The following is a 397,183-nucleotide window of genomic DNA, read 5'->3' as shown; positions in this document are numbered from 1 at the left end:
CGTCACCGGGGCCACCGGCGGTCAGCACGTAGATCAGGTCGAAGAACGTCAGCGAGCCGACCACCATCAGCGTCGACGAGGTGATGATCGTGTATTTCAGCTGCGGCAGCGTGATGCTCCAGAACTGCTTCCACCGGCCGGCCCCGTCGATCTGCGCCGCCTCGTACATCGACGTCGGGATCTGCCGCACCGCACCCTGATAGATCAGCGAGTGGAACGGGATGAACTGCCACGACACGATGAAGATCAGCACGCCCATGGCCAGCGTCGAGTTACCGAGCCAGTCCTGATTGAGCCACGAGACGCCCAGGCCGGTGCCCAGACCGAAGTTCGGGTCGAGCAGCGACTTGTAGGTGATCGCGATGGCCGCCGAGGACAGCAGCAGGGGGATGAAGAACAGGACGGCCAGGAACTCGCGGTAACGCTTGCGCGTCGAGATGAAAACCCCGAGCAGAATCGACATGGGCGTCTGCACGGCCCACGACAACGCCATGATCAGGAAGGTCACCCAGAGGGCGTGCGGCAGCCCCGGGTCCGAGAGTGTGGCTTTCCAGCTGGTCAGGCCGGACGGCTGAATCGTGCCGAGACCGTTCCAGGTGGTGAAGCTGAGCGCGAGCACACCGAACAGCGGGACGACACCGAAGGCGACGAACCAGATGAACGCCGGCAGTGCCATCCAGAGGACGGGACCGCTCCGCCCGCCGCTGTATTTGGTGGGCTCCTTCGTCCGTACGACGGGCGGAGCGATCGTCGTCACTTGCCGATGACCCCGTTCATGCTGTCGACCCACTGCTGCGGGCTGACCTGCAGCTGGAACAGCTTGGCGATGTTGTCCAGCAGCGTCTCGGCCGCCGTCGGGCTCAGCGCCTGGTCCCACGACTGCGCGAACACCTTGGCCCCGTTGGCGATACCGGCCATGTCCTTGAGGAACTGGGCGTCACCACCGGTGAACAGGCTCTCGCTGCCCTTGAGCACCGGGACACCACCGGACTTGACCCAGCCCGCCTTCTCCTCGTCGTCGACCAGGGTCGTCGAGAAGAACTTCTTCGCGATGTCCTTGGCCTCGGTCGTGGCCTTGGCCGAGATCGACAGGTACTGACCCGGGTTGCCGACCGTGTTGCTGGGGTCGCCCTTGCCACCCTCGACGGCCGGGAAGTTCATCCAGCCCAGGCCGCCGTCCTTGACGAAGTTGCCGCCCTGGGCGGTCTGGATGCCGTACGACCAGGAGCCGTGCAGCATCATCGCGGCCTTACCGGTGTAGAGCAGCGCCTGGTCGGCGTTCGAGTCGGCCGTGGTCGACGAGAAGCCCTTCTGGAAACCGTTGGCCTTCACCAGGTCCTGGATCTTGGTCAGCATGTCCAGGACGGCCGGGTCGCTCCAGGCATCCTTCTCGCCGGCGAAGACGCGGTCGAAGACCTCGGAGCCGGCGGTGCGGTCGAGCAGGAACTCGAGCCACATCATGTTCGTCCAGCGGGACTGACCGGCCAGCGAGAACGGCGCGATCTTCTGCGCGTTGAACTGCGGCACCAGGGCCATGATCTCGCCCCACGACTTCGGCGGCTGGACGCCGACCTTGTCGAAGACCTTCTTGTTGTAGAACAGGACGATCGGCTGCACGGTCTCGATCGGCATCGCGTAGATCTTGCCGTTGACGGTGGCCGCGCCGAACGAGGAGGGCAGGATCTTGTCCTTGACCGCCGCGTTCTGGCCGAACCAGTCGGTCAGGTCCTCGACCAGGTTGGAACCGACGTACTCCTTGAGGCCGCCACCGCCCCAGCCCCAGATCATCGTCGGGCCCTGGTTCGCGCCGATCGAGGTCTTGATCTTCTGCTTGTAGGCGTCGTTCTGGAAGAAGTTCGTGGTGATCTTGGAGTCCGGGTTCGCCTTGTTCCACCGCTCGATCGCGGCCTTGCGAACCGGCTCGCCGGGCGGGCCGCTGAGCGACCAGTAGCTCGCCGTGCCGCCACCGCCGCCGTTGCTGGTGCCGCCGCCGCTTTCGCTCGGGCCGTCACTGCCACAGGCGGCGAGCGCCGCGGCGCCGGCCGCGCCCGCGGCGAGGCCGAGGACGTTGCGCCGGGAAATCGGGTTATTGGTCACGCTGATCTCCGAACTCGAAGTGCCGCCTCGGTGGCGGCGAGAGGATCGCCGTGGTGCTGGTATGCCTCCGAGCGCGTCATCCGCGTCACAGAGGCTGCAACTTTCGCTCGACAACCGCAAATTAACACGAGGTTTCGTTAACGTAGGGTTTCGCGGTGATCATGTCAAGGGTCTTGCTGTGGTCGCGCTCCCACCGCAAGAGTGGACGCCATCGCCACCTGCGCACAAGGCCCTGCTTAAGATCATCCAGCACCGAAAGAAAGCCCTGTGCAAACACTGAAAGTTTCGGAACATTTGAGGCACGACTGAGGAGCTCCGCCGTGACTACACATCCGGCACACAAGCCATGGCAGGACTCGGCGCTACCCGTTGCCGAGCGTGTCGACGCCCTGCTCGCCGAGATGACCCTCGAGGAGAAGGTAGGCCAGCTGGGCAGCCGCTGGGTCGGAAACGACATGCAGGACGAGGAACAGGTCGACCCTGAGGAAACCCTCAACGTCGCGCCCATGCAGGACGTTTTCGCCGCATCGGGCACCATACCCCTCGATGAGGCCAGCCGGCACGGCCTCGGTCACCTCACGCGTGTCTATGGAAGCTATCCGCTCACCCCCTCTCAGGGTGCCGCCGAGGTGGTCCGTCAGCAGCACATCGTCCTCGCCAACTCGCGCTTGAGCATTCCCGCGATCGTCCACGAGGAGTGCCTGACCGGCTTCACCACCTTCGGCGCCACGGTCTATCCGGCCGCGATCGCCTGGGGCGCCACCTTCGACCCCGGGCTGGTCGAGCGGATGGCCGCCGCGATCGGCCGCGACATGGCCGCGGTCGGTGTCCACCAGGGCCTGTCCCCCGTGCTCGACGTCGTGCGCGACTACCGCTGGGGCCGGGTCGAGGAGACCATCGGCGAGGACCCCTACCTGGTCGCCCTGCTCGGTGCGGGCTACGTGCGCGGTCTGCAGAGCGCGGGCGTGATCGCCACCCTCAAGCACTTCGCCGGATATTCGGCCTCGCGCGGCGCCCGCAACCACGGCCCGGTGCCGATGGGCCGCCGCGAGCTGCTCGACGTCATCCTGCCCACCTTCGAGACGGCGATCCGCGAGGCCGGCGCGGGCTCGGTGATGAACTCCTACTCGGACATCGACGGCCTGCCCGCGGTGGCCGACCCGTGGCTGTTCACCGAGGTGCTGCGCGACCGCTGGGGCTTCACCGGCACGGTCGTCTCCGACTACTGGGCCGTGCCGTTCCTGGCCAGCACCCACCACGTGGCCACCGACATGGTCGACGCGGGCGTCCAGTCGCTGACCGCCGGCATCGACGTCGAACTGCCGGACACGCTGGGCTTCGGCACCGACCTGATCGGGCGGGTGCCCGAGGAGCTGATCGACCGGGCGGTCCGCCGCCTGCTGACCCAGAAGGTCGAGCTCGGCCTGCTGGACGCCGACTGGACGCCCGAGAAGTCGGTCGTCGCGGCCGACCGGACGGATCTCGACTCGGCATCGAACCGGGCGCTCGCCCGGGAACTGGCCGAGAGCTCGATCATCCTGCTCGACGCCGGCTCGGCGCTGCCGCTCTCCCCGGACCTGACCAGGGTCGCGGTGATCGGCCCGGCGGCGGCCGACCCGCGGACGTTCATGGGCTGCTACGCCTTCCCCAACCACGTGCTGCCGCGCTACCCCGACGCCGGGCTCGGCATCGAGGTGCCGACCGCGGTCGAGGCGCTGGGGTCTGCACTTAAGGGCAGCGAAATCGTGTACGAACAGGGCTGTGCCGTGATCGGCGACGACAAGTCGGGCTTCGCGGCCGCCGTCGAGGCCGCGCGCGGGGCCGACCTGACCGTCGTGATGGTCGGTGACCTCGCGGGCCTGTTCGGGCACGGGACGTCGGGTGAGGGCTGCGACGCGGAGGACCTGACGCTGCCGGGCGTGCAGGCCGAGCTGATCGAGGAGCTGCTCGCCACGGACAAGCCGGTGGTCGTGGTCGTGGTGTCGGGCCGGCCGTACGCGTTGGGGGCGTTCGCCGATCGGGCGGCCGGCCTGGTGCAGGCGTTCATGCCCGGCGAGGAGGGCGGCGCGGCGATCGCGGGCGTGCTCACCGGCCGGGTCAACCCGGGGGCCAAGCTGCCCGTGCAGATCCCGCGGCACGCGGGTGGCCAGCCCGGGACCTACCTGCAGCCGGCGCTGGGGGCCGAGAACACCGGGGTCAGCAACCTCGACCCGACGCCGCTGTTCCCGTTCGGGCACGGCCGCTCGTACACCTCGTTCGAGGTCGACGACCTGCGGATCAGCGCCGAGTCGGTGCCGACCGACGGCGAGTTCACGGTGACCGTACGGGTGCGCAACACCGGCTCCCGGCCGGGCGACGAGGTCGTCCAGCTTTATCTGAAGGACCTGGTCGCCCAGGTGACGCGGCCGGTGAAGCAGCTGACCGGCTTCGCCCGGGTGCCGCTGGAGGCGGGCGAGGCCAAGGACGTGACGTTCACGGTGCACGCCGACCGCACCGCGTTCACCGGCCGCGACTACTCGCGCGTCGTGGAGCCGGGCGAGCTCGACGTGCTGGTCGGCACGTCGGCGTCCGACCTGCCCTGCGCGGGCCGGGTCACGCTGACCGGCGACCTGCGCGTGGTCGCCGACCGCGACCGCCGCCTGGTCACCCCGGTGACGGTCGAGAAGGTCTAACCGGCCAGGAGCCGGGCCAGCTCGGTCCGGCTCCGGACGCCGAGGCGGGCGAAGACGTTGCGCAGGTGATGGTCGATCGTGCGCGGGCTCAGGTGCAGCTGCTGGGCCACCTCGCGGTTGGTCGCGCCCTCGGCGACCAGGCCGGCGATCCGTTCCTGCTGGGCGGTGAGGGGAGCACGGCCGACCGGGCCGATCCGCTCCCCCGCCGCGCGCAGTTCCCGGGACGCCTGCTCGGCCCAGGGAAGGGCGTCGAGCCGGTGGAAGGTCGCCACGGCCCAGCGCAGGTGGTCGCGGGCCTCGGCCGGCCGGCGACGGCGGCGCAGATGCCGCCCGTACAGAAGCTCGGTGTGGGCCCGCACGAACCCGGAGTCGCCCGCGCTCGCGTGCCAGCGCAGCGCCTCGCGGAAGTGGTCGTCGGCGCCCTCGGCGCCGGTCAGCGCACGGCACCGGCTGCGCAGCGCCAGCCAGCCCGGCTGACCCGTGCGCCCGGCCCAGCGCTCGAAGTCCTCCCCGCCCCGCCCGGTCGTCTCGACCAGGTGTGGGGCGATCGCGACCCGCAGGGCCATGGAGCCGCCGCCGCGCGCGATGCGACCGAGCCGTTCGGCCGCCGCCCCGGGCTGACCGGCGACCAGATCGAGCAGCGCCTCGGCCCAGTCGCCGAGGGCGCGCACCCCGCCGGTCGCGTGCCCGGCGGTGGCCGCGGCCATCCGCGCCCGGCCGTTGACGCTGTCGCCGACAAACGCGGCCAGCAGGCCGAGCAGGGCCAGGTGCGCGTCGGCCAGTTCGGGCAGTCCCGCTCCCCGGGCGACCGCCACCCCGTCGAGGGCGGCCTCGGTGGCCAGGTCGTAGTTCCCGGCGGCCAGTTCGGCGAAGGCGGCCACTTCCAGGGCCTCGGGGATCAAAGGCACAATTCCCGCCGTACGGGCCAGGGCCGCCCCCTTGCGCGCCAGCCGCGCCGCCTGGTCATCGCGCCCGAGCAGAATGCCGGTACTGGCCGCCCGCACCAGCGCCCCGGGGTGGGTGGAGTGCTCGGCCAGCCGCAGCACCTCACCCAGATGCCCGAACGCGGCGTCGTCCTGCCCGGTCATCAGGTCGGCCAGCCCGACCATCTGGTGCACCGCCATCTCGGTGGCCGGGGACCCGTCCCGCAGCCGGCCGGCGAGCCGGTGCGCGAGCATCGGATAACGCGACGGCTCACCGGTGCGGCCGCACGCCTCGCTCGCCAGCAGCATCGCGTCCAGCGCCCCGGCCGGGTCGGCGGTCATCAGTTCGGCGGCCACCTCGAGCAACACGTCCCGCGACTCGGCGGGCGCCCGCCGCACCCGCATCTCGGCGATCAGCCCCCGGGCCCGGGCCCGTACGGCGGTGCTGCCCCGCACCTGCGAAGCGCGCCGCAGGAGGGGCCGGGCATCCCGTGGCCGCCCGGCTGCCATGGCCGACCGGGCCGCCGCGAGCAACGCCCGGCTCACCACCGCCGGGTCCCCGCTCAGGTCGGCGGCGTGCCGCTGCGCCGCGAACGCCTGGCCGGCCGGCGCACCCTCGGCTGCCTCGAGCAGCTCCCGGGCGAGAGACTCATCGACGCCGGGCGCGACGGCGGCGCGGTGGAGCAACGCCCGCAGCCGCAGACCGCGCCGGGCCAGCACCCGGGCCAGCGCCCGATGAGCGGCGTGCCGCTGCGCGATCGGCGCCTCGGCACAGACCACCGTCCGCAGCACCGCGGGCGCGAACCGCACCCCCGCCGCTGAGACCTCGACCAGCCCGGCGTTCTCGGCCGGCCCGAACGCCGCCAGCCCAGCGTTCCCAGCCGCGGTGAAGGCCGCCGGCCCGGCCCGCCCGACCGACGGGGTCCCGGCGAAAACGGCCGGGGTCTCAACGAAAACGGCCGGGGTTTCGGCGAAAACGGCCGCGGCCTCCGCGAGCTCACCGGCGGTGGCGCCTGGATCGGATGCGGCGAGCAGGAGCAGCAAGCGGGTCGGGCCAGGCAGGAGTGCGAGCGCGGCGCGGCCCCGGACCCGGACCGTGCTGTCCGCCGGCAGGGCGGTGGGAGGCGGGACGAAGCCGCGCCGCTGTTCCGGGGTGAGAGCCGCCGCGAGGTCGGCCAGGGCGCCGGGATGGCCCGCCGCGAGGTCGAGCAGACCCGCCGCGGCGTCCGGGATCAGGTCGGGCACCAGGCGGATCAGGAGCTCCTGGGCGGCCTCGTCGTCGAGCGCGGGCAGACGTCGTACCGGAAGATCGGCCGACGCCGCCTGCCCGCGCGCGTCCACGCCGACGGTGGCCAGGATGACGACCGGCACGTGATCGAGACGGCGGGCGGCGAGCCGGATCTGCTGCCAGGACGCGGCGTCGAGCAGGTCGGCGTCGTCCACCAGGCAGAGCACCGGTCTCCGTCCGGCCGCCAGGCGCAGCAGGGCGAGCGTGCCCAGACCGGCGCCGAGCGGACCGGCGGCGGGTTCGTGCCCGGCGATGATCTCCGCCGGCGCCCCGGCCCACTCGGGCGGCAGATCGGGCACCAGGTGGGCCAGCGGCTCGATCAGGCGCTGCAGTCCGGCGTAGGGAAACCCGGTCTCGTCGGCGTACCCGCGGGTTTCCAGCACCGTCCAGCCGGAGGCGGTGCCCATCGCGCCGGCGGCCCGGAGCAGCGTGCTCCGCCCTTCCCCCGGCCCGGCGGCCAGGACGAGCGCGCCACCGGCGCCGGCCGTCATCAGCGCGCGGACCATGACCAGCTCGGCGTCACGGCCGGGCGGCGCCGGAGTAACTTCGTGCACTCTCGGTGCAACAAGCATGTCGCGAGTGTGGCGATCCAGGCCCCGGTGCGGAAGACATCGACGACCACTTTTCGTTTGATGAAATTTCCACCGTGTTAACAGGCTGTTGCCCACCGTCGTCCCCGAAGGCTGGTGGTTTCGCCGATGCGCACTCGCCGAAACCGCACAAACACTGACCGCCATCAATTCCCTATCCCCCGGGAGCGTGTCAGGTGCAGCAGGTTCGCAATTCACGCCGGCCCCGCCGGTTCGTCCTCGCGATGGCCGCCGCGGCGGTTCTGGCCGTCGGTCTCGGCGCCGCGCCGGCTCAGGCCGCCGACAACCCGTACGAGCGGGGTCCGGCCCCGACGGTGGCCGCGCTCGACGCCAGCCGCGGTCCGTTCGCCACGGCCAGCCAGAACGTGTCGTCGCTGGTCAGCGGCTTCGGTGGTGGCGTCATCTACTACCCCACGACCACCACGCAGGGCACCTTCGGCGCGGTTGCCATCTCGCCCGGCTTCACCGCCACCTGGTCGAGTCTGTCCTGGCTGGGCCCGCGCATCGCGTCGCACGGGTTCGTCGTGATCGGCATCGAGACGAACACGCTGCTGGACCAGCCCGCCTCGCGCGGATCCCAGCTGCTGGCCGCGCTCGACTACCTGACCCGGTCGAGCTCGGTGCGCTCGCGCATCGACACCACGCGCCTGGCCGTGGCCGGCCACTCGATGGGTGGCGGCGGCAGCCTCGAGGCCGCCCGGACCCGTCCGTCGCTGCAGGCCGCCGTGCCGCTGGCGCCCTGGAACGGGACCAAGTCGTGGTCGAGTGTGCGGGTGCCGACCCTGATCGTGGGCGGCGAGAGCGACACCGTCGCGCCGGTGTCGTCGCACTCGATCCCCTTCTACAACTCCATCCCGTCGGCCACGGAGAAGGCGTATCTCGAGCTCAACAACGCGAGCCACTTCTTCCCGCAGACGACCAACACGTACACGGCGCGCCTGGCCGTGTCCTGGCTGAAACGCTTCGTCGACAACGACACCCGCTACGACCAGTTCATCTGCCCGGGCCCGTCGACTGTCTCGGTCTCCGACTACCGCAACACCTGTCCGCTGGTCTGACCTGACCCGAGCGGACCACAGGGAGCCGGCCGACCCCGGCTCCCTGTGGACTGCGTCCAGTCCGTTGTTCGAATCTGGGTACCGCGATCAGCGGATGGCCTGATCTGGCGTCCGCCCAGTCCCTTCCTGACGTGTCGGATCGTGTGCAGTTCCATACGCTCCCACTTCATCACGAGAAAGATGCACTCCTAAGACGCGAGGAGCGTGGTCTGATGTCACGTGACGATTGGGTGATCGGGCCCGAACACGACTCGGCAATGACCCCCGGCCAGACACCTGGCTCGGACATATTCGGAGACGAACCCGCCACCTTGGTCGGAGATGTCGGATACGCGGTGGATCGGGTCACCGCAACGCATCACGACGCAATTTCCAACTTTCTCGCTGACGCCATCAATGCCTCATCTGCGAGCAACTACCCCTGCCTTGCGGTGCTCATCGCCCGGACCGCCGACGCCCGAGAGGTGCAACAGCAGCTTTGGGAAGACCACGTAAGCATCGACGACCTGACCGGAGAACACATACTTGTCATCCTGCCGTACAAGAAACCCAACGTCGCAGTCGCAGCGGACCGACCCGGCGTATTCATTGAGGACGAAAGTGTTGAGATTCGGGCCGGAACGTTGACTATGCCGGGAGGCGCGCCGCCTGAGTGGGCGCAGGAGTTCTGGAGGGCCCGGGTCCGTCGACTCCGACGGCAGGGCAAGCTCTCTGATGCGCAGCGGCGCGGAACGGAGACCGCAAGGGAGACGCGCCTGTTCTTCGGTTTGCCGGAGCAGATGCTGCCCTGCTTGGCACTGACGATGTTGCGGGAACAGGAGGTTCGTGTCCTCCGTCTCGAGAAGACCACGAACCTTTACCACCTACTGGGCGACATCGTTGGCGAGTGGGAGGCGGCGATCGACTCCGAGCAGGACGTGCAGTCGTTCGGCGCCGCCGTCGACCGTGTCGCGAACGCTCAGCGCTACCAGCCGGCCGAACTGCATTCAGCGATCAAAATGCCACAGTTTCCCTCCTGGACGGTGCAGGTCTGGCACCCAGCCGGCCTCAGGCCACTCAGGCCGCTCAAGCCCAGTCACGACCGATCCTGATGGGCGAGTTGTCGCACGGGGAGATTCTCGCCAAGCTTATCGATCAGGAACTCGACCTGGAGCGAGGCCGAAAGACTTCGTTCGAACAACGCGGAGCCTGGGTCGTGGCGTCGTCCGGAACACTGGTGACGTTGCTGTTCGCTCTGGTTGCGACTATTACCAAAGCCGACGGCTTCGCTCTGCCGGCCGTATCGCGATGGTCGCTGACCGGCGCCCTCGCCTTCTTCGTTTCAGCAGCGGTCGCGGCCGTCTCCCTCAACTGGCCGCAGAAGAGCAGCGCGGCTTCGCTCGACGCGAATTCACTCAAAGCCTATGTGAGCACTCCCTGGGCCACGCCAGGGCAAAACACAGCGATCGAAGTTGTGGCCGTCAGAGCAGATATCCTCGAAAAATTACAACGAGTCAACAACAGGAGGGCGTATCTGCTGGTCGGCGCACTGACAGCCGAGACAGTAGCGATCGTCGCGGTCGCCGCGGGCGTGCTCGCAGTCTTCTTCTAGTCGGAGGACCGCTATCAGCGGAGGGCAACGACGCCGACGCGGGTCAAGAGCCGGTCCCGGCGCGTGGGCCGTACATGATGATGGCGACGCCGATCAGGCAGATGACCGCACCGAGCACGTCGTAGCGGTCCGGGCGGAACTTGTCGACGACCATGGCCCAGGCCAGCGACCCGGCCACGAAGACACCGCCGTAGGCGGCCAGGATCCGGCCGAAGTTGGCGTCCGGCTGCAGGGTCGCCACGAAACCGTACGCGCCGAGCGCGATCACTCCCGCGCCCATCCACAGCAGACCTCTGTGCTCCCGGACGCCCTGCCAGATCAGCCACGCGCCACCGATCTCGGCGACCGCGGCGAGCACGAAGAGCAGCACGGACCGGATGATCAGCATGGCTCCATGGGAGCACACTCAGACCCGGGCGTGGATCCGCTCGACGCTGCCCGCCTTGAGCCGTTCGCGTTCGACCACCTCGAAACCGGCGTCGACGACCGTGGCCAGGTGACGGCGGGTGAAGTGCTCGCCCGCGGTCGCGATCGTCACGCGCTCGAGCAGCCACTGAGCGGCCCGGATCGGGGGCCAGGTGCTCCCGATGTGATCGACCAGCAGCAGCCGGCCGCCCGGGGCCAGCACGCGGTGCATCTCGGCCACGGCGGCCCGCGGGTCGGGGATCGTGCACAGCGACAGCGCACAGACCACCGTGTCGAAGCTGCCGGCGGCGTACGGCAACTCTTGCGCATCGCCCTCCCGCAGGTCAGCCGCATGACCGAGGCCGGCCGCCCGCCGCCGGGCGATGGCCAGCATGGCCGGGCTCAGCTCGATGCCGCTGATCGTGGCGCCGGCCGGATAGTGCGGCAGGTTGCGGCCCGTGCCCACGGCCACCTCGAGGATGCGGCCCTCGACCCGGGCGCCGATCCACTCGCGGCCACCGGTGAACCAGATCCGCTCGAGCAGCTCGATCTGACGATCGTACGAGGGGGCCGATCGGTCCCAGACCCGGCGCACCTTGTCGGTCGCATCCATGGGCTGAGCGTACTTATCGCACCGGAATCGTGGTGGTCACCGTCGCCTGGTCGATCTCGGACGTCCGCAGCGTCATCGACAGCTGCCACTCGCCGGCGAACGGGAACGTCAGGTTGCCCAGTCCCTGGTTGCCGAGGATCGACGCCACCTCGTTGGGGATCGGCTCGACCCCCTGGCCGGGCAGCGCGAGCGTCACCTTCCACTCCAGGACCTTCAGCGGCTTGCCCTCCGGCGTGTAGACGAAGGCGTGCAGCGTGTTGTATTCGCCCACGGCGGCCGGGAAGACCTCGAACTGCACCGAGTAGAGCTTGCTGGTCAGGGTCGTCACGAAACCGCGGGCCCGGGCGCTGGCCACCGCTTCGACGTCGACCGCACGACCGGGGTTGGTCTGCACGAGTACGGCGGTGGCGGCCAGCACCAGCGCGGTGATGCCCACCTCGGCCGCCGTCGCCCGCCGCAACCGCCCGGGGCTCGCCACCGCGGTCCCCCGCTGGACCAGCCGGCGCGACCACGCGGCGACGCCCAGCACCACCACGAGCAGGCCCGTCTTGATCAGCAACAGCCGGCCGTAATCCGACTTGACCAGGGCGTCCACGCTGCCGACCTGCACGACTGCCTGCAGGACGCCCGCCGCGACGAGCCAGTAGACGGCCAGCGCGGCCCACCGCGACCAGGACGGCAGGATCAGCCGCAGCTGCCGGGTCCCGGCCTCGCGCAACACGACCGCGGTGAGCACCACCAGGCCACCGAGCCAGACCGCCATGCCCGCGAGGTGGGCCGTGTCCGCCGTGACCAGCAACCAGGCCGGCGGCGAGGCCACCGAGTGCCCGGTCAGCGGCCAGGTCACCAGGATGGCCGTGGTCAGGCCCACGAGTACGGCGGCCGGCCCGCGCCCGGCCCGCCGGTGCACCCGGGCCACGAGGGCGGCGGCCACCCCCAGCAGCACCAGGCGGGCCGTCATGGTGATGCCGAACGAGCTGCTCAGCACCTGCCCGAGCTCGCCGGCCGACACGTCGAACGGGCCCGCTCCGGACGACGCCGGTGCCTGCAGCCAGATCGCCGCGACCGTGCTCACCGCGACCAGGGCCAGACCCGCGCGGGCCATCGTGACCAGGGCGCGACTGCGGAACCACAACGCGAGGAAGAGCACCGGGCCGACGGCGAGCGTGAGGCCCCCGTACCCGAAGAACTTGGACACCGCGGTGGCGGTCCGCACCGACGGGGCGACCCCCTCGTCGGGTGCGGACGGTGCGCTCGCCGAGGGAGCGCCGACCGAGAACGTGAAGGCGCCCGAGATGGGATGGCTGTCGGCCGAGACGATGCGATAGCTGACCAGGTAGGTGCCGAGCGGGCGGTCGGCGGGCCGCAGCTTGATGGTCATGCCGTTCTGCTGCGGCGCCGGGTCGCCCACGTTGACCCGCTTGCCGTCGGGGCCGATCACCTGGGTGCGCCCGGGGATGACCTGGATCGCCTCGTTGAAGCGCAGGACGACCTGCTCGGGCGCGGCCTTGACGATCGCGCCCTGCTGCGGGGCGGCCTGGGTGAGGATGGCGTGGGCGCTCGCGGGCGACGCCGGCCAGGACAGCACGGACACGACGACGGCCAGTCCGGTCGCGAGCAGCCAGGCCGCGAGCCGGCGGTGCCAAACGTTCCCCACGGCCTGCCGTACGGAAACTGACGACCACCGGTTCATCCGTTACTCCCTTTCCGAGCCGCCCATAGTGCCTTGCCGTCCGGGGCGGCCGACCGCTGCCCTACCCTGGGCGGCATGTCTCACCACCACGGGCCGTTGCCGGGTGGTCCGGCCGGCGCCCGGCGCCTCACGCTGCTCTTCCTCGTTCCGGCGGCGCTGCTGACCGTGCTCGGCCTTCTGCTGCTCTGGCCCGGTTCGTCGTCGCCCCCGGCCCAGCCGGCCGAGGGGCTGACGCGATACACGGGCGAGGTCCAGGCCGTCACGCCGGCTCCCTGCGCCGCGTCACCGGGCGACGACGCGGTCCCCGCCGATCAGGTCTGCGGCACGGTCGAGGTGCGGCTCGCCGACGGTTCGGAGGTCACTGCCGACATCCCGAACGGGCCGGGAGCGGTCCGGGTCGAGCCGGGCGACGACATCGTGCTGCTGCGGCTGCTCGACGGCGAGGGCGGGGTCAGTGAGACCTATTCGATCGTCGACCACGAGCGCGGCCGGGAGCTGTGGCTGCTCGGTGCGGCGTTCGCGCTGGCCGTCATAGCGTTCGGGCGGTGGCGGGGCGTCACCGCGCTGGCCGGGCTCGGGCTGACGTTCGTCGTGCTGTTGCTCTTCGTGGTGCCGGCCATCCTCGACGGGAAGTCACCGGTGCTGGTCGCCGTGGTCGGCGCGGCCGCGATCATGCTGACCGTGCTCTATCTGACCCACGGGTTCAGCGTCACCACCTCGATCGCGGTGGTGGGCACCCTGGCCAGCCTGACCATCACGGCTCTGCTGTCCGCGGCGGCCACCGCGGGCACCCATCTGTCCGGTGTGGCGGACGAGACGGCGAACTTCCTCAGCATCACCGAGGGTGAGATCAACATGCGAGGCCTGTTGCTGGCCGGCATCGTCATCGGGTCGCTGGGCGTGCTCGACGACGTGACGGTCACCCAGTCGGCCACCGTCGCCGAGCTGTCCCAGGCCAACCCGGCGTACGGCTTCCGGCAGCTCTACGGCGCGGCGACGAGGATCGGCCGCGCGCACATCGCGTCGGTCATCAACACGATCGTGCTGGCCTACGCGGGCGCGTCGCTGCCGTTGATGCTGCTCTTCGCGGCCGGCGGGACACCCGTGAGCGAGCTGCTCACCGGTCAGCTGGTCGCTCAGGAGCTGGTGCGCAGCGCGGTCGGCACGATCGGCCTGATCACCGCCGTGCCCATCACGACGGCCCTGGCCGCCTACGCCGCGGCGCGCGGGGCCCGACCAGCCATCGACGAACCGCGATCCGCGGCGCCGCCCCGCGAGGACCCCTGGGCCGCCTTCGCGGATCGACCGGACTGAAGCGGGCACCCGTTCGGTTTATGCTGCCGCGGATGAGCGTGAAGCGAGGGCGCCCGCCGGGCATGATGGACGTGGCCCGGTTGGCGGGGGTGTCGCACCAGACCGTGTCGCGGGTGCTCAACGAGCATCCCAACGTCAGCGAGCAGACCCGGCTCAAGGTGCGGGCCGCCATCGCCGAGCTCGGCTACCGCCCCGACCGCGCCGCCCGCGCGCTGGTCACCGGCACGTCCCAGGTGATCGGGGTGGTCGCGCAGAATTCCTCGCTCTACGGGCCGGCGTCGATGCTCACCGCGTTCGAGGAGGCCGCGCAGGCCACCGGCTTCGCGGTCAACGTGGGCAGCGTGCGCAACCTGGACGAGCGGTCGATCGCCGAGGCCGTCGAGCGGCACCTCGACCAGCGGGTGGCCGGGCTGGTGGTGATCGCGCCGGTCGCCTCGGCCGCGCCGGCGCTGGCCAAGCTGCCGGACGACGTGCCGCTGGTGACCATCGACGGCGACCCGGAGCAGTCCTCGACGCTGGTCACGGTCGACCAGGTGGCCGGGGCCAGGGCCGCCACCGAGCACCTGCTGCGGCACGGCCACCGGTCGGTCTGGCACATCTCGGGGCCGGCCGACTGGTTCGACGCGGCCGGGCGGGTCCAGGGCTGGGAGGCGGCGCTGCGCGAGGCCGGGCGGGAGGTCCCGCCGCTGCTCACCGGCGACTGGAGTGCCGCCTCGGGCTACCGGCACGGGCAGTTGCTGGCCCGGCTGCCCGAGGCGACGGCGGTCTTCGCGGCCAACGACCACATCGCGCTGGGGCTGCTGCGGGCGCTCAACGAGCACGGGCGCCGGGTGCCGGCCGACGTGAGCATCGTGGGCTTCGACGACGTGCCCGAGGCGGCCTTCTACACACCCCCGCTGACCACGATCCGGCCCGACTTCGACGCCGCGGCGACCGCGAGCCTGGAGCTCCTGCTGGCCCAGATCGCCCAGGGCACCACCGGCGGCGACCGGCGGATCATCGCACCGGCGCTCGTGGAGCGGGAAAGCGTCGCACCCCCGGCGTAGTCTCTGTCAGGTGCCGCGCCCCGACCCCCTCGTGCTCGTCCTCGACGGCAACAGCCTGCTCCACCGTGCCTATCACGCCGGCGCGGGTGACGGCTGGGTCGACGACGACGGCAACCCGATCTGGGCGTTGCGGGGCTTCTTCGGCTATCTGGCCCGGGCCGCCGCCCACCTGCGGCCCGACGCGGTGGTGGTCGGCTTCGACTGCCCCGAGGAGTCGGCCCGGCGCACCGACTACCCGGCTTACAAGGCCCACCGCCCCGACAAGGCCGAGGATCTGACCGCTCAGCTGCTGGCCGCGCCCGGTCTGCTGCGCGACGCCGGGGTCTGCGTCGTGGTGCCGCGGGCTTGGGAGGCCGACGACGTCCTGGCCAGCGCGGCGGCGACCGCCCGGGCCGGTGGGTGGCGCTCGGTGCTGATGACCAGCGACCGTGATGCCTTCCAGCTGATCGACGAGTCGACCACGGTGCTGCGGGTGCGCAACGGTGGCTTCGACGAGGCGGTGCTGATCGACGCGGCCGGGCTGCCCGCGCTCTACGGCGTGCACCCCTGGCAATACCGGGATTTCGCGGCGTTGCGCGGCGACCCGTCCGACAACCTGCACGGCGTCCGGCGGTTCGGCGCCACCACGGCGGCCAAGCTGCTGGCCGCGTTCGGCACCCTCGAGGCGGCCTGGGAGGCCGGCGTCGACCTGGTCCGCGAGGCCGTCGGGGCGCATGCCGCCACCAGTTTCACCGCCGATGAGGCCCGGTCGACCGTCGAGCGCAACCGCCGGTTGATGAGCATGCGGCACGACCTGCCCATCCCCGACCTCAGCGGGGCCCGGCTGCCGCTGAGCATGGCCGTCATGCGGCGGGCGCTGCGCGCGCGGGGCATCAACCTCGGGCCGTCGTTGTGGGCGCTGACCGGCGGCGATCCGCCCACCGCCCCCGACGCCGATCCCACGCCGGAGTTCCGTCCCTGGGTGTTCCGCGGCAGCCTGGCCACCCGGCGCGAGCCCACACCGGGTCAGCTGGCGCTCTTCTGAAACGTCCGTCCCCTCGAACGTGATGCACGGAACTCCTAGTTGCCATCCGCTGTTCAATTGCCAAGACTTCGCAATAGCGGTAGACAATCCTTGATCGCTTGTGAGGGGGCGTCATGGAGACGACGGCGATGCACATCGCCAACGGGATCGTGGACGGGCCGGTGTCGGCGGTGTTCGCGGTCCTGGCCATCGCCGCGCTCGCGGTTTGTGTGCGCAAGGCGGGCCACGACCTGGACGAGCGCCTGGCGCCGATGGCCGGGCTGGTCGCGGCGTTCATCTTCGCGGTCCAGATGCTCAACTTCAACGTGTTGCCGGGTGTCTCGGGCCACCTGCTCGGGGGCACGCTCGCCGTCATCCTGGTCGGGCCGTGGGTCGGGGCGCTGTGCGTGTCGACCGTCCTGATCGTGCAGTGCCTGGTCTTCTCGGACGGCGGGGTGACCGCGCTCGGGCTCAACATCACCAACATGGCCCTGCTGGGCACGGCGGCGGGCTACCTGCTGGTGGCGGGGCTGCTGCGGATCCTGCCCAAGACCGCCTCGGGGCTGGCCGTCACCGCCTTCATCGCCTCGGTCATCTCGGTGGTGGTCGCGTCGCAGGGCTTCGTGCTCGAGTACGCGCTGGGTGGCACCACCGACCTGTCGCTGCCCTGGGTGTCGGGCGCGATGGCCGGAGTCCACGTGCTGATCGGCATCGGTGAGGGGCTGATCGCGGCGACCACCGTGGCTACCGTGGCCAAGGTCCGGCCCGACCTGGTCTATGCCCTGCGCCGGTTCCGCAAACCGGTGACCGTTCCCGAGGTCGGAGTGACCGCATGACCAAGCGACTGGGCTGGTTCCTGGCCGGCGGCCTGCTCGTGGCGCTGCTGCTGGCCGGCGTGGTGAGCAACTTCGCCTCGTCGAACCCGGACGGACTGGACGCGACGGCTCGCGAGGGCTGCACGTTCAACGCCGACGGCGAGATCACCGGCGGCACCTGCATCGCGCAGCAGGAGGGCGAGCACCAGCTGGCCGGCTCGCCGCTGGCCGACTACGGCATCAAGGGGATCGACAACAGCTTCCTGTCCACGGCGCTGGCCGGGACGGCCGGGGTGCTGATCACCTTCGGGATCGGCGCGGGGCTGTTCTGGGTCGCGCGGCGGCGCTCGGCCCAGGACCAGGACGCCTGAGGTGGGCGCCGGGCACGCCCACCCGCTGCACCTCGAAGGGGTGAGCCCGGTGCACCGCCTCGCGCCCGAGGTGAAGATCGCCGCGGTGCTGCTCTTCACGATCATCGTCGTGCTCACCCCGCGTACGGAGTTCTGGGCCTTCGGTGGTTATGCGGTGCTGCTCCTTGTGGTCGCCGCGGTGGCCCGGGTCCCCGGCCTGTGGCTGGCCCAGCGGGCCACCATCGAGCTGCCGTTCGTCCTGCTCGCGGTGGCCCTGCCGTTCGCCGGGCACGGCGAGCGGGTCGACTGGCTCGGCCTGTCGCTCTCGGTCGACGGGCTGCACGGCGCGTGGAACATCTTCGCCAAGGGCACGCTCGGGGTGGTCGCGTCGCTGCTGCTGGCGGCGACCACGACGATGCGCGACCTGATCCTCGGGCTCGACCGGCTGCGCTGCCCGACCGTGTTCACCCAGATCGCCACGTTCATGCTGCGCTACCTCGACGTGCTGGCCGACGACGCCCGCCGGATGCGGATCGCCCGCCTGGCCCGGGGTTACGACCCCCGCTTCCTGTGGCAGGTGAAGGCGTTCGCGGTCAGCGTCGGGGCCCTGTTCCTGCGGGCCTACGAGCGGGGTGAGCGGGTCTACCTGGCCATGGTGTCGCGCGGATATGCCGGGCGGCTCCCCCAGACCGACGACCGCCGGGCGCCGGCCGGGCAGTGGGCCGCCGCGGCCGTTCTGCCGGTGGCGACCGCGAGCATCGCGCTGGCTGCCGCCCTGGGATCATGAATCCCATGAGCGGCCCCGAGACACCGGCCCTGCGCGTCGCCGGCCTGCACTTCGCCTACCCGGACGGCACCGCGGTGCTGCACGGCGTCGACCTCACCCTCGCCCCCGGCGAACGGGTCGCCCTGCTCGGCCCGAACGGGGCCGGCAAGACCACCCTGGTGCTGCACCTGAACGGCATCCTGCACGGCGGCGGGGGCACGATCGACGTCGCCGGCGCCCGCGTCGACCCGGCCGACCGGGCCGGCCTGGCCGAGATCCGCCGCCGTGTCGGCATCGTCTTCCAGGACCCGGACGACCAGCTCTTCATGCCCACGGTGGCCGAGGACGTCGCCTTCGGCCCGCAGAACCTGGGCGTCCGCGGTGCCGAGCTGACGGCTCGCGTCGACGAGGCCCTGGCCGCGGTCGGCATGAGCGAGCACCGCGACCAGGTGCCGCACCACCTGTCCTTCGGCCAGCGCCGCCGGGTCGCCGTCGCCACCGTGCTGGCCATGCGCCCCGAGATCCTGGTCCTCGACGAGCCGTCGTCCAACCTCGACCCGGCCAGCCGCCGCGAGCTGGCCGAGATCCTCGAGCCGCTGCCGGTCACCGTCCTGATGGTGACCCACGACCTTCCGTACGCGTTGCAGCTGTGCCCGCGCGCGGTGATCCTCGACGCCGGGCGCATCGTCGCCGACGCCCCCACCCCCGGCGTGCTGGCCGACGAGGCCCTGCTGCACGCCCACCGCCTGGAGCTGCCCTTCGGCTTCGACCCGGTCGCGGCGGCCGCCCGCATCGCCCGGTGATCCGGCCGGCGCCGTCTCCGCTGTCGTAGCCTTCGGTGCGTGGACCTGCCCAGCGACGACGAGATCCGCGCCCTGCACGAGCGGCTCGCTCCCGACCGGGCGGCGTTCGACCTGGTCTGGACGCACTGCCTGATCGTCGGCGAGATCGCCGCGCGGCTGCTCACCGACGAGGACCGGGATCTCGTCCGGGCCGGGGCGCTGCTGCACGACGTCGGCGTGCATCGGCTGGCGCCCGGCGAGGCGTACCTCAGGCACGGCCTTCTGGGGCACGAGCTGCTGCGCGCGCTGGATCTGCCGGAGCCGCTCGCCCGCATCTGCTCGCATCACACCGGCGTCGGCATCACCCGCGACGACGTGCTCGAGCAGCGCCTCCCCCTGCCGCCGGACGACTACGTGGCCGAGACCGCCGAGGAAGCCCTGGTCATGTACGCCGACAAGTTCCACAGCAAGACGACGCCGCCGCGCTTCAACACGGCCACGTCGTACGCCGCGTCGCTCACCCGCTTCGGGCCGGACAAGGCGCCCCGCTTCGCCGCGATGGTCGACCTCTACGGCGAGCCCGACCTGGACGATCTGGCCCGCCGCTACGGCCACCGGATTCGGTGAGAGTCAGGGCCGGGCGCCGCCGGACGAGGTGATCAGCGCGTCCACCACCAGCTCGGCGTCGGCCGCGGCCACCGCGTCCGGGTATTCCGGGAGCAGGTCGTCCCAGACCGGCAGCCACGAGCCGTACAGCTGGGCCTGGCCCTCGGGGCGGGCGAAGAACCAGATGTGCAGGTGGGCACCGCCGTCGCCGATGCGATAAACGTGCGCCCGGGAGACGTGCGCCAGCGCCTGGATGTGCTTGGCGACGTACTTGGTCAGCACCCCGAGCTCGGCCGCGAGCTCGTCGGGCAGGTCGGCCAGGTCGTGGTGGTCGCGCGGATGCAGCATGAGGATCAGCGGCACGCCGGCTTTGGCGATGCGGGTCAGCCGCCAGCGGTCGTTCAGCCAGAGCCCCTCGTCGCGGCCGCGGCACGACTGGCAGTCGGCCGGGTCCTCACCGTGCCGGGGCGGTTCGGGCAGCACCGGCTCCCGCAGCGGCGACACCAGCAGGCCGGCCGGATCGAACGGGCTGACCTCCCACATGGTCATCCGCGACAGGGGCAGCCGCTTCTCGTCGTCCGTCGCCGCGAGGGCATGGGCATGGAACTCGTCCGGTCGCAAAGCCATGCCGGGCAGCTTAAGGCGTGAGGTCACCGCACGTTCGCGTCGAGCCAATCGCGCAGCGGGCGGCTCGCCCGCAGGAAGTCGACGATCCGTTTCTTGGCGGCCGCCGTCCCGAGCCAGGCCGCCGGCTCCCACTCCCGCCACGTGGTCAAACCCTTGTGCCGCAACAGGTCGGCGCGCGGGTGATCCTGGGGGTAGCCGCGCGGTGCCGTTTTCAAGGACCCGTGCCCGTGTACGCCCACCGAGCCCGCGATCGCCTCGAGCTCAGCCCCGGCCCGGTCGTCGGCCACCGCCCGCCGGTAGCGCTCGAGCTGCTCCTTCTCCATCTGATAGAGCCCACAGCCCGCGGCCAGCCCGGCGCCCGACAGCTGGAGGTATCCGCCCATGTCGAGCCACGCCCCGAGGTGCGTCTTGTAGGGCGACTTGTCCTTGCTGAAGCGCACGTCCCGATAGGGCCGGAAGATCTTGCCGCTCCCGAACTCCGGCTCCAGCTCGGCCAGCAGCTCTCGCATGGGCCCGCGCACCCGCTCCTCGTAGAAAGCCTGGTGCGCGGTCCAATACGTCTTGGAGTTGTCGGCCTCGAGCCCGTCGTAGAACTCGAGGGCCTCACTCGGCCAGCCCCGGAATGTCACCGGCCGAGTCTCTCACCGCGGTCAGCTCAGCCAGCGCAGCGGCACCGCCTGGGCGATCGCCCGGTAGCCGGCCGGGTTCAGGTGCAGGTGGTCGCCCGTGTCGTAGTCCGGCCGCAGCTGACGGGGGACGGCCGGGTCGCGGACGGCGGCGTCGAAGTCGGCCACCCCGTCGAACAGGCCCCGGCGCCGGACGGCCGCGTTCACCGCCGTACGGGTGGCCTCGCGCAAGCCGCCGGCGTCGTCATAGCCGGTGTTGCCGCCGAACGGGGTGATCGTCGCCCCGTAGACCCGTAGATCGACCGCGTGCGCGCGCAGCACGATCTGCTCGCAGGCCACCAGCAGGTCGTCCAGCACCGCCTTCTGGTCGGCCACCGTCGCCGGGGCCGTCCCGATGTCGTTGACCCCCTCGAACAGCAACATCCGGTCGACCCCGCTGGTCGCCAGCACGTCGCGGTCGAGCCGGGCCAGCACGCTCGGCCCGAGCCCGTCGTTGAGCACCCGGTTGCCGCCGGCCGCCTGATTGAGCACGGCCGCGCGCGGCCCCCGGGCGAACAGCTGGTCGGGCCACCGGTCGTTCCCGTCGGTCGTGGACCCTCGCCCGTCGGTGAGCGAGTCCCCGACGATCGCCAGCGCCGGCCCGTCCGACTCGACCTCGACGCCGCTGATCAGATACCAGTGCGCCACGGCGGCCGCGCCGGGCAGGTCCGGCTCGGCGTGATGGTCACCGTTGACGAGGTACGAGGTCGTGCGCGACCCGGGGTGCGAGGTGAGGTTGAGGGTGGCCTGGCCGGTCGCCAGGTACACCGTGATGGTGAGGTTCTGGCCGCGCCCGGCCGGCAGCGGCACCGGGTCGGAGACGATCTGCGCGCCGACCGGCACCGTGACCGAGCGCCGCCCGCCGAAGGTGAGCGGGCGGCTCGAACCGGGGACGATCCCGGACACGCCGGCCCGGCCGCCGACCGGGTGAGCCACCGCCGCCGCGGTGATCGGCAGGGCGGCGCCGCCGAACGCGTTGGAGAAGCGCACGCGTACGCGGGGACCGCCGACCGTCACGTGCACGGTCTGCCGCAGCGTCGTGTCGACCAGCACCGCGCTCTCGCCGGTGAAGGGCGCGGGCGGCAGGTTGCCCGGCTCGGTGAGCTGCGGCATCGCCGTCCACGTGTGGATCCAACGCTTCCCTCGGGCCGGGGCCGGCCCGGCGGCCAACGCCGGCCCGGGGAGCATCGCCACGCCCCCGATGCCGAGCAGCGTCCTGCGTCGCATGTCAGGACCTCCGGCTCTCGGGCGGGCCGAGGTAGCTGTACTTGACCCCGCCGGTGTCCACGACCAGCCGCTGCACGATCACCGTGGGGTCGACCGCCCAGAACGTCAGCGTGTGCGCACCGGGTGTGTCGATCGTGTGGGTGGTTGTCGTGCGGTTGATGTTGTCGGACGTGTTGCGCGCCCACTGCCGGTTCATCGTGGTGTCGTTGGCGCCGGTCGCCTTGGTCACGTTGACCACCTGCGGTGACTGCCCGTCGATGGACACCCCGTATTTGAGCCCGTCACCCGGCAACACGTTGTTACGAGGCGACAGGTACGCCGTGACCTTCACCGGCCCGGTGCTGGTGAGCGTCATCTTGTAGTCGAGCCGGGCCCCGGCTCCGCCGACCGGCGTGAGCCCGTTGCCGGTCTTGCCGATGCCCGGCAGCAGCTGCCACTTTCCGGCCTTGCCGCTGTAGTGGTCGGCTTCCATGGCCACATAGCCGTTGGCCTCGAGGAACCCGACCGGCTTGATCGCCGGATTCTCGATCGGCGCTTGCACGACAGTCGTCGATCCGGCCCCGGTGACGGTGATCGGCACCGTCGTGACGCCCTTGGGCGCACGCCGCCAGTCCACCTTCACCGTCACCCGGGTCTCGTCGTCGACCACACCGGACGCCGGCGCCACGTGCACCCACGACGCGCCCGTGGTGATCCGGTATCGGAACGGCGTGGTGCCCTTGTTGTAGACGTCGAGGTATTGCGGCCGTTGCGATTGCCACGGACTGAATTGCGGGAGAGTGGTTTCCGAGCCGCCGTCCAGCGCGACGCCCATCGAGGCCGCCGGCGGCACGGCGATGCGCTTGAGGTGCGGGTAGATCTCGTCCGGGAGGGCGACATTGTTCAGTTCCGGCTGCTGCCAGGGCGCGTTCGGGCCGTAGCGCTCGACGTTGCCGTACCCGATCTTGGGTTGCAGCTGCCAGTTCTTCCACTTCCCGCCCGCGAGGGTGTTGTTGTAGTAGTCGCTCATCGCCTGGTCCTCGGCGAAGAGCCGTTCCGCGGTGTCGGCGAGCTCGTTCGTCGCCGCGCGTCCCTGAGCCGCGTAGGCGAGATTGGTGAATTGCGCGCGCCGCAGCTCGTAGATGATGGCCGTGTCTTTGATCTGGTAGTAGACGAGCTGATAGAAAGCGTCCTGCCACGCCGCGGGAACCCGTGCTTTCAGTCGGGTCGCCCGCCGGGCGAGGTCGATCCAGGCCTCGGTCACGCGGTCCATCTCGCCGTAGTCGGTGAGGCTGAACGGGGTGGCCTGATCGTTGTAGACCACCGCGGTCGGATCGGTGCTGAGGTCCTTGGCCGGATCGACAGTGATCCGCCGGTTGAGCAGTTCCGGCTTGCGGCGCGACTGCAGGAAACCGTACTCGTCGAGAAGCTCGGCCACGGCCGGCGCGAGCGATTGGCCGAAGTTCTGCGCGGCGAACTCGCGGGTCCAGTCGTCGATCCCGGTGACCGGCAGGGCGTCCGGGTTCCACGCGTAGTCGAGGAAGAACTGGGTCGGCAGCTCCTCGTTCTTGAGGTCGCCCACGTTCACCACCCAGAGGCGGTCGACCCCCTTGCGGTACGCGAGATTCAACTGCTCCCACGTATTGGTGAGGTTGATGGTGTCGGCCCACTTGTAGTTGCGGCCGTCGCCGACATAGTCGAAGTGGTAGTACATGCCGTAGCCCCCGCTGCGCGCCGGCAGCGACGGGTCGGGCAGCTTGCGCAGGTTGCCCCAGTTGTCGTCGCAGAACACGACCGTGACGTCGTCCGGCGGCCGGTATCCGTTGTCCCAGTAGCGCTGCACCTCCTTGTAGAGGGTCTGCACCTGGGGCCGGTCGATGAGCCCGGTCTCGCGCAGGATCTGCCGCTGGCTGTCGATGATCGACGACATCAGGTCGATGCCGTCGCCGTCGGGCAGGGAGACATCGCCGTTCCCGCGCATGCCGAGCGTTATCACGCCCTCGATGTTCTGGTCGCGCATCCGTTCGGCGCCGTCCCGCCAATAGGCTTTGATGGCGTCCGGATTCCGGCGGAAGCTCCACTCCCCCGTACCGGTGGGGTGCCGGTTCCATTCCTCGATGCCCCGCATCATCGGCGCCTCGTGCGAGGTCCCCATCACGACGCCGTAGAAGCTCGCGGTGGCGTGATTGAGCGGGTCGTCCTCGGCGAAGGCTCGTCCCCACACGGCCGGCCACAGATAGTTGGCCTTCAGCCGCAGCATGGTCTCGAAGACCTTCGCGAAGTAGTCGCTGGTCAATCCGCCGGGATAGCCGGGCGCCTTGCCCGGGCCGAAGTAGCCGGGGGCCCAGGTGCCGGTGGCCGGGTTCTCGTCGTTGATGAAGAACCCGCGGTATTTCACCTTGGGCGTGCCCTGGGTGTGCCGGCCGGGCCGCACAAAGAGCTCGGCCTTCTTCTGCACCGGCACGTCGTCCCAGAAATGCCAGGGCGAGATGCCGATGGTCCGGGACAGGTCGTAGGCGCCGTAGATGCTGCCGCGCTGGTCGCTGCCGGCGATGACAAAGGCCCGACGTACGCCTGGGAGGGGATTTTCGACGACCTGTTCGACAGTGGTCTCCCACTTGCCCTCGACCCCGCGCACATCGAGTTTGCCGCGCGCGATGATGCGGTCGATCAATGGGCTCTTGCCGATGGTGCCGACGATGACCGGGTCGCGTCCGCCGGGAATGGTGTCGTGGCCGACCGCCGGCTCGACGCCGGTGACCTTTCCCAGGTCGGTTCGCAGGTCGTCGACCACCCGGATCACACCGGCGTAGTCGTCCTTGCTCACCACCAGCGGCGCGCCTCTCAGCGGGAATCGGCCGGGGCCGTTCTCCGTGGAGACGTACGACTTGCTGTCTTTGCCCCGCGCGGCCTCACTCGGCGCGGCCCCAACCGGCACGGGCGCGGCCACGAGAAGTCCGGTTATCGCGGCGACCGCGATCGCGGCCCTCATGCGAACATCCTCAGCGGCACGGCGTCGGCCATCACGGCCATGCCGGCGTCGTTGGGATGCAGGCCGTCACCGCTGTCGTAGGCCGGATTGAGCCGCAGTGGGTCGGCCGGGTCGCGCATGGCCCGGTCGAAGTCGGCCACACCGTCGTACTCGCCGCCGGCCCGGATCCAGCGGTTGAGCACGTCCCGCTTGCGCTCGTTGGCCTCGGTGTAGAAGCCGAGCGTGTCGCCCTTGAACGGCAGGATCGTGCCGCCGACGGCGACCAGCCCGGCCGCGTGCGCGCGGGCGATCAGCTGGCGGTGCCCGGCGATCAGGTCGTCGGCGGTGACCACTTCGGACTCCGGCGCGACCGTGCCCGGGTGGCCGAGATCGTTGACGCCGAGCAGCACGATGAGGAAGCGGGCGCCGGGCTGTGCGACGACGTCCCGGTCGAACCGGCGCAGGGCGCTGTGCCCGAAGTACGCGGCGAAGGTCTCCGCGTCGCTGCCGGGGGCGGGGTTCGGGTCGTGCAGCAGGCGGTTGCCCGAGATGCCGACGTTGGCCACGCCCAGGGTGCGCCCATGCGCTTCCCGCAGCCGCGCGGCGAGCAGGTCGGGCCAGCGGTGATTGCTGTTGTTCTGCGTGTTGGCACCGTTCGTGATCGAGTCGCCCAGGGTGACGATCGCCGGGCCGCCGTCGCTCACCGCGACGCCGGAGAGGAACAGGTACTGCCCGATGGTCGCGACCGGGGTGACCGAGCGCGCGGCGGTGACATCGCCGTCGGCGATGACGTTGTCCTGAAAGGCGAACGCGGCCAGCGTGGTGACCGGCGTGCGGGCGGGCAGGTAGAGGCTGATGGCCAGGTCGGCGCCGGGCGCGACACGCAACCGGACCGGGTCGCTGACCAGCGGCGACCCGGCCGGGATGGTCAGCCCGGCCCGGTTGCTGAAGGTCACCCGGCGGTCGGTGCCCGGGACGGTCCGGGTGCTGGCGCCCTCGCCGGCGCGCAGAGCGACCCGGACCGCGCCGATGCGCAGCGGGCCGTTGCCGAACTCGTTGGTGACCCGGATGCGGATCTCGTCGCCACCGGCGCTGCAGTGGACGATCTGCCGCACGGTCTGGTTGGCCAGGACGGTCGGCGAGCCGGGCGGGATGGTCGTCGGGGCCGCGGCCCAGGTGGCTGTCCAGTCGTTCTCGTGCCCGTTGCTCTCGTGCGGGGCGGCGGCTTGGGCGGAGGCGGGAAGCCCGGCCGCGGCGGTGACGGCCGCGCCGGAGGTCAGAGCGAGCAATTCGCGTCGGGTGGGCATGCGGGAGCTCCTTCACGGCCGCCGGGATCAGCAAGCGCCGAAGCTTCCGCGGTGGCCGGAAGTTTCGGAAACACATCGGACGGTCCCTCGTAACGTAAAGGCGCTCATCTATGTCGTCAAGAACAAGAACCTGGATCATGACCATGTTTATTGACGATCGATCTTAGTAATACGTCGGAACTTTCGGTTCGCGATGCCGAAAGTCACTATCTTGGCCGCGGCGTCAAGTTGCTGGTAACTTGTTGACTATGCAAGCAAGTAGCACTGAGCCGCTCGTCGTCGAGACCGACGACCTGGTCGAGGCGGGGGCCGCCGAGCCGGCTCCCGCGCCGCTGATCATGCTTGAGTCGTCCGATGACTCCGGCGTCTGCGCGGTCGACGGGTGGTGCGACTGATGACCAGCAGCGTCTTCGGCCGTGCCGCCGAGCCGATCGTGATCGACGTCTGGAGCGACGTCGTGTGCCCGTTCTGCTACCTGGGCAACGCCGTCCTCAAGGAGGCCGTCGAGCAGTTCCCGCACGGCTCCTCGGTGCAGGTCCGCTATCACAGCTTCCAGCTCAACCCGGGCTTCCCGGTCGGCGAGGCCGTCCTGGCCGACAACTACCTGGCCCAGCAGTACGGCATGCCCCCGGCCCAGATCGAGGCGTCGCACGCCCAGCTGGCCGCCCGGGGCGCCGAGTCCGGCCTGGACTATCAGTTCCCCCGGTCGATGATGATCAATACGCTCGACGCCCACCGGATGATTCACCTGGCCAAGGCCCACGGCCAGGAGCTGCCGATGGTCGACCGCCTGTTCCGGGCCGAGTTCACCGACGGCCTCAACCTGGCTGACCACGAGGTGCTGGCCGACCTGGCCGCCGACCTGGGGCTGGACCGTTCCGCCGCCGTGACGGCGCTCGAGACCAAGGCTTACGAGCAGGACATCCGCGCCGACCTCGCCCGGGCCCGCGAGCTCGGCATCAGCGGCGTCCCGTTCTTCGTCTTCGACAACAAACGGGCCGTCTCCGGTGCCCAACCGGTCGAGATGTTCCGCCGCGCCCTCGACATCACGTGGCAGGACCGGGCAGCCTCACCCGCGTGAGAGCCGACGCACGGCGCAACGTCGAGGGCATCCGCCGCGCCGCCCTCGACGTCTTCCGCACCGGCGGCCTGACCACCCCGCTCGACGAGGTGGCCCGGGCCGCCGGCGTCAGCAAGGGCACCATCTATCACCGCTTCGGCAGCCGCACCGGCCTGATCGACGCGGTGGTCGAGGAGTTGGTGGCGGCCCGCATCGGCGACATCATCGAGGCGGTGGACGCCCTCGACGGCCCCCTGCTCCGCTTCGAGGAATACCTGCTGCGCACCTGGCTCCTGCAATACGACGAGCCCGCCGCCAACGACGTCCTGATGCGCGTGCCCCCCGACTCCGAGCCGCTGACCACGCTCTTCGAGCGCGCCTGCCAGTTCGGCCGCCGCCTGCTGCACGAGGCCCAGACGGCCGGCGTCGTCCGCGCCGACCTCACCCCCGACGACCTGACCTACCTGATCCTCGAACGCGGCGTCATCGTGCGGGCCTGCGACCAGCAGACCCGCGACGACTACCACCGCCGCCTGGACTTCGTCCTGCGTGGCCTCCGCGCCGCCCGAGGCTGACCGCGTACCGTTCGGTGCTCAGAACGTGACCGGCAAGGAGCCCAGCCGATGCCCGAGCGGCGCCGAGGGCAGCCAATCCGGCGACTGGTAGGCGGGCCGGAGATCGGGGCACCGGTCGAGCAGGATCCGGAGGCACTCGTCGGTCTCCATCCGGGCCAGCGCCGCACCCAGGCAGTAGTAGGTGCCCATGCCGAAACTGAGGTGCCGGTTGCCCTCCCGCATCACGTCGAAGCGGTCCGGGTCTCCGAAGACGTCCGGATCGCGGTTCGCGGCCATCAGTGCCAGGTAGACGTGCCGACCGGCCGGGACGGTGTGCCCGGCCAGCTCGACCGGTTCGCGGGCGACGCGGCCGATGATCCCGGCCGGGCCGTCGCAGCGCAGCATCTCCTCGACCGCCGACGGCATCCGGCCGGGATCCTCGCGGAGCAACGCCAGCTGATCCGGGTTGCCGAAGAGCAGGACGAGGCCGTTGGCGATCAGGTTGGCGGTGGTCTCATGACCGGCGAAGAGCAGCAGCACGCAGTTGGCCACCGCCTCGTCCTCGGTGATCAGGCCCTCGGCCTCGGCCGCCACGAACGTGCTGAGGACGTCCTCGCGGGGCGCCCGGCGGCGGTCGGCCGCGATGAGCCGCAGGTAGTCGTGCATCTCGAGCATGCTGCGCTGCGCCGTCCGCAGCTGCTGGACGTCACCGTTGCTGAAGATCGGCACGATGTCCCGTGACCACGCCTGCAACTGCTCCCGGTCACTCACCGGCATCCCCAGCAACTCGGCGATGACGTTGGCCGGCAACGGATAGGCCAGATCCCGTACGACGTCCATCTGCCCCTTGGCGGCGACGGCATCGAGGAGCTCGTGGGTGAACTCCCGGACCCGCGGCCGCAGCCGGTCGACCGTCGCCGGCGTGAAGTAGCGCTTGAGCAGCTGCTGGAAGCGCACGTGGTCGGCCGGCACGGTGTGCCCCATCCACATCTCGATGGACCGGCGGACCGGCGCCAGCTCCCGCTGTTCCGCCGGCGCCAGCCGCTGCAGGACGCGGGCCATGTTGGCGCTGTCCATCCGCTTGCTGCGCAGAGCCGCGTTGACGTCCGCATACCGGGTGAGGAGATAGGCGTCGAGCTGCGGTAACCAGGCCAGCGGACTTTCCGCCCGCACCCGGTGCAGAAAGCCGTTGGGGTCCGCCATCACCTCGGGAGTGAAAAGCTCGTATTCCCGCACCGCCGCGCCGTGGTCGCCCATAGTGGCGATTGTGGTCGCAGACAATGATCGTTATCTATGCCAGTTTTCATCCGAGGTCGGCGAAGCTCTTCATCCCGGCCGCCTTCAACATCGCCGCCCGCACCTTCGGGCAGGCCTTCTCGGTCTGCGCGTCGAGCGCACTCCCGTCAGCCACCTTGTCGTGCGTCTCATAGAAGCCGGCCAAGCTCATCGTCAGCTGAGCCATCGCCCCGACCTCGGACCCGACCGCCTCGATCCGCGGCAACTCCTTGCTCAGGTGCGCACAAACCTCTTCCCCACCCGCCGATCCCTCAGCCGCGGCCGCCGCCTGCGTAGCGACGGTCGGCTTCGCTTCAGCGGCACCCACGTCCGAGCCCCTACCGCTTGCCGACCCCGAACACCCCGCCGACCCCAGCGCCACAACCGCCACCAAACACACCACAACGCGTCGAAGACTCATGCGCCGCAGTGCACCAGCAAGGCCTTAAGAACGGCTAAAGAGGCTTCCCACCATCTGGCGCAGGCCAGCTCCGGCCGGTGCCCGTTGACGTACCTGCAAGTCGCTGCGACGTTCGCAGCGGCACCGCTGCTGGCGGTCGCCGTCGAACGCCGCCGGAGCCGATAGGTGCCATCGAGATCGCGAGGACGACCCGCCGGCTCGCCCGATATGCGAGTGCCGGACTCCGGCGTTCATAGTGCGGCCTCCGACGACAAGGAAATCTGCCTCCAAGTACGAGCTACCTCCTTCAGAATGCTCCTAGGGTGTCCCGATGACACCCACGCAGTTGGCCTCGGCGGCGCAGGTACTCATTCCTTACGTTCTCACCATTCCCGACTATCAGCGGGGCTACGCCTGGGAACACGAGCAGGTCCAGGACTTCCTGACCGACTTGGAACTGCTTGATCCGGCGGGCAAGCACTACACCGGCACGCTCGTGCTCCTCGGCAGCGAGACCAACATGCTGATCGACGACGATTCACGTCCATTGGCCCAGCTCAACATCGTGGACGGGCAACAGCGAATCACTACGGTCGGCCTCTTCCTCAATGAGCTTCGGCGCGCCTTCGACGATCTCGGACACAAGTCGGTGGCTGACGGTATCCGTAGCAACTACCTGTCGTACATCAAAGATGGACAGGCGCATACCAAGCTTCGACTCGCCGATGAGGCCATGCCGATCTGGTCAGCGCTCATCATGGGCAAACCCGTGCATGCTCCCGACACTGTCTCTGGGCGCCGGCTCCTTGACGCGGCCCTGCAGATCCGTGCATACGTGGCCAAGATTGCGGCCGGGGACGAACCGCTCAGGCAGCTACAGAGGTTCCGCGACGCTTTGATCACTCAGCTGGAGTTCACCGTCTACCGGCTCAGCGAGCAGGCCGAGGTAGGAGTCATTTTCGAGACACTGAACGACCGCGGCAAGCCGCTCACCGAGCTGGAGAAGGTCAAGAATTACCTGCTTTTCCTGGCTGCACGCTTACCGACCGGACAGCGACAGGAACTCGCGGCACGCATCAACCGGTCCTGGGCACGAATCTACCGCCTGCTCCTTGAGGTTGCTGCGGTGTCCGCCGCCGGTGAGGACCAATTCCTGCGAGCACATTGGCTCGCCTCGACGAACCCGGTGTCGGTGCACTGGAGAGGCACGAAATCCCTCAAGGAACAATATGCCAGGACGCGATACACGAGCGAACCGGATCTCCTGGTGGCCGAGATCGGCGAGTACGTCGATTCCCTCGCGCGAGCCGCGCAGTCCTACGCAGACTGCCTGCGACCGCACGTCCAGTCATTTGAAGAGTTCGGTGACCTGGCGAAAGACGCGCGCAGCGCACACAATGACCTCGCACGCACTGGAATTGTCGCGGTGTTTCTTCCCCTTTTCATCGCCCTTCGCGAGAAGGCGCCAACGGACTCAACAGGTTACCTCCGGATCGTGGACCTCTGCCGTCGTTTCGCAGTGCGCACCTACCTGATCGGCGGCTACCGATCCGATGCCGGCCAGGGTCAACTGTATCGGCTGGCGAATCGGGTCTTCACCGGAAATATGAGCGTCGAAGTCCTGGACCAGCGGCTACGCCAACTGGTTGAGTATTACGCGGACGACGCCCAGGTCTACGCCAACCTGATGATCACCGAATACAACTGGTACCGCTGGGGAGCTTTGAAGTACTTCCTCTACGAATACGAGCTACATCTGCTCAAGGGCGCCAAGCCCGACGTCGACTATGTTTTCTTCAATAGTGGGAAACGGGAGAAAACGATTGAGCACATTTATCCTCAGACGGCCACGTCGGAATATTGGCGACGACTCTTCCCTCGGCAACAGGACCGTCGCCTGGTGCAGAGCCTGGGTAATCTGACGCTGACCAGGGACAACAGCGCATACTCGAACAAAGACTTCCCCGACAAGCGAGGGGCGGCCGGCCCAGGAATCCCTCGAACCGCATGTTATGCCCAGGCGCCGCTCGCGCAGGAACAAGAGTTGGCTTCGCTGTCCGAATGGGGACCCACCCAAATCCTGGAACGACAACGACGACTGGCTGACTGGGCAGTCACGCATTGGACGGTCGACTTCTCCGACTTCGATGAATATCTGCAGGACGTCGACGAGGTCCCACCCGCAGAGGACACTCTTTCGCTCTTGGATGAGTGCCGGGCCCCGGGGCCGGCGGGGGCGCGTTGGGTTCGCGCCGCCGCCGGGTTTCTTTCGGAGCGGGTCAGGTCATGCGGTGGTGCAGGCGAGGTTGTTGACCGATGGGGGTGCTGTGCCGGAGCCGAGCAGGCCGAAGGTCACGTACTTGCCGGCGGCCACGGTGCCGTTCCAGTTGACGTTCTTCACCGTCACCAAGGAACCGGAGCTGGTTGCGGTGCCGCTCCAGGCCTGGGCCAAGGTCTGTGCACCCGGCCAGGTCCAGGAGACCGACCAGTTGCTGATGGCCGCGGTGTCGGCGTGCACCATCACCTCGGCCTGGAAGCCGCCGTTCCAGGTGCCCGTGATGTTGAACATCGCGTTGCACGCGGAGTTGCCGGGCGGCGGGGTCGTCGGCGGCGGTGTGGACGGGGGCGGAGTCGACGGGGGCGGGGTCGTCGGCGGCGGGGTCGTCGGCGGCGGGGTCGTCGGGGGCGGCGTGGTGGGCGGCGGGGTCACGCCGCCGTTGCCGACGCCGGTCACCTCGCCGTTGCCGCCGTCGAAGACGACGTCGGAGCAGCCGTAGAACGTCTCGTTGCTGTCCGAGCGCTGCCACACCGAGTAGATCAGGTGGCGACCGCTCTTGCCGGACGGCAGCGTCGCGTTCCAGTAGTAGTGCCCTGCATCGGAACCGGGACCGCCGTTGTCCGGCGGGTTGGTCACCGAGTCGAACGGGGCCGCCTCGAGGTCGCTCCAGGCCAGGGCCCGGGTCGGGCTCCAGCTGTCCTTGGTGATGTACATCCGGAACGTGCCGGGGTGCTTGGCCCAGTTGTTGTACTGAACCTGGATCTGCCGGCCCGCGGTCAGGTGAGTCACCGGGAAGTCGTTGCGCGGCAGGTTGAAACCGGTGAAGTTGTACGGGCCACCGGTGCCGCCCGAGCACAGCTGACCGTCGGGGATGAACCCGGACATCCGGCCCGCCCCGTCCGAGCGCAGCACCGCGAACCAGTTGTAGAGCGAGGTCGTCCCGCTCTGGGCCACGGCGGCCGCACACGCGGCGTTCTTCGGCTCGATCGCCCCCGTCTGCGGGTTGCGGCCGTCTTTGTAGCAGAGCCACGTACGGCTGCCCGGCACCATCATCGCGCCGTGTGCCTGGGCCGCGCCGGGTGGTGTGGCCACCACGGCGACCCCGGCCGCGACGAGCGCACTCATCGCGTACATCAGGAATCTTCTTCGCATCAGAACCCCCTTATCCGTTCGGGAACAGGCGCGCGAAGTCGGCGTAGCCCGTGGCCACATCGACCTGGGCCCAGAAGCGGTGGTAGTTGAACGTCGGCGCCGGGCCGCCCTTCAGATAGGCGTCGACCTTCGGGTAGTCCGGGTCGTTCTTGTAGAAGGACCGGATGTCCAGGAAGGACACACCGGGCTTGATCTCGTCGCCGTTCGGCATCTTGCCGCTCCAGCCCGGCGGGATGTAGATGCCCTGACCGGTCGACGCGTTGTAGGTGTCGTCCATCCGGTTGTAGTCGGCGCGGGTCTCGGTGACCGACACGCCCTTCGAGTCCTTCTTGGTCCAGATGGCGTCGAGCAGGTTCTTGGCCGCCGTCTTGGCCGAGGCGCTGCCCGACTTCGCCGCGTAGTAGGTGAGCAGCTTGGCGAAGGAGCCGGCCACGCCGAGGTCCTGGCCCTTGCTGGTCACCGTGACGTGCAGGTTGGTGTTGGCCGCCGGCGACGACGGGTTCCAGGTGGCCGGGGCGCCCGACCACGCCATGTCCGACGGGATCGCGAAGTCGGTCGCCGTGATGTCGCTGTTGGCCAGCGCCCACGGAACCCACTTGTCCAGGACCGACTTGGCCTTGGCGTCGTTGGTCAGGTAGTAGTACTCGGCCAGCCGCTCCAGCGACCAGGTCTGCATGCCGAACCAGCGGTTCGACGGCGGGTCCTCGTAGACCGGGGCTTCCACGTACGCGAGTCCGTAGAACGTCGGTGTGCCGGCCGGCCGGGCCTGGTAGCTGCCGTTCCAGCTGTTGGTCGCGCCGCCGGCGATGGCACCCTCGGACGACTGCAGCCACTGGTAGAACTCGAGCTGCCGGTTGAGGCTGGCCTGCCAGTCCGCCTTGGCCGACGGCGACTTCGGAGCGAAGGCGCTGACGTTGGACAGGACGTAGGCCGCCATCGGGTTCTGGTAGCCGAAGTGGCTCGTGCTCGAGCCGATCCGCCACGCCCATCCGGCGTTGGTGTCGGTCGCGCCACCCCAGGCGTAGTACCAGGACATCAGGTTGCTGGAGGAGTTCTTGCCGTTGCCCGCCGCGCACGACGTCGAGGCGCAGCCCGGCTGCTTGAAGTACTTGTCGTAGAAGGAGTAGCGCAGGTAGTCGCCCATCTTGGCCGCGTTGGACACGGCCGCGGTCAGCTGCGACTGCTTGCCCTGCTCGGTGGCCCAGGTCAACGCCCAGTACGCCGCCTGCACCGCGCGCGAGTCCGCGTCCGGCGCGTTGGTGTACTTCCACTGCTTGGCGTAGCTGGAGTCCTTGGTGAACAGGTCGAGGAAGCCGTTGGGGCCGCCGTGCTTGAACGTGTCACAGCTCGGCTGCGGCACGGTCTCGAACGTCGACTCCTGCGGGCCGCGCTGGAACGTGTTGATGTAGACGTTGCGCGACGTGCCGTCGCCGCACCGGCCGAAGCCGTACGTGTTGTCGACGTCGAGCAGCCAGTGCATGCCGTAGATGTCGGAGGTGCCGTACGCGCTCTTCAGCTCCGACGCCAGCGGGTCGGTGCCGACCGAGACGCTCGGGTCGAGCTGGGACGGGTACTGCGAGGGCAGCGGGTACTCCGCCGCGTAGGTCGCCGGCTTGGACGCGTCGTACTTGTCGTTGGTCGGCTGGTCGGCGTGCGACGGGATGATGTACTTCTCCATCGTCGCCCAGGCGCTGTTGAACGGCGCCCAGTCCTGCGACGTGTGCCCGTACTCGGCCTCGAGCCACAGCCAGTAGCTGAACGCCTCGGAGGTGGTCTCGTGGCCGTGGTCGGGCGCCTCGTCGATCAGCGTCTCGATCGAGTGGTAGGGCACGCCGTCGGGGCTGAAGTAGCCGTTGGCCGGGTTTTTGATGTCGTTGTACATCTGGGTGAACCGGGCGTCGGCCGCGCCTTCCCGGACGACTGTCGCGTTGACCGTCGCGGCGGTGTGCCCGCTCGCGGTGGCCGAGAACGCGGCCGTCGCGCCGACCGCCGCCGCACTGGTGGCCGCGACGGTGACGGTCTGGCCGGTGCCCCAGTTGGCCGGGGTGAAGGTCAGCGACGCCGGAGTGGCCGAGACGGTGGTGGCGCCGGTGCTGCGGGCGACCGCCACGGTCACGTTCGCCGTGGGCGCCTTGGAGAGCGCCAGCTTGAAGGTCGCGGTTCCGCCGGGCGAGACACTCACCGAGGTGGCATCGGTGACGACCGCCGGGGTGGTGGCCGCGTCCACGAACACGGGCACCGCGGCGGTGTTGCTCCTGCCGCCCGTGGCGTCGTACGCGATGGCCTGCAGTTGATAGGCCGCGGTCTGGGCCGGCACGCCGGTCCAGGTGTACGTGTACGGCGCGGCCGTGTCGGTGTTGAGCAGCAGGCCGTCGTGGTAGAACTCGACCTTGCTGACCGAGCCGCCGGCGGGCACGCCGGGCACCGCGGTGATCGGGATCGAGGCCGGCGCGGTGTATCGGGTGTTCGCCGCCGGGCTGCTGATCTCGACCGTCGGCGCGGTGGCCGGGCCGTTGCAGCGGGTGCCGTTGAGCGTGAACGCCGTGGGCACCGGGTTGGCCGAGCCGAAGGTTCCGTTGAAGCCGGTGCTGACCGTGCCGTTGGTGCCCAGGTTGCCGTTCCAGGCCGCGTTGCTGACCGTGACGTGCTGGCCGCTCTGGGCGTAGACGCCGCTCCAGCCCTGGGCGACCTTCTGGGCGGCGTCCGGGAAGTCGTACTCGAGCTTCCAGGTGGACACCGGGTCGCCGGTGTTGGTGATGGCGATGTCGCCGGTGAAGCCGCCGGACCACTGGCTCTGGACCTTGTAGACGACGGTGCAGCTCGGTGCGGCCAGGGCGGGGACGCCGGCCACGAGGGTCGCGCCGGCGCCGAGGACGGCGGCGCCGGTGACGGCCAGCCCGCGGCGCAGGCGTTGTCTGGTCGGGGGTCTTACTTGCACGGGGTGTTTCCTTTCTGTGGGGAGGCGCGCTACGCCGGGGCGCAGGTGACCGGGGAGGGGACGGGATTGGCGCTGCCGCTGAGGCTTCCGAGGAAGCCGATGGTGGTGCTCGCGCCCGCGGCCAGGGCGCCGTTCCAGGAGGCGTTGCGCACGCTGACCGCGGTGCCGGTCTGCGTGTGGGCGCCGCCCCACAGCTGGGTGATGGTCTGGCCGCCGCCGTAGGCCCAGCCGACGGTCCACGCGGCGGTCGGTGCGGTTCCGGTGTTCTTGACGGTGACCTCGCCTTGGAAGCCCCCGTTCCACGAGCCAGTGTTCTTGTACGTCGCCTCGCAGCCACCCGAGGGAGGCGGCGTGGTGGCGGGCGGTGTCGTCGGCGGCGGCGTGGTCACCGGCGGCGTAGTAGGCGGTGTGGTGGCCGGCGGTGTGGTCGCGGGCGGCGTGGTGGGTGTCGACACCGGGTCGGCGTAGAGGATTCCGCGCCCGTTGGTGCCGAGGTAGACCCGGCCGTAGACGCGGGGGTCACCGGCCAGGGCGTCACCGGCGTTGCCGTACTGGTGCTGGTCGTCGTTGATCCGCACCCAGCTCGCCGCGCCGTCGCCGGAGCGGAACACGCCGGTCACGCCGTCGACCGTGCCGACCAGGAAGATCGTCGGGCGCGCGGACCCCGGCGCCGCCTTGCCGAAGGCGACGTTGACACCCGCCGTGACCGACGTGATCTTGGTGAACGACGCTCCGGAGTCGGTCGAGCGCAACAGCCCGCTCTCCCCCACGAACCAGACCTCACCCTGAGCGCCCGGCACCGCCTTGAAGTGGAGCCGTCCCGCCGTGGGCAGGGCAGCGGCCGAAGCCGTGAACGAGGCCCCGCCGTCCTTGCTCGTGTAGAACTTCCCCCCGGCGTACGCGTAGAAGGTCTTGGGGTCGACCCGGTCGCTCTCGACGATCGCGCCGGCCGGGACGCCGCTCGACGCCGTCCACGAGCTGCCCCGCGTGGTCGAGTGGTGGACGCCCACCCCCTGCGGCGACCACACCATCGCAGTCGCGTCGGCCCCGACCGCGATCGTCCCGCCGCCGGTCACCCCGGACGGCTCCTGGCCCTGATACCAGTTCTTGCCGCCGTCGGACGAGATGCCGAGGTGCGGGGCCGCGTCCGCGTTGCCGACGCGGGCGAAGACGGCCGGGCTGAGCTCGGCGAAGTCCAGCGACGTGTTGCTGCCCAGCGCCGGCGTGTCGTGGAAGTTCGGCGGCACCGCGTCGAGCGAGGCGTGGTGGAAGCCGCCGATGTCGCCCAGCGCGCTGACCAGCGGGGCCCCCGAGGGCGGGCTGGCCAGGTCGAGCACCGCCGTCTCCTCGATCCCCTTGGCGTACGGCTTGATCGTGAAGGTGGTGTTCTTGTCCCAGTTGGTCAGCTGGGTGGTGCCGTAGATGGTCGCGCCGGTGCCGTAGAGCATCCGGTCGGAGTCGAACGGGTCGATCTCGAGCGATTCGTTCATCCAGCCGAGCTTGGGCGTCGACTCGGGCGGCTGCGGGTTGGTGTTGAAGTCGAGCCAGGGGTTGGCCGAGATGTCCATGGTGTAGCGCTTGGCCACCGACGGATAGCCGTCGAAGTCCCAGATGCGGGTCCAGGTGGCGCCGTTGTCGGTGCTGCGGAAGAAGATCGCGTCGGGCCACCAGGAGATCTGGGTGGCGACCATGAGCGTGCCCGGTCTCTGCCGGTCGACGGTCAACCCGGAGTAGCCGTAGTACGGCGATGCGGAAGCCGGTGTCGGCGAGATGTCCGTCCAGGTGCCGGTGGTCGTGTCGAGCCGCTGCACCTGCCCGGCCCCGCCGTCGTAGGGACCGCCGGTGTCACTGGTCGCGATGAACAGGTAGTTGCCGGACACCACGCCCTTGTGGGCCAGGTAGCCGGTGGGCTGGCCGGGGATGCGCTGCCAGGTCGCGCCCCCGTCGAGCGAGCGGTAGACCGGGTTCTCCTTGTCCGCGACCCCCACGTAGATCTGGTTCGCCGCGCCGAAGGTCACCCAGGTCAGCCCCTGGTTCTGGTTGAGGTAGCCGTTGGCGTCGGCCGGATCCTGCACGTAGTTGCCGGCGTTCGGGAAGTTCGTCACCTTGGCCCAGGTGGCGCCGAAATCGGTGCTGCGCCAGAGCCCGTTTCCACCCTCAGCGGCGAAATAGACCTTCCGGTTGTCGCTGGGGTCGACGGCCAGCCGCTCCCCCATGCCCCGGCCCGGCATGTTGCCGCCGTTCTTGAACGGCAGCGCGGTGGCCTGCCAGGTGTTTCCCTTGTCGGCCGAGCGCAGGATGGCTCCGTTGTTCGGGTCCCAGCCGTTGGTGTACATGCCGACCGCCGCGTAGACGCGGTCGGTGTCGACCGGGTCGGGCGCGATGCTCAGCACGCCGTTGTAGCCCCAGTTGTCCTGCCCGACCCAGTCGAGCAGGGGCGTCCAGCTCTGGCCGCTCTGGTTCCAGCGGTAGGCGCCGCCGATGTCGGTGCGGGCGTAGATCAGGTTGCGCTCGCCCGGGTTGAACACGACACCCGGCACGAAGCCGCCACCGTCGATCCGGACGTTCCTCCAGATGTACGGGTCGGCGGCCGCCGCGGATGCCCCGAGAGGGCGCGCGAGGGCCACGGCAGCCGCGCTGAGCAGGACGGCGGTGACGACCGCCGAGATGGTGGTCCGACGCATCCGAGAGCCTTCCATCGACGAGCTTCCACATGGGAGCGCTCCCAGCAGCGTCCTGGCCATGACATATGTCTGTCAACCCCTGGAAACCAGGAGTTGACAATCATGCATATCTTGGCGAGTCTGCCGGTCGGCCCCGGAGGCATGATCACTTCGCGGCCGGGCACTCGGCCCGGGGCGCGGACAACCGCGTCGAGCATTTAGATTTCTCAATGACTAAATGATTCAGAACAACGCGCGGCAACTCTAAGGAATGAACCGATAACGGTACGTCAAGGATTTGCGCGACGTTTTTCTACGCTGTGTATCATCTGGCCGTGAATACGGGAGCGGGCCCGCGTCCCCCAGCGGAGCCCGCAGCGGAGGAGCGTTTGATGAAGGTATGCGTTGTCGGCACCGGTTACGTCGGCCTCACCACCGGCGTGAGCCTGGCCTTCCTGGGGCACGAGGTCACCTGTGTCGACCTCGACCAGGAGAAGGTCGACATGCTTCGTGGCGGGCGCTGCCCGATCTACGAGCCCGGCATGGAGGAGCTGCTGGCCGAGGCCGCACCCAATCTGACCTTCACCACCAGCTACGCCGAGGGCGTCCCGGGCGCGGACGTCGTCTTCGTCGCCGTGCAGACCCCATCGGCCCCGGACGGCAGCCCCGACCTGCGTTACCTGCGCTCGGCCGCCGAGAGCGTGGCGCAGAGCCTCGACCACGACTTCACTGTTGTGGTCAACAAGTCGACCGTTCCGATCGGCAGTGGTAACTGGGTCGACGCGATTCTGCGCGATTCGTTCGCCACCCGCGCCGACCGCGCGCAGGACCAGGACGCCCGGCCGTGTGAATTCTCGGTGGCGTCGAATCCGGAGTTCCTGCGCGAGGGCAACGCGATCCACGACACGCTGTTCCCCGACCGGATCGTCATCGGCTCGGACAACCCGCGGGCCCTCGAGGTGCTCAACCACCTCTACCGCCCGCTGATCAACCAGACCTTCACGCCGCCGACCTTCCAGCCGCGGCCCGACGACACCACGGCCGTGCCGCTGGTCTCCACCGACCTGGCCAGCGCCGAGCTGATCAAGTATGCGGCCAACGCGTTCCTGGCCCTCAAGATCAGCTACGTGAACGAGATCGGCCAGCTGGCCGGCAAGGTCGGCGCCGACATCACCGAGGTCGCCCGGGGCATCGGCCTCGACCAGCGGATCGGCTCGCGCTTCCTGGAGCCCGGGGTCGGCTGGGGCGGCTCCTGCTTCGGCAAGGACACCAAGGCGCTGATCGCCACGGCGTCGGAGTACAAGTACGACATGCCGATCGTGCAGGCGGCGCGCGACGTCAACCAGCGCCAGCGCGAGATCGCCGTCGAGCGCCTGCAGAGCGAGCTGCGCATCCTCAAGGGCCGCAAGATCGGCCTGCTGGGCGTCGCGTTCAAGCCGAACACCGACGACCTGCGCGACTCGCCGGCCCTCGACATCGCCCAGCTGCTGGTCGCCCGGGGCGCCCGGGTCAAGCTGCACGACCCGATCGCCGGTGACCGCTTCCGCCGCGAGTACCCGGAGATGGCGCCGCACCTGAGCGACACGCTCGACGGTGTCTTCGACGACTGCGACGCCGTGGTGCTGGTGACCAAGTGGGCGCAGTATCTCGAGCTCGACTGGGGCAAGTTCGTCGGCCTCATGCGCACGCCGATCGTCCTCGACGGCCGCAACGTGCTCGACCAGGACCGCATGGAGCGCCTGGGCTTCCGCTACCTGTCGATGGCGGGCTGAGCGTTGGCGAACACAGCGTTGGCGAACACAGCGTTGGCGGGCTGAGCCCGCGCTGCACGGCGGCGTGACACGCCGCCATCGACCGATCAGGCCACCCCGCCTCGGATGTTTGCCCATTTCCGAGGCGGGGTGGCCTGTTCGACGCTAGGGTCCAGACAAGGCGCTTTTCGCGGCCTGACCAGGAGCTCCACCTTAACCGGTTAAGGTCCCCGGAGCAGCGACGCCGTATCGTTACCGACTCGATCAAGCGGAAATCATTGCGCAACGTGCCGGTTACCTCTTGACTGTGATCCAAGTAGCGCTTCGGACGGCGACGTCTTCGGACGTCGGAAGCGCGATTTGACATAGGGAGCGGTATGTTCGGTCAACCTACGAGCCCGCGCATTCGGGCCGCGCTCGCCGGAACGCTGAGCGCGGGGCTGGTCTTCGGCCTCGCAGCTTGCGGTGGCGGCGGCGACGACGACAGTGCGAGCACCGACGCGTCGGCGTCGGCCATCGACTGTGCGCCATACACCAAATTCGGTGACCTCAAGGGCAAGACGGTCACGATCTACACGGGCATTGTGACTCCGGAGGACACTCCGCACATCGAGTCGTACAAGCCTTTCGAGAATTGCACCGGCGCCTCGATCAAGTACGAGGGCGACAAGTCGTTCGAGACGCAGATCCTGGTGCGGGCCCGCGCCGGCAACCCGCCGGACCTCGCCATCGTGCCGCAGCCGGGTCTGGTCAAGCAGCTGGTGGCCACGGGCAAGGCCGTGGCCGCGCCGGCGGACACCGCGGCCAACGTCGACAAGTTCTGGGACAAAGCCTGGAAGACCTACACCACGATCGACGGCAAGTTCTACGGCGCCCCGTTGGGCGCCAGCGTGAAGTCGCTGGTGTGGTATTCGCCGTCCGAGTTCAAGGACGCCGGCTACACCGTTCCGACCACGCTGGACGAGCTCAAGGCTCTGTCCGACAAGATGGTGGCCGACGGCAAGAAGCCGTGGTGCGCCGGCATCGGCAGCGGTGACGCGACCGGTTGGCCGGTCACCGACTGGATGGAAGACATGGTGCTCCGGACGAGCGACCCGGACACGTACGACAAGTGGGTCAACCACTCGATCCCGTTCAACGGTCCCGAGGCGACGGCCGCGCTGGACGCCGTCGGCGGTTACCTGAAGAACGACAAGTACGTCAACGGCGGTCTGGGCGACGTCAAGAGCATCGCGACCACCACGTTCCAGGACGGCGGTCTGCCGATCCTCGACGGCACGTGCTCGCTGCACCGCCAGGCCAGCTTCTACGCGGCCAACTTCCCCAAGGGCACCAAGGTGGCCGAGGACGGCGACGTCTTCGCGTTCTACCTGCCGGGCAAGGACGCCACCACCAAGCCGGTTCTCGGCGCGGGTGAGTTCGTGGTGGCCTTCGCCGACCGTCCCGAGGTCCAGGCGTTCCAGACCTACCTGTCCTCGGACGTGTGGGCCAACACCAAGGCGAAGCTCTCGTCGGGCTGGGTCAGCGCCAACAAGGGTCTCGACCCGAACAACCTGACCAACCCGATCGACAAGCTGGCCGGCACCATCCTGCTCGACCCGAAGGCCACGTTCCGCTTCGACGGCTCCGACCAGATGCCGGCCGCCGTGGGCTCGGACGCGTTCTGGAAGCAGTCGACGCAGTGGATCACCGGGCAGGACACGGCGACCACGCTGAACAACATCGAAAAGGCATGGCCGAAGTAAATACCTAGCAGTACCGGGGCCGGTCGGAGCACATTCCGACCGGCCCCGACCCTCTCTCTCCTTTTCCAGCGCACAAAGGAGGTCCGGGTCGCGTGTTCAACACCGCCTCCACCACCCCCGAGAAAATCCTTCAGATGCTTTCGGCACTGCTGCTTTTCGCGGCGGTCATGGGCATCATCCTCTTCATCGCCGGACGGTTCGGCGGCAAGAAGGGCGACCGGGTGGTCGCCTACCTCTACCTGCTGCCCGTCCTGCTCCTGCTGACGGTCGGCCTCGTTTATCCCGGCCTTCGCACCATCTACCAGTCGTTCTTCGATGCCGCGGGCGACGCGTTCATCGGATTCGACAACTACGGCACGATCTTCAGTGACCCCGACCAGCTCACCGTGCTGCGGAACACGGTCTTCTGGGTGGTGCTCACCCCGTTCGTAGCCACCGCGATCGGCCTCGTCTACGCGATTCTCATCGACAAGTCGCGGTTCGAGTCGTTCGCCAAGACGCTGATCTTCCTGCCGATGTCGATCTCGTTCGTGGCCGCGGGCGTGATCTGGAAGTTCATGTACGAATACCGCCCCGATCAGGGCAACGTGAAGCAGATCGGCCTGATCAACCAGCTCATCGTCTGGTTCGGCGGCAAGCCGGTGCAGTTGCTCATCGAGTCGCCGCTCAACTCGTTCCTGCTCATCGTCGTGATGATCTGGATCCAGGCCGGCTTCGCGATGACCATCCTGTCGGCCGCCATCAAGGCGATCCCGGACGACATCATCGAGGCGGCCCGCCTCGACGGCGTGAACGCGTGGACCATGTTCCGCCGGATCACGCTGCCGAGTGTGCAGCCGACCGTCGTGGTCGTACTGACCACGATCGGCATCGGCACGCTGAAGGTCTTCGACATCGTCCGCACCATGACCGGCGGCAACTTCAACACCAGCGTCGTCGCCAACGAGTTCTACCGCCAGACGTTCAACGCCGACAACCAGGGCCTGGGCGCCGCACTCGCGACGCTGCTGTTCGTCCTGGTCATCCCCATCGTCTGGTACAACATCCGCTCGTTGCGTCAATCGGAGGCATCATGACCGCCGCCACTCCGGTCACGACGACTCCCCCGCTCGTGGCCGACAAGCCGTCCGCTTCCAAGATCGCCAAGAAGCGCCTGAGCTCGCCGTGGGCGTCGCTGGCCGCGATCGTGCTGGCCGTGCTGTGGACGCTGCCGACCTTCGGTCTGCTGGTCTCCTCGTTCCGGCCGGAACGGGCGATCAAGACGACCGGCTGGTGGAGCTTCTTCAGCAACCCGACGCTGACCCTGGACAACTACCGCGGGGTGTTCGGCGAGGACGGCGGCGTCAACCTCGCCTCGTTCTTCGTCAACTCGCTGATCATCTGCATCCCGTCGGTGCTGATCCCGGTGTCGCTGGCCGCCCTGGCCGCGTACGCGTTCGCCTGGATGAACTTCCCCGGCAAGAACATCCTGTTCCTGGTGATCTTCGCGCTGCAGATCGTGCCGCTGCAGGTCACGCTGATCCCGCTGCTCGAGATCTTCGTGAACATCCAACTGACCGGCACGTTCTGGACCCTGTGGCTGTCGCACTCCACCTTCGCGCTGCCGCTGGCCATCTATCTGCTGCACAACTTCATGCGCGAGATCCCGTCGGGCCTGATCGAGGCCGCCCGCGTCGACGGCGCCGGTCACGTCTCGATCTTCTTCAAGGTGCTGCTGCCGCTGCTCACCCCGGCACTGGCCGCGTTCGGCATCTTCCAGTTCCTCTGGGTCTGGAACGACCTGCTGGTGGCCCTGGTCTTCGCCGGCGGCGGTGACGAGGTCGCACCGATCACCCTGCAGCTGGCCAACCTTTCCGGTACGCGCGGAACGGCCTGGCAGCTGTTGTCGGCGGGCGCCTTCGTGTCGATCATCGTGCCGGTCACGGTGTTCCTGCTGCTGCAGCGTTACTTCGTCCGAGGCCTGCTGGCGGGCAGCGTCAAGGGCTAGCACCCGCTCTCACCCCGCAGGGGCCGCGTCCACGTCCGGGCGCGGCCCCTCACCTTTGGGCGACCGGCGAGCCGCGGCAGCGAGCAGCGAGCGGCGAGCGGGGCGGCGAGCGGCGGGCGGCGAGCGGCGGGCGGGGCGGCGATCAGCGCTTGCGGGCGACCGCGCCGTAGACGGAGACGTGCTCGGCCGGCGGTGGCGTGGTGCCCGGGTCGGGTCGCCACTCGCTGACCACGGTGAGGCCGGGCTCGAGCAGTTCGAGGTCGTTGGCGTCGACCAGACGGGTGAGCTGGTCGCGGGAGCGCCCCTCGAAGCTGCCCGCCCCCTTCACCTGGCCGCTGGTGAGGGCGGCCGCGATCTCGGGCGGCAGGAAGTCGGCGGTGGCGTGGGTCAGCGCCAGGAAGCTCCCCGGGGGCAGCGCCCGCATCAGGGTGGCGACGGCCGCGGTGGCCTCGTCGTCGTCGTGGACGAAGTGGAGCACCGCGATCAGCATGACCGCGACCGGCCGGCTCAGGTCGAGGGTGGCGGTCAGATCCGGGTGCTGGAGGATCTGCTCGGGCTCGCGCAGGTCGGCCGCGAGATAGGCCGTGCGCCCCCGGGGGTCGCTGGTGAGCAGCGCCCGCGCATGGGTCAGCACGAGCGGATCGTTGTCGACGTAGACGACGTGACTGGCCGGCTCGATGCGCTGGGCGACCTGGTGGGTGTTGTCGGCCGTGGGCAGGCCGGTGCCGACATCGAGGAACTGCCGGATGCCGTACTCCTGGGTCAGCACCCGAACCGCTCGCTGCAGGAACCGGCGATTTTCCACCGCGGCCGTCCGGATGTGCGGGAACACCGCCTCGATGGCGTCCGCCGACTCCCGATCCGCCGCGAAGTTGTCCTTACCACCGAGCCAGTAGTTGTACCGCCGCGCCGGATGAGGCACGGAGGTGTCGATTGTGGAGTTCCCGCTGTCCCCCGCTGACTGAGCCACGCGCCGACCCTACCGGCTCGGGCATGATCTCCGCATGACCCTGGAAGCGACCTATCGCGACTATCTGCGGGCTCTCAACGACCGCCGCCTGGACGACCTGGTGCGTTTTGTGCACGACGAGCTGACCTACAACGACACGGTCCTCACCCGCGGGCAGTACGCGGACATGATCGCCGCCGACATCGCCGCGATCCCCGACCTGTATTTCGACGCCCGCATCCTCGTCGTGGACGGGGACCGGGTCGCGTGCCGGCTGCTGTTCGCCTGCACGCCCCAGCGCGAGTTCCTGGGCTTCGTCCCCCACGGCCGCCGCCTGACCTTCGCCGAGCACGTCTTCTACGAGTTCACCGACGGTCGCATCGCCGCGGTCACGTCGATGATCGACCGCTTCGCCATCCAGTCCCAGCTGCAAGCGGCCTACTGACGCCGGGCCTCAGCGTTCTGTCAGAGTGCGTGTGGGTCAATGAGCCCATGCGGATCGTGACTCTGGCCGTGGGCAGCCGCGGCGACGTCGCGCCCTACGTCGGTCTGGGCGTGCGGCTCCAGCAGGCGGGGCACGAGGTCACCATCGCCACCCACGCGCTCTTCGAACAGATGGTGACGGGCCACGGCCTGGGCTACGCGACCCTGCCGCTCGACACCCGCGAGGAGTTGCTGGCCAAGGCCGGCAGCGGCTCCCTGACCGGCATCCTGGCGGTCAACCGGTCGGTGGGCGCGCAGGCGCTGCCCCTGGGCCGGGCGATGGCCGAGGCCGCCCGGCAGGCCGACGTGCTGCTGCTGACCCCGGCCGGCTGGATCGGCGGTCACGTGGCCGAGGGTCTCGGGCTGCCCAGCATGGGCGTCTACCTGCAACCCATGACGCCGACCCGCGAGTTCCCGCCGTCCACGGTGACGACCCGCTCGCTGGGCCCCCGGGGCAACCGCGCGGCCGCCCGGGCCGTGCTCGAGTGGGGCCAGCAGCCCTACAAGAGCGGCGTGCGCACCCTGCGCGCCGAGCTCGGTCTCCCGCCCATCGGGCACCGTCAGTGGCTGCGCGACCTCGACGCGGCCGGGTGGCCCATCTGCTACGGCTACAGCCCGCACGTGGTGCCGCAACCCGCGGACTGGCCGTCGTCGTGCACCACGGTCGGCTACTGGTGGCCCGCACCCGAGCCGGCCTACACGCCGTCGCCGGAACTGGCCACCTTCCTCGCGGCCGGACCGCCCCCGGTCTACGTCGGCTTCGGCAGCATGCCGGCCCGCGACAGCCGGGCGCTGTCGGCGCTGGTCCGGCAGGCCGTCCGCGACGCCGGCGTGCGAGCCGTGCTGAGCGCCGGCTGGGCCGGCCTCGACGGGTCCGGCGACGACGTGCTCACCGTCGCCGACGTGCCGCACGAGTGGCTGTTCCCGCGCATGGCCGCCGTCGTGCACCACGCAGGCGCCGGCACCACCGCGGCCGGCCTGCGGGCCGGGGTACCCGCCGTCCCGGTCCCGCTGATGGTCGACCAGCCCTTCTGGGCGCGGCGCCTCGTCGGGCTGGGAGTCGCCCCGGCCGCCGTCCCGTTCCGGCGCCTGACGGCATCCCGGTTGGGAGCCGCGATCCGGGAGGCTGTGGGGAATCCGGGGTATCGGCGACGGGCCGAAGAGGTGGCCGCGGCCCTGTCCCAGGAGGACGGCGCGGCCGGCGTTCTTCGGGCGCTCGCGCCCATTTCGTAGCGCGCCCCGGCTACTCGCGCAGGTTGGTCGGGTCCAGCTTGGTCTCCTCGTGGCGGACGTTGCGGTTGTAGAAGAACGTGACGATCCACAGGAGAACGCCGATGACCAGCAGGATGCCGGCGATGCGGTAGTCGTCGGCCGAGCGGCCCGACAGCGGGCTGGCCAGGTAGGCACAGGCCACGGCGCCGATCACCGGGATGGCGGTGGGGGCCTTGAAGTGCTTGTGCTCGACCGGGTCGCGGCGCAGGACCAGGACGGCGATGTTGACCACCGTGAAGACGCACAGCAGCAGCAGGGACGTGGTGCCGCCGAGCGCGGACAGGTCGGCGAACCAGATCAGGCCGAAGGCGATCACCGTGGTGAAGACGATGCCGACCCACGGCGTACGGCGGCCGGGGTGGACCTTGCCCAGGATCTTGGGCAGAACGCGCTCGTTGGCCATCCCGTAGAGCAGGCGGCTCGCCATCAGCATGTTGATCAGGGCCGAGTTGGCCACGGCGAACATGGTGATGAAGGCGAAGATCCACAGCGGGAACGCCGACGCGCCGGCCTCGACGACCTTGAGCAGGGGTGCGTCACCCTCACCGAGATCCTCCGGCGAGACCAGGGCGACCGACGAGATCGAGACGAGCACGTAGATCACGCCGGTGATGCAGAGCCCGGTCAGCATCACCTTGGGGAAGATGCGTACGGGATCCTTGGTCTCCTCGGCCATGTTGACCGAGTCCTCGAAGCCGACCATGGCGAAGAACGCCAGCGCCGTCGCCGCGGTGACCGAGAAGAACGCGGACTCGCCCTCGGCCGCCGAGAAGTCGGTGAGCCGCGACAGGTCGCCGTTGCCGCCGCCCAGCGCCCACGCGCCGATGCAGATGACGATCAGCAGACCGGTCAGCTCGACGCAGGTGAGCAGCACGTTCAGCTTGACGCTCTCGCCGACGCCGCGGAAGTTGATCAGCGCGATGAGCAGCATGAAGCTGAGCGCGATGGCGGTGAGGGCGGCGCCGTCACCCAGCGACAGGTCGAAGGCCTCGTCGAAGTTCGACGCGAACGCCTTGGACGCGCTGGAGGCCGACGTCAGCCCGGAGCACATCACGGCGAAGGTGACGATGAAGGTCAGGAAGTGGATGCCGAACGCTTTGTGCGTGTAGAGCGCGGCGCCGGCCGCCCGCGGGTATTTGGTGACCAGCTCGAGGTAACTGAACGCGGTGAGCAGCGCGACGGCGAAGGCGCACAGGAACGGCAACCACACCGCCCCGCCGACCTCGGCCGCGACCCGGCCGGTGAGCGCGTAGACGCCCGTGCCGAGGATGTCCCCCACCACGAACAGCAGCAGCAGGCCCGGGCCCATGACGCGCTTGAGCGTCGGCTCCTCATGCGTTGTGACGTCCGCCATGATGGCAACACTCGTACAGATTCGCGGATCTGTCGAGCCAGAGCTATCGACGAGTCGCGATCAGCCGCTAACGTCGGGTGATGCGCATCGTCGTCGCCGCCAAGCCCGAGACCGACCAGCCGTGGCTCGCCGACGCCGTGATCGGCCTGGCCAAACAGACCGGCGCCACGGTGGCGGTCGTGGCCGCCGACGAGGTGGAGCTCGAGCGGCTCGCCGCCGTGCCGCGCAAGGTGTTCGCCGACAACGCGTACGCGTCGGCCGCCACCATGGCCCGCCGCCTGGCCGAGGCCGGGGTCGAGGCCAGTGTGACGGTGCTGTCCGGTCGGCCGGTGCCCGCCGTGCTCGCGTTCTCCCAGCAGCACAACGCCGACCTGATCGTGGTCGGTTCGAGCACCCGTCCGAAGGTGGCCGAGCGGCTGCTGGGCAGCGTGCCGCTCGACCTGATCAAGCAGTCGGCGAAGCCGGTGCTCGTGATCACCCATCCGGGACATCCCGCTTAGGGGCCCTCGACGCCGGTTGCTACGCAGCTCGTTCCGTCCGGACCTTCGCCGATCCTGGTCGGCTCGTCGCCGGTGTTGTTGCCCTCGAAGAGGTCGCACAGCGCGATCTCGCCGCCGACCAGCCTCACGCCGTCGATCGTGAGCCGGTCGCCGAGGTTGACGTTGATGCCGGCCAGGGTGGTGCCGGGCGCCGTGGCGGTGATGTTCTCCATCCGCACGGTCCGGGCCGCCTGCGTCGAACAGTTACCGCACGACCGATACAGCTTCCCGAAATCGGATACCTCGAAGTCACGGACGGTCACCGACCCGCCCGCACCCCGGTTGTCCTGGAACACCTTGTCGTCGGCGGCTGTGGCGCTGCCCCCCTCGATCACCACGGTCGCCCCGGCTCCGCGGAACGTCGCCGCGTCCTCACCGACGTCCTCCCAGTGCACGTTGCTGAGCGTGCAACTGCCCGCGCAGTGCACACCGTCGGCGGCCGGGCTGCCGAGGATCACATTCCTCAGCGTGGCCCCCGCCGCCAACTGGAACAGGGGATCCTGCCCCTCATCCTGGCCGCCGTCACCGAGGTCGCCGCCGCCGATGAACCGCTGATTCTCGCCGTCGAACACGCCGCTGACCTCGATTGTCGCGGTCACGACCTGTTCCCCGGTGGCCGGCGGAACCGCCGCCGACGAGACGTTGGCGAAGATGATCGCGGCACCTGCCCCGGCCACCGCGATCGCCATTTTCTTCCGCATACCAGTCATAGCTGGCCTTCCACTATCAAGCCCCCACAGCCGACAGTTGCCCCCAGAGGTACGTAGGGGAGGGGGTGGCGGATCAAGATCAAGATTAAGGTCAAGGTCAAGGTCGGGATGTCGTAGCGGGGTGGGGAGTACGGACCGCAACTCACGTCGAGGGCCGTGGTGGGGCGAGCAGGGCGCTGGCGCGCCCAGAACGCTCACCCCACCACGGCGACCTGCGTGCGTGGTGACGCTCGAAGAACACCGCGTGGTCACTGCCGTGGGCAGCCTCACCGCCGTGGGGGCTCACAACCGTAGGAGCTCACAACCGTAGGGGCTCACCGCCGTAAGAGCTCACAACCGTAGGGGCTCACCGCCGTAGGGGCTCACCGCCGTAGGGGCTCACCGCCGTAGGGGCTGACCGCCGTGGGGCTCACCGCCGTAGGGGCTCACCGCCGTGGGGCTCACCGCCGTAGGGGCTGACCGCCGCGGGGCTCACCGCCGTAGGGGCTGACCGCCGCGGGGCTCACCGCCATAGGGGGCTGGCTTGGGTGGTTCGGCGGGACTCCAGCCAGCGCAGTAGGTGTGTGGCTTGTTCGCGTTGCATGTGACGTAGGCGTGGGTCGCCGGGCAGGTGGCCGTCACGCCAGGCGCGGCCGGCCAGACCGGACAGGGCCACATCGACGTGGTCGGCGGGAGCGTCGGGCCACGTGGCGCGCAGCAGGGCCGCCGGGTCGTGACCGCAGGCAGCCACGTCGGGGGCCAGGCGGACGACGTCCATCCAGCCGGGTGCGGTCCACTGGTGGGTCCAGTCCACGATGCGCAGCCGGCCGTCCGGCTGCCGGATGACGTTGTCGCGCCGCAGGTCGCCGTGGTGCAGGGCGCTGCCCGGACGCAGTACCGCCGACCAGCGGCGCTCCAGGTCGGCCAGCTCGGCCGCCCGCAGGTTCACCGGCAGCGGCCGCAACCTCTCCGGCGCATCCCACGCGCCCAGCAACGGCCGGAACGCGTCCGCGTACGGGCTCGTGCCGCCGATCGGGCACGGGTCGGTGGCGGCGCGCAGCCGGTCGGCGAGGCGGTGGAGCTCGGGGAGGTCCGTGGGCTCCCACCGCCGTACGGTCTCGCCCTCGATCACCTCGTAGACCGCCACCCGCCAGGCGCCGACGGCCGCCGACCCGGCCAGGCGCGGGCCGAGGTCACCCACCGCCCCGGCGAGCACCACTCCGGCCTCGACCGCTTCGCCCAGCCCTTCCCCGACCGGCGCGGCCTTGACGAACAACCGCCGCGCCCCGGCCCCGGTCACCATGGAGGCGATCGACGGGGTGAAGCCGGCGTCGGCCGGATGCTCGCTGTGGATGGCCGTTCCGAGCAGTGCGGAGACCGCGTCCCCTACGGCTTCGGGCGCCTCCGAGAGCAGCGGGCGTCTCACCCCTCGAGCGCCGCGGTGATCTGCCGGGTCGTGCTCGCGGCGATCCGGGGGTTGCCCGCCGCGTAGGACCGGTAGGCGTTCAGGCCGGCGGCCAGCGCGAAGCCCCGGCCCCCGGAGCCAGGTCGCGTCGTCGGCGCCGAGGGTCTCGCGGAACACCGCGCGGGCGGCCGGGGAGAACAGGGTGAAGGCCATCATCAGGTCGTGGGCCGGGTCGCCGGCTCCGAGACCGCCGAAGTCGATGACCGCGCTGACCCGGCCGTCGACGGTGAGCAGGTTTCCGGTGTGGAAGTCGCCGTGGAACCAGACCGGCGGCCGGTCCCAGGCCGGCGCCCGGAGCGCGTCGTCCCACAGTGAGGTCAGCGCGCCGGCATCGAACACGCCGGCCACCGCGGCGATGGCGGCCCGGGTGTCGTCGTCCCGCCCGGCCAGGGGTTCGTCGTGGCCCGGCGGCTCGGCCGGCACCGGCAGCCGCCGGAGTGCGGTCAGGAATCGCGCCAGCTCGGTGGCCACGCGCGGCGAGTCGCCCAGGGCCTCCACGGTCGCGACCTCGCCGTCGAGCCAGCGGGTGACCGCCCACGGCCACGGGTAGCCCAGGGCGGGCTCGCCGACGGCCACCGGGACGGGCACGGCCAGCGGCAGGTGCGGTGCGAGGCGGGGCAGCCACTCGGCTTCGACCCGAGCCTGGCCCCTCGCTCCGGAATGCCGGGGCACCCGGACGGCCAGGTCGTCGCCGAGCCGGTGGATGACGTGGTCGGAGCCGGCCGGGTCGACCGGCCGCAACGGACGGTCGGCCCACTGCGGGAACTGCCCGTCGACCAGCGCGCGGACCAGCGCGCTGTCGATCACCCGGTATTCGGTCGCCACCGGTCCATCTCAGCCCACAGTCGATCACCCTGTCGAAGCGTTTATCCGCTCCAACGGCTGAAATTCTCCCGCGTACGGGGTCAAGGCCTCGACGCCGGGGGCGGTGGCCGGGACCCTGGGGCGCAGCACGGCCGGGATCCGAAGTGGTCACTGTCGGCTTCCGGTCAGGAACGGGGCGTACGTCGATGGGATGCGGCAGTCTTCACGGCGGGATAGTTGAAAGCAACACCAAACCCGGAATTTGGCCGGTCGGGTGACCGGAAGAGACCGATCGCGGTCGATGCGGGGGGATCAGTCCGGTCACTCATCCATAACAGCGGATATGCAGATGGTGACGGGCGCGTTTAGGTAGATCTCGCTGAACACCTCAAGAATCGTCGTGGCGCACGAAGGGAACGACCCCCGTGGTTGACGCTGTGATCTACGTGCGGCCCGAGAACTACAGCGCGAGTGCTGCGCGGTGCCTCGACTACTGCTCCGCCCGCCGCTACAACGTGGTCGGTCTGATCCCGGGTGACTGGGCGGCCGCCATGCGCATGCTGCACGAGGGCAAGGCCACCGTCGTGGTGGTGTCGTCGGTCGAGCACCTGGAGCCGCAGCCGGGCGTTGAGATCGCCCCCAAGCCCTCCTCGCGGCGCCGCGCCGGTGCCCGCTCGACCGCGAACGCCGCCCGCAACCGCTGGTCGGCCCCCACGCCGGCCACGACCGAGCCCATCGCGGCGCGCCACTACCGCTACTGACGCCCGGCGACACGCGCGGGCCGCGCCGCCGTCGCGGGCTTATTACCATCCGGTCATGAGCGAACACACCGGCGTCCTCGACAAGCGCTTCAGCGACCCGCAGGCCACGGCGCGCCCCTGGTCCGATGTGGACGACACGCTGACCGGCGCGAAGATCTTCTGGCTGTCGTCGGTGCGGGCCGACGGCCGTCCGCACGTCACGCCCCTGCCCGCCGTCTGGGCGTTCGACGCCTTGCACTTCTGCACCGGCGCCGCCGAGCAGAAGGGCAAGAACCTCGAGCACAACCCGAACGTCGCCCTGACCACCGGCACCGCCGAACAGCACGCGGGCCTGGACGTGGTGGTCGAGGGCGCCGCGATCCGGGTGACCGACGAGCAGCGCCTGACCGAGCTGGCCGGGCTCTGGAAGGACCGCCACGCCTGGGACTTCCAGGTCCGCGACGGCTTATTCACCCAGGACGGCGAGCACACCGCGCTGGTCTTCGCGGTCGCCCCGGCCAAGATCCTGGCCTTCGGCAAGGGTGAGCCTTTTTCCCAGACCCGCTTCCGCTTCTCCTGATCGGCGAGTAACGTACAACCACATGGTTGTAGGTGACGGCGCCGACCGCGTGTTCCACGCACTGGCCGACGGCACCCGGCGCGACATCCTGGCCCGGGTGATCCACGACGGTCAGTCGGTGTCGGCGCTGGCCCGGCTCTATCCGATGAGCTTCGCCGCGGTGCAGAAACACGTGGCCGTGCTGGAGCACGCCGGGCTGATCACCAAGGAGCGCCGCGGCCGGGAGCAGGTCGTGCATGGCGAGGTCGACGCGTTGCGCCGGGCCGCCGCCCTGCTCGCCGAGCTGGAGGACATCTGGCGGCACCGGGTGCGCGGCATCGAGGACGTACTGAGGAGAGAGACATGACTGTGCTTGATGTCCACCGGGACGAGGAGGCGCTGACCTTCACCATCGTCGCCGAGTTCGACGCGCCGCCGGCCCGGGTCTGGCAGGTGTGGGCCGACGCGCGCCAGCTCGAGCGCTGGTGGGGCCCGCCGACGTGGCCGGCCACATTCGACCGGCACGAGTTCCGGCCCGGGGGCCGCTCGGCCTACCACATGACCGGTCCGGACGGCACCAAGGCGCATGGCTGGTTCGCGTTCACGCTGCTCGACGAGCCGCAGCGGCTGGAGTTCGACGACGGCTTCGCCGACCAGCACGGCGAGCCGGTCACCACGATGGAGCCGACGCACGGCATCGTCACCTTCGAGGCCGTCGGTGACCGGACCCGGATGACCGTGCTGTCCCGCTTCACCAGCATCGACCAGCTGCAGGAGATGGCCAAGATGGGCATGGAGGAGGGTCTGCGCCTCGCGATCGGGCAGATCGACGGCGTGCTCGCCGAGCCGTCATGAGAGAGCTGGTGGTGGTCAACTCGATCAGCCTGGACGGGGTGACCCAGGCGCCCGGCACGCCCGAGGAGGACGGCAGCGGCGGTTTCGCGCACGGCGGGTGGCTGGTGCCGTTGTGGGACGACGACCTGGGCGCCTTCCTCGGCGAGACGATGGGCAAGCCGTTCGACCTGGTGCTCGGTCGCCGCACGTACGACACGCTGGCCGCGTACTGGCCGAGCGCCCCGGAGGAGGCGGGTGGCAAGCCGCTGAACGACGCGGTCAAATACGTCGCCTCCCGCCGGGCGGCACCGGATCTGCCGTGGCAGCGGTCGGTGCTGCTCAGCGGTGACGTGACCGAGGCGGTGGCCCGGCTCAAGCGCGAGGACGGGCCGGAGCTGCAGGTGCACGGCAGCGCCGACCTCGTCGGCACCCTGTGGGGGGCCGGGCTGATCGACCGGTTCCGGCTGGTGATCGCGCCGCTCGTGCTGGGTGGCGGCAAACGACTGTTCGCCGACGGCCTGCCCGCCGGCGCGCTGCGCCTGGTGAGCAGCGCGACCAGCACCAAGGGCGTCACGATGGCCACCTACGAGCCGGCCGGGGAGGTCGCCACCGGGTCGTTCGCCGAAAGCTAAGGTCGCGGCATGACCTTTTCGATCGTTGCCCGCTCGGCCGACGGCCAGGCCCTCGGGGTGGCCGTGGCCAGCAAGTTCCTGGGAGTGGGGGCGGCCGTGCCGGCCGCGCTGGCCGACGTCGGCGCGGTCGCCACCCAGTCGTACGCGAACCTGGCCTACCGCCCGCAGGCGCTGGCCCTGCTGGGCACCGGCGTGGCCGCCACCGAGGCGGTCAAGGCGCTGCTGGCCGGTGACGCCGGGCCGATCGAGCACCGCCAGGTCGGCGTGGTCGGGCCCGACGGGCTGGGGGCGACGTTCACCGGCGACCAGTGCCACGACTGGGCCGGCGGGGTGGCCGGTGACGGTTACGCGATCCAGGGCAACATGCTGGCCGGCGAGGCGGTCGTCGGCGACATGGAGATGGCCTGGCTGAGCGGGGACTCGGGGCGGCCGCTGCCCTACCGGCTGCTCGAGGCGCTGAGCGCGGGCGATCTGGCCGGCGGGGACCGGCGCGGGCGGCAGAGCGCGGCGCTGCTGGTGGTGTCGAAGGGGCGGGGCTACGGCGGGACCAGCGATGTGTGGGCCGACCTGCGCGTGGACGACCACGCCGACCCGGTCGGGGAGCTGGGGCGACTGCTCGGGATGCACAGCCTGTACTTCGAGTCGCCCGACCCGGCGACGCTGCTGCCGCTGACCGGGGCGCTGGCCGACGAGGTGGCCGAGCGACTGGTCAAAGCCGGTCACGTCGGTCCCGACCTCGACGAGTCGCTGGCGTCCTGGGCGGGCATCGAGAACCTGGAGATGCGGATCGTCGCGGGGCACATCGATCCGCTGGTGCTGGAGCATCTGCGGTCGGGCGGGGCCACCTTCGCCGGAGAGTGAGTGGCCGGTCAGGCGGCGCGGGTCTGCTCTGACGGCGTCGCGCACAGGTCGGCGAGTGCTCCGGCATCCCACTGCGCTTCCGGCCCTCGTACGAGAGAGGGGTCCAGCACCGGAACCGGGACGTGGGCGATCAGCGGGTGGCGCGGCCGCAGATCCGCCTCGCCGGGGCCGAAGAGGGTCTCGCCGAGCTTCTCCCCCGGCCGCAACCCGGTGTGGACGATGTCGATCGGCCGGCCGGACAGCTCGGCCATGTCCCGGGCGAGGTCGGCGATGCGCACCGGCTCGCCCAGCTGCAGCACCAGCGCCTCGCCGCCGTCGCCGATCGCCGCGGCCTGCAGCAGGAGCGTGACCGCCTCCTGCGTGGTCATCAGATAGCGGGTGACCTCGGGGTGGGTGACGGTGATCGGGCCGCCGTCGGCGATCTGCGCGGCGAACGTGGTCAGGACCGACCCGCGGGCCCCCAGCGCGTTGCCGAAGCGGACGCTGACGAACCGCCCCGGCCACCGCTGGTCGAAGCCGGCGGTGAGCCGTTCGGTGATGCGCTTGGTGTAACCGAGCACGCTGACCGGGTCGGCCGCCTTGGCCGTGGAGACGTTGACGAACAGCTCCACCCCGGCGGACGCTTCGAGCAGCGCCAAAGTGCCCAGGACGTTGGTCTTGACGGCTTCGCCCGGGTGGCGTTCCAGCAGCGGCTGATGGTGCAGGGCGGCCGCGTGGAAGACAACTTCCGGTTCCCGGGTACGGAACACCTCGCGCACCCGTCCGGCGTCGCGCACGTCAGCCAGCACGACCGACGGATCGTGCAGCTCGGCCCGCGGATCCACACTGAGCTGCACGGCCTGCAGCGCCGCCTCGTCGTGATCCAGCATGATCAGCTCGGCCGGCTCGAACCGGTGGATCTGCCGGCACAGCTCCGAGCCGATCTCACCTCCGGCCCCGGTCACCAGCACCCGCTTGCCCCGCAGCCCGGCCGCGATGGCGCCGGCGTCGGTCGCGATCCGGTGCCGCCCGAGGAGATCGGTGATCCGCACCTCGCGGATGTCCTGGGCGCCGAGCTCGTGACCGAGCAGCTCGCTGGTCTCGGGCACGACCAGGAACCGCACTCCGGCGGCCAGGGCCAGCGCCCGGATCCGGCGCACGAGCGACCCCTCGGCGTTGCCGATCGTGAAGATCACCGCGGTGGCCCGGGTCCGCTCGACAACCGCGGCCAGGTCGGCCCGGCTCCCGATGACCGCGACGCCGGCCAGCCGCTCCCCCCGCAGCGCCGGGTCGTCGTCGAGCACCCCCACCGGGTCGAACCGGCTCCGCGCGTCGAAAATCATGCTGTGCAGCAACGTGCGTGCCGCGCTCCCGCCCCCGAACAGGACCGCGCGCTCCTTGAGCTGCCGCCGGCCCGGCGCTCCGGCATGCTCCCGCCGCCACCGCTCATACCGCACGCCGAGCGCGTACAGCAGGTTCTCACTGCGGGTGTCCCTCTGCCGACGCACCACCGCACCCCCTTTGGGCTGATTGTGCCCTGTTTCCACCCCACGAGTGGCCAGGATGATCACGCCGGATCGCCGATCCCGTCAGTCGTCCCGGGTAAGCAGGACAACCACGTCCAGCAGCCGGTGCCAGTCGAGCTCGGTCGGCGGCCGGCCGGCGAGTGCACCCATGGCCGCCATGGCTCCGAGACGCCGGGACCGCTCAGCCGGCGGCGTCTCGGCGCGGAACCGCGCACTTCGCGAGAACTTGACCAGCGACTCCGGCAGTGCCGCCGGCGCGGGGGCACCGGTGTCGCCGGCGAGCCGGACATCGAGTTGGAGATCGAGAGCAGCGGCGAGACCGCTGAGGGCGGACAACGTCGGATTGCCCCGGCCGTTCTCCAGGTTGGCGATGTAAGGCACCGACAGCCCGGCGTCGGCGGCGACCGAGGCGATGGTGCGGCCGGCCGCCGTCCGCCGGTGACGTAGCCGGGCACCCAGCTCGACTATTTCCACAGGACACATCTTGCCACGTGTTGTTCCCGGAAGATAGCTTGCCGACATGTGGACTCTGCTGGCTCGGCGTCCCGGGTTCCGGCGGTTGTGGGCGGCGGCGACGGTCGACGCGGTGGGGACCTGGCTGCTGGTCATGGCGGTGCCCGTACAGGTCTACGCGCTGACCGGGTCGGCGACGTCGACCGCGGTCGCGCTGGCCGTGCAGGCCGCACCGACGCTCGTCGTGGGCCCGTGGGCGGGCGCGCTGGTCGACCGGTGGTCGCGGCGCTCCGTCTTCGTCGTGGCCAACGGGGTCGCCGCGCTCGGGGTGGGCCTGATCGCGGCCGGGCCGGTGAGGCTGATCTACGCGGGTCTGGTTGTCGAGTGTGCGGCGGCCTGCTTCCTGCGGCCGGCCCTGCAAGCCACCGTTCCGGCGGTGGTCACCGACCGGGCGGACCGCGCGTCGGCGAACGCGCTGCTGGCCGTGTCGCACAGCGTGCTGCGCATCTGCGCGCCGCTCGCCGGCACCGCGCTGACCGCGGCGGGCTGGTTCACGGCCGTGGTCGCGGTGGACGCGGCGAGTTATCTCGGCGCGGCTCTCCTGCTCGCCCGATTGCCGCTCGCCGCCGGGCCGGGCCGGCCCGCGACGGCAACACGGCCGCCGACCGGATCACCGGTGGCAGCCGGCGTGCGGGCCGGGCTGCGGTTTGTCTTCCACAGCCCGGTCCTGCGCGGGATGCTGGCCGGATCGTTCGTGTACTGGGTGGCCAACGCGGCGCTCACGGCGTTGCTGGTGCCGTTCGCGGTGGGGCGACTGCACGGGGACGGCCGGACGGTGGGGCACCTTGTCGCCGGGTTGGGCGTCGGCTTCCTGGGTGGCTCGTTGCTGAGCCGATCGCTGGTGGTCCGGTGGCCGGCCCGGACGGTGCTCACGACCTCGTACGCAACGGTGGGCGCCTTGTTCCTGGTCCTCTTCACGACCACCAGCACCGTCGTCGCGCTTGTCTCGATCACGGTGGCCGGCGTTCCGGGGGCAGTCGCCACTGTCGCCACCGCCCACCACGTCCAGACCGCCTCGCCCGCGGGAGCTGTGGGCCGGGTCGCGTCCGCCTTCCAGGTCAGCGACGCGGCCGCCGCGGTTGCCGGGGCGCTGGCCGCACCGGCGCTGGTCGTCCTGATCGGTGCGGCTGCGGCGCCGATCGTGGTGAGCGCGCTGGTGCTGGTCGCGGCGGTGGTGACGGCCGTGCAGCTGAGGGTCGTAGGCTCGGCCGGTGGCGGCGCGCAAGATCGACGTACTGGTGGTGCGGTGGTATGAGCTGCGGACGGTGGGAGACATCGTCGGGCGGTGGTATCGCGCGGCTGAGGAGCACCTGCCGGAGGCGGTGCCGGTGCGGTTCGGGGAGTCCGAGCCGCTGCGGGGACGCGGGGGCCGGTCCGAGGTGCAGGCGGTCTGGGCCGCGGCTGATTCGCTGCTCTTCCTGACCGGGCGGAGTCCTGTCCACCACATCTCGTTCGATGCCGGGCCCGGCATCGCCCCCGGGCCGGTGGCCGTGCACTCGATGCAGGTGGAGCTCGGGGCGGACGACGAACGGGTGCGGAGGTTCGCCCGGGCGGTGGCCGGCGACAACTCGTTCTATGTGTCGGCGTCGGTGGCGGGCGGGATGACCCTCGAGCGCAAGACGCTGTGGGGGCCGGCCGAGCGGCGGGAGGAGCCCTACCTGGCGCCGCTCGGTGAGTGGCTGGGCCTGCCGCCGTCGCCGCCGGCCTGGTGCTGGTTCGGTCCCCCTTACGTACGCAAGACGGGGTTGACCTTCTATGCGGAGGGTCCGTGGGTGCCGGAGCGGCTGCGGGCGCGACTCGGCGAGGAAGAACCGGCGCGCCGGCGTGCCGCGTGGTTGCCCCGTGGGCTGCGCCGATCGCCCTGGCGTCTGCTGGCCGGCGGCTGAAACAACACCGAAACGGAGGGTTTCTCAGGTCCGCGACTAATGGTGGGATGAGACGGCAGTCACATCAGCACCGTGAAGGGGACCGACCGCATGCTCAACCTCTCGATCCTGCTCGAGGACAGCGCCCGCACCTTTCCGGATCGGGCGGCGGTCGTCCTCGGAGACCGGCGCCTGACCTACGCCCAGGTCGACGCGGCCGCCAACCAGGTCGCCAACCTGCTCGTCGAGCGGGGCATCCGGCCCGGCGACAAGGTGGCTCTGTCCTGCCCCAACCTGCCGTACTTCCCGGTGGTCTACTACGGCATCCTCAAGGCCGGCGCGGTCGTCGTGCCGCTGAACGTGCTGCTCAAGGGCCGCGAGATCGCGTATCACCTGAAGGACTCCGAGGCCAAGGCCTACCTGTGTTTCCAGGGCACCCCCGAGCTGCCGATGGGCGCCGAGGGCTTCGCCGGCTTCGAGCAGACCGCGGGCTGCGAGACGTTCCTGCTCATCACGGCCGACCCGGCCGCGGCCTCGCCGATCGAGGGCGCCGAGACGCTGGGGGCCGCTCTGGCCGGCCAGTCGCCGGTCTTCGAGGCGGCGCTGCTGCCCGAGACCGACCCGGCGGTCATCCTCTACACCAGCGGCACGACCGGCCAGGCCAAGGGGGCCGAGCTGTCGCACGCCAACCTGCTGCTCAACGCGCTCACCTGCAACCGGCTCTTCGGCGGCACCCCGGGCACCGACACCCACCTGCTCGTGCTGCCGTTGTTCCACTCGTTCGGCTCGACGGTCAACATGAACGCGGGCTTCGCCACCGGAGCGACGCTGGTGCTGCTCCCCCGCTTCGACGCCGCGGCCGCCGTCCAGTTGCTGCAGAGCGAGAACGTCACGTTCTTCGCGGGTGTGCCGACCATGTGGTGGGGCCTGCTCAACGCGCTCGGTGAGGGCGTCGACGTGGAGCGCATCGCGGCCAACATGCGGGTTGCTGTGTCCGGCGGTTCCAGCCTGCCGGTCGAGATCATCAAAGAGGTCAAGGAGCGCTTCGGGGTCACCATCCTCGAGGGCTACGGGCTGTCCGAGACCTCGCCGGTGGCCACGTTCAGCAAGCCGGGGGCCGAGCCGCGTCCGGGCTCGATCGGCGTGCCCATCTGGGGTGTCGAGGTGAAGCTCATCGACGCCGAGTGGAACACGGTGGACAGCGCCGACGAGATCGGCGAGATCGCCATCCGCGGCCACAACATCATGCGCGGCTACTACAACCGTCCCGAGGCGACCGCCGAGGTCATGCGGGACGGCTGGTTCCGCAGCGGGGACCTGGGCCGGCGCGACAAGGACGGCTACTACTACATCGTCGACCGGGCCAAAGACATGATCATCCGCGGGGGCTTCAACGTCTACCCGCGGGAGATCGAGGAGGTCCTGCTGACCCACGAGGCCGTCTCGCTGGCCGCGGTGATCGGGGTGCCGCACCCGAGCCACGGCGAAGAGGTCAAGGCGTTCGTGATCCTCAAGCCGGGGGCGAGCGTGACCGGGGACGAGCTGGTCGAGTGGGGCAAGGAGCAGATGGCGGCGTACAAATACCCGCGCGTGGTCAGCATCGTCGAGTCGCTGCCGATGACCGCCACCGGCAAGCTGCTCAAGCGCGAACTCAGCTAATCATTCTCGGTCAGCAACGCCCGGCGGCTCCGCTGCCGGGCGCTTGCGTCGATGGCGCACAGTAAAGGCCGCACAACCGCGGGGGAGGACAGCTTGAGCACAGCGCTGGCGGCACGGCCCGGCGTGGTTCGCCGCGTCGGGCGGCTTCGGCACACATCACCGGGGCGGCTGCAGTTGCTGATCGCCACGCTGCTCGCCCTGGGTGTGCTCACCGGCCTGCTGGCCGGCGTGGCCGGCTCGTCGGCCCGGGCCGGCACGAGCGACCTCGGCGACCGCGCGCAGCCGCTGCTGGTCGAGGCCGAGACCATCTATTCGTCGCTGGCCGACGCCGACACCACCGCCGCCCAGGCGTTCCTGGCCGGCGGGCTCGAGCCGTCCACGCTGACCGACAACTACGACAAGGACCTGGCGCGGGCGACCACCGCGCTGACCTCGGCCGCCCGGCGCACCGCCGAGGACGGCTCGGCGGCCGACGCCGTGCGCACGCTGTCGGCCGGCGTCGCCCAGTATTCGGCGCTGGTGGCCACGGCCCGGGCCAACAACCGCCAGGGCCTGCCGATCGGCGCGTCGTATCTGTCCGAGGCCTCCCGGCTCAACCGGGACACCCTGCAGCCGCAGGCGAAACAGCTGTTCACCGACGCCCAGCGGGAGGTCGAGGACGGTTACGGCCGGGCCGGCGCGCTCGGCTGGGTGGCGCTGCTCCTGCTGTCGCTGCTGGCCCTGATGGTGGCGCTGGTCCTGACCCAGCGCTATCTGAGCCGCCGCACCCGGCGCACCTTCAACATCCCGCTGGTCGTGGCCACGGTGCTGACGGCGCTCTTCCTGATCGGCTCGTTCTCGATCCTGCTGACCCAGCAGGCCCGGCTCGACCGGGCGGCCAACCAGGGCTCGCTGCCGGTGGCGTCGATCGCCGAGAGCCGCATCCTGGCCCTGCAGGCCCGCGGCGACGAGGCGCTCACCCTGGCCGGCCGGGCCGGCTCGGGACCGTACGAGAAGGACTTCACCGTCGTGGCCGAGCGTCTCTCGGTCCGCGGCGGGCCGATGGTCAACTCGTACGGCGATCTCGACCCCGCCCTGGGCCGGATGATGACCCGGGCGTCGGAGGGCTTCCAGCAGTACGTCACGGCGCACCGCGACGTCCGCGCGCTGGACGACAGCGGCGACTACGAGGGCGCGGTCAAGCTGGCCATCGGCAAGCAGACGACCGGCACGTTCGAGGGTGTGCGGGCCGACCTCGACAAGGCCTACGAGAACCGCAAGGCGTTCTTCACCGATGAGATCGGCGCCGCCGGCAACGGCTTGGGCGTGCTCACCGTGGGCGGGCCGCTGCTGGCGCTGGCCGTCTGCGTGCTGGCCTTCCTCGGCATCCGTGTGCGACTGGAGGAGTACCGCTGATGCGCATCCGGGTTGCCGTCACCGTGGCCGTGCTCGCCGCCACCGCGGCCCTGGCCGGTTGTGCCGGCGACTCCTCCGACCTGCCGGTCCTGCCCGACCAGCCGAAGGTGGCGGCGACGCCGCCGGCCCCGGGCGGTGAGCAGGCGGCCCCGCCGGCCTGCGATCCCCGGGCCAGCCTGCGCCCCGCCGGCGCGTTGCCCGCTCCGGGCGACATGCCCGCGGGCAGTTACATGGCGACCATCCAGGAGCGCGGCCGGCTGGTGCTGGGCACGAGCCAGGACACGCTGCTTTTCAGCTCGCGCAACCCGTTCAGCGGCCGGATCGAGGGCTTCGACGTCGACATGGGCCGCCAGATCGCCCAGGCCATCTTCGGTGACCCCGACAAGATCCAGATCAAGGTCATCGGCTACGACAAGCGCGTCAGCTCCGCCGCCGACGGCAGCGTGGACCTCGTCGCCGACACCATGACGGCGAACTGTGCCCGCTGGGCCGACGTCAACTTCTCCAGCATCTACTACGAGGCCGGGCAGAAGGTTCTCGTGTCCAAGAACTCGACCGCCAAGCGCATCGAGGACCTGGGCGGCAAGAGGATCTGCTCGGCCGCCGGCTCCACCTCGTTCGACAACATCGGCAAGGTGAAGGCCAAGCCGGTGCTGGTGGCGGTGGCCCGGCCCGCGTTCGGTGACTGCCTGGTGGCGTTCCAGCGCAATGAGGTCGAGGGCATCTCGACCGACGACACGATCCTGGCCGGGATGGCCGCGCAGGACCCGTACGCCAAGGTCATCGGCGAGAAGTTCACCGACGAGCCGTACGCGATGGCGATGAACAAGTCGCACCCCGAGTTCACCCGCTTCGTCAACGCCGTCCTCGAGCGCAACCGCGCCGACGGCACCTGGAAGAAGACGTACGAGAAATGGCTGGGCGACTTCGGCCCGGCGCCCGCACCGCCCGGAGCCCGATACCGATGACCAAGCAGGCGGAGGCCGAACTGCTGCGGCTGGAGACCGCGGTGACGGCGATCGCGGCCAACCTGGTCGACCTGGACGACAACCCGGCCCGCAAGGAGCTCGACCGCTCGGCGCTGACCGGGCCGACGGCGACGCGGTGGGCGGACGCAACCGAGGCGCTGGCCGAGCTCTGGGAGGGCTACCGGCTGCTCACCGAGGTGATCGCGCGGGCCACCAGGATGCGGGACAAGCGCTGGCCCAGCGACGCCGACCGCACCCGGTTCGCCCATGAGGTGCTCGGCGAGTCGGTGCACCTGTCGACCAAGGTCGTGCCGCTGGCCCAGCGCGGGCTGCTCGGCGTGAGCCAGGTGCACACGACGTGCACACCGGCCCAGCTGCTCTCGGCCATGGAGGCCGCGTTCGCCACCGCGGTCGACGTCGCCACCCGGGCCGGTGAGGCGTGGGACAGGCTGGTGCCGGCCGCGGCCGAGGCGGCGAGCGCGCTGGAGACCGTGCGGCGGCTGACCCGCGAGTCGGGCGGCAGCATGACGGCGATCGGCGAGGCCGACCGGCGGCTCGCTCTGTTCACCGCGGCGCTGGCCACCGACCCGCTCGGGGTGCAGGAGCGCGACCTGGCCGCCGTCCGCACCCTGATCCGGCGGGCCGACGCCGAGCGCACCTCGGCCGGCGAGCTGCGCGAGGCGCTGACCCAGCGGCTGGCCGACGCGCACCGCCTGGCGGCCGAGGTCGACGCGGCCACCGAGGAGGCGCACGCCGCCGCCGAGAAGGCGGCCGACCGGTTCCCGCCGCACGAGATCGCCGCCGTGCCGCCGGGCACCCTGCGACCCGACCTGGTGGCGATCGACGCGCTGGCCGCGGCCGGGCACTGGCCGCTGATCAGCTCACGGCTGGCCGAGTGGAGCCGGCGGGCCCGCGACCGGCTGGCCGCCCTGCGTGACGGCGCCGCCCGCAACGCCGGCCTGCTCGCCACCCGCAACGAGCTCCGCGGGCGCCTCGACGCCTACCAGGCCAAGGCGCTGCGGCACGGGCTGGCCGAGCAGTCCGAGCTGAGCCCGCTGGCCGCGGCCGCGCGGGAGGCGCTCTACGTCGCGCCGTGCGAGCTGTCCGCGGCCCGCCGGGCCGTCAACGCCTACCAGGATGCGCTGACCGCCACGATCACGAGGAACGGCCGATGAAGTGCGAACGCGACTGCCCGGGCACGATCGAGGACGGGTACTGCGACACCTGTGGACTGGCGCCGCGCACCGGCCCGGTGAAGGTGCTGGTGCCGGTTCCGCGGGAGGCGACCAGTCCGTCGGTCCGTACGTCCGCGCTCTCCACCCGGACGTCGGGGTCGTCGCGCACCGGCAGCGCCCGCACCGGGTCGCGGCGCCGCTTCGCCGGTGGCCTGGTCGACATCGCGCCGATCACCCAGGCCGACCCGGCGACGGCGATCATGGCCACGGCCGAGGTGCCCGAGTCGAAGCGGTACTGCGCCAAGTGCGGCAACCAGGTCGGCCGCACCCGCGGTGACCGCCCGGGCCGTACCTCGGGCTTCTGCCCCGCGTGCGGCGAGCCGTTCAACTTCACCCCCAAGCTCGTCAAGGGCGACCTGGTCGGCGGGCAGTACGAGGTTGTCGGGGCGCTCGCGCACGGCGGCCTGGGCTGGATCCACCTGGCCGTCGACAAGAACGTCTCGGACCGCTGGGTGGTGCTCAAGGGCCTGCTCAACTCGGGCGACGAGGACGCGCTGGCCGCGGCGGTGGCCGAGCGGCGGTTCCTGGCCGAGGTCGAGCACCCCAACATCGTCAAGATCTACAACTTCGTCGAGCACGACGGGGCCGGCTACATCGTCATGGAGTACGTCGGCGGCGAATCACTCAAGGGCATCCTCAAGGAGCGCCGCGCGGCCAACGGCGGCACCCTCGACCCGCTCCCGGTGGACCAGGCCCTGGCGTACGTCCTGGAGATCATGCCGGCGTTCGGCTACCTGCACGACCGGGGGCTGATCTACTGCGACTTCAAGCCGGACAACGTGATCCAGGCCGGCGACCAGATGAGGCTCATCGACCTCGGTGGTGTCGTGCACGTCGACGACCACGACGCCGCCCTCTACGGCACGGTGGGTTATCAGGCTCCCGAGATGGCCACGCTCGGGCCGTCGGTGGCCTCGGACCTTTACACCATCGGCCGTACGCTGGCCGTGCTCACCACCGATTTCCGGGGCTACCAGACGACGTTCGCCGACAGCCTGCCCGACCGCGGCGAGTTCGAGGTCTACCAGCGGTTCGAGTCGTATTACCGGCTCCTGCAGCGGGCGACGCGGACCAACCCGGGCGAGCGGTTCGTCGACGCGGCCGAGATGGCCGAGCAGATGATGGGCGTGCTGCGGCAGGTGCTGGCGGCCGGCGGCACCGCGCAGCCGGCCCCGTCGACGCTGTTCACCGGTGAGCTGCGCACCGACCTGCACTCCGAGACGCCCCGCTGGCAGGACCTGCCGACCCCGCTGATCGACCTGACCGACCCGGCGGCCGCGTTCCTGGCCTCGGTGACGGTCACCGACCCGGCCGAGGTGCTGACGCTGCTGCGCTCGGCGCCGGCCGAGACGCTCGAGGTGGCACTGCGCGGCCTGCGGGCGCTGATCGACCTGGGCGTGCGCGACGGCTCGTTCGCCGGGGCCCGGCAGGAGTGCGACCGGCTGGCCGTCACCTACGGCGCCGACTGGCGGGTCGCCTGGTTCGACGGGCTGCTGGGGCTGGCCGAGGGCAAGCCGGACGCCGCCCGGCCGCAGTTCGACGCCGTCTACGCCGCGCTGCCGGGCGAGCTGGCGCCGCAGCTCGCGCTCGGGCTCACCCGGGAACTGGCCGGCGACGCAGCGGGCGCGGCGGGTTACTACGACGTCGTCAGCCGCACCGACCCGTCGTACACGGCGGCGGCGGCCGGGCTGGCCCGGTGCCGTCTGAGCACCGGCGACCGCAGCGGGGCGGTCGAGGCCTACAACCGGGTGCCCGGCACCTCGTCGGCCTACCGCAGCTCGCAGGTCGGGGCGGTCCGGGCGCTCGTGCGGGCGCACCCGGCCACCGCACCCGACGTCGACTCGCTGGCCGCCGCGGCCGCGCTCATCGAGCGGCTCGAGGTGGAGGCCGCCCAGCTGGCCGCCCTGCGCGCGGAGCTGCTCGAACAGGCCCTGCGAAACATCAACGGAGGGATTACGCTGCCCGCGGCGGTGCTCGGCCCCGACCGCAACGGCACCATCCGGGAACGCGACGTCCGCTTCGCGCTCGAGGAGGCGTACCGCGAGATGGCCCGCGCGGCGCACGGTGCCGAGAAGGTCCGCCTGGTCGACCTGGCGAACGCGTCCCGCCCCCGGACACGCACATGATCGTTTTTCCCGGTTCCCAGAGCGAGGCTCGATGACCATGACCGACTGCGCCTCGTGCGCCGATGAGCGCACCGCCGGAATGGCCTTCTGCGAGAGCTGCGGCCAGTCGCTGGCCCCCGAGCCCGAGTGCCCCCATTGCGGGACACCCGGCGGCGTGGGCGCCGACGGCTACTGCGAGCATTGCGGGATGCTGGCCGGGCGCGAACGTGACCACCTCGAGACCGACTGCGGCGCCACGGCGGCCGCGGTGACCGACCGCGGGCTGCGGCACCACCGCAACGAGGACGCGATGTGGCTCGCCACCCGCGGCTCCGAGATCGACGTGGTGGTCAGCGACGGCGTGTCGTCGTCGTTCGACCCCGACGTCGCCTCGCTGACCGCGGTGCAGGCGGCCGGGGCCCTGCTCCCCTCGGGCGACGTCGCCGCGGCGATCCAGGCGGCCCAGGTCGCGGTGGCCGGGCTGACCGCCGAGGGCGACCCGCGGCGGCAGGCGTCGAACCCCGCCTGCACCATCGTCGCGGCGGCCGTCCGCGGCGACGCGGTGACGGTCGGGTGGATCGGCGACAGCCGCGCCTACTGGGTGCCCGAGGTCGGGCCGGCCGAGCAGCTCACCGAGGACGACTCGTGGGCCACCCACGTCATCGCCCTGGGCGCCGACCCCGAGCAGGCGATGCGCGACCCCAAGGCGCACGCCATCACCGCCTGGCTGGGCGCCGACGCGGGCAAGGTCGCGCCCCGGACGGGCGAGTTCGTCGTCGGCGACGCCGGCCACCTGGTGCTGTGCAGCGACGGATTGTGGAACTACCTGACCGACCCGGCCGCCTTCGCCGCGGCCGTGCGCGAGGGGTTGCGCGAGCAAGGCACGCTGATCTCTGCCGCCCGGTGGCTCGCCGACTACGCGAACACCGCCGGCGGTCACGACAACATCACCGTGGCCCTGATCCCCGTAACGCCTCTTCCGAAGGACTAGCGATGACGTATTCCGCCGAGGCCTTTCAGAACGAGTTCCTCGCCCTCGGGGCGACCGAGGTCAACGCCATCGTCACGGTCACCTCGTCGGGCAGCGCGGGCGGGCGCCGCACGTCCGGCGCGACCGAGATCATCATCGTCGACGCCTCCGGCTCGATGCAGGCCGAGGGGCGCATCGCCGCCGCCCGGCAGGCGGCCAAGGCCGCGGTGGCCTGCCTCGACGACGGTGTGCACTTCGCGCTCATCGCCGGGGTCGGCACCGCCCAGCAGCTCTTCCCGGCGCCCGGGGAGCTGGCCGTCGCGACGGCCCAGACCCGGGCCGAGGCGACCTGGGCGATCGACCGCCTGCACGCCAGCGGCGGCACCGCGATGGGCGCCTGGCTGCTGCTGGCCGCGCAGCTGTTCGCCCAGCGGCCGGGCGACATCGCGCACGCCATCATGCTGACCGACGGCGACAACGGCGAGCGCGAGGGCTACCTGCAGAGCGTGCTCGACACGATCGCCGGCAAGTTCGCCGTCGACTGCCGCGGCGTCGGCACCAACTGGAAGGTCTCCGAACTCCGCAAGATCGCCGACGCGATGCTGGGCACGGTCGACATCGTGGCCCGCCCGGCCGACCTGACCGTCGCCTTCGAGCAGATGATGACCACCGCCATGGGCAAGACCGCGGCCGACGTCCAGCTCAAGGTGTGGACGCCGGTGAACGCCACGGTCCGGTTCGTCAAGCAGGTGGAGCCGCAGGTGGCCGACCTGACCGGCAAACGGGTGGCCGACGGCCCCCGGGCCGCGCGCTACCCGCTGGGCTCGTGGGGCGCCGAGAGCCGCGACTACCACATCTGCGTGGACGTGCCGCCGGGCGCGGCCGGTGACGAGATGCTGGCCGCGCGGATCTCGATCGTCGAGGGCGACACGGTGCACACGCAGGCGCTGGTGCGCGCGGTGTGGACCGACGACGCGGCACTGTCGACCCGGATCAACCGGCAGGTGGCCCACTACACCGGGCAGGCCGAGCTGGCCGACACGATCCAGGCCGGCATCGAGGCCCGCAAGTCCGGCGACGACCACACCGCGACCATCAAATTCGGGCGGGCGGCCCAGCTGGCCCACGAGAGCGGCAACAAAGCCACCTCCGAGCTGCTGGCCACGGTGGTCGACATCGAGGACGCGGCCACCGGCACCGTCCGGCTGCGGCGCAAGGTCGCGGCGGCCGACGAGATGGCCCTGGACACCCGCTCGACCAAGACCGTGCGGGTGGGGCGCGGCCAGTGACCACGTACGCCTGCCCCAAGGGGCACGCCTCGGCCGAGAACGACTTCTGCGACACGTGCGGCGCCAAGATCGACGGCGCCGCGGCCCCGGTGACCGGCAGCGGCAGCGGCAGCGGCAGCGGCAGCGGCACGATCAACCTGCCCGCCGCCACGCCGGCCGCGCCGCCCTGCCCCAACTGCGGCACGCCGCGCACGGGCAGCGCGCGCTTCTGCGAGGACTGCGGCTTCGACCACGACACCGGCCGGGTTCCGGCCCTGACCCCGCTGGTGGAGACCCCGGTGGTCACCGCCGGCTGGACGGTGACGATCGCGCCCGACCGGGCCTACTTCGCCGAGAACGCGATCGACGGCATCGAGTTCCCCGCATCGCCCACCTCGCGCACGGTCCCGTTGCCCCCACCCCAGGTGCGGATCGGCCGCACGAGCAACTCCAAGGGCACCCATCCGGAGATCGACCTGTCCGAGGACGACCCCGGTGTCTCCCACTCGCACGCCCTGCTGACCCTCAGCGTCGACGGCGTGTGGCTGGTCTCCGACCTGGGCTCGACCAACGGCACCTACATCAACGACGACCAGGTGCCGCTGACCGCCGGCGAGTCCCGCTCCCTGACCGACGGCGACCGGGTCCACGTGGGCGCCTGGACCACGCTGACCCTGAACGCACCACCTCTTCCCTGAACGCCCGCTCTTCAGTCAAGGCCCTGGGCCTGAGCCGAGGTCAGTCGGGCGGCTCCGGCACGTCGCCGGACTCGTCCGGCTCGCCCTCGCCGAGGTTGCCCCGGTTGTCGTTGATGCCCTTGTTGCTGCTGCCACTGGCCGGGGTGCCGGCCGACGGCGGGGCGTCGGTGATGAACTCACCGGTCTCCGGGCTTCCGGTGATGTGCTGCTCGGTCTCGGAACCGGCTTTCGACGAATGCGACATGCCCCGATGACTACCCGCCCCCGCGCGAGTTAGGCAGACTGCGGGCATGCCGGACGGGAAACTGGGCGTGATGCGCGTCGGCGTCTGCCAGACACCGGAAATCCTCGGCGACGTGCCGCGGGCGCTCGGCATCGTCCGCGAGTTCGCCGAGCAGGCCGACGGCGTCGATCTGCTGGTCTTTCCGGAGTGCTTCCTCCAGGGCTACACCGTGACCGCTGAGCATGTGAAGCAGTTCGCGAGGCCCGCCGATCTGCGGCTCGATCTGCGCCCGGCCATCGTCCTGGGCATGATCGAGCGGCGGGGCGACCGCTTCTACAACACGGCCGCGGTCGTGCGAGGCGGTCGGACCGTGGGGGCGTACCGGAAGACGTTTCTGACCCCGGGCGAGCACGTTTTCACGGCGGGCACGGACTATCCGACCTTCGCCTGCGCCGGTGTGCGTTTCGGCATCAACATTTGTTTCGACGCGCAATACCCGCACGCCGCGGCGGCCGTGGCCGCGCAGAACGCCACGCTTCTGGTGCACCCGGCGCAGAACATGATGCGCCGCGACAACGCCTACCGCTGGCAGGACCGGCACAACGAGCTGCGCCGCAAACGCGTACGCGAGACCGGGCTGTGGATGGCCTCGGCCGACGTCACCGGCGAACGCGGCCACACCCACCTCGGACTCGGGCCCACCTGCATCATCAACCCGGCCGGCGAGGTCGTCGCCGAAGTGCCGCGCGGCACCGTCGGCCTGGCCGTGCACGACATCACCTGACCGGCCTCAGTTGGCCGCGCGCGCTGCCTGATCGCCGACGAGGTCGAGGGCGGCCCGGCGCAGGGCGTCGCTCCGCGCGTAGACCGAAGCCCCCGGGCCGGGCCGTAAGCGGCCGTTGATCCCGCTGTAGCTGCCGCCCGCCTCCTGCACGATCAGCGACGTCGAGGCGAAGTCCCAGATCTGGCCACCGGTCTGCACGGCCAGGTCGAGATCACCGCGCGCGATCATCAGGGCCGGGTGGATCGGCCACGGCAGCGCCGGCGTCACTTCCTTGAGCGGCGCCACCAGCTCACGCCCCCACTCCTCGGGCACCACCCCGAGGCGGCTCCCGGCACACGTGTCGGGGCCGGCCGACACGCGTACGGGCGTTTCGGCGACCACCCGGCCGCCGACCACCCGCCCTTCGAACGCTCCCTCGCCCCGGGTGGCCCACCAGAGACTGCCCTGGGCCGGGTGCGCCGCCACCGCGGCGGCGATGTCACCGTCCACCTCGAGGGCGATCAGGATCAGCCACCGGTTGTCGCCGGCCACGAACAGCGCCGTCCCGTCGATCGGGTCGATGATCCAGCGGCGCCCGGCCGAACCGGTCTGCCCCTCCTCCTCGCCCAGGATCGCGTCACCGGGCCGGGCCGCGGTCAGCACCTCGCGGATCGCGGCCTCCACAGCCCGGTCGGCCGCCGTGACCACCGAACCGTCGGCCTTGACCTCCCGCGGCAGCTCGGCCAGCGCCTCGAAATGTGGCAACGCCACCGCCGCCCCGGTCAGCGCGGCCCGCTGCGCGAGCTGAAGATCGGTCTCCACGCTCCCCATCCTCCCTCCGATCGACGGCCCGCCGGGGCGACTCGCGGGTCATGTCACCCACCTCACTGACGGCCCACCCGGCCCGGCTGTGCGGCCGAGGCAGTCACCAGCACGACGTGCTGGCGCACCCGGAACACACCCGCCGCGGCCACGGTCTCGCGCACGCCGGCCTCCTGCTCCGGCGTCAGCGGCGCCCGGGCCTGGCTGGCCAGATACCGCAGGACCGGCTCGGCGTCCGAGATCGCCAGCTCGCTCGGGTAGCGCCGCACCTCGACATCGTCGAAGAACCGGCCCACGTAACCGGCGATGTTCTCGGCCAGCACGTCGTTGTGCACCCTGGTCGTCCGGTCCGGCAGCAGTTCCATGATCTCGGCCAGATGATCCCGCCCGTTGACCGAGACGGCCAGCCGCCCGCCGGGCCGCAGCACCCGGGCGAACTCGCGCAGCCCGGCCTCGGGGTCGTCGAGGTGGTAGAGCATGTGGTTGGCGATGAGCCCGTCGAAGCTGCCGGGGGCGAACGGCAGAGCGGTGGCACTGCCGCGGACGACCGAGGCGTTCCCGACGGCGCGCAGCCGCTGACACATCGCGGGCGAGAAGTCCATCAGCGTCAGCCGGGCCGGACGCGTGGCCCGGCTCCACAGTGCACCCGTGCCCGCGCCGACCTCCACCACGTGCCCGTCGCGCGGGAGCCGCTCGGCCGCCCACGCATACCAGTCCTGCGGGTTGGTGCGGTAGTCGTAGATGGCGATCCGGGCCGACAGGTTGCCGGTGGTCGACGCGTACTGGGCGGCCGCGTGCGCGGACGGTGTGGTCACGACAGCCGGACGAGCATCTTGCCGGTGTTCTCGCCGCGCAACAGGCCGAGGAAGGCGGCCGGCGCGTTCTCGATGCCGTCGACCACTGTCTCGCGCGCCTCGATGCGGCCCTCGCGCACCCATGGGCCGACCTCGGCCAGGAAGTCCGGCATCCGGCGGTTGTGGTTGCTCACGATGAAGCCGCGCAGGGTGAGCTCCTTGCCGATGGCCAGGGCCAGATTGCGCGGTGCGGCGGGCGCCGACGTCTCGTTGTAGGCCGAGATGGCCCCGCACATGGCGACCCGGCCGTACTTGGTGAGCGACCCGATCGCCGCCTCCAGGTGGTCGCCGCCGACGTTGTCGAAGTACACGTCGATGCCGTCCGGTGCGGCCTGGCGCAACTGCTTGCGTACGGGCTCGTCCCGGTAGTTGAAGGCGGTGTCGAACCCGAGGTCGTCGACCAGGTGGCGCACCTTCTCGGCCGAACCCGCGCTGCCGATCACGCGCTTGGCCCCGCGCAGCTTGGCGATCTGCCCGGCGATGCTGCCGACCGCGCCGGCCGCGCCCGACACGAAGACCGTGTCACCCTCCTGGAACCGGGCGATGTCCAGCAGACCGACGTACGCGGTGAGGCCGGTCATCCCGAGCACGCCGAGATAGGCCGACAGCTCGCCCGCCGCCGGGTCGACCACCCGCACCCGCGAGGCCGGCACCACCGCGAGCTCGCGCCAGCCCAGTCCATGCACGACGTAGGTCCCCACCGCGACGTCCGGCGACTCCGAGGCCACCACCTCGCCGACCGCGGCACCGTCGAGCGGCTCCCCGATCTGGAACGGCGGCGTGTACGACTTGACGTCGTTCATCCGCCCCCGCATGTAGGGGTCGACCGACATGAACACGTTGCGGACCAGCACCTCCCCCGGCCCGGCCGTGGGCGCCGGCACGTCAGCGATCTCGAAGGTGTCGTCCGTGGGCCACCCGTCAGGCCGGGCGGCGAGCCGAATCTCTTTCACGGGGACCTACGGTACGGTGCGACGTGGCTCGTACGCTTCTCACCGCCGACCTGACCGCCGCCCAGCGCGAGGAGATCCGCCACCTGCTCGACGTGGCCTTCCTCGGCAACTTCTCCGACGACGACTGGGACCACTCGCTCGGCGGGCTGCACTTCCTCGTCGAGGAGCAGGGCACCATCGTCGCCCACGCCGCCGTCGTCCAGCGCAGCTTCCTGCACGGCGACCGCACCTGGCGCTGCGGCTACGTCGAGGCTGTGGCCGTCCACCCCGACCGGCGCGGCCAGGGCTTCGCGGCCGACGTGATGGACGCCGCCGAGGACATCATCGACCGCTCCTACGATGTCGGCGCGCTCTCCGCCTCGGCCGCCGGCCGCGGTCTTTATGTGGCACGGGGGTGGCTTCCCTGGCTCGGGCGGACGGCGGTCCTGGCCCCGGCCGGCCTGACCTCCACACCCGAGGACGACGGCAGCACGTTCGTGCGCTTCCTGGCCGACGGCCCGCACCTCGACCGAGCCGGCACCCTGGCCTGCGACTTCCGCAACGGCGACGTCTGGTGAGCTTCTCCCCGCCAGCCCCCACACACCGCCTAAGGCATCCTAGGAGGCTAGGCTTCATCTGAAGGCCGCAGGCAGCTGGATGCAGAAGTCCTATGCATAGGACACTTGCCGACGTTTCCGCGCCGACCCTAGCCTCACCGCCATGGCAGAAAAGACCAAGGTTGTTCTCACTGACGCCGCCATGATGCGGGCGATGGCGCATCCCCTGCGCATGCGCATCGTCGGGTCGCTGCGGCTCGACGGTCCGGCCACCTCGGCGATCCTGGCCCGCCGGCTGAGCACCGACTCCGGTCAGACCAGCCACCACCTGCGACTGCTCGCCCGGCACGGCTTCGTGGCGGAGGCCCCGGAGCTGGGCCGGGGCGCGCACGGCCGGGAACGCTGGTGGAAGGCCGCGCACGCCACGACCCTGTTCGCCGGGGACGACGCCGAGGACCTCGCCGCGGTCAACCGGGCCCAGCGGGCGGTCTACGACCAGATGATCGACCAGTTCCATGCCGAGGCCGCGCACCAGCGGTGGAGCCCGGCCTGGCAGGACGCCGCGGCCAGCTCCGACTATCTCGTCCGGACCACGCCGGAGGGCCTGAAGCGACTCCAGGCCCGGATCTTGGAGGCCATCAGGGAGGCCGACCATCCCGGGCCCGGCGCCGAGACCGTCGTGGTCGTCCAGCACACCTACCCGCGGCGGACCCAGCCGTGACGAGTCTGTGGCGCAACCGTGAGTTCAACCTGCTGTGGACCTCGCAGTCGCTGTCCGACCTGGGGGACGGCATCGCCTCGCTCGCGCTCTCACTGCTTGTGCTGGTCAAGACCGGCTCCCCGGTGAGCGCCGGCCTCGTCGGCACCGCCACGCAGGCCGCGCGCCTGATGTTCCGTCTGCCGGCCGGGGTGCTCGTCGACCGGGTCGACCGGCGTCGCGCCCTGATCAGCTGCGATTCCGTACGTCTGCTGATCTTCACCGTCCTGACCGCCGCGGTCCTGACCGACCGGGCGAGCCTCCCGCTCATCCTCGTGGTCGCCGTCGTGGACGCCGCCGCGAGCGCGGTCTTCTCCACCGCCGAGGACGCGTCCCTGCTCAGCATCGTGCCGGCCGGGCAGTTGTCCGACGCGGTCGCGCGCAACGAGGCCCGCTCCTACGGCACCGCGCTGGCCGGCCCGCCCTTGGGCGGCGTCCTCTTCACCCTGGGACACGCCGTGCCCTTTGCCGCGAACGTCGTCTCCTACCTTGTGTCGATCGTGGCCGTCCTGTTCATCCGCAAACCCTTGCAGGCGCCGCGGGAGGACAAACCGCAGACGTACGGCGTAGCTCTGGCCGAAGGCATCCGGTTCGTCCTGACCCACCCGTTCCTGCGGACGCTCATGCTCGTGGCCGCCCCGCTGAACTTCGCCATCACCGGCGTCATCTTCACGGTCATCGTCGCCCTGCAACGCCACGGCACCGCACCCGCGGTCATCGGCCTGACCGAGACCATCGTCGCCGCGGGCGGCCTGCTCGGCGCGGTCGCCGCCCCGGCCATCCAGCGCCGCCTGGGCCTGGTGCCCCTGGTGCGGACCCTGTGCTGGATCGCCGCCGCCCTGCTGGCAACGGCCGCCCTGTTCACCTCGAGCATCGCCGCCGCCATCCCGGTCGCCCTCACCGTCTTTCTGGGCCCGGCCTGCAACGCCGCCCTCTTCGGCTTCCAGGTGTCGATCACCCCCGACCGCCTCCAGGGCCGTGTCAACAGCGTCATCATGGTCGCCGCCACCTCGATGGCCGCCCTCTCCCCCCTGCTGGCCGGCACCCTCCTGGCCTGGCGCGGCCCTACCACCGCCATCCTGTTCTTCGCCGCCGCCGTGGCCGCCTCGGCCCTCATCGCCACCGTCGGCACCGGCCTCCGCTGGACCCCTCAGCCCGAGCCCGCCATCGCCGCCTGACACCGCGCCCGGCCGCCGAACACCCGTACCGCGTGGACGTGGCAACCGCAGACCGCGGGGTCACGCCGCCGACCGCCGCCACCGACCACGCCCGCGACCGCCAGGCAGCCGACGAGGTGGACGTGGCAGCCGCAGACCGCCGCCACCCACCACGCCCGCGACCGCCAGGCAGCCGACGAGGTGAAGTGGCGAACCGGCGGGCGTCGACCGCGAACCGCTCGAGATCGACCGACGATCATGTCCCTGTGGGTGCGCGGCGGCTTCGCGACGGCACTACGACCGCTCCGGTGAAGGCGCCCGGTAAACCCTCGGCTACGCCGGCCGGCCCGCCGCCTGATCGCCCGCGCGCCGCTCGAGGAGTTGCCGCTCGGCGGCGTTGCCGGACAGATCAACTGCTTTCCCGTACGCCGTAAGCGCCTCCCCCTCGCGGCCGAGCCGCCGCAGCAGGTCGGCTCGGACGGCGTGCCACACATGATGCCGCTCGAGTCCTTCGAGCCCGTCCACGATGGTCAGCGCCTCGGCCGGACCGTGCACCTCGGCCACCGCCACCGCCCGGTGCAGCGCCACGACCGGTCCGCCCGTCATCGCCATCAGGTGGTCGTAGATCTGCAGGATCTGCGCCCAGTCGGTGCCCTCCGCCGTGGCCGCGTCGGCGTGCACCGCGTTGATCGTGGCTTGCAGCTGATAGGTCCCCGGCCGGCCCCGGCGCAGACAATCCCGGAGCAGCCTCTGACCCTCGGTGACGAGTTCGCGATTCCACAGCGTACGGTCCTGATCCGCCAGTAACACGGCGTCACCGCCCGCCGTAGTCCGGGCCGGCCGTCGCGCCTCGATCAGCAGCATCAGGGCCAGCAGCCCCCGCGCCTCGGGCTCGTCCGGCATGAGGGCCACCAGCAGCCGGCCCAGCCGGATCGCCTCCTGCGCGAGGTCGTCCCGGGTCAGCGCCGTTCCCGAGCCGGCCGCATATCCCTCATTGAAGATCAGGTAGAGCACCGCCAGCACCGCACCCAGCCGATCGGGCAGTTCCTCGTCGCGTGGCACCCGGTACGGGATTCCCGCGTCGCGGATCTTCCCCTTGGCCCGCGACAACCGCTGCCCCATGGTCGTCTCCGGCACCAGGAAAGCCCGCGCGATCTCCCCCGTGGTCAGCCCGCCCAGCAGCCGCAACGTCAACGCCACCCGAGCCGCCGGCGCCAGCGCCGGGTGACAACACGTGAAGATCAGCCGAAGCCGCTCATCCTCCACATCCGCCTCCTCCGCGATCACCTGCCCGGCCGCCGCGTCCCGGACCGAAGCCGTCTCCCGCTCGACCCGGGTCGCCTCCCGGCGCAGCCGGTCCACCGCCCTGTTCCGCGCCGTCGTGATGATCCAGCCGGCCGGGCTCGGCGGGATGCCGTCCTCCGGCCAGCGCCGCACAGCCGTGGCAAAGGCCTCCTGCACGGCTTCCTCAGCGATGTCGATGTCCCCGAAGTGCCGGATCAGAACCGCAACGGCCCGCCCGTACTCCGCCCGAAAGACCTGCTCGATGTCGCTCAAGCCCGAAGATCCGTTCCCCATCCCCGCCCCGACGTTGCCGGTCCCGCTCCACCGACCACCAGATCGAACTGACCCCGACCGCCACGGCACCAACACACCGATTTCGCCGCGCAAGCCACTATCAGGCGATAGGACGGACCTCGATCGCGAGCGGCGCCAGCACCGCGGCCAACCGGCTGCCCCAGCTCAGCGCCTCGTCGAGGTCGGCCGCCTGGATGATCGTGAAGCCTCCCAGGTGCTCTTTGCCCTCAGCGAAAGGCCCATCCGTGAGCAGCGCGTCGCCGTCCCGGTCGCGGATGACCGTAGCGGTCGACGGCGGGTGCAGCCCCACCGCGAAGACCCAGGCACCCGCGGCCTTCATCTCGTCGTTCAGCTTCCCGAGCTCCGCCATGATCGGCCCCAGAACCTCCGGCGGCGGCGGGTCCCCATCGGGCTGGTAGATGCTCAGCAGGTACTGCTTCATGGCTCCTCCTCGAGGTCGTGTCTCACCCCTACACGAACGAGGATCCCGTTCTTCGACACCCGCCAGAAAATTACCCAAGCCGAAGCCCCCAACCAAACCCTCGCGAACCGCACCGCTGGGCACGCCCCAGGCGCGTTGCCCAGCCCAACAGCGCTTTCCAGCCCACAGCCAGCCTCGCCGCAGCCACGCCGCGCCGCACAGCCCAGCCACACCGCCGCAGCGCCACACCGCCGCAGCGCCGCAGCGCCGCAGCGCCGCAGCGCCAGCCTGGCTTCGTTCGCGAGACCGGGCGCCAGAAGTTCGCGAGTCGCAGCTCCACGTTGCCGGCGCCGCGGGCCGAGATGTTCTGAGAACCGGTACCTGGTGGAACTCCACTGTCGGCCGCGCCACCGGAGCCAGTTCACCGTCGGTACGAAGGATCATGAAACGATTGGCGTGCCGGGTGCTGATCGCCGAGCACAGTGCACTCGATCACGGGATGAGGAGCCGTGAGGTGCCTGGACCAGGGAATGGGGTGCCGTTGTGCGGATCGTGAGCGTCAACGTCTGGGGCGGAGCGCTGGTCGATGATCTCCTCACCTGGCTGCCCGGTTGCGGGGCCCAGATCGTGTGCCTGCAAGAGGTGACTCGAACCCCTGGCTTGAACGGCTGGACGCGCTTCACCGACGGCGAGAAAAGCCTGCCTCAGCGTGCTGCCGTTTTCGATGACGTCCGGACCACGCTGACGCAGCATCAAGCGATCTTCGTGACCAGCGATTCCGGCCCGGTACAGGACGGCACGGGCCGTACTTACCGCCAAGACTTCGGCCTGATGACCCTCGTCAGCGAGGATCTACCGATCGTCGGCGTCGATTCCGCCTTCGTGCATGGACAATTCACCGACCACGTCGCGTGGGCGGCCGGCGACCGTCCCCGTGTCGCCCTTGCGGTGCAGACGATCGACCGGGCCGTCGGCCGGTCGGTGTGGGTAGTGCAGGTGCATGGACTGCGTGACCCGTCCGGCAAGGCCGATACGCCGGCGCGACGCCGCCAGGCCGAACGGCTCGCGGAACTCGTGCGCAGGATCCAGGGGCCTCGTGACCTGGTCGTGGTGTGCGGCGACTTCAACCTGCTTCCCGACAGCGAGACGTTCGGCATATTGGCCGAAGTCGGTCTCACCGATTTGGTCGGCACCGCTGACACCCGAACATCTCATTATCGAAAGACAGTGAGGCATGCCAGCTACCTGCTCGTTTCCGATATCGCCGCCGTCAATCGATTCGAAGTCTTGACCGAACCAGAGGTATCGGACCATCGCGCGTTGGTTCTTGATATTTAAGCTGCCCTGCTGACATCCGGATCTGCCGCGCGCGGCAACAGAGTCGACCATCTCGCTCCAGAGCGCCAAGTCTGACGCCGCTCGCAGCGCTAGCCCGATGGTGAGCCGGATCCGCCCTTATCCTGTACTCGATGAGTGCCCGGCTGGCTGGGGGATCGCTGCGAGCATCATCGGCGCCCTGCCGCTAGGGGCCGACGCCTCCTACCGGGCGGCCGTCCTCCAGATAGAGCACCCGTTTTGTCTTCCAGGCGGCGCGTACCCGGCGCCGGACGGGTCCGCTGAGCAAAGGCAGCGCCGCGTCGATCGGCAGAACCCGGCTTTCGGCAATCTCGAGCGGCTGGATGACCACCGTGTCCAAGACGGCGTCGTCGAAGACCCCGCAGTCGAAAAGGAAGCGCATACCACCCGGACGATCAGGCCGTGGCCGGCGGAAGTCAACGCACTTGAGCCGCCCCGTGGTGACCTCGAGGCCACACTCCTCCCTGGTTTCGCGGCGGCACGCATCCCAGGGTGACTCGCCGATCTCAACGATCCCACCTGGGATCGTCCAGCCGCTCTTGTACGTCGGCTTCAGGATGAGTAGCCGGCCCTTGCGGCCACGTACCAGGGCGCCGGCCGAGGCCGGGATGGTGGGGAGTGCGAACGTCAGCTCGGGCAGCTCACCGGCGTTGACGTTGCTCATGGAGAGCATGCTAGATCCGGCGCGACCGATCGGCCATCCGTTCGCGATTGAGCATCAGCCAAGAAGTCGGAACAGCCGTCGGCGAGCGCGTCGAGGTCAGGAACATCTGGTGCCCGGAACTCGCGAACAAAGCCACCAGCCGCGCCGCGAAGCACAGCACCGCGACGCCCAGCTGCAGGCGCCCGTGGAGAGCAGACGAAAGCTGTCACAGGCCGGCGTGGTAGGCGAGCACCCCCCGGTTGACCGCGGTGATCGCCTTACGGGCGGTGTCGCGCAGCTCCGGCGACGCGGCCGAGGCCTCCCGCAGCTGACCGAGCAGGTCGAGGACCTGGCGGGCCCAGCGCACGAAGTCGCCGGCCGGCATGTCGGCGTCGTAGTTGTGACCGCTGGCCAGCACCTTGGCCAGCGGCTCGCCGCGCGCCCAGCGGTACATCGGCCAGACGAACCCGGGGTCGGGCTCGCGGGTCAGCGTCAGACCGTGGTCGGACTCGTCGGCGGCGATGTCGGCCCACAGCTTGCCGCAGGCGTCGACCGCCTCGGTGATCCCGCCCTTGGGCACCGAGGCGCGGTCCTCCGTCTCGCGGCGCGACTCGTAGAGCACCATCGACACCGCCGCCGCCAGCTCCTCGGGGTCGAGGCGGTCCCAGACCCCGTGGCGCAGGCACTCGGCGATCAGCAGGTCGGCCTCGGACCAGATGCGGCCCAGCATGCGGCCGGGCTCGGTGACGCCACCCTCCTCGGTCAGGTAACCGCGACCGGCCAGCACCGCGCACACCTGGTCGAACGTGCGGGCCAGCGAGCCCGTGCGCCCGGCGACCTTGTCCCGCAGCGCGTCGGTGTCGCGCTGCAGGCGGTGCCGCCGCTCGGCCCAGCGGGCATGATCCTCACGTTCGGGGCAGGCGTGGCACGGGTGCTGCCGCATCTGCACCTTGAGCAGCGCGATCTCAGCGTCCTCGCCGGTGCCGCCGCCCTTGGAGCGGCGACGGCTGTTGCCGTGCCGGTCGTGGCCGGTCGCGCTGATCTGGGCGGCCAGGTCACGCCGGGCGGCGGGCGAGCGGGGGTTGAAGTGCTTGGGCACGCGGAGGCGCTCGAGCACCTCGGCCGCGCCCGCGAAGTCGGCCGGGCTGACCCGGCCGGCCCACCGGTCCTGGGTGAGCACGAGCGGGCGGGGCTCGCCGAACCCGCCGGTCGGGGCCTCGAGAACCACGGCCAGACCGGCCCGGCGGCCCTGCGCCACCCGGATGACGTCACCGACCCGGAGCCGCTCCAGTGAGGTCACCACCGCGGCCCGGCGCTGCGAAGTGCCCTCGCGGGCGATGGCGCGTTCCCGGTCGGCGATCGCGATGCGCAGCGCGAAGTACTCGTCGAAGTCGCCGTGGTGGCAGGCCTCGTCGTTGGCGTAGGTCTGCATGGTCTCGACGTTGCGCTGCACCTGGCGGGCCAGCCCGACCACCGACCGGTCGGCCTGGAACTGGGCGAACGACGACTCGAGCAGCTCGCGGGCCTGGTCGGCGCCGACCGTGCCGACCAGGTTGACCGCCATGTTGTAGGACGGGCGGAACGAGGACCGGAGCGGATAGGTGCGGGTGGAGGCCAGCCCGGCGACGTGGCGCGGGTCGACCTCGGGGCTCCACAGCACCACCGCGTGACCCTCGACGTCGATGCCGCGGCGGCCGGCCCGGCCGGTGAGCTGCGTGTACTCCCCCGGGGTGAGGTCGACGTGGGCCTCGCCGTTGAATTTGACCAGCCGCTCGAGCACGACACAGCGGGCCGGCATGTTGATGCCCAGGGCGAGTGTCTCGGTGGCGAAGACCGCCTTGACCAGCCCCTGGACGAAGCACTCCTCGACCGCCTCCTTGAAGGCGGGCAGCATGCCGGCGTGGTGGGCCGCGAGGCCCCGCTCGAGACCGTCGAGCCACTCCCAGTAGCCCAGCACCGACAGGTCCTCCCGCGGGATCGAGGCCACCTTGGCCTCGGCGATGCGGCGGATCTCGGCGCGCTCCTCGGAGCTGGTCAGTCGCAGCCCGGCTGACAGGCACTGCTGGACGGCGGCGTCACACCCGGCCCGGCTGAAGATGAACAGGATCGCCGGGAGCAGGTCGGCCCGCTCGAGCCGGTCGACCACCTCGGGCCGCGGTGGTGGCTGCCAGCGCCGGCCGCGTCCGCCGCGGCCAGGCCCGTACGACCGGTCGGTGAACTCGAGGCGGCGCTCCATCTCGCGGGTGTAGCGCAGCAGCTCGGGGTGCACGTCGTGTTTCTTGGCCGCGTCGGCGTCGTGGAACAGGTCGAACATGCGCCGCCCGACCAGCATGTGCTGCCACAGCGGGACGGGCCGGTGCTCGCTGACCACGACCTCGGTCGTGCCGCGCACGGTGACCAGCCAGTCGGCGAACTCCTCGTAGTTGCTGACCGTGGCCGACAGCGACACCAGGGTCACCGAGGCCGGGAGGTGGATGATCACCTCTTCCCAGACCGCGCCGCGGAACCGGTCGGCCAGGTAGTGCACCTCGTCCATCACCACGTAGGCGAGGTTTTTCAGTGCGGACGACCCCGCGTACAGCATGTTGCGCAGCACCTCGGTGGTCATCACGACCACCGGGGCGTCGCCGTTGATGGCGTTGTCGCCGGTCAGCAGGCCGACCTGGTCGGGGCCGTAGCGCTCGACCAGGTCGTGGTATTTCTGGTTGGACAGCGCCTTGATCGGGGTGGTGTAGAAGCACTTGCGCTCGCCGGCGCGCAGGGCGAGGTGCACGGCGAACTCACCGACCACGGTCTTGCCGGCGCCGGTGGGGGCGCACACGAGCACGCCGCTGCCTCGTTCGAGTGACTCGCAGGCCGAGCGCTGGAAGTCGTCCAGGTCGAAGCCGACGTCGAGCATGAAATCCTCGAGCGCCGGGAACTGGGCCACCCGGGCCGCCCGCCGCTGGGACTCTGCATATCGTTCGGCGGGACTCGTCATACCCCCAAGCCTAGGTCGTGGGTGTGACAACCGAGGGCATGGGCGCGGTAGGTATGGTGCATCCGTGCCGGATGATGCATCGACCGACCACCCTCCCCATCGGCCGCACCGTCCGGTCGAGGCCGTGCTGTTCGACTTCCACGGCACGTTGGCCCAGGTGGAGGACCCGGTGACCTGGGTGCGGAGCGCCGCCGCGGCCTGCGGTCACGAGCTCGACCGGGGCAAGGCGACGGTGCTGGCCGACCGCCTGGTCACCGCCGGGCGGGCCGGTGGCCCGCTGCCCCACCGGGTGCCGCCGGGCTTGGCGATGCACTGGGCCGACCGCGATCTGTACGCCGAGAGCCACCGGGCCGCCTACACCGGCCTCGCCGCGACCGTGTCGACCGACGTCGAGGGCCTGGCCGACGCGCTCTACGAGCGGCTCCTGGCGCCGGACGGCTGGCTGCCCTACCCCGACACCGAGCCCACCCTGCGCACGCTGCACGACGCCGGCATCAAGGTGGCCGTGGTCAGCAACATCGCCTTCGACATCCGCCCGCTGTTCGACGCCTGGGGCATGGGCTCCCTGATCGACGCGTACGCGCTGAGCTACGAGGTCGGCCGCACCAAACCCGACCCGGCGATCTTCCTGCGGGCCTGCGGCATGCTGGGCGCCGACCCGGAGCGCACGCTGATGGTCGGCGACACCCCGGCCGACGCGGGCGCGGTGGCCGCGGGTTGTGCCGCGCTGGTGCTCCCGGCGGCCGAGCCCGGCCGCCCCAACGGCCTGGGCGCCACCCTGGCTCTGGCCGGCTGCGCCGCGTAAAAGCGCCGCGTGAAAGCGCCGCGTAAAAGCGCCGCGTGAAAGCGCCGCAGATCAATCAACCCAGGTACGGCGGTGCCACGCCCCACCCCCAGTGCGGCACCGGCGCCTCGCCCACCGGGGCGGCTCCCGGCTGCGAGTTCTCCCGGGCCAGCCGGGTGCCCCACTCCAGGTAACCGGCGAACGCCGCCCGGAACTCCGGGTCGCCCGGCAGGCTCACCTCGTCGGCCGCGTCCATCATCAGGTTGACCCAGCGGCGCCGCTGCGGCTCGGTGATCCCTTTGCCCAGGTGGTGCCGCAGCATGGCGGAGTAGCCGCCGCGCGCGGTCGTGTAGCCGTCCGGCCCGCCGAACACCTCGCCCAGCCAGAGGGCCACATGGCGCGGATGGTCCGGGTGCATCCCGGCGAACAGCCCGGACAGCAGGTCGTCGATCACGACCCGCCGGTAGAACGCCTCGCACAGGGCCTGCAGCGCCTCCTGGCCACCGGCCCAGTCGTAGAGGGTCGGCGGCGCGGCGCCCTTGCTGGTGTACTCGTCAGCCACGGGGAAAGCCCACCATCGGCGGCCGACCCGATCAAGTACGCACTTTCCGGTGCGTGCCCCTCGGAGGCGATGAATGACCAAGCGTTACCACTGCCCGGTCGAGCTCACCGTCGACGTGGTCGGAGGTAAGTGGCGGGCTGTGATCCTGGCTCACCTCAAGGAGGGCATGCACCGCTACGGCGAGTTGCGGCGGCGCATGCCGGGGATCAGCGAGAAGATGCTGACCCAGCGGCTGCGCGAGCTCGAGGCGGACGGCCTGGTCGCGCGGGACGACCGCGCGACCGTGCCGCCGCATGTGGAGTACCGGCTCACCGCCGAGGGCGCGAGCCTGGCCCCGGTGCTGCAGGCGCTCTACGACTGGGGGCAGGAGCGGGCCGCCCGCACCGGCGTCCCGGTCGGCGACCCGGCTTAAGGCCGTTCGGTCTCCTGCCGTACGGTGTCCGCGCCCAGGTCGGGGGCGGAGCGCAAGGTCGACGGGGTCGGGTTGTCGGCGGTCTGCTGCAGGCCGGGCACCCGGTCCTCGACGACGAACGTGGCTCGGGTGTGGATCGGCGCGCCGGGCGTGGTCACGAACGGGACCACCCGGAAGTCCGCGGTCAGCCCGTCCGGGGCGATCCGGGTCCGGACGTACCCCCGCTGGTTGTTGTAGAAGCGCAGGTGCGGGTTCCAGGCCGCCCACGGGTGCTGCCCGCTCGCCACGTCGGCCCCGTTGCCGGTCGACGTGATCGAGGAGCACACCAGCTCGGTGCCGACGGTCCGCGAGGTCGGGTCGGCGTAGTCCAGCTTGAGCTCGTCGGCCCAGTGCGCGTGCACGTCGCCGGTGAGCACGACCGGGTTGCGCACGCCGGCGTCGACCCAGCCCCGGGTGATCCGGTCGCGCGAGGCCGCGTACCCGTCCCACGAGTCCATGCTCGTCACGACCTGCGGCCCCGAGTTGTTGTCGCGTTGCCCGAAGAAAACCTGCTGCCCGAGGATGTCCCAGCGGGCCGACGATCGGCGGAAGCCGTCGAGCAGCCATTTCTCCTGCTGCGGGCCGGTGATCGAGCGGGCCGGGTCGTACGCGCCGGCGCAGTCCTTGTAGCCGTCACCGCAGGCCTGGTCGTCGCGGTACTGCCGGGTGTCGAGCAGGTGGAACGTGGCCAGCCGCCCCCAGTGCAGCCGCCGGTAGAGCTGCATGTCGATGCCGTGCGGGATCGACGTCCGGCGCAGCGGCATGTTCTCGTAGTAGGCCTGGAACGCGGCGGCCCGCCGGGCCGGGAAGTTCGGGTCGGGTTGCTCGGGCACCTCGTCGGCCCAGTTGTTCTCGATCTCGTGGTCGTCGAAGACCACCGCCCACGGCGCGACGGCGTGCGCGGCCTGCAGGTCGGGGTCGGTCTTGTACTGGGCGTGCCGCTGCCGGTAGTTGGCCAGCGTCACGGTCTCGGGCCCGGCGTGGTCGCGCGGGTTGCCACCGGGAACCGTGTAGACGCCCGCCTCGTACTCGTACTGGTAGTCGCCCAAGTGCAGGATCAGGTCCGGCTCGTCCTGGGCGAGGTGGCGGTACGCGGTGAAGTAGCCGTGCTCGTACTGCGAGCAGGACGCGAACGCCATGGCCAGGGTGCCGCCGGTCGCCCACAGCGGCGGCGCCGTCCGCGTCCGGCCGGCCGGGGAGACGTGCCCCTCGGCCCGGAACCGGTAGAAGTACTCCCGGCCGGGCAGCAGGTGGTGCAGTTCGACGTGCACGGTGTGGCCGGACTCGGGCCGGGCCACGGTGACGCCACGCCGCACGATCCGGCGGAAGCGCTCGTCGGCGGCCAGTTCCCACTGCACCGGTACGACGCGGGACGGCATGCCGCCCAGGCCGTCCTCGGCCAAGGGGATCGGCGCGAGGCGGGTCCAGAGCACGAAGCCGTCCGGTTCGGGGTCACCGGAGGCGATGCCGAGCGTGAACGGGTCGGTCCGCAGCGGTCCGCCGGAGGGTGCGGCGCTCGCGGCGAGCGGCCAGGTGGTCGCGGCACCGGCCACGCCGGCGGCGGCCGAGCTGAGCAGAAGTCTTCTCGAAAGGGCCATGCCCGCACACTCGCGGGCATAGATGGAATTAGATTAGTCCCGACATGACGTGCCGGGAAAGTCCCGATTAGGCGTACGCGTCGAGGCTGATCCCCTGACGCTGACCCGGAACGGGAGCGGCGGCCTCGGGCACCGGCGGGGCAGCCGGGGCCGGCGCGGGAGCCGGAGCCGGGGCCGGGGTGGGCTCACCCGACGAAGCGGCGGCCTCGGCCATGCTCCGGAGGTTCGACCGGGCGGCTTCGAAGGCGGAGTTGGCGAACGAGCTGAGCGAGTTGATCTGCATGACCCCCTCGATCGGCCGGATCCCGGTGATCTGATGACAAATTCAGCGGAGCAACCGAATCGCACCCGGCGCGCACGTCAACTCGAGGTCGAGCGGGCCGAGGCGCTCCCCGTCGGCGTACGCGATGATGCCCTCGGACCGCAACCGGACCCGCCGGGCCCGGAAGACGGTGACCCGGGGGTCGGTGACGTGCGTGCCGCGGCGCAGCCGCGGTTTGAGCCGGGCCAGCGCCGCCCGCCCGAACGGCGCCGCGATCACCACGTCGAGCAGGCCGTCGGTGGGGTCGGCGTCGGGCAGGATCCGCATGCCGCCGCCGTAACTGGCGCTGTTGCCCACCGCGACCAGCATGCCCTCGAAGCTGTAGTCCTCCCCGTCCAGCTCCAGCTGGTATTTGCGCGGCCGCAGCCGGGCCAGCTCGAGCAGGATCGCCAGGTCGTAACGGCGCGGCCCGCGGGGCCAGCGCATCAGGTTGGCCCGCTCGTTGACCAGCGCGTCGAACCCGCCCGCCAGCACCGCCCCGAACCACCGCACGTCGCCGTCGGGCAGCACGGCCCGGGCCAGGTCGATCGGGGTGTCCCGGCCCTCGGCCAGGGCGTCGGCCACCAGCGCGGCCGCCGCGACCGGGTCCGCCGGCATCCCCACCGCGGCGGCGAAGTCGTTGCCGGTGCCGGCCGGGACCACGCCGAAACCGACCGGTTGTTCCGCGACGGCCTGGAGCGCCCGATGAATGGTCCCGTCCCCGCCCACGGCGACGACGGCGCCCACCCCGGACGCGACAGCGGACCGGCAGGCCGCCTCGGCCGAGGCCTCGCTGTGGGCCTCCAGGAGCCGGACCGTACGCCCGGAATCGCCCAGCCGGCGCAGGACCTCGGTAAGCAGATCGCGGTGCCGGCCTCGCCCCGCCGTGGGGTTGGCCAGCACCGCGATCTCCATGTTCGTCACAGCCGGGCAGCATAGCCGCCCGGCGGGTGACCTACGTCATGTCGTCGAAGCGTCCCTCGAGCGGACGGGGCCTCGCGACGGGCTCGGGTGCGTCGACCGGGGCCAGTGCCTCGATCGGGTCGGACGCGCCGACCGGCACCCGCTCCTCCTCCAGCGGCGAGATCGCGTCGTCGTCGAGTCCCTCGTACAGCTCTTTGCCGCGGCCCTTGCGGCGGTCGTTGAGCGCCGCCACGCCGGTCGCGATCAGATAGAGCACGATCATGCAGAACGCCAGCAGCGTCATGCCGAACGGGCCGGGGTCGGGGGTGGCGATCGCGGCGAACGCGAACGACAGGAAGACCACGATCCGCCACCAGCCGAGCAGCTTGCGCGCGGAGACCACACCGGTGAAGTTGAGCATCAGCAAGATCAACGGGAACTCGAACGCCGCCCCGAAGATCAAGATCATATTTGTCACGAAGCCGATATACGACGAGACCTCGAGCTTGGTGGCCTCGCCGAGGACGCCCGCCTCCATGATGAAGGCGAGGCTGTGGCCGACCACGAAGTAGGCCAGGATGCCGCCGCCGGCGAACAGCGGGGCGGCGATCGCGACGAACACGTACGCCCACTTGCGCTCGTGGCGGTGCAGGCCCGGCGCGATGAACGCCCACAACTGATAGAGCCAGACCGGCGAGCCGATGATCAGGCCGACCCAGAGCGCGATCTTGAGGCGCAGGATCAGCGTGTCGGCGACGTTGAGAACGACCCAGTCGCAGTACTGCGTGCCGTCGGCGCGGGTGGCGATCGACGAGGGCAACCGGCAGTAGGGCTGCTCCAGCAGGTGGAACACCCACTGGGACAGGATGAAGCCGATGATCAGGCCGACGACCAGGCCGATCGAGGCGACGAACAGCCGGTTACGCAGCTCCCGGACATGGTCGATGAGCGTCATCGAGCCGTCGGAGGCCTGTTGAAACTTGGTGGGCCCCTGTCGGCGAAGGGCTAGCTTCATGCCCGCGGATCAGCGGTCGTTGGTGCGCTGGACCGGATCGACATAAGGCTGCGCCGGCGGCTGCTGGGCGTAACCCTGCGGCGGCGGAGCCTGCTGGTAACCCGGGGCCGGCGGAGCCTGCTGGTAGCCCGCGGGGGGCGGCGGAGCCTGCTGGTAACCGCCGGGCTGCTGCACCTCACCCTGGATCGGCTGGCGCGAATACTGCGGCTCGGCCTTCTCGGCGACGTCGTTGTTGTCGTCGACCAGGCCCTTCGTCTCGGCCTTGATGATCCGCAGCGACCGGCCCAGCGACCGCGCCGCGTCCGGCAACCGCTTCGCGCCGAAGAGCAGCACGAGGACCACCACGAAAATGATGATGTGCCATGGCTTGAGGGCGCCCATGGGTTAACTCCAGTCGGTCGGATCAGTTGTGCGGGGTCCATCGTACGTGTCGAATCTGGTGATGCGGCCCACGGACCCTCGCCGGTTTGCCACGATCACCGGAAACCTGGGACAACGAGGAAGGAACGACGCAGGTCAGCCCTTTGTCAGGACGGCGTGCTCCTGGATCAGCTCAGCCCGTTTCTGCACCTCGGCCACGGTCTCCTGCAGCACGAGGGCACTCTGCTGGAGCTTGGCCGCGTCGGCCTGGCGCCGCTGCAGACGCACGGCGGCCCGGCGCAGCCCGTCGAGGCGGCCGAGCAGGCGTACGCCCAACGCCCCCAGGATGATCACGGCGAGCACGACCACGGCGATCCAGATCCACATCAGCACCGGGCCACCCTACCGGCCGGGGGTGCTGTATTGGTCGAGCGCGGCCGTGGCCTGCTCGCGGATCCGGCGCAGCAGCTCGGGCGGGCCGACCACGGTGACGTCGGGCCCGAGACCGAGCAGCAGCCGCTGGGCCCAGCCCAGGTCGGTCACCCGCATCGTCACGACCCACTCCTCGCCGCCGGTGCGGGTCACCTCCTCCACCGGGTAGTACTCGGTGATCCAGCGGCTCCCCCGCCCCACCCGCAGCGTAACCAGCTGCAGGTCGGGCGTCGGGTGGAAGACGCCGTCGCTGACGTCGTGCGGGACGGCCTCGGCGGGCGGCCGGGACGGCTCGTCGAGCTCGGTGAAGTCGTCGATGCGGTCGATCCGGAACAGCCGGGTCGCCTCGGCCCGGCGGCACCACGCCTCGAGGTAGGCCTTGCCGCCGACCATCAGCACCCGCATCGGGTCGACGACGCGCTCGGTGGTCTCGTCGCGGGCGGCCGTGTAATAGGTCATCCGCAGCGCGTGGCCGGTGCCGACCGCGGCCCGTACGTTGTCGACCCGTTTGCTGTTGGCCGGCAGCTTCACCGCGACCGGTGCGCCGGCCAGGTCGCCCGCCGCGTTCTCGATCTTGGCCAGGGCGCGCTCGATGACGTCGCGGTGACCGGTGCCGGGGGTCTCGGCGAGCATCCGCAACGCCACCACCAGGGCCAGCGCCTCGTCCTGGGTGAGCCGCAGCGGCCGGTCGATGCCGGCGTCGTGGCTGATCGTGACCCGGTCGCCGTCCAGCGCCATGTCGATCAGGTCGCCCGGGCCGTAGCCGGGCAGGCCGCACACCCACAGCAGCTCGAGGTCCTCGCGCAGCTGGCGTTCGCTGACCCCGAGGTCGGCCGCCGCCTCGGCGACCAGGATCCCGGGCCGGGCCAGCAGATACGGTACGAGCAACAGCAGCCGCCCGAGCCGATCCCCACTGTGCCTCGGGCCGGTCACGCTGAGCCTCCGTGGGCATGCCGTCCTGGCCCTACGAGCGCTGCGCTGACTACGGTGCAGTCCGTCATGCTGAGCCTCCGTGGGCATGCCGTCCTGGCCCTGCGAGCGCTGCGCTGACTACGGTGCAGTCCGTCATGCCGCCACCTCATGCCGGGCGACGACTTCCTTCAACAGTTGAATGACTGCGTCGCGCACCTCGGGGGGCCCGTCGGCGCGTACGTCGGGCCCGTAGCCGACGATCGTCGAGGCCAGCCGCTCGGCGTCCGCGTAGGGGATGGTCAGCCGGTCGCCGTCCGGCCCCGGCCGCGACTCGGTGGCCCAGCGCCGCAGCCCGGCCGCCTTGCCCGGCCGCGCGGTGACGGTGGCCCGGCCGTTGTGCGGCACCGGGCCCGACCACTTGGCGACGTGGCTGATCAGGTCTTCGTTCTCGGGTGGGGTGAACGCGCCCGGCCGGCCCAGGCCCTTCACCGCGCCGACGATGCGCGAGAGCCGGAAGCAGCGGGTGGCGGCCCGGTCGCGGTCGTGGCCCACCACATACCACCGCCCCTGCCAGCAGACCACGCCCCACGGCTCGAGCCGGCGGGTGGCCGGATCGTCCACTTCGGGCACCCGGTAGCTGAAGGTCACCGCCCGGCGGTCCCGGGCCGCGCTGGTGAGCGGCCCGAACGCCGGGTCGACGGTCACCACCGGCTCGACGCCCAACGTGGCCTGCGGGTCGACCTCGACCCCGGCCGCGCGCAGCTTGGCCAGGCCGGACGACGCCGCGGCGGCCAGACCGGCGTGCTGCCAGAGGCGGGCCGCGATGCCCACGGCGGCGGCCTCGTCGGGTTCGAGGATGATGTCGGGCAGCGCGTACTCCCGGTGCGCGATGCGATAGCCCGGCTCCTGGTCGAACACGCTGGCCGTACCGGTCTCGAGGGGAACCCCCAGCTCGCGCAGCTCGGCCTTGTCCCGCTCGAACTTGCGCTGGAAGGCCTCGTGGTCGCGCGGGTCCTCCGGGTCGTGCTCGTAACCGGGCACCGTCGCGGCGATCTGCGCGGCGGTCAGGAACCGACGCGTCGACAGGAGGCAGATCACCAGATTCACCAGGCGCTCGGTGCGGGTGCGCGACACGATTGGCAACGCTAGCAGGGTGGACGCGGAAGTGACGTACGCGCCATCACCGGCCGGTTTCCCACCGGACCGCAGCGGAAAGGTAGGCCTGGGTGAGCACCGCGGAAACCCCAGAAGAGCAGCTCCCGGTCGGTCTGGCCGGGGCCGCGCCGCTCGATCCGAGCGATTCGCCCGAAGGGTCCGAAGCGCCGGAGAACGAGAGTGTGGGCACGGTCATCGTCGCCGGCCTGGCCAACCTCGCCATCGCCGTCGCCAAGCTGGTCGCCGGCCTGCTCTCGGGCTCGGCGGCCATGGTGTCCGAGGCGGCGCACTCGCTGGCCGACACCATCACCGAGGTCTTCCTGTTCGTCGCGCTCCGCCGCGGCATGGCGCCGGCCGACGAAGAACACCCGTTCGGGTACGGCAAGGAGAGCTTCGTCTGGGCTTTCATCGCCGCGGTGTTCACCTTTGTCGGCGGCGCCGGGTTCTCGATCTACCACGGCATCGAGACGATCGTGCGCGGCGAGGAGACCGGCGAGTTCCTCTGGTCGTACGTCGTGCTGGCCGTCTCGTTCGTCGCCGAGGGCACGTCGTTCCTGCGGGCCCGCCGCCAGGTCACGGGCGCGTCGCGGCGCTGGGGCATCACCCGGTCGCGTTTCCTGCGGCTGACCCCCGACACCACGGTCAAGGCGGTCTACTTCGAGGACTCGGCCGCCCTGATCGGCCTGATCCTGGCCGCCGCGGGCCTGGTCCTGACCGAGCTGACGGGCAACGGGATGTGGGACGGCATCGCCTCGGTCGCGATCGGCCTGCTGCTGTTCGCGGTGGCCGCCATCCTGGCTCAGAGCAATGCGTCGCTGCTGGTCGGCCGGGCGGTGCCCCGCCGGGTGCACAACCAGATCGCCGCCGACCTCAACTCGATCCCGATCGTGGTGTCCGTCCCGACGCTGCTGACCATGCAGCTCGGCCCGGGCGACGTGCTGGTCGCGGCGAAGGTCGACTTCCAGGACGACGTCAGCGGCGGCGAGATCGAGGCGGCTTCGGACGAGGCGGAGCGCCGGTTGCGGGCCCGCTACCCGGGCATCCGGTTCGTGTTCCTCGACCCGACGCGCGGGGTGGCGGGCCGCAACCACGTCGACGGTGGGGTCGAATAGGGTTCCGGCCATGGTGCGATGGCGGTCGGGGACGGTCCGGGCGATCCGGCGGCGGTGGCACGGCGCGGTCGAGCTCGAGGTCACCACCGGTGACGGGCCGCTGCGCGCGCTCGCCTACCCCGCGCTGGTCGGCGAGCCGCGGGAGGGTGACCGCGTGCTGCTCAACGTGGGCGCGCTCGTGATGGGCCTCGGCACGGGTGGATACGCGCTGGTGGTGGCGCTGCCCGATCGGTTGCCGGCCGACCCGCCGGACGACGGGGGCACCCGCGACTCCGGTCACCTGGTCAAGGCCCGTTACACGCCGCTGCAGGCGATCCGGCTCGGTGTCGACGAGGAGGCCTCGCCGCATCGCGCGGTGATGGCCGCGGCCACCTCGCTCGACGGCATGCCGGTGGTCACCGCCGATCTGCACTCGGCGTTGCCGGCCATCGTCGCCGCTGTGCGCTTCGACAAGCCCGGAGCCACGATCGCGTACGTCATGACCGACGGCGGGGCGCTGCCGGCCTGGTTCTCGCGCACGCTGGACGGGCTCGGCGACCACCTGGCGGGCACGGTCACGACCGGCCAGGCGTTCGGCGGTGACCTGGAGGCGAGCACCGTGCACACCGGTCTGCTGGCCGCCCGGCACGTGCTGCGGGCCGACGTCACCGTCGTCGCGCAGGGACCGGGCAACCTCGGCACCGGCACGACCTGGGGGTTCTCCGGGGTGGCGCTGGGTGAGGCGGTCAACGCGATCGGCACCCTCGGCGGGCGGCCGGTCGGCTCGCTGCGCATCTCGACCGGCGACGGGCGTCCCCGGCACCGCGGGGTGTCCCATCACAGCCTCACCGCGTACGGGAAAGTGGCCCTGCTCCCGGCCGACCTGCCCGTCCCCGACGGCCTCGAACCCGGCCTGGCCGGGGAGATCGACGCGGCGCTGGCGCCGCTGGCGGCCCGGCACCGCCTGCCGCGCGTGCCGGTCGGCGGCCTCGACGAGGCACTGCGCTCGAGCCCGGTGCCGCTGTCGACGATGGGCCGCAAGCTCGACCAGGACTACGCCTACTTCCTCGCGGCGGCCGCCGCCGGCCGGTTCGCCGCCTCGCTGATCTGAGTACGCCACTCCTGGATCCGGTTGCGCCCGGCCGCCTTGGCCGCGTAGAGCGCCGCGTCCACCCGCTCGATCAGCTCGTCCGACGTCTCCCGCCCGTCCCAGCGGGCCACGCCGGCCGAGAACGTCTGCCCCAGCGGCGTCGAGGCCAGCGCCCGCGCCAGCACGTCGTGCGCCTGCGCCTCGGTCGCGTCCGGCAGCAGCACGACGAACTCCTCACCGCCGTAGCGGGCCAGGGTGTCCACCGCCCGCAGGCTCTCCTGCCAGGCGGCGGCCGACGCCTTGAGCAGGCGGTCCCCGGCCGGATGTCCGTAGGTGTCGTTGAACAGCTTGAACCGGTCGAGGTCGAGCAGCGCCACGGTGACCGGGCGGCCGTCGCGGCGGGCGTGCTCGAGTGCCCGGGGCAACTCGTCGTTCCAGGCCCGCCGGTTGGGCAGACCGGTCAGCTCGTCGCGCCGGGCCAGCTCGCGCACCTGCCGGGCCTGCCGCTCGACCTCCCGCAGCAGCTGCGCCATCCGCGACACGACCAGCAGGAACAGGGCGGCCGAGGTGATCACGATGGCCCACCCGTCGGTGACCTCGCCCTGGGCCAGCTGCACGGCCAGCAGGGCCGGCGCGATGAGCGAGGCCAGGGTCAACAGCGCCAGGTGTACGCGGCCCAGGCGCGCGACAGCCGGCCCGGCCGGCGCGCCCAGCGTGCGCGCGTCCCGGTGCAACGCGCCGACGCCGAACATCGCGAACGCCGCCAGGAAGATCGACTCGAGGGCCCGGTTGAGCCAGGCCAGGTCCTCGATCGGATAACCCTGGTCGATCAGGTTGCCGTCCACGACCCAGGCGATGTCGCCCAGCAGGAAGGTCCCCAGCGACACGGTCACCCACCAGAACGCCGCCCCGCGCCGGCCGCCGCCGCGCAGCAGCCGGGCCATCATCGCGATCATGATGAGGTCGCCGATCGGGTACGCGACCTGGGTCGCCTCGCCGAGCATGGTCATCGAGCCGCCGTCGGCCGCCGGAGCGATCACATAGACCCAGGCCAGCAGCCCGAAGCCGGTGGTGATGGTGGTCGCGTCGACCATGGCCGTCCAGTCCCGGCCGGTCTCCCGGCGCCGGATCAGCACCGCGATGCCGGCCGCACAGAACGGGTAGAGCAGCAGGAACAGCGGGTCGGCCGGAGTCGGCAGGTCGGACAGGTGCAGCACCTCGGCGCTGAACACCGCCACGCCGATGCCGGTGACGTTCGCGGCCAGCCCGGCCGCGAACAGCCGGAACGCCAACCGGTCGCGGCGCGGCAGCCGGCCGGCGCCGACCAGGATCGCCGCGACGGCGGCGTAGCCGATGCCCATCTGCCAGCCGGCCACCCACCACGGATCGTCGGGCACGAACTGGTACAGGGCGATGGACAGGGCGGCGGCCATCGCGAAGGCCTTCGGCATGGCATCAGGATCGGTGCGCCCGGGGGAGAATCGGAGGGTTCTCCGGTGCGATCCGGTTGCTAACCCCGCTTGCGGACGAGCGTCACCCCATCCCGTACGGGAAGCATGACCGACTCGACGCGGTCGTCCGACACGATGCGGTTGTTGAGGTCGCGCACCACCACGTCCGGCTCGTGCTCGGGGTCGAGCACCCGTCCGCCGCGCAGCACGTTGTCGAGCACCATCAGACCGCCGGGCCGCAGACGCGGGATCAGCGCGTCGTAGTAGCCGGGATAGCCGGTCTTGTCGGCGTCGACGAAGGCGAAGTCGACGACCGGGTCGGTGCTCAAAGCCTGCACGGTCTCGAGCGCGGGACCGAGGGTGAGCTCGATGCGGTCGTCGACGGCGGCGCGGGCCCAGTACCGGCGGGCCACGTCGGTGAACCGCTCGGAGACGTCGCAGGCGAGCAGGCGGCCGTCCTTGGGCAGGCCGCGGGCGATGCAGATCGACGAATAGCCGGTGAAGACACCGATCTCCACCGCCAGGCGGGCGCCGGTCAGCTTGACCAGCATGGTGAGCAGCTCGCCCTCGTCGTGCGAGATCTGCATGCCGGCCTCGCCGGGGAACGTGTCGCGGGTCTCGGCGGCCAGGTCGCGCAGCACGTCGTCGGCCGGGGTGCAGTGCTCGAGCAGGTAGTCGCTGACAGCCGGATCGATGATGTCGCTCATCCGGTCAGTCTCGTCCGTCTCATCGCTTTGCGGCACGATACATAAGGCGCTTATGATTTGGCTCGTGCCTGCTTCCCTCCTCAAACAGCCCAAGGCCGTCTTCGCGGTCGCGTTCGCCTGCGTCGTGAGCTTCATGGGCATCGGTCTGGTCGACCCGATCCTGCCCGCGCTCTCCTCGCAGCTGCACGCCGGCCCGAGCCAGGTCAGCCTGCTGTTCACCAGCTATCTCGTGGTCACCGCGATCGCCATGCTCGGCGTCAACTGGGTGTCCAGCCGCATCGGTCCCAAACGCACCCTGATCACCGGCCTGGCCGTGATCGTCGTCTTCTCGGCGCTGGCCGGCCTGTCCGGCTCGATCGGCGGCATCGTCGGCTTCCGGGCCGGCTGGGGCCTCGGCAACGCCATGTTCATCGCCACGTCGCTGGCGGTCATCGTCGCCTCCGCCTCCGGCGGCTTCGCCGGCGCGATCGTCCTCTACGAGGCGGCGCTCGGCCTGGGCATCGCGGCCGGCCCGCTGATCGGCGGCCTGCTCGGCGACATCAGCTGGCGGGGCCCGTTCTTCGGCGTGTCGGCGCTGATGGCCATCGCGCTGATCGCCACCGTGACCCTGCTCGACAAAACTCCGCCGCCACCGCGCAAGATCTCGCTGGCCGAGCCGCTGCTGGCCCTGAAGCACCGCTCCCTGCTGACGATCTGCCTGACGGCGCTGCTCTACAACTGGGGCTTCTTCACGATGCTCGGCTACGCGCCGTACCCCATGGAGCTCTCGGCGATCCAGCTCGGCTTCGTCTTCTTCGGCTGGGGCCTGCTCGTGGCCATCTTCTCGATCGTCGGCGCACCGCGCCTGCAGGCCCGCTTCGGCACGGCGCCGTCGCTGTACGGGGCGCTGGGCAGCTTCGCCGTGCTGCTGCTGCTGATCGGCCTGTTCACCGACGTGCGCTGGGCCCTGATCGTGTGCGTCATCCTGAGCGGCATCATGGTCGGCATCAACAACACGCTGACCACCCAGGCGGTCATGCTGGTGTCCCCGGTCGAACGCCCGATCGCCTCGGCCACGTACGGTTTCGTCCGCTTCATCGGCGGTGGCCTGGCCCCCTTCGCGGCCGGCAAAATGGTCGACCACTGGAACATCCACGTCCCGTTCATCGCCGGCGCCGGTGCCGTCCTGCTGGGAGTCCTGGTCCTGGCGACCGCCCACCGCACCCTGACCGCCGCCGACGCCCACCTGGCCGCCACCGCCGAGCCCGCCGTATCCGGCGAGGTGGCCGACGAGTTCGGCGGAGCCCCGGACGCCATCGACGCCGAACGCCAGCACGAACGAGCCACCCACTCCTGACCCAAGCCCCGCTTCCCGCACTCGCAGCCCTGTGGACAACCAGCCGCCCGCCCCTTGACAAGGGCGTACTGTCACCCCCACGTCCCTGGGTGGGCGGGGGAGGCGGCGGCTCACCTAGCAAGATCGAGCGGTCCGGACCAGGGCCTAGGGTGGCGGTTGTGCCGGCTTCAGCGTCGTCCCGCCTTCGCCTGATCGTCGACGCGCTGCCGCTGCGGCCGCATCTGCGCGTCCTCGAGATCGGCTGCGGCCCCGGCGTTGCGGCACGGCTCGTCGCGGCCCGGCTCGACGAGGGCCACATCCTGGCCATCGACCGGTCGGCGGCCGCCATCGCACAGGCCACGGCCGGTTCGGCGGCGGAGATCGCCGCGGGCCGCCTGAGTGTGCGCCGGGCCGCCGCCGAGGACTTCGTCCTGGACCCGGGCGAGGACCCGTACGATCTGGTGTTCGCCATCCGGGTCGGCGCGCTCGACGGTCGCCATCCCGCCCTCGGCACGCGCGTCCTGTCCAGGCTCGCTCAGGCCACCCGGCCCGGCGCCCGGTTGTTCGTCGACGGCGGAGACCCGCTCCGGGAAATCCCCCTGCCCCGCGCCCCACAACGCACTGACACCTGAGCGCGCTGCCGGACCGCCGATCCGGGCGACGCTTGGCATGATGGTCGAGGTCGGCACTCACCACAGCGGGGGCGATCATGGGACAGCCGGTTGTGCACTTCGAGATCATCGGCGGCGATCCGGGCCGGCTGCGCGGCTACTACGGTGAGCTGTTCGGCTGGGAGTTCGCCACGGGCGGGCCGGTGGCCGAACCCGTGTCCGAGGCCGGCAACTACGGCTTCACCGAAAGCGACACCATCCCGGGCGGCGTGGGCGGCGGCGCCGGTTACCGGCCGCACACGGTGTTCTACGTGGGTGTCCCTGACGTGGAGGCCGCACTCGCCAAAGCCGAGAGCCTCGGCGGCACCCGGGTGATGGGCCCGGTCCGCTCCCCCGGCACCAAGCTCATGGTCGCCCACTTCACCGACCCCGAAGGCAACCTGATCGGCCTGGCCGGCGAAGCCCCCGAGTAGACACCCAGCTCGACCGGCCGAGCCCATCCTCCACCTCGAACAGCCGGAGATGATTGCGGCACGGCGGAGCCGCGTTCGTGACCAGCAGTTGCCGCGCGGAAGCCGCAGACAGCCGCGCGTGTCGGTGGCTACGGGCTCGCGTGTCGCGTCTTTGCGGCGTTGGATGGGTCGATGCCGACCGTGGACATCAGCGCAGCCGACTACGCCCAGTTCTCCTCAGCCGCCTCAGCGGCCGGGCTCACCGTCGGCCAGTGGCTGACCGGGATCGGACGAGCACGGACATTGGGCGGCTTGGACGAGCTGTGGGCGGCAACCCTGCGCGACCTGGCGGGTGAGGTGACGTCCAACCAGGAGCAGACTTACCTCCGGGCGGCTCGCCTGACCGCGATCGTCGAGGGCGTCGCGCTCGTGGCGGTCCCCGACGCGTTCACGCGTGACGTTCTCGAGGCGCGGCTGCGCCCGGCCATCGTCGAGGCTCTGCGCCGGCGGTTGGGCGTTCCCGTGCAGCTCGCCGTGAGAGTCGACGAGCAAGCCGCACCTCAGGCCGGCGGCCCACCGGTGGCTGACGACGTCCAGCGGTACGCCGAAATGCTCTCCCGTCCCGAGGTGGCGCAGCAACTCGCCGCAGTGCTCGCCGCAGCCAGACGTTGAGCCACCCGGAAGCCGAGGCCGCCCGACAGCCGACACGCCCGCCACACTGAACCGACCCCACGCCGAAGCACCACCACAGAGCCCCACCGAAACGGCCCGCGCGCTGAGCCGCAGCGCGGAAGCCACGTGCCGGCGTCACGGTTCCGCTCGGCGGCGGGCAGCCTCGAACGGAACGCGGCGAACCAGCCCGCACGCTGAGACCCGGCCACATGCCGGCGTCAGGCAGCTCCGGCCCGGCGGGCGGCCTCGAACGGGGCGCGGTCGAAGAGGAAACGGCTGTGGACGATTTTGCCGGCTTTGACGGTGACGCACTCGGCGCCGGGTGCGGACGGCACTGGGATCGTCTCGGCGTCGTACATGATCAGGGCTTTCTCGTCGTCGCCGAATGCGGCCAGCAGGGTCGTGCTCTTCAGCATCCGGACGAACGGCGTCAGGAAGGCCCGGTAGGCGTCCGCCCCCTCCAAGCGGCCGGCGGGAGCGTCGCAAACGATGTCGTCGGCGATGTAGGTCAAGGCTCGGTCGAGGTCGTGACCCTTCCACGCCTCGTAGTAGGCCAGGGCGGTCTCCAGCGCAGTGCTCACGGTGTCTCCGATTCGTTCGGGGTTCTTCGCCGGTACAGACACCGGCCCCGGCGGAAGCGGAACGGTCGTGTGGTGGAATTTTCGGGTGGATCAGGCCACGCTGGACCAGGCGCGCGGCGGCGACGGCGATGCTTTCCGTACGCTGACCGCCCCGCACGAACGCGAGCTGTTGCTGCACTGCTACCGGATGCTCGGTTCGCTCACCGAGGCCGAGGACGCGCTGCAGGAGACGATGCTCGCGGCGTGGCGCGGCCTGGGCGGCTTCGAGGGCCGGGCGTCCCTGCGCACGTGGCTCTACCGGATCGCCACGAACCGCTGCCTCAACACGTTGCGCGACAACGCACGACGGGTGCCATCCGAGCCGGTGCCCCCGTTCCCCGTGCCGCCGCCGACCCGGCTCAGTGAGGTGCGGTGGCTTCAGCCGTACCCCGACCGGCTGCTCGACGGCGTGCCGGAGCACTCCCCCGGCCCCGACGCCCGATACGAGACCCGGGAAGCCGTCGAGCTCGCGTTCGTCGCCGCCCTGCAGCGCATGCCGCCACGCCAGGCCGCCACCCTGATCCTGCGGGACGTCCTCGGCTACCCGGCCGACGAGGTCGCGGAGATGCTCGGCACCACGGCAACCGCCGTCAAAGGTGCTCTGCAACGAGCCCGCGCCGCCGTGCCTGCCGTCCGCCCCGGCCCCCGAGACACCGACGACGATGTCGCCCGCCGCTTCGCCACCGCCTTCACAGCCGGCGACGTCGACGGCGTGGTCGCCCTGCTCACCGACGACGCCTGGCTGAGCATGCCGCCCGCCCCGCACGAATACCACGGCCGCCCCGCGATCGCCGCCTTCCTACGAGCAAGCACCACCCACGCCGCCGGCCGCGCCCTCACCCTTTCCCCCACCCGAGCGAACGGCCGCCCCGCGTTCCGAGCCACCCTGGACGCCGCCCCAGCCGGCATCATCGTCCTCACCACCGACAACAGCCGGATCGCCGCGATCACCCGCTTCCACGACCTCACCCTGACCAACCGTTTTTAGCGACTTCCCCACCGGCACACGGGACCGAGCCCGGAGCCCAGCCGCTGGTGGCCCGCGAAAGCTGACCTTCCGGCTCGGCCCACGATGCTTCGGCCAGACGCCCCGAACCGAACGAGTGCCCACCGAGCCCGCCACCGACGTGGTTCTGAGCGCAACCGCTCACGCACGTCGCCGTGGTGGGGTGAGCGCTCTGGGCGCGCCAGCGCCCAGCTCACACCGCCGCGGCCCTCGGCGGAAGCAGCGGTCCGCACCCACCACCCCGCCACGACATCCGCTTTGGACTTAGCACTCCGAGACGTATCCGCTTTCGACCAGGCATGCGACTTACGGGTGTTCTGGGGGTGATGCCTGATGGCTCGTGACGGCGTCGATGACAAGGCTGAGTTCAATCGCCGTCTTCGCCAAGGAGCGCATCAATGTCCTATCGACCCTGGGTGGCCGGGCTTGCCGCCGCCGCTTTGATCGTCTTGCCTGCTCCGGCCGGTGCCACCGGCGGCGTGTTGCAGCGTGACCTCGACGCCGTTGTGGCCGGGGGCCCGGTCGGCGCGCTGGCCGAGGTCCGTGACGGCCGCCGGATCATCAGGTTGACCAGCGGCTCGGCCCGGTTCGGCGCGGAGGAGCCGGTTGATCCTCGCGGCCGGTTCCGGGCCGGCAGTGTGACCAAGATGCTCATCGGGACCGTCGTCATGCACCTGGTCGCCGAGCGTCGCCTCACCCTCGACGACCGGGTCGACCGCTGGCTGCCGGGTCTGCTGCCGCCCGGCAACGGCGTGACGGTCGGCCAGCTGCTCAACCACACCAGCGGCCTGTTCGACGTGACGCAGACCTTGCCGCTGCGCCCGCCGAGCGCGTTCCTGCCGTTGCGCTGGAAGACGTGGACGCCGCGGGAGCTCATCGCGCGGGCCACGGCGCAGCAGCCGACGTTCGAGGCGGGCGAGGGCTACGCCTATTCGAGCACCGGTTACCTCGTGCTCGGCATGCTCATCGAGCGGGTCACCGGCCGGACCTATGCCGCCGAGGCATACCGGCGGCTGCACCTGCGCCAGACCATCTTCCCGGGCACCCGCACCCGGATTCCCGGCCCGCACGCGCACGCCTACGTGCCGGACGGGGCCGCCGGCGTGATCGACGTGACCGAGCTGAACCCGTCGGTGATGGGCGCGGCCGGCGAGGTGATCACCACCGCGGCCGACCTGAACCGCTTCCTCACGACGCTGCCGCCCGGTCTGCTGGCCCGGATGAAGACGATCGAGGAGCCCTCGCAACGCGGATACGGGCTGGAGTTTCTCAGCCTGCGCTGCGGCACCGCCTACGGGCACATGGGTGACGCGCTCGGGGCGTCGGCCTGGACCTTCGCGACCGGCCCCGACCACGCGGTCACCCTGTCGGTGACCTGGGGCACCGGCCGCCCCGCCAAGGCCACCGTGCGGCAGCTGCTGGAGGACGCGCTGTGCCCTACGCAGTGACGATCAGGTAGAGCCAGCCGAGCAGGACCACACCGAGGACGGCCGCCAGCACCCAGGTCGGCACGCGGTGGCCGCCCTCGCGGTTACGGCGCACTTCAGCCTGGATGCGGCGGCGTTTGCGCTCGAGGCGGGAAGGAGGCTGGTCGGGCGTGCTCATCGCCCGGCCAGCCTAACCCCCGGTCACATGCTGGCGATGAGGCGTTCCACCCGCTCGTCGTAGGCGCGGAACGGGTCTTTGCACAGGACGGTGCGCTGCGCCTGGTCGTTGAGCTTGAGGTGCACCCAGTCGACGGTGAAGTCGCGGCGTTTCTCCTGCGCGTGACGGATGAACTCGCCCCGCAGCCGGGCCCGGGTGGTCTGCGGCGGCGTCTCCTTGGCCTCGAAGATCTCGAGGTCGTTGGAGATGCGGTCGACCTGCTTGCGCTTCTCCATCAGCGCGTAGAGGCCGCGGCCGCGGCGCACGTCGTGGTAGGCCAGGTCGAGCTGGGCGATCCGCGGGTGGCTCATCGGGATCTGGTGCTTGGCCTGGTAACGCTCGATCAGCTTGTATTTCGACACCCAGTCGATCTCACGGGACACAGGGTCGAGATTTTCGCTCTCGATGGCGTTGAGCACCCGGCCCCACAGCTCGACGACGCGCTTGGCGGTCGGGTCACCGCCGCGGCGCTCGACGAACTCGGTCGCCTTGGCCAGGTATTCCTGCTGGATCTCGAGCGCGCTGACCTCCTTGTTGTTGGCCAGGCGGATCTTGCGGCGACCGGTGATGTCGTGGCTGACCTCGCGGATGGCCCGGATCGGGTTCTCCAGGGACAGGTCGCGCATCACGACGCCGGCCTCGATCATGCGGAGCACGATGTCGGCGCTGCCCACCTTGAGCAGCGTGGTGACCTCGTTCATGTTCGAGTCACCGACAATGACGTGCAGGCGCCGGTAGCGCTCGGCGTCGGCGTGCGGCTCGTCGCGGGTGTTGATGATCGGGCGGGACCGGGTCGTCGCGCTGGAGACACCCTCCCAGATGTGCTCGGCCCGCTGCGACAGGCAGAACACCGCCCCGCGCGGGGTCTGCAGCACCTTGCCGGCGCCGCAGATCAGCTGGCGGGTGACCAGGAACGGGATGAGGACGTCGGCGAGGCGGCCGAACTCGCCGTGCCGCGACACCAGATAGTTCTCGTGGCAGCCGTACGAGTTGCCGGCGGAGTCGGTGTTGTTCTTGAACAGGTAGATCTCGCCGGCGATGCCCTCGTCGTGCAGGCGTTTCTCGGCGTCGACCAGCAGGCCCTCGAGGATGCGCTCGCCGGCACGGTCGTGGGCGACCAGGTCGGTCACGGAATCACACTCGGGTGTCGCGTATTCGGGATGGGATCCGACATCGAGGTAGAGACGGGCACCGTTACGGAGAAAGACGTTGCTGCTGCGTCCCCAGGACACCACTCGGCGGAACAGGTAGCGGGCCACCTCGTCGGGAGACAGCCGCCGCTGCCCCCGGTAAGTACACGTGACGCCGTACTCGGTCTCGAGGCCGAAAATTCGCCGTTCCATGACGAAACACTAGCCGCACAAGCCACCCATTGGCAGTCACCCGGCGCCGGTAGAGTCGTTACAGATGAACGTGTTGGTCACCGGCGGTGCCGGCTTCATCGGCTCGCACTTCGTGCGGGCGATGCTGGCCGGTCGTCTGCCGGGCCTGGAGAGTGCGTCGGTCACGGTCATCGACAAGCTGACGTACGCCGGGAACTTCGCCAACCTGGGGCCGGTGGCCCACGACAAGCGCCTCGACTTCGTCCCCGGTGACGTGGCCGAGAGCGCGCTGGTCGACGTCGTGGCCCGCGGGCACGACACGATCGTCCACTTCGCGGCCGAGCACGGCGTGGTCACCAACGTGCTCGGCACCCAGGTCCTGCTCGATGCCGCCCGGCGATACGGCACCGCCCGATTTATCCACATCTCGACCGATGCCGTGTACGGGTCGATCCCCACCGGCGCCTGGACCGAGCGCTCCGCCGTGCAGCCGACCACGCCCTACGCCGCCACGAAGGCCTCAGCCGACCTGCTGGCCCTGGCCGCCCACCGCACCCACGGGCTCCCGGTGACGATCCTGCGACCCACCACCACGTACGGCATCAACCAGCACCCCGAGAAGCTGATCCCCCGCCTGGTGACCAGCCTGCTCACCGGCGGCCCGGCCGTCCTGACCGGCGACGGCACCCACACCCGCGACTGGTTGCACGTCCACGACCTGATCCAGGCGGTGGCACTGGCCGTGACCGGCGGCCGCCCCGGCGAGGTCTACAACATCGGCGGCAGCCTCGAATTGACCCACCGCGACCTGGCCGGCGTGCTGCTCGACGAGCTCGACACCGGCTCGGACAAGGTCGAACACACCCCCGACCGCCCCGGCCACGACCTCCGGCGTGCCGTCGACGACAGCAAGATCCGCCAGGAACTCGGCTGGCGCCCCCGGGTCGAATTCACCTCGGGTCTGGCCACCACAGTCCGCTGGTATCGCGACAACCCCGGCTGGTGGCGCCCCCTGCGGCCGAGCTGAGCGCGCGCCCGGTTCAAGATCGCCCCGCCCCCCATCCCGAGCCCCCGCCCACCTCGGGGCGTTGTCGGGGGACCTTACGCGGTGTCAAGCTCGGGAAGCCGGTTGTCCACAGCCATATGTCGGAATCGCTCAGGCCCGGCGAACAGCGGCGGCCAGCACGGCAGCGGTCCCCCCGGCCGCCACCACACGCACCCCCAGCGGCCGGCTGCGCATCAGCGCGGTGGTCGCCAACCCCCAAGCCGACGCCAACGCCAACGGCACCCGCCCACGCCGGCTGCGGGCCACTTCCCCGGCCACCGCGGCCGAAGCCACGAGCACCCCAGCCGTCGAGGCGGACACCAGACGCGGATCCGATTTCCGTACGCCCGAAGCCACCACGCCCGCGGCGAGATTCACCGTGCTGGCCAAAGCCGTCCAGCCCAGCAGCAAGCCGGTGCTCGCCGGCGTCAGCGACGCCCGACCGGCCAGGGCCACCCGCTGCGCCCGGCCGTACGCGACCGCGGCGAAAGCCGTAGCCACCGGCAGCAACACCGGCGTGAGACCGAAACGGCCGCTCTGCGCGGCGACCGACCAGACGGCGTTGGCCGCGTAGGCGCCGGCCAAGGGCCACCCCGTACGCCGGCTCATCGGATCACCGCGGCCGCCCGGCAGGCACTGCACCACCGTCGACGCGGCGCAACCCGCGAAAATCGGGCCCCACACGGCGAACGCGTAATCCGGCGGGGTGATCACCGTGTCGTACCGCTGGGTCTGCTCCCCGCGGCCCAGCAGCGCACCGAGGCACGGCACCGCCACGAAGGCGGCGCAGGAAGAAGCGAGCGCGACAGAGCGAAGGTTGTCAGTCATGCCCCCGGTGTACCCACCGGGGGCATGATCGCGTCAGGAACCGTCGCCGTTGACACCATCGGCCGGCTCGGCCGGATCGGCCGGCTCGGCCTCAGGCTTACCGGCCGCGGGCTTGCCGGCCTCAGGCTTGCTGGCCGCGTCCTCCTCGGCGGCAGCCGACACTGTGGGCTTGTCGACGGACGGAGGCGGCGGCGGAGCCGCGTCCACCCCGCCCAGATCCTTGTCCAGCACGTCCTTCAAGCCCTCGAGCAACTGGATCAACGCCGGGCCCTGGATACGCCGGAACGCCCGGCCCTTGCGCCGCCGGTCGAGCACCGCGACCTCGAGCTGTTTCTGGTCGAGCTTGCGCGTCTGACCGTTCTCGCCGCCCACACTGCCCAGCGCCTGCGCCGCCAGCGCCAGCGCCAGCGGCAACTCGGCCGACGCGTCGTGCCGCTCCCGCAACACGTTCGAGATCGCCTCGGCCTGGCCACCCATCGCCATGAAGCCCGGCTCGTCCATCACCGAACCGTCATACGTGATCCGGTACAGCTCATCGGTCTCCGGCGAGGAGCCGACCTGCGCGATGCAGATCTCCACCTCGTACGGCTTCTGCGTCTCGGTGAAGATGGCGCCCAGCGTCTGCGTGTACGCGTTGGCCAGGAACCGCCCGGTCACATCGCGCCGGTCATAGCTGTAACCGTTGACATCAGCCATCCGGATGCCGGCGCGGCGCAGGCTCTCGAACTCGTTGTACCGCCCGACCGCCGCGAAGCCGATCTTGTCATAGATCTCGCTGATCTTGCGAAGCGTCGTGATGTTCTCGGCGACCAGCAGAATGCCGCCCTCATACGTCAGCACCACGGCGGAACGGCCGCGGGCGATGCCCTTACGGGCGTACTCCGAACGGTCGCGCTGGACCTGCTCGGGTGATGCATAGAACTGCATGGCCACGGGTGGCTACTCCCTCTCGTCCCTGGTGAATTCGGCTGCAACCAACAACCGGACTCAGCCGCCCGGATTCTCCATGCGCCCGGCGACCACCAGCTCGGCCACCGCGGTGATCTCCGCCTCGGTCAGACGGTGCGTGCCGTTGGCCGTCGCCGTCATCACCACCGGGAAGATCTTGCGGGTCAGGTCGGGACCACCCGTCGCGGTGTCGTCGTCGGCCGCGTCGTACAACGCCTCGACCGCCAGCCGGACCGCGTCGTCGGTGCTGATGCCCGTGCGGTACTTCTTCTTCATCGACGACTTCGCGAACAACGAACCCGAGCCGATCGCGTCGTAACCGGTCTCCTCGTAGAGGCCACCCGCCACGTCGAAACTGAAGATGCGCCCCACCCGCGCCGGGTCGGTCGCCGACAGGTCGTAACCGGCGAACAACGGCACCACAGCCAGACCCTGCATCGCCGCGCCCAGGTTGCCGCGCACCATGCCGGCCAGACGGTTCGCCTTACCGTCGGTCGAGAGCATCGTGCCCTCGATCTTCTCGTAGTGCTCCAGCTCGACCTGGAACAAGCGCATCAGCTCGATGCCGATACCCGCCGTCCCGGCGATGCCGATCAACGAATACGAGTCGGCCGGATGCACCTTCTCGATGTCCCGGCTGGCGATCAGGTTGCCCATGGTCGCGCGCCGGTCGCCACCCATCACGACACCGTCGGCGGTCGCGATCGCCACGATCGTCGTGCCGTGCGGCGCGATGTCAGCCGACAGGCCCGGCGGCAGCGGCCGGCGGCCGGGCAGCAACTCGGGGGAAGCGTGTGTCAGGAACTGCGTGAAGGAGGACGTTCCCGCATTGACGTAGTAATCCGGTACACGCCCGGATGGATCAAAGTCCTTTGCCACGTGGTTCCCTTCAAATATTCGATCGCGCCGGCGAGGTAGTCCTGGTTGTCCCGGAACTGCCCCAGGCCGCCGTTGCAGTTGAAGCACAATATCCCGCGTACCGCGCCGGTGCGATGATCGTGATCGACGTGTTGAGGGTCCGGCGCCCGGCAGATCGCGCACACTCCACCCTGCCGCCACAACAGGTCGTCGAACTCAACCTGCCCGATGCCGTATCGCGCGCGAAGATGGTACTCACGGGTGCCGCCATACAGCCGTTGCTTGGACTCCCGACCGCGAGCGTTGTGGCATGGCTTGCAGTAGCCACCACGGCCGTTGCGCCCTGCCTTGCTCCGCGGGAACTCCTCGAGCGATTTGACGGATTCACAGTCAGGGCAATAGCGGTGGCCGTCAGGCACCGGAATACTCTCCCGAACCTGACGGCCTTCACGCTCAACCAGCCGCTTCGCGTAGCTCTTCTTTGAGCGCTCGTTGAAGCAGGGCTTGCAATAGCTGCCGCGTCCGCCTTCGCGCTTGGTACTTACGTGAAAGTCAGTGAGCGGCTTGATTGCACCGCAGTCCCGACACATCCGAACGCCGTCCTCCCGTTCCGGCAAATCGGACATACCGTCACTGACCCCCTTTTTGTACGTATCCGCGGACAAACTCCTCCGCATTTTCTTCGAGAACGGAGTCGATTTCGTCGAGCAGATCGTCGACGTCCTCAGTGATCTCGGCGTGCCTCTCGGCCACCTCCGGGTTGGCCTCGACGGTGGCGTCCTGGACTTCCTCGTCCTGCCGGCCCTTGCCCGACTGCGACTGACCGCCGCTGTCCCGAGTTGCCATCGGTGTCCCCCTTCTCAGCCACCCGAAGCCTGTGACATCGGGTTGGGAAAAACCTACCTCGCGGTTATGACAAAACCACTCAGCGCGCGGTGATGACTTCGAGGAGATCCTTCGCGCTCTCGCACTTGTCGAACAGCGCACCCACGTGCTTCTTGGTCCCCCGCTCGGGCTCCATCATCGGAACCCGCACGAGCGACTCGCGCCCGACGTCGAAGATGACCGAGTCCCAGCTGGCCGCGACCACTTCGGACGCGTACTGGGCCAGGCACCGGCCCCGGAAGTAGGCCCGGGTGTCCTCCGGCGGCTGGGCCATCGCCCGCTGCACGTCCTCCGGCTCGAGCAGCGTCTTCATCGACCCGCGCGCGACCAGCCGGTGGTAGAGCCCCTTCTCGGGCCGGACGTCCGCGTACTGCAGGTCGACGAGTTGGAGTTTCGGTGACGACCAGCCGAGGCTTTCGCGCTCGCGGTAGCCCTCGAGCAGCCGCAGTTTGGCCACCCAGTCGAGGGTGTCCGCGCATTCCATCGGGTCCCGGCCGAGCTTGTCCAGCGTGTCCTCCCACCGGTTGAGCACGTCCTGGGTCTGCTCGTCGGCGTCGTCGCCCTCGCGCTCGTCGACGAACTGGCGGGCTCGCTCGTAGTAGGCCCACTGCAGGTCGAGCGCGGTGAGCTTGCGTCCGTCGCGCAGCCGGATGAGGTGCTGGAGCGACGGGTCGTGGCTGACCGCCTTGAGCTCGCTGACCGGGTCGGCGATGCCGAGGTCGCCGCTGAACACCTTTTCCTCGATCATGTTGAGCACCAGCGAGGTGGTGCCCATCTTGAGGTAGGTGGCGATCTCGGACAGGTTGGCGTCGCCGATGATGACGTGCAGCCGGCGGTATTTGTCGGCGTCGGAGTGGGGTTCGTCGCGGGTGTTGATGATCGGCCGTTTGAGCGTCGTCTCGAGGCCGACCTCGACCTCGAAGAAGTCGGCCCGGGAGCTGATCTGGAAGCCGGAGCCGGAGCCGTCCTGCCCGAGGCCGACCCGGCCGACGCCGGTGAAGATCTGCCGGGTGACGAAGAACGGCGTGAGGTGGGCGACGATGTCGGCGAACGGGGTCTGGCGCCGCATCAGGTAGTTCTCGTGGGACCCGTACGACGCGCCCTTGTTGTCGGTGTTGTTCTTGTAGAGCTGGATGCGGTGGGTGCCCGGGATGGTGGCGGCGCGGCGGGAGGCCTCGGCCATCACGCGCTCGCCGGCCTTGTCCCATTTGACGATGTCGAGCGGGTTGGTGCACTCGGGGGTGCTGTATTCGGGGTGGGCGTGGTCGACGTAGAGGCGGGCACCGTTGGTCAGTATCACGTTGGCCAGGCCGAGGTCTTCGTCGGCGAGGGCGTCGGCCGGGTCGTAGGCGGCACCGGAGTAGGTGAAGCCGCGCGCGTCGCGCAGCGGTGACTCTTCTTCGTAGTCCCACCGGGCGCGTCCGTTGCGGTTGAGCTCCGGTCGAGCTCCGTAGGCGTTGACGACCTGTGAGGAGGTGACCATCGGGTTGGCGCCGGGCTGCCCGGGGACGCTGATGCCGTACTCGACCTCGGTGCCCATAATCCGTCGAACGCTCATGCGACCACCCCGCCTGCCACGTTGCCCCTGTTGCTCATGTATCGAGCCTAGACGCTCCGGCTCGTGATATCGCCCCGCCTTGTGCCGGTTGCGGCACTCTGGGTGGTGACGATCGAGGCTTGCCGATGGGGTGGAGCAGGGACCGGCCGAGCGCCTGACCGGGGCGTTCCACCATCCGGTACGACAGGGCGGCCAGAATGAGGACGATCGCCACGTACGTCAGGCCGGTCGCGACGCGGATGGGCAGGGGTCGTGTCCCAAGCTCCGGGACGACGCGCGGGATCATGAAGAGCACCATCACGTGCAGCAGATACAGCGAGTAGCTGACGCGGCCGAGCCAGGTCAGCGCCCGCGGCATCGCGCTGGTGCGAAAAATGTACGCCGCGAGGAAGGTCGCGATCACGGCGAGGACCGTGGCGATCCGCTGGGTGTCGAGGAGACCGAGCGTGACGGTGACCAGTGCGGCGAGGCCGGCGGTCGGCCCGATCTGCCCGTGCTGCCATCGGTAGATCACCGTGCCCGCGAACATGACGGCCAGGATGATCAGCGCCTGCCGCGACGAGGTGACCGTGCTGGCCGCGCTCGGGTGTCCGTTGAGTGCCGGCAGCAGCACGAAGAGCACGCCGATCCCGCCGGCCGTCGACGCTCTGATCTGGAGGGTCAGGGTCAGAATCACCAGCAGCACCAGTACGGCGGCCAGGGCGCGACGGTCGGCCCAGGAGCTCCCGAGGAGGGCGTCGGGCAGGTGCGTCCCGCCGAGCAGGGCCACCAGCGCCAGCCCACCGGCGTACCAGGCGCTGTGCCGGTGCTGCCGCAGGGTGTGGAGCCCGGCCACGATCAGGTAGAAGACCATCTCGTACGTCAGGGTCCAGAACACCCGCACGACCCCGCGCACGCCGACCAGGTCGGGCATCATCGTCACGTGGGCGAGGACGCCGGCGCCCGTCTCGGCCCGCAGGGAGCCCGGCCAGTGCAGCAGCCCGGCCCCGGCCAGCACCGCGAACAGGGCGATCGTGACCAGGTAGGCGGGGTAGACGCGGCAGAGCCGGCCGATCCAGAACCGCCGCAGGGAGCCGTGCCGTTCCAGCGACATCGGGATGACGTATCCGCTGACCAGGAAGAACAGCAGCACCGCGTATTTTCCCAGGTCGATGTGCCGCATCACCGCCAGGTGCGCGTCGTCGCCGATCACCTGGGGGCTCAGGTGGAACAGGACGACGGTGATCGCGGCCAGCCCGCGGAGGGCATCGAGCCAGGCGAGCCTTCTCATGCCGGGTGCAACGACAGCGCGGGCCGGGGGAAACCCCCGGCCCGCGCTGGCGAAGCGACTGCTACAGGTACTGACCGGTGTTGCTGGCCGTCTCGATGGAGCGGCCGGCCTCGGCGCCCTTGCCGCCGGAGACGAGCGTGCGGATGTAGACGATCCGCTCGCCCTTCTTGCCGGAGATGCGGGCCCAGTCGTCGGGGTTGGTCGTGTTGGGGAGGTCTTCGTTCTCGCGGAACTCGTCGACGCAGCTGTCGAGCAGGTGCTGCAGGCGCAGCCCCTTCTTGCCGGAGGTGAGGAACTCCTTGATGGCCATCTTCTTGCCGCGGTCCACGATGTTCTGGATCATGGCGCCCGAGTTGAAGTCCTTGAAGTAGAGGACTTCCTTGTCACCGTTGGCGTAGGTGACCTCGAGGAAGCGGTTCTCCTCGGTCTCGGTGTACATCCTCAGGACGACTGCTTCGATCATCGCGGCCACGGTGACGTCACGGTCGTTGCCGTGCTCGTTCAGGTCGTCGGTGCTCAGCGGCAGGTCGGACAGGATGTACTTACCGAAGATGTCCTTCGCGGCCTCGGCGTCCGGACGCTCGATCTTGATCTTCACGTCGAGTCGGCCGGGGCGCAGGATCGCCGGGTCGATCATGTCTTCCCGGTTGGACGCGCCGATCACGATGACGTTCTCCAGGCCCTCGACGCCGTCGATCTCGCTGAGGAGCTGGGGAACGATCGTGTTCTCCACGTCGCTGGAGACACCGGAGCCACGGGTCCGGAAGATCGAGTCCATCTCGTCGAAGAACACGATCACCGGGGTGCCCTCGCCGGCCTTCTCCCGAGCCCGCTGGAAGACCAGGCGGATGTGCCGCTCGGTCTCACCCACGTACTTGTTCAGCAGTTCGGGGCCCTTGATGTTGAGGAAGTAGCTGGTGTGCTTCTCCTCGCCGCGCCGCTCGGCGATCTTCTTCGCCAGCGAGTTGGCGACCGCCTTGGCGATCAGGGTCTTGCCACAGCCGGGCGGGCCGTAGAGCAGGATGCCCTTGGGCGGGCGCAGCTGGTGCTCCCGGAACAGGTCGGCGTGCAGGAACGGCAGCTCGACGGCGTCGCGGATCTGCTCGATCTGCGAGTGCAGGCCACCGATGTCGGTGTAGTCGACGTCGGGGACCTCCTCGAGAACGAGCTCCTCGACCTCGCTCTTGGGGATGCGCTCGTAGGCGTAGGCCGAACGCGGCTCGATCATCAGCGAGTCGCCCGCGCGCAGCTTGGAGATCTCGAGCGAGTCGGCCAGGAGAACGATGCGCTCCTCGTCGGCGTGCGAGACGACCAGAGCACGGTCGCCACGCTGGCCGTCGGGGCCCGCGAGGACCTCCTTGAGCGTCACCACCTCGCCGCTGCGTTCGAAGCCGAACGCGTCGACGACGTTGAGCGCGTCGTTGAGCAGCACCTCCTGCCCGCGCTGGAGCTCCTCGACCTCGAGGGACGGGGAGACCGCCACGCGGAGCTTGCGACCGCCGGTGAAGACATCGACGATGCCGTCCTCGTGTGCCGTGAGGAACACGCCGTAGCCGCTGGGCGGCTGGGCGAGCCGGTCAATCTCTTCCTTGAGAGTGACGATCTGGGCTCGGGCTTCCTTGAGGGTCGCCACGAGCCGGTCGTTGTTCTCGGTCAGTCGGGCCAGCTGCGCCTGCGTTGCCGCGAGCCGTTCCTCGAGCTGCCGGACGTGTCGTGGGCTCTCGGTCAACTTCCGCCTAACGAGGGCGAGTTCCTCCTGCAGGAACGCGACCTGGCTGGAGAGATCGTTGGCCTCTTTTTCCCAACGTGCGGCGCGGTTGTCCGCCTCGTCGCTGCGTGCCACGTCCCACCTCCCCGGGGGCTCGAACGTCTTGGGATAACACTAGCCGCTGCGGACCGGATTTCGACCCATGCAACACCCTCGTCACCGAGTCTTGATCCATTCGGCCGGTCCTGGCAAGGAGTTTGTCGGAGGGTCACGGTACGGTCGGGCGGGTCCGTTTCCGGCCGGTGGGGCGTATCGGGGTACTCCGCCCCGGATCCGCGGCCGCCAGTGTCTTTTGCCTGGCCCGGGCCCCGCCTGCTGGGGCGCCAGAGCCCTCCTGGCGTACGGGGGAAGGCCGGTGCGGCGGAGAGCGGGGCCGATCCTCGCCACGGTCGATGCGGCCCCGCCCGAGAAAGAAAAAAGTCACACGCCCGAAACCCTGCGAAACGCCTCCGGCGACGGAAATCGGTGACCCCGCCTACAAAGTGGGGCGGCCGACCAGAGAGGCCACGACGCGCGAGAACTCCTCCAGACGGGCGATTTGTCCGGGTCCGCCGTCGTCCAGGGTCTTGCCGAAGCGCAGCGCGTCGTGCCGGATGGTCGTGCGCGACTCGGCCTCGTCCATGCCGGGCGGCGGCACGGCGTCGTCGACCGAGCTCAGCAGCAGGTAGACGTCGATGCTGTCGACCCGGGCCTGACCGTTGGAGGTGCGGGTCAGCCGCCGCCGGCAGCCGACCTCGGTGACCGTGGACAGCGGCACCACCCGCAACGACGAGGTCATCGACCCGACCGGGCCGTCGCCGGGCGCCACGTCCTCGCCGTGCCAGAGCACCAGGCGGCTGCCGTCACAGATGACGACCTCCTGCCAGACGCCGTTGACCTCGTTGACGAAGCGCTCGAGCGTGAAGCAGAGGACCGACGCCCCGCGGAGCACCCCGAACAGGGCGTCCAGCGCCACCTCGGGGTCACGCAGGTAGGCCCGGGCGGCGGAATCGAGATCCTGGTAGGGCGACCAGTCGGGGAAGACCGCCGGCATCTCGTTGCTGCCGCCGAACGGCGGAGAACTCATCGCGCCCACCCGATCCTCCCCGAGCCGTGCCACTGCCGAACTGGAAGCTACCCGAACCCCGCGCGCCTCGTCACATCTCCAGAGCCAGGAGGTCTCATTCGATCGGTGAGCGGTCCACGACGGCCTCGTCCGGTGTATCTTCTTCGATCCCGGAGGCGATGCCGGCGTCGAGCTCGGCGGCGTCCAGCCCGGCCGCGGCGGCCAGCGCCGCCTGGGCCGCGCGCCGCAACGCGTACGCCTCGGCGCCCTTGCTGGGTTTGCGGCGCCGCGGCGGGGCGGTGACGCCGGGCGCGAGCTTGCGGGCCGAGACCAGGAACGCCGTGTGCGCGATCATCCGGTGGTCGGGGCGGACGGCCAGGCCCTCGGCGTGCCAGTCGCGCACCAGCGACTCCCAGGCCCGCGGCTCGGTCCAGCCGCCCCGCTCGCGCAGCGCCTCGACCAGCTCGGACAGCTGCGGCGTGGTGGCCACGTAGCCGACGAAGACCCCACCGGGGACCAGGGCCCGCTCGACCATGTCGAGGGCCTCCCACGGCGTCAGCATGTCGAGGACGATCCGGTCGAAACCGGTCTCGGCGTTGCCCGCGACGTCACCGGAGTGCAGGTGCCAGGCCGGGTGCGGGCCGCCGAAGAACGACTCCACGTTCTTGCGGGCGATCGCCGCGAAATCGTCCCTCAACTCGTACGAGTGGAGCTCGCCGCTGGTGCCCACGGCGCGCAGCAACGAGCAGGTCAGCGCCCCCGAGCCGACGCCGGCCTCGAGCACCTTGGCCCCCGGGAAGATGTCACCCATGGCGACGATCTGGGCCGCGTCCTTCGGATAGATCACCTGGGCGCCGCGCGGCATGGAGAGCACGTAGTCGCTGAGCAGCGGGCGCAGGGCGAGGTAGGCCGTGTTGCCCGTGGAGGTGACGACGCTGCCGTCGGGCAGGCCGATCAGGGCGTCGTGCTCGAGCGCGCCGCGGTGGGTGTGGTAGGACTTGCCCGGCTCGAGCACGATCGTGTGCATGCGACCCTTGGGGTCGGTGAGCTGGACGCGGTCACCCGCCCGGAACGGCCCGCGGTGTGCGGGCTGCGACTCGTCGACGGGGGTGACTGGCGTAATGGTCACTACTTCTCTCTCTGCTTCACGGGTCCGGCACGGCGGGGCTCCAGCACCTGGGCGACATCACCCACCCGCAGAACCCCCACCACATCCTCGCCCGAGGTGACCACGTATTGCGCGGCAGGGTGCGCCTGCAACGCGCGCACGACCTGCTCGCCGCTGAGACCCAGCGGCAGCGCGGGCACGGCGTCGCGCGAACGGGACACGCTGTCGACGGCCACCCACGGGCGCCGGTCGACCGGGACGCGCTCGGCGGCGACCGGATCGACCAGTGCGGTGAGGTTACCGGCCGAGTCCGACACGGCCAGCACCACGTTGGGCCGCGGGTCCTGCGAGCGGCGCCGCTGGGCCTCGCCCAGCGGGGTGCCGGCCGGCACCGTGAGCAGCGGCCGGGTCAGCCCGGCCAGGTCGACCAGCGGGAACCGGCGGGTCATCCGGGCCAGCCGGATCGACTGGCCGGCGCCCTGCCACAGGGTGAAGACCACCAGCAGCACGAAGAGCAGCCCGACCAGGGTCAGCGTGCCCAGGCGGTAGAACCAGAACGCGGTCATGCCGGTGCCGAACGCGATGAACCGGCCGGCCCAGCCGGCCACCTCGGTGGCCCGGTTACGGTCCTTGAGCAACGCCCACAGGCCCGCGCGCAGGGCCCGGCCACCGTCGAGGGGCAGACCCGGCAGGACGTTGAAGATGGCCACCAGCACGTTGCTGGCGGCCAGCTGGAAGGCGATCTGCCCGGCCATCGTGCGGTCGGGCAGCGCCAGGAAGGCGGCGGTGGCGATGCCGCCCAGGACCAGGCTGACGGCCGGCCCGGCCAGGCTGACCAGGGCGTCGACGCGCGGGGTGGGGGCGTCGCGGTCCATCTCGGTCCAGCCGCCGAGCAGTTCCAGCGTGATCCCGCGGACCCCGATCCGGAACCGGCGGGCGGTGAGCGCGTGCCCGAGCTCGTGCAGCAGCACCGAGCCGAGCAGGCAGACGACGAAGCCGAACCCGACCAGGTAGGCCACCAACTCGGGCAGATCGAGCTGACCGCGCACATAGTTGCCGTAGACGACAGTGACCAGCACCGCGAGCAGGATCATCGACCCGTTGACGAAGATCGGGATGCCCAGCACGTGGCCGACCGGGCGGGCCGGACGGCCCGGTCGCCGCCGCTGCCTCGCCCCGTTGCTGCTCGCCGCGCTGTCATTCACGGCATTGATGCTACGGAGTCGTCCTGGGAAGTCCCGGAGCGCGTTTTGTCGTACCCCTGCCCTAGCCTCTTCCCCATGACAGCACCGACGGTCTCCCCCGCCTCCCCGGCTGATCCACCGGCCCCGCACACGGGTCCCTCGCTGTCACCGTCACGCGCGGCCGACTTCAAGACCTGCCCGCTGCTGTTCCGTTTCCGCACGGTCGACCGCCTGCCCGAGCAGCCGACCGCCGACCAGGTCCGCGGCACCCTGGTCCACGCCGTGCTCGAGACGCTGTTCGACCTGCCCGCCGCCGACCGCACGCCCGAGGCCGCCGCCGCGCTGGTCGCCCCGTCGTGGGAGCGCCTGCTGGCCGAGGAGCCGGAGCTGGCGGAGATCTTCGCCGCCGCCACCCGCGAGCCGGCCCAGCCCACCCTGCTCGACGCCGCCGGCGTTGCCGGGCGGCTGGTCGACCCGGCCGCCGCCTCGGCCGAGGTCGACGCGACCGGCGGCCTCGGTGGTTCGGCCGGCGAGCACGACCGGCTGGCCGCCTTCCTGGCCGGTGCCCAGGCGCTGCTGCCCGGCTATTTCGCGGTGGAGGATCCTCGCCGGCTCGAGCCGGCCGAGCGCGAGACGCTGGTCTCCACGCTGGTCGACGACGAGTTGCTGATCCGCGGCTACATCGACCGGCTCGACGTCTCACCGGCCGGTGACCTGCGGGTGGTCGACTACAAGACCGGCGGGGCGCCGCGCGAGGCGTTCGAGGGCCGGGCCCTGTTCCAGCTGAAGTTCTACGCGCTGGTGCTGTGGCGCACCCGCGGCGTCGTGCCCCGGGTGCTGCGCCTGGTCTATCTGAAAGACGCCGAGGTCTGCGACTACAGTCCCGACGCCGAGGAGCTGGAGCGCTTCGAGCGCACGCTAGTCGCGCTCTCCCAGGCCATCGAGCGGGCCAAGGCCGAGCAGAATTTCCTGCCCAAGCCCAGCCGCCTGTGCGGCTGGTGCAGCCACCAGGCGCTGTGCCCGACCTTCGGCGGCACACCGCCGCCCTACCCTGTCGCCCCGGCCGCGCCGCTGCAGACCGGCCCGGCCGACGACGACCGCCTGGCCTGACCCCCCTAGGGTGGCCGCCATGCCCCGCACGTGTCCCGAGGCCGCCCGGTGACCGCACCACGCCCGCTACGGGTCCTGCTGGCCGACGCGGCCCCCATGCAGCGCTCCGGCCTGCGCGCAGCCCTGACAGCACAGGGCGACGCCGCAGCCGCCGACGGCCGACCGACCGACGCGGCGGCTCACCGCTTGCCAGCCGACGCGGCGGCTGATCGCTCCCCGGCCGACGCGGCGGCTGACCGCTCCCCGGCCGGCGCGGCGGCTGACCGCTCCCCGGCCGGCGCGGCGGCTCACCGCGACATCGTGATCGCGGGTGAGACCGGGGACGGCGGCGAGGCGATCGACCTGGCCCGGCGGCTGCTGCCCGATGTGCTGATCACCGATCTGGCGCTGCCCCGCGTCGACGGGCTGGGCGTCACGCGAGCGGTCAGCGCCGCCGGCCTGCCGGTGCGGGTGCTGATCCTCACCGACCACGACACCGACGAGGACGCGCTGGCTGCGATCGCGGCGGGCGCGGCCGGCTACCTGGGCAAGACCGCCCCGGCCGGCGAGCTCGTCGCCGCGGTGCGGGCGATCGCGGGCGGCGGTGCCGTCATCACTCCCCCGGTGCTGGCCCGCATCCTGACCCGGGTGGCCGAGGCCTTGCCCGCCCCCGAGACCACCACGTCGTCCAAGCTGGACACCCTGACCGACCGCGAGCGCGAAGTCCTCGTCCACGTGGCCCGCGGTCACTCCAACGCCGAGATCGCCGCCGGTCTGCAGGTGAGCGAGACCACCATCAAGACCCACGTCGGTCACGTCCTGACCAAGCTGCGCCTGCGCGACCGCACCCAGGCGGTGGTCCTCGCCTACGAGACGGGCCTGGTCAAGCCGGGCGCCTGACACGACCATCGCACCCGGCGCGAATGGCCGGGTGCGAGAGGCGGGGCCCGCTCGGGGCGGGTCAGTCGGAGCGCCGGGGGTTGGGGGTGGGGCCGCGGCTCACCGGCCAGTCGGGCGGGGTGAAGCGGCCGGCGCGCTTGCGGGCGGCGGTGAGGCGGCGGCGGGCGGAGCTCTCCAGGCCGAAACGGTTGTCGGGCAGCATCAGGCGGCCTTCCTCTCGGTGGTGGCGCGGTGCAGGTGGATGTCGCCGCTGGCGGTGCGGACGGTCAGTTCGATGGTCGGGCCGCCGGAGGCGGGCGGGGCGATGCCCTGCTGGGTGAGGTCGGTGATCGTGCGGCCCGAGGCGGTGCTCACGTCCAGCCACACGCCGGCACCGGCCTCGATGCCGACCTGGACGTCACCCGACGCCGTCTTGATCTGGCTGCGGCCCTCGCGGAGGCGGCCGACGCGGACGTCACCCGAGGCGGTCGAGGCCAGCAGTTGCCCGTCGACCCCGGCCAGGCGCAGATCGCCGCTCGCCGACTTGACGGTGACGTCACCTGTGACGTCGCCGACGCGGACGTCGCCGGAGGCGACGCTGAGGCGCAGGGAGCCGCCGACCGGGCCGACGTTCAGGTCGCCGCTGGCACTGTCGAGCTGGGCGTCGCCGGCGATGCCGTCGATCTGGACGCCGGCCGAGGCGACGTCGAGCTTCACCGCGTTCCAGGTGCCGGTGGCGGCGACCTCGGCCGAGGCGCTCCGGCCGTCCAGGGAGCTGCCGGACGGGACGCGGACCGTGATGGCCAGCTTGGGGGTGCGCCGCAGCGACCACGAGATGGTGCTGCGGTCCCCGACGACCAGGGTGTCGCCCTCGAGGACGACCGGTGTGCTCTCGGCTGCCTCGCGGGAGTTGTCGTTGTCGTCCATCGGCTCGACGGTGACCTGGATGTCGTCGCGGTCCTCGGCGTGCAGCCGGACGACCCCGGTGCGGGCGTACAGGGCGACGGTGACCGGGGTGGGGTGCTGGAACTCGTACATGAGGGGTCTCTTTCCTGCCGTTTTTCGGGCATGCGGACGAGGCTCGACCCTCACCGAGGGTCAGAGTCAACGGGGGCCGGGATCAGGCCTGGAAGTAGCCGGTCACCCGCTTGGGGTGGGGGCCGGGCCCGAACGGCGGCGGCGGGAACGGCGGGGGCATGGGGGCGTTGACGGCCGCGGTCACCGCACGCACCAGCCACGCGTTGACCGAGACGCCCTCGGCCGCCGCGGTCTGCTCGACGTGGGTCTTGAGCGCCTCGGGCATCCGCAGGGTGAGCCGGGTCAGGTCACCGTCGGGCGGCCCGGGTGGGGTGGGGGGCGTGGCCGGGACCGGCGGCTCGGGGGGCACGGGCACGTGGTGGCTGACCACCAGGTCGGCCTCGCGGCCGCGCAGCCGGACCTCGACGCTGGCGTCGGGCAGCCGCGTGGTGATCTCGGCGGCCGCGTCGGACAGCGCCTCGAGCAGCGCCAGCCGGGCCGACGACTCGAGGGAGTGCCCGAGCAGCTCGGCCGCCCGGACGGTCTCGGGGCCGGCCGGCGCCGCGGCGGCGGCGAGGTCCGCCCGGAGCGTTTCGAGGTACCGCGTCAAATCCATGACTCCACTATGACGTCACTCATGACGTCAGTCAAGTGTCAATCGGCGTCACCGTGACATCTCAGGGTCGACCCTGAGAGCACCCTGGGTGCTTCCCGGACCCGAATCTCCGCGTACGCGTACGCCGCTGGGCTGACGTCAGCCCGCCGTCACGACGGAACACTGACCCCAGCGGAAACCACGACCAGGGGGCAGAGATGATCGGGACAAAGGCGGCACGCGCCGACGATGTCTGGAAGGTGTACGGCAAGGGCGAGGCACAAGTGGTCGCGCTGCGCGGGGTGAGCGCGAGCTTCGAGCGTGGCAAGTTCACCGCCATCATGGGCCCGTCGGGCAGCGGCAAATCCACGCTCATGCATTGCTTGGCCGGTCTGGACACGGTCACCCGGGGCACGGTGCACATCGGCGGCACCGAGGTCACCGGCCTGGGCGACAAGGCCCTGACCCGGCTGCGCCGCGACCGTGTCGGCTTCATCTTCCAGCAGTTCAACCTGTTGCCGACGCTGACCGCGGCCGAGAACATCCGGCTGCCGCTCGACATCGCCGGCCGCAAGCCCGATCCGCAGTGGTGGGACACGGTGATCGGCACGGTCGGCCTGGGTGACCGGCTCGGCCACCGGCCCAGCCAGCTCTCCGGCGGCCAGCAGCAGCGGGTGGCGTGCGCCCGGGCGCTGATGAGCCGGCCCGACGTCATCTTCGCCGACGAGCCCACCGGCAACCTCGACTCCAAGGCCGGCGCCGAGATCCTGGCGTTCCTGCGCAGCAGCGTGATGGAGCACGGGCAGACGATCGTCATGGTCACCCACGACCCGGTGGCCGCCGGCTACACCGACCGCGTCGTCTTCCTGGCCGACGGCGAGATCGTCGCCGAGCTCGACAATCCGACCCCCGAGTCGGTGCTCGAGCAGATGAAGGCCGGGGAGGTGCTGGTCTGATGCTGCGCGCGACGCTGAAGAGTCTGCTGGCCCGCAAGCTGCGGCTGGTGCTCTCCGGCCTGGCCGTCGTGCTCGGCGTCATGTTCGTCGCCGGCGCCTTTGTCACGACGGACACGCTGGGGCGCACCTTCGACAAGCTGTTCACCGAGGGATACGCGACCACCGACGTGGCGGTCAAGGCCAAGCCGAAGATCGACGTGTCCGAGATGGAGGGTGAGCAGGTCGAGACGCCGCTGCCGGCGGCGGTTGTGCAGTCCGTGCGCCAGGTGCCCGGGGTGCGGCAGGCCACCGGCGTGGTGGCCACCGACGGCGCCCGGGTGATCGGCTCGGACGGCAAGGTGGTGACCAGTTACGGGCCGCCGCGGATCGGCATGAACTGGGTCGGCACCGACGACATCATGCAGATGCGCCAGGGCCGCGGACCCGAGAAGGACACCGAGATCGCGGTGAACGAGGCCGTCGCCAAGGCGGCCGGCATCAAGGTCGGCGACCGGGTGGGGGTGCTCACCCAGCTGCCGAAGAAGACGTTCACGCTGGTCGGCGTCTGGGGTTACACCGAGGGCCGGGACAGCATCGGCGGGGTCCAGGAGGTCGCGTTCACCGAGCCGGTGGCGCAGCGCTCGATGCTGGGCGAGACCGGCGTCTTCACCCAGATCACCGTGCGCACCGACGACGGCGCGAAACCCTCCGACGTACGGGATCGGATCGCCGCCCAGGTCGGCGGGGGTTACGACGTCAAGACCGGTGAGCAGCTGGCCGCCGACAGCTCGGCCGAGTTCAAGGAGGCGCTGAGCTTCTTCAACAACATCCTGCTCGGGTTCGCCGGGGTGGCCCTGTTCGTGGGCACGTTCCTGATCCTCAACACGTTCTCGATCATCGTGGCCCAGCGGACCCGCGAGCTGGCGCTGATGCGCGCGCTCGGCGCCGGCCGCCGCCAGGTGATCAACTCGGTGCTGATCGAGGCGCTGGTGATCGGGGTGATCGCCGCCGTGCTCGGCCTGGGTGCCGGGGTCGGCGTGGGCGCGCTGCTGGTCACGCTGTTCGGCTCGATGAGCGGCGGGCTCGACCCGGCACCGGTGGGCGTCCCGCTCGCCGCGATCCTGAGCTCGCTGATCGTGGGCGTGGTGGTGACCGTGGTCGCGGCGGTGCTGCCGGCCCTGCGGGCCTCGCGGATCTCGCCGATCGCCGCGATGCAGGACGTCGCCACCCCCGACCGGCCGCTCACCCGGGTCACGGTCACCGGCGCGGTGATCGGCGCGGCCGGCGCGACCATGCTGGGCGTCGGGCTCTACGGGACCAGCTCGCTGTGGCTGATCCTGGGCGGGGTGCTGGTCACGTTCATCGGGGTCGCGCTGCTGACGCCGCTGATCTCCAAGCCGGTCGTGGCCGGGCTGGGCCGGTTGTTCTCGTGGTCGGTGCCCGGGCGGCTGGGCCGGCTCAACTCGGGCCGCAACCCGCGGCGTACGGCGATCACCGCGGCCGCCCTGATGGTCGGCATCGCGCTGGTCACCGGCGTGACCGTGGTGATGGACTCGGCCAAGTCGAGCCTGGCCGCGCAGGCCGAGAGCACGGTCAAGGCCGAGATCGTCATCGGCGGCGACCAGAACGGGCCGCGCCCGCCCACGTTCGACGACGCCGTGCTGGCCCAGGCGGGGGCCGTTCCCGGCGTCCGGGCGGCGGCCGGGGTGTGGAACGACCAGGCGGTGGTCGACGGGAAGCGCACCTATGTGAACGCCACCGACGACCTGGCCGAGCTGGCCGACGCGTACGGGTCGCCGGCCCTGCCCGCCCTGAAGTCCGACCAGATGGCCGTGAGCACGCAGGAGGCGGCCGAGAACGGCTGGGGGACGGGCGACGCCGTGAAGGTGCAACTGCCGCGGGGTGAGGAGCACACATACTCGATCGTCGCGACCTACGACGAGGACGCGATCCCGGGCAGCTACATGCTGCCGGCCGCCGCGACCAAGGAGTTCGGCATCACCCAGCCGTTCCTCGGGTTCGTGCGGCTCGCCGACGGCGCCACCATGGCCGGGGTGCTGCCGCAGATCAAGGCGCTGGTGGCCGACAGCCCCGAGGTCGCCGCGACCGACCGCAGCAGCTACATCGACCAGCAGGCCGGCACCTTCGACACCGTCATCACGATGGTGCAGGTGCTGCTCGGCCTGGCCATCCTCATCGCGGTGCTGGGCGTGGTCAACACGCTGGCCCTGTCGGTGCTGGAACGCACCCGCGAGCTGGGCCTGCTGCGCGCGGTCGGCCTGGGCCGGGCCCAGACGATGCGGATGGTGACGGTCGAGGCCGTGGTGATCTCGGTCTTCGGCGCGCTGCTGGGCGTGGTGGTGGGGGCCGGCCTGGGCGCCGCGGTGGTGCAGGCCCTGGAGAGCGACGGCATCACCGATCTGGTGCTGCCATGGACCCAGATGGGCCTTTACCTGGTCCTGGCCGCGCTGGTCGGCGTCCTGGCGGCGGTGCTGCCGTCGATCAAGGCGGCCCGCCTCAACGTGCTGGCCGCGATCGCCCACGACTAGCGCCCGGCCCGGGCCGGCTCGCCTTGCTGCGAGCCGGCCCGGGCCGCGCCGGGCTCAGTGGCCGTCGGGCTGCAGGAGGCCGCGGTGCACGAGCAGGTCGGCCAGGTAGGCCGGGTCGACGCCGACCAGCGAGGAGCGCAGGTGGACGCCGTCGGTGGGTGGGAGCTCGAGCTCGGAGGGCACGGCGAGCACGGCGGCGCCGGAGGCCAGGGCGCTGGAGACGCCGGTCGGCGAGTCCTCGATCGCCACGCAGTCCTCGATCGCCACGCCGAGCAGCTTGGCCGCGGCCCGGTAGGGCTCGGGGTCGGGCTTGGGCATGGTGACCTCGTCGCCGCAGACGATCACGTCGAAGTTCTCCCGGCCCAGGGTGGTCAGGGCGACGTCGACCAGGCGGCGGCCGGTCGAGGTGACCAGGGCGGTGGGCAGGCCGGCGAAGCGTACGGCGTGCAGCAGCGCCTGGGCTCCGGGGCGCCACACCAGCCCCGCACCGAACAGCTCGAACACCCGAGCGGTGAGCCACTCGACGTCGGGCGCCTCGGGACGGTCGGGCAGGCCGAGGTCGTCGCGGAAGATGCGCATGCTGTTCGCCATGCTGCTGCCGATCATGGCCTGGCGGGCGGCGGGGGACAACGTGCCCCCGGCCCGCGCGGCCAGCTCGTGCAGGGCGATCTCCCACACCTTCTCGCTGTCCACCAGCGTGCCGTCCATGTCGAAGAGCACCGCGGCCGGTCGTCGCGCGTTCAGAATGAGCCTCCGTCGTCGAGATGGGTGTCGCTCCCATTGTCTCCTGTGAGACCGGTACCTGACCGCCGTTACCTCCATCACTGTCCCGGGCCCCGCGCTCAGGCGTAGCTTCGGCGGCATGAAGCGCGTATCGCTCGCGGGCCTCGACGTGTCCCGCCTCGGCCTCGGCTGCATGGGCATGTCGGCCTACTACACCGGCAAGGCCTCGGACGACGCCGAGTCGATCCGCACCATCCACCGGGCGCTCGAGCTCGGGGTCACCTTCTTCGACACGGCCGAGACCTACGGGCCGTATGCGAACGAGGAGCTCGTCGGCCGGGCGCTGGCCGGGCGGTGGGGCGAGGTGCAGATCGCGACCAAGTTCGGGCTGCTCACGCACCTGGGCGACGACGACCGGAAGCGGACCATCGACAGCCACCCCGACAACATCCGGGCGGCGCTGGAGGGCTCGCTGCGGCGGCTCGGCACCGACCACATCGACCTCTACTACCAGCACCGGGTCGACCCGAAGGTGCCGATCGAGGAGGTCGTGGGCACGCTCGGTGACCTGGTGCAGGCGGGCAAGATCCGGCACCTGGGCCTGTCCGAGGCCGGGGCGGGCACGATCCGCCGGGCGCATGCCGTGCACCCGATCACCGCGGTGCAGTCCGAGTACTCGTTGTGGACGCGCGACGTGGAGGCCGAGATCCTGCCCACGCTGCGTGAGCTGGGCATCGGCTTCGTGCCGTACTCGCCGCTCGGGCGCGGCTTCCTCACCGGCGCGATCCGCGACCCGCGGGCGCTCGACCAGGACGACTTCCGGCGGTCCTCGCCCCGCTTCTCCGGCGGCAACTTCGAGCAGAACCTGCGGATCGTCGACGAGGTCGAGGCGGTCGCCCGCGAGGCCGGCGCCACCGGGGCCCAGGTCGCGCTGGCCTGGGTGCTCGCGCAGGGTGACGACCTCGCGCCCATCCCCGGCACCAAGCGGGTCACCCGCCTCGAGGAGAACGCGGGAGCCGACGAGCTGACCCTGACCGCCTCGCAGCTGGGCCGGCTGACCGCGATCCACCCGCCGGCCGGTGACCGCTACGCCGACATGAGCGAGGTCGCGCGCTGAACGCCGAGGCCGTCACCCGCAGCACGCCGCGCCCGGTGCGGCGGTCGATGCTGGTGCAGCGCTGGGCCGACCTGGCCTTCCTGCACTGGCCGGTCGACCCGGCCCTGGTCGCGCCGCTGCTGCCCGCCGGCACGACGCCGGACACGCTCGACGGGGTCACCTATGTCGGGCTGATCGGCTTCCGCATGGAGGGTGTCGGGTTCCTGGGCGGGCCCGGCGTGCCCTACCTCGGCACGTTCGCCGAGACCAATGTCCGGCTCTACAGCGTGGACGCGCAGGGCCGCCGCGGGGTCGTGTTCCGGTCGCTGGAGGCCGAGCGCCTGCTGCCAGTGCTCGCGGCCCGGGTGTCGCTGCGCCTGCCGTACATGTGGGCGCGCATGCGGATCACCCGCGAGCGCGACGTCCTGACCTACACGTCACGCCGCCGCTGGCCCGGCCCGCGCCCGGCGACCAGCGAGATGGCGATCCGGGTGGGCGACCCGATCGCCGAGCCGACGCCGCTCGAGCACTTTCTCACCGCGCGGTGGGGCCTGCACACGACCGCGTGGGGCGGCACCCGGCATCTGGCCAACGAGCACTCGCCGTGGCCGCTGCACCGGGCCGAGCTGCTGTCGCTGTCGGACTCCCTGGTCCGGGCGGCCGGCTTGCCCCAGCCGTCGGAGCCGCCGGTGAGCGTCCTCTACTCCCCCGGGGTCGCGGTGGCGTTCGGGCAGACCCACGTCCTGGCCCCGACGTAGATCGTAATGTGGGGAAATGAGTGTTACGCAGCTGATCTATCGCAGCCGCAAGAACAGTCTGCCGCCCAACGGGATCTTCGAGATCCGTGACACGGCCCGGCGCAACAACCCGGCGAACGACCTCACCGGTGTCCTGCTGTTCAACCGCGACTACTTCCTGCAGTGCCTCGAAGGTGAGGCGGAACGGGTCACCCGGGCATTCCTGACGATCAGCGGGGACCCGCGGCACCGCGAGGTCGCGCTGATCGCGGTGCACGACGTGCCCGAGCGCGGCTTCGCGGACTGGTCGATGGGCCTGGTCGACAGCACGTCACCGCAGCTGCGGGTGGCGTTGCGCGATGTGCTGCCGGGCTACGAGTTCACGCCGGAGAACCTGACCGCCGAGACGGCCACCGCGCTGATGCGACGGATGCGGAGCCTGAACTACGCCTACTGAGCCGGCCGGCGGGCCAGGGCGACGTCGGTGTCGACGACGAAGTCGATCGTGCCGCCGTGCGCGTCGACCACGGCGATCGTCTCGTCCAGCACGGCGCGGGCGGTGCCCGGGTCGAGCAGGCGGTAGCGCGACGTCGACATCAGGTAGTCACGGTAGTGCTCCGAGGCGTACGAGAGCGCCGACTCGTAGCGGCGGCTCCGCAGCTCGGTGAAGCGGCCGTCGGTCAGATGCAGATCGGCCCACTCCTGCTCGAACGGTCCCAGCGGGGTGCGGGCGGCGGCACTCCGGCGGTGCGACGTCTCGTCGGCCAGACCGTGCCGCGCGTCGACCTCGGCCAGCGCCGCGTGCAGCGCCGGGTCGGCCACCAGGAAGACGTTCCAGAACGGCGCGAACAACCCGCCGGGGGCGAGCGCGTCGAAGGCGAGATCGGCCCGCCGTACGGGATCGACCCAGTGCCAGGCCTGGGCGCTCACGACCAAGCCGTACGGTCGAGGGGGTTGCCAGTCCTCGAAGGCGCTGTCGACGACGGTGATCCCGGGGATGTTGCGCCGGAGCACCCCGGCCATCCGCTCGTCGGGCTCGACGCAGGTCAGGTCGACGCCGGGGCGCGCGAACAGCCGGGTCGCCTTGCCCGTGCCCGCGCCGACCTCGAGCACCGGACCGGGACCGGCCGCGGCCAGCAACTCGTCGGCCAGCGCGACCGGATAGCCCGGCCGGACCCGGTCGTAGTCGTCCGCCATCTCACCGAAGACCGTGCCCCGCTCGCGCATCCCGACAAGCTAGCGCCTCCTCACGGGATGAGCGCGGCGGTGTACTGGTCGGCCACGCCGGCCGGGTCGGACAGCTCGGGTCCGGCCGCGGTCAGGCCGAAGTCGACCACGTCGGCGCCGAGCTCACGCAGCAGCCGGGCCAGGAACGCCTCGGCCGTGTCGGCCTGCGACTGCACCTCGGCGGTGACCACGGGCACGGCCAGCACCCCGGCCAGCGCGTTGGCCGGGAGCTGGTCGAGCAGCACCTTGAGCGCGCCCGAGAACGTGCCGCGATAGGTGGGCGTCGCCACGATCAGTACCGCGGCGTCCTGGACCTCCAGCAGCGCGGCCCCGGTGGCACCGTCGTCGGGGGTGAGCAGCCCGGGGCCGAGCCGGGCCACGTCGACCGTGCTGAAGACGGCTTGGCCCCGGCTCCGCGCGATCCGCTCCCCCAGCGCGGTGGCCAGCCGCAACGTCCGTGAACCGGGACTCGGATGACCGCAGACGACTACGACGTCCGGCATGGGCGCCTCCTCGGTGTCACACCCTCCCGCCATCATCGTGGGCAGCCGCGAAGATTGCCATACGTCGAACGCTTGACTACTTTCAGCTACCGGTGACTACGACGACTTTGCCGCTGACCCGGTTGTGCTCGATGTCGCGGTGGGCGTCGGCGATGCGGTCGAACGGGTAGACGGTCACCGGCCCCAGGGTCAGGGTGCCGGCGGCCAGGCGGTCGAGCGCGTCCTGCAGGACCGGCTGCGGCAGGTTGACCGCGTCGCCGCTGTACGCGGTCAGGCGTACGCCGGTGGGCAGATATCCGATCGGGTAGAAATCGGGGATCGTCCACTGGTTGGACAGCATCCCGGCGAAGCAGACCGTGCCGTGCACCCGGGTGGCGGCCAGCGTGTCGGGCAACGTCGGGGTGCCGACCAGTTCGAGGGCGGCGTCGACACCGCCGGGGCGCAGCTCGCGGACCCGGGCGGCGACGGCGCCGTCGTCGAGGATCGGATGGTCGACGCCGGCCGCGGCGAGCTCGGCCAGCCGGGACGCCTGGCGGGTGGTGGCCAGCACGGTGGCGCCGAGGTCACGGGCCAGCGCGGCCGTGGCGTAGCCGAGGGCCGAGGTGCCGCCGCGGATGAGCAAGGTCTGGCCGGCGCGCAGGTCGAGGCCGGTGGTCAAGGACCCGTACGCGGTCTGCAAGGTCTCGGGGACGGCGCCGATGACCCGCCACGGCAGATCGGAGCGGAACGGGATCACCTGCGAGCGCGGCACGACGGTGTAATCGGCGTAGCCGCCGTCGAAGCTGCGGCCCATGCCGCCCATCAGCGCGGCGACCTGCTGCCCCGGTTCGAGATCGCTGCCGGGCGCGGCGTCGACCACCCCGACCGCCTCGATGCCGGGAACGATCGGCAGCCGGGCCCCCTCGGCGTATCCGAGGCGCAGGTGAAGGTCGGACCGGTTGAGGCCGAACGCGTGGACCCGGAGGCGCACCTGACCGGCGCCCACCGCCGGCAGCGGCCGGTCGTGGATCTCGAGGTTCTCGGCGGGGCCCGGCGCGGAAAGGACGATTGCTCTCATGCCCGGGCCAACAACATTCCATGGAATCTAATTCCACGGAAGGTAAGCTGGGCCGGTGACCCGACGCGTGCGGTGGCTGACTGATCTCGTACGGCTGGAGATCGTGCTCTGGGACCACGTCGACGCACGGCTCAAGCAGGAACACGACCTGCCGCTGTCATCGTTCGAGACGCTGCTCGTGCTCGCCGACGGCACCCCGCGACGGATCGGCGACCTGGCCGGCGAGCTGCGCATCACCATCGGCGGCGCCAGCAAGCTGGCCGAGCGGGTCCGGGCGGCCGGGCTCATCGAGCGCACCGCCGACCCCGGCGACCGGCGGGCCAGCCTGGTCGCGCTCACCCCGCTCGGCCGCGAGCGCCTGACGACGGCGACGGCCACCTACGACGCCGCGGTGGCCGAGAAACTCGACGGAGTCCTCAACGAGGCCGAGCAGCGGTCGATGCATGACATGATCCGCCGCCTCCTCACAGACCGCGCACAGCGATCGCACAGCTGAGCGACGCACAGTAGAGGGGTCACTTCTTTCGGTACCGGAGGTACCCCTTGATCCTGGCTCTCGTCGATTTCCTCCTTCTGCTCGTGCAGCTGCTGCTGGTCGCCCGGGCCCTGCTCGACTGGAGCACCGTCCTGGCCGGCCCCGCCCAGGCGGGCGGCTTCCGGTCGCGGCTCATGTCGGGCGTCTACACCGTGACCGAGCCGATCCTGGCCCCCGTACGCCGGGTCATCCCCCCGCTGCGCGTCGGCGGGGCGGCGATCGACGTCGCTTTCCTCATCGTCTTCTTCGGCATCGTCGTGATCCGGGCGATCATCTGATCTGCCTACAGGCCACCGGTGGCGCGGATGTTCTGGCCGGTCACCCAGCCGCCCCGCGGTGACACCAGGAATCCGACCACGGCGGCCACGTCAGCCGGCCGGCCGAGGCGGCCGAGCGGGGTCATCGCGGCCGCGCCCTCCAGTGCCTCCGGCGAGTTGCCCGAACGCAGCAGGTCGGTGTCGGTGGCCCCCGGCGAGACCGCGTTGACCGTGATGCCGCGCGGGCCCAGTTCCCGCGCGGCGACCACCGTGATCTGTTCCAAGGCCGCCTTGCTGGCGCAATAGAGAGCCAGCCCCGGCGCCTGCGACACCGTGTTGAGCGTCGACACGGTGACCACGCGGCCGCCGTCGCGCAACAGGGGCGCGGCCGTCCGGATCGCGAACAGCGGGAACTTCGTGTTCACCGTGAAGACGCGGTCGAACTCCTCCGGCGTGAGCTCGGCGATCGGCGCCGCGGTGGCCGTTCCCGCGTTGGTGACCAGGATGTCGAGACCGTCGCGTACGGGCTCGAACATCGCGTCCAGCGCCCCGAGGTCCTCCTGGTCGGCCCGCACGGCGACAGTTCCCGGCGTACCGGAAAGAACCTTCTCGGCGGCCGCGTCGTCCTGCTTGTAGGTGAACACAACCGTGGCACCCGCGGCGGCCAGCTCCTCGACGATCGCCCGTCCGATGCCGCGCGATCCCCCGGTCACCAGCGCGGTCTTCCCCGTCAGCGTCATGCCCGAACGCTAGGCCCGCGCGCCGCTCCCGGTCTTGGACGATTGCGACACCATCACCGGCGTCTTGAGATAGGCGGCCAGCCCGGTCGGGGTCAGCCCCGCCATCGAACGGGTCTCCCGCGCCAGATGCGGATGATCGGCGAACCCGCTGTCCGCCGCCGCGTCCGACGGCGCCGCCCCCGACCCGAGCCGCGCGACAGCCCGCTGAAACCGCCCGATCCGCGCCACGGTGGCCGGTGACATCCCGACATGCTGCCGGAACCCCCGCTCCAACTGACGCCGCGACACCCCGAGCTCCTCCGCGAGCCCGCCGATCGGCTGGCGCCCACCCACCTGAAGGCGCCGCCAAGCAGTCATCACCGCGGCGTCAGGCCAGGCGGGCTCCCGCCGGTCCCTCCACTCCCGCCGGTCCCGCCACTCCCGCCGCTTCCGAAGGGCGGCGGTGACCACCTCGGTCAGCAGATCGAACCGCTCCGCCCACCCCTGCGCGGCGCCGAGCATCCCCGGCAGCTCCGTCGCCCCCGGCCCGACCAGATCAGCCAGCGCGACCGCAGTGCCGCCCAGCTCCGGCATCGGAACCCCGAGCAGCGCACGGACCCCCAACGGAGTGAGCCCCACACTGACGCCGTGCCCCCAGCGCGTGTCGCCCCGGGTGGTGGCCGCGTCCCGAGCCCCCGACACCACCCCCGACACCGATCCGAAGTCGACGATCACCGTCGTGGAGGCCAACGGCAGCACCAGATGCGCCACCGGCAACCCGGACCCCGACCGAAACCCCGAAAAGCCGAGCACGTACGGCCGAAGTGCACCCGGCACCGCCAGAACCGCAACCTCACACGGCTCCGCCGAGATCACCGCCGGCACCGAATGGATATGAGCCCCCATGCCGCCACATTCCCCGCCACCCGCATCACGGTCAAGCACTGCCCTTCCCCCGGCACCGCCCGCGATCACGCCCCGCAAGCCACCGCCTCCCCCGGCACCGCCCGCCGTCTTGCCCGGCAAGCCACCGACTCCCCCGCGCCGCCTGCGATCTTGCCTGGTAGGCCACCGCCTCCCCCGCCCTCCCACAGGGAAATGCCGCTGACGGTACGCCCGTGTCAACCCCGACCCAGCCCGTCATCCACAGGCCGGCCACCCGCCCCGCCGCGCGGCCAGGCACTGTCCACAGACACTGGACGCACATCGCCGAGCCTCCGGCTGGTGATCGGTTCTGCCAAGAGTGCCCTCGTCGCTGCGGCCCTGGTTCGAGCGCGGCGGCCGGCGAGGTGGCGCGGCGGCGCGGCTACCCGATGCGGGCGGCCGGCGGTGGTGCGGGTCGGACAAGTGCCGACCGCGGCGCGGGCAGCGACGCCGGCCAGTCGTGCCGCAAGATGACGGCTCGGCAGGGGCCGGGTAGGGGCGCGACCACTCACTCAGGCCGCCCGGGTGGGTCGAGCGCTTTGGGCGCGCAGCGCCCTGCTCGGCCCGCCCGGGCCCTCGACGGGAGTTGCGGTCCGTACCCACCACCCCGCTACGACATCTGGCCCTTGATCCTCAGATCGCGGATGGACGCGCCAACATCCAACCCTTGATCCTCAGATCGCGGATGGACGCGCCAACATCCAACCCTTGATCCTCAGATCGCGGATGAACCCGCCGACATCCAACCCTTGATCCTCAGATCGCGGATGAACCCGCCAACATCCAACCCTTGATCCTCAGATCGCGGATGAACCCGCCGACATCCAACCCTTGATCCTCAGATCGCGGATGGACCCGCCGACATCCAACCCTTGATCCTCAGATCGCGGATGGACCCGCCGACATCCAGCCTTTGATCCTTGGATTGCGGATGGAGGCACGGGTCAAGCCGTCAGCAGGACGTCCAGCTTCTTGAAGCTTCCGCCCCAGCCCTCGGTGGCACCGTCCAAGAACTCCGGGGTGTAAGGCCCCTGGGTCAGTTCCAGGCGGGTGCGGCCACCCGGCTCGTCGTGGAATTCCAGGCGCATGCGCATCGTGACGCCTTCGTATTGTTCCTCGCCGACTATCAGCTCGTTCTCGATGACGTCGACGAAGATGGCGTTGACCGGGGACATCATGGTGGGGTCGTCGTCGTTGACCATGGTGAAGCGTTCGGCGCCGCCGGGGCGGGGGTCGAGCTCGATCGTGTCGCGGGGCACCGACCAGCCGGGCGGGCCGAACCACGCGGCCAGCTGGTCGGGGTCGGTGAAGGCTCGGTAGACCAGGTGGCGGGGCGCGTCGAAGACTCGGGTGATCCTCAGGTCGGTCATGACCGCCGAATTTAGACCTTCGCGGGCAGGCGGCGGTGGAGCTCGGCCAGCAGCACCTCGGGGGCCGGGGACATCAGGCCCACGTCGACCAGGTAGGCGACCTGACCGTTGCGTTTGCGGGTGCGGGGCGGGCGGCCCACGCCGTGCAGGGGTTCGACGAAGTCGGCGTCGACCGGGGTGATGAGGAGTTCGGTGAAGGGGCCGCGGTAGCGCAGCGCCACCTCGCCCACGCCGGCCCAGGGGATGTGGACGGGGCGGCGGCCGGTGGCGGCGAAGTCGAGCCCGCGCATCGAGCTGTGCAGCCAGCCGAACCGGTTCCAGGCGGCGACCATGATCAGGGCGGCTGTGACGACCGGGACGATCAGCGCCAGTTCGACGTAGACGATCAGGTCGCCGGCGGTGGGTGGGTCGCCGATGGCCAGCCGGAGCAGGGTGAACAGGCCCAGCGACGTGACCCACACGGCGGCGATCACCCACAGCATCGTGACGTAGACCATCGCCCGGGGCTGGAAGAACGTCACCGTGTCGTCATCGGGTCCGAGCACCTCGTCGATGTGCGTCACGATGAGATTATGCCCTGATTTATCCGCCGATCGGGGTGATTATGGAGGAGTGACCGTGACGCGACTGGGGAGCCTGGGTGACGTCGACGCCGCGGCTCAGCTCCTCGACGAATACCGCCAGCACTACGGGGCCAACCCGGCGCCCGAGGCGGTCGCCGCGTGGCTGCGCGAGCAGGTCGAGTCGGCGCGGGCCCGGGTCTACGTGGCCGGCGAGGCCGACGGCATCTGCACGGTGGCCGTGGTGCCGGCCGCTCTCACGCTGCGCACCGCCTGGCTGATCCGCGACCTTTACGTCCGCCCGGCCGCCCGCCGCCGCGGGGTGGCCCGGGCGCTGCTGGAGACGGTCGCCGACGAGGCGAGAGCCAGCGGCGCCCACCGGCTCTCGCTGCAGAGCGAGACGGCCAACGTGCGGGCCGTCGAGCTCTACGCGAGGGCCGGTTTCAGCGCCCAGACCGAGGTGACCGTGCTGGACAACGTCCTCTAGACGGCCACCGGCACACGCGGCTCCTCGACGCGGCGGGACTTGCCCTTCGCGTACGCGTGGAGGCGGTAGATCAGCAGCAGCTCGAACGCCACCATCAGCACCGAGGACAGCTCGGCGACCAGGATGATCTGCTTCGTCACCGGGCCCAGGATGAAGACGAACATCATGAACTCGATGCCGCTGAACAGGTGGGGGCGGATCCGGTGCCGCACCAGGAAGTTGCGCAGCCGCCACACCGCCGACTCGTTGCCGGTCGCCTGGGGCACCACGACCGGGCCGGCCTCGGAGTCCTCGTCGCTCATGACGACCGCGCCCTGGTTGAGGTCGGCGCGCACCTTGCCCATCTGCAGCGCGTTGAGATAGCGGAACATGTCGAGGAACACGACCACGAAGCCGACCCACAGGTACGTCCGGTTCCCGGTCGCCGCGTACTGCCCGCCGAACAGGCCGACCGCGCACACGGCCACCCGCAGGCGGTCGAGCACGTAGTCGAGCCACGACCCGAACGGCGAACCGGTCCCGTTCAGGCGGGCGATCTTGCCGTCCATGCAGTCCAGGACGAAGCTGAGGTGGAACAGCAGCGCGCCGAGCAGGAGCCACGGGTAATCGGCTCGCCAGAACGAGTACGCACTGCCGAGGCCGACCACGAAGGCGAGCAGGGTCAGGCGGTTCGGTGTCACGGAACGCCACGGCGAGACCAGCTGGACCAGGCGGGAGGCGAGCGGATCGACCAGGCCGACGGTCCACCACGCGTCACGCTGTTTGTACGTGCGTTCGCGGATCACTTCGAGGGGGAACCGCTGCGCCATGCCATATCTCCCGCTGTATCCCGAAACGTGAACGATCAACTGCGCGGACCTTACTAGAAGTTGAACAGCCCTCAAAGGAGGCAGCTCTCGTGGACGCGAGTCACGTCGCGGACGACCTCGAATCGGTGATCTTGACCGAGGAACAGATCCTGGCGCGCGTCGGTGCTCTGGCCGCCGAGCTGCATGACCGTTACGGATCGCGTACGCCGGTGCTGGTCGGCGTCCTCGGCGGCGCGGCCACCTTCACCGTCGACCTGGCCCGGGCCTACCCGGCTCAGGTCGAGATCGGCTGGATGGCCGTCAAGTCGTACAGCACCCGCAACCGCGCGTCGGGCTCGGTGCGCCTGCTGAAGGACCTCGACCTCGACATCGCCGGCCGGGACGTGCTGATCGTCGACGGCGTCATCGACACCGGCCTCACCATGTCGTGGCTGATCACCAACCTGGCCCAGCGGGGTCCGGCCTCGCTCGCGGTCTGTGCCCTGCTGCGCAAACCCGAGACGGCGCACGTCGAGGCGGGCACCCCCACCTACGTGGGCTTCGACGTCGGTGACGGCTTGATCGTCGGCTACGGGCTGGACCACGAGGGCCACTACCGCAACCTGCGGTGCGCCGCCGTCCTGGCCCCCGAGGTGTACGCAGCGCGGCGCGGCCGCCCGGTGGTCAGCGACGGCCGCACGTAGGCTGTCTCCCATGACTGAGTTCGACGGCCTCCCGCTGCTCCGTTCCCCCGTGGCCATCGCCGCCTTCGAGGGCTGGAACGACGCGGCGGACGCATCGACCGCGGCCGTGGAACACCTGGAGCAGGTGTGGCAGGCCCGCGAGATCTCCACCATCGACCCGGAGGAGTTCTACGACTTCCAGGTCAGCCGGCCGACGATCACCATGGCCGAGGGCGAGACCCGCAAAATCGAATGGCCGACCACGCGGTTCACCGTGGCCAGCCCGCCCGGCTCCGACCGCGACGTCGTGCTGATCCGCGGCATCGAGCCGAGCATGCGCTGGCGCACCTTCTGCGAGCAGGTCCTCGAGGTGTGCCACAGCCTCGAGGTCAATCGGATCGTGCTGCTCGGCGCCCTGCTGGCCGACGTGCCCTACACCCGTCCGCTGCCGATCAGCGGCTCGGCCAGCGACCGTGAGGCGCAGGACAAATACAAGGTCGTCCCGACCCGCTACGACGGCCCGACCGGCATCGTCGGCGTGCTCCACGAAGCGGCCGGCCGCGCCGATCTCGACGCGCTGTCGTTCTGGGTGCACGTGCCGCACTACGCCAACAACCCGCCCTGCCCCAAGGCGACGCTGGCCCTGCTGAGCCGGCTCGAGGACGTGCTCGATCTTCCGGTGCCGCTGGCCGACCTGGCCGAGGAGGCTGACGAGTGGGAGAAGCGGGTCCGAGCCGCCGCCGAGCAGGACGCCGAGCTGGGCGAATACGTGCGGGAGCTGGAGGAGCGAGTCGGTGACGAGGGCATCCAGCCGCTGACCGGCGACGAGATCGCCAGCGAGTTCGAGAAGTACCTGCGCCGCCGGGGCGGCTCGGCCGGCCCGACCGCCGGTTCCTGGTAATCGGGACCGCAGCGGCGCGCTCGACCGGGCGTGTCGCTGCGACCTTTACCACACTGCCTGAGCCATCCTAGGAACCTAGGGTCTAGGAGGTTCGGGATGACCATCAACCCGGGAGCAGCCGAGTTCCCGCACCGGCAGATCGCCGCTCAGCTCAAGGAGCGGATCCGCCGCGGCGACTGGCAGCCGGGTGAGCGCCTGCCGTCGATCCCGGCCATGGCCGAGATGTTCGGCGTCGCCAAGCAGACCGTGCAGCGCACCGTCGACCAGTTGCGGGTCGAGGGCGTCCTGATCACCAAGCCGGGCTCCGGCACCTACGTCCGGGGCACGCGCCGCCGCCTCAACCGGCTCTCCCGGGGCCGCTACGGCGCCCATCGGGGCTACCACGCCGATCTGGCCGCCCGCTATCGGCAGCAATTGGTTTCCGTACGCCGGGAGCCGGCCCCGCCCGAGGTCGCCGACGCGTTCGGCGTGCGCGACGGCACCGAGATGCTCGCGCGCCGCCACCTGGTCAAGACCGACGACGCCACGGTGGAGATCGGCGCTTCGTGGTTCCGGGTGACCGATACCAGTGGCACGTCGCTGGAACGCGCCGAGGCGTTCGGCCGGCCGCTCTATCAGGAGGCCGAGGAGGTGCTCGGCAAGCGGTACGCCTCGGCCACCGACACGATCAGTGCCCGGCAGCCCAGCCGCGACGAGGCCGAGGTGCTGCAGATCCGCCCGGACACGCCGGTGCTGCACCTGTTGCATGTCGCGTTCGACGAGACCCGCAAGCCGATCGAGGTGGCCCAGGCGACGTGGCCGGGCCCGATGACCACGCTGACCGAGGAATACAAGATCCCCGCTCCCGTGCCGGCCCCCGACCCCGATCCCGGCCTGGCGCTCGCCTAGGGTCTGTCCTGCCGATCACGTGGGAGCGAGGCGCGGTCCAGGTGGTGGCTGGCGGCGGCCGTAGGACGGTCGCATACCGGGGTTGTATGTGGCCGTTCTGCGGACGTCGTCAGGCGCCACCTGGGCCACGCCGCAGCCCCGCGTGATCGGCAGGACAGACCCTAGTTCTGGAAAGCCGAAGACCCGGGGTGCCCTGTGCGAAGGGCGCCCCGGGTCCGCGGATCAGCGGTGCCGGATCAGCGGCCGAACAGGCCCAGGTTCAGGCCGGTGTTGTCCTGGCCGTTGGGGCTGAGCACGTTCAGCAGCGAGAACTGGTTGTACTCGTCGTTGTTGTCCGAGTACTCGTAGTCGACCTCGTAGGACGACGAGATGTCGTACTCGTCACCGAACGGGCCGCCCGAGGCAGCGGCGTTCGCGGTGCCCGCGAACGCGAAGCTGGCCCCGGTGGCGAGCATGAGACCGGCGATGTACAGGACCGGACGACGCATGGTGTTTCCTTTCGGACGATGTCAGGAACACCTCGAGTCTGTCCGATTCGTGTCCGAATTGTGGCTTATGTCGGCATTGACCAGCCAACCGCGTACAAAGTTCCCAAACCGCCCAGTAACCCCGAACCAGTGTCTAAAGTCCTCGTGGGGCGAGCCCCGCCCTGGTCAGAGACGGACGCCGAGCAACGCGTCCACCGTGCGGGCCATCAGCGCCGGAGCCTGATCGTCGTCGCCGGCGCCGGAGAGCGCGGCCTCGGCCCAGGCGTCGACAACCGCCAGCGCCGCCGGCGTGTCGAGGTCGCCGGTCAGCGCCTCGCGCACCGCGTCCAGGAGCCCGTCACCGGACGGACCAGCCGGGGCGGCGGCGGCCGAACGCCAGCGGGCCAGCCGCTCCTCCCCCGTCTTGAGCACCTCGTCGGTCCACTCACGATCACCGCGGTAGTGACCGGAGAGCAGACCCAGGCGCACGGCCATCGGGTCGACGCCGTCGCCGCGCAGACGGGAGACGAACACCAGGTTGCCCTGGGACTTGGACATCTTCTCGCCGTCGAGGCCGATCATGCCGGCGTGCACGTAGTGGCTCGCGAACGGCGCCCGGCCGGTCAGCGTCTCGGCGTGCGCGGCCGAGCACTCGTGGTGGGGATAGAGCAGGTCGTTGCCGCCGCCCTGCACGTCGATCGTCTCGCCCAGGCGGCCCAGCGCGATCGTCGTGCACTCGATGTGCCAGCCGGGGCGGCCGGGGCCGAGGTCGCCGCCGTCCCAGGCCGGCTCGCCGTCGCGGGCGCCGCGCCACAGCAGCGGGTCGAGCGGGTCGCGCTTGCCCTCGCGGTCGGGGTCGCCCCCGCGCTCGCGGGAGAGAGTGATCATCTCGTCGCGGGCGAGGTTGGACTCGTAGCCGAACCGGGGCGCGGCGGCGACCGAGTAGTAGACGTCACCGCTGCCGTCGTCCAGCGTGTATGCGGCGCCGGCCGCGATGAGCTCGCGCACGTGGGTGACGATCTCGGGGATCGACTCGACGGCGCCGACGTAGTGGGCCGGCGGGATGATGCGCAGCGCCTCCATGTCCTCGCGGAACAGGGCGGTCTCGCGCATGGCCAGGACGACCCAGTCCTCCCCGTCGCGGGTGGCCCGCTCGAGCAGCGGATCGTCGATGTCGGTCACGTTCTGCACGTAAGCGACGTCGCGGCCGGCGTCACGCCAGACCCGGTTGATCAGATCGAACGTAATCATCGTGGCCGCGTGACCGAGGTGGGTGGCGTCGTAGGGGGTGATGCCGCAGACATACATCGTCGCGGTGGAGCCGGGCGCCGTCTCCGCGATCTCGCGGCGGGCCGAGTCGTAAAGGCGCGGCAGGGGCGCGTTTCCCGGCAGGGTCGGCACGTCGTGCCCGGTCCAAGCATCCATGGTCAGACCCTATCCAGCGGCCCTCCCGGAAACCCGGCGGCGTGAACAAAACTACACAGGGGGCCAGGGGATCGCGGGCCAGTCCTGGGGCGGGTCGGGGAAGCGCCCGGCCCGCATCAGCCGCCGGGCGCGCCGGCGGATCTGCTGCACCTCGGTGATCGTCAGGTGGTCCTCGAGCGTCGAGCCGAGGTCACCGCCGAGCGAGCCGAGCAGCGACTCGAGCACCTCGGCCGCCTCCGGGATCAGCGGCTTGCCGGTCCAGCCCCAGAGGACCGTACGAAGTTTGTTCTCCACGTGGAAGCTGACCCCGTGATCGACCCCGTGGACCGAGCCGGTGGCCGGGTAGAGCACGTGCCCACCCTTGCGGTCGGCGTTGTTGATCACCGCGTCGAAGACGGCCAGCCGGGCCAGCCGCTGGTCGTCCGCGTGGGCCAGGGCATAGGCGTCGCCGTCCTCGTCGCGGGCGTTCGCCACCGCCAGCCAGCCCTCGGGCACGTCGTAGGCCGGGACGAAGCCGATCAGCGACTCGGCCGTCTCGGGCTCGTCGATCCAGAGCTGCAGCGCGCCCGGGCCGAGCGGGCCGTCGCGCAGGATCGTCGGGGGCACCAGGTCCCACCCCGTGGCCCGCGAGACCAGGTAGGCCGAGACCTCGCGCCCGGCCAGCGTGCCGTCGGGGAAATCCCACAGCGGCCGCTCACCCTGCACCGGTTTGTAGACGCAGCGCCGGGTGAGCCCGTCGAGCGTGATCTCGGCCCGCAGCGTGGTGTTGGACGCGTCGACCAGCCGGCCCTCGATCTCGAGCCGGCCGCGGGCCAGCAGCTCGAGGGCGTCGGCCTCGGCCAGTGCCGCAGCGGGCTCGGTGGTCACCGGTGGTAGCCGTTGTGCCGGGGGCAGAGGTGGCCGGCCGGGTCGAGCGGCTGGCCGCAGAGCGGGCACGGCGGGCGTCCGGCGGCCACCACCCGGCGGGCGCGGTCGATGAACGCGCGGGTCGCCTCGGGGGTCAGCCGCACCCGGAGCCGGTCGAGGTCGTCGTCCGGCTCGTCGTCGGCGTCCTCCTCGTCGTCCTCGACGGTGGCCACCTCGTCGTCGTCATCGTCGGCCTCGAGCTCGATCTCGACCTCGGCCTCACCGGCCTCGATGGCCTCGATGACCACGGTGGTCGTGTCGACGTCGAAGGCCAGCCCGAGCGTGCCGACCCGGAACTCCTCGTCGACGGGGGTGTCGAGCGGCTCGTTGTCGTGGCCGGCGGCCACCGGCGCCTCGGGCAACGAGACGCCGAAGCGTTTGTTGGCCTCGACGAGCAGTTCGTCGAGTTTCTCGGCGAGCAACGACACCTGGACCTTCTCCAGCGCGACGCTGACCACCCGGCCGCCGCCGCGCGCCTGGAGGAAGAACGTCCGGTCGCCCGGCTCGCCCACCGTCCCGGCGACGAACCGCTCCGGCGGCTCGAACGAGTGCACCTGGTGGGTCATGCGAACAACCCTATCCGCGAAGGGAACGGCTCGCCGTATCCCGGACGGCCCGGTTCGCCGAGGGCGCAACGCGGGCCAGCCAGGCGTAACACGCCGGTCACACAGAGCACTCAGGCGCCGCCGCCCGCGCCGCCGCCGACCGCGGCCTCCGAGCGGTCCGCCGCCGCCGGCGGTGGGATCAGGGAGGCCAGGTCGGCGGTGTCGTTGAGCCGCACGACGAAGGGCCGGGTCGGCGTGTAACGGATCACACTGACCGACGCCGGGTCGGCCACGATCCGCTGGAACTGGTCGAGGTGCAGACCCATCGCGTCGGCGATGATGGCCTTGATCACATCACCGTGGCTGCAGGCGAGCCACAGCGCGTCGGGCCCGTGCGCCTCGGTCACCTGAGCGTCCCAGCGCCGGATCGTCGCCACCGCGCGGGCCGACATCGCCGCCATGGCCTCGCCGTTGGGGAAGACCGCGGCGCTGGGGTGCTGCTGGACGACCGGCCAGAGCGGGTCCTGGGCCAGCTCCTTGAGCGGGCGGCCCTCCCAGTCGCCGTAACCGCACTCGATCAGCCCCTCGTCGACCACCGGCGTGACGCCGGGCAGGGCCAGCTCGACGGTCGTCCGGCAGCGGATGAGCGGGCTGGTCACGACCGCGGCCAGCGGCAGCACCCGCAGCCGGGCGCCGGTGCGCTCGGCCTGGCCGCGCCCGGTGTCGTCGAGCTCGACGGGACGGCGGCCGGCCAGCTCGCCGCTGGCGTTGGAGGTGGTCCGCCCGTGCCGGAGCAGCAGAACGGTGGCCACTACTCGGCCACGCCGGACTCTTCGAACGCCTCGGCGACGATCCGCAGGGTGTCGATGCCGCTCTTCAGATCGCCGACATACGGGCTGATCGAGAGCGTGCCGACCCCGGCCGCGGCGTACTGCTTGAGGCGTTCCTTGACCTGGATCTTGTTGCCCAGGATGGAGGTGCGCTCGATGAAGTCCTGCGGCACGGCCTCGGCCGCCTCCGCCTTCTTACCGCTCAGATAGAGCTCCTGGACGCGGGCCGCCTCGTCGGCGTAGCCCATCCGCACGGCCAGCTGGTTGTAGAAGTTCTGCTCGCGGCTTCCCATGCCGCCCACGTAGAGCGCGGCGTAGGACCGCAGGACGTCGGCGCACCAGGCCACGTTGTCGCCCAGCACGACCGGCACGCTGGGGGCCACGTCGAAACCGGTCAGGCCCCGGCCCTGCTTGGCCCGGCCGCGCTCGATGTGCTGCAGATACTCCCCCGCCGCGTCGGGCGCGAAGAAGATCGCCAGCCAGCCGTCGGCGATCTCACCGGCCAGCTCGAGATTCTTGGGGCCGACGGCGGCCAGATAGATCGGCACGGCCTCGCGCGGCGGGTGGAAACCGAGCCGCAGCGCCTTGCCCGGACCGTCGGGCAGCGGCAGCGTGTAGTGCTCGCCGTCGTAGGCCACCGGCTGCCGGGCGATCGCCATCTTCACGATCTCGACATACTCCCGGGTGCGGGCCAGCGGCTTGGCGAAGCGCACGCCGTGCCACCCCTCGGAGACCTGGGGTCCCGAGACACCGAGGCCGAGGCGGAACCGGCCGCCGGAGAGCGTGTCGATGGTGGCCGCGGTCATGGCGGTCATCGCGGGGGTGCGCGCGGGGATCTGCATCACCGCGGCGCCCAGGTCGATCTGCTGCGTCTGGCCGGCGATCCAGGCGAGCATGCTCACCGTGTCCGACCCATACGCCTCGGCCGACCAGACCACGGCATAGCCGAGCCGATCCGCCTCCTGCGCCATCGCCAGGTGGTCGGCGGGCGTGGTCCACGCCGCCTGATAACCGAGGTTGAGTCCGAGCCGCACGATTGTCCCCTCCCGCACATGAACCCGTCCCGTGAAGACTACTGACCGCGTGCTGAGCGATTTCGGTCCGGTTACCGACGGGGTTGACGCGGGTGCGGGCATATCGCTATGTGCACTCTCTGAATAAGGTTCACTCATGCTGCAACGACCGCTCGGCCGTAGCGGGCTGGCGGTCTCCCGGCTCGCGCTCGGCACCATGACCTGGGGCCGGGACACCGACCCCGACGACGCGGCGGCGCAGCTCAAGCTGTTCCTGGAGGCCGGCGGCACGCTGCTCGACACGGCCGACGTCTATGGCGACGGCGACGCCGAGTCGGTGATCGGCTCGCTGCTCGACCATCTCGTCCCGCGCGACGAAGTGGTGATCGCCACCAAAGCCGGTCTGACCCCGCACGGCTTCCGCCGCCGCGACGGCTCGCGGGGCAACCTGCTGCGCTCGCTCGACGCGTCGCTGCGCCGGCTCGGCACCGACTACGTCGACCTGTGGCAGGTGCACGGGTTCGACCCGATGACCCCGCTCGAGGAGACGCTGGGCGCCCTCGACCACGCGGTGAACAGCGGCCGGGTGCGCTACGTGGGGGTTTCCAACTTCGCCGCGTGGCAGACCGCCCGCGCCGCGACCTGGCAGGCGGCGTACCCCGGACGGGCACCCATCGTCGCCTCCCAGATGGAGTATTCGCTGCTCGAACGAGGTATCGAGCGCGAGCTGCTGCCGGCCTCGGCCGCGCTCGGCTTCGGCGTGCTGGCCTGGTCACCGCTGGGCCGCGGCGTGCTCACCGGCAAATACCGCAACGGCCGCCCGCTCGACTCGCGGGCCGCCACCGAGCATCTGGCGCCGTTCGTGCAGACCTATCTGGAGCCGCGCAGCTCGAGCATCGTGCAGGCGGTCGCGACGGCCGCCTCCGGGCTCGGTGTCTCGCCGGTCGAGGTGGCGCTGGCCTGGGTCCGGGACCGGCCCGGGGTGGCCGCGCCGATCCTGGGCGCCCGCACCGCCGCCCAGCTGCAGGGGGCGCTGCAGAGCGAGGACCTGACGCTGCCGGCCGAGATCGCCGGCGCGCTGGACGACGTCTCGGCCATCGACGTCGGCTACCCCGAGCGCGAGGGTGTCGGCTATCCGGACGGCGAGGGCTGAATGCTGCGCCCTCTGGTCAGCGCGACGACCTACCGGCGGGCGGTCTTCCTGCTGCTCGGTGCGGTCGTCCTTCTGCCGTACGCGTTGATCGGCTTCCTGATCGCCGGCATGTTCCTCTCGGCGCGCGAGGACGTGGCCGGCGTGGTCGTCACCGGGCTGGTCGCCGCGGCGGTCGCGGCCGTGCCGCCGTTCCTGGGTGGCACCCGCGAGCTCGAGATCGCCGCGGCCCGGGCGCTGCTCGGGGTCGACCTGCCGGCCCACGACCGCCGGCGGCCGATGGCCCGCGAGACCCGCATGCGGGCCGCCCTCTGGTTCGGCCTGCACCTGCTGACCGGGGCCGTGGTGGGCACCGGCGTGCTGCTCGCGGTGCCGCTGGCGGTGCTGTCCATCCTCGGCCAGGAGCGCCTGCTGGGCCCGGTGCCGGGCGTGGCGGTCGGCCTCGCGCTGATCGTGGTCACGCTCTATGCGACGGCCGGGCTGGGCTCGCTCGCCGCGACCATGGCGCCGGTGCTGCTCGGTCCGTCCGCGGCCGAGCGGGTGGCCCACCTCGAGGCCCAGGAGCGCAAGCTGGCCGAGCGCAACCGGCTGGCCCGCGAGCTGCACGACTCGGTCGGGCACGCGCTCACCGCGGTGACCCTGCAGGCCGGGGCGGCCCGGACGGTCTTCGACGCCGACCCGGAGTTCGCCCGGCGCGCGCTCTCGGCGATCGAGGAGCAGGGGCGTACGGCGCTGGAGGAGCTCGACGCCGTGCTCGGACTGCTGCGCGACGCCGAGTCGCCGACGCTGGCCGACCTCGACCGGCTGCTCACCGCCGAGGTCGACGCCGATGTCGAGGACGTCGACGTGCCGGTGGCGATCTCCCGCGAGGCCTACCGGATCGTCCAGGAGGGGCTGACCAACGCGGCCAAGCACGGCGCGGGCCGGGCCACGCTGCGGATCACCGCTCCGGACGACCTGCTGATCGAGATCACCAACCGGGTCGGCTCCCCGCCGGATCTCGGCGGTGGGCGGGGTCTGGCCGGCATGCGCGAACGCGTACGGTTGCTCGGCGGTCACCTGGAAGTCGGGGCGAGCGACGGGGTGTGGCGGGTGCTGGCGCGCCTGCCGATCGGGGGTGACACCGGGTGACCCGGGTGCTGATCGTGGACGACGACGACCTGATCCGGGCCGGGCTGCGCGCGGTCCTCACCGCCACCGGTGACCTCGAGGTCGTGGGCGAGGCGGCCGACGGTGACGAGGTGGTGCCCCAGGCCGTCAACCTGCGGCCCGACGTCGTCCTGATGGACGTGCGGATGCCGCGCATCGACGGCCTCCAGGCCACCCGCCTGCTGCTCGACCGGTTCGACGACCCGCCCCGGGTGCTCGTGCTGACCACCTTCGAGAACGACGAGTACGTCTACGAGGCGCTGGCCGCCGGGGCGAGCGGCTTCCTGCTCAAGCGGGCCCGCCCCGAGCGCATCGCCGAGGCGGTGCGCCTGGTCGCCCGGGGCGACTCGCTGCTCTTCCCGGCCGCGGTCCGCCGGCTGGCCGCGGCCCACCGGCGCCCGGCCGGTGGTCGCCTGCCCGGCCCCCGGCTGACCGAGCGCGAGGCCGAGGTCCTGGCCCTGATGGCCGAAGGGCTGTCCAACGCCGAGATCGCCGGCCGTCTGGTGCTCGGCGTCGAGACGGTCAAGTCGCACGTCGGCAGCGTGCTCGGCAAGCTCGGGGTCCGCGACCGCACGCAGGCGGTCGTCACGGCGTACCGCTCGGGCTTCATCCAGCCCTGACCGCCGCTCCCCCGCAAGGGGGAGGCGATTCCCCCGCCACCGGGATCCTCCGGGCCGGGGAAACGGCGACGGTCGACATATGACGAACACGGCACAGAAAGTGGCGGCCGGCTGGGCCGCCGTCTACGGCACCCTCGCACTGGTCTGGACCGTCACCGGCCGCGGCTTCCCCTACGGTCCTCCCCGGATCAACATGGAGACCAGCCCGTTGCGGGCCCTCGACCCGTCGATCGGCGCGCCGGTGTTCGCCGTGGTCCTGCTGCTGACCGCGATCGCGCTGCTGGTCATGAGCGGCCGCCGGACGGCCCCACGCCCGCTGCGGGTGGCCCTTCTCTCGTACGTCGGTCTGGTCGCCGCCGCCCTGCTCGTCGTGCTGCCGGACACCCGGCTGCTGACCGTGGCCGGATACCTGCCGATGCTGATCATCGGCTTCCCGTTCGGCTGGCCGCCGGTCGACTACTCCACGGTCTTCACGTGGACGCTGGCCAACCAGGCGTTCGCCGTCGCCGGCGGGCTGCTGCTGGTCCGGGCCGCGCTGCGCTGGCACTTCGGCGCGACCGGCGCCTGCGAGGACTGCGGGCGCGACGACCGGGCCGAGAGCTGGACGTCCCGGCCGTCGGCCGCCCGGTGGGGCCGGTGGGCGGTGGGCGTCGCCGCGATCATCCCGGTCGGTTACGCCGTCGTCCGCCTGGCCTGGGCGGCCGGCATCCCGCTGGGCATCTCCGCCGGCTTCCTCCGGGAGATGCAGGAGACGGGCATCGTCTGGGCCGGCGCCGGGCTCGGGGCGTTCGCCGTGGGTGGCGCGGTCCTCACCCTGGGCCTGGTGCAGCGGTGGGGCGAAGTCTTCCCGCGCTGGATGCCCGGCGTGGCCGGGCGGCGGGTGCCGATCAAGCTGGCGACCGTGCCCGCGACCCTGGTGACGATCTTTGTGATGTCGGCCTCGGTGGCCTTCTACGCCGAGCCCGGCCTCTGGGCCGAGGTCGCCGCCGACGGCCTGGCCGTGGCACCCATTCTGGCCTGGCCGTTCTGGAGCCTGGCGCTCGGCGCGGCGACCCTCGCCTATCACCTCAGGCGGCGTCCGGCCTGCGCGAACTGCGGCCGCGGACACCCGGCGACGGGACTGGTGTCCAGGCCGGAGGCGGAGGCATATTAGATCGCATGGACTACGAATACGCGCCGCTGCGGTTGCCCTCGAATGTCGATCGGTTGACCGCCGCGGCGCAGCTCGCCATCCAGGCGGAGTTCTCGGGGTGGGAGCTGGCCCGCGTCCAGCTCTTCCGGGACGGCACCCGCAAGGTGATGCTCCGCCGCCGTGTGCAGCCCAGCCCGCAGCCCGGGCTGAGCACCTGAGGGCCCGTCCTTTCGGACGGGCCCTCAGTGGTCACACCTGAATCTAGTGCTGGTGGTTGTGGCCGGCGTGATCGTGGTCGTGCTCGTCCTCGTCGGGCAGGAACGGGTGCTCGTCGAGACGGCCGACCAGCAGATCACCCTGCTTCGGGGCGAACGGGCCGTCGCCGTCGGAGTCCTCGAACTCGTCGAGATCGAGCGGCTCGGAGATCTCGCTGACGGTGAGCAGGCCGTCGAGCGGCTCGAGCTCGGGCACGTCGAGCGACGACAGCGACCCGTCCCCGGCCTGCAGCAACTCGAGCACGGCCTCGCCGACCGACTCGACCGGGCCGGCGTCCTCGTCCTCGGGCACCGCGGTGCGGCGGGCGTCCTCGGCCCGGCGCAGCAGGGCCGACACGCTGGGCACGCGGTAGTCGCGGCGCTGGCGCACCGACAGCACCTGCGGGTAGGGGTCGGCCCCGTCGGCCGCCTCGAGACCGGCCACCCCCAGGCCGAAGCGCTGATCGGCCTCGTTCGGGTCGATCGACTCGACATCCCACGGTGTGACTTCGCCGTACGCGTCGAGCAGCTTCTCGTCGTACGCGAAAGAGGCGTTGTTGAGGTCGACATAGGCCTGCCAGACGCCGTCGTCGTCAACACGGCCCTCGGCCGCCTTGACCGCCGCGAGATGCGCCCGGGAGGCCTCGATCACCCGCTCGAGGGCGACGTCGAGCTCCGCGTTCTGGTCGGTCATCGGTATGGATCCTTCCAACAGGTCAGCTGTTCCGGAGCAGACGGTCGAGCACACGCACGCCGAACTTTAGCCCGTCGACCGGGACCCGCTCGTCGATGCCGTGGAACAACGAGGCGAAGTTCAGGTCGGCGGGAAGCCGCAACGGGGCGAACCCGAAGCAACGGATGCCCAATGTCGAGAACGCCTTCGCGTCCGTGCCGCCCGACATCAGGTACGGCACAGTACGCGCACCCCGGTCCTCGGCCCGCAGCGCCGCACCCATCGCGTCGACCAGCGCGCCGTCGAACGAGGTCTCCACGGCGGGCTGCTGGTGCACGTGCTCGACCTCGATGTCGGGCCCGATCAGCTCGCGCATCGCGGCCAGGAACGAGTCGGCCTCGCCGGGCAGCGTGCGGCAGTCGATGGTGGCCGACGCCCGGCCCGGGATGACGTTGTCCTTGTAGCCGGCCTCGAGGCGGGTCGGGTTGGCCGTGTTGCGGATGGTGGCGCCGATCAGGTTGGCGATCGGCCCCAGCTTGGCGATCGCCAGCTCGGGCTCGGCCGGGTCGATGTCGATCTGCAAAGCGTCGCCGACCTGCTCGAGGAACGCCCGCACGGTCGGCGTGACCACGGTCGGGAAGCGGTGGTGGCCGACCCGGGCGACGGCCTCGGCCAGGTTGGTGACGGCGTTGTCGTCGTGGATGAACGAGCCGTGCCCGGGGCGGCCGGTGGCGTGCAGGCGCAGCCAGTCGAGACCCTTCTCGGCCGTCTGGACCAGATAGAGGCGCAGGTCGTCGTTCACCGTGTAGGAGTACCCGCCGACCTCGCCGATCGCCTCGGTGCACCCGTCGAACAGGTCGCGGTGGTTCTCGACCAGCCACTGCGAGCCGTACTGCATGCCGGCTTCCTCGTCGGCGGTGTAGGCCAGCACGATGTCGCGCGGCGGCACGTAACCCGTCCGGGTCCAGTCGCGGACCACGGCGAGCATCATCGCGTCGAAGTCCTTCATGTCGATCGCGCCGCGGCCCCAGAGGTAGCCGTCCTTCTCCTCACCCGAGAACGGGCCGACCGACCACTCGCTCGCGTCGGCCGGCACGACGTCGAGGTGGCCGTGCACGAGCAGCGCGCCCCGGCTGCGGTCGGCACCGGGGATGCGGGCGACCAGATTGGCCCGGGTGGGCGCCGACTCGTGCAGTTCGACGTCGATACCCACCTCACCGAGCTTCTCCGCGACATACTCGGCGGCGACGCGCTCACCGACCGTGGTCCGCGGGTCACCGGTATTGGTGGTGTCGATGCGCAGCAGGTCACGGCAGATGCCCACGACCTCGTCGGCGGCGGCGATGGTCTCCATCGCCCCTTCTTACCAGCACACTGTTGCCGGTGTTTCGCCGGAACGGGTGGAAGGGTATTGCCGCGCCGTGTCTTCCTTGAATCTTCCCCCGCTGCCGCCGGTCGGCGGCGAGACCACCGGCCGCAACGTGGTCGACGTGATCACCGGAGAGCACCGCGAGCTGCTCGGGCTGTGCGACCGCCTGAGCGCCGAGCCGGAGGACAAGCGCCTGGCCGACGTGCTGATCGCCGCGCTCTCACGCCACTTGAGCGCCGAGGAGCAGTACCTCTACCCCGCCGTGCGGCGCACCGTGCCCGGCGGTGAGGAGCTGGCCGACCGGGAGCTGGCCGAGGACCGCCAGCTGTTGATCACTTTGCAACGATTGCAGAAGCAGCTCGTCCCGGAGCGGGTGCGGGAGGTCGCCGCGGCCGTCCGCCGGCACGTCGACGCCGATGCCGAGGAGCTGCTGCCCGTCCTCGTGCAGATGGTGCCGATCGAGGACCTGATCCGGGTCGGCAACCGGTTCGAGACGGCCGAGGAGGCGGCGCCGACCCGTCCGCACCCAGGTACACCGTCGAGCCCGCCGTGGAACAAGGTGGTCGACCCGGCCGTCGCGGTCGTGGACAAACTGCGCGATGCCGTCACCCGGCGCCCCACGTATGTCAAGGATTTGTAGGGAAAACACCGGATTCGTTAACCCATTTGTCACAAGTGGAGGATCTTTCGCCGGTCGATAGGGCTAGCCTTCGATGTCTTCTTGGTCCTACCGTCACGTTATGAACCTGGAGCTGCGGCATCTCAAGGTGGTCTGCGCCATCGCGGAGACCGGCAGCGTCACCAAGGCGGCATCGCAGCTGGGGCTGGCCCAGCCGGCCCTGACCGCGCAGCTGCAGCGCATCGAACGCACTCTGGGCGGCCCGTTGTTCGAGCGGGACCGTCGCGGCGCCCGGCCCACCGCCCTCGGCGAGCTGGTGCTCGCCCGGGCCCGGGTGCTGCTGCCGGCCATGAAGGGCCTGCAGGACGAGGCGGCCCGGATGGCCGGCGCGACCGGGCAGGACGAGATGAGCCGCTACCGCATCGGGGCGCTGGGCGGCCCGATCATCGGCGGCATGGTGTCCCGGCTCTCCCAGGCCCGGCCCGAGGCCCAGATCACCACCCACGCGTCCTACTACACCGACGAGCTGGCCAACATGGTGCTGGCCGGCAAGCTCGACTACGCGCAGGTCGGGGTGTGCGGCGACGCGTTCCCGTCGGCCGACTACGGCCTGGTCTGGCAGACCATCGCCATCGACGGCATCTGCGCGCTGATGCCCGAGGACCATCCGGGGGCCAAGGAGGTCGACGTCGACCTGGCCGAGTTGGCCTCCGAGACGTGGGTGGCGGCCACCGGCGACGGCTGTTTCGGCGACTGCTTCGCGGCGGCCTGCGCCCGGGCCGGCTTCACGCCGCGGCGCATGTTCGAGAGCGACGTCCGCGGGTGCATCGACATGGTCGAGTCGGGCCTGGCGCTCGCGCTCTGCCAGGGCACGTTCCGGCCCCCGGCCGGCTTGACCTCGCGGCCGCTGCGGGGTGCCCCGCTGCGCTGGCGGCTGGTGCTGGGCTGGCATCCCGACTCGCTGGCCGCGCTCAACTCGCCGACGCTGATGGAGATGGCGCAGGAGGCCTACCAGGAGGTCGTCGAGCGGAACCCCGACTTCGTCGACTGGATGACCGCCCACCCGCACCTCGGCGTGGTCGGGCGCGGGCTGGCCGTGGTCAACGAGGCATAGCGAAGGGGCCCGGCACAACATCGGCCGGGCCCCTGCTCAATTCCGTACGGGTCCTGATCAGACCTTGGCCGGCGAGTTGACCTCGAAGGTCAGCTTGCCGTCGACCGCGTCGACCCGCACCGTCTGCCCGGGCGCCAGGTCGGCGCTGAGCAGCATGGTCGACAGCCGGTTGTCCAGCTCCCGCTGGATCACCCGGCGCAGCGGGCGAGCGCCGAACTCGGGCTGGAAGCCCTTCTCGGCCAGCCAGTCGACCGCCGCCGTGGTGATCTCCAGGGAGACGTCCTGGTTGTGCAGCCGGCGCCGGGTCTCCTCCAGCATCAGCTCGGTGATCTGGCGGACCTGCTCCTGCTCGAGCTGCCGGAAGACGATGATCTCGTCGATCCGGTTGATGAACTCGGGCCGCAGCTGCTCCTTGAGCCGCCGGTCCAGCCGCTCCCGCAGCTCCTCGTCGGGCGAGGCGCCACCGGCGGCCCCGAAACCGACGCTGCGGCGGGTGCCGTTGATCAGGTCGGAGCCGATGTTGCTGGTCATGATCAGCACGGTGTTCTTGAAGCTCACCGTGCGACCCTGGCTGTCGGTCAGCCGTCCGTCGTCCAGCACCTGCAGCAGGATGTTGAACACGTCCGGGTGGGCCTTCTCGATCTCGTCGAGCAGGACCACGCTGTACGGGCGGCGCCGGACCGCCTCGGTCAGCTGCCCCGCCTCGTCGTAACCGACGTAGCCGGGAGGCGCCCCGACCAGCCGCGACACGGTGTGCCGCTCTTGGAACTCGCTCATGTCGAGCCGGATCATCCGGTCCGAGTCGCCGAACAGCGCCTCGGCCAGCGAACGGGCCAGCTCGGTCTTGCCGACACCGGTCGGGCCGAGGAACAGGAAGCTGCCCACCGGCCGGTCCGGGTCGCCCAGCCCGGCCCGCGAACGGCGCACCGACTCGGCGACGGCCTCGACCGCGTCGTCCTGGCCGACCACCCGCTCGTGCAGGTGCGCCTCGAGACGCAGCAGACGCTCACGCTCCTCCTCGGTCAGCTGGGCGACCGGGATGCCGGTGGCCCGGCTGACCACCTCGGCGATGTCCGCCTCGGTGACGTGGGGGACACTCTCGGAGCCGGTGACTCCCTGCTCGATCTGCGTCTTGAGCTGGTTGATCTCGTCGCGCAGGGCGGACGCCTTCTCGTAGTTCTCGGCCGCCACCGCCTGGTCGCGGTCGCGGGAGAGCTCCTCGAGCCGGCGCTCACGCTCACGCACCCCGGCGTCCGGCGTCTTGACCCGCAGCCGCACCCGGGCGCCGGCCTGGTCGATCAGGTCGATCGCCTTGTCGGGCAGGAAGCGGTCGGTGATGTAGCGGTCGGACAGCTCGGCCGCGGCGTCGAGCGCCTCGTCGGTGATCCGCACCTGGTGGTGCGCCTCGTAGTTGTCGCGCAGGCCGCGCAGGATCTGCACGGTGTCCTCGACCGAGGGCTCGCCGACCAGCACCGGCTGGAAGCGCCGGGCCAGCGCCGCGTCCTTCTCGATGTACTTGCGGTACTCGTCGAGTGTGGTCGCGCCGACCACCCGGAGCTGGCCCCGGGCCAGGGCGGGCTTGAGCATGTTGCTGGCGTCCATGCCACCGCCGTCGCCCCCGCCGCCACCGGCGCCGACCAGGGTGTGGATCTCGTCGAGGAAGACGACCAGGCCGTCACCCTCGTTCTGGATCTCGTCGATGACCTTGCGCAGGCGCTCCTCGAAGTCGCCCCGGTAGCGGGTGCCCGCGACCAGACCGGCCAGGTCGAGCTGGATGACCCGCTTGTTCTCCAGGGTCAGCGGCACGTCGCCGTCCACGATGCGCTGGGCCAGGCCCTCGACGATCGCGGTCTTGCCGACGCCGGCCTCGCCGATCAGCACCGGGTTGTTCTTGGTGCGCCGGGAGAGGATCTCGACGGCCTGCTCGATCTCGTCGGCCCGGCCGATCACCGGGTCGATCTCGCCGCGCCGGGCGAGCTCGGTCAGGTCGACGCCGTACTGCTCCAGGGTCGGGGTGTTCGAGTTGCCGGCGCCGCCACGGCCACCGGGACCACCCCGGCCCGGGCCGGGCTGCGGCTCACCGGGCTGCTGCGGCTGCAGGGCCTGCGGGTCGAGTTTGCCGGCCAGCAGACGGCCGGCGGCGGAGTCGGGGTTGAGGCCGAGCGCCATCAGGATGTGCTCGGGCCCGACGTAGGAGGAGCCCAGCGCCCGCGAGATCTGCAGGCTGTCGAGCAGCGCGCGCTTCGCGGCGGGGGTCAAAGCCACCTGGGCCGGCAGGTCCTCGCGGACCCCGGCCGGACGACCGAGGGCGGAGAGCAGCGACTCGGGGTCGGCGCCCGCCCGGCGCACGGTCTGCTTCATCGGCTCCTGCTGGAGGACCGCCCACAGCAGGTGGTCGGTGTCCAGGTCGGCGACCGGACGATCCGGGTCGGCGAGCTCGGCCGCTCGGCGGGCGGCGGCGGAGAGCACCTCACGCGCGTCACCGCTCATGTACTTCGTGATGTCGATGCGCGCCGAGCGGCGCGGGTCCGCCGCACCGAAGAAGCGCGCGAAGAAGTCGTCCCACTGGCCGGGACCAGTCGGTCCGATCGGTCCGATGCTCATCCGTCTTCTCTTCTCTTCAATGTCTGGTCTTCGTCCGTGGTGAGTCGGGTACCCACCTCGCACGACCCCTATCAGCGCTGTGGGCCAGCCCTCCATTCCCCGTTCCGGGGAAAAGTTGACTCGGGTAGGCTCAACTTCATGACCGTACCCCTGGTGATCGTCGACGGGGCCAACGTCGTCGGTTCCGTGCCCGACGGGTGGTGGCGCGATCGCGCCGCGGCCGCCGGGCGCCTGCGTGACGCATTGGCCCCGGTCATCACCGCCGGCCTGCCCGACCTGCCCGGCCCGGTCGAGGTCGCCCTGGTCGTGGAGGGTAAGGCCAAGGACGTCGAGCCGTCCGGCAACGGTGTCTCCATAGTGCGGGCGGACGGGTCGGGAGATGACGCGATCGCCGATCTGGCCCGCGCGCAGACCCCGGAGCGGCGGGTCGTGGTGATCACCGCCGACCGCGGGCTGCGCGACCGGGTCACCGTTTCCGGGGCCGAGGTGCGGGGTCCCACCAGCGTTCCCCGGCGCTAGGATGTGACTGTGATCGCACGCTCCGTGGCCCGCGTCTGGGCTCCCTCCGCGAGCTGGATCACGCCCGCGTTGCCGCTCTACGGTGACGATCATGAGCGCCGCGACTTCGCGCCCGCTCGTTCACTCCGCGATCTGCCGCTCTGGGCGCCTCCGCCGCTCTGGCCCCCGTGGGTTCCCGCCCGCGCCGCCTGAGCGCCCGTTCCGCCCTCCCCGGCCGGCCCTGTGCCGGCGGCCCGGCCCTCCGGCCCGGCCCCCCGCGGCTCCCGGCCATCCCGTCCTCGGCGGGTGGCCTCCCCGACCGTCGGCGATGACCAGCCGGTCGACCCTCGCTCACCTCCGGAGTGAACCCTCATGTCCGCCACCTCAGCGGAGCGCGCCGGCGCGCGTGCTGTTCTCCGTCAGCCCTCCGTGCCCCTCGTCCTCACCGCCAGCCAGATCGGCCGCCTGCCGTTGGGCGCGTCACCGCTGGCGTTGCTGCTCTTCGCCCGCGAGTCGGTCAGCCTGGTCGTGGCCGGGGCCCTCGTCGCCGTCTTCACCGCCGGGATGGCGATCGGCGCGCCCGTGCTGGCCCGGGCGGTCGACCGCCGGCGGCAGCCACCGGTGCTCTACGGCTCGGCGGCCCTCTCGGCGGTCGGTTACGTGATCGTCTCGCTCGCCCCCGGGCGGCCGCTGGTGATCGGGCTCGGTGCCGCGCTGGCCGGGCTGGGCACCCCGCCGCTCGAGGCGTGCCTGCGCGCCCTGTGGCCGGCCCTGGTGCCACCGGACACCGTGCACGCCGCGTACGCCCTGGACATCGCCCTCCAGGAGGTCATCTTCGTGGGCGGGCCGCTGGTCACCCTGGCCGCCGTGGCCGTGGGCGGACCGGCGGCGGGGCTCTATGCGGCCGCGGTGTTCCAGCTGGTGGGGGTCGTCGCGTTCGTGAGCGCTCCGGCCGTACGGGAATGGCGCGGGACCCGCGTGCACCGGCACTGGCTGGGGCCGCTGCGCGCACGGCGGCTGTCCGTCATGGTCGTCGGCGTGGTCTTCGCCGGCGCCGCCGTCGGCAGCATCCCGGTGGTGCTGACCGGCTATGCCGAGGCGGCCGGCGACCGCTCGCTGACCGGCTGGCTGCTGGCCGCCCAGGCCGGCGGCGCGTTGGTCGGCGGGCTGCTCTACACGCGGGCCACCCCCGGCGGGCCGCGCCGGCTGCCGATCCTGGCCGCCTTGTTCGCCGCCGGTTACCTGCCGCTGCTGCTGGCTCCCGGCACCGCGGCGATGACCGCCCTGCTGATCCTGAGCGGCGTCATGCTGCCCCCGTTGCTGACCGCCGTCTTCGTCAACGCCGACCGGCTGGCCCCGCCCGGCACGGCGGTCGAGGCCTTCGCCTGGATCATGACCGCGTTCAGCGTCGGCAGCGCTCTGGGCGCGGCGGCCGCCGGTCCGCTCACCCACGCCGGGATCCGGACCGGCTTCCTGCTCGCCCCGCTCGTGGCCCTGCTGGCCATCGCCGCCATGGCGGCCACCGTCCACACGAGCCGATCCGCGCCGGCAGCACCCTCGCAGGAGTGAAAAGATCGCTCGTGAGCTGGGCTGACGGTTCCGCTGGGCCGGGCTGGGCAGTAACTCTCAGGATTCATTCCTGTTCAGTCAGCGGTCGCCTCCGGCACTCCCGGGGCGGCGATGATCGGTACGGGTATGACCCTTTCCAATAGGGACGATCGGGTGGTTCGCACGAGGGGCGGCCCGAGCAGCCGGGAAAGGGCGTGGCAGTAGTCTGGCGTGAAGAGTCGGGTTCCACTTAGCAGGAGGCACAACGCGGTGGCGAGTGTCGCTGAGGTCAAAGCGGCTGTGGACGCTGCACTGCAACAGGTCACCGAGGGCCAGCAGGCCATCCAGGCCGCCCGGGAGAAGCTCGGCGAGGCGCAGCAGAGCCTGGCCGCGGCACTCGACGGCAGCGGCAACGACGCGGTCAGCACCGCGCATGCCTCGCTGTCGCAGGCCGATCAGTCGCTGGAGGACTGCTTGAGCGCGACACTGCAGGCCATCGACCAGGCACAGACCTACACGGCGCAGCTCTGACGAGATGTCGCTGATCCAGGACCTCGGCGCCCAGCTCCGCGCGATCTCCGACGAGCTGCCCACCGGGCAGGTCACCATCGCGCTCGAGAAACTGCGCAGCGCGACCGAGCTGCTGATGTGGGTGCGCGAGACGTCGGTCGACCCGGTCGGTGTGCCCCAGCTGGGCAACGCCACCGAGCACGCCGAGCGAGCCGCCGCCGCGTTGCGCCTCGCGCAGGACTCCATCGCCCAGTATCTGGCGAGCATCGGCCTCACCGGCGACGCGTCGGCCCCGCCCGACCGCGACTGGAAGGCCGGGCTCGAGCAGACCGGCGAGGCCCAGCCGACGGAGGCCGAGGCCGCTCCCGACGCCGAGCAGCTGGGCCCGTGGTGGCAGAAACGGGTCACCCAGCTGACCGGCGAGCCGGCCCCCGAGCAGACCGACCCCGGCAACAAGCCGGACACGGCCGAGCTGCTGCGCCGGGTCGCCTCCGGGGTCCGGGCCGGCGACCGGGCCCGCCTCGGCCGCGAGCTGCACGGGGTGAACGCCTCGACCGGGCTCGCCCTGTCGGCGGTCAGCTCGCCGGTGCTCACCCGGCTGGCCGGTGACCTGCTCGGTCATCAGCCCCGGCCGGAGGACGTGCCCCGGCTGCGCTCGGCCGCCCAGGGCCGGGTCAAGTCGTTGCTGCCGGGCACCTCCCCGGCCGTCCTGGAGACGTTGATCGCCCGGATCTGCCGCGTCCCCACCCAGGGCGCCCCGGACACCCAGCCGGCGCACCCGGCCGACAACGCGGTCACCGCGGGCGTGCTGACCGGCGTGCTGCTGGCCCGCCTGGGCCGCGACGCCGGGACGCTCGACCCGTCCGCGCCCGACCCGGTGCGTCGTCCCGAAGAGGCCGCCGAGCAGCGATGAGGTCCCACATCACAACGGAACGCGTGAACCATGGCTGAGTCGACCGCGCAGCAGGTGATGGGCATCCGGGCCGGGCTGTCGCACGCGCTCGGGGCGGCGTCGACCGCGCTCGAGGCGGCACGGGCCGGCTACTCCCGGGCCGTCGACCGCCGCCGCCGGGTGACCGAGGCCGCCGAGGCCCGCCGGCACAAGGTGGCGGCGGCCCGTGACACCCGGCTGGCCGAGATCGAGCAGCAGCACAAGACCGACCTGGCCGCGTACGCCGAGGCCGCCGCGGCCGCCGCCGACCGGGCCGCCCCGGACGCGGCCGGCGACCCGTGGGACGACTGGCAGGCGACCCCGCTCGACCGGGCGGCCGAGCTGCGCATCGGGCGGCTCCTGCTGCCCCACCCGGAGGACGTGCCCGCGCTGGTGCCGCTGCTCGACCGCGGTCACGTGGTGGTGCGTGGCGACCGGGCGATCGGCGACGACGTGGTTGCCGGGCTGCTGCTGCGGGCGCTGGGCACGGCCCCGCCGGGCGGCGTGCAGATCATCGGGTACGACCCGGATCACCTGGGCGGCGGGCTGGCCCGCTTCGCGCCGCTGGCACCGGCCGGCGTGCTCACCTTCGTCGGGCCCGGCGGGCTGGGCGCGCTGCTCGACGACCTGACCGCTCAGGTCCGCCGGATCAACGAGACGGTGCTGGCCGGGGAGTACACATCGCTGCGCGAGCTCAACGCGGCCACCCACCGCCGGCCCGAGCCGTGGCGGATCGCCGTGCTGCTCGGCGCGGGCGAGGTCAGCCGGGCCGAGCAGGCCCAGCTGCAGCGGCTGTTGCGCACCGGCGCGGCCTGCGGCGTGCACCTGGTGATCCAGGGACTGCCGGTCCAGGCGGCCGACGGCATCGAGTTCATCATGGCGGCGCCCGGCGACCATGCCCGGATGAGCAGTGCGGGCGCTCTCCCCGTACGGCTGGACGGGGGTCCGCCGCAGGCGGTCGTGGCCGCGACCTGCCGCCGGATCGCCGAGGCCGTCGCCGCCGGGCCGGCCCCGGTGGCCCTCGACAGCCTGCTGCCCCAGGTCGAGTGGCAGGAGAGCTCGGCAACCGGGCTGACCGCACCGCTCGGGGACAGCCCGCTGGGGGTGCCGGTGCCGGTGACGCTGTCCGACTACCCGCCGCACGCGCTGATCGCCGGGCCGTCGGGCACCGGCAAGACCAACCTGATCTATGCCTGGATGGGGTCGCTGGCCGCCCGCTACTCCCCCGACGAGCTGGCGTTCTACCTGCTCGACTTCAAGGAGGGCGTGTCGTTCGCCCGGTTCGCCCCGGGCCGGCGCGACCAGACCTGGCTGCCGCACGTGCGGCTGGTCGGCGTCAACGTCAACACCGACCGCGAGTTCGGCCTGGCCCTGCTGCGGTTCCTCGGCGACGAGCTGCGGCGGCGGGCCGACGCGGCCAAGCAGCACGAGGTCACCAATCTGGCCGAGCTGCGGGCCGAGGACCCGGAGGGCTCGTGGCCGCGGATCGTCGCGGTCATCGACGAGTTCCAGGTGCTGCTCTCCGGCCGCGACGCGGTCGAGAAGGAAGCCGTCGGCCTGCTCGAGGACCTGGCCCGGCGCGGCCGCTCGCAGGGCATCCACCTGATCCTGGCCAGCCAGGACGTCTCCGGCATCGAGGCGCTGTGGGGGCGGCCGGCCCTGGTCGCGCAGTTCTCGCTGCGGATCGCGCTGCCCCGGGCCCGGCGGGTGCTGGCCGAGCAGAACACGGCGGCCGAGTCGTTGCCGCGCTATCACGCGGTGGTCAACGCCGACTCGGGCGCGGTCGAGGCCAACCGGGTCGTCCGGGTGCCGGCGGCGGGCGACCGCGAGCGGTGGAACGCGCTGCAGCACCGGCTGTGGCGACGCCGGCCGGACGACCCGCCGCGCCTGTTCGACGGTGACGTGGTGCCGCGGCTGGCCGACAGCCCCGACTTCCGGCGGCTCACGCCGGCCGAGCAGACGCCGGCGCCGGTCGTGCTGCTCGGCGAGACGATCGACGTGGCCGCCCGCTCGGCCCGGACCGTGCTGCGCCGCGCCCCCGGCCGCAACCTGGCCGTGCTCGGCACCCGCACCGACGAGGCCTGCTCGGTGCTCGCCACCGCCGCGTTGTCGCTGGCCGCGCAGTTCCCGCCGGACGGCGCCCGCTACTCGATCCTGTGCCTCGACTCCGACGCGCGGCCGGCCGCGGCCGCGCTCTGTGCCGAGCTGCCCGAGTGCGGCTGGTACGAGCACGACAACGCCGACTGGGTGCTCGAGGACGCCGCGGCCGAGTCCGAGGCGTCGTGGCCCGCCGACCGGCCGCACTTCCTGCTGATCTATGCGGCCGACGCGCTGCCGGGCGGCAAGGCCGCGGCCGATCAGCTGCGCACGATCCTGCGGCAGGGACCCGAGCGGCGCATCCACGTGCTGGGCTGGTGGCGGGGCGCGGCCCTGCTGCGCGAGGCGCTGGGCGGGCCGGCGTCGCGCACCGACCCGATCGGCGCCTGGGTCGCGCTCGACGTGCACGGCAGTGAGCTGTCCCCGTTCTATCCGGGCACCAGCACCCCGGCCTGGTATCCGCGTCCCTGGCGGGCGCTGCACTTCGACCGCTCGGTGCATCGTGGCGCCGAGGTGATCATTCCGTACGGGGCGGGGTCATGACTCAGAGCGGCGGCCTTCAGCCGGCGGACTTCGCGACGGCGGACTACCGCAGCGTGCTGCGCCGCCTGACCACGTTGGACGACGAGGCGGCCACGCTGCGCGCCGAGGCGCTGCGCTGGCACGACGAGCGCCTGGCGGCCGCCGAGGAGGCGGTGCGGAGCGCATCGGCGGCCGTCGAGGACGCGAAACGCGAGGTGGTGGCCGCCCAGCGCACGATCGAGGAGGTGGACGCGCGCGCGGCCGGTCTGTGGTCGGAGTACGTCCACAAGGTGGGCCCGGTGGCGGAACGCTACGGCCGCATGGTGCCCCCGGCCGTGATCCCCCAGCAGCGCAACAACCGGGACGCCACCGACTACCTCGACGAGGTGGCCACCAAGGTGAAATACACCGCCCCGGCCCGCCCGATCACCGGCGGCGTCAAGATCCTGTTCGCCGTCTTCGGCTTCCTGGGCGGGATAGCGGGCGCCTTCGGAAACCAATTGCTGCGCCAGACCGGCGACGGCGCCGCCGACGGCACCTGGAAGGACGCCCTGCCCGTGGTCGCCCTGCTGGTGCTGCTGGCCTGCCCGATCCTGGCCGTCGTCGGGGCCAAGCGGGTCGCCGACCGCCGGGGCGCCGGCCTGGACGCCACAACGGTGGCCACCGTCATGATCACCGGCCTGGTCACCGCCGGCCTGCTGGTGGCCGCCCTGCGGACGACCTGACCTCCCGCCGATGAGTTCGGCCGGCCCGCCGAGTCATCCAGAGCACCACCGAAGACCGGGGAGGGCAATCCGATGACGGAACTGAACGCGGACCGAGCTCGGCAGGCGATCGTCGAATACACCCGGCGGCTGGCCGAGTCGGCGGCCGCGGCCGGACCGGACGCCGCCGTGCCGACCGCTCCCGAGTGGACCGTCACCGAGCTGGTCGAGCACGTGGGCCGGACCCAGCACTGGGTCGCCGAGATCATCGAGCGGCGCGTCACCGACTTCGCCCAGCTGCCGACCGAGATGGCCGTGCTCCCCCGTGACCCCGGCGAGTGGCCGGCCTGGCTGTCCGAGTCGGCGCGGCGGGTGGCGGGTGCGTGCTCCGACGACGCGCTCGACGCGCCGGTGCTGAACGCCGCGGCCGACGGGCGGACCGGCACGCGGTTCTGGATGGCCAGCGTCCTCAACGAGACGGTTGTCCACGGCTTCGACGCGGCCGGCGCGGCGCACCGGCCGCCCGACATCGAGCCGGACGTCGCGGCCGCGCTCATCACCAACCACTTCGCGATGCTCACCTCCCCCACCTGGGAGGCGCAGCGGCCCGAGTCGGCCCACGCCCTGCGCGGCACCGGGCAGACGCTGCAGTGGCGGGCCGGCGACGACGCGGGCGCCTGGTTCGTCGAACGGCGGCCGGACGGAGCGATCTGGCAGCCCGGGAGCCGGCCGGCCGACGTGACGGTGACCGGCCCGGCCTCCTCGCTGCTGCTGACGCTGACCCGGCGGCTCCCGCTCACCGGCCACGATGCCACCGGCATCAGCGTCGAAGGCGACACCGCCCTCGTCCAGCACTGGCTCGACCACACCGCGCACGTCGCCGGCTGAGCGGGCGACCGGTCAGCGGGCGGGGACGACCAGGGCCTCGTTGAGCAGGCGGCGGGCCAGCACCGTGCGGTCGGTGTCGTCGTCCAGCGGGAGGTCACCGACCCGGACCGGGTCGCCGGCGAGGGCACGGCGCAGGGCCGGCTCGCAGTAGGACGGGAAGCGCATCGTGCGTCCGGTCAGCCGCAGTGACACGTGGCTGAGGCCGTCCTCGGTGAGCTGCCAGCGCAGGCCCTCACGGGCCCGGATCCGGTCGTCGCGGCTCAGGGCGGCGGCGAAGTCGAGCTGGGCCAGCGGGCTGACCGGCTCGGGGCGGGCCGACGGCCAGTCCCGGCCCCGCAGGCGGGCGGCCACCTCGGCCGGGTCGACCGTGGTCAGCCAGTCGCGCAGGGCCTCGACCGTCTCGGTCAGCTCGGGCTCGATCGCGTCGGGGTCGGAGACGTCCACCGCGTACGGGAGGGTGGCGCGCAGCCGGGCGTCGGACGACGCCAGCGCGAGCAGTTCCTCGACCACCGCATAACGGGTGAGCGCGCGCACGCCGAAGGTCAGGTGCAGCGAGCGGCTGCCCAGCGCCTCGGCCGAGTGGAGCCAGCCGCGCGGCAGATAGAGGGCGTCGCCCGGCGACAGCACGATGTCCATGGCCGGCTCGCCCTGGGCGGTGGCCGCCACCTCGTCGGCCCGGCCGCCCCACGCCTGCTTCTCCAGCGGGTCGGCCAGCACGGGCTCGTGCAGGCGCCAGCGCTTGGTGCCGTCGACTTGGAGCACGAAGACGTCGTGGGTGTCGTAGTGGGTGCTGAAACCCTGGCTGCCGGGCGGGGTCAGGTAGGCGTTGACCTGCAGCGGGCGGCGCAGCTCGGCGCCGAGGCGACGGCTGTAGTCGATCAGCGGCGGCCACAGGCGGTGCAGGCCCTGCAGGACGAGGGTGGCACCCGAGGCGTACAGCTGCATCACCTGGTCGTCGAGGACCTGGTCACTGATCTCGGCGCCGGCCCCGCCACCACCGGTGAACCGGTCGGCCGGCAGCACCTTGCCCTGCTGGGCGACCCGCAGGAACGGGGTCCGCAGACCGCGGCGGCTCAGCAGCTCGTCGACCGCGTCCGGGGAGAGCAGGTCGGTGAATCCGCCCGCGCCCGCGAGCTCGCCGGCGCGGGACAGCAGTGGTGCCTTCCCCCAGTACGCGGCGGCGAACTTGCCCGGCTCGACGGCCACGGCACGGGAGAGCGCCGGGCGGGAACCGCCCGGCGCTGCAGAGGTCATCCCGGGCACTTTCAGGACGCGGTGCCGTCGGCGCCGCCGTCGTGGCCACCCGGGTTCGCGCCACCGTCAGCCGGGCCCTCGCCCGCGCTGCCGTCCGCGCCACCGTCGTGACCGCCCGGGTTCGCGCCACCGTCAGCCGGACCCTCGCCCGCGCTGCCGTCCGCGCCACCGTCGTGACCGCCCGGGTTCGCGCCACCGTCAGCCGGACCCTCGCCCGCGCCGGAACCGGTGGTCGAGGTGATGTCGTCGTCGCTCAGAGACATGAGAACTCCCTTGTTCGGTGGAGAGAACAGCGACCGCGAGGTACCCCGTGATCATCCGGTCTAACCCGGCTGTGATCGGGGTATCCCGCGGGCATGTGGTGGATCGGCACCTCGGGCTGGCAGTACCGCGACTGGCGGCCGGCCCGCGGCGGGGACGAGACGGGCTACCTCTATCCCGGTGGTCTGCCGCAGCGGCTGTGGCTGGAGCACTACGCCGCCCGGTTCGCCACCGTGGAGGTCAACAACGCGTTCTACCGGCTGCCCGAGCGCTCGACCTTCGAGCAGTGGCGGGCGCGGACCCCGGACGACCTCTGTGTGGCGGTCAAGATGAGCCGCTACCTGACCCACATCAAGCGGCTGAAGGATCCCGGCGAGCCGGTGGCGCGGTTCTTCGACCGGGCGACCGGCCTCGGCGACAAGCTGGGGCCGGTGCTGCTGCAGCTGCCGCCCACCCTGAAGGCCGACCTCGAGGCGCTCGACGAGACGCTGAGCCTGGTGCCGGCCGGCGTCCGGATGGCCGTGGAGCCGCGGCACGACACCTGGTTCACCGCCGACTGCCGGCGGCTGCTCGAGAAGCACGGGGCGGCGCTGTGCTGGGCCGACCGGGGCAGCCGGGCGATCACGCCGCTGTGGGAGACGGCCGACTTCGTCTACCTGCGCCTGCACGAGGGGCGGGCACGGCCGTGGCCTCTTTACGGACGCACGGCGCTGCGCACGTGGGTCGAGCGCCTGACCGGCGTACCGGAAGCGTTTGTCTTCTTCAACAACGATCCCGGTGGCGCCGCGGTGATCGACGCGGGAGTCCTGGCGGCGGAGGCCGAGCGGCGGGGCCTGCCGGTGACGCGGGTGCCCCGCCTTAAGGTGAGACCGTGCGCAACATCGAGCTGAACGGCCGGACACCCGACCTGACCGAGATCCACCGGCTGGCCACGATCAATTACGGTCACTTCACCTCGATGCAGGTCCGGGACCGGGGCGTACGAGGTCTGGGCCTGCACTTCGCCCGGCTGGCCGACGGCAACGAGGAGTTCTTCGGCTGGCGGGCCGAGCTCGACGACGAGCACCGCCTGCGCGAGTTGATCGTGCGGGCGCTGGGCGACCTGCGCGACGCGTCGGTGCGGGTGTCCTACGTCCCCGGAGCCGACCCGGACGGCCCGCCCGACGTGGTGGTGGCGGTGTCCGACCCGGCCCCCGAGGAGCCGGCCGCGCCGCTGCGGGTGCGCATCGACCCCGATTTCCGGCGCGAGTGGCCGGAGCACAAGCACGCGGCCACGATGGGGTTGTGGCGGGCTCAGCGGCTGGCCGTGGCGGCCGGCTACGACGACGCGCTCTCGGTCGGCCCGGACGGGTTGGTCCGCGAGGGCACGGTGTGGAACGTGGCGTTCTTCACCGGTGACCAGGTCGTCTGGCCGCAGGCGCCGATGCTCAAGGGCGTCACCATGGTGCTGCTGCAGATCGCGCTGACCATGCAGGGGGTGCCGTGGACGATGCGGCCGGTGCCCATGTCGGAGCTGCTCGACTTCACGGCCGCGGTGGCGGTCAACTCGCGCACGGTCCGCCAGGAGATCGCCTCGATCGACGACCTGAGCTACTCGGCCGGCGACAAGCTGGCCGAGCTGATGGCCGAGGCCTATCGCTCAGTCCCCTTCGACGCCCTCTAACAGCTCGATCATCTCGGTGGCGTTGCGCTGGGCGTAGTCGCGGTAGCAGTTGTTGAAGAGCACGTGCGTGGTGTCGGCCTCGTCGGCCAGCGCCCGCAGGCGGGGCGCCCACGCCGAGAGCTCCTCGCGCTGGTATTCGTACCCGAACTTCTCGTGGATATCCTTGCTGGTCCACTTGTCGCTGTGGCCGTGGAAGCGGACCACGGCCAGGCCCGAGGTGGCGGCCAGGATCGGCGGCACCGACGACCTGTGGCCCTGCGGCATGTCGACGCCGACGAAGGCGAGCCGGTGCTTGCGCAGGAACTCGAGCGTCTCGTCCTGGTTGTCGCCGTCGAACCAGGACGCGTTGCGGAACTCGAACACCGGCATGATCGGCTTGCACCGGGCGGCCACCTCGAGGACGTAGTCCTTGTTGGAGCGCCGGATGCCGAACCACGGCGGGAACTGGAAGAGCACCGCGCCGAGCTTGCCCGCCTCGGCCAGCGGGTCGAGGGCGGCCAGGAAACGGCTCCAGACCTCCTCGTACGCCTGCGCGGGCAGGTCGCCGGGGTAGACGTTCTTCTTGTCGGTCTCGGGCCGGAGGTCCTTGTAGATCGCCGACACCTTGGTCGGGTGACCGGTCAGCAGGCTGAACGCCTTGATGTTGAAGGTGAAGGCGTCCGGCGTGCGCTGGGCCCAGAGCTTGCTGGTCTGCTCGGCCGGCGGCCCGTAGTAGGTCGAGTCGACCTCGACCACCCGGTACTGCCGGGCGTAGTAGGCCAGCCGTTTCTCGGGGGTGTCAGCGCTCGCTGGGTACCACCCCGAGTCGAGCAGCGTCTTGTCGGTCCAGGAGGCCGTACCCACGTCGATCGTGCCCATGTCAGCCAAGCTAACCCTGATACGGCGGGTCCGCCGCGGACAGCGGCGGACCCGGACGTCTCGGCGGGGTGGCGTGGTCAGCCGGCTCGGCGCTCGCGGTTCTGCTTGCAGTTGACGCACGTGGTGGCCGAGGGGAAGATCTCCAGCCGCTCCCAGGGGATCGGGTTGTGGCAGCCCTCGCAGTTGCCGTACGAGCCCTCCTCGAGCCGCGCCATCGCGTGCTCGGCCTGGGTGCGCCGGTCGAGCAAAGTGCGCAGCAGCGAGGTCGCCGCGTCGCGCTCGGCCGTCTTGGAGCCGCTGTCGGCCTGGTCGTCGCCGGCCGAGTCGCCGATCTCGACCAGCCGGAGCTTGTGGTTCTCGACGACAGCCGCCTCGTACTCCGAGTTCAGGTCGTCGAACCGGCTGCGCAGAGTCGTCCGGATCTGGTCGATCTCCTCCGGCGTACGCCCCTTCGCGGCACTCTTGCCCGTGATGACCGCTTGATTGACGAGCATGCGCTCCCCCTGCCTTCCTCTGCCCCTGCCGGCGAGTCCCCCGAAGTCGACACCATCGCCCGTGGAGCCGCCTGATACCCGCCGCCGAAGATCCCAAACGGGGCCTCCGCTAAAAAAGTAACCGGAGCATAACTGTCAGTGGTGGGTTGCGCTACAGACTCGCTTCATCAACGTTCGAGGACCATCGCGGGGCGGCGCGGATCGTCGACCCGCACGACCACGTCGGCGAACGAGGCGGGGTCGACCTCGGCCGCATACCGCGCGAAGGCGGGCAGGGTCCAGGCCTCATCGGCCGGGGTCCGCCGGGCGAGCGCGGCGGCCGACATCTCGAGGTGCACGGTGACGTCGAAGGCGAGCCCGCCACCGAGCAGGAAGGGCCCGTTGACCAGCAGGATCGCGCCCGGCGGGAGGTCGGCGTAGGCCTGCCGGGCGGCCCGGTCGGTGGTGGCGTTCCAGAGCTTCGTGAGCACCCGGCCGGTGCCGCCGGGGCCGGCCGGATCGAGCGCCTCGCGGGCCAGTCCGGCCTCGTCGAACCAGCCCTGGTAATACGAGTCGGGGTCGTGCCGGCCGAACTCCAGGCGCAGTGATGCGGGCCTCAGGAAGTCGGTGGTGTCGATCCGCACAGCGGGGCGGCCGCGGGCGCGTAACGGGCCGACCAGGGCGTCGGCCAGCGCGCCGGGATCGGCCGCCGGGGCGCCGTCGAGGGCGACCCGGAGGTGACTGTCGACTATCCGACATGTCAGGAGATCGGCGAGCTCGTCGACGAGAACGTCGGTGGAGATGGGCCGGACACGCACGGGTCGAAGCTACTCGTCCGTCTACTTGTTCGGCTTGATCTACTCGTCGGCTTGATCTACTCGTTCGGCTTGATCACGACGTGGGCGTCGTCGGAGAGCCGGTAGCCGACGCCGTAGACGGTCGTGATGAGCGGAGCCGTGCCGCCGAGCTTGAGCCGCAGGCGGCGCACGTGCACGTCGACGGTGCGCTCGCCGGTGTGGTCGTAACCCCACACGCCGGTCAGCAGCTGGGCCCGGGTGAAGACCCGGCGCGGCCGCTCGGCCAGGAAGAGCAGCAGGTCGAACTCGAGCCGGGTCAGCGGCAGCGGCACGCCGTCGACGATCACCTGACGGGTGCCGGTGAGCAGCCGCACCTCGGGACCGGTGGCGCCGGCAACGGCCTCGGGCTCCTCGAGCGGCGCCACCGCGGGCTCGACGGTGACCGTGCCCTGGCTGACCTCGACCAGCTCGCGGACGGCCTGGATCAGCTTGTGGGCCTGCGGCGAGATGGTCTCACCGGAGAGCGGGATGGCCACCGTGACGGTCAACGCGGGCTCCGACGGGCGACGGGTGGCGGCGGAGCCGCGGCCCGGCCCGCCGGCATGTCGGGCGAGCCGAGGAGAAAGCGCACTGGCCGGCATTGAACTGGTCCCCCTGAAAGCTGATCCACCTGAAAAGCGTGTCGGCAATCGAATACGTCCGATCACCCTCCGTAATACCGCGGACGATATTTCCGTCAGCGTCGTTGCCCGGTCAACCCGTCAACCACAGTGTGGGAAAATCGTTCCACCGCGGAAAATGCATTCCGGTAACAGATTCTGTCAGACTGATTACGCGTTGCCGAACGCATGGCTCGTCAGCCATATCTCCCGTCGACAGTGTTTCGCCTGCTCACCGCGAGTTTCAGGGCCGTGTTCGGGCGGCATTCTGAGACGAGAGCCACACCATTCTTCGTTGCCGGTGCAAAAAGAATCCCGGCGTTCCGCCAAGGAACGCCGGGACTCGGTGCTGCCCTTTGTTACTCGCCCCGGCCGACCAAACGGCGACCGACGGCGGCGATGAGCCGGTCGAGTTCGGAACCGAACGGGTTGTCGTGAACGAGGTAGGTCCACGTCGCACTCGGCCGCACGATCTTGGCGCGGTCGGGCTCCCAGCCGTCGCTGAAGTCGGTCTCCTCGAACGTCTCGATGGTCCGCTTCTCGATCTCGAGCAGAACCTTCTGGAACGCCGGGACGGCCGCGCGGTGGAACTCGTCGAGCGGGTCGAGCTTGCCCAGCGCGCGCAGGTGCACGCCCTCGCGGACCTCGGAGAGCTCGGCCAGGTGCTCGACCCAGAGCCGGTCGAGGTGGAAGAGCGCGATCGCCCGGGCCGCGTCGGACAGCACGTCCTCGTCGAGCTCCTTGGCCTTCTCAGGGGAGCGCTCGAGCAGCATGATCGCCGCGACCTCGGAGGTGAGCAGCCGCTCGCGCCGCTCGGCCATCGCCACCCGCTGCTGCTCGATGACGACGCTGTAGCGCCAGGTGTTGCGGTGGATCTCGTGGTTGACGCCCTCGGCGACCCGCTGGGCGTGCTCCACGGCGTAGTCGACCTGCTCGTCGTGGACGACGCCGTCCATGTCCATCCGCGGCGAGGCGGGCAGGATGTCGCCCGCGTGCCGGGAGACCAGCTCGTCCTCCAGGCTGACGAAGAAGACCGAGCCGCCGGGGTCGCCCTGGCGCCCGGCGCGGCCGCGGAGCTGGTCGTCGACGCGGCGGCTGTCGTGCCGGCCGGCCCCGATCACATAGAGACCACCCAGCTCGACCACCTGGTCGCGGTCGGCCTCGTCGCTGCCGCCGAGGCGGATGTCGACGCCGCGGCCGGCCATCTGGGTCGAGACGGTGACCGCGCCCAGCGCGCCCGCCTCGGCGATGATCTGAGCCTCCTCGGCGTCGTTCTTGGCGTTCAGCACATTCGACGGCACGCCGACCGCGGCCAGTTGCTTGGCCAGCAGCTCCGACGCCTTCACGTCGAGGGTGCCCACGAGGACCGGACGGCCCTTGTCGTGGGCGATCTTGATCTCCTCGACCAGGGCCTCGTCGCGGGTCTCGTGGGCCGAGTAGATGCGGTCGGGCTCGTCGTCGCGGATGTTCTCGGCGTTCGACGGGATGACCGCGACCTCGAGGTTGAAATACTCGCGGAGCTGCTCGCCGACGTGCACGGCGGTGGCGGTCATGCCGCAGACCGTCCGGTAGAGGGCGATGTAGGCCTGCACGGTGATCGTGTCGAGGACCTCGCCCTCGGCGGTGGCGCTCAGACCCTCCTTGGCCTCGACGGCGGCCTGCAGGCCGTCGGGCCAGCGGCGGCGCTGAGCGACCCGGCCGCGCATCTCGTCGATCAGCTCGACCGAGCCGTTGCGCACGATGTAGTCGACGTCGCGGCGCAACAGAGCCTCGGCGTGCAGGGCCACGTTCACCGCGGACAGCTGCTGCACCTGGTCGTCGGCATACAGGTCGATGCCGCCGAGCTGCTCCTCCATCTTGGTGAGCCCGGCCTCGGTGAAGGCCACGCTGCGGCCGTCCTCGGCCACCTCGTAGTCCTTGCCCGCCTTGAGCTCACGCACCAGGTCGGCCGCGCCGTGCACCGGATCGGCCTCGGACGCCAGGCTGCCGGCCAGGACCATCGGCACGCGGGCCTCGTCGATCAGGATGGAGTCGGCCTCGTCGACGATCGCCGTGGCCAGCTCGCGCTGCACCCGGTCTTCGACGTCGGTGACCAGCTGGTCGCGCAGGTAGTCGAAGCCGGCCTCGCTGACCGACACATAGGTGACGTCGGCCAGGTAGGCCTCGCGGCGCTCCTCGTGGCTCGACGCCTCGGTGACCCAGCCGACGCTGAGGCCGAGCAGCTTGTAGACCGGCTGCATCCACTCCGCGTCGCGGCGGGCCAGGTAGTCGTTGACGGTGAGAACGTGCACCGGGCCGTGGCCCAGGCGGACGTGACCGTACGCCGCGACGACCGCCGTGAGTGTCTTGCCCTCACCGGTGGCCATCTCGGCCACCTTGCCCGAGAGGAGTGCCATCGCGCCGAGCAGCTGAACGTCGTACGGCCTCTGCTCGAGAGCCCGGTGGGCCGCCTCGCGGCCGATCGCGCAGATCTCGGTGAAATCCGAGGCCTCGTGGGCGGCCGCGGTCAGTGCCTCGTCGTCGAGCTCGCGCAGGGCCTCCTCACGCGCGTCGATGGCCGGCAGGCGCTTGGTGAACGGCGCCAGGTCGACCGTCGTGCCCGGACGCTGCAAGAACTTGCGAAACCGGCTCTTCAGCCGCTGCGACACACCCATGGCGCGCTACGGTACTCGATTTTCCTGAGCGGTTGGTGGCGACTACCGGGCCACACCGCGTTTGTGTCCCCATCTCGCCGGGAACAGTGATCCGGCAGATTGTCGTACGAAGGAGGCAGGGTGCCGAGTCAGCTCGTGTGCCGGCCGGAGCGAGGATTCCCGGTCGCCGCCCTGCGGGTCAGCGGCACCCTCGATCAGGTCACCGGGGACGCCCTGCAGCAGGCCGTCCGGCTGCGGCTGGCCGATCAACCGACCGTGCTGCTGCTCGACGTGGCCGGGCTGAGCATCGGTGACCCGGTGGGTTTGTCCGCGCTGAGCGCGACGGTGTGCGAGGCCCAGGAGTGGCCGGACGTCCCGGTCGTGCTGTGCGGCGCCGACTCCCGGACCCTGGCGATGATCACGGAGACTCCCGACTGCGCGGGGCTGCGCTACGCCGACGACTTCCGGGCCGCGGTCGCGTCGGCCCGGGCCGAGACCACCCCGCCGCACATCCGGGTGCGGATGCGGCCGGTGCCTGACGCCTGCCGCCAGGTGCGCCATCTGGTGAGTCAGGCCTGCACGGCTTGGGGCCGCAGCGATCTGGCGGCGACGGCCACGCTGATCGCCACCGAACTGGTCGCCAATGTGGTGCGGCACGCGCGCACCACCATGGACTTCACCGTGCGGCCGCTGCACGCCGGCCGGCTCGGGATGACCGTGCGGGACCACAGCCGGCGGATGCCCAAACCGACCGACGCGGCGGTCTCCGACCCGGGTGGGCGCGGCCTGCGACTCGTCCGGGATCTGACCGACGCCTGGGGCGTCCTGCCGGTGACTGACGGGAAGGTCGTGTGGACCCGGATGCATGCCGATATCCTCTGAGCGCGGGTCACGGTGGCGTCCGGGTGGCGTCAGGTGCGATAGCGTCTTGCTGTGCAACCCACTGACCCGCATTTCGAGGCGCTGCTGATCTATCTCAAGGAGTCGCGCGGTTTCGACTTCATGGGATACAAGCGGTCGAGCCTGATGCGCCGGGTCAACCGCCGGATGGGCCAGGTCGGCGCGGCCACCTTCCAGGACTACACGGATTACCTGCAGGTTCACCCGGACGAGTTCGCCGCCCTGTTCAACACGGTCCTGATCAATGTGACGGCGTTCTTCCGCGACACCGACGCCTGGAGCTACCTGAGCAAGGAAGTGCTCGAGCCGCTGCTCGCGGCGAAGCCCGACGACTCGCCGATCCGCGTCTGGTCGGCCGGCTGCGCCTCCGGCGAGGAGGCCTACACCCTGGCGATCGTGCTGGCCGAGTTGCTCGGTCTCGAGGCGTTCAAGGAACGCGTCAAGATCTATGCCACCGACATCGACGAGGAACAGCTCAACGAGGCGCGACAGGCGACGTATGGCGATCGCGAGCTGGAAGCGGTGCCGCCGGACCTGGCTGAGCGGTATTTCGAGGCGTCCAACGGCCGGTTCGCGTTCCGCAAGGATCTGCGCCGCTCGGTCATCTTCGGCCGCAACGATCTCGTCCGGGACGCGCCGATCTCCCGGATCGACCTGCTGGCCTGCCGCAACACGCTGATGTACTTCAACGCCGAGACCCAGGCCACGATCCTCGGGCGGCTGCACTTCGCGCTGCGCGACGAGGGTGTGCTCTTTCTCGGCAAGGCCGAGATGTTGCTCAGCCACACCACGCTGTTCTCGCCGGTCGACCTCAAACGCCGGATCTTCCGCCGGGTTCCCCGCCCCTACGCGCGCCCCGGCCTGACCTTCACGGACACGCCGGAGACGGACAACCAGGCGATCACCGGCGAGCTCGACCGGCTGCGCGACGAGGCCTTCGCGGCGAGTCCGCTGGCCCAGCTCACGCTCACCTCCGACGGCCAGGTCGCCACGACCAACCGGCAGCTCGAAAAGCTCTTCGGCGTCACGTCGCGCGACATCGGCCGGCCGTTCCGCGACCTCGATCTGTCCTTCCGCCCGGTCGAGCTGCGCCGCTACGTCGAGCAGGCGCAGCTCGAGCGACGGGTGCTGCGCGTCGCCGACGTCGACTTCCAGCGCGGCGCCGAGCAGATCAGCCTCGAGGTGCAGGTGACCCCGCTCGCCGGGGCGGACGGCAGCCTGCTCGGCACCACGATCGCCTTCCAGGAGGTGACCGCGTCCCGTCGGCTGAAATACGAGCTGGAGCAGGCCAACCAGCAACTCGAGACGGCGTACGAGGAACTGCAGTCGACCAACGAGGAATTGGAGACCACCAACGAGGAACTGCAGTCGACGGTCGAGGAGCTCGAGACCACCAACGAGGAGCTCCAGTCGACCAACGAGGAACTGGAGACGATGAACGAGGAGCTCCAGTCGACCAACGACGAACTGCAGAACATCAACGACCAGCTGCACGCGTCGGGCGCCCAGCTCGATCAGGCCAACGGGTTCCTCGAGACGGTGCTGGCCAGCATGGAAGCGGGCGTCGCCGTGGTCGATCCCGACCTGCGGGTGCGCATGTGGAACCGCCGCGCCGAGGACCTGTGGGGCCCCCGGTCGACCGAGGTGGTCGGCCAGCACTTCCTCAATCTTGACATCGGGCTGCCGATCGAACGACTGGGTCCCGTCCTGCGGGCCGCCATGGGGCCCGACGGGACAGGTGAGGAAGTGGCGGTGGAGGCGGTCAACCGGCGCGGCCGGACGATCAACGTGCGGGTGGCCTGCACCCCGCTGCGGCGCCGAGATGGCGGCAACCGGCTCGAAGGAGCCATCATAGTAATGGAGGTCGGCTCGGCCGAGCCGGTCTGAGCGTTCGTTTGCCCGGCCCGGCAACGGGTAAGCGCTCTGCTCGGCCAGGACTCGAAGGGCATGGAGATGGCGATCACGTACGAGGTCAGCGCCGACGAGGCGGGCCTGGTGGGCTCGGTCGTCGGGCCGCTGGGCCTGTCGGACGTGGGCACGCTGCACCGCCACCTGCTCAAGTCACTCGCCGAACAGCCCCACGCGCTGCTGCTCGACCTGTCCGGCATGCTCGTCGCCGAGCCGCTCGCGCTCTCGGTCTTCTCCGCGACCGTCCGGCAGGCGGCCCGGTGGCCGGGCACGACCGTGCTGCTCTGCGCTCCCCCGGGCCCGACCCGGGAGGCGTTGAACGGCACCGCCTACCGGCGGCTCACCGTGCTCGACAGCCTGGGCGCGGCGCGGGCCAGCCTGGCCCGCACCCCGCCGGAGAAGATGCCAGTACTCTCCGACGAATTGCTGCCCATCTCCGGGGCGGCTCGGCACGCCCGTGACCTGGCCACCGACGCGTGCCTGCGCTGGGACCTGCCCCGGCTGGCCGGGCCGGCCAGCCTGATCGCCAACGAACTGGTCAGTAACGTCGTCGATCACGCTCACACGATGATGACGTTGCGGTTGTCGCTGCGGCCGCGCTACCTCCACATCGCCGTCCGGGACGGTTCGGCCACCGAGGTCCGGCCGTCGACGCACGTGCCGCTTGACGCCCGGCGGGGGCGAGGCCTGCTGCTGGTCGACGCGACCGCGCACGCCTGGGGTTGCCTGCCGTCGTCCGACGGCAAAGTGCTCTGGGCCTCGCTGAAGCGATAGCCCTCTCCTTATGGGGAGCCGCCCCGCCCGCCGGGGCGCGAGCCTTTCGTGGGGGCCGCCCCTTCGCCACTGCCGGGGCGCGGGCCCGTCGCTCGCTGAGGCGCGGGCCCGTCGCTCGCTGAGGCGTCAGCTGTCCAGGAGGCCGGCGAGGCCGGTGACCGAGAGGATGCTCGCCACATAGGGCTGGGCACCGGTCAGGGAGAGCGGCACCTCGGCCACCGAGGCGGCCGAAGCGGCGTCGACCAGTACGGCGACACCGGCCGCGTCGAGCAGCGGCACACCGGACAGGTCGATCACGACCGGGTCGGGCCCGGCCAGGCTGATCGCGTGCCGCAGGCCCAGCCGCATACGCTCGGCGGTGTCGCGGTCGACCTCGCCGCGGACCCGGGCGACCACCACGGAGCCCTCGCGGACGGCCTCGACCTGCATCGGGTGACGCTCGGACCGGCTCTCGGCGCCCTCCCAGCGCGGCGGCTGGTCACTCAGCATGGCCTCCCGCAGCCAGGACAGGGCCCGGCTGAGCAGGCGTGACACGTGCATCTGGGAGATGCCGAGCTCGGCCGCGATCTCGGCCTGGGTACGGTTGCCGTAGAAGCGCATCGCCAGCATGCGGCGCTCGCGGGCGGGCAGGCGCATCAGCAGGTCGGCCACGGTGACCTTGTCGTCGACCATCTCCAGGTCGCCGTCGAAGTCGCCGATCAGGTCGCCGAACTCGGCCGCGCCGTCACCGGTGCCGATCGGCGCGTTGAGCGACGAGGGGGAATACCCGGCCGACGACTCCTGGGCCTCGAGCACGGCGGCGACGGTCACGTCGAGCCGGGCCGCGATCTCGGCCGCGGTGGGCGTACGGGAAAGAAGGGTGGTCAGGGCGACGGTGGCGTGGCCGACCTCGAGGCTGAGGTCCTGCACACGCCGCGGCACGTGGACGCCCCAGGTCTTGTCGCGGAAATGCCGCTTGATCTCGCCCGAGATGGTGATGACGGCGTACGCGGTGAAGGAGCCCCGCTCGGGGTCGTACCGGTCGATCGCCTTGACCAGGCCGAGCCGGGCCACCTGCTCGATGTCCTCGAAGGTCTCGCCGCGGCCGCGATAACGCCGGGCGAGCCGGCCGGCGAACGGCAGGCACAACCGGGTCAGCGACTCCCGCAAGGTGGCACGCTCGGCCGGTCCGGCCTGCTCGGCGCGCTCCGAATAGGCCAGCGCCGCGGCGTCGAGATCCTCCAGACCGTCGTCGGTGACGGGAGCCCCGGCGCGGACCAGCAGCAGGTGCTCAGCCGAGGACTGAATGGATGGGCTCTCAGACATCGGCTCTCCTCTCGACGGGCCCGAGCGGCAGATCCCCGGCTCGCATGGGCCGGACGTCCCTACAGACACCGCACATCGATACGGGCGACGTGAGTGGTGAACCCGCATCGCCCTTGGTCGAACCTACTGCCCTCCTTCACCAGTGCTCAAACTTATGGCACCGGGTCGTCGAGAATTCACCTTTCGGGCGCATCCGGCGGCCCGGGGCGGTCCTGATCGGAGAGCGGCTTGTTGAGCTGACCCATGTTGGGCGCCTCCAGCCGAGGGCGCGCCGGGCGTGGTCCCGGACCGGCCTCGCCGGGAGCGGTGGGAGTGCCGGCGACCGGGGGGCGGTTGGCCTGGCCCAGGGTCGGCGGGGTGAGGGCGGCGCGGGGGGCGGCGTTCTGCTCGTGGCCGGTCAGGCCGGGCCGGCCCTCGGAGCCCGGCCGGTTGTCAGCGCCGGGACGACCCTCCGGGCCGGAGTCACTGAAGCGGGCCGAGTTGTTGCCGAGTCCGGGCAGGAAGTTCGCGGCGGTGGCGGCCGGGCGGCCGGGCAGACCGGACGGCTCGGCGCCGGTCGCGGTGGGCGGGCCGGGCTGGGCGGCGGGGGCCTGGCCGGCGTAGCCGGGGGCACGGCCGAGGCCGGACGGCTCCTGACCGGCTGCGGCAGCCGGTGCCGGGCCGGCTGCGGTAGCCGGTGCCGGGCCGGTTGCGGTAGCCGGTGCCGGGCCGGACTGATCGAGGCCGGCCGGTGCGGGCGGGGGCGGCTGGGCCGCGGGCGATGCCGGGGCCCGGCCCAGCAGGCCGGACGGCTCCTGGCCGGGACTTTCCGGAGGCCCGGCGACGAGCGACTCCAGACCCGCCGACGGGGTTGCCGGGAGCGGTGCGAAGGTGATCGGATCGAGTGGGATTCGCTCGGACGTCGGCGGCGTGTGGGCCGGCGCCCAGGGCATTCCCGAGCCGGCGACCTGCGGCGTCCCCGGGCCGGCGACCTGCGGCTGCGGCGGGGTGGCCACCGGCGGCTGCGGCGGGGTGGCAACCGGCGGGGCGGTGGCCGGGGCGACCGGCGGCTGCGGCGTCGCGACGACCCGCGGCGGTGCGCTTGGACCGCCGGGCATGCCGCTCGGGGTGGTGTGCCCGTTCAACCCGGGGGCGCGCGGGGCCACGGGACGCGCGGGGACGAACTTGGGCGCGTCCAGGGGGCGGCTCTGGTGCCAGTTCGGCGGGAGGGGCGGCGAGGCCGTGCGCTGAGTGGGTGGTTCTTCCGCCACCGGCGATTGCTGAGCGCTCGGCGACTGCTGAACGCCCGGCGACTGCTGAACGCTCGGCAACTGCTGAACGGAGGGTGACTCCTGAACCGCCGGTGGCTGCTGGACCGGCGGTGACTGTTGATTCCCCGGTGACTGCTGGACCTCGGGCGACTGCTGGAACAGGGGTGACTGCTGGGCCGCAGCCGGCTGCTCGGCGGCCCGCATCACTGTCGGTGCGGGGACCTCCGTGACGACTGTCGCCTCCCTGACGATCGGCGGCTCCGTCCAGGTGGGTGAGTCGAGGACCGAAGCCTCGGCCGGGCGCCCCGGAACAGCCGATCTCGGCAGGCCGCTCGGCTCGGCGACCTCCAGTTCGGCGCCGCGGAAGCTCAATTCCACCTTCGGACCGGCGGGCTCAGGGTGCAAATCGGACGGCTCGTCGAACGCCGCACGTGACTCCGGCTCCCCGCCACGAAAGCCCACATCCAACTTCGGGCCACCGGGCTCAAGGTGCAAATCGGACGGCTCGTCGAACGCCGCACGCGACTCCGGCTCCCCGCCACGAAAGCCCACATCCAACTTCGGGCCACCGGGCTCAAGGTGCAAACCCGACGGCTCATCGAACGCCGCACGCGACTCCGGCTCCCCGCCACGAAAGCCCACATCCAACTTCGGACCGGCGGGCTCCTGGTGCAAACCCGACGGCTCATCGAATGCCGCACGCGACTCCGGCTCCGCGCCACGAAAGCCCAGATCCAACTTCGGGCCACCGGGCTCAAGGTGCAAACCCGACGGCTCATCGAACGCCGCACGCGACTCCGGCTCCCCGCCACGAAAGCCCAGATCAAACTTTGGGCCGCCGGGCTCCTGGTGCAAACCGGACGGCTCGTCGAGCGCCGGTCGTGATTCTGGCTCCGCGCCACGGAGACTGAGATTGAGCTTTGGGCCGGCGGGTCCGGGGGGCGGGTCCGGCGACTCCCCGACCGTTTGTTCGGCGCCACGGAGGCTCAGATCCACTTTCGGGCCGCTGGGTTCCGGGTGCCGGCCGGTCGGCGGCGCCTCGTGCCGCGGCTCGGCCGGTGACGCCTCGAAGGACACGTCCACCGGCCGCGCGTTCCGGTATCGGAGTCCGGCCGATGGGCTGTCGTCGTCCGGTGCGGCGCGGCGAGCGCGGTATTCGGATCGCACCGGCTCGTCCCCGGCCGCCACTTCCGTCGGCAGGTCGGAAGCCGCCGACGGACCGAGAACCGACTCCAGCGGGGACAGCCCCGAGGACGGCGAGTCGAGGTCGGGGGCGCTGAAGGTCAACGGCGATCCGAAGGCGATGGGCGGGATCGGCGACGGTTCGTAGGCGTCGGCCGAGCCGAACGCGGTCGGTGCCTCGAAGACATCGGCCGAGCCGAACGCGGTCGGTGCCTCGAAGACCTCGGCCGAGCCGAAGGCCGTGGGCGGGTCGAGCGGCGGCACCGGCACCAAGCCGGGCCCCCCGAAGCGGAAACCTTGCCCCGGATCCCCGTACGGCTCCCCCAGCCCCCGCCGCGACGCGGCCACCAGCCCGGACTCCTCGGCCAGGCCGGCCGCCGTCACCACTTCGGCCGCTGACTGGCCGGCGGCGCAGGGCAACCGCTCGCCGCAGGACGGGCACCGGGTCAGGCCGTCAGCCGGCCCGCGTCCGCCGGCGTGCGCCTCGAGCACCTCACGGGCCGTGCGGGCCAGGAGGCTGTCCGGATCCACGAACGCCTTGGTCGGTGCCACGTCAGCCGCCTCCCGTTCCGCCGGCGAGGCCGGCGCCTCGACGTACACGAAACAAGTTCACCGCCGATCGGTGGTGATTCGCGGGCTTTTCAGCATTTCGGCGACGAGCGTGGCAAACGAGTAAGGAGCACAGACATGCTCACGTACTCACTCATGGTGCTCATCCTTTAACTCTCCGTACGATGTGAGAATCCCTCAGGAGGAGCCGAAATGGACGACCTCGACCTTCACCGTGAGCAGATCCTCCGGCATGTCGGACCCATCATCACCGGCCGGTTCGCCGGCTTCCGGACCTCGTACACCAGAGAGGTCAAAATCGGTCAGCCGCTGCTGATGGCCATCTTCGCCGCCTCGGGTGTGATCCACCTGCTGGGCGCGATCCTGCGCATGAAGGCCGGCCGGCGCAGCTTCAAGGAGCTCAAGAAGGGCCCCGAGTTCCTGGTGACGCCGGTGCGGCTGCGCGACGACCTCGGGCAGACCTACGAGGTCGAGATGCACGGGCAGCTCCCCCAGTCCGCCCTGCACCGCGGCGACCTGGTGCAGGTCACCACGACCCCGCAGAAGGATCCGAGCCTGCCGGTGCGCCTGGTGCGGTTGGTGAACCTGACCACGATGCAGCCACTCACCCCGCGGATCCCCACCATGTGGTCACACCTGGGGCCCGCGCTGCTGCTGCAGGCCGTCCTGGGTCTCGCCGTCCTCGCCGTCGTCGTGCTGGCGCTCTGGCTGACCTGACCTAGAGCTTGTCGAGCGGAACCGCGTCGGCCAGCGCTCGCATGCCGGCGTCGTTGGGGTGCAGGTGGTCGCCGCCGTCGAACCGCACGCTCAGGCGCAACGGCTGGAACGGGTCGCGCAGCGCCCGGTCGAAATCGGCCACGCCGTCGAAGGCACCGCCGGCCGACGACCGGATCCACGAGTTGACCCGCTGCCGCACCCGGTCGGCCGCCGGGGTGTAGCCGGGATAACCCTCCCACGGCGTGATCGTGCCCGCGATGACCCGCAGCCCCTCGGCCCGGGCCCGGGCGGCCAGACCGGCCAGACCGGCGGCGATCCGGGCCGGGTCGGTCTCGCGGGGCGCCTGCATGATGTCGTTGATGCCGGCCAGCAGGATCACCGTGCGGACGCCCGAGCGCTCCAGGACGTCCTCGGCGAACCGGGCCCGGCCGGACCGCCCGGCCACCGCGGTGGGCCGGTACCGCGGATACCGGGCGTCGAGCAGGATCCGGTTGCCGCTGATGCCCGCGTTGGCCACGCCGTAATCGGGATCCGGAGTCGTCGCCAGCCGGGCCGCCAGCAGGTCGGACCAACGCCGATTGCGCCCGGGCGTGGATTCGGCCCCGTTCGTGATCGAGTCGCCGAACGCCACGATCGTGCCCGGGGCGCCGGTGACCTCGACCGCGGTCACATAGAACCAGGCCCACACGCCGCGCCGGAACGCCGTGGCCGTCTCGTCGCCCGCACGGTCGACGGTGTCCGCGCTGACCAGCGACTTCTGCTTGGGCTCGGCGTGCAGGGTGCCCGCCCGGGGCCGCACCGGGGTCCAGACCGTGACCAGCAGGTCGGTGTCGGCCGGGACGGCGAGCGGCGCCGGGTCGCTCAGGACGTCGCCGCCGGGCGGCACGGTCACGCTGCCCCGGCCGTCGAAGGTCAGATCGCGCAGGGTGCCGGGGAACGCCGTACCGTCGCTCGGGTCCATGGTGCCGTCGCGGCGGCCACCGGAGTGGGCCGAGAGCGCGACCGTGACGTGCCCGAATCGCACCGGCTCGGCGCCGAAGCGGTTGCTCAGCCGGACCCGGACGAGCGGCCCGCCGATCGTCGTGTGGACCACGTTGCGGATCGTGTGCCCGGGCGGCCGGGTGCGGCTCGCCGACGACGGAGCGGCCGACCACGCCGTCGAGAAGTCCGGGCCGGGCCTGGTCGACGGCGGCAGCGCCGGCGCGGCCTGGGCGGACGCCTGCGGAGACGGCGCTCCGGACCGCAGGGGTCCGAGCGCCATCCACGTGACGGTCAGCGTCGTGGACAGGATCGAGGCCACCACCACACCGATGAGCAAGCGCCGCACGTTCAAGATCATGCCCTCCCCGGGGTGCAGATCCGGATGAAATCCGCTGCGGAGGGGTACCGCAGCGAACAAGGCCCTCCGGCAACACCATCCGCCACATCGCCGTGGCTGGAGAAGTACAGCCCGTGCGATCTCATGCTTTGGTGTCGCCTGGCGCGACCGCCGGGGGTGTGTGAATGTGATGACAGTCCCAGAGAGGTGGTGTGCCGTGGGCGAGGACGTCGAGCAGGCCAACTTCACCCGGGAGGACCGCGCCAAGTACCGGCACAAGATCCGCCGGAGCCTGGACGTGTTCGCGGCCATGCTGCGCGAGTCGCGGTTCGACTTCGAGCGGCCGCTGACCGGCATGGAGATCGAGCTCAACCTGGTCGACGAGAACTGCGACCCGGCCATGCGCAACGCCGAGGTGCTGGGCGCGATCGCCGATCCCGACTTCCAGACCGAGCTCGGGCAGTTCAACATCGAGATCAATGTGCCGCCCCGGCAGCTCGCGGGTGACGAGAACGCCGATCTCGAGCGCTCGCTGCGAGCCAGTCTCAACAACGCCGAGAAGCATTCCCGTACGGTCGGCGCGCACACGGTGATGATCGGGATCCTGCCGACACTGCGCCGCGAGCACATGACCGACGACGCGCTCTCGGCCAATCCGCGCTACAAGCTGCTGAACGAGCAGATCTTCGCGGCCCGGGGCGAGGACCTCGACATCCGGATCGACGGCGTGGACCGGCTGGCCGTCACCACCGACACCATCGCGCCCGAGTCGGCCTGCACCAGCACCCAGTTCCACCTGCAGGTCAGCCCGGCCCAGTTCGCGGCGTACTGGAACGCGGCCCAGGTGATCGCGGGCGTGCAGGTCGCGCTCGGCGCCAACTCGCCGCTGCTGTTCGGCCGGGAGCTGTGGCGCGAGACCCGGATCCCGCTGTTCGAGCAGGCCACCGACACCCGGTCCGAGGAGATAAGAGCTCAGGGCGTACGGCCGAGGGTGTGGTTCGGGGAGCGCTGGATCACCAGCGTCTTCGACCTGTTCGAGGAGAACGTCCGCTACTTCCCGGCCCTGTTGCCGATCTGCGACGAGATGGACCCGGCCGAGATCCTCGAACGCGGCGAGGTTCCCGAGCTGAGCGAGCTCCGGCTGCACAACGGCACCGTCTACCGCTGGAACCGGCCGATCTACGACGTGGTCCGGGGCCGCCCGCATCTGCGGGTGGAGAATCGCGTGCTGCCGGCCGGTCCGACCGTGGTCGACACGATGGCCAACGCCGCGTTCTACTACGGACTGATCCGGACGCTGGCCGAGGCCGAGCGGCCACTGTGGACGCAGATGAGCTTCAGCGCGGCCGAGGAGAACTTCCACGCCTGCGCCCGGCACGGCATCGACGCCACCGTGTTCTGGCCCGGCATGGGCTACATCCAGGTCACCGAGCTGGTGCTGCGGCGGCTGCTGCCGATGGCCCACCAGGGCCTCGCGCGGTGGGGTGTCTCGCAGTCCGAACGCGACCGGCTCCTGGGCATCATCGAGCAGCGCTGCCTGACCCATCGCAACGGCGCCGCCTGGCAGGTGCAGACCCTGCACGCCCTGGAGGCCGACGGGCTCGACCGCCGGGCCGCCCTGCACGAGATGCTCAACCGCTACCTGCCCCTCATGCACGAGAACCTCCCCGTGCACGAGTGGCCCTACCCCGGCTGATCGCACCATCGAGCTCACCCTGGGCACCACCGCCACCACCTGGGCCACGGCCCCGGCCGGCCGGCCCCGGGACCACTGAGGCAGGGCTTCTTCAGAGACGGGACAGGAACGCGGTGAGGGCGTCGTTGAAGGCGCCCGGCTGTTCCAGGTTGGGGAGGTGGCCGGCCCCGTCGACGACGACGAGGGTCGAGCCGGGGATGAGGGCGTGCATCTGCTCGGCGTCGGAGACCGGGGTGAACTCGTCGTCGCGGCCGACCACGATCAGCGTGGGTGCGGTGATCGTGGTGAGCAGGTCGCGGTAGTCGGGGCGCTCGGCGCGGCCGCGGAGTGCCGCGGCCGCGCCGGCCGGGGAGGCGCCGGTCATCATCGTCATGACGTGATCGGCCACGGCCGGCATGGCCTCGACGTTGTAGGAGGCGATCATCCTGGCCAGGTTCTCCCGGGCGTAGCCCGTCATGCCCTCGGCCTCGAGCCGGTCGGCGGTCGCGCGACGGAAGGCCTGGCCCTCGGCGCTGTCGGCCCGCGGGAAGGTGTCGGCCAGGATCAGGCCGCGGATGCGGGACGGAAACCGCCGGTAGCACTCCATCACGATCTGGCCGCCCATCGAGAGGCCACCCAGCACCACTTCGCCCAGGCCGAGATGATCGAGCAGGCCCACGACGTCCTGGGCGAACACCGGGAGCGGCGTCTTGCCCGCCACGACCGTGGTCGAGCCGTAGCCCCGCAGGTCGGCCGTGATCACGCGCCACCCCGCGCCGGCCAGGGCGGCCACCTGCGGCGCCCACATCGACCGGTCGAAGGGGTGCCCGTGCACCAGCACGAGAGGCCGGCCGTCCCCGCTGTCGTCGTATCCGATGGTGATCCCGTTGACCGCGGCTGTGCTCATCCGCCCGACGCTAGTGCCGGCGCCCATCCGCCGAACGGTCCAATATCGTGATCGCGGCACGTCACCCGCTTCGGGCGACAGCCACGGTGACCCCGCCGCAGACCTGCTTCGGCAACAGCAACGAGCCGGCTGGACCGACCGCGCTCAGAGCGGCCGCCTCGGCGACACTCGGCGTCCCCACCGCCGCGGCGACGACCCGGCTCGGGTTGGGCACGTCCTGGCGGGCCAGGTCGGCCGCCGACCGGGCGAGGAGCTGCCAACCCAGGTCCAGGGCCAGTTCCCGTACGGCGGGCTCGGCCGCCCGGCGATCGGCGGTGGCCAGCACGCTGACGTCGCCGCGGGCCAGGCCCAGCCCCGCCAGCGCGGCGTCGACGGCCTCGCGCAGGGCGGCGCCGGTCACCCCCGGCCGGGCGCCGACGCCGACCGCGACGATCACAGGCCGGTGAGCAGCCGGGTGGCGAAACCGGGATTGCCCGCCCAGTGCAGGTGCAGATACGAAGCCTGCACGTTGGCCGTCGCGAAGCCCTCCGGGTCGGCACCGCGCCAGGCCCAGGCGGCACCGCCGGCCGGGGAGAGCAACAGGCCCGAGCGCGGGTGCACCGTCGTCCGGTGGAACTCGTGCCCGGTCACCCGGGTGCCGGCCGGCGCGAGCGGGCTGTCGGTGAGCGCCACCGCGTCGCGGTAGCCCAGGGTCAGCGTCGGCGTCATGGCCGCCTCGGCGTCGATCACCCCGCACATCGGGGCGCCGTCGAGGGTCCGGCACAGCCAGAGCAGCCCGGCGCACTCGGCCACGATCCGGCCCCCGGAGCCGGCCAGTTCGGCCACCGCCCGGCGCAGCGGCTCGTTGGCCGACAGCTCCGACGCGTACACCTCGGGGAAGCCGCCGCCGACGACCAGAGCCCGCGCACCGGCGGGCAACTCGGTGTCCCGCAGCGGGTCGACGATGACCACCTCGGCGCCCGCACCGGCCAGCAGCTCGGCTGTCTCGGCGTACGCGAAGGAGAAGGCCGCCCCACCGGCGAGCGCCACCACCGGCCGCCCGGCCACCGGCTCGGCCGCGACCGGCGACCACGGCTCCGCGTCGAGCGGCGGGGCCGACCGGGCGATCGCCATCACCTCGGCCAGATCGACCGACGACTCGATCAGCGCGGCCAGCGCGTCCACCGACTCGCGGGCCTCGGCCCGGCGCTCGGCCGCCGGCACCAGCCCCAGATGACGCGACGGCGCGGCCACCGCGTCGGCCCGTCGCAGCGCCCCGAGCACGGGCGTGCCGACCTCCTCGCAGGCCTCACGCAGGATCGCCTCGTGCCGGTCCGAGCCGACCCGGTTGAGGATCACGCCGGCCATCCGCACGGTGCCGAAACTGCGGAAGCCGTGTACCAGCGCGGCGATCGAGCGACCCTGCGCGGCCGCGTCCACCACCAGGATCACCGGCGCGTCGAGCAGCCCGGCGACCTGCGCCGTCGACCCGGTCTCGCCCGCTCCGGTCCGCCCGTCGTAGAGGCCCATCACCCCTTCGACCACGGCCAGCGAGGCCCCGTGCGAGCCGTGCGCGAACAGCGGCCCGATCAGCTCCTCGCCCACCAGCACCGGGTCGAGGTTGCGGCCGGGCCGCCCGGCGGCGAGCGCGTGATAGCCCGGGTCGATGTAGTCCGGCCCCACCTTGAACGGGGCCACCGCCAACCCGCGGCGCGCGAAGGCGGCCAGCAGCCCGGTCGCCACCGTCGTCTTGCCGTGTCCCGAGGCGGGCGCGCCGATGACGACCCGCGGGATGCTCACCATTCGATGCCCTGCTGTCCCTTGCGGCCGGCGTCCATCGGGTGCTTCACCTTCGTCATCTCGGTGACCAGATCGGCCGCCTCGAGCAGGGCCGGCGCCGCGTCCCGGCCGGTGATCACCACGTGCTGGTTGCCGGGGCGCTCGGTCAGCGTCGCCACAACCTCGTCGACGTCGACCCAGCCCCACTTCATCGGGTACGTGAACTCGTCGAGCACATAGAACTTGTAGGTCTCGGCGGCCAGGTCGCGCTTGATCTGCGCCCAGCCCTCGGCGGCCTCGGCGGCGTGGTCACGCTCGGTGCCCGCGCGCTGGATCCACGACCAGCCCTCGCCCATCTTGTGCCAGGTGACCGGTGCCCCCCCGGTGGTGCCAAGCGCCTTGAGCGCGGATTCCTCGCCCACCCGCCACTTCTCGGACTTGACGAACTGGAACACGCCGATCGGCCAGCCCGCGCTCCAGGCCCGCAGCGCCATCCCGAACGCGGCCGTCGACTTGCCCTTGCCGTGTCCGGTGTGGACAGCCAGGACGGCTTGGCGGCGGCGCTGGCGGGTGGTGAGGCCGTCATCGGGTACGGCGGTGACCTTGCCCTGCGGCATCAGGCGGCCCGTCCCGTCCCGAGGCTGTCCAGCGGCATCAGGTCGGCGTCGAGCGCGGTGGCGAGCCGGGCCGCGAGCCGCAGCCGGATCGGCCCGGACTCGCAGTCGACCACCACCGTGGACACGCCCGCGAGCGCCGGGGCGACCGTGGCCGGGTCGGGTCCGCTGGTCGCGCGTCCGTCGGTCACCACGATCAGCAGCGGCCGGCGCCGGGGGTCGCGGCGACGCTCGGTCGCGATGGTCGCGGCCGCTTTCCGGAGGCCTTCGGCCAGCGGCGTACGTCCCCCCGTGCGCAACGTGGCCAGCCGGAGCACCCCGACCTCGTGGCTCGACGTGGGCGGCAGCACCTGCTCGGCGGCATGCCCCCGGAACGTGATCATCCCGATCCGGTCCCGCCGCTGATAAGCATCCCGCAACAACGACAGCACCGCCGTCTTCACCACAGTCATCCGCTTCCGCGCGGCCATCGACCCCGAAGCATCCACCACGAACAACACCAGATTCGACTCCCGCCCCACGTGGACGGCTTCCCGCAGATCCCGCGGCAGCACAAAGCTCCCGCCGCCGCCCGCCCTCCGGCCCGCTCCGACCTGGGCCAGGCCCGCACCTACTCCGAACCGGTCGGCGTCCGCGCTGGAACCCGGCACTGACCGGTCCGCGCTGGAGTTCGGCCCTGACGGGTCCGCGCTGGAGTTCGGCCCTGACCGGTCCGCGCTGGAGTTCGGCCCTGACCGGTCCGCGCTGGAACCCGCCCCGGTTCGGTCGGTGTCGCCCGGTCCGCCGGGCAGGCCGGCCCGCTCGGTCCCGGCTCGGTGCAGCGCCGCCCGCAGGGTGGCCGGCAGGTGCGGGGCCCCAGCCAGCCGACCGGTCGGCACCCGCGAACCGACGACGCGCCCCCGCCGCGACAACGACGGCGATCGACGCCCGGCGTGCCCGCCTTCACCGCGTCGCGCGATGCTCAGTGTCCGGGTCCGAAATGCCGCCCCGGGCGCCACAGGCGCCGCGGCTGCCTCGCGCTCAGCACCCCCACTCCCATCCGACATTTCGAAAATGTCGGATGGGGACGAAGCGGCGGGAGTTCCCTCCTCGGCCGGCGGCGTGCCGTTCGGTCCCCCGGATGGTGGCGTGCCGGAACTACCCCGTGAGGCGTCCGCCGGGCCACCCCGCGACGTGTCGTCCGGACCGGAGTCGCCGGGTCCGCCTGGTCCGTCCGGTCCGGAATCGTCCGGGTCCGACGGCGACGGCCCGCCCGGCGGCGTGTCGTCCGGGTCGTCGTCCTGCTGCGCGTCGGCCTCGGCCAACGCCTCGTCGAGGCGCTCCTCATCCGTGCCCGGCGGGTCGAGCGGATCCTTGCGGCGGCGGTGCGGCAGCGCCAGGCGCGCGGCGTCCCGTACGTCCTCGCGGGTGACCCGGTCGCGGCCGTTCCAAGCCGCCAGGGCCACCGCACAGCGGGCCACCACGATGTCCGCCCGCATTCCGTCCACCCCGTAGGCCAGGCAGATCCGGGCGATCCGGTCCAGCTCCCCGTCCGGCAGCACCACCCGCGGCAGCAGCTCCCGCGCGCCGGCGATCCGTGCCGCCAGCGCGAGCTCGTCCTCCGCGAACCGCGTCGCGAACCCGTCCGGGTCCAGCTCGTAGGCCAGCCGCCGCCGCACCACCTCGGCCCGGTCGCGGGCGTCGCGCGGCGCCGCCACGGTGACCACCAGCCCGAACCGGTCGACCAGCTGCGGGCGCGGCTCACCCTCCTCCGGGTTCATCGTGCCGACCAGCAGGAACCGGGCCGCGTGCTTGACCGAGACCCCGTCCCGCTCGACGTGCGCCCGGCCCATCGCCGCCGCGTCGAGCAGCAGGTCGACCAGGTGGTCGGGCAGCAGGTTGACCTCGTCGACGTAGAGCACCCCGCGGTGCGCCGCCGCGAGCAGCCCCGGCTCGTACGCCTTGACCCCGTCGGCCAGCGCCCGCTGGATGTCCAGCGTGCCCACCACCCGGTCCTCGGTCGCCCCGACCGGCAGCTCGACCAGGGCCGCGGGCCGGTGCACCGTCTGCAGGCCAGTCCGCTCCCGATCGGCGGGGATGTCGGCGGCGTGCGGACCGTCCGGGCAGAGCGGGTCGGGCGCGGCCGGGTCGCAGGCGAACCGGCAACCGCGAACGACCGCGACCTCCGGCAGCAACGTGGCCAGGGCCCGCACGACGGTGCTCTTGGCGGTGCCCTTCTCGCCGCGCACCAGCACGCCGCCCACGGCGGGTGAGACGGCGGTCAGCAGCAGGGCGAGGCGCAGGTCGGGCAGGCCGACCACGGCCGAGAACGGGTACGGAGTCACAGAGATCCCCTTCTGTGCGGGTGTCCACGCCCGCACGGCGAATGGCACGAGCGGCCGGAGTCTCCTGGCTCCCGGATCGTCGCTCGCCGCGCGCCTTCCAGCCGCACAAGACAGCCGTGGCCCGTTGGCGGGTCGCTCCCCGGTCACAGTGGCGGGACCGTCCCGGATTCTCACCGGGTTCCTCCGCTACCGCTCGCCCGCCATGCTTTCCTACCGCCGCCCGGCCCGTCAACGTGGGGTGATGTCTACGACTGCACGGCCTTCTCGGTGGTGGGCAGGGGCTGCGGGGCGAGCTTGTCGAGCTCCCGGACCACGTCCAGCACGGCCAGCGCGGACGACTCGACGAGCGGCCGCAGCCGGGCGTAGAGCGCGGCGTTCTCCGGGTCGGGACGGGTCGGCTCACCGATCGGCACCAGCGCCGCGGCCTGGTCGAGGTCGGGCAGTTCCCCCAGGGCGTGCCGGGCCAGCAGGCAGGCCCCGAGCGCCGTGCCCTCCGGGGTGTCGGCCACCGCCACCGGCACGTCCAGCGCCGCTGCGAGCACCCCCACCCACAGCTCCGACGCGACCGCCCCGCCGGTGGCTCGTACCTCGGTGACGGCGATGCCCTCGGCCGTGAACGAGTCGCGGACCAGCGCCAGCTGCTGGCAGACGCCCTCGACGGCCGACCGCACCAGGTGGGCCCGCCCGTGCTCACGGCGGAGCCCGAGATAGGCACCGCGCAGCCCCGGCTTCCACCACGGCGCCCGCTCGCCCAGCAGGTAGGGCAGACAGAGCAACCCGTCGCTGCCCGGCACCACACCCTGCGCCTCGATCAGCAGTGCCGCGTCCCGCTCGTCGGCGTCCTCACCCTCGGCTCCCGGTCGTTCGAAGCCGGCCGCGAAGCTCTGCCCGGCCCAGCGCACCACCGACCCGGCGTTGTTGACCGCGCCGCCGATCACCCAGCGGTCCTCGGTCAGCGCGTAGCAGAACAGCCGCCCCGCCTTGTCGGCCGTGGGCCGGTCGACCACTGTGCGCAGGGCGCCGCTGGTGCCGAGCGAGACCGCCGCGACCCCGGCCGGGGTGGCGCCGACGCCCAGGTTGGCCAGCGGGCCGTCGGCCGCTCCGATGATCAGCGGGGTCTCCGGGTCGAGACCGGCCGCCCGCGCCACCCCGGCGTTCAGCCGCAGCCGGGTGGTCGTCGGCAGCACCTCGGCCAGTTGCCCGGCCCGCACCCCGGCGACCTCGAGCGCCTCCGGGTCCCAGCGCCGCTCGTGGATGTCGTACATCCCCGTCCCGCTGGCGATGGAGAGATCCACCGCGAACGGGCCGTCGGCCAGCGCGGACAGCATGAGCTCTTTCACGCCACCCCACCGCGGGGTCCCGCTCAGGGTCTCGGGGTCGTTCTCGCGCCACCAGGCCAGCTTGGTCAGCGGCGACATCGGGTGGACCGGCGTGCCGGTGCGGGCCTGCAGGGTCTTGCCCAGCCCCTCGGCGACGATCCGCTCGCTCTGCGCGCCGGCGCGCGCGTCGGCCCAGGTGACCAGCGGCCCGAGGGGTGTGCCGTCGGCGTCCATCGGCACGACGGCGTGCAGGAAAGCGCTCAGCCCGATGGCGATCACCCGGTCACCGTTCTCGCGGCAGGCCTCGGCCACGTCGACCAGTGCCTTCACCGCGGCGTCGCGCAGCGCGACCGGGTCCAGCTCGGCGCGCCCGGCGGCCGGCACCGACAGCGGATAGTGGACGCTGGTCAGCGCGCGAAGCGTGCCATCGGGCCCGGTCGCCACCCCCTTGGTCGCGGTGGTCCCGGTGTCGATCCCGATCACGACGTCCATGCGCGTCCTTCCGTTGCCGCCCTGTGCTCATCCCAAACCTAGGGCAGCAAGACGCGCACCGCTCGGCCCTGACGTGGCCGCACCTCCAGTTCCGTCGCGCCCGCGGGGATCACGGCGGCGTCCCCGGCGATCGGCAGCCAGGACCCTTTCCGTACGCGGTAGAGCAGTGCGCAATTCAGCGCGGCCACCGCCACCCCCAGCTCCTGCGGCAGCCGCGCGTGCAAGATCGGGTAGGTCTCGCCGAAACCGTCGGTGGCGTCGGTCGACAGGCCGTCCTCGAGCCGGCCCAGATAGTCGACCCGCGGCTTCTGACCCGGGTCGGCGGCCAGCGCGAACGCCCGCGCCCGCCCGTCCAGCACCAGGGTCTGCACCACGAGCCGCCGCCCGTCGGCGGTCGCGCCGCTCAGCCGCCACTCGCTCGGCCCGGTCCAGACGTGGAATCCGTACGGGTCGGCGTACGGAATCTGCGCGCCGACGTCCCACCAGTCCTTCTCCGACCCGGCCGGCTCGTCCCGCCAGGCCGTCCCGCGGCCCGGCAGTGCCCGCTCGATCCGCTCCGGCATCCGGTTGGCCGCGTCCTTATCGCCCACGACCGTCTCGAGGTTGGCCAGCCAGACCGCGCCGGGGCCGTTCTCCGCCCGCAACGCGATGGCCAGACTCCGGTCCGGCCCCGGGATGGGCCGGACGACCGCCCCGTCGACCTCGGCCAGCGGATCGAAGGTCCGCACGATCCGGCCCGCGGCGTCGATGTCGTACTTCGCGGAGTACGCCACCCCGGCCCCGCCGGTGATCACCACGAGGACGTCCCGGTCCGGCCCGGCCAGCATCGCCGCCGGCCGGATGGTGCCCGAGGCGACCAGCACGGTCGCGCTGAGCCCGCGCAGCTCGCCGTCGACGGTCTCGACGAAGCCCTGCTCGTCGAGCCCCGGCGTCACCGACGGCCGGACGAACGCGGCGACCGGGCCGGCCGGGGTGGCGCCGGCCCAGTGCACCCGGGCGCCGTCGATGAGCGACCGGATGCGGCCGATCAGCTCGTGGTCCTGGGCCAGGTCACCACGGACGCGACCGGCGGCCGGCGGGTCGGCGGCCGGGCGGCGGGCCAGCGGGGCGAGCCCACCGGCGGCGACCACGGCGAGCGCCCCGCCGATCGCCGTCCGGCGCCGGATCACCCGGCGGTGGCCACCCGCCCGCACCCGGTCGAGCAGGTCGGGCGCCGGGCTCACGTCGCCGGCGGCCCGGTTGAGGACGTCCCGGATCTCGGTGTCGGTCACAGCTCCACCCCTTGCGGGATCAGGGACGGGCCGAGCACACGCCGGAGCCGGTCGAGCCCGCGCGAGGCGTTGCTCTTGACCGTGCCCTCGCTGCACCCGAGCGCCGCGGCCACCTCGTGCACGGGCAGGTCGTCGAGATAGCGCAGCACGACGGCGGCCCGCTGCTTGGCCGGCAGGTCGCGCAAGGCGTCGAGCACGGCCGACCGCAGGGCCACGTCCTCGCCGTGATCCGGCCCCGCCTGCTCGTGCTGCACACCCAGCGGCGTCTCGAGCCGTCGCGCCCGCGACCGCCAGCGGTTGGTGGCCCGATTGACCAGCGCCTTGCGGGCGTACGCCTCGGGGGCGCCCTCGATCCGGCGCCAGCGCACATACATCTGCTCGAGCACCTCTTGCAGCAGATCCTCGGCCGCGTGCCGGTCGCCGGTCAGCAGATAAGCCACCCGCAACAGCCCCGTCGATCGACTTCGCACGAAGTCGTCGAACCCCATCCCGTGTCTCCCCCGCTCGCCGTCACCCTTTCAGGACAACCGCGGCCGGGGAAGGGTTGCATCAGGTGCCGAGCAGTTTCGCGTACTCCTCGCGAAGGTCGCTGAAGCCGTACTTCTCGGCCGCACGCCCGCGGATCACGCTGTGCGGGTCACCGTCGAGCAGGCGCTGGAGGACGACGACACACATGTGCCACCCGGTCGCGACCGACGCGGGGTCGGACGGCTCGACCAGCGTGTGCCGCAGCGTCAGCCGGGTGCCGTCCCCGGCCGCTTCGAGTTCCCAGCGCAGCAGATCCTGACCCCACGAATACTCGAGCACCCTCGGCGCCTCGACGACGCGAACAACGGCGGGCAGATCGAGCGCCTCGTCCCCATCCACCATCGTGAGCGTGGTGGCCCCGGTCCGGCCGAGATCGCGGGCCGCCCGGAACGGTGCCCACTGGTCGAGCTCCGCCGGATCGGTCAGCGCCCGCCACACCACCGCCGGCGCCTGCCGCAGCTCCCTGATGAACACCAGCGTCCACGGCTCGCCGTCCCCCTCGAGGCGCGCGCCTCCGGCCGCTCCCAGTTCCAGACTCACTGTTCCTCCTCGTTGTCCACGCGTGCCGAGACGCCGCGGCCGTCCACATCCGCCGCGACACCGCGGCGGTCCGCATCCGCCGGGATGCCGCGGCGTGGGTCCGGATGGTGGTCCACATCGGTGCCGGTCCGGTCGAGGTGGCGTTCCAGCTCGGCGAGGTGATGCGTCCACATGCGCCGGTAGGGCGCCAGCCAGGCGTCGAGCTCCCGGAACGGCGCCGGCTCGAGCCGGTAGACCCGCTGCTGAGCCCGAACCTGAGCCGTGACGATCCCCGCCTCACGCAACACCCGCAGGTGCTTGGACACCGCCGGCTGGCTCATCCCGACCGCCGCCACCAGCTCGGACACCGTGCACTCGCGAAGCCGCAACACGTCGACGATCCGCCGGCGAGTCGGTTCCGCGAGCGCAGCCAGAGCTTCCACCTCCCCAACATGCCATCTCAGTTATATAACCGTCAAGGCACACGGCTGAACGGAGGAGACGGTGCGATCAGGTGCAGCCCGGACCGGCGGCGCGGCCGCGGACGATGCGGTAGGCGGTGATGTCGCCGTCGAGGTAGCCGGTGAGCTCGGAGACGGCGCGGGGCGCGTCGCCGTGCACGCCGACGTAGGCCAGGATCGCCGAGTCGACGGCCCGGCAGGTGGCCTTGGCCGCGACGGTCCGCGCCTGCTGCTCAGCCTTCTGCGTGTCAAACTGTGAGTAACAAACGGCGGAAACACTCAGAGTGACTGCAGCGGCCACCGCTATGTGGGAAACATGCACCTGAGCAGCCTAGTCATCTTCACCGAGCGTGTTCCCCTGACCGTTCGGCCGATGATCTCCACCGCGAGTGTCACTCTGGGTAGAAATCTTAACGCCCGACGAATCAGGCGACCGGAACATTCGCGGCGAGGAAGGCCGAAATCCGGTCGGCCACCCGCGCGTATCGGGCGTCACCGGGACGCAGGAACTCCCCGTGACCGCCACCGCCGATCGTCACGAACTGCTTCGGGTCCGGGGCCATCCCGTACGCCTGACGCCCGGCCCGGATCGGCACCACCCGGTCCCGGTCGCCGTGCACGAAGAGCAACGGCACCGCCGCCCCGCCGAAGCCCCCGGTCGGGCGCCGCCCACTGATCGACACCCCGGCCCGCAGGTACGACGCGTGCCCCGGCCCGAACAGCCCGAGCGTCGTGGTGCCGCCGGCCGAGAACCCGACCGCTGCCACCCGGTCGACGTCGAGGTGCCCGGCCAGCGCATCCCCGGCCGCGTGGTCCCGGGCTCGCACCTCCGCGATCACGAACGCCGCGTCGGCCGGCTGGTTGGCGATGTCCCGCCGGTCGACCCGTACCCCCGCCTTGGTCCTCGGATAAGCCGGCGCCGCCACCACGTACCCCGCCTCGGCCCACCCCGCCGCCAGCGCCTCGAACTGCTCCGGCCACCCACCCAGGCCGTGGCTGAAGAGGATGATCGGGTGACGTCCGGTGAGCGGGGACGGATACCACAGCGTGGTGGGCAGAGGACGGTCGGCACCGCGCGCGAGCGGGAGGATCCGGGTCGCCACGGACGGGCGCGCCGACGCCGGCCGGGCCGGTCCGAACCCGTCCAGCAACAGCGCCAGCAAGACCAGCACCACCCCGGCTCTGCGCATGCTGCGAAGCCTAGGAACGTCACGCAACGCGGTCGATCGCCGTTGTGGGTGACGATGAGACGACGAACATTGCTGGCCCTCGGGGCGACCGCCGCCGGAGCCGCCGGGTTGGTGGGATATCGCAACCGATCGGGCACCCTGGAGCCGGTCGTTCCGCACGCCCCGGTGGGTGACGAGCGGCTCGAACGGCGTGATTCCGCCGCGCGGGGGCGACCGGTCGACTACTACACCGCGGTGCCGGCCGGTCACGGGGCCGGCCGCGGGCTGGGAGTCTGCATCGTCCTGCACGGCGGCTCCAAGACGGCCGCCGACTTCGCCGAGCTCGGCTTCGGCCGGTTCCTGACCGATGCCGTACGCCGGGGAAAGCCCCCGTTCGTGCTGGCCGGCGCCACCGGCGACCGGCTGTGGTGGCGCCCCGACGGGGGCGACGACCCGCAGCGGATGGTGCACGAGGAGATCCCCCGCTGGTGCGCGCAGCGCGGTTTCGACACCTCACGGATCGCGCTGCTCGGCTGGTCGATGGGCGGCTACGGCTCGCTGCTGCTGGCCGAGGCGTACCCCGGTTTCGCCCGCGCCGTCGTCGCGCTCTCCCCCGCCGTACGCCCGGGTGACGAGATCTTCACCGCCGCCGCCCAGCTCCGGGGCACAAGGGTGGGCCTGTGGTGCGGCCGGCAGGACGGCCTCCACGACAACGTCCGCGCGCTCTCCGAGGCCCTGCCGGAGCCGCCCGCCGCGGGCAGCTTCTCCGAGGGGCGGCACAACTTCGGCTACTGGTCGCGCTGCCTGCCCGCCGCCATGGACTTCGTGAGTGAAGCTTTACGACGCTGACCACAAGCGGCCGCCATTGTCCTCACCGGCCTCTCGCTGATCATCAAATCATGACCGACCCGCAGTTTTAACCCGCGCGTCAAACGCCATGCCCGACAATGATCGCGTGGTGACCGAGACAATGATGCCGGTCAACGGCATCGAGCTGTGCGTGTCGACATTCGGCGAGCCCGTCGAGCCCGCCCTGCTGCTGATCGCGGGGGCGGCCAGTTCGATGGACTGGTGGGACGACGAGTTCTGCCGGCGCCTGGCCGCGGGCGGCCGGTTCGTGATCCGCTACGACCACCGGGACACCGGCCGGTCGACGTCGTTCCCGGCGGGCGACCCGCCGTATTCCGATGTGGACCTCGCCCACGACGCCCTGGGGGTCCTCGACGCGGTCGGCGTCCACCGGGCCCACCTGGTCGGTCTGTCGATGGGCGGCATGCTGGCCCAGCGCATCGCCGTCGAGCGCCCGCACCGGGTGTTGTCGCTGACCCTGATGTCGACCAGCACGGTCCCACCGGCTTACCCGATCGACGGTCCTCCGGCCGGAGCCGATCAGCAGCAGCCGGACTGGACCGACCGGCGGTCCGCGGTCGACGGTCTCGTGGCCGACACGCGGCGGCTGGGCGGCCCGTTCACCGCCGACATCCCGCACCTGCGCCGGGTCGCCGAGCGCGTCTACGACCGTACGCAGGACATGGCCGCCTCGCAGACCAACCACTACGGCTGCGCCGGCGGCCCGCCCGTCCGCGACCGGCTGTGTGAGATCACCGCACCCACGCTGATTCTGCAGGGCACGCTCGACCCGGTCTTCCCGCCGCGGCACGCCGAGGCGTTGTGCGCCGAGATCCCCGGCGCCAGGCTGGTCTGGCTCGACGGCGTCGGCCACGAGTTCCCGCCCACCGCGGTCTGGTCGCAGGTGATCGACGAGATCACCGGTCAAACCGGCCGGCGGACCCAACCGGCCTGACTCGTCCCTACCGGCGCAGACCGTCGAACAGGCGCTTGCCCGCGAGCGTCGCGCCGCCGACCGCGATCAGGTAGCAGAGCAGCAGCGCCGCGGCCTCACCGGCTCCGGCCACCGCGAAGAACAGGGCGGCCGCGAACGAGGCGGCCCCGGACCCCAGCACCAGGAACCAGCCGGTGGCCTTCTCGGCCGCCGTCCAGTGCGGGGAGGCGCTGGCCATCAGCATGCCGGCGACCGGTCCGAGACCCGGCAGCACGAAAGCGCCCGCCGTCATCAGCCCGATCGCGGTGAATTCAGCCGCTCCCCCACCGGTGGCGGCCGGCGGGGGAGGCGGGATCAGGGCGGGCAATCGGATGTGCGGGGGCAGGTGACCGCGCCGCACCGCCGCCACGAGCGCTTCCGGGGGCCCTAACCGGCGGATGATCTCGGCCGGGTCCTCGAGGGGCGACGCGGTCGAGGTGCGCCGCAACGCGATGTAGTCGGCCACCGTGGTCATCAGGTCGTCGCGCAGCTCGGGCGCGAGGTCCTCACTCTGCGCCCAGAGCGCGGCGAGGTAGTCGAGGACGATCACGTCCGTATGAGCGAGCGGTGCCGTCGTCATCCTGTCTCCCCTGGCTGTCGGGCGCGGTAGGACCAGCATCGACATTCGCCGCCGCCGCAGCATCGGCCCGCGGACCGGAACCCGCCCAGCGCCTACGACTTTCGGCCGACCCGGACGTCCGCCTCGCCGCGCGACCAGCGCGGCCCCCGGCTCCGGACGGACGTCGCGGCCGCCGAGCCGGTCCCTGCGGGAGGATGGGCTCATGCGCCTGGTTTCCCTGCTGCCCTCCGCCACCGAGATCGTCTATGCCCTCGGGCTCGGCGACGATCTGGTCGGCGTGACCTTCGAGTGCGACGAGCCACCCTCGGCCCGGGCCGAGAAGACCGTGGTCGTGGGTGGCAAGGACACCAGCGGCCTGACCCCGGGCCAGATCGACGCGTACGTGCGGGGCCGGCTCGCGGAGGGCGGCGACCTCTACACGCTGCACGCCGACGCGCTGGCCGGCCTGGCCCCCGACCTGATCCTCACCCAGGACCTGTGCCGGGTGTGCGCGCTGCCGTCGGGTCACGTCACCGACGCCCTCGACCATCTGGGCTGCCGGGCCGACGTGGTGTCCCTCGACCCGTACAGCTTGGACGAGGTCCTGGGCACGATCCGCGCGGTCGGCGAGGCGGCCGGGGTGCCGGAGCGGGCCGACGAGGTGATCGGCGGCCTGCGGGCCGGGCTGGCCGCGGTCGCCACGGCGGTCGAGGGCCGCCCCCGGCCGCGGGTGACGGTTGTCGAGTGGGTCGATCCGCCGTTCACGGCCGGGCACTGGGTGCCCGATCTGATCACCGCGGCGGGCGGCGATCCGGTCGCGGCCAGCGGGGGCAAACGCTCGGTGCAGACCACGTACGCCGAACTGGCCGCCCCCCAGCCCGAGATCGTGCTGGTCACGCCGTGCGGCTTCCACCTGGACGGCGCGATCGAGCAGGCCCGCCAGGTGATCCCGTACTTCCCGGACGCGCAGGTGTGGGCGATCGACGCCGACGGTCTCATCGTGCGTCCCGGCCCGCGCCTGGTCGACGGCGTCGAGGCGATCGCCGCGATCCTGCATCCGACCGCGGTGCCGCCGCGTCCCGGAGCCATCGCCCGCGTCAGCTGAAGGCTGGACATGGGTGCGCCCGCCGCGCGGGAACCAGGCGCGGCGGGCGCGGAGAACGGCGGTCTCAGTGCACGAGAACCGGGCGGCGGTGCGGTGCCGCCCAGCGCTCACGAGCCGCCGCACGGATGCGGGACGCGCGGTACAGCCAGAACGTGTCCCGGCCGAACGACCAGGTCAGCGAGCCCAGCGCGACGCTCAGCGCGACCATGGTGAGCGCCGACGGCAGCAGGTCGGCGGTGACCAGGGCGAGCACGATGCCCTGGAGCGCGGCGACAACCTTGCGCGAGAACCGGGGCGGCAGCGCGGCGTTGAGCCACGGCTTGACCCAGGCCGCGGCGACGAACGCGTACCGGAAGGCGCCGATCGCCACCCACCACCAGCCGAACCGGTCGCCCGCATAGACGCTCAGCACCAGGATCAGGAACGCGTCGATCTCCATGTCGAAGCGGGCGCCCAGCGCCGTCGTGTTCCCGGTGCGCCGGGCCACCTGCCCGTCCACGCCGTCGAGGGCCAGGGCGACCCCGGCGATGGCGACCAGGGCCGGGGTGCTGACCGGGTGGGCGAACGAGGTGACGACCATCGCGGTCACGCCGCCGACCAGGATCGCCCGGGCCAGGGTGACCGCGTTGGCCGGGCCGATGTGCCCCATCCCGGCCCGGCCGAGGCCGGCGCCGAGCAGACCGCAGAGCGCCAGGCCGTACGCCGCGCCGGCGATCAGGCCGGTGGCGGTGAGCCCCAGAGTGCTGCCGAGGATCGCGAGCAGGGCGAGCTGGGCGGCCAGGCCGACCACCGGCGCCCGTGAGGAGTCGCTGGTGGGTGCGGTTGCTGAAGTCACCGTGGCCTCCAAGAGCAAGATCGGCCGCCGCGTATGGTTGCCGTCGTCAGCGCTTAACACGCGCCCGGACGACGTTCGGTTCAGTGGGCGGAGGGAAGAACCCATGACGAGTGAGGCGTTCGCCTTCTGGCTGGCCGAGCCGGGCCGGGGTGAGATCCGGCCGGTCACGCTGGCCGGGCCGGGGCCGGACGAGGTGCTCGTCCGCACTCTGCACACCGGCGTGAGCAGGGGAACCGAGACTCTCGTGTTCACCGGGCGGGTGCCCGAGAGCCAGTGGTCGGCGATGCGCGCCCCCTTCCAGGAGGGTGATTTCCCGGCCCCGGTGAAATACGGCTACCTCAACGTCGGCCGGGTGGAGCAGGGTCCGCCCGACTTGCTCGGGCGGACGGTCTTCAGCCTCTATACCCACCAAACCCGCTTTATCGCCCCGAAGGGGGCAGTCACCGTGGTCCCGGAGGGCGTGCCCGCGCATCGGGCCGTGCTCGCCGGCACCGTGGAGACGGCGGTCAACGCTCTGTGGGACGCGCGCCCGCTGGTCGGCGACCGCGTCGCGGTCGTCGGCGGGGGCATGGTGGGTGGGTGCGCCGCGGCGATCCTGGCGCGGTTTCCCGGCGTACGGCTGCAGTTGATCGACGTCGACCCGGGCCGAGCCGAGCTGGCCGCGCGGCTGGGCGCCGATTTCGCCACCCCCGGCGAGGCGCTCGACGACTGCGACCTGGTGATCCACGCCAGCGCCACCTCGGCCGGGCTGACCCGCTCGCTCGAGCTGGTGGCGCCCGAGGGCACGGTCGTCGAGCTCAGCTGGTACGGGGATCAGCAGGTCACCGTGCCGTTGGGTGAGTTCTTCCACTCGCGCCGGCTGACCATCCGCGGCAGCCAGGTCGGCGGCATCGTGCCCGGCCGGCGCCGCACCTACGCCGACCGGCTGGCGCTCTCGCTCGACCTGTTGAAGGACGACCGGTTCGAGGCCCTGGTGACCGGGCACTCACCGTTCTCAGCCCTGCCGGAGGTGCTGCCTCGCCTCGCGGACGGTAGCCTTCCGGCCCTCTGCCACGTGATCGACTACCCCGAGGAGTAGCCCTTGTTCAGCATCACCGTCCGCGACCACATCATGATCGCGCACAGCTTCTCCGGTGAGGTCTTCGGACCGGCCCAGAAACTGCACGGCGCGACCTTCGTGGTGGACGCGACGTTCCGCCGGCCGGAGCTCGACGACGACAACATCGTGGTCGACATCGGCCTGGCCTCGCAGGAGCTGCACGCGATCTGCGGCGGGCTGAGCTACCGCAACCTCGACGACGAGCCCGACTTCCTGGGCATCAACACGTCGACCGAATACCTGGCCAAGGTGATCGCCGACCGCCTGGCCGCCAAGATCGCCGCCGGCGACCTGGGCCCGGGCGCGACCGGCCTGACCGGCCTGTCGATCACCCTGCACGAGTCACACATCGCCTGGGCCTCGTACGAGCGCGATCTGTGACCTCAGGCTCCCCCTCGTCCGCCGGCAGCCGGCCGCCGGCGCCCACCGCGCAAGGTGAGCACTCCCCTTCGTTGGGGCGGGTGGCGGCGCCGCTGTGGGCGATCGTGCCCGGAGGCATCGACGACCCGGCGGCGCCGAGCGGGGGGAACCGCTACGACCGGTCGGTGTTGTCGCTGCTGCCGGAGGTGCGCGAGGTCGCGGTGAACGGTGCCTGGCCCCGGCCCGGCCCGGAAGCCCGTCGCGCCCTCACCACCGCTCTCTCCTATATTCCGGACATGTCGGATGTGCTGGTGGATGGGCTGGTCGGCTGCGGCGTGCCGGAGATCCTGGAACTGCACGCGGCGCGGCTGCGGCTGATCGTCCTCGTGCACCTGCCGCTCAGCGACGAGACCGGCCTCTCCCCCAGCGACGCGGCCGACCTGCGCGACCGTGAGCGCAAGGCCCTGCACCTGGCCACCACCGTGGTCGCCACCAGCACCGCGGCGGCCGAACGGGTGGCCACCATGCACGGCCTGACCCGGGTCGAGGTCGCCCCGCCCGGCGTCGACGCGGCGGAGCTCGCCACCGTTCGGCCCGACGGCCGGCGGCTGCTCTGCGTGGCCGCCGTGAGCCCCCGCAAGGGCCAGGATCTGCTGGTCGGGGCGCTGGAAGACCTGGCCGGGCTCGACTGGGAGTGCACCTTCGCGGGAGCGGTGGTGCGACCGGTTCCGCATCGCGACCCTCGGCTTCACTTCGCCGGGCCGCTGGCCTCCGCGGAGCTCGACGACGCGTACGCGGGCTCGGATCTTCTGGTCCTGCCGTCCCGAGCCGAAACGTACGGCATGGTGGTGACCGAAGCCCTGGCCCGCGGACTGCCGGTCGTGGCCACGGCGGTCGGCGGTGTGCCCGAGGCGCTCGGCACGGCCCCCGACGGAACCATGCCCGGCCTGCTGATCCCTCCCGGCGACCGAGCCGCCCTGACCGCCGCGCTGCGATCCTGGCTCACCGACGACACGCTGCGCGACCGCCTGCGCACCGCCGCCCGAGCCCGCCGCGAAACCCTTCCGACCTGGCGCGAGACCGCCCACCGGCTCTCCGCCATCTGCTCATCGGCCATCGGCCCACCCGCTGCCGCCGGCCCGCCCGCTGACAAGGAGACCCCTCGATGACCGGTGAATTCAGTGAGTCCTGGCTGGGCCTGCGCGAACCGGCCGACGCCGACGCCCGCGCGGCCGATCTCGTAGCGCTGCTGCCCAAGCCCGTCCACGTGATCCGGGATCTCGGCTGCGGCACCGGTTCGATGGCGCGGTGGCTGGCCCCCCAGCTGGAGACGCCGCAGCACTGGATCCTGGCCGACCTCGACCCGAAACTGCTGCACTACGCCACCTCGCACGTGCGGGTGCCGGGCGTCAGCGTCGAGGGGGCGCTGGGCAACGTGACGGCTTTGACCGCGGCCGACCTCGACGGCACCGACCTGGTCACCTGCTCGGCGCTGCTCGACCTGCTGACCGAGGCCGAGATCGACGCGCTGGTGGCGGTGCTGGCCGCCTCGGGTGCGGCGGCACTGTTCACCCTGTCGGTCGCCGGCGAGGTCAGCTTCGACCCGGCCCGCCCGGAGGACGCCGCGGTGGCTGAGGCGTTCGACGAGCACCAGCGGCGCGTGGTGGACGGGCGCCGGCTCCTCGGGCCGGACGCTCCGGCGTACGCGGTCCGGGCTTTCGAAAAAGCGGGTGCGACGGTGGTCACTCGGCCGAGTGCGTGGCAGCTCGGACCCGACCGGCCGGAACTGACCGCCGAGTGGCTCCGCGGATGGACCGGCGCCGCCCGTGAGCAGCGGCCTTCGCTCGATCTGGACGACTATCTGACCGCCCGTCTGGAGCAGTTGCCGAGCGCGTCGGTCGGACATGTCGATCTTTTGGCGATCTTCGGCTGAACCCTTTGTACCCGCCCCGGCGTACTAGGGGAAAGACGGGCTACTTGAAGGGAACGGCGACGTGGGGCGAATCTGGGCTTGGGCACGGATCCTGGGCGGGGCGGGGATCCTCGTCTTCCTGCTGTGGCGGCTCGGCACCGGAGCGTTCCTCGACGGCCTGCGCGTGATCAACGGTCCCGCCCTGGCGACCGCGTTCGGCATCGGCGTGGCCACCACGATCTTCAGCGCCTGGCGCTGGTGCCTGGTGGCGCGCGGCCTCGGCCTGCGGCTCTCCTTCGGTACGGCGATCGCCGACTACTACAAGGCGCTGTTCCTCAACGCCGCGCTGCCGGGCGGGGTGCTCGGCGACGTCGACCGGGCCGTCCAGCACGGTCGCGACGAGGGCGACGTGGCCAAGAGCGTCCGGGCGGTCGTGCTCGAACGGACCGCCGGGCAGCTCGTCTTCCTCGCCATCGCCGTGTCCGTCCTGCTCACGGTGCCGTCGCCGGTCCTGACCGTGCTGCAGCGGCACGGTTTTGTGGCCGCCGTCGTCATCCTCGCGGTGGCGCTGGCCGCCGTGGTCCTGCTGCTCGCCTTCCGCAAGCTCCGCCAGGGCGGTTCGCGGGTGGCGGCCGCGGTGCGCACCGGCCTGGCCGAGATCCGCACCGGCCTGCTGGCCCGCCGCAACTGGCCCGGCATCACGCTGGCGTCGGTCGTCGTGGTGGCCGGCCACCTGGCGACGTTCGTGGTGGCAGCCCGCGCAGCCGGTTCGACGGCCTCGCTGACCCGCCTGGTGCCGCTGATGCTGCTGGCCCTGCTGGCGATGTCGCTCCCGCTCAACGTCGGCGGCTGGGGCCCGCGCGAGGCCGTCACGGCGTGGGCCTTCGGAGCGGCCGGCCTGAGCGCCACGCAGGGCCTGACCACCGCCGTCGTCTACGGGGTGTTCGCGTTCGTCGCGGCCCTGCCCGGCGCCCTGGTCCTGATCGCCCGGCCGCTGGCCCGCTTCCGCGCCGCCACCGCCGTCCGCCTGGCCGCCCCGATCTCCCCGGTGCCGTACGGCCTCCCGGCCACCCAGCCAGCCGCAGCCCCGGCTCCGGCCCCGGCCGCTCAGTCCGTGCCGGTCCCCGCCGCCCTCCCGGGCCGCGAACTGGTCCGTGCCGGCGCCTGACACATGCCCGACAGCTCAATCCCACCCACGCCGGCCCCCAGATGGGGGCCGGCGCCCCTCGTCCACCTCCACGGCACGACGCCGCGTGTGCTCAGGCACCGCGTGGCCTCCGCCGCCCAGCCTGTCCCCGCACCCCGCGTGGCGACCGCGCCCCAGCCTGTCTCCGCACCCCGCGTGGCGACCGCGGCCCAGCCTGTCTCCGCACCCCGCGTGGCGACCGCGCCCCAGCCTGTCTCCGCGCCCCGCGTGGCGACCGCGGCCCAGCCTGTCTCCGCGCCCCGCGTGGCGACCGCGGCCCAGCCTGTCCCCGCACCCCGCGAAGCGTCCGGCGCCCTGCCTGTCCCCGCGCACCGCAGGGCGACCGGCTGCTCGCGCGGCACGGTCTCAGCGCGGGTCGAAGCGGTCGGACAGCGCGTAGCGCAGCAGTACGACGTCGCCGATCTGGCGGACCTCGGCCAGCGTCGCGCGGCGGCTCGGCCCCCACGGGAACTCACCGTCGCTGACGAACCGTGGCGCCCGCGAGTCACCCACGAAGAACGGCGCCACCACCAGCTGCAGCTCGTCGGCCAGCCCCGCGGTGAGGAACTGGGTGTGCATCGTGCCACCGCCCTCGACCATCAGCCGGCGCACGCCGCGTCCGGCCAGATCGGCGGCCACTCGGAGCAGGTCGACCGGGTCGCCGGCGTCGACCACTGTGGCCACCTCGCCGAGCCGCTCGCGGGCTGCATCGCACGTCGAGGACGCGCAGTACACCAGCTTGTCGACGTCTCCTACGGTGAAGAACCGTGCAGCGGGATCGATGTCGCAGCGGCCGGTGACCGTGACCTTCAGCGGGTTCGGCGCCTCCCCCCGGGCCACCCGGGCGGCGCGGCGCTCGGCCGAGCGCACCAGCAGCCGCGGGTTGTCCTGCCGGATGGTCGTGGCGCCGACGAGGATCGCGTCACAACCACTACGAACGTCATCAACGCGGTCGAAATCGGCTTCGTTGGACAGCAACAGCCGTTCCTGCGCCACGTCGTCCAGATAGCCGTCGATCGACATGCCACAACTCAACAGGGTGTAAGGACGCTCAACCACGATGCCGCCTCCAGTAGAGCGACGATCGTCACCCTGGTCGAACAGTTGCGTCCAAGATAATCCGCGACACGATTACTGGCACGTTCGCGGTCTGTTGCGGTGCGGTGACTCCGGCCGGCGGGTAAAGCGGATCAACGGGGAACCAACGAGGAGGACCGATGTTAGAAGCCACGATGCGGCAGCAGGTGACCGTCCCACTCCGTTTCGGCGACGGGTACGCCACCACCGCTCGTGTGATGACCTTCGACGGGCTCGTCGACGGCAAGGAGCATCTGGCCCTCGGCCTGGGCGACTGGCAGCGGGCGCTGAAGAAGTCAGCCGCCGGTGGCCGGGCACCCCTGGTGCGCCCGCACAGCGAGTGCCTGACCGGCGACGTCTTCGGCAGCCAGCGCTGCGACTGCGGCCCGCAGTTGCGTGAGGCCGTCGAGCGGATCGCCGAGCAGGGCGGCTTCCTGCTCTACCTGCGTCAGGAGGGTCGCGGCATCGGTCTTTACGCCAAGCTGGACGCCTACGCCCTGCAGGACGCCGGTCTCGACACCTACGAGGCGAACGTGGCGCTGGGTCGCGGCGAGGACGAGCGCGATTACACCGCGGCCGCCCAGATGCTGCTCGCGCTGGGGGCCGACCGCATCCGCCTGCTGAGCAACAACCCGGACAAGGCCATCCAGCTCGAGAAATCGGGCATCGAGGTCGCCCAGCGGGTGCCGACCGGGGTGCACATGTCCCCGGCGAATGTGAGATATCTGGCGACGAAGGCCTCCCACACAGCTCACACGATCGACTTGCCGCTGGCCGAGTGACACTCATGGCCTGATGTCCGGCAGGATGAGCTGATGGTGGACGACCCTTCGCTGGTGCTGGCCGCGGTCGACCAGGTCCCTTTCATCCTGGTCGTGTGTGAGGGCCCGGAACTGCGGGTGCTCACCCTCAGCGCGGCCACCCGCTCGGTGCTGGCCGGTCGCGAGTTCCGCGGCCGGCCCATCCGCGAGGTGATCAAGGATCTCGCGGGCCAGCAGTTCGTCGACGCCTACTACGACGTCTACCGCACCGGCGAGCCGGTCAACGGCCGGGAGTGGCGGGCCCACATCTCGGCCCCCGACGGTTCGGTGCTCGAGATGTTCGCGAACTTCACCATCACTCCCTGGGTCGTCGACGGCGAGCGCCGCGGGGTGATCGGCATCGGCTTCGACGTCACCGAGGCAGTGCGGCAGCGCCACGCCGCGGCCGAGCAGACGGCAAGCCTGCAGAGGCGGTACGAGCAGAGTCGCGATGTCATCACCGCCCTGCAACGCGAGCTGCTGCCCGCGGGCCTGCCGGTGCTGCCGGGGGCGCAGGTGGCAGCCAGCTATCTGCTGGCCGAAGCGGACACGGCGGCCGGCGGGGACTGGTTCGACGCGATCGCCCAGCGCGACGGTCGGATCGCGCTGATCGTCGGCGACGTGGTCGGGCACGGGGTCACCGCGTCGGGCGTGATGGGACAGCTGCGAGCGGTGCTGCAGGACAGGCTGGAAGAGGGCGCCGGGATCGTCGAGGCGCTCGCCGCGGCCGACCGGTTCGCGACCCGGGTGCCGGCCGCGCACGCGACCACGGTGGCAATGGCCTCGCTCGACCCGGTGAGCGGCGAGGTCAGTTATTGCACCGCCGGACACCCGGCCCCGCTGGTGGTCAGCCCGTCGGGCGCGACCCGCTATCTCGCCCTGACGGGTGGGGCGCCGCTGGGGACGGGAGGGTCCTTCCCCATACGCCAGGACCAGCTCGACAACGGCGACCTGCTCCTGCTCTACAGCGACGGGATCCTCGAACGGCCCGGACGCGACCACCCGTCGAGCGCCGGGGAGCTGGCCCAGGTGGCGGCCGACAGCGCCGCCGGCCGGGCCCTGCACGACCCGGTGGCGACACCCGCCGAACGGGTCTGCTCGCAGACGGTCGAGCTGCTGGTGCGGGCGACCGGGCACACCGACGACATCACCCTGCTGGCGGTGCAGCGCGTCCCCGTCGTCCCGGACCTGGCCCTGGAGATGCCGGCCCAGCCGGATCAGCTGCGCGCCGCCCGGCGCCGGCTGGCCAAGTGGCTGGGTCAGATCGGGGCGACCGGCGAGGACGTCTTCGCCCTGCAGCACGCGGTGGGTGAGCTGCTGGCCAATGCCGTCGAGCACGCGGGCACCGACCCGGAGGCGACCGTCACCGTCGAGGCGACGCTGACCCCGGCCGGGGTCGTGCTGGCCTCGGTGACCGACGTCGGGACGTGGCGGGCACCCCAGCGGCAGCTCAATCGCGGGCGCGGGCTGGCGCTGACCGCCCAGCTGGTGTCGCTGCTCGAGGTAGACCACACCGAGACGGGCACGGTGGCCCGCGTGTCGAAGCCGCTGAGCCGGCCGGCCCGGCTGCTCGACCTCACCGTCGCGGCGCCGCACCCGGCTCGCGACGACGAGCCCGAGTTCCGGATCGTCGAGCAGGCGGGTGACGACGAGGCCCACGTACGGCTGGAGGGTCCGCTCGACCTCACCACGGCGACCCTGGTGCACCGGGAGCTGCTGCGGCGCAGCCGGGGCGGCACGGTGCCGCTGACGGTGGACCTGTCGGGTGTCACCCATCTGTCCAGCGCCGGGGTGTCGGCGCTGCACCATGTGGCGGGTCATCATGCGACTCAGGCTCCTCTCGTGCTCGACGCCGCACCGGGCACGCCCGCTCAGGTGATTCTCGAGCTGGTGGCCCTGCTTCCGACGCGCTGAAAAGTCTGCTCCGAGCGGCGCCCGGCCTGCGGGTTGTCCACAATTCGCCGTTGTCCACAGGGCTTCGCCCGCCGCCGGAGTTTCTCTGTACTGTCGCGGGGTGACTTCAGCCCAGGCTCCCGCCGACGGCTCGGCCGCCGTCGACGTCCTCAACCGCGTCTTCGGCTATCCGTCGTTCCGTGGGCAGCAACACGAGATCATCGAGCACGTGGCCGGTGGCGGCGACGCGCTCGTCCTCATGCCGACCGGTGGGGGCAAGTCGCTGTGCTATCAGATCCCGGCGATGGTGCGGCCGGGCACCGGCGTGGTCATCTCGCCGCTGATCGCGCTGATGCAGGATCAGGTCGACGCGCTGCGCACGGTCGGGGTGCGGGCCAACTTCCTCAATTCGGCGCAGGACTACGACGAGCGCCGCCTGGTCGAGGCCGAGTTCGTCAACGGTGACCTCGACCTGCTCTATGTCGCACCCGAGGGCCTGGGGGTGGCGGCCACCCAGCGGCTGCTCGACCGCGGCAAGATCTCGCTGTTCGCGATCGACGAGGCGCACTGTGTGTCGCAGTGGGGCCACGACTTCCGCCCCGACTATCTCGGTCTGTCGATGCTGCACGAGCGCTGGCCCGAGGTGCCGCGCATCGCGCTCACCGCGACGGCCACCAGCGCCACCCGCGACGAGATCGCCACCCGGCTGCAGCTGACCGACGCGCGGCACTTCACGGCGAGCTTCGACCGCCCCAACATCCAGTACCGCATCGTGCCCAAGAACGAGCCGCGCAAGCAGTTGCTCGACCTGCTGCGCACCGAGCACCCCGGCGACTCGGGCATCGTCTACTGCCTGTCCCGGGCGTCGGTCGAGCGCACAGCCGAGTTCCTCCAGCAGAACGGGGTGAACGCGCTGCCCTACCACGCGGGTCTCGACAACCGGATCCGCGCGGCCAACCAGTCCCGCTTCCTGCGCGAGGACGGCCTGGTCATGGTGGCGACGATCGCCTTCGGCATGGGGATCGACAAACCGGACGTACGCTTCGTCGCGCACCTCGACCTGCCGAAATCCGTCGAGGGCTATTACCAGGAGACGGGCCGGGCCGGGCGGGACGGGCAACCCTCGACGGCCTGGCTGGCCTACGGTCTGCAGGACGTCGTGCAGCAGCGAAAGATGATCGACAGCTCCGACGGCGACCTGGCCCACCGGCGCAACGCCGGGCGGCACCTCGACGCCATGCTCGCGCTGTGCGAGACGGTGACGTGCCGGCGGTCGCAGCTGCTGAACTACTTCGGGCAGGTCTCCACTGAGGACAACTGCGGCAACTGCGACACCTGCCTGGTGCCGCCGGAGTCGTGGGACGGCACGGTGCCGGCTCAGAAACTGCTGTCGACAGTGCTGCGGCTGCAGCGCGAGCGGGGGCAGAAATTCGGCGCCGGCCAGGCGATCGACATCCTGCTGGGCAAGGAGACCGACAAGGTCCAGCGGTTCCGCCACCACGAGCTGTCCGTCTTCGGGATCGGCCGGGACCTGCGCGACGCCGAGTGGCGCGGCGTGGTGCGCAAGCTCCTGGCCCAGGGGCTGCTGGCCGTGGAGGGCGAATACAGCACGCTGGTCCTCACCGAGGCCAGCGCGGGCGTGCTGCGCGGCGAGACCAAGGTGATGATGCGGCGCGAGGCCCCGGCCAAGGTCAAGGCGCCCAAGCAGCGGGCCACGGCCGCCGGCGGAGCCGCACCGGTCGCCGCCGACCTGTCCCCCGCCGCCGCTTCGACCTTCGAGCGCTTGCGGGCGTGGCGGGCCTCGGTGGCCAAGGAGCAGGGCATGCCGGCCTACGTCATCTTCCACGACGCCACGCTGCGGACGATCGCCACGCTCAACCCGAAGACGCTGGGTGAGCTGGGCACGGTCAGCGGTGTCGGCCAGGGCAAGCTGACCAAGTTCGGCCAGCAGGTCCTCGACACCCTCCACGGCGACGACGCCCCCACGCCGTCGTCGCCCCCGCCGCCGCCGGCCCGGGCGTCCGGCAGCACCTCCCGCTTCGGCGAGGACGAGCCCGCGCACGCCTTCGTGTTCGACGAGGAACCGCCCGACATCGACTACGACCACGAGCCGCCGCCGCCCGACTACGACTGATCGGCCCGGGACGCGGACGGGTGTTCTCCGCGGGCGGTGCCGGAGAATGTGTGCCGCGCTGGCCGGATGGTCGGAAAAGTCGGCCGGGTGTCGGTAGTGGGGCTGGCGCGGGGGCCGTACCGTGCCTGCGGTACGAGGCGGTAAAGATCGCTTCGGCGTGAACGAGGGGGACGCGACGTGGGGGCACGGCTTGTCGGGGCTGGCACCGTTCTGGTGGCTTTGGCCGGGTTGGGGACGCTGAGCGCCTGCACGGACGACAACGACGCCAAGATGGTCACGCCGGTGGTGGCCGAGGAGCAGGCCGCTCCGAGCCTGCCCAAGGGCGACGAGGCGACGTACCTGGAGGCGCTGGGCAAGCTCGACGCCAAGCTGACGGCCGACAAGCAGGCCGCGCTGGACAACGGCTACAACCTCTGCACCGACTTCACCAACGGCATGTCGACCAGCGAGACGGTCACCGACGCGATCAGCCTCTTCGCGGTGGACGCCAAGAAGGGCCAGCGCATCGTGGCCATCACCAAGACCAACCTCTGCAAGCCTTCCGCGTCCAAGGGCAGCTGACCGACGCGGCAAGGGCAGCTGACCGACGCGCCGCCGGGCCCGCGCGCACAGGCGCGGGCCGCGGGCGGTGGCCCTACTGCGGGGCGACCACGTCGATCATCCAGGGGACGCCGTATTTGTCGACGAGCTGGCCGTAGAGGTCGCCCCACATCTGCTTCTCGAACGGCAACTTGATGGTGGCGCCGTCGGCGAGTTTCTCCCACACGTCTTCGAGGCCCTCGCCGGGGTCGCCGCTCAGGCTGACCGTCATGGTGTCGCCGGGGGTGAAGGTGCCCATGCCGGGGGCGGTGTCGGAGGCCATCAGGACGTAGCCCTGGCTGGTGGTCAGCATCGCGTGCATGACCTTGTCGGCGATCGACGGGTCGGGCGCGCCGAACTCGCCGAAGGTGTTGACCTTGAGGTCGCCGCCGAAGATCGAGTGGTAGAACTCCATCGCCTCGCGGGCGTTGCCGTCGAAGGTCAGGTAGGGGTTGAGGTGAGACGCCATCACAGACTCCCTTGGCTGCGGAAACGACTGTGGGAACGACCTCGACGCTAGACCCTTCCTCCCTCCATGTTGAGCGCGTCGCGAGATCAACACCCGAAGAGTGGGTCCGCGACCCGGATCAGCGGTGATCCGAGCCGGCTGACTCGATCGCCGCGCGGCCGGCCTCGAGGCGGGCGATCGGCACCCGGAACGGTGAGCAGGACACGTAGTCGAGCCCGACCTCGTGGAAGAAGTGCACCGACTCCGGGTCGCCGCCGTGCTCGCCGCAGACACCGAGCTTCAGATCGGGCCGGGCCGCCCTGCCCTCCTCGCCGGCGATCCGCACCAGGCGCCCCACCCCGTCCCGGTCGATCGACTCGAACGGTGAGATGCCGAAGATGCCCAGCTCCAGGTAGCGCCAGAAGAACGCACCCTCCACGTCGTCGCGGGAGAAACCCCACGCCATCTGGGTCAGGTCGTTGGTGCCGAACGAGAAGAACTCCGCCGCCTCGGCGATCTGCCCGGCGGTCAGCGCCGCCCGCGGCACCTCGATCATCGTGCCGATGAGCACCTCGACCCCCGAGTCACCGGCCACCTCGGCGATGATCTTCTCGGCCTCCGCGCGTACGGTCTCGAGCTCCTGGACCGCGCCGACCAGCGGGACCATGATCTCGGGCCGCGGCCGGCCGCCCTCGGCGGCCAGCGCTACCGCGGCCTCGGCGATCGCCCGCACCTGCATGGCGAACAGACCCGGGATGACCAGTCCCAGGCGTACGCCGCGCAGACCGAGCATCGGGTTCGACTCGTGCATGCGCCGCACGGCCGCGAGCATCCGCTCGTCGCGCTCCACCTCCTCGGACTCCTCGCCGCGTTCCTTGGCCACCGCGACCTGCACCGCCAGCTCCTCCAGCGAGGGCAGGAACTCGTGCAGCGGCGGGTCGATCAGCCGCACGGTGACCGGCAGCCCGTTCATCTCGCGGAAGATCTCCAGGAAGTCGTCGCGCTGCAGCGGGCGCAGCGCGGCCAGCGCGTCGTCGCGCTCGGCCTTGTTGTGGGCCAGGATCAGCCGTTCGACCAGCTCGCGGCGGTCGCCCAGGAACATGTGCTCGGTGCGGCACAGCCCGATGCCGTGGGCTCCGAAGCGGCGGGCCCGGGCCGCGTCCGGACCGGTGTCGGCGTTGGTCCGCACCCGCAGCCGGGCGCGCTGGTCGGCGTGCGTCATCAGCTGGTGCACGGCGGCGACCAGCGGCTCGTTGGCCAGCGCGGGGTCGAGGTCACCCTCGAAGTACTGGACCACCTCGGACGGGCGCACCGGCACCTCGCCGAGGTAGACCCGCCCGGTCGTGCCGTCGATCGAGATCACGTCGCCCTCGTGCACGACCTGGCCGTGCACGGTGAACCGGTCGCGGCCGACCTCGACCTGATCCGCGCCGCAGACACAGGTCTTGCCCATGCCCCGCGCCACCACGGCCGCGTGCGACGTCTTGCCGCCGCGGGCGGTGAGGATGCCCTGCGCCGCGATCATGCCGGGCAGGTCGTCGGGGTTGGTCTCGCGGCGGACCAGGATCACCTTCTCGCCGGCGGCGGCCAGCTCGACCGCCCGGGCCGAGGTGAAGACCACCGACCCGTACGCGGCACCGGGCGAAGCGCCGACCCCGCGGGTCAGCGACGTCGGGTCGCCGGAGAGGTCGAACCGGGGGAACATCAGTTGGGCGAGCTGCGCGCCGCTGACCCGGGTGACCGCCTCGTCGAGGTCGATCATGCCCTCCTCGACGAGCTGCGCGGCGATCGTGAAGGCGGCCGCCGCGGTGCGCTTGCCGACCCGGGTCTGCAGCATCCACAGCTTGCCGCGCTCGATCGTGAACTCGATGTCGCACAGGTCGTGGTAGTGCCCCTCGAGCGTCGCCATGATCTGCAACAGCTCGTCGTACGACTTCTTGTCGATCTTCTCGAGGTCGGCCAGCGGCAGAGTGTTGCGGATGCCGGCGACCACGTCCTCGCCCTGCGCGTTCTGCAGGTAGTCACCGTAGATGCCGCTCTCGCCGGTCGCCGGGTCACGGGTGAACGCGACACCCGTACCCGAATCGGGCCCGAGATTGCCGAACACCATCGCCACCACGTTGACCGCCGTGCCGAGGTCGGCCGGGATGCGCTCCTGCCGGCGGTAGAGCACCGCCCGGTCCGCGTTCCAGGAACGGAAAACGGCTTCGATCGCCAGGTCGAGCTGCTGGCGCGGGTCCTGCGGGAAATCGTGGCCGACGTGCTTGGAAAAGACTTTCTTGTACGCCGACACGAGCGATTTCAGATCGTCGGCGTCCAATTGCACGTCGTCCCGGACGCCCTTGGTCTCCTTCGCCTTGTGCAGCGCGTCCTCGAACTCGTCGCCGGGCACGTCGCACACGGTCTTGCCGAACATCTGGATGAGGCGGCGGTACGAATCCCAGGCGAAACGGTCGTTGCCACCGGCCTGGCGCGACAACCCGGCCACCGACTCGTCGTTCAGACCGACGTTGAGGACGGTCTCCATCATGCCGGGCATCGAGAACTTCGCGCCCGAGCGCACGCTGACCAGCAGCGGATCGGCCGGGTCGCCGAGCTTACGGCCCATGGCGGCCTCCAGACCGGCGAGATGGCGGTCGATCTCGTCGCCGAGACCGTCGACATGCGACCCTTTCGCGAGGAAGCGCTGGCAGGCCTCGGTGGTGATCGTGAAGCCGGCCGGAACCGGCAGGCCGAGATTGGTCATCTCCGCGAGGTTGGCGCCCTTGCCCCCGAGAAGGTCTTTGAGATCCTTGTTTCCTTCAGCGAAGTCGTAGACGTACTTTGCCATCGCCAGCCACCTCCGGTTTTGATTCCTCGGCCGAACTGGTTTCTGCCCCAAGGTTCGTAAGGCTAAGCAGAGATCGGCCGAATAGTTAACAGTCCCGTGGGGTATTCCACACGCGTTCGACACCCCGTGTTCGGTAAGCGCTTTCTCCGCGCAGTTCCGCGCAGCGGAACGGTCGAGTAGCGTGGCCGCGGTGGAGGGACTGCGACGACGGTGCGAGCGGAAGCTGCGTGGCCTGCGCGTGCCCGATCCTTTCGACCTGGACCAGTTCTGTGACGAGATCGCCGACCGCCGCGGCCGGCCGCTGATCCGCCAGCCGATCCCCGGGCTCAGCGCCGAGGCACCCTGCGGGCTCTGGATCGGCACCGAGACGGCCGACCACGTCTTCTTCGACCCGGGCACCTCGCCGCTGCACGCCGAGCACATCGTGCTGCACGAGCTCTCGCACATCCTCTGCGGACACTCCGGCGCCGACGCCGCGATCGAACGGCTCTTCCCCGACCTCGAGCCGGGCGCCGTGCGGCGCATGCTGGGCCGGGTCGGCTACACCGACGCTCAGGAGCGGGAGGCCGAGATGATGGCCTCGCTCATCCGCGGCCGGTCCTCGCGCGGACCGCGCACCACGCTGGGACGGGTTGCCGACGCGCTGGGCTTCGAATGATCCTCGACGTCGCGCTGCTGGCGTTGTTGTGGGGCGCGACGATCATCCGGGTCCCGACCCTCTGGCGCGATCAGCGGCAACGGGCGCTGTGGGCCGCGGTGGGCGCGATCGCGCTGGCCAAGACGGTGTCGTTCGCCCCGGTGGCCGCGCAGGTGGACATCCCGATCGTGCCGCATCTGCTCGGCGTGACGTCGGCCTATTTCCTGTTGCGGTTCATCGCGCTGGTCACGCACACCGGCGTCCGGGCGCGGCAGCTGGCCCTGCTGCTGACGGTGCTGGTGGCGCTGTGCGGGCTGGACGTGATCGCCGGGGGCATCGACACCGAGGCCGAGGAACTGGCCGGCGATCAGGGCTGGTCGGTGGTGGCGTACTGGGTGACGCTCGAGGCCTACCTGGGCACGGTCCTGGTCACCACGTCGACGCTGTTCTGGCGGATCAGCGGCGAGGCCCGGGCCCGGACCGCCCGCGCCGGCCTGCGGGTGACGGCCGTCGGCACCGCCCTGGTGGCCTGCTACGCCGCGATCAAGGGCAGTCTCATCCTGGCTCACAACCTGGGCACGGATGTCGCATTCTCGACAGTCGAACCGGTCGGCCGGACCGTGCAGACGAGCGGGCTCATCCTGACCATCGCCGGACTGCTGGTGCCGGCCACGCGGCGGGCCCGGGCAGCGTACGAGGCCTATCGCTCGCTGCTGGTGCTGCGCCCACTCTGGAAGGCGATGCGCGACGCCTTCCCCGAGGTGATCCTTTTCACGCCGCGACGGGCCGTGATCGAACTGGCCGGCGTCGACGACGTGCACCTGCGCCTCTATCGCCGGGTCATCGAGATCCGCGACGGCATGCTCGCACTGCGTCCGTACGCGTCGCCGCACGGCCCGTCGCCGGACGACGAAGCCGCCGCCATCATGGCGGCCCTGCAACGCCGGGCGGCCACGACACCGCTGGCCACGCCGGGGACCTGGGCGCCGGTCGGCCCCACGATGGCCGACGAGGTGGCCTGGCTCAGCCGGGTGAGCCGCGGTCTCGCAAGCCCTTCTCCGACTCCCACACCCTCTGGATCAGCTCGCTGATCGTGTCGCGCCCGCGCGGCGACACGTCGGCCGCGCGCAGGGCGAGCTCGGTGACCCCGGCGTCGCGGATGGTCCGCAGCAGGTCGAGCTGGGTGTCGATGCGCGTCGTCTGCTCGTCGTCGATGAAATACGACACCGGCACACCGAAGTAGGTGGAGAGTGCGGTCAGGTGCTGGATGGTCGGGTTGTCCCGCCGGCCCGTCCGCAACTGCCAGATATACGTATGGGAGATCGAAACGCCCTGATCAGCCCGGACAGCCTCGGCCACGGCCATGTAACTCGGCTCCGGCCGCAGCTGTTTGAAGAGCCTGTCCAGGCGTCCGGCGATGGAGAAGGCGCCCACCCACGCCTCCCTCCCCGTTGGTCCCCACGCAGCCTACGACGCCATGAGCAGGGACGCGAGCCTCACGTCCATGCACATCCCCCGATGCAGGCGCCATAAACTGACGTTGACGGACCTGCTGAAGCCTAGACCAGGCGATGCCGCTGCTCAAGGCCACGGCGCACTCGGCTTGTATTGCTCGCAGCCGCGAACTTGTATGGTCAGGGCTGTGGCGAGCATTGTGGAAAGTCGCGAAGTTTCGGCACTGTTGGACGAGCTCACCACGATGGTGGGACGCGAGGACCCCTACGGCCACTACGCCCGGCTGCGCGAGATGGGCCCGGTGCTGCGCGAGGCCGACGGCACCCTGATCGTCACCCGGTTCGCCGACTGCCAGTCGGTGTCCCGCGATCACAAGCTCGGCAAGATGCCGGTCGAGATGCTGCCGCTGGCCGGCCTGGCCGACTGGGCCGAGCATCCGGCGCTCCACGGATACTTCACCAGCCTGCTGGGCATCAACCCGCCCGACCACACCCGCCTGCGCCGGCTGGTCAGCTCGAGCTTCACCGCGCGCCGGGTGCAGGAGCTGCGGCCGGCGACGACGCGGATGATCGACGGCCTGATCGACGGGCTGGCCGACGCGGGCACCGCCGACTTCGTCGCCGCGTTCGCGTTCCCGCTGCCCTGCAACGTGATCAGCGAGCTGCTGGGCATTCCCGACGCCGACCGCGCCCAGTTCCAGCACCTGGTGCAGGACTGGTCGGCGGTGCTCGACGAGATCACCCCCGAGGTGCTGCTGAAGGCCGACCCGGCGGCTCAGGCGGTGCGCGACTATCTGGGCGGGCTGGCCGCCGAGCGACGCCGGCAGCCCCGCGGCGACCTGATGACCGCGATGGTCGAGCACGAGGAGGCGGGCGACCGGCTCACCGGCGACGAGCTGCTGACCATGGCCGGGCTACTGTTCGCGGCCGGCTTCGAGACCACCACCAACCTGCTCTCCAACGGGCTGGCGGCGCTGCTCGACCATCCCGGGCAGTTGCCCCGGCTGCACGCCGATCCGGCCGCGGCGGTGGAGGAGCTGCTGCGCTTCGACTCACCGGTGCAGAACATCGACCGTACGGTGATCGAACCCACCGCCGTGGCCGGCGTGCCGCTCGAACCGGGGCAGCGGATCGTGGCCTACACCGGCGCGGCCAACCGCGACCCGCGGCGCTTCACCGACCCCGACTCGCTCGACCTGGGCCGGGGCGACAACGCATCGCTGTCCTTCGGCGGGGGCATGCATTACTGCCTGGGGGCGCCGATGGCCCGGCTGGAGGCGCAGATCGCCTTCCCTCGGCTTTTCGAGCGGCTGCCCGAGCTGCGGCGGACCGAGGGCGCCGAGCGGCGCAACAGCCTGACGATCCGCGGATTCGATCACCTGCCGGTGACGACGGGCTGAGCCGTCGCCGGAGAACCGGCCCGGAAAAGTAAGACGCCGCTGCGAATTCCACGGGGGAAGAACTCGCAACGGCGCACTCGGAACATTAGACGACAGCGGGCCGTCGTGTCTATCCCGTCCGGCTAACCGACACGTTGAACAACGGTGCCGACCAGTTTCTGCCAGTCGGCGTCGAAGTTGCTCGCGGCGCTCGCGGTGCCCAGCCGGTACAGCGCGTACTGATCCACGAGCAGAACATTTCGGCTGTTCAGGACGGCGACGGCGGTGTCCGCCGAGCCGGGGTGGGCCTTTTCGTACGTCTTGTGCCGCACCACCACGAAGCCCTTCCACCCGGCCTCGTCCAACGTTTTGATCTCGACCGTCTCGGTGTATGCCGGTTCGGACTTGTCGTCGTCGACCGTGGCCGGCATCGACACCTTCGTCTCGCAGCCGTCGGCGATCGCCCGCAGCGCCGTCTGCGCGGCCGTCGCCAGCGTCACGTCGCCGTAGACGAGGGCGGTCTGGTCGAGTGTCTGCGCGCCCTGCTTGCCCTCGTCCACGAAGGACGACGCCACCACGTCGCCGCCCGGGGGCACGGTCGGCGCGGGCGTCGTGCCGCCGCAGATGCTCACCAGCTTGGTGGGATCCGGGCTCTGCGCGGGCGGCTGCCAGGTCGGGCCGATCTCGGCCGCCTGCAGCAGCGCGCCGCGCATCGTGGTCACGTCGATCAGGCCGGTCGGCTCGGGCGACGGCTCGTCGTCCGACGAGCATCCGGCCACCGCGAGCAGGGCAACGACCGCCGTCGCGGTGAGTCGGGCGGCTCTTGCGGTCACGAACATCGGGCCATCCTCCCAGACCGCTGAGCAGGGCCGACGACGATGCCGGAACTACTACCGACCGGCACGCGTCACCGACTCTCGGTGACGAATGTCGGACCCTCGGGATAGGTTGTCCCCGAAGTCAGGAGCCGAGGAGGTCCCGTGGCCGACATCGATGCGCTCGCCCGGCGTCTGCGCGCCGAGCTGGGCTCCGAGCAGGTCGTGACCGACCGGCATGAGCTGCGGACCTACGAGTGCGACGGCCTCGCCCACTACAAGGTCATCCCGGCTCTGGTGGCGCTCCCGCACTCCGCCGCCCAGGTCGCCGCCGTGGTCAAGGCGTGCGCCGCGGCCGGGGTGCCGTTCGTCGCCCGCGGCTCCGGCACGGGCCTGTCCGGCGGTGCCCTGCCGCACGCCGAGGGCGTCCTGATCGTCACCGCCCAGATGCGCCGCATCCTCGACATCGCGCCGGCCGACGAGCGGGCCGTGGTCGAGCCCGGTGTGATCAACCTTCAGGTGACGAAAGCGGCCACCCCGCACGGCTACTACTACGCTCCTGACCCGTCGAGCCAGCAGATCTGCTCGATCGGCGGCAACGTCGCCGAGAATTCGGGCGGCGCGCACTGCCTCAAATACGGCTTCACCACCAACCACGTCACCGGTCTGCAGATCGTCGCGCCCGACGGCGAGCTGGTGCGGCTCGGCGGCCGGGCGCTCGACCCGCCGGGTTACGACCTGATCGGCGCCTTCGTCGGCTCGGAGGGCACCCTCGGCGTCGCCACCGAGGTGACCGTGCGGCTCACCCGGCTGCCCGAGTCGGTGCGCACGCTGCTCGCGGCGTTCCCCAGCATCGACGCGGCCGGCGCGGCCACCTCGGCGATCATCGCGGCCGGGGTGGTGCCGGCCGCGATCGAGATGATGGACGCGCTGGCCATCGAGGCGGCCGAGGCGGCGGTGGCCTGCGGCTATCCACCCGGCGCGGCCGCCGTGCTGATCGTCGAGCTGGACGGCCCGGTGGCCGAGGTCGAGGCCCAGTTCGAGCAGGTGACGGCGCTGTGCACCCGGGCGGGCGCGTTCGAGCTCCGAATCGCGGCCGACGAGACCGAGCGGGCGCTCTTCTGGCGGGGCCGCAAGTCGGCCTTCGCCGCGGTCGGCCGGATCAGCCCCGACTACATCGTGCAGGACGGCGTGATCCCGCGGACAGCGCTGCCCGAGGTGCTGCACCGCATCAGCGAGCTCGCCGCCTCGCACGGGGTGCGGGTGGCCAATGTCTTCCACGCCGGCGACGGCAACCTGCATCCACTGGTGCTGTTCGACGCCCGCGTCGAGGGCGAGGCCGAGCGGGCCGAGACGGTCTCCGGCGCGATCATCGACCTCTGCATCGAGTACGGCGGCTCGATCACCGGCGAGCACGGCGTGGGGATGGACAAGGCGAAATACATGCCCCGCATGTACGGCCAGGACGACCTCGACACGATGCAGCTGGTGCGGTGCGCGTTCGACCCCGGCCACCTCGCCAACCCCGGCAAGGTCTTCCCGACCCCACGGCTGTGCGGTGAGCGCCCCGGCGGCGACCTGGCCGCACGGTTCCCGGGCGTGGAGGTCTTCTGATGGCCGCGCTCGACGAGCTGACCCGCCCGGCCGGCGACGACGACCACGTCGGCGGGGTCCCGGCGCGGCTGGTGGCGTCCCCGGCCTCGACCGAGGAGGCGGCCGCCCTGGTCGCCGCGACCCGCGACCTCACCGTCGTGGTCCGCGGCGGCGGGACGAGACTGCACTGGGGCCCTCCCCCGCGCTCCCTCGACCTGATCATCGACACGCGCCGGCTGTCGGGCCTGGTCGAGCACGCGGCCGGTGATCTGATCACGGTGCTCAAGGCCGGCACACCGCTGAGCGAGCTCGAGCTGGGCGATCAGCAGCTCGCCCTCGACGCCCCCGCGGGCGCGACGGCCGGCGGCGTGGTGGCGACCGGGGCGAGCGGGCCCCGGCGGATGCACTACGGCACGGCGCGTGACCTGCTGATCGGCATCACCGTCGTCCGCCCCGACGGCGTCATCGCCAAGGCCGGGGGCAAGGTGGTGAAAAACGTCGCGGGTTACGACCTGGGCAAGCTCTACACCGGGTCCTACGGGACGCTCGGGCTGATCACCGAGTGCGTGTTCCGCTTGCATCCCCGGCCGGGGGCGGCCGCGTTCGTCCGCTCGACCGCCCCGGCCCAGGCGGTGTCGACGATCCTGGCCGCTCAGGTGGCGCCGACGGCGATCGAGATCGACACGGCCACGGGTGAGCTCGCCGTGCTTCTCGAGGGCACCCCCGCCGGCGTACGGGAAAGGTCCGGTCTCATCGAGAAACTGCTGGCCGGCGAGGTGAGCGAGGCGGCACCCGGCTGGTGGGGGCGCGAACCGTGGGCGTCCGACGAGATCGGGATGAAGCTGTCGGTGCCGCTGTCGAAGGTGCCGTCCCTGATCGAGTCGGGTTCGGCGCTGCGCGGATCGGCCGGGACGGGCGTGCTCTACGCGGCGGCGCGGGACATCACCGAGGTCGAGCGGTTGCGAGCGTTGTGCGTCCGCGGCGGCGGGCACGCGGTCGTGCTGACAGCGCCGGCCGAGGTGCGCGACATCCTCGACATGTGGGGGCCGGTGCCCGGGCTGGCCCTGATGCGGCGGATCAAAGACCAGTTCGACCCCGGCCACCGCTTCGCGCCGGGGCGTTTCGTGGGAGGCATCTGATGGTCGATTCCACCTGGGGCACGGGCGAGCCACCACGAGACGTGCTGGGCCCGGTCGACGACGGGCGCGCCTTCGACGAGCACCACCCACCGAGCGCCGAGCTGATCGCCGACTGTGTGCACTGCGGTTTCTGCCTGCCGGCCTGCCCGACGTATGTGTTGTGGGGCGCCGAGGCCGACTCGCCGCGCGGCCGCATCTACCTGATGAACGAGGGCGTCAACGGCGAACCGCTGAGCGGGTCGATGGTCGAGCACTTCGACAAGTGCCTGGGCTGCATGTCATGCGTGACGGCGTGCCCGTCCGGGGTCAAATACGACCGCCTGATCGAGGACACCCGGGCCCAGGTCGAAAGGCGCTACACCCGCGACCGCGGCGACGCCCTGCTGCGACGGGCGATCTTCGCACTGTTCCCCTATCCCCGGCGGCTCCGGCTGCTGCGCGGTCCACTGAGGGCGTACCAGAATTGGGGTCTGCAGAAACTGGTGACCCGCAGCGGCCTGCTCGACCGGCTGGGCCCGACGCTGACCACACTCGAGTCGCTGGCGCCCCGGCTGCGCAAAGTCCCCCCGCCGCCGCCCCGAGTGGCCGCCCGGGGCCAGCGCCGAGCCGTCGTGGGCATGCTGACCGGCTGCGTGCAGGGCGCGTTCTTCCCCGAGGTCAATTCGGCCACGGTCCGCATCCTGGCCGCCGAGGGCTGCGACGTGCTGATCCCGCCCAGCCAGGGCTGCTGCGGTGCGCTGAGCGTCCACAACGGACGACGCGAGGAAGCGCTGGGGTTCGCGCGCCGGCTGATCTCGACGTTCGAGCACATGGGCATGGACTACTTCGTGGTGAACGCGGCGGGGTGCGGGTCATCGCTGAAGGAGTACGGCGACCTGCTGGCCGACGACCCGGCGTATGCGAAGCGGGCGGCGGCCTTCTCGGCGAAGGTACGCGATCTGGCCGAGCTGCTCGACGAACTGGGGCCAGTGGCGCCACGCCACCCCCTGCCGCTGACGGTGGCCTATCACGACGCCTGCCATCTGGCGCACGCCCAAGGGGTGCGGGCGCAACCGCGGGCGTTGTTGCGGGGCATTCCTGAGTTGCAGCTGCGCGAGATAGCCGATCCGGAGCTGTGCTGCGGGTCGGCGGGGATCTGGAACATCCTCAATCCGGTGCCGGCTGCTGAGCTCGGGGATCGGAAGGCGGCCAATATCGTGGCTACCGGGGCTGAGCTGCTGGTTACCGCCAATCCGGGGTGCATGATGCAGGTCGCGGCTGGGTTGCGTCGTCAAGGTGGGGGGATGGCTATGGCTCATACGGCTCAGGTTCTTGATGCTTCTCTTCGTGGGCTGGGGGCTTCGGCCTTGGTGGAGAGGCCGTAGGTTGGGCTTTCTTGCGCTGGACGGGCGAGCTCGCCGGCGGCTGAAGACCTTGGTCACTGGCTGCTGGGTGCCTGGTGGGGGTGGCGGTCACCTGACGGGTAGGTGGTCTGGCTGCCGCGCTGGGGACGAAACCAGGCGGTCGGCGAAAGCAGGCCGGCCTGGGTGGTGGGTGGCGGGAACTTAACAATGCCGGTCGCGTCCGCCTTCGGCATACGTCGGCAGACGAGAACAGCTGGGTCTTTCACCACAGCTCTCACCCTGGCTTGGGGGCTCTCCGGGCGACGGCAAGCGCCGCTCATCGTGAGCAACGGCAGTACGCAAGCCGCCCTTTGCTTGCGTACTGCCGTTGATTGCGATTCGCTCCCGCCTGCCGTCGCCCGGAGAGCTCCCAAGCCGCCCACCGCAACCATCGCCAGGGAGCTCTCCAGCGATGGCCGGGGGTTCGGGGGCAGCGCCCCAGGGGCTTGACGGGAACAGGCGGCTACACCCCCCGCTCGATGGTGCTTCGTTCGACGCAGAACTCGTTGCCCTCGATGTCCTGCATGGTCACCCAACCCATGCCGTCGGCTGTCCGGTGGTCCTCGAAGAGCTTCGCCCCCAGCGCAGTCAGCCGCTCGACCTCCTCGTCGCGGGTGCGCTCGTCGGGCATCCAGTCGATGTGCAGGCGGTTCTTCACCGTCTTGGCCTCGGGAACGCGGATGAACAGCAGCCCGGGCACCGGTGACGGGGCCTCGACCAGTACCTCGTCATCGCCCGGGTGGTCGTCGTCGCCGAGGGGCCAGCCGGTGACCTCGCTCCAGAAGCGGGCCAGCTCGTACGGCTCCGAACTGTCGACCGTCACATGTCGCAGAATCATGGTCACGACCCTAGAGGGAGGCCTTCCGGGACGGACGGTGCCGCGCGCCCGGCCCCGCGGGCTGTAACGGGGCCGGGCGCGTGGCAAGCAGGTCAGCCGATGGCGAAGCTCGGGTGCGGGGCTGGTTGTAGGCGGCGGCGCGTCCGCACGATGCGTGATGCTATGGACAGCCGGGGACACGAGAGGGCAGGGATCGACATGTTCGACCGTCTCAGTGGTGCGACGCGGCTGTTCCCGATCATCGGTGATCCCATCAGGTACGTCGAGTCCCCGGTGCGGCTCAGCCGCACCTTCGAGGAACGCGGTTCCGACGGCATCTGTGTGCCGATGCAGGTACCGGCCGATGACCTCGACGCTGTCATGGCGGGTCTCACGGCCGCACGGAACGTGGACGGCATCCTCGTCACCATGCCGCACAAGTTCACGCCCTTCGCCCACTGCGCCACGAGTTCTGAGCGGGCCAGGAGGCTCGGGGTCGTGAGCGTCATCCGCCGCAATCCGGACCGCACCTGGCACGGTGACATGCTCGACGGGCTCGCCTTCGTGAAGGCGCAGAAAGACCACGGAGCCCGGCCGGAAGGCGCGCGGGTGCTCCTCGTCGGAGCGGGGGGCGCGGGCAGCGCGATCGCCATCGCCCTGCTGGAGGCGGGGGTCAGCGACCTTGTCATCCATGACGCTGACCAGTCGCGTGTCACTTCCCTGCTGGAGCTGGTCGACGATCTCGGCCACGGGCGGGCGAACGCCGGGCCGCCGGATCCCACCGGCTGCGATCTCGTGTGCAACGCGACTCCGCTGGGCATGGCGGACGGTGACCCCCTTCCCGTGGACCCCGCACTGTTGACGTCGTCCATGTTTGTGGGCGATGTGATTGCCGGGCACGGATTGACCCCGTTCCTCGCGGCGGCGCGGGCCGCCGGCTGCCGGACGGCCGACGGCGGGCACATGGTCGAAGCCGCACAAGACGTCATGGCCGACTTCCTGCTGAAGGCACCCGAACGCTGATGAAGGGCCGCGAGGCCCACCTGATGCCGGAGAGCCCGAAGCGTGCGCGCCGCGCCTTGGACGCACTGTTCGGTGGCTCTCCGGCATCGACGGCCCAGGGACGGCGCCATGGCGAGCGGTCTACGACATCGCGAACGAGGGGTGCGGGGGCTGGTTGTAGGCGGTGTTCTGCCAGGCCAGGGCCTCGCGGTACTGGATGTCGTGCAGCAGGGTGACCACCCGGCGGTCGGTCGGGACGGGTGTCGCGTAGATGCGCAGCGCGGTGTTGTCCGACGTCGGCCAGATGACTTCCTCGCGCCAGTCGCCGAGCAGGTCGCCGCTCAGGGACGGGGTGGCCTTGGTGCCGTTGTTCGAGTGCACGCCACTGGCCGTGAGCAGGCGGGTGTCCGACGACGTGCCGTACTTGTCGATGCGGGTCTGGTCGAGAAGTTCGCGCTGCGGGTCGCCGTCCCACCAGATCACGAAGTTGGCCGAGCTCGGCTTGCGGCTCGCCACCACCGATCCGGACGGGCCGCGCACGCCGTCGACCGCGGACGACCAGCTTTCGGCGCCGGGGCTGCCCGCCCAGATGTCGGCGGAGACCCCGCGTCCGTTGTCCCCACTCGCCGGCGTACTCCAGAGAACTTGACCGGTGCGGGCGTCGGCGAACCAGGATGACGGCTTGCTGGCGTCCTCGTCGACCTTGAAGACCTCCAATCCCGTACGGGAGGGGTCGAGGTCGCCGACGTGCAGGGCGTCGCCGTGGCCATACGTGGTGTTCCAGAGTTTGCTGCCGTTGTCGTCGACGGCCAGGGAGCCGTAGACGATCTCGTCGCGCCCGTCGCGGTCCACGTCGGCCACCGCGAGCTGATGGTTGCCCTGACCGGCCGTGCCGCTGTTGGTCGAGGCGTTGCTGTCGAAGGTCCAGCGGCGGGTCAGCGCGCCGTTGCGGAAGTCCCAGGCCACGATCACGCTGCGGGTGTAGTAGCCGCGGGCCATGATCAGGCTGGGCCGGCTGCCGTCGAGGTAGGCGGTGCCGGCCAGGAAGCGGTCGACCCGGTTGCCGTACGAGTCTCCCCAGCTGCTGACCGTGCCGCGCGGCGGTTCGTAGTTCACCGTGGACAGCGCGGCGCCGGTGCGGCCGTCGAACATCGTCAGGTACTCGGGTCCGCTGAGCACGTAACCCGACGAGTTGCGGTAGTCGGCGCCCGCGCTGCCGATGACCTGCCCGGTGCCGGAGACGGTGGCGTCGGCCGTCTTCATGGCCACCTCGGCCCGGCCGTCGCCGTCGTAGTCGTACACCTGGAACTGGGTGTAGTGCGCGCCGGCCCGGATGTTGCGGCCGAGGTTGATGCGCCAGAGCCGGGTGCCGTCGAGCTTGTAGGCGTCGACGTAGACGGGGTCGGTGACGCCGGACTGCGAGTTGTCCTTGGCGTTCGAGGGATCCCACTTGAGGACCAGGTCGAGCTTGCCGTCGCCGTCGAGGTCGCCGGTGCCGGCGTCGTTGGCGGCGTACAGGGAGCTGTTGGGGTTCTGGATCGGCACGTCGAGGTAACCGTTGCCGAAGCTGAGCGACGGGCCCTCGGCGGCCTGCTCGACCCCTCCCAGTACGGCGCGTACGGTGTACGCGCTGTTCGCCGCGGCGCCGGAGTCCAAGTAGTTGGTCGAAGCAGTGATCGGGGACGCGTTGACCTTTGTCCCGCCGCGGTAGACGTTGAAGGCGATCCCGGACGGGTCGGTGGCCAGCCAGCGCCAGCTGACCAGATTGGCCGAGCCGGAGCGGACGCTGATCACGCCGCGGTCCAGGCGTTCCCGCTGCTTGCCGTCAGCCGGCGCGGTCGTCGTCGGCGGCGAAGTGGTCGGCTGCGGCGACGTGGGCTGGGGTGAAGTGGGCTGCGGAGTCGTCGGCTGGGGTGTCGTCGGCTGCGGGGTCGTCGGCTGGGTCGCTCCGGTGCACGCCACGCCGTTCAGCGTGAACGCTCCCGGCGTGGCGGAGGTGCCGTTGGCGTTGAAGCCGAAGCTCGTGGTGCCGTTGGTGGCGAGGGCCGCGTTCCAGCCCGCGTCGCGCACCGTCACGGCACTTCCGGACTGGGTGACCGTGCCGTTCCACAGGGACGTGATCGTCTGGCCACCGGACCACGCGAAGGCGAGCGTCCAGCCGTTGATCGGGTCGCCCAGGTTGGTGACGTCCACGGTGGCCCCGAAGCCGCCCGGCCACGAGTTCGTGACGGCGTAGCGCACTTGGCAGCCGGCGGCGGCGTCAGCCCGGGCCGCGACCATGACGCCCGCGCCGGCGGTCGCCACGGCGAGAACGGCCGCGATGGTTCCTCTTCTGGCCACGAGCGGTCCTTAGATCGAGGGACGTTGATGGGAGCGTTCCCAGGGTGGAGCATTCCGGCTTTCCGGTCAAGGTTGGATTGGGAGCGCTCCCATGTCATAGTGCTTTCCATCCATCACCGTCGATCGCGTGCCGGAGTGTCCGATGCCCAGACGAAGAATGACCGTCCTAGCCGCCGCCATCGCCGTGCTGACCGGCTCGTCCGCCGTCGCCCTGGCCGGTCCGGCCGAAGCCGCGGCCGGCTGCCAGGTCCGCTACACCGTCTCGAGCTCGTGGCCGGGCGGCTTCGGGGCCGCCGTGGACATCACCAACCTCGGCGATCCGCTGCCCTCGTGGGCGCTGACGTTCACGTTCACCGGCGGTCAGACGATCACGCAGCTCTGGAACGGCGCGCTCACCCAGTCCGGCTCGGCCGTCACCGTCCGCAACGCTTCGTGGAACGGCGCGCTGGCCACCAACGGCTCCGCCTCCGTCGGCTTCAACGGCTCCTGGACCGGCACCAACCCGGCACCCACGTCCTTCGCCCTCAACGGCGTGGCCTGCACCGGCACGACCCAGCCGACCACACCACCACCGAGCACGCCGCCGCCCACCACCACCCCGCCGCCCACGACTCCGCCGGCCACCACCCCGCCGGCCACGACTCCGCCGGCCACGACACCCCCGCCCGCCGGCTCCCCGGTGAAGATCATGGCGCTCGGCGACTCGATCACCGGCTCCCCCGGCTGCTGGCGGGCCCTGCTGTGGCAGAAGCTCCCCGCCACGAGGGTCGACTTCGTGGGCACGCTCCCCGGCCAGGGCTGCGGTTTCCCGTACGACGGTGAGAACGAGGGCCACGGCGGCTTCCTCGCCACGAACGTCGCCAACCAGGATCAGCTGGTCGGCTGGCTGGCCGCCTCCGACCCCGATGTCGTCCTCATGCACTTCGGCACCAACGACGTCTGGAGCAACATTCCGCCGTCGACCATCCTGGCCGCCTTCACCCGCATGGTCGGCCAGATGCGCGCGTCCCACCCGTCGATCAAGATCCTGGTCGCCCAGATCATCCCCATGAACGCCGCGAACTGCGCCGACTGCAACCAGCGGGTCATCGCCCTGAACGCCGCCATCCCGGCCTGGGCCGCCGGCCTCTCCACCACGGCCTCCCCCATCACCGTCGTCGACCAGTTCACCGGTTTCGTCCCGGCCACCGACACCTACGACGGCGTCCACCCCAACGACGCCGGCAACGTGAAGATCGCCAATCGCTGGTACCCGGCCCTGTCCGCCGCGATCTCGTAGCCGAACCGGGCGGCCCGCCGCGAGGGGGGCGGGCCGCCCGGCCGGCCTCGATGACAAGGCGGGCCGGGCGGCACCGCGGCGGCTCAGCGGGTGGACGGCGGCTTGGTCCAGGACCAGATGCGGCGCCGGATCGAGGCGTGCAGAAGGAGGCGGAGGGAGCGGTATCGGTAGAAGGGGGAGTTCGGGAGCCGGCGGTACTTGGAGCGCAGAACCGCCGAGGTGACCCGGCCGGCCCGGCCCAGGGGCTGGGGCTGGGTGGTGCCGGCCAGCACGTCCAGGATCTTGTCGGTGAGGGCCTGGATGGTCTCGAGGCCGCCCTCCTCCTCGGCGACCGTGCGGAGGAAGGCGCGGTCGTCGGTCACCGTTCGCAACTTCTTGAGGGTCTCGACCAGGTACTCGCGGCTGACCCCCTCGCTCCGGAGGATCTCCTCCTGCATGGCCCGCACGGTGCTCTCGTCCAGGCCGAGCGGTCCGGCCAGGTGCGTCACCGCGTCCAGGCGTCCCCAGAGCCAGTCCCACCGACGCCACTCGGCCTTGCCGAAGGCGGCGAAGTGCCACGCCCGGGTGCCGTAGAGCTTGAACCCGGCCAGGTCGTCCGGGGTCGTGGCGAGCAGGTCGGGGTCGTCCAGGACAGGCGCCTCGGCGTCGGGTCCGACGCGCAGGAACGTGAACGGGGCCGTCCGCTGGAAGGGGGCGCGAGCGTTCAGTGCCCGGGCCAGCACCTCGACGGCGAACGCGGCCACGAGCGGCGACCCTGGCCGGTCGGTGACCCGGGCGTACGCCTCGGCGGCCTCCGCCATCAGGGCGCCCACCGTCCGCTCCACCTCGATCTCGCCGAGGATCACGTTGACCGCCTTCACGGCCGTCGCCGGAGTGCTCACCTCGCCCGCGCCGAGGTGCGCCACGCACCGGTCGACGTGGTCGCGCAGCGCCTCCAGCCGACGCAGCGAACCGGCCAGCTCGCCGGCCGCCGCGTGGATCACCGAGTTCTCCCCGCCGCGCATCCGCCGCTGCAGGTCACGCGACATCAGCCGGAGGCAGCGCTCGGCCGGGGTCAGGCCCCACCGCCACTGGCCGTCGGTCACGCTGTGCACCGATGTCGCACCGGGGTCGATCCACCGCGGGCCGAGCTCCTCGACGTCCCGGTCGGTCAGCTTCTCGCAGTTCTCGCCGTAGTTGCGCAGGACGCGCGGCTCCTGGGCCCCCGCCCCGACCTGCACGTCCCAGATGCCGCCGGCGAGCCGGCCCTTCCGGTACGCGGGCAGCAGCGCGTCGGCCGCGGTGAGCAGCCCGTCGGCGCCCCCGGGCGCGGCGATGAGGTCCTGGAACATGGTCTGCGCGTCGGCCGAGGTCGTGTCGCCGGTGCGCAGCAGGGTGTCCAGCGCTTCGATGTCGCTGCGGAAGTCGCTCTCGCGGGGCAGGGACACCGCGGCCTGGACGACCCGGGGCCAGTCCGGGGCCAGGTCCGCCGCGGACGCCTTCGAGGCCTCCTGCTGCTGCAGCGGTGTCTGGATCGCGGCGTTTCCCCGCGACGGCACGATGTAGAGCAGGTAACGGTCGAAAACGGTGTTCGCGGGCCGGCGGGTGATCCGGTCGAGCACCGGGTCGAAGGGCGCGTTGTCGATGATGCCGCCGTCGGCCACGAAGCCCGGTTTCCGGCCGGGTGCGGGCCTCGCCTGCAGCCGGTCGCACATCTCGTCGACTTCCGGCACGGCCGAGAACGCGACCGGGAAGGACGCCGTGGCCCGGGTCGATCGCTTGAGCGACTCGGCGTACTCGGTGAAATCGTCCGCCGGGCAGCGCTCGAACGGCTTGCGCGGCGAGACGAACCGGACCCGTTCCGGGTCCGCCTCGAACCGATAGAGCCGCCGGTGGTCGGCCACGATGAACGGGTGCCCCTCGGCGTCGGCGTAGGACACGTCGGCCGGGCCGAGCGCCGTCGCGGTCAGGAAGAGCGTGACCGGCTGGGCCCGCCGGTTCCCCGGCCGGATGTCGTCGATGGCCTTCCCGATCTCGGTCTGGAAGAAGTCGCCGTCGAGGACCGATGCCGGGTACGCCTTCGTGTCGCGGGCGACGAGCTTGCCCGTCTGCAGGCTGGCGGCCCGTTCCCACACGCCCCGCAGCGCGGGCTCGGCCGAGGTGGCCGGGTCGAGGCCGGTGCCGCGGGCGATCGCCGTGGCCAGCAGGGCGCCGTTGATCCCGCCGGCACTGCTCCCGGCGATGACATCGATCACCACACGCCGGTTCCCCGCCGCCGTACGCCATCTCCGCCACAGTGGGCGGTCGGCTTCCCGGACGCCGGAGATCTCGTCGTCCGTGGCGCCCGCGGCCCGGCGCAGCAGATCGAGCTCGTGGGTGACGCCGCCCATCCAGACGGCCAGGCTCACGCCGCCGTTGAGCACCAGGGCGAAACGGAGTTCCGCTGCGGACTCGGTCATCGTGATCGCTCTCCTCAGGGATTGCCCATCCATCACGGGAGAAGGAGTTCGCCGCGGTCGGTCTGATACCGCGCTGATCGGTCAGTCCCGCAGGCCGTCCGCGGCGTTCACGAACAATTGCGGGAGCATCGCCTGGATCGCCCCGACAAGGACGTTGTCACCGTTCGACAGATAGGCCAGAGATCCGCGTGATCGCGCTCGCACCCGCGTGCCGCTGGCCACCGCGTCGAACAATTCCGCCACGTCGAGCCAGGTGTATCCCGGCCGGAGCCGGAGGTCGTAGACGCCGGCCAGCTCTTCGTAGATCGCGGCCCATTGGGTGATCCACCGGTCGTACCCGGTCCGCAGGAAACTCTGGATGCGCGGATGGTTGGGCAGCGCCACCCAGATGATGTTCTGCATGCTCCAGAGCGGATCGTTCACGGTCATGGCCAGCACCGCGTCGGCGAGCTGACGGATCAATTCCGGGTACGGCGCGCCCTTGGACAGTTTCGAGGCGGTCCGGTGCAGGTCGCGCATGTAGTCGTCGATGATCGCCGGCCGGAACAGATACGAGATCAGATCCTCGGTGAACCGGCTCTTGTATCGCCAGCGATCCCGGAACATGCCGACGGTCAGCAGTTTGGGCCGGGCGTCGCGCAGGCCCTCGCGCTCGGCCCGTTCGATCAGACGGGATTGCGACAGTCCGGCGAACAGACAGGTGCCGCTGTCGTGATCGTCCTGCAGATCCGGACCCCGATGATCGAGCAGATCATCGCGCAACAGCATCAATCCGATCTCGAGGAACTCCCGCGTCTCGGGACTGTTCGCGATCTTGTCGCGAGTGGCCGGCCGGGCGTCCGCCGCCACGTTGACCAGCACCGCGGTGAGATTGTCGTCGCCCACCATTCCGCCTCCTCATGATGCGCCGGTGTGCGACCTCCAGAGTAGGACCTCCAGCGCTGGAGGTTTTGTGCCCGACGGCCCGGCCGGGGGGTGGTGACGGCGTCCCGCAGTTCTCGTATGCCCTGGATAGAGGGCTTGGACACGCCCGATCGAGGACGGCCAACGTAACGACCACAACAGGTGAGGACAACTTCCCGACAGGGGTGTGAATCGAGATGACGCAAGGCTCGATCTTGGCCGACCCAGCTACTTCGATCGATGACCTCGTCGACGGCGCCCGCCGCGGCGACCAGGCCGCCTGGGACGCGCTGGTGCGCCGCTTCCGGCCGCTGGTCGGCTCGGTGGCCCGGACCTACCGGCTCCCGGAGCGCGATGCCGAGGACGTCAGCCAATTCGTCTGGCTGCGCCTGACGCAATACCTCGACCGGATCCGGGACCCGCACGCCGTACCGAAATGGATCATGACGACGGCTCGGCACGAGTGCCACCGGCTCGCGCGGCAGATCCGCACGACCGTCCTGCTCGACCCGCAGGCGGCCGGGCTGGAACACGCCCGGCCGGGCGAGCCCGGGACGGATGCCGGCCTGCTGCGGGCCGAGCGGCATCAGGCCCTGCGCGACGGCCTGGCCGAGCTCCCGGCTCCCCAGCAGCAGATGCTGTTGCTGCTGGTCGCCGATCCGCCGTTCAGCTACCGCGAGATCAGCCGCATCCTCGACATCCCGATCGGCAGCATCGGCCCGACCCGGGCCCGCTGCCTTCAGCGCCTGCGCGCCACCACGGCCGTGCGGCGATTCCTGGAGACCCCGGGACGCCCGGCATGACCGGGCCGGCGAACCAGGAACAGCCGCAGCCCCTCGGCTGGTGGGTACGGAACAACACGCCCCGGCCGATCTGGCTCGAGCAGCATGGCCGGATCCTCACCCTCGCCCCGTTGGAGGAGCGGAGATGGTCCGATCAGTCCGACCCCCGGGATGCCTTTCCGGACCTGCGGCGGCTCGAGGACCGGCGCCAGGTCGCAATCGGCCACCAGCTCGCTGACCCGGGGCGGGACGAGGCCCTGGCCACCGCCGGGCACGTCACGCTCGTCACCGGATTCGGCTGGCTGGTCTCGTTCTGGCCGCTGTCGCTGTGGTGGTGGCTGCGTATCGGCGGCATCCTGGGCATCGGCCTGGCGCTGGGCTTCCTCCTGCTGCGGATCCGGCCGTCCCGCCGGGCCACCGGCCGCCGGGCGCGCCGCCGCACCTGGTACAACGCCACGATGCTGGTCGTCGTGCTGGTCGGCCTGCTGATGCCGACCACGGTGGTCTATTTCGCCACCGACCTCCACACCGTGGTCTCGGTCTGGCCCGACGGCTTCCGGATCGACATGGAGTCGCCGCTGGTGCTCATCGGGCGGTTCATGCAGCTGACCTTCATCGCCATCGCCACGCTGCTGCCGGCCCTCATGTACTTCCAGTTCGACGCCGAGCGGCTCGGCATCCTGCGGGACCGGTGGATCCAGAACGTCTTCCGGCTCGATCCGGCCCTGGCCACCACCGAGGACGTGTACGCCAAGTACGGCAAGCAGCTGGACGAGGCGTACGGGGAGGTCGACGACGGCAAAGGGCGGCTCACCCGCGGACGGCGCTCGCCGATCATCCTGGCCACCCTGGTGCTCGCCTTCGGCTGGCTGTTGATCCTGCTCAAGGCGGGCGACCCCATCAAGGGGGATCCGGCGCTGTCTTTCGTCACACTGCTCGACCCGCAACAGTCGACCGTCAGCTTCGCGTTCCTGGGTGCCTATTTCTTCGCCCTGCAGCTGGTGTGGCAGGGCTATGTGCGGGCCGATCTGCGTCCCAAGACGTACACGACGATCGCGGTGCGCGTGCTGGTCGTGGTGATCGTCGCCTGGCTGATCGACGCGACCACCGACGCCGGGGGGACTCCGGAAGCGCTCTACCTGCTGGCCTTCACCGCGGGCTTCGTGCCGGACCGGGTGTTGCATCTGTTGTGGGAGAAGGTGCTTCCCGGGCTGAACAAGCTGCTCGACCAGGGCGGGCAGCAGCCGCTCACCGAGCTCGAGGGCATCGACCTGTACGAGCGCACGCGGCTCTCGGAGGAGGGCATCACCTCGGTCGAGGCGCTGGCCAACCACGATCTGCTGGACCTGTTCTTCAAGACCAGGATTCCCGCGGCCCGGCTGGTGGACTGGATGGACCAGGCGATCCTGGTCATGTATCTCGGTGCCGACGAGCCGTCCACCGAGGCCGCGGCCGACGGCCCGAAACTGCGCTGCGCGCTGCGCGAGCTCGGCATCCGCACCGCCAGCGACCTCGTGCAGTTGACCCGGCTCGACCACCGCACCGGTCACCTCAGCCGGGGCAAGGTCGACGAGCTGACCGGGGCCCTGCACAGCATCGTGCCGGCCCAGAAGCGCGCGACGATCCGGTGCCGGCTGACCGTGCTGGTGGCCACGCTCGACCACAGTGAGTGGCTGGGCCGGATCGAGCACTGGCGCCGCAGCGACCTCATCGAGAGGCGCCCCTCCGACCGGCTCTACATCGACGGCCAGGGCCGGCTGCGGCCCGGGGATCCGCGGTTCGACGAGCAGGGACCCGGACGTCCGCCGCCGGCGGCGATCAGGTGGACCTCGAACGGGGCGATCGGGGCACCGGACGGGGTGACGAGGGCGCCCGCGAGCTGAGGCTCCGGACCGGCGGCCTCAGGCCGGAGCCAGCCGGATCCGGACCCGGCGGTTCTGCCGGCCCTTGCTCTCCACCTTGACCACCTCGACCCGGCCGACCTGGGCCGTCGAGGCGACGTGGGTGCCGCCGTCGGCCTGGACGTCGAGGCCGACGATGTCGATCACCCGGATCTCCGGCTCGTGCAGCGGGGGCAGGGCGTCCTGGGTGCGGATCAGGGTCGGGATCCGCAGGGCCTCGTCGCGCGGCAGCACCCGGGCCACGATCTTGCGGTCGGCGGAGATCTCGGCGTTGACCGCGTCCTCCAGCGACTGCTTGAAGCCCGCGGGCACCTCGGGCAGGTTGAAGTCCATCCGGGCCTCACCGGGTTGCATGTTGCCGCCGGTGACCAGCGCGCCGAAGTCGCGGAACACGGTGCCGCACAGGACGTGCAGGCCGGAGTGCGTCCGCATGAGGGTGCTGCGCCGCTGGTCGTCGATCGCGCCGCGCACCGTCGTGCCGGCCGGCGGCACCGGATCGCCCGGCGCCGGGATCAGGCGCGGGCCGTCGTCGCTCCTGCGCGCGTCGACGACGCGGGTCTGCACGCCCTCCCACAGCAGCACGCCGTGATCCGGTGGCTGGCCGCCGCCGCCCGGATAGAAGGCGGACCGGTCGAGCACGATGCCCGCCTCGGGGTCGGCCGGGTCGGACCACAGCACTGTGCAGTCCCACTCCCGCAGCGTCGGGTCGGTCCAGTCGAGGCGTTCGGTCATGGGCCGAACCTAGTGCCTGGCCGGGGCCGGTTGTCGATACGCGCCGACGCCGGCGCGCCTGGTCCGGCGTGGGCCGGCCGGGCCCGTACGGGAAAGGTCAGCGCCAGGAGCAGGTGACGTCGCGGTAGGGCGGGGCGGCCGCAGTGCCGGCCTGGACGCCGGAGAGCAGCCGGACGACCGTCTCGCCGCGGGTCAGGCTCTTGCCGGCGAAGTTCCAGCGGGTCTCGGTGGTGCGCGCGGCGACGATCGCGCCGGTGGCCGGGTCGCGCTCGAAGGTCGCACCGGCCTCGAGCAACTCCGGGCGGCCGTCGCGGTTGAGGTCGGAGCAGCCGACGCCGGCCGTCCGGCCCAATGTCGACGCGGTCGCGAACTCGGGACCGAGCAGCACCAGGCCGTCCCGATCCCAGGAGAGCAGGCGCAGCCGCGGGCCGGCCGCCAGGGCGACCTCCTCACCGGCCACGCCGTCCAGGTCGAGGGTTTCCACCGCCTCCGGTCGCTGGTCCCGGCCGTACGGCAGGGTGAGGTCGGCAACGCGGCCGGCGGTCAGGATCGCCCGCGCGGTCCAGGCGCCCGACCGTTCGTAGAGCAGCAGCGTGTCGGTGCGGCCGTCGCCGTCGAGGTCGGTCCGGACCGAGCTGCGGCAGCCCGCGTCGGCGGGGACGAAGAAGCCGCTCAGCGACGGCCGGCAGACCCCGGGGGCGATCGCGCCGAGCCGGGCTGCCTCGCCGGCCGGGAAGCCGCCGGCCGGCAGGTTGTAGCTGAGCGACGTCCAGGTGCCGTCGAGCGCGATGCAGAGCCGGTAGTCCCGGCCGCTCCCGGCGGTCTGCCGCACGATGCCGACGTCCTCGGGTGGCATCCCCAGGTCGGCCAGGCGCGCCGGATAGGTCAGCAGTCCGGGGTCGGCCATGCCGTAGACGTAGCCGTCGCGGGCCGTCTCGTCACACGGCCAGCGCAGCGGCGGCGTGCTGACCAAGGCGGCCACGGCGTCGGTGACCCGCGGGCCGGTCAGGCCGGTGTTCGTCCAGACCAGGCCGGGTGGTGGCAGCGCGTCGGTGAGCGCGTCGCGCGTCGCGGCCGCGTGGAGCCGCTCCTGGGTGGTCACCACGGCGGCCGGGATAGCGACGCCCGTCTCGTTGAGCGCCTTGCGGGGAATCACCGGGCTGCGCCGCGCGACCACCTCGGTCGTCCGGGACGAGGGGCCACCGCCGGCGATCACCTCCCCCAGACCGCGCATGGCCAGGAGCACGGTGCGCCCGATCTCGTCGCGCTGCTGCCCGGCCAGTTTCTCGTCGGACGCCGCGGCCGTCTCGGGCAGCACCCGCTCGGCGGCGAGCGCGTCGTCGACACATCGGGTCACGTGACCGGGCTCGAGCCGGGTCAGGGCACACCGCACGGCCTGCACGGTCACCGGCGCCGGGACGAACGCGGAGCTCATCACGTCGACGATGTATTCGGCGACGATCACGTCGGGACCGGTGTGGGTGACGAAGCTGATCGTCCGGTAGCTGCCCGGCAGGGCCAGGTCGAGACTGCCCCGGCTGGGGACGTAGGTGTGGTTGCGGTCGGCCCGGGCCAGCTCGGTCCAGACCCGGTCGGCCGCCGACGTCCGGCCCGGCTGGGCGACGGCCATCGGCGGGTAGGCGCCGAGCTCGGCGAACTGCCCGGCCGCCCGGTCACCGGCCATCCGGAGCAGAGCCGGGCGATCGGCGGCGCCCGCGGCCACGCAGGTCTTCACCGCACTGCCGGGGGCCCAGGCCGTCCAGCGGTGGGAGCGGGTGGTGCCGCAGTCGGGCTCGGGGGCGTCGTCGGCGCCGGCGCCCGCCGAGAGGTCGGGGGCGGTGACCACCGCGCGGCCGGCGGACACGATGGACAGATGGCCGACCACCGTCGTGATGGTGCCGGCGGCTCGGTCGACCACTCCGCCCTGACTGCTCCACGCGCCGTCCCCGGCGCGCGACACGATCGTGAGCAGGTCGCCGGCGGTGGTGTCGCGCAGCGGCAGGGTGACGGCGGCCGACGTCAGCAGGCCGGCGCCGCCGAGCGTGATGTCGACCGGCTCGGTGAGCCAGGTCAGTCCGTCGGGCGCCGCGATGCTCGGCCGCGGGACCACGCGCACCTTGGTGTCCTTGCTCAGGGCGCCCGGCCCGAAGCGGACCGACACGCCGCCGGCCGTGCTGATCGTGCCGCCACCGGCCGCCGTGATCAGGGCGACGGTCGCCGGGGACCGCAGCGACCAGACGACGACGCCGGCCACTGCCAGCAGCACCGCCGCCACCACCGCGGCCAGGGCCACGCGCACGAGTCTCCTCCTGGTTCCCGGGGAACCCACGGTAGGAAGGACACTCAAGTGCGGTGAACCTCCGGTCGGTCAGACCGTACGACTACTCGACGGCAAGCTCCCCCAGTTCGGACCAGCCGTCCTGATCAACCGACTGACTGATGATCTTGGGAGTTTCCGACAGATACTGTGGCAGATCGCGCTGGGCCTGGCGGAAGTGGGCCGACCCGACGTGAGCCGCGCCCGCGTCGCCGTCGCGGAACGCCTCCACCAGTACGTACTCGTTCGGATCGTCCAGGCTGCGGGACCAGTCGAACCACAGGCAGCCCGGCTCGGCCCGGGTCGCCGTGGTGAACGGGAGCGACAGGTCGGCCCAACTGTCCGCGTACTCCGGCTTGATCGGGAACTTGGCGGTGATGAAGATCAACTGATTCTCCCTGTCGCGCGATCGGTCAACGGTCCCACCATCTGTATCAGGACCGCGGGCCGTCGAGGGTGCGCCGTCGGGGGCTCAGTGCGTGAGCTCGGGTTCGGCGGACGACGCCGGTGTCGCCGGCTTTTCGTCCGGCTCGTCGAGCTTGCGGGTCAGCTTGCCCGGCCACCACATCCACCGGCCGACGTCGAGGTTGAGCGCTGTGACCAGCACCGAGCGGACGATCAGCGTGTCGAGCAGGACGCCGAAGGCCACCGCGAATCCGATCTCGACGAACGCCACCAGCGGCAGGCTGGCCAGCGCGGCGAACGTGCCCGCCAGCACGATGCCGGCCGAGGTGATCACCCCGCCGGTGGCGGCCAGGCCGATCAGGGCGCCACGACGGGTGCCGTGCTGCTGTGCCTCCTCGCGGACACGGGTCATCAGGAAGATGTTGTAGTCGATGCCCAGGGCGACCAGGAACACGAAGACGAACAGCGGGAACGACGTGTCCTCGGCCGGGAAGTCGAAGAGGTAGCGGAACACGAGCACGCTCACGCCCAGCGCCGCCGCGAACGACAGCACCACCGTCGCGATGAGGATCAGCGGCGCCACGATCGCCCGCAGCAGCAGCGCCAGGATGACCAGCACGACCAGCAGCACCAACGGGATGATCAGCCGGTTGTCGTGGTTGTTGGCCGTGTTGATGTCGAGCAGGATCGCGGTGCCGCCACCGACCTTGGCATCCGCACCGGGCAGGGCGTGCAGCACGTCGCGGGCTCGCTCGACGGTCTGCTGTGCCGCCTGGCTGTCGGGCGCGCTGGTCAGCGTCCCGTCGATCAGGGCGAGGTTGCCCTTCACCACCGGTTCGGTGACCTCGCTGATGCCGGGCACCGTGGCGAAGGCCTGCCGCACCTGATCGGCGCCGGACGCGTTGGCGATGACCGTGACCGGCTGGCCGCCACCCGCCGGGAAGTGCCGGGCCAGCGCCGCCTCGGCGACCGTGGAGGGCTGCTCGGTGGTGAACTGGTCGGCCGCGCTGAGCCCGTTCGCGTTGAGCTGCAGCAGGCCGAGCGCCATGGCCCCGAGCAGGACCGACGTGGTGACCCAGACCCGCCGCGGGTGCCGGGCGACGCGGCGGCCGAGGCGGGCCCAGAGGCCGGTCGCGGTCGGCTCGGGAGTGCCGAACTTGGGCCGGGACGGCCAGAACAGCCAGCGCCCGAAGATCACCAGGAGAGCCGGGAGCAGCGTGGTCATCGCGGCCAGGCCGACCACGATGCCGAGCGCGGCGACCGGGCCGAGGCCGGCCGTCGAGTTGAGCTCGGCCAGGGTCAGGCAGGACATGCCGACGGCCACGGTGGCCGAGCTGGCGATGATCGCCGGACCGGCCCGGTGCAGCGCGAACTGCATCGCCTCGTGCCGGTCCTCGTGGCGGCGCAATTCCTCGCGGTAACGCGCGACCAGCAGCAGGGCGTAGTCGGTGCCGGCGCCGAACACCAGGACGGTGAGGATGCCCGCGCTCTGCGCGTTGACCGTCAGCCCGGCGTGTTTGGCGAGCAGATAGATGAGCGCCTGCGAGCCGGCCAGCGCCGCGCCCGCCGTCAGGATCGGCAACAGCCAGAGGACCGGGCTGCGATAGGTGATGAGCAGGATGATCGCGACGACGGCGAGCGTGGTGTAGAGCAACGTGCCGTCGATGCCCGCGAAGGCGCCCGCCGAGTCGGCCGCCGCCGCCACCGGGCCGGCCAGATAGGTCTGCAGGCCGTCGGGTGCACCTTGATCGGCGGTGTCCTTGATGCCGGTCGCGATGTCGGGCAGCGCCTCCCAGCCGTCGTCGTCGAGCCGGATCGGGACGATCACCTCGGCGGCCGCCTTGTCCGGCGACTCGATCGGTCCGATGATCTTGCCGCTGACGCCGTCGGCACCGGCCAGGTCCTGGGCGTCCCGGGCGGCCGCGGCCCGATCGGCGGCGGTCAGCCCGCCCGGCCGTTCGTAGACAATGATCGCCGGTGCGATGTCGTCCGGCTGGAACTGCCGCTGGAGATCGACCACCTGGGTCGATTCCGCGTTGCCGGGCAACCATGCCGAATTGTCGTTCTTCTGAACCTCGGTCAGTTTGCCCGCCAAAGGGCCGGCCAGACCGAGCACGACGATCCACAGACCGAGCACGACCCATTTCGACCAGCGGCCGCAGACCAGTCTCGCTATTCCACCCGTTGCCATCTCGCCCCCCGAGATATTGCCAGACCTGGCGGAGCGTATGCCCGTGCGCGTGACCACCTGAAGCCCCTGAAGGTGCACTCAGGGTAATCTCGGGGTGATCCCCGACACGTTCGATCCACAATGGCCGGAGATGTGCGGGAAAGTTCCGCCGGCTCTTCAGGTCGCGGCGACCAAGGTCATTTCGGCATAATGCGACGGGTGACCAATTGGGAATACGCGCGGCTCGAATACCGCGCCGCCGGCACGCTCGGTGCCGACCGGTTCATGGACTGGACCGCCACCTTCCACCACCCCGGCGGCCTGCTGCGCTGGGGCACCGACGAGCGCTTCGACGACCTGCGCCACCTCAACCGGGCCGGTGCGGCCGGCTGGCAGGCGTACGACCGGGCCGCGATGCACGTCCACAACGAGCCCCACCGGCTGAGCAGCGTGACTTATTCGATGCGGCGGCCCGTGCCGTAAAGCTATCTTTCTCTGCGTGAGCAGGGAGACCGGACGCAAGCTGATCGCCTCGAACAAGAAGGCGCGGCACGACTACGCCGTCCTCAAGACCTACGAGGCGGGCCTCGTGCTGGCCGGCACCGAGGTGAAATCGCTGCGCGAGGGCCGGGCGTCGCTGGTCGACGCGTTCGCCGGCGAGCACAACGGCGAACTCATCCTCTACGGGCTGCACATCGCGGAGTACGGATACGGCAGCTGGACCAACCACGTGCCGCGCCGGGACCGCAAACTGCTGCTGCACAAGTCCGAGATCGTCAAGATCCTGAGCCAGTTGCGCGACGGCAACGGGCTCACCCTGGTCCCGCTGTCGTTGTACTTCAACGAGGGCTGGGCCAAGGTCGAGCTCGGGCTGGCCCGCGGTCTGCGGTCCTACGACAAACGGCAGGTGCTGGCCGAACGGGACGCCCAGCGGGAGATCGCCCGCGAGATGGGTCGCCGCCTCAAGGGCCGCACCGCCCGGCGAAGCTCCGCTCGGTAGAGTGATCATGGTGGAATTCGGACTGGACACCTTCGGCGACGTCACCGCCGACGAGCAGGGCAAGAAGCTTCCGTACGCGCAGGTGATCCGCAACGTCGTCGAGCAGGCCGTGCTGGCCGAGCGGGTCGGTGTCGACGGCTTCGGCCTCGGCGAGCACCACCGCGACGACTTCGCGGTCTCCTCGCCCGAGATCGTCCTGGCCGCCATCGCGGCCCGCACCGAGCGGATCAAGCTGAGCACCGCGGTCACCGTGCTCAGCTCCGACGATCCGGTCCGCGTCTTCGAGCGCTTCGCCACGCTCGACGCCGTCTCGCACGGCCGGGCCGAGATCATCCTGGGCCGGGGCTCCTTCACCGAGTCGTTCCCGCTGTTCGGCTATGACCTGCACGACTACGAGCGGCTCTTCGAGGAGAAGGCCGACCTCATGGTCCAGCTGCTCGGCGAGGGCCCGGTGACCTGGGAGGGCACCGTCCGCCCGCCGCTGAAGGACCAGCACGTCTATCCCAAGACCGAGTCGGGGCACCTGCGCACCTGGATCGGCGTCGGCGGCAGCCCCGAGTCGGTGGTCCGGGCCGCACGGCACGGCCTGCCCCTGGTGCTGGCGATCATCGGCGGTGAGCCGGTCCGCTTCGCGCCGTATGTCGAGCTCTACCACCGCGCGCTCGCCGAGTTCGAGCAGCCCGACCAGCCGGTCGCCGTGCACTGCCCCGGCTTCGTGGCCGAAACCGACGAGGAGGCCGTCGAGACCCTCTGGCCGCACGCGCGCACCATGCTCAACCGGCTCGGGCGTGAGCGGGGCTGGCCGCCGCTGAGCCGCGACCGCTTCGAGACCGACATCCGCGACGGCGCCTGGCACGTCGGCTCGCCCGAGACGGTCGCCCAGAAGGTCGCCCGGACGATCCAGCACCTGGGCATCCAGCGCTTCGACCTGAAGTACTCGGCCGGCACGCTGCCGCACGACAAGATGATGACCGCGATCGAGCTCTACGGCACCCGGGTCATCCCCCGGGTCAAGGAACTTCTCGCCTCCTGAGGCACGACGAAGGGCCGGGCGCACGCGCCCGGCCCTTCGTCGTACGGGTGTCTAGCCGTTGTCCTCGTCCTCGTCCGGCTCGCTGGTCGCGTACGAGCCGACCTTGTGCTGCTTGCACAGGTCGAGGAACTTGCCGGTGCAGAGCTTGGCCTGAGGAACGTACTTGCCCTCGCCGACCACGTCGTTGATGTTCTTGAGGGTGATCGCCTTGGGGGTCAGACCCACGAACTTGATGTACGCGCCGGACTCGGGGTCCTTGAGCGAGCCGCGGACGTCCGGCGCCTGGCCCTTGAACAGCTGGACGGCCACGTTGGCGGCACTGGACGCCTCCTGGTTCACCGCCTTGTAGACCGTCATGCACTGATCACCGGTCAGCAGGTTCTGCAGACCCTCGACGGTGGCGTCCTGACCGGTGACCGGGACGACCCCGTTGAGCTTGCGCTTGCGCAGGACCTGGATGACCGCGTTGGCGATGCCGTCGTTGGCCGCGAGCACGCCGCGGATCTTCGGCGCCTGCGAGATCATCTGCTCGAAGACCGCGGTGGCGGCCTCCGGGTCCCAGTCCTGCACCCACTGCTCGGGGCCCTTGGTGAACTCGGCCGCGTCGTACTTCACGTTCAGGGGGATGTCGTAGCCCTCCTTGAACAGGTGGGCGTTGTTGTCCGACGGCGAGCCGTTGAGCTGGGCGACCACCGGGTTCGGCGTGCCCTTGGTCTGCAGGCACTTGATCAGGCCGTACGCCTGGAGGTTGCCGACCTCTTTGTTGTCGAAGCTGACGTAGTAGTCGGCGCCGCCGTTGAGGGTGAGCCGGTCGTAGTCGATCGTCGGGATCTTCTTGGCCTTCGCCTTGGCCAGGACCGCCTTGCCGCTGACCGAGTCGAGGTTGGCGATGACCAGCACCTTGACGCCGCTGTTGACCATCTGCTCGCCGTACTGCACGAACTTCGCCCGATCGCCCTTGGCGTTCACGATCTCGACCGGCACCTTGGCCGCGTCGAACGCCGCCTTCAGGTAATTCGGGTCCTCGTTGCCCCACCGGGCCGAGCTCTCGGTGTCGGGCAGGATGACGCCGACGCGGGCCTTGCCGTTGCCCGAGCCACTGCTACCACTGCCACTACTCGTGTCACTTGAATCACCGGCGTCGTCACACGCAGTCATGGTGGCCGTTGCCATCAGGCTGACGGCGGCGATAGCCAACAGTTTCTTGCGCATCTGATTGGTCGTCCTCTCCGGTGAAACTCGACCTGTGCCCTGGCGAAGGCCGACCAAGTATCAGGCAGACCCACGCGCACCCGACAGGGGGTACGGCACCGGGAAGAAAAATAGTTCATTTCCCGTCCGTGAGCACACTCGCATCACAGGCTGTGCGGATCCTGACGATCCTGGCTGGTCAACCCTTGTCGGCGCCGGCCGTGAGGCCCTCGGTCAGCAGGCGCTCGGCGGCGAAAAAGATGATCACAATTGGTACGGTCAGCACCACCGACCCGGCCATCAGGACGGTCTTGCTCACCTCGATGCCGCCGGAAAGCTGCGCGAGGCCCAGCGAAACGGTCCAATCGGCGCGGTCCTCGACGAGGAAGAGCAGGGCGAACAGGAACTCGTTCCAGGCGATCATGAACACGTAGAGCGCATTCGCCATCACCGCCGGTGCGGCCAGCGGCAGCACCACCTTGCGCAGGGTCTGCAGGCGCGTGTATCCGTCCATCGCCGCGGCCTCCTCGAGGCTCTCCGGGATCGTGGTCAGATAGTTACGCAACATGTAGATCGAGACCGGCACGGTCTGGGCGACGTAGACGATGGTCAGGCCGAACAGCGAGCCGCGCAGCCCGAGCCGGGTGAACAGCACGAAGAGCGGGATGGCGAGCAGGATCGACGGGAACAGATAGACGGCCAGGAACAGGAAGTGCACCTGCCGCCGCCCGGTGAACCGCAGCCGGGTCACCGCGTACGCCCCGGGGATCGACGCCAGCAGGGTGACCACGGTCGCCGCCACGGACACGATGGCCGAGTTGAGCAGGAACCGCAGGAACCCCTGCCCGCCGCCGGCGGCCGGCGAGAGCACCTCCCGATAGGTGCTGAGGGTCCACTCGGCCGGAGCCGCCCAGATGCGCCCGGGGTTCTGCAGCACTTCCTCGATGGGCCGCACGGACAACAACGCCATGTAATAGAACGGGAACAGCGTCACCAGCACGAGCCCGGCGATCACCACCCAGCGCAGCACCCGCAGCACCCGGGTCTCGACGGCCGCCCGGTCGATCATCGGTCCTCCCCCTCCACCCGCGGCGCCAGATAGCGCAGATAGATCACCAGGAGCACGACCAGGCCGAGGGCCAGGATCAGCGCCTGGGCCGAGGCCGCGCCGATGTCGAACCGGGCGGTGAGGAAGTTGAAGACCCGGACACTGACCACCTCGGTGCCGGCTCCCCCGCCGGTGAGCAGGTAGACGTCGTCGAACTTGTTGAAGGTCATGATGAAGCGCAGGACCGTGAGCAGAGCGATGACCGGGCCCAGCTGCGGCAGCAGGATGTGCCGGAAGATCTGGGTGGGGGCAGCGCCGTCGACCCGGGCCGCCTCCTCGAGCTCGGCCGGCACGGCCTGCAGGCGGGCCAGCAGGAAGAGGAACGCGAACGGGAAATACCGCCAGGCCTCGAAGGCGATCACGGTCAGCAGCGCGAGCGGGATGTCGAAGTGCCAGCCGAGCAGCGACACCTCGTGCTGCCGCTGGCTGAGGAAGGCGATCGGCCGGTCCCAGCCCAGGAAGCGCGTCCCCCAGTTGTTGGCCAGACCGAACTGCGGGCTGAGCAGGATCTCCCACACGAAGGTCACGGCGACCACCGGGGCCACGTACGGAAGAAGGACCGAGGCCCGGACGAAGGTGCGCCCCGGGAACCGCCCCCGGAGCGCGAGCGCGGCGACCAGGCCGATCGCGATCGAGCCGAGGGTCGCGCCGACCGTGTAGACGATCGTGATCCACAGCGACGACCAGAAGCCGGGCGAGGTCAGCACCAGCTCGACGTTGGCCAGCGTGTACTGCCCGAAGACGCCGGCCCGGCGCAGGTTGATCAGCCGGATCCGCTGGAAGGCCAGCATCACCGTCCACAGGACCGGCAGCACCACGACGACCAGGACGACGATCAGGGTCGGCGACAGGTAGGCCAGGCCGGCCCTGTTCTCCCGTTGCCGCCGCGTCAGCCCGGGCCGTCGCGTGGCCGCCATTACTCGAGGGACTTCTGAATGGTCCGGACGTCGTCGGCCGCCTGTTTCGCCGCGCCCGCCGCGTCCTTCCCGCCGCCGGTCAGCGCGTTGATGGCCTTGGGCACCGGCAACTCGGCCAGGGTGGCCCCGACGAGCGCCCCCTGCTTCTGCGGGAAGCCCCAGCGCTGGAACGTGTCCGGGCTCTTCTGCAGAGCCTCGATCACCTCGGGCGGATAGACCTTGCCCAGCGGCTGCTTGGTGTCGACCCCGGCCGGCAGGTCGTTCCAGGCCTTGGTGAACTTGGCCGGGTCGGCGGCGTCGCCCTTACGGACCGGGAACTTGCCCTCCGGCGCGATGCCCAGCCAGTCGGTGTAGCCCTCGTTCATCAGGTAGCTGACGAACTGCTTGGCCGCGTCGGTGCGTTCACCGCCATTGGTGATCGTCCAGCTGGTGATCTCGCCGAACTGGGCCGGCTTGCCGTCCGGACCGGCGATCGCTGTCACCACGCCGGTGTTCTTGGCCAGGAAGGTCTTGTCGGCCTTGCACTGCGGGCAGGTCGGCAGCGCGTCGTTGCGGGTGCCGGCCAGCTCGTCGAGCAGGAACGACGACCACACGACCATGGCCGATTTCCCGGCGAAGTAGGTGGCCCGGGTGGTGTCGACGTCCTGCGCCCCCGGCACCGAGTATTTCGTGGCCAGGTCGCCGTAGAGCTGGAACGCCCGCACGCACTGCGGCGACTCGAGCGTGATCGCCTTGCTCGCGTCGACCAGCTCGCAGCCGTTGCCGAGGGCGAGGTTCTCGAAGGACTGCTCGGTGAACGCGTCGTTGGGCACGGTGGCCAGCGAGATGCCCGCGGTGCCGCCGGTGTTGAGTTTCGCCGCGGCGTCGAGGATCTTCGCGTACGTGTCGGGGGCCGGCAGTCCGGCCTTGTCGAACAGATCGGTGCGGTAGAAGAGCAGCTGCGCCCACCCGTCGGACGGCACCGCCAGCTGCTTGCCGTCCTGGGAGGTCAGCTCGAGGGCGCGCGGCGAGAACGTGCCCGCCCCGAGACCGTCGACCACCGCCTTGGTGGCGTCGCCGTCGACCAGGTCGTTGGTGGCCATCTGGGCGACCGCGGCCAGCGGCAGCGCGCCGACCACGTCGGGCAGGGTGCCGGCCGCGGCGGCCGAGGTGATCAGGCTGGAGAACTGGTTCTCGTCGGTCGCGACGATCTTGACCTTGATGCCACTGGCCGCGGTGAACCTGTCGGCGATGGCCTGGGTCGCCTGGACCCGCTCGGTCTGATTCTCCAGGCTCCAGACGGTGAGCGTGCCGCCACCGGCGTCATCGCCTCCCCCGTCGTCGCCGCAGGCGGTCAGCGGGGCGGCGGCCAGTGCGACCGCCGCCACGATGGTGAGGCTCCGTGAGGTCTTCATCCGTCCTCCCCGATAGAGATCGATGACGGTGAAGATCACAGGCTATGACACCCGGCGCCGTATCCACCAGAGACAAAATGCGGACAGTAGCCCGGTCGTTACCAAAAGAACCCCGAGCTCCCGCCACTGCAGCGCCCAGAACCCCTCGGCCGGGATGTAGTCGATCTTCGACACCAGGCCCTGCTGGGCGAGCCAGGCGTGACACTCGTCGGGGCCGCCGGCACGACCGCACTTGGTCCCGTCGACCGGTCCGTGGTACTCCTTGCCGTCCGGGCCCACGGTGACGTTGGACAACACCCACGAACTGTGGGCCGGCGACTCGAGCTGGATCGTGATCCGGTTCTCCGGATCGATCCAGAGCGACTGGATGCGCCCGGCCTCGAACGCGCTGCTGGAGGAGGTCGGCGTGACCAGGTGCTCGCGGAACCCGAACGGCGCGGCCAGCTGCGTGACCACGACGAAGACCAGAGTCAGGGCCATCGCCACGACCAGCCGCCGGGTCAGCATGCCGATCGCCAGGCCGCCCACGAACGCCAGCAACGCGTATCCCATCGGGACGACGCCGCGCGACGAGAAGAGCAGCGGCGTGACCCGGCCGAAGTCGCCGGCCCGGTCGATCGGCACCGAGAACCACGTCACGACCAGGCTGAGCAAGCCCGACGCCAGGATCGCCACCGCACCGATCCCGGCCAGCTTGACGGTCAGCCAGCGACCGCGCGAGACAGTCTGGTTCCACACCAGCCGGTGGGTGCCCGACTCGAGCTCGCGGGCCACCAGCGGCGCACCCCAGAAGACGCCGATCAGAGCGGGCAACAGCAGCAGAACGGCTGAGCCGACCAGATAGGCCCCGAAGAGGCCACCGTTGTCGACCTGCTTGGCGAAGGCCACGGAGGCCGACTCGCAGGCACCGGTGCAGGCGGCCAAGCCGGTGTCGCGATAGAGGCCGAACATGCCGGGTGCGGCGACGAGCAGGGTCGCCACGACGGCGGCGACGAGGGCGGCGATCACCCACGCCTGCACCCTGAACTGCCGCCAGGTCAGCCAGATCATCGCTTCTCCAACACTCGGTCGCGGCCGGACCGGCCGGCCTCGGACATGTACGCGAGGACGAGGTCCTCCAGATTCAGGCCGTCGACCGACCAGGATGGATCCTCGATCGGCGCGCTGCTGCGGACGACCAGCGTGGACTGCACGTCGGTGTGGCTCTCGGCGATCACGTCCCGGCCCGGGCCGAGCTCGCCCGGGTCACGGCGGGCGCCGCTGAGCCGGTGATGGGTGCCGAGCAGCTCCTCGACCTCACCGGCGACCCGCACCCGCGAGGCGACCAGCACGATCAGGTAGTCGCAGACCCGTTCCAGGTCGGCCACCAGATGCGAGGACATGACCACACTGGTGCCGTGCTCGGCCGCGTACGACATCAGGCCCTGCAGGAACTCGCGGCGGGCCAGCGGGTCGAGGGCGGCCACCGGCTCGTCGAGCAGGAGCAGCTCGGGCCGCTTGGCGATGGCGAGCGTCAGGGCCAGCTGGGCGCGCTGGCCGCCGGAGAGCTTGCCCGCGCGCTGCCGCGGATCGAGACCGAGCTCGGCGATCCGCCCGTCGGCCAGCGTCGCGTCCCAGCCCGGGTTGAGATGGGCACCCAGGCGCAGGTGCTCGGCGACGGTCAGACCGGCGTAGACCGGGGTGTCCTGGGCGACGAAGCCGACCCGCGGTGAGCCGCTCATCGGGGCCGCCCCGAGCACCTCGATGGCGCCCTCGGTGGGCGCGAGCAGCCCGCAGGTCAGCTGGAGCAGAGTGGACTTGCCGGCGCCGTTCGGCCCGACCAGGCCGACGACGTGGCCGGCCGGGATGTCGAGGGTGCAGTCGGCCAGCGCGGTGCGCCGCCCGTACTTCTTGGTGAGGCCCTTGATGGTGACGACGTCACTCATCCTCTTCGCCCCGCTCTCTCTTCCGAAAACTCGCGAAACGTGCTGAGCAGCAGGGCCTCGACAACCTCGTCGTCGAGGCCGGCCTTGCGGGCCCGCTCGAACCACTCGGTCAGCTCCTGCCGGAGCGGCTCATGAGCGGCGCGGCTGTCGTCGTCGCCGCCGAGCGTGCGGGTGACGAAGGTGCCGAGGCCGGGCCGGGGCTGGACGAGCCCCTCGTACTCCAGCTCGCGATACGCCTTCAGCACCGTGTTGGGGTTGATCGCCACCCGGGCGACCACGTCCTTGACCGTGGGCAGCCGGTCACCGTCCTTGAGCAGCCCGAGCCGCATGGCCTGCCGCACCTGCTGAACGAGCTGCAGGTAGGGCGACACCCCCGACCGGGAGTCCAGATGGAACTCGATCATGCAGGAACCGCCATTCAACTAGTGTCCTAGCACAATAGCGTTGTTCCTCTGGGGACAGTCAAGCCCTAAATGCGTCGACGGCCGGCTCGCGGTCCGCGACGATCGGCCGATGACCGGACGGTTTCCTGAGGTACGGCATGACCGCCCTGACCGCGTTGCTCCTCGCCGACCGGGGTGAGCTCGACTTCGAGGCCCCGGTGGCGCGCTACTGGCCGGAGTTCGCGGCCGGCGGCAAGGAGGGCGTCACGGTCGCGCACCTGATGAGCCACTCGGCCGGGCTGTGCGGCTGGCGCGAGCCGATCACGCGGGACGACCTGTACGACTGGGAAAAGGTCACCGCGCTGCTGGCCGCCCAGGAGCCGTACTGGAAACCCGGTACGGCGTCGGGCGGTGATCGTCGACCTGGACGCGCGCACCACGATCGCGTACGCGATGAACAAGATGTCGGGCACGACGACCGGTGACCTCCGCGCGTTCGGGCTGGCCCTGGCCTACTGGGAGGCGTCAGGCTGAGGCCGGGGCCTTGCGGGCCAGCAGGAGCTCGAACTCGGCGCTGCCGTCGTGGGTGCGGCCGTCGACCGGCAGCCGGACGGAGCTGACCGTGAAGCCGGCCGCGGTCAGGTCGGCCCGGACGGCGGGCAGGGGGCTGACCCGGTAATACATGACGAACGGCGGGCGCCAGACCGCGTTGCGCACCCGCATGGCCAGGTCGAAGCCGACGGTGGCCCAGTGCGAGATCGACGTCAGCGGGGGCGGGGTGCCCAGCGCCAGGGCGAAGAGGCCGCCGGGGCGCAGCGCGCGATGGATGCCGTCGAAGAGGGCGGGACGCTCGGCCGGGAGGAAGTGGCCGAGCGCGCCGAAGGAGACGGCCAGGTCGAAGCCCTCGGCGAAGGGCAGGGCGCGGGCGTCGGCGCGCACGTAGGCCGCCGCCGGGTGGGCGGCGCGGGCCTGGGTGAGCATGCCGGCGCTGAAGTCGACGCCGGTGACGCTGCCCCGGCAGACCGACGCGAGCACGGCCAGGCCGGCGCCGGTGCCGCAGCACACGTCGAGGCCGGTGCCGAACGGGCCGAGATCCGACAGTGCCCCGGCCGTGGCGTCGAGGATGCTCTGCGGCGTACGGAAAGGGGTGTGGTCGAACTTGGGGGCCAGCAGGTCGTAACCGCGCTCGACCGAGGACAGCGCCTGGACAGCCAGCTCCCGCAGCGACGGACCCTGAGCCGAGAACACCGGACGAGCGTACCGGCGCGCAGCGGTCCCGGGCGAGAATGGCGGGATGTCACTGACGAGCCGGACGGCGACGCGCGCCGACGTGGACGCCCTGCGGGAACTCATCGACCGGGCGATCGCCGAGCTGCTCAAGGGATTTCTCAACGACGAGCAGATCCGGAGCAGCGCGGCGATCATGGGGCTGGACACGCAGCTGATCGACGACCGGACGTATTTTGTGATCGAGTCGGACGGGCAGCTCGCGGGGTGCGGTGGGTGGAGCCGGCGGGCGACGCTCTACGGCGGCGACCACTCGAGCTCCCGGGACGCCGCCGTGCTCGACCCGGCGAGCGACCCGGCCAAGGTGCGGGCCATGTATACGCACCCGGACTACACCCGCCGCGGGGTGGGCCGGCTGATCCTCGGACTGTGCGAGCGGGCGGCCGCGGCCGAGGGATACACGCGGCTGGAGCTGATGGCGACCCTGGCCGGCGAGCCGCTCTACCGCGGATACGGGTTCGAGGAGGTGGAGCGGATCGAGGACGCCAGCGGTGGCGTCCCCGTCCCGATCGTGCGGATGCGCAAGGACATCACCAGTTGACGGCGATGTATTTCGACTCGAGGTATTCGAGCAGGCCCTCGTGGCCGCCCTCGCGGCCGATGCCACTCTGCTTGACGCCGCCGAACGGCGCCGCCGGGTCGCTGACCAGGCCCCGGTTGAGGCCGACCATGCCCGCCTCGATGGCCTCGCTGACCCGCAGGCCGCGGGCCAGGTCGCCGGTGTAGACGTAGGCCACCAGGCCGTACTCGGTGTCGTTGGCCAGCCGCACGGCCTCGTCCTCGCCGGTGAAGGTGACGATCGGGGCGACCGGGCCGAAAATCTCCTCGCGCAGGATCGGCGCGTCGGCCGGGACGCCGGTGAGCACGGTCGGCGGGTAGTAGAAACCGGGCCCCGCCGGGCGGGCACCGCCGGTCTCGGCCGTGGCCCCCGCGTCCAGCGCGCCCCGGACCAGGGAGTCGACCTTGGCCACCGTGTCCTCGTTGACCAGCGGGCCGACCTGGGTCGACTCCTCGGTGCCGGGGCCGACCTTGAGCTGCGACATGCGCGAGGCGAGCCGCCGCGAGAAGTCGGCGGCGATCGACGACTCGACGTAGAAGCGGTTGGCCGCCGTGCAGGCCTCGCCGCCGTTGCGCATCTTGGCGATCATCGCGCCGTCGATGGCCGCGTCGAGGTCGGCGTCGGCGAAGACCAGGAACGGCGCGTTGCCGCCGAGCTCCATCGACGTGTTCACCACGCCCTCGGCCGCCTGCGCGAGCAGGAGACGGCCGACCTCGGTCGACCCGGTGAAGGACAGTTTCCGTACGCGGGCATCCCGCAGCATCCGGCCGACCACCTTGCCCGAGCTGCGCGACGGCAGCACGTTGACGACGCCGGAGGGCACGCCGGCCTCGGCCAGGATCGCGGCCATGGCCAGCGCGGTGAGCGGGGTGTCGCTGGCCGGCTTGAGGACGACGGTGCAGCCCGCGGCCAGCGCCGGGCCGATCTTGCGGGTGGCCATCGCGGCCGGGAAGTTCCACGGCGTGACCAGCACACACACGCCGACCGGCTGGCGGGTGACCAGGATGCGGTTGGCTCCCGAGGGTGCGGTCGCGAGCTCGCCGGCGCCGCGGACGGCCTCCTCGGCGAACCAGCGGAAGAACTCGGCCGCGTAGGTGACCTCGCCCTGGGCATCGACCAGGGCCTTGCCGTTCTCGAGGCTGATCAGCTTGGCCAGCTCGCCGGCCCGCTCGGTCATCAGCTCCCAGGCCCGGCGGAGAGCCTCACCTCGTACCCGGGGTGGGGTGGCCGCCCAGGCCGGACCCGCCTCCGCCGCCGCGTCGACCGCCGCGATCGCGTCGCTCTCGCCGCCGTCGGCCACCGAGGCGATCACGTCGCCGGTCGCCGGGTCGAGCACGTCGAAACGGTTCCCGGACGATGCGGGAACCCACTTGCCGCCGATGAAGAGTTCAGTTTCCACACCTTCAGCATGGTCCAGGTGGCTTTTCGGCGCCATCATTGCGGGGTAACCGGCCACCCATGACCTTCTTCGGGCAACCGCGGGCGCTCGCGAACCTGTTCGGCGTGGAGCTGTGGGAACGGTTCTCGTTCTACGGCATGCAGGGCATCCTGCTCATCTACCTGTATTACGAGGCGTCCCGCGGTGGCCTGGGCATCGACGAGGGCACGGCGACGAGCATCGTCGGGGCGTACGGGGGCTCGGTCTATCTCGCCACGGTGATCGGGGCCTGGCTGTCCGACCGGCTCTTCGGGCCGGAGAAGGTGCTGTTCGGCAGCGCGATCCTGGTCATGGCCGGGCACATCGCGCTGGCCCTGATCCCCGGTGTCGGCGGCGTGGCGGCCGGTCTGATCCTGGTCGCGCTGGGCAGCGGCGGCGTGAAGGCGACCGCGACCACGATCGTCGGACTGCTCTACGACCGGGACGACGAGCGCCGCGACGCCGGCTTCTCGCTGTTCTACCTCGGCATCAACCTGGGCGCGTTCGCCGGCCCGCTGCTGACCGGGCTGCTGCAGAGCGAGGCCGGTTTCCACTGGGGCTTCGGCCTGGCCGCGGTGGGCATGGCGATCGGCCTGATCCAGTACGCGTTCGGCCGGCGCGCCCTGCCCGCCGAGGCCCACGAGATCGCCAACCCGCTGCCCGCCGCGCGCCGCCCGCTGGTGGCCGGCGTGGCCGCGCTGGTCGTGGTGATCGTGGCGGCGCTCGCCCTGACCGGCGTGATCCGGGCCGACTGGCTGTCCAACATCGTGATCGTGCTGAGCATCCTGGCCGCGATCGCCTACTTCGTGGTGATCCTGACCAGCGGCCGGATCGACGGGGTGGAACGCCGCCGGGTGCTGGCCTTCATCCCGATGTTCATCGCCAGCGCGGCGTTCTGGTCGCTCTACCAGCAGCAGTTCACCGTGGTCACGATCTATGCCGACAAGCGCCTCGACCGCAACCTGTTCGGCTGGGAGATGCCGGTCTCCTGGGTCCAGTCGATCAACCCGGTCTTCATCATCATCCTGTCCGGCGTCTTCGCGGCCATCTGGACCCGGCTGGGCGACCGCCAGCCGTCGACCCCGGTGAAGTTCGCGGCCGGCACCGCCATCATGGGGGTGGCGTTCCTGCTGTTCCTGCCCTTCGCGGGCACCGCGAGCGTGCCGCTGCTCGGCCTGACCGGCATCCTGCTGGTCTTCACGATCGCCGAACTGCTGCTGTCGCCGGTGGGCCTGTCACTCACCACCAAGCTGGCTCCGGAGGCTTTCCGTACGCAGATGGTCGCGCTGTTCTTCCTGTCGATCGCCTTGGGCACGGCCTTGTCGGGCACGCTGGCCGGCTACTACAGCGAGGACCACGAGGTGCCGTACTTCGGCATCCTGGGCGCGATAGCCATCGTCCTGGGCGCCATCCTGCTCACCCTGGCCCCGCTGCTGCGCCGCCTGATGGGCGGCGTCAAATAGACCCCTTCCGGACTGTCCATCCGGGATCAACGACTCGCGGCATGGTCCGATCGACCGATACTCGCGTGCATCTCCGATTCCTACTCTGGCGTTCGCACACCACATCGTGATCCTCATTCCACGACAGATGGCTTTGAGAGCGACGCCTTGGCCGGAAACGACCGCACGCACCATCAGGGAAATGGAAACGATCCGGCGGAAGGGAAAGCGGCCCGCAAGTTCAGCTGGAAAGAGCCTTCTCTCGTTTTCACCATCATCGGTGTCGTCATCACTGCTCTCGCTCTGGGCCGGGATGTGATCGGCTTCGAATTCCCCTTGGGATCGACGCCGGCCCGGAGTGTGGGGACAACCGCCTCATCCACACCGGAGACGTCGAGCCCTCCGCCCTCGCCTCCTTCGCCCGGCCCCACGTCCCCCCGGCCCGGCCCCACGTCTCCCCCGGCGGCCTCCGGGACAACCCTGGCCGATCTGACTCCGCTGGCCGGCGGCAGCAATCTGCAACGGGTCCCGGGCACGACGACGTTCCGGCTGCCCTGTGCCAGCAACACCGACGGCGACCTTTACCGCGCCGTGAAGTTCGCCGTGCCGCGCCGGGATGCGACCGGCCTGAGCGCCCGGGTTCGCCCTGACGGCATCGGCGACGACGTCGAGGTGACCGTCCGGATCGACAACCTCGAGGGCGAGCGCGTGCAGCTGCGGCCCGGCCAGGAGTCGTCCGCCCTCAGCACGCCGCTCGTCGGCGGCGGCACCCTCGAGCTGCGCCTGACCTGCAACAAGCCGGGCGGCGCGGTCACTTTCTCCGACGCCGTCCTCACGAAATGAGTTGATTCATGAGCACACCGCAGATGCCGGCACCCCCACGGGCCGGCCGGACCGGGATCGTGGCGATGACGGTGGCGGTCATCGCCCTCGTGCTGAGCGTGGTAGCCGTCGCGGTCGCGGTGCTCGCGTTCGCCCGGTCGAGTGACGGCTCACCCGTGGTCGCGCAGCCGGCACCGGCGACGGCACCGACGACGGCATCGCTCCCGCGTAGCCAGGAGCCGCCACCGCCCGGGGCCAGCGCCGAGGCGCCCGCGGAGGACCCCGGCGCGACCGGCACCATCGACCCGCAGGGCGCCTTCACCCGCGCCTACCAGGACGAGCGGCTGCGAGCGGAGTCGCCGGGCTGCGCCGACAACGGCAACTACCAGGTGGCGATCGATCTCGACCTGCCCCAGGTCGCCGGAGGCGGCGTCGACGTCCGCTATTCCGGATGCAATCCCGGAACCATTCAGTCGGAACTGCAACAAGCGGAAGTGTCCGGCCCCGACGCGACGCCCGAGGAATGCCTCGACAAGATTCGCACCCAACCGGCGAGCCGCCCGATTCCGGCGGCCAAGGATCTGACTCTCTGCTTCCGGACCGACAAGAACCGGGCTCTCGAGGAAGCGACCACTCAGAAGATTGTCTTCATGACGATCACCGGCGTCACCTCCGCGAACGACCGCGGCATTCTCAACATCACGTTGAACGCCTGGAACGTTCCCTAGGGCCGGCCGGGCCGGGCGAAATCTATTCCGGCGCCCCGGCGATCTCGGCCATGCGGGCTATGGCGGTGGCGGCGCGGACGAAATCGTTGGCGGCCAGGTCGCCGATCGTGGCTATGCCGAAGGCCAGGCGCAGGCCCTCGGCCTCCTCGTCGCTGACTCCGGACAGGGCGGCGACCGGGGCGTTGACCAGGTCGGTCAGCGGGAGGTCGCGGAAGGGCTCGTCGAGCAGGGCGTCGAGGTTCACGGACACGGGCATGGGCACTGCCTTCCCTCGTCGGACGACCGCAGCATTTCACAGTCCACTGTGCACCGGCCCGTCGTTTCGGATGGCGCGAAGCCACGAGGCGGGAATTGGCTGCCTCGCCGGCGGTGGTGGCGGCTCTACGGTGAGCGGCATGACGGTGGGGTTTCTGGGGCTCGGTGTGATGGGGCAACCGATGGCGGCCAACCTGGCCCGGGCCGGCACCGATCTGATCGTCTGGAGTCGTACGGATCGAGGGGACACACCGCCGGGGGCGACCCGCGCCGCGAGCGTGGACGAGGTCTTCGCCCGGGCCGGCACCGTGATCCTGATGCTGGCCACCGAGCAGGCCATCGACGCGGTCCTCCCGGCTGAGGTCGGCGGGAAGCTGGTCGTTCACATGGGCACGACCAGCCCGGAGCACTCGGAGCGGCTGGGGGCGCGGATCGTCGCCGCCGGCGGGCGGTATGTGGAGGCTCCGGTCTCCGGGTCGCGGGGGCCGGCCGAGGCGGGCGAGCTCATCGGCATGGTGGCGGGCGAGGCGGAAGACCTTTCCCTCGTACGGGATCTGATCGCGCCCCTGTGCCGGCAGGTCGTGGATTGCGGGGCGGTGCCGGGGGCTCTGCTCATGAAGCTGGCGGTCAACACCTTCCTGATCAGCATGGTGACCGGGCTGGCCGAGGCGTTCCACTTCGCCGAGGGGCACGGCCTCGACACCGCGGTGTTGCGGCAGGTGCTCGACGCGGGGCCGATGGCCAGCACCGTCTCGCGGGGCAAGGCGGCCAAGATCGTCGACTCGGACTTCGCGGTGCAGGCGGCGATCCACGACGTGCTCAAGAACAACGAACTGGTCGTCGCGGCCGCGCGTCGCCGGGGTCTGCGGTCGCCGATCCTGGACGTCTGCCGGGACCTGTACGCCGCGGCCGCCGAGCACGGTCACGCCGGGGCGGACATGGCGGCGGTTGTGCACGCGTACCGGAAGGCGACTCACTAGGCTGCGCTGGTGGCGAAGTACTTCGACGTGCACCCGGACAACCCGCAGGCCCGTTCCGTCCGGCAGGTGGCCGACATCGTCCGGGCGGGCGGGGTGATCGCCTACCCGACCGACTCACTGTTCGCGCTGGGGTGCCGGATGGGTAGCAAGGAGGGCCTCGACCGCATCCGCGAGATCCGGCACCTCGACGACCGGCACCACTTCACGCTGATGTGCCGCGACTTCGCCCAGCTGGGCCAGTTCGTGCAGATCAACAACGCGGCGTTCCGGCTGGTCAAGTCGGCGACCCCGGGGCCTTACACGTTCATCCTGCCGGCCACCCGGGAGGTGCCGCGGCGGCTGCTGCACCCGAAGAAGAAGACGGTCGGCGCGCGCATCCCCGACCATGTCGTGGCTCAGGCGATCCTGGCCGAGCTGGGCGAGCCGCTGGTGTCGACCACGCTGCTGCTGCCCGGGCAGGACGAGCCGCTGACGATGGGCTGGGAGATCAAGGAGACGCTCGACCACGTCGTCGACGCGGTTGTCGACTCGGGCGAGGGCGGCACCGAGCCCACGACCGTGGTCGACCTCTCCGGGGGCGAGCCCGAGATCCTGCGCGTGGGCGCGGGCGACCCGGCTCGCTTCGAGTGAGCGGGCCCGAGATGCTGGGCGCGGGCGACCCGGCTCGCTTCGAGTGAGCGGGCCCGAGATGCTGGGCGCGGGCGACCTGGTCCGCTTCGAGTGAGCGTCAGGCCGACAGCGCGCCGTCGGCCCGCAGGGCGAGGATGACCAGCTCACCACGGTTGTCGGTGGCCGTCAGGCGCTGCTCGTCGAGGCGCTGGAGGGCCGCGATGCCCGCGCCGAACTCGCCGGCCGGCGTCGGGCCGACCGGCGGGCCGGTCCAGTCGACGGTCCACGAATAGAGCCGGAACTCGTACGACGCGGCGACCACGACGGTGCTCTCGGCCGTGCCGAGCAGGGCCACGGTGCGGACCGGCTCGGGCGCGCGCAGCGTGATGCCCCGCTCCACCTCGTAGGCCACCGGGTCGAGCCGGGCCACCCGGACGGCCTGGTGGGCGGCCGAGACGACCACCCGGTCGGCCAGCGAGTCGATCGCGCCGACCCGCAGGTCGTGCTCGACGACGATGGTGCGGTTGTCCGGCGGGCCGGCCGTGACGACGCGGCCCTCGGCGGCCAGCACGCCACCGCGGAACGGGCGGGTCGGGGCGGGCAGCGCGGGCAGCGAGAGGCCAGGAGTGAGTGGGGTGCCCGAGGTGGCGTCGAGCAGGTAGGGCCGGCCGGCGAAGGTGGCCGTGGCCAGCACCGGACCGCCGACGGCCAGCGAGCGGGTGCGGATCGTGGGGTCGGTCAGCCGCCACACCGGGCGGCTCGACGGGTCGATGGCGAAGACCACCCCGTCGTACGCGCCGGCCAGCACATGCCGCCCGTCGGCCGACCAGGTGACCGAGCGCAGCGGAGCGTCCCCGGCCCGGATCGTGCGGATCGGGTCGAGGTGGGTGTTGCGCAACTCGATCGCGCCGTCCCGCCGGGCCAGGGCCAGCGTCGATCCGTCGGGCGACCACGCGCACGCCTCGACGGCGGGGGCGGCCCGGCCGGCCAGCGGGACGCGATCCTGGGCCAGGTCGCGGACGGCCACGAAGCCGTTGGCGCCGACGGTCGCCACCAGGCCGGCGGCGCTCACGTCGAGGCGTACGCAATCCTCGATCTCACCCAGGTAGGTCTCGCCGAACGCCTGCCACACGGCCGCCCGCCCGTCGGCCAACTGGCAGAGCAGATGCTGGCCGTCGGGCATCCAGGAGACGCCGGTGACCGCCGTGGGATGACCGCCGAGCACCTTCATGAGGTGGGGCGGCCGGTCGTCGACGACCCGCCACACCGCCGCCGTCCCGTCGGCCGAGCCGGTGGCCAGCAGATCGGACGCGCCCGGGTTCCAGGCGGCCGCCAGCACCGCCGAGCGATGGGCAAATTCAGTCAGAACCAGCGGCCGCGAGGGGTCGCTGGTCTCCAGCACGGTCACCGCGCCGGCCTGGGTGCCGCTCGCCAGCCGTCGGCCGTCGGCCCGGAAGGCAACGCAGTTGACCGGCGCGGCCGGCGCCGGAGCGCTCCCTGGTGTCACGCGACATATGCTGGACATCGCAGCGCAACGAGTCAATACCGTAATCGGTCCTGACCGATCGGTCAGGAGACCGGTTGCAGTCTCACCAGGCCCGCGCGCCGGGCCGGCAGCGGCCCCACGGCCTTCTCGATCGCCTCGCGCAGCCGCCTCTGCTCCCCCGTCCGGTCGTGGTGCCAGGCCGTGCCCCAGACCCGGTGCAGCCGCCAGCCGAGTCCGGTGAGGATCCCGGCGCTCAGCCGGTCGCGGTCGCGGGCCGCGCCGAGCGAGGCGTAGAACGGGCCGTCGCATTCGACGCCGAGCACGTAGCCACGGCCGGGTGTCGGGTGCCGCACCCCGATGTCCACCCGATAGCCGTCGCCACCGACGAAGGCCTTCGCGTCGTATCCCCACGAGCGCACGGTCTCCAGCACCGCCGCCACCAGCGGGTCGGCGGCCACCGGTCCGGCCGGGACGGCGGCCAGGCCGCGCTCGGCGAAGTCGAGGTAGGCGGCCAGATGCCGGACGCCGGGGTTGGCCGACTCCGGGATGTCGCGCGCCCGGACCGACGAGATGATCTCGACGCGCCGCCGGGCCCGGGTGATCGCGACGTTCAGCCGCCGCCAGCCGTTGGGCTGGTTGAGGGCGCCGAAGTTGGCGCTGATCCGGCCGTGCTCGTCACGGCCGTACCCGACCGAGAAGATCATCACGTCGCGCTCGTCGCCCTGCACCGACTCGAGGCTCTTGACGAAGAAGCCGGTCAGCCGGTCGCCGTCGAGCAGCCGTTCCAGTCCGGGGTGGCGGGCCGCGGCGCGCTCGACGGCCACCTCGATCGCCTCGGCCTGGGCCACCGAGAAGGTGACCACGCCCAGCGAGAGGTCGGGCCGGGTGGTCAGGCAGGCGATGATGCGCTGGGCCACCTTCTCGGCCTCGACCGGGTTGTCCCGCGCGCCGCCCCGGCGGTAGGTGCCCGCGGCCGGGACGAACTCCACACCGGTCTCGGGGTCGGCGTCGGCGCCCGGATAGGTGAGCAGCCGGCCCTGATAGAAGCGGTGGTTGGCGAAGGCGATCAGCGCCTCGTGCCGGCTGCGGTAGTGCCGGCCCAGCCCGAGGCCGGGGAACGCGCCGCATCCCTCGGCCAGCTCCAGGATGGACTGGAAGTCGTTGACGTCGGTGCCGTCGTCGGCGTCCGCCCGCGTCGAGAAGAACGAGGTCGGCGGCAGCTGGCGGTCGTCCCCGGCGGCGATCAGCGACTCGGCCCGATAGACGCAGTTGACCGCGTCGGCCGGGGCGATCTGGGACGCCTCGTCGAAGATGACGACGTCGAAGGTCAGGTCGGGCGGCAGGTACTGGCTGACGGCGAGCGGGGACATCAGGAAACACGGCTTGCCGGTCTGGACCGTCTGCCGGGCCTGGCCGATCAGATCCCGTACGGGAAGGTGGCGGCTCTGTTTCAGACCCTCGCGCCGCAGCAGCGCGATGTCGTCGGGGACCGCCACCCGGCGAGCCTCGACGGCCGCGCTGATCGTTGCCGGCGCCTCGGCGGTCAGCGCGGCGTCCAGGGCCCGGAACTCGTCGACCAGGTGGTCGTGTTCGAGGCCGCCGATCGGGCGGAGCCGGTCGTCCTCGCGGATCACGGCGTCGGCCCAGGCGGTGAGCAGGGAGCGCTCGACGACGGGCCGGATCCGGTCGTCCGGCAGCTCGAGACAGAATTCGACCGTGTCCCCGGTCAGCAGGCCGAGCGCGTGCTGATAGCCCAGCCACTCCTGCTGACCACGCGCGTCGGCCAGCAGGCCGGTCAGGAAACCGCCGTCGAAGTCGTCGAGTGCCGCCTCGATCTCGGGCCGGCGCGACGCTGCGAAGGCGGCGACGACGGTGTCCCGGGCGCTTGTCCAGGAGCCGACGGCTTCGGCCAGCGCCGCCGCCTCGTCGGGGTCCGCTCGCAGCGCGGCCTCGTCCTCGGTGAGCGGCTTGTCGTGGCCGGTGGCCAGCCGGCGCATCTCGGCCGCCCAGGCGACGGCGTCGGTGAGGCCCGGCGCGTCCGGGCCGCCCGCGCCTTCCGCGCCGCCCGCGCGTCCCGCGCCTCCCGCGCTCTCCGCGCTCTCCGCGTCGAAGTGCAGTGCCCGCTCGCGGTCGGCGGCGGCGCGGCGCAGGTCGGTCAGGCGCAGCGCCTCGGCCAGGTCGACCCCGCGGCCGACCGCCCGGCTGAAGGCTTGCAGCACCGTGGCGGCCTCGATGAACGGCCCGACCTGGGCGTGCCGGCGGGCCACGGCACCGAGCACCGGCTCCGGCCCCGGCTCCCAGCCGGCCACCGTGCGGGCCTGCGCCCCGAGCCGGATCAGGTCGGGATCGGGGGCGGGACGGCAGATCTGGTCGGCCACGGCGGGCAGGGCGTCGGGCGGGCTGAGCCGCAGCAGGTCGGCCGCGGTCCGCAGGGCCTCGTCGACCCCGGCCTCGCCGCCCCGGCTGTAACGGCCGAGCAGTGGCGCGTACCGGCGCTCGGCGGCGGCCCGCTCGCGCAGGGCCCGCTGCCAGGCCACTGCCGCGCCGAGGTGGGCGACCGCGTCGGCGGGCCGGACCGACGGCAGCGCGAAGGCGGCCACCGCGTCCCAGTCACGGCGGTAGGCACGAAGGAGCTTGCGCAGGCCGCGGTGCTCGTGGGCCAGCCGGTCGGCCAGCTGCTCGACGGGCTGGTCGACGATCGTGTCGGCGAAATAGCGGCGGCACTCGGCCCCGGTCGCGACGACGGCCCCGGCGCACCGGCGGAGCACGGCCGCGGCGTCGGCGACCCCGGCCAGGACGCCCGGACCGAACCAGAACGGCTCGGGACGGTTGGCCCGGGCGGCCGGCTCGGCCACGGCCGCGAAGCGGGCCAGATCGGCGAAGGTGACCGGGGCGGGCAGGCCGAGGCGGGTGGCGAACGGCCCGGCCTCGCGCAGCAACTGCTCCAGGGTGTCGGCTTCGGCGGCGTGGCGGCGGGCGGTCAGCTCGGCCGCGGCGGCGGTCAGCGTCCCCTGCTCCAGGGCGGGCGGAAGCAGGTCGGGCAGGTCGTGCCAGTCGACGCCGGCCGCCTCGTGCACGGCCCGGGCGGCGTCCCGGGCCTCGGCCAGGAGGGCGGCCCGGCGCTCGGCGGCGCGCTCGAAGGATTCCAGGGAGGGCGCGGTGAGCCACGTGTCGTCCACCGGGGCGGGTCGCCGGGCCGCGAGCGTGACCCGGGCGCTGAGGGCTTCGGCCTCGGCGGGGCGGCTCAACCCGTACGTCATGGCCTGGGACCGCAAGGCCCGCAGGGCCGTCAGAGCGTCGCGCAGGGGCTCGTCCAGGGGCTGCGGCTCGGTCACCTCGCGCCAGAGGAAGTCCTCGCCCTCGGCGGGCGCGCGGCGGCAGCGGGCCAGTTCGTCGGCCGCGTCCAGCATCTGCCGCACGGTTTCGGGGCTGAGCGCGGTCGACAGGTGCATCGGGGCGGCCGGCCGATCGTCGAGCCGGGCCGCCTCGCCCAGCACCTCGTGGAGGGTGCGCCCCAGCGGCTCGCGGCGCTCGTTCATGGCGGTGGCGTAGGCGTCCAGGCGGTCGCGCAGCTCGGCCAGACGGCGGCGATCGACCGTGCTCGCGGCGGCCGGCCGCGGTGCCGGTGGTTCGGTCAGCGCGGCGGCCAGGGCGCGAGCCACCTCCTTGCGGGTGGCCTTGTGGCTGTGCAGCTCCAACAGGTACGGGTCCAGGCCGGCCGCGGCCAGGCGGTTGCGCACGACGTCGAGAGCGGCGGCCTTCTCCGAGACGAACAGGACACGCTTCCCGGCGTGCAGCAGGCAGCCGATGATGTTCGCGATGGTCTGCGATTTGCCCGTCCCCGGCGGACCGTCCAGGACGAAGCTGCGCCCGGCCAGCGCCGCCTCCACACAGGCCCGCTGCGTGGCGTCCGCGTCCAGCACCAGGGGCAGCTCGTCGTGCGCCCCGCCGGTTCCGGGCGCTGAGCCGGGATCGGGGGCGCCCTGACCGGCCAGCGCCCGCACCAGCGGGTGGCCGGCGATCCGGGCCTCGTTGTCGAGCAGATCCCGATACATCGCCTCCTTGTGGAAGCTGAAGCACGACAGCAGCACGCCTTCGTCGACCGGCCAGTCGCGATTGCTGACCGTGGCCCGCAGCGCGTTCAGATAACCCCGCACATCCAGCTCGCCCCCGGTGGGCGGTGCCGGCATCGCGATGCCCATCCGGCGCAACCGCAGGGCCAGGGCCGGATTCACCACCGGCTCGTCGTCCCGCTCGCGCAGCCGCGGCACATCGCCCGGCCCGCGCGCGACCAGCTCGGCCGGGAGCAACAACACCGGGCTGGCGAAGGCCGCACCCTCCTCGTCGCGCCACCGCAGCACGCCGACCGCCAGGTGCAGCGTGGCCACCCCACGGTCGAGCAGGTCCTGCCGCGATCGCCGCTGCAGCCGCCGCAGCGTGCTGCCGAGGGCCACCGGTCCGAGCCCGGTGCGGAACAGGGAGCCGGGCGCCGGTGTGGCGTCGGCCGGGAGGAACCCGAACGTCTCCCCGCTCCGCAACGCCGCCACGATCTCGGGCGCGCCCGGCCCGGCCACCTCCAGGCTGCCCGCGGCCGAGGGCCGGAGGTTGAGCAGGCGGTTGCCGCCGTCGAGGTTGACGAGCCCGTCCCGCCAGGCACGGACGGCTGCTCTCGGCGTTTCGGCCCCCATGACCCCAATTGCACCAAGCCGGGCATCCGCCCCGCTGGGAATCAGGCGTAATGCTCCTCATCCGCCTTGTCGTAGTCGCGGATCTCGTCGAGCCGGCCCGCCTCGGCCAGCCGCACCCAGGCCGGGTTGCCGAGCAGCACCCGGCCGAGCGCCATCAGGTCGTACTCGCCCCGCGCCCGCCGGTCGAGGAGCTCGCGCATCCGGTCGGAGCCGGCGAAGTCGCGGGTCAGCCCGATCGAGCCGACAGTGATCGACGGGAGGCCGGTCAGGTGCTTGGCCCAGCCGGCCAGGTTACGGTCGCTGCCCGGGAACGCCGGCTCCCAGAACCGGCGCTGCGAGGCGTGCAGCACGTCGGCCCCCGCCTCGCGGAAGCCGTTCAGGATCGTGCCGAGCTCGGCCGGCGTATCGGCGATGCGGGCGCTGTAGTCGCGTTCCTTGAACTGGGAGAACCGGACGATCAGCGGCAGGCCGGCCGGGATCTCGGCGCGGACGGCCCGGACCACCTCGGCCGGGAGGTCCCGGTGGCGCCCGGTCGGGTTGGTCACCGGCCACAGGAACTCGTCGAGCAGGTAGCCATGGGCGGCGTGCACCTCGACCGCGTCGAAGCCGGCCCGGACGGCGACGCGGGCCGCCTCGGCGTAGGCCCGCAGGAGGGTGTCGAAGTCGCCGCCGGACATGGTCTGCGGTGTCCAGACGGCCGGCTCGCGCTGACTGCCGAGGTGCCACAGCTGGGCGGCGATCCGGCCGCCGGCGGCGTGGACCTCGCTCGTCACGTGCCGCCAGCCGGCCTCGGCCGCGCCCTCGGTGAGCCGCGGCACGTCGCGCTGGTGGCCGGCGCTGGGATGGTCGACGAGCACGCCCTCGGTGATGATCAGGCCCACGCCGTTCTCGGCGCGGCGGCGGTAGTAGGCGGCGACCTCCGGCGCCGGCACGCCGTGCGGCGAGCGCTCGCGGGTCATCGGGGCCATGACGAACGGGCTGGTCAGCGGCAGACCGGCCAGGGTGGCCGGTTCGACGAGCGCGGTGGTGGTGGTCATGTGGACACGGTAAAACTTGACACCGATGTGAGGGTCAAGCACGTTGTAGGAATGCGGATCGGTGACCTGTCCGCGGCGACCGGTGCCAGTGCCCGGTCACTGCGCTATTACGAGGAGCAGGGCCTGCTGTCGAGCTCGCGCAGCGGCGGCGGCCAGCGGCACTATCCCGACTCGGCCGTCGAGCGGGTCTCGTTGATTCAGGCGTTGCTGTCGGCCGGGCTCACCAGCGCGACCATCACCGACGTGCTCCCGTGCATCAGCAACGAGGCGATCCGCACGCCGTGGCTGGCCGAGCGGCTGACCTCGGAACTCGATCGGGTGACCCGGCAGATCGAGGACCTCCACCGTACGCGTGACATCCTCGCCGGCCTGGTCGACCGATACCGCGTGGAGTAGCTCCGAGTCTCAGGAAACCGCCAGTCGGGTCACAGCGAGTACTGGACTTGACCACCTACCGTGGTAGTCACCAGTCGAGGAGGCCACAGTGAGCGGTTCCGTCAAGAGGTTGCTGATGTCGCTGATCGCGTCGAAGCTGCAGAAACGGGGCCACCAGGGGCACCACCCCGGCGGCTACGGCGCCTACGGTCCGCCGCCGACGTATGGCCATCACGGCCACTACAAGCACCACGGTCATTACAAGCACCACGGCCACTACAAGAAGCGCCGTGGCTGGTAGGACCCCCGAGGCTGGGGCCGTCCGTCCGTTGTCCCCCGGCTCCGGACGGGCGCGCCCCGGAAGATGAGCCCCGGCGCGCAGCGCCAGCGCGCGCCGGGGCTACACATCGATCAGCTCGACGGAGACCGTCGCGACGTCGCCGACCTCGAGACCCTGCGCCGTGCGGATGGCCCGCTTGATCGGCAGGACGTAGACGCCGTCACCGCCCGGGAAGATGGACGTCCGCCAGTGGCTGGCGCCGACCGAGGCCTTGACCCGCACCGAGCCGAAGCCGCGGCGCAGCCCCTCGGTGCGGTCCCGGATCTCGTCGGACGCCTCGACCGGCAGGCTGACGAACGTCCAGCTCTCCGTCTTGCGCGCGGCCCACAACCACAGTTCGCTCTCGAAGTCGACGACCATCGCCCGAGCATGACACGGGGGTGTGACACCCCCGGTCAGGCGAGCGACCCCGGCCCCGTCCGTCAGGAGCGGTGAACCGCGAACGACGTCCAGGTAGGAGTCACCGGCAGAGCGCGCAGGGGCATCCGGGCCTCGGCCGGGGTGCGGCTGCCCTTGCGCTGGTTGCACGGGTAGCACGCGGCGACCGTGTTGAGCCAGCTGTTGGCGCCGCCTCGCGAGCGGGGCAGCACGTGGTCGATGGTCGTGGCCGCCCGGCCGCAGTAGGCGCAGCGCTTGCCGTCGCGGGCCAGCACGCCGGCGCGGGACCACGACGGGCCCCGGCTGTGGCGCCAGCGGGTGACGACGTACGAGACGAGGCGGACCACCGTCGGGACCGGCCAGACCCCGATCAGGCCGTCGGGGCGGGCCTCGTGCACCTCGGCCACCTGCCGCACCAGCATCCGCACGGCGTGCCGCAGGCTCACCCGGTGCAGCGGCCCCAGATCGGCGTTCAGCACCAGCACATCACTCACCGGGTCACCTCCCTGCAGAATTCCGGGAAGCGCCCACGGCGTCACCCGGATATGTGGTCGGGGCGCACGGCAGCCAGGCCACCGCACGACATCAGACAGAGCATCCGTTTCTCCTGAACCCCGACCAGTTGGTGATCTCTACGGTAAGGTCCGCCCCGCCCGCGGACAATGGATTAACCGTTGGGGTGGACGACCACTTTCAGACCCGTCCGGGCGGCCGCCGTCCCGAGGGCGTCGGACACCGCGGTGAGCGGGAAGGTGTCGGACACCAGCGACCCCAGATCGACGAGCTTCTGTGCGGCCAGCGCGATCGCCCGGGGATAGACCTCGCCCATCCGGCGGGCCAGGACCAGTGTCAATCCCTTGCGGCGGGCGATCGACGCGCTGAACGTGGTGGTGTCGCCGTCGGGGATGCCGACCAGCACGACCCGGGCGCCCGGCTTGGCCACCCGCAGGGCCGCCTCGACCGCCGCGGGTGAGCCGGAGACCTCGAAGACCACGTCGGCGGCGGCCTCCGCCTCGATCGGCACCGCGCCGAGGCGGGCCGCGACCGCCATCCGGTGCGGCAGCGGCTCGGCCGCGAGCACCTGGGTGGCGCCGCCGCGCAGCGCCAGCTGGATCAGCAGGAGCCCGATCGGCCCGCACCCGACGACGGCCACCGTGGACGCCAGCCGCACATGGGCATGGTCGTAGGCGTGCAGCGCCACCCCCAGCGGCTCGAGCATGGCACCGTCGTCGTCGGACACCGCGTCGGGCAGCCGGTGCAGCCGGTCGGCCGGCCAGCTCATGAACTGGCGCAGCCCGCCGTCGGTCGCTCCGTGCCCGGCGAAGACGATGTTCAGGCAGAGGTTGGGGTAGCCGTCGAGGCACGGCTCGCAGTGGTGGCACGGGATCGCCGGGTCGATGGCCACCCGTACGCCGTCGTCGGCCCCGCCGCGGATCACCCCGGCCATCTCGTGACCGAGCACGAGCGGTTTCGCCGGGACCGCGTCGCCGATGCCGCCCTCGGTGAACCAGTGCAGATCCGACCCGCAGATGCCGACCGAGGTCACCTCCACGAGAGTGCCCTCGCCGGTCGGATCGGGCTCGTCGTGGAGCCGGACGTCACCGGCGGCGTGGAGACGGGATACCAGCATGTCGACCTCCGGCGGGGCGGAACGAGGGGGTCGCGCCGAGGCAACGGCGCGACCCCCAGTCTCTCCCCTACCCCTTGACCGCGCCCGCCGTCATGCCGGCGACGATGCGCTTGTTGAAGAACAGGAACATGATCAGCGGCGGGATCGTGATCAGCAGGATGTCCATGAAGAGCAGGTTGTACTGGGTCGAATAGGCGCTCGAGAAGTTGTAGAGGGTCAGCTGGACCGTGGCGTTCTGGTCGCCCGGCAGGAAGTACAGCGGGTTGACGAAGTCGTTGAAGACCGTCACCGACTGCACCACGACGACGGTGATGATGACCGACCGCAGGAGCGGGAGGATGACCCGGAAGAACAGCCGCATCGGCCCGGCCCCGTCGATGATCGCCGCCTCGTCGAGTTCGCGCGGGATCGTGGCGATGAACGCCCGGAACAGCAGGATGCAGAACGACAGGCCGAACGCGACCTCGATCAGGATGAGCCCGGGCATCGTCCGGAAGAGCCCGAGCTTCTGCAGCACCCAGATGGTCGGCACGACGGCCGGCGGGATGATCAGACCGGACAGGACCAGGAAGTTGACCAGGCCGGTCCACCGGGTGCGGCGGCGCTGCAGCACAAAGGCCACCATTGCCGACAGCACCACCAGGATGGCCACCGAGGCCACGGTGAGGATCGTGCTGTTGATGAAGGCGATGATCAGCATGTAGTCGCGGGCCTGCACCACGTCCACGAAGTTCTGCACGAACTGGAACTGCGTGGGCCACGAGAAGTCCAGCCGCGAGGCCTCCTGCCGGCTCTTCACCGCGGTCAGCAGGATGAAGGCGAACGGCACCAGGAAGACCACGACCGACAGCAGGATCGCCACCACGCTGAGCACAAGGTTCTTACGCGGTCTCCGGTTCACCCCGGCAGCGGCGGTCACAGGTCCACCTCCTTGGAGTTCAGATACCGCGACAGCGGGAAGATGATCGCCGTCACCAGCAGGAACAGCACCACGTTGCCGGCCGTCGACAGGCCGTAGAAACCGGCCTGGTACTGCTTGTAGATCACCGACGCGATCACGTCGGAGGTGAAGCCGGGACCACCGCGGGTCATCGCCCAGATCAGGTCGAACGAACGCAGCCCGCCGATCAGCGACAGCAGGATGACCGTGAAGGTCGCCGGCCGAGCCAGCGGCAGCACGATCTTCACGAAGTTCTGCCAGGCGGTGGCGCCGTCGACGCGGGCCGCCTCGAAATACTCCTGCGGGATGGACACGATGCCGGCGATGTAGATCAACGTGGCCAGGCCGACGCCCTTCCACACGTCGACCAGGGCGACCGACATCAGCGCGAAGCTGGGGTCGGTGAGCCAGCCCGGCCCCTGGACGCCGATCAGCGCCAGCGACTCGTTGACCAGCCCCTCCTCGGGGTCGAGGAGGATCGTGAAGGTCAGGCCGACCCCGATCGTGCTGACCAGGACCGGGAAGAACACCACCGAGCGCAGGTAACCGCGGCCGATGATCTGCGAGGTGAGCAGCACCGCCAGGCCCAGGCCGAGCAGCACCTTGAGCCCCGAGGTGATCACCGCGTAGAGCACGGTGTGCCACAGCCCGGAGACCAGCGCCGGCTCCCGGAAGAACGTGACGTAGTTGTCGAACCCGATGAACTGGGAGTCGAAGATGCTCCAGCGGGTCAGGCTGAAGTAGAACGAGGTCACGGTCGGCACCAGGAAGAGCACCGCGTACACGATGGCGGCCGGCAGGTAGAACCAGGAGGGGTACGGGCTCTTCTTACGCCCGGCGGCGGGGGCCGGCCCGGCCACGCTGGTGCGCGGCCGGGCCTCCACCGTTACCAACCTTCGAGTCCCAGCTGCTGAGCCTGCTTCTTCACGTCCTCGTCGTAGAGCTTGGCGGCGGCGTCGGCCTTGCGGATGCCGGAGCCGACCTCGACGCAGATCTGCTCGAGGGCCGGGCCCTTGACCGGGGAGAGGAATTCCAGGGCCAGGCTGGAGGCACCCTGCTTGTCGATGTAGGTCTGCATGTCCTTGACCGCCTGCGGCACCGAGTCGGGCAGCTTGCAGCCGGTGACCGCGTAGGGCCCGGTCGGGGTGGTCGACTTGCCCATCGAGGCGCAACCGTCGGGGCTGGCCACGAAGCCGAGGAACTTCTTGGCCGCCGCGAGCTTGTCACCGCTGGTGCTGGACGGGATGTAGAGGCCGTTCGGGGCCCACACGGTCAGGCCGTTCTTGGCGGTGTCGGTGCCGGGGATGGCGAACAGGCCGATCTTGTTCTCGCTGCCCGGGTTGTCGGCGATCAGCTGACTGACCATGGCCGACAGGATCGGGTACTGCGCGCCCTGACCCTTGGCCAGCTTGTTGAGACCGTCGGTGAGCTTGGCCGAGGCGAAGTCCTTGTTGACGTAGCCCGCGTCGTGCACCTGCTGCAGGTGGTCGAAGCCGGCCTTGGCGGCGGGCGTGGTGGCGTACTTGGCCTGGTTCTTGGTGTATTGATCGGCCCAGCCCGGGCTGGCCGCCTCGACGTTGTGGTAGTCGCCGAGGATGAACAGCTGGGAGGTCCAGGTCTCGCCGTAGGTCTGGATGACCGGGTCGACCCCGGCCGCCTTCAGCTTGGCGTTGTTGGCCTGGAACTCGTCCCAGGTGGTCGGCACCGTGAGCCCGTTCTTGTCGTACACCTCCTTGTTGTAGAGGATCGCGCCGGCCATGTAGTTACCGAAGGGCACACCGTAGATCTTGCCGTCCGAGCCGACCGCCTTCTTGAAGTTCTCGTCGAGCTGGCCGGCGAAGTCGTCCACCGGGGCCAGGTTCTTCTGCGGCGCCAGGGCCTGCATCAGCGACCCCGAGTTGTACATGAACATGTCGGTCATGTCGCCGGTCGAGAGCCGGGTCTTGACGATGTTGTCGCCCTCGGTGCCCTGCGGCCGGGTCTCGACGTTGACCGTGATGTCGGGATTCTTGGCGGTGAAGTCCTTGGCCAGCCCCTCCGCCATCTTGACCGTCTCCGGCTGGTTGTCCGTCAGGAACGACAGCGTGACCTTGCCGCCGCCGCTTTCGTCGTCGCTGCTGCCGAGGTCACCGGCGCTGCACGCGCCGAGGGCCAGGGTGGCGGCGGACAACACGGCGAGCGCTAGGTGGCGTCTTGTCATGGAGGAACTCCCTTATCTGTCGGAAGAGGAGGAGAGAAGCGAGGTCAGGCGGGCGGCGAGCTGGTCACCGCCGGGGATGAAGCCGTGCGCGGTGGCGGCGTCGGCGAAGTCGGTGGCGGGCGCGTCCAGGTAGCGCACGAGCCGGTCGGCCAGGTCGGCCTCGCCGGCCGCGACACCCGCTTCGCGGGCCACGGCGAGAAGCTTCTCCCAGCTGGGTGCGTGGTCCATGAGCTGCCGGATGGTCGGCTCGGCGGGCAGGGCGGCCTCGTCCGCGTACGGGTCCTCGACCACCCAGTCGTGCGAGCCATGGCGTACGTCGACCGGCGTGTCCTGCCCGGGCAGGTGCACCGTGGCAGTCGCGCCGACCGGCACCACCACCGCGAGGCGCAGCTCCCCGCCGTCCCGCTTCCAGGAGACCGAGGCTTCCCCGTACGGGGTGAGGTGTCTGGCGGCAGCATGGGTGAGCTGCCGGTCGGGCAGGGGCCGCACGTCGATCCGGCGGTAACCGGGTTCGCCGGGGGCCAGGCCGGCCACGCGGCGGTGCAGCCAGTCGGCGACCGCCCCGAGCGCGTAGTGGTTGAACGAGGTCATCTCGCCCGGGTTGATCGAGCCGTCGGGGAGCATGCTGTCCCAGCGCTCCCAGATCGTGGTGGCGCCCATCGTCACCGGGTAGAGCCAGCTCGGCATCCCGGTCTGCAGCAGCAACCGGTACGCGAGCTCGGGCCGGCCCGAGTCGGCCAGCGCGTCGGTCATCAGCGGCGTGCCGACGAACCCGGTGCTGATCCGGAACCCGGACGAGCGGACGAGGTCGGCGAGCCGCTCCCCCGCGTTCCGGCGCTGCTCCTCGGTGGGCAGCAGCGCCCACTGCAGGGCCAGCGCGTAGGCGGTCGGGGCGTCGCTGAGCACGCGGCCGCCGTCGGTGACGTACTCGCGGGCGAACGCGGCCCGGACCCGTTGGGCCAGCTCGCCGTAGTGGCGGGCCACCTCACCGTCGCCGATCGCCCGGGCGGCCAGGGCGACAACCTCGGCCGAGCGGGCCAGGTGGGCGGTGGCGACGACGTCCGGGTCGGCCTTGGCCCGGAACGGGTCGGCGGGCGGGGCGGCCGGGTCGAGCCAGTCACCGAACTGGAAGCCGCCCGCCCACAGGAAGCCGGGCCCGGCCAGCCCGGCGATCCGGTCGACCCAGGCGCGCATGCTGGGCAGCCGGCGCTTGAGCAGGCCGGCGTCGCCGGTGCGCTGATAGACCACCCAGGGCACGATCGCGGCGGCGTCACCCCAGGCCGCGGCGGCCGGGCCGGGCTGGCGGATCACATCCGGCACGACGTGCGGGACGGAGCCGTCCTTCTGCTGTTCGGCAGCCAGGTCGGCCAGCCAGTTGCCGAGGAAGCCGGCCGTGTCGAACAGGAACGAGGCGGTGGGCGAGAAGACCTGGATGTCACCGGTCCAGCCGAGCCGCTCGTCGCGCTGCGGGCAGTCGGTCGGGACGTCGACGAAGTTGCCGCGCATCCCCCAGACCACATTCTCGTGGAACCGGTCGAGCAACGTGTGCGACGACTCGAACCACCCCGTGCGGCGCAGGTCGGAGCCCACGACGACAGCCTCGATGTCTCGCATGTGGAGATTCTCGACGCCGCTCACCTCGGCGTACCGGAATCCATGGAAGGTCAGGCCCGGCTCGAGCACGACCTCATCGCTCTCGGAGAGGATCCACTCGTCGGTGGCCCGGGCGCTGCGCAACGGCCGGACGCCGAGCTCACCGTCCTCGAGCACCTCGGCGTGCCGGATCACGACCTGCCGGCCGTCCCGGGCGCCGCGCACGGTGAGCCGGACCCAGCCGACCAGGTTCTGCCCGAAGTCGACCAACGTCCGGCCCGACGGCGACGTGAACACCTCGACCGCGGGCAGCACCTCGGTCACCCGGACCGGCGGCCCTTCCGGGGCGACCAGCAGCCCGAGGTCGGCGTCGAGCACGTCGACCGGCGACTCGGGACCGAGCTCGCGGCGCAGGTCGGTGCGCTGGCCGTTGTAGAGGTCGTCCTCGATGACGGTGCCCTCGCGGGCCGTCCAGGAACCGTCGGTGGCCAGCGTGTGCACCTGCCCGTCGGCCGTCTCGACCTCGAGCTGGGCGAGCAGCGCGAGCCGGTCGCCGTAGAGGCTGTGCTGGTTGCGGAAGCCGAGGTAACCCCGGAACCAGCCGTTGCCGAGCTGCACTTCGAGCCGGTTGACACCCGCGCCGACCAGCCCGGTCACGTCGTACGACTGATAGCGCAACCGGTGCTGATAGGCGGTCCAGCCCGGCGTGAGCTGCTCGTCGCCGACCCGCTCCCCGTTGAGCCGAGCCTCGTAGAGCCCGTGTGCCGTGGCGTAGAGCCGCGCCCGCGTGACCCCCGGAGGAAGCTCGACGGTCCCGGTGAGAATCGGCGACGGACTCCCCCAGCCCCCGATCTCGGCGGCGCTCACGAACCGCGCGCTCCAGTCCCCGGCGTCCAGCAACCCGGCCTCGGCACCGGCCGGCTCACTCCACTCGCTCCAGCGCGCGTCATCCCCGACCCGGACCCGCACACTGACCGCTTCCCGCGACCCCAGCGGAACCCCCGGCCAGGGCACCAGCACCTGCTCCCCCGAAGCCACCTCGAACGCCTCGGTCTCGCCGGCGCGGGTGATCTCGATCTGGTAGCGGGTCTGGGTGTAGTCGGCGGGGGCGGCCGGCACCTGCCAGGAGAGGCGAGGCGTCGCGGTGCCGAGACCGAGCACCGGGGCGGGGTGGTGCTCGAAGCGGAGGGAGGTGGGTGGCGCGATGTCCGGCATGTCACTCCTGTGCGGGCGCTACGTATGGCCAACTGCCGCTGAAACGATTCAAGAACCAGCGCGACAGAGAGCCGATCTCAATGTTTCTTTTTCGTGGCGAGAAGGTTTCGCCGTGCCCCCGATCCTGCGTTTCGGTGTGGCCCACGACATAGCCCGAGATGAACCGGAGGTAGCACGAAATTCACCTGGGGCCTACGGTGGGGCATGACCGAAGATCCCCCGGTCGAGAACACCCGGACGCTGCTGCACTTCATCGACGGGTCGGTGGCCTACGCCGGTCACTACCTGCACGAGGACACGCATCCCGTGCACACGCACAGCTTTGTGGAGATCGCCGTGGTCATGTCGGGCTCCGGCGTCCACCACAGCCTGGCCGGCCGGCAGGAGCTACAGGTCGGCGACGCGATCCTGCTGCGCCCCGGGGTCTGGCACGGCTACGAGCACTGCCGGCGCCTCGACCTCTACAACTGCTGCTTCTCCACCGAGTTGCTGCAACGCGAGCTGGCCTGGACCAGGCAGGACCCGCAGCTGGGCCACCTCCTGTGGACGGGCCCGTATTCCGGCCAGCGCCGGGGCATCCTCTACACCCACCTGCACGACGACGCCCTCACCGGCTGCCTCGAACACCTGGACGGCTTGCAGAAACTCCGCACCCAACCACCCGGCGACTACCGCGGCGACCTGATCGGCCGCTTGATGCTGTTCCTCAGCGGCCTGGCCCGCGTGGTGGCCGAGACCGACCAGATCTCCGGCGGCTCCGCCGGCACCCACTCCGCCGTGTTGGACGCCATGCGCATGATGGAGGACCGCCCCGCCCACCAGTGGACCCTGACCGAGCTGGCCGCCGAGCTTCACCTGGCCCCGGGCTACCTGGTCCGCCTCTTCAAGTCAGCCACCGGCCTGCCCCCGATGGCCTATCTTTCCCGCCACCGCGTCGAACTGGCCGCCGCCCGCCTCCTGCACACCGACCAGCCCATCAACCGCATCGGCGAGTCAGTCGGCTGGCCCGACCAGAACTACTTCGCCCGCCGCTTCAAGTCCCACTACGGCCTGAGCGCCTCGGTCTACCGCACCCGCTTCACCCGAGCCATCAAACACTGACCCACCCGCCTGGCCCTGCACGGCTCCATCCCGGGCGACCTGGTGCCGGGCTGCCCGGGTCGTGGTCCGGGGTGACGCCCCCGGTCGCGCCGCCCCGGGCAGAGACCTCCGAGGCCGGCCTCCGCTCGCACCCGACTGCCGACTTGGCCCCAGTGCAACCCGGTCACACTGTCTCTGCCGTGTCGGCCTCCTCGAGTGCCTCGGAGGATTCGCCGGCCAGGCCGTCGCGGTATTCCCAGCCCGGTCGGGTGCGGCGCGCCGCCGACCCGGCGTCGAAGAGCAGGTCGAGCTGGGCGTCGAGAGCCTCCAAGGCCTGGTCGGGCCCATACTGGCCGCCCAGCACATAGACGCCGAGGCCCTCCATCAAGGCCAGCAGGCCGGCCGCCTCGCGGGACTCGCCGCTGGGCAACTGGCTCGCGATGAAGTGGACAAATTCGGCTGTGCTCGGGCGCAGCTCGGCCGCGGTCGCCGGTCGCACGGCGGTATAGGCGAGGAAGGCCAGCGCCACTCGCCCCTCCTCACGCGCCGCCTCGCCCAGCGGCAGCAGCGCGGCGATCATCGCGCGCAGCAGTTGCCGAGGCGGCGGGTCGGCGCCGAGCGATTCCACCGCGGTGCGCACCCGGGCCTCGCTGCGCTCCCGCACCGCGCTCAGTGCGAACGTCATCATCTCGTCCTTGGTGCGGAAGTAGTGCTGCACCATCCCGGCCGAGACTCCGGCGGCAGTGGCCACGTGCCGGAGGCTGACCGCTTCCAGCCCCTGCTCGGCGGCGACCCGCATCAACGCGTCGGCGATCAGGCGCCGGCGTTCGTCATGGTCGACCTTCTTGGGCATGCCGTTACTCCGCGTACGCCTCGAGGTGGTCCCGGGCGGCCCGAACCAGACCGTCCGAGTCGTCGGCATACAGGCGTACCTCATCGACGGCGTCACCCGTGCCCCGGGGCACCTCGAACACGATCGGCCGCCGCAGCCGCACGTCGATGCTGGTCTGGCTGCCGACCGCGATGTGCAGCGCGCCGTCCTCGTATTGCACCGACTTGCTGGAGGGCATCGACCGGTAGCGCTTGCCGACCGACGCGATGTCCGACCACGGCACGGTGAAGTCGATTCCCGGCCCCATCCGGATGCGCAGCCCCTCGGCGACGACCAGGTGGGGGTGCCTGATCAGCCCGCCGAGGAAACCCAGCATCCACAACAGCCCCCACACGCTGAGCGCCAGCATGATCAGACGGGCCGGCCCCCACGGGATCACGTGCTTGATGACCAGGTCGAGGATCGGGATCTCCACGATCGACACCCCGAGGAAGACCCCCAGGATCGGCCTGACCACTCCCAGATAGCCGAATGCCCTGCCCCCGTGCAGATCGACGGGCCGCCGGGTCACCCACAGGACCAGATTGCGCCACGTGGCCGCCTCAGCCGCCACGGCGCGACGCCACAGACTCATGACCGCCCCTCCCCCACCAGACCGGTGCCACCCACGGCAGAGACAGCACCGTCGACGACGGTGACCGTGCCGGCGGCGGCGTCGACGGTGACGATCTGGCCGGTGCGAAGGTGCTGGGTGGCACCCGGGACGCAGATGACGGCCGGGATGCCGTACTCCCGGGCCACTGTGGGTCCGTGCGCCATCACGGCCCCGGTCTCGGTCACGAGCGCCGCCGCCGTGAGGAACAGCGGCGTCCAGCCCGGATCGGTCGTCGCGGTGACCAGCACCTCGCCCGGCTCGAGGTGGGCGGTGGCGGGATCGTGCACAACCCGCACCGGCCCCGTGGCCCGGCCGGCCGACGCGCCCACGCCGCGCAACGCCCCGGGCTCGTGCGCGGCCGGCAGGACGGCTTCGATGTCGGTGCCGTCGGAGAGCAGCGCCACCGGCACCGACCGGCGGCGTGACTCGCGCTCGTACTCGGCTCGGCGGTCGGCGATCAACCGGCGGTGACCGGTGACCGACGAATTCAGCAGACCGTCGACCTCGTCGAGCGTCAGGAACATGATGTCGCCGGGCTGATCGAGGAGGCCGGCCCCGGTCAGGTCGGCGCCCACGGCCAGCAGGTGGCGGCGCATCTGGGCCAGTCGGTAGAGACCGGCGAACTTGCCCGCCTCGCGCAACCCGGCCAGCCGCCGGGCCCGGCCCAGCAGGAACATCGCCAGCCGCCCGCGAACGGGACGACGACGCCGGACCCGCAAGCCTAGTTTCCGCAGGGTGACCTCGGCCTGCTCGGCGGCGCGGGCGAAGCGCCGGTCGGGCGCCTGCTCCGGGTCGGTGACCCGGATCAGGTTGGCCAGTGCCGCGCGCACCGGCGCCGGGTCCTCCGACCAGCGCGGCACGCCCAGATCGACCTCGCCCGCCGCCCGATGCCCATACGCCTGGAGGAAGCCCTCCAGATCGACGTCGGCCGGGTCCTTGGCGTCACGGGCGAGCTGCCACAGGGCGAGATCCATCTCGATCGTCACGTTGTGCGGCATGCCGCCGAGCACGGCGTGGATCTCGGCCGGCTCAGCGATGCCCGACAGCAGCCGGGGCGGCACGGCACTGGCCAGCATGCCGGCCACGATGGGCCAGACGATCGCGTCGGGGCCGTCGGTCTGGTCGTGGTCGCGGACGAGCCTCAGTCGGTCCGCCGTCGTCAGGTGGCGGTCCGCATCGGCGGCGGACTCCCGGCGGAGGCGCTCGACGGCGTCCTGGAGCCGGGCCCGGGCGCGGTCGGGCCGGGCCAGCGCGCCGGCAACGCCCCGAAGCGCCCGCCCGACCGGAGGCAGGCCGCCCTCGCGCTTCCGCTTCGGCGCCTGCTGCGGCGCGAACCGTGGGTCGTCGAGAACGTGACGCATGACCGCCTGCGCACGCGGACCGAAGTCGACGGCCATCAGCGGGACCAGCCGCCGCCGGGCCACCGGATCGCGGACGAGGTCGGTCAGGTCGCCGTAGAGCCGCCCGCCGATGTCGACGATCGCCACCCGCAGCCCGAGCGGCGCGAGCATCGCCTTGATCAGCTCCTTGAGCGTATCCATGCCCATCGGCGTCACCGGCTGGAGCATCCCCTGCACGTGCCCGAACTCCAGGTAAACCCGCGGCGGGCCGTCGCTCGCCGGGGGCGCCGGGAAGAGCGTCGTGATCGGCCGGGACTGCAGAATCCACAGCTCGCCGTGCTCGTCGACGGCCCACTCGACGTCTTGCGGCGCGCCGAAGTGGGCCTGCAACCGCTCGCCCACCGCGCGCAGCGGATCGTCGGGCCCCACGACGCGGCGGTCCACGCCGGCCTGGCCGTCGACCACTGCGGACCCGTTGCCCTCGGCCGACTCCACCAGCATCTCGGTGCGGCAGCCACTCACCGGATTCGCCGTGAACAACACCCCGGCCCGCTCGGCCTCGACCATGCGCTGCACGACGACGCCCATCCGGATGTCGTCGCGCGGTGGGCCGTCGCCCCGGTAGGCCAGCGCGCGGGCGTTGGCCACTGACGCGCGGCACTGCTCTATCGCGGCGAGCAGGGCATCGGGGCCCTGGACGTCGAGGACGGTGTCGAACATGCCGGCGTAGCTCGCGCCGGGCGCGTCCTCGACGGTGGCACTCGATCGAACCGCCACCGGCGGCCGGCCGAGTTCCTCGTACGCCGAAAGGATCTCGTCTCGTGGCAACTCGCGGACATCGGCCGGGACGCAGAACCCGGCCGGCACCCGCTCGCCGGCCCGGATCAGCTCGCCGAGGCCGGCCGCCTTGCCGCCGACCCGCTCGGACGAGCCGGCCGTGACATCGCGCAGGTCCAGAATCACCATCAACGCTCACCTTCCCAATACGACTGCATTGCCAAGGTAGCCGGTTTTCAATACGACTGCAACGGCAAAATCAGCGCCGGACCTCGGAACCGCAGACGACCCCAAATCGTCTTAAGGGGCATGACTCGTCTCCGCGGCACCCTGATGGCCGCCGCCGTTCCCCTGTTCCTGCTCGCCGCTTGCGCGCAGCCCGGCGCCACCGGCGCGGGCGCGCCGGGCTCCGGCGCGCCGGAGAGCGCCTCCGCCTCCCCCCAGGGCGGGGACGAACTCGTGGCACGCGTGGAGTCGTCCGGTGGCTTCGTGCCGCCGGACCGTACGGTCGGCTCCCTGCCGTCGATCAGCGTCTACGCCGACGGCCGGGTGATCACCGAGGGGCCGGTCCCCGCGATCTATCCCGGGCCCGCGCTGCCCAACCTGCAGGTCGTCATGCTCAGCCCCGACCAGTTGCAACAGCTGATCAAGGAGGCGGGCGACGCCGGCGTCAGCTCCGGCACCGACTTCGGCCGGCCCAACGTGGCCGACGCGCCGACCACCCGGGTCACTGTCACCACCGCCGAGGGCACCCAGTCGGTCGCCGTCGAGGCGCTCAACGAGGCCCAGGCCGACGACCCGATGCTCGACGCCGCCCAGGAGGCGGCCCGGGCCAAGCTGGCCGGCTTCGTCGACAAGCTCGGCGACCTGGCCGCCGGCGGCGACCCGAGCAGCACGACGGCCTATCAGCCCGAGTCGATGGCCGTGCTGGCCCGGCCCTGGACCAAGCCCGCCGCCGGCGACGTGGCGCAGCCCGAGATCGCCTGGCCCGGCCCCGCGCTGCCGGGCGACTACCTCAACCCGGCCTTCAAGATCGGCTGTGTCGTCGTCAGCGGCGCCGAGGCCGGCAAGGTGGTGGCCGCGGCCAAGAAGGCCAACCAGATGACCCCGTGGACCGCCGGTGGTGAGAAATACCTGATCACGTTCCGGCCGCTGCTGCCCGACGAGACGGGCTGCGCGCAGTTCAAGGGAAACCGATGACTCCTCTCGGGGAGCCGTTCGATTCCGGCCGCGACGACGTCGCGGGGGACGACGGAATCGATCGCGGGCCGGAACGGACCGAGTCCGTTCCGGCCCGCCAGGGCTGCCGCCCCGGCCTCACCGCACCCCGCGGCGCCCGTCGCCCCTAGCGCTGATCCACCGACTCCAGTTCGCGCACCACCCGGTCGATGCGGCGGTCGGGCACGAACCACAGCAGCGCGCAGGCCGCGAAGAAGGCCACCGCGAGGACCGCGTGCTCGACCAGCAATGCCGTGACGATGCCGGCCAGGTAGAAGAACGGTGAGATCTTGCCCTTGAGGTCGCCGCCCACGGCCTGCCGCAGCGGTGACTCCACCCCCTGCTGCCGGATGATCAGTCGCTGCAGCACCAGGTAGGCGAGCGCCGCGGCGGTCAGGTTGAGTCCGTAGACGACGACCGGCGTGCGCGCGAAGCCCGACTCGTCCATCCAGGCCGTGGTGAACGGGAACAGCGACAGCGTGAAGAGCAGGGCCAGGTTCGCCCAGAGCACGCCGCCGGCCACCCGCTGCACCAGGTGGAACATGTGGTGGTGGTTGACCCAGTAGATGCCGACCCAGACGAAGCTCAGCAGGTAGGTCAGCAGTCCGCCGCCGGTCTCGTGCAGGAGGCCGGAGAGGTCGTGCGACTCCGGGATCTTCAACTCCAGCACCATGATCGTGATGATGATGGCAAGCACGCCGTCACTGAACGCTTCGAGCCGACTGGTCCGCATGTCCAGCACGACCGGACAGCCCCGATTTCTGTGACCGGATCACTGTCACAGATCGCCGCGCGGTGCTGTCATGGAGGCATGCCTGTTGTCACCAAAGCCCATACGCTGAACGTGATCCGTCGCGCCTATGGGCCCGATTTCGCGGAGTCCGTCAAAGACCAGTTGCCCGACCATCTCGACCTGGACGCGCCCAAGGACCGCGAGACCCTGTTCCAACTGGGCCTGACGCCGGACCGCCTGATGGGCGCCCTCGGCGGTGAGTACTGACGGCGGCTGTCACAGATCCCCTCCACGGCCGGTCCGAGAGGGCAAAGCCGTGCGGAGGGAGACCGGTCATGCCCGATATCGCCAAACTGTCTACATTGCTGGACGATCCAGAGGTACGCGATCTGTTGTTCGGCCTGGCGCATCTGGGGCCACATCAGGCCGCCCCCGCTCACCTGCACGGCATCGTGGTCCGGCTGGCCGAGACGACAAGCCCGGAGCAGTACGGGAGCTGGCTGTCCGACGCCTCGCACAACCAGCCGATGACCGTCGACCAGGTGCGACACACCGTCGGCGCCGGCGCCCTCGACGACCTGGCCGCCTTCGCCGGTGGCAGCCCCGCCGCGGTCGCCTGGCAGCTGGCCTCCGTCCTGCCCGACCTCGTCGACGCGGTCAGCCCGGGCGGGCACATCCTCGGACCCGACCTCATCGGCCAGGAGATCACCGAGGCCGTCGCTGACGACGACCGCTCAGCCGGGGCCTTCGGCGGCCACGTCCACTGAGCAAGGTCAAAACCCTTCGCGCGTACGGGATTCAAGCGCGCACAAATCAGCATTCCGGGCGCCCGACGGCCGGCCGGAAACTGTCGTACCCCGGGCCTAGCGTGTGCTCATGGACATGAAGATCGAGCTCATCCCCGTTCCCGTGACCGACGTCGATCGGGCCAAGGCCTTCTATGTGCGCGCGGGCTTCCACGCCGATCACGACCATCGTGTGCAGGAGGGTCTGCGGTTCGTGCAGCTGACACCGCCGGGCTCCGCGTGCTCGATTGTGATCGGCGAGGGCATCACCGAGAGGACGCCCGGCACCCAGGAGATCCAGTGTGTCGTCGCCGACGCCGAGGGTGCTCGCGCCGGCCTGGTCGAGGCGGGCATCGAGGCCAGCGAGGTCGACAAACAGCCGTGGGGCAATTTTGTCTACTTCCGCGACCCCGACGGCAACAGCTGGTCGCTGCAGGCGATGGAGACCCGCCCCAACGGCTGACCGCCGGCCCGGTCGGGGGCTCGGGGCTCGAGCCCGGAGAGGTGCGCTCGCGGATCGGCGGGCGGGCGATCGGTGGATCGGGAGGAGTGCGCTTGGCTGCCAAGTAAGGGTCGCTGGGTTCAGGCGGCCCGGGAGGAGCGATAGGCGCGGGGGGACGTGCCGGTTACGCGCTTGAAGGCTGTGCTCAGGGCGCTCTCCGAGCCGTATCCGACTTCGTGGGCGATCGCGGCCAGCGTGTGGTCGCCGTGGCGGAGGCGGGCCGAGGCGAGCTCGATGCGCCAGTGGGTCAGGTAGTCCAGCGGGCCCTGGCCGACCACCTGCTTGAAGCGGGCGGCCAGCGTCGAGCGGGACACCGCGGCCACCGCGGCCAGATCCGCCACCGTCCAGGCGTAGGCGGGCTTGCCGTGCAGCGCGCGCAGCGCGGGACCCACCACGGGGTCGGCCAGGCCGGCCAGCCAGCCGGCGGCCGGGGGCACGGCCGACAGGTGCAGCCGCAGCAGGTGGATCAGCATGACCAGCGCCAGGTGCTCGGTGAGCAGCGTCGACGCCGGTGGGTGGTCGCGCAGTTCGGCGTCGATCTGGTCGAGTGCCCAGCGCACCGCGGCCGCCGCCGTGCTCGCCCCGGGCACGTGCACGACCGGCGGCAGCGCGTCGAGCAGGAGTTCCTGGGCGCGCTCGCCGAAGCCGAACCGGCCGCCGATGAGGAACACCTCGTCGCCCCGGCCGGCTCGGGCGATCCCGTCCTCGGCCCGGGCGAAGAGCGGGCCGGCCGGCTCGGACGGCACATCCAGGCCGCCGGCCAGGGTGAACGCGACCGGGCGGGTGAGCAGGAAGCAGTCGCCCTGGTGCAGCTCGTACACCTTGCCCTCGGCTCGGAGGTAGCAGCTCCCCCGGCGTACGGCATTGAATTTGACCGCGGGTGGCGGCTGGAAGGCCACCGACCACGCGCCGCCGGCCACCAGACCGGCGGACAGACTGCTGGTGACGCCGACGAGCGCCAGAACATCGTCGAGCGGATCTTCCTGGACTCTCACGCAACTATCTTGGACCCTCAGCCATTCAGCATCCAGGTGTCGGCGCGCACAGTAGGGGCATGACAAGGATCAACACCCCGTTCACCGCCCGCACCACCGCCGCCGAGGTGCTGGCCGGCGTCGACCTCACCGGCAAGCGCATTCTGATCACCGGGGGCGGCTCGGGGCTGGGCCAGGCCGCCGCCGACGCGCTGCGCCAGGCGGGGGCCGAGGTCGTCAGCCCGGCCCGCAAGGAGCTCGACCTGTCCGACCTCGGCTCCGTGCGGGCATACTCTGAGGCCTGGACCGGCCCGGTCGACGCCGTCATCGCCAACGCCGGCATCATGGCCGTCCCCGAGCGCCGCCTCACCGCGCAGGGCTGGGAACTGCAGCTCGGGACCAACTTCCTGGGCCATTTCGCCCTGCTCACCGGGCTGCGGGAGCACCTCGTGCCGGGTGCCCGCATCGCGATCGTGAGTTCCGGCATCCAGCTGCGCGGGGGCGTCGACTTCGACGACCCGCACTTCGAGAACCGCCCGTACGACGCGTTCGCCGCCTACGCCCAGTCGAAGACCGCGACCGTGCTGCTCGCCGTGGGCATCGGCCGGCACTGGGGCACCGACGGGATCACCGCCAACGCCCTGGCGCCCGGCTACATCCACACCAACCTGCAGCGCCACCTCGGCCCGGACGCCATGCGGGCCGCCGGCGCGATGGACGACGAGGGCAACCTGGTCCATCCCGATTACTACAAGACCCCTGAGCAGGGCGCCGCGGCCGAGGTCATGCTCGTCGCGTCCCCGCTGCTGGCCGGCGTCACCGGCCGCTACTTCGACGACGACAACCAGGAGGCCGAGGTCGTGACCGGCGGCCCCGAGCCGGCCAAGGGCGTCGCCGAGTGGTCGGTCGACCCGGCCGCCGCCGACCGCCTGTGGGATCTGGCCGAGGCGACCGTCAACAAGCTGTAAGCCGCCCGGCCTCAGGACGTGGTGAGCGGCGGACTGACCGGGCTCTCGTTGCCCGACCGGTCGAGGCCGCTCAGACAATACGAGGCGGGGCCGGCCGGGGCCGCCGGGTCGGCGACCGGGGAGCCGGCCCGGCCGGTGGCCACCAGGGCGGCGGCGTCACCGGTGACCCGGTAGAGCGCCCAGCTGGTCGCGCCGGGTGCCGTCGCCTCGAACGTCATCGCCGCTCCGGTCCGGGTCGCCGAGACCAGTCGCGGTGCGGCCGGCGGCGATGCCGGCAACCGGGCCATCCGGGGCACCAGGGCCGGCGACGCGTAGTGCTTGTTCTTGTACCGGGTCACCGCGCCCAGCCGGTCGGCCCGGATCTGCTTGGCGCTGAAGTGCACCTGCCCCTGCACGCCGTATTTGTCGTTGAGGGCCATCTGCCGGTCGAGCTGGCCGGGGTCACTCCACGCGCCCTGCTCGCCCACCCGGTAGTCGGCCATCCCGATGTAGAGCTGCACGTCGGTGCCCTTGGTCAGCGCCGTCCACCACGGCAGCAGCTTGGTGTAGTCGGCCTTGGCGAAGCCGAGATTCCAGTAGAGCTGCGGCACGATGTAGTCCAGCCAGCCCTCCTGAACCCATTTGCGAGTGTCGGCATAGATCGCGTCGTACGCCTCGAGGCCCTTGCTGTCGGACCCGGCGGGGTCGGTGGCCTTGTTACGCCAGATGCCGAACGGGCTGATGCCGAACTTCACCCACGGCTTGAGCTTCTCGAGGCGCTCGTGCATCTCGCGCACCAGCGTGTCCACGTTGTCCCGCCGCCATTGGTCGCGCGTCTTGCCGGCCCCGTAGCGGGCGAAGCTAGCCGCGTCCGGGAAGTCCTCGCCCTCCTGCGGGTACGGGTAGAAGAAGTCGTCGAAGTGCACGCCGTCGACGTCGTACTTCTCCACCGCCTCGAGCATCGCGTCCTCGACGAACTTGCGGGCCGCCGGGATGCCCGGGTCGAAATACAGCCGGCCGTTCTTGCCCCGGGGGTAGGAGATGGCCCAGTCGCGGTGCTGCTGCCGGAGCGGGTGGTTCGGTGCGATCTTCGCGAAGTCGGCACCGGGGCCGACCGGGCCCGGCTGGGTGCCCCGGTAGGGGTTGAACCAGGCGTGGAACTCCAGGTTGCGGGCGTGGGCCTCGCGCACCATGTAGTCGAGCGGGTCCCAGCCGGGCGACTTGCCGTCACGTTTGCCGGTCAGCCACTCGGACCAGGGCGCGTACGCCGAGGGCCAGAACGCGTCGCCGCTCGGCCGCACATGCACGAAGATCGCGTTGTGGCGCTGCGCGACCGCCAGGTCGAGCCAGCCCTGGTATTCGGCCTTGACCTGAGCCTGTGACAGGCCCCGCTTGCTGGGCCAGTCGATGTTGGCCACCGTGGTCAGCCACATGCCCCGCAGCTCGCGGGGGGCGCGCACCGGCACCGTGCCGCACTGCCCCGCGACGCCGGGAGCGGCGGCGGCCGAGGCCGACGGCCAGGGCGCACCCGCCGCCGGGGTGGGCTGGTAGGTGGCCGCTTTCAGCAGCCCGAAGCCGAGAACCGAGGTCGCCAGGAGCACCGAGACGACGACGATTGCCACACGGACGGAGGGCCGGGGGACGCGGAGCATGGGGACCAGTGTGCCTTGCGGCTCCTGATCAGAGAACCGAGCGGTAGACCGCCAGTGTCTCCTCGGCGATCCGGGACCAGCTGAACTTGTCGACGGCGCGCCGCCGCCCGGCCAGCCCCATCTCGCGGGCCCGGGCCGGGTCGGTGAGCAGCTCGGTCATCCCGGCCGCGAGGTCGGCCACGAACTTGTCGGGGTCGACCGGCGTGCCGGTGCCGTCCTGGACCTGCTCGATGGGCACCAGCAGACCGGTCTCGCCGTCGGCCACCACCTCGGGGATGCCGCCGGTCGCCGTGGCCACCACGGCCGTCTCGCAGGCCATCGCCTCGAGGTTGACGATGCCCATGGGCTCGTAGATCGACGGGCAGACGAAGACGGTGGCGTGCGTGAGCACCTGGATGACCTCGTGCTTGGGCAGCATCTCCTGCACCCAGATCACGCCGCGCTCGTCGCGGACCGCGCGCAGCTCGTCGGCCAGGCCCTCGACCTCGGCCGCGATCTCCTTGGTGTCGGGCGCGCCCGCGAGGAGCACGATCTGCGCCTCGGGAGGCAGCGAGCGGCAGGCCCGCAGCAGGTAGGGCAGACCCTTCTGCCGGGTGATCCGGCCGACGAAGACGACGCTCGGCCGGTCGAGGTCGATGCCGAGGCGCTCGATGACGTCGGTGCCGTGGTTGGGGGCGTAGAGCGCGGTGTCGATGCCGTTGTAGACGACCTGGATCTTGCCGGGGTCGACCGTCGGGTACGCCGCCAGGACGTCCCGTTTCATGCCGCCGGACACCGCGATGACCGCGTCCGCGTTCTCGATCGCGACGCGCTCACAGAACGACGACAGGGCGTAGCCGCCGCCGAGCTGCTCGGCCTTCCACGGGCGCAGCGGCTCGAGGCTGTGCGTGGTGACGACGTGCGGAACCCCGTACAGAAGTTTGGCCGTGTGCCCGGCGAAGTTGGCATACCAGGTGTGGCTGTGCACGATGTCGGTGCCCTCGGCGCCCGCGGCGATCTCGAGGTCGACACCCATCGTGCGCAGCGCGGCATTGGCTCCCTTGAGCTCGGCCGGCTCGGGATACGCCGTCACGCCGGGCTCGTCGCGCGGGGCCCCGAAGCAGTGCACCCGGACATCGGCCAGGTCGCGCAGGTCGCGGGTGAGGTACTCCAGGTGCACCCCGGCACCGCCATACACCTCCGGCGGATATTCCCGGGTGATGAGGTCCACGCGCAATCTCTCGGCCACGCCCGCAGCCTAGTCCTTGATCAGATTTCTCGCGCCGCGGGCGCAAGATCAGTTACCCTGTCCGTCGCCGGGATGAGCACGGCGAGTTCCCTTCTTCGGCTGGCGCTCCGGCTGGCGGAAAGTTAGCGTCCTTCCATGGCTGTCAAGGTGCTTGCAATCGTTCTGGCCGGTGGAGAAGGTAAGCGCCTCATGCCCCTGACGGCCGACCGGGCCAAACCCGGCGTCCCGTTCGGCGGCATCTACCGCATGATCGACTTCGTGCTGTCGAATCTTGCCAACGGCGGTTACCTCAAGATGGTCGTGCTGACCCAGTACAAATCCCATTCGCTCGACCGCCACATCTCCAAGACGTGGCGCATGTCGACGCTGCTCGGCAACTACGTCACGCCGGTGCCCGCCCAGCAGCGACTGGGCCCGCGGTGGTTCGCCGGCTCGGCCGACGCCATCTACCAGAGCATGAACCTGATCAACGACGAGTCGCCCGACTACGTCATCGTGTTCGGCGCCGACCACATCTACCGCATGGACCCGAAGCAGATGGTCAACGACCACATCGCCTCGGGGGCCGCGGTCACGGTGGCCGGCATCCGGCAGCCCAAGTCGCTGTCCGACCAGTTCGGCGTCATCGACGTGGCCGAGGACGGCAAGCGGATCAAGGCCTTCCGGGAGAAGCCGAAAGAGGTCGACGGCCTCCCGGACGCGCCCGACGAGATCTTCGCGTCGATGGGCAACTACATCTTCACCACCCGCGCGCTGTGCGACGCGGTCACCAAGGACGCGCAGGACCCGGACAGCAAGCACGACATGGGCGGCAACATCATCCCCATGCTCGTCGAGCGCGGCGAGGCCAACGTCTACGACTTCCGCGACAACGCGGTGCCCGGCAGCAGCGAGCGTGACCGCGGCTACTGGCGCGACGTGGGCACGCTCGACTCGTTCTACGAGGCCCACATGGACCTCATCGCCACCGAGCCGATCTTCAATCTCTACAACCACGACTGGCCGATCTTCACGAACTACGGCTCGTGGCCGCCGGCCAAGTTCGTGCACGGCTACGACGACCGGCAGGGCCGCTCGATCGAGTCGATGATCTCGCCCGGGGTGGTGGTGTCGGGTGCGCTCGTCGAGCGGTCGGTGATCTCGCCGAACGTCCGCGTCAACTCGTGGGCCCACGTCGAGGGCTCGGTGCTGATGGAGGGCGTCAAGGTGGGCCGGCGCTCGATCATCCGCAACGCGATCATCGACAAGAACGTCATCGTGCCCGAGGGCGCCCAGATCGGCGTCGACCTCGACCGTGACCGCAAGCTCTACACGGTCTCGGACAACGGCGTGGTCGTCATCGGCAAGGGCCAGACCGTAGAGCTGTAGGCGCTTTCAGCGCCGTTCGCGCAGGGTCTGCGACGGCGATACGCCGTAGCGGGCCCGATAGGCGCCGGCGAACCGTCCGAGGTGGGTGAAACCCCAGCGGTAGGCCACCTCGGACACGTTCACCTGCCACGGGTCCGACCGCGACAGCTCGGCGTGCACCCCGTCGAGCCGCAGCCGCCGCAGATAGGTCAGCGGTGACATGCCGACGTGCTGGCGGAACGACTCCTGCAGCACCCGCACGCCCACCCCGGCTATCGCGGCCAGGTCGGTGGCGCTGAACGGGCGCCACGGCTCGGCGTGCATGGCGTCGAGCGTGCGCTTCACCGTGCGGGGACGGTTGGGCCCGCGCATGCCGGCCGGCTCCTCCCCGTACGGATGCTCGACCGTCAGGGCCAGGCCGCTGACCACCATGTCCCGCCAGCGGCAGGCCATCCGCGGCTGGGCGGTCAGGCCCCGCCCGCGCATCAGCTCGCCGAAGAACAGGCGGACCAGCGACACCCAGGTCCGTCCCGGGGCGTCCACCACGTTGAAGCTGTTGCCCAGCAGCAGCGGGCTGACGATCCGCTGATCGAGAGCCGCGTCCAGTTCCCGTTCCAGCGCCTCCCGCTCGACCTTGACGCTGAGCAGCCGGCAGTCGCCGGGCCATTCGAGGCTGATGTCGCCGACCGGGCGATAGACCGCGGCCCGGGTCTGGTCGGCCAGGACCGTCGTGCCCCGATGCCGTGACACAAGCAGGCCGGTCAACGGCACCAGCACGTGGTACGACGTCTCGAGGTCGGCTATCTCGAGGTGGATGTCGCTGCCGTAGCTGATCTCGCCGACCGTGATCGGGCCGAGCGCCACCACGTCACCCCGGAAGGCGAACCGGGATCGGTCACCGACCGGGTCGACCCGCAGGGGGCCGTAGAACAACCGGCGGCAGAAATCCCGGGCCTCGTCCACATCGGCCGTCGCGAGCGAGAAATGGACGGCCGCGTCTGTCCCCGGTGGAGCGGGACGAGTCTGGTGGACGCCGACCATGGCGTCCACCCTAGACCCGATCGGCGCCTAGGCGGCGGCCACCGCCACCGGCCAGCTGAACTCGGCGACCGCGCCGCTGGGCACCTCGATCTCGCCCAGCGGCGTGACCGGGTCGTCCCAAACGGTGTAGCGGCCCTCGGGCAGGCTGTCGAGCACCACGCTGAAGCAGACGCCGCCCCACACGTAGCGGGCGCGCACGGCCGCGTGGGTCCGCCGGGCCGGATCGTCGACCGGGCTGACCTCGATCTCCCGTCCGTGCATCCCCCCGGGGGTATTGATGATCAGCGCTCCGATCCCGGCGCCGATGTTGAGCATGACCGTGCCCTGGCCCGACGGCGTCATGCTGTGCCAGCTGTGGTCGGCCTGCTCGGCGTGCTCGTGCGTCATGAGGGGTTACCGAATCCGTCGAAGGGGGTGCCGAGGTAGGGGAATTTCTTGAGCAGCGGGGCGCTCGCGTCCTTGATGCTGAGGCCCTGCTCGACCAGGGAGGCCGCGGCGTCCGGTTCGAAGTCCTTCTCGACCAGCGGCAGGGTCGCGCCCGCGATGGCCCGTACGGAAATCGAGACGACGTCGTCGGCGATGCGCCGCCCGTTGGGGAAGCCGGCCAGGTCGCCGCCGAGGATGCCGAACTTGCTCGGCTCCTTGGCCGGCGGCACCGCGGTGTTCAGCCGCAACATGTCGGCCTGGGTCTCGCCGGTGTTGTTCTGGAAGTTCTCGATGATCCCGTCCGGGATGCCGGTCAGCAGGATCGCGACCAGGTCGGCCCGGGCCTTGCCGGTCTTGTCCCGCGCGGCCAGCTTGTCGAACAGGCCCGGGTAGAGCACCGGCAGCAGCGTCTGCAGCTCGGGCTTCTCGACGAACTGGGCGAAGCGCTTGTCCTCGGCCGGGGGCAGGCTGTTCCACTTGTCCTTCTCGGCCATCGGCACGATGACCTCGTTGAACAGCGGGTTGCCGAGCCGGGAGACCTGCACCTGGGGGCCGACCACGACGTCGTCGTTCTTCTTGTCGCCGTTGCGCACCTGCACCTGGCGGCGGCTGGCCGAGGTCCACACGCCGATCACCGCACCGGCGTCGCGCCCGCGCACCTTCTTCTTCCCGTCCCGGCGTACGGCTTGGAGCGGGACCTGGATCGCGATGCTGTGCACGTTGAGCTTGTCGGTGGCGTTGATCGCCTTGCCCGCGTAGTTGAACAGCGTCTGGCCGACCAGGTGCTTGTCCTGGAAGGGACGCAGCGTGCCCAGGTCGAAGATCGAGCCCAGGTCCACGAAGAACGCGTCGGCGCGCTGGCCGGCGAAGACCTTCTCCCCCGTCTTCAGCTTGGCCACCGCGTCCTCGGCGAGCTTGTCGTAGTCGGCGATGGAGAGCTTCCCGACGTTGCACGGCGGGCAGGGCAGACGCTTCGCGAGGACAGAGCTCTTCCCGTACGCGTCGACTTTGGTGACCGAGTAGAACTGGCGGCGGTTCCAGTTCTCGCTGTCGAGCGACTCGATCGGGCCGGTGTTGTAGAGGAACGTCTTGTCGTTGCGGAGCTCGGTGCGGAACCGGAACTGGTAGGTCACGTCGGGGCGGGCGTCGCCGTTCGAGTCGACGTGGATCTCGTACAGCACGTCGTCACCGAACTCGAAGAAGTTCGGGCCGCTGGACGGCAACTGGAGCGGGACGTAGTTCGCGATGATCGTCACGGTGTCCGGGTCGTCCGGGCTGACGAACGCGTACAGGTCGGAGCTGTCGGCCACCGGATCCTTGCTGATCTCGGGAGCCTCGCGGTGTGATGACATGGCTTCTTCCCCCTCAGCCCTGGGCCGACTTGAGCAGCTTCGCGGCGAGCTTCTTGTCGGTGAGCGTGCTCTTGGCGCCGCCGATGAACACGTCGAACGTGCCCTTCTCGGCGTCGCGCAGCGACAGGACCAGCGGGCCGGCGCCCTTCGGCGCTTTCTCGGACTCGCCGGCCAGGCTCAGCCCGGCCACCCCGGCCACGGAGACGCCCACGCCCGCGGTGGCGGCGATCGCCAGAACGCGGCGGCGGTTCACTCCTCGGTGACCGTAACGAACTCGACTCATTGCTCGGCCTTTCGTGTTTCCTGCGAGGGAACGGGACCTGCTTGCGATGTCGACGATCATCAGTACGAGGGAGGAACCGTTGCGGTTCAACGGTTTTCGCGACGTTTGCGAAGAAGGACGCCGGCGCCGGCCGAGGCGATCGCCGCCAACCCCACGAGCAGCGCACCAGCGACGATCCAGTGACCGAGTGTCACCTTGCTCGTGTTACTCACGGGCCGGATGGCCTGGGCCTGGTGACTGCCGGTGGGCGTGGCCCGGGGTGCTGCCGTCGCCTTGACCACCGCGGGGGCGGCCGTCGTCGTCCGGATCACCGGCGTCGTGACCTCGGGGAGCGGCGTGGGCCCGGTCGTCTTCACCGCGGCTTTCGGGGTGGCGGCCGGGGCGGCTTTCGCGGCGGCCGGGAACGCGAGGTCGGAACACGAGTAGTACGTGTCCGGGGTGCTCGACGTCTCCCAGACGATGTAGAGGATGTGCCGGCCGGTGCGGCCCTGCGGGAGCTTGGCCTTCATGACGTACGAGCCGTCGTCGCTCAGATTCGGGTCGGTGACCGCGGCCAGCGGCTTGCTGCCGAGGTCGTCCCAGGTGAGGCGCCTGCTCGGGTCGTACCCGGGCCTGGTCAGAAAGATCCGGAACTCGCCGGCGTGCGGGATGGTGGCCCGGTAACGGATCGTCAGCGTCTTGCCGCCGGTGACCTTGGTGGCCGGGAAGTCGTCGCGCGGCAGGTCGAGGCCCCGGAAGGCGGCCAGTCCCCCGCTGCACAGCTGCCCGTCCGGCACGACCTGGCGATCCTTGCCGCCGACGTCGGCGATGCGCAGGTTGTCGAACTTGCCGAAGCCGCCGCCGTTCGCCTTCCGGGCCGCCTGGCAGGCCGCGCTGCCGGTGTCCTCGCCACCCGAGGCGCACGCGGCGGTGCGGCTGATCGGCGTGGTCGGGCTCCCGTGGGCCTCAGCCGGGGCGGGTGCGAGCGTGGCCACGGCGGTGATCGCGAGCGCGGTGGCGGCCAGACGATGAATCCTCACGAACGCGTACTACGGATATTTGGCGTGAGTCGTTCAGCACGTCCGTCACCAGCGGTGACGAACCGTGTGATTGCATGGCGGGGCTCGAGAAGTCAACGAATGGAGTTCCCATGGACAAGCCCGACATCGGTCCGATCGAGGGCGCGCCCCCGGCCGACCTCGTGATCGAGGACATCACCGTCGGCGAGGGGCCCGAGGCGGCGCCCGGCCAGTACGTCAGCGTCCACTACGTGGGCGTGGCGCACTCGACCGGCCGCGAGTTCGACGCCTCCTACAACCGTGGCGAGCCCTTCGCCTTCCCGCTCGGCGGCGGCCAGGTCATCGCCGGCTGGGACCAGGGTGTGGTGGGCATGAAGGTCGGCGGCCGGCGCAAGCTGACCATCCCCGCCCACCTCGGCTACGGCGCCCGCGGTGCCGGCGGCGTCATCAAGCCGAACGAGACCCTCATCTTCGTGGTGGACCTGCTCGGCGTGCAGTGACAGCGATGCGGCGCCGCCCACCCGGCGGCGCCGCGTTCACTGCGCTGGCGGGGCCTGCGTCGATGCATTGTCCGCGACCACCGGCTCCAGGGCCAGGACCGCGGTCGACAGGGCGCCCAGGGCATGCCGGGGATCGGTCTGAATCTCCGGAAATCGCTCGAGAGCGTGCATCTCGAGCTGGGAGAGAGTTCGCACCAGCACCACCGGCCCTCGGGCGTCCTCGAATTTCACCAGAAATATCGAGCCGACCCGCAGACAAGCCTGCGGCACTCCGCTGAGGCTGTCGAGAAGTTGCTGCACCGCGCCGGACTGGGCCGCGTCGACCTCGGCCTGATCTTTCTCGAGGTATTTCAGCTCGAGCGCCCGCTCGACCTTGGCCAGCCTCTGGGGCAGCTCCGCCGCGTCGGCCCCCTTGCGCAGGAACGCCCGCGAGCGTCGGAAGATCGACCCGCGGCGTACCTCGACATCAAAAGGGCCATCGAAACCAGCCGCATCGACGAAAGCATCGACGGCTGCCAGGACGGTCTGCTGAACGTTTTCGTCGTCGGTGTCGAGATAGACCTCGACCGCGACATGCTGCGATCCGACGTCGGCTCGGGCCGGGTCGTCCCGCGCCACAGCGGCGCGAAGGGTGGCGTCCGGCTCCACAACAACCAGGCGCGGGAGCCCGTCGGCGGAGAAGTGGCCGGCTTCGCGATAGGAGCCCAGACTCGCTGAGCTCTCCACCGCCGGCCTTCCGTAGCTCGCCATCCGGCCACGCTCGGCGGCGGCCTCGACGTCACTGCGTCTTGCCCGGCCGCCCCCAGGCATTCGGCGCGCACCCGTGAATGTCTGAATTTCGGACCCTGCTGTCGACGTGCCCGGAGTGCGAGGCCCTGCGTTCATTACTTCTCCCGCCGTCGCTTCTCATCCACGTTGGACTATGCGAGCAGGGATGATGGCACAGTCGGCACCATGATCGTGGAGGTCCTGGCTCACTCACTCAGCGAGGCGTACATGACGTGCAGGCCGACGCGGCCCTCGACGGGGTGCGCGAAGGCGCCGGGCACAGTGCCGACAATCTTGAAGCCCTCGCGCAGGTAGAGGTCGACGGCGCTTCGGTTGGATTCGGCCACGGCGTTGAACTGCATGCCGGCGTACCCGCGTTGGCGGGCCCACGCGAGGGCGTAGCGGACCAGGGCCGTGCCGACGCCCTGGCCCCGGGTGTGCGCGGCGACCATGAAGCTGGCCGTGGCCACGTGGGCGCCGGGTCCGGGGCGGTTGGTGCCGACCTTGGCCGTGCCGAGGATCTCGTCGCCGGCCAGGGCCACCACGGTTTCGCCGGGTGGGGACTCGAGCCAGGTCGCGCGGGCTTCGTGTTCGGACATCTCGGGGTCGTAGGTGAAGGTGTCGGCCGCGCGGACCACCGGTCGCACGATCTCCCACACCTGCGGCCAGTCGGAATCGGTGAACTGCCGGATCAACACGATGCGCACGCGCTCAGTCTCTCAGCGGACTGTCAGCGGTGGTGGCCGAGGATCCCCTCATGACAGCAGCCACCCTCGTGGTCGCCGTGTCGCGGCCGTGGTTCTGGCCCGTGTCGTGGGTTCCGGCCTATTTGGGTACGGTCCTGGCCGACCGCCGGTGGATCCCCGTGGACCAGCCGCGGGCCCTGGTCGCCCTGCTCGTGCTCGGCCCGCTGGTCTGGGGCGCCGTGCTCGCCCAGAACGATCTGCACGACCTGCCGAGCGACCGGGCCAACCCCCGCAAGGCCACCGCGCCCCTGGTCACCGGCGCGATCGACCACGCGACCCTGCGCCGCTGGTATCGCTGGATCGCGCTCGCCTGCGTCGCCGCCGCGCTGTTCGTCGGGCCGCTGTTCGTGCTCGGCGTGGCCGGCGTCCTGGCGCTGGGCTGGGCCTACAGCGCTCCCCCGCTGCGCCTCAAGACCCGGCCGGGCTGGGACGTGGCCGTGAACGCGCTGGTCGTCGGGGCCGTGTCGCCCGCCGCGGGCTGGTCGATCACGCGCGACCCGTGGGACTTCCCGTGGCAGTTCGGCCTGATCGGCGTGCTCTTCGCGGCCGCCCTCTACGTGCCGACCACCGTCACCGACCTGCGCGCCGACCGCAGTGCGGGAGACCGGACCTTCGCCGTACGGTTCGGACCCCGCACCGCCTACGCCGCGGGCGTCGCCCTCTGGTCCGCCGCCCTGGCCGTCAGCCTCGCCTGCGCCGCCACAGGCGTGATCGTCCCCCGCTCCACCCTGACCCCTCAGCTCGTGACGATCCCGATCCTCCTGACCGCGTACGCGATCCTGACCCGCCGCCCCACGATCCCCCGCCTGGCGATCCTGTCCCTGTTCTTCGCCCTCCCCACGGCCGGCTTCGCCCTCGCCGTCGTCGGATGAACGCCTCTCACGGGAGAGGTGGCCACGGCGGTGGCGGCCACGGCGGCGGGGGTGGCGGCAGGTAACTGAACGTCTCGCGCTCGTTCGTCTGCAACTGCTCTTCGTCGTAGAACATCTTGGTCAGGAGCGGACCTCGAACCTCGTACTCGTTCTCGAGGTCGGCCGGCCGTTCGAGTGACAGGGCATCCCACAGCGCCAGGTGATGCAGATCGAAGGCGACAGCGAGCTCATTGCCGAAGCGGCGCGCCGCGGACACGGACGACCTGTACGAGGCCCACGCGAACAAGTAGCAGGCGACCGGCACAAGCAGCCACACGTCGTACCGGATCAACAGCAGCGTCGTGACCGGCACGCTGACCAGGCTGAGGCTGCAGAGACGGGCGGCGGCGTCCAACTGATTGCGGGCATCCCCCAGGTGAGCGCGCATCTGGTCGGAAAGCAGGGGCACCAATCGGGGCAGGACGAACTCGGTCACGTATCCGTACCGCGCGCCGGCTCGCACTTCGCCGGCGAACAGAACGTTTCCGAGGGTGGTGGGCCGCACCGGATTTCCGACAGCCGGCAGCCAGTAGAGCAGCGATCCGACGGTACCGCCCTCCTGGAAGCGATCACGGAGAGCCTGCCGGTATCGGCCACCGCGCTCCGAGGCGACGCGTTCGAGTTCCGCCCCGAACGGCAAGCCCTGCCAATAGCCCTCCATGAGCTGGACGATCGCATAGTTGAGTGGGTGCAGCGCCACCGAAGCGACCAGAACAGCAACGGTCAGCAGGACGACGCTCACCAACGACATGTCTTGTAAGCGGTCGTCGATCCGGTGCCAGTCAGGCCGATCACCCGGCGCTCCCGCGACCACAACCGCACCAAGAAAGACGACGAAGGCGAAGTTGGGAAACAGGGTGACGATGAGAAACCGGGTCCCGAGCCGCAGGGACAGCACGTCCGAAGCGCTCATCTGATCTTGAGCCTCGGTGTGTCGGCTCCGGCTGTCCGGCTGTCAGCCGTCTTCATGCGGACCGGCGAGAGCTCATGTTCCCCGTCGATCCCCAGGCACTCCGGAGCCATCCTCGCGCGCTTGATGCCCTTACACCGGCGGCACTCGAAAACCTTGACGTCGACGGCAAAGGGCCGCTGGAGCGTAGTGGAGATCTCGGTGGGCCCGAAGGGCGGATCGGACTGACCCAGCGCCACCATCGTCAGCAGCCGCTTCACCGCTCCCCTGATGCCGCGTCCTCTGGTCATGCAGTCCCTCTTCTCAACCCGCACTCAGGTTACGGATCGAGGCCCATGAACGTAATCGCCCGTGTCGCTGCGTTCCGAAGAGGACTTGTTTGAGCGAGGATGACGACATGCCGGACGACCGCGATCCCCTACCGCTGCGGCCGTCCGTTTCTCCTTGGCTGCTGGGTGGACTGGCGCTGGGATGGCTCGTCGTTCTGGCCGTCACGCTCAAGCAGGTCGGCCTCGTCGTGACCGCCTGGGTGGCCTCGACCGGACTGGTCGTCCTGGCTTCCACCCGGCGACGACGGACACCCCCGGCAGCACCGGCAGCACCGGCAGCACCGGCCACGGCACTCGCGCCATCGCCGGCCTCCCCGCCATCGCCGGCGGCTGCCGGGGTGTTGCCGGTGGTGCTGACCCCGGAGAACGCGGCCACGTTGCTTCAGGTGCAGTCGGACGAGGTCGTCACGGCCATCCAGAAACAGCAGATCCCGGGCAACCGCATCGGTGAGCACTATCGGATGCGTACCGAATCTCTTCTGACCTGGCTGGACGGGCCGTATCGGCCGCAGGACCACCCTCCGGACGGGCCCGGACCGACTGAATGAGAGCGGTGGCCGGCCGCGGCAACGGGCCGGCCACCTTTCATCGGGGCGGAGCGGGTCCTACTTCACCGAGCCCAGCGACAGCCCCTGCACCAGCTTGTCCTGGGCGGCGAAGCCGGCCACCAGGACGGGCAGGCTGACCACGAAGGCGGCCGCGCAGAGCTGGGCCAGGAACAGGCCCTGGCTGGTGACGAACGAGGTCAGGAACACCGGCGCGGTCTCGGCGACGGTGGCGGTGAGGACCCGGGCGAACAGCAGCTCGTTCCAGCTGAAGATGAAGCAGATCAGCGCGGTGGCGGCGATGCCGGGGGTGACGACCGGGGCGATGACCGAGCGCAGGGTCTTGGTCAGGTTGGCCCCGTCCATCTGGGCCGCTTCGAGCATCTCGACCGGCACCTCGGACAGGAACGAGCGCATCATCCACACGGCGATGGGCAGGTTCATCGAGGTGTAGAAGAGGATGAGCAGCCAGATGTTGTCGAGCAGGCCGGTGTTCTGGGCGAACAGATACAAGGGCAGCAGGCCGGCCACCACGGGCAGCATCTTGGTGGACAGGAAGAAGAACAGGACGTCGGTCCACTTCTTGACCGGCTTGATGCTCAGGGCGTATGCGGCGGGCAGCGACAGCAGCAGCACGATGATCGTCGAGATCACGCTGGCGGTCAGCGAGTTGAGCAGGGGCGGCCAGGGGCTGGCGCCGCCGGAGAAGAACTCGCGGTAGCCCTCCAGGGTCAGCGGGGCGAGGACCGACGGGGGGTTGGTGGCCGCGTTGGCCTCGGAGTGGAACGAGGTCAGGACCATCCAGACCACGGGCAGCACGAACAGGATGCCGACGATCCAGGCGAGCAGGGACAGCCAGACGTTCGCGCCCTCGCGGCGCTTCTTGACCGGGCGGCCGCGCTCGTCGTGGGCGGCCGGGACCGGTGCGGTGTCGGTGATGCTCATCGGCCGGCCTCCTGCTTGAACAGCGACGACACCGTACGCAGGGCGAACGTCGCGATGATGATGGTGCCGATCACGACCACCACGGCGGCCGCGGAGGCCCGCCCGTAGTCGTGGGCCTGATAGAAGATCTGGTAGATCGTGTACGGCAGGTTCGCCGTGCCCAGACCGCCGGACGTGATGGTGAAGACCGCGTCGAAGTTCTGCACGATGTAGATGGAGCCGAGCAGCGCGCCGAGTTCGAGGTACTGCCGCAGGTGCGGCAGTGTCATGCTGCGGAAGATCTGCCAGGTGTTGGCTCCGTCGATGCGGGCCGCCTCGATCACGTCGAGCGGGCGGCCCTGCAGGCCGGCCAGCAGGATCAGCATCATGAACGGGGTCCACTGCCAGACCAGGGCGAAGATGACCGCCCACAGCGGCGCGTTGCTGATCCAGTCGGGCTGCGGCGGGTTGTCCGAGCCGAACAAACCCCAGAGCCAGGTGATCGCACCGTTGAACAGGCCGTACTCGGGGTTGAACAGGGCGTGCTTCCAGATCAGGGCGGCGGCCACCGGCACGACCAGGAACGGCGCGATCATCATGGTGCGCACCCAGCCGCGACCGCGGAACTTGCGGTCGAGCAGCAGTGCGATGCCCAGCCCGAGCAGCAGGCTGATCAGCACGACGCCCACGGTGAGCAGGATCGTGGTCCAGACCGCGTCACGCATGTTGACGTCGGTGAAGACGCGCACGAAGTTGTCGAACCCGGCGAAGCCGCGCTCGTCGGGGTAGTACGCGTTCCAGTCCATGAACGAGATGACCAGTGTGGCCACGAACGGCAGCTGGGTCACGATGATCATGAAGATCAGCGCCGGCAGCAGCGGCGCCCGCCGGGCCCACGCCGAGGCGCGGCGGGCCGCTCCGGGTGCGGGTCTGGGTTCTTCGGTCCGGGTCCCGGTGTCTTCGGCAACCGACGTCATGGTCAACCCTCCTGCCGGGACTGGTAGCGCTCGGCGACGTCCTCGGCCAGTCGCTGACCGCGTTTCAGGGCCTCGTCGACGCTCATCTGCCCGGCGATGGCCGAGCTGACGTACTGCGAGGCCTGGGTGCCGAGATCGGTGAACTCGGGGATGTCGACGAACTGGATGCCGATCGCGGGCCGGGGCTGCACGCCCGGGTTGCGCGGGTCGGCGCCCTCGATCGCCGCCTTGGTGGGCTCGGCGAACGACGAGGCGACACCGAGGTAGTCCTGGTTCTCATACGTCGAGGCGCGTTTGCCGGCCGGGACACTGGACCAGCCGACCTGCTGACCGACCAGTTCCTCGTACTGCTTGCTGGAGGCCCAGGAGATGAACTTCCAGGCGCTGTCCTTCTTCGCACTGGCCTGCTGGATGCTCCACGACCAGGCGTAGAGCCAGCCCGAGCTGTCGGTCTTGACCACCGGCGCCGGGGCGTACCCGATCTTGCCCTTGACCGGCGAGTCGTCCGCCTCGAGCGAACCGGCGGCACTGGTGGCGTCGTACCACATCGCCACGTTGCCCTGGACCAGGTTGTTGAGGCACTCGGTGAAGCCGGCCTGCGGCGCGCCGTTCTCGCCGTGCGTGCGCACCAGGTTCACGTAGAAGTTGACGGCCTCGGTGAACTCCGGCGCGTCCACCTTGGGCGTCCAGTCCTGCTCGAACCAGGTGCCGCCGAAGGTGTTCACGACCGTGGTCAGCGGCGCGAAGATCTGACCCCAGCCGGGCTGACCGCGCAGGCAGATGCCGCGCATGCCGGGCTGCTTGTTGTCGACCCGGGCCGCGATGTCGGCGACCTGCTGCCAGGTCGGCTTCGCGGGCATCTGGACGTTGTTCGCCTCGAGCACGTCCTTGCGGTACATCAGGAACGACGACTCACCGTAGAACGGCTCACCGTAGAGCTTGCCGTCGTCCGCGGTCAGCGACTGCGTCATCGGCTTGAGGATGTCGTCCTGGTCGAACTGCTGGTCGGCCGCGACGTAATCGTCCAGCGGGGCGATCCACTTCGACTTGGCGTAGATCGGGATCTCGAAGTTGCTCAGCGAGGCCACGTCGTACTGCCCGGCCTGGCTGGAGAACTCCTGGCTGATCTTGTCACGGACGTCGTTCTCCGGCAGGACCGTGAAGTTGACGTTGATGCCGGTCTCTTTGGTGAAGTTGTCGGCGGTGAGCCGCTGCAGATCGATCATCTGCGGGTTGTTGACCATCAGGACGTTGATGCTGTCGGGTCCGCCTCCGCCCGGCCCGCCACCCCATCCGGCGCACCCGGTGAGGGTGAGCACGAGAGCGGCGGCGGCGGCGAGCGGAACCCGCGTGTACCTGTGTGACATCCGGCCTCCCCGGCGAGGCTGATCGATCCAGCTTCTGTGATGCGGGTAACACACCGGCATCAGTACATGCCTGAGATCGACAGGATGTCAACCGTTCGTCACGCAGCGTCGGACGAACGGGCAGCGGAGGGCGTCGAAAGTCCTAAGTGGAAGTGACCCGGGCCTGGTTGCCGAAGACCTCGACGACGTCACCGGGGTGCAGCTGCCGCCCCCGGCGGGTGTCGACCTCGCCGTTGACCAGGACGTCGCCCGAGGCGATCAGCACCTTGCCCTCCCCACCGGTGTCGATGAGGTCGGCCAGCTTGAGGAACTGCCCGAGTCTGATCATGTCGCCGTCGATGGGGATCTCACGCATCCCGCCATCATCCGGCATCGGCCGAAAAGAATTCCGCAGGGCTTTGAACCTTTGACGCGTGTGATCCGAACTACCCCCCGTGAGGCACTTTGAGCTGGCCCGCCGCGCGGGCGTCCCGGTCGTCGCCGCCGCCGTTCTCGGCGCGCTCGTCGCCACCCCGGCCCTGGCCGACGTGACGGTGACGCCGGCGACCGCCCCCCAGGGCAGCGGGCAGAACCTGCTCCTGAAGTTCACCAACGACGGGGTCAAGCCGGTTCATACGATCACCCTCAAGTTCCGCGACGACACCCCGCTGGCCGAGGCCTACCCGCTCTCGGTCGACGACTGGGCGCCGCAGATCGGCATGCGCACGCTGGCCACGCCGCTGGCGACCCTGCACGGCACCAAGCCGACCACCGAGACCGCGTCCTGGATCAAATGGCTGGCGATGCCGGGCAAGGATCTGGCTCCCGGCGCGAGCACCGAGCTGGGCGTCGCGGTCGGCCCGCTGCCGACGCTGAGCTCGATCCAGCTCGACGTGGCCACGACCTACGCCGACGGCAAGCCCGGCCCGGCGGTCCCCCCGGCGACGATCACGCTGACCCCGGACACCACGGGCGGTCAGCCGGGTCACGGGCACGGCGGCGCGGGCACCACGGCCGGCGGCGCGGGCGACGAGGAGCAGCTCTTCCAGCAGGCCATCGAGGACGCCGACCGTGGTGGCTCGGTCTGGACGTACGCGGGCTGGGTCGTCGCCGCTCTGGCCCTGGCCGGCGGCGCGATCATGATGCTGCGCAACCGCCACCGCGCCGAGGACGACGAGCCGGACGAGGACGAGGGCACCGGCGAGCCGGCGGCCGAGGAGAAGGAGCCGGTCGCGGCGGGCAGCGGCGCCAACAGCAAGTGGGCCTACAAGGGCTGACAGCGAGACTCCCGCGATGGTGGACGCGGGATCCCGTCGTGATGGCGCGCGTGGGGCGCGGCGCACGACCTGCGGGTGGGGACATTGGGCATGACCCGCGACCCGTGGACGGGGGCGGGAGAGTTCGTCTCTCCCGCCCCCGAGTACTTCTAGACCGACACCGTACGAGGTGAGCGCAGCGCGTCGACGATCTCGCGCTCAACCCGTTCAGCTTGATCGTGAGGCACCTGGCAGGTGCCGGCGGCGACGTGCCCGCCCCCGCCGTAGCGCAGCATCACCTCACCCACGTCCACCGGTGAGGTGCGGTCGAGGATCGACTTGCCGCAGGCGAACACGGTGTTCAGCTTCTGCCGCCCCCAGATCACGTGGACCGAGACCCGTGCCTCGGGGAACATCGCGTACACCATGAAGCGGTTCCCGGCGTGGATCACCTCCTCGTCGCGCAGGTCGACCACGACGACGTCGCCGTCGACGTGGCTGACCCGCTTCAGCTGCTCGACGAACAGGTCGTGCTGAGCGCGGTACAGCTCCGCCCGCTCGGCCACGTCGGGCAGGGCGAGGATCTCGCGGACGTCGTTGTGCTGGATGCAGGCGTCGATGAGCTGCATCATCAACTGGTAGTTGGAGATCCGGAACTCGCGGAAACGACCGAGGCCCGTCCGGCTGTCCATCAGGAAGTTGAGCAGCGTCCAGTCCTGCGGGTCGAGGATGTCCTGCAGGGTGTAATCGGCCGAGTCGGCCTGGTCCACCGCGTACATGAGGGAGTTGGAGACCTCGGGGAAGCGCTCCCGGCCGCCGTAGTACTCGTAGATCACCCGGGCCGCGGAGGGCGCGTCGGCGTCGATGACGTGGTTACTGATGTTGCTGTCGTTGCGCAACGTCTCCGAGTGATGGTGGTCGAAGACCATGTAGGCCCCCGGCGCGTACGGCAGGTTGGTGAGGATGTCGTTCTCGGTCACCTCGACCTCCCCGTCCTGCACGTCCTTGGGGTGGACGAACTTGATGTCGCCGATCATGTCGAGGTGGCGCAGCAGCACGGCGCAGACCAAGCCGTCGAAGTCGCTACGGGTCACGAGCCGATACTTCACGGGTCCCCCTAGAGTGCGCACAGCGGTACACCCCAGTTTGCCACTTTTGTCGGTGTATCCCGGGTCGCATCCGGGGATGGAAGTGAACCTTTCCGGCTCAGCCCTGCGTAGAGTTTTCCCGGACGGTCCCAACGGTCGGAGGACACGCAAAAACCATGGACAACGCCCCTCAGCTCATCCAGGAGCGCAGCGCCCCACCCGCCACGCTGGTGATCTTCGGCGCCTCGGGCGACCTCACCCGGCGCAAGCTCCTCCCGGCCGTGGAGAGTCTCGCCCGGCACAATCGCCTGCCCAGCCAGTTCGCCCTGGTCGGGGTGGCCCGCACGCCGATGGGCGACGAGCAGTTCGCGGACAGCGCGCTCGGCGACCGCAGCCTGCTCGACAAGGCGCAACTCCAGGGCGGCATCCGGTACGTCTCGGGCGGCTACGACGACCCCGAGACCTACAAGCGGCTGGCCGAGACCCTGGACGGGCTCGACGCCGAGCGCGGCACCGCCGGCAACCGCCTGTTCTACCTGTCCACCCCGGCCGAGGCCTTCGAGCCGGTGATCAACGGGCTGGCCGGGGCCGGGCTCAACCACCCCCGCGAGGGCTCCTTCTCGCGGCTGGTCATCGAGAAGCCGTACGGTCGTGACCTGCCCTCGGCCCGCGAACTCGACGCCGTCGTGCACGGCTCGTTCGACGAGCCGCAGGTCTTCCGCATCGACCACTACCTGGGCAAGGACACCGTCCAGAACGTGCTGGCGCTGCGCTTCGCCAACTCGATCTTCCAGCCGATCTGGGACCGCTCCTGGGTCGACCACGTGCAGATCACGGTGGCCGAGACGCTCGGCGTGGGCACCCGGGGCGGCTTCTACGAGCACGCCGGCGCGATGCGTGACATCGTGCAGAACCACGTGCTCCAGGTGCTGGCGCTGGCCCTCATGGAGCCGCCGGCGTCGTTCGAGGCCGAGGGGCTGCGCAACGAGAAGGTCAAGCTGCTCCAGGCGATCCGGCTGCCCACCAACCGCGACATCGCCGACCTGGCCGTCCGCGGGCAGTACACGCGCGGTGGCACCCGCGACGACCTGATGGCGGGCTACCGCGAGGAGGTCGGCGTCGACCCGCTGTCGCGGACCGAGACGTACGCGGCCATGCGGCTCAACGTCGACAACTGGCGCTGGGCCGGGGTGCCGTTCTACGTCCGTACCGGAAAGCGGCTGCCGGCCCGGGTCACCGAGGTCGCCCTGCAGTTCCAGCGGCCGCCGCACCTGCCGATCCCGCAGGACCAGCTGACCGGGCTCGAGGCCGACGCGCTGATCCTGCGCATCCAGCCCAACGAGGGCATCTCGCTGCGCTTCGGGGCCAAGGTGCCAGGCCACTCGTTCCGGGTCCGGACCGCGTCGATGGACTTCTCGTACGAGCACACGTTCGCCGAGGAGTCCCCCGAGGCGTACGAGCGTCTGCTGCTCGACGCGCTGCTGGGCGACCCGACGCTGTTCATCCGCAGCGACGAGGTCGAGCACTCGTGGCGGATCGTCGACCCGATCATCGAGCACTGGGCGCAGGACAACTCGCCCATCCCGACCTACGAGGCGGCCTCGTGGGGCCCCGCCGACGCCGACCGCCTGATCGGCCGCAGCGGGCGCGCCTGGAAGAACAACATCTAGGACGGCTTGCGCGCCGCGAGAGCCTGGAGGGCTCTCGCGGCGTGATCGTTCATATTGGTCTCTGAGTGGATGACCTCGAGGATCGAGCGGTCGGTGTCGATCACGAAGGTCATCCGCTTGGTGCTGAGCGGGCCCAGGGGCAGCTTGCGCTTGACGCCCAGGGCCGCCGCGACCGCGCTGTCGGGGTCGCTGAGCAGCGGGTAGTCGAAATCGTGCTTCTCGGCGAACTGCTTCTGCTTCTCGGGCCGGTCCTTGCTGATGCCGACCCGCTGGGCGCCCGCCTCGCGGAACTCGGCCCCCAGGTCGCGGAAGTTGCAGGCCTCGGCCGTGCAGCCCGAGCTCATGGCGGCGGGATAGAAGAACAGCACCACCGGGCCCCCGGCGAGCAGCTCGCTCAGCCTGCGGGGCACGCCGTCCTGGTCGGGAAGCTGGAAATCGTCGACGACGTCACCCGGTCCGATGCTCACCGGGAAAACTTACCGCCCAGTAGGCGATTCGGCCATCGGGCCTCACCTCCCCTAGGGTGAGAGACGTCGAACCACCGTCCGCTCGATCGATCAAGCAAGATCCTTTGACCCCCCGGCAATCTCCACCGAAAGCGACACACCATGCAGGTCTCGGTTGCGCACCACCCGCCGAACACGGCCGTGCTGGTGCTGCGAGGATCCCTCGACATCGACACCGCGCCCGTGCTCAAGGCGAATCTCGCCCGTCTCGTCGACCGGCCCTCGCCCCGGGTCGTGGTGGACGTCTCCGGGCTGGACTTCTGTGACTCGATGGGTGTCGGCGTGCTGGTCACCGCGCACGGCCGGGCCACCGAGCGGGACGGCTGGGTGCGCCTGGCCGCGCCGTCGGGCTTCCTGCGCCGCCTGTTCGACACGCTCGGCCTGACCGACTACCTGGCCCTGTTCCCCGACGTGGAATCGGCGCTGAAGGATTGAAGGCCGGACCGCGGTGAGCCGGCCGGCGGACCGGCCGGCTCACTGCAGTTAACTGGTCAGGCCGAAAACGATGCGGCCCAGCGTGTCCTCGGTGCCGACGAAGCCCTCGGCCGGCAGGAAGGTGCTGTCCCCGAAGTCGACGTCGAGGTCGTCCGCGGTGCCACCGACGCCGTCCGGTCCGACGCCGAAGAGCGTCGCGAAGCCGGTGCCGCCCGCGTCCATCAGGTTGGGCAGCGCGTCCCGGTTGTCGGTGTGGAAGTCACCGAAGAAGTGGCCGGCCTCGTGCGAGATCACGTTGGCCAGACCCTGCGCGACGAACGCGAGCCGGTCGCTGTCGCCGGTCAGATAGGTGTTGAGCGACGCCGGCGTGGAACCGGCGGGTGAGCTCAGCACGTCGAGCAGCACCAGCGCGGTCTCCTCGGTCTCGAAGTTGCCCGGGTCGATGCTCTGCGCGATGCCGATCGTGTCGACGCCGGACTCGTCGATGGTGCCGCCGACCACGACCCGGCTGACGTTCGCCTTGCCGAAGGTGTCCGCGTTGTCCTTGCTGTTGGCGATCTTCACCTTGAACTTGGGGTTGAGACCGCTCGCCACGAGGTCGTTCTTGATGTTCTCGGTGACCCCGGCGACGACCCGGTCGATCAGCTCGTCCTCGTCGGCCCGGGTCAGGCCCCATCTGGTGAGGAACGCGGCCAGCGGCGACAGGTCGCTGTTGCCGGTGCCGCCGAAGACGCCGGTGTTCACCCGGGCGCCGTCGAAGTCGAGGTACAGCGTCTGCTGCGGCTTGGCGCCCTGCAGCACCGGCCGGTAGGCCTCGACCTTGACCTGGTAGGCCCCGGAACCGCCGGCGACGCCGATGTAGTGCCAGCCGGCCTGGGTCGCCACGTGGTCGGTGACCGCGTTGCCACCGCCGGGCAGCGGCGAGTCCATCGGGTAGATGGAGGACGCGTCCTGCCGCGAGCCGTGCACCTCGCGGGGCAGGGTGTCGTAGACGGTCAGGAAGGTCGCCGACCCGGTGACCGCGCCGCCGAGGACGTCCCCGGGACGCAGCTTGATCGCGTAGAAGTCCTCGTCCACGCCACCCGAGGTCAGGGTCAACGTGTACGGGCCCTCGCTGGGCGGGCTCGTGTCGCCGATGCCGCCACCGCTGCCCGAGTCGAACGGGTCGGCGGGCAGGCCGCCGTAGGCCGCCACCGCCAGGTAGTAGTCGCCGGTGGTGGTGACCCGGTGGACGATCCGGCTGTCCACCCCGGAGAAGTCGTCGTTGACCGCGACCAGGGTGCCGTCCGGCTTGAAGAGCTGCAACACGGTGTCGAGCGGCCCGGTCGGGGTGGCCGTCGAGAGCGTCAGCACCTTGCCGGCCGGCGCGGTGAGCTTGTAGAAGTCGAAGTCGTTGCTGCCGTCGCCGGTCTGCCGCCCGTGCGGGCCGTCGCCGATCTGGGAGGTGATGACGGCACCGTTCTGGGTGCCGATGCCGATCCCGGTGGGCCCGGCCAGCGGGATCGATCCGTTGTCCTCGGGAGCCGGCGCGACGGTCGGCGTGCCCACCACCTCGTTGTCCAGGCTGCCCAGGATGCGGATGTTCGAGAACTGGTTGGCCCCGGTGCCGTACCCGGTGACCCGCTGCGCGTTGACCGGCACGTCGTTGCCGCCGGAGGTGCCGGGCAGCTCGTCCTCGTCGACCACCACAGCCGGCTTGGGCGCGGCGGCCGCCTTGAGCGCCTTGGTCTGCTTGTCCCGGGCGGCGGCCTTGGACTTGGCCTGGGTCTTCAGGTAATTGGCCCAGCCCGAGAAGTCCACCTTGGCCGGATCGGCCACCTCGGCCAGATACGGGTTCGGGCCCTTCGGCTTCGCCCCGTACGGCGCCTTGGGCGCGATGCCGACACCGGCGGCCAGCGAGGCCTGGTCGGCCGGGCTCAGGTCGCTGCCCGGTGCGGACGGTGCGAGTGCGTGCGGACCAGCTTGCGCGGCTCCCGGCGTGATCAACGCGAGGCCGAGCACCGCCGCGGAGACGGTTGCGATGCTTCGTCGCATCTAATTTCCCCCTTCAGCCCATCGACGACCCCCCGGCCGAAGACGGCACCGCCGACGTTACTGAAGAAGATCGTCGATATCTATAAATGTCGATCAGACGTAACACAGGTGAAGAAAAGCCGCCCCGGGCTCAGCCCGGGGCGGTTCCTCTGTGCTGAAGGGTCAGACTGTCTGCACCGACTCCAGGGCGGCCACCGCGGCGCCGCGAGCCCCGGCCATGTCGAGGTCGGCCACCAGCGCGAAGGTGGCGGCGGCCTGCTGCTCGGCCCGCAACTCGGTGTTCTCGCGGACGGTGTTGAGGAACCACTGCCGGAATTTCGGGGACGCCTCGACCACCCCACCGCCGAGCAGATAGGCGTCCGGGTCGGTGAAGTTGGCGGCGATGGTGAAGAGCTTGCCGATCGCCTTGGCCTGCTGCTCGAACACGGCCAGGGCGAGCGGGTCCTCCTTCTCGCCGTACGATCGCAGTTGCTTGGCCGCCTGGGGCAGCGGCTCGGCGGCCAGCGGGTGATCGGGGAACCGGGTCAGCCAGTAGGGCAGCAGGTTCTTCTTGATCCCGGTGAGCGACGCGATGCTCTCGACGTCGCCGGTGAAGCCGCAGTTGCACACGGGCACCGGCTGGCCGGTCTCGAGCACGCCGTGCAGCGGGATCTGCACGTGGCCCAGCTCGCCGGCCATGCCCGCGGCACCGCTGACGACCTTGCCGTCGGAGACCACGCCGCCGCCCAGGCCGGTGCCGACGATCGCGGCGACCGACGACTTGATCATCGCCTGGGCGCCGAAGAGCTGATGGTGGGCGTAGAGGGCGGCCGCGTTGGCGTCGTTCAGATAGAAGACGGGCAGGCCGATGCGGGCCTCGAGCGCGCTGCGGATGTCGAACCCGTGCCACGACACCATGCTGAAGTTGGTGGCGCCCTTCGACGAGATGACGCCGTGGGCGCTGGCCGGGCCCGGCGTGTCCAGCCCGACCGCGCGGACCAGGGTCAGCGGGGTGCTGGTCAGCTCGAGGATGTTGTGGAAGGCCTCGGCCAGCTGCTCGATGGCCGACTCGGGACCCTCGGTCACCAGGCTCGGGTTCTCCACCAGGTTGTCGACGAGATATCGGCCCGTGGCGTCCAGCACGGTGGCGTTGTTGCAGGTGCCGCCGTTGTCGAGACCGACGACGACCCAGGAGGCGGGGGTGCGTACCGATTCAACCTGATCCACAGGGCTGAGCGTACGTCCGACTTCGCCCCGGCGGTACGGGTGCGGGCGGATTGCGGGTCCGTTAGTCATGGTTGCAGCGGCGACGGCCCGATGCGTACGGGTCGAAGGTCCTGGCATGACGACCCGACGCACGCTTCTCGCCGCCGGTGCCGCCACCGCTGTCGCCACCGCCGTGGCCACCGCTGTCGCCGCTCCGGCCGCGACCGCCGCCCCGGCCGCCCTCGACCCGGCCAAGCTGATCTCGGCCGACCCGATCGCGCACCTGGTGCGCCGGGCCACCTTCGGCCCCACCCCGGCCTCGCTGGCCGAGGCGGCCAAGCTCGGCGTGGCCGGCTGGCTCGACCGGCAGCTCTCCCCCGCCTCCATCGAGGACGCCGCCTGCGACAAACTGATGGCCCGGCTGCCGCTGGCCGGCGCGAGCATCGCGAACGTCCGCTCGTCGATCGCCAAGAACTCGTACGACGCGTTCAAGCAGCTCGGCCGGGCCGCGGTGGCCCGCGCCGCGTGGAGCAACCGGCAGCTGTTCGAGACCACGGTCGCCTTCTGGGCCAACCACCTGCACGTCGCCGCGCCGTCCAGTGGAGTGTGGGACAGCCGCTCCGACTACGACACCCAGGTGATCCGCAAGCACGCGTTCGGCCGCTTCGCCGACATGCTCAAGGCGTCGATGAAGCACCCGGCGATGCTCACCTACCTCGACAACCGCTCGTCGACCAAGGCCCACCCGAACGAGAACTACGCGCGCGAGCTGATGGAGCTGCACACCGTCGGGCTCGTCTACACCGAGCAGGACGTCTACGCCGCCGCCAAGCTGCTCACCGGTCTCACCGTCAACACCGCCGGGACGTACGTCTACGACGGCGCCCGCCACGTGACGGGCGCGGTCGAGATCGCCGGTTTCCGGCACGCCAACGCCACGGCCGCCGTGGGCGAGTCGGCGGCCATGGCGTTCGCCGACCACCTGGCCCGTCACCCGGCCACCGCGCAGCGCCTGGCCACCAAGCTGTGCCAGCGGTTCGTGGCCGACGAGGCGCCCGCCACGCTGGTCACCAAGCTGGTCAAGGTCTACCTGGACAACGACACCGCGATCAAGCCCGTGCTCAAGGCGCTGTTCACCTCGCCCGAGTTCGCGGCGTCGATCGGACAGAAGTCGCGCACGCCGTTCGAGGACCTGATCGCGACGATCCGGACGCTCGGGCTGGGACCGGAGACGACCGGCGTCAAGGCCCTCGACGCGCTCTACAACGGCCTGGTCAACGCGGGCAACGCGCCGTTCCGGTGGAGCCCGCCCAACGGCTTCCCCGACGTGGCCGCGGCCTGGGCGTCGCCGTCCGGCTTCCTGATGCGCTGCAACAACCACCTCAACCTGGCCGCCGGCTGGTACCCCACCCAGCTCACCCGTCCCACCGACCTGCTGAAGTCGCTGGTCCCGGCGCTGCCCGGCACCTACGGCGGGCTGGTCGAGGCCCTCGCCGTACGGCTGATCGGGTCGAAGTTGCCGGCCGCGCACACAGCCGCCGTGCTCAGCGTCGCGGGCAAGCTGCCGACCAGTCCTCTGACCGCATCCGACAAGTCGCTCGCCGGCCACGCCCCGTACCTGATCGCGCTGGTCCTCGACGCGCCGTCCTTCCAGCTGAGGTGAGGCCCATGACGTTCTTCGACTGCGGGGAGAAGCAGCTCAGCCGGCGTGGCCTGCTGGGCGCGGCCGGCCTGACCGGTCTGGTCGCGGCCGGGGTGTCGACCGAGCTCGCGTACGCCGCACCCGGTTACACCGGGGACACGCTCGTGGTGCTGTCGCTGCACGGCGGCTTCGACGGGTTGTCGGCGCTGGCCCCGATCGGTGACCCCGACTACTACAAGGCTCGCCCGGCCATCGGCGTCCCCAAGGCGCAGGTCATCGCGGGCGACGGCAGCTTCGGCCTGCACCCCGCGCTCGCCCCGCTGCTGCCGCTGTGGCAGAGCGGCAAGCTCGCCGGCGTGCACGCGGTCGGCCAGCCCAACCCGACCCGCTCCCACTTCGCGGCCATGGAGGCGATGGAGAACGCGGCCCCGGGCACCTCCGTCCGCAGCGGCTGGCTCGGTCGCATGATCGGTGCCTCGGGCGCGGCCGGACCGCTCGCCGCCGTCTCGGTCGGCGGGGCCATGCCGGATCGCCTGTTCGCCGGTTCCGCGCCCTCGGTCTCGATGGCCGGGATCGACAAGTTCACGCTGGCCGGCGACTCGGACAAGCGACCCCGGGCGGCGGCTCTGCGGGCGATGTACGCCGATGCGCCGCTGCTGCAGGCCGGGCCGGCGCTGGCGGCCGACAAGGCGCTGACGGCGAGCGCGGCGGTGCGCTCGGCCGCGTACACGCCGGCCAACGGCGCGACCTACCCCGCGACCGAGCTGGGTGCCGCGCTGCGGGACGTGGCCCGGCTGATCAAGGCGAAGGTCGGGCTGGCCACGGCCGCTGTCGACTGCGGTGACTGGGACATGCACGAGGGGCTCGGCCAAGCGGTCAAGGGCCAGCGGATGTACGACAACCTGACCGACCTCGCGCTGGCCCTGGCGGCGTTCGCGACCGACCTCGGGCCCGACGGCATGAGCTCGGTGACGCTGCTGACGATCAGCGAGTTCGGGCGGCGGGTGCAGGAGAACGGCTCGCGCGGCGCCGACCACGGGCACGGCAACGCGATGCTGCTGCTCGGCGGCGGGGTGAAGGGCGGGAAGGTGTACGCGAAGTGGCCCGGCCTGGCGCCGGGCGCGCTGGTCGCGGGTGACCTCGCGGCGACCACCGACTACCGGTCGGTGATCGGCGAGATCCTGCAGAAGCGCTGCGGCCTGGGATCACTCGGTCCGGTGTTTCCTTCGGTCACACCGTCGACGTTCGGCCTGGTGACCGCGCGCTGACACCTGTCGTTGAACGACCGTTAACCCTCGTGGGAGGTACTGGAGGTCTCTCTGGCTCTAGGGTTGGCCGTGATGGAACCAGCAACCGGGCACGTCGTCCTCGCGACCGCCGCCGACGAGGGCTTCGCCTCGCTGCGGCTTCCCGCCCGGCCCCGCGCCGAGCGGTACGAGCTCGGCCGATCACTGCGCGAGCGGTCGCACCGGTCCGACATGGCCCGGTGGACGGTGCCGCACGACCGGGTCGACCCGGTCACCCAGATCAGGAAGGCCAACCTCGGCCGGCAGCCGGGGCTGGTCCCGGTGCGCGTGGGCCGGATGATCACCTCGCCGCACGCCTACCTGCGGGGCTCGGCCAACGTGATGGCCGACGACTTCGCGCACCTGCCGTCGACCGGGATCACGCCGGTCATCTGCGGCGACGCGCACCTGGGGAACTTCGGCTTCTACGCGTCACCCGAGCGCGAGCTGGTGTTCGACCTCAACGACTTCGACGAGGCCCACCCGGGTGCGTGGGAGTGGGACCTGCGCCGGCTGGTGACGAGTGTCCATGTGGCCGGGCGGCAGAACGGCTTCAAGGAGAGCGCCTGCGCCGACGCGGTGGAGCACTGCGTGGACGAGTACAAACTGCAGATCCAGCATCTGGCCGAGCAGCCGCTGCTGGGCCGCTCGTTCGACCAGATGGACGTGGGCCGGTTGCGTTCGGCGGCGTCCCGGCCCAGCTTCCGGGCCCAGATCGACCGGGCGGCCCGCCGGGCCCGGCGGCGCACCAGCGACCGGGCGCTCCCCCGGTTCACCGAGCTGCGGGACGGCACGGCCCGGCTGGTCGAGGAGCCGCCGCTGATCACCCGGCCCAGCGACGCGGAGCAGGAGCTGCTGGCCGAGGCGCTGGACGGTTATCTGAACACGCTGCCGCCGCACTGGGCCCGCATCCTGGCCGGCTACCGGATCGTGGACATCGCGCACAAGGTGGTGGGCGTGGGGTCGGTCGGCCTGCGGGCGTACGTCGCGCTGTGCGAAGGGTCGAGCTCCTCGGACGTGCTGTTCCTGCAGCTCAAGGAGGCCCGGCGCTCGGTGGTGGCCCGGCACGCCCACGGCGACGCGGCGTGGCACCGGCACCAGGGGCAGCGGGTGGTCGAATACCAGCAGGCGCTGCAGACGGTGTCGGACCCGCTGCTGGGGTGGGCGACGGTCGGGGACACGCAGTTCTATGTGCGGCAGTTCCGCGACATGAAGGGCGCGATCGTGGTCGAGGACGTCGACGCCGGGGCACTGGGCGACTACGCCGGAATCTGCGGCTATCTGCTGGCCAAGTCGCACGCCCGGACCAGCGGGGCGTCGATGATCGCGGGCTACATCGGCAGCAGCGGGAAGATGGCCGACGCGCTGTGCCGGTTCGCCCGCGCCTACGCCGACCAGGTCGAGAAGGACCACGCCGAGCTGGTCACCGCGGTGCGCCACGGCCTCCTGCCGGCAGCGTCGGCTTGAGCTCGTGTTGTCGGCTTGAGCTGGTGTTGTCGGCTTGAGCTCGTGTTGTCGGCTTGAGCTCGTGTTCTAGTCGGTGAAGCGGCTCGAACCCAGAATCCTGGTCACCGTGATCTCCAGTGCCACCCGCGACGGGTTGGGCCGCGGGGTGCGGTAGCGGGCCGCATACCGCTCGACCGCCTCGGCCACCGACGCGGGATCGTCGCGGACCACTGCCAGTCCTTCGACGGTGGCCCAGCGCGGGCCCTCGACCTGACAGATCGCCACCCGGGCCTGACCGGACCGGACGTGCCGCACGTGGGCCGAGCTCGACGACGAGATGACCCGGGCCAGGCCGGTCGCGGGATCGAGGGTGGCTCCGACGGCCACCACGTGGGGTGAACCGTCCGCCCGCAGGGTGGTCAGAGTGCACAGGTGCCGCTCGGTCCAGAACTCCAGCAACGCCGGATTGTCGATCGTGACGCGACCGCTCACCACAACTCCTCACCACCAGCCCGCACCAACCTGATCATGATGCGCCCTGCCTCGTCCGCCCCGCCGGGGTGGGGTCAGATCCAGCGGCTGCCCAGCCACATGCGGGCGCTCCAATCCTCGTACGGGATGGATTGGCCCACGAAAATGGGGAAGAAGTAGGCGAAGCAGAGGGCCACCACGGTGACGTAGAGACCGGCGGCGATGGTGCCTATGAGCTGGCGGTCCGTTCTGGCCTTGCCCTGGGTGATGCCTTCGGGCGGGGTCATGATCGCACCGAGGACGTAGACGACGGCGAGGATCAGGAACGGGACGGCCGGCATGGCGTAGAACGAGAACATCGTCCGGCCGTCCTTGATCGCGTAGTAGAACCACGGGAGCAGGCCGCCCGCGACCGGGACGAGGATCGCCCAGGCGCGCCAGTCGCGGCGGGCCAGACCGAACCAGATCAGCGCGGCCAGGGCGGGCAGGAACGACCACCACAGGATCGGCGTGCCGAGCAGGATGATCTGGCGGGCACAACTGGGAGCGCCGCAGTCGGTGGCACCGGGCCAGTAGAAGTTGACCGGCCGCCCGATCAGCAGCCACTGCCACGGCCAGGACTGGTACGGGTGCTTCGAGGTCAGGCCACTGTGGAACGAGTACGCCTCGTGGTGGTAGTGCATCAGGTTGAGCAGGGCGCCCAGCACCGGTGGCTCGCTCAGGCCGTTCGCCTCGCGGTAGTGACGGAAGTAGCCGGTGTTGGTGACGAACCAACCGGTCCAGGTGGCGAGGTAGAAGACCGCGGTCAGGACGACGCTGAGCAGCCCCCAGCCGAGGTCGGCGGTGATCGACCGGCGCATCCCGGCCGACTGGCGAGCCCGCACCCGCCAGACGATCACCAGCAGGCCGAAGAACGGCAGGAAGAACAGGGCGCTCCACTTCACCCCGCAGGCCAGGCCCAGCAGCGCACCGCCGGCGAGCATCCACCACGGGACGATCCGCCGCTTCTCCCCGGTCTCCAACTGCCGCAGCAGGGCGCGCCGGTAGTGGTCTCGGTCGATGAGCAGCGCGGCGAACGAGGCAAGGATGAACAGGCCGATGAAGATGTCGAGCAGGGACACCCTGGAGAGCACCAGCTGGAAGCCGTCCAGCGTCAGCAGCAGCCCGGCGGTGCCGGCCAGCACGATCGAGTGGAACAGACGGTAGGCGACCCGGATGAGGATCAGCACCATCAGCGTGCCGGCGATCGCCGTCGGGACGCGCCAGCCCAGCTCGTTGTTGCCGAAGACCATCTCGCCCAGCGCGATCAGCCATTTCCCCAGCGGCGGGTGCACCACGTAGGCAGGCCCGTTGGTCTTCTCGGCGTCCCACTCGACGCCGTGGGTGAGCATGTCCCAGGCGTCGGTCGGGTAGTACACCTCGTCGAAGATGTACCCCTTGGCCGAGCCCAGACCGTTGAGCCGCAGGATCGCCGCGATCGCCGTGATGATCGCGGTGACGAGCCACGAGTACGGGTCGAGCCAATTCTCCAGGGTCGCCAGCCGCCGCCGGACGACACCGGGCACGGCTCGCCCGGCCGGGATCCCGGTCGCCGGATCAGGTTCCGGAGTCAGCTCAGTCTCAGCCGTCGCCGCGCTAGTCACCCCGGGATCGTAGGGCTTCGGGCCCGGTTGTGACGACCGCCCAGGGCGTATCCGGTGGATCACGTGGGAGCGAGGCGAGGTCCAGGTCGTGGCTGACGTCGGCCGCAGGGCGGTCCGATACCGGTGTTGTATCGGGCCGTTCTGTGGACGCCGTCAGGCGCGAGCTGGGCCACGCCGCAGCCCCACGTGATCCACCGGATACGCCCTAGATACGGCCGTCGGAGGTGAAGGGGCCGACGCGGGCCGGCAGGGCCAGGCCGGAGGCGGCCAGTGACATGAGGAGGTCGTGGAGCTGACGGCACGTGAGTGTCTCGTGCCGGGCGATCTCGGGGTGCGCGACGCCCAGGGCCCGGGCCGCCTCGATCGCCCGGGTGCCGATGGCGGCCTCGACCGCCCACAGGCGGTGGGCGCGCATGGCCAGGTGGGCCGAGGCGGTCAGCTCACTGTGCAGGCGCAGCAGGCGGCGCAGGTCGGCGGCGAGTTGCTCGATCGGCGGCCCGAACGGCTCCGGCGGCTGGGGCCGGGCCGCCTCCCAGCGAGCGGCGATCGCGCCGCACCACTTCGGCGCCCACACGACCACCGCGCCGAGCAGAGTCGGGGTGGCCACGATCAGGGCGAGCTTTCCCACATCCCACAGGTCCACTGATGCTCCTCGCGAACGGCGACATGGCCGTCCTTCGACCATCCGCCGCACCGGGACGAGCGTCAACCCGAATGCCTCACAGAACGCACGCCCGGTGCGCTGCGTGCGAAAACGCCACCTGATCCGCTGACTCCCACCCGCGGGTCAGCGGACGCGGCCCCGGGGCACCAGGCGGCTGATCGGCATCGGCGGGGCGGGCAGGGGTGGTCCGTCGTAGCCGCGGACCTCACCGAAGCGGGGGGTGCGGTCGGCCCAGTCGGCTCTCATCTGGACGATCTCGTCGTGGTCGCGGGCCACGAAGTTCCACCACATGACCAGGCGCTCGTCGAAGGGCTCGCCGCCCAGCAGGAGCAGCCGGGACGGAGACCCGGTGGTCACGTCTACCTCGGCTCGGCCCGAGCCGAGGTAGAGCAGCGGGCCGGGTTTCAGCGTGGCGCCGTCGATCACCGGGGCGCCGTCGAGAGCCAGCACCGCGTACTCGAAAGCGGGGTCGAGGGGCACCGTGGCCTCGGCCGACGGTGCCAGGGTGAGGTCGGCGCCGACCAGCGGGGTGTGACACCGGGCGGGGGACGTGGCACCGGCGAAGGTGCCCATGATGACCGTGGCGGCCAGACCGGGCCGGGTGACGACGGGAAGGTCGTCGTGGTGAGCGAACTCGGGTGGCATGTCGCGCACCGCGTGGGGCAGCGCGACCCAGAGCTGGACGCCCTCGAGCACGGGGGTGTGGTCGCGCGGGGTCTGCTCGGAATGGGAGATGCCGCGGCCGGCGGTCATCAGGTTGAGCTGACCGGGGCGGATCTCCTGCACGTGGCCGAGGCTGTCGCGGTGGAGCACCTCGCCGGCGATCAGCCAGGTCACGGTCTGCAGGCCGGTGTGCGGGTGGGGGCCGACACGCATGCCGTCGGAGCCGGCGAGATCCTGCGGACCATAGGCATCCAGGAAGCACCACGCGCCGACCATGCGTCGCTGACGATGGGGCAGGGTGCGGGTGACGGCAAAGCCGCGGGGGCCGCCCAGCGCGACGGGGGCGCCCTCGAGCAGCTCCATGACGGCCGGCGCGGAGAGGCCGACCTCGGGGTCCGCTTCGAAGCTACTCACACCGGGGACGCTACGCCGCGGGTGTGACAAAACAAGGGACAGCAGATCGCCGAAACGGCGGCGGGGATGAACCCCGCCGCCGTTCCGGTCCCGGCACTACCGCGCAGGCACGACCTCACACCGGCATGGGGGGCAGGACGGTGTGAGCGTTCGCGTTACTAATGCGCGGCGGCGGCCATCAGAGACGGGGGCGGCGGCCGCCGGCCGGGGAGTTGAGGCTTTCGAGCGTCCAGGCGTCGAGGCGGCGCAGGGCCGCCCGCCAGGTGGCGCGTACGGCGCCGAGTTCGAGGCGCGGCATGATCCGCTCCTTTCGGTCGGTGTCGTGGGCTCCACCCGGGACATCGTCGTCCCGGGCGCTCCTCCACCGTGACACCGCATAGCACCTTGATCCGTTTTCCGGGAGCGTGTGATGCGCCACTGCCGGATCGGCAGGTTACTCGTCCGTATCGCCGGAACGGGTTTAAGACTTGCTTAAGTTCGGCGGGTTGCTCTTGGTGACATCACGTTTCCCGAGGCGAACGATCTGTACATCGCCTGACACCGTTTGAACTGTTCGCCGCTGGTCCGCGTACTCTCCGCCGACGAAGAAACACGGCGGAGCAACGAGCCGGGACCTCAGCCCGGTCCCGGCACCGATGCGACGCCGCGGGAAGCGCCCGTCAGGGTGCTGGCGCGGCCCGCAAATCCGTGGTTAACCTTCCACATCCATCGCGTGGGAGGGGATGATCCGGGCACGCGTGACGAACGGGGGGCGAAGCATGCGGCTGTGGGGTGAGGGGCACTCCCCCTGGTGCCGTACGTGCGTTCGCCGTCCTCTTGCGCCTCTCGCGCGCGGGGCCGCGGCATGAGCTTCGAGGACGACGAATACTGGGACGACGAATACTCCGAGTACTCGATCATGCCCCAGTCCGCCGTCGCCCAGGAGCGCGCGTACGAGCGGCGGGACAGTCCGGATCCGATCATCCCGACCCGCCGCGGCGAGCACGACAGCCCGGTCGACGAGCTGGCCGCCCGGCGCCGGCGGCGCTCGCAGGGCAACGCCGGCAGTGAGCCGCGCCCGCAGGCGGCGTTCGACGGTGAGCGCCCGGGCTGGCTCGACGACCCCGGCTTCGCGCCGGTCGACACGTCGCAGCCCAACCTGGCCGGCGACGACTTCGACGGCGTCGACTTCAACCGCCCCGAGCTGGGCGCCGACTTCGACGCGCCGGACACGTTCGCCGACGCCGTCCAGCGGCGGCACCAGGACCGCTACGACCCCAACGACGACATCGACGAGCCGTTCGACCACCGCGACCTGGTGGCCTACGGTCACGGCCCCGACCCGGGCGTCAAAGAGGTCAGCCGCAGCGAGGACGAGGAACGCCCGGCCGGCCGGTGGCGCCGCCGTCCCGGCCGTGACGACCAGCCCCGCCGTGCCCCTCAGGAGCGCCGGCCCCGCCGCCAGGAGGAGCGCCCGGCCGCTCCCCCGCCGGCCGCGTCCCCGCCGGCCGCGGCGAGCGGACGGGCCCGGGTGCCCGAGGGCCGCCCGGAGGATCCGCACAACCTCTACCGGCGGCCGGCCTCGCGCCGCGACGACGCCTACGACTACGACGACCGCCCCCGTCGGTCCTACCCCGACTCGTACGCCGACGACGGGCTCAGGTCGGGCGGGCGCGCCGAGATGCTGTGGGACGAGCCGGCTGCCCCGCAGCACGGCCACGACGAGGCGGCCGAGGTCCGCGACCGGCGGAGCTCCGGACGGCGACGGTCCGACGCGTACGAATACGACGAGCGCCGCCCGGCCGAGGCGCCGCGCCGCCGCGAGGTCTACGAGGAGCGGTGGCCACGGCCCGAGGAGTCCGACGACCGCCGCAGCTGGGTGGCGCGCGACGAGGCTGCGCGCCCGGTCGAGGCTTCCCGTCCGGTCGAGGCTCCCCGCACGATCGATGGGGAGATCCTCGACCGCCGGGCGCCGCGCACCATCGAGGGCGAGATCGTCGACGACCGCCCCCGCCGCCGTCCGGTCCGGGACGAGCGCCGGCCGGCCGCGGCCCAGCAGACCTGGGACGACCAGCGGGGCTGGGTCTCGGACGAGCGCTGGGACGACGGCAGGCCGGCCGGTGGCCAGGGCTGGGTCGAGGAAGCTCCGCGGACGACCGGGCGGGCCCGGGTCGAGCCGGCCGGCGAGGTCCCGGCCTGGGCCGGCGAACGCCCCCCGGCCGACGCTCCGGATCGGGCCGGCGAGAGCAACACCGATCGCGACGTTGTCGCGGCGGCCTCCGCCGAGGTGCCCACCGTCGAGGACGACCGCGAGACCGGTCCGCGAGTGATCAGCAAGGCGGCGCCGCCCGCGGAGCCGCGCGTGGTCGGCAAGGAGGAGCCGCCTCCGCCGCCACGCGTCGTCAAGAAGACGGCCGCCCCGACCACACCCCGCGTCGTCGACAGCCACGCGCCGACGCCGGCGGCCCGGGTGGTCAGCCCTCCCCCGGTCCCCGTCACCCCGAAGACCCCGCCGCCTCCGGCTCCCGGCGTGGCGGCCCCGGCCGCCTCGGCTCAGCCGCCCGGCGCGGGCCAGCGAGGTCGCGCTTCCATCCCGCCGCAGCCGCCGGGCCTGATCCCGGCCGATTCCGGGCCGGCCGCTCGCGGGCCACTCACCGCCGGCCAGCCGGCCGACGACCTGCAGCCGCCCGCCGAGGACGCGGCGCGAGCGGTCGACGGCGCCGGCCGGCGCGGCCAGGTCCGGCCGCAGCAGGGCCAGTCCGACGTACGCGGAACAGTGCCGCCGCAGCACGGCCAGCCCGACGCACGCGGAACAGTTCCGCCGCAGCACGGCCAGCCCGGTTGGCACGACCAAGTTGCGCCGCAGCAGGAGCAGGCCGGCGTTCGCGCTCCCCGGGCGCCGCACCAAGGCCAGCCCGACGCACGTGCTGCCTTTGCGCCACAGCAAGGCCAACCCGACGCGCGCGCTCCTTTCGCACCCCACCAGAGCCAATCCGTCGCACCCCACCAGGGCCAACCCGACGTACGCGGTCCGCAGCAAGGCCAACCCGATGTCCGCGGACCGCTGCCGCCGCAGCCCGGGCAGGCCGGCCCCCGCGGTCCGGTCCCGGCCGGCGCGGAGACACCGGGGCAGGCCACGCCGGACGCGGTGCCGCCGATGCCGGGACAGGCCGGTCAGCGGCCGGGCGACCCGTCGCTCGCGAACACCGACCCCCGGCTCCAGGTGCCCGGCCAGCGTTCCCGGCGCAGTCCGCGTACCGCGCACGTCTTCCTGTCCGAAGGCGACGACCCATGGTCGATGGTGGCGGACGAGGCGCCTCCCGCCGCGCTGCCCAGCAGCGGTCTCGGCCGCCCGGTGTCGCCGGGCGCTCCCGAGGCTCCGGTCCCCGGCCAGGCGACCCCGCCCCCGGTCGCGGCGCGTGGCCCGATGCCGCAGAGCGCACCGCACGACCCGATGCACCCCGCCGACCCGTACCGGTCGGCGCCGCAAACGCCGTCATCCCAGGGCGCTCCGCACGGGGTGGTGCCCGCGGGCGCCGTGCCGCCGCCTTCCGTGCCGCCCGCCGCGGCTCAGGGTCCGGCAATCGCTCCGGGCACACCCACCTCGTACGGTCCGGCGCCGCTCACTCGCGGCCCGGCCCCGATCCAGCCGCCGGCCCAGGAATCGCCGCGCCCGCACGTTCCCGTGTCGCCGGCCGCCCCGCGCGGCGACGCCCAGGCCGCACCGCAGAGCCCGATGCCGCCGGTGCTGCCCATCAAGCAGTACTCGACGCCAGTCCCGCCGGCGACGCCGCGACCCGTGCCCCCACCGCCGAACCTGCGGCCCGCACCGGCGTCACCCGACGATCAGGTTCCTGGCGGTCCGATTCCGCCGTACGGCTACCCGGCCGCACCGGTCGAGGCCGGCCGGCCGCAGTCCGATCGGCCGGAGCAGCTCCCCGAAGGCCCGTCCCACGACGAACGCCCCGGTCAACCAGCAGCCGTCCACGGCCAGCCCGCCGCCGCGTCGCACGGCCAACCGCCGACCCGATCCCAGGACCACGGCCGGCCGACGCACGGACACCCGGCACCGGGCCGGCCCGCGGCGGGACACCCGGTTCAGCCTTCCGGCCAGCGCGCTGAATGGGCCCCGGAGTCCGATCAGCATCCCGTCACGCCGCAGGCCGTTCCCAGCCAGCAACCGCCGGACGACCACGCGCCGACGCATCACAAGACAGGCGACTTCTTCCGCCGCGCGGTCGACAAGCTGTTCGGCGGCTCCCACGACGGCGACAAGCACCATCCCGCTCACCCGTCCCAGCCCCAGCCGCAGGCGCAGCAGCACCCGCAGGCGCAGGCCCAGCCGCAGCCGCAGCCGCAGGTCCAGCCGCAACCGTCCTCGGTCCAGCCGTCCTCGGTCCAGCCGGCTTCGGCGGTCCACCACCTCGCGGACCGTCAGGTCCCCAACCAGCGCACCCCGGGCGAGCAGACTTCTCCGCCACCGGCGGCGGCGCAGCAGGCGCCGGCTCGCCAGGCGCCCGAAGAGTTCGCGGCGGACCAGTACGCCCCAGGCCACCACACACCGGGCCAGCACACGCCCGGCCGAGCAGGCTCTGACCAACACCTGCCCGGGCAACCCACTCCGGACCTACACGCACCCGCTCAACACTCGCCTGGCCAGCACACGCCCAGTCACTACGTGTCCGGCCAACCCATGGCAGGTCAGCACGCGTCCGGCCAACCCATGCCGGGTCAGCACGCGTCCGGTCAATCCATGGCGGGTCAGCACGCGTCCGAGCAGCCAACGCGAGGCCAGCACGATTCGGGCGAGCACCGGCCCTGGCAGCCCACACAGGGACAGCAGGCCCCCGACCACGCGCCCAGCCAGCACGCGCCCAGCCAACCCATGCCAGCTCAGCACGGGTCCGGACAGCCCACACCGGGCCAGCACGCGTCCGGCCAGCTCACGCCAGGCCAGCACGATTCGGACGAGCACCGGCCCTGGCAGCCCACACAGGGACAGCAGGCCCCCGGCCAGCACGCGCCGGTTCAGCAGCCCCTAGGCCAGCACGCGCCCGGCCAGCACACACCCGGCCAGCAGGCCCCCGGCCAACCCATGCCAGCTCAGCACGGTTCCGGACAGCCCACACCGGGCCAGCACGCGTCCGGCCAGCACGCGCCGGTTCAGCAGCCCCCAGGCCAGCACGCGCCCGGCCAGCACACACCCGGCCAGCAGGCCCCCGGCCAACCCATGCCAGCTCAGCACGGTTCCGGACAACCCACACCGGGCCAGCACGCGTCCGGCCAGCTCACGCCAGGCCAGCAAGATTCGGACGAGCACCGGCCCTGGCAGCCCACACAGGGACAGCAGGCCCCCGGCCAGCACGCGCCCGGGCAGCAGGCGCCCAGCCAACCCATGCCAGCTCAGCACGGGTCCGGACAGCCCACACCGGGCCAGCACGCGTCCGGCGAGCCCACACCAGGCCAGCAAGATTCGGACGAGCACCGGCCCTGGCAGCCCACACCGGGCCAGCAGACCCCCGGCCAGCACGCGCCGAGTCAGCACGCGCCCGGCCAGCAGGCCTCCGGCCAACCCATGCCAGGCCAGCACGCGTCCGGCCAGCACGCCCCCGGTCAGCACGTGGCCGGGCAACTCACACCGGGCCAGCAGGCCTCCGGTCAGCCCGCGCCGGGTCAGCATGGAGCCGGGCAGTACACGCTCGGCCAGCACGGCTCCGACCAACACACCCCGAGCCAGGTCGGAAACGGGCAATACGCGCCGAGTCAGCAAGGCTCCGACCAGCACGTATCCGGGCAGTCCACACCAGGCCAGCACGCACCCGGCCAACTCACGCCGAGCCAGCACGGGCAGTACACGCCGCGTCAGGAAGGTTCCGACCAGCACCTGACCGCACAACCGGGCCAGCACGCACCCGTACAACGCGTATCGGGCCAGCCCACCCCGAGTCAGCACGCACCCGGCCAACACACACCAGGCCGACCCGCACCGGGCCAGCACCCGCTCGAGCGGTCCACATCGGGCCAGCACGCACCCGCGCAACATGCAACCGGGCAGCACTCGCCGGGTCTGCCTGCGCCTGGGCAGCGCTCGCCCGAGCAGGATGCGACTGGGCGGCAGCCGAACGGCGAGCACGCCGCCGGCCGGCCTGCGCATGGTGAACGGCAGGCGCCCGGCCGGCAGCCGGCTTCGCAGTGGCCGCAGCATGAGCTGGCCGATCAGCACCCGCACGGCCAGCAGCCGCCGTCACAGCAGCCGCCGCCACAGCAGGTGCCTCGTCAGCAGGCGCGGGACAACGCGGCCGGATTGCAAACGCAGAACGGGCCGCGCCCGCACGGTGAATACCCGCCGCAGCAACATGTCGTGCAGCACTCGCCGCCGCGGGAGGGGCAGGACCAGGTCGGGTTGGATCAGTATTCGGCCGGTGGTCAGGTGGTGGGGGGTCAGCACTCGATCGAGCAGGCGGCTCCGGACCAGCACGCGGCTCGGCGCCAGACGCCTGGGTGGCCGGGTGCGGGTCCGGGCACACCGGAACAGGTCTCGCCGTGGGCGCCGGCTCCGCGTGGGGCTGAGGAAGAGCGTCCGACGTCGCTTGCCTCGGCGCCGGTCAGTGCGCCTCGCGGGGAGCGGACGCCTGTGCTTCGGTCCGCGGCGGATCGGGCTGTCCCGCGGGACGCCGACCTGCCGACCGGCCCGCTGGCGGCTGACACGCTACTCACGACTCCCTCGCCTGGTGGCAACCAGGAGCGCATCGCCGAAGGACCGGGGCAAACCGGCCAACCTGCGCAGCCTCATCTTGAAGTGCCGACCCAGCCGCTGGGCCCGTCTGTCATTCCCCCGCCCGGACGGCCGCAAGACGGACAGCCGAGCACCTCGCCGCAGGACGCACCGCGGCCGCAATTCGCGGGAGCCGACGCGGATCGACCCGAGGATCCGCGGCTGATCGCACCACAGTCGCCGGCTGGGCGTCAGAGCACCTCCTCGCAGATCACTTTCCCGCTGGCCCCTCGGTCGGCACCGCCGGCCATCGGCAGCGACGCCCACCCGGAAGTGCCCGCGCAGCGCTCTCCGGCAGACAGTCCACCCGCCACGCCGCAGCACAACTCGGAACGAGCGGACGGTCAGAACACGCCGCCCGTGGCGGACGGCGCGGTCGAGCCGGCGGCACCCGGAAACGGGACCGGACCCGGGCAGACCGAACCGGCCGCCGTCGCAGCCGGCTCCATTTCCGACGCGCCCGATGCGTCCCGGCACGCCGGGCCGGTGAGCGGGCCGGACGGCGGTGCGACACCGGATGACCCGGCGCGGTTGGGGGCGCACGCGGCGCCGTACATGGATCCGGACGGGACGTTGCACAACCTGCGGCCGATCGGGCGGCTGGCCGTGTCGGGAGCCGACGCGCCTCAGCGGGTCGCGGAGACCACCTTCGGTGGCATGTGGTTCAGCCCCAAGCCGGACGAGGCGGGCGACGGCGCGGCCGACCGTTCCGATGTTGTGCCGACCGGTACGGAAACGGCGCCGGAACGCATCGAATCCCAGCGAATCGCGCCGCAGTCGACACCCGCGGCGGTATCGGTCGTGTCGCCGGAACAGGTCGTGTCGCCGGAACAGACAGTTCGCGCACCCGAGCACAAGGCAGCCGACCCGTCGCCGGATCGAGTAGTCATCGATCTGGACCTCTCCGACCTGTTCCAGGGTGGGGCGATCACCGGGGAGCCGCCGATCACGACAGACCAGGTCGGCGCGGTCTCGGTACGCGCGAAGATCGACGAGCGGATGGCGGTGCACCAGGGCCGGCTCGACACGGCCAAACCCGCGCCCGAACCGGAGAAGGAGCGCCCAACCCTCTCCGCCGCCGATCTCGAGGCGATCCGCTGGCGGCTCGACGGCGGCACGCTGCGGGAAGTGGTCGACGACCGTGAGGCCCTCCGGGAGCTGGGCGAGCGCCTTGACGGGCCGCTCGCCGACGAGGTCGACAACGTCGCCAAGGCTGGGCTGCTCAGTGTGCGGGCCGAGGTCTACCGGCTGCTGGGAGAGTTGGGCATGGCGGCCGCCGCCAGCCGGCTGGCCCTGGCCCACGCCGAATCGGCCCGCGACCTGCAGTCCGAGGTGATCGCGCAGGCCGAGCTGGCCCACATCCTGCGGTTGCGCGGCGACTTCAAGGAGGCCGACCGTCTCTTCGCGAAGGCCACCGGCTCCGAGGTGCCCGAGACCCTGCGCAGCGTCGTGCACGAGAACGCCGGTCGTTCGTGCTTCGACCAGGGGCGGCACATGGAGGCTCTCGACCACTTCGCCCGCGCTGTTCGTCTCGGCCGGGCGGAGGACACCGACCTCGCGGCCCGCGTCGGCGTCTGCCTTCAGGCCGTCTACATCCACGTGCTGCGCGACGGCTGGGGGCCCTATCCCCGTACGCGTGAGGACATCCTCGGTATCGGCCGGCCGGCCGACGACCCGGCTGAGCCCGAGCAACCGGCCCCGGCGCAGTCGGGCGCGCTCGACGAGGTAACCGCCGAGCAGCCGGTCGTCCACCCGCGCTGACCGCAACCTCACCGCACGCGGAACCCACACCGCTGACCCGGTCCGCGCGAAGCGCTGCAGCCGCCCACCACCGGAACCAACCGCTGACCCAGCCGCCGCGCCGCGGAACCAACCGCTGACCCAGCCGCCGCGCCGCGGGACCAACCGCTGACCCAGCCGCCGCGCAGATAGCCGGCCACACCGACACCGAGCTATACCGCAGCCGAGGCTCAGCCTGGCCGCGGCGACGCCTGCGGAGTGGCGACGCCCGCGAAGTGGCGACGCCCGCGAAGTGGCGACGCCGGCACACCGACGTCAGCCGCACGCTCAACCGCCTGCGCGAACTCCGGTAGGGCGGTTGGCGGCCTGCCTCGGTGCGGGTGGGCGGGCCATGGCCGTACGACCTCGGCCGTTCTGTTTGGCCTCGTAGAGGGCGGCGTCCGACGCCGCCCGGAGTTCGTCGGCCGTGGACGCGTGGTCCGGCAGCACGGCGATGCCGATGCTCAGGCCGGGTGGCCCACAGGGCAGACCCTCGACGGCATCGAGGACCACCCGCACCTCGTCGGCGGCGCGGCCGGCGTTGGCCCGGTCGGTTCTCAGCAGCACCACGAACTCGTCGCCACCGAGCCGCGCGACCACGTCCTGTTCGCGGCGGGCGATCACCCGCAGCGCGTTCGCGACGACCTGGATGGCCTGGTCGCCCACGCCGTGCCCGTACGTGTCGTTGATCTTCTTGAAGTAGTCGATGTCGACCGAGATGAGGGCGAGCGGTTCGCCGCCCCGGCGGGCCCAGGTGACCGCGCGGGTCAGCTCGTCGTCGAAGGACCGCCGGTTGCCGACGCCGGTAAGTGGGTCGGCCAGCGCCTGCGATTCGAGCACGTGCCGCAGCCGGTCGTTGCGGTTGCGCAGCGACGTCACGACGAACGAGGTCAGGCTCAGGGCGACGGTCACCGAGATCCAGTCGGACAGGGCCTTGGCCGTGGTCAGCGTGGAGAACGCCACCGCGGCGTGGCCGGCCGAGATCAGCGCCAGGACCAGCGCCGCCATGCGGTGGCTGAGGAAGTTGGCCGCGTACAGGACCGGCCACAGGTAGAAGAGTTGCGCGCCGGCACTGGCGTCGTGCGAGGCGTAGTTCATGCCGGCGATGATCGCGATGGCCACGAACGGGGCGGCCAGCCACCACAGCCGCGGGATCCAGCCGGGCCGGCGCAGCGCCATCGCGCCCACGGCGGCCATGAACGTGCAGGTCAACGAGATGGCGATGACCCAGGGCCAGGGGTGTTCGTCGGGCAACAGGATGCCGGTGACAAACACAACCGGCGCAGCGGCCAACATCAGATACGCGACGCTGTGGGTTGCCCCCTGCTCGTCGCGGAGCTGATAGCGCACCGTCGGCCGACCTCCCTCGTTCACCGAACCGATCGGCCGCGCCGCCCGAATCTTGAGCCGTTGGGGTCGTTTCGAGGCACGCTGCCACTCGCGGCGCGCAGGAGCCGGGACGAGACCCGGGCTTAGGCCGCGGCCCGGGCGCGGTCGCGCTGGGCCAGGGTGACGCCGGCGCTGGCCAGGGTCACCAGCAGCAGCGCGACGATCTCGGCCCAGCCTAGACGCTGGCTCAGCAGGATCAGGCCGGCCACCGCGGCGGCCGCCGGTTCGAGACTCATCAGGATGCCGAAGACCCGGGTCGGGATGTGGCGCAGGGCGTTGATCTCGAGTCCGTACGAGAGCACGGACGACAGCACGGCCACGGTGGCCGCGCCGAGCAGCAACGCCGGGTGGCCGATCACCCCGGCGGCCCCGCCGGCCCCGAATGGCAGCACCAGCACCGCGGCCACGGCCAGCGAGACGGCCAGCCCGCCGGTGCCGGGGACGAGACCGCCGAGCCGGGCGCTGAGCACGATGTACGCCGCCCAGAACAACCCGGCCACGAAGGCGAGCACCAGCCCGCTCAGCGGGGCTGAACCGCCGCTGTCGAAGCCGAGCAGCAACACTCCCGAGGCAGCCAGCGCGGCCCACACCAGGTCGAGCACCCGGCGGGTCTGCACGACGGCGAGCAGCAGCGGGCCGAGGAACTCGACGGTCACCGCGATGCCGAGCGGGACGGTGGCCAGGGCCAGATAGAAGATCAGGTTCATCCCGGCCATCGCCACGCCGAGCAGCGCCGCCGCCCGCCAGGCCTGCGGTGACCAGGAGCGGAGCCGGGGCCGGGTGATCGCGGCGAGGATGACGGCGGCCAGCGCCAGGCGCAGGAAGGTCACCCCGGTGGCGCCGAGCTCGTCGAACAGACCGGTGGCGATCGCGCTGCCCACCTGCACCGACGCGATGGCGGTCAGGACCATCAGGGGTGCCGGGATCGGTGGCCGGCTCACTCGGTACGCAACGCGACGACGGGGTCGAGGCGGCCGGCTCGCTGGGCCGGGACGACGCCGAAGACGATGCCGACGATCGCCGAGACGCCGAAGGCCAGGGCCAGCGACCACCAGGTGATCGCGGCCGGCACCGGGGACAGCGCGTCGACCAGCAACGCCGAGGTCACGCCGAGGGCCATGCCCAGGACACCGCCGATGGTGGTGAGCAGGACGGCCTCGAGCAGGAACTGCACGCCGATGTCGCGCGGGCGGGCACCGACGGCCTTGCGCAAGCCGATCTCCTTCGTCCGCTCGCGGACCGAGACCAGCATGATGTTGGAGACGCCGACGCCGCCGACGAGCAGGCTGATGCCGGCGATCGCGGCCAGCACGCCGGTGAGCACCCCGAGGATGTCGCCCAGCACGCCGAGGATCTGTTCCTGGGTGACCGCGCTGAAGTCGCTGTCGGGGTGGCGGTCGGTCAGCGTGTCGACCACGGCCGTGCTGAGCTGGTTGATGCGCTCGCGGTCGGGGGCGCGGATCGCCAGGCCGTCGATGCGGTCGGTGCCGAGCAGCCGCTGGGCCGCGGTGACGGGCACGTGGACCTCGCTGTCACGGTCGACACCGAGGCTCTGCCCGAGCCGCTCGAACGTGCCGATCACCCGGAACCGGACCCCGCCGATGGTGATCTGCCGGCCGATCGGGTCACGGTCGCCGAACAGGGTGGTGGCCGTGCCGGCGCCGAGCACCGCCACCCGTCGGCCGGTCGTCACATCCGTACGCGTGAGGTAGGAACCCCGGTCGAGCCGGCGCACGAAGACACTCGGCGTGTTCTCCAGGACGCCCTGCATGCTGCCGAAAGCCGTCCGGGAACCGGCGCGCACGGTCTCACCCGAGGCGATGGTGGCGGCCACCCGGTCACGGTCGCCGACCACCCGGGCCACGGCCTCGACGTCGTCCAGGGTCATCGTGGAGGCGGCGGGCGCCGAGCCGGCCTCGAGGCGGCCGGGCACGACCAGCAACAGGTTGGAGCCGAGCCCCTCGACCTGCTGCTCGATCTGGCCCTTGGTGCCCGTGCCGATGCCGACCAGCGCGACCACCGCGGCCACCCCGATCACCACGCCGAGCATGGTCAGGACGCTGCGCAGCCGGTTGGCCCGCAGCGCGTCGAGGGCGACCCGCCACGCCTCGGCCAGCCTCATACCGAGGCCTCGGAGACGATCAGGCCGTCTTTCATGACGATCTGGCGGTGGGCCCGGGCGGCCACCTCGCGGTCGTGGGTGACCAGCACGACAGCCACTCCCTCGCCGTTGAGCGACTCGAGCAGGGCGAGCACGGACTGACCGGTGGCCGAGTCGAGGTTGCCGGTCGGCTCGTCGGCCAGCAGCACCGACGGGCCGGTGACCAGGGCCCGGGCGATCGCCACCCGCTGCTGCTCGCCGCCGGACATCTGGTTGGGCCGGTGGTCGAGCCGGTGGGCCAGACCGACCCGCTCGAGCATCTCGGTGGCCCGCTGCCGCCGCTCGCGCCGGCCGATGCCCCGATAGACCAGCGGCAGGGCGACATTGTCACGGGCGGTGGTGCGGGCCAGCAGGTGGAAGGACTGGAAGACGAACCCGATCGTCTCGTTGCGCAGCTTGGCCATCTCGCCGGGGGTGAGCCCCGAGACGTCACGCCCGCCGATCAGCAGGGTGCCGCCGGTGGGCCGGTCGAGACCGCCGAGCAGGTGCATCAGCGTCGACTTGCCCGAACCGGAGGTGCCGACGATGGCCAGGTAGTCGGTCGGCTCGATGGTCAGCGACACCCCGCGCAGCGCGGACACGGAGACGCCGTCGAGGTCGTAGGTGCGGCTGACCTCGGTGGCGACGATGGCCGCGGTCATGAGGCCTTGTCACCCGGCTGGATCTCGTCGGCGCCGGAGACCGCGATCCGCTGCCCGGCGTCGAGACCGCCGGTGACCTGGACGACGTCCTCCCCCTGGACGCCGAGGGTGACCGGCACCCGCTCGTAGCTGTCGCCGCGGACCGCCCACACCGTGTCGCGCCCGTCGACGTTGATGATCGCCGAGGCGGGCACGGTGACCGCGTCGTCGGCCTCGCGGACCTGGAGCCGGATCACCGCGCTCATGCCGGGCCGCGGGGTCGGCGCGTCAGCGGCCTCGGCGAGATCCAAGCGGACCTTGTACGACACCCCGCCGCGGGCCGAGGTCGTCGGCAGCAGGTCGATCGAGCGCACGGTGGCCGCATAGCTCGCCCCGGTGGCCGCGTCGAGCTCGACGGTCGCCTTGACCCCGGCCTTGACCAGCAGCACGTCGGTCTCGTCGACCTCGGCCAGCAGGCCCAGCCGGCTCACGTCGACCACGGTGAACAGGGGTGTGCCGGCCGCGACGAAGGCGCCGCGGGGCACGGCGGTGTCGACGCCGGGCAGGCCGCTGCCGCTGCCGGCCGCGGCCGGGGCGGCGCCGCCCCCGCCGGCCAGCAGGTCGCCCAGCGACGAGGGGCTCGCGCCGGCGGTGCCGCCGAACTGCACCACGCCGGCCACCGGGGCCCGGATGGTCAGGGCCTCGACGGCGGCGTCGGCCAGCTCGTAGGCCTGCTGGGCCTGCAGCCGTTGCGCGGCCGAGAGCGAGCTGACCGCCTCACCCAGCGACGCCACGCCCTGCTGGACCGAGCGCAGCGCGTCCGCGGCCGCCGCCGAGGCCGCCGTGTATTGCTCATTCGCCGCGTCGACCTGCTTCAGCAGCACCTCGCGCAGGGCGGGGTCGGTGATCTTGGCGGCGGCCTCGCGGGCCTCCTTGAAGGCGTCGGCGGCCTGCTTGTCGGTCCGGCGCCGGACGGAGACGAAGCCGGACGTGCCGCCGACCGGGCCCCCGCCCCGGGACGCCTCGTCGAGCGCGCGCTCGGCCGACCGGCGACGGGCCTCGAGCTCAGGCGCGTCGATGACGGCGAGCACCTGACCCTTGCCGACCCGGCGGCCGGGCTCGACCCGCAGGTCGTCGAGGGTGCCGGCCGAGGGGGCGCTGACCGTGGCCGCGGCCCGGGCGGTCACCGAGCCGGGCGCCTCGACGATCTCGGACACCGTGCCGCGGGCGGCCGCGCCGAGACGGACGTCGGTCTGCTCCTCGTTGCAGGAGGCGGCGGTCGACGAGACCAGCAGGACCCCCGCCGCGGCGAGAACGAGGGAACGCGGACGGCGGCGTGGGAGTTCGGACACGCACGCCACTCTATGTCGGGGCACCGACAAGAAACGGGCGAAGGCGGGCTGCCCAGGGGCGACCCGCCTTCGTCCGATGCTCACCGTGGCGATCAGGTGCCGGGACGACGCCCGATCAGCTTGACCGTCATGCCGATCTTGCCCACGTTCCAGTAGGTCCGGGCGTCGTTCGGCAGCAGGTTGACGCAGCCGTGCGACCCGCGCCACTTGTCGTGGATGTAGGTCGTCGTCTGGTGGAAGCCCTTGCCACCCTGGAATCGCTGCCAGTAGGGCAGCCAGACGTCGTACGGGTCGGACCATTCCTTCTTGGTGCGCTTATTGATCTTGTAGGTGCCCGAGGGCGTGCGGTAGTTCTTCATGCCCGAGCGGACCACCGTCGGCGCGGCGAACTGCTTGCCGTTCTTCATGATCCACGACGTCTGCTGGGTCAGGTTGACGCAGAACGTGTAGCCCGACTTCTTGGGCTTGCACGCCGCGACGCTGGTGGCGGCGAGCCGCTTGGCCACGTCGAACGTCGTCGGACCGGCCAGACCGGCGGCGGGCAGGATGCCGTACCGCTTCTGGAACTTGACAATGATCTTGCAGTCGGCGGCCGACTGCTTGCCGTCGACCTTGGTCTTGCCGAACATGCCGAGCTTGTTGATGTAGCCCTCGACCTGCTTCTGGTACTTGCCGGTCGAGCAGCCCGCGGCCGCCTTGGTGACCACCGTCGCGACCGGTGTGCGCACAGCGGCGCCCGCACCGGCCGGCGACAGCGCCACCGCGCCGAGACCGCCGCCGACCATCGCCGCCAAGGCGACTCCGGCTGCAATCCGTCTGGATCCCACTGTGGTTCCTCCCCGGGAAACGTGTGCGCACATAGAAGCACAGCTACGCCGCACACGGATCCGAGGACGGGAGCGTGGCGCGAAACCGGTAGAGCAGATCGGCTCGCGCACACGCCGGTTGAGGAGATTTTGATCAGGATTGTGGCGTTGCGAAATCCTGCACCCAGTACGGGGTGCGGTCGCGCGAGATGGCCAGGCCCACACCCATCTCGTGCAGGCGGCAGTCGAGGATGTTCTGCCGGTGCACCCGGCTGTTCATCCAGCCGTTCACGACCTCCCACGGGCTGTCGGCGCCGCGGGCGATGTTCTCGCCGTAGCGCTTCCACCGGTAGCCGGCGTCGCGCACCCGGTCGCCCGCGTCGTCACCGCGCGGCGAGTCGTGGTCGAAGTAGCGCCGGCGGGCCATGTCGGAGGCGTGCCGGTTGGCCGCCTCGATCAGCCGGCGGTCCAGCTTGAACGGTGCGCAGCCGCCCTGCCGCCGGTTCTGGTTGATCAGCCGCAGGACACGCTGCTGCACGGGTGCGGACGGGCTGGCCGAGACGTCGCGGGAGGTCACTGCCTGGCGGGCGGCTGCCAGGACGGTGGTGGGTTGCCGCAGCTGCCTGCGCTGCGGCTGCGTTTTCCGTACGGGCTGGCGCTGAGCCGGTCGCGCCGCCTGCGGACGCTGCCGGACGTCGACGGCCCGGCGGGGTGCCTGACCGGCCTCGTCACCCGGCAGTTCGTAGCCGTCCGGCGACGGGGACGAGCCGGGGTCCTGCTGATCGGCGTCGTCCGGCCCCGCGGCGGCGTCCGGCCCGGCCGAGTCGTCCGGTTGGGCGGCGTCGTCCAGCTGAGCGGCGTCGTCCCCGGTGGAGTCGTCCGGCCCGGTGCCGTCATCCGGCCCGGTGCCGTCATCCGGCCCGGCGTCGTCCAGCCCGGTGTCGTCGTCCGGCCCGGCGTCGTCGTCCGGCTGGTCGGTGTCGTCGAGCGCGGGGCGCTCGGCCGGACCGCGGTCCGAGAACGGCTCCCGGTCGTCGGCCAGGAAATCGCTGTCGTCCTCGTCGCCGGACGAGTCCCCACCGAACAGGTCGGGCCACCAGAACGTGCTCCAGCCCGGCGAGTCCGGCCTCTCGTCGGCGGCGGCCGAGGTCGCCACGAAGCCGCCCCCCAGCAGTAAGGCCGCCGCTGCTGAGACCACCACGACTGGTTTCCGCATAACCCCGTAATCCCCGTTCTCCTTCGGCCACCCGGCCGCTCCGGGTCGCTCCCACCGGAGGTCAACGTCACAAACCGGGCACGGTCACTTCCCGCTTCGGGGCCAGGACCACCGCCGCACTCTCCGGCGTCACTGCCATCCGTACGGCGAACTGGGGTTTTGCCGTTGGCGGGCACTGCACAGACGTCGCACAACCGCACAGACAATTCGGACAGTTCATGCGTACGGGGTAAGCCGGCGGTGTCGTTGTTACCGTCCGTGCGGAGGTCGCACCGTCCCCGATCAAACTGGCAACCTCGTCGCGGTGCGCAACCGCTACCTGGATCTGCTCCGTGCCGCCGCAATCGTCCGGGTGATCGTCTACCACCTGTTCGGATGGCCGTGGCTGTCCATCCTGCTGCCCGCCATGGGCATCATGTTCGCCCTGGCCGGCTCGCTGACCGCCGCCTCCCTGGACAAGCGGGACGCCGCCCGGGTGGTGACCTCCCGCCTGCGCCGGCTGCTCCCCCCTCTGTGGCTGCTGGGCCTGATCGCGGTGCCGGTCATGCTGGTCGCCGGCTGGGCCACGGAGAGTGACGGCGAGCATCCGTTCAGCCCGGCCACCCTGGCGTTCTGGATCCTGCCGATCGGCGACCCGCCCGGCAGCGACCAGGCCGTCGACGTCTGGGAACCGCTCTGGTACCTCCGCGCGTACCTCTGGTTCGTCCTGCTCTCGCCGGTGCTCTACGCCCTGTACCGGCGGATCGGCTGGGCCGCCGTGGCGCTGCCGCTGGTAATCATGGCGGGGCTCGACGTGACCGGCTTCGAACTGCCGGAGACGGCCGACGCCGCGCTGTGGGACTTCGTGACGTACGGCGCGTGCTGGATCGCCGGCTTCGCCCACCACGACGGCCGGCTGGCCCGCCTGAAGCCGTGGGTGGCCTTCCCGGTGGCGCTGGCCATGGGGGCGGGGGCGTTCTGGTTCGCCCACGATTACGGCACCCTCGACCTCAACGACGTGACCGAGGCGCAGGCGCTCTGGTCGCTGGCGTTCGTACTGGTGGTGCTGCGCTGGCAGCCGGCGATGGGCTGGCTGGCCCGGGTCCGCCCGCTCGACCACGCGGTCTCGGTGATCAACGCGCGGGCGGTGACGATCTATCTGTGGCACAACACCGCGATCGCCGCGGTGTGGCCGGTGCTGACCGTGCTCGCGCTGGACGACCTGGGTGACCGGGCCGGGGCGGTGACCGATCTGGCGGTGGCGTTCGCGCTCACGCTGGGCGCGATGCTGATCTTCGGCTGGGCCGAGGACCTGGCGGCGCGCCGCCGCCCCCGGCTGTGGCCGGCCACGAACCCGGCCACCACCGCACCGGCGCCGCCGCCGAACTCGGACTCGGACGAAGAAGTACGCCCGGCGGATCGGCCGGGCGGGATGGCTCACTCCGCGGCGGCCGCCGCGATGAGCCGCTCCACGGCCGCCGCCGCGATGACCCGCTCGTCGGCTGCCACCGCGATGACCCGGACCCCGGAGAACTGGCCGCCGCTACCCAGGACGACTGCACCTGAGGACACCGCGGTCGCGGACACGCCGTTCGGGGCCGGCCCCGGCCCGGGCCGCCATCAAGCGCCGCCCGGCCCCGGCCGCATCGACCCGGGCCTGCCCGTGGCCGGCCGCCGCGCCGAGCCGCTGGACCAACCCGACCCGGAGCCGATCGACTGGTTCTCCGGCCCGCACCGCCCGGACAGCGACCGATCATGATCGGCTGACAGGGCGCCCGACCGGCTCGGCTGTATGAAGCATTCTCGGATAAGCAGGAAGAAGTCTGGCTAATCTGAGCGAATGCGGCAGTACGGACAAGCGCCCGCGCACGCCGACGAGGCCCAGGGCGCCGGGGTGGTTGCGCTCGTCTTCCGGGCCGGGCCGCTGCTCTGCGCCCTCGGGCTGGACGAGGTCATCGAGACCATGCGGCCGCTCGAGACCCGTCCGCTGGCCGGCACCCCCGCCTTCGTCCGGGGCATCGCCGTGCTGCGCGGCGTCCCGACCCCGGTGATCGACGTGTCCCGGCTGCTCGGCGGCGGGCCGGCCGAGGCCGACCGCTACCTGGCCGTGCGCACCGAGCGCGGCGCCATCGCGTTCGCCACCGGGGACATCCTCGGTATCCGCCACGTCGAGGCCGAGGCCACCGGCGGCCACCCGGCCCTGCTCGGCGGGGGCAGCACCCGCCTGGTCGCGGGGGTCGGCACGCTCGGCACCGAGCCGCTCCTGCTGCTGCAGAGCATGCGGGCCGTCCCCGACGACGTCTGGGAAGCCGCTGCCGTGAACGCGGGCGAGCTGTCGTGAGCCCGACCGCCACCGCCGCCCGCTTCCGGGAGCTGCTGGCCCGGCTGCTGGGCTGGACCTTCGCCGACAACGACGCCCAGCAGCTGAGCACCCTGCTGCAGAGCCGGGCCGACGAGAACGGCATGAGCAAGGACGCCTATCTGGCCCGGCTGGGCGCGCGGCGGTGGGACTCCGAGCTCACCGTGCTCGTCGAGCGGCTCAGCATCACCGAGACCTACTGCTTCCGGCACGGCGAGCAGTTCGCCGCGCTGCGGGAGGACGCGCTGCCCGAGCGGGCCGTGGCCCGGGCCTCGCAGCGGACGTTGCGGATGATGTCGGTCGCCTGCTCGTCGGGCGAGGAGGCCTACTCGCTGGCCATCACTGGGCGGCAGGTGCGGCCCGACCCCGACTGGATCATCAGCGTGACCGGGGTCGACGCCAACCCGCTGGTGCTGCGCAAGGCCGAGGCCGCCTGGTATTCGGCCTGGTCGCTGCGGGAGACGCCGGACCAGGTGCGCCGGCGCTGGTTCCGGGCCGAGAACGGCGGGTTCCGGGTGGTCGACGAGATCCGCAAGCTCGTCCGGTTCCAGCGGACGAACGTGGCCGAGCCCGACGACGACCTGTGGCGTTCCGGGCAGTACGACGTGATCTTCTGCCGCAATCTGCTGATGTATCTGACCCCGGCCGTGACCTCGGCGCTGGTCGCGCGGATGACCGACGCTCTGGTGCCGGGGGGTTACCTGTTCCTCGGGCACACCGACTCGCTGGGCAGCGACCCGGTTGGGCTGGAGCTGCGGCACACCCATCAGTCGTTCTACTACCGCCGCGCCGGTGGCCCGACCCCGGCCCAGCGCATCTCGTCCCTGCCGGAGGCCGATGAGCCGCGGATGGTGCCGGCGGCCGCACCCCCGGTGGACAACAACACGTACGAGAGGGCTCTCGACCTGCTCCGCCAGGAGCGTTTCGCCGACGCGCTGGCGCTGGTCGACGGGCCCCGGCCGGGTCCGCTGCGCCGGCGCGACCGGCTGCTGCACGGCGTGCTGCTGGCGCAGGCTGGACGACTCGACGAGGCGATCGCGCTGGCCCGCCGGCTCAGCGACGAGAACGGGCTCAACCCGGACGCGCATCAACTGCTCGGGCTGTGCCTCGAGGACGGGTCGGCGGTCGCCGAGGCCATCGGCCAGTACCGTCTGGCGGCGTACCTGGACCCGGGTTTCGCTCTGCCCCGGATGAGGCTGGGCCAGCTCGCCCGGCGGCAGGGTGACGACCGCGCCGCGGCGGGTGAGCTGGAGCGGGCGCTGGAGCTGCTGGCCCGGGAGGACGACGAGCGGATCACGCTGTTCGGTGGCGGGTTCGGCCGGATCGCGCTGACGGTGCAGTGCCGCTCGGAGCTCGACGCCTGCGGGGTGTACCCGTGACCGCCGCGCCCGGCAGCGTCGGCCGGCGGCTGCGCCGGCTGCGGGACGACTTCGACCAGTCGTTCGCCGAACCCGCCCGCAGCCACGACGAGGAGCACCTGGAGCTCCTGACGATCCGGGCCGGTGGCCGCCCGTACGCGATCAAGCTCTCGCAGAGCTCGGGCGTGCACCCGGACCGGCCCGTGACGCCGCTGCCCGGCCCGTTGCCCGCGCTGCTCGGGCTGGCCGGGTTCGCCGGGGCCGTGGTGCCCGTCTACGACCTGGCCGCGCTGCTCGGCCACCCGATCGCCGACGTGCCCCGCTGGCTGGTGCTGGCGGCCGGCTCGCCCCGGCTGGGCCTGGCCTTCCACGAGCTCGACGGGCATGTCCGCGCGGCGGTCTCCGACATCATCCGCGAGGCGGGCGAGAACGGCGGCGACGACGGCGGCCACGGGCGCGGCGGCACCCTGCGCGGGCTGGTCGACCTGCCCGGCGGCAGCCGCCCGATCATCGACATCCCGGCCATGCGGACCCTGGTGCACGGCCTGGCCGGGCACGCACAGGCCACCGACGAGGAGGAGGCACCATGATGGCGGACCGCACTTTCGGCACGAAGCTCGCGGCCGGCTTCGCGCTGACCCTGGCGCTCACGCTGCTGATGACGGCGACCTCGGTGCTGACCCTGCGCTATGTGCTCAACAGCAAGGACGGCGTGATCACGTCGGCCCGGGTGAACCTGGTGGGGTCGGAGGCACTCAGTGCCTACATGGAGTCGCGGATCGCCGATTACCGCGCCTACCTGCTCGTCGGCTCGGACGAGTATCGCACCGCCACCGCCGCCGACCGGACGAGGTTCCTGGCCCAGATGGCCACGTTGAGGAAGTCGATGACCGATCCGCCGTCGCTGGAGCTGCTCAACGCCGTCGCCGCCGCCGAGGACAAGCACGCCACCATCCTGGCGCCGGTGATGGAGCAGCGCTCGCGCATGACCGACCTGCGCAGCGTCACCCAGATCGCCGGTAACCAGGACTTGAAGGCGGCCCGGATCGCCGTGCAGCAGGCGATCGCCGGTCTGATCGATCGGCAGTCGACGGTGGTGGACACCCGCCGCGACGAGTCGTCGACCCGGGCCACCATGTCGATGGTCTTCATCATCGTGCTCGGCGCGGCGTTGATCCTGGGCTCCGCCGGGGTGGCCTGGAAGCTGGGCCGCGACCTGCGCCGGGAGGTGGGCGCCGCCGTCGGGCACATCCAGAGCTCCTCGGCCGAGCTCCAGGCGGCCGCGGCCCAGCAGGCCTCGGGCGGCCGGGATCAGGCCAGCGCGATGAACGAGATCACCACGACCATCAGCGAGCTGCTGATCACCTCGCGGCAGATCGCCGACAGCGCCCAGCGGGTCTCCAAGATCGCCGAGGAGACGGCCGACGCGGCCCGCACCGGTGACGCCACCGTGGAGCAGACCCGCGCCTCGATCGCCGCGATCCGCACCCAGGTCGACCAGATCGTGCAGCACATGCTGGCCCTGGGCGAGAAGTCGCAGCAGATCGGCGGGGTCGCCGACCTGGTGTCCGAGCTGGCCGAGCAGACCAACATCCTGGCCATCAACGCCACGATCGAGGCCAGCGGGGCCGGCGAGTGGGGCCGCCGGTTCGCGGTGGTGGCGGAGGAGATCCGCAAGCTGGCCGACCGCACGGCCGGGTCGGCCAAGGAGATCCGGGCGCTCATCGAGGACGTCCGCGGGGCGGTCAACACGACCGTGATGGCCACCGAGATCGGCGCCAAGGCGGTCGACTCCGGCTCCCGGCAGTTCGACGACGCCACCAGCTCGTTCCGCCGGATCGCCGGGCTGGTCGCCACCACCAGCGACGCGACCCGCGAGATCGAGCTCTCGACCAAACAGCAGACCACCGCGGTCGAGCAGGTCAACATCGCCGCCTCGGACACCGCCCGGGTCACCCGCGAGACCGAGGCCAGCGCCGTGCAGACCAAGCAGACCGCGGCCCATCTCACCACGCTCTCCAGCGAGCTGCTGGACCTGGTCGGCACCGGACGACACTGATGAGCGGGCGGGATCCGCTGCGCTATTTCCGGATCGAGGCACGGGAACTGGTCGACCAGATCAGCGCGGGCGTGCTCGACCTGGATCAGCAGCCCGAGGCCGACGTGGTCGCCCGGCTGCTGCGGTTCGCGCACACCCTCAAGGGCGCGGCCCGGGTCGTCAAGCAGCAGGAGATCGCCGAGCGGGCCCACGAGTTCGAGGAGGTGCTGGTCCCGCACCGGGACGAGAGCACGCCGTCCCTGCCGGCCGAGCAGATGCGCGAACTCCTGCGCCTGAACGACGAGATCTCCGGGTTTGTGACCGCCCTGTCGGCGCCCGCGCCGGCCGCCGCCAAGCCGGCCCCGGCCGAGCCGGAGGCAGCGGTCCGCACGGTTCCGCTCAACGAGCCGACCACGCAGGCCGAGGTCGACCAGGCCACCACCGACGCCGATCTGGCCCGGGGAGCCGACGCGGCCTCGGACCGGCCCGAGCGGGCCGCCACCGCCGACCTCGACGACCTGCTCGACGCGATCGGCGAGGCCAGTTCCCGGATCGCGCCGCTGCGCGACGGCGGCCGCACGCTGGGCCGCCTGCACCGCAACGTCGAGACGCTGGGCGAGCGCATGCGGGTCGGCCGCACCACGATCTCCGACGCCTCCGCTCGGACCTCCGTGCGGCGCCTGGCGGGCGAGCTGGGCGCCCTCGGCCGCCGCCTCACCGACGCCGTCGACCAGGTCGAACGCGAGCTCGACGAGGTGCGGGGCCGGGCCGAGGGGCTGCGCCTGGTGCCGGCCGGATCGATTTTCACCGCGCTGCGCCGGGCCGTGCGCGACGCCGCCGACGCCGAGGGCAAGGTGGTGCGGTTCCAGGCCAGCGGGGCCGACGTCCGGATGGGCCCCAACCTGCTCAACCTGATCAGCAGCGCCTTCCTGCACGTCGTCCGGAACGCGGTCGTGCACGGCATCGAGCCCGAGGCTCAGCGCCGGGCTGCCGGCAAGCCCGCCGAGGGCACGGTCACCGTCCAGGTCGAGCGGCGCGGCCGCTATGCCGAGTTCCGCTGCGTCGACGACGGGCGCGGCTTCGACCTGGCTGCCCTGCGCCGCACCGCCGAGGAGCGCGGCCTGCTGGCCCCCGGGGCCGACCCGGGCGCCCAGGGGCTGATCGACCTGGTGCTGCACGGCGGGATCAGCACCGCCCCGGGAGTCACCGACGTGGCCGGTCGCGGCATCGGCATGGACGTCGCCCGCGACGTCGCCCTGCAACTGGGCGGCGAGGTCACCATCGCCAACCGGCCCGGCCAGGGCGCCACCGTCCGCCTGGTCGTGCCGCTGACCCTGCTCAGCATGAGTGGCCTGATCGTCGAGGCGGGCGGGACGACGGCCACGATGCCGCTGGACGCCGTGCGCCGCTGCGTACGCCTGTCCGCCGGCGAGATGGCCACCGCGACGGCCACCGCCCGCCTGGCGCACGAGCGCGAGGTGCTGCCGTTCCTGCCGCTGGCTCAGGCCCTGCACGTCCCGCCGGGTGACGACGAAGCCCGTTCCGGGGTGGCGGTGGTGCTCACGGCCGACCGGGACACCGTGGCGATCGGCGTCGACCGGCTGGCCGGCACCTCCACCCTGGTCGCCCGCCCGCTGCCCGACCTGGCCCCGGCGGCCGCGGTGATCGGCAGCGTGTCGATCGACCTGGACGGCAACCCGCGGCTCGTGCTGGACGCGCACGGGCTGGTCGCCGAGGCCCGCCAGGAGAGCGCCACCGCCCGCGGCGACAACTCGGCGACGGTCAAGCCCCGGATGCCGATCCTGGTCGTCGACGACTCGCTGACCACCCGCATGCTCGAGCGCAGCATCCTCGAGTCGGCCGGCTACGAGGTCGACCTGGCCGCCTCGGGCGAGGAAGGCCTGGAGCGGGCCCGCAGCCGCCAGTACGGGCTGTATCTCTCCGACATCGACATGCCCGGCATCGACGGCTTCACGTTCGTCGCCCGGACGAAGGCGGACCCCCAACTGGCCCACGTGCCGTCGATCCTGGTGAGCTCGCGGGCCAGCGCGGACGACAAGCGCCGGGGCGCCGAGGCGGGCGCGGCCGCGTACGTCATCAAGGGCGAGTTCAACCAGGAGGAACTGCTGGCCCACATCCGGAGGCTGATCCTCTGATGATCCGTGTCCTGCTCGTCGAGGATTCCGCGACCATGCGTCACCACCTGCGCGAGTCGCTCGCCGCCGACCCCGAGCTGCAGGTCGTCGGCGAGGCGGCCGACGGCGGCGAGGCGGTCGCGATGGTCGCCCGGCTGCGGCCCGACGTGGTGACCATGGACATGATGCTGCCGACGATGACCGGGCTGGTCGCCACCGAGCACATCATGGCCGAGCACCCGACGCCGATCCTGGTGGTCTCGTCGGCTGACCGTCGTGAGCTGTTCAGCACGTACAACGCCCTGGCCGCGGGCGCGGTCGACGTGCTGGAGAAACCGCGGGGCGACGAGACCGACGCCGACTGGGGGCGGCGGCTCCGCGCGGCCGTACGCCTGGTCTCGCGCATCCGGGTGATCACCCACCCGCGGGCCCGGCTGGACGGCCGGGGCCGCCCCGGCGCCGAGCCGCCCGCTTCCCCGGCCCCGGTGCCGGCGCTCGCGCAGCCGCCGCTGACCGACACCCTGCGCGCGGTGGCGCTGGGCGCCTCCACCGGCGGTCCGGGCGCGCTGACCGAGCTGCTGCGGGCACTGCCGGCCGGCTTCCTGCCGCCGGTGCTGTGTGTGCAGCACATCGCGGCCAGCGAACCGTTCGCGGTGGCGTTCTCCGACTGGCTGGCCGGGCAGACCGGCCGCGACGTCAGCTACGCCCGGGACCGGACGCCGGTGGGCGCCCTGACCGGCCGGGTCGTGCTCGCCCCGCCCGACCGGCACCTGCTGGTGCGCGACGGCATGCTGCGGGTCAGCGACGCCCCGCCCCGGCACTCCTGCCGCCCGTCGGTCGACGTGCTGTTCGAGTCGGTGGCCGCCGAGTACGGCCCGACCGCGGCCGGCTGCCTGCTCACCGGTATGGGCCGCGACGGCGCCCACGGCCTGCTGACCATGCGCTCGCGGGGTGCGGTCACCTTCGCCCAGGACGAGGCGAGCTGTGTGGTCTACGGGATGCCGCGCGAGGCCGCCCTGATCGGCGCGGCCGCCTACATCCTGCCGCCGGCCCGGATCGCGGCGCGGCTCGTCGAGCTCCAGCCCGCGGGGAGCCGGCGATGACCCATCGCGTGCTGATCGTCGACGACAGCCTCACCGTCCGGATGGACCTGCACGAGGCCTTCGAGGCCGACGGTTTCGGGACCGTCCTGTGCGCCACCGGGGCCGAGGCGCGCGCGGCCTTCGTCGGCGACGAGTTCGACGTGGCCGTGCTCGACGTGCTGCTGCCCGACGCCGACGGGTTGGAGCTGCTCACCGAGCTGCGCGGCATGCCGAGCCGGGCCCGGGTGGTGACGGTGCTGCTGAGCAGCGAGGACGAGGTCGCCGATCGGCTGGCCGGGCTGCGCATCGGGGCCGACGAATACGTCGGGAAGCCGTACGACGCGAGTTATGTCGTGGCCCGGGTGCGCCAGCTGCTGCGCGACGGCCCGGACCAGACCGACGACCGCACCACGGTGCTCATCGTGGACGACAGCATGACCTTCCGCGAGCAGCTCCGCGAGTTGCTGGAGAGCGAGGGGTACGCCGTGCTGACCGCGCCCAGCGGCGAGGACGGCCTGCGGGTGGCGGCCGACCGGCGGCCGCAGGCGGTCATCGTCGACGGCGTCATGCCCGGCATCGACGGGGCCACGGTGATCCGCCGGATCCGGCTCGACCCGGCGCTGCGCGACATCCCGTGCATCCTGATGACCGCGGCCGACGACTACGCCACCGAGCTGCAGATGCTCGACGCCGGGGCCGACGCCTTCGTCCGCAAGCAGCAGAACCTGGCGATCGTGCCGGCCAAGCTCAACGCGGTGCTGCGGCAGAGCGCCGAGCAGCTGCCGATCCAGGTCACCGGCAGCCTGCACGGGCCGAGCAAGGTGATGGCGCTGACCCCCGACCGGCAGCGGCTGACCGAGCTGGCCGAGGCGCTGCGCGACGAGGGGTACGACGTGATCACGGTGGCCGTCACCGAGGACGCGCTCGACCTGCTGGCCGAGCAGCCGGTCGACTGCATCGTGCTGGGCCTGGGGCTCAGCGGCGAGCTGGGCCGCGAGGCCTGCCGGCGGATCAAGGAAGTACCGGTGATCGGCGAGACGCCGGTGGTGATGACCGGCGCGACCGACGACGACATGCTGGCCTGCCTCGCATCGGGGGCCGACGACTACGTCCGGGCCGACTCCGGCTCGGACGCGCTGCGGGCCCACGTGCGCACCCAGATCCGCCGCAAGCAGTCGCACGACGAGAGCCGCCGCATCCGTGAGGAGCTGATGCGCCGCGAGCTGGACGCGGCCGAGGAGCGCTCGGCCCGCCGGCTCGCCGAGACCCGGGCGGCGCTGGTCGAGGAGCTGGAGTGGCGCAACCGCGAGCTGGAGGCGTTCTCCGGCTCGGTGTCGCACGACCTGCGCGGCCCGCTCCAGGTGATCAGCAGCTTCGCCGAGCACATGCTGGACGACGAGGACGACCCGCTGAGCACGGAGGCCCGGCGCCGGCTGAGCCGCATCCAGGCCGCCGCCCACCGGATGGCCGACCTGGTCGAGTCGCTGCTCATCCTGGCCCGGGCCAGCCGCGGTGACCTGCGCCGGGCCGAGTTCGACCTGACCATCACGACGTGGCAGGTGATCGGCGAGGTCGAGGCCCGCGACCCGGAGCACAAGGTGGCCTTCACCGTCCACGACGGACTGCGGGCGGACGCCGACGAGGGCCTGGTCCGGGTGATTCTGGAGAACCTCATCAACAACGCCGTGAAGTTCACCCGCAAGGTCGAGCGCCCGGCGGTCGAGGTGGGGCACGCCGCCGAGGGTTTCTACGTGCGCGACAACGGGGCCGGCTTCCCCGCGGGCAAGGCCGGCGAGCTGTTCCGGCCGTTCGCCCGCCTGCACAGCGCCGAGGACTTCCCCGGCACCGGCATCGGCCTGACCACGGTGCACCGGGCGGTCGAGCGCCACGGCGGCGAGATCTGGGCCGAGGGCGAGGACGGGCACGGCGCGACCTTCTGGTTCACGCTGCCCCCGACCCCGGCCCCCGGGGCGGGCCCGGACCGGCGGGCCCAGGCCCGCCGGACCGGCTGACTACTTGACGTACGTGAGGCCGTCCGAGATCACGGTCGGCCGGCCGGGCGTGCCCACGACCACCACCGAGACGGTGTGGGTCTTGGCGGTCAGAGCCTTGACCCAGATCGTCTGGCGGTGCGCGGTCGCCGGGCCCTTGGTGTCCACGGTGGCCACCTTGACCCCGTCGACCAGCACGATGGCCTGGCCCGTGGCGGGCGTACGGGTGAAGGTCAGCGCGGCCGCGCGGCCGTTGAACGTGTAGGCCAGCTTGGCGTTCTTGTCCCGGCCGGCGGAAGCCCGGCCGCCCAGGTAGGTCGAGGCCGACCGAGTCTGCCACGAGCCGGTGCGCTTGGCCTGGTTCTCGGGCATCTGGACGATGGTCCGCGTGGTGACCGAGGCGCCCTCGTTGTAGGCCATGTCGCTGGCCCGCACGGAGTACGCCACGGCGACGTTGGGCTTGACGGTCGCGTTCCACAGGGTCGAGGTGCCGAGCATCGGGACGTCCTTGGGCGAGACCGCCCGCTGTCGGCTGATCTTGCCGTTGTTGTCGGCTGCCTTGAAGCTGACCGCGACCGGCACGGCGGTGTCCGAGTAGGTGCCGGCCCTCAGCGCCACCGTCGGCGCGATCGGGAACGTCGGTTTCATGACGTCACCGATGATCTTCGTGACCGGCGTGATGTCGGTGGCACCGGTGGTGTGCACGACCCGGACGGCCGCGTTGTGCGAGCCGGGCGTCACGGTGAAGGGAGCGGACCCCGCGGTCGTGTTGCCGGGGGCGGTCGCGACCACCTTGCTGTCGACCAGCAGGTCGAACCGGCTGATCTTTGAGCCGTCCCCGCCGACGGTGAAGTGGACCTGACCCTTGTCGTGCACGTAGTAGGTGCCGGTGGTCGGCTCGCCGCCGCTGACCGAGGTGATGGCCAGGCCGGGCAGCGCGGCGCGGGCCCGCAGCTGACCCATCAGCGGATAGAACGCGGCGCCGGGGCACTCGGTCTCGGTGCCGTCGCTGTGCCCGGCGATGCGCGGGAACGTCACCGTCGAGCCGAGCGGCCACTTGAGACCGGTGACGCCGGCGGTCATGTCCGCCGTGCTGGTCGGATCGAAGCCGTACGCCCCCAGGCGCGACGCCGCGAGCTTGGCGATCGTGGTGAGCGCCGCGTTGGCCGGCCGCTCGGTGGTGTAGTCACCGATCAGGGCGACCCCCGTCGAGCCGGTGTTGAAGCCGGCCACGTGCGCGCCCACGACAGCCGCGGTGACCCCGCCCTTGCGGCCCTCGTAGAGCGTGCCGCACTTGTCGACGAGGTAGTTGTACCCGATGTCGTCGAGGCCCTTCTCCCGGATGTCGTTGGCCATGATCGCCTTGACGAACTTCGGCACCTCGGCACAGGTCACCGGGTTGTCCTCGGTGCCGGTGTGGTGCACCCAGACCATCTTGACGCCCTCTTTGGCGATGGTCGGAGGGGCCTTCACGAGGCTTTCGTCGGCGCCCCACTTGGCCCGGGAGACATAGGCCGGCAGCGGCGGCTTGGGAACCGTCGGCGGCACCGTGGTGGTGGCGGCCTCGGGCACGGGCTTGGTGATCATGGGCGGCGTGGGCGCCGTGGTGCCCGCCTTCGTGGTGGCGGCCTGGGTCGGCGCCGTGGTGGCCGGCGGCGCCTCCGAGGCCGGCGGCACGGCGGGAACCGGCTCGCCGCCGCCGCGGCCACCGGCCTCGGGCGCGTCCGGGTCGATCAGGGCGAGGCGCAGCTCGGCCGGCAGCGGCTTGGTGCCCGAGCCGACGAGCCGGGCCGCCACACCGTTGGACGGACCGGTCCACAGCGGCTCCATGGCCCCGCGCGACGCGGCCCGCTCCCCCTTGAGGTCGGCCGCTTCCTCGGCGACCTCCAGCGACTTCCAGCCCGTCCAGGCGCCGCTGCCCGCGTCGCGGGTGCGCACCTGCACCGTGCCGTCGGGCTTGTCGGCCGGGCTCTTCCAGCTGACGCTGACCATGCTGAACCGCTGGGTGTCTCGCTGCGGGAGGGTGAACTTGCGGCCCAGCGCGGTCAGCGGCACCCGGTCGATGCGGACACCGGTGGGCTCCGCCGTCGCGGCAGCCGCCTTGGCCCCCGCGGCGGCCGGGGCCGAGGCGATCGACTCCGGCAGAGCCACCGGAACCGGGTCGGACGGCCACGTCAGGACGGCCACCCCGCCGCCCGCCGCGAGCACCGCGGCCGCGGCCCCCGTCCCTATCGCCAGTCGACGCCTCACGATGTTCCCCCCGCTGATCTCGACAAAAGCCGGGCGTGAGGGTATCGAACGAGTGATCAGCCCGCCATCCCGAACCAGGGCCGGCAGGGCGCGAAACCGGCCACCGGCACCTCGGCGCCGGGCCAGCGGTCGCGCGTCAGCCGGAGATGCTGGAGCTCGACGACGTCGCCACCGGTGTCGACGATGCGGCTGATCCCGTTCCCGGCGTACCCCAGCCGGCGGGAGACCCCGAGCGAGGCCGCGTTGGTGGTGGTGGCCGAGGTGATCGCGGCGGTCGCACCCAGCTCGCCGAACGCGAACTGCAGCATCGCGGTGCGCATGGCCACCCCGAGACCTCGCCCGCGCACCGCCGGCACCAGCCACGAGGCGGAGTCGACCGTCCGCAGGGCCGGGAAGTCGTCGCCCTCCAGGGTCTGCACGCCGACCAGCTCACCGCCGTGCGAGACCGCGAAGTGCAGCACCCACGACTCCGGCGACCAGGTCCCGAGCGCCTTCCAGTAGCCCTGGCAGAACAACCGGCGCTCGTTCTCGGCGTAGGTCTGCGACTCGTACATCGCCAGCCGCGGGTCGTGCCCGGCGTCGGCCGGCAGGACCGCGGCCAGACGCGGCAGGTCGGCCTCGGTCATCGGGCGCAGGAGCACGTCGCGGAAGGCCAACCGGAGGCCGAACAGGGGCCAGAACTCGTCCATACCCTGCTCTATAGCCGACCGGCCGGCCTTCCGCGCCCGATTATTCGGCGCCCAGCGCGGCGACCGGGCTCACCTTCGCCGCCCGGCGGGCGGGCAGCACGCCGGCCAGCGCGGTCAGCACGACCAGCACGGCGAAGACCGCCGCGAGCTGGGCGACCGGCACGGTCAGCGGGGCGTTGACGCCGAGTGCCTTGACGGCCAGCCAGGCGTACGGGACCCCGAGCGCCAGCCCGATGGCGGCGCCGATGACGCCGTAGAGCGCCGACTCCGCCGTCAGCATCGCGCGCAGGCCCCCCTGGGAGAGGCCGACCGCGCGCAGCACCCCGGACTCGCGGACCCGCTCGACCACCGACAGCGCGGTCGTGGTGCCCACCCCGACCACGGCGATGATCACCGTGAGCCCGATCAGGCCGATCGCGATCACCAGCAGCAGGGTGACGTTGTCGTTGATCTGGTCGCGCTGGTCGGCCAGCACGTCGATGCGCCACTTGCCGCCGGCCGCGGCCTGGGTGTCCTGGATGGCCCGGTTGCCGTCGGTGCGGGCCTTCTCCCCGCTCGCCGCGGCGTCGGCCAGCACACCGGCGTACGTCGCGGGGGCGCCCAGCCGGGTCAGGTCGGCCGGGTCGAGGACGGCCGAGGCGTGCAACGGCGCGTCGTCGGGCAGCACGGCGGCCACGGTCAGCTTCGCCTTGCGCTTGCCGGTCACGAACTCCACCGGGTCACCCACCCGCGCCCCGGTCACCTCGGCCGCGAAGCCCGAGAGCACCACCTTGCCCGGCCCGGCGTCACCGAGCGAGCCGGACGCCGCGTCCAGCTTCTTCAGCTGCGGCAGCCCCGACATCACCAGGTCGGTGACCGGCAGCTCCGACTGGCCGCCGATCGTGGTCTGCAGCCGCCGGTACGGGGTGACATGGCTGATCTTGTCGTTCTTCTTCAGCTGCTCGACCAGGGTGGCCGGCACCGGGTCCTCGTTCACGCCGGTCAGCTCGTAGTCCGACGGCGACGACGCGGCCGTCTCACGGTCGACCAGCACCCGGAACGACGCGCCGCCGACCAGGGCCCCGGCGATCAGGGTGACGCCGAGCGCGACCACGACCGAGACCGCGGCGGCCCGGCGCGGCGCCGCGCCCACTCCCCCGGCGGCCAGCCGGCCGACCGGGCCCGAGCGGCGGATCGGCCAGCCCAGCAGGGCCAGCACCGGCCGCACCAGGACCGGGCCCAGCGCCACCAGGGCGAAGAAGGCGCACGCGCCGGACGCGACGATGGCGAACAGCATCGGCTGCGCGTCGTAGTTCTCGGGGTCGCGACCGGGCAGGTGGGTGATCACGTAGGCCGCGAGAAGCACCGCCCCCGCGGTCAGCACGATGCCGGTGGCCCAGCGCAGCTTGCCGATGTCGCGGCGGGCACCGGTCGTGCCGGAACCGCGCAGCGCCTCCAGCGGGGAGACCCGCGAGGCCGACGCGGCCGGGGCCAGCACGGCCAGCACGGTGATCCCGACGGCCAGCGCGATCGTGCCGAGGGCGGCCGGGACGGGCACGCCGGGTGAGGCGATCTGCTTGTCGAACCACCCGGCCGCGACCGGCACGAGGTGGCCCACGCCGAGCGCGATCAGCACGCCCACCGTGCCGGTGACCAGGCCGGTCAGCGCGCCCTCGGTGGCCAGCGCCCCGGTGATCGAGCGACGGCCGGCACCGACCGCGCGCAGCAGGGCCAGCTGGCGCATCCGCTGGGCGAACACGATGCGGAACGTCGAGGTGGCGACCAGGCCGGCGGCGACCACGGCGATCGCGACGAACATGGCGATCACCGCGAAGATGGCGTTGACGTCGGACACCTTGGCCTCGGCCTCCTCGTGCCGGACGGTCGGGCCGTCGCTGACCTGGGGACGCTCGTCGGCCGCGAGCTTGGTCGAGGAGGCGAAGACCTGGTCGATCCGGCTCCGCACGGCCGCCACGTCGGTGCCCGGCGTGACCCGGATGTCGATCTGGCTCAGGAACGGCGCGGCGGTCAGCTTCAGCAGGGCGGCCGTGGGGGCGTACGCCTGGAAGCCGAAGTCGTCGCGGGCCGCGACCACCCCGACGACCTTGAGTTTCGTCTTGGCCAGGGGGTTGCCCTGCTCGTCGTAGCGGATCTGCGCGTCGACCGTGGTGCCGAGCTTGAGCCCCATCCGCTCGACCGTGCGCGGGCTGACCGCGACCTCGCCCGGCGCCGACGGGAACCGGCCCTGGCTGACCGTGGTCAGCGCGAGCGGCCCGGTGCCCGGGTCGGCCAGCAGCTGCAGGTATTCGCCGCCGATCTGACCGCCGTAGTCGATCCGGCCGACCGCCTCCTCGACGCCGGCCGCCTTCTGGATCGCGGCGAGCTGAGCCGCCTCTATCGTGCCGTTGCGCACGACCACGTCGACCGCCTCGGGGGTGCCGCTGAGGCCGTTGAGCATGCTGCGCTCGGTGATCTGCTGGGCCAGCACGGTGGCGTAGACGACGAACGACACGACCAGCACGGCCAGGCCGGTGAGCAGCAGGCGCGACGGGCGGCGGGCCACGCCGCGCAACTGGGTGCGGAGCACGCTCATCGGGCGACCGCCAGGCTCTGCAGGGCGTCCGAGACCGACGTGATGTCGGGGCGGTCGAGCTCGCCGGCGACGCGGCCGTCGGCCAGCAGCACAACTCGGTCGGCGTAGGCCGCGGCGCTCGGGTCGTGGGTCACCATCACGATCGTCTGGCCCAGTTCCCGTACGGAATTGCGCAGGAACAGCAGCACCTCGGAGCCCGACCGGGAGTCCAGGTTGCCGGTCGGCTCGTCGGCGAAGACGACCTCGGGCCGCGACATCAGCGCCCGGGCGATCGCCACCCGCTGCTGCTGACCGCCGGACAGCTCGCCCGGCCGGTGGTCGAGCCGGCCCGTGATGCCCAGCGACTCGGTGAGGTGGCCGTAGAGGTGCGGGTCGGGACGGCGGCCGGAGAGCTCCAGCGGCAGCATGATGTTCTGCGCCGCGGTCAGCTGGGGCAGCAGGTTGAAGGCCTGGAAGACGAAGCCGATCCGCTCCCGGCGCACCTTGGTCAGCACCTTGTCCGGCTGCTTGGTCAGGTCGGTGCCGCCGAGCAGAGCCTGCCCCGAGGTGGCCGTGTCCAGGCCGGCCAGGCAGTGCATCAGGGTGGACTTGCCGGAGCCGGACGGCCCCATGATGGCGGTGAACTGGGCCCGGGCGAAGCCGACGGTGACCCCGTCGAGCGCCCGCACCGCCGTGTCCCCACTGCCGTAGACCTTGACCAGGTCGACGGCGGCGACCGCGGCCAGCGTGTCCACGTTCTGCGTCTGCATGATTTCTCCGCTCGATGATGGTGCGACGCCGGGAATCATCTGCGGAGCCGATCGGCCGGCACATCAGCCGCAGGCCAGGCCCGCGAACTTCGGCGGATCTGTCTTTCGGCCGATGGGAGCCCCCGCACCAGCGCATACGCTGGACGGCGATGCAGACCAACCCGAACCGGATCATCCTTCGCCGCCTGGCGCAGTTCCTCGCGCTCTTCGGGATGGCGGTCCTCGGGCTGTTCGACATCGCCCAGGGCCTGTTGCGGCAGTCGGAGGCCCTCGGACTGCTGCAGATCCTGCTGGCGCTGGCCGCGGCGGCGGTCTGGCTGCCGGTGCACCGCCCCGGATCGACCCGGCTGCCCCGGGCCGCGATGCTGCTCGGCATCGCCTCGCTGCTGGTCACCGTCGGGGCCGCGGTCTCCGCGGACGGCTCGTCCGGGGCCAGCTGGGGGCTCGCCGAGTCGGCCGCCCTGCTCGGCGTCTGCTACGTGGTCGCCCGTCACTCGCCACCCGGCTGGGGCGCGACCGCGCTGCTCATCGTCGGCGCCGCGGTCAGCTTCGCGCCGCTGCGCAGCGGGCAGGAGGCCCTCTACGTCATCTTCGGGCTGATCCAGGCGCTGGCCGCGGCCGCGGCCATCGGCCTCGGCATCTATCTGCGGATCATCGAGGGGTCCCGGCAGCGGGCGGTCGACGCCGTACGGGCCGAGCAGCGCGCCGAGTTCGCCCGCGATCTGCACGACTTCATCGCCCACCACGTCACCGGCATCGTCGTCCAGGCCCAGGGGGCCAAGTTCATCGCCGAGCAGGACCCGAAACGGGTGCTGCACGCGCTCGACCAGATCGAGCGGGCCGGCGCCGAGACGATGACGTCGATGCGGCGGATGGTCGGCGTGCTGCGCGACCCGGAGTCGAAGCCGGACGCCCCGCTGGCCCCGGTGGCCGGCCTGGGCGACCTGGGCGCCCTGCTCGAGCAGTTCAACTCGGCGGGCGGCGCCAAGGCCCGGATGCACCTCGACGGCGACCTGGCGGGCCTGCCGGTCGAGATCTCCACCTCGGCCTACCGGGTCGTGATGGAGGCGCTGACGAACGTGCGCCAGCACGCGCCGGACGCGACGGCGGCCGACGTGTGGATAAGGCGCACCCCCGAGTGGCTGCTGGTGCGGATAGCCAACGACGGAGTGATCACCGCCCGGGCGGGCACGCCGCGCGAGCGCCCAGGGTACGGTCTCGTGGGCCTGAGCGAACGGGTCCGCGCGGTCGCCGGTCGCATCACCGCCATGCCGGGCATCGAGGGCGGCTGGGTGGTCGACGCCGCGTTCCCGATCGACCCGAGGACGGACCCATGATCCGCGTACTGATCGCCGACGACCAGGCCATGGTCCGCACCGGCTTCGGCATGATCATCGGCGCCCAGCCCGACATGGAGGTCGTCGGCGAGGCCGCCGACGGCGTCGAAGCGGTGGCCATGGCCCGCCGGCTGCGGCCCGACGTGGCCCTGCTGGACATCCGGATGCCCAAGATGGACGGCCTGGAGGCCCTGCGCCTGCTGTCCGGTCCCGGCGTGACCGACCCCGTCAAGGTGGTCGTGGTGACCACGTTCGACCTCGACGAGTACGTGCATCAGGCGCTGCGCAACGGCGCGGCCGGCTTCCTCCTCAAGGACTCCGGCCCGGCGCTGCTGGTCGAGGCCGTCCGGGCGGCCGTCTCCGGTGACGCCCTGATCAGCCCCTCCATCACGGTCCGCCTCCTGGAGCACCTGTCACCGCCGGCCCCCTCGGGCGACGACGGCGGCCTCTCCCCGCGCGAGCTCGACGTGGTCCGGCTGGCCGCCAAGGGCCTGACCAACGCCGAGATCGCGGCCCAGCTCTTCATCTCCATCGGCACGGTCAAGACCCATGTCGGCAGCGTCATGACCAAGCTGAACGCGCGCAACCGCGTCGAGATCGCCGCCTGGGCCTGGGAGCGCCGCCTGCTCGGCTGATCCCCGGCCCCCGTACCGGGCGATCCGCCCGGTACGAGGGTGTGACCGGTGACATCAGCCGGTGATGCGGGCCAGGAAGCCCTTCTTCACCTCGCTCGCCCGCTGCTGCTCACCGGCCAGCGAGCTGACCACGATGAGCGCACCCGTGAGCAGCGGCACGACCCACTGCAGCCCGGACAGCTGCTTCTGCGCCTTGGCGACGTCCTCCGGCGTGCTCGAGGCGGGCTCGGTGCCGGCCAGCGCCGGCACCGACTGCTGCTCGGCCACCTTGCGGCCGAGCACCCGGCTGTATCCGGTCACGGCCAGCGCGGCCGCGGTCAGACCGGTCTTGACCAGCGCGGTCGATCCCACTCCGCGCTGGCCGGCCAGGCGGGCCCGGTTGCCGGCGAGCTCGCCGATGCTGCCCGCCAGATGGGCGCCGATGGCCGCCGCGTTGACCGGGGTCCATTTGTTCCAGCCGGTGTTGGCCACCCGGCCGGTCCCGTTCGCCGTGTCCGCCTCCGCGGCCGCCGGGTTGAGGGCGACGGCGTTGGCCAGCGTCCCTCCGAACCAGGCGGCCAGGCCGACGTCGTGCAGGGATCGGGACAGAGTGTCTTTCGCCAAGGGGTCCTCCGTAATCGAGTGCGTGGTTCCGCCCGGCTACCCCCCGCCCTCCCGGTTACACGGATCCACCGCCTCCGCTCACTGAAAGTGAGATGGAACTCCCTCCGGCGCAGAGCCCGGTGCCACCGGGGGTACAGCGCGGCATCGATGGGTATACGGACGTCCCGCCGGAGAGAGCCGCCAGGAGAAGCCATGACAGTCGCATCCGGTCGGCCGGGTGCTCACGGCGTCCTGGCCACGGCCCTGACGGCGCTGGCCGGCACCCCGGACCACTCGCCGACCCTGGACGGCCGGATGCTGGCCATCGCCAAGCTCACCGCCGAGCGGGTCGGGCCCGCGCTGTACGCGTCGATCACCGCACTGCGCGGCAAGGTCTACACCACGGTGGCGGTCAGCGACGATCTGATCCAGGCGGTCGACCACGCCCAGTACTCCGACAACGCCGGGCCCTGCCTGGACAGCGTCAACGGTGGCGTTCCGGTCGGTGTGCCCGACATCGACGCGATGGTGCAGTGGCCGGGCTTCCACGAGGTGGCCCCGCGAATGGGACTGCACGCCTCGGTGTCGGTGCCGATGTTCGCCGGGCGGGGAAAGGTGATCGCCGCTCTCAACGCCTACGGGCACGACCGGGCGGCCATGGCACCGCTGATCGCCGGCATCTGGCACGTCCACGGTCGCGCGGGACGCGAGGGCCGGGACCTGCCGAGCGGCCTGGACGCCGGCGGCCTCGACCTGGTCACCGGCTATGCCGCCGCGCTGGACATCCGGGCCACCATCAGGCACGCCATCAAGTTGATCGCCACCGCCAACCGGTGTGGCGCCGACGACGCCTATCTGAGCCTGTGCCTCGAGGCCGGCACCGCGGGCACCGACCTGACCGAGGCCGCGCTCGCGGTGATCCGCCGGATGTCCGATCAGAGGTGAGCGGGGCCGCCTCAGGGCTCCGCGGCCATCTTCAGGAGTGTCTGGACCTGGGCCTGGCGGCGGCCGGCCACGTTGGAGCCCAGGGCGCGGATCTCGGGGTCGGCTCCTCCGGCGGACTCCATGCGGGCGGTCTCCCCGCAGTTGCCGAGATGACCCAGGAGCATCGTCACCGCCGTACGGTCGAAGGTCCTGCCCTGGGCCGCACCGAGCTCCGCGATGTCGGCGGGGCGCAGGCTGTGCACGTCGCCGTGGCCGGCGTGGGCTCCGGCCGACGGGTCCGGCTCGGCCGGCTGTCCCCAGTCGAGGAGCCGGCGCCGCATCGTGGCCGACTCGTCGCGCCACTGGGTGCGCAGCTCGGTGACCAGCGTGCGCAGCCGCGGGTCGGTGGCTCGCTGCTCGGCCAGGGCGGCGACCTGGTCGCCCTCGGCGATCTGGGCCAAGGCCATCTGCAGGAACATCACGTCGGTGTCGTTGAAGGCGGGCGACGGCGTACCGGCCTCCGGCTGCGAACCGCAGCCGGAGACCAGCAGAAGGACGGCCAATGCGGCCGTGATCAAGGCGTGTTTCAGGAGTGGGGCCGAGCTGCGGTGAGGTCCAGGTGTCGTCTGGGTGTGCGCCGGAAAGGCCCGAATACCGGTGTTGTCTTCGGGCCTTTCCGGCGTGCGGCCAGGCGGCGGCTGGGCCACGCCGCAGCCCGGCTCCACTCCTGAAACACGCCTTAGTTTGCGGCCCACAGGGCGGGGACGTTCGGCGGCTCCCAGCCGGCCAGCGCGGTGTGCGCCTGGCGGCAGGTGTACGAGCGGCCGTTGTAGGTGACGACGTTGCCGGGCTGGTACGCCGTGCCGGCGCGCCACGTGCCACTCGCGGGCGGCTGCGTGGTGGGCGGGGTCGTCGGGGGCTGGGTGGTGGGTGGCGGCGTCGTCGGGGGCGGCGTGGTCGGGGGCGTGGTGCCGCCACCGCCGATGTTCAGGTCGACGCAGGCGTAGAACGCCATCGCGGTGTCGGCCACGTTCCACCGGGCCAGCACGGTCTGGCGGCCGCTCAAGCCCTTCATGTTGACCGCGTGCGACTTGGTCGCGCCGGGCTGCGCGCCGCCGTCGTTGAACGAGGCGAGCAGCGTGTTGCCGATGAAGTACTCCCACGTGCTGGTCGAGTGGCGGGCCGTGAGCACCCAGTTGAACGTGACGTTCTGCCCGACCGAGGCGGCCGGCCAGTTGCGGCTGTTGTCGTTGAGCACGGCGAACCGGCTGCCGCCGCCGTTGCACTGCTTGGAGCCCTTGGCCGCCTCGACGCTCTGCGGCTCGTAGACGATGTCGCCGCAGTTGGCGACGGCACCGCTGGCGCAGTTGGCCTGGCGGCTGGGCGGGTTGGAGATGTAGCCGTGGGCGGAAGCCGGGGCGACTCCGACGGTGAGGGCGGCCGCGGTGGCGGCGACGGTCAGTGCGGGAAGGGTGAACCTGCGTCTCATGAAGGGGTGCTCCTCTGCTTCATGGGGGATGACCAGGTGGAGATATCGACCAACATAAGTTAAAGACTGTTAACAGTAAAGAGCGTCGCGTCTTTTGTTAACCACGGACCTCGGCGGCCGATGAGAAGCCCGTGCGAGATATCCATGAGGTGCTCGACCATCGGGCCGTGACGACCCTCTTCCAGCCGCTGGTCGAGATGTCCACCGGACGGGTGCTGGGTTACGAGGCGTTGAGCCGCGGCCCGGCCGGCAGCCCGTGGGAGCAGCCGGGTGCCCTCTTCGCCGCCGCCCACGAGGCCGGCCGCGACAGCGAGCTCGACTGGATCTGCCGGGCCCGCGCCTACGAGGGCGCGCTGGCCGCCGACCTGGACCCCGGGCTCACCCTCTTCGTCAACATGGAGCCGTCGGCCGCGGGCACCCCCTGCCCGCTCGACCTGGTCCCGATCATCGAGCGCGCCCGCCACCGCCTGCGGGTGGTCACCGAGATGACCGAGCGGGCCATCGCGGCCGATCCGTCGGGTCTGCTCAGCGCCGCGGCCGCGGTCCGCGCGGCGGGCTGGGGTGTCGCCCTCGACGACGTCGGCGCCGACCCGATGTCCCTCGCGCTCATGCCGTTCCTGCACCCCGACGTGGTCAAGCTGGACATGGGCCTGCTGCGGGCGCCCGGCGACCCGCACACGGCTCGCGTGGTGGCCGCGGTCGCGGCGTACGCCGAGGCGAGCGGCGCGGTCGTACTGGCCGAGGGCATCGAGACCCCGGAGCACGTGGCGATCGCCCGCACGATGGGCGCCACTGTCGGTCAGGGCTGGCACTTCGGCCGCCCGGCGCCCCTTCCGGCCCGCACCGGCGTGACCGCCACGCTGCCGTTCATCCCGCCACCGCCGCCGGAGAACCGCACGCCGTTCGCCGTCGTGGGTGCCCGCCGCCCGATCACCACCGCCACCAAGGCGCAGCTCATGCCGATGAGCCGGCACCTCGAGGCGCTGGCCTTCGACGGCGGCGAGCCACCGGTCCTGCTGGCCTGCTTCCAGGAGGCCCGGCACTTCACCCCGGCCACCGCCCGGCGCTTCGCCCGCATCGCCGGCGACAGCCCGCTGGTGGCCGCGCTCGGCAGCGGGCTCACCGACGAGCCGATCCCCGGGGTGCGCGGTGCCTGCCTCGAGGACGACGACGCGCTGCGCGGCGAGTGGAACGTCATCGTGGTCGGCCCGCATCGGGCGGCCGCGCTGGTCGCCCGCGACCTGGGTGACACCGGCCCGGACTCCGAGCGTCGCTTCGAGTTCGCCCTCACCCACGACCGCGCCCTGGTCATCGAGGCGGCGCGCTCCCTGCTCGGCCGCCTCGCCCCGACCCGCTCGCCCGAACTGCAGCCGGCTTAGCAGGCCCGGCTCAGCGGGGCCGGCTCAGCGGGGCCGGCTCAGCGGCGGCCAGCCTCGGGGTGGCCGCGATCGCCTCGGCCAGGCGCACCAGCGCCGCCCAGATCACGGCCACGGCGACCGACCAGATCACCAGGGTCAGGTCGGAGTCGGCCGCGTTGACCGGCTCGTTGCCGGCCAGCGCGGTGAACGGCTGCCCGGCCTGGAGCAGTGCGAAGAGCAGCACGAAGCCGACCGCGATCAGACCCACCACGTGCAGCGCCGCCACCCCGGCGGCCCGGCGCGCTCCGGCCCACGGTTTGCGCAGCAGCACGACGGTGGCCGCGCCCAGCGCCATCAGCCCGAATGTGACCAGCGGCGGAAGGGGCAGGCCGAACAGCGTCACTCCGACGGCCAGGCCGGCCACCACCGGCCACCGGCGCTGCAGCGTGCTCGGGGTCAGGGAGGCGAGCACGCACACGACCGTGGCGATCGCGCAGACGACGTAGGCGGCCAGCCGGGACAGGGCGAGCTGCGGCTCGGCATCGCTCGGCGACTCCAGCGCCACGATCGACCCCGCCGTGAACAGGCAGGCCAGCGGGATCCAGAGCGCCACCGGCCGGCCCGGTCGGCGCAACGCGGCCGGGATCGCCACCGCGGTCACCACCACACCGGCGATCAGCGTGGCCGGCAGCAGCGCCGGACGGCCCGGGTCGATCCGGTCCAGCACGATGTCGGCCGCCAGCCAGGGCACGGCCACGGCGATCAGCCACGACCGGCGGGACACCGCGGCCAGCACGGCCGACACGGCCAGGATCGCCGCCCACCGCACGTCGCGCGCCCAGTACGAATTGTTCTCGGCGCCCTCCCAGAACGGTGAGCCCGGCTCGCACAGCGGTTGCAGAACCGCCGTCCCGTACGCCCAGAGCCACGCCCCGGCCCAGCCCACCAGCACCGCGATGCCGAGCCGCACCCCACCGATCATGCGCGGCAGCTTAGACCCGCCGCTCCAGGAACTCGTAGACGTCCTGGGCATCGACGCCGGGGAAGGTGCCCGGGGGCAGGGCGGCCAGCAGGTGCGAGTGCACGCGGGCGCTGGGCCAGGCCTGACCGGCCCAGCGGTCGACCAGGGCCGCCGGTGGGCGGCGGCAGCAGCCCGGGTCGGGGCAGCGCGACACCGTACGCCGGCTGGTGTCTCCGCCGCGGAACCAGCGCGCGTGCTCGTAGGGCGTGCCCACGGTGACCGAGAACTCGCCCGACCGGGTCGACTCGATGTGGACCGTGCACCAGTAGGTGCCGGCCGACGTGTCGGTGAACTGGTAGAACGACGAGTACGGGTCGTCCGAGCCGAAGATCGTGCGGGACGCCCACTTGCGGCAGATCGGCTGCCCCTCGATGGCCCCGGTGACGTCGGCCGGGAAGCGGACCCCGTCGTTCTCGTACGCCTTGTAGACGATGCCGTTCTCGTGCACGCGGGTGAAGTGCACCGGGATGCCGAAGTGGTGGGTGGCCAGGTTGGTGAACCGGTGCGCCGCCGTCTCGTAGGACACCCCGAAGGCGTCCCGGAAGTCGTCGATGGCCAGCGCCCGGTCGGCTTTCGCCTCCCTGAGGAAGAGAACGGCGAACTTCTCGGGCATGAGCAGCGCCGCCGCGAAGTAGTTGGCCTCGACCCGCTGCCGCAGGAAGTCGCCGTAGCCGGCCGGCTCGGGGTGCCCGAGCACGAAGTGGCCCAGCGTCTGCAGCACCACCGCCCGCGGGTCGTGGCCTTTGCCGCTGGCCACCTGGGGCAGGAAGATCTTCCGGTTGACCAGGTCGGTCACCGAGCGCGTGGACCCGGGCAGGTCGCTCACGTAGTGCAACGAGAAGCCCAGTTGCGCGGCGATGTCGAGGATCCCGCGCTGGGACAACGGGCCGGTCGTGTGCTTCACCGACCGCAACACCTCGGCCGCGGCCAGCTCGATCTCGGCGAAGTAGTTGTCCCGCTCGCGCATGTCGATCCGGAGCTGCGCGTTGGCCCGCCGGGCCACCTCCGGGGTCGCGCTCTGCTCGGTCAGCAGCCGGTTGAGCTCGCGGTGCAGACCGACCAGCGACTCGAGCGCGTCGGCGGGCAGCCGGCGGCCGCCCTTCACGACCGGCAGACCCAGACCCGCGTACGCCGGTGACTGCTGGAAGTGGGCCAGGTCGATCTCCAGCCCGGCCCGGCGGGTCGGTGCCTCCGGTCGCAGCAGGTCCTGCACGCCGACGCCGAGCGCGCTCGCAATCCCCTGCAGCACCGACAGCTTGGGCTCCCGCTTGCCGTTCTCCAGAAGCGACAGCTGCGAGGGCGCTCTTCCCACCGCCTCACTGAGCTGCTCGAGCGTCATGCCCTTCGATTTGCGCAGGTGGCGCAGGCGTTGCCCGAGCGTTACGAGATCAACTTGATCGGAAGCGGTCACGGGTTTTGACGCTAGCAGAAATTCGACGTTTCTTCTGCTCACAAATGTCTTCAGAGAGGCTGGTGGGGTCCGCGAAAGTGAAGTTCTTCCACCAAGCGGAGGTATGGAGAGATGACTGATCAGCTGACCGAAGTCAGGGGCGGTACCGCATCGGACCTCACTCGGGCGTGGGCCGGCGATCCCCGGTGGCTGGGTATCAAGCGCACCTACACCGCGCACGACGTGGTCAAGCTCCGCGGCACCGTCCAGGAGCGGCACACCCTGGCCGAGCGCGGCGCCGAGCGGCTGTGGCAGCTGCTGCACAGCGAGGACTACGTCAACGCGCTGGGCGCGATGACCGGCGGCCAGGCCGTGCAGATGGTCCGGGCCGGGCTCAAGGCGATCTACCTGAGCGGCTGGCAGGTCGCGGCCGACGCCAACCTGGCCGGCGCGACCTATCCCGACCAGTCGCTCTACCCGGCCAACTCGGTGCCCGCGGTGGTCCGCCGGATCAACAACGCGCTGATGCGGGCCGACCAGATCGACACCGCCGCGGGACGCCACGAGCGCGACTGGTTCGCCCCCATCGTGGCCGACGCGGAGGCCGGCTTCGGTGGCCCGCTCAACGCGTTCGAGCTGATGAAGGGCATGATCGCGGCGGGCGCGGCCGGCGTGCACTGGGAGGACCAGCTGGCCAGCGAGAAGAAGTGCGGCCACCTGGGCGGCAAGGTGCTCATCCCGACGGCGCAGCACATCCGTACGCTGAACGCCGCTCGCCTGGCCGCCGACGTGCTCGGTGTGCCGTCGCTGATCATCGCGCGCACCGACTCGCTGGCGGCCGACCTGCTGACCACCGACGTCGACGAGCGCGACCAGCCGTTCCTCACCGGCGAGCGTACGGCGGAAGGTTTCTTCCGGGTCCGCAGCGGCCCCGAGGCGGCGATCTCCCGCGGGGTGGCCTACGCCGACTACGCCGACCTGCTGTGGGTCGAGACCGGCAAGCCCGACCTGGAGTTCGCGAAGTCGTTCGCCGAGGCGGTGCACAAGGAGCACCCGGGCAAGATGCTGGCCTACAACTGCTCGCCGTCGTTCAACTGGAAGCGCAACCTCGACGACGCCGACATCGCCCGGTTCCAGAAGGAGCTCGGCGCGATGGGCTACAAGTTCCAGTTCGTCACGCTGGCCGGCTTCCACGCGCTCAACCACTCCATGTTCGAGCTGGCCAAGGGATACGCGTCGGACGGCATGACGTCGTACGTGAAGTTGCAGGAGGCCGAGTTCGCGGCCGAGGCCGACGGTTACACCGCGACCAAGCACCAGGCCGAGGTCGGCACCGGCTACTTCGACGCCGTCTCGACCGCGCTCAACCCTTCCTCCTCCACGACTGCCCTCAAGGGCTCGACCGAGACGGAGCAGTTCTGATGGCCGCCGAGGAAATCACCATCACCGGTACGCAGGACGGCCGGTACGCCGAGATCCTGACCCCCGAGGCGGTCGCGTTCGTGGTCGCGCTCGACCGTGAGTTCGGCGCCCGCCGCGTCCAGTTGCTCGACCGGCGCCGCCGCCGGCGCACCGCCCGCACCGACGAGCTGGACTTCCTGCCGTCGACCGCCCACATCCGCGACGATCCGTCCTGGACGGTCGCGCCGCCGGCGTCCGACCTGCTCGACCGCCGGGTCGAGATCACCGGCCCGCCCGAGCGCAAGATGACGGTCAACGCGCTCAACTCCGGGGCCAAGGTGTGGATGGCCGACTTCGAGGACGCCACCTCCCCCACCTGGGAGAATGTGGTGCTCGGCCAGCTCAGCCTGCGGGACGCGCTGGACGGCAAGCTCGACTTCACGGCTCCCGACGGCCGCGAATACAAGGTCAACGGCTGGATCCCGACCATCATGGTGCGGCCCCGGGGCTGGCACCTGCCCGAGAGCCACCTGCGCATCGGTGGCCGCCCGGTCTCGGCGGCGCTGTTCGACTTCGGGCTCTACATGTTCCACTGCGCCCAGCGTCAGCTCGAGCGCGGCAGCGGGCCGTACTTCTACCTGCCCAAGCTGGAGTCGCACCTCGAGGCCCGGCTGTGGAACGACGTCTTCGTGTACGCCCAGGAGGCGCTCGGCATCGAGCGGGGCACCATCCGGGCCACCGTGCTCATCGAGACGATCACCGCCGCGTTCGAGATGGACGAGATCCTGTACGAGCTGCGCGAGCACTCGGCCGGCCTGAACGCGGGCCGCTGGGACTACCTGTTCAGCATGATCAAGAACCGTCCGGACGTGGTGCTCCCCGAGCGCTCGCAGGTCACGATGACCACGCCGTTCATGCGGGCCTACACCGAGCTGCTGGTGCGCACCTGCCACCGCCGCAACGCGCACGCCATCGGCGGCATGGCCGCGGTCGTCCCCAGCCGCGAGCCGGTCGCCGCCAAGCGGGCCCTCAACCAGGTGCGCCAGGACAAGCGGCGCGAGGTCGGCGACGGCTTCGACGGCTCGTGGGTCGCGCACCCCGGCCTGGTCGACACCTGCCGCGAGGTCTTCGACCAGTGGCTGGGCGACGAGCCGCACCAGATCGTCCGCAAGCGCGAGGACGTGCAGGTCACCGCGACCGAGCTGCTCGACGTGCGCACCCTCGGCGTGCAGGTGAGCGAGGTCGCGCTGCGCACCAACGTCAGCGTGGCGCTGCGCTACATCGCCGCCTGGCTCGACGGTCGCGGCGCGGTCGCGCTGAACGGCCTGATGGAGGACGCCGCCACCGCCGAGATCTGCCGCGCCCAGCTCTGGCAGTGGATCCACTCGGCCACCCCGACCGACTACGGCGTGCCGGTCAGCTCGGCCCTGGTCACCCGCATGCTGCGCGAGGAGCTGGACGTCCTCAGCGAGACCGGGGCCCTCGACGAGGACGCCGCCCGGCGCTTCGGCCAGGCCCGCACGCTGCTCACCGTCCTGCTGACCGAGCGCACCTGCCCCGAGTTCCTGACCCTGCCGGCCTACCTCCGGCACCTGTCCGGCGGGTCCCCCGCCCCGGCCCCCGCGCAGGCGACGGTCGCCGTCTGAGCCTGCCGCGGTAAACACCGCGGGCCCGGGGTTTCCGGGTCCGCGGTGAACGGCGCGGGCCCGGGGTTCCCGGGTCCGCGGTGAACGGCGCGGGCCCGGGGTTTCCGGGTCCGCGGTGAACGGCGCGGGCCCGGGGTTCCCGGGTCCGCGCCGCCGCGTCTCAGGGCCCGGGCGCGATCGGCTCGGACTACCCCTTCCGGGGGTGCCGTGCGGCGCCTAGAGTCGGCCGGTGCTCAAGCGGCGACTGGCGATCCTGATGACGACGGCCCTGGTGCTGAGCGGCTGTGCCGACGAACCGGAGCCGACCGCGCCGGCCGCCGCGACACCGGCTTCGATCTCGGGTTCGGTCCCGGGTCCGGCCCCGGCCTCGGCCGCGCCGCCGAAGTCGACTCGTGCGACGCCCCGGCCGTCCGTGACCAAAAAGCCGGTGAAGGCCCTGCCCAAGCCGGGTAACCCGGCCGGCCGGGCCAAGCTGCCGACGGAGGCGCGGCCGGTCGACAGCAGCAAACCGGATCGGACGATCGGCACCGGCACCGCGGCGAGCTGCACCTCGGCCGCGGTGGTCAAGGCGGTCGCGAAGGGCGGGGTGATCACCTTCGACTGCGGGCCCGAGCCGGTGACGATCACGATGACGGCCACCGCCAAGGTGCGCAACACCAGCTCCACCGTGGTGCTCGACGGGGGCGGGCGGGTCACGTTGAGCGGCGCCGGCAAGCGGCGCATCCTCTACCAGAACACGTGCGACGAGGCCCAGGCGTGGACGACCTCGCACTGCGACGACCAGGCGACCCCGCGTCTGACCGTCCAGAATCTGGCTTTCACCCAGGGCAACAGCACCGGCGTGACCGCGGAGGGCGGAGGCGGCGGCGCGATCTTCGCTCGCGGTGGGCGGCTCACGGTGATCAACTCCCGCTTCACCGGCAACCGCTGCGACCGTACGGGTCCTGACCTCGGCGGCGCGGCCGTCCGCGCCCTCGACCAGAGCGGCGACCGGCCGGTCTACGTGGCCGGCAGCACCTTCACCGGCGGAGTTTGCTCGAACGGCGCGGCCCTGAGCAGCATCGGCGTCTCCTGGACGGTGCTCAACAGCGTCTTCACCGGCAACGCGGCGGTCGGGCGCGGAGCCAACCCGGCTCGCGGCGGCACCCCGGGCGGCGGCAGCGGCGGCGCGATCTACCTCGACGGCAACACGTTCACGCTGACCCTGGACGGCACGGTCATCCGGGACAACAAGGCGGCCGAGGGCGGCGGCGCGGTGTTCTTCGTCAGCAACGACCGCACCGGCAGGCTGCGGATCCGCAACTCGACGCTGCGGGACAACCCGAGCGCCGGCTTCGAGACTGCCGGGCTGCCCGGCATCTTCTACCTCGGGCAGGGCAAACCCTCGGTCAGTGGCTCTACGCTCCGGAAGTAGCCACTACTATCTGTTTGTGGACGATCCGGGCGACGACTCCGAGTGGCCGTTCGAGGGCTCGCATGCGAACACTCCGCACCGGCGAGGCTGGCCCTGGGTGATCGGCCTGATCATCGTCGTGATGGTGGTCTGCGGCGGTGCCGTGCTCGCGCTGAACGCGTGGGTGGGCCGCGAGCTCGACAAGACCGCCACCCAGCCGGCACCCGCTCAGAAGAAGGCTCGATAGCTGTGCCAGCGCGCGGTCTCGTCGTTCTCGAGCACCGACCGCAGGCGCTCGGCGAGCTCGCGGGCATCAACCGGGTCGGCCGGCGGGCGGGGCAGCAGGTAGACGGCGAGTTGCAGATCACGTAGCCGCCGCAGGGCCGGCCACGACGGGGCGCCGAGCAGGTCGAAGCCGTAGCGTTCGGCCAGGGCGTCATAGGCACCGCGGTCCCGCCCGAACCGGACGACCCCGTGCGCCGCCGGGGCCAGGTCGACCTCCCGCGGTCCCCAGGCGACAGTGTCCAGATCGCCGAGCAGGACCCGGCCGTCGGCGGTCCGCAGCAGGTTGCCGGGGTGGGCGTCGCCGTGCACCGTCCCGTACGGCAGCGTCCAGCGCACGGTGGCCAGCTCCCGCTCGATCTCGTCGCAGCGCTCCAGCAGGCGGCCCACAAGGTCGTGCGGCACGGGTTGCAGGAACGCGCGGATCGCCCCGGCCAGATCCCAGGCGGGCAGGGCCTCGGGAACCCGGACGGCGTGCAGCGCGGCCAGTGGACCGGCGAGCTCGGTCGCGGGCAGCCGCCCGGGCAGCGCCGGATGCAGGACCCAGGCCGTGGCCCACCAGCCTCCGGCCGTCACCGGCTGGGGCACGTCCGGCACGAGCTCGGCCACGGGCACACCGGCCACCGCCAGCTCGCGGGCGACGCGGACGAGGTGATCGGCGGGCGTGGACGACAGCCGGAGCATCACGCCGGCCCCGGGCAGGCGGTAAAGCGCGTTGGCCGCGTGCTGCACCAGCCGCGCGTCGCCGCCGTCGATCCCCAGGGCGGCACAGACCTCGGCCACCACCTCACCGGGGATCACGTCCGGTCCAGCGCGGTGCGCAAAGCCGGCCCGAACTGCTCCGGCGCCTCCAGCCACGGTGCGTGACCCGCCCCCGGGATGATGACCACGTCGCAGCCGAGCCGCGTGCCCAGGCGGCGCAGGGCTCCGGCCGGACGGCTGTCGCCGGCGCCGCCGATGATCACCGTGGCCGGCGGCCGGCGGTCGCGGAGCTCGTCGAGGTGCGCTTCGAGCGGGTCGGCTCGCGTCGCCGCGTTCAGCTGGGCGTTCATGGTGTAGTTGACCGGCCGCACGGTCCGCGCCGAGGCCAGCGCCCACTCCCAGGCCCGGGCGCGGTCGGCGTGATCGGTGAACCACGACAGGGCCAGGAACTCGATCTCCTCGGCTTCGGTGCGCGCCGCCAGGCCACCGAGCTCCGCCAGCCGGGCCTGCTGCCGAGCGGTGCGGCGCTCGCGTTGCGTGGCCCGGTCCGCCTCGCGCCACGGCTCCAGGAACGGCCCGGCGATCGGCACCATCCCGGCCACCCGCTCGGGATGGGCCAGCAGAAAATACGAGGCCAAGTTCGTCCCGTACGAATGCCCCGCCAGCACCACCCGGTCGTGCCCCCACGCGTCGAGCAGCGACACCAGATCCCGGACATGACGGGCGACCGTGTGCGGGCCGTCCCAGGGCGACCCACCGGTGCCGCGCTGGTCATACCGGTGCACCACGCACCCGTCGCGGGCGAGCGCGGCCACCGGGCCCAGATAGTCGGGCAGCCCGGGCCCGCCGCTGATCAGCACCACCGGAGTGCTCCCGGCACCGGTCGTCCACGTCCGCAGCCGCACACCGTCGTCCATCGCCACCCCGACCGCGCCCATGGGCCGATCGTAAGACGGCCAGCCCGCCGCGCCAGCCGGTGCGGCCCGGCCAGTGGCAGCGGCCGTAGATTCGGGCCATGACTGAGTTGATCGTGCCGACCGCCCGGCTGCACGCGTCGTGGCTCGAGGCCCGGGACGAGTGGGCGCCCGGCGTCCGGATGGACGGTCACGGCGTACGGGAAGGAGACATCCTCGAGGCGGCGGCGGACTTCACCGCGTGGGTCGAGCGGCTGCGCGACGCGGAGACAACCGCGATCCCGTTCGGTGACGGGCCGGTGCTCTGCACCTACCGCTGGATCGTCGAGGGCGACCGATACCTGGGGGCCGTCGCCCTGCGCCATTCACTCAACGAGCTGTTGCTGAACATGGGCGGCCACATCGGCTACGGCATCCGGCCGTCCGCCCGGCGCCGGGGCCTCGCGAGCTGGGCGCTGAGCCGGACCCTGGAGACCGCCCGCACGCTGGGCCTCGACCGGGTGCTGGTCACCTGCCGACCGGACAACATCGCCTCGGCGCGCACGATCGAGAAGCACGGCGGCGTCTACGAGGACACCCGCACCACCGGGCCGGACACGGTGAAGCGCTACTGGATCACCCTGACCGCCGACCGGTAGTCAGTCCGCTTTGCGGTGGATCGTGTAGTGCAGCACCAGGAACGGGAGTCCGTACAGGGAGAACGCGTGCTCGGCCCGCAACCGGCCGCCCTCGGTGTGGACGTCGAGCTGCTCGGCAAACCCGGGGACGGCCAGCGTGGTGAGCTCGCGGGATCCGGGGTCGACGTAGGTCAGGTAGTGCCCGGGGTGGGTCAGCTCGCTGTGGCTGGTCAGCACCAGGCCACCATCCGGACGGGGCAGCGGCTGCAGGGTGGCGGTGAAGCTGCCCTGCGGCACCGGGAAGCCGACACTCACGAAGCCGTGCCCGTCGTGCCGGTAGGTCGTGTAGATGCCGACGTAGATCGGCTCGTCGGTGTCGGCGAAGGAGCGGATCCACCCCCGGACGCCGATCAGATCGGTCCCCTCGGGCGTGATGGTGTCGATCCGGCTGCGGACGCCGCGCAGCGTCTCGCGCTGGTTCATCGGGAGGTTCGCCTGGCCCAGGCGCCGTGCCACAAGCGTGCGGTAGAGCAGGTAGCCGGGCCGCACCCAGAGCCGCCACTCGGGCACGATGTCGAGCCGGAACCGGGTGGTGTGCTCGTAGAACTCCCGCACCAGCGGGTCGGTCCGGGCCGGGTCGAACCGCGGGCCGGCCAGGTCGTCCAGCGAGGCGACGATCCCCACGTCGCGGGCGTCGGCCTCGTACGTGCCGCCCAGCACCTCGGCCAGCTCCCGCACATAGCCGGTGCCGACATATCCCGTACGCGCCTCGAGCGGCACCACGAACGGGAGCTCCTCGGCCCCGGCCCGCTCGGCCAGCAGATCCACCTGGGGCTCGCGGAACAGCACCGCCGACAGCGCCCGGAAGGCGACCACCGCGCTCGCCGCCACCACGGCCGGCGGCGCGTCCCCGCCCCGGGCCAGCCGCCACGCCGTCCCCACGGCCGCACCGACCACCGGGCCCAGCACCACCTTGTGCGGGCGGAGCCCGAGGGCGCCGGCCACCGTGCCGGCGGCCACTCCCGTCGGCACCGGGCCGGCCCCGGCCAGCTTCCCGCCGATCGCCCCGAGGGCCCCGCTCATCACGACCCGCGACCACCACGGCGGGATCTCGCCGGGCCGCTGCCCGGCCCGGGCCACCGCCTCGGTCACGGCGAGCGCCACGGCACCGGCCCCGGCCCCGCGGCGGCCGGCGATCGAGGCACCGGCCAGCGCTCCCACGGCCGCGGCGAAGGCGATCCCCCCGGCCCGCTGACCGAGCCCGTCCCGCTTTGTCATGGGCGCACGCTAGCAAGCCGCAGACCGGTTCGGCGCACGGGAAACGGGCATCAAGGAGGCAAGCTCGGTCATCGGATTCCCGGTGTGGCGGGCGGTGCTCCGCGCACCGGCGCGGCCGGCGTGCCCGCCGCGGGCACAAGATCCTCATGCTCGGTCGCCGGTGACCGGGACGAACCAATGCGATGCTGTGGGTGATCCTGCGAACCATCGGGAGGACGAACCACGATGCTGCCCCTCAACGCCGAGACCCTGCCCCAGCTCCCCGCCGACCTCGCCGTCCCCTCGTACGATCGCGGTGCCCTGCGCACCGGGATCGTCCACTTCGGGGTGGGCGGTTTCCACCGAGCCCATCAGGCGATGTATCTGGACCGCCTGATGAACGAGGGCAAGGCCCTCGACTGGGCGATCTGCGGGGTCGGGGTGATGCCGGCCGACCGGCGAATGCAGCAGGTGCTCGACGCGCAGGACGGCCTCTACACGCTGGTGGTCAAGAGCCCGGACGGCACGCTCGACGCCCGGGTGATCGGCTCGATCAAGGAGTACCTGTTCGCGCCGGACGACCCGGACGCCGTGATCGAGAAGATGGCCTCGCCCGAGATCCGGATCGTGTCGCTGACCGTCACCGAGGGCGGCTACAACTTCAACGCGGTCACCGGCGAGTTCATGGCCGACAACAAGGACGTCCAGCACGACCTGTCGCTGCCCAACCAGCCGCGGACGACCTTCGGCCTGATCACCGCGGCGATCGAGCGCCGCCGCGAGCGCGGCCTGCCGGCCTTCACGATCATGAGCTGCGACAACATCCAGGGCAACGGCGACGCGGCCCGCAAGAGCTTCGTCGCGTTCGCCTCGCTGCGCGACCCCGACCTGGGCGCCTACGTCGAGGAGAACGTCCGCTTCCCCAACAGCATGGTCGACCGCATCACCCCGGTGACGACCGACGACGACCGCGACGAGGTGCGCAAGCACTACGGCGTCGACGACGGCTGGCCCGTGGTGTGCGAGCCGTTCACCCAGTGGGCGCTGGAGGACAGCTTCGGCGACGGCCGCCCCGCCTGGGAGGACGCCGGCGTGCAGGTGGTGCCCGACGTCGAGCCGTACGAGCTGATGAAGCTGCGCCTGCTCAACGCCTCACACCAGGCGCTGTGCTACTTCGGCTACCTGTCCGGCTACCGCCTGGTGCACGACGTGGCCCGCGACCCGGCTTTCGCCGCGTTCCTGCTCGCCTACATGAAGCGCGAGGCCGAGCCGACGCTGGAGCCGGTGCCCGGCATCGACCTGGACGAATACCAGCACCAGCTGATCGAGCGCTTCTCGAACGCCCAGGTCAAGGACACGGTGGCCCGCCTGTGCGCGGAGAGCTCCGACCGCATCCCGAAATGGCTGCTCCCGGTCATCCGGCACAACCTGGAGACGGGCGGCGAGATCCGGCTGGCCACCGCGGTGGTGGCCTCGTGGGCCCGCTACGACGAAGGTGTCGACGAGCAGGGCCGGCCCATCGAGATCGTCGACCGCCTGCGCGACCGGCTCAACGCCGCGGCCCTGCGTCAGCGCGACAACCCGACCGCGTTCCTCGAGGACCGCGACCTGTTCGGCGACCTCGTCGACAACGAGCGCTTCGTCGCGGCGTACACCGCGGTCCTGGCCGCCCTGCACGACCGCGGTGCGAAAGCGACGCTCGACGCCGTGATGTCAGGAAGCCTTTAGCCGCGCCGTGCGGAACCGGGCCGGGACAGCCCAGTCGACGGCCCGGTTCAGCACCTCGCGGGCCATGATGGCGACACAGGTGATGCCGTTGAGGAACGACGCGGTGACGTCGGTCGGGTGGTGCATGCCGCGGTAGAGCCGGGCGAACGCGACCCCGATCGGCACCAGGACGAGCAGCCAGGCCAGGCGCTTGGCCCAGGCGCGGCGCAGCAGCGTGAAGAGCAGGAAGGCCAGGCCGACGTAGAGGGCGACCGCGGCCGAGGTGTGGCCGGACGGGAAGCTCGACGTGGGCGGCGAGTCGTCCATCCGGTGCACCCCCGGGCGCTCCCGGTCGATCACCAGGGTGGTGAAGAAGAAGACCAGCGCCTGCGCGGTGACGCCCAGCATCAGATAGAGCGGCTCGCGCCACGAGTGCAGCTTGAGGTAGAGGATCGCGGCGGCCACGCCGGTGACCGCGATGATGACCGGGGTGCTGCCGATCAGGCTGACGATCTCGCTGATGACGTTCAGCGGTCCGTCCCGGTTCGTCTCGAGGGTGCGGTTGACGTCGTCCTCGGCGGTGAGCGGCCACGCCTGGTCAGCCACCCGGGTCACCAGCAGACCGAGGCCGACCATCCCCGCGAAGAGGATGGTCACCGGGAGGAGCAGGCGCTTGGCAACTTGCGCGATCAACGGCATGTCGGCGCTGTCTACCCAATCACGCCGATCATTACTCTCCCGCTGAGCGCGCTCCCACCAGGTCGAGCCGGCGGCGGCGCCGGCGACGGGCGGCGAAGGCGGTCGCCGTGCCGGCCGCCACGAAGAGGCCGAGAAGCCAGCCGGCCAGCACATCACTGAGGAAATGCACGCCCAGCCCGATCCGGAAGGCGCCCGTGATCACCGGGATGGCGATCCCGGCGACCAGCAGCGCCGTGCGGTGGCGGACCCGCGGCAGCAGCACCGCCAGCAGGACCGCGGCGCCGAGCGCGTTGTTCAGCGCGTGCCCGGACGGGAACGAATAGCCGACCGCCGTGGCCACCGGGTCGAGGAACGACGGGCGATCCCGTTCGAAGATCACCTTGAGCACCACACCGAGCAGGCCGCCCGCGGTCATCGTGATGCCCACCCACCACGCGAGGGAGCGGGCGCCCTGCCGGACCAGCCAGATCACCAGCGCCAGCGCGGCGGCCCGCCACATCCACGGGTCGAAGGCCAGGCACCAGGCCCACATGAAATCGACCAGCCCCGGGCGGCCCGACGAGAAGGCGTGCACGGCCACGCTGACGTCCTCGTCGAGCCGGTGCAACCAGTCGACCCCGCCGACCACCATGGCCGCGATCACGGTGAACGGCACCAGCAGCACGACGGCGCCCGCGGCGGTCACCGCGAGCCGCACCTCGAGCGCGTGCTGTTCATCCTGCATCGGCGGTAGCTATACCCGGAGATTCACCTCTGATACACGCTTCGTTCACCGAGCGCCTCCACGGCGGCCAGGATGAGCGCGGGCTCGGCCAGGGCGGCACCGTCGGGGCGTACGTCGGCGAACCGCACCACCCCGGCCCGATCGACGACGACCACGGCCGGGAAGGGCAGCACCGAACGCCGGGCGCCCAGCAGCACGTCGGCCCCCGGCGCGTGGAAGCCCAGGTTGAAGGCGTCGATCAACTGGTGGCGCGGGTCGGCCGCCACGAAGTAGCTCAGGTGGTGCCGTCGTTTGAGTTCGGCCAGGCGGCCGGGGATCTGCGGGCTGACCGCGACCAGGTGAGCGTCCGTCCCGGCCAGGGCGGGCACCAGCCGGCGCTCATAGCCGGCCAGCGCGGCATCGGCTTGCGCGCTCGACGCGTACGGGAAGAAGACGAGCACGATCGGGCCGGTCATCCGCAGGCGGTCGAGGTGGATCGGGCCCAGATCGGCCTCGAGCAACGTCACGGAGGGCAACCGGGCGCCCGGCTTGACGATGCGGCCCCAGATGTCGTCACGGTCGAGGACGTTCGGCGGCCGGCCGGCGAATCGGCCGGCGCCGCCGCGCACCGGTCTCGCCGTCGCCTTCTCGACGGCGCGGACCGTCGTAAAGGCACCGGCCGGTGAGCCGGAGAGCGCGGCCCCTTCCCGTGCCCGATGCCGTTCGTGGGCCGGCTGGGCACTGTGCGCGGCTGTGGTCATCGCCTCCACCTCCTCCTAAGCTCTACTAAACCGATAGGAGATAGAGCCTACGGGAACGGCGGGACGACGGCCACAGAGGGCGGGGGGACGCTCATCACTCCCGGTTGCCCGGCGCCGGCTCGGGGCCGGCACTCACCGACGCGAGCGGCTCGACCATATCGGACGGATTGTCGCTCAGCTCGCCGGCACCCGCCTCGTTGCGCTGCGGCGCGACCGGCTCGCCGGCGCCCGGGGCGATCGGCCACAGGGTCCGGAAGGCGAGCACCGCGGCCACCGCCACCAGCCCGGCGGCCACCAGCGAGACCAGGGCAAAGGCCATCCCGTACGCGTTGTCGGCCCGGTCCAGCAGGGCCGCTCCGGCCGAAGCCGGCAACCGGCCCGCCGCCGCGGCCGCGTCCATCAACGTCCCGTCCGCCGGCAGCCCCGGGACCCCCGACATCCCGCCGCGGTAGGCCGCCACCACGACCGACCCCAGCACCGCGATGCCGACGGCCCCGCCCAGCTCGGCCCCGGTCTCGGTGACGGCCGCGGCCATACCGGCGCGCGACGAGCGTACGGAGGAAACCACAAGATCAGTGGTGAGCGTGTAGACCGGCGCGAGCCCCGCCCCACCGACGACCATCCCGGTCACCAACGCCGGCAACCCGCCACCGAACGCGGCCAGCGCCATGATCGCGTGCCCCGACGCCATCACGACGGCACCGGCCGCGACCACCCGGCCGGCCGGGAACCAGCGCACCAGCACCGGCCCGAGCAGCGACGCCAGCAGGAACGCGCCCACCGACGGCAACGCCCACAGTCCGGCCCGCAGCGGCGACAGGTCGAGCACGATCTGCAGGTACATGACGATCGCGAGCTGGGTGCCGTAGAGCACGAAGAACGAGAGCGCGTTGGCGGCCAGCGCGACCCGCACCCGGACGTCGCCGAACATGCTCAGGTCGAGCAGCGGCCGCGGGATCCGCCGTTGCCGCCGCAGGAAGAGAGCGAACGCGCCCCCGCCGGCCAGGATGGCCAGGAACGGCACGGCCTGCCAGCCCTCGGCGGCGAGGCGCTTGACCCCGTACACGAAGATCAGCACCGCCACCAGGCTGAGCACCGCGCCGCCCAGGTCGAAGCCGCGGGCGCTGCTGTCGCGGGCCTCAGGCAGCAGCGCCGGCCCGGCCAGGACGAGCAGCACGGTCGCGGGCACGGCCAGCAGGAACACCGAGCCCCACCAGAAGTGCTCGAGCAGCACCCCGCCGATCAAGGGCGCGGCCAGGCCGCCGAGCGAGAACGAGGCACTCCAGACGCCGAGCGCGATCCCCCGCTGTCGCGCGTCGGCGAACATCGCCCGGATCAGCGCCAGCGTCGACGGCATCAGCGACGCCCCGGCCAGGCCCATCAGCACGCGGGCGGCGATCAGCAACTCGGGGCTGGTGGCAAAGGCGGCCAGCAGCGACGACAGGGCGAACCCGACCGCCCCGGCCAGCAGGAGCCGGCGCCGCCCGATGCGGTCGCCGAGGACCCCCATGGCGATCAGTGCCCCGGCCACCACGAAGACGTAGCTGTCCATGATCCAGAGCAGCTGAACCGCGCTGGGCCGCAGGTCGGTCGCCAGCTGCGGCGCCGCCATGTTGAGCACCTCGGCGTCCAGCGACACCAGCAGGCAGGGCAGGGCCAGCACGGCCAGCCCCACCCATTCCCGGGCGCCGGCAGTCGCTCGCATGATCCACTCCCCTTCGTAACGCTATGAATTCCTTCATCACGTTACGGCCGACAACCAGCCGACGCAACGTGAAAACCCGTCTCATGGCGTTACGCTGGAATCCGGCCGGACAACCCCCGACGGGCGGAGGTGCACCGTGGACGTCGTCACCATGGAGATCACCGAGGTGGTGACCCTGGTCAACGAGTGGGGCACCGAGCCGTGCCGGGTCGACGGCCGCGCCCCTCGCCCGGGCCCCGAGCTGACCACGCTGGCCGACGAGCTGCACCCGATCTTCGTCACGACCGACCCCGCGACCAGGGCCCGGCTGGTCACCGGATTGTTGCGGCTCACCGGCGTACGCCCGGAGCTGTCCCCCGAGCAGGCCCCGACCTGGTCGGTCGACGACCCCACCCAGTCGACGCGAGCCGCCGCCGCCCTGGCCCTGCGCCATCACCTGACCGAACACCCCGGCCGCCTGGGCCTGTGCGCCGACGACCAGTGCGCCGACGTCTACGTCGACGCCTCCCCCGCCGGCAAGCGTCGCTTCTGCTGCCTCACCTGCCAGAACCGGGCCCGAGCAGCCGCCTTCCGCCGCCGCAAGGCCCAGCTCGGAGAGACCAGCCGAGATCAGCTCAGATAGTCGAGCTCGCGGAAGCGGGCCTGATAGGCGGTGATGAGCCGCCGCGCCGCCTGGACCGAGTCGATCAGCGGATGCGCGGCCATGGCTCGCACCGCCACCGCCCGCGACCCCGTCGCGGCCGCCGTCAGCACGCCCCGGTCGGCCGCCTTGATGCGCTTGACCAGCTCGACCCCGTGCCCCGGCAGACCCGCGGAGGGCAGCGGCCGCGGGCCGGCGCCGTCGACTGTGCACGGCACCTCGACCACCGCGTCGTCGTCGAGCTCGGGCAGTGTGCCGCGGTTGCGGACGTTCAGGATCAGCTGCGTGGGCCGGTTGCCGGCGATCGCCAGCATCAGGGCCAGCGCCACGTCCTCGTATCCGCCGCCCTCGGCGTCGTCGCGCTCGCCGAGACCCTCCATCGCCATGTAGGTCGCGTCGCGCTGACGACGGGCGGCGTCCCAGGCCGCCAGCGGGGAGGCCGCCGACTTGAGCTCGGCGTAACACTCCTGCTGCTGACGCAGGAGGTATTCGCCGCGGGTCTCGTCGGCCGCCAGCTCGGCCCGGATCAGGGACGCGTGGTCGTAGTAATAGTGCAGGTATTCGTTCGGGACGGCGCCCAGCGCCTGGATCCGGGACGCCCCGAAGAGCCGGCCCTCCTCGAAGGACTCGACTGCCGCCGGGTCGGCCAGCAGCCGCGGGAGCAGATCCTCGTCGCCCTGCCGGACCGCGGTCAGCCAGCCCAGGTGGTTGAGCCCGGCGTAGTCGGCCTCGAACGACCCGGGGGCGAGCCCGAGCGCCCGCCCGACACGCCGGGCCAGGGCCGACGGCGAGTCGCAGATGCCGATCACGCGGTCGCCGACATGGGCCGCCATCGCCTCGGTTACCAGACCGGCCGGGTTGGTGAAGTTGATGACCCAGGCGTCCGGCGCGACCAGGCTGATCCGCCGGGCGATGGCCTGCACGACGGGCACCGTCCGCAACCCGTACGCGATGCCGCCCGCCCCGACCGTCTCCTGCCCGAGCAGGCCCTCGGCCAGCGCCACCCGCTCGTCGATCACCCGGCCCTCGAGCCCGTGCACCCGGATCGCGTTGAACACGAAGCCGGCCCCGGTCAGGGCCTCGGTCAGATCGGTCGTCAGCTCCACCGACGGCGCCCGCCCCGGCCCGGCCGCGGCGGCCTGGGCCCGCAGGACCCCGCCGATCGCGGTCAGCCGGGCCGCGTCGACGTCGTGCAGCACCACCGAGCCGATCGGGGAGTCGCCGCCCAGCAACGCGCCGTAGACCAGGGGCACCCGGAACCCGCCGCCGCCCAGGATGACCAGTCGTTCAGTGCGCATGAGCGTCCGAGAGCCGGGCGATCGTGGCGCCGGCGCGGCGCACCGTGCGCTGCTCGCCGCCGGGGATGACGTCGTCGAGGAAGGCATATCGCCCGGCGAGCTCCGACGAGCGGGCCACCCGCCACCAGTCGGCGATGTCGCCCCAGCCCGGCGCCGACAGCGACCCGCCGAAGTGCTGCACCGAGAGCGCGGCGATCAGGTTGGCGAAGGCCAGGCTCTGCGCCAGCGGCCAGTCGCGCAGGCTGCCGAGGATGAACCCGGCCGTGAAGACGTCGCCCGCGCCGGTCGGGTCGAGGGCCGGCACGGGCACGGCGGGGACGTGCACGGTCTCGCCGGTGCGCGCGTCGTGGGCCAGAACCCCGTCGCCGCCGCAGGTCACCACGACGACCGGGGCCAGCCCCGCCAGCTTCCGCAGGGCCGCCGCGGGCGTCGCGGCCCTCGTGTACTGCATCGCCTCGACCGCGTTGGGCACGAAGGCGTGGCAGTCCTCCAGCATGTCGAGCACCTCGGCCGGCCACTCGGCGCTGGCGTCCCAGCCCACGTCGGCGAAGACCAGCGTCCCCGCCTCGCGGGCCCGGCGCACCCAGGGCAGCCGGTCCTTGGTCAGCGACACCGAGGCAGCCCGGCAGGTCGGCAGCCCGCCGACCAGCCCGTCGGCGTTGAGCGGCAACGGGTGGCCGTGCGTGATCATGCTGCGGTCGCGGTCGGAGGCGAGCGACACGGTCACCGGTGAGTGGCCCTCGATGCGGCGGGACGCGTCCAGATCGATGTTCTCCTGAGCGCAGAGGATCTCGGCGCAGAAGTCCCCGTACGCGTCGGTGGCCAGCGCCGTGCCGAGGCCGGTCCGCAGGCCGAGCCGCGACGCCGCGACAGCCAGGTTGGCGATGCCGCCCGGGCAGGAGCCCATGCCCGAGGCCCACACCTCGGTGCCGGGCTCGGGCAACCCCTCGAGGCCGGTGAAGATGATGTCGAGGTAGACGACGCCTGGGACGAACAGGTCCAGTGCCGGGGTCATCTCGAGATCCTATGTCGCCGACCGGGTGGTGGGGCCCGCTGACCAGGGTGGCGAGCCCCACCTTGCCGGTCTAGCCGGCGACCCAGGTCGCGTCGCCGGCGCCGAGTTCGGCCGACGGGCCGCCGGCGATCTCGACCCGCCACGGCCGGGCGGCGCCCTCCCGCTCGATCCGGATCGCCGTGCCGTCGCGGGTCACCGTGAAGGTGCTCTCCCCCACCCGGACCACCGTGCTGCCCTCGGCCGGCTCGAAGAGACGCAGCGTGACGCCGTCGGCGTACGGGTAATCGGGCCGGTCGGTGCGGTTGCCGACCGGGATGACCGCGCCCGGCCGGACCAGCAGCGGCACACTGCCGAAGCCGTGCGTCTCGTGCACCCAGCCCGGCCCCTCGACGACCTCGCCGGTCAGGTAGCGGGTCCAGCGGCCGGCGGGCACGTAGTAGCTGACCTCGCCTTCCTCGCTGAACACCGGCGCCACGAGCAGATCGCCGCCGAGCAGGTACTGCCGGTCGACGTAGGTCACCGCCGGGTCGTCCGGGAAACCGAGGACCATCGGCCGCATCACCGGAAGACCCTGCTCATGAGCCTGCCGGGCGGCTTCCCAGAGGTACGGCATGAGGCTGTACTTGAGGTGCGTGAACGACCGCAGCACCTCGACCGACTCGTCGTCGAACAGCCACGGCACCCGGTAGGAGTGGTTGCCGTGCAGCCGGCTGTGCGACGAGAGCAGCCCGAAGGCGATCCACCGCTTGAACACGGCCGGGTCGGGCCGCCCCTCGAAACCGCCGATGTCGTGGCTCCAGAAGCCGAAACCGGAACTCATCAGCGACAGGCCACCGCGCAGGCTCTCGGCCATCGACTCGTAGGTGGCCGAGTTGTCGCCGCCCCAGTGCACCGGGAACTGCTGGCCGCCGACGGTGGCCGACCGCGCGAACAGCACCGCCTCGCCCTCGCCCCGAGCCTCTCTCAGGACGTCGAACACCACCTGGTTGTAGAGCTGCGTGTAGTAGTTGTGCATCCGCTCCGGGTCCGACCCGTCGTGCCACACCACGTCGGTCGGCACCCGTTCGCCGAAGTCCGACTTGAAGGCGTCGACGCCCATCTCGACCAGCACCGCGAGCTTGGCCGCGTACCACTCGCGCGCGGCCGGGTTGGTGAAGTCGACCAGCGCCATGCCGGCCTGCCACTTGTCCCACTGCCAGACGTCGCCGTCGGCCTTTTTGAGCAGGTAGCCCTTCTCGACGCCCTCGCGGAACATCGCCGACCGCTGGGCGATGTACGGGTTGATCCACAGGCACGTCCGCAGGCCCCGGTCGTGCAGGCGCTTCAGCATGCCCGGCGGGTCCGGGAAGATCGCCGGGTCCCACTCGAAGTCGCACCAGTGGAACTCGCGCATCCAGAACGTGTCGAAGTGGAACACGCTCAGCGGCAGGTCACGCTCGGCCATCCCGTCGACGAACGAGGTGACCGTCTCCTCGTCGTACGGGGTGGTGAAGCTCGTGGTCAGCCAGAGCCCGAAGGACCAGGCCGGGGGCAGCGCCGGACGACCGGTCAGCGCCGTGTACTTGCGCAGGATGTCGGCCGGGGTCGGGCCGTGGATCACCAGGTACGACAGGGTCTGCCCGGCCACGCTGAACTGGGTGCGCGACACCATCTCGCTGGCCACCTCGAAGGACACCTTGCCCGGGTGGTCGACCAGCACGCCGTAGCCCCGGTTGGTCAGGAAGAACGGCACATTCTTGTACGCCAGCTCGCTGCTGGTGCCACCGTCCTCGTTCCAGATGTCGACGCTCTGGCCGTTCTTGACCAACGGCCCGAAGCGCTCGCCCAGCCCGTAGACGGCCTCGCCCACCCCGAGGTCGAGCTGCTCGTGCACGTAGTGCTCACCGTCGGCCGCGTCGACGACGCCCATGCCGCGCCAGCCGGTGCCGGTGAGCCGCTTGCCGCCGGCGGTGAAGTCGAGACCCCACTGCTCGCCCTCGCGGAAGCGGGCGGTCAGCGACCCCGACGTCAGCGAGGCACCGTCGATCGTGACCGGGTGATCCTCTTCGGCGATCGCGAAGTTCGGGCCCTTGGGCACTCCGCCCAGGAAGTGGCCCAGCGTCACCCGGATGACGTCCGGCGCGGGCGACGAGAGCTTGATCGTGATCAGCGGCGTGTCGAGGGTGTCCGACCGGCTGCGAACCGGCTTCGTCGCGGCGTACGCGGTCAGGGTCTTCTCGTCGGCCTGGCTGTCCCGCAGCTGGACCGGATGCAGGACGGTGAAGCCCTTGCGCTTGAGCCAGTACCCATCGGTGAACTTCATGAGAGTCCCTTTACTTGATCGCGCCGGCAGTGATGCCGCGAGTCAACGTGCGCTGGAAGACGAGGAAGAAGATCAGGGCGGGCAGGATGCCGATCAGGCCCGAGGCGCTGGTCATGGTCGCGTCCATGAGGCGGTCGCCCTGCAGCACGCCCAGGGCCACCGGCACGGTCTGGTTGTCGTTGGACACCAGGAAGACCAGCGGCAGGAAGAACTCGTTCCAGGTCCAGATGAAGAAGAACGTGAACAGCACGCCCAGCGTGGGACGGCTGACCGGGACGACGACGCTCCACAGGGTGCGCACCTTGCCCGCGCCGTCGACGTCCGCGGCGTCCAGCAGCTCGGTCGGGAACTCCTGGTAGACCGAGGTCAGCAGGTACGTACCGAAAGCGGCCTGGATGACCGTGAAGATGATGACGATCGAGATCAGGCTGTCGTAGAGGTGCACCTCTTTGGACAGGAAGTACAGCGGGTAGACCAGCACCTCCTGCGGCAGCAGGTTGGCCACCAGGAAGAACACCAGGAACCAGAGCCGGCCCTTCACCTTGCCGATGCCCAGGGCGTACGCGTTGAGGACCGACAGCACCACGCCGAGGACCGCCACCACGAAGCTGGTGACGAAGCTGTTCCAGAGCTTCTGGCCGAAGCTCACCCGGTTCCAGAAGTCGACGATGCCGTCCCAGTAGAGGTGGGTGGGCAGTGACAGCGGGCCGCCGCCGGCATAGTCGGCCGGGCTCTTGACCGCGTTGATCGCGATGATCAGCAGCGGGGCGATGACGATCAGCAGCAGCGCGAGCAGGGCGGCGAGGATGACGAAGCGCAGCGGATTCGACCGTTTGGCCGCGCGGACCTCGGCGGCCGGCTCGGCGGGGGCCCGATTTGCCGTGAGAGTCATCGCGACACGCTCCGATTCTGCAGGCGCAGGAAGACGAAGGACAACACGATGATCAGCACGGTGAGCACCGTCGAGATCGCCGAGCCATAACCGACCTGGGCCTTCTCGAAGAAGTTCTTGTAGGCGAAGTAGCTCGGTACCAGGGTGGCGTTGCTCGGCCCGCCGCCGGTGAGCACGAAGATCGGCCCGAAGATCTTGAGCGCGGAGATCGTCGTGGTCACCAGCACCACGTAGAACTCGGGCCGGATCAGATAGACGGTGATCTTGCGGAAGCGCTGCCACCAGCTGGCGCCGTCCAGGTCGGCCGCCTCGTAGAGCTCGGGGTCGACCCGCTGCAGCCCGGCCATGAACATGACGATCGGGTAGCCCAGCTGGACCCAGATCATGATGCCCATGACGCTGTAGAGCGCCGAGCCCGGCTCACCGAGCCAGTTGTGGGCCAGCCCGCCCAGCCCGACCGAGTCGAGGATCCGGTTGAGCGCGCCGTAGTCGGGGTGCAGGATCCAGCCCCAGAGGATGCCGGTGACCGCGACCGGGATGATCTGCGGCAGATAGAACCCGGACCGGAACAGCGAGGCCCAGCGGTTGCTGAACTTCTTGGCCACGTAGTCGAACAGCACCGCGGCCAGGAAGAGGCCCAGCAGCGTCGGCACCACGGCCATGGCCAGGATGAGCAGCAGGATGTTGCTGAACGAGCCCCAGAAGAGTGAGTCCTCGAACAGCCGGGTGTAGTTGTCGAAGCCGATCCAGCGTTGCTCGCCGACCCCGTTCCACTTGGTGAAGCTCGTCCAGACGGTCATCACCAGCGGCACGACGATCACCAGGACGCTCGCCAGCACGCCCGGGACGAGGAAGACCCAGTAGCCCTTACGCCTCATGTTTGCCCCTTTCCGCGGGCCGGCGGAGAGTCGCCCCTCCGCCGGCGTCCGGGTCACTTGCCGAGGTCCGCGAGGTTCTCGTCGTACGGCTTCTGGATCTCGCTGAGCACCGCGTCGGGCGTCTTGGAGCCGTTGATCAGGCCCTGCACGCCGGCCACGAGCACGTCGTAGTAGCCGGGGGCCGGCCAGTCCGGGTAGAACGCCAGCCCGTCCTCACCCGACACCTTGTTGAAGTTCTCGATCAGTTCCTTGTTCTTGGGGTCGGTGATCGACGCGACGTCGGCCGCGACCGGCACCCCGCCGTTGTTACCGAGCAGCGCCTGGATCTCCGGCTTCATGGTGATGTCGATGAAGTCGTACGCCAGGGCCTTGGCCTTGCTCTTTTCCGGTACGACCCACAGGTTGCCGCTGGAGCCGGGGTGCAGCTTGTTGCCCGGGAAGAGGAAGGTCCCCCACTCGAAGTTCTTGATCTCGTTGACGAACCGGCCGTACCACCAGGAGCCGGAGATCATGATGGGGAACTTGCCCTGGCTGAACGAGACGCCCATGTCCTCGGCCTTGATGCCGGCCGAGTTCTTGGCGATGTAGCCCTTGTCGACCCATTCCTTGAAGGTCTGGGCGCCATAGGTGAGCTGCGGGCCCTTGAAGTCGACCTTGTTCTTGTAGAGCTGGTAGTCGTCGACCCAGGCCCGGTCGGCCTTGGACAGCGCCAGCGTGTAGAGGATCTGCTGGGCCGGGTATTCGGCGCCACCGACGGCCAGCGGGGTGACCTTGTTCTGCACGAACGTGTCCATCACCTTGGTGAACTCGTCGAGCGTGGTCGGGACCTGCAGGTTGTACTTCTTGAAGAGGTCCTTGTTGTAGTAGACCTCGACGTACTCGGCGTAGTTGGGGACGCCGAAGGTCTTGCCCGAGCCCATGATGCCGTCGTCGTCGTATTTCGTGGTGGTCTGCAGGCTCGAGTTGAGGGCCTTGTCCCAGCCGCGCTTGCTCGACTCCTCGGTGAGGTCGGTGAGCAGGCCCTGCTTGGACAGCAGGCCGGCGGTGGCGTTGCCCTTGTTGTACTCCATGATGTCCGGCGCGCTGTCGGAGTTGAGGATCATCTGGGCGTTCTGCTGGATCTGCTCGAAGCCCTTCTCCTCGAACTTGACCTCGACGCCCGGGTGGGAGCTCTTGAACTCCTCGATGGCCTTGTTCCAGGCGATGCCCATGGCGCTGGTCGGGCCCTCGTAGTGCCAGAGCGTCAAGGTCTTGGCGTCGGCCCCCTCCTCGGACGAGGAGTCCCCCGAGCCGCCACAGGCGGCGAGGGCGAGCGAGGCGGCAAGCAAGAGGGCGCCGGCCGAGAGGCCGGCTCGCGATCGAATCATGTCTGTTCGTCCTCCGGGAGGGGTCCGTCGAAGCGCTTCGACAATCGGCCGGGGAAAGCTACCGGCGCATTCGTCGAAGCGCTTCGACGCGGGACTTTGACAGGACGCTAGGCTCCGCCGCACACAGATGTCAACGGTGTGACGAAGACATTTCCAAGACCGAGATCAACCCGCCCGCGCCGCAACCGACGGCCGCACCGGCGCGTCCAACCTCCCGACCGCGCCGGCCGAGAAGGGTGCCCCATGAAGCCACCGCCCACCCACCACACGATGCCGTTCCTGCTGGCCACACGCGCCCCGGCCACGCGCGCAGTGGCCAGCCCCGCACTCGCCACCCGCGCCCCCGCCACCCGCGCACTGGCCGCCCGCGCACTGGCCACCGGCGCACTGGCCATCGCCGCGCTCGCCGCCTGCGCCGGGCCGGCCGCCGACTCGCCCGGCGCGACCGCCCCCTCAGCCGCGCCCCGCTCCTCGGCCGACGCACCGCCGCTCGACCCCAGTTTCGGCGCACGCCCGCGCGCCGGCTCGACCGAGGGGCCCAGCACCACGCTCAGCCCCGGCCAAGGCCTGCCCGACGCCGTCGACTGCGGGACCTTCGACCTCGGGAAGCGCGACACCCTCCCCGGCGACGCAGCCCGATGCTTCGTCGACGCCGCCCAGGCCGGCCACCCCGCACGGCTGGCGGTCACCAGGCTCAGTGTCGAGGGTGACCCCATCCCGGTCACCTACACCGCGGGCGCCGACGGCCACACCCGAGTCGTCACCGACCACCGCCAGGACAACTTCGGCTCGAAGAACATCACCCAGCAGACCTGCCAGGGCCCGTCACCCACGGCGCACGCCATCGCCTTCGCACGGTGCACGCAACCAGTCCCGACCGGCGGTTGACCGAACCCGCCCCCTCTCCGGGGCACCGCCATCCTATCGAACACATGTTCTAAGACGCAACGAGGGGCGGCAGCCAAGGAGAGAGGGGGTGGGGAAAGAAGCGTGTCACCAGCAGCAAACGAATGATCGATCCGATCAACGGGGTGGGACGCGAATGGGATGGGCCGGGGCACTGAGGTCGAGGTCGGCGGCCATGGCACGATCGTTGGGTCTCGATGAGCTTGTCGAGCACTGGACGTCTCTGGACGACGAGCGGGAGCCGGTCGGCCCGGTGGCGATCAGGCGGCGCAACGCCGGCCCGAGCGGCCGTTCCACCAGGCGGTGGACCAGCCAGGCGGCGACGAGCAGCACCAGGATGGCGCCGGCGACCAGCAGCGGCACCGGGAGACCGGTGCGGTCGTAGGCGTACCGGACCATCGTGTAGCCGATGCGCGGGTGCAGCAGATAGAACGGGTACGACACGGCCCCGGCCACCGCCAGCCAGCGCCGGCGCCAGCGGTCGGTGTGCCCGAGCGCGATCACCAGCAGCACCGCGAACCCGAGCGTGATGATCAGCAACCCGGGCCCGACCGGCACCGGGAAGCCGGGGTTCGCGAACAGCACACGCTCCCGCACGCGGACCAGGCTGATCACCCACGACGCGGCGAGCAGCAACCCCAGCGGCAGGGTCATCCCGTACCGGCGGATCAGGTAGAACGTCATGCCGGCCACGAAGTACGGCGCGAACTGCGGCATGACCAGCTCCGCGAGCGGCACCCCGGCCGGTACGACGACGGAGGCGGCCAGCCAGCCGACGCCGAGCGCGAGCACGCGGCCACGGGTCAGGCCCAGCGCGATCACGACCGTGAACAGCAGGTAGAAGCGCAACTCGTACCAGAGCGTCCAGTAGATGGTGTCGACGTAGGGCACGTTCAGCGGCGCGGCGAGCATGGTGAGGTTGACGGCCACGTCACCGCCGGTCAGGCCGTGCGGCAGGGGGATGCCCTCGGTGAGCGGGAACCAGGTCATCACGGCCGCGGTGATCAGCACGCACGCCCAGAACGCCGGGTAGAGCCGGCCGGCCCGGGAGGCGAGGAAGGCGCGCGGGCTCCGGTCCCAGCCGCTCAGGCAGATGACGAAGCCGCTGATCATGAAGAACACCTCCACGCCGAGGAAGCCGTAGATCAGCACCGAGGTCACCGGCTGCGGCAGATACGTGCTGGTCGGCCGTACGCCGTCCAACGACCAGGCCATGCCGAGATGATGGGCGGCCACCACCAGCGCGCACAGCAGCCGCAGCCCGTCCAGGGCCAGCAGGCGATCCTTCGTCGCAGCCATGATCGGCCGCCTCCTGTCTGTTTCCGCGCAGGGTCCATCGCCGCGAGTGGCGGAGCCACCGACGGTGCGGAAGGGGGAAACGGTGGGTCAGGCCCGGGCGGGCAGGCGGATGGTGAAGGTGCTGCCGTGGCCGGCACGGCTGGTCACGGTGACGGTGCCGCCGTGCGCGCCGACGAGGTCGCGGACGATGGCCAGGCCGAGGCCGCTGCCGCCGGTATGCCGGCTGCGGGACCGGTCCGCGCGCCAGAAGCGGGTGAAGACGTGCGGCAGATCGTCCTCGCTGATCCCGTCGCCGGTGTCGACGACTTCGATCACCAGGTCTTCGCCGTCGAGACGGGAGCGGACGGTCACGGTGGCGCCCGGCGGGGAGTGCCGGACCGCGTTGGAGAGCAGGTTGCCGACGGCCTGGCGGATCCGGAGCGGGTCTAGCATCACCTCGGGATCGCCGGCCGGTTCGGTAACGATCGTGACGTCGGAGGAGCGGCTGCGGTGCACGGCGGCGACCTGGTCCAGCACCTCGTTGACGTAGACCAGCTCCGGGTGCAGGCGCAGCCGCCCGGCGTCAGCCGCGGCGAGGTCGCGCAGGTCGTCGATGATGTGCTGGAGCACGTCGGCCTCATCGACGAGCAGATCCAGCAGCTCGGGGCCGGGGTCCGCCACACCGTCCCGGGCGGCCTGCAGCCAGGCACGGATGTTGGTCAGCGGCGTGCCGAGCTCGTGCGCGATGTCGTTGACCATCGCCTGCCGCTGCCGTTCGCCGGCCTCCCGTCGCTCGGTCAGGTCGTTGAACGCGGTGGTGAGCCGGCCGATCTCGTCCCGGCCCCGGATCGGCAGGCGGGCCGCGCCCTGCTCCGCGGCTCGGGTGAGCGCGCGCAGCGGCCGGGACATCCGCACCCCGACCACCAGCGTGATCGCGACGGCGACCGCCAGCACCAGCGCCGAGACGCCGGCGATCCGCAGCGTGCTGGCCCGGGAGAGGTCGAAGACCGGGCCGGTCACCGACGCCGCGTCGTGGATGTGGAGGATCGCGCGCGGGGCCACGTACGGCCGGAGCTGCATCCGGAGGGCATCGTCGATGCAGGTCCGCGGGTCCGACCCCGCAGGGGCCCCGGTCCAGGTGAAGCCGAGCAGCACGGTGACCGTGCCGTCCCCCAGGCAGGCGTTGGTGAGGGTGGTCAGTGCGTCCAGCGCCCGCTGCTCGGTGGCGGTGGGGACGTCGGCGCCGGTCTCGCGCGCGCAGCCGGCCAGCTGAGCGTCCGAGGCGTCGTCCGAGTTCAGCGTCGGCCGGCCGCCGGTCTCCCGGGAGACCCATGCGTCGAGGCCCTTGTCGAGCAGGCACGACTCTGCCGCCAGCGCGCGCGCGGAGACGGTCGCCAATTCGGCCTCGGTGAGCCGGTACGGACCGACCGCGCGCCAGTCGATACCGCGCCCGGCCGGGTCGGGCGAGAGGTAGCCCTCGAGGTAGAGCGGGTCGACCAGCGCCGACCGCCGGGCCGGCCGGACCGTCGACGTCTCCGAGCCGGCCAGGAACTCGCCGTCCGGATCGGACAGCGAGATCGGCCGGCCGGTCCGCGCGGCGAGTTCGACGAGCAGCGGCCGCACCGCGGACCAGTCGGTGTGCGTCGCGGCGTAGGCGACGACCTCGTCGTAGATCATCTCCTCGCCGTCGGAGATCCCGTTGTACTGCGCCTGCACGGTCGCGCGCGTGCTCTGCGCCGCGAGCCACGCGGTGGCCGTCACGGCGCACAGCATGACCACCAGCGAGAGGCCCAGCAGCCGCGCGACCAGGCTGCGGTGCGGCGGGACGCGCGTCACCGCGAGCCGTCCGTGAGCTTGTAGCCGACGCCGTAGACGGTCAGCAGGTAGGCCGGGCGGCGCGGATTCGGCTCGATCTTGCGGCGCAGCCGCACGACATGCATGTCGACCGTACGGTCGGTGGCCGCGGCCTCGAAGCCACGGGTCCGCTCCAGCAGCTGCGCGCGCGTGAACACCCGGTCCGGCGCGGCCGCCATCGCGGCCAGGATCTCGAACTCACCGGGCGTACAGTCCGCCCGGCGCCCACCGCTGGTCACGTGCCGGTCCCGGACGTCGACCACGATCTCGCCGACCCGCAGCGCGGAATCCGGCTCGGCCGGCGCCCACTGGGTGCGGCGCAGCATCGTGCGGACCCGGGCCATCAACTCCCGCGGGTTGTACGGCTTGATCAGGTAGTCGTCCGCACCCACGTCCAGTCCGCGGAGCAGGTCGTCCTCGTCGCGCCGGGCGGTCAGCATCAGCACCGGCACGTTGCTCTCCCGGCGCAGCACCCGGCAGACCTCGACGCCGTTCAGCTGCGGCATCATCACGTCCAGGATGAGCAGGTCCGGCCGGGTCAGCCGAGCCTGCTCGATCGCATCCCGGCCGCCGTGCACGACCGAGGCGCGATACCCGCTCGCCTCCAGATACCGCCGGACCACCTCGGCCTGCCGGGCGTCATCCTCAGCGACCAGCACATGAGCATTCACAGCAGCGACTATAGGTAGCCGGGACCCGGCCGCAGCCGATCATGACAATGCCGATACAACCGACCCACGCCCAGGTCAGCATGGGTCCGGTCACGCATCATTGCCTACACTCCGGTGCATGATCGTGCGAAGGGGTGGCTCGGCGGATGTGGCGACGCTGGCGGAGCTGCGCGGCATCGGCGAGGATCAGCGCGCGACGTTCGCGAGCTGGATGGCGGCTCACGCCGGCACGCACCTGCCGTTCGTCGCCGAGGTCGACGGGCAGGTGGTCGGCGCCGCCTGGCTGCTTGTCGCGGAACGGGTGCCCGGCGAGGACTCGATGCGGCGGCGATACGGCGACGTCCAGTCGGTCCTGGTTCGTGAGGAGCACCGCGGCCACGGTCTCGGCGCCGCCCTCATGGCCGCGATCCTGGCCGAGGCCGGCGCCCGCGAGCTGTTGCACGTGACTGTCCACTCCGGCCGCCGCGCCGTGGATTTCTATCTACGCAACGGATTCAGCCACCACCGCCAGATCCTGCTCTGGGAACCGCCGGCCTGACGAGGTCAGGATCACGAGCTGCTGGGTGGCCCGGGTCATCGCGACATACCGGTCCACCGCGCCCTCGATGCCCTCGCCCCAGCCCTGCGGATCGACCAGCACGACCAGGTCGAACTCGAGGCCCTTGGCCAGCGTGGGCGTCAGCGACCGGACCCGGGGCCGCGGCGCGAACGACGGATCGCCGATCACACAAGCGATTCCCTCCTGGTGCGCAGCCAACCACCCGTCCAGGACCGCCGCCAGCTCCGCAGTGGAGCCATGACCGACAGGCACTCCACCGGAGCGGACCGAGACGGGCACGTTGGCGTCCGGCAGAACCGCGCGGATGACCGGCGCCGCCTCGTCCATCACTTCGGCCGGCGTACGGTAATTGATCGTCAACGACGTCAGGGTGACCCGGTCGAGGCCGATCCGCGACAGGCGTTGCGCCCACGACTCGGTGAAGCCGTGCCGGGCCTGGGCGCGGTCGCCGACGATGGTGAAACTGCGGGACGGGCAGCGTTGCAGCAGCATCTGCCACTCGGCATCGGTCAGCTCCTGCGCCTCGTCCACCACGACGTGCGCGAACGGCCCGGCCAGCCGGTCGGGGCCGGCCGTGGGCACGGCGGCGTCGTCGACCAGCACGTCGCGCAGGTCCTGCTGCACCAGCATCGACATCAGGCCTTCGCCGTCGTCGTACTCCCGCGACGCGATCAGGTCGTCCAGAACCCGGGCCATGCCCCGGCGCTGGGCGGCCACCGCGGCCTCCTGCTCGCGCCGGAGCCGCGGCGCCCCCGGGTCACCCACCCGGTGCCGCGCCGCGTCCAGCAACGGCAGGTCGGCCTCGGTCCAGGCGCGAGGATCCGTACGCTGCAAGGTCTTGATCTCCGACGCGGTGAGCCAGGGAGCGCACCGGTGCAGGTAGGCCGGCACCGACCACAGATCGGCGACGATGTCGGCCGGCTCGAGCAGGGGCCACGCGCGGTTGACGGCCGTGGTGAGTGCGGTGTTGCGCCGCAGCGACGACCGCAACAGGTCCGGCGGCTCCTCGCCCCGGTATTTCACCTCGAGGATCGTCAGCAGCTCCTCCCAGACCTCGTCGCGGCCCTCGTTGTGCGGCGTTCCCGGCCCGGGTGCCGCGAACGCCTCGGCCCAGTCCCGCGCGGTCAGCCGGATCTCGTCGTCGTCGACCTCGACGACCAGGCCGCGGGCCGGCGGCTCCTCGTAGAACCGGACGGCCGCCTCGATCGCCTTCACCAGCTCGGCCGACGACTTGAGCCGCGCCGCCTGCGGATCCTCGGCCGCGGTGGCAGTGAAGGGCACGAGGTCGCGCAGCGTGCACGTCTGTACTTCTTCCTCGCCCAGACTGGGGAGCACGTCCGAGACGTACGCGAGGTAGGGCTCGTGCGGACCGACGAAGAGCACGTGGCGCGGGTTGGCGTAGATCAGATAAGCCGTACGGTGCAACGCCACCACGGTCTTGCCGGTGCCCGGCCCGCCGTCCACCACGAGCGCCCCGTCCGACCCGGCCCGGATGATCGCGTCCTGGTCGGCCTGAATCGTTCCCAGCACGTCGCGCATCCGCGCCGACCGGTTGCTGCCCAGGCTCGCGATGAAGGCCGACTGGTCGTCGAGCGCGGCGTGCCCATCGAGCGCGTCGGGGGTGAAGACCTCGTCCCAGTAGTCGGTCACGCGGCCCCGGGTCCAGCGGTAGCGGCGGCGGCTGGCCAGGCCCATCGGGTTGGCGTGGGTCGCCCCGAAGAACGGCTCGGCCGCCGGTGACCGCCAGTCCACCAGCAGCCGCCGGCCGTCGCTGTCGGTCAGGCCGAAGCGACCGATGTAGACGGTGGAGTCCCCGGTCACCATCCGCCCGAGGCAGATGTCGAGGCGGTGGCGGCGCAGGGCGCGCAGGCGGGCGCTCGTCCGGCGGATCGCGTCGTCACGGTCCACGGCTTGGCGGCCCTTGCCCGCGGGCGCCCGGCGCTCGGTCTCGAGCCGGTCCTGGAGCTCGGCGATCGTCCTCTCGAGGCTCGCGGTGATGTCCGCGAAGTGTTTCTCGTCGCCGGCCACGAGCACTGGATCGGCTTTGGCGGCGAGGGCTGCAGGCAAGTCGAAAGCGCTGGTCACGCAGCGATTCTGCGGCAGCACCGGGGTCTTGCGGCAAGACCCGCCCTCTGTTATACGTTAAGTATGGCGAGAGGTGCGGATTCCCCTCCGTCAGCCCGAGAGGCCAAACACCAGCAACATCTCAAGGACCTCAGACTGCTTCGCCGGGTCCGCGACCGGATCGACCGTGACTACGCGCAGCCGCTCGACGTCGAGGCACTCGCCCGCGGTGTCAACGTGTCGGCCGGTCACCTGAGCCGCGAGTTCCGGGCGGCCTTCGGCGAGTCGCCGTACAGCTATCTGATGACCCGCCGCATCGAGCGCGCCATGGCCCTGCTGCGCCGCGGCGACCTGTCGGTGACCGACGTCTGCTTCGCGGTCGGGTGTTCGTCGCTGGGCACCTTCAGCACGCGGTTCTCCGAGCTGGTGGGCATGTCGCCCAGCGCCTACCGCCGGATGACGGCCGAGCAGGCGCAGGTCGCGGGCCTGCCCGGCTGCGTCGTCAAGCAGGCCACGAGACCGATCAGGAATCGAGAAGCGACGCCCGCACCCGGCCAATAGCGTGGTCGGCATGAACCTCACCATTCACAACACGTTCCTTCCGGCCGACGACCCCGAGGCCTCGCTGGCCTTCTGGCGCGACACGATGGGCTTCGAAGTGCGCAACGACGTCGGCTACGGCGACATGCGCTGGATCACCGTGGGGCCGCCCGGGCAGCCCCAGACCTCGATCGTCCTGCACCCGCCGACGGTCGACCCCGGACTGACCGACGACGAGAAGCGCACGATCACCGAGCTGATGGCCAAGGGCAGCTACGCGAGCATCGTGCTGAGCGCCCCGAACGTCGACGAGGCGTTCGAGCAGGTGCAGAAGAGCGGCGGCGACGTCGTGCAGGAGCCGATCGACCAGCCGTACGGGTTGCGCGACTGCGCGTTCCGCGACCCGGCCGGCAACATGGTCCGGATCAATCAGCAGCCGTAGCCGGCGGGGCCGAGCTCTTCCGTTCGACCAGGGTGGGTGGCAGCAGCCGGACGAGCTCGATCGACCGGCCGTCCAGCAGCCGCATCGCCGTCTCGACGGCCAGCCCACCCACGTCGTGGGCCGGGATGTCGACCGACGTCAGCGGGAGCGGCATGTTGAGGGCGACGTCCCGCGGGCAGATCGCCACCACGGAGATGTCCGCGGGGACCCGCCGCCCGGCGGTCTGCAGCTCCTCCAGCACCATGCGCAGGGCTTCCTCGTTGTGCACGACCAGCGCCGTCACGCCCGGCAACTGCGCGTCGATGTCGGCCAGGCAGGCGCGGACGCCCTCCCGGTCGGGCTCGCAGGGGTGGGTCATCGTCTCGAGGCCCAGCGTGGCCGAGGCGATGGTGAAACCGGTCAAAAACCTTTCCGCGTACGACGTACCCCGCTTGTAGACGGCCGGGGACGGACCGACGAGCGCCACCCGGCGGTGCCCGTGCCAGGCCAGGTGCCGCAGGGCCTCGGCCGCCGCCGCCTCGAAGTCGAGGTCGACACAGGCGATGCCGGCCGGATCCTCGGGCAGCCCGATCAGCACCGACGGCTGCTTGAGGGTCCGCAGGGCGGTCAGGCGCACGTCGTCGCGCTCGACGTCCATGACGATGAGCGCGTCGACCATGGTGCTGTGGGCGACCCGCTCCAAGCCGGCGGTGCCCTCGTCCTTGGTCAGCAGCAGGACGTCGTGGTTGTGGACGCGCGAGGCGGTCACCACGGCCGTCGCGAACTGCATGATGACCGGCACGTTGACGTCGGTACGAAGCGGCACGACCAGGGCCAGCACGTTCGTCTTGCTGCTGGCCAGCGCCCGCGCCCCCGCGTGCGGATGGAAGCCGAGCTCGGCGATCGCCGCCTGCACCCGCTCGCGGGTCCCCGCCGAGATCGGGCGGCGGCCGCTGAGAACGTAGGAAACCGTGCTCGGGGACACGCCGGCCGCCCGCGCCACATCGTTGATCGTCGCCATCCACCCTCCTCACGTCGTGTTCATCATCCGCTGTCCTCAGCGAGAGCCTACTGACGCCCCCGCTCATCGTCGAAGCGCTTCGACGGCGCCAGCGTCAACCATAGATTTCGATGAATTCGTTGTCCACCTCCGCCACCCACCCGGCGGGTAGCCGACAGGGGCGGTGCTGGCGGGCGCCGTTGATCGGGTCGTAGGCTGCGAGCAGCGGCATCACGGGAGGACGGACCCGGCATGACGACGAACGGCAGACCCGTGCGGCTTCTGCGGGGGTACGGCTGGTGGATCATCCTGGTGACCGTTCTGATCACCGCCGGGGCCTATGCGCTGAGCCGCGTCGAGACCGTCGACCACCGCTCCACGGCGACCGCCGTGGCCGGGGCGCGGCTGCGGGCCGGCTTCACGCCGGGGCCCGCCGACGCCGCCACCGAGGCGACGATCGCCCGGTCGGCCACCGTGCTCCAGGCGGCCGCCGACGAGCTGCGCATGACGGCCGACGACCTCGCCGACGGCCTGACCGTGGCGCCGGTCGAGGGCGGCGGCACGGCGATCACCATCGGCTGGACCGGCCGCGAGGCCGCCACAGCCCGGCAGCGCGCGCAGGCCGTCGCCACCGAATACGTGCGCTACCGCAACTCCACCACCGCCCAGTACGGCATCGCCGCCTCCCTGGTGACGCCGGCCGGCCCGGCCGAGGAGCAAAGGCGGCCACTCTGGCTCTACCTCACCGCCGGCGCGGTCGCGGGACTGCTGCTGGGCGTGCTCTCGGCACTGTGGCACGCCCGTCGCCGGGATCGGCTGCGCGGGCGCGCCCACTACGAGGAGCAGACCGGGCTGCCGGTGCTGGCCACGATCCCGCGGGCCCGCCGCTCACGGGGGCCGGGGGCGCCACTGCCGGTGCTGCTGCGCTCCCCCGATTCAGCCGACGCCGAGGCCTACCGCTACCTGCGGGCCCGCCTCGACCCGCTACTCCACCATCCGGCGACAGTTCTGGTGGCCGGTGGCCGCGACGGCGAGGGGCGCAGCACCACGGCGGCCAACCTGGCCGTCGCCCTGGCCCAGGCCGGTCGCCGGGTGGTGCTGGTCGACACCGACGTCCGCCACCCGGCGCTGCATCTGATGTTCGATCTGTCCCGCGACCGCGGGCTGACCAATGTGCTGACCGGCCGGCACACGCTGGCCGAGACGCTGGCGGCCGGCGCGATCGTCAACCTGCGGGTGCTGGCGGTGGGGGCCGGCCACGACAACGCCGCCGACCTGCTGGCCGCGGGCGGCCTGGCCGGGCTGCTGCACGAGCTCGCGGAGCAGTGCGACGTGGTGGTGCTCGACTCGCCGCCCCTGCTCGGCGTGGCCGACGGGCTCGCTCTGGCCACCCAGGCCGACCACGTCCTGCTGGTCACCGACTACCGCCGCACCAGCCGGGGCGTCGCCGCCCGGGTCGCCGCCGATCTGGAGCAGGTCGCGCCCGGCCGCGTGTCGGCGGTGCTGATCGACGTGCCCGACCGCGAGGGTGGCACGCTCCCCCGTTCCCGGGCCGCCCGCGCGCCCGCCCCGCCCACCGTCGCCCCGCCGCCTGCGCCCACCCCATCGGCAACACCCGCCCGCCCGGCAGCCGCCCCGCCGCCCGCGCCTGCCCCGCCGCCGTCGCCCGCTCCTTCGGCAGCCCCTGCCCGGCCGTCGGCCGGCCCGCCGCCCGCGCCCACCACACCACCGTCGCCCGCCCCGCCGGCCCCGTCAGCAGCACCCGCTTCCACGGCAGCGCCGGCCTCATCGGCGGCGCCGGCTCCCTCGCCGGCCTCAGACCCGTCGGCCGCGCAAGCCCCCTCTGCAGCGCCGCCCCAGCCCGCAGCGCCCGCCCGGCCGTCGGTGGCCGACCGGTTCGCCGTACTGGACGGGCCGGGCGACCAGCTCCAGCCGCTGCAGCTGCCATCGCGGGCAGAAGCGGCGCCGAAGCCGCCGGCCAAGGACCAGCCGGAACCACGGCCGAGGTCCAAGCCGGTCAGCGCCAAGGCGGCGATCCCGAAGCCGCGCGTCTACACCTCGGCCGCGAAGGCCGAAGCCGAGGCCAAGGTGCAGGCCGAGGTGCAGGCCAAGGTGCAGACCAAAGTGCAGGCCGAGGCGGAGGCCGAGGACGCCCCGGCCGAGAAGTGACCCGAGTGGTGCCCGCCAGGGAGAACCGGTTAGGTTAGGCATACCTTTGGTTCTGGCGTTTCCCTGGAGGCCCCCGTGACTCAGACCGCTGACCCGGCCCTGGCCACGCTGCCGTGGCGGTTCTTCGCCACCGAGGTCCGCGCGGTGCGGCGGCTCAGCCCCCACTTCGTCCGGGTGACCTTCACCGGGGACGACCTCGACCACTTCGCCGACAACGGCTTCGACCAGCGCATCAAGCTGATCCCGCCGCTGCCCGGCTCGGGTCTGGTCCACGTGCCGACCGGCGAGGACTGGTATCTGCGGTGGCGCGACCTGCCCGAGCAGGAGCGCAACCCGATCCGCACCTACACCGTGCGGGCCGTGCGCCCCGAGCTGCGTGAGGTCGACGTCGACATGGTGCTGCACGGGGTCGACGGGCCCGCTTCCCGGTTCGCCGCCGAGGCCGGGCCGGGCACCCCGGCGTACCTGTTGGGTCCGAACGCGGATTTCGACGGGGTGCACGGGGGCATCGACTTCCACCCGCCCGCCCACACCGACTGCCTGCTGCTGGGCGGCGACGAGACGGCGGTGCCGGCCATCACCGCGATCCTGGCCGGGCTGCCGGCCGACGCGCGGGGCGAGGCACTGCTCGAGGTGCCCTCGGCCGAGGACGCGCTGGAGCTGACCGCACCCGAGGGCGTCCGCGTCACCTGGCTGGCCCGCGACGGCTACGCCCACGGCAGCAAGCTGGTTCCGGCCGTACGCGCGGCGAGCCGCCGCATCCTCGGCGACGCTCAGGTCGGCGGCGCGCCGGTCGAGCTCGAGGACGTCGACGTCGACCACGACGTGCTGTGGGAAGTGCCCGACGAGTTCACCGACGTGAGCCGCTTCTACGCCTGGCTGGCCGGCGAGGCCGCAATGATCAAGACGCTCCGCCGGCACCTGGTCGCCGAGTGCGGTGTCGACCGCCGCCTGGTGGCGTTCATGGGCTACTGGCGTCTGGGGCGTGCCGAGGGCAACTAGTCCCTGTTTCCGCCGAATTCCTCCGGTGGGGTGGCTTTTCGCCTAGCGTTTTCGGTGAGGCCACGCCCGCGTGCGGCCCTCCGAAGAGCCGTACCCCGGTACGGCTCCACCGAGCCCGAGGAGAGAGGCATGTGGAACACCTCGGCGCCGCAGCAAGGCCCGGTCGTTCTGCTCGTGGAGGACGACGAGGACCTGCGCGACATGACGTCGCAGATGCTCGAGCTGCGCGGCTTCCAGGTCTTGGTCGCGACCGACGCCGTCAGCGCCATCACCAAGTGCAAGGTGCATGAGGGCAAGATCGACGTTCTGCTGACCGACCTCGGCCTGCCCGGTGTCTCCGGCGGCGAGCTGGCCCGGTCCGCGCATGCCGTGCGCCCGGACATGGAGACGGTCTACATCTCCGGCATGCCGCAGGAGATCGCGATCCGCCGCGGGATCATCAAGCGCGGCGCGTCGTTCATCGCCAAGCCCTTCACCGCCGACCAGCTGGCCGGCACCCTGAGGTCGGTCCTGGCCCAGCACAACAGCAACGCTCCTGCACCCTGACCTGGCTCAACTCCCCGCCGACTTCTCCGATTCATAGAGTCAGAAGCCACGGAAACGCCGAGGCTGAGGCCACTTCGGGGGGGAACCCAAATGCTGCCGCTTCACTACGTCGCCGCCTACGTCCAGTCGCACGTGACCGCGATCAAGGACCGCATGAAGGACGACGAGGGTGCCACCGCCGTCGAGTACGGCCTCCTGGTCTCGCTGGTCGCGCTGGTCATCATCGTCGGCGCCGGCCTCTTCGGCACGAAGCTCAACTCGCTGTTCACCAAGGTCGCCGAAAAGATCGTCATCCCCACCTGATGGAAGGCCGGTAAGCACGGCAGTGCGCCACGCCAATCGTTCTCTCCTCAGCCCCGGGTCGCGCGCCGCGCGTCGGCCGACCCGGGGCGAGGACGGCGCGGCCGCCGTGGAAGCGGCCATCGTGCTGCCGCTCATCCTGCTCCTGCTGTTCGGCATCATCGACTTCGGCCGGGCGCTGCAACAGCAAGCCCTGCTGACCAGCGCCGTACGCGAGGGCGCACGGACGGCGGCGCTCAACGGCACCACCGCCACGGTGCAGGCCAAGGTGCAGAACGTCGTCGGCCCCACCGCCACCGTCACCTCGGTCCTGTGCGCCAACGCGTCCTCGCTCACCGCCGACGCCACGGTGACCGCCCAGCAGCCCTTCACCGCGCTCACGCCGATCTTCTCGCTCATGCAGATGTACGGGGCCAGCGGCAATCTCACCACCCTCCGGGCCACCGGGATCATGTCGTGCACCGGCTGACCCACCGCCTCGTCCGCTCAGCCCGTCGCCTGTGGCGACGGGCCCATCGTCGTCACGGTTCCGAGCACGGCGCCGTCGCCGCCCTGTTCGCCGTGTTCCTGAGCTCGGGCGTCGTCGTCGGCATGGGCGCACTCGTCATCGACGTGGGCCAGATCGCGCTGGAGCGGCAGGAGCTGCAGACCGGCGCCGACGCCGCTTCGTGGGCCATCGCCAACAACTGCGTCGCCAAGCTGGCCGACTGCACGATGTCGGCTCAGACCCTCGTGGCCCAGAACTACGCCAAACGCAACGCCAAGGACGGCACGGCCGACGCGCAGATCTGCATCTCCAGTCTGGCCGCCCAGTGCCAGCCCTGGAGCAGCCCGGCGCTGTGCCCGACCAGCACCGTCAGCGGGGGCACCTGGGTCGAGGTACGCACCAGCACCCGCACCGGCAACACCACGCTCCTCCCGCCCACGTTTGCCGGCGCCCTCTCCGGCCCCTATTCCGGCGGCGCGCGCGCGGGCGCCTGCGGCCGGGTGGCTTGGGGCCCACCTGCTTCCGTTCCCAAGGTGCTCGCCCTCGGCATCTCGGAGTGCGACTGGAAACAGATGACGGGCAACGGCAGCACCTACTACAGCCCACTCGGCTCGCTGCTGGGCGGGCTCGGGCTCTACTCGATTCTCGGCCTGACCCCACCGAACGCCTCCACCGAGTTCGCGATCCCGCAGGTGCTTCCCCTCGGCCTGCTCGGCAAGCCGTCACCCACCTGCAACGCGCCACCGGACATCACCGTGCCGCGGGGCTGGGTCTGGCTGGCCAACAACAACCTGACGCCGCCGGACGCGAACTGCGAGCTCAGCCTGCAGGTCGGCTCCATGCCGCGCTCGTTCACTCTCTCCGGGCTCACCCAGGGCATCCCGTGCGCGACCAAGCTGAGGGCCGTCTACGACAGCCGTCAACCGGTGCTCGTGCCGATCTTCGATGACTCGGAGCGGGGATTGCTGACGCTGACCCCGTGGTTCCGGATCGTGGGGTTCGCGCCGTTCGTCCTGACCGGGTACGACGGTCTGCTCGGCGGTCTGCTCTCGAGCGTGGACAACCTTCTGCAAGGCAACGGCGTGCCGAGCCTCGTGCAGAAACTCACGTGCACGCTCTCCGCGTGCATCTACGGCTACTTCACCCGGGTCTTGACGCCCGTCGACAGTCCGGCGTTCGGCACCGGCCGCGACTACGGCGTCACGGTCATCGCGCGCACGGGATGAGTGCGGCGGAAAGGGGATGAGTCATGCGTAGGCGCATTGTCATGGTGCTCGCGGCCGCCGTGCTGGCCTGCCTCAGTGCGGTCGCCGTCATCGCGTACGCGGCCGGGGCCGACCGCCGGGCCGTCGAGGGCAAGAAAGGCACCTGGGTGCTGCTGGCCACCGCCACGATCCCGAGCGGCACCACCGGTGCCCAGATCCGGTCGCGCCGGCTGGTGCGCCAGGTGCTGATGCCGGCCGAGACCGTCCCGTCCGGCGCGCTCACCAAGCTCGACGCCGCGCTCGACACCCGCAAACTGAACGCCGACCTCCAGCCCGACCAGATGCTGCTGAGCCGCCAGTTCGCCCTGTCGACCGCGAAACCGGGCGCCCGCCCCGCCTCCACCTTCGCCGTCCCCAGGTCACGGCTCGCGGTGAGCGTCGAGCTCGGCATCGCCCCGCAGGTCGCCGGCAACGTCAAGCGCGGCGACCGGGTGACCGTCTTTGTCACCGCGCCCAAGCAGGACACCGCGGAAACCCCGCAGCGGACTCGGATCCTGCTGCCCACCGCCACTGTGATCAGCGTCGGCGAAAGCGTCCCGCCCAACGTCTCGCTCTCGCTGGCCCCGAGCGCCGCCGCGCCGGCCTCGCCGTCGGCGTCGCCCACCCCGGCCGAGACCGGCGGCACGGTCACGCTGAGGCGCTACGTGGTCACGCTGGCGGTGACCGCCGATCAGGCCGAGGAGCTGGTCAACGGATACAACCGTGGACTGCTGCACCTGGGCCTGCTGGGTCCCGGGACCAGAGTGACCGCATCACCGACCGTCGCCGAGAGTGGGCCCGCGGCATGAGCCTCTATGTCTATCTCGAGCCCGACCGGGAGGTCCTGGCCGAGCGGGGGCCGGAGTTCCAGTCGGTCGGCGGGGCCATCGTGCACAGCATGGCCGAGCTCGAGGCCCACCTGCCGCGCTACCCCGAGACCATCCTGGTCCTGATGGGAGCGAGCGTCCCGCTCGACGAGGCGCTGATGTTCACCGCCTACCAGCGCCTGCAGCGACCACTGATCGGGGTGGTGCTGATCCGCCGGACCATCGAGCCCCGTGAGGTGATCCGCTGCCTGCAGGCCGGCGTCCGCGACGTCGTCGAGGAGACCGACTGGGACGGCATCCGCCAGGCCACCAGCCGCTCGGTCGACCTCTCCAAGGCGCTCAGCACCTCGATCCGGTCGGGGGCCGAGAACGCACCGTTCGGCCGCATCGTCACCGTCTTCGCCGGCAAGGGCGGCTGCGGCCGCAGCTTCGTCGCGGTCAACCTGGCCGTGGCGCTCTGGGCCGGCGGCGCCCGGCGCGTGCTGCTGGTCGACCTCGACCTGCAGTTCGGCGACGTGGCGATCATGTTGAAGCTGCCACCCGATCGCAGCATCGCCGGCGGGATCGCGATGGCCGGCCGCCTCGACGAGCCCGGCCTGCGCTCGATCGTCACCCCGTACCGGCCCGGGGTCGACGCGCTGCTCGCTCCGGGCAACCCGGCCCAGGGCGAGCACGTCCGCCGCGAGCTCGTGCTGGAGATCCTCGACGTGGCGCGGCCGCACTACGACTTCATCATCATCGACACCCCGGCGATCGTCACCGACCAGGTGCTGGCGGCGCTGGACGTGTCCGACTGGTTCATCCCGATCGTCACGCCCGACCTGCCGACGCTCAAGACGGTGCGGCTGACCGTCGAGATGTTCGACATGCTCGAGTACCCCCGCGACCGCAGCCTGCTGGTCTTCAACCGCGCCAACACCCAGGTCGGTCTCACGACCGCCGACGTCGAGGAGGCGATCGGCATGCCGTTCGCGTCGCTCGTGCCCTCCAGCCGGGATGTGCCCATCTCGGTCAACCAGGGCGAGCCGCTGCTGCTGACCGAGCCGTTGCACCCGGTGAGCCGGGCCATCCGCCAGCTCGCGGACCGCTGCGCCGGGACCGAGACCGCACCGGTGCCCAAACGTGGCCTGTTCGGCCGCACCCTCAGACGCAAGGCGGCCCGGTGAGCCTGTCCGCCCGGCTCGGCATGTACGGGAACCGGGCCGGCAGCGACGACGAGCAGACCGAGCACGGCGAGGACACCGAGAAGCGGACCTCGACCACCAGCCAGCGCTACCGGGCCGCCGGGCGGCAGTCGGCCGATCCGGTCTACGACGTACGCCTGCGGATCCAGCGCCGCCTGGCCGACGAGCTCGGCCCCACCCTCTACTCGAGTCGCGGCGAGGACGAGGGGCTCGACGCCCGCGTCCGCGAGGTGCTGTCCGACCTGCTGGCCCGCGAGGAGACACCGCTCTCGGGAGGCGACCGGGCCCGGATCGTCAAGGAGGTCATCGACGAGGTCCTCGGCCACGGGCCGATCGAGGGTCTGCTGCGCGACCCGTCGGTCAACGAGGTGATGGCCAACGGCGCCAAGAGCATCTATGTGGAACGGTTCGGCCGCCTCGAGCGGACCGACGTCGAGTTCGACGACGAGGCCCACCTGCGCCGCATCATCGACCGGATCTGTGCCCGGGTCGGCCGCCGGGTCGACGAGGCCAGCCCGATGGTCGACGCCCGCCTGCCCGACGGCAGCCGGGTCAACGCGATCGTGCCGCCGATCGCCCTCGACGGCGCCACCCTGACCATCCGGAAGTTCTCGGCGACCCCGCTCACGGTGGGCGACCTGGTGTCGTACGGGACGATGACCCGATCCGCGGCGGAGTTCCTCGACGCCTGTGTGCGGGGCCGGCGCAACATCGTGGTCAGCGGCGGCACCGGCTCCGGCAAGACGACCATCCTCAACGTCCTGTCGAGCTTCGTGCCCGCCGACGAGCGCATCGTCACCATCGAGGACGCCGCGGAGCTGCGTCTGGTCCAGGACCATGTCGTACGGCTGGAGTCGCGCCCGTCCAACGCCGAGGGCCGCGGCGTGATCAGCAGCCGCGACCTGGTGAAGAACGCGCTGCGGATGCGCCCCGACCGGATCGTGGTCGGTGAGGTCCGCGACGCCGCCGCGCTCGACATGCTGCAGGCGATGAACACGGGCCACGACGGCTCGCTGACCACACTGCACGCGAACACCCCGCGCGATGCCCTCTCCCGGCTCGAGACCATGGTGCTGATGGCCGGCATGGACCTGCCCAGCCGGGCGATCCGCGACCAGGTGGCCTCGGCCGTCGACCTGATCATCCAGATCACCCGGTTCAAGGACGGGTCGCGCAAGGTCAGCCACATCACCGAGGTGGTCGGCATGGAGGGCGACACGATCACCCTGCAGGACCTCTTCCTGCAGGAGATCAACGCCGACACCCCGCCGCACCTGGCCCAGCTCAAGCCGACCGGGATCCGCCCCCGCTTCGTCGACGCGCTCGCGATGTACGGGGTGACGCTCCCACCCGGCGTCCTCGGTGGCGGGAAGCGATGACCACCGCCCGCCTGATCATCGCCCTGCTGGCCGGCGGGACGGCGTTCCTGCTGTTCTACCTGCTGATCGAGCGCCTGTTCGGGCGTACGCCGATGCAGCGCCGCCTGAGCACGCTGAAGCAGTACACAGTGGGCGAGCGGCAGTCGGAGGAGTCGGCCCTGCGACGGGCTCAGCACTCGGCCGGCGACTTCGTCGAGCAGTCCCCCGCCCTCAACCGGATCGCCGACCTGGCCGCACCGAAGCTCGATCAGGCCGCGCTGACGATGCGCCCGAGCGAGTGGCTGGCCGTGCGCACCGTGATCGCGCTCGCCTCGGCCATCGCGCTGGCCCTGCTGCTGCCGGTCTTCCTCGGGCTGTTGCTCGGCCTGCTCTGCGGTTTCCTGGTGCCCGCTCTGCTGCTGCGCGCGCGGATCAAACGGCGCCGGAGCCGGTTCACCGAGGACCTGCCGGCCATGCTGCAACTGATCCTCAGCGCGCTGCGCTCCGGTTTCACCCTGCAACAGGCGGTCGACGCCGCGGTCCGCGACGACGAGGGCCCGGTGGCCGAGGAGTTCGCCCGGGCGCTGTCCGAGACCAGGATCAGCGGCGAGTTCGAGGACGCGCTGGCCCGGGCCGGCGAACGTGTGGCCAGCGTCGAACTGGTCTGGCTGGTGATGGCGCTGCGGCTGCAGAAAGAGACCGGCGGCAGCCTGGCCGAGGTCTTGCAGACGACCGCCGAGACCATGCGCGAGCGGGGATATCTGCGGCGGCACGTGCGCTCCCTGTCGGCCGAGGGCCGCATCTCGGCGTACGTCCTGGTCGCCCTGCCGATCGGCGCGTCGGCACTGCTGTTCCTGGTGCGGCGTGAATACATGTCGGTGCTGTGGACGAGCATGCTCGGCTACGTCATTCTCGGCACCGCGGCCCTGATGATGGCGGTCGGCAGCCTCTGGCTGAGCGCGATCACGAAGATCAAGGTGTAGCGCCGTGCATCCGGGCGTTCTCGTCGCTGTCTCCGTGTCGGCCGCTGTGCTGGCGATCGCGCTGGTCACCGCGGCGGTCACCGTCCCGCCCAGCCGGCGGCAGCGCATGCTGCGCATCCTCGCCTCCTTCGAGCGCAGCCGGAACGTCCGGGCCGTCCAGAAGCCGCTCGGTGGGCGTCTGCGGACGCCGGTGGTGTGGGCGATCCAGCGGGCCGGCAACCTGATCACCCCCGCCTCGGTCGGAGCCCGGCTGTCGCGCCAGCTCGACTTCGCCGGCAACCCCAGGGACTGGCCGCTCGACCGGGTCATCCGGGGCCGGGTCGTCGGGCTGGTGGTGATCGGCCTGCTCGGCTATCTCGGCGGGGGCAACCTCGGCGGTGCGTACGCGCTGCCCGGGCTGCTCGTCGGCGCGGTCGGCGGCATGATCGTTCCCGACCTGCTGGTCTACAACGCGGGCACCAAACGGCAGCAGGAGATCGGGCGGGCGCTGCCGGACGTGCTGGACGCCATGGTCATCGGCGTGGAGTCGGGTCTCGGCCTCGACGCGGCCATGGCCCAGGTGGCGCAGCTGCTCCGCGGCCCCATGCCGGACGAGATCAACCGGGTGCTGCAGGAGATGCGCCTCGGCGTCGCCCGCACGGTCGCTCTGCGCGCCCTGGGTGCGCGGACCACCGTACGGGATCTGAAGACCCTCGTGACGGCTCTGGTGCAGGCCGGTGAGCTGGGTATCTCGGTTGCCGGCATCCTGCGCGAGCACGCGGCCGAGCAGCGTATGCGCCGCCGCCAACGGGCCGAGGAGCAGGCGCAGAAGGTGACCGTGAAGTTGCTGTTCCCGGTCATCTTCTGCCTGTTCCCGGTCATCTTCATCATCGTCCTGGGGCCGGCCATCATCAACATCATGACCACCGGTTTCTGAGCCGTCTCAGCCTTTCCCGTCGGCTGCCGATAAGTGAGCGTGACGTCTGTCGTGGTCGACCCTCAGATCGAGCTCGACGAGGAGCGCCGGCTGGCCGTCCTGCACGAGTACTGCCTGCTGGACGCGCCCGCCGACGACGAGCTGACCACCGTGGTGCGGGTGGCCGCGCTGGTGGCCGGGGTGCCGACGGCCACGCTCAACCTGATCGACGAGAGCCGGCAGTGCCAGCTCACCACGTACGGCTTCGAAGGCGGGAACTCCGCGCGCTCCGACTCGATGTGCGCGATCCAGTTCCGGGCCGGCCGCTTCGTCCATGTCTCCGACGCCCGGGAGCATCCGCTCTATCGCGGCAACCCGTGGGTGACCGGTCGGCTGGCGTCGGTCCGCTTCTATGCCTCGGCGCCGTTGATCACCCCGGAGGGCTACGCGCTGGGGACGCTGTGCGTCTTCGACGACTGCGTCAAGGAGCTCACCGACGACCAGGCGGGCCGCCTCATCGACCTGGCCGACGTGCTGGTGGCGCTGTTCGAGCGGCGACGCCAGGCCCGGCTGAACGAGAGGCTCGCGGAAGCCGCCGAGCGCAACCGGTATTTCACGTCCACGGTGCTCGAGACGATCGACGTGGGGATCGTGGTCTCGGACGCCGAAGGACACGTCACCGTCCTCAACCGGGCGGCTCGGGAGTGGCACGGCCGGGAGGCTGACAAATCACTCGACCCGGAATCCCTCCCCGAGCACTACGGCCTCTTCGACGCGGAAGGGCAACGCCGGCTCCGGCCCGACGAGGTGCCGTTGCTGCGCGCGCTGCACGAGGGCGTCGTGCAGAACGTCGAGATGACATTGCGGTCGCCCGGCCGCCCGGTCCTGCAATTGAGCTGTACGGGGCGGCGCCTGGTGGACGACTCGGGCCGGGTGCTCGGTGCTGTTGTCGCGCTGAACGACGTCACCGCCGACCGCGAATACCGCCGGGAGATCGAGGGGGCCAGCGCCGAGATCGCCGCCCGGGGTGAGGCGCTGTCCGCGGCGCTGGTCGAGCTGCGCCGGTCGAACGAGGAATTGGAGCAGTTCGCGGGCGCGGTAAGCCACGACCTGGTGCGGCCGATGGCGGCGGCGCACGGCTTCCTCGACCTGCTCTGCGGCGAATACTCGTCGATGCTGGACGAACGGGCCGGCAAATGGCTGACCGGGGCGATCCGGTCGGTCGAGCGGATGCAGAAGCTGGTGGACGCGCTGCTCAAATACGCGAGGGCCGGTCAGACTCCCTATCAGGCCGAGCCGGTGCCTCTGAACATCGTGCTCCTGGACGTGCTGGCCGACCTGCGCACCGCGACCGAGAGCAGCCGGGCGCAGATCTCGGCTACCGACGACCTGCCGACGGTGCAGGGCGACCCGGTGCTGCTGCGCCAGCTCCTGCAGAACCTGATCGACAACGCGATGAAATACCGTCACCCGGAACGGCAGTGCCGGATCACGGTCAGCGCCCAGGACTGTCCCGACCGCTGGATCGTGCGGGTGGCCGACAACGGCATCGGCATCCCGCCCGAACAGCGTGAGCGGGTGTTCGAGATGTTCGCCCAGGTCGACCCGAAGCAGCAGAAGGGCTACGGCATCGGCCTATCCACGTGTCTCCGCATTCTCGACCGCCACCAGGGCGAGATCTCGCTCGAGGAAACCGAGGGCGGCGGCACCACGGTCTGCCTGCAGCTACCGAAGTAAAACGTCCGGAAATGACAGTAGGCCCACCCCGTCACGGGGTGGGCCTACTGTTCACGTTAAGTCCGGCGGCGTCCTACTCTCCCACACCCTCACGAGTGCAGTACCATCGGCGCTGGAGGGCTTAGCTTCCGGGTTCGGAATGAGACCGGGCGTTTCCCCTCCGCTATGACCACCGAAACAGCAATC

General features: G+C 71.3%; 369 protein-coding genes, 1 rRNA gene, 2 pseudogenes and 1 riboswitch. Of the genes and pseudogenes, 176 read left to right on the top strand and 196 right to left on the bottom strand.

Going from position 1 to position 397,183, the window contains the following annotated elements:
• Together NAG42_RS31285 and NAG42_RS31280 are read right to left on the bottom strand one after the other, a co-directional pair.
• Nucleotides 1-757 (bottom strand): carbohydrate ABC transporter permease (locus tag NAG42_RS31285; protein WP_250035494.1); only part of this gene is annotated, 757 nt, incomplete at its 3' end.
• Complete coding sequence (locus NAG42_RS31280) at nt 754-2,097, bottom strand: extracellular solute-binding protein (RefSeq protein ID WP_250035493.1); 1,344 nt, start codon at nt 2,095-2,097, stop codon at nt 754-756. The genes NAG42_RS31285 and NAG42_RS31280, both read right to left, overlap by 4 nt.
• Before the next feature lie 320 nt (nt 2,098-2,417).
• Here NAG42_RS31280 and NAG42_RS31275 point away from each other — a divergent pair, with 320 nt between their 5' ends.
• Entirely contained in the window at nt 2,418-4,769 is a 2,352-nt protein-coding gene (locus NAG42_RS31275) for a glycoside hydrolase family 3 N-terminal domain-containing protein (RefSeq protein WP_250035492.1), read from the top strand.
• Here NAG42_RS31275 and NAG42_RS31270 read toward each other — a convergent pair.
• Nucleotides 4,766-7,552 (bottom strand): helix-turn-helix transcriptional regulator, encoded by a 2,787-nt coding sequence (locus NAG42_RS31270; RefSeq protein WP_250035491.1) that lies wholly within the window; start codon nt 7,550-7,552, stop codon nt 4,766-4,768. The genes NAG42_RS31275 and NAG42_RS31270 overlap by 4 nt on opposite strands.
• Before the next feature lie 242 nt (nt 7,553-7,794).
• On the opposite strand from NAG42_RS31270, the gene NAG42_RS31265 reads away from it, so the two are divergent.
• From NAG42_RS31265 to NAG42_RS31255, 3 genes are all read left to right on the top strand, one after another.
• Complete coding sequence (locus NAG42_RS31265; protein ID WP_250035514.1) at nt 7,795-8,628, top strand: alpha/beta hydrolase family protein; 834 nt, start codon at nt 7,795-7,797, stop codon at nt 8,626-8,628.
• Between the two features lie 212 nt (nt 8,629-8,840).
• A complete protein-coding gene (locus NAG42_RS31260; RefSeq protein ID WP_250035490.1) occupies nt 8,841-9,719 on the top strand; it encodes a hypothetical protein in 879 nt (292 codons plus the stop codon).
• Entirely contained in the window at nt 9,719-10,219 is a 501-nt protein-coding gene (locus NAG42_RS31255; RefSeq protein WP_250035489.1) for a hypothetical protein, read from the top strand. Before NAG42_RS31260 ends, NAG42_RS31255 begins: the two co-directional genes overlap by 1 nt.
• Nucleotides 10,220-10,262: 43 nt before the next feature.
• On the opposite strand, the gene NAG42_RS31250 is transcribed toward NAG42_RS31255, so the two are convergent.
• Genes NAG42_RS31250 through NAG42_RS31240 form a run of 3 tightly spaced genes read right to left on the bottom strand, consistent with a single transcriptional unit; the run spans nt 10,263 to nt 12,930 of the window.
• Nucleotides 10,263-10,607 carry a YnfA family protein gene (locus tag NAG42_RS31250; RefSeq protein ID WP_250035488.1) on the bottom strand — a complete coding sequence of 115 codons (345 nt, stop codon included), beginning with the start codon at nt 10,605-10,607 and terminating at the stop codon, nt 10,263-10,265.
• Nucleotides 10,608-10,625: 18 nt separating this feature from the next.
• Nucleotides 10,626-11,237: a class I SAM-dependent methyltransferase gene (locus NAG42_RS31245; protein ID WP_250035487.1), complete on the bottom strand. Its 612-nt coding sequence runs from the start codon at nt 11,235-11,237 to the stop codon at nt 10,626-10,628.
• Between the two features lie 13 nt (nt 11,238-11,250).
• Nucleotides 11,251-12,930, bottom strand: a complete 1,680-nt coding sequence (locus NAG42_RS31240; protein WP_250035486.1) for a copper resistance CopC/CopD family protein — start codon at nt 12,928-12,930, stop codon at nt 11,251-11,253.
• A 75-nt stretch (nt 12,931-13,005) separates the two neighbouring features.
• Between NAG42_RS31240 and NAG42_RS31235 the strand changes: the two genes are divergently transcribed.
• From NAG42_RS31235 to NAG42_RS31200, 8 genes are all read left to right on the top strand, one after another.
• The gene (locus NAG42_RS31235; RefSeq protein WP_250035485.1) at nt 13,006-14,244 is read left to right on the top strand and encodes a YibE/F family protein; all 1,239 of its coding nucleotides are present in this window, start codon (nt 13,006-13,008) and stop codon (nt 14,242-14,244) included.
• 32 nt (nt 14,245-14,276) lie between these two features.
• Entirely contained in the window at nt 14,277-15,290 is a 1,014-nt protein-coding gene (locus NAG42_RS31230; RefSeq protein WP_438872474.1) for a LacI family DNA-binding transcriptional regulator, read from the top strand.
• 10 nt (nt 15,291-15,300) lie between these two features.
• Entirely contained in the window at nt 15,301-16,314 is a 1,014-nt protein-coding gene (locus NAG42_RS45130; protein ID WP_250035484.1) for a 5'-3' exonuclease, read from the top strand.
• A 113-nt stretch (nt 16,315-16,427) separates the two neighbouring features.
• The gene (locus tag NAG42_RS31220) at nt 16,428-17,129 is read left to right on the top strand and encodes an energy-coupling factor ABC transporter permease (protein WP_250035483.1); all 702 of its coding nucleotides are present in this window, start codon (nt 16,428-16,430) and stop codon (nt 17,127-17,129) included.
• Nucleotides 17,126-17,479 carry a PDGLE domain-containing protein gene (locus NAG42_RS31215; protein WP_250035482.1) on the top strand — a complete coding sequence of 118 codons (354 nt, stop codon included), beginning with the start codon at nt 17,126-17,128 and terminating at the stop codon, nt 17,477-17,479. Before NAG42_RS31220 ends, NAG42_RS31215 begins: the two co-directional genes overlap by 4 nt.
• 1 nt (nt 17,480) lies before the next feature.
• Nucleotides 17,481-18,245 (top strand): cobalt ECF transporter T component CbiQ, encoded by a 765-nt coding sequence (gene cbiQ / locus NAG42_RS31210; RefSeq protein WP_250035481.1) that lies wholly within the window; start codon nt 17,481-17,483, stop codon nt 18,243-18,245.
• A 5-nt stretch (nt 18,246-18,250) separates the two neighbouring features.
• A complete protein-coding gene (locus NAG42_RS31205) occupies nt 18,251-19,027 on the top strand; it encodes an energy-coupling factor ABC transporter ATP-binding protein (RefSeq protein WP_250035480.1) in 777 nt (258 codons plus the stop codon).
• A gap of 39 nt (nt 19,028-19,066) precedes the next feature.
• Nucleotides 19,067-19,633, top strand: a complete 567-nt coding sequence (locus NAG42_RS31200) for an HD domain-containing protein (RefSeq protein ID WP_250035479.1) — start codon at nt 19,067-19,069, stop codon at nt 19,631-19,633.
• A gap of 3 nt (nt 19,634-19,636) precedes the next feature.
• Here NAG42_RS31200 and NAG42_RS31195 read toward each other — a convergent pair whose 3' ends face one another.
• Genes NAG42_RS31195 through NAG42_RS31175 form a run of 5 tightly spaced genes read right to left on the bottom strand, consistent with a single transcriptional unit; the run spans nt 19,637 to nt 26,388 of the window.
• Nucleotides 19,637-20,239 (bottom strand): HIT family protein, encoded by a 603-nt coding sequence (locus NAG42_RS31195; protein ID WP_250035478.1) that lies wholly within the window; start codon nt 20,237-20,239, stop codon nt 19,637-19,639.
• 23 nt (nt 20,240-20,262) lie between these two features.
• Nucleotides 20,263-20,868 carry a DUF2461 domain-containing protein gene (locus NAG42_RS31190; RefSeq protein WP_250035477.1) on the bottom strand — a complete coding sequence of 202 codons (606 nt, stop codon included), beginning with the start codon at nt 20,866-20,868 and terminating at the stop codon, nt 20,263-20,265.
• Between the two features lie 21 nt (nt 20,869-20,889).
• The gene (locus NAG42_RS31185; RefSeq protein WP_250035476.1) at nt 20,890-22,131 is read right to left on the bottom strand and encodes an SGNH/GDSL hydrolase family protein; all 1,242 of its coding nucleotides are present in this window, start codon (nt 22,129-22,131) and stop codon (nt 20,890-20,892) included.
• Between the two features lies 1 nt (nt 22,132).
• Nucleotides 22,133-25,102, bottom strand: a complete 2,970-nt coding sequence (locus NAG42_RS31180; RefSeq protein WP_250035475.1) for a glycosyl hydrolase 115 family protein — start codon at nt 25,100-25,102, stop codon at nt 22,133-22,135.
• On the bottom strand, nt 25,099-26,388 hold the full coding sequence (locus NAG42_RS31175) for an SGNH/GDSL hydrolase family protein (RefSeq protein WP_250035474.1): 1,290 nt from the start codon (nt 26,386-26,388) through the stop codon (nt 25,099-25,101). Before NAG42_RS31175 ends, NAG42_RS31180 begins: the two co-directional genes overlap by 4 nt.
• A gap of 248 nt (nt 26,389-26,636) precedes the next feature.
• Here NAG42_RS31175 and NAG42_RS31170 point away from each other — a divergent pair, with 248 nt between their 5' ends.
• Genes NAG42_RS31170 through NAG42_RS31160 form a run of 3 tightly spaced genes read left to right on the top strand, consistent with a single transcriptional unit; the run spans nt 26,637 to nt 28,023 of the window.
• On the top strand, nt 26,637-26,783 hold the full coding sequence (locus NAG42_RS31170) for a hypothetical protein (RefSeq protein WP_250035472.1): 147 nt from the start codon (nt 26,637-26,639) through the stop codon (nt 26,781-26,783).
• A complete protein-coding gene (locus NAG42_RS31165) occupies nt 26,783-27,469 on the top strand; it encodes a DsbA family oxidoreductase (protein WP_250035471.1) in 687 nt (228 codons plus the stop codon). The genes NAG42_RS31170 and NAG42_RS31165 overlap by 1 nt, the downstream gene beginning before the upstream one ends.
• Entirely contained in the window at nt 27,466-28,023 is a 558-nt protein-coding gene (locus tag NAG42_RS31160; protein ID WP_250035470.1) for a TetR/AcrR family transcriptional regulator, read from the top strand. The genes NAG42_RS31165 and NAG42_RS31160 overlap by 4 nt, the downstream gene beginning before the upstream one ends.
• An 18-nt stretch (nt 28,024-28,041) precedes the next feature.
• Here NAG42_RS31160 and NAG42_RS31155 read toward each other — a convergent pair whose 3' ends face one another.
• Together NAG42_RS31155 and NAG42_RS31150 are read right to left on the bottom strand one after the other, a co-directional pair.
• On the bottom strand, nt 28,042-29,259 hold the full coding sequence (locus NAG42_RS31155) for a cytochrome P450 (RefSeq protein ID WP_250035469.1): 1,218 nt from the start codon (nt 29,257-29,259) through the stop codon (nt 28,042-28,044).
• 46 nt (nt 29,260-29,305) lie between these two features.
• Nucleotides 29,306-29,698 (bottom strand): hypothetical protein, encoded by a 393-nt coding sequence (locus NAG42_RS31150; protein WP_250035468.1) that lies wholly within the window; start codon nt 29,696-29,698, stop codon nt 29,306-29,308.
• Nucleotides 29,699-30,008: 310 nt separating this feature from the next.
• On the opposite strand from NAG42_RS31150, the pseudogene NAG42_RS45405 reads away from it, so the two are divergent.
• Nucleotides 30,009-31,775, top strand: a pseudogene (locus NAG42_RS45405) (DUF262 domain-containing protein); the annotation flags it as partial.
• A gap of 186 nt (nt 31,776-31,961) precedes the next feature.
• Here NAG42_RS45405 and NAG42_RS31140 read toward each other — a convergent pair.
• From NAG42_RS31140 to NAG42_RS31130, 3 genes are read right to left on the bottom strand one after another with little or no spacing between them, the layout of a single operon-like run.
• Nucleotides 31,962-33,107 carry a lytic polysaccharide monooxygenase gene (locus NAG42_RS31140; protein WP_250035466.1) on the bottom strand — a complete coding sequence of 382 codons (1,146 nt, stop codon included), beginning with the start codon at nt 33,105-33,107 and terminating at the stop codon, nt 31,962-31,964.
• A gap of 10 nt (nt 33,108-33,117) precedes the next feature.
• Entirely contained in the window at nt 33,118-36,045 is a 2,928-nt protein-coding gene (locus tag NAG42_RS31135; RefSeq protein WP_250035465.1) for a glycoside hydrolase family 48 protein, read from the bottom strand.
• A gap of 29 nt (nt 36,046-36,074) precedes the next feature.
• A complete protein-coding gene (locus NAG42_RS31130) occupies nt 36,075-38,729 on the bottom strand; it encodes a cellulose binding domain-containing protein (RefSeq protein WP_250035464.1) in 2,655 nt (884 codons plus the stop codon).
• A 371-nt stretch (nt 38,730-39,100) separates the two neighbouring features.
• On the opposite strand from NAG42_RS31130, the gene NAG42_RS31125 reads away from it, so the two are divergent.
• From NAG42_RS31125 to NAG42_RS31110, 4 genes are all read left to right on the top strand, one after another.
• Nucleotides 39,101-40,480 (top strand): UDP-glucose dehydrogenase family protein, encoded by a 1,380-nt coding sequence (locus tag NAG42_RS31125; protein WP_250035463.1) that lies wholly within the window; start codon nt 39,101-39,103, stop codon nt 40,478-40,480.
• Nucleotides 40,481-40,836: 356 nt separating this feature from the next.
• Nucleotides 40,837-42,204, top strand: a complete 1,368-nt coding sequence (locus NAG42_RS31120; protein WP_250035461.1) for an ABC transporter substrate-binding protein — start codon at nt 40,837-40,839, stop codon at nt 42,202-42,204.
• A gap of 92 nt (nt 42,205-42,296) precedes the next feature.
• Complete coding sequence (locus NAG42_RS31115) at nt 42,297-43,280, top strand: carbohydrate ABC transporter permease (protein WP_438872472.1); 984 nt, start codon at nt 42,297-42,299, stop codon at nt 43,278-43,280.
• Nucleotides 43,277-44,191 carry a carbohydrate ABC transporter permease gene (locus tag NAG42_RS31110; RefSeq protein ID WP_250035459.1) on the top strand — a complete coding sequence of 305 codons (915 nt, stop codon included), beginning with the start codon at nt 43,277-43,279 and terminating at the stop codon, nt 44,189-44,191. The genes NAG42_RS31115 and NAG42_RS31110 overlap by 4 nt, the downstream gene beginning before the upstream one ends.
• 142 nt (nt 44,192-44,333) lie before the next feature.
• Here NAG42_RS31110 and NAG42_RS31105 read toward each other — a convergent pair whose 3' ends face one another.
• Complete coding sequence (locus NAG42_RS31105) at nt 44,334-45,161, bottom strand: SAM-dependent methyltransferase (RefSeq protein WP_250035458.1); 828 nt, start codon at nt 45,159-45,161, stop codon at nt 44,334-44,336.
• A gap of 34 nt (nt 45,162-45,195) precedes the next feature.
• Between NAG42_RS31105 and NAG42_RS31100 the strand changes: the two genes are divergently transcribed.
• Nucleotides 45,196-45,585 (top strand): ester cyclase, encoded by a 390-nt coding sequence (locus NAG42_RS31100; protein WP_250035457.1) that lies wholly within the window; start codon nt 45,196-45,198, stop codon nt 45,583-45,585.
• A 47-nt stretch (nt 45,586-45,632) separates the two neighbouring features.
• Nucleotides 45,633-46,856 (top strand): glycosyltransferase, encoded by a 1,224-nt coding sequence (locus tag NAG42_RS31095; RefSeq protein ID WP_250035456.1) that lies wholly within the window; start codon nt 45,633-45,635, stop codon nt 46,854-46,856.
• 10 nt (nt 46,857-46,866) lie between these two features.
• Here NAG42_RS31095 and NAG42_RS31090 read toward each other — a convergent pair whose 3' ends face one another.
• Entirely contained in the window at nt 46,867-48,249 is a 1,383-nt protein-coding gene (locus NAG42_RS31090; RefSeq protein ID WP_250035455.1) for an APC family permease, read from the bottom strand.
• An 80-nt stretch (nt 48,250-48,329) separates the two neighbouring features.
• Here NAG42_RS31090 and NAG42_RS31085 point away from each other — a divergent pair, with 80 nt between their 5' ends.
• The gene (locus tag NAG42_RS31085) at nt 48,330-48,749 is read left to right on the top strand and encodes a universal stress protein (protein ID WP_250035454.1); all 420 of its coding nucleotides are present in this window, start codon (nt 48,330-48,332) and stop codon (nt 48,747-48,749) included.
• Here NAG42_RS31085 and NAG42_RS31080 read toward each other — a convergent pair.
• Together NAG42_RS31080 and NAG42_RS44485 are read right to left on the bottom strand one after the other, a co-directional pair.
• On the bottom strand, nt 48,746-49,498 hold the full coding sequence (locus NAG42_RS31080) for a pectate lyase (protein WP_250035453.1): 753 nt from the start codon (nt 49,496-49,498) through the stop codon (nt 48,746-48,748). The genes NAG42_RS31085 and NAG42_RS31080 overlap by 4 nt on opposite strands.
• Before the next feature lie 502 nt (nt 49,499-50,000).
• Nucleotides 50,001-51,767: a phosphotransferase gene (locus tag NAG42_RS44485; protein ID WP_308201211.1), complete on the bottom strand. Its 1,767-nt coding sequence runs from the start codon at nt 51,765-51,767 to the stop codon at nt 50,001-50,003.
• Nucleotides 51,768-52,171: 404 nt separating this feature from the next.
• Between NAG42_RS44485 and NAG42_RS31065 the strand changes: the two genes are divergently transcribed.
• The 6 genes from NAG42_RS31065 to NAG42_RS31040 are packed head-to-tail and all read left to right on the top strand — an operon-like array spanning nt 52,172 to nt 55,372.
• Nucleotides 52,172-52,507, top strand: a complete 336-nt coding sequence (locus NAG42_RS31065) for a hypothetical protein (protein WP_250035452.1) — start codon at nt 52,172-52,174, stop codon at nt 52,505-52,507.
• A gap of 55 nt (nt 52,508-52,562) precedes the next feature.
• The gene (locus NAG42_RS31060; protein WP_250035450.1) at nt 52,563-53,066 is read left to right on the top strand and encodes a pyridoxamine 5'-phosphate oxidase family protein; all 504 of its coding nucleotides are present in this window, start codon (nt 52,563-52,565) and stop codon (nt 53,064-53,066) included.
• Between the two features lie 22 nt (nt 53,067-53,088).
• Nucleotides 53,089-53,412: an ArsR/SmtB family transcription factor gene (locus NAG42_RS31055; protein ID WP_250035449.1), complete on the top strand. Its 324-nt coding sequence runs from the start codon at nt 53,089-53,091 to the stop codon at nt 53,410-53,412.
• Nucleotides 53,409-53,900: an SRPBCC family protein gene (locus NAG42_RS31050; protein ID WP_250035448.1), complete on the top strand. Its 492-nt coding sequence runs from the start codon at nt 53,409-53,411 to the stop codon at nt 53,898-53,900. The genes NAG42_RS31055 and NAG42_RS31050 overlap by 4 nt, the downstream gene beginning before the upstream one ends.
• Nucleotides 53,897-54,511: a dihydrofolate reductase family protein gene (locus NAG42_RS31045; RefSeq protein WP_250035447.1), complete on the top strand. Its 615-nt coding sequence runs from the start codon at nt 53,897-53,899 to the stop codon at nt 54,509-54,511. Before NAG42_RS31050 ends, NAG42_RS31045 begins: the two co-directional genes overlap by 4 nt.
• A gap of 9 nt (nt 54,512-54,520) precedes the next feature.
• Complete coding sequence (locus NAG42_RS31040; RefSeq protein ID WP_250035446.1) at nt 54,521-55,372, top strand: DUF1028 domain-containing protein; 852 nt, start codon at nt 54,521-54,523, stop codon at nt 55,370-55,372.
• An 8-nt stretch (nt 55,373-55,380) separates the two neighbouring features.
• Here the strand turns inward: NAG42_RS31040 and NAG42_RS31035 are convergent, their stop codons facing one another.
• Both NAG42_RS31035 and NAG42_RS31030 read right to left on the bottom strand, forming a co-directional pair.
• Nucleotides 55,381-56,859, bottom strand: coding sequence for a polysaccharide biosynthesis protein (locus NAG42_RS31035; protein ID WP_250035445.1), 1,479 nt, complete (start codon nt 56,857-56,859; stop codon nt 55,381-55,383).
• An 81-nt stretch (nt 56,860-56,940) separates the two neighbouring features.
• Nucleotides 56,941-57,351 carry a helix-turn-helix domain-containing protein gene (locus NAG42_RS31030; protein WP_250035444.1) on the bottom strand — a complete coding sequence of 137 codons (411 nt, stop codon included), beginning with the start codon at nt 57,349-57,351 and terminating at the stop codon, nt 56,941-56,943.
• A gap of 46 nt (nt 57,352-57,397) precedes the next feature.
• On the opposite strand from NAG42_RS31030, the gene NAG42_RS31025 reads away from it, so the two are divergent.
• The 10 genes from NAG42_RS31025 to NAG42_RS45125 all read left to right on the top strand — a co-directional run bounded on the left by NAG42_RS31025 (nt 57,398) and on the right by NAG42_RS45125 (nt 69,553).
• Nucleotides 57,398-58,645: an MFS transporter gene (locus tag NAG42_RS31025; protein ID WP_250035443.1), complete on the top strand. Its 1,248-nt coding sequence runs from the start codon at nt 57,398-57,400 to the stop codon at nt 58,643-58,645.
• Nucleotides 58,602-59,276 carry a hypothetical protein gene (locus NAG42_RS31020; protein ID WP_250035442.1) on the top strand — a complete coding sequence of 225 codons (675 nt, stop codon included), beginning with the start codon at nt 58,602-58,604 and terminating at the stop codon, nt 59,274-59,276. Before NAG42_RS31025 ends, NAG42_RS31020 begins: the two co-directional genes overlap by 44 nt.
• Nucleotides 59,277-59,366: 90 nt before the next feature.
• Nucleotides 59,367-60,914, top strand: a complete 1,548-nt coding sequence (locus NAG42_RS31015) for a long-chain-fatty-acid--CoA ligase (protein ID WP_250035509.1) — start codon at nt 59,367-59,369, stop codon at nt 60,912-60,914.
• A 93-nt stretch (nt 60,915-61,007) separates the two neighbouring features.
• Nucleotides 61,008-62,309 (top strand): GlnX family signal transduction membrane protein, encoded by a 1,302-nt coding sequence (locus tag NAG42_RS31010; protein ID WP_250035441.1) that lies wholly within the window; start codon nt 61,008-61,010, stop codon nt 62,307-62,309.
• On the top strand, nt 62,309-63,277 hold the full coding sequence (locus NAG42_RS31005; RefSeq protein ID WP_250035439.1) for a glutamate ABC transporter substrate-binding protein: 969 nt from the start codon (nt 62,309-62,311) through the stop codon (nt 63,275-63,277). Before NAG42_RS31010 ends, NAG42_RS31005 begins: the two co-directional genes overlap by 1 nt.
• The gene (locus tag NAG42_RS31000; RefSeq protein WP_250035438.1) at nt 63,274-64,452 is read left to right on the top strand and encodes a hypothetical protein; all 1,179 of its coding nucleotides are present in this window, start codon (nt 63,274-63,276) and stop codon (nt 64,450-64,452) included. The genes NAG42_RS31005 and NAG42_RS31000 overlap by 4 nt, the downstream gene beginning before the upstream one ends.
• Nucleotides 64,449-66,638, top strand: coding sequence for a serine/threonine-protein kinase (locus NAG42_RS30995; protein ID WP_250035437.1), 2,190 nt, complete (start codon nt 64,449-64,451; stop codon nt 66,636-66,638). The genes NAG42_RS31000 and NAG42_RS30995 overlap by 4 nt, the downstream gene beginning before the upstream one ends.
• A 31-nt stretch (nt 66,639-66,669) precedes the next feature.
• On the top strand, nt 66,670-67,608 hold the full coding sequence (locus NAG42_RS30990; protein ID WP_250035436.1) for a PP2C family protein-serine/threonine phosphatase: 939 nt from the start codon (nt 66,670-66,672) through the stop codon (nt 67,606-67,608).
• Nucleotides 67,609-67,610: 2 nt separating this feature from the next.
• Entirely contained in the window at nt 67,611-68,876 is a 1,266-nt protein-coding gene (locus NAG42_RS30985) for a vWA domain-containing protein (protein WP_250035435.1), read from the top strand.
• Nucleotides 68,873-69,553 (top strand): FHA domain-containing protein, encoded by a 681-nt coding sequence (locus NAG42_RS45125; RefSeq protein ID WP_250035434.1) that lies wholly within the window; start codon nt 68,873-68,875, stop codon nt 69,551-69,553. The genes NAG42_RS30985 and NAG42_RS45125 overlap by 4 nt, the downstream gene beginning before the upstream one ends.
• A 40-nt stretch (nt 69,554-69,593) precedes the next feature.
• Here the strand turns inward: NAG42_RS45125 and NAG42_RS30975 are convergent, their stop codons facing one another.
• Nucleotides 69,594-69,797 carry a hypothetical protein gene (locus NAG42_RS30975; RefSeq protein WP_250035433.1) on the bottom strand — a complete coding sequence of 68 codons (204 nt, stop codon included), beginning with the start codon at nt 69,795-69,797 and terminating at the stop codon, nt 69,594-69,596.
• A 46-nt stretch (nt 69,798-69,843) separates the two neighbouring features.
• Here NAG42_RS30975 and NAG42_RS30970 point away from each other — a divergent pair, with 46 nt between their 5' ends.
• Nucleotides 69,844-70,560, top strand: coding sequence for a carbon-nitrogen hydrolase family protein (locus NAG42_RS30970; RefSeq protein WP_250035432.1), 717 nt, complete (start codon nt 69,844-69,846; stop codon nt 70,558-70,560).
• Between the two features lie 6 nt (nt 70,561-70,566).
• Here NAG42_RS30970 and NAG42_RS30965 read toward each other — a convergent pair whose 3' ends face one another.
• The 3 genes from NAG42_RS30965 to NAG42_RS30955 form a co-directional block, all read right to left on the bottom strand.
• Nucleotides 70,567-71,361 (bottom strand): inositol monophosphatase family protein, encoded by a 795-nt coding sequence (locus NAG42_RS30965; RefSeq protein ID WP_438872471.1) that lies wholly within the window; start codon nt 71,359-71,361, stop codon nt 70,567-70,569.
• 62 nt (nt 71,362-71,423) lie between these two features.
• Nucleotides 71,424-72,176: a class I SAM-dependent methyltransferase gene (locus NAG42_RS30960; protein WP_250035430.1), complete on the bottom strand. Its 753-nt coding sequence runs from the start codon at nt 72,174-72,176 to the stop codon at nt 71,424-71,426.
• Complete coding sequence (locus tag NAG42_RS30955; protein WP_250035429.1) at nt 72,173-73,168, bottom strand: NADP-dependent oxidoreductase; 996 nt, start codon at nt 73,166-73,168, stop codon at nt 72,173-72,175. Before NAG42_RS30955 ends, NAG42_RS30960 begins: the two co-directional genes overlap by 4 nt.
• Before the next feature lie 23 nt (nt 73,169-73,191).
• On the opposite strand from NAG42_RS30955, the gene NAG42_RS30950 reads away from it, so the two are divergent.
• From NAG42_RS30950 to NAG42_RS30940, 3 genes are all read left to right on the top strand, one after another.
• The gene (locus NAG42_RS30950) at nt 73,192-73,725 is read left to right on the top strand and encodes a GNAT family N-acetyltransferase (RefSeq protein WP_250035428.1); all 534 of its coding nucleotides are present in this window, start codon (nt 73,192-73,194) and stop codon (nt 73,723-73,725) included.
• A gap of 142 nt (nt 73,726-73,867) precedes the next feature.
• On the top strand, nt 73,868-74,425 hold the full coding sequence (locus tag NAG42_RS30945; RefSeq protein WP_250035427.1) for a winged helix-turn-helix domain-containing protein: 558 nt from the start codon (nt 73,868-73,870) through the stop codon (nt 74,423-74,425).
• Nucleotides 74,422-75,639 carry an MFS transporter gene (locus tag NAG42_RS30940; RefSeq protein WP_250035425.1) on the top strand — a complete coding sequence of 406 codons (1,218 nt, stop codon included), beginning with the start codon at nt 74,422-74,424 and terminating at the stop codon, nt 75,637-75,639. Before NAG42_RS30945 ends, NAG42_RS30940 begins: the two co-directional genes overlap by 4 nt.
• A 312-nt stretch (nt 75,640-75,951) precedes the next feature.
• Here NAG42_RS30940 and NAG42_RS30935 read toward each other — a convergent pair whose 3' ends face one another.
• A complete protein-coding gene (locus NAG42_RS30935; protein WP_250035424.1) occupies nt 75,952-77,175 on the bottom strand; it encodes an RNA polymerase sigma factor in 1,224 nt (407 codons plus the stop codon).
• Nucleotides 77,176-77,296: 121 nt separating this feature from the next.
• Nucleotides 77,297-77,638 (bottom strand): YciI family protein, encoded by a 342-nt coding sequence (locus NAG42_RS30930; RefSeq protein ID WP_250035423.1) that lies wholly within the window; start codon nt 77,636-77,638, stop codon nt 77,297-77,299.
• A 522-nt stretch (nt 77,639-78,160) separates the two neighbouring features.
• On the opposite strand from NAG42_RS30930, the gene NAG42_RS30925 reads away from it, so the two are divergent.
• Nucleotides 78,161-78,955, top strand: a complete 795-nt coding sequence (locus tag NAG42_RS30925; protein ID WP_250035422.1) for an endonuclease/exonuclease/phosphatase family protein — start codon at nt 78,161-78,163, stop codon at nt 78,953-78,955.
• A gap of 184 nt (nt 78,956-79,139) precedes the next feature.
• Here the strand turns inward: NAG42_RS30925 and NAG42_RS30920 are convergent, their stop codons facing one another.
• Nucleotides 79,140-79,637, bottom strand: coding sequence for an NUDIX domain-containing protein (locus NAG42_RS30920; RefSeq protein WP_250035421.1), 498 nt, complete (start codon nt 79,635-79,637; stop codon nt 79,140-79,142).
• A 205-nt stretch (nt 79,638-79,842) separates the two neighbouring features.
• Entirely contained in the window at nt 79,843-82,596 is a 2,754-nt protein-coding gene (locus NAG42_RS30915; protein ID WP_250035420.1) for a DEAD/DEAH box helicase, read from the bottom strand.
• A gap of 64 nt (nt 82,597-82,660) precedes the next feature.
• Between NAG42_RS30915 and NAG42_RS30910 the strand changes: the two genes are divergently transcribed.
• The gene (locus NAG42_RS30910) at nt 82,661-83,401 is read left to right on the top strand and encodes an HAD family hydrolase (protein ID WP_250035419.1); all 741 of its coding nucleotides are present in this window, start codon (nt 82,661-82,663) and stop codon (nt 83,399-83,401) included.
• A gap of 55 nt (nt 83,402-83,456) precedes the next feature.
• On the opposite strand, the gene NAG42_RS30905 is transcribed toward NAG42_RS30910, so the two are convergent.
• Nucleotides 83,457-83,942: a group II truncated hemoglobin gene (locus NAG42_RS30905; RefSeq protein WP_250035418.1), complete on the bottom strand. Its 486-nt coding sequence runs from the start codon at nt 83,940-83,942 to the stop codon at nt 83,457-83,459.
• Between the two features lie 73 nt (nt 83,943-84,015).
• Here NAG42_RS30905 and NAG42_RS30900 point away from each other — a divergent pair, with 73 nt between their 5' ends.
• Entirely contained in the window at nt 84,016-84,354 is a 339-nt protein-coding gene (locus NAG42_RS30900; RefSeq protein WP_250035417.1) for a winged helix-turn-helix transcriptional regulator, read from the top strand.
• Here NAG42_RS30900 and NAG42_RS30895 read toward each other — a convergent pair.
• The 8 genes from NAG42_RS30895 to NAG42_RS30860 all read right to left on the bottom strand — a co-directional run bounded on the left by NAG42_RS30895 (nt 84,351) and on the right by NAG42_RS30860 (nt 91,048).
• The gene (locus NAG42_RS30895; protein WP_250035416.1) at nt 84,351-85,991 is read right to left on the bottom strand and encodes an alkaline phosphatase D family protein; all 1,641 of its coding nucleotides are present in this window, start codon (nt 85,989-85,991) and stop codon (nt 84,351-84,353) included. The genes NAG42_RS30900 and NAG42_RS30895 overlap by 4 nt on opposite strands.
• A gap of 67 nt (nt 85,992-86,058) precedes the next feature.
• Entirely contained in the window at nt 86,059-86,274 is a 216-nt protein-coding gene (locus NAG42_RS30890; RefSeq protein ID WP_250035415.1) for a hypothetical protein, read from the bottom strand.
• Nucleotides 86,275-86,316: 42 nt separating this feature from the next.
• The gene (locus NAG42_RS30885; protein ID WP_250035508.1) at nt 86,317-87,207 is read right to left on the bottom strand and encodes a YegS/Rv2252/BmrU family lipid kinase; all 891 of its coding nucleotides are present in this window, start codon (nt 87,205-87,207) and stop codon (nt 86,317-86,319) included.
• 40 nt (nt 87,208-87,247) lie between these two features.
• Nucleotides 87,248-88,210: a twin-arginine translocase subunit TatC gene (tatC, locus tag NAG42_RS30880; RefSeq protein ID WP_250035414.1), complete on the bottom strand. Its 963-nt coding sequence runs from the start codon at nt 88,208-88,210 to the stop codon at nt 87,248-87,250.
• 9 nt (nt 88,211-88,219) lie between these two features.
• On the bottom strand, nt 88,220-88,591 hold the full coding sequence (tatA, locus tag NAG42_RS30875; RefSeq protein WP_250035413.1) for a Sec-independent protein translocase subunit TatA: 372 nt from the start codon (nt 88,589-88,591) through the stop codon (nt 88,220-88,222).
• Between the two features lie 135 nt (nt 88,592-88,726).
• The gene (locus NAG42_RS30870; protein ID WP_250035507.1) at nt 88,727-88,957 is read right to left on the bottom strand and encodes a hypothetical protein; all 231 of its coding nucleotides are present in this window, start codon (nt 88,955-88,957) and stop codon (nt 88,727-88,729) included.
• 15 nt (nt 88,958-88,972) lie between these two features.
• The gene (locus tag NAG42_RS30865) at nt 88,973-89,935 is read right to left on the bottom strand and encodes a helix-turn-helix transcriptional regulator (RefSeq protein ID WP_250035411.1); all 963 of its coding nucleotides are present in this window, start codon (nt 89,933-89,935) and stop codon (nt 88,973-88,975) included.
• A gap of 132 nt (nt 89,936-90,067) precedes the next feature.
• Nucleotides 90,068-91,048, bottom strand: a complete 981-nt coding sequence (locus NAG42_RS30860) for a helix-turn-helix transcriptional regulator (protein WP_250035410.1) — start codon at nt 91,046-91,048, stop codon at nt 90,068-90,070.
• A 134-nt stretch (nt 91,049-91,182) separates the two neighbouring features.
• Here NAG42_RS30860 and NAG42_RS30855 point away from each other — a divergent pair, with 134 nt between their 5' ends.
• Nucleotides 91,183-92,181, top strand: coding sequence for a cation diffusion facilitator family transporter (locus NAG42_RS30855; protein WP_284046150.1), 999 nt, complete (start codon nt 91,183-91,185; stop codon nt 92,179-92,181).
• Nucleotides 92,182-92,191: 10 nt separating this feature from the next.
• Nucleotides 92,192-93,271 carry a DUF3866 family protein gene (locus tag NAG42_RS30850; protein ID WP_250035408.1) on the top strand — a complete coding sequence of 360 codons (1,080 nt, stop codon included), beginning with the start codon at nt 92,192-92,194 and terminating at the stop codon, nt 93,269-93,271.
• On the opposite strand, the gene NAG42_RS30845 is transcribed toward NAG42_RS30850, so the two are convergent.
• Together NAG42_RS30845 and NAG42_RS30840 are read right to left on the bottom strand one after the other, a co-directional pair.
• Entirely contained in the window at nt 93,220-94,701 is a 1,482-nt protein-coding gene (locus NAG42_RS30845; protein WP_250035407.1) for a GGDEF domain-containing protein, read from the bottom strand. The two genes, NAG42_RS30850 and NAG42_RS30845, sit on opposite strands and share 52 nt — an antisense overlap.
• Before the next feature lie 59 nt (nt 94,702-94,760).
• Nucleotides 94,761-95,408 carry an O-methyltransferase gene (locus tag NAG42_RS30840; protein ID WP_250035406.1) on the bottom strand — a complete coding sequence of 216 codons (648 nt, stop codon included), beginning with the start codon at nt 95,406-95,408 and terminating at the stop codon, nt 94,761-94,763.
• A 64-nt stretch (nt 95,409-95,472) separates the two neighbouring features.
• Between NAG42_RS30840 and NAG42_RS30835 the strand changes: the two genes are divergently transcribed.
• The 4 genes from NAG42_RS30835 to NAG42_RS45560 all read left to right on the top strand — a co-directional run bounded on the left by NAG42_RS30835 (nt 95,473) and on the right by NAG42_RS45560 (nt 98,458).
• Nucleotides 95,473-96,744, top strand: a complete 1,272-nt coding sequence (locus NAG42_RS30835; protein WP_250035405.1) for an MFS transporter — start codon at nt 95,473-95,475, stop codon at nt 96,742-96,744.
• A gap of 158 nt (nt 96,745-96,902) precedes the next feature.
• Nucleotides 96,903-97,355: an SAM-dependent methyltransferase gene (locus NAG42_RS30830; RefSeq protein WP_250035404.1), complete on the top strand. Its 453-nt coding sequence runs from the start codon at nt 96,903-96,905 to the stop codon at nt 97,353-97,355.
• A gap of 77 nt (nt 97,356-97,432) precedes the next feature.
• Nucleotides 97,433-97,807, top strand: coding sequence for a VOC family protein (locus NAG42_RS30825; protein ID WP_250035403.1), 375 nt, complete (start codon nt 97,433-97,435; stop codon nt 97,805-97,807).
• A 171-nt stretch (nt 97,808-97,978) separates the two neighbouring features.
• Nucleotides 97,979-98,458 carry a hypothetical protein gene (locus NAG42_RS45560; RefSeq protein ID WP_438872468.1) on the top strand — a complete coding sequence of 160 codons (480 nt, stop codon included), beginning with the start codon at nt 97,979-97,981 and terminating at the stop codon, nt 98,456-98,458.
• A gap of 218 nt (nt 98,459-98,676) precedes the next feature.
• On the opposite strand, the gene NAG42_RS30815 is transcribed toward NAG42_RS45560, so the two are convergent.
• Entirely contained in the window at nt 98,677-99,039 is a 363-nt protein-coding gene (locus NAG42_RS30815) for a nuclear transport factor 2 family protein (protein WP_250035402.1), read from the bottom strand.
• An 85-nt stretch (nt 99,040-99,124) separates the two neighbouring features.
• On the opposite strand from NAG42_RS30815, the gene NAG42_RS30810 reads away from it, so the two are divergent.
• Nucleotides 99,125-100,066 (top strand): RNA polymerase subunit sigma-70, encoded by a 942-nt coding sequence (locus tag NAG42_RS30810; RefSeq protein WP_250035401.1) that lies wholly within the window; start codon nt 99,125-99,127, stop codon nt 100,064-100,066.
• A 416-nt stretch (nt 100,067-100,482) separates the two neighbouring features.
• Nucleotides 100,483-101,532, top strand: coding sequence for a serine hydrolase domain-containing protein (locus tag NAG42_RS30805; protein WP_250035400.1), 1,050 nt, complete (start codon nt 100,483-100,485; stop codon nt 101,530-101,532).
• On the opposite strand, the gene NAG42_RS30800 is transcribed toward NAG42_RS30805, so the two are convergent.
• Nucleotides 101,522-101,689: a hypothetical protein gene (locus NAG42_RS30800; RefSeq protein ID WP_250035399.1), complete on the bottom strand. Its 168-nt coding sequence runs from the start codon at nt 101,687-101,689 to the stop codon at nt 101,522-101,524. The genes NAG42_RS30805 and NAG42_RS30800 overlap by 11 nt on opposite strands.
• Nucleotides 101,690-101,712: 23 nt before the next feature.
• Entirely contained in the window at nt 101,713-103,071 is a 1,359-nt protein-coding gene (gene pafA / locus NAG42_RS30795; RefSeq protein ID WP_250035397.1) for a Pup--protein ligase, read from the bottom strand.
• Between the two features lie 64 nt (nt 103,072-103,135).
• On the opposite strand from pafA, the gene NAG42_RS30790 reads away from it, so the two are divergent.
• The gene (locus NAG42_RS30790) at nt 103,136-104,077 is read left to right on the top strand and encodes a dTDP-glucose 4,6-dehydratase (protein ID WP_250035396.1); all 942 of its coding nucleotides are present in this window, start codon (nt 103,136-103,138) and stop codon (nt 104,075-104,077) included.
• Nucleotides 104,078-104,206: 129 nt separating this feature from the next.
• Here the strand turns inward: NAG42_RS30790 and NAG42_RS30785 are convergent, their stop codons facing one another.
• The 11 genes from NAG42_RS30785 to NAG42_RS30735 all read right to left on the bottom strand — a co-directional run bounded on the left by NAG42_RS30785 (nt 104,207) and on the right by NAG42_RS30735 (nt 115,490).
• On the bottom strand, nt 104,207-104,923 hold the full coding sequence (locus NAG42_RS30785; RefSeq protein ID WP_250035515.1) for a TspO-related membrane protein: 717 nt from the start codon (nt 104,921-104,923) through the stop codon (nt 104,207-104,209).
• Between the two features lie 33 nt (nt 104,924-104,956).
• Nucleotides 104,957-105,856 carry a proteasome subunit alpha gene (gene prcA / locus NAG42_RS30780; RefSeq protein WP_250035395.1) on the bottom strand — a complete coding sequence of 300 codons (900 nt, stop codon included), beginning with the start codon at nt 105,854-105,856 and terminating at the stop codon, nt 104,957-104,959.
• A gap of 54 nt (nt 105,857-105,910) precedes the next feature.
• Nucleotides 105,911-106,750, bottom strand: a complete 840-nt coding sequence (gene prcB, locus NAG42_RS30775) for a proteasome subunit beta (protein WP_250035394.1) — start codon at nt 106,748-106,750, stop codon at nt 105,911-105,913.
• Complete coding sequence (locus NAG42_RS30770; protein WP_250035393.1) at nt 106,669-107,355, bottom strand: endonuclease VII domain-containing protein; 687 nt, start codon at nt 107,353-107,355, stop codon at nt 106,669-106,671. The genes prcB and NAG42_RS30770 overlap by 82 nt, the downstream gene beginning before the upstream one ends.
• A gap of 4 nt (nt 107,356-107,359) precedes the next feature.
• Nucleotides 107,360-107,575, bottom strand: coding sequence for a ubiquitin-like protein Pup (locus NAG42_RS30765; protein WP_250035392.1), 216 nt, complete (start codon nt 107,573-107,575; stop codon nt 107,360-107,362).
• A gap of 79 nt (nt 107,576-107,654) precedes the next feature.
• Nucleotides 107,655-109,172 carry a depupylase/deamidase Dop gene (gene dop, locus NAG42_RS30760; protein ID WP_369077116.1) on the bottom strand — a complete coding sequence of 506 codons (1,518 nt, stop codon included), beginning with the start codon at nt 109,170-109,172 and terminating at the stop codon, nt 107,655-107,657.
• A 34-nt stretch (nt 109,173-109,206) separates the two neighbouring features.
• A complete protein-coding gene (locus NAG42_RS30755) occupies nt 109,207-110,442 on the bottom strand; it encodes an acyltransferase family protein (RefSeq protein WP_250035391.1) in 1,236 nt (411 codons plus the stop codon).
• Nucleotides 110,443-110,503: 61 nt separating this feature from the next.
• Nucleotides 110,504-112,285: a proteasome ATPase gene (arc, locus tag NAG42_RS30750; RefSeq protein ID WP_250035390.1), complete on the bottom strand. Its 1,782-nt coding sequence runs from the start codon at nt 112,283-112,285 to the stop codon at nt 110,504-110,506.
• Between the two features lie 400 nt (nt 112,286-112,685).
• Nucleotides 112,686-113,276, bottom strand: coding sequence for a hypothetical protein (locus NAG42_RS30745; RefSeq protein ID WP_250003933.1), 591 nt, complete (start codon nt 113,274-113,276; stop codon nt 112,686-112,688).
• Between the two features lie 94 nt (nt 113,277-113,370).
• On the bottom strand, nt 113,371-114,384 hold the full coding sequence (locus NAG42_RS30740; RefSeq protein WP_438872467.1) for a tRNA (adenine-N1)-methyltransferase: 1,014 nt from the start codon (nt 114,382-114,384) through the stop codon (nt 113,371-113,373).
• Complete coding sequence (locus NAG42_RS30735; RefSeq protein WP_438872479.1) at nt 114,384-115,490, bottom strand: site-2 protease family protein; 1,107 nt, start codon at nt 115,488-115,490, stop codon at nt 114,384-114,386. Before NAG42_RS30735 ends, NAG42_RS30740 begins: the two co-directional genes overlap by 1 nt.
• A gap of 153 nt (nt 115,491-115,643) precedes the next feature.
• Here NAG42_RS30735 and NAG42_RS30730 point away from each other — a divergent pair, with 153 nt between their 5' ends.
• Together NAG42_RS30730 and NAG42_RS30725 are read left to right on the top strand one after the other, a co-directional pair.
• Nucleotides 115,644-116,657 carry a RecB family exonuclease gene (locus NAG42_RS30730; protein ID WP_250035389.1) on the top strand — a complete coding sequence of 338 codons (1,014 nt, stop codon included), beginning with the start codon at nt 115,644-115,646 and terminating at the stop codon, nt 116,655-116,657.
• 48 nt (nt 116,658-116,705) lie between these two features.
• On the top strand, nt 116,706-117,536 hold the full coding sequence (locus tag NAG42_RS30725; protein WP_250035388.1) for a LuxR C-terminal-related transcriptional regulator: 831 nt from the start codon (nt 116,706-116,708) through the stop codon (nt 117,534-117,536).
• 61 nt (nt 117,537-117,597) lie between these two features.
• Here NAG42_RS30725 and NAG42_RS30720 read toward each other — a convergent pair whose 3' ends face one another.
• From NAG42_RS30720 to NAG42_RS30710, 3 genes are all read right to left on the bottom strand, one after another.
• Nucleotides 117,598-117,738 (bottom strand): hypothetical protein, encoded by a 141-nt coding sequence (locus NAG42_RS30720; RefSeq protein WP_250035386.1) that lies wholly within the window; start codon nt 117,736-117,738, stop codon nt 117,598-117,600.
• The gene (locus tag NAG42_RS30715) at nt 117,738-118,553 is read right to left on the bottom strand and encodes a DUF4097 family beta strand repeat-containing protein (RefSeq protein ID WP_250035385.1); all 816 of its coding nucleotides are present in this window, start codon (nt 118,551-118,553) and stop codon (nt 117,738-117,740) included. The genes NAG42_RS30720 and NAG42_RS30715 overlap by 1 nt, the downstream gene beginning before the upstream one ends.
• Before the next feature lie 82 nt (nt 118,554-118,635).
• Nucleotides 118,636-119,148 carry a hypothetical protein gene (locus tag NAG42_RS30710; RefSeq protein WP_250035384.1) on the bottom strand — a complete coding sequence of 171 codons (513 nt, stop codon included), beginning with the start codon at nt 119,146-119,148 and terminating at the stop codon, nt 118,636-118,638.
• Nucleotides 119,149-119,345: 197 nt separating this feature from the next.
• Between NAG42_RS30710 and NAG42_RS30705 the strand changes: the two genes are divergently transcribed.
• Together NAG42_RS30705 and NAG42_RS30700 are read left to right on the top strand one after the other, a co-directional pair.
• Nucleotides 119,346-120,083, top strand: coding sequence for an ABC transporter ATP-binding protein (locus NAG42_RS30705; RefSeq protein ID WP_250035383.1), 738 nt, complete (start codon nt 119,346-119,348; stop codon nt 120,081-120,083).
• On the top strand, nt 120,083-122,611 hold the full coding sequence (locus NAG42_RS30700; RefSeq protein WP_250035382.1) for an ABC transporter permease: 2,529 nt from the start codon (nt 120,083-120,085) through the stop codon (nt 122,609-122,611). The genes NAG42_RS30705 and NAG42_RS30700 overlap by 1 nt, the downstream gene beginning before the upstream one ends.
• A 54-nt stretch (nt 122,612-122,665) precedes the next feature.
• On the opposite strand, the gene NAG42_RS30695 is transcribed toward NAG42_RS30700, so the two are convergent.
• Nucleotides 122,666-123,331: an HAD family hydrolase gene (locus tag NAG42_RS30695; RefSeq protein ID WP_250035381.1), complete on the bottom strand. Its 666-nt coding sequence runs from the start codon at nt 123,329-123,331 to the stop codon at nt 122,666-122,668.
• 142 nt (nt 123,332-123,473) lie between these two features.
• Here NAG42_RS30695 and NAG42_RS30690 point away from each other — a divergent pair, with 142 nt between their 5' ends.
• The 3 genes from NAG42_RS30690 to NAG42_RS30680 are packed head-to-tail and all read left to right on the top strand — an operon-like array spanning nt 123,474 to nt 125,624.
• Nucleotides 123,474-124,451, top strand: a complete 978-nt coding sequence (locus tag NAG42_RS30690) for an aldo/keto reductase (protein ID WP_250035380.1) — start codon at nt 123,474-123,476, stop codon at nt 124,449-124,451.
• Between the two features lie 47 nt (nt 124,452-124,498).
• The gene (locus tag NAG42_RS30685; protein ID WP_250035503.1) at nt 124,499-125,188 is read left to right on the top strand and encodes a YqjF family protein; all 690 of its coding nucleotides are present in this window, start codon (nt 124,499-124,501) and stop codon (nt 125,186-125,188) included.
• A gap of 16 nt (nt 125,189-125,204) precedes the next feature.
• Nucleotides 125,205-125,624 carry a BLUF domain-containing protein gene (locus NAG42_RS30680; RefSeq protein ID WP_250035379.1) on the top strand — a complete coding sequence of 140 codons (420 nt, stop codon included), beginning with the start codon at nt 125,205-125,207 and terminating at the stop codon, nt 125,622-125,624.
• Here the strand turns inward: NAG42_RS30680 and NAG42_RS30675 are convergent.
• The 3 genes from NAG42_RS30675 to NAG42_RS30665 all read right to left on the bottom strand — a co-directional run bounded on the left by NAG42_RS30675 (nt 125,618) and on the right by NAG42_RS30665 (nt 127,954).
• Nucleotides 125,618-126,394 (bottom strand): class I SAM-dependent methyltransferase, encoded by a 777-nt coding sequence (locus tag NAG42_RS30675; RefSeq protein ID WP_250035378.1) that lies wholly within the window; start codon nt 126,392-126,394, stop codon nt 125,618-125,620. The genes NAG42_RS30680 and NAG42_RS30675 overlap by 7 nt on opposite strands.
• Before the next feature lie 20 nt (nt 126,395-126,414).
• The gene (locus NAG42_RS30670) at nt 126,415-126,897 is read right to left on the bottom strand and encodes an NADPH-dependent FMN reductase (RefSeq protein ID WP_250035377.1); all 483 of its coding nucleotides are present in this window, start codon (nt 126,895-126,897) and stop codon (nt 126,415-126,417) included.
• Between the two features lie 82 nt (nt 126,898-126,979).
• Nucleotides 126,980-127,954 (bottom strand): zinc-binding dehydrogenase, encoded by a 975-nt coding sequence (locus NAG42_RS30665; protein ID WP_250035376.1) that lies wholly within the window; start codon nt 127,952-127,954, stop codon nt 126,980-126,982.
• 55 nt (nt 127,955-128,009) lie between these two features.
• Between NAG42_RS30665 and NAG42_RS30660 the strand changes: the two genes are divergently transcribed.
• Entirely contained in the window at nt 128,010-128,450 is a 441-nt protein-coding gene (locus NAG42_RS30660; protein ID WP_250035375.1) for a MarR family winged helix-turn-helix transcriptional regulator, read from the top strand.
• A gap of 47 nt (nt 128,451-128,497) precedes the next feature.
• Complete coding sequence (locus NAG42_RS30655) at nt 128,498-128,767, top strand: YggT family protein (protein WP_250035373.1); 270 nt, start codon at nt 128,498-128,500, stop codon at nt 128,765-128,767.
• Nucleotides 128,768-128,772: 5 nt separating this feature from the next.
• On the opposite strand, the gene NAG42_RS30650 is transcribed toward NAG42_RS30655, so the two are convergent.
• From NAG42_RS30650 to NAG42_RS30635, 4 genes are all read right to left on the bottom strand, one after another.
• Nucleotides 128,773-129,486 carry an SDR family oxidoreductase gene (locus tag NAG42_RS30650; protein WP_250035372.1) on the bottom strand — a complete coding sequence of 238 codons (714 nt, stop codon included), beginning with the start codon at nt 129,484-129,486 and terminating at the stop codon, nt 128,773-128,775.
• A gap of 9 nt (nt 129,487-129,495) precedes the next feature.
• Nucleotides 129,496-130,350, bottom strand: a complete 855-nt coding sequence (locus tag NAG42_RS45120; RefSeq protein WP_250035371.1) for an AraC family transcriptional regulator — start codon at nt 130,348-130,350, stop codon at nt 129,496-129,498.
• A 983-nt stretch (nt 130,351-131,333) separates the two neighbouring features.
• Nucleotides 131,334-131,759 (bottom strand): SRPBCC family protein, encoded by a 426-nt coding sequence (locus NAG42_RS30640; protein WP_250035370.1) that lies wholly within the window; start codon nt 131,757-131,759, stop codon nt 131,334-131,336.
• A gap of 11 nt (nt 131,760-131,770) precedes the next feature.
• On the bottom strand, nt 131,771-132,322 hold the full coding sequence (locus tag NAG42_RS30635) for a hypothetical protein (RefSeq protein WP_250035369.1): 552 nt from the start codon (nt 132,320-132,322) through the stop codon (nt 131,771-131,773).
• Between the two features lie 55 nt (nt 132,323-132,377).
• Between NAG42_RS30635 and NAG42_RS30630 the strand changes: the two genes are divergently transcribed.
• Nucleotides 132,378-132,806, top strand: a complete 429-nt coding sequence (locus tag NAG42_RS30630) for a GNAT family N-acetyltransferase (protein ID WP_250035368.1) — start codon at nt 132,378-132,380, stop codon at nt 132,804-132,806.
• Here the strand turns inward: NAG42_RS30630 and NAG42_RS30625 are convergent.
• A complete protein-coding gene (locus tag NAG42_RS30625) occupies nt 132,803-133,615 on the bottom strand; it encodes a CDP-alcohol phosphatidyltransferase family protein (RefSeq protein WP_250035367.1) in 813 nt (270 codons plus the stop codon). The two genes, NAG42_RS30630 and NAG42_RS30625, sit on opposite strands and share 4 nt — an antisense overlap.
• Before the next feature lie 89 nt (nt 133,616-133,704).
• Between NAG42_RS30625 and hpt the strand changes: the two genes are divergently transcribed.
• The 3 genes from hpt (at nt 133,705) to NAG42_RS30610 (ending at nt 136,066) form a co-directional block, all read left to right on the top strand.
• A complete protein-coding gene (gene hpt, locus NAG42_RS30620) occupies nt 133,705-134,298 on the top strand; it encodes a hypoxanthine phosphoribosyltransferase (RefSeq protein ID WP_250035366.1) in 594 nt (197 codons plus the stop codon).
• 10 nt (nt 134,299-134,308) lie between these two features.
• Nucleotides 134,309-135,178 carry a PAC2 family protein gene (locus NAG42_RS30615; protein WP_250035364.1) on the top strand — a complete coding sequence of 290 codons (870 nt, stop codon included), beginning with the start codon at nt 134,309-134,311 and terminating at the stop codon, nt 135,176-135,178.
• A gap of 96 nt (nt 135,179-135,274) precedes the next feature.
• Entirely contained in the window at nt 135,275-136,066 is a 792-nt protein-coding gene (locus NAG42_RS30610) for a GntR family transcriptional regulator (protein WP_250035363.1), read from the top strand.
• A gap of 236 nt (nt 136,067-136,302) precedes the next feature.
• Here the strand turns inward: NAG42_RS30610 and NAG42_RS30605 are convergent, their stop codons facing one another.
• The 6 genes from NAG42_RS30605 to NAG42_RS30580 form a co-directional block, all read right to left on the bottom strand.
• Complete coding sequence (locus NAG42_RS30605) at nt 136,303-136,554, bottom strand: hypothetical protein (RefSeq protein ID WP_250035362.1); 252 nt, start codon at nt 136,552-136,554, stop codon at nt 136,303-136,305.
• 165 nt (nt 136,555-136,719) lie between these two features.
• A complete protein-coding gene (gene mshC / locus NAG42_RS30600; protein WP_250035361.1) occupies nt 136,720-137,958 on the bottom strand; it encodes a cysteine--1-D-myo-inosityl 2-amino-2-deoxy-alpha-D-glucopyranoside ligase in 1,239 nt (412 codons plus the stop codon).
• 51 nt (nt 137,959-138,009) lie between these two features.
• Nucleotides 138,010-138,825 (bottom strand): SCO1664 family protein, encoded by an 816-nt coding sequence (locus tag NAG42_RS30595; RefSeq protein WP_438872465.1) that lies wholly within the window; start codon nt 138,823-138,825, stop codon nt 138,010-138,012.
• On the bottom strand, nt 138,822-139,430 hold the full coding sequence (locus NAG42_RS30590) for a DUF3090 domain-containing protein (RefSeq protein ID WP_250035360.1): 609 nt from the start codon (nt 139,428-139,430) through the stop codon (nt 138,822-138,824). Before NAG42_RS30590 ends, NAG42_RS30595 begins: the two co-directional genes overlap by 4 nt.
• 110 nt (nt 139,431-139,540) lie before the next feature.
• Nucleotides 139,541-140,221 carry a histidine phosphatase family protein gene (locus NAG42_RS30585; protein ID WP_250035359.1) on the bottom strand — a complete coding sequence of 227 codons (681 nt, stop codon included), beginning with the start codon at nt 140,219-140,221 and terminating at the stop codon, nt 139,541-139,543.
• Nucleotides 140,221-141,273 carry an LLM class F420-dependent oxidoreductase gene (locus tag NAG42_RS30580; RefSeq protein ID WP_250035358.1) on the bottom strand — a complete coding sequence of 351 codons (1,053 nt, stop codon included), beginning with the start codon at nt 141,271-141,273 and terminating at the stop codon, nt 140,221-140,223. Before NAG42_RS30580 ends, NAG42_RS30585 begins: the two co-directional genes overlap by 1 nt.
• Nucleotides 141,274-141,409: 136 nt before the next feature.
• Between NAG42_RS30580 and NAG42_RS30575 the strand changes: the two genes are divergently transcribed.
• The 5 genes from NAG42_RS30575 to NAG42_RS30555 all read left to right on the top strand — a co-directional run bounded on the left by NAG42_RS30575 (nt 141,410) and on the right by NAG42_RS30555 (nt 145,521).
• On the top strand, nt 141,410-142,405 hold the full coding sequence (locus tag NAG42_RS30575) for an aldo/keto reductase (RefSeq protein ID WP_250035357.1): 996 nt from the start codon (nt 141,410-141,412) through the stop codon (nt 142,403-142,405).
• Complete coding sequence (locus NAG42_RS30570) at nt 142,406-143,533, top strand: sensor histidine kinase (RefSeq protein WP_250035356.1); 1,128 nt, start codon at nt 142,406-142,408, stop codon at nt 143,531-143,533.
• Nucleotides 143,530-144,171 carry a response regulator transcription factor gene (locus NAG42_RS30565; protein WP_250035355.1) on the top strand — a complete coding sequence of 214 codons (642 nt, stop codon included), beginning with the start codon at nt 143,530-143,532 and terminating at the stop codon, nt 144,169-144,171. The genes NAG42_RS30570 and NAG42_RS30565 overlap by 4 nt, the downstream gene beginning before the upstream one ends.
• A 79-nt stretch (nt 144,172-144,250) precedes the next feature.
• The gene (locus NAG42_RS30560; RefSeq protein ID WP_250035354.1) at nt 144,251-145,324 is read left to right on the top strand and encodes a hypothetical protein; all 1,074 of its coding nucleotides are present in this window, start codon (nt 144,251-144,253) and stop codon (nt 145,322-145,324) included.
• Between the two features lie 5 nt (nt 145,325-145,329).
• Nucleotides 145,330-145,521 carry a DUF5703 family protein gene (locus NAG42_RS30555; protein ID WP_250035353.1) on the top strand — a complete coding sequence of 64 codons (192 nt, stop codon included), beginning with the start codon at nt 145,330-145,332 and terminating at the stop codon, nt 145,519-145,521.
• 43 nt (nt 145,522-145,564) lie between these two features.
• Here NAG42_RS30555 and NAG42_RS30550 read toward each other — a convergent pair whose 3' ends face one another.
• Both NAG42_RS30550 and NAG42_RS30545 read right to left on the bottom strand, forming a co-directional pair.
• Nucleotides 145,565-146,251, bottom strand: coding sequence for a hypothetical protein (locus NAG42_RS30550; RefSeq protein ID WP_250035352.1), 687 nt, complete (start codon nt 146,249-146,251; stop codon nt 145,565-145,567).
• 22 nt (nt 146,252-146,273) lie between these two features.
• Nucleotides 146,274-147,584 carry a M20/M25/M40 family metallo-hydrolase gene (locus NAG42_RS30545; protein ID WP_250035351.1) on the bottom strand — a complete coding sequence of 437 codons (1,311 nt, stop codon included), beginning with the start codon at nt 147,582-147,584 and terminating at the stop codon, nt 146,274-146,276.
• A gap of 67 nt (nt 147,585-147,651) precedes the next feature.
• Here NAG42_RS30545 and NAG42_RS30540 point away from each other — a divergent pair, with 67 nt between their 5' ends.
• Both NAG42_RS30540 and NAG42_RS30535 read left to right on the top strand, forming a co-directional pair.
• Nucleotides 147,652-148,239, top strand: coding sequence for a hemerythrin domain-containing protein (locus NAG42_RS30540; RefSeq protein ID WP_308201210.1), 588 nt, complete (start codon nt 147,652-147,654; stop codon nt 148,237-148,239).
• 100 nt (nt 148,240-148,339) lie between these two features.
• Nucleotides 148,340-149,332 carry a LysR family transcriptional regulator gene (locus tag NAG42_RS30535; protein ID WP_250035350.1) on the top strand — a complete coding sequence of 331 codons (993 nt, stop codon included), beginning with the start codon at nt 148,340-148,342 and terminating at the stop codon, nt 149,330-149,332.
• Nucleotides 149,333-149,389: 57 nt separating this feature from the next.
• On the opposite strand, the gene NAG42_RS30530 is transcribed toward NAG42_RS30535, so the two are convergent.
• Entirely contained in the window at nt 149,390-151,936 is a 2,547-nt protein-coding gene (locus NAG42_RS30530) for an ATP-dependent Clp protease ATP-binding subunit (protein ID WP_250035348.1), read from the bottom strand.
• Nucleotides 151,937-152,074: 138 nt separating this feature from the next.
• Here NAG42_RS30530 and NAG42_RS30525 point away from each other — a divergent pair, with 138 nt between their 5' ends.
• The 8 genes from NAG42_RS30525 (at nt 152,075) to NAG42_RS30490 (ending at nt 159,634) form a co-directional block, all read left to right on the top strand.
• Nucleotides 152,075-152,455 carry a hypothetical protein gene (locus NAG42_RS30525; protein ID WP_250035347.1) on the top strand — a complete coding sequence of 127 codons (381 nt, stop codon included), beginning with the start codon at nt 152,075-152,077 and terminating at the stop codon, nt 152,453-152,455.
• A 9-nt stretch (nt 152,456-152,464) separates the two neighbouring features.
• Nucleotides 152,465-152,647, top strand: a complete 183-nt coding sequence (locus NAG42_RS30520) for a hypothetical protein (protein WP_250035346.1) — start codon at nt 152,465-152,467, stop codon at nt 152,645-152,647.
• 216 nt (nt 152,648-152,863) lie between these two features.
• Nucleotides 152,864-154,003 carry an MFS transporter gene (locus NAG42_RS30515; RefSeq protein WP_250035345.1) on the top strand — a complete coding sequence of 380 codons (1,140 nt, stop codon included), beginning with the start codon at nt 152,864-152,866 and terminating at the stop codon, nt 154,001-154,003.
• A gap of 249 nt (nt 154,004-154,252) precedes the next feature.
• Nucleotides 154,253-154,513 carry a hypothetical protein gene (locus tag NAG42_RS30510; RefSeq protein ID WP_250035344.1) on the top strand — a complete coding sequence of 87 codons (261 nt, stop codon included), beginning with the start codon at nt 154,253-154,255 and terminating at the stop codon, nt 154,511-154,513.
• Between the two features lie 4 nt (nt 154,514-154,517).
• Entirely contained in the window at nt 154,518-155,405 is an 888-nt protein-coding gene (locus NAG42_RS30505; RefSeq protein ID WP_250035343.1) for a hypothetical protein, read from the top strand.
• 30 nt (nt 155,406-155,435) lie between these two features.
• Nucleotides 155,436-158,063, top strand: a complete 2,628-nt coding sequence (locus NAG42_RS30500) for an FtsK/SpoIIIE domain-containing protein (protein WP_250035342.1) — start codon at nt 155,436-155,438, stop codon at nt 158,061-158,063.
• On the top strand, nt 158,060-158,767 hold the full coding sequence (locus NAG42_RS30495; RefSeq protein ID WP_250035341.1) for a hypothetical protein: 708 nt from the start codon (nt 158,060-158,062) through the stop codon (nt 158,765-158,767). Before NAG42_RS30500 ends, NAG42_RS30495 begins: the two co-directional genes overlap by 4 nt.
• Nucleotides 158,768-158,839: 72 nt before the next feature.
• Nucleotides 158,840-159,634, top strand: coding sequence for a maleylpyruvate isomerase family mycothiol-dependent enzyme (locus tag NAG42_RS30490; protein ID WP_250035340.1), 795 nt, complete (start codon nt 158,840-158,842; stop codon nt 159,632-159,634).
• 12 nt (nt 159,635-159,646) lie between these two features.
• Here the strand turns inward: NAG42_RS30490 and NAG42_RS30485 are convergent, their stop codons facing one another.
• Nucleotides 159,647-160,888, bottom strand: coding sequence for a cupin domain-containing protein (locus NAG42_RS30485; protein WP_250035339.1), 1,242 nt, complete (start codon nt 160,886-160,888; stop codon nt 159,647-159,649).
• 11 nt (nt 160,889-160,899) lie between these two features.
• On the bottom strand, nt 160,900-161,151 hold the full coding sequence (locus NAG42_RS30480) for a hypothetical protein (protein ID WP_250035338.1): 252 nt from the start codon (nt 161,149-161,151) through the stop codon (nt 160,900-160,902).
• A 93-nt stretch (nt 161,152-161,244) separates the two neighbouring features.
• Here NAG42_RS30480 and NAG42_RS30475 point away from each other — a divergent pair, with 93 nt between their 5' ends.
• Both NAG42_RS30475 and NAG42_RS30470 read left to right on the top strand, forming a co-directional pair.
• On the top strand, nt 161,245-162,039 hold the full coding sequence (locus NAG42_RS30475; RefSeq protein ID WP_250035336.1) for a DUF72 domain-containing protein: 795 nt from the start codon (nt 161,245-161,247) through the stop codon (nt 162,037-162,039).
• A complete protein-coding gene (locus NAG42_RS30470) occupies nt 162,021-162,812 on the top strand; it encodes an aminotransferase class IV (protein WP_250035335.1) in 792 nt (263 codons plus the stop codon). The genes NAG42_RS30475 and NAG42_RS30470 overlap by 19 nt, the downstream gene beginning before the upstream one ends.
• Here NAG42_RS30470 and NAG42_RS30465 read toward each other — a convergent pair.
• From NAG42_RS30465 to secA2, 5 genes are all read right to left on the bottom strand, one after another.
• Entirely contained in the window at nt 162,789-163,670 is an 882-nt protein-coding gene (locus NAG42_RS30465) for a DUF72 domain-containing protein (protein WP_250035334.1), read from the bottom strand. The two genes, NAG42_RS30470 and NAG42_RS30465, sit on opposite strands and share 24 nt — an antisense overlap.
• 77 nt (nt 163,671-163,747) lie before the next feature.
• Entirely contained in the window at nt 163,748-164,164 is a 417-nt protein-coding gene (locus tag NAG42_RS30460; protein WP_250035333.1) for a TraR/DksA family transcriptional regulator, read from the bottom strand.
• A 167-nt stretch (nt 164,165-164,331) separates the two neighbouring features.
• Nucleotides 164,332-164,961, bottom strand: a complete 630-nt coding sequence (locus NAG42_RS30455) for a nucleoside/nucleotide kinase family protein (protein ID WP_250035332.1) — start codon at nt 164,959-164,961, stop codon at nt 164,332-164,334.
• A gap of 56 nt (nt 164,962-165,017) precedes the next feature.
• Nucleotides 165,018-165,581 carry a winged helix-turn-helix domain-containing protein gene (locus tag NAG42_RS30450; RefSeq protein WP_438872462.1) on the bottom strand — a complete coding sequence of 188 codons (564 nt, stop codon included), beginning with the start codon at nt 165,579-165,581 and terminating at the stop codon, nt 165,018-165,020.
• A 377-nt stretch (nt 165,582-165,958) separates the two neighbouring features.
• Nucleotides 165,959-168,253 carry an accessory Sec system translocase SecA2 gene (secA2, locus tag NAG42_RS30445; protein WP_250035330.1) on the bottom strand — a complete coding sequence of 765 codons (2,295 nt, stop codon included), beginning with the start codon at nt 168,251-168,253 and terminating at the stop codon, nt 165,959-165,961.
• A gap of 120 nt (nt 168,254-168,373) precedes the next feature.
• Here secA2 and NAG42_RS30440 point away from each other — a divergent pair, with 120 nt between their 5' ends.
• The 3 genes from NAG42_RS30440 (at nt 168,374) to NAG42_RS30430 (ending at nt 171,814) form a co-directional block, all read left to right on the top strand.
• Nucleotides 168,374-169,114: an ATP-binding protein gene (locus NAG42_RS30440; protein ID WP_250035329.1), complete on the top strand. Its 741-nt coding sequence runs from the start codon at nt 168,374-168,376 to the stop codon at nt 169,112-169,114.
• A gap of 51 nt (nt 169,115-169,165) precedes the next feature.
• Nucleotides 169,166-171,019 (top strand): CheR family methyltransferase, encoded by a 1,854-nt coding sequence (locus tag NAG42_RS30435; protein ID WP_250035328.1) that lies wholly within the window; start codon nt 169,166-169,168, stop codon nt 171,017-171,019.
• 66 nt (nt 171,020-171,085) lie between these two features.
• Nucleotides 171,086-171,814: an ATP-binding protein gene (locus NAG42_RS30430; protein WP_250035327.1), complete on the top strand. Its 729-nt coding sequence runs from the start codon at nt 171,086-171,088 to the stop codon at nt 171,812-171,814.
• A 126-nt stretch (nt 171,815-171,940) separates the two neighbouring features.
• Here the strand turns inward: NAG42_RS30430 and NAG42_RS30425 are convergent, their stop codons facing one another.
• Nucleotides 171,941-173,119, bottom strand: coding sequence for a SigB/SigF/SigG family RNA polymerase sigma factor (locus tag NAG42_RS30425; RefSeq protein WP_250035325.1), 1,179 nt, complete (start codon nt 173,117-173,119; stop codon nt 171,941-171,943).
• A 176-nt stretch (nt 173,120-173,295) separates the two neighbouring features.
• A complete protein-coding gene (locus NAG42_RS30420) occupies nt 173,296-176,151 on the bottom strand; it encodes a hypothetical protein (RefSeq protein WP_250035324.1) in 2,856 nt (951 codons plus the stop codon).
• Between the two features lie 162 nt (nt 176,152-176,313).
• Here NAG42_RS30420 and NAG42_RS30415 point away from each other — a divergent pair, with 162 nt between their 5' ends.
• Nucleotides 176,314-176,838 (top strand): hypothetical protein, encoded by a 525-nt coding sequence (locus NAG42_RS30415; protein WP_250035323.1) that lies wholly within the window; start codon nt 176,314-176,316, stop codon nt 176,836-176,838.
• A gap of 1 nt (nt 176,839) precedes the next feature.
• Here NAG42_RS30415 and NAG42_RS30410 read toward each other — a convergent pair whose 3' ends face one another.
• The gene (locus NAG42_RS30410) at nt 176,840-178,165 is read right to left on the bottom strand and encodes an SGNH/GDSL hydrolase family protein (RefSeq protein WP_250035322.1); all 1,326 of its coding nucleotides are present in this window, start codon (nt 178,163-178,165) and stop codon (nt 176,840-176,842) included.
• A 181-nt stretch (nt 178,166-178,346) separates the two neighbouring features.
• On the opposite strand from NAG42_RS30410, the gene NAG42_RS30405 reads away from it, so the two are divergent.
• Nucleotides 178,347-179,852: a glutamate-cysteine ligase family protein gene (locus NAG42_RS30405; RefSeq protein WP_284046081.1), complete on the top strand. Its 1,506-nt coding sequence runs from the start codon at nt 178,347-178,349 to the stop codon at nt 179,850-179,852.
• Between the two features lie 91 nt (nt 179,853-179,943).
• On the opposite strand, the gene NAG42_RS30400 is transcribed toward NAG42_RS30405, so the two are convergent.
• From NAG42_RS30400 to NAG42_RS30345, 12 genes are all read right to left on the bottom strand, one after another.
• Nucleotides 179,944-180,738: an alpha/beta fold hydrolase gene (locus tag NAG42_RS30400; RefSeq protein ID WP_250035320.1), complete on the bottom strand. Its 795-nt coding sequence runs from the start codon at nt 180,736-180,738 to the stop codon at nt 179,944-179,946.
• A 61-nt stretch (nt 180,739-180,799) separates the two neighbouring features.
• Entirely contained in the window at nt 180,800-181,174 is a 375-nt protein-coding gene (locus tag NAG42_RS30395) for a cobalamin biosynthesis protein (protein ID WP_250035319.1), read from the bottom strand.
• Nucleotides 181,171-182,520: a cobyrinic acid a,c-diamide synthase CobB gene (locus NAG42_RS30390; RefSeq protein ID WP_250035318.1), complete on the bottom strand. Its 1,350-nt coding sequence runs from the start codon at nt 182,518-182,520 to the stop codon at nt 181,171-181,173. The genes NAG42_RS30395 and NAG42_RS30390 overlap by 4 nt, the downstream gene beginning before the upstream one ends.
• Entirely contained in the window at nt 182,514-183,113 is a 600-nt protein-coding gene (gene cobO / locus NAG42_RS30385; protein WP_250035317.1) for a cob(I)yrinic acid a,c-diamide adenosyltransferase, read from the bottom strand. Before cobO ends, NAG42_RS30390 begins: the two co-directional genes overlap by 7 nt.
• Nucleotides 183,113-185,482, bottom strand: a complete 2,370-nt coding sequence (locus NAG42_RS30380) for a VWA domain-containing protein (RefSeq protein WP_250035316.1) — start codon at nt 185,480-185,482, stop codon at nt 183,113-183,115. Before NAG42_RS30380 ends, cobO begins: the two co-directional genes overlap by 1 nt.
• A 9-nt stretch (nt 185,483-185,491) precedes the next feature.
• Nucleotides 185,492-185,618, bottom strand: a riboswitch (cobalamin riboswitch).
• A 61-nt stretch (nt 185,619-185,679) separates the two neighbouring features.
• Nucleotides 185,680-187,245 (bottom strand): gluconokinase, encoded by a 1,566-nt coding sequence (locus tag NAG42_RS30375; protein ID WP_250035315.1) that lies wholly within the window; start codon nt 187,243-187,245, stop codon nt 185,680-185,682.
• Nucleotides 187,246-187,283: 38 nt separating this feature from the next.
• Nucleotides 187,284-188,516 carry a hypothetical protein gene (locus tag NAG42_RS30370; RefSeq protein WP_250035314.1) on the bottom strand — a complete coding sequence of 411 codons (1,233 nt, stop codon included), beginning with the start codon at nt 188,514-188,516 and terminating at the stop codon, nt 187,284-187,286.
• The gene (locus NAG42_RS30365; RefSeq protein ID WP_250035313.1) at nt 188,513-189,004 is read right to left on the bottom strand and encodes a SigE family RNA polymerase sigma factor; all 492 of its coding nucleotides are present in this window, start codon (nt 189,002-189,004) and stop codon (nt 188,513-188,515) included. Before NAG42_RS30365 ends, NAG42_RS30370 begins: the two co-directional genes overlap by 4 nt.
• Nucleotides 189,005-189,065: 61 nt before the next feature.
• The gene (locus tag NAG42_RS30360; protein ID WP_250035312.1) at nt 189,066-189,584 is read right to left on the bottom strand and encodes an SRPBCC domain-containing protein; all 519 of its coding nucleotides are present in this window, start codon (nt 189,582-189,584) and stop codon (nt 189,066-189,068) included.
• Nucleotides 189,581-190,006 carry an ArsR/SmtB family transcription factor gene (locus NAG42_RS30355; protein ID WP_308201209.1) on the bottom strand — a complete coding sequence of 142 codons (426 nt, stop codon included), beginning with the start codon at nt 190,004-190,006 and terminating at the stop codon, nt 189,581-189,583. The genes NAG42_RS30360 and NAG42_RS30355 overlap by 4 nt, the downstream gene beginning before the upstream one ends.
• A 67-nt stretch (nt 190,007-190,073) precedes the next feature.
• A complete protein-coding gene (locus NAG42_RS30350) occupies nt 190,074-190,346 on the bottom strand; it encodes a hypothetical protein (protein ID WP_250035311.1) in 273 nt (90 codons plus the stop codon).
• Between the two features lie 103 nt (nt 190,347-190,449).
• Nucleotides 190,450-191,214: an alpha/beta hydrolase family protein gene (locus NAG42_RS30345; protein ID WP_250035309.1), complete on the bottom strand. Its 765-nt coding sequence runs from the start codon at nt 191,212-191,214 to the stop codon at nt 190,450-190,452.
• A gap of 54 nt (nt 191,215-191,268) precedes the next feature.
• On the opposite strand from NAG42_RS30345, the gene NAG42_RS30340 reads away from it, so the two are divergent.
• Together NAG42_RS30340 and NAG42_RS30335 are read left to right on the top strand one after the other, a co-directional pair.
• Nucleotides 191,269-192,042 (top strand): alpha/beta hydrolase, encoded by a 774-nt coding sequence (locus NAG42_RS30340; protein WP_250035308.1) that lies wholly within the window; start codon nt 191,269-191,271, stop codon nt 192,040-192,042.
• Between the two features lie 106 nt (nt 192,043-192,148).
• On the top strand, nt 192,149-192,997 hold the full coding sequence (locus NAG42_RS30335) for an alpha/beta fold hydrolase (protein WP_250035307.1): 849 nt from the start codon (nt 192,149-192,151) through the stop codon (nt 192,995-192,997).
• Between the two features lie 7 nt (nt 192,998-193,004).
• Here the strand turns inward: NAG42_RS30335 and NAG42_RS30330 are convergent, their stop codons facing one another.
• Nucleotides 193,005-193,595 (bottom strand): HAAS signaling domain-containing protein, encoded by a 591-nt coding sequence (locus NAG42_RS30330; protein WP_250035306.1) that lies wholly within the window; start codon nt 193,593-193,595, stop codon nt 193,005-193,007.
• Between the two features lie 202 nt (nt 193,596-193,797).
• Between NAG42_RS30330 and NAG42_RS30325 the strand changes: the two genes are divergently transcribed.
• Complete coding sequence (locus NAG42_RS30325) at nt 193,798-194,679, top strand: cobalamin-binding protein (RefSeq protein ID WP_250035305.1); 882 nt, start codon at nt 193,798-193,800, stop codon at nt 194,677-194,679.
• Nucleotides 194,680-194,743: 64 nt separating this feature from the next.
• On the opposite strand, the gene NAG42_RS30320 is transcribed toward NAG42_RS30325, so the two are convergent.
• A complete protein-coding gene (locus NAG42_RS30320; protein ID WP_250035304.1) occupies nt 194,744-195,514 on the bottom strand; it encodes a CDP-alcohol phosphatidyltransferase family protein in 771 nt (256 codons plus the stop codon).
• A 103-nt stretch (nt 195,515-195,617) separates the two neighbouring features.
• On the opposite strand from NAG42_RS30320, the gene NAG42_RS30315 reads away from it, so the two are divergent.
• The 5 genes from NAG42_RS30315 (at nt 195,618) to NAG42_RS30295 (ending at nt 200,053) form a co-directional block, all read left to right on the top strand.
• On the top strand, nt 195,618-196,592 hold the full coding sequence (locus NAG42_RS30315; protein WP_250035303.1) for a zinc-dependent alcohol dehydrogenase: 975 nt from the start codon (nt 195,618-195,620) through the stop codon (nt 196,590-196,592).
• Nucleotides 196,593-196,595: 3 nt separating this feature from the next.
• Nucleotides 196,596-196,994, top strand: a complete 399-nt coding sequence (locus tag NAG42_RS30310; RefSeq protein ID WP_250035302.1) for a 6-pyruvoyl trahydropterin synthase family protein — start codon at nt 196,596-196,598, stop codon at nt 196,992-196,994.
• A gap of 80 nt (nt 196,995-197,074) precedes the next feature.
• On the top strand, nt 197,075-198,142 hold the full coding sequence (locus tag NAG42_RS30305) for a glycosyltransferase family 4 protein (protein ID WP_250035301.1): 1,068 nt from the start codon (nt 197,075-197,077) through the stop codon (nt 198,140-198,142).
• Nucleotides 198,139-198,906 carry a class I SAM-dependent methyltransferase gene (locus tag NAG42_RS30300; protein WP_250035300.1) on the top strand — a complete coding sequence of 256 codons (768 nt, stop codon included), beginning with the start codon at nt 198,139-198,141 and terminating at the stop codon, nt 198,904-198,906. The genes NAG42_RS30305 and NAG42_RS30300 overlap by 4 nt, the downstream gene beginning before the upstream one ends.
• Nucleotides 198,907-198,967: 61 nt before the next feature.
• The gene (locus NAG42_RS30295; RefSeq protein WP_250035299.1) at nt 198,968-200,053 is read left to right on the top strand and encodes a lysylphosphatidylglycerol synthase transmembrane domain-containing protein; all 1,086 of its coding nucleotides are present in this window, start codon (nt 198,968-198,970) and stop codon (nt 200,051-200,053) included.
• Between the two features lie 384 nt (nt 200,054-200,437).
• Here NAG42_RS30295 and NAG42_RS30290 read toward each other — a convergent pair whose 3' ends face one another.
• Nucleotides 200,438-201,130: a RibD family protein gene (locus NAG42_RS30290; RefSeq protein WP_250035298.1), complete on the bottom strand. Its 693-nt coding sequence runs from the start codon at nt 201,128-201,130 to the stop codon at nt 200,438-200,440.
• A 158-nt stretch (nt 201,131-201,288) separates the two neighbouring features.
• On the opposite strand from NAG42_RS30290, the gene NAG42_RS30285 reads away from it, so the two are divergent.
• The 4 genes from NAG42_RS30285 to NAG42_RS30270 all read left to right on the top strand — a co-directional run bounded on the left by NAG42_RS30285 (nt 201,289) and on the right by NAG42_RS30270 (nt 206,536).
• On the top strand, nt 201,289-201,930 hold the full coding sequence (locus tag NAG42_RS30285) for a GTP cyclohydrolase II (RefSeq protein WP_250035297.1): 642 nt from the start codon (nt 201,289-201,291) through the stop codon (nt 201,928-201,930).
• A gap of 33 nt (nt 201,931-201,963) precedes the next feature.
• Entirely contained in the window at nt 201,964-203,862 is a 1,899-nt protein-coding gene (locus NAG42_RS30280; RefSeq protein ID WP_250035296.1) for a SpoIIE family protein phosphatase, read from the top strand.
• 100 nt (nt 203,863-203,962) lie between these two features.
• Nucleotides 203,963-205,975 (top strand): DNA helicase RecQ, encoded by a 2,013-nt coding sequence (gene recQ, locus NAG42_RS30275; RefSeq protein ID WP_250035294.1) that lies wholly within the window; start codon nt 203,963-203,965, stop codon nt 205,973-205,975.
• Nucleotides 205,976-206,152: 177 nt separating this feature from the next.
• On the top strand, nt 206,153-206,536 hold the full coding sequence (locus tag NAG42_RS30270) for a DUF732 domain-containing protein (protein ID WP_250035293.1): 384 nt from the start codon (nt 206,153-206,155) through the stop codon (nt 206,534-206,536).
• Between the two features lie 73 nt (nt 206,537-206,609).
• On the opposite strand, the gene NAG42_RS30265 is transcribed toward NAG42_RS30270, so the two are convergent.
• Both NAG42_RS30265 and ppdK read right to left on the bottom strand, forming a co-directional pair.
• Nucleotides 206,610-207,023 (bottom strand): VOC family protein, encoded by a 414-nt coding sequence (locus NAG42_RS30265; RefSeq protein WP_250035292.1) that lies wholly within the window; start codon nt 207,021-207,023, stop codon nt 206,610-206,612.
• 118 nt (nt 207,024-207,141) lie between these two features.
• Nucleotides 207,142-209,832 (bottom strand): pyruvate, phosphate dikinase, encoded by a 2,691-nt coding sequence (gene ppdK / locus NAG42_RS30260; protein ID WP_250035291.1) that lies wholly within the window; start codon nt 209,830-209,832, stop codon nt 207,142-207,144.
• Between the two features lie 190 nt (nt 209,833-210,022).
• Here ppdK and NAG42_RS30255 point away from each other — a divergent pair, with 190 nt between their 5' ends.
• Nucleotides 210,023-210,490 (top strand): hypothetical protein, encoded by a 468-nt coding sequence (locus NAG42_RS30255; protein ID WP_250035290.1) that lies wholly within the window; start codon nt 210,023-210,025, stop codon nt 210,488-210,490.
• Entirely contained in the window at nt 210,487-211,560 is a 1,074-nt protein-coding gene (locus NAG42_RS30250; protein WP_250035289.1) for an MAB_1171c family putative transporter, read from the top strand. The genes NAG42_RS30255 and NAG42_RS30250 overlap by 4 nt, the downstream gene beginning before the upstream one ends.
• On the opposite strand, the gene NAG42_RS30245 is transcribed toward NAG42_RS30250, so the two are convergent.
• On the bottom strand, nt 211,493-211,903 hold the full coding sequence (locus NAG42_RS30245; RefSeq protein ID WP_250035288.1) for a helix-turn-helix domain-containing protein: 411 nt from the start codon (nt 211,901-211,903) through the stop codon (nt 211,493-211,495). The two genes, NAG42_RS30250 and NAG42_RS30245, sit on opposite strands and share 68 nt — an antisense overlap.
• 208 nt (nt 211,904-212,111) lie before the next feature.
• Here NAG42_RS30245 and NAG42_RS30240 point away from each other — a divergent pair, with 208 nt between their 5' ends.
• The gene (locus tag NAG42_RS30240) at nt 212,112-213,323 is read left to right on the top strand and encodes a cytochrome P450 (protein WP_250035287.1); all 1,212 of its coding nucleotides are present in this window, start codon (nt 212,112-212,114) and stop codon (nt 213,321-213,323) included.
• Between the two features lie 122 nt (nt 213,324-213,445).
• Here the strand turns inward: NAG42_RS30240 and NAG42_RS30235 are convergent, their stop codons facing one another.
• A complete protein-coding gene (locus tag NAG42_RS30235) occupies nt 213,446-214,141 on the bottom strand; it encodes a hypothetical protein (RefSeq protein ID WP_250035286.1) in 696 nt (231 codons plus the stop codon).
• 141 nt (nt 214,142-214,282) lie between these two features.
• On the opposite strand from NAG42_RS30235, the gene NAG42_RS30230 reads away from it, so the two are divergent.
• Genes NAG42_RS30230 through NAG42_RS30220 form a run of 3 tightly spaced genes read left to right on the top strand, consistent with a single transcriptional unit; the run spans nt 214,283 to nt 218,213 of the window.
• Nucleotides 214,283-215,731 carry an FAD-linked oxidase C-terminal domain-containing protein gene (locus tag NAG42_RS30230; RefSeq protein ID WP_250035285.1) on the top strand — a complete coding sequence of 483 codons (1,449 nt, stop codon included), beginning with the start codon at nt 214,283-214,285 and terminating at the stop codon, nt 215,729-215,731.
• Entirely contained in the window at nt 215,731-216,849 is a 1,119-nt protein-coding gene (locus NAG42_RS30225) for an FAD-binding oxidoreductase (protein WP_250035284.1), read from the top strand. The genes NAG42_RS30230 and NAG42_RS30225 overlap by 1 nt, the downstream gene beginning before the upstream one ends.
• On the top strand, nt 216,849-218,213 hold the full coding sequence (locus tag NAG42_RS30220) for a (Fe-S)-binding protein (protein WP_250035283.1): 1,365 nt from the start codon (nt 216,849-216,851) through the stop codon (nt 218,211-218,213). Before NAG42_RS30225 ends, NAG42_RS30220 begins: the two co-directional genes overlap by 1 nt.
• 481 nt (nt 218,214-218,694) lie before the next feature.
• Here NAG42_RS30220 and NAG42_RS30215 read toward each other — a convergent pair whose 3' ends face one another.
• Complete coding sequence (locus NAG42_RS30215) at nt 218,695-219,069, bottom strand: VOC family protein (RefSeq protein ID WP_250035281.1); 375 nt, start codon at nt 219,067-219,069, stop codon at nt 218,695-218,697.
• Nucleotides 219,070-219,267: 198 nt separating this feature from the next.
• Here NAG42_RS30215 and NAG42_RS30210 point away from each other — a divergent pair, with 198 nt between their 5' ends.
• Entirely contained in the window at nt 219,268-220,071 is an 804-nt protein-coding gene (locus NAG42_RS30210) for a shikimate dehydrogenase family protein (RefSeq protein ID WP_250035280.1), read from the top strand.
• A 120-nt stretch (nt 220,072-220,191) separates the two neighbouring features.
• Here NAG42_RS30210 and NAG42_RS30205 read toward each other — a convergent pair whose 3' ends face one another.
• Nucleotides 220,192-222,330 (bottom strand): rhamnogalacturonan lyase family protein, encoded by a 2,139-nt coding sequence (locus NAG42_RS30205; RefSeq protein ID WP_250035500.1) that lies wholly within the window; start codon nt 222,328-222,330, stop codon nt 220,192-220,194.
• A 202-nt stretch (nt 222,331-222,532) separates the two neighbouring features.
• Here NAG42_RS30205 and NAG42_RS30200 point away from each other — a divergent pair, with 202 nt between their 5' ends.
• Nucleotides 222,533-223,669, top strand: coding sequence for a cellulose binding domain-containing protein (locus NAG42_RS30200; protein WP_250035279.1), 1,137 nt, complete (start codon nt 222,533-222,535; stop codon nt 223,667-223,669).
• An 83-nt stretch (nt 223,670-223,752) separates the two neighbouring features.
• Here the strand turns inward: NAG42_RS30200 and NAG42_RS30195 are convergent, their stop codons facing one another.
• Both NAG42_RS30195 and NAG42_RS30190 read right to left on the bottom strand, forming a co-directional pair.
• Nucleotides 223,753-226,107, bottom strand: a complete 2,355-nt coding sequence (locus NAG42_RS30195) for a DUF3376 domain-containing protein (protein WP_250035278.1) — start codon at nt 226,105-226,107, stop codon at nt 223,753-223,755.
• A gap of 81 nt (nt 226,108-226,188) precedes the next feature.
• On the bottom strand, nt 226,189-226,995 hold the full coding sequence (locus NAG42_RS30190) for a hypothetical protein (RefSeq protein ID WP_250035277.1): 807 nt from the start codon (nt 226,993-226,995) through the stop codon (nt 226,189-226,191).
• A gap of 212 nt (nt 226,996-227,207) precedes the next feature.
• Between NAG42_RS30190 and NAG42_RS30185 the strand changes: the two genes are divergently transcribed.
• Nucleotides 227,208-227,813 (top strand): RNA polymerase sigma factor, encoded by a 606-nt coding sequence (locus NAG42_RS30185; RefSeq protein ID WP_250035276.1) that lies wholly within the window; start codon nt 227,208-227,210, stop codon nt 227,811-227,813.
• Nucleotides 227,810-229,675 carry a hypothetical protein gene (locus NAG42_RS30180; protein ID WP_250035275.1) on the top strand — a complete coding sequence of 622 codons (1,866 nt, stop codon included), beginning with the start codon at nt 227,810-227,812 and terminating at the stop codon, nt 229,673-229,675. The genes NAG42_RS30185 and NAG42_RS30180 overlap by 4 nt, the downstream gene beginning before the upstream one ends.
• A gap of 18 nt (nt 229,676-229,693) precedes the next feature.
• Here NAG42_RS30180 and NAG42_RS30175 read toward each other — a convergent pair whose 3' ends face one another.
• From NAG42_RS30175 to NAG42_RS30160, 4 genes are all read right to left on the bottom strand, one after another.
• Nucleotides 229,694-230,425 carry an alanyl-tRNA editing protein gene (locus NAG42_RS30175; RefSeq protein ID WP_250035274.1) on the bottom strand — a complete coding sequence of 244 codons (732 nt, stop codon included), beginning with the start codon at nt 230,423-230,425 and terminating at the stop codon, nt 229,694-229,696.
• Nucleotides 230,426-230,522: 97 nt separating this feature from the next.
• On the bottom strand, nt 230,523-232,724 hold the full coding sequence (locus NAG42_RS30170; RefSeq protein ID WP_250035273.1) for a hypothetical protein: 2,202 nt from the start codon (nt 232,722-232,724) through the stop codon (nt 230,523-230,525).
• Nucleotides 232,725-232,806: 82 nt separating this feature from the next.
• Entirely contained in the window at nt 232,807-233,130 is a 324-nt protein-coding gene (locus NAG42_RS30165) for a putative quinol monooxygenase (protein WP_250035272.1), read from the bottom strand.
• A gap of 84 nt (nt 233,131-233,214) precedes the next feature.
• On the bottom strand, nt 233,215-235,338 hold the full coding sequence (locus tag NAG42_RS30160; protein WP_250035271.1) for an MMPL family transporter: 2,124 nt from the start codon (nt 235,336-235,338) through the stop codon (nt 233,215-233,217).
• A 189-nt stretch (nt 235,339-235,527) separates the two neighbouring features.
• Here NAG42_RS30160 and NAG42_RS30155 point away from each other — a divergent pair, with 189 nt between their 5' ends.
• From NAG42_RS30155 to NAG42_RS30145, 3 genes are read left to right on the top strand one after another with little or no spacing between them, the layout of a single operon-like run.
• Nucleotides 235,528-235,800, top strand: coding sequence for a hypothetical protein (locus tag NAG42_RS30155; RefSeq protein WP_250035269.1), 273 nt, complete (start codon nt 235,528-235,530; stop codon nt 235,798-235,800).
• A gap of 16 nt (nt 235,801-235,816) precedes the next feature.
• Complete coding sequence (gene smpB, locus NAG42_RS30150) at nt 235,817-236,317, top strand: SsrA-binding protein SmpB (protein WP_250035268.1); 501 nt, start codon at nt 235,817-235,819, stop codon at nt 236,315-236,317.
• Nucleotides 236,318-236,324: 7 nt separating this feature from the next.
• Entirely contained in the window at nt 236,325-237,350 is a 1,026-nt protein-coding gene (locus NAG42_RS30145) for an LLM class flavin-dependent oxidoreductase (protein WP_284046078.1), read from the top strand.
• A gap of 51 nt (nt 237,351-237,401) precedes the next feature.
• Here NAG42_RS30145 and NAG42_RS30140 read toward each other — a convergent pair whose 3' ends face one another.
• The 7 genes from NAG42_RS30140 to NAG42_RS30110 form a co-directional block, all read right to left on the bottom strand.
• Nucleotides 237,402-238,562 carry a sugar ABC transporter substrate-binding protein gene (locus NAG42_RS30140; RefSeq protein ID WP_250035266.1) on the bottom strand — a complete coding sequence of 387 codons (1,161 nt, stop codon included), beginning with the start codon at nt 238,560-238,562 and terminating at the stop codon, nt 237,402-237,404.
• Between the two features lie 178 nt (nt 238,563-238,740).
• Nucleotides 238,741-239,610, bottom strand: coding sequence for a carbohydrate ABC transporter permease (locus tag NAG42_RS30135; protein WP_250035265.1), 870 nt, complete (start codon nt 239,608-239,610; stop codon nt 238,741-238,743).
• Nucleotides 239,607-240,566 (bottom strand): carbohydrate ABC transporter permease, encoded by a 960-nt coding sequence (locus tag NAG42_RS30130; protein WP_250035264.1) that lies wholly within the window; start codon nt 240,564-240,566, stop codon nt 239,607-239,609. The genes NAG42_RS30135 and NAG42_RS30130 overlap by 4 nt, the downstream gene beginning before the upstream one ends.
• Nucleotides 240,566-241,960 carry an ABC transporter substrate-binding protein gene (locus NAG42_RS30125; protein ID WP_250035263.1) on the bottom strand — a complete coding sequence of 465 codons (1,395 nt, stop codon included), beginning with the start codon at nt 241,958-241,960 and terminating at the stop codon, nt 240,566-240,568. The genes NAG42_RS30130 and NAG42_RS30125 overlap by 1 nt, the downstream gene beginning before the upstream one ends.
• Before the next feature lie 42 nt (nt 241,961-242,002).
• Nucleotides 242,003-243,010 (bottom strand): ABC-2 membrane transporter-related protein, encoded by a 1,008-nt coding sequence (locus tag NAG42_RS30120; protein ID WP_250035262.1) that lies wholly within the window; start codon nt 243,008-243,010, stop codon nt 242,003-242,005.
• Nucleotides 243,007-243,885 (bottom strand): ABC transporter ATP-binding protein, encoded by an 879-nt coding sequence (locus NAG42_RS30115; RefSeq protein ID WP_250035261.1) that lies wholly within the window; start codon nt 243,883-243,885, stop codon nt 243,007-243,009. Before NAG42_RS30115 ends, NAG42_RS30120 begins: the two co-directional genes overlap by 4 nt.
• On the bottom strand, nt 243,882-244,289 hold the full coding sequence (locus NAG42_RS30110; RefSeq protein WP_250035260.1) for a GntR family transcriptional regulator: 408 nt from the start codon (nt 244,287-244,289) through the stop codon (nt 243,882-243,884). Before NAG42_RS30110 ends, NAG42_RS30115 begins: the two co-directional genes overlap by 4 nt.
• A 137-nt stretch (nt 244,290-244,426) precedes the next feature.
• Here NAG42_RS30110 and NAG42_RS30105 point away from each other — a divergent pair, with 137 nt between their 5' ends.
• Nucleotides 244,427-244,753 (top strand): serine hydrolase domain-containing protein, encoded by a 327-nt coding sequence (locus NAG42_RS30105; protein WP_250035259.1) that lies wholly within the window; start codon nt 244,427-244,429, stop codon nt 244,751-244,753.
• A gap of 40 nt (nt 244,754-244,793) precedes the next feature.
• Here NAG42_RS30105 and NAG42_RS30100 read toward each other — a convergent pair whose 3' ends face one another.
• Complete coding sequence (locus NAG42_RS30100) at nt 244,794-245,516, bottom strand: class I SAM-dependent methyltransferase (protein WP_250035258.1); 723 nt, start codon at nt 245,514-245,516, stop codon at nt 244,794-244,796.
• 46 nt (nt 245,517-245,562) lie between these two features.
• Between NAG42_RS30100 and NAG42_RS30095 the strand changes: the two genes are divergently transcribed.
• Complete coding sequence (locus NAG42_RS30095; protein ID WP_250035257.1) at nt 245,563-246,096, top strand: GNAT family N-acetyltransferase; 534 nt, start codon at nt 245,563-245,565, stop codon at nt 246,094-246,096.
• Here NAG42_RS30095 and NAG42_RS30090 read toward each other — a convergent pair.
• Nucleotides 246,086-247,513 (bottom strand): NAD-dependent succinate-semialdehyde dehydrogenase, encoded by a 1,428-nt coding sequence (locus NAG42_RS30090; RefSeq protein WP_250035255.1) that lies wholly within the window; start codon nt 247,511-247,513, stop codon nt 246,086-246,088. The genes NAG42_RS30095 and NAG42_RS30090 overlap by 11 nt on opposite strands.
• 59 nt (nt 247,514-247,572) lie before the next feature.
• On the opposite strand from NAG42_RS30090, the gene NAG42_RS30085 reads away from it, so the two are divergent.
• The 3 genes from NAG42_RS30085 (at nt 247,573) to NAG42_RS30075 (ending at nt 250,523) form a co-directional block, all read left to right on the top strand.
• Nucleotides 247,573-248,994: a peptide MFS transporter gene (locus NAG42_RS30085; RefSeq protein ID WP_250035254.1), complete on the top strand. Its 1,422-nt coding sequence runs from the start codon at nt 247,573-247,575 to the stop codon at nt 248,992-248,994.
• Between the two features lie 315 nt (nt 248,995-249,309).
• Nucleotides 249,310-249,816 (top strand): hypothetical protein, encoded by a 507-nt coding sequence (locus NAG42_RS30080; protein ID WP_250035253.1) that lies wholly within the window; start codon nt 249,310-249,312, stop codon nt 249,814-249,816.
• A 71-nt stretch (nt 249,817-249,887) separates the two neighbouring features.
• Entirely contained in the window at nt 249,888-250,523 is a 636-nt protein-coding gene (locus tag NAG42_RS30075) for a hypothetical protein (RefSeq protein WP_250035252.1), read from the top strand.
• 22 nt (nt 250,524-250,545) lie between these two features.
• Here the strand turns inward: NAG42_RS30075 and NAG42_RS30070 are convergent, their stop codons facing one another.
• Entirely contained in the window at nt 250,546-250,779 is a 234-nt protein-coding gene (locus tag NAG42_RS30070; protein ID WP_250035251.1) for a hypothetical protein, read from the bottom strand.
• Between the two features lie 70 nt (nt 250,780-250,849).
• Here NAG42_RS30070 and NAG42_RS30065 point away from each other — a divergent pair, with 70 nt between their 5' ends.
• Together NAG42_RS30065 and NAG42_RS30060 are read left to right on the top strand one after the other, a co-directional pair.
• Entirely contained in the window at nt 250,850-251,758 is a 909-nt protein-coding gene (locus NAG42_RS30065; protein WP_284046076.1) for an NAD(P)-dependent oxidoreductase, read from the top strand.
• Between the two features lie 9 nt (nt 251,759-251,767).
• Nucleotides 251,768-252,388: an L-threonylcarbamoyladenylate synthase gene (locus tag NAG42_RS30060; RefSeq protein ID WP_250035249.1), complete on the top strand. Its 621-nt coding sequence runs from the start codon at nt 251,768-251,770 to the stop codon at nt 252,386-252,388.
• A 97-nt stretch (nt 252,389-252,485) separates the two neighbouring features.
• On the opposite strand, the gene NAG42_RS30055 is transcribed toward NAG42_RS30060, so the two are convergent.
• From NAG42_RS30055 to NAG42_RS30045, 3 genes are all read right to left on the bottom strand, one after another.
• A complete protein-coding gene (locus NAG42_RS30055; protein ID WP_250035248.1) occupies nt 252,486-253,874 on the bottom strand; it encodes a WD40 repeat domain-containing protein in 1,389 nt (462 codons plus the stop codon).
• Nucleotides 253,875-253,936: 62 nt separating this feature from the next.
• On the bottom strand, nt 253,937-258,541 hold the full coding sequence (locus tag NAG42_RS30050) for a PDDEXK-like endonuclease domain-containing protein (RefSeq protein ID WP_250035247.1): 4,605 nt from the start codon (nt 258,539-258,541) through the stop codon (nt 253,937-253,939).
• Between the two features lie 41 nt (nt 258,542-258,582).
• Nucleotides 258,583-259,578, bottom strand: coding sequence for an oxidoreductase (locus NAG42_RS30045; RefSeq protein WP_250035246.1), 996 nt, complete (start codon nt 259,576-259,578; stop codon nt 258,583-258,585).
• A 51-nt stretch (nt 259,579-259,629) separates the two neighbouring features.
• On the opposite strand from NAG42_RS30045, the gene NAG42_RS30040 reads away from it, so the two are divergent.
• Together NAG42_RS30040 and NAG42_RS30035 are read left to right on the top strand one after the other, a co-directional pair.
• Nucleotides 259,630-259,974: a MerR family transcriptional regulator gene (locus NAG42_RS30040; RefSeq protein ID WP_250035245.1), complete on the top strand. Its 345-nt coding sequence runs from the start codon at nt 259,630-259,632 to the stop codon at nt 259,972-259,974.
• An 88-nt stretch (nt 259,975-260,062) separates the two neighbouring features.
• Nucleotides 260,063-260,254 (top strand): hypothetical protein, encoded by a 192-nt coding sequence (locus tag NAG42_RS30035; RefSeq protein WP_250035243.1) that lies wholly within the window; start codon nt 260,063-260,065, stop codon nt 260,252-260,254.
• A 99-nt stretch (nt 260,255-260,353) separates the two neighbouring features.
• Here NAG42_RS30035 and NAG42_RS30030 read toward each other — a convergent pair whose 3' ends face one another.
• From NAG42_RS30030 to NAG42_RS30000, 7 genes are all read right to left on the bottom strand, one after another.
• Nucleotides 260,354-260,653 (bottom strand): DUF1905 domain-containing protein, encoded by a 300-nt coding sequence (locus tag NAG42_RS30030; protein ID WP_250035242.1) that lies wholly within the window; start codon nt 260,651-260,653, stop codon nt 260,354-260,356.
• A gap of 62 nt (nt 260,654-260,715) precedes the next feature.
• The gene (locus NAG42_RS30025) at nt 260,716-261,165 is read right to left on the bottom strand and encodes an HNH endonuclease (protein WP_250035241.1); all 450 of its coding nucleotides are present in this window, start codon (nt 261,163-261,165) and stop codon (nt 260,716-260,718) included.
• 173 nt (nt 261,166-261,338) lie between these two features.
• Nucleotides 261,339-262,301, bottom strand: a complete 963-nt coding sequence (locus NAG42_RS30020) for a zinc-dependent alcohol dehydrogenase (RefSeq protein ID WP_250035240.1) — start codon at nt 262,299-262,301, stop codon at nt 261,339-261,341.
• Nucleotides 262,302-262,368: 67 nt separating this feature from the next.
• The gene (locus NAG42_RS30015; RefSeq protein WP_250035239.1) at nt 262,369-263,220 is read right to left on the bottom strand and encodes a carbohydrate ABC transporter permease; all 852 of its coding nucleotides are present in this window, start codon (nt 263,218-263,220) and stop codon (nt 262,369-262,371) included.
• Nucleotides 263,217-264,125: a carbohydrate ABC transporter permease gene (locus NAG42_RS30010; protein ID WP_250035238.1), complete on the bottom strand. Its 909-nt coding sequence runs from the start codon at nt 264,123-264,125 to the stop codon at nt 263,217-263,219. The genes NAG42_RS30015 and NAG42_RS30010 overlap by 4 nt, the downstream gene beginning before the upstream one ends.
• A gap of 2 nt (nt 264,126-264,127) precedes the next feature.
• On the bottom strand, nt 264,128-265,441 hold the full coding sequence (locus tag NAG42_RS30005; protein ID WP_250035237.1) for an ABC transporter substrate-binding protein: 1,314 nt from the start codon (nt 265,439-265,441) through the stop codon (nt 264,128-264,130).
• Nucleotides 265,442-265,453: 12 nt separating this feature from the next.
• The gene (locus tag NAG42_RS30000) at nt 265,454-268,249 is read right to left on the bottom strand and encodes a family 78 glycoside hydrolase catalytic domain (protein WP_250035236.1); all 2,796 of its coding nucleotides are present in this window, start codon (nt 268,247-268,249) and stop codon (nt 265,454-265,456) included.
• Between the two features lie 204 nt (nt 268,250-268,453).
• On the opposite strand from NAG42_RS30000, the gene NAG42_RS29995 reads away from it, so the two are divergent.
• Complete coding sequence (locus tag NAG42_RS29995; protein WP_250035235.1) at nt 268,454-269,350, top strand: helix-turn-helix transcriptional regulator; 897 nt, start codon at nt 268,454-268,456, stop codon at nt 269,348-269,350.
• A 163-nt stretch (nt 269,351-269,513) separates the two neighbouring features.
• Here NAG42_RS29995 and NAG42_RS29990 read toward each other — a convergent pair whose 3' ends face one another.
• From NAG42_RS29990 to NAG42_RS29980, 3 genes are read right to left on the bottom strand one after another with little or no spacing between them, the layout of a single operon-like run.
• A complete protein-coding gene (locus NAG42_RS29990) occupies nt 269,514-270,182 on the bottom strand; it encodes a TetR/AcrR family transcriptional regulator (protein ID WP_250035234.1) in 669 nt (222 codons plus the stop codon).
• Between the two features lie 4 nt (nt 270,183-270,186).
• Nucleotides 270,187-270,795 (bottom strand): hypothetical protein, encoded by a 609-nt coding sequence (locus tag NAG42_RS29985; RefSeq protein ID WP_250035233.1) that lies wholly within the window; start codon nt 270,793-270,795, stop codon nt 270,187-270,189.
• On the bottom strand, nt 270,792-273,122 hold the full coding sequence (locus NAG42_RS29980) for a PEP/pyruvate-binding domain-containing protein (RefSeq protein ID WP_250035232.1): 2,331 nt from the start codon (nt 273,120-273,122) through the stop codon (nt 270,792-270,794). The genes NAG42_RS29985 and NAG42_RS29980 overlap by 4 nt, the downstream gene beginning before the upstream one ends.
• Nucleotides 273,123-273,242: 120 nt before the next feature.
• On the opposite strand from NAG42_RS29980, the gene NAG42_RS29975 reads away from it, so the two are divergent.
• On the top strand, nt 273,243-274,133 hold the full coding sequence (locus NAG42_RS29975) for a hypothetical protein (RefSeq protein ID WP_250035230.1): 891 nt from the start codon (nt 273,243-273,245) through the stop codon (nt 274,131-274,133).
• Between the two features lie 145 nt (nt 274,134-274,278).
• Here the strand turns inward: NAG42_RS29975 and NAG42_RS29970 are convergent, their stop codons facing one another.
• A complete protein-coding gene (locus tag NAG42_RS29970; RefSeq protein WP_250035229.1) occupies nt 274,279-274,848 on the bottom strand; it encodes a TMEM175 family protein in 570 nt (189 codons plus the stop codon).
• Nucleotides 274,849-274,962: 114 nt separating this feature from the next.
• Between NAG42_RS29970 and NAG42_RS29965 the strand changes: the two genes are divergently transcribed.
• The 3 genes from NAG42_RS29965 to NAG42_RS29955 all read left to right on the top strand — a co-directional run bounded on the left by NAG42_RS29965 (nt 274,963) and on the right by NAG42_RS29955 (nt 276,132).
• On the top strand, nt 274,963-275,151 hold the full coding sequence (locus tag NAG42_RS29965; protein ID WP_250035228.1) for a hypothetical protein: 189 nt from the start codon (nt 274,963-274,965) through the stop codon (nt 275,149-275,151).
• 68 nt (nt 275,152-275,219) lie between these two features.
• A complete protein-coding gene (locus tag NAG42_RS29960; RefSeq protein WP_250035227.1) occupies nt 275,220-275,651 on the top strand; it encodes a YidB family protein in 432 nt (143 codons plus the stop codon).
• 109 nt (nt 275,652-275,760) lie between these two features.
• Nucleotides 275,761-276,132 (top strand): VOC family protein, encoded by a 372-nt coding sequence (locus tag NAG42_RS29955; RefSeq protein WP_250035226.1) that lies wholly within the window; start codon nt 275,761-275,763, stop codon nt 276,130-276,132.
• Between the two features lie 119 nt (nt 276,133-276,251).
• Here NAG42_RS29955 and NAG42_RS29950 read toward each other — a convergent pair whose 3' ends face one another.
• The gene (locus NAG42_RS29950) at nt 276,252-277,166 is read right to left on the bottom strand and encodes an AraC family transcriptional regulator (protein WP_250035225.1); all 915 of its coding nucleotides are present in this window, start codon (nt 277,164-277,166) and stop codon (nt 276,252-276,254) included.
• Between the two features lie 59 nt (nt 277,167-277,225).
• On the opposite strand from NAG42_RS29950, the gene NAG42_RS29945 reads away from it, so the two are divergent.
• The gene (locus NAG42_RS29945; RefSeq protein ID WP_250035224.1) at nt 277,226-278,113 is read left to right on the top strand and encodes an SDR family NAD(P)-dependent oxidoreductase; all 888 of its coding nucleotides are present in this window, start codon (nt 277,226-277,228) and stop codon (nt 278,111-278,113) included.
• Between the two features lie 11 nt (nt 278,114-278,124).
• Here NAG42_RS29945 and NAG42_RS29940 read toward each other — a convergent pair whose 3' ends face one another.
• Entirely contained in the window at nt 278,125-279,744 is a 1,620-nt protein-coding gene (locus tag NAG42_RS29940) for a glycoside hydrolase family 10-like protein (protein WP_250035223.1), read from the bottom strand.
• Between the two features lie 28 nt (nt 279,745-279,772).
• Nucleotides 279,773-280,972, bottom strand: coding sequence for a glycogen synthase (gene glgA / locus NAG42_RS29935; protein WP_250035222.1), 1,200 nt, complete (start codon nt 280,970-280,972; stop codon nt 279,773-279,775).
• Nucleotides 280,973-281,107: 135 nt separating this feature from the next.
• On the opposite strand from glgA, the gene glgC reads away from it, so the two are divergent.
• Nucleotides 281,108-282,340, top strand: coding sequence for a glucose-1-phosphate adenylyltransferase (gene glgC / locus NAG42_RS29930; protein ID WP_250035221.1), 1,233 nt, complete (start codon nt 281,108-281,110; stop codon nt 282,338-282,340).
• Between the two features lie 6 nt (nt 282,341-282,346).
• Here the strand turns inward: glgC and NAG42_RS29925 are convergent, their stop codons facing one another.
• The 5 genes from NAG42_RS29925 to NAG42_RS29905 form a co-directional block, all read right to left on the bottom strand.
• Nucleotides 282,347-283,360: an AraC family transcriptional regulator gene (locus NAG42_RS29925; protein WP_250035220.1), complete on the bottom strand. Its 1,014-nt coding sequence runs from the start codon at nt 283,358-283,360 to the stop codon at nt 282,347-282,349.
• Between the two features lie 27 nt (nt 283,361-283,387).
• Nucleotides 283,388-283,747: a phospholipase gene (locus NAG42_RS29920; protein WP_250035219.1), complete on the bottom strand. Its 360-nt coding sequence runs from the start codon at nt 283,745-283,747 to the stop codon at nt 283,388-283,390.
• Nucleotides 283,744-285,138: a DUF4331 domain-containing protein gene (locus NAG42_RS29915; RefSeq protein WP_250035218.1), complete on the bottom strand. Its 1,395-nt coding sequence runs from the start codon at nt 285,136-285,138 to the stop codon at nt 283,744-283,746. The genes NAG42_RS29920 and NAG42_RS29915 overlap by 4 nt, the downstream gene beginning before the upstream one ends.
• 13 nt (nt 285,139-285,151) lie before the next feature.
• Nucleotides 285,152-285,391: a hypothetical protein gene (locus NAG42_RS29910; protein WP_250035217.1), complete on the bottom strand. Its 240-nt coding sequence runs from the start codon at nt 285,389-285,391 to the stop codon at nt 285,152-285,154.
• 116 nt (nt 285,392-285,507) lie between these two features.
• Nucleotides 285,508-286,440 (bottom strand): lytic polysaccharide monooxygenase auxiliary activity family 9 protein, encoded by a 933-nt coding sequence (locus NAG42_RS29905; RefSeq protein ID WP_250035216.1) that lies wholly within the window; start codon nt 286,438-286,440, stop codon nt 285,508-285,510.
• A gap of 110 nt (nt 286,441-286,550) precedes the next feature.
• Between NAG42_RS29905 and NAG42_RS29900 the strand changes: the two genes are divergently transcribed.
• Complete coding sequence (locus NAG42_RS29900; RefSeq protein WP_250035214.1) at nt 286,551-286,919, top strand: FKBP-type peptidyl-prolyl cis-trans isomerase; 369 nt, start codon at nt 286,551-286,553, stop codon at nt 286,917-286,919.
• Between the two features lie 36 nt (nt 286,920-286,955).
• Here NAG42_RS29900 and NAG42_RS29895 read toward each other — a convergent pair whose 3' ends face one another.
• Entirely contained in the window at nt 286,956-287,537 is a 582-nt protein-coding gene (locus NAG42_RS29895; RefSeq protein ID WP_250035213.1) for a hypothetical protein, read from the bottom strand.
• 356 nt (nt 287,538-287,893) lie between these two features.
• On the bottom strand, nt 287,894-288,385 hold the full coding sequence (locus NAG42_RS29890; protein WP_250035499.1) for a GNAT family N-acetyltransferase: 492 nt from the start codon (nt 288,383-288,385) through the stop codon (nt 287,894-287,896).
• Nucleotides 288,386-288,444: 59 nt separating this feature from the next.
• On the opposite strand from NAG42_RS29890, the gene NAG42_RS29885 reads away from it, so the two are divergent.
• Nucleotides 288,445-289,305 carry a UbiA prenyltransferase family protein gene (locus NAG42_RS29885; protein ID WP_250035212.1) on the top strand — a complete coding sequence of 287 codons (861 nt, stop codon included), beginning with the start codon at nt 288,445-288,447 and terminating at the stop codon, nt 289,303-289,305.
• Between the two features lie 7 nt (nt 289,306-289,312).
• Here NAG42_RS29885 and NAG42_RS29880 read toward each other — a convergent pair whose 3' ends face one another.
• Together NAG42_RS29880 and NAG42_RS29875 are read right to left on the bottom strand one after the other, a co-directional pair.
• Entirely contained in the window at nt 289,313-290,257 is a 945-nt protein-coding gene (locus tag NAG42_RS29880; RefSeq protein ID WP_250035211.1) for a hypothetical protein, read from the bottom strand.
• Complete coding sequence (locus NAG42_RS29875; RefSeq protein WP_250035210.1) at nt 290,254-290,514, bottom strand: hypothetical protein; 261 nt, start codon at nt 290,512-290,514, stop codon at nt 290,254-290,256. Before NAG42_RS29875 ends, NAG42_RS29880 begins: the two co-directional genes overlap by 4 nt.
• Nucleotides 290,515-290,651: 137 nt before the next feature.
• Here NAG42_RS29875 and NAG42_RS29870 point away from each other — a divergent pair, with 137 nt between their 5' ends.
• A complete protein-coding gene (locus NAG42_RS29870; RefSeq protein ID WP_250035209.1) occupies nt 290,652-291,131 on the top strand; it encodes a MerR family transcriptional regulator in 480 nt (159 codons plus the stop codon).
• Between the two features lie 57 nt (nt 291,132-291,188).
• On the opposite strand, the gene NAG42_RS29865 is transcribed toward NAG42_RS29870, so the two are convergent.
• The 4 genes from NAG42_RS29865 to NAG42_RS29850 form a co-directional block, all read right to left on the bottom strand.
• Nucleotides 291,189-292,073, bottom strand: a complete 885-nt coding sequence (locus NAG42_RS29865; protein ID WP_250035208.1) for a carbohydrate ABC transporter permease — start codon at nt 292,071-292,073, stop codon at nt 291,189-291,191.
• Nucleotides 292,070-293,029, bottom strand: a complete 960-nt coding sequence (locus NAG42_RS29860) for a carbohydrate ABC transporter permease (RefSeq protein WP_250035206.1) — start codon at nt 293,027-293,029, stop codon at nt 292,070-292,072. Before NAG42_RS29860 ends, NAG42_RS29865 begins: the two co-directional genes overlap by 4 nt.
• 2 nt (nt 293,030-293,031) lie before the next feature.
• On the bottom strand, nt 293,032-294,396 hold the full coding sequence (locus NAG42_RS29855) for an ABC transporter substrate-binding protein (RefSeq protein WP_250035205.1): 1,365 nt from the start codon (nt 294,394-294,396) through the stop codon (nt 293,032-293,034).
• A 142-nt stretch (nt 294,397-294,538) separates the two neighbouring features.
• Entirely contained in the window at nt 294,539-294,751 is a 213-nt protein-coding gene (locus tag NAG42_RS29850) for an RNA-binding S4 domain-containing protein (protein ID WP_250035204.1), read from the bottom strand.
• 79 nt (nt 294,752-294,830) lie between these two features.
• On the opposite strand from NAG42_RS29850, the gene NAG42_RS29845 reads away from it, so the two are divergent.
• Nucleotides 294,831-295,652, top strand: a complete 822-nt coding sequence (locus tag NAG42_RS29845; RefSeq protein ID WP_250035203.1) for a DUF1775 domain-containing protein — start codon at nt 294,831-294,833, stop codon at nt 295,650-295,652.
• 149 nt (nt 295,653-295,801) lie between these two features.
• Here NAG42_RS29845 and NAG42_RS29840 read toward each other — a convergent pair whose 3' ends face one another.
• Complete coding sequence (locus NAG42_RS29840; protein WP_250035202.1) at nt 295,802-296,725, bottom strand: exopolyphosphatase; 924 nt, start codon at nt 296,723-296,725, stop codon at nt 295,802-295,804.
• A gap of 170 nt (nt 296,726-296,895) precedes the next feature.
• On the opposite strand from NAG42_RS29840, the gene zwf reads away from it, so the two are divergent.
• A complete protein-coding gene (gene zwf / locus NAG42_RS29835; RefSeq protein ID WP_250035201.1) occupies nt 296,896-298,389 on the top strand; it encodes a glucose-6-phosphate dehydrogenase in 1,494 nt (497 codons plus the stop codon).
• Here the strand turns inward: zwf and NAG42_RS29830 are convergent.
• The gene (locus tag NAG42_RS29830) at nt 298,386-298,856 is read right to left on the bottom strand and encodes a peroxiredoxin (protein ID WP_308201207.1); all 471 of its coding nucleotides are present in this window, start codon (nt 298,854-298,856) and stop codon (nt 298,386-298,388) included. The two genes, zwf and NAG42_RS29830, sit on opposite strands and share 4 nt — an antisense overlap.
• A gap of 141 nt (nt 298,857-298,997) precedes the next feature.
• Between NAG42_RS29830 and NAG42_RS29825 the strand changes: the two genes are divergently transcribed.
• Nucleotides 298,998-299,330, top strand: coding sequence for an STAS domain-containing protein (locus NAG42_RS29825; protein ID WP_250035200.1), 333 nt, complete (start codon nt 298,998-299,000; stop codon nt 299,328-299,330).
• Nucleotides 299,331-299,378: 48 nt separating this feature from the next.
• Here NAG42_RS29825 and NAG42_RS29820 read toward each other — a convergent pair whose 3' ends face one another.
• Nucleotides 299,379-301,364: a PPC domain-containing protein gene (locus NAG42_RS29820; protein WP_250035199.1), complete on the bottom strand. Its 1,986-nt coding sequence runs from the start codon at nt 301,362-301,364 to the stop codon at nt 299,379-299,381.
• Nucleotides 301,365-301,526: 162 nt separating this feature from the next.
• Entirely contained in the window at nt 301,527-302,570 is a 1,044-nt protein-coding gene (locus tag NAG42_RS29815) for an ROK family protein (protein WP_250035198.1), read from the bottom strand.
• Nucleotides 302,571-302,685: 115 nt separating this feature from the next.
• Between NAG42_RS29815 and NAG42_RS29810 the strand changes: the two genes are divergently transcribed.
• The 3 genes from NAG42_RS29810 to NAG42_RS29800 all read left to right on the top strand — a co-directional run bounded on the left by NAG42_RS29810 (nt 302,686) and on the right by NAG42_RS29800 (nt 306,944).
• Complete coding sequence (locus NAG42_RS29810) at nt 302,686-304,212, top strand: DUF1800 domain-containing protein (RefSeq protein ID WP_250035197.1); 1,527 nt, start codon at nt 302,686-302,688, stop codon at nt 304,210-304,212.
• 5 nt (nt 304,213-304,217) lie between these two features.
• A complete protein-coding gene (locus NAG42_RS29805) occupies nt 304,218-305,459 on the top strand; it encodes a DUF1501 domain-containing protein (RefSeq protein WP_250035196.1) in 1,242 nt (413 codons plus the stop codon).
• Between the two features lie 72 nt (nt 305,460-305,531).
• Nucleotides 305,532-306,944 carry a DUF2252 domain-containing protein gene (locus tag NAG42_RS29800; RefSeq protein ID WP_250035195.1) on the top strand — a complete coding sequence of 471 codons (1,413 nt, stop codon included), beginning with the start codon at nt 305,532-305,534 and terminating at the stop codon, nt 306,942-306,944.
• A 66-nt stretch (nt 306,945-307,010) separates the two neighbouring features.
• On the opposite strand, the gene NAG42_RS29795 is transcribed toward NAG42_RS29800, so the two are convergent.
• The 4 genes from NAG42_RS29795 to NAG42_RS29780 all read right to left on the bottom strand — a co-directional run bounded on the left by NAG42_RS29795 (nt 307,011) and on the right by NAG42_RS29780 (nt 310,778).
• A complete protein-coding gene (locus NAG42_RS29795; protein ID WP_250035194.1) occupies nt 307,011-307,415 on the bottom strand; it encodes a pyridoxamine 5'-phosphate oxidase family protein in 405 nt (134 codons plus the stop codon).
• Nucleotides 307,416-307,489: 74 nt separating this feature from the next.
• Entirely contained in the window at nt 307,490-309,037 is a 1,548-nt protein-coding gene (locus NAG42_RS29790) for a dolichyl-phosphate-mannose--protein mannosyltransferase (protein WP_250035192.1), read from the bottom strand.
• Between the two features lie 205 nt (nt 309,038-309,242).
• A complete protein-coding gene (locus NAG42_RS29785) occupies nt 309,243-309,680 on the bottom strand; it encodes a hypothetical protein (protein WP_250035190.1) in 438 nt (145 codons plus the stop codon).
• A 144-nt stretch (nt 309,681-309,824) separates the two neighbouring features.
• The gene (locus tag NAG42_RS29780; RefSeq protein WP_250035189.1) at nt 309,825-310,778 is read right to left on the bottom strand and encodes a pirin family protein; all 954 of its coding nucleotides are present in this window, start codon (nt 310,776-310,778) and stop codon (nt 309,825-309,827) included.
• An 844-nt stretch (nt 310,779-311,622) separates the two neighbouring features.
• Here NAG42_RS29780 and NAG42_RS29775 point away from each other — a divergent pair.
• Nucleotides 311,623-319,293: a hypothetical protein gene (locus NAG42_RS29775; protein WP_250035187.1), complete on the top strand. Its 7,671-nt coding sequence runs from the start codon at nt 311,623-311,625 to the stop codon at nt 319,291-319,293.
• Between the two features lie 306 nt (nt 319,294-319,599).
• Here the strand turns inward: NAG42_RS29775 and NAG42_RS29770 are convergent, their stop codons facing one another.
• From NAG42_RS29770 to NAG42_RS29740, 7 genes are all read right to left on the bottom strand, one after another.
• Entirely contained in the window at nt 319,600-320,661 is a 1,062-nt protein-coding gene (locus tag NAG42_RS29770) for a GGDEF domain-containing protein (protein ID WP_250035186.1), read from the bottom strand.
• A 122-nt stretch (nt 320,662-320,783) separates the two neighbouring features.
• Nucleotides 320,784-321,611, bottom strand: coding sequence for an EamA family transporter (locus NAG42_RS29765; protein ID WP_250035185.1), 828 nt, complete (start codon nt 321,609-321,611; stop codon nt 320,784-320,786).
• 26 nt (nt 321,612-321,637) lie between these two features.
• Nucleotides 321,638-322,822 (bottom strand): ABC transporter permease, encoded by a 1,185-nt coding sequence (locus tag NAG42_RS29760; protein WP_250035184.1) that lies wholly within the window; start codon nt 322,820-322,822, stop codon nt 321,638-321,640.
• Entirely contained in the window at nt 322,819-323,502 is a 684-nt protein-coding gene (locus NAG42_RS29755) for an ABC transporter ATP-binding protein (protein ID WP_438872461.1), read from the bottom strand. Before NAG42_RS29755 ends, NAG42_RS29760 begins: the two co-directional genes overlap by 4 nt.
• Nucleotides 323,499-324,833, bottom strand: a complete 1,335-nt coding sequence (locus NAG42_RS29750) for an efflux RND transporter periplasmic adaptor subunit (protein ID WP_250035183.1) — start codon at nt 324,831-324,833, stop codon at nt 323,499-323,501. The genes NAG42_RS29755 and NAG42_RS29750 overlap by 4 nt, the downstream gene beginning before the upstream one ends.
• Nucleotides 324,834-324,925: 92 nt before the next feature.
• Entirely contained in the window at nt 324,926-325,618 is a 693-nt protein-coding gene (locus tag NAG42_RS29745; protein WP_250035496.1) for a L,D-transpeptidase, read from the bottom strand.
• A 175-nt stretch (nt 325,619-325,793) separates the two neighbouring features.
• Complete coding sequence (locus NAG42_RS29740) at nt 325,794-326,855, bottom strand: CAP domain-containing protein (protein WP_250035181.1); 1,062 nt, start codon at nt 326,853-326,855, stop codon at nt 325,794-325,796.
• Nucleotides 326,856-327,159: 304 nt separating this feature from the next.
• On the opposite strand from NAG42_RS29740, the gene NAG42_RS29735 reads away from it, so the two are divergent.
• From NAG42_RS29735 to NAG42_RS29700, 8 genes are all read left to right on the top strand, one after another.
• Nucleotides 327,160-328,593: an acyltransferase family protein gene (locus NAG42_RS29735; protein ID WP_250035180.1), complete on the top strand. Its 1,434-nt coding sequence runs from the start codon at nt 327,160-327,162 to the stop codon at nt 328,591-328,593.
• 81 nt (nt 328,594-328,674) lie between these two features.
• Nucleotides 328,675-329,175 (top strand): chemotaxis protein CheW, encoded by a 501-nt coding sequence (locus NAG42_RS29730; protein ID WP_250035179.1) that lies wholly within the window; start codon nt 328,675-328,677, stop codon nt 329,173-329,175.
• Complete coding sequence (locus NAG42_RS29725) at nt 329,172-330,572, top strand: CheR family methyltransferase (protein WP_250035178.1); 1,401 nt, start codon at nt 329,172-329,174, stop codon at nt 330,570-330,572. The genes NAG42_RS29730 and NAG42_RS29725 overlap by 4 nt, the downstream gene beginning before the upstream one ends.
• The gene (locus NAG42_RS29720) at nt 330,569-331,141 is read left to right on the top strand and encodes a chemotaxis protein CheW (RefSeq protein ID WP_250035177.1); all 573 of its coding nucleotides are present in this window, start codon (nt 330,569-330,571) and stop codon (nt 331,139-331,141) included. Before NAG42_RS29725 ends, NAG42_RS29720 begins: the two co-directional genes overlap by 4 nt.
• Nucleotides 331,141-332,610: a methyl-accepting chemotaxis protein gene (locus tag NAG42_RS29715; protein ID WP_250035176.1), complete on the top strand. Its 1,470-nt coding sequence runs from the start codon at nt 331,141-331,143 to the stop codon at nt 332,608-332,610. Before NAG42_RS29720 ends, NAG42_RS29715 begins: the two co-directional genes overlap by 1 nt.
• Nucleotides 332,610-334,745 (top strand): hybrid sensor histidine kinase/response regulator, encoded by a 2,136-nt coding sequence (locus NAG42_RS29710; RefSeq protein WP_250035175.1) that lies wholly within the window; start codon nt 332,610-332,612, stop codon nt 334,743-334,745. The genes NAG42_RS29715 and NAG42_RS29710 overlap by 1 nt, the downstream gene beginning before the upstream one ends.
• Nucleotides 334,745-335,827 carry a chemotaxis-specific protein-glutamate methyltransferase CheB gene (gene cheB / locus NAG42_RS29705; protein WP_250035174.1) on the top strand — a complete coding sequence of 361 codons (1,083 nt, stop codon included), beginning with the start codon at nt 334,745-334,747 and terminating at the stop codon, nt 335,825-335,827. The genes NAG42_RS29710 and cheB overlap by 1 nt, the downstream gene beginning before the upstream one ends.
• Nucleotides 335,824-337,818 carry a response regulator gene (locus NAG42_RS29700; RefSeq protein ID WP_250035173.1) on the top strand — a complete coding sequence of 665 codons (1,995 nt, stop codon included), beginning with the start codon at nt 335,824-335,826 and terminating at the stop codon, nt 337,816-337,818. Before cheB ends, NAG42_RS29700 begins: the two co-directional genes overlap by 4 nt.
• On the opposite strand, the gene NAG42_RS45115 is transcribed toward NAG42_RS29700, so the two are convergent.
• The 4 genes from NAG42_RS45115 to NAG42_RS29680 are packed head-to-tail and all read right to left on the bottom strand — an operon-like array spanning nt 337,819 to nt 344,060.
• The gene (locus tag NAG42_RS45115; RefSeq protein WP_250035172.1) at nt 337,819-340,047 is read right to left on the bottom strand and encodes an N-acetylmuramoyl-L-alanine amidase; all 2,229 of its coding nucleotides are present in this window, start codon (nt 340,045-340,047) and stop codon (nt 337,819-337,821) included. It abuts the gene before it with no gap.
• A 56-nt stretch (nt 340,048-340,103) separates the two neighbouring features.
• On the bottom strand, nt 340,104-340,736 hold the full coding sequence (locus tag NAG42_RS29690; protein WP_250035171.1) for a GNAT family N-acetyltransferase: 633 nt from the start codon (nt 340,734-340,736) through the stop codon (nt 340,104-340,106).
• Nucleotides 340,737-340,776: 40 nt separating this feature from the next.
• Nucleotides 340,777-343,308, bottom strand: a complete 2,532-nt coding sequence (locus NAG42_RS29685) for an ABC transporter permease (RefSeq protein ID WP_250035170.1) — start codon at nt 343,306-343,308, stop codon at nt 340,777-340,779.
• Nucleotides 343,305-344,060 carry an ABC transporter ATP-binding protein gene (locus tag NAG42_RS29680; protein ID WP_438872478.1) on the bottom strand — a complete coding sequence of 252 codons (756 nt, stop codon included), beginning with the start codon at nt 344,058-344,060 and terminating at the stop codon, nt 343,305-343,307. The genes NAG42_RS29685 and NAG42_RS29680 overlap by 4 nt, the downstream gene beginning before the upstream one ends.
• Nucleotides 344,061-344,206: 146 nt before the next feature.
• On the opposite strand from NAG42_RS29680, the gene NAG42_RS29675 reads away from it, so the two are divergent.
• The gene (locus NAG42_RS29675; RefSeq protein WP_250035168.1) at nt 344,207-345,394 is read left to right on the top strand and encodes a sensor histidine kinase; all 1,188 of its coding nucleotides are present in this window, start codon (nt 344,207-344,209) and stop codon (nt 345,392-345,394) included.
• Nucleotides 345,391-346,029 carry a response regulator gene (locus NAG42_RS29670; RefSeq protein WP_250035165.1) on the top strand — a complete coding sequence of 213 codons (639 nt, stop codon included), beginning with the start codon at nt 345,391-345,393 and terminating at the stop codon, nt 346,027-346,029. The genes NAG42_RS29675 and NAG42_RS29670 overlap by 4 nt, the downstream gene beginning before the upstream one ends.
• Before the next feature lie 54 nt (nt 346,030-346,083).
• Here the strand turns inward: NAG42_RS29670 and NAG42_RS29665 are convergent, their stop codons facing one another.
• A complete protein-coding gene (locus NAG42_RS29665; RefSeq protein ID WP_250035163.1) occupies nt 346,084-346,632 on the bottom strand; it encodes a hypothetical protein in 549 nt (182 codons plus the stop codon).
• 192 nt (nt 346,633-346,824) lie between these two features.
• Here NAG42_RS29665 and NAG42_RS29660 point away from each other — a divergent pair, with 192 nt between their 5' ends.
• A complete protein-coding gene (locus NAG42_RS29660) occupies nt 346,825-347,556 on the top strand; it encodes a GAF domain-containing protein (protein ID WP_250035161.1) in 732 nt (243 codons plus the stop codon).
• An 11-nt stretch (nt 347,557-347,567) separates the two neighbouring features.
• Here the strand turns inward: NAG42_RS29660 and NAG42_RS29655 are convergent, their stop codons facing one another.
• Nucleotides 347,568-348,098, bottom strand: coding sequence for a DUF305 domain-containing protein (locus NAG42_RS29655; protein ID WP_250035160.1), 531 nt, complete (start codon nt 348,096-348,098; stop codon nt 347,568-347,570).
• 176 nt (nt 348,099-348,274) lie between these two features.
• Nucleotides 348,275-349,024: a lytic polysaccharide monooxygenase gene (locus NAG42_RS29650; RefSeq protein ID WP_250035159.1), complete on the bottom strand. Its 750-nt coding sequence runs from the start codon at nt 349,022-349,024 to the stop codon at nt 348,275-348,277.
• Nucleotides 349,025-349,155: 131 nt separating this feature from the next.
• Between NAG42_RS29650 and NAG42_RS45110 the strand changes: the two genes are divergently transcribed.
• Complete coding sequence (locus NAG42_RS45110; protein ID WP_250035158.1) at nt 349,156-350,403, top strand: sensor domain-containing phosphodiesterase; 1,248 nt, start codon at nt 349,156-349,158, stop codon at nt 350,401-350,403.
• A gap of 10 nt (nt 350,404-350,413) precedes the next feature.
• Here NAG42_RS45110 and NAG42_RS29640 read toward each other — a convergent pair whose 3' ends face one another.
• Both NAG42_RS29640 and NAG42_RS29635 read right to left on the bottom strand, forming a co-directional pair.
• Complete coding sequence (locus tag NAG42_RS29640; protein WP_250035157.1) at nt 350,414-351,364, bottom strand: hypothetical protein; 951 nt, start codon at nt 351,362-351,364, stop codon at nt 350,414-350,416.
• A gap of 10 nt (nt 351,365-351,374) precedes the next feature.
• The gene (locus NAG42_RS29635) at nt 351,375-352,814 is read right to left on the bottom strand and encodes a helix-turn-helix domain-containing protein (protein ID WP_250035156.1); all 1,440 of its coding nucleotides are present in this window, start codon (nt 352,812-352,814) and stop codon (nt 351,375-351,377) included.
• 111 nt (nt 352,815-352,925) lie between these two features.
• Between NAG42_RS29635 and aceA the strand changes: the two genes are divergently transcribed.
• From aceA to NAG42_RS29615, 4 genes are all read left to right on the top strand, one after another.
• Nucleotides 352,926-354,215 carry an isocitrate lyase gene (aceA, locus tag NAG42_RS29630; RefSeq protein ID WP_250035154.1) on the top strand — a complete coding sequence of 430 codons (1,290 nt, stop codon included), beginning with the start codon at nt 352,926-352,928 and terminating at the stop codon, nt 354,213-354,215.
• Nucleotides 354,215-355,840, top strand: coding sequence for a malate synthase A (gene aceB, locus NAG42_RS29625; protein ID WP_250035153.1), 1,626 nt, complete (start codon nt 354,215-354,217; stop codon nt 355,838-355,840). Before aceA ends, aceB begins: the two co-directional genes overlap by 1 nt.
• A 256-nt stretch (nt 355,841-356,096) precedes the next feature.
• Nucleotides 356,097-357,254: a hypothetical protein gene (locus tag NAG42_RS29620; RefSeq protein ID WP_250035495.1), complete on the top strand. Its 1,158-nt coding sequence runs from the start codon at nt 356,097-356,099 to the stop codon at nt 357,252-357,254.
• A gap of 16 nt (nt 357,255-357,270) precedes the next feature.
• Nucleotides 357,271-357,480, top strand: a complete 210-nt coding sequence (locus NAG42_RS29615) for a hypothetical protein (RefSeq protein ID WP_250035152.1) — start codon at nt 357,271-357,273, stop codon at nt 357,478-357,480.
• Here NAG42_RS29615 and NAG42_RS29610 read toward each other — a convergent pair.
• Both NAG42_RS29610 and NAG42_RS29605 read right to left on the bottom strand, forming a co-directional pair.
• Complete coding sequence (locus NAG42_RS29610) at nt 357,462-358,316, bottom strand: phosphotransferase enzyme family protein (RefSeq protein ID WP_250035151.1); 855 nt, start codon at nt 358,314-358,316, stop codon at nt 357,462-357,464. The genes NAG42_RS29615 and NAG42_RS29610 overlap by 19 nt on opposite strands.
• Complete coding sequence (locus NAG42_RS29605; RefSeq protein ID WP_250035150.1) at nt 358,313-359,155, bottom strand: alpha/beta fold hydrolase; 843 nt, start codon at nt 359,153-359,155, stop codon at nt 358,313-358,315. The genes NAG42_RS29610 and NAG42_RS29605 overlap by 4 nt, the downstream gene beginning before the upstream one ends.
• Before the next feature lie 77 nt (nt 359,156-359,232).
• Between NAG42_RS29605 and NAG42_RS29600 the strand changes: the two genes are divergently transcribed.
• Nucleotides 359,233-359,769 (top strand): GNAT family N-acetyltransferase, encoded by a 537-nt coding sequence (locus NAG42_RS29600; RefSeq protein WP_250035149.1) that lies wholly within the window; start codon nt 359,233-359,235, stop codon nt 359,767-359,769.
• Here the strand turns inward: NAG42_RS29600 and NAG42_RS29595 are convergent, their stop codons facing one another.
• On the bottom strand, nt 359,770-361,026 hold the full coding sequence (locus NAG42_RS29595) for a hypothetical protein (protein WP_250035148.1): 1,257 nt from the start codon (nt 361,024-361,026) through the stop codon (nt 359,770-359,772). It abuts the gene before it with no gap.
• Nucleotides 361,027-361,251: 225 nt separating this feature from the next.
• Between NAG42_RS29595 and NAG42_RS29590 the strand changes: the two genes are divergently transcribed.
• Nucleotides 361,252-362,733, top strand: coding sequence for a mannitol dehydrogenase family protein (locus NAG42_RS29590; protein ID WP_250035147.1), 1,482 nt, complete (start codon nt 361,252-361,254; stop codon nt 362,731-362,733).
• On the opposite strand, the gene NAG42_RS29585 is transcribed toward NAG42_RS29590, so the two are convergent.
• The 4 genes and pseudogenes from NAG42_RS29585 to NAG42_RS29570 form a co-directional block, all read right to left on the bottom strand.
• On the bottom strand, nt 362,719-363,411 hold the full coding sequence (locus NAG42_RS29585; RefSeq protein ID WP_250035146.1) for a phosphatase PAP2 family protein: 693 nt from the start codon (nt 363,409-363,411) through the stop codon (nt 362,719-362,721). The two genes, NAG42_RS29590 and NAG42_RS29585, sit on opposite strands and share 15 nt — an antisense overlap.
• 31 nt (nt 363,412-363,442) lie before the next feature.
• On the bottom strand, nt 363,443-364,135 hold the full coding sequence (locus NAG42_RS29580; RefSeq protein ID WP_250035145.1) for a phosphatase PAP2 family protein: 693 nt from the start codon (nt 364,133-364,135) through the stop codon (nt 363,443-363,445).
• 23 nt (nt 364,136-364,158) lie between these two features.
• Nucleotides 364,159-364,875, bottom strand: a complete 717-nt coding sequence (locus NAG42_RS29575; protein ID WP_250035144.1) for a redoxin domain-containing protein — start codon at nt 364,873-364,875, stop codon at nt 364,159-364,161.
• Between the two features lie 244 nt (nt 364,876-365,119).
• A pseudogene (locus tag NAG42_RS29570) lies at nt 365,120-366,580 on the bottom strand (MFS transporter); the annotation flags it as partial.
• Between the two features lie 136 nt (nt 366,581-366,716).
• Between NAG42_RS29570 and NAG42_RS29565 the strand changes: the two are divergent.
• Complete coding sequence (locus NAG42_RS29565) at nt 366,717-367,202, top strand: CGNR zinc finger domain-containing protein (protein WP_250035141.1); 486 nt, start codon at nt 366,717-366,719, stop codon at nt 367,200-367,202.
• Here NAG42_RS29565 and NAG42_RS29560 read toward each other — a convergent pair.
• The 6 genes from NAG42_RS29560 to NAG42_RS29535 all read right to left on the bottom strand — a co-directional run bounded on the left by NAG42_RS29560 (nt 367,190) and on the right by NAG42_RS29535 (nt 374,972).
• The gene (locus NAG42_RS29560; RefSeq protein WP_250035140.1) at nt 367,190-368,518 is read right to left on the bottom strand and encodes a family 4 glycosyl hydrolase; all 1,329 of its coding nucleotides are present in this window, start codon (nt 368,516-368,518) and stop codon (nt 367,190-367,192) included. The genes NAG42_RS29565 and NAG42_RS29560 overlap by 13 nt on opposite strands.
• A complete protein-coding gene (locus tag NAG42_RS29555; RefSeq protein ID WP_250035139.1) occupies nt 368,508-369,533 on the bottom strand; it encodes a carbohydrate kinase family protein in 1,026 nt (341 codons plus the stop codon). The genes NAG42_RS29560 and NAG42_RS29555 overlap by 11 nt, the downstream gene beginning before the upstream one ends.
• 70 nt (nt 369,534-369,603) lie before the next feature.
• Nucleotides 369,604-371,835: an alpha-xylosidase gene (gene yicI, locus NAG42_RS29550; protein ID WP_250035138.1), complete on the bottom strand. Its 2,232-nt coding sequence runs from the start codon at nt 371,833-371,835 to the stop codon at nt 369,604-369,606.
• A gap of 10 nt (nt 371,836-371,845) precedes the next feature.
• On the bottom strand, nt 371,846-372,727 hold the full coding sequence (locus NAG42_RS29545; protein ID WP_250035137.1) for a carbohydrate ABC transporter permease: 882 nt from the start codon (nt 372,725-372,727) through the stop codon (nt 371,846-371,848).
• Nucleotides 372,724-373,605 carry a carbohydrate ABC transporter permease gene (locus tag NAG42_RS29540; protein WP_250035136.1) on the bottom strand — a complete coding sequence of 294 codons (882 nt, stop codon included), beginning with the start codon at nt 373,603-373,605 and terminating at the stop codon, nt 372,724-372,726. The genes NAG42_RS29545 and NAG42_RS29540 overlap by 4 nt, the downstream gene beginning before the upstream one ends.
• A gap of 53 nt (nt 373,606-373,658) precedes the next feature.
• The gene (locus tag NAG42_RS29535) at nt 373,659-374,972 is read right to left on the bottom strand and encodes an ABC transporter substrate-binding protein (protein WP_250035135.1); all 1,314 of its coding nucleotides are present in this window, start codon (nt 374,970-374,972) and stop codon (nt 373,659-373,661) included.
• A 243-nt stretch (nt 374,973-375,215) separates the two neighbouring features.
• Here NAG42_RS29535 and NAG42_RS29530 point away from each other — a divergent pair, with 243 nt between their 5' ends.
• Nucleotides 375,216-375,860 (top strand): hypothetical protein, encoded by a 645-nt coding sequence (locus tag NAG42_RS29530; RefSeq protein ID WP_250035134.1) that lies wholly within the window; start codon nt 375,216-375,218, stop codon nt 375,858-375,860.
• 135 nt (nt 375,861-375,995) lie between these two features.
• Here the strand turns inward: NAG42_RS29530 and NAG42_RS29525 are convergent, their stop codons facing one another.
• From NAG42_RS29525 to NAG42_RS29515, 3 genes are all read right to left on the bottom strand, one after another.
• A complete protein-coding gene (locus NAG42_RS29525) occupies nt 375,996-377,177 on the bottom strand; it encodes an acyltransferase family protein (RefSeq protein ID WP_250035133.1) in 1,182 nt (393 codons plus the stop codon).
• An 87-nt stretch (nt 377,178-377,264) separates the two neighbouring features.
• The gene (locus NAG42_RS29520) at nt 377,265-378,992 is read right to left on the bottom strand and encodes a sensor histidine kinase (protein WP_250035132.1); all 1,728 of its coding nucleotides are present in this window, start codon (nt 378,990-378,992) and stop codon (nt 377,265-377,267) included.
• Nucleotides 378,989-379,681: a response regulator gene (locus NAG42_RS29515; protein ID WP_250035131.1), complete on the bottom strand. Its 693-nt coding sequence runs from the start codon at nt 379,679-379,681 to the stop codon at nt 378,989-378,991. Before NAG42_RS29515 ends, NAG42_RS29520 begins: the two co-directional genes overlap by 4 nt.
• A gap of 118 nt (nt 379,682-379,799) precedes the next feature.
• Here NAG42_RS29515 and NAG42_RS29510 point away from each other — a divergent pair, with 118 nt between their 5' ends.
• A complete protein-coding gene (locus tag NAG42_RS29510; protein WP_250035130.1) occupies nt 379,800-380,219 on the top strand; it encodes a GNAT family N-acetyltransferase in 420 nt (139 codons plus the stop codon).
• On the opposite strand, the gene helR is transcribed toward NAG42_RS29510, so the two are convergent.
• On the bottom strand, nt 380,163-382,325 hold the full coding sequence (gene helR, locus NAG42_RS29505) for an RNA polymerase recycling motor ATPase HelR (RefSeq protein ID WP_250035129.1): 2,163 nt from the start codon (nt 382,323-382,325) through the stop codon (nt 380,163-380,165). The genes NAG42_RS29510 and helR overlap by 57 nt on opposite strands.
• Before the next feature lie 63 nt (nt 382,326-382,388).
• Here helR and NAG42_RS29500 point away from each other — a divergent pair, with 63 nt between their 5' ends.
• Nucleotides 382,389-382,865 carry a helix-turn-helix transcriptional regulator gene (locus NAG42_RS29500; RefSeq protein ID WP_250035128.1) on the top strand — a complete coding sequence of 159 codons (477 nt, stop codon included), beginning with the start codon at nt 382,389-382,391 and terminating at the stop codon, nt 382,863-382,865.
• A 10-nt stretch (nt 382,866-382,875) separates the two neighbouring features.
• Nucleotides 382,876-383,286: a VOC family protein gene (locus NAG42_RS29495; protein WP_250035127.1), complete on the top strand. Its 411-nt coding sequence runs from the start codon at nt 382,876-382,878 to the stop codon at nt 383,284-383,286.
• Here the strand turns inward: NAG42_RS29495 and NAG42_RS29490 are convergent.
• Nucleotides 383,270-384,286, bottom strand: coding sequence for a LacI family DNA-binding transcriptional regulator (locus NAG42_RS29490; RefSeq protein WP_250035126.1), 1,017 nt, complete (start codon nt 384,284-384,286; stop codon nt 383,270-383,272). The genes NAG42_RS29495 and NAG42_RS29490 overlap by 17 nt on opposite strands.
• Before the next feature lie 231 nt (nt 384,287-384,517).
• Here NAG42_RS29490 and NAG42_RS29485 point away from each other — a divergent pair, with 231 nt between their 5' ends.
• The 12 genes from NAG42_RS29485 (at nt 384,518) to NAG42_RS29430 (ending at nt 396,997) form a co-directional block, all read left to right on the top strand.
• A complete protein-coding gene (locus NAG42_RS29485) occupies nt 384,518-386,434 on the top strand; it encodes a polysaccharide biosynthesis tyrosine autokinase (protein ID WP_250035125.1) in 1,917 nt (638 codons plus the stop codon).
• A 75-nt stretch (nt 386,435-386,509) separates the two neighbouring features.
• Nucleotides 386,510-387,436 (top strand): siderophore-interacting protein, encoded by a 927-nt coding sequence (locus NAG42_RS29480; protein ID WP_250035124.1) that lies wholly within the window; start codon nt 386,510-386,512, stop codon nt 387,434-387,436.
• A 129-nt stretch (nt 387,437-387,565) separates the two neighbouring features.
• Nucleotides 387,566-387,982, top strand: coding sequence for a response regulator (locus tag NAG42_RS29475; RefSeq protein ID WP_250035123.1), 417 nt, complete (start codon nt 387,566-387,568; stop codon nt 387,980-387,982).
• A 90-nt stretch (nt 387,983-388,072) separates the two neighbouring features.
• Complete coding sequence (locus tag NAG42_RS29470) at nt 388,073-388,285, top strand: Flp family type IVb pilin (protein WP_250035122.1); 213 nt, start codon at nt 388,073-388,075, stop codon at nt 388,283-388,285.
• 106 nt (nt 388,286-388,391) lie between these two features.
• The gene (locus NAG42_RS29465) at nt 388,392-388,751 is read left to right on the top strand and encodes a TadE/TadG family type IV pilus assembly protein (protein ID WP_250035121.1); all 360 of its coding nucleotides are present in this window, start codon (nt 388,392-388,394) and stop codon (nt 388,749-388,751) included.
• Nucleotides 388,739-389,995, top strand: coding sequence for a pilus assembly protein TadG-related protein (locus NAG42_RS29460; RefSeq protein WP_250035119.1), 1,257 nt, complete (start codon nt 388,739-388,741; stop codon nt 389,993-389,995). Before NAG42_RS29465 ends, NAG42_RS29460 begins: the two co-directional genes overlap by 13 nt.
• Before the next feature lie 23 nt (nt 389,996-390,018).
• Nucleotides 390,019-390,822: an RcpC/CpaB family pilus assembly protein gene (locus NAG42_RS29455; protein ID WP_250035118.1), complete on the top strand. Its 804-nt coding sequence runs from the start codon at nt 390,019-390,021 to the stop codon at nt 390,820-390,822.
• The gene (locus NAG42_RS29450) at nt 390,819-392,006 is read left to right on the top strand and encodes a CpaE/TadZ family protein (protein ID WP_250035117.1); all 1,188 of its coding nucleotides are present in this window, start codon (nt 390,819-390,821) and stop codon (nt 392,004-392,006) included. Before NAG42_RS29455 ends, NAG42_RS29450 begins: the two co-directional genes overlap by 4 nt.
• Nucleotides 392,003-393,403: a TadA family conjugal transfer-associated ATPase gene (locus NAG42_RS29445; RefSeq protein ID WP_250035116.1), complete on the top strand. Its 1,401-nt coding sequence runs from the start codon at nt 392,003-392,005 to the stop codon at nt 393,401-393,403. The genes NAG42_RS29450 and NAG42_RS29445 overlap by 4 nt, the downstream gene beginning before the upstream one ends.
• Complete coding sequence (locus tag NAG42_RS29440; RefSeq protein ID WP_250035115.1) at nt 393,400-394,365, top strand: type II secretion system F family protein; 966 nt, start codon at nt 393,400-393,402, stop codon at nt 394,363-394,365. Before NAG42_RS29445 ends, NAG42_RS29440 begins: the two co-directional genes overlap by 4 nt.
• A 4-nt stretch (nt 394,366-394,369) precedes the next feature.
• On the top strand, nt 394,370-395,281 hold the full coding sequence (locus NAG42_RS45105) for a type II secretion system F family protein (protein ID WP_250035114.1): 912 nt from the start codon (nt 394,370-394,372) through the stop codon (nt 395,279-395,281).
• Nucleotides 395,282-395,320: 39 nt separating this feature from the next.
• On the top strand, nt 395,321-396,997 hold the full coding sequence (locus NAG42_RS29430; RefSeq protein ID WP_250035113.1) for a GAF domain-containing sensor histidine kinase: 1,677 nt from the start codon (nt 395,321-395,323) through the stop codon (nt 396,995-396,997).
• Between the two features lie 60 nt (nt 396,998-397,057).
• On the opposite strand, the gene rrf is transcribed toward NAG42_RS29430, so the two are convergent.
• Nucleotides 397,058-397,174 (bottom strand): 5S ribosomal RNA (rrf, locus tag NAG42_RS29425).
• Nucleotides 397,175-397,183: the final 9 nt, after the last annotated feature.

The organism is Paractinoplanes maris, assembly GCF_023544465.1.
In the GTDB taxonomy this organism is placed as follows: domain Bacteria; phylum Actinomycetota; class Actinomycetes; order Mycobacteriales; family Micromonosporaceae; genus Actinoplanes; species Actinoplanes maris.
This window is presented reverse-complemented; position numbering and strand designations above follow the sequence as displayed.

What these genes read in the sequence shown, in the direction of transcription:
- NAG42_RS31270 (WP_250035491.1), bottom strand. Translation starts at nt 7,552, where the DNA reads ATGCTTGTTGCACCGAGAGTGCACGAAGTTACTCCGGCGCCGCCCGGC.
- NAG42_RS31265 (WP_250035514.1), top strand. Translation starts at nt 7,795, where the DNA reads ATGGCCGCCGCGGCGGTTCTGGCCGTCGGTCTCGGCGCCGCGCCGGCT.
- NAG42_RS31260 (WP_250035490.1), top strand. Translation starts at nt 8,841, where the DNA reads ATGTCACGTGACGATTGGGTGATCGGGCCCGAACACGACTCGGCAATG.
- NAG42_RS31255 (WP_250035489.1), top strand. Translation starts at nt 9,719, where the DNA reads ATGGGCGAGTTGTCGCACGGGGAGATTCTCGCCAAGCTTATCGATCAG.
- NAG42_RS31250 (WP_250035488.1), bottom strand. Translation starts at nt 10,607, where the DNA reads ATGCTGATCATCCGGTCCGTGCTGCTCTTCGTGCTCGCCGCGGTCGCC.
- NAG42_RS31245 (WP_250035487.1), bottom strand. Translation starts at nt 11,237, where the DNA reads ATGGATGCGACCGACAAGGTGCGCCGGGTCTGGGACCGATCGGCCCCC.
- NAG42_RS31240 (WP_250035486.1), bottom strand. Translation starts at nt 12,930, where the DNA reads ATGAACCGGTGGTCGTCAGTTTCCGTACGGCAGGCCGTGGGGAACGTT.
- NAG42_RS31235 (WP_250035485.1), top strand. Translation starts at nt 13,006, where the DNA reads ATGTCTCACCACCACGGGCCGTTGCCGGGTGGTCCGGCCGGCGCCCGG.
- NAG42_RS31230 (WP_438872474.1), top strand. Translation starts at nt 14,277, where the DNA reads ATGAGCGTGAAGCGAGGGCGCCCGCCGGGCATGATGGACGTGGCCCGG.
- NAG42_RS31220 (WP_250035483.1), top strand. Translation starts at nt 16,428, where the DNA reads ATGGAGACGACGGCGATGCACATCGCCAACGGGATCGTGGACGGGCCG.
- NAG42_RS31215 (WP_250035482.1), top strand. Translation starts at nt 17,126, where the DNA reads ATGACCAAGCGACTGGGCTGGTTCCTGGCCGGCGGCCTGCTCGTGGCG.
- NAG42_RS31205 (WP_250035480.1), top strand. Translation starts at nt 18,251, where the DNA reads ATGAGCGGCCCCGAGACACCGGCCCTGCGCGTCGCCGGCCTGCACTTC.
- NAG42_RS31195 (WP_250035478.1), bottom strand. Translation starts at nt 20,239, where the DNA reads ATGGCTTTGCGACCGGACGAGTTCCATGCCCATGCCCTCGCGGCGACG.
- NAG42_RS31185 (WP_250035476.1), bottom strand. Translation starts at nt 22,131, where the DNA reads ATGCGACGCAGGACGCTGCTCGGCATCGGGGGCGTGGCGATGCTCCCC.
- NAG42_RS31180 (WP_250035475.1), bottom strand. Translation starts at nt 25,102, where the DNA reads ATGAGGGCCGCGATCGCGGTCGCCGCGATAACCGGACTTCTCGTGGCC.
- NAG42_RS31175 (WP_250035474.1), bottom strand. Translation starts at nt 26,388, where the DNA reads ATGCCCACCCGACGCGAATTGCTCGCTCTGACCTCCGGCGCGGCCGTC.
- NAG42_RS31170 (WP_250035472.1), top strand. Translation starts at nt 26,637, where the DNA reads ATGCAAGCAAGTAGCACTGAGCCGCTCGTCGTCGAGACCGACGACCTG.
- NAG42_RS31165 (WP_250035471.1), top strand. Translation starts at nt 26,783, where the DNA reads ATGACCAGCAGCGTCTTCGGCCGTGCCGCCGAGCCGATCGTGATCGAC.
- NAG42_RS31155 (WP_250035469.1), bottom strand. Translation starts at nt 29,259, where the DNA reads ATGGGCGACCACGGCGCGGCGGTGCGGGAATACGAGCTTTTCACTCCC.
- NAG42_RS31150 (WP_250035468.1), bottom strand. Translation starts at nt 29,698, where the DNA reads ATGAGTCTTCGACGCGTTGTGGTGTGTTTGGTGGCGGTTGTGGCGCTG.
- NAG42_RS31140 (WP_250035466.1), bottom strand. Translation starts at nt 33,107, where the DNA reads ATGCGAAGAAGATTCCTGATGTACGCGATGAGTGCGCTCGTCGCGGCC.
- NAG42_RS31130 (WP_250035464.1), bottom strand. Translation starts at nt 38,729, where the DNA reads ATGCGTCGGACCACCATCTCGGCGGTCGTCACCGCCGTCCTGCTCAGC.
- NAG42_RS31125 (WP_250035463.1), top strand. Translation starts at nt 39,101, where the DNA reads ATGAAGGTATGCGTTGTCGGCACCGGTTACGTCGGCCTCACCACCGGC.
- NAG42_RS31120 (WP_250035461.1), top strand. Translation starts at nt 40,837, where the DNA reads ATGTTCGGTCAACCTACGAGCCCGCGCATTCGGGCCGCGCTCGCCGGA.
- NAG42_RS31110 (WP_250035459.1), top strand. Translation starts at nt 43,277, where the DNA reads ATGACCGCCGCCACTCCGGTCACGACGACTCCCCCGCTCGTGGCCGAC.
- NAG42_RS31100 (WP_250035457.1), top strand. Translation starts at nt 45,196, where the DNA reads ATGACCCTGGAAGCGACCTATCGCGACTATCTGCGGGCTCTCAACGAC.
- NAG42_RS31095 (WP_250035456.1), top strand. Translation starts at nt 45,633, where the DNA reads ATGCGGATCGTGACTCTGGCCGTGGGCAGCCGCGGCGACGTCGCGCCC.
- NAG42_RS31090 (WP_250035455.1), bottom strand. Translation starts at nt 48,249, where the DNA reads ATGGCGGACGTCACAACGCATGAGGAGCCGACGCTCAAGCGCGTCATG.
- NAG42_RS31085 (WP_250035454.1), top strand. Translation starts at nt 48,330, where the DNA reads ATGCGCATCGTCGTCGCCGCCAAGCCCGAGACCGACCAGCCGTGGCTC.
- NAG42_RS31080 (WP_250035453.1), bottom strand. Translation starts at nt 49,498, where the DNA reads ATGACTGGTATGCGGAAGAAAATGGCGATCGCGGTGGCCGGGGCAGGT.
- NAG42_RS31060 (WP_250035450.1), top strand. Translation starts at nt 52,563, where the DNA reads ATGAGCGAACACACCGGCGTCCTCGACAAGCGCTTCAGCGACCCGCAG.
- NAG42_RS31055 (WP_250035449.1), top strand. Translation starts at nt 53,089, where the DNA reads ATGGTTGTAGGTGACGGCGCCGACCGCGTGTTCCACGCACTGGCCGAC.
- NAG42_RS31050 (WP_250035448.1), top strand. Translation starts at nt 53,409, where the DNA reads ATGACTGTGCTTGATGTCCACCGGGACGAGGAGGCGCTGACCTTCACC.
- NAG42_RS31045 (WP_250035447.1), top strand. Translation starts at nt 53,897, where the DNA reads ATGAGAGAGCTGGTGGTGGTCAACTCGATCAGCCTGGACGGGGTGACC.
- NAG42_RS31040 (WP_250035446.1), top strand. Translation starts at nt 54,521, where the DNA reads ATGACCTTTTCGATCGTTGCCCGCTCGGCCGACGGCCAGGCCCTCGGG.
- NAG42_RS31025 (WP_250035443.1), top strand. Translation starts at nt 57,398, where the DNA reads ATGTGGACTCTGCTGGCTCGGCGTCCCGGGTTCCGGCGGTTGTGGGCG.
- NAG42_RS31015 (WP_250035509.1), top strand. Translation starts at nt 59,367, where the DNA reads ATGCTCAACCTCTCGATCCTGCTCGAGGACAGCGCCCGCACCTTTCCG.
- NAG42_RS31005 (WP_250035439.1), top strand. Translation starts at nt 62,309, where the DNA reads ATGCGCATCCGGGTTGCCGTCACCGTGGCCGTGCTCGCCGCCACCGCG.
- NAG42_RS31000 (WP_250035438.1), top strand. Translation starts at nt 63,274, where the DNA reads ATGACCAAGCAGGCGGAGGCCGAACTGCTGCGGCTGGAGACCGCGGTG.
- NAG42_RS30995 (WP_250035437.1), top strand. Translation starts at nt 64,449, where the DNA reads ATGAAGTGCGAACGCGACTGCCCGGGCACGATCGAGGACGGGTACTGC.
- NAG42_RS30990 (WP_250035436.1), top strand. Translation starts at nt 66,670, where the DNA reads ATGACCATGACCGACTGCGCCTCGTGCGCCGATGAGCGCACCGCCGGA.
- NAG42_RS30985 (WP_250035435.1), top strand. Translation starts at nt 67,611, where the DNA reads ATGACGTATTCCGCCGAGGCCTTTCAGAACGAGTTCCTCGCCCTCGGG.
- NAG42_RS30975 (WP_250035433.1), bottom strand. Translation starts at nt 69,797, where the DNA reads ATGTCGCATTCGTCGAAAGCCGGTTCCGAGACCGAGCAGCACATCACC.
- NAG42_RS30970 (WP_250035432.1), top strand. Translation starts at nt 69,844, where the DNA reads ATGCCGGACGGGAAACTGGGCGTGATGCGCGTCGGCGTCTGCCAGACA.
- NAG42_RS30945 (WP_250035427.1), top strand. Translation starts at nt 73,868, where the DNA reads ATGGCAGAAAAGACCAAGGTTGTTCTCACTGACGCCGCCATGATGCGG.
- NAG42_RS30930 (WP_250035423.1), bottom strand. Translation starts at nt 77,638, where the DNA reads ATGAAGCAGTACCTGCTGAGCATCTACCAGCCCGATGGGGACCCGCCG.
- NAG42_RS30920 (WP_250035421.1), bottom strand. Translation starts at nt 79,637, where the DNA reads ATGAGCAACGTCAACGCCGGTGAGCTGCCCGAGCTGACGTTCGCACTC.
- NAG42_RS30915 (WP_250035420.1), bottom strand. Translation starts at nt 82,596, where the DNA reads ATGACGAGTCCCGCCGAACGATATGCAGAGTCCCAGCGGCGGGCGGCC.
- NAG42_RS30900 (WP_250035417.1), top strand. Translation starts at nt 84,016, where the DNA reads ATGACCAAGCGTTACCACTGCCCGGTCGAGCTCACCGTCGACGTGGTC.
- NAG42_RS30895 (WP_250035416.1), bottom strand. Translation starts at nt 85,991, where the DNA reads ATGGCCCTTTCGAGAAGACTTCTGCTCAGCTCGGCCGCCGCCGGCGTG.
- NAG42_RS30890 (WP_250035415.1), bottom strand. Translation starts at nt 86,274, where the DNA reads ATGCAGATCAACTCGCTCAGCTCGTTCGCCAACTCCGCCTTCGAAGCC.
- NAG42_RS30885 (WP_250035508.1), bottom strand. Translation starts at nt 87,207, where the DNA reads ATGGAGATCGCGGTGCTGGCCAACCCCACGGCGGGGCGAGGCCGGCAC.
- tatC (WP_250035414.1), bottom strand. Translation starts at nt 88,210, where the DNA reads ATGAAGCTAGCCCTTCGCCGACAGGGGCCCACCAAGTTTCAACAGGCC.
- tatA (WP_250035413.1), bottom strand. Translation starts at nt 88,591, where the DNA reads ATGGGCGCCCTCAAGCCATGGCACATCATCATTTTCGTGGTGGTCCTC.
- NAG42_RS30870 (WP_250035507.1), bottom strand. Translation starts at nt 88,957, where the DNA reads ATGTGGATCTGGATCGCCGTGGTCGTGCTCGCCGTGATCATCCTGGGG.
- NAG42_RS30850 (WP_250035408.1), top strand. Translation starts at nt 92,192, where the DNA reads ATGGTGCGATGGCGGTCGGGGACGGTCCGGGCGATCCGGCGGCGGTGG.
- NAG42_RS30845 (WP_250035407.1), bottom strand. Translation starts at nt 94,701, where the DNA reads ATGCCGAAGGCCTTCGCGATGGCCGCCGCCCTGTCCATCGCCCTGTAC.
- NAG42_RS30840 (WP_250035406.1), bottom strand. Translation starts at nt 95,408, where the DNA reads ATGAGCGACATCATCGATCCGGCTGTCAGCGACTACCTGCTCGAGCAC.
- NAG42_RS30825 (WP_250035403.1), top strand. Translation starts at nt 97,433, where the DNA reads ATGGGACAGCCGGTTGTGCACTTCGAGATCATCGGCGGCGATCCGGGC.
- NAG42_RS45560 (WP_438872468.1), top strand. Translation starts at nt 97,979, where the DNA reads ATGCCGACCGTGGACATCAGCGCAGCCGACTACGCCCAGTTCTCCTCA.
- NAG42_RS30805 (WP_250035400.1), top strand. Translation starts at nt 100,483, where the DNA reads ATGTCCTATCGACCCTGGGTGGCCGGGCTTGCCGCCGCCGCTTTGATC.
- NAG42_RS30800 (WP_250035399.1), bottom strand. Translation starts at nt 101,689, where the DNA reads ATGAGCACGCCCGACCAGCCTCCTTCCCGCCTCGAGCGCAAACGCCGC.
- pafA (WP_250035397.1), bottom strand. Translation starts at nt 103,071, where the DNA reads ATGGAACGGCGAATTTTCGGCCTCGAGACCGAGTACGGCGTCACGTGT.
- NAG42_RS30790 (WP_250035396.1), top strand. Translation starts at nt 103,136, where the DNA reads ATGAACGTGTTGGTCACCGGCGGTGCCGGCTTCATCGGCTCGCACTTC.
- NAG42_RS30785 (WP_250035515.1), bottom strand. Translation starts at nt 104,923, where the DNA reads ATGACTGACAACCTTCGCTCTGTCGCGCTCGCTTCTTCCTGCGCCGCC.
- NAG42_RS30770 (WP_250035393.1), bottom strand. Translation starts at nt 107,355, where the DNA reads ATGTCCGATTTGCCGGAACGGGAGGACGGCGTTCGGATGTGTCGGGAC.
- NAG42_RS30765 (WP_250035392.1), bottom strand. Translation starts at nt 107,575, where the DNA reads ATGGCAACTCGGGACAGCGGCGGTCAGTCGCAGTCGGGCAAGGGCCGG.
- dop (WP_369077116.1), bottom strand. Translation starts at nt 109,172, where the DNA reads ATGAGCGTTCGACGGATTATGGGCACCGAGGTCGAGTACGGCATCAGC.
- NAG42_RS30755 (WP_250035391.1), bottom strand. Translation starts at nt 110,442, where the DNA reads ATGAGAAGGCTCGCCTGGCTCGATGCCCTCCGCGGGCTGGCCGCGATC.
- NAG42_RS30745 (WP_250003933.1), bottom strand. Translation starts at nt 113,276, where the DNA reads ATGAGTTCTCCGCCGTTCGGCGGCAGCAACGAGATGCCGGCGGTCTTC.
- NAG42_RS30730 (WP_250035389.1), top strand. Translation starts at nt 115,644, where the DNA reads ATGACAGCACCGACGGTCTCCCCCGCCTCCCCGGCTGATCCACCGGCC.
- NAG42_RS30720 (WP_250035386.1), bottom strand. Translation starts at nt 117,738, where the DNA reads ATGCTGCCCGACAACCGTTTCGGCCTGGAGAGCTCCGCCCGCCGCCGC.
- NAG42_RS30715 (WP_250035385.1), bottom strand. Translation starts at nt 118,553, where the DNA reads ATGTACGAGTTCCAGCACCCCACCCCGGTCACCGTCGCCCTGTACGCC.
- NAG42_RS30710 (WP_250035384.1), bottom strand. Translation starts at nt 119,148, where the DNA reads ATGGATTTGACGCGGTACCTCGAAACGCTCCGGGCGGACCTCGCCGCC.
- NAG42_RS30705 (WP_250035383.1), top strand. Translation starts at nt 119,346, where the DNA reads ATGATCGGGACAAAGGCGGCACGCGCCGACGATGTCTGGAAGGTGTAC.
- NAG42_RS30700 (WP_250035382.1), top strand. Translation starts at nt 120,083, where the DNA reads ATGCTGCGCGCGACGCTGAAGAGTCTGCTGGCCCGCAAGCTGCGGCTG.
- NAG42_RS30690 (WP_250035380.1), top strand. Translation starts at nt 123,474, where the DNA reads ATGAAGCGCGTATCGCTCGCGGGCCTCGACGTGTCCCGCCTCGGCCTC.
- NAG42_RS30685 (WP_250035503.1), top strand. Translation starts at nt 124,499, where the DNA reads ATGCTGGTGCAGCGCTGGGCCGACCTGGCCTTCCTGCACTGGCCGGTC.
- NAG42_RS30680 (WP_250035379.1), top strand. Translation starts at nt 125,205, where the DNA reads ATGAGTGTTACGCAGCTGATCTATCGCAGCCGCAAGAACAGTCTGCCG.
- NAG42_RS30675 (WP_250035378.1), bottom strand. Translation starts at nt 126,394, where the DNA reads ATGCGCGAGCGGGGCACGGTCTTCGGTGAGATGGCGGACGACTACGAC.
- NAG42_RS30670 (WP_250035377.1), bottom strand. Translation starts at nt 126,897, where the DNA reads ATGCCGGACGTCGTAGTCGTCTGCGGTCATCCGAGTCCCGGTTCACGG.
- NAG42_RS30665 (WP_250035376.1), bottom strand. Translation starts at nt 127,954, where the DNA reads ATGAGAGCAATCGTCCTTTCCGCGCCGGGCCCCGCCGAGAACCTCGAG.
- NAG42_RS30650 (WP_250035372.1), bottom strand. Translation starts at nt 129,486, where the DNA reads ATGACGCTGACGGGGAAGACCGCGCTGGTGACCGGGGGATCGCGCGGC.
- NAG42_RS30640 (WP_250035370.1), bottom strand. Translation starts at nt 131,759, where the DNA reads ATGACCGACCTGAGGATCACCCGAGTCTTCGACGCGCCCCGCCACCTG.
- NAG42_RS30625 (WP_250035367.1), bottom strand. Translation starts at nt 133,615, where the DNA reads ATGGCGCAGCGGTTCCCCCTCGAAGTGATCCGCGAACGCACGTACAAA.
- NAG42_RS30615 (WP_250035364.1), top strand. Translation starts at nt 134,309, where the DNA reads ATGACTGAGTTCGACGGCCTCCCGCTGCTCCGTTCCCCCGTGGCCATC.
- NAG42_RS30610 (WP_250035363.1), top strand. Translation starts at nt 135,275, where the DNA reads ATGACCATCAACCCGGGAGCAGCCGAGTTCCCGCACCGGCAGATCGCC.
- NAG42_RS30605 (WP_250035362.1), bottom strand. Translation starts at nt 136,554, where the DNA reads ATGCGTCGTCCGGTCCTGTACATCGCCGGTCTCATGCTCGCCACCGGG.
- mshC (WP_250035361.1), bottom strand. Translation starts at nt 137,958, where the DNA reads ATGGATGCTTGGACCGGGCACGACGTGCCGACCCTGCCGGGAAACGCG.
- NAG42_RS30590 (WP_250035360.1), bottom strand. Translation starts at nt 139,430, where the DNA reads ATGACCCACCAGGTGCACTCGTTCGAGCCGCCGGAGCGGTTCGTCGCC.
- NAG42_RS30575 (WP_250035357.1), top strand. Translation starts at nt 141,410, where the DNA reads ATGCTGCAACGACCGCTCGGCCGTAGCGGGCTGGCGGTCTCCCGGCTC.
- NAG42_RS30570 (WP_250035356.1), top strand. Translation starts at nt 142,406, where the DNA reads ATGCTGCGCCCTCTGGTCAGCGCGACGACCTACCGGCGGGCGGTCTTC.
- NAG42_RS30560 (WP_250035354.1), top strand. Translation starts at nt 144,251, where the DNA reads ATGACGAACACGGCACAGAAAGTGGCGGCCGGCTGGGCCGCCGTCTAC.
- NAG42_RS30555 (WP_250035353.1), top strand. Translation starts at nt 145,330, where the DNA reads ATGGACTACGAATACGCGCCGCTGCGGTTGCCCTCGAATGTCGATCGG.
- NAG42_RS30550 (WP_250035352.1), bottom strand. Translation starts at nt 146,251, where the DNA reads ATGACCGACCAGAACGCGGAGCTCGACGTCGCCCTCGAGCGGGTGATC.
- NAG42_RS30545 (WP_250035351.1), bottom strand. Translation starts at nt 147,584, where the DNA reads ATGGAGACCATCGCCGCCGCCGACGAGGTCGTGGGCATCTGCCGTGAC.
- NAG42_RS30535 (WP_250035350.1), top strand. Translation starts at nt 148,340, where the DNA reads ATGAACCTGGAGCTGCGGCATCTCAAGGTGGTCTGCGCCATCGCGGAG.
- NAG42_RS30530 (WP_250035348.1), bottom strand. Translation starts at nt 151,936, where the DNA reads ATGAGCATCGGACCGATCGGACCGACTGGTCCCGGCCAGTGGGACGAC.
- NAG42_RS30525 (WP_250035347.1), top strand. Translation starts at nt 152,075, where the DNA reads ATGACCGTACCCCTGGTGATCGTCGACGGGGCCAACGTCGTCGGTTCC.
- NAG42_RS30505 (WP_250035343.1), top strand. Translation starts at nt 154,518, where the DNA reads ATGTCGCTGATCCAGGACCTCGGCGCCCAGCTCCGCGCGATCTCCGAC.
- NAG42_RS30500 (WP_250035342.1), top strand. Translation starts at nt 155,436, where the DNA reads ATGGCTGAGTCGACCGCGCAGCAGGTGATGGGCATCCGGGCCGGGCTG.
- NAG42_RS30495 (WP_250035341.1), top strand. Translation starts at nt 158,060, where the DNA reads ATGACTCAGAGCGGCGGCCTTCAGCCGGCGGACTTCGCGACGGCGGAC.
- NAG42_RS30490 (WP_250035340.1), top strand. Translation starts at nt 158,840, where the DNA reads ATGACGGAACTGAACGCGGACCGAGCTCGGCAGGCGATCGTCGAATAC.
- NAG42_RS30485 (WP_250035339.1), bottom strand. Translation starts at nt 160,888, where the DNA reads ATGACCTCTGCAGCGCCGGGCGGTTCCCGCCCGGCGCTCTCCCGTGCC.
- NAG42_RS30480 (WP_250035338.1), bottom strand. Translation starts at nt 161,151, where the DNA reads ATGTCTCTGAGCGACGACGACATCACCTCGACCACCGGTTCCGGCGCG.
- NAG42_RS30475 (WP_250035336.1), top strand. Translation starts at nt 161,245, where the DNA reads ATGTGGTGGATCGGCACCTCGGGCTGGCAGTACCGCGACTGGCGGCCG.
- NAG42_RS30465 (WP_250035334.1), bottom strand. Translation starts at nt 163,670, where the DNA reads ATGGGCACGATCGACGTGGGTACGGCCTCCTGGACCGACAAGACGCTG.
- NAG42_RS30460 (WP_250035333.1), bottom strand. Translation starts at nt 164,164, where the DNA reads ATGCTCGTCAATCAAGCGGTCATCACGGGCAAGAGTGCCGCGAAGGGG.
- NAG42_RS30450 (WP_438872462.1), bottom strand. Translation starts at nt 165,581, where the DNA reads ATGCCGGCCAGTGCGCTTTCTCCTCGGCTCGCCCGACATGCCGGCGGG.
- secA2 (WP_250035330.1), bottom strand. Translation starts at nt 168,253, where the DNA reads ATGGGTGTGTCGCAGCGGCTGAAGAGCCGGTTTCGCAAGTTCTTGCAG.
- NAG42_RS30430 (WP_250035327.1), top strand. Translation starts at nt 171,086, where the DNA reads ATGGCGATCACGTACGAGGTCAGCGCCGACGAGGCGGGCCTGGTGGGC.
- NAG42_RS30425 (WP_250035325.1), bottom strand. Translation starts at nt 173,119, where the DNA reads ATGTCTGAGAGCCCATCCATTCAGTCCTCGGCTGAGCACCTGCTGCTG.
- NAG42_RS30415 (WP_250035323.1), top strand. Translation starts at nt 176,314, where the DNA reads ATGGACGACCTCGACCTTCACCGTGAGCAGATCCTCCGGCATGTCGGA.
- NAG42_RS30405 (WP_284046081.1), top strand. Translation starts at nt 178,347, where the DNA reads ATGACAGTCCCAGAGAGGTGGTGTGCCGTGGGCGAGGACGTCGAGCAG.
- NAG42_RS30400 (WP_250035320.1), bottom strand. Translation starts at nt 180,738, where the DNA reads ATGAGCACAGCCGCGGTCAACGGGATCACCATCGGATACGACGACAGC.
- NAG42_RS30390 (WP_250035318.1), bottom strand. Translation starts at nt 182,520, where the DNA reads ATGGTGAGCATCCCGCGGGTCGTCATCGGCGCGCCCGCCTCGGGACAC.
- cobO (WP_250035317.1), bottom strand. Translation starts at nt 183,113, where the DNA reads ATGCCGCAGGGCAAGGTCACCGCCGTACCCGATGACGGCCTCACCACC.
- NAG42_RS30375 (WP_250035315.1), bottom strand. Translation starts at nt 187,245, where the DNA reads ATGGACGTCGTGATCGGGATCGACACCGGGACCACCGCGACCAAGGGG.
- NAG42_RS30365 (WP_250035313.1), bottom strand. Translation starts at nt 189,004, where the DNA reads ATGGGGTTCGACGACTTCGTGCGAAGTCGATCGACGGGGCTGTTGCGG.
- NAG42_RS30345 (WP_250035309.1), bottom strand. Translation starts at nt 191,214, where the DNA reads ATGCGCAGAGCCGGGGTGGTGCTGGTCTTGCTGGCGCTGTTGCTGGAC.
- NAG42_RS30340 (WP_250035308.1), top strand. Translation starts at nt 191,269, where the DNA reads ATGAGACGACGAACATTGCTGGCCCTCGGGGCGACCGCCGCCGGAGCC.
- NAG42_RS30330 (WP_250035306.1), bottom strand. Translation starts at nt 193,595, where the DNA reads ATGACGACGGCACCGCTCGCTCATACGGACGTGATCGTCCTCGACTAC.
- NAG42_RS30325 (WP_250035305.1), top strand. Translation starts at nt 193,798, where the DNA reads ATGCGCCTGGTTTCCCTGCTGCCCTCCGCCACCGAGATCGTCTATGCC.
- NAG42_RS30315 (WP_250035303.1), top strand. Translation starts at nt 195,618, where the DNA reads ATGACGAGTGAGGCGTTCGCCTTCTGGCTGGCCGAGCCGGGCCGGGGT.
- NAG42_RS30300 (WP_250035300.1), top strand. Translation starts at nt 198,139, where the DNA reads ATGACCGGTGAATTCAGTGAGTCCTGGCTGGGCCTGCGCGAACCGGCC.
- NAG42_RS30285 (WP_250035297.1), top strand. Translation starts at nt 201,289, where the DNA reads ATGTTAGAAGCCACGATGCGGCAGCAGGTGACCGTCCCACTCCGTTTC.
- NAG42_RS30280 (WP_250035296.1), top strand. Translation starts at nt 201,964, where the DNA reads ATGGTGGACGACCCTTCGCTGGTGCTGGCCGCGGTCGACCAGGTCCCT.
- NAG42_RS30265 (WP_250035292.1), bottom strand. Translation starts at nt 207,023, where the DNA reads ATGGCGTCTCACCTCAACCCCTACCTGACCTTCGACGGCAACGCCCGC.
- ppdK (WP_250035291.1), bottom strand. Translation starts at nt 209,832, where the DNA reads ATGGCAAAGTACGTCTACGACTTCGCTGAAGGAAACAAGGATCTCAAA.
- NAG42_RS30250 (WP_250035289.1), top strand. Translation starts at nt 210,487, where the DNA reads ATGATCCTCGACGTCGCGCTGCTGGCGTTGTTGTGGGGCGCGACGATC.
- NAG42_RS30235 (WP_250035286.1), bottom strand. Translation starts at nt 214,141, where the DNA reads ATGTTCGTGACCGCAAGAGCCGCCCGACTCACCGCGACGGCGGTCGTT.
- NAG42_RS30225 (WP_250035284.1), top strand. Translation starts at nt 215,731, where the DNA reads ATGGCCGCGCTCGACGAGCTGACCCGCCCGGCCGGCGACGACGACCAC.
- NAG42_RS30220 (WP_250035283.1), top strand. Translation starts at nt 216,849, where the DNA reads ATGGTCGATTCCACCTGGGGCACGGGCGAGCCACCACGAGACGTGCTG.
- NAG42_RS30215 (WP_250035281.1), bottom strand. Translation starts at nt 219,069, where the DNA reads ATGATTCTGCGACATGTGACGGTCGACAGTTCGGAGCCGTACGAGCTG.
- NAG42_RS30210 (WP_250035280.1), top strand. Translation starts at nt 219,268, where the DNA reads ATGTTCGACCGTCTCAGTGGTGCGACGCGGCTGTTCCCGATCATCGGT.
- NAG42_RS30205 (WP_250035500.1), bottom strand. Translation starts at nt 222,330, where the DNA reads ATGGTCGCGGCCCGGGCTGACGCCGCCGCCGGCTGCCAAGTGCGCTAC.
- NAG42_RS30200 (WP_250035279.1), top strand. Translation starts at nt 222,533, where the DNA reads ATGCCCAGACGAAGAATGACCGTCCTAGCCGCCGCCATCGCCGTGCTG.
- NAG42_RS30195 (WP_250035278.1), bottom strand. Translation starts at nt 226,107, where the DNA reads ATGACCGAGTCCGCAGCGGAACTCCGTTTCGCCCTGGTGCTCAACGGC.
- NAG42_RS30190 (WP_250035277.1), bottom strand. Translation starts at nt 226,995, where the DNA reads ATGGTGGGCGACGACAATCTCACCGCGGTGCTGGTCAACGTGGCGGCG.
- NAG42_RS30185 (WP_250035276.1), top strand. Translation starts at nt 227,208, where the DNA reads ATGACGCAAGGCTCGATCTTGGCCGACCCAGCTACTTCGATCGATGAC.
- NAG42_RS30180 (WP_250035275.1), top strand. Translation starts at nt 227,810, where the DNA reads ATGACCGGGCCGGCGAACCAGGAACAGCCGCAGCCCCTCGGCTGGTGG.
- NAG42_RS30175 (WP_250035274.1), bottom strand. Translation starts at nt 230,425, where the DNA reads ATGACCGAACGCCTCGACTGGACCGACCCGACGCTGCGGGAGTGGGAC.
- NAG42_RS30160 (WP_250035271.1), bottom strand. Translation starts at nt 235,338, where the DNA reads ATGGCAACGGGTGGAATAGCGAGACTGGTCTGCGGCCGCTGGTCGAAA.
- NAG42_RS30155 (WP_250035269.1), top strand. Translation starts at nt 235,528, where the DNA reads ATGCGACGGGTGACCAATTGGGAATACGCGCGGCTCGAATACCGCGCC.
- NAG42_RS30145 (WP_284046078.1), top strand. Translation starts at nt 236,325, where the DNA reads ATGGTGGAATTCGGACTGGACACCTTCGGCGACGTCACCGCCGACGAG.
- NAG42_RS30140 (WP_250035266.1), bottom strand. Translation starts at nt 238,562, where the DNA reads ATGCGCAAGAAACTGTTGGCTATCGCCGCCGTCAGCCTGATGGCAACG.
- NAG42_RS30135 (WP_250035265.1), bottom strand. Translation starts at nt 239,610, where the DNA reads ATGATCGACCGGGCGGCCGTCGAGACCCGGGTGCTGCGGGTGCTGCGC.
- NAG42_RS30130 (WP_250035264.1), bottom strand. Translation starts at nt 240,566, where the DNA reads ATGGCGGCCACGCGACGGCCCGGGCTGACGCGGCGGCAACGGGAGAAC.
- NAG42_RS30125 (WP_250035263.1), bottom strand. Translation starts at nt 241,960, where the DNA reads ATGAAGACCTCACGGAGCCTCACCATCGTGGCGGCGGTCGCACTGGCC.
- NAG42_RS30120 (WP_250035262.1), bottom strand. Translation starts at nt 243,010, where the DNA reads ATGATCTGGCTGACCTGGCGGCAGTTCAGGGTGCAGGCGTGGGTGATC.
- NAG42_RS30115 (WP_250035261.1), bottom strand. Translation starts at nt 243,885, where the DNA reads ATGAGTGACGTCGTCACCATCAAGGGCCTCACCAAGAAGTACGGGCGG.
- NAG42_RS30110 (WP_250035260.1), bottom strand. Translation starts at nt 244,289, where the DNA reads ATGATCGAGTTCCATCTGGACTCCCGGTCGGGGGTGTCGCCCTACCTG.
- NAG42_RS30105 (WP_250035259.1), top strand. Translation starts at nt 244,427, where the DNA reads ATGACCGCCCTGACCGCGTTGCTCCTCGCCGACCGGGGTGAGCTCGAC.
- NAG42_RS30095 (WP_250035257.1), top strand. Translation starts at nt 245,563, where the DNA reads ATGTCACTGACGAGCCGGACGGCGACGCGCGCCGACGTGGACGCCCTG.
- NAG42_RS30085 (WP_250035254.1), top strand. Translation starts at nt 247,573, where the DNA reads ATGACCTTCTTCGGGCAACCGCGGGCGCTCGCGAACCTGTTCGGCGTG.
- NAG42_RS30070 (WP_250035251.1), bottom strand. Translation starts at nt 250,779, where the DNA reads ATGCCCGTGTCCGTGAACCTCGACGCCCTGCTCGACGAGCCCTTCCGC.
- NAG42_RS30065 (WP_284046076.1), top strand. Translation starts at nt 250,850, where the DNA reads ATGGCGCGAAGCCACGAGGCGGGAATTGGCTGCCTCGCCGGCGGTGGT.
- NAG42_RS30050 (WP_250035247.1), bottom strand. Translation starts at nt 258,541, where the DNA reads ATGGGGGCCGAAACGCCGAGAGCAGCCGTCCGTGCCTGGCGGGACGGG.
- NAG42_RS30045 (WP_250035246.1), bottom strand. Translation starts at nt 259,578, where the DNA reads ATGACCACCACCACCGCGCTCGTCGAACCGGCCACCCTGGCCGGTCTG.
- NAG42_RS30040 (WP_250035245.1), top strand. Translation starts at nt 259,630, where the DNA reads ATGCGGATCGGTGACCTGTCCGCGGCGACCGGTGCCAGTGCCCGGTCA.
- NAG42_RS30030 (WP_250035242.1), bottom strand. Translation starts at nt 260,653, where the DNA reads ATGGTCGTCGACTTCGAGAGCGAACTGTGGTTGTGGGCCGCGCGCAAG.
- NAG42_RS30020 (WP_250035240.1), bottom strand. Translation starts at nt 262,301, where the DNA reads ATGCTGGTATCCCGTCTCCACGCCGCCGGTGACGTCCGGCTCCACGAC.
- NAG42_RS30005 (WP_250035237.1), bottom strand. Translation starts at nt 265,441, where the DNA reads ATGACAAGACGCCACCTAGCGCTCGCCGTGTTGTCCGCCGCCACCCTG.
- NAG42_RS30000 (WP_250035236.1), bottom strand. Translation starts at nt 268,249, where the DNA reads ATGCCGGACATCGCGCCACCCACCTCCCTCCGCTTCGAGCACCACCCC.
- NAG42_RS29995 (WP_250035235.1), top strand. Translation starts at nt 268,454, where the DNA reads ATGACCGAAGATCCCCCGGTCGAGAACACCCGGACGCTGCTGCACTTC.
- NAG42_RS29990 (WP_250035234.1), bottom strand. Translation starts at nt 270,182, where the DNA reads ATGCCCAAGAAGGTCGACCATGACGAACGCCGGCGCCTGATCGCCGAC.
- NAG42_RS29985 (WP_250035233.1), bottom strand. Translation starts at nt 270,795, where the DNA reads ATGAGTCTGTGGCGTCGCGCCGTGGCGGCTGAGGCGGCCACGTGGCGC.
- NAG42_RS29980 (WP_250035232.1), bottom strand. Translation starts at nt 273,122, where the DNA reads ATGGTGATTCTGGACCTGCGCGATGTCACGGCCGGCTCGTCCGAGCGG.
- NAG42_RS29975 (WP_250035230.1), top strand. Translation starts at nt 273,243, where the DNA reads ATGACTCGTCTCCGCGGCACCCTGATGGCCGCCGCCGTTCCCCTGTTC.
- NAG42_RS29965 (WP_250035228.1), top strand. Translation starts at nt 274,963, where the DNA reads ATGCCTGTTGTCACCAAAGCCCATACGCTGAACGTGATCCGTCGCGCC.
- NAG42_RS29960 (WP_250035227.1), top strand. Translation starts at nt 275,220, where the DNA reads ATGCCCGATATCGCCAAACTGTCTACATTGCTGGACGATCCAGAGGTA.
- NAG42_RS29955 (WP_250035226.1), top strand. Translation starts at nt 275,761, where the DNA reads ATGGACATGAAGATCGAGCTCATCCCCGTTCCCGTGACCGACGTCGAT.
- NAG42_RS29945 (WP_250035224.1), top strand. Translation starts at nt 277,226, where the DNA reads ATGACAAGGATCAACACCCCGTTCACCGCCCGCACCACCGCCGCCGAG.
- NAG42_RS29940 (WP_250035223.1), bottom strand. Translation starts at nt 279,744, where the DNA reads ATGCTCCGCGTCCCCCGGCCCTCCGTCCGTGTGGCAATCGTCGTCGTC.
- glgC (WP_250035221.1), top strand. Translation starts at nt 281,108, where the DNA reads ATGGCTGTCAAGGTGCTTGCAATCGTTCTGGCCGGTGGAGAAGGTAAG.
- NAG42_RS29925 (WP_250035220.1), bottom strand. Translation starts at nt 283,360, where the DNA reads ATGGTCGGCGTCCACCAGACTCGTCCCGCTCCACCGGGGACAGACGCG.
- NAG42_RS29920 (WP_250035219.1), bottom strand. Translation starts at nt 283,747, where the DNA reads ATGACGCACGAGCACGCCGAGCAGGCCGACCACAGCTGGCACAGCATG.
- NAG42_RS29915 (WP_250035218.1), bottom strand. Translation starts at nt 285,138, where the DNA reads ATGTCATCACACCGCGAGGCTCCCGAGATCAGCAAGGATCCGGTGGCC.
- NAG42_RS29900 (WP_250035214.1), top strand. Translation starts at nt 286,551, where the DNA reads ATGGACAAGCCCGACATCGGTCCGATCGAGGGCGCGCCCCCGGCCGAC.
- NAG42_RS29885 (WP_250035212.1), top strand. Translation starts at nt 288,445, where the DNA reads ATGACAGCAGCCACCCTCGTGGTCGCCGTGTCGCGGCCGTGGTTCTGG.
- NAG42_RS29880 (WP_250035211.1), bottom strand. Translation starts at nt 290,257, where the DNA reads ATGAGCGCTTCGGACGTGCTGTCCCTGCGGCTCGGGACCCGGTTTCTC.
- NAG42_RS29870 (WP_250035209.1), top strand. Translation starts at nt 290,652, where the DNA reads ATGCCGGACGACCGCGATCCCCTACCGCTGCGGCCGTCCGTTTCTCCT.
- NAG42_RS29865 (WP_250035208.1), bottom strand. Translation starts at nt 292,073, where the DNA reads ATGAGCATCACCGACACCGCACCGGTCCCGGCCGCCCACGACGAGCGC.
- NAG42_RS29860 (WP_250035206.1), bottom strand. Translation starts at nt 293,029, where the DNA reads ATGACGTCGGTTGCCGAAGACACCGGGACCCGGACCGAAGAACCCAGA.
- NAG42_RS29855 (WP_250035205.1), bottom strand. Translation starts at nt 294,396, where the DNA reads ATGTCACACAGGTACACGCGGGTTCCGCTCGCCGCCGCCGCCGCTCTC.
- NAG42_RS29850 (WP_250035204.1), bottom strand. Translation starts at nt 294,751, where the DNA reads ATGCGTGAGATCCCCATCGACGGCGACATGATCAGACTCGGGCAGTTC.
- zwf (WP_250035201.1), top strand. Translation starts at nt 296,896, where the DNA reads ATGGACAACGCCCCTCAGCTCATCCAGGAGCGCAGCGCCCCACCCGCC.
- NAG42_RS29825 (WP_250035200.1), top strand. Translation starts at nt 298,998, where the DNA reads ATGCAGGTCTCGGTTGCGCACCACCCGCCGAACACGGCCGTGCTGGTG.
- NAG42_RS29820 (WP_250035199.1), bottom strand. Translation starts at nt 301,364, where the DNA reads ATGCGACGAAGCATCGCAACCGTCTCCGCGGCGGTGCTCGGCCTCGCG.
- NAG42_RS29810 (WP_250035197.1), top strand. Translation starts at nt 302,686, where the DNA reads ATGACGACCCGACGCACGCTTCTCGCCGCCGGTGCCGCCACCGCTGTC.
- NAG42_RS29805 (WP_250035196.1), top strand. Translation starts at nt 304,218, where the DNA reads ATGACGTTCTTCGACTGCGGGGAGAAGCAGCTCAGCCGGCGTGGCCTG.
- NAG42_RS29800 (WP_250035195.1), top strand. Translation starts at nt 305,532, where the DNA reads ATGGAACCAGCAACCGGGCACGTCGTCCTCGCGACCGCCGCCGACGAG.
- NAG42_RS29775 (WP_250035187.1), top strand. Translation starts at nt 311,623, where the DNA reads ATGAGCTTCGAGGACGACGAATACTGGGACGACGAATACTCCGAGTAC.
- NAG42_RS29765 (WP_250035185.1), bottom strand. Translation starts at nt 321,611, where the DNA reads ATGGTCCTGACCGCCATCGCGTCGGTGCAGGTGGGCAGCGCGATCGCC.
- NAG42_RS29760 (WP_250035184.1), bottom strand. Translation starts at nt 322,822, where the DNA reads ATGAGGCTGGCCGAGGCGTGGCGGGTCGCCCTCGACGCGCTGCGGGCC.
- NAG42_RS29755 (WP_438872461.1), bottom strand. Translation starts at nt 323,502, where the DNA reads ATGACCGCGGCCATCGTCGCCACCGAGGTCAGCCGCACCTACGACCTC.
- NAG42_RS29745 (WP_250035496.1), bottom strand. Translation starts at nt 325,618, where the DNA reads ATGGTCGGCGGCGGTCTCGGCGCGGTGGCGCTGTCGCCGGCCGGTGCG.
- NAG42_RS29740 (WP_250035181.1), bottom strand. Translation starts at nt 326,855, where the DNA reads ATGCGGAAACCAGTCGTGGTGGTCTCAGCAGCGGCGGCCTTACTGCTG.
- NAG42_RS29730 (WP_250035179.1), top strand. Translation starts at nt 328,675, where the DNA reads ATGCGGCAGTACGGACAAGCGCCCGCGCACGCCGACGAGGCCCAGGGC.
- NAG42_RS29715 (WP_250035176.1), top strand. Translation starts at nt 331,141, where the DNA reads ATGGCGGACCGCACTTTCGGCACGAAGCTCGCGGCCGGCTTCGCGCTG.
- NAG42_RS29710 (WP_250035175.1), top strand. Translation starts at nt 332,610, where the DNA reads ATGAGCGGGCGGGATCCGCTGCGCTATTTCCGGATCGAGGCACGGGAA.
- cheB (WP_250035174.1), top strand. Translation starts at nt 334,745, where the DNA reads ATGATCCGTGTCCTGCTCGTCGAGGATTCCGCGACCATGCGTCACCAC.
- NAG42_RS29700 (WP_250035173.1), top strand. Translation starts at nt 335,824, where the DNA reads ATGACCCATCGCGTGCTGATCGTCGACGACAGCCTCACCGTCCGGATG.
- NAG42_RS29690 (WP_250035171.1), bottom strand. Translation starts at nt 340,736, where the DNA reads ATGGACGAGTTCTGGCCCCTGTTCGGCCTCCGGTTGGCCTTCCGCGAC.
- NAG42_RS29685 (WP_250035170.1), bottom strand. Translation starts at nt 343,308, where the DNA reads ATGAGCGTGCTCCGCACCCAGTTGCGCGGCGTGGCCCGCCGCCCGTCG.
- NAG42_RS29675 (WP_250035168.1), top strand. Translation starts at nt 344,207, where the DNA reads ATGCAGACCAACCCGAACCGGATCATCCTTCGCCGCCTGGCGCAGTTC.
- NAG42_RS29670 (WP_250035165.1), top strand. Translation starts at nt 345,391, where the DNA reads ATGATCCGCGTACTGATCGCCGACGACCAGGCCATGGTCCGCACCGGC.
- NAG42_RS29660 (WP_250035161.1), top strand. Translation starts at nt 346,825, where the DNA reads ATGACAGTCGCATCCGGTCGGCCGGGTGCTCACGGCGTCCTGGCCACG.
- NAG42_RS29650 (WP_250035159.1), bottom strand. Translation starts at nt 349,024, where the DNA reads ATGAGACGCAGGTTCACCCTTCCCGCACTGACCGTCGCCGCCACCGCG.
- NAG42_RS29640 (WP_250035157.1), bottom strand. Translation starts at nt 351,364, where the DNA reads ATGATCGGTGGGGTGCGGCTCGGCATCGCGGTGCTGGTGGGCTGGGCC.
- aceA (WP_250035154.1), top strand. Translation starts at nt 352,926, where the DNA reads ATGACTGATCAGCTGACCGAAGTCAGGGGCGGTACCGCATCGGACCTC.
- aceB (WP_250035153.1), top strand. Translation starts at nt 354,215, where the DNA reads ATGGCCGCCGAGGAAATCACCATCACCGGTACGCAGGACGGCCGGTAC.
- NAG42_RS29620 (WP_250035495.1), top strand. Translation starts at nt 356,097, where the DNA reads ATGACGACGGCCCTGGTGCTGAGCGGCTGTGCCGACGAACCGGAGCCG.
- NAG42_RS29605 (WP_250035150.1), bottom strand. Translation starts at nt 359,155, where the DNA reads ATGGGCGCGGTCGGGGTGGCGATGGACGACGGTGTGCGGCTGCGGACG.
- NAG42_RS29600 (WP_250035149.1), top strand. Translation starts at nt 359,233, where the DNA reads ATGACTGAGTTGATCGTGCCGACCGCCCGGCTGCACGCGTCGTGGCTC.
- NAG42_RS29595 (WP_250035148.1), bottom strand. Translation starts at nt 361,026, where the DNA reads ATGACAAAGCGGGACGGGCTCGGTCAGCGGGCCGGGGGGATCGCCTTC.
- NAG42_RS29590 (WP_250035147.1), top strand. Translation starts at nt 361,252, where the DNA reads ATGCTGCCCCTCAACGCCGAGACCCTGCCCCAGCTCCCCGCCGACCTC.
- NAG42_RS29585 (WP_250035146.1), bottom strand. Translation starts at nt 363,411, where the DNA reads ATGCCGTTGATCGCGCAAGTTGCCAAGCGCCTGCTCCTCCCGGTGACC.
- NAG42_RS29580 (WP_250035145.1), bottom strand. Translation starts at nt 364,135, where the DNA reads ATGCAGGATGAACAGCACGCGCTCGAGGTGCGGCTCGCGGTGACCGCC.
- NAG42_RS29575 (WP_250035144.1), bottom strand. Translation starts at nt 364,875, where the DNA reads ATGACCACAGCCGCGCACAGTGCCCAGCCGGCCCACGAACGGCATCGG.
- NAG42_RS29560 (WP_250035140.1), bottom strand. Translation starts at nt 368,518, where the DNA reads ATGCGCACTGAACGACTGGTCATCCTGGGCGGCGGCGGGTTCCGGGTG.
- NAG42_RS29555 (WP_250035139.1), bottom strand. Translation starts at nt 369,533, where the DNA reads ATGACCCCGGCACTGGACCTGTTCGTCCCAGGCGTCGTCTACCTCGAC.
- yicI (WP_250035138.1), bottom strand. Translation starts at nt 371,835, where the DNA reads ATGAAGTTCACCGATGGGTACTGGCTCAAGCGCAAGGGCTTCACCGTC.
- NAG42_RS29545 (WP_250035137.1), bottom strand. Translation starts at nt 372,727, where the DNA reads ATGACTCTCACGGCAAATCGGGCCCCCGCCGAGCCGGCCGCCGAGGTC.
- NAG42_RS29540 (WP_250035136.1), bottom strand. Translation starts at nt 373,605, where the DNA reads ATGAGGCGTAAGGGCTACTGGGTCTTCCTCGTCCCGGGCGTGCTGGCG.
- NAG42_RS29535 (WP_250035135.1), bottom strand. Translation starts at nt 374,972, where the DNA reads ATGATTCGATCGCGAGCCGGCCTCTCGGCCGGCGCCCTCTTGCTTGCC.
- NAG42_RS29530 (WP_250035134.1), top strand. Translation starts at nt 375,216, where the DNA reads ATGAAGCCACCGCCCACCCACCACACGATGCCGTTCCTGCTGGCCACA.
- NAG42_RS29525 (WP_250035133.1), bottom strand. Translation starts at nt 377,177, where the DNA reads ATGGCTGCGACGAAGGATCGCCTGCTGGCCCTGGACGGGCTGCGGCTG.
- NAG42_RS29510 (WP_250035130.1), top strand. Translation starts at nt 379,800, where the DNA reads ATGATCGTGCGAAGGGGTGGCTCGGCGGATGTGGCGACGCTGGCGGAG.
- NAG42_RS29500 (WP_250035128.1), top strand. Translation starts at nt 382,389, where the DNA reads ATGGCGAGAGGTGCGGATTCCCCTCCGTCAGCCCGAGAGGCCAAACAC.
- NAG42_RS29495 (WP_250035127.1), top strand. Translation starts at nt 382,876, where the DNA reads ATGAACCTCACCATTCACAACACGTTCCTTCCGGCCGACGACCCCGAG.
- NAG42_RS29490 (WP_250035126.1), bottom strand. Translation starts at nt 384,286, where the DNA reads ATGGCGACGATCAACGATGTGGCGCGGGCGGCCGGCGTGTCCCCGAGC.
- NAG42_RS29485 (WP_250035125.1), top strand. Translation starts at nt 384,518, where the DNA reads ATGACGACGAACGGCAGACCCGTGCGGCTTCTGCGGGGGTACGGCTGG.
- NAG42_RS29475 (WP_250035123.1), top strand. Translation starts at nt 387,566, where the DNA reads ATGTGGAACACCTCGGCGCCGCAGCAAGGCCCGGTCGTTCTGCTCGTG.
- NAG42_RS29470 (WP_250035122.1), top strand. Translation starts at nt 388,073, where the DNA reads ATGCTGCCGCTTCACTACGTCGCCGCCTACGTCCAGTCGCACGTGACC.
- NAG42_RS29455 (WP_250035118.1), top strand. Translation starts at nt 390,019, where the DNA reads ATGCGTAGGCGCATTGTCATGGTGCTCGCGGCCGCCGTGCTGGCCTGC.
- NAG42_RS29450 (WP_250035117.1), top strand. Translation starts at nt 390,819, where the DNA reads ATGAGCCTCTATGTCTATCTCGAGCCCGACCGGGAGGTCCTGGCCGAG.
- NAG42_RS29440 (WP_250035115.1), top strand. Translation starts at nt 393,400, where the DNA reads ATGACCACCGCCCGCCTGATCATCGCCCTGCTGGCCGGCGGGACGGCG.